Origin of the sequence: Pedobacter immunditicola, assembly GCF_037482985.1 — a bacterium.
Taxonomy (GTDB): domain Bacteria; phylum Bacteroidota; class Bacteroidia; order Sphingobacteriales; family Sphingobacteriaceae; genus Pedobacter; species Pedobacter immunditicola.
In genome coordinates this window covers 57,672-519,044 of sequence record NZ_JBBHKC010000002.1, presented here as the reverse complement: position 1 = coordinate 519,044, position 461,373 = coordinate 57,672, and the positions used below count along the sequence as shown (strand labels likewise).

General features: G+C 41.3%; 383 protein-coding genes, 4 tRNA genes and 1 riboswitch (2 of these 388 running past the window's edge). Of the genes, 122 read left to right on the top strand and 265 right to left on the bottom strand.

The genetic code is table 11. The features are described from left to right. Together WG905_RS04735 and WG905_RS04730 are read right to left on the bottom strand one after the other, a co-directional pair. Positions 1–346: the beginning of an ArnT family glycosyltransferase gene (locus WG905_RS04735; protein WP_339590556.1), read on the bottom strand. The gene continues 1,376 nt to the left of window position 1, outside the view; only the first 346 of its 1,722 coding nucleotides appear in the window; its start codon is at positions 344–346; the stop codon falls past the left edge of the window. Next, positions 346–723: a GtrA family protein gene (locus WG905_RS04730; protein ID WP_339590555.1), complete on the bottom strand. Its 378-nt coding sequence runs from the start codon at positions 721–723 to the stop codon at positions 346–348. The genes WG905_RS04735 and WG905_RS04730 overlap by 1 nt, the downstream gene beginning before the upstream one ends. 144 nt (positions 724–867) lie before the next feature. On the opposite strand from WG905_RS04730, the gene WG905_RS04725 reads away from it, so the two are divergent. From WG905_RS04725 to WG905_RS04715, 3 genes are all read left to right on the top strand, one after another. Further along, positions 868–2,742, top strand: coding sequence for a CocE/NonD family hydrolase (locus tag WG905_RS04725; protein WP_339590554.1), 1,875 nt, complete (start codon positions 868–870; stop codon positions 2,740–2,742). A gap of 140 nt (positions 2,743–2,882) precedes the next feature. Continuing rightward, positions 2,883–4,541, top strand: a complete 1,659-nt coding sequence (locus tag WG905_RS04720) for a M1 family metallopeptidase (protein ID WP_339590553.1) — start codon at positions 2,883–2,885, stop codon at positions 4,539–4,541. A 73-nt stretch (positions 4,542–4,614) separates the two neighbouring features. Next, the gene (locus WG905_RS04715) at positions 4,615–5,349 is read left to right on the top strand and encodes a head GIN domain-containing protein (protein WP_339590552.1); all 735 of its coding nucleotides are present in this window, start codon (positions 4,615–4,617) and stop codon (positions 5,347–5,349) included. Between the two features lie 131 nt (positions 5,350–5,480). Here the strand turns inward: WG905_RS04715 and odhB are convergent, their stop codons facing one another. The 4 genes from odhB to WG905_RS04695 all read right to left on the bottom strand — a co-directional run bounded on the left by odhB (position 5,481) and on the right by WG905_RS04695 (position 11,831). Next, the gene (odhB, locus tag WG905_RS04710) at positions 5,481–6,695 is read right to left on the bottom strand and encodes a 2-oxoglutarate dehydrogenase complex dihydrolipoyllysine-residue succinyltransferase (protein WP_339590551.1); all 1,215 of its coding nucleotides are present in this window, start codon (positions 6,693–6,695) and stop codon (positions 5,481–5,483) included. Positions 6,696–6,715: 20 nt separating this feature from the next. Then, positions 6,716–9,511: a 2-oxoglutarate dehydrogenase E1 component gene (locus WG905_RS04705; protein WP_339590550.1), complete on the bottom strand. Its 2,796-nt coding sequence runs from the start codon at positions 9,509–9,511 to the stop codon at positions 6,716–6,718. 64 nt (positions 9,512–9,575) lie between these two features. After that, positions 9,576–10,454 carry a MerR family transcriptional regulator gene (locus WG905_RS04700; protein ID WP_339590549.1) on the bottom strand — a complete coding sequence of 293 codons (879 nt, stop codon included), beginning with the start codon at positions 10,452–10,454 and terminating at the stop codon, positions 9,576–9,578. A gap of 93 nt (positions 10,455–10,547) precedes the next feature. Continuing rightward, positions 10,548–11,831 (bottom strand): DASH family cryptochrome, encoded by a 1,284-nt coding sequence (locus tag WG905_RS04695; RefSeq protein ID WP_339590548.1) that lies wholly within the window; start codon positions 11,829–11,831, stop codon positions 10,548–10,550. Between the two features lie 152 nt (positions 11,832–11,983). Between WG905_RS04695 and WG905_RS04690 the strand changes: the two genes are divergently transcribed. Together WG905_RS04690 and WG905_RS04685 are read left to right on the top strand one after the other, a co-directional pair. Continuing rightward, positions 11,984–12,907, top strand: a complete 924-nt coding sequence (locus WG905_RS04690) for a TIGR01777 family oxidoreductase (RefSeq protein WP_339590547.1) — start codon at positions 11,984–11,986, stop codon at positions 12,905–12,907. Continuing rightward, positions 12,904–14,208 carry a cryptochrome/photolyase family protein gene (locus tag WG905_RS04685; RefSeq protein WP_339590546.1) on the top strand — a complete coding sequence of 435 codons (1,305 nt, stop codon included), beginning with the start codon at positions 12,904–12,906 and terminating at the stop codon, positions 14,206–14,208. Before WG905_RS04690 ends, WG905_RS04685 begins: the two co-directional genes overlap by 4 nt. A 3-nt stretch (positions 14,209–14,211) precedes the next feature. Here the strand turns inward: WG905_RS04685 and WG905_RS04680 are convergent, their stop codons facing one another. The 9 genes from WG905_RS04680 to WG905_RS04640 all read right to left on the bottom strand — a co-directional run bounded on the left by WG905_RS04680 (position 14,212) and on the right by WG905_RS04640 (position 26,561). Then, the gene (locus WG905_RS04680; RefSeq protein WP_339590545.1) at positions 14,212–15,129 is read right to left on the bottom strand and encodes an FKBP-type peptidyl-prolyl cis-trans isomerase; all 918 of its coding nucleotides are present in this window, start codon (positions 15,127–15,129) and stop codon (positions 14,212–14,214) included. Continuing rightward, a complete protein-coding gene (locus tag WG905_RS04675; protein WP_339590544.1) occupies positions 15,129–15,620 on the bottom strand; it encodes an FKBP-type peptidyl-prolyl cis-trans isomerase in 492 nt (163 codons plus the stop codon). Before WG905_RS04675 ends, WG905_RS04680 begins: the two co-directional genes overlap by 1 nt. Before the next feature lie 148 nt (positions 15,621–15,768). After that, positions 15,769–17,559, bottom strand: coding sequence for an acyl-CoA dehydrogenase FadE (locus WG905_RS04670; protein WP_339590543.1), 1,791 nt, complete (start codon positions 17,557–17,559; stop codon positions 15,769–15,771). A 19-nt stretch (positions 17,560–17,578) separates the two neighbouring features. Further along, positions 17,579–18,760 carry an acetyl-CoA C-acyltransferase gene (locus WG905_RS04665; RefSeq protein WP_339590542.1) on the bottom strand — a complete coding sequence of 394 codons (1,182 nt, stop codon included), beginning with the start codon at positions 18,758–18,760 and terminating at the stop codon, positions 17,579–17,581. An 18-nt stretch (positions 18,761–18,778) separates the two neighbouring features. Further along, positions 18,779–21,142: a 3-hydroxyacyl-CoA dehydrogenase/enoyl-CoA hydratase family protein gene (locus tag WG905_RS04660; protein ID WP_339590541.1), complete on the bottom strand. Its 2,364-nt coding sequence runs from the start codon at positions 21,140–21,142 to the stop codon at positions 18,779–18,781. Further along, the gene (locus WG905_RS04655; protein WP_339590540.1) at positions 21,132–21,578 is read right to left on the bottom strand and encodes a MarR family winged helix-turn-helix transcriptional regulator; all 447 of its coding nucleotides are present in this window, start codon (positions 21,576–21,578) and stop codon (positions 21,132–21,134) included. The genes WG905_RS04660 and WG905_RS04655 overlap by 11 nt, the downstream gene beginning before the upstream one ends. 130 nt (positions 21,579–21,708) lie before the next feature. Then, a complete protein-coding gene (locus WG905_RS04650) occupies positions 21,709–23,034 on the bottom strand; it encodes a DUF6089 family protein (RefSeq protein WP_339590539.1) in 1,326 nt (441 codons plus the stop codon). Between the two features lie 64 nt (positions 23,035–23,098). Further along, a complete protein-coding gene (gene ggt / locus WG905_RS04645) occupies positions 23,099–24,811 on the bottom strand; it encodes a gamma-glutamyltransferase (RefSeq protein ID WP_339590538.1) in 1,713 nt (570 codons plus the stop codon). Continuing rightward, positions 24,789–26,561, bottom strand: coding sequence for an AMP-dependent synthetase/ligase (locus WG905_RS04640; RefSeq protein WP_339590537.1), 1,773 nt, complete (start codon positions 26,559–26,561; stop codon positions 24,789–24,791). The genes ggt and WG905_RS04640 overlap by 23 nt, the downstream gene beginning before the upstream one ends. A gap of 355 nt (positions 26,562–26,916) precedes the next feature. Between WG905_RS04640 and WG905_RS04635 the strand changes: the two genes are divergently transcribed. Then, positions 26,917–27,402 carry a hypothetical protein gene (locus WG905_RS04635; protein ID WP_339590536.1) on the top strand — a complete coding sequence of 162 codons (486 nt, stop codon included), beginning with the start codon at positions 26,917–26,919 and terminating at the stop codon, positions 27,400–27,402. 149 nt (positions 27,403–27,551) lie between these two features. On the opposite strand, the gene WG905_RS04630 is transcribed toward WG905_RS04635, so the two are convergent. Further along, positions 27,552–29,030, bottom strand: a complete 1,479-nt coding sequence (locus WG905_RS04630; RefSeq protein WP_339590535.1) for an FAD-binding oxidoreductase — start codon at positions 29,028–29,030, stop codon at positions 27,552–27,554. 325 nt (positions 29,031–29,355) lie between these two features. Here WG905_RS04630 and WG905_RS04625 point away from each other — a divergent pair, with 325 nt between their 5' ends. Continuing rightward, positions 29,356–30,141, top strand: coding sequence for a methyltransferase domain-containing protein (locus WG905_RS04625; protein ID WP_339590534.1), 786 nt, complete (start codon positions 29,356–29,358; stop codon positions 30,139–30,141). A gap of 32 nt (positions 30,142–30,173) precedes the next feature. Further along, positions 30,174–30,716, top strand: coding sequence for a YfiT family bacillithiol transferase (locus tag WG905_RS04620; protein ID WP_339590533.1), 543 nt, complete (start codon positions 30,174–30,176; stop codon positions 30,714–30,716). A 68-nt stretch (positions 30,717–30,784) separates the two neighbouring features. On the opposite strand, the gene WG905_RS04615 is transcribed toward WG905_RS04620, so the two are convergent. After that, on the bottom strand, positions 30,785–32,971 hold the full coding sequence (locus tag WG905_RS04615) for a TonB-dependent receptor (RefSeq protein WP_339590532.1): 2,187 nt from the start codon (positions 32,969–32,971) through the stop codon (positions 30,785–30,787). A 495-nt stretch (positions 32,972–33,466) separates the two neighbouring features. Between WG905_RS04615 and WG905_RS04610 the strand changes: the two genes are divergently transcribed. Together WG905_RS04610 and WG905_RS04605 are read left to right on the top strand one after the other, a co-directional pair. Continuing rightward, complete coding sequence (locus WG905_RS04610) at positions 33,467–34,102, top strand: flavodoxin (protein ID WP_339590531.1); 636 nt, start codon at positions 33,467–33,469, stop codon at positions 34,100–34,102. A gap of 43 nt (positions 34,103–34,145) precedes the next feature. Continuing rightward, positions 34,146–34,952, top strand: a complete 807-nt coding sequence (locus WG905_RS04605) for a glutaminyl-peptide cyclotransferase (RefSeq protein WP_339590530.1) — start codon at positions 34,146–34,148, stop codon at positions 34,950–34,952. 222 nt (positions 34,953–35,174) lie between these two features. Here WG905_RS04605 and WG905_RS04600 read toward each other — a convergent pair whose 3' ends face one another. Continuing rightward, complete coding sequence (locus WG905_RS04600) at positions 35,175–36,962, bottom strand: M61 family metallopeptidase (protein WP_339590529.1); 1,788 nt, start codon at positions 36,960–36,962, stop codon at positions 35,175–35,177. A 168-nt stretch (positions 36,963–37,130) separates the two neighbouring features. On the opposite strand from WG905_RS04600, the gene WG905_RS04595 reads away from it, so the two are divergent. Genes WG905_RS04595 through WG905_RS04580 form a run of 4 tightly spaced genes read left to right on the top strand, consistent with a single transcriptional unit; the run spans position 37,131 to position 43,493 of the window. Continuing rightward, on the top strand, positions 37,131–38,201 hold the full coding sequence (locus tag WG905_RS04595) for an efflux RND transporter periplasmic adaptor subunit (RefSeq protein WP_339590528.1): 1,071 nt from the start codon (positions 37,131–37,133) through the stop codon (positions 38,199–38,201). Between the two features lie 11 nt (positions 38,202–38,212). Beyond that, entirely contained in the window at positions 38,213–41,323 is a 3,111-nt protein-coding gene (locus tag WG905_RS04590; RefSeq protein ID WP_339590527.1) for an efflux RND transporter permease subunit, read from the top strand. After that, positions 41,310–42,620, top strand: coding sequence for a TolC family protein (locus WG905_RS04585; RefSeq protein WP_339590526.1), 1,311 nt, complete (start codon positions 41,310–41,312; stop codon positions 42,618–42,620). The genes WG905_RS04590 and WG905_RS04585 overlap by 14 nt, the downstream gene beginning before the upstream one ends. An 18-nt stretch (positions 42,621–42,638) precedes the next feature. Beyond that, entirely contained in the window at positions 42,639–43,493 is an 855-nt protein-coding gene (locus tag WG905_RS04580) for an N-acetylglucosamine kinase (RefSeq protein WP_339590525.1), read from the top strand. Here the strand turns inward: WG905_RS04580 and WG905_RS04575 are convergent. Genes WG905_RS04575 through WG905_RS04565 form a run of 3 tightly spaced genes read right to left on the bottom strand, consistent with a single transcriptional unit; the run spans position 43,490 to position 46,853 of the window. Next, the gene (locus WG905_RS04575) at positions 43,490–43,675 is read right to left on the bottom strand and encodes a PID-CTERM protein-sorting domain-containing protein (RefSeq protein ID WP_339590524.1); all 186 of its coding nucleotides are present in this window, start codon (positions 43,673–43,675) and stop codon (positions 43,490–43,492) included. The genes WG905_RS04580 and WG905_RS04575 overlap by 4 nt on opposite strands. Next, on the bottom strand, positions 43,672–44,523 hold the full coding sequence (locus tag WG905_RS04570) for a T9SS type A sorting domain-containing protein (RefSeq protein WP_339590523.1): 852 nt from the start codon (positions 44,521–44,523) through the stop codon (positions 43,672–43,674). Before WG905_RS04570 ends, WG905_RS04575 begins: the two co-directional genes overlap by 4 nt. Then, positions 44,520–46,853 carry a LamG-like jellyroll fold domain-containing protein gene (locus WG905_RS04565; protein WP_339590522.1) on the bottom strand — a complete coding sequence of 778 codons (2,334 nt, stop codon included), beginning with the start codon at positions 46,851–46,853 and terminating at the stop codon, positions 44,520–44,522. The genes WG905_RS04570 and WG905_RS04565 overlap by 4 nt, the downstream gene beginning before the upstream one ends. 171 nt (positions 46,854–47,024) lie before the next feature. Between WG905_RS04565 and WG905_RS04560 the strand changes: the two genes are divergently transcribed. Together WG905_RS04560 and WG905_RS04555 are read left to right on the top strand one after the other, a co-directional pair. Next, complete coding sequence (locus WG905_RS04560) at positions 47,025–48,038, top strand: LLM class flavin-dependent oxidoreductase (protein ID WP_339590521.1); 1,014 nt, start codon at positions 47,025–47,027, stop codon at positions 48,036–48,038. 11 nt (positions 48,039–48,049) lie between these two features. After that, positions 48,050–48,235: a hypothetical protein gene (locus WG905_RS04555; RefSeq protein WP_339590520.1), complete on the top strand. Its 186-nt coding sequence runs from the start codon at positions 48,050–48,052 to the stop codon at positions 48,233–48,235. Between the two features lie 7 nt (positions 48,236–48,242). Here the strand turns inward: WG905_RS04555 and WG905_RS04550 are convergent, their stop codons facing one another. The 4 genes from WG905_RS04550 to WG905_RS04535 form a co-directional block, all read right to left on the bottom strand. Then, on the bottom strand, positions 48,243–49,172 hold the full coding sequence (locus WG905_RS04550; protein WP_339590519.1) for a PAS domain-containing protein: 930 nt from the start codon (positions 49,170–49,172) through the stop codon (positions 48,243–48,245). Positions 49,173–49,255: 83 nt separating this feature from the next. After that, positions 49,256–50,851, bottom strand: coding sequence for a S8 family peptidase (locus WG905_RS04545; RefSeq protein ID WP_339590518.1), 1,596 nt, complete (start codon positions 50,849–50,851; stop codon positions 49,256–49,258). A 17-nt stretch (positions 50,852–50,868) separates the two neighbouring features. Then, complete coding sequence (locus WG905_RS04540; protein WP_339590517.1) at positions 50,869–51,315, bottom strand: RrF2 family transcriptional regulator; 447 nt, start codon at positions 51,313–51,315, stop codon at positions 50,869–50,871. Between the two features lie 48 nt (positions 51,316–51,363). After that, positions 51,364–51,609 carry a hypothetical protein gene (locus WG905_RS04535; RefSeq protein WP_339590516.1) on the bottom strand — a complete coding sequence of 82 codons (246 nt, stop codon included), beginning with the start codon at positions 51,607–51,609 and terminating at the stop codon, positions 51,364–51,366. 152 nt (positions 51,610–51,761) lie between these two features. Here WG905_RS04535 and WG905_RS04530 point away from each other — a divergent pair, with 152 nt between their 5' ends. Beyond that, the gene (locus WG905_RS04530; RefSeq protein WP_339590515.1) at positions 51,762–53,447 is read left to right on the top strand and encodes a hypothetical protein; all 1,686 of its coding nucleotides are present in this window, start codon (positions 51,762–51,764) and stop codon (positions 53,445–53,447) included. 84 nt (positions 53,448–53,531) lie between these two features. Here the strand turns inward: WG905_RS04530 and WG905_RS04525 are convergent, their stop codons facing one another. After that, positions 53,532–55,103: a calcineurin-like phosphoesterase C-terminal domain-containing protein gene (locus tag WG905_RS04525; protein WP_339590514.1), complete on the bottom strand. Its 1,572-nt coding sequence runs from the start codon at positions 55,101–55,103 to the stop codon at positions 53,532–53,534. Between the two features lie 148 nt (positions 55,104–55,251). Here WG905_RS04525 and WG905_RS04520 point away from each other — a divergent pair, with 148 nt between their 5' ends. From WG905_RS04520 to pcaF, 12 genes are all read left to right on the top strand, one after another. Next, the gene (locus WG905_RS04520) at positions 55,252–56,175 is read left to right on the top strand and encodes a helix-turn-helix domain-containing protein (protein WP_339590513.1); all 924 of its coding nucleotides are present in this window, start codon (positions 55,252–55,254) and stop codon (positions 56,173–56,175) included. A gap of 113 nt (positions 56,176–56,288) precedes the next feature. After that, complete coding sequence (locus WG905_RS04515) at positions 56,289–57,416, top strand: muconate/chloromuconate family cycloisomerase (protein WP_339590512.1); 1,128 nt, start codon at positions 56,289–56,291, stop codon at positions 57,414–57,416. A gap of 2 nt (positions 57,417–57,418) precedes the next feature. Next, the gene (catC, locus tag WG905_RS04510; protein ID WP_339590511.1) at positions 57,419–57,715 is read left to right on the top strand and encodes a muconolactone Delta-isomerase; all 297 of its coding nucleotides are present in this window, start codon (positions 57,419–57,421) and stop codon (positions 57,713–57,715) included. A gap of 44 nt (positions 57,716–57,759) precedes the next feature. Continuing rightward, positions 57,760–58,674 carry a catechol 1,2-dioxygenase gene (catA, locus tag WG905_RS04505; RefSeq protein ID WP_339590510.1) on the top strand — a complete coding sequence of 305 codons (915 nt, stop codon included), beginning with the start codon at positions 57,760–57,762 and terminating at the stop codon, positions 58,672–58,674. 46 nt (positions 58,675–58,720) lie between these two features. Then, complete coding sequence (locus tag WG905_RS04500) at positions 58,721–60,064, top strand: Rieske 2Fe-2S domain-containing protein (protein WP_339590509.1); 1,344 nt, start codon at positions 58,721–58,723, stop codon at positions 60,062–60,064. Between the two features lie 11 nt (positions 60,065–60,075). Beyond that, positions 60,076–60,561 carry a benzoate 1,2-dioxygenase small subunit gene (benB, locus tag WG905_RS04495; protein ID WP_339590508.1) on the top strand — a complete coding sequence of 162 codons (486 nt, stop codon included), beginning with the start codon at positions 60,076–60,078 and terminating at the stop codon, positions 60,559–60,561. Between the two features lie 6 nt (positions 60,562–60,567). After that, the gene (benC, locus tag WG905_RS04490) at positions 60,568–61,587 is read left to right on the top strand and encodes a benzoate 1,2-dioxygenase electron transfer component BenC (RefSeq protein ID WP_339590507.1); all 1,020 of its coding nucleotides are present in this window, start codon (positions 60,568–60,570) and stop codon (positions 61,585–61,587) included. 18 nt (positions 61,588–61,605) lie between these two features. Next, positions 61,606–62,391 (top strand): 1,6-dihydroxycyclohexa-2,4-diene-1-carboxylate dehydrogenase, encoded by a 786-nt coding sequence (locus WG905_RS04485; RefSeq protein WP_339590506.1) that lies wholly within the window; start codon positions 61,606–61,608, stop codon positions 62,389–62,391. 30 nt (positions 62,392–62,421) lie between these two features. After that, entirely contained in the window at positions 62,422–63,201 is a 780-nt protein-coding gene (pcaD, locus tag WG905_RS04480; RefSeq protein ID WP_339590505.1) for a 3-oxoadipate enol-lactonase, read from the top strand. A 16-nt stretch (positions 63,202–63,217) separates the two neighbouring features. Next, on the top strand, positions 63,218–64,561 hold the full coding sequence (locus WG905_RS04475) for a 3-oxoacid CoA-transferase (protein WP_339590504.1): 1,344 nt from the start codon (positions 63,218–63,220) through the stop codon (positions 64,559–64,561). 44 nt (positions 64,562–64,605) lie between these two features. Further along, positions 64,606–65,106: an FUSC family protein gene (locus tag WG905_RS04470; protein WP_339590503.1), complete on the top strand. Its 501-nt coding sequence runs from the start codon at positions 64,606–64,608 to the stop codon at positions 65,104–65,106. Between the two features lie 15 nt (positions 65,107–65,121). Beyond that, a complete protein-coding gene (pcaF, locus tag WG905_RS04465; protein WP_339590502.1) occupies positions 65,122–66,336 on the top strand; it encodes a 3-oxoadipyl-CoA thiolase in 1,215 nt (404 codons plus the stop codon). Between the two features lie 255 nt (positions 66,337–66,591). On the opposite strand, the gene WG905_RS04460 is transcribed toward pcaF, so the two are convergent. Then, positions 66,592–67,080, bottom strand: coding sequence for a hypothetical protein (locus tag WG905_RS04460; protein ID WP_339590501.1), 489 nt, complete (start codon positions 67,078–67,080; stop codon positions 66,592–66,594). Between the two features lie 256 nt (positions 67,081–67,336). On the opposite strand from WG905_RS04460, the gene WG905_RS04455 reads away from it, so the two are divergent. Further along, positions 67,337–67,960 carry a 2'-5' RNA ligase family protein gene (locus WG905_RS04455; protein ID WP_339590500.1) on the top strand — a complete coding sequence of 208 codons (624 nt, stop codon included), beginning with the start codon at positions 67,337–67,339 and terminating at the stop codon, positions 67,958–67,960. A 126-nt stretch (positions 67,961–68,086) separates the two neighbouring features. Here WG905_RS04455 and WG905_RS04450 read toward each other — a convergent pair whose 3' ends face one another. The 3 genes from WG905_RS04450 to WG905_RS04440 form a co-directional block, all read right to left on the bottom strand. Beyond that, positions 68,087–70,498 (bottom strand): serine hydrolase, encoded by a 2,412-nt coding sequence (locus tag WG905_RS04450; protein WP_339590499.1) that lies wholly within the window; start codon positions 70,496–70,498, stop codon positions 68,087–68,089. A 228-nt stretch (positions 70,499–70,726) separates the two neighbouring features. Next, positions 70,727–72,160: a SusD/RagB family nutrient-binding outer membrane lipoprotein gene (locus tag WG905_RS04445; RefSeq protein ID WP_339590498.1), complete on the bottom strand. Its 1,434-nt coding sequence runs from the start codon at positions 72,158–72,160 to the stop codon at positions 70,727–70,729. Between the two features lie 12 nt (positions 72,161–72,172). Next, a complete protein-coding gene (locus WG905_RS04440) occupies positions 72,173–75,325 on the bottom strand; it encodes a SusC/RagA family TonB-linked outer membrane protein (protein ID WP_339590497.1) in 3,153 nt (1,050 codons plus the stop codon). A gap of 338 nt (positions 75,326–75,663) precedes the next feature. On the opposite strand from WG905_RS04440, the gene WG905_RS04435 reads away from it, so the two are divergent. Next, entirely contained in the window at positions 75,664–77,799 is a 2,136-nt protein-coding gene (locus WG905_RS04435) for a S9 family peptidase (RefSeq protein ID WP_339590496.1), read from the top strand. Between the two features lie 109 nt (positions 77,800–77,908). Here WG905_RS04435 and WG905_RS04430 read toward each other — a convergent pair whose 3' ends face one another. Beyond that, the gene (locus WG905_RS04430; RefSeq protein WP_339590495.1) at positions 77,909–78,580 is read right to left on the bottom strand and encodes a YceI family protein; all 672 of its coding nucleotides are present in this window, start codon (positions 78,578–78,580) and stop codon (positions 77,909–77,911) included. A 134-nt stretch (positions 78,581–78,714) separates the two neighbouring features. Further along, a complete protein-coding gene (locus WG905_RS04425) occupies positions 78,715–79,017 on the bottom strand; it encodes a hypothetical protein (RefSeq protein WP_339590494.1) in 303 nt (100 codons plus the stop codon). 236 nt (positions 79,018–79,253) lie between these two features. Here WG905_RS04425 and WG905_RS04420 point away from each other — a divergent pair, with 236 nt between their 5' ends. After that, positions 79,254–79,826 (top strand): RNA polymerase sigma-70 factor, encoded by a 573-nt coding sequence (locus tag WG905_RS04420; protein WP_339590493.1) that lies wholly within the window; start codon positions 79,254–79,256, stop codon positions 79,824–79,826. Between the two features lie 142 nt (positions 79,827–79,968). On the opposite strand, the gene bioA is transcribed toward WG905_RS04420, so the two are convergent. The 5 genes from bioA to WG905_RS04395 all read right to left on the bottom strand — a co-directional run bounded on the left by bioA (position 79,969) and on the right by WG905_RS04395 (position 84,657). Next, positions 79,969–81,252 (bottom strand): adenosylmethionine--8-amino-7-oxononanoate transaminase, encoded by a 1,284-nt coding sequence (gene bioA / locus WG905_RS04415; protein ID WP_339590492.1) that lies wholly within the window; start codon positions 81,250–81,252, stop codon positions 79,969–79,971. Position 81,253: 1 nt separating this feature from the next. Continuing rightward, positions 81,254–82,234, bottom strand: a complete 981-nt coding sequence (gene bioB / locus WG905_RS04410; protein ID WP_339590491.1) for a biotin synthase BioB — start codon at positions 82,232–82,234, stop codon at positions 81,254–81,256. 76 nt (positions 82,235–82,310) lie between these two features. Continuing rightward, positions 82,311–82,919: a dethiobiotin synthase gene (bioD, locus tag WG905_RS04405; protein WP_339590490.1), complete on the bottom strand. Its 609-nt coding sequence runs from the start codon at positions 82,917–82,919 to the stop codon at positions 82,311–82,313. Next, positions 82,912–84,042: an aminotransferase class I/II-fold pyridoxal phosphate-dependent enzyme gene (locus WG905_RS04400; protein WP_339590489.1), complete on the bottom strand. Its 1,131-nt coding sequence runs from the start codon at positions 84,040–84,042 to the stop codon at positions 82,912–82,914. Before WG905_RS04400 ends, bioD begins: the two co-directional genes overlap by 8 nt. Before the next feature lie 3 nt (positions 84,043–84,045). Beyond that, positions 84,046–84,657: a hypothetical protein gene (locus tag WG905_RS04395; protein ID WP_339590488.1), complete on the bottom strand. Its 612-nt coding sequence runs from the start codon at positions 84,655–84,657 to the stop codon at positions 84,046–84,048. A 62-nt stretch (positions 84,658–84,719) separates the two neighbouring features. Here WG905_RS04395 and WG905_RS04390 point away from each other — a divergent pair, with 62 nt between their 5' ends. Continuing rightward, positions 84,720–86,198 (top strand): aminotransferase-like domain-containing protein, encoded by a 1,479-nt coding sequence (locus WG905_RS04390; RefSeq protein WP_339590487.1) that lies wholly within the window; start codon positions 84,720–84,722, stop codon positions 86,196–86,198. On the opposite strand, the gene WG905_RS04385 is transcribed toward WG905_RS04390, so the two are convergent. Both WG905_RS04385 and WG905_RS04380 read right to left on the bottom strand, forming a co-directional pair. Next, on the bottom strand, positions 86,195–86,887 hold the full coding sequence (locus WG905_RS04385) for a protein-L-isoaspartate(D-aspartate) O-methyltransferase (protein WP_339590486.1): 693 nt from the start codon (positions 86,885–86,887) through the stop codon (positions 86,195–86,197). The two genes, WG905_RS04390 and WG905_RS04385, sit on opposite strands and share 4 nt — an antisense overlap. A 91-nt stretch (positions 86,888–86,978) precedes the next feature. Next, positions 86,979–87,326, bottom strand: coding sequence for a winged helix-turn-helix transcriptional regulator (locus WG905_RS04380; protein ID WP_339590485.1), 348 nt, complete (start codon positions 87,324–87,326; stop codon positions 86,979–86,981). Positions 87,327–87,457: 131 nt separating this feature from the next. Between WG905_RS04380 and WG905_RS04375 the strand changes: the two genes are divergently transcribed. From WG905_RS04375 to bla, 4 genes are all read left to right on the top strand, one after another. Beyond that, positions 87,458–88,486: an MsnO8 family LLM class oxidoreductase gene (locus WG905_RS04375; RefSeq protein WP_339590484.1), complete on the top strand. Its 1,029-nt coding sequence runs from the start codon at positions 87,458–87,460 to the stop codon at positions 88,484–88,486. A gap of 108 nt (positions 88,487–88,594) precedes the next feature. Then, positions 88,595–89,347: an NADPH-dependent F420 reductase gene (locus tag WG905_RS04370; protein WP_339590483.1), complete on the top strand. Its 753-nt coding sequence runs from the start codon at positions 88,595–88,597 to the stop codon at positions 89,345–89,347. Next, complete coding sequence (locus WG905_RS04365; protein WP_339590482.1) at positions 89,344–90,471, top strand: NtaA/DmoA family FMN-dependent monooxygenase; 1,128 nt, start codon at positions 89,344–89,346, stop codon at positions 90,469–90,471. The genes WG905_RS04370 and WG905_RS04365 overlap by 4 nt, the downstream gene beginning before the upstream one ends. Positions 90,472–90,621: 150 nt before the next feature. Next, positions 90,622–91,383, top strand: coding sequence for a subclass B1 metallo-beta-lactamase (gene bla, locus WG905_RS04360; RefSeq protein ID WP_339590605.1), 762 nt, complete (start codon positions 90,622–90,624; stop codon positions 91,381–91,383). Between the two features lie 87 nt (positions 91,384–91,470). On the opposite strand, the gene WG905_RS04355 is transcribed toward bla, so the two are convergent. From WG905_RS04355 to WG905_RS04345, 3 genes are all read right to left on the bottom strand, one after another. Next, the gene (locus tag WG905_RS04355) at positions 91,471–91,878 is read right to left on the bottom strand and encodes a hypothetical protein (protein ID WP_339590481.1); all 408 of its coding nucleotides are present in this window, start codon (positions 91,876–91,878) and stop codon (positions 91,471–91,473) included. 218 nt (positions 91,879–92,096) lie between these two features. Beyond that, positions 92,097–92,411, bottom strand: a complete 315-nt coding sequence (locus tag WG905_RS04350) for a rhodanese-like domain-containing protein (protein WP_339590480.1) — start codon at positions 92,409–92,411, stop codon at positions 92,097–92,099. Positions 92,412–92,544: 133 nt separating this feature from the next. Further along, positions 92,545–93,987, bottom strand: coding sequence for an amino acid permease (locus WG905_RS04345; RefSeq protein WP_339590479.1), 1,443 nt, complete (start codon positions 93,985–93,987; stop codon positions 92,545–92,547). 298 nt (positions 93,988–94,285) lie between these two features. Between WG905_RS04345 and WG905_RS19505 the strand changes: the two genes are divergently transcribed. Continuing rightward, a complete protein-coding gene (locus WG905_RS19505) occupies positions 94,286–94,576 on the top strand; it encodes a Smr/MutS family protein (protein ID WP_431844501.1) in 291 nt (96 codons plus the stop codon). A 340-nt stretch (positions 94,577–94,916) separates the two neighbouring features. Here the strand turns inward: WG905_RS19505 and WG905_RS04340 are convergent, their stop codons facing one another. The 5 genes from WG905_RS04340 to WG905_RS04320 form a co-directional block, all read right to left on the bottom strand. Further along, the gene (locus WG905_RS04340; protein WP_339590478.1) at positions 94,917–95,318 is read right to left on the bottom strand and encodes a hypothetical protein; all 402 of its coding nucleotides are present in this window, start codon (positions 95,316–95,318) and stop codon (positions 94,917–94,919) included. Positions 95,319–95,448: 130 nt separating this feature from the next. Beyond that, a tRNA-Glu gene (locus WG905_RS04335) sits at positions 95,449–95,520 on the bottom strand. A 42-nt stretch (positions 95,521–95,562) separates the two neighbouring features. Further along, positions 95,563–95,635: transfer RNA gene (locus tag WG905_RS04330), tRNA-Met, on the bottom strand. 51 nt (positions 95,636–95,686) lie between these two features. Further along, positions 95,687–95,758, bottom strand: a tRNA-Glu gene (locus WG905_RS04325). A gap of 39 nt (positions 95,759–95,797) precedes the next feature. Beyond that, positions 95,798–95,870 (bottom strand) — tRNA-Met (locus tag WG905_RS04320). Positions 95,871–95,980: 110 nt separating this feature from the next. On the opposite strand from WG905_RS04320, the gene era reads away from it, so the two are divergent. Both era and der read left to right on the top strand, forming a co-directional pair. Next, positions 95,981–96,859 carry a GTPase Era gene (gene era / locus WG905_RS04315; protein ID WP_339590477.1) on the top strand — a complete coding sequence of 293 codons (879 nt, stop codon included), beginning with the start codon at positions 95,981–95,983 and terminating at the stop codon, positions 96,857–96,859. A gap of 45 nt (positions 96,860–96,904) precedes the next feature. Beyond that, the gene (gene der / locus WG905_RS04310) at positions 96,905–98,206 is read left to right on the top strand and encodes a ribosome biogenesis GTPase Der (protein WP_339590476.1); all 1,302 of its coding nucleotides are present in this window, start codon (positions 96,905–96,907) and stop codon (positions 98,204–98,206) included. 2 nt (positions 98,207–98,208) lie between these two features. Here the strand turns inward: der and WG905_RS04305 are convergent, their stop codons facing one another. Further along, positions 98,209–99,780 carry a S41 family peptidase gene (locus WG905_RS04305; protein WP_339590475.1) on the bottom strand — a complete coding sequence of 524 codons (1,572 nt, stop codon included), beginning with the start codon at positions 99,778–99,780 and terminating at the stop codon, positions 98,209–98,211. Positions 99,781–99,953: 173 nt separating this feature from the next. On the opposite strand from WG905_RS04305, the gene murQ reads away from it, so the two are divergent. From murQ to metF, 5 genes are all read left to right on the top strand, one after another. Beyond that, positions 99,954–100,763 carry an N-acetylmuramic acid 6-phosphate etherase gene (gene murQ / locus WG905_RS04300; protein WP_339590474.1) on the top strand — a complete coding sequence of 270 codons (810 nt, stop codon included), beginning with the start codon at positions 99,954–99,956 and terminating at the stop codon, positions 100,761–100,763. Positions 100,764–100,767: 4 nt separating this feature from the next. Next, positions 100,768–101,337, top strand: a complete 570-nt coding sequence (locus WG905_RS04295) for a hypothetical protein (RefSeq protein ID WP_339590473.1) — start codon at positions 100,768–100,770, stop codon at positions 101,335–101,337. A 49-nt stretch (positions 101,338–101,386) separates the two neighbouring features. Further along, positions 101,387–102,151 carry a Bax inhibitor-1/YccA family protein gene (locus tag WG905_RS04290; RefSeq protein WP_339590472.1) on the top strand — a complete coding sequence of 255 codons (765 nt, stop codon included), beginning with the start codon at positions 101,387–101,389 and terminating at the stop codon, positions 102,149–102,151. Between the two features lie 112 nt (positions 102,152–102,263). Then, a riboswitch (SAM riboswitch) is annotated at positions 102,264–102,372 on the top strand. A 106-nt stretch (positions 102,373–102,478) separates the two neighbouring features. Further along, complete coding sequence (gene metH / locus WG905_RS04285) at positions 102,479–106,138, top strand: methionine synthase (RefSeq protein WP_339590471.1); 3,660 nt, start codon at positions 102,479–102,481, stop codon at positions 106,136–106,138. Positions 106,139–106,226: 88 nt separating this feature from the next. Then, a complete protein-coding gene (gene metF, locus WG905_RS04280) occupies positions 106,227–107,183 on the top strand; it encodes a methylenetetrahydrofolate reductase [NAD(P)H] (protein WP_339590470.1) in 957 nt (318 codons plus the stop codon). A gap of 109 nt (positions 107,184–107,292) precedes the next feature. On the opposite strand, the gene thrC is transcribed toward metF, so the two are convergent. Genes thrC through thrA form a run of 3 tightly spaced genes read right to left on the bottom strand, consistent with a single transcriptional unit; the run spans position 107,293 to position 112,035 of the window. After that, positions 107,293–108,600, bottom strand: coding sequence for a threonine synthase (gene thrC / locus WG905_RS04275; RefSeq protein WP_339590469.1), 1,308 nt, complete (start codon positions 108,598–108,600; stop codon positions 107,293–107,295). A gap of 55 nt (positions 108,601–108,655) precedes the next feature. Next, on the bottom strand, positions 108,656–109,591 hold the full coding sequence (locus tag WG905_RS04270) for a homoserine kinase (RefSeq protein WP_339590468.1): 936 nt from the start codon (positions 109,589–109,591) through the stop codon (positions 108,656–108,658). Further along, entirely contained in the window at positions 109,588–112,035 is a 2,448-nt protein-coding gene (gene thrA, locus WG905_RS04265) for a bifunctional aspartate kinase/homoserine dehydrogenase I (RefSeq protein ID WP_339590467.1), read from the bottom strand. Before thrA ends, WG905_RS04270 begins: the two co-directional genes overlap by 4 nt. A gap of 259 nt (positions 112,036–112,294) precedes the next feature. On the opposite strand from thrA, the gene rsgA reads away from it, so the two are divergent. From rsgA to WG905_RS04240, 5 genes are all read left to right on the top strand, one after another. Then, a complete protein-coding gene (gene rsgA / locus WG905_RS04260) occupies positions 112,295–113,215 on the top strand; it encodes a ribosome small subunit-dependent GTPase A (protein WP_339590466.1) in 921 nt (306 codons plus the stop codon). A gap of 19 nt (positions 113,216–113,234) precedes the next feature. Next, entirely contained in the window at positions 113,235–113,687 is a 453-nt protein-coding gene (gene dtd / locus WG905_RS04255) for a D-aminoacyl-tRNA deacylase (protein WP_339590465.1), read from the top strand. Continuing rightward, positions 113,687–114,013, top strand: coding sequence for a nucleotide pyrophosphohydrolase (locus WG905_RS04250; protein WP_339590464.1), 327 nt, complete (start codon positions 113,687–113,689; stop codon positions 114,011–114,013). Before dtd ends, WG905_RS04250 begins: the two co-directional genes overlap by 1 nt. 285 nt (positions 114,014–114,298) lie before the next feature. Continuing rightward, positions 114,299–114,451, top strand: coding sequence for a hypothetical protein (locus WG905_RS04245; RefSeq protein WP_339590463.1), 153 nt, complete (start codon positions 114,299–114,301; stop codon positions 114,449–114,451). Positions 114,452–114,507: 56 nt separating this feature from the next. Continuing rightward, the gene (locus WG905_RS04240; protein WP_339590462.1) at positions 114,508–115,368 is read left to right on the top strand and encodes a metallophosphoesterase; all 861 of its coding nucleotides are present in this window, start codon (positions 114,508–114,510) and stop codon (positions 115,366–115,368) included. An 87-nt stretch (positions 115,369–115,455) separates the two neighbouring features. Here the strand turns inward: WG905_RS04240 and WG905_RS04235 are convergent, their stop codons facing one another. Continuing rightward, positions 115,456–116,550 carry a Gfo/Idh/MocA family protein gene (locus tag WG905_RS04235; protein ID WP_339590461.1) on the bottom strand — a complete coding sequence of 365 codons (1,095 nt, stop codon included), beginning with the start codon at positions 116,548–116,550 and terminating at the stop codon, positions 115,456–115,458. A 215-nt stretch (positions 116,551–116,765) separates the two neighbouring features. Between WG905_RS04235 and WG905_RS04230 the strand changes: the two genes are divergently transcribed. Next, positions 116,766–117,230, top strand: a complete 465-nt coding sequence (locus WG905_RS04230) for a DinB family protein (protein ID WP_339590460.1) — start codon at positions 116,766–116,768, stop codon at positions 117,228–117,230. A gap of 50 nt (positions 117,231–117,280) precedes the next feature. On the opposite strand, the gene WG905_RS04225 is transcribed toward WG905_RS04230, so the two are convergent. The 8 genes from WG905_RS04225 to WG905_RS04190 all read right to left on the bottom strand — a co-directional run bounded on the left by WG905_RS04225 (position 117,281) and on the right by WG905_RS04190 (position 134,449). Then, a complete protein-coding gene (locus WG905_RS04225) occupies positions 117,281–118,276 on the bottom strand; it encodes a hypothetical protein (RefSeq protein ID WP_339590459.1) in 996 nt (331 codons plus the stop codon). Between the two features lie 36 nt (positions 118,277–118,312). Then, the gene (locus tag WG905_RS04220; protein WP_339590458.1) at positions 118,313–120,211 is read right to left on the bottom strand and encodes an FAD-dependent oxidoreductase; all 1,899 of its coding nucleotides are present in this window, start codon (positions 120,209–120,211) and stop codon (positions 118,313–118,315) included. 102 nt (positions 120,212–120,313) lie between these two features. Then, positions 120,314–123,181, bottom strand: a complete 2,868-nt coding sequence (locus WG905_RS04215; protein WP_339590457.1) for a glycoside hydrolase family 2 TIM barrel-domain containing protein — start codon at positions 123,179–123,181, stop codon at positions 120,314–120,316. A 126-nt stretch (positions 123,182–123,307) separates the two neighbouring features. After that, the gene (locus tag WG905_RS04210) at positions 123,308–125,584 is read right to left on the bottom strand and encodes an FAD-dependent oxidoreductase (RefSeq protein ID WP_339590456.1); all 2,277 of its coding nucleotides are present in this window, start codon (positions 125,582–125,584) and stop codon (positions 123,308–123,310) included. An 18-nt stretch (positions 125,585–125,602) separates the two neighbouring features. Next, complete coding sequence (locus WG905_RS04205) at positions 125,603–127,276, bottom strand: sodium:solute symporter family protein (protein WP_339590455.1); 1,674 nt, start codon at positions 127,274–127,276, stop codon at positions 125,603–125,605. A gap of 40 nt (positions 127,277–127,316) precedes the next feature. Beyond that, on the bottom strand, positions 127,317–129,917 hold the full coding sequence (locus WG905_RS04200; RefSeq protein WP_339590454.1) for a glycerophosphoryl diester phosphodiesterase: 2,601 nt from the start codon (positions 129,915–129,917) through the stop codon (positions 127,317–127,319). Next, entirely contained in the window at positions 129,901–131,388 is a 1,488-nt protein-coding gene (locus WG905_RS04195) for a RagB/SusD family nutrient uptake outer membrane protein (protein WP_339590453.1), read from the bottom strand. The genes WG905_RS04200 and WG905_RS04195 overlap by 17 nt, the downstream gene beginning before the upstream one ends. 10 nt (positions 131,389–131,398) lie before the next feature. Continuing rightward, on the bottom strand, positions 131,399–134,449 hold the full coding sequence (locus WG905_RS04190) for a SusC/RagA family TonB-linked outer membrane protein (protein WP_339590452.1): 3,051 nt from the start codon (positions 134,447–134,449) through the stop codon (positions 131,399–131,401). Between the two features lie 350 nt (positions 134,450–134,799). Here WG905_RS04190 and WG905_RS04185 point away from each other — a divergent pair, with 350 nt between their 5' ends. After that, the gene (locus tag WG905_RS04185; protein ID WP_339590451.1) at positions 134,800–135,801 is read left to right on the top strand and encodes a LacI family DNA-binding transcriptional regulator; all 1,002 of its coding nucleotides are present in this window, start codon (positions 134,800–134,802) and stop codon (positions 135,799–135,801) included. A gap of 42 nt (positions 135,802–135,843) precedes the next feature. On the opposite strand, the gene WG905_RS04180 is transcribed toward WG905_RS04185, so the two are convergent. Beyond that, a complete protein-coding gene (locus tag WG905_RS04180; RefSeq protein WP_339590450.1) occupies positions 135,844–136,716 on the bottom strand; it encodes an alpha/beta hydrolase in 873 nt (290 codons plus the stop codon). A 358-nt stretch (positions 136,717–137,074) separates the two neighbouring features. Between WG905_RS04180 and WG905_RS04175 the strand changes: the two genes are divergently transcribed. After that, entirely contained in the window at positions 137,075–137,524 is a 450-nt protein-coding gene (locus WG905_RS04175; protein ID WP_339590449.1) for a TlpA family protein disulfide reductase, read from the top strand. A 53-nt stretch (positions 137,525–137,577) separates the two neighbouring features. On the opposite strand, the gene WG905_RS04170 is transcribed toward WG905_RS04175, so the two are convergent. Further along, entirely contained in the window at positions 137,578–141,123 is a 3,546-nt protein-coding gene (locus WG905_RS04170) for a CheR family methyltransferase (RefSeq protein ID WP_339590448.1), read from the bottom strand. 368 nt (positions 141,124–141,491) lie between these two features. Between WG905_RS04170 and nhaA the strand changes: the two genes are divergently transcribed. From nhaA to WG905_RS04155, 3 genes are all read left to right on the top strand, one after another. Continuing rightward, positions 141,492–142,661, top strand: a complete 1,170-nt coding sequence (nhaA, locus tag WG905_RS04165; RefSeq protein ID WP_339590447.1) for a Na+/H+ antiporter NhaA — start codon at positions 141,492–141,494, stop codon at positions 142,659–142,661. Between the two features lie 21 nt (positions 142,662–142,682). Continuing rightward, positions 142,683–143,990, top strand: a complete 1,308-nt coding sequence (locus WG905_RS04160) for a DUF389 domain-containing protein (protein WP_339590446.1) — start codon at positions 142,683–142,685, stop codon at positions 143,988–143,990. A gap of 102 nt (positions 143,991–144,092) precedes the next feature. Further along, the gene (locus tag WG905_RS04155) at positions 144,093–146,111 is read left to right on the top strand and encodes a BCCT family transporter (protein WP_339590445.1); all 2,019 of its coding nucleotides are present in this window, start codon (positions 144,093–144,095) and stop codon (positions 146,109–146,111) included. A gap of 43 nt (positions 146,112–146,154) precedes the next feature. Here WG905_RS04155 and WG905_RS04150 read toward each other — a convergent pair whose 3' ends face one another. From WG905_RS04150 to WG905_RS04115, 8 genes are all read right to left on the bottom strand, one after another. Continuing rightward, complete coding sequence (locus tag WG905_RS04150; protein WP_339590444.1) at positions 146,155–147,513, bottom strand: MBL fold metallo-hydrolase; 1,359 nt, start codon at positions 147,511–147,513, stop codon at positions 146,155–146,157. A gap of 74 nt (positions 147,514–147,587) precedes the next feature. Next, positions 147,588–148,001 carry a DUF6691 family protein gene (locus tag WG905_RS04145; RefSeq protein WP_339590443.1) on the bottom strand — a complete coding sequence of 138 codons (414 nt, stop codon included), beginning with the start codon at positions 147,999–148,001 and terminating at the stop codon, positions 147,588–147,590. A 16-nt stretch (positions 148,002–148,017) separates the two neighbouring features. Next, complete coding sequence (locus WG905_RS04140; protein ID WP_339590442.1) at positions 148,018–148,575, bottom strand: YeeE/YedE family protein; 558 nt, start codon at positions 148,573–148,575, stop codon at positions 148,018–148,020. 93 nt (positions 148,576–148,668) lie between these two features. After that, positions 148,669–149,466 (bottom strand): sulfite exporter TauE/SafE family protein, encoded by a 798-nt coding sequence (locus tag WG905_RS04135; protein ID WP_339590441.1) that lies wholly within the window; start codon positions 149,464–149,466, stop codon positions 148,669–148,671. A gap of 68 nt (positions 149,467–149,534) precedes the next feature. Beyond that, positions 149,535–150,182 carry a Crp/Fnr family transcriptional regulator gene (locus WG905_RS04130; RefSeq protein WP_339590440.1) on the bottom strand — a complete coding sequence of 216 codons (648 nt, stop codon included), beginning with the start codon at positions 150,180–150,182 and terminating at the stop codon, positions 149,535–149,537. Positions 150,183–150,219: 37 nt separating this feature from the next. Then, positions 150,220–151,401 carry a chromate transporter gene (locus WG905_RS04125; RefSeq protein ID WP_339590439.1) on the bottom strand — a complete coding sequence of 394 codons (1,182 nt, stop codon included), beginning with the start codon at positions 151,399–151,401 and terminating at the stop codon, positions 150,220–150,222. Positions 151,402–151,423: 22 nt separating this feature from the next. After that, positions 151,424–151,924: a hypothetical protein gene (locus tag WG905_RS04120; protein ID WP_339590438.1), complete on the bottom strand. Its 501-nt coding sequence runs from the start codon at positions 151,922–151,924 to the stop codon at positions 151,424–151,426. A 77-nt stretch (positions 151,925–152,001) separates the two neighbouring features. Then, entirely contained in the window at positions 152,002–152,862 is an 861-nt protein-coding gene (locus tag WG905_RS04115; protein WP_339590437.1) for a chromate resistance protein ChrB domain-containing protein, read from the bottom strand. A 303-nt stretch (positions 152,863–153,165) separates the two neighbouring features. On the opposite strand from WG905_RS04115, the gene WG905_RS04110 reads away from it, so the two are divergent. Then, positions 153,166–153,540, top strand: a complete 375-nt coding sequence (locus WG905_RS04110; protein ID WP_339590436.1) for a carboxypeptidase-like regulatory domain-containing protein — start codon at positions 153,166–153,168, stop codon at positions 153,538–153,540. A gap of 100 nt (positions 153,541–153,640) precedes the next feature. Here WG905_RS04110 and WG905_RS04105 read toward each other — a convergent pair whose 3' ends face one another. The 4 genes from WG905_RS04105 to rsmA form a co-directional block, all read right to left on the bottom strand. Further along, positions 153,641–154,033 carry an HIT family protein gene (locus tag WG905_RS04105; RefSeq protein ID WP_339590435.1) on the bottom strand — a complete coding sequence of 131 codons (393 nt, stop codon included), beginning with the start codon at positions 154,031–154,033 and terminating at the stop codon, positions 153,641–153,643. 20 nt (positions 154,034–154,053) lie between these two features. Next, positions 154,054–154,527: a transcription elongation factor GreA gene (gene greA / locus WG905_RS04100; protein WP_339590434.1), complete on the bottom strand. Its 474-nt coding sequence runs from the start codon at positions 154,525–154,527 to the stop codon at positions 154,054–154,056. A gap of 284 nt (positions 154,528–154,811) precedes the next feature. Beyond that, positions 154,812–155,738, bottom strand: coding sequence for a 2-hydroxyacid dehydrogenase (locus WG905_RS04095; protein ID WP_339590433.1), 927 nt, complete (start codon positions 155,736–155,738; stop codon positions 154,812–154,814). Positions 155,739–155,771: 33 nt separating this feature from the next. After that, the gene (gene rsmA, locus WG905_RS04090) at positions 155,772–156,569 is read right to left on the bottom strand and encodes a 16S rRNA (adenine(1518)-N(6)/adenine(1519)-N(6))-dimethyltransferase RsmA (protein ID WP_339590432.1); all 798 of its coding nucleotides are present in this window, start codon (positions 156,567–156,569) and stop codon (positions 155,772–155,774) included. A gap of 98 nt (positions 156,570–156,667) precedes the next feature. On the opposite strand from rsmA, the gene pdxA reads away from it, so the two are divergent. The 10 genes from pdxA to WG905_RS04040 all read left to right on the top strand — a co-directional run bounded on the left by pdxA (position 156,668) and on the right by WG905_RS04040 (position 165,617). Next, a complete protein-coding gene (pdxA, locus tag WG905_RS04085; RefSeq protein WP_339590431.1) occupies positions 156,668–157,747 on the top strand; it encodes a 4-hydroxythreonine-4-phosphate dehydrogenase PdxA in 1,080 nt (359 codons plus the stop codon). 78 nt (positions 157,748–157,825) lie between these two features. Further along, positions 157,826–158,359, top strand: a complete 534-nt coding sequence (locus WG905_RS04080; protein ID WP_339590430.1) for a YceD family protein — start codon at positions 157,826–157,828, stop codon at positions 158,357–158,359. A gap of 18 nt (positions 158,360–158,377) precedes the next feature. Continuing rightward, complete coding sequence (gene rpmF, locus WG905_RS04075; protein WP_108555155.1) at positions 158,378–158,569, top strand: 50S ribosomal protein L32; 192 nt, start codon at positions 158,378–158,380, stop codon at positions 158,567–158,569. Between the two features lie 104 nt (positions 158,570–158,673). Beyond that, positions 158,674–159,612, top strand: coding sequence for a phosphate acyltransferase PlsX (plsX, locus tag WG905_RS04070; RefSeq protein ID WP_339590429.1), 939 nt, complete (start codon positions 158,674–158,676; stop codon positions 159,610–159,612). 12 nt (positions 159,613–159,624) lie between these two features. Beyond that, positions 159,625–160,614: a beta-ketoacyl-ACP synthase III gene (locus tag WG905_RS04065; RefSeq protein WP_339590428.1), complete on the top strand. Its 990-nt coding sequence runs from the start codon at positions 159,625–159,627 to the stop codon at positions 160,612–160,614. Between the two features lie 66 nt (positions 160,615–160,680). Next, positions 160,681–161,154 (top strand): acetyl-CoA carboxylase biotin carboxyl carrier protein, encoded by a 474-nt coding sequence (gene accB, locus WG905_RS04060; protein WP_339590427.1) that lies wholly within the window; start codon positions 160,681–160,683, stop codon positions 161,152–161,154. A gap of 37 nt (positions 161,155–161,191) precedes the next feature. After that, complete coding sequence (gene accC / locus WG905_RS04055) at positions 161,192–162,532, top strand: acetyl-CoA carboxylase biotin carboxylase subunit (protein ID WP_339590426.1); 1,341 nt, start codon at positions 161,192–161,194, stop codon at positions 162,530–162,532. Between the two features lie 80 nt (positions 162,533–162,612). Next, the gene (tatC, locus tag WG905_RS04050) at positions 162,613–163,503 is read left to right on the top strand and encodes a twin-arginine translocase subunit TatC (RefSeq protein ID WP_339590425.1); all 891 of its coding nucleotides are present in this window, start codon (positions 162,613–162,615) and stop codon (positions 163,501–163,503) included. A 42-nt stretch (positions 163,504–163,545) separates the two neighbouring features. Beyond that, the gene (gene rpiB / locus WG905_RS04045; RefSeq protein WP_339590424.1) at positions 163,546–163,980 is read left to right on the top strand and encodes a ribose 5-phosphate isomerase B; all 435 of its coding nucleotides are present in this window, start codon (positions 163,546–163,548) and stop codon (positions 163,978–163,980) included. 32 nt (positions 163,981–164,012) lie between these two features. Beyond that, positions 164,013–165,617: a M28 family peptidase gene (locus WG905_RS04040; protein WP_339590423.1), complete on the top strand. Its 1,605-nt coding sequence runs from the start codon at positions 164,013–164,015 to the stop codon at positions 165,615–165,617. A 402-nt stretch (positions 165,618–166,019) separates the two neighbouring features. Here the strand turns inward: WG905_RS04040 and WG905_RS04035 are convergent, their stop codons facing one another. Further along, a complete protein-coding gene (locus WG905_RS04035; RefSeq protein ID WP_339590422.1) occupies positions 166,020–168,056 on the bottom strand; it encodes a collagen-like domain-containing protein in 2,037 nt (678 codons plus the stop codon). A gap of 577 nt (positions 168,057–168,633) precedes the next feature. Between WG905_RS04035 and WG905_RS04030 the strand changes: the two genes are divergently transcribed. Further along, the gene (locus WG905_RS04030; protein WP_339590421.1) at positions 168,634–170,010 is read left to right on the top strand and encodes a LutB/LldF family L-lactate oxidation iron-sulfur protein; all 1,377 of its coding nucleotides are present in this window, start codon (positions 168,634–168,636) and stop codon (positions 170,008–170,010) included. 136 nt (positions 170,011–170,146) lie between these two features. After that, positions 170,147–172,168, top strand: coding sequence for an alpha-ketoacid dehydrogenase subunit alpha/beta (locus WG905_RS04025; protein ID WP_339590420.1), 2,022 nt, complete (start codon positions 170,147–170,149; stop codon positions 172,166–172,168). Positions 172,169–172,263: 95 nt separating this feature from the next. Here the strand turns inward: WG905_RS04025 and WG905_RS04020 are convergent, their stop codons facing one another. From WG905_RS04020 to WG905_RS03925, 20 genes are all read right to left on the bottom strand, one after another. Beyond that, the gene (locus WG905_RS04020; protein ID WP_339590419.1) at positions 172,264–172,878 is read right to left on the bottom strand and encodes a SprT-like domain-containing protein; all 615 of its coding nucleotides are present in this window, start codon (positions 172,876–172,878) and stop codon (positions 172,264–172,266) included. 18 nt (positions 172,879–172,896) lie between these two features. Further along, positions 172,897–175,014, bottom strand: a complete 2,118-nt coding sequence (gene feoB, locus WG905_RS04015; protein WP_339590418.1) for a ferrous iron transport protein B — start codon at positions 175,012–175,014, stop codon at positions 172,897–172,899. A 7-nt stretch (positions 175,015–175,021) separates the two neighbouring features. Beyond that, positions 175,022–175,237: a FeoA family protein gene (locus WG905_RS04010; RefSeq protein ID WP_339590417.1), complete on the bottom strand. Its 216-nt coding sequence runs from the start codon at positions 175,235–175,237 to the stop codon at positions 175,022–175,024. Between the two features lie 62 nt (positions 175,238–175,299). Beyond that, positions 175,300–178,095: an outer membrane beta-barrel protein gene (locus WG905_RS04005; protein WP_339590416.1), complete on the bottom strand. Its 2,796-nt coding sequence runs from the start codon at positions 178,093–178,095 to the stop codon at positions 175,300–175,302. Between the two features lie 103 nt (positions 178,096–178,198). Beyond that, positions 178,199–178,597 (bottom strand): VanZ family protein, encoded by a 399-nt coding sequence (locus tag WG905_RS04000; protein ID WP_339590415.1) that lies wholly within the window; start codon positions 178,595–178,597, stop codon positions 178,199–178,201. Between the two features lie 3 nt (positions 178,598–178,600). Further along, complete coding sequence (gcvH, locus tag WG905_RS03995; RefSeq protein WP_339590414.1) at positions 178,601–178,981, bottom strand: glycine cleavage system protein GcvH; 381 nt, start codon at positions 178,979–178,981, stop codon at positions 178,601–178,603. Between the two features lie 144 nt (positions 178,982–179,125). Then, positions 179,126–186,175 carry a T9SS outer membrane translocon Sov/SprA gene (gene sov / locus WG905_RS03990; RefSeq protein ID WP_339590413.1) on the bottom strand — a complete coding sequence of 2,350 codons (7,050 nt, stop codon included), beginning with the start codon at positions 186,173–186,175 and terminating at the stop codon, positions 179,126–179,128. A 12-nt stretch (positions 186,176–186,187) separates the two neighbouring features. Further along, the gene (gene ruvA, locus WG905_RS03985; RefSeq protein ID WP_339590412.1) at positions 186,188–186,772 is read right to left on the bottom strand and encodes a Holliday junction branch migration protein RuvA; all 585 of its coding nucleotides are present in this window, start codon (positions 186,770–186,772) and stop codon (positions 186,188–186,190) included. Continuing rightward, positions 186,772–189,087, bottom strand: a complete 2,316-nt coding sequence (locus WG905_RS03980) for an NADP-dependent malic enzyme (RefSeq protein ID WP_339590411.1) — start codon at positions 189,085–189,087, stop codon at positions 186,772–186,774. The genes ruvA and WG905_RS03980 overlap by 1 nt, the downstream gene beginning before the upstream one ends. A 72-nt stretch (positions 189,088–189,159) precedes the next feature. Next, on the bottom strand, positions 189,160–190,431 hold the full coding sequence (locus WG905_RS03975; RefSeq protein WP_339590410.1) for a lytic transglycosylase domain-containing protein: 1,272 nt from the start codon (positions 190,429–190,431) through the stop codon (positions 189,160–189,162). Positions 190,432–190,484: 53 nt separating this feature from the next. Next, positions 190,485–191,912, bottom strand: a complete 1,428-nt coding sequence (gene gatA, locus WG905_RS03970; RefSeq protein WP_339590409.1) for an Asp-tRNA(Asn)/Glu-tRNA(Gln) amidotransferase subunit GatA — start codon at positions 191,910–191,912, stop codon at positions 190,485–190,487. A gap of 32 nt (positions 191,913–191,944) precedes the next feature. Next, positions 191,945–192,151, bottom strand: a complete 207-nt coding sequence (locus tag WG905_RS03965) for a Sec-independent protein translocase subunit TatA/TatB (protein ID WP_339590408.1) — start codon at positions 192,149–192,151, stop codon at positions 191,945–191,947. A gap of 10 nt (positions 192,152–192,161) precedes the next feature. Further along, positions 192,162–192,548 (bottom strand): Sec-independent protein translocase subunit TatA/TatB, encoded by a 387-nt coding sequence (locus WG905_RS03960; protein WP_339590407.1) that lies wholly within the window; start codon positions 192,546–192,548, stop codon positions 192,162–192,164. Between the two features lie 54 nt (positions 192,549–192,602). Continuing rightward, complete coding sequence (locus WG905_RS03955; RefSeq protein ID WP_339590406.1) at positions 192,603–193,859, bottom strand: murein hydrolase activator EnvC family protein; 1,257 nt, start codon at positions 193,857–193,859, stop codon at positions 192,603–192,605. A 20-nt stretch (positions 193,860–193,879) separates the two neighbouring features. Beyond that, positions 193,880–194,665, bottom strand: a complete 786-nt coding sequence (gene lolB1 / locus WG905_RS03950; protein WP_339590405.1) for a lipoprotein insertase outer membrane protein LolB1 — start codon at positions 194,663–194,665, stop codon at positions 193,880–193,882. A gap of 27 nt (positions 194,666–194,692) precedes the next feature. Then, the gene (gene dut / locus WG905_RS03945) at positions 194,693–195,124 is read right to left on the bottom strand and encodes a dUTP diphosphatase (RefSeq protein WP_339590404.1); all 432 of its coding nucleotides are present in this window, start codon (positions 195,122–195,124) and stop codon (positions 194,693–194,695) included. A gap of 25 nt (positions 195,125–195,149) precedes the next feature. Beyond that, on the bottom strand, positions 195,150–196,649 hold the full coding sequence (locus WG905_RS03940; protein WP_339590403.1) for a lipopolysaccharide biosynthesis protein: 1,500 nt from the start codon (positions 196,647–196,649) through the stop codon (positions 195,150–195,152). A gap of 15 nt (positions 196,650–196,664) precedes the next feature. Next, positions 196,665–196,937, bottom strand: a complete 273-nt coding sequence (locus WG905_RS03935) for an acylphosphatase (protein WP_339590402.1) — start codon at positions 196,935–196,937, stop codon at positions 196,665–196,667. A gap of 244 nt (positions 196,938–197,181) precedes the next feature. Then, positions 197,182–198,132: an NAD(P)H-dependent flavin oxidoreductase gene (locus WG905_RS03930; RefSeq protein WP_339590401.1), complete on the bottom strand. Its 951-nt coding sequence runs from the start codon at positions 198,130–198,132 to the stop codon at positions 197,182–197,184. Positions 198,133–198,292: 160 nt separating this feature from the next. Next, positions 198,293–199,465 carry an amidohydrolase family protein gene (locus WG905_RS03925; protein WP_339590400.1) on the bottom strand — a complete coding sequence of 391 codons (1,173 nt, stop codon included), beginning with the start codon at positions 199,463–199,465 and terminating at the stop codon, positions 198,293–198,295. 90 nt (positions 199,466–199,555) lie between these two features. Between WG905_RS03925 and WG905_RS03920 the strand changes: the two genes are divergently transcribed. The 6 genes from WG905_RS03920 to WG905_RS03895 all read left to right on the top strand — a co-directional run bounded on the left by WG905_RS03920 (position 199,556) and on the right by WG905_RS03895 (position 207,959). Continuing rightward, complete coding sequence (locus tag WG905_RS03920) at positions 199,556–200,053, top strand: DinB family protein (RefSeq protein WP_339590399.1); 498 nt, start codon at positions 199,556–199,558, stop codon at positions 200,051–200,053. An 83-nt stretch (positions 200,054–200,136) separates the two neighbouring features. After that, positions 200,137–201,183, top strand: a complete 1,047-nt coding sequence (gene rluF / locus WG905_RS03915) for a 23S rRNA pseudouridine(2604) synthase RluF (protein WP_339590398.1) — start codon at positions 200,137–200,139, stop codon at positions 201,181–201,183. Between the two features lie 122 nt (positions 201,184–201,305). Next, positions 201,306–202,358, top strand: a complete 1,053-nt coding sequence (rlmN, locus tag WG905_RS03910) for a dual-specificity RNA methyltransferase RlmN (protein ID WP_339590397.1) — start codon at positions 201,306–201,308, stop codon at positions 202,356–202,358. A gap of 123 nt (positions 202,359–202,481) precedes the next feature. Next, positions 202,482–203,183, top strand: coding sequence for a ComF family protein (locus WG905_RS03905; protein ID WP_339590396.1), 702 nt, complete (start codon positions 202,482–202,484; stop codon positions 203,181–203,183). A 253-nt stretch (positions 203,184–203,436) separates the two neighbouring features. Next, on the top strand, positions 203,437–206,358 hold the full coding sequence (locus WG905_RS03900; protein WP_339590395.1) for a SusC/RagA family TonB-linked outer membrane protein: 2,922 nt from the start codon (positions 203,437–203,439) through the stop codon (positions 206,356–206,358). A gap of 8 nt (positions 206,359–206,366) precedes the next feature. Beyond that, positions 206,367–207,959 carry a RagB/SusD family nutrient uptake outer membrane protein gene (locus WG905_RS03895; protein WP_339590394.1) on the top strand — a complete coding sequence of 531 codons (1,593 nt, stop codon included), beginning with the start codon at positions 206,367–206,369 and terminating at the stop codon, positions 207,957–207,959. A 156-nt stretch (positions 207,960–208,115) separates the two neighbouring features. Here the strand turns inward: WG905_RS03895 and WG905_RS03890 are convergent, their stop codons facing one another. The 4 genes from WG905_RS03890 to glyA form a co-directional block, all read right to left on the bottom strand. Beyond that, a complete protein-coding gene (locus tag WG905_RS03890) occupies positions 208,116–209,036 on the bottom strand; it encodes a hypothetical protein (RefSeq protein ID WP_339590393.1) in 921 nt (306 codons plus the stop codon). Positions 209,037–209,155: 119 nt separating this feature from the next. Next, the gene (locus WG905_RS03885) at positions 209,156–210,565 is read right to left on the bottom strand and encodes an MBOAT family O-acyltransferase (protein WP_339590392.1); all 1,410 of its coding nucleotides are present in this window, start codon (positions 210,563–210,565) and stop codon (positions 209,156–209,158) included. 375 nt (positions 210,566–210,940) lie between these two features. Beyond that, positions 210,941–213,247, bottom strand: coding sequence for a PAS domain S-box protein (locus tag WG905_RS03880; protein ID WP_339590391.1), 2,307 nt, complete (start codon positions 213,245–213,247; stop codon positions 210,941–210,943). Positions 213,248–213,291: 44 nt separating this feature from the next. Beyond that, positions 213,292–214,563: a serine hydroxymethyltransferase gene (glyA, locus tag WG905_RS03875; RefSeq protein WP_339590390.1), complete on the bottom strand. Its 1,272-nt coding sequence runs from the start codon at positions 214,561–214,563 to the stop codon at positions 213,292–213,294. Positions 214,564–214,910: 347 nt separating this feature from the next. Between glyA and dxs the strand changes: the two genes are divergently transcribed. From dxs to WG905_RS03855, 4 genes are all read left to right on the top strand, one after another. Then, entirely contained in the window at positions 214,911–216,839 is a 1,929-nt protein-coding gene (gene dxs / locus WG905_RS03870) for a 1-deoxy-D-xylulose-5-phosphate synthase (RefSeq protein WP_339590389.1), read from the top strand. A 162-nt stretch (positions 216,840–217,001) separates the two neighbouring features. Continuing rightward, positions 217,002–217,310, top strand: coding sequence for a hypothetical protein (locus tag WG905_RS03865; RefSeq protein WP_339590388.1), 309 nt, complete (start codon positions 217,002–217,004; stop codon positions 217,308–217,310). Between the two features lie 70 nt (positions 217,311–217,380). After that, positions 217,381–217,689 carry a hypothetical protein gene (locus WG905_RS03860; RefSeq protein WP_339590387.1) on the top strand — a complete coding sequence of 103 codons (309 nt, stop codon included), beginning with the start codon at positions 217,381–217,383 and terminating at the stop codon, positions 217,687–217,689. Positions 217,690–217,772: 83 nt separating this feature from the next. Then, entirely contained in the window at positions 217,773–219,107 is a 1,335-nt protein-coding gene (locus tag WG905_RS03855) for a sigma-54-dependent transcriptional regulator (protein WP_339590386.1), read from the top strand. Here the strand turns inward: WG905_RS03855 and WG905_RS03850 are convergent. The 6 genes from WG905_RS03850 to WG905_RS03825 form a co-directional block, all read right to left on the bottom strand. Then, on the bottom strand, positions 219,072–221,753 hold the full coding sequence (locus WG905_RS03850; protein WP_339590385.1) for a hybrid sensor histidine kinase/response regulator: 2,682 nt from the start codon (positions 221,751–221,753) through the stop codon (positions 219,072–219,074). The genes WG905_RS03855 and WG905_RS03850 overlap by 36 nt on opposite strands. A gap of 183 nt (positions 221,754–221,936) precedes the next feature. Further along, positions 221,937–223,049 (bottom strand): FAD-dependent oxidoreductase, encoded by a 1,113-nt coding sequence (locus WG905_RS03845; RefSeq protein WP_339590384.1) that lies wholly within the window; start codon positions 223,047–223,049, stop codon positions 221,937–221,939. Positions 223,050–223,100: 51 nt separating this feature from the next. Continuing rightward, a complete protein-coding gene (locus tag WG905_RS03840; RefSeq protein ID WP_339590383.1) occupies positions 223,101–225,146 on the bottom strand; it encodes a PAS domain S-box protein in 2,046 nt (681 codons plus the stop codon). Between the two features lie 114 nt (positions 225,147–225,260). Continuing rightward, entirely contained in the window at positions 225,261–226,262 is a 1,002-nt protein-coding gene (locus WG905_RS03835) for an exostosin domain-containing protein (protein ID WP_339590382.1), read from the bottom strand. 11 nt (positions 226,263–226,273) lie between these two features. Beyond that, complete coding sequence (gene glmS, locus WG905_RS03830) at positions 226,274–228,112, bottom strand: glutamine--fructose-6-phosphate transaminase (isomerizing) (RefSeq protein ID WP_339590381.1); 1,839 nt, start codon at positions 228,110–228,112, stop codon at positions 226,274–226,276. A 659-nt stretch (positions 228,113–228,771) separates the two neighbouring features. Continuing rightward, entirely contained in the window at positions 228,772–229,413 is a 642-nt protein-coding gene (locus WG905_RS03825; protein WP_339590380.1) for a DUF6266 family protein, read from the bottom strand. 420 nt (positions 229,414–229,833) lie between these two features. Here WG905_RS03825 and WG905_RS03820 point away from each other — a divergent pair, with 420 nt between their 5' ends. The 3 genes from WG905_RS03820 (at position 229,834) to WG905_RS03810 (ending at position 234,422) form a co-directional block, all read left to right on the top strand. Further along, complete coding sequence (locus tag WG905_RS03820; protein WP_339590379.1) at positions 229,834–230,019, top strand: hypothetical protein; 186 nt, start codon at positions 229,834–229,836, stop codon at positions 230,017–230,019. 157 nt (positions 230,020–230,176) lie between these two features. Further along, positions 230,177–232,087 (top strand): DUF262 domain-containing protein, encoded by a 1,911-nt coding sequence (locus tag WG905_RS03815; protein ID WP_339590378.1) that lies wholly within the window; start codon positions 230,177–230,179, stop codon positions 232,085–232,087. Next, positions 232,074–234,422 carry a DUF262 domain-containing protein gene (locus tag WG905_RS03810; RefSeq protein ID WP_339590377.1) on the top strand — a complete coding sequence of 783 codons (2,349 nt, stop codon included), beginning with the start codon at positions 232,074–232,076 and terminating at the stop codon, positions 234,420–234,422. The genes WG905_RS03815 and WG905_RS03810 overlap by 14 nt, the downstream gene beginning before the upstream one ends. Before the next feature lie 114 nt (positions 234,423–234,536). Here WG905_RS03810 and WG905_RS03805 read toward each other — a convergent pair whose 3' ends face one another. The 3 genes from WG905_RS03805 to WG905_RS03795 are packed head-to-tail and all read right to left on the bottom strand — an operon-like array spanning position 234,537 to position 235,895. Further along, a complete protein-coding gene (locus tag WG905_RS03805; RefSeq protein ID WP_339590376.1) occupies positions 234,537–235,061 on the bottom strand; it encodes a hypothetical protein in 525 nt (174 codons plus the stop codon). Next, positions 235,054–235,581 (bottom strand): C40 family peptidase, encoded by a 528-nt coding sequence (locus WG905_RS03800; RefSeq protein ID WP_339590375.1) that lies wholly within the window; start codon positions 235,579–235,581, stop codon positions 235,054–235,056. Before WG905_RS03800 ends, WG905_RS03805 begins: the two co-directional genes overlap by 8 nt. Beyond that, complete coding sequence (locus WG905_RS03795; protein ID WP_339590374.1) at positions 235,500–235,895, bottom strand: hypothetical protein; 396 nt, start codon at positions 235,893–235,895, stop codon at positions 235,500–235,502. Before WG905_RS03795 ends, WG905_RS03800 begins: the two co-directional genes overlap by 82 nt. Positions 235,896–236,140: 245 nt before the next feature. On the opposite strand from WG905_RS03795, the gene WG905_RS03790 reads away from it, so the two are divergent. Further along, positions 236,141–236,482: a helix-turn-helix domain-containing protein gene (locus WG905_RS03790; RefSeq protein ID WP_339590373.1), complete on the top strand. Its 342-nt coding sequence runs from the start codon at positions 236,141–236,143 to the stop codon at positions 236,480–236,482. 307 nt (positions 236,483–236,789) lie between these two features. Then, the gene (locus WG905_RS03785; protein ID WP_339590372.1) at positions 236,790–237,119 is read left to right on the top strand and encodes a helix-turn-helix domain-containing protein; all 330 of its coding nucleotides are present in this window, start codon (positions 236,790–236,792) and stop codon (positions 237,117–237,119) included. Positions 237,120–237,132: 13 nt separating this feature from the next. Here the strand turns inward: WG905_RS03785 and WG905_RS03780 are convergent, their stop codons facing one another. The 14 genes from WG905_RS03780 to WG905_RS03715 form a co-directional block, all read right to left on the bottom strand. After that, a complete protein-coding gene (locus WG905_RS03780) occupies positions 237,133–237,972 on the bottom strand; it encodes a hypothetical protein (RefSeq protein ID WP_339590371.1) in 840 nt (279 codons plus the stop codon). Between the two features lie 246 nt (positions 237,973–238,218). After that, positions 238,219–238,893 carry a hypothetical protein gene (locus WG905_RS03775; RefSeq protein WP_339590370.1) on the bottom strand — a complete coding sequence of 225 codons (675 nt, stop codon included), beginning with the start codon at positions 238,891–238,893 and terminating at the stop codon, positions 238,219–238,221. Positions 238,894–238,909: 16 nt separating this feature from the next. Then, positions 238,910–240,856, bottom strand: coding sequence for a polysaccharide biosynthesis protein (locus WG905_RS03770; protein ID WP_339590369.1), 1,947 nt, complete (start codon positions 240,854–240,856; stop codon positions 238,910–238,912). 415 nt (positions 240,857–241,271) lie between these two features. Then, the gene (locus WG905_RS03765) at positions 241,272–242,441 is read right to left on the bottom strand and encodes a glycosyltransferase family 4 protein (RefSeq protein WP_339590368.1); all 1,170 of its coding nucleotides are present in this window, start codon (positions 242,439–242,441) and stop codon (positions 241,272–241,274) included. Continuing rightward, the gene (locus tag WG905_RS03760) at positions 242,428–243,675 is read right to left on the bottom strand and encodes a glycosyltransferase family 4 protein (RefSeq protein WP_339590367.1); all 1,248 of its coding nucleotides are present in this window, start codon (positions 243,673–243,675) and stop codon (positions 242,428–242,430) included. The genes WG905_RS03765 and WG905_RS03760 overlap by 14 nt, the downstream gene beginning before the upstream one ends. Further along, on the bottom strand, positions 243,672–244,889 hold the full coding sequence (locus WG905_RS03755) for a glycosyltransferase family protein (protein ID WP_339590366.1): 1,218 nt from the start codon (positions 244,887–244,889) through the stop codon (positions 243,672–243,674). Before WG905_RS03755 ends, WG905_RS03760 begins: the two co-directional genes overlap by 4 nt. A 113-nt stretch (positions 244,890–245,002) precedes the next feature. After that, positions 245,003–246,070 (bottom strand): glycosyltransferase family 4 protein, encoded by a 1,068-nt coding sequence (locus WG905_RS03750; protein ID WP_339590365.1) that lies wholly within the window; start codon positions 246,068–246,070, stop codon positions 245,003–245,005. A gap of 172 nt (positions 246,071–246,242) precedes the next feature. Then, positions 246,243–247,322 carry an acyltransferase family protein gene (locus WG905_RS03745; RefSeq protein WP_339590364.1) on the bottom strand — a complete coding sequence of 360 codons (1,080 nt, stop codon included), beginning with the start codon at positions 247,320–247,322 and terminating at the stop codon, positions 246,243–246,245. 456 nt (positions 247,323–247,778) lie between these two features. Then, on the bottom strand, positions 247,779–249,407 hold the full coding sequence (locus tag WG905_RS03740) for a hypothetical protein (RefSeq protein WP_339590363.1): 1,629 nt from the start codon (positions 249,405–249,407) through the stop codon (positions 247,779–247,781). Positions 249,408–249,610: 203 nt separating this feature from the next. Continuing rightward, on the bottom strand, positions 249,611–250,315 hold the full coding sequence (locus WG905_RS03735) for a hypothetical protein (protein WP_339590362.1): 705 nt from the start codon (positions 250,313–250,315) through the stop codon (positions 249,611–249,613). 228 nt (positions 250,316–250,543) lie between these two features. Beyond that, positions 250,544–251,947: an undecaprenyl-phosphate glucose phosphotransferase gene (locus tag WG905_RS03730; protein ID WP_339590361.1), complete on the bottom strand. Its 1,404-nt coding sequence runs from the start codon at positions 251,945–251,947 to the stop codon at positions 250,544–250,546. 100 nt (positions 251,948–252,047) lie between these two features. Further along, positions 252,048–253,439, bottom strand: coding sequence for an undecaprenyl-phosphate glucose phosphotransferase (locus WG905_RS03725; protein WP_339590360.1), 1,392 nt, complete (start codon positions 253,437–253,439; stop codon positions 252,048–252,050). Between the two features lie 291 nt (positions 253,440–253,730). Next, positions 253,731–254,720 (bottom strand): UDP-glucuronic acid decarboxylase family protein, encoded by a 990-nt coding sequence (locus tag WG905_RS03720; RefSeq protein WP_339590359.1) that lies wholly within the window; start codon positions 254,718–254,720, stop codon positions 253,731–253,733. 24 nt (positions 254,721–254,744) lie between these two features. Next, positions 254,745–256,142 (bottom strand): UDP-glucose 6-dehydrogenase, encoded by a 1,398-nt coding sequence (locus WG905_RS03715; RefSeq protein WP_339590358.1) that lies wholly within the window; start codon positions 256,140–256,142, stop codon positions 254,745–254,747. Positions 256,143–256,271: 129 nt separating this feature from the next. Here WG905_RS03715 and gmd (WG905_RS03710) point away from each other — a divergent pair, with 129 nt between their 5' ends. Genes gmd (WG905_RS03710) through WG905_RS03700 form a run of 3 tightly spaced genes read left to right on the top strand, consistent with a single transcriptional unit; the run spans position 256,272 to position 259,769 of the window. After that, a complete protein-coding gene (gene gmd / locus WG905_RS03710; RefSeq protein WP_339590357.1) occupies positions 256,272–257,384 on the top strand; it encodes a GDP-mannose 4,6-dehydratase in 1,113 nt (370 codons plus the stop codon). Between the two features lies 1 nt (position 257,385). Next, complete coding sequence (locus WG905_RS03705) at positions 257,386–258,171, top strand: WecB/TagA/CpsF family glycosyltransferase (RefSeq protein WP_339590356.1); 786 nt, start codon at positions 257,386–257,388, stop codon at positions 258,169–258,171. Positions 258,172–258,200: 29 nt separating this feature from the next. Then, positions 258,201–259,769 (top strand): capsule assembly Wzi family protein, encoded by a 1,569-nt coding sequence (locus WG905_RS03700; RefSeq protein ID WP_339590355.1) that lies wholly within the window; start codon positions 258,201–258,203, stop codon positions 259,767–259,769. Positions 259,770–259,794: 25 nt separating this feature from the next. Here WG905_RS03700 and WG905_RS03695 read toward each other — a convergent pair whose 3' ends face one another. The 71 genes from WG905_RS03695 to WG905_RS03345 all read right to left on the bottom strand — a co-directional run bounded on the left by WG905_RS03695 (position 259,795) and on the right by WG905_RS03345 (position 347,952). Beyond that, positions 259,795–260,793 carry an NAD-dependent epimerase/dehydratase family protein gene (locus tag WG905_RS03695; RefSeq protein ID WP_339590354.1) on the bottom strand — a complete coding sequence of 333 codons (999 nt, stop codon included), beginning with the start codon at positions 260,791–260,793 and terminating at the stop codon, positions 259,795–259,797. Then, positions 260,790–261,890 carry a glycosyltransferase family 4 protein gene (locus tag WG905_RS03690; protein WP_339590353.1) on the bottom strand — a complete coding sequence of 367 codons (1,101 nt, stop codon included), beginning with the start codon at positions 261,888–261,890 and terminating at the stop codon, positions 260,790–260,792. The genes WG905_RS03695 and WG905_RS03690 overlap by 4 nt, the downstream gene beginning before the upstream one ends. Positions 261,891–261,929: 39 nt before the next feature. Beyond that, positions 261,930–262,721: a glycosyltransferase family 2 protein gene (locus WG905_RS03685; RefSeq protein WP_339590352.1), complete on the bottom strand. Its 792-nt coding sequence runs from the start codon at positions 262,719–262,721 to the stop codon at positions 261,930–261,932. 29 nt (positions 262,722–262,750) lie between these two features. Further along, positions 262,751–263,662 (bottom strand): glycosyltransferase family 2 protein, encoded by a 912-nt coding sequence (locus WG905_RS03680; protein ID WP_339590351.1) that lies wholly within the window; start codon positions 263,660–263,662, stop codon positions 262,751–262,753. Next, entirely contained in the window at positions 263,663–265,009 is a 1,347-nt protein-coding gene (locus WG905_RS03675; RefSeq protein ID WP_339590350.1) for a glycosyltransferase family 4 protein, read from the bottom strand. A gap of 45 nt (positions 265,010–265,054) precedes the next feature. Continuing rightward, the gene (locus WG905_RS03670; protein ID WP_339590349.1) at positions 265,055–266,170 is read right to left on the bottom strand and encodes a polysaccharide pyruvyl transferase family protein; all 1,116 of its coding nucleotides are present in this window, start codon (positions 266,168–266,170) and stop codon (positions 265,055–265,057) included. Beyond that, complete coding sequence (locus WG905_RS03665; RefSeq protein WP_339590348.1) at positions 266,170–267,399, bottom strand: O-antigen ligase family protein; 1,230 nt, start codon at positions 267,397–267,399, stop codon at positions 266,170–266,172. Before WG905_RS03665 ends, WG905_RS03670 begins: the two co-directional genes overlap by 1 nt. A gap of 5 nt (positions 267,400–267,404) precedes the next feature. Next, the gene (locus WG905_RS03660) at positions 267,405–268,412 is read right to left on the bottom strand and encodes a nitroreductase family protein (RefSeq protein WP_339590347.1); all 1,008 of its coding nucleotides are present in this window, start codon (positions 268,410–268,412) and stop codon (positions 267,405–267,407) included. A 33-nt stretch (positions 268,413–268,445) separates the two neighbouring features. After that, positions 268,446–269,987: a lipopolysaccharide biosynthesis protein gene (locus WG905_RS03655; RefSeq protein ID WP_339590346.1), complete on the bottom strand. Its 1,542-nt coding sequence runs from the start codon at positions 269,985–269,987 to the stop codon at positions 268,446–268,448. A 153-nt stretch (positions 269,988–270,140) separates the two neighbouring features. After that, positions 270,141–272,516, bottom strand: coding sequence for a GumC family protein (locus tag WG905_RS03650; protein WP_339590345.1), 2,376 nt, complete (start codon positions 272,514–272,516; stop codon positions 270,141–270,143). 34 nt (positions 272,517–272,550) lie between these two features. Continuing rightward, positions 272,551–273,360: a polysaccharide biosynthesis/export family protein gene (locus WG905_RS03645; protein WP_339590344.1), complete on the bottom strand. Its 810-nt coding sequence runs from the start codon at positions 273,358–273,360 to the stop codon at positions 272,551–272,553. 1,130 nt (positions 273,361–274,490) lie between these two features. Continuing rightward, positions 274,491–275,222 (bottom strand): tyrosine-protein phosphatase, encoded by a 732-nt coding sequence (locus WG905_RS03640; protein WP_339590343.1) that lies wholly within the window; start codon positions 275,220–275,222, stop codon positions 274,491–274,493. A gap of 197 nt (positions 275,223–275,419) precedes the next feature. Next, positions 275,420–276,133, bottom strand: a complete 714-nt coding sequence (locus tag WG905_RS03635; protein WP_339590342.1) for a GNAT family N-acetyltransferase — start codon at positions 276,131–276,133, stop codon at positions 275,420–275,422. Positions 276,134–276,160: 27 nt separating this feature from the next. After that, positions 276,161–278,065, bottom strand: coding sequence for a polysaccharide biosynthesis protein (locus WG905_RS03630; protein WP_339590341.1), 1,905 nt, complete (start codon positions 278,063–278,065; stop codon positions 276,161–276,163). Between the two features lie 188 nt (positions 278,066–278,253). Then, entirely contained in the window at positions 278,254–279,198 is a 945-nt protein-coding gene (locus tag WG905_RS03625) for an MraY family glycosyltransferase (RefSeq protein WP_339590340.1), read from the bottom strand. A 35-nt stretch (positions 279,199–279,233) separates the two neighbouring features. Beyond that, positions 279,234–281,189 carry a polysaccharide biosynthesis protein gene (locus tag WG905_RS03620; RefSeq protein ID WP_339590339.1) on the bottom strand — a complete coding sequence of 652 codons (1,956 nt, stop codon included), beginning with the start codon at positions 281,187–281,189 and terminating at the stop codon, positions 279,234–279,236. A 40-nt stretch (positions 281,190–281,229) separates the two neighbouring features. Further along, positions 281,230–282,360 carry a DegT/DnrJ/EryC1/StrS family aminotransferase gene (locus WG905_RS03615; protein WP_339590338.1) on the bottom strand — a complete coding sequence of 377 codons (1,131 nt, stop codon included), beginning with the start codon at positions 282,358–282,360 and terminating at the stop codon, positions 281,230–281,232. A gap of 15 nt (positions 282,361–282,375) precedes the next feature. Continuing rightward, on the bottom strand, positions 282,376–283,443 hold the full coding sequence (locus WG905_RS03610) for an ATP-grasp domain-containing protein (protein WP_339590337.1): 1,068 nt from the start codon (positions 283,441–283,443) through the stop codon (positions 282,376–282,378). Positions 283,444–283,970: 527 nt separating this feature from the next. After that, the gene (locus WG905_RS03605; protein WP_339590336.1) at positions 283,971–284,576 is read right to left on the bottom strand and encodes a sugar transferase; all 606 of its coding nucleotides are present in this window, start codon (positions 284,574–284,576) and stop codon (positions 283,971–283,973) included. A 63-nt stretch (positions 284,577–284,639) separates the two neighbouring features. Further along, complete coding sequence (locus WG905_RS03600) at positions 284,640–285,785, bottom strand: glycosyltransferase family 4 protein (RefSeq protein WP_339590335.1); 1,146 nt, start codon at positions 285,783–285,785, stop codon at positions 284,640–284,642. A 15-nt stretch (positions 285,786–285,800) separates the two neighbouring features. After that, complete coding sequence (locus tag WG905_RS03595) at positions 285,801–287,123, bottom strand: glycosyl hydrolase family 28-related protein (RefSeq protein ID WP_339590334.1); 1,323 nt, start codon at positions 287,121–287,123, stop codon at positions 285,801–285,803. An 84-nt stretch (positions 287,124–287,207) separates the two neighbouring features. Then, the gene (locus WG905_RS03590; RefSeq protein WP_339590333.1) at positions 287,208–288,305 is read right to left on the bottom strand and encodes a glycosyltransferase; all 1,098 of its coding nucleotides are present in this window, start codon (positions 288,303–288,305) and stop codon (positions 287,208–287,210) included. A gap of 3 nt (positions 288,306–288,308) precedes the next feature. Then, positions 288,309–289,082, bottom strand: a complete 774-nt coding sequence (locus WG905_RS03585) for a formyl transferase (RefSeq protein ID WP_339590332.1) — start codon at positions 289,080–289,082, stop codon at positions 288,309–288,311. 35 nt (positions 289,083–289,117) lie between these two features. Further along, complete coding sequence (locus WG905_RS03580; RefSeq protein WP_339590331.1) at positions 289,118–290,137, bottom strand: polysaccharide deacetylase family protein; 1,020 nt, start codon at positions 290,135–290,137, stop codon at positions 289,118–289,120. Between the two features lie 143 nt (positions 290,138–290,280). Beyond that, entirely contained in the window at positions 290,281–291,492 is a 1,212-nt protein-coding gene (locus WG905_RS03575; RefSeq protein WP_339590330.1) for a hypothetical protein, read from the bottom strand. A 29-nt stretch (positions 291,493–291,521) separates the two neighbouring features. Continuing rightward, positions 291,522–292,781 carry a CDP-glycerol glycerophosphotransferase family protein gene (locus tag WG905_RS03570; protein ID WP_339590329.1) on the bottom strand — a complete coding sequence of 420 codons (1,260 nt, stop codon included), beginning with the start codon at positions 292,779–292,781 and terminating at the stop codon, positions 291,522–291,524. Positions 292,782–292,908: 127 nt separating this feature from the next. Next, positions 292,909–293,997 (bottom strand): iron-containing alcohol dehydrogenase, encoded by a 1,089-nt coding sequence (locus tag WG905_RS03565; protein WP_339590328.1) that lies wholly within the window; start codon positions 293,995–293,997, stop codon positions 292,909–292,911. An 11-nt stretch (positions 293,998–294,008) separates the two neighbouring features. Next, positions 294,009–294,431 (bottom strand): FAD synthase family protein, encoded by a 423-nt coding sequence (locus WG905_RS03560; protein ID WP_339590327.1) that lies wholly within the window; start codon positions 294,429–294,431, stop codon positions 294,009–294,011. A gap of 67 nt (positions 294,432–294,498) precedes the next feature. Continuing rightward, the gene (locus WG905_RS03555) at positions 294,499–295,755 is read right to left on the bottom strand and encodes a glycosyltransferase family 4 protein (RefSeq protein ID WP_339590326.1); all 1,257 of its coding nucleotides are present in this window, start codon (positions 295,753–295,755) and stop codon (positions 294,499–294,501) included. A gap of 91 nt (positions 295,756–295,846) precedes the next feature. Continuing rightward, positions 295,847–296,746 (bottom strand): glycosyltransferase family 2 protein, encoded by a 900-nt coding sequence (locus WG905_RS03550; protein ID WP_339590325.1) that lies wholly within the window; start codon positions 296,744–296,746, stop codon positions 295,847–295,849. Between the two features lie 23 nt (positions 296,747–296,769). Further along, positions 296,770–297,939: a TDP-N-acetylfucosamine:lipid II N-acetylfucosaminyltransferase family protein gene (locus tag WG905_RS03545; protein ID WP_339590324.1), complete on the bottom strand. Its 1,170-nt coding sequence runs from the start codon at positions 297,937–297,939 to the stop codon at positions 296,770–296,772. 158 nt (positions 297,940–298,097) lie between these two features. Continuing rightward, on the bottom strand, positions 298,098–299,549 hold the full coding sequence (locus WG905_RS03540; protein ID WP_339590323.1) for an MOP flippase family protein: 1,452 nt from the start codon (positions 299,547–299,549) through the stop codon (positions 298,098–298,100). After that, the gene (rffA, locus tag WG905_RS03535) at positions 299,546–300,673 is read right to left on the bottom strand and encodes a dTDP-4-amino-4,6-dideoxygalactose transaminase (protein WP_339590322.1); all 1,128 of its coding nucleotides are present in this window, start codon (positions 300,671–300,673) and stop codon (positions 299,546–299,548) included. Before rffA ends, WG905_RS03540 begins: the two co-directional genes overlap by 4 nt. Before the next feature lie 156 nt (positions 300,674–300,829). Then, the gene (locus WG905_RS03530; protein ID WP_339590321.1) at positions 300,830–301,828 is read right to left on the bottom strand and encodes an SDR family oxidoreductase; all 999 of its coding nucleotides are present in this window, start codon (positions 301,826–301,828) and stop codon (positions 300,830–300,832) included. 128 nt (positions 301,829–301,956) lie between these two features. Then, positions 301,957–303,270 (bottom strand): nucleotide sugar dehydrogenase, encoded by a 1,314-nt coding sequence (locus WG905_RS03525; protein WP_339590320.1) that lies wholly within the window; start codon positions 303,268–303,270, stop codon positions 301,957–301,959. Next, positions 303,271–305,658, bottom strand: coding sequence for a GumC family protein (locus tag WG905_RS03520; RefSeq protein WP_339590319.1), 2,388 nt, complete (start codon positions 305,656–305,658; stop codon positions 303,271–303,273). 17 nt (positions 305,659–305,675) lie between these two features. Beyond that, the gene (locus tag WG905_RS03515; protein WP_339590318.1) at positions 305,676–306,479 is read right to left on the bottom strand and encodes a polysaccharide biosynthesis/export family protein; all 804 of its coding nucleotides are present in this window, start codon (positions 306,477–306,479) and stop codon (positions 305,676–305,678) included. A gap of 154 nt (positions 306,480–306,633) precedes the next feature. Further along, positions 306,634–308,316, bottom strand: a complete 1,683-nt coding sequence (locus WG905_RS03510) for a capsule assembly Wzi family protein (RefSeq protein WP_339590317.1) — start codon at positions 308,314–308,316, stop codon at positions 306,634–306,636. Positions 308,317–308,519: 203 nt separating this feature from the next. Continuing rightward, positions 308,520–310,211, bottom strand: coding sequence for a capsule assembly Wzi family protein (locus WG905_RS03505; protein ID WP_339590316.1), 1,692 nt, complete (start codon positions 310,209–310,211; stop codon positions 308,520–308,522). 21 nt (positions 310,212–310,232) lie between these two features. Then, positions 310,233–311,858, bottom strand: a complete 1,626-nt coding sequence (locus WG905_RS03500) for a hypothetical protein (protein ID WP_339590315.1) — start codon at positions 311,856–311,858, stop codon at positions 310,233–310,235. 8 nt (positions 311,859–311,866) lie between these two features. After that, the gene (locus WG905_RS03495; protein ID WP_339590314.1) at positions 311,867–313,030 is read right to left on the bottom strand and encodes an MraY family glycosyltransferase; all 1,164 of its coding nucleotides are present in this window, start codon (positions 313,028–313,030) and stop codon (positions 311,867–311,869) included. A gap of 47 nt (positions 313,031–313,077) precedes the next feature. Next, positions 313,078–313,836 (bottom strand): glycosyltransferase family 2 protein, encoded by a 759-nt coding sequence (locus WG905_RS03490; RefSeq protein WP_339590313.1) that lies wholly within the window; start codon positions 313,834–313,836, stop codon positions 313,078–313,080. A 12-nt stretch (positions 313,837–313,848) separates the two neighbouring features. Then, positions 313,849–314,700, bottom strand: coding sequence for a glycosyltransferase family 2 protein (locus WG905_RS03485; protein WP_339590312.1), 852 nt, complete (start codon positions 314,698–314,700; stop codon positions 313,849–313,851). After that, positions 314,697–316,361, bottom strand: coding sequence for a glycosyltransferase (locus WG905_RS03480; protein ID WP_339590311.1), 1,665 nt, complete (start codon positions 316,359–316,361; stop codon positions 314,697–314,699). The genes WG905_RS03485 and WG905_RS03480 overlap by 4 nt, the downstream gene beginning before the upstream one ends. Then, positions 316,348–317,550 carry a glycosyltransferase family 4 protein gene (locus tag WG905_RS03475; protein ID WP_339590310.1) on the bottom strand — a complete coding sequence of 401 codons (1,203 nt, stop codon included), beginning with the start codon at positions 317,548–317,550 and terminating at the stop codon, positions 316,348–316,350. Before WG905_RS03475 ends, WG905_RS03480 begins: the two co-directional genes overlap by 14 nt. A gap of 12 nt (positions 317,551–317,562) precedes the next feature. After that, positions 317,563–318,753 (bottom strand): EpsG family protein, encoded by a 1,191-nt coding sequence (locus tag WG905_RS03470; protein WP_339590309.1) that lies wholly within the window; start codon positions 318,751–318,753, stop codon positions 317,563–317,565. 3 nt (positions 318,754–318,756) lie between these two features. Beyond that, positions 318,757–319,479: a glycosyltransferase family 2 protein gene (locus tag WG905_RS03465; RefSeq protein WP_339590308.1), complete on the bottom strand. Its 723-nt coding sequence runs from the start codon at positions 319,477–319,479 to the stop codon at positions 318,757–318,759. 26 nt (positions 319,480–319,505) lie between these two features. After that, a complete protein-coding gene (locus tag WG905_RS03460) occupies positions 319,506–320,861 on the bottom strand; it encodes an MATE family efflux transporter (protein WP_339590307.1) in 1,356 nt (451 codons plus the stop codon). A 5-nt stretch (positions 320,862–320,866) separates the two neighbouring features. Next, a complete protein-coding gene (locus WG905_RS03455) occupies positions 320,867–321,931 on the bottom strand; it encodes a GumC domain-containing protein (protein ID WP_339590306.1) in 1,065 nt (354 codons plus the stop codon). A 1-nt stretch (position 321,932) separates the two neighbouring features. Next, the gene (locus WG905_RS03450; protein WP_339590305.1) at positions 321,933–324,458 is read right to left on the bottom strand and encodes an SLBB domain-containing protein; all 2,526 of its coding nucleotides are present in this window, start codon (positions 324,456–324,458) and stop codon (positions 321,933–321,935) included. Between the two features lie 445 nt (positions 324,459–324,903). Beyond that, positions 324,904–325,812 (bottom strand): NAD-dependent epimerase/dehydratase family protein, encoded by a 909-nt coding sequence (locus tag WG905_RS03445; RefSeq protein ID WP_339590304.1) that lies wholly within the window; start codon positions 325,810–325,812, stop codon positions 324,904–324,906. Next, entirely contained in the window at positions 325,809–327,074 is a 1,266-nt protein-coding gene (locus tag WG905_RS03440) for a glycosyltransferase family 4 protein (RefSeq protein ID WP_339590303.1), read from the bottom strand. Before WG905_RS03440 ends, WG905_RS03445 begins: the two co-directional genes overlap by 4 nt. Before the next feature lies 1 nt (position 327,075). Then, positions 327,076–328,212, bottom strand: a complete 1,137-nt coding sequence (wecB, locus tag WG905_RS03435) for a non-hydrolyzing UDP-N-acetylglucosamine 2-epimerase (protein WP_339590302.1) — start codon at positions 328,210–328,212, stop codon at positions 327,076–327,078. A 30-nt stretch (positions 328,213–328,242) separates the two neighbouring features. Further along, positions 328,243–329,361 (bottom strand): polysaccharide biosynthesis C-terminal domain-containing protein, encoded by a 1,119-nt coding sequence (locus WG905_RS03430; RefSeq protein WP_339590301.1) that lies wholly within the window; start codon positions 329,359–329,361, stop codon positions 328,243–328,245. Between the two features lie 214 nt (positions 329,362–329,575). After that, positions 329,576–330,610, bottom strand: coding sequence for a polysaccharide biosynthesis protein (locus WG905_RS03425; RefSeq protein WP_339590300.1), 1,035 nt, complete (start codon positions 330,608–330,610; stop codon positions 329,576–329,578). A gap of 7 nt (positions 330,611–330,617) precedes the next feature. Beyond that, positions 330,618–331,730 carry a glycosyltransferase family 4 protein gene (locus WG905_RS03420; RefSeq protein WP_339590299.1) on the bottom strand — a complete coding sequence of 371 codons (1,113 nt, stop codon included), beginning with the start codon at positions 331,728–331,730 and terminating at the stop codon, positions 330,618–330,620. Positions 331,731–331,761: 31 nt separating this feature from the next. Then, positions 331,762–332,991, bottom strand: a complete 1,230-nt coding sequence (locus WG905_RS03415; RefSeq protein WP_339590298.1) for a glycosyltransferase — start codon at positions 332,989–332,991, stop codon at positions 331,762–331,764. Further along, entirely contained in the window at positions 332,988–334,262 is a 1,275-nt protein-coding gene (locus tag WG905_RS03410; protein WP_339590297.1) for a hypothetical protein, read from the bottom strand. The genes WG905_RS03415 and WG905_RS03410 overlap by 4 nt, the downstream gene beginning before the upstream one ends. A 45-nt stretch (positions 334,263–334,307) precedes the next feature. After that, positions 334,308–335,369 (bottom strand): nucleotidyltransferase family protein, encoded by a 1,062-nt coding sequence (locus WG905_RS03405; RefSeq protein ID WP_339590296.1) that lies wholly within the window; start codon positions 335,367–335,369, stop codon positions 334,308–334,310. Between the two features lie 39 nt (positions 335,370–335,408). Further along, complete coding sequence (locus WG905_RS03400) at positions 335,409–336,044, bottom strand: DapH/DapD/GlmU-related protein (RefSeq protein WP_339590295.1); 636 nt, start codon at positions 336,042–336,044, stop codon at positions 335,409–335,411. A gap of 31 nt (positions 336,045–336,075) precedes the next feature. After that, positions 336,076–337,206 (bottom strand): DegT/DnrJ/EryC1/StrS family aminotransferase, encoded by a 1,131-nt coding sequence (locus tag WG905_RS03395; protein WP_339590294.1) that lies wholly within the window; start codon positions 337,204–337,206, stop codon positions 336,076–336,078. Between the two features lie 10 nt (positions 337,207–337,216). Then, positions 337,217–338,461, bottom strand: coding sequence for a glycosyltransferase family 4 protein (locus tag WG905_RS03390; protein WP_339590293.1), 1,245 nt, complete (start codon positions 338,459–338,461; stop codon positions 337,217–337,219). After that, a complete protein-coding gene (locus tag WG905_RS03385) occupies positions 338,430–339,794 on the bottom strand; it encodes a lipopolysaccharide biosynthesis protein (RefSeq protein ID WP_339590292.1) in 1,365 nt (454 codons plus the stop codon). The genes WG905_RS03390 and WG905_RS03385 overlap by 32 nt, the downstream gene beginning before the upstream one ends. Before the next feature lie 6 nt (positions 339,795–339,800). Beyond that, entirely contained in the window at positions 339,801–340,799 is a 999-nt protein-coding gene (locus WG905_RS03380; RefSeq protein WP_339590291.1) for an NAD-dependent 4,6-dehydratase LegB, read from the bottom strand. Between the two features lies 1 nt (position 340,800). Continuing rightward, positions 340,801–341,880 carry a Wzz/FepE/Etk N-terminal domain-containing protein gene (locus WG905_RS03375; protein WP_339590290.1) on the bottom strand — a complete coding sequence of 360 codons (1,080 nt, stop codon included), beginning with the start codon at positions 341,878–341,880 and terminating at the stop codon, positions 340,801–340,803. A 16-nt stretch (positions 341,881–341,896) separates the two neighbouring features. Next, positions 341,897–344,425: an SLBB domain-containing protein gene (locus tag WG905_RS03370; RefSeq protein ID WP_339590289.1), complete on the bottom strand. Its 2,529-nt coding sequence runs from the start codon at positions 344,423–344,425 to the stop codon at positions 341,897–341,899. Between the two features lie 19 nt (positions 344,426–344,444). After that, the gene (gene gmd / locus WG905_RS03365; RefSeq protein WP_339590288.1) at positions 344,445–345,581 is read right to left on the bottom strand and encodes a GDP-mannose 4,6-dehydratase; all 1,137 of its coding nucleotides are present in this window, start codon (positions 345,579–345,581) and stop codon (positions 344,445–344,447) included. Positions 345,582–345,623: 42 nt separating this feature from the next. After that, a complete protein-coding gene (gene rfbD / locus WG905_RS03360) occupies positions 345,624–346,478 on the bottom strand; it encodes a dTDP-4-dehydrorhamnose reductase (RefSeq protein WP_339590287.1) in 855 nt (284 codons plus the stop codon). Then, complete coding sequence (locus WG905_RS03355; protein WP_339590286.1) at positions 346,478–347,167, bottom strand: hypothetical protein; 690 nt, start codon at positions 347,165–347,167, stop codon at positions 346,478–346,480. Before WG905_RS03355 ends, rfbD begins: the two co-directional genes overlap by 1 nt. 45 nt (positions 347,168–347,212) lie before the next feature. Further along, on the bottom strand, positions 347,213–347,488 hold the full coding sequence (locus WG905_RS03350) for a hypothetical protein (RefSeq protein ID WP_339590285.1): 276 nt from the start codon (positions 347,486–347,488) through the stop codon (positions 347,213–347,215). A gap of 74 nt (positions 347,489–347,562) precedes the next feature. Then, a complete protein-coding gene (locus tag WG905_RS03345) occupies positions 347,563–347,952 on the bottom strand; it encodes a hypothetical protein (protein WP_339590284.1) in 390 nt (129 codons plus the stop codon). A gap of 207 nt (positions 347,953–348,159) precedes the next feature. Here WG905_RS03345 and WG905_RS03340 point away from each other — a divergent pair, with 207 nt between their 5' ends. Beyond that, positions 348,160–349,935 carry an aminopeptidase P family N-terminal domain-containing protein gene (locus WG905_RS03340; protein WP_339590283.1) on the top strand — a complete coding sequence of 592 codons (1,776 nt, stop codon included), beginning with the start codon at positions 348,160–348,162 and terminating at the stop codon, positions 349,933–349,935. On the opposite strand, the gene WG905_RS03335 is transcribed toward WG905_RS03340, so the two are convergent. Both WG905_RS03335 and WG905_RS03330 read right to left on the bottom strand, forming a co-directional pair. Next, positions 349,932–351,194: an anhydro-N-acetylmuramic acid kinase gene (locus WG905_RS03335; RefSeq protein ID WP_339590282.1), complete on the bottom strand. Its 1,263-nt coding sequence runs from the start codon at positions 351,192–351,194 to the stop codon at positions 349,932–349,934. The genes WG905_RS03340 and WG905_RS03335 overlap by 4 nt on opposite strands. Before the next feature lie 80 nt (positions 351,195–351,274). Continuing rightward, positions 351,275–351,802: a DUF6702 family protein gene (locus tag WG905_RS03330; RefSeq protein ID WP_339590281.1), complete on the bottom strand. Its 528-nt coding sequence runs from the start codon at positions 351,800–351,802 to the stop codon at positions 351,275–351,277. A 104-nt stretch (positions 351,803–351,906) separates the two neighbouring features. Between WG905_RS03330 and WG905_RS03325 the strand changes: the two genes are divergently transcribed. Both WG905_RS03325 and WG905_RS03320 read left to right on the top strand, forming a co-directional pair. Next, positions 351,907–354,273 carry a M1 family metallopeptidase gene (locus WG905_RS03325; RefSeq protein WP_339590280.1) on the top strand — a complete coding sequence of 789 codons (2,367 nt, stop codon included), beginning with the start codon at positions 351,907–351,909 and terminating at the stop codon, positions 354,271–354,273. Positions 354,274–354,509: 236 nt separating this feature from the next. Next, entirely contained in the window at positions 354,510–355,079 is a 570-nt protein-coding gene (locus WG905_RS03320; protein WP_339590279.1) for a sugar O-acetyltransferase, read from the top strand. 310 nt (positions 355,080–355,389) lie between these two features. On the opposite strand, the gene WG905_RS03315 is transcribed toward WG905_RS03320, so the two are convergent. The 16 genes from WG905_RS03315 to uvrB form a co-directional block, all read right to left on the bottom strand. Further along, entirely contained in the window at positions 355,390–356,535 is a 1,146-nt protein-coding gene (locus tag WG905_RS03315; protein ID WP_339590278.1) for an alginate export family protein, read from the bottom strand. 298 nt (positions 356,536–356,833) lie between these two features. Beyond that, entirely contained in the window at positions 356,834–357,694 is an 861-nt protein-coding gene (gene rfbA / locus WG905_RS03310) for a glucose-1-phosphate thymidylyltransferase RfbA (protein ID WP_339590277.1), read from the bottom strand. Between the two features lie 121 nt (positions 357,695–357,815). Then, positions 357,816–358,394, bottom strand: coding sequence for a DUF3109 family protein (locus WG905_RS03305; RefSeq protein WP_339590276.1), 579 nt, complete (start codon positions 358,392–358,394; stop codon positions 357,816–357,818). A gap of 10 nt (positions 358,395–358,404) precedes the next feature. Beyond that, entirely contained in the window at positions 358,405–359,181 is a 777-nt protein-coding gene (locus WG905_RS03300; RefSeq protein ID WP_339590275.1) for a DUF3108 domain-containing protein, read from the bottom strand. 31 nt (positions 359,182–359,212) lie between these two features. After that, the gene (locus WG905_RS03295) at positions 359,213–359,728 is read right to left on the bottom strand and encodes a DUF2480 family protein (RefSeq protein ID WP_339590274.1); all 516 of its coding nucleotides are present in this window, start codon (positions 359,726–359,728) and stop codon (positions 359,213–359,215) included. A 64-nt stretch (positions 359,729–359,792) separates the two neighbouring features. Beyond that, entirely contained in the window at positions 359,793–361,889 is a 2,097-nt protein-coding gene (locus tag WG905_RS03290; protein ID WP_339590273.1) for a peptidylprolyl isomerase, read from the bottom strand. Positions 361,890–362,010: 121 nt separating this feature from the next. Beyond that, positions 362,011–362,586 carry a hypothetical protein gene (locus WG905_RS03285; protein ID WP_339590272.1) on the bottom strand — a complete coding sequence of 192 codons (576 nt, stop codon included), beginning with the start codon at positions 362,584–362,586 and terminating at the stop codon, positions 362,011–362,013. Between the two features lies 1 nt (position 362,587). After that, the gene (gene bamG / locus WG905_RS03280; RefSeq protein ID WP_339590271.1) at positions 362,588–363,940 is read right to left on the bottom strand and encodes a BamG family beta-barrel-assembly machinery protein; all 1,353 of its coding nucleotides are present in this window, start codon (positions 363,938–363,940) and stop codon (positions 362,588–362,590) included. Then, positions 363,903–364,658: a type III pantothenate kinase gene (locus WG905_RS03275; protein ID WP_339590270.1), complete on the bottom strand. Its 756-nt coding sequence runs from the start codon at positions 364,656–364,658 to the stop codon at positions 363,903–363,905. Before WG905_RS03275 ends, bamG begins: the two co-directional genes overlap by 38 nt. Beyond that, positions 364,651–365,343 carry a phosphoribosylformylglycinamidine synthase subunit PurQ gene (gene purQ / locus WG905_RS03270; protein ID WP_339590269.1) on the bottom strand — a complete coding sequence of 231 codons (693 nt, stop codon included), beginning with the start codon at positions 365,341–365,343 and terminating at the stop codon, positions 364,651–364,653. The genes WG905_RS03275 and purQ overlap by 8 nt, the downstream gene beginning before the upstream one ends. A 55-nt stretch (positions 365,344–365,398) precedes the next feature. After that, positions 365,399–366,337 (bottom strand): DUF6427 family protein, encoded by a 939-nt coding sequence (locus WG905_RS03265; RefSeq protein ID WP_339590268.1) that lies wholly within the window; start codon positions 366,335–366,337, stop codon positions 365,399–365,401. A 73-nt stretch (positions 366,338–366,410) separates the two neighbouring features. Continuing rightward, a complete protein-coding gene (locus WG905_RS03260; protein WP_339590267.1) occupies positions 366,411–367,397 on the bottom strand; it encodes a glycosyltransferase family protein in 987 nt (328 codons plus the stop codon). A gap of 7 nt (positions 367,398–367,404) precedes the next feature. After that, positions 367,405–369,885: a hypothetical protein gene (locus WG905_RS03255; protein WP_339590266.1), complete on the bottom strand. Its 2,481-nt coding sequence runs from the start codon at positions 369,883–369,885 to the stop codon at positions 367,405–367,407. An 86-nt stretch (positions 369,886–369,971) separates the two neighbouring features. Next, positions 369,972–370,229, bottom strand: coding sequence for a DUF4834 family protein (locus tag WG905_RS19560; protein ID WP_489737902.1), 258 nt, complete (start codon positions 370,227–370,229; stop codon positions 369,972–369,974). Positions 370,230–370,307: 78 nt separating this feature from the next. After that, on the bottom strand, positions 370,308–370,511 hold the full coding sequence (locus tag WG905_RS03245) for a YwbE family protein (protein WP_339590264.1): 204 nt from the start codon (positions 370,509–370,511) through the stop codon (positions 370,308–370,310). A gap of 14 nt (positions 370,512–370,525) precedes the next feature. Beyond that, positions 370,526–372,562 carry an excinuclease ABC subunit UvrB gene (gene uvrB / locus WG905_RS03240; RefSeq protein ID WP_339590263.1) on the bottom strand — a complete coding sequence of 679 codons (2,037 nt, stop codon included), beginning with the start codon at positions 372,560–372,562 and terminating at the stop codon, positions 370,526–370,528. A gap of 166 nt (positions 372,563–372,728) precedes the next feature. Here uvrB and WG905_RS03235 point away from each other — a divergent pair, with 166 nt between their 5' ends. Genes WG905_RS03235 through WG905_RS03205 form a run of 7 tightly spaced genes read left to right on the top strand, consistent with a single transcriptional unit; the run spans position 372,729 to position 378,631 of the window. Continuing rightward, entirely contained in the window at positions 372,729–373,862 is a 1,134-nt protein-coding gene (locus tag WG905_RS03235) for a DUF7033 domain-containing protein (protein ID WP_339590262.1), read from the top strand. Next, positions 373,843–374,487, top strand: a complete 645-nt coding sequence (gene upp, locus WG905_RS03230; RefSeq protein WP_339590261.1) for a uracil phosphoribosyltransferase — start codon at positions 373,843–373,845, stop codon at positions 374,485–374,487. Before WG905_RS03235 ends, upp begins: the two co-directional genes overlap by 20 nt. 2 nt (positions 374,488–374,489) lie before the next feature. Further along, positions 374,490–375,179 (top strand): YjjG family noncanonical pyrimidine nucleotidase, encoded by a 690-nt coding sequence (locus tag WG905_RS03225; protein WP_339590260.1) that lies wholly within the window; start codon positions 374,490–374,492, stop codon positions 375,177–375,179. A 21-nt stretch (positions 375,180–375,200) separates the two neighbouring features. Continuing rightward, on the top strand, positions 375,201–375,713 hold the full coding sequence (locus WG905_RS03220) for a DinB family protein (protein ID WP_339590259.1): 513 nt from the start codon (positions 375,201–375,203) through the stop codon (positions 375,711–375,713). A gap of 17 nt (positions 375,714–375,730) precedes the next feature. After that, on the top strand, positions 375,731–377,050 hold the full coding sequence (locus WG905_RS03215) for a flippase (RefSeq protein WP_339590258.1): 1,320 nt from the start codon (positions 375,731–375,733) through the stop codon (positions 377,048–377,050). Continuing rightward, complete coding sequence (locus WG905_RS03210) at positions 377,047–377,694, top strand: FkbM family methyltransferase (RefSeq protein ID WP_339590257.1); 648 nt, start codon at positions 377,047–377,049, stop codon at positions 377,692–377,694. The genes WG905_RS03215 and WG905_RS03210 overlap by 4 nt, the downstream gene beginning before the upstream one ends. A gap of 22 nt (positions 377,695–377,716) precedes the next feature. Further along, positions 377,717–378,631: a glycosyltransferase gene (locus WG905_RS03205; protein WP_339590256.1), complete on the top strand. Its 915-nt coding sequence runs from the start codon at positions 377,717–377,719 to the stop codon at positions 378,629–378,631. Positions 378,632–378,653: 22 nt separating this feature from the next. Here the strand turns inward: WG905_RS03205 and WG905_RS03200 are convergent, their stop codons facing one another. Then, a complete protein-coding gene (locus WG905_RS03200; RefSeq protein ID WP_339590255.1) occupies positions 378,654–379,409 on the bottom strand; it encodes a class I SAM-dependent methyltransferase in 756 nt (251 codons plus the stop codon). 191 nt (positions 379,410–379,600) lie between these two features. On the opposite strand from WG905_RS03200, the gene WG905_RS03195 reads away from it, so the two are divergent. Next, positions 379,601–380,872: a glycosyltransferase family 4 protein gene (locus WG905_RS03195; protein ID WP_339590254.1), complete on the top strand. Its 1,272-nt coding sequence runs from the start codon at positions 379,601–379,603 to the stop codon at positions 380,870–380,872. A 10-nt stretch (positions 380,873–380,882) separates the two neighbouring features. Further along, on the top strand, positions 380,883–381,632 hold the full coding sequence (locus tag WG905_RS03190; RefSeq protein ID WP_339590253.1) for a glycosyltransferase family 2 protein: 750 nt from the start codon (positions 380,883–380,885) through the stop codon (positions 381,630–381,632). A gap of 2 nt (positions 381,633–381,634) precedes the next feature. Here the strand turns inward: WG905_RS03190 and WG905_RS03185 are convergent, their stop codons facing one another. Beyond that, positions 381,635–382,438: a hypothetical protein gene (locus tag WG905_RS03185; RefSeq protein WP_339590252.1), complete on the bottom strand. Its 804-nt coding sequence runs from the start codon at positions 382,436–382,438 to the stop codon at positions 381,635–381,637. Positions 382,439–382,647: 209 nt separating this feature from the next. Here WG905_RS03185 and WG905_RS03180 point away from each other — a divergent pair, with 209 nt between their 5' ends. The 4 genes from WG905_RS03180 (at position 382,648) to WG905_RS03165 (ending at position 386,823) form a co-directional block, all read left to right on the top strand. Further along, a complete protein-coding gene (locus WG905_RS03180) occupies positions 382,648–383,211 on the top strand; it encodes a type 1 glutamine amidotransferase domain-containing protein (protein ID WP_339590251.1) in 564 nt (187 codons plus the stop codon). 375 nt (positions 383,212–383,586) lie between these two features. Beyond that, positions 383,587–384,834 carry a sensor histidine kinase gene (locus WG905_RS03175; RefSeq protein ID WP_339590250.1) on the top strand — a complete coding sequence of 416 codons (1,248 nt, stop codon included), beginning with the start codon at positions 383,587–383,589 and terminating at the stop codon, positions 384,832–384,834. A gap of 24 nt (positions 384,835–384,858) precedes the next feature. Then, entirely contained in the window at positions 384,859–385,302 is a 444-nt protein-coding gene (locus WG905_RS03170) for a response regulator (protein ID WP_339590249.1), read from the top strand. Between the two features lie 27 nt (positions 385,303–385,329). Continuing rightward, positions 385,330–386,823: a PAS domain S-box protein gene (locus WG905_RS03165; protein ID WP_339590248.1), complete on the top strand. Its 1,494-nt coding sequence runs from the start codon at positions 385,330–385,332 to the stop codon at positions 386,821–386,823. A 109-nt stretch (positions 386,824–386,932) separates the two neighbouring features. On the opposite strand, the gene WG905_RS03160 is transcribed toward WG905_RS03165, so the two are convergent. Both WG905_RS03160 and typA read right to left on the bottom strand, forming a co-directional pair. Next, positions 386,933–387,649: a 3-ketoacyl-ACP reductase gene (locus WG905_RS03160; protein ID WP_339590247.1), complete on the bottom strand. Its 717-nt coding sequence runs from the start codon at positions 387,647–387,649 to the stop codon at positions 386,933–386,935. Between the two features lie 373 nt (positions 387,650–388,022). Beyond that, the gene (gene typA, locus WG905_RS03155) at positions 388,023–389,831 is read right to left on the bottom strand and encodes a translational GTPase TypA (protein ID WP_339590246.1); all 1,809 of its coding nucleotides are present in this window, start codon (positions 389,829–389,831) and stop codon (positions 388,023–388,025) included. Between the two features lie 166 nt (positions 389,832–389,997). Between typA and WG905_RS03150 the strand changes: the two genes are divergently transcribed. Next, positions 389,998–390,666: an NAD(P)H-binding protein gene (locus tag WG905_RS03150; protein ID WP_339590245.1), complete on the top strand. Its 669-nt coding sequence runs from the start codon at positions 389,998–390,000 to the stop codon at positions 390,664–390,666. Here the strand turns inward: WG905_RS03150 and WG905_RS03145 are convergent. Beyond that, on the bottom strand, positions 390,650–391,468 hold the full coding sequence (locus WG905_RS03145; RefSeq protein WP_339590244.1) for an alpha/beta hydrolase: 819 nt from the start codon (positions 391,466–391,468) through the stop codon (positions 390,650–390,652). The two genes, WG905_RS03150 and WG905_RS03145, sit on opposite strands and share 17 nt — an antisense overlap. 97 nt (positions 391,469–391,565) lie before the next feature. Here WG905_RS03145 and WG905_RS03140 point away from each other — a divergent pair, with 97 nt between their 5' ends. The 9 genes from WG905_RS03140 to WG905_RS03100 all read left to right on the top strand — a co-directional run bounded on the left by WG905_RS03140 (position 391,566) and on the right by WG905_RS03100 (position 398,973). After that, complete coding sequence (locus tag WG905_RS03140; RefSeq protein WP_339590243.1) at positions 391,566–392,270, top strand: esterase family protein; 705 nt, start codon at positions 391,566–391,568, stop codon at positions 392,268–392,270. 88 nt (positions 392,271–392,358) lie between these two features. Continuing rightward, positions 392,359–393,477, top strand: a complete 1,119-nt coding sequence (locus tag WG905_RS03135) for an ATP-grasp domain-containing protein (RefSeq protein WP_339590242.1) — start codon at positions 392,359–392,361, stop codon at positions 393,475–393,477. A gap of 12 nt (positions 393,478–393,489) precedes the next feature. Further along, positions 393,490–394,587: a carboxylate-amine ligase gene (locus WG905_RS03130; RefSeq protein WP_339590241.1), complete on the top strand. Its 1,098-nt coding sequence runs from the start codon at positions 393,490–393,492 to the stop codon at positions 394,585–394,587. An 8-nt stretch (positions 394,588–394,595) separates the two neighbouring features. Beyond that, positions 394,596–395,426 (top strand): type 1 glutamine amidotransferase, encoded by an 831-nt coding sequence (locus tag WG905_RS03125; protein WP_339590240.1) that lies wholly within the window; start codon positions 394,596–394,598, stop codon positions 395,424–395,426. A gap of 3 nt (positions 395,427–395,429) precedes the next feature. Further along, positions 395,430–396,623, top strand: coding sequence for a hypothetical protein (locus WG905_RS03120; RefSeq protein ID WP_339590239.1), 1,194 nt, complete (start codon positions 395,430–395,432; stop codon positions 396,621–396,623). 50 nt (positions 396,624–396,673) lie between these two features. After that, entirely contained in the window at positions 396,674–396,844 is a 171-nt protein-coding gene (locus WG905_RS03115) for a FeoB-associated Cys-rich membrane protein (RefSeq protein ID WP_339590238.1), read from the top strand. Positions 396,845–396,853: 9 nt separating this feature from the next. Then, positions 396,854–397,444: a Crp/Fnr family transcriptional regulator gene (locus WG905_RS03110; protein ID WP_339590237.1), complete on the top strand. Its 591-nt coding sequence runs from the start codon at positions 396,854–396,856 to the stop codon at positions 397,442–397,444. 86 nt (positions 397,445–397,530) lie between these two features. Further along, positions 397,531–398,061: a YceI family protein gene (locus WG905_RS03105; RefSeq protein ID WP_339590236.1), complete on the top strand. Its 531-nt coding sequence runs from the start codon at positions 397,531–397,533 to the stop codon at positions 398,059–398,061. Between the two features lie 39 nt (positions 398,062–398,100). Next, positions 398,101–398,973 (top strand): pirin family protein, encoded by an 873-nt coding sequence (locus WG905_RS03100; RefSeq protein WP_339590235.1) that lies wholly within the window; start codon positions 398,101–398,103, stop codon positions 398,971–398,973. Between the two features lies 1 nt (position 398,974). On the opposite strand, the gene WG905_RS03095 is transcribed toward WG905_RS03100, so the two are convergent. The 32 genes from WG905_RS03095 to WG905_RS02940 all read right to left on the bottom strand — a co-directional run bounded on the left by WG905_RS03095 (position 398,975) and on the right by WG905_RS02940 (position 427,101). Continuing rightward, positions 398,975–399,226 carry a hypothetical protein gene (locus WG905_RS03095; protein ID WP_339590234.1) on the bottom strand — a complete coding sequence of 84 codons (252 nt, stop codon included), beginning with the start codon at positions 399,224–399,226 and terminating at the stop codon, positions 398,975–398,977. A 142-nt stretch (positions 399,227–399,368) separates the two neighbouring features. Beyond that, positions 399,369–399,851: a 2-C-methyl-D-erythritol 2,4-cyclodiphosphate synthase gene (gene ispF / locus WG905_RS03090; protein WP_339590233.1), complete on the bottom strand. Its 483-nt coding sequence runs from the start codon at positions 399,849–399,851 to the stop codon at positions 399,369–399,371. A 98-nt stretch (positions 399,852–399,949) separates the two neighbouring features. Then, positions 399,950–401,038: a type IX secretion system outer membrane channel protein PorV gene (gene porV / locus WG905_RS03085; protein WP_339590232.1), complete on the bottom strand. Its 1,089-nt coding sequence runs from the start codon at positions 401,036–401,038 to the stop codon at positions 399,950–399,952. An 84-nt stretch (positions 401,039–401,122) separates the two neighbouring features. Then, positions 401,123–401,623, bottom strand: a complete 501-nt coding sequence (locus tag WG905_RS03080; protein ID WP_339590231.1) for a biotin/lipoyl-containing protein — start codon at positions 401,621–401,623, stop codon at positions 401,123–401,125. Between the two features lie 16 nt (positions 401,624–401,639). Further along, positions 401,640–402,344, bottom strand: coding sequence for a 16S rRNA (uracil(1498)-N(3))-methyltransferase (locus WG905_RS03075; RefSeq protein ID WP_339590230.1), 705 nt, complete (start codon positions 402,342–402,344; stop codon positions 401,640–401,642). 11 nt (positions 402,345–402,355) lie between these two features. Next, positions 402,356–403,681: a hemolysin family protein gene (locus WG905_RS03070; RefSeq protein ID WP_339590229.1), complete on the bottom strand. Its 1,326-nt coding sequence runs from the start codon at positions 403,679–403,681 to the stop codon at positions 402,356–402,358. Continuing rightward, complete coding sequence (locus WG905_RS03065) at positions 403,681–404,232, bottom strand: inorganic diphosphatase (protein WP_339590228.1); 552 nt, start codon at positions 404,230–404,232, stop codon at positions 403,681–403,683. Before WG905_RS03065 ends, WG905_RS03070 begins: the two co-directional genes overlap by 1 nt. Before the next feature lie 2 nt (positions 404,233–404,234). After that, positions 404,235–404,897 carry a DedA family protein gene (locus WG905_RS03060; RefSeq protein WP_339590227.1) on the bottom strand — a complete coding sequence of 221 codons (663 nt, stop codon included), beginning with the start codon at positions 404,895–404,897 and terminating at the stop codon, positions 404,235–404,237. Positions 404,898–404,942: 45 nt separating this feature from the next. Further along, a complete protein-coding gene (locus WG905_RS03055) occupies positions 404,943–406,316 on the bottom strand; it encodes an NADH-quinone oxidoreductase subunit N (protein ID WP_339590226.1) in 1,374 nt (457 codons plus the stop codon). A 4-nt stretch (positions 406,317–406,320) separates the two neighbouring features. Then, a complete protein-coding gene (locus WG905_RS03050; RefSeq protein ID WP_339590225.1) occupies positions 406,321–407,787 on the bottom strand; it encodes a complex I subunit 4 family protein in 1,467 nt (488 codons plus the stop codon). A gap of 21 nt (positions 407,788–407,808) precedes the next feature. Continuing rightward, complete coding sequence (gene nuoL / locus WG905_RS03045; RefSeq protein ID WP_339590224.1) at positions 407,809–409,701, bottom strand: NADH-quinone oxidoreductase subunit L; 1,893 nt, start codon at positions 409,699–409,701, stop codon at positions 407,809–407,811. 21 nt (positions 409,702–409,722) lie between these two features. Next, the gene (gene nuoK / locus WG905_RS03040; RefSeq protein ID WP_339590223.1) at positions 409,723–410,052 is read right to left on the bottom strand and encodes an NADH-quinone oxidoreductase subunit NuoK; all 330 of its coding nucleotides are present in this window, start codon (positions 410,050–410,052) and stop codon (positions 409,723–409,725) included. After that, a complete protein-coding gene (locus tag WG905_RS03035) occupies positions 410,052–410,549 on the bottom strand; it encodes an NADH-quinone oxidoreductase subunit J family protein (RefSeq protein ID WP_339590222.1) in 498 nt (165 codons plus the stop codon). Before WG905_RS03035 ends, nuoK begins: the two co-directional genes overlap by 1 nt. A 78-nt stretch (positions 410,550–410,627) precedes the next feature. Then, a complete protein-coding gene (locus WG905_RS03030) occupies positions 410,628–411,128 on the bottom strand; it encodes a NuoI/complex I 23 kDa subunit family protein (RefSeq protein WP_339590221.1) in 501 nt (166 codons plus the stop codon). A gap of 30 nt (positions 411,129–411,158) precedes the next feature. Beyond that, entirely contained in the window at positions 411,159–412,196 is a 1,038-nt protein-coding gene (nuoH, locus tag WG905_RS03025) for an NADH-quinone oxidoreductase subunit NuoH (RefSeq protein ID WP_339590220.1), read from the bottom strand. Continuing rightward, positions 412,196–413,200: an NADH-quinone oxidoreductase subunit G gene (locus WG905_RS03020; protein WP_339590219.1), complete on the bottom strand. Its 1,005-nt coding sequence runs from the start codon at positions 413,198–413,200 to the stop codon at positions 412,196–412,198. Before WG905_RS03020 ends, nuoH begins: the two co-directional genes overlap by 1 nt. Positions 413,201–413,215: 15 nt before the next feature. Then, positions 413,216–414,583, bottom strand: a complete 1,368-nt coding sequence (nuoF, locus tag WG905_RS03015; protein ID WP_339590218.1) for an NADH-quinone oxidoreductase subunit NuoF — start codon at positions 414,581–414,583, stop codon at positions 413,216–413,218. Then, entirely contained in the window at positions 414,583–415,095 is a 513-nt protein-coding gene (locus WG905_RS03010) for an NADH-quinone oxidoreductase subunit NuoE family protein (protein WP_339590217.1), read from the bottom strand. The genes nuoF and WG905_RS03010 overlap by 1 nt, the downstream gene beginning before the upstream one ends. Continuing rightward, on the bottom strand, positions 415,088–416,299 hold the full coding sequence (locus WG905_RS03005; RefSeq protein ID WP_339590216.1) for an NADH-quinone oxidoreductase subunit D: 1,212 nt from the start codon (positions 416,297–416,299) through the stop codon (positions 415,088–415,090). Before WG905_RS03005 ends, WG905_RS03010 begins: the two co-directional genes overlap by 8 nt. A gap of 4 nt (positions 416,300–416,303) precedes the next feature. Further along, positions 416,304–416,807, bottom strand: coding sequence for an NADH-quinone oxidoreductase subunit C (locus WG905_RS03000; RefSeq protein WP_339590215.1), 504 nt, complete (start codon positions 416,805–416,807; stop codon positions 416,304–416,306). Continuing rightward, the gene (locus WG905_RS02995; protein ID WP_339590214.1) at positions 416,807–417,349 is read right to left on the bottom strand and encodes an NADH-quinone oxidoreductase subunit B; all 543 of its coding nucleotides are present in this window, start codon (positions 417,347–417,349) and stop codon (positions 416,807–416,809) included. Before WG905_RS02995 ends, WG905_RS03000 begins: the two co-directional genes overlap by 1 nt. A gap of 109 nt (positions 417,350–417,458) precedes the next feature. Further along, complete coding sequence (locus WG905_RS02990) at positions 417,459–417,830, bottom strand: NADH-quinone oxidoreductase subunit A (protein WP_339590213.1); 372 nt, start codon at positions 417,828–417,830, stop codon at positions 417,459–417,461. An 87-nt stretch (positions 417,831–417,917) separates the two neighbouring features. Then, positions 417,918–419,633 carry a tetratricopeptide repeat protein gene (locus WG905_RS02985; protein ID WP_339590212.1) on the bottom strand — a complete coding sequence of 572 codons (1,716 nt, stop codon included), beginning with the start codon at positions 419,631–419,633 and terminating at the stop codon, positions 417,918–417,920. 62 nt (positions 419,634–419,695) lie between these two features. Next, the gene (locus WG905_RS02980; RefSeq protein WP_339590211.1) at positions 419,696–420,595 is read right to left on the bottom strand and encodes a PstS family phosphate ABC transporter substrate-binding protein; all 900 of its coding nucleotides are present in this window, start codon (positions 420,593–420,595) and stop codon (positions 419,696–419,698) included. Next, the gene (locus WG905_RS02975) at positions 420,596–420,826 is read right to left on the bottom strand and encodes a hypothetical protein (protein WP_339590210.1); all 231 of its coding nucleotides are present in this window, start codon (positions 420,824–420,826) and stop codon (positions 420,596–420,598) included. It abuts the gene before it with no gap. A 12-nt stretch (positions 420,827–420,838) separates the two neighbouring features. Beyond that, a complete protein-coding gene (locus tag WG905_RS02970) occupies positions 420,839–421,663 on the bottom strand; it encodes an energy transducer TonB (protein WP_339590209.1) in 825 nt (274 codons plus the stop codon). 28 nt (positions 421,664–421,691) lie between these two features. Beyond that, positions 421,692–422,246, bottom strand: a complete 555-nt coding sequence (locus tag WG905_RS02965; protein ID WP_339590208.1) for an ExbD/TolR family protein — start codon at positions 422,244–422,246, stop codon at positions 421,692–421,694. Between the two features lie 5 nt (positions 422,247–422,251). Continuing rightward, entirely contained in the window at positions 422,252–422,872 is a 621-nt protein-coding gene (locus WG905_RS02960; protein WP_339590207.1) for an ExbD/TolR family protein, read from the bottom strand. Positions 422,873–422,958: 86 nt separating this feature from the next. Continuing rightward, entirely contained in the window at positions 422,959–423,786 is an 828-nt protein-coding gene (locus WG905_RS02955; RefSeq protein WP_339590206.1) for a MotA/TolQ/ExbB proton channel family protein, read from the bottom strand. Between the two features lie 288 nt (positions 423,787–424,074). Then, positions 424,075–425,679: a phosphoenolpyruvate carboxykinase (ATP) gene (pckA, locus tag WG905_RS02950; protein ID WP_339590205.1), complete on the bottom strand. Its 1,605-nt coding sequence runs from the start codon at positions 425,677–425,679 to the stop codon at positions 424,075–424,077. 142 nt (positions 425,680–425,821) lie between these two features. Then, the gene (locus tag WG905_RS02945; RefSeq protein WP_339590204.1) at positions 425,822–426,175 is read right to left on the bottom strand and encodes a translation initiation factor; all 354 of its coding nucleotides are present in this window, start codon (positions 426,173–426,175) and stop codon (positions 425,822–425,824) included. 41 nt (positions 426,176–426,216) lie between these two features. Continuing rightward, positions 426,217–427,101, bottom strand: a complete 885-nt coding sequence (locus WG905_RS02940) for a diacylglycerol/lipid kinase family protein (protein WP_339590203.1) — start codon at positions 427,099–427,101, stop codon at positions 426,217–426,219. Positions 427,102–427,331: 230 nt separating this feature from the next. On the opposite strand from WG905_RS02940, the gene metK reads away from it, so the two are divergent. Next, positions 427,332–428,582 (top strand): methionine adenosyltransferase, encoded by a 1,251-nt coding sequence (gene metK / locus WG905_RS02935; protein ID WP_339590202.1) that lies wholly within the window; start codon positions 427,332–427,334, stop codon positions 428,580–428,582. Between the two features lie 215 nt (positions 428,583–428,797). After that, positions 428,798–429,145, top strand: a complete 348-nt coding sequence (locus WG905_RS02930; RefSeq protein ID WP_339590201.1) for a hypothetical protein — start codon at positions 428,798–428,800, stop codon at positions 429,143–429,145. Between the two features lie 60 nt (positions 429,146–429,205). Here WG905_RS02930 and WG905_RS02925 read toward each other — a convergent pair whose 3' ends face one another. Then, the gene (locus tag WG905_RS02925) at positions 429,206–432,625 is read right to left on the bottom strand and encodes a PAS domain-containing protein (RefSeq protein ID WP_339590200.1); all 3,420 of its coding nucleotides are present in this window, start codon (positions 432,623–432,625) and stop codon (positions 429,206–429,208) included. A gap of 303 nt (positions 432,626–432,928) precedes the next feature. On the opposite strand from WG905_RS02925, the gene dctA reads away from it, so the two are divergent. Beyond that, the gene (gene dctA / locus WG905_RS02920) at positions 432,929–434,191 is read left to right on the top strand and encodes a C4-dicarboxylate transporter DctA (RefSeq protein ID WP_339590199.1); all 1,263 of its coding nucleotides are present in this window, start codon (positions 432,929–432,931) and stop codon (positions 434,189–434,191) included. A gap of 12 nt (positions 434,192–434,203) precedes the next feature. Here the strand turns inward: dctA and WG905_RS02915 are convergent, their stop codons facing one another. After that, entirely contained in the window at positions 434,204–434,518 is a 315-nt protein-coding gene (locus tag WG905_RS02915; protein WP_339590198.1) for an anti-sigma factor, read from the bottom strand. Beyond that, complete coding sequence (locus tag WG905_RS02910) at positions 434,505–435,020, bottom strand: RNA polymerase sigma factor (protein ID WP_339590197.1); 516 nt, start codon at positions 435,018–435,020, stop codon at positions 434,505–434,507. Before WG905_RS02910 ends, WG905_RS02915 begins: the two co-directional genes overlap by 14 nt. A gap of 242 nt (positions 435,021–435,262) precedes the next feature. Here WG905_RS02910 and WG905_RS02905 point away from each other — a divergent pair, with 242 nt between their 5' ends. Next, a complete protein-coding gene (locus WG905_RS02905; protein WP_339590196.1) occupies positions 435,263–435,595 on the top strand; it encodes a phage holin family protein in 333 nt (110 codons plus the stop codon). Here WG905_RS02905 and WG905_RS02900 read toward each other — a convergent pair. The 9 genes from WG905_RS02900 to WG905_RS02860 all read right to left on the bottom strand — a co-directional run bounded on the left by WG905_RS02900 (position 435,566) and on the right by WG905_RS02860 (position 446,745). After that, a complete protein-coding gene (locus tag WG905_RS02900) occupies positions 435,566–437,020 on the bottom strand; it encodes an alanine/glycine:cation symporter family protein (RefSeq protein ID WP_339590195.1) in 1,455 nt (484 codons plus the stop codon). The genes WG905_RS02905 and WG905_RS02900 overlap by 30 nt on opposite strands. Positions 437,021–437,119: 99 nt before the next feature. Then, the gene (locus WG905_RS02895; protein WP_339590194.1) at positions 437,120–437,899 is read right to left on the bottom strand and encodes an SDR family NAD(P)-dependent oxidoreductase; all 780 of its coding nucleotides are present in this window, start codon (positions 437,897–437,899) and stop codon (positions 437,120–437,122) included. Positions 437,900–438,013: 114 nt separating this feature from the next. Next, positions 438,014–439,369: an alpha-L-fucosidase gene (locus WG905_RS02890; protein ID WP_339590193.1), complete on the bottom strand. Its 1,356-nt coding sequence runs from the start codon at positions 439,367–439,369 to the stop codon at positions 438,014–438,016. 20 nt (positions 439,370–439,389) lie between these two features. Then, complete coding sequence (locus tag WG905_RS02885; protein ID WP_339590192.1) at positions 439,390–440,817, bottom strand: alpha-L-fucosidase; 1,428 nt, start codon at positions 440,815–440,817, stop codon at positions 439,390–439,392. A gap of 37 nt (positions 440,818–440,854) precedes the next feature. Then, positions 440,855–441,865: an AGE family epimerase/isomerase gene (locus WG905_RS02880; RefSeq protein ID WP_339590191.1), complete on the bottom strand. Its 1,011-nt coding sequence runs from the start codon at positions 441,863–441,865 to the stop codon at positions 440,855–440,857. Positions 441,866–442,576: 711 nt separating this feature from the next. Then, entirely contained in the window at positions 442,577–443,917 is a 1,341-nt protein-coding gene (locus tag WG905_RS02875; protein ID WP_339590190.1) for a TolC family protein, read from the bottom strand. Positions 443,918–443,928: 11 nt separating this feature from the next. Then, positions 443,929–445,062, bottom strand: a complete 1,134-nt coding sequence (locus WG905_RS02870) for an ABC transporter permease (RefSeq protein WP_339590189.1) — start codon at positions 445,060–445,062, stop codon at positions 443,929–443,931. A 20-nt stretch (positions 445,063–445,082) separates the two neighbouring features. Beyond that, positions 445,083–446,066: an HlyD family secretion protein gene (locus tag WG905_RS02865; protein ID WP_339590188.1), complete on the bottom strand. Its 984-nt coding sequence runs from the start codon at positions 446,064–446,066 to the stop codon at positions 445,083–445,085. After that, positions 446,047–446,745, bottom strand: coding sequence for an ABC transporter ATP-binding protein (locus WG905_RS02860; RefSeq protein WP_339590187.1), 699 nt, complete (start codon positions 446,743–446,745; stop codon positions 446,047–446,049). Before WG905_RS02860 ends, WG905_RS02865 begins: the two co-directional genes overlap by 20 nt. Positions 446,746–446,825: 80 nt before the next feature. Between WG905_RS02860 and WG905_RS02855 the strand changes: the two genes are divergently transcribed. Beyond that, complete coding sequence (locus WG905_RS02855) at positions 446,826–448,247, top strand: SDR family oxidoreductase (protein WP_339590186.1); 1,422 nt, start codon at positions 446,826–446,828, stop codon at positions 448,245–448,247. Here WG905_RS02855 and WG905_RS02850 read toward each other — a convergent pair. After that, complete coding sequence (locus WG905_RS02850) at positions 448,244–449,275, bottom strand: LLM class flavin-dependent oxidoreductase (RefSeq protein WP_339590185.1); 1,032 nt, start codon at positions 449,273–449,275, stop codon at positions 448,244–448,246. The genes WG905_RS02855 and WG905_RS02850 overlap by 4 nt on opposite strands. A gap of 174 nt (positions 449,276–449,449) precedes the next feature. Between WG905_RS02850 and WG905_RS02845 the strand changes: the two genes are divergently transcribed. Further along, positions 449,450–451,837 (top strand): penicillin acylase family protein, encoded by a 2,388-nt coding sequence (locus tag WG905_RS02845; RefSeq protein ID WP_339590184.1) that lies wholly within the window; start codon positions 449,450–449,452, stop codon positions 451,835–451,837. Between the two features lie 119 nt (positions 451,838–451,956). Continuing rightward, positions 451,957–453,027 carry a saccharopine dehydrogenase family protein gene (locus tag WG905_RS02840; RefSeq protein WP_339590183.1) on the top strand — a complete coding sequence of 357 codons (1,071 nt, stop codon included), beginning with the start codon at positions 451,957–451,959 and terminating at the stop codon, positions 453,025–453,027. Between the two features lie 48 nt (positions 453,028–453,075). Here the strand turns inward: WG905_RS02840 and WG905_RS02835 are convergent, their stop codons facing one another. The 3 genes from WG905_RS02835 to WG905_RS02825 form a co-directional block, all read right to left on the bottom strand. Further along, positions 453,076–453,933: an endonuclease/exonuclease/phosphatase family protein gene (locus WG905_RS02835; protein ID WP_339590182.1), complete on the bottom strand. Its 858-nt coding sequence runs from the start codon at positions 453,931–453,933 to the stop codon at positions 453,076–453,078. Positions 453,934–454,003: 70 nt separating this feature from the next. Continuing rightward, positions 454,004–455,752 carry a RagB/SusD family nutrient uptake outer membrane protein gene (locus tag WG905_RS02830; protein WP_339590181.1) on the bottom strand — a complete coding sequence of 583 codons (1,749 nt, stop codon included), beginning with the start codon at positions 455,750–455,752 and terminating at the stop codon, positions 454,004–454,006. A gap of 25 nt (positions 455,753–455,777) precedes the next feature. Continuing rightward, positions 455,778–459,131 carry a SusC/RagA family TonB-linked outer membrane protein gene (locus WG905_RS02825; RefSeq protein WP_339590180.1) on the bottom strand — a complete coding sequence of 1,118 codons (3,354 nt, stop codon included), beginning with the start codon at positions 459,129–459,131 and terminating at the stop codon, positions 455,778–455,780. A 369-nt stretch (positions 459,132–459,500) separates the two neighbouring features. Between WG905_RS02825 and WG905_RS02820 the strand changes: the two genes are divergently transcribed. Beyond that, a complete protein-coding gene (locus WG905_RS02820; protein WP_339590179.1) occupies positions 459,501–459,842 on the top strand; it encodes a peroxiredoxin family protein in 342 nt (113 codons plus the stop codon). A gap of 162 nt (positions 459,843–460,004) precedes the next feature. Then, the gene (locus WG905_RS02815) at positions 460,005–460,829 is read left to right on the top strand and encodes a DMT family transporter (protein ID WP_489737901.1); all 825 of its coding nucleotides are present in this window, start codon (positions 460,005–460,007) and stop codon (positions 460,827–460,829) included. Positions 460,830–460,964: 135 nt separating this feature from the next. Here WG905_RS02815 and WG905_RS02810 read toward each other — a convergent pair whose 3' ends face one another. Continuing rightward, a protein-coding gene (locus WG905_RS02810) for a glycoside hydrolase family 97 protein (RefSeq protein ID WP_339590178.1) crosses the window boundary here: on the bottom strand, positions 460,965–461,373 show its final stretch. It continues 1,733 nt past the right edge of the window; only the last 409 of its 2,142 coding nucleotides appear in the window; the start codon falls outside the window, past its right edge; its stop codon occupies positions 460,965–460,967.

The window sequence follows — 461,373 nt, the reverse complement described above, 5'->3', positions numbered from 1 at the left end:
CAATTTCTTTATGATAAAGGTCCTTGGCAAACTTATAAGTATAAACGGCCCCCATCATCATAAAAAGGATAGCCGGAAGTTTATAAGCCCAGGTGCTGATGCCAAAAAGCTTAAAGGATATCGCAGCAACCCAAAAGGGGAAATGAGGTTTATCAAGCCAGTCGCGCCCCTCACTGGTCAATGATATAAAATCTTTGTTAATCACCATGTTTTTGGCAATGGATGCATACAAAGCGCCATCAGGACTGATAATTGTGATCCCTAAACCGCTGAAATTGATTAAAACAGCCAGGCCAATAAACCCATAAAGCCATTTAATCCGATTACTGCTCGCTAATACTTCCATTACAGATCCGTAGTTTGTGATTTTGATTTAAAAATAAAAAAGTAATTGACACTGAAATTCCAAATGAACACAAGTCCTACTGCGATGACTTTACTGAAGTAAAAGTTTAATGACAATAAATGATTAAATACATACACAATGAGTGTGTTCAGCAACAAACCAATCACAGATACGGTGGCAAATCCTGCAAACTGTCTGGCCATTTTAGCCTTGCTCTGGAAAGTCCAGACCCGGTTGATTAAATAATTGCTGATGACGGCAACCGTAAAACCGATGGCATTGGCAAGAAATTTATTGATGAATAACACATCTTTAAATAACCAGGTAACAGAAAAATCCAATACCATACCAGATAATCCGGTGACCCCAAATTTCATAAAAGATATTAATCGATTACGCTTCATTCGTCAGACAATAGGTGACTGGATGTAAAAATACAAGGATTGTTCCATGATTTTAGTACCCATAATGTTAACTTTAGTCGCTATTTTTGGTAGGCTTAATTACCTAAATTTAACTTAATGATTCGCCTACAGACATTCATCATCGCATTCGCCATGCTGTTTACAGGACTCGCATCCTATGCCCAGCAAACAGATTCCGCCTATATCAGGGAAAACTTTACTAAAATTGAAAGAAATATCCCCATGCGGGATGGAGTAAAGTTGTTTACAGCCATTTACATCCCTAAAGAAAAAAATCAAAAGTATCCTTTTTTGTTAAACAGAACCCCTTATACGGTATCGCCCTATGGTGAAGGGAATTACAAAACAAGCCTGGGTCCCTCCCCCGGCCTTTTGAAAGAGGGTTTCATCTTTGTTTACCAGGATGTACGTGGAAAATGGATGAGTGAAGGCGAATTCGTGGATGTGAGACCACATGTAAAAAATAAAAAGGGCAAGAAAGACATCGATGAAAGCTCAGACACCTATGATACGATCGACTGGCTGCTTAAGAATGTAAAACCCAACAATGGAAAGGTAGGTATCTATGGAATATCTTATCCGGGTTTTTATTCTACGACTTCATTGCCGGAAGCTCATCCGGCATTAAAAGCTGTTTCACCGCAAGCTCCTGTTACCGATTGGTTTATCGGAGATGATTTCCATCATAATGGTGCCTTTTTCCTTGCTGATGCTTTTAACTTTTATTCCACTTTTGGTGTGCCACGCCCAAAACCGATTACCCCTGACAAGGGCCCCAAGGCTTTCCAACATCCGATTAAAGACAATTACCGCTTTTTTATGGACCTTGGTACGGTTAAAAATGCAAACAAAAAATACTTTGGCGACTCCATTAAGTTTTGGAACGACCTGATGGCCCATGGCAATTATGATGAGTTCTGGAAAGCAAGAAATATCACGCCACACCTCCGCCAGGTGAAACCTGCGGTATTGGTGGTGGGTGGCTTTTTTGATGCTGAAGACACTTATGGAGCCTTAAAGACCTATAAATCTATTGAAGAGCAGAATCCTGCTGCAACAAATAACCTGGTGATGGGCCCCTGGTTTCATGGTGGTTGGGTGAGAAGTACGGGTGAACAATTCGGACATATGGAGTTCGGGCAGCCAACCAGTACCTGGTATCAACAGCATGTGGAACATCCTTTTTTCATGCATCACCTGAAAGGAGCACCGGATTTAAAACTTGCGGAGGCTACTATTTTCGTTACTGGCAGCAATGAATGGAAAAGTTTCGACACCTGGCCACCAAAGGATACCGAAAGCAAAACATTGTATTTCCATGCGGATGGTAAGTTGAGCTTCACAAAACCTACTGTTACAACCAGCTTTGATGAATATGTGAGCGACCCACATGCACCTGTGCCCTACCAGGCTGGTGTTCAGCCACAAAGAACCAGAGAGTACATGATTGACGACCAGCGCTTTGCTGCCCGCCGGCCGGATGTGAAGGTTTACCAGTCCGATATTTTAACTGAAGATATTACCCTGACAGGTAATTTAACGGCAAATTTATTGGTTTCCACCACGGGTACGGATGCAGACTATGTAGTGAAATTGATTGACGTTTACCCGGAAGATGCCTTGGCCCCAAAGAACAGCCCTGATGTAGTGATGGGGGGCTACCAGATGTTATTGCGTGGTGAAATTATGCGTGGCAAATTCCGTAACAGCTTTGAAAAGCCTGAGCCATTTGTGCCTGGAGCGGTTACCACGGTGAAGTATGCGCTTCCTGACGTGGCACATACCTTCAAAAAAGGACATCGTATCATGGTGCAGGTGCAAAACTCCTGGTTTCCACTTGCAGACCGCAATCCACAGAAGTTTATGGATATTTACACTGCCGAGGATAAAGACTTCCAGAAAGCCACCCATCGCATTTATCATGATGCCGATAATGCTTCTGGCTTAAATGTGACTATTTTGAAACCTTAAACTGAAGACAACTTCATCACCTTTGAATAACAATAAATAAACAGATGAAAACGGAAGTACATTTGATGCATAGTGCATCCATCCTAGATCCATTGTTAGCTGATGACTACTTCATTATCAATTAAAATATATACATTCTGATGAAACGAAACCTCTACATTCTTCTGACGCTCTTGTTCTGTACATCTTCTGTACAGGCACAATTGATGCAGCCGAAAACTACTTTTACCCGTGCCGACACACTTCGTGGCACACTTACTCCCCTGCGGACTTGCTATGACATCAATTATTATCATTTGGATGTTAAAGTGGATATTGACAACAAATTTATTTCGGGCAGTAATGAATTTGCTTTTACGGCGATGGAGGATTTTGACAAGCTACAGTTCGACCTGTTCGAAAACCTGAAAGTGGAGAAAGTGGTATATAAAGGCTCAGATCTTCCTTTTACCAGGGAATTCAATGCTGTGTTTGTTACTTTCCCAAACACCATCCGCAAAGCCTCGAAAGAAAAGTTTAAGGTTTATTATTCCGGTCATCCTGTCGTTGCAAAAAATGCACCCTGGGATGGCGGGTTTATCTTTAAAAAAGATAAGTCTGGTAAACCATGGGTTTCCGTTGCTTGTCAGGGTTTTGGTGCCAGCAGCTGGTGGCCAAACAAAGACCATCAAAGCGATGAAGTGGACAGTGTGCTGATCAGCATCAGTGCACCTGCAGGCTTAAAAAGTGTATCCAATGGACGCTTGCGCAGTATCAATAAACGCCCGGATGGCTACACACAGTTCAACTGGTTTGTGAGCAATCCGATCAACAACTATAATGTTACCTTTTACATCGGGGATTATACAAACTGGAAAGATGAATACCAGGGTGAGAAAGGTAAACTTACTTTAGATTACTGGGCACTGAAAACAGATAGCGCAGTGGCAAAACCACATTGGGATCAGGATGTAAAGCCCATGCTGAAGTGTTTTGAAAACTGGTTCGGTCCCTACCCCTTTTATGAAGACGGTTACAAACTGGTTCACGCACCACATTTAGGGATGGAGCATCAAAGTGCCGTCGCTTATGGCAACCAGTTTAAAAATGGTTACCTCGGTAAAGATCTGTCAGGTTCAGGTTATGGCTTAAAGTTCGATTTTATTGTAATCCATGAAAGCGCCCATGAATGGTTTGGCAATAACATCACCTCTAAGGATGTTGCTGATATGTGGATCCATGAAGGTTTTACCAATTACTCTGAAACGCTTTATACCGAAATGCAAAGCGGAAAGACAGCCGGAACGGCCTATGTTACAGGCATCCGCAATAATATAGAAAACGATATTCCGATTATCGGTCCTTACGGTGTCAATAAAGAAGGGTCAGGAGATATGTATTACAAGGGTGCTAATTTGGTGCACATCATCAGGCAGCTGATCAATAATGATGACAAGTTCAGGGCTATTTTGAGAGGGATGAACAAGACGTTTTATCACCAAACCGTGACCACTGCTACCATTGAAAACTACATCGCGAAGGAAAGCGGCTTGAAGCTCGATAAGATCTTCGATCAGTACCTGCGCCATGCGGATATCCCTGTTTTAGAATATAAAATTGACAATGGCAAGCTGCATTACCGCTGGCAATCAGCCGTTAAGGGTTTTGACATGCCGCTAAAAGTGTCACTTAAAAAGAAGAGCTTTGATTATATCTACCCTGGCAGCGATTGGAAAAGCACAAAGGTCGCCAGTTCAATTGGTGAGCAGGAATTTAAAATAGATGCCAACTTTTATATAGCCGTAAAAAATGTAAAATAATTTCAGCCGGCATGCAACTATTTTAGAATAATTTGATCTTATATAAAATAAGCAAACATTAATGAATGTAAATATGAAAACATTAAGCAAACTTTTATCCCTTGTCTTGATCTTAACGATCTCGGCCTCTGCTCATGCAGGTACTTATCTAAAATCAGAACCTGGAACAGTTCAAAAACAAGAGGAACGAAAATTGGGTAGTTTTAAAGGCATTGCTATTAGTGGTCCCCTTAAAGCGTTTGTCAAAATAGGTAGTGAAGAAAAGGTCCAGCTTGAAGGAGATCCGGAAGCAGTAGCCCAGCTCATCACCGAAATTAAGGATGGCATTTTGATCATCAGGCCAAAAACAAAATGGAAAGACTGGAACAGAAAATTCGACAATAGCCGGGTGACCGCTTATGTTACGGCGAAAAAGCTCAGTTCGTTAGTCATGAGTGGATCTGGAAGCATTGAAGTACAGGGCCCCCTTAACAGCACGTCACTAGCGACAACTTTAAGCGGATCAGGATCTATGAAAGTTCCTGCAAATGTCAATTCATTAACTGCCGTGATCAGTGGCTCAGGCAATATCGAAATGAATGGAAAAGCCAACGATGCCAGTATCACCATTAACGGTTCAGGAAACTTTAAAGGTAATGCTTTAACGGTTGAAGTAGCCTCTACTCACATCAGTGGATCAGGCTCTATCTATGTGAAGGCCAATAAAAAGATTGATGCAGTTACTTCTGGCTCAGGAACAGTATATTACTCCGGCAACCCTACCATAGAAAAAAGAGTGGTGGGTTCAGGCGGCGTGAGGAGAAACTAAATCCTGCTTAATAAACCATAAAAAAGACCTTTCAGAAATGAAAGGTCTTTTTTATGGTATCAAAATCTATTAAGATCTAAAAATAAAGCTGTTTAAATTTCGATGTATAACAGCTTAACTATAATGATAGATTATACACCTAATAATAAACGTGCTGGATCTTCCAATAATTGTTTCACTCTAACTAAGAAGCCCACTGATTCTCTTCCGTCAATGATACGGTGATCATAAGATAAAGCTAAATACATCATCGGGCGAACCACTACCTCACCTTTTATAGCAATAGGGCGTTCAATGATATTGTGCATACCTAAAATAGCAGACTGAGGAGAATTGATAATTGGTGTAGACATCATTGAACCAAACACACCACCATTGGTAATGGTAAAAGTTCCACCAGTCATTTCATCGATAGACAACTTGTTATCACGGGCTTTGGTAGCCAGTTCTACAACACTTTTTTCAATTTCAGCAAGGCTTTTGCTTTCCGCATTCCTGATCACAGGAACTACCAATCCTTTAGGTGCAGAAACGGCGATCGATACATCAACGAAATCATTGAAGACCAATTCCTCACCATCAATACGGCCATTAACAGAAGGGAAATCTTTTAAAGCTTCACAAACAGCCTTGGTAAAAAAGCTCATAAAGCCTAAACCAACACCGTACTTTTCTTTAAACTTATCTTTGTATTTACCACGAAGGTCCATAATTGGCTTCATGTCAACCTCGTTAAAGGTAGTTAACATTGCTGTTTCACTCTTCACGGCAACCAAACGTTTAGCAACCGTTTTACGAAGAGGTGTCATTTTTTGTCTGCGTTCATTTCTTGAACCAGCAACAGCAGCTACTACCGGAGCGCTTGGCGCAACAGCTTTTGCAGGCGCTGCTTTTTCTGCTTTTACAGCATCTTCCTTCGTTATACGACCGTCAACACCAGTACCTGTAACCGCATCTGTTGAAATTCCTTTTTCAGAAAGGATCTTCCCTGCAGAAGGAGAAGGTGAACCCTTCGCATAGCTTTCACCTGATTTTTCTGCTACCGGAGAAACAGACTTCTCTTCAGCAACTACTTCTTTTTCTTCAACCGGAGATACTGCTGGAGCAGCACCACCTTCTTCAATTGTACATACGATAGCACCAATTGGCAATGTATCGCCTTCTTCGGCTACTGTCTTTAAAGTTCCTGCTTGTTCAGCAGTTAATTCGAAAGTTGCTTTATCTGATTCCAGCTCAGCAATAACTTCATCCATTTCAACTGCATCACCATTATTTTTTACCCAGCGGGACAAAACAACTTCAGTAATTGATTCACCTACTGGCGGAACTTTTATTTCTATACTCATAACTGATGTATTATTATATTTTAATCGACATTATATATTTTACTAACGGATTTTTTAGCAATCTTTTGCTCCTTGTCTGTCACAGGCATTTCAAAAGCTTTAGCTAAAATATAAGCCTGCTGATCAGCATGCTGTCTTGCAAAACCAGTGGCGGTACTGCTGCTTTCTTTTCTTGAAATAACTTCAATATCATTAAAACTAGTTTTTCTGACTTTACGAAGCAAATAAGGCCATGCACCCATATTTTCAGGTTCTTCCTGAACCCAAAGCGCTTCCGTCGCATTTTTGTAACCACTATAAACTGCTTCCATTTGTTGTAAAGGCAGAGGATACAATTGTTCTACACGCACTATCGCGACGTTTTTAATCTTATCGTTCTGTTGTTTTTCCAACAATTCATAATAGATCTTACCACTGCAGAAAAGCACCCTGGTTACATCATTTGCTTTTACATGAGCATCTGTAATAACTTCCTTGAAGTTACCCTGGGTAAATTCTTCCAGTTTAGACACACATGAAGGATGGCGCAATAAACTCTTTGGTGTAAATACGATGAGTGGTTTTCTGAAATCACGAGCGAATTGTCTGCGTAAAGCGTGGAAGAAATTTGCGGGAGTGGTACAGTTGACTACCTGCATGTTATAATCAGCACATAATTCCATGAAACGTTCAATCCTTGCAGAGGAGTGCTCAGGGCCCTGCCCTTCATAACCATGAGGCAATAACATCACCAGGCCATTTTCTCTTTGCCATTTAGTTTCTGCGCTGGCAATATATTGATCCACCACAATCTGTGCACCATTAAAGAAGTCACCAAACTGTGCTTCCCAGATAGTCAAGGCGTTAGGATTCGCCATGGCATAACCATATTCAAAACCTAAAACACCGTATTCAGATAAATGAGAATTGTAAATATCAAAAGGCCCTTGATTTTCACTCACATTTGCCAATGGGATATATTCTTCTTCAGAATCCTCAAGGGTAATTACCGCATGTCGATGGGAGAAAGTTCCACGCTCCACATCCTGACCGCTTAACCTTACTCGTTTACCTTCAGCTAACAAGGTTCCGTAAGCAAGTTGCTCGCCCATTGCCCAATCAAAAACATGGGTAGTATTTGCCATTTTCTTACGCTCATCAAAAAGCTTTTCGATCTTTTTAAAGAACTTTTTATCCGCAGGCAAGGTGCTGATCTTTTGAGCTATGCTTAATAACGTAGCTTCATCGACAGCTGTGTTTGGTGAAATATCAAAATCCTGTGCAGAAGCAATACGCATTTCTGACCAGGCACCACCGAACTTAACATCCTGATAAGTAGAAGTCAGTTCTTTTGCTTCGTTTAAACGCTCCTGTAAAATACCACGGAACTCTTTTTCCAGTTCTTTGGCAGCAGCATCATTCAAGTTACCTTCTTTAATTAATTGTTTAATATATATATCACGCGGATTAGCGTGCTGCTCTATGGCTTTATATAATAGAGGTTGTGTAAATTTAGGTTCATCAGCCTCATTATGTCCGAATCTACGGTAACACAAAATATCAATGAAAACATCATTTTTATAACGCTGACGGTATTCCATTGCTAAATTAATGGCATAAACCAATGCTTCCACATCATCACCATTTACATGAAAAACTGGAGAAAGCGTTACTTTAGCAATATCAGTACAGTAAGTACTGGTACGGGCGTCTTTATAATTAGTGGTGAAACCAATTTGGTTATTGATCACCAGATGTATTGTACCACCTGTTTTATAACCATCAAGGCCAGCCATCTGAATCACTTCATAAACAATGCCCTGGCCTGCAACAGAAGCATCACCATGTATTAATATCGGAGCAATACGGGAATTATCGCCACCATATTTAAAATCAACTTTAGAACGCGTCAACCCTTCTACCACCCCATTCACAGTTTCAAGGTGTGAAGGATTTGGACAAAGGCTTAAGTGAACATTTTTGCCTTTATTGGTACTCACATCCGTTGAATAGCCAAGGTGATATTTAACATCTCCTCCAAAGGGAGAAGAAGCGCTGTAACCCTTGCCTTCAAATTCTGCAAAAATATCTTTATAAGACTTTTGCATGATATTTGCCAACACGTTTAAACGTCCGCGGTGGGCCATACCGATTACAAACTCTTCAATGCCCAGATCAGCACCTTTTTCAATCACAGAATCCAAAGCAGGAATTAACGCTTCAGCACCTTCAAGAGAAAAACGTTTCTGACCGAGGAATTTGGTTCCCAAAAAGTTTTCAAAGCTCACTGCTTCATTTAACTTTTTCAGGATTCTTTTCTTCTCCTCGATAGAGAAGTTAGCCGTATTACGGCTGGTTTCCATCTTATCCTCAATCCAGGTCAACACCTCAGGTGTGCGCAAAAATTTATACTCAGCACCGATGGAGCCACAATAAGTTACCTCCAGAAAAGCAATAATATCTCTCAGTTTCGCTGCGCCAATCCCGATTTCAACACCTGAGTTAAAAACTGTATCCAGGTCTGCATCACTTAAACTAAAGTTCTCAAGATCTAAGGTAGGGAGGTGTTTCCGCCTTTCGCGAACGGGGTTTGTTTTGGTGAATAAATGGCCCCGGTTACGGTAACCATTGATCAAGTTCAAAACATTAACTTCTTTAAAGAAATGCTCAGGAGCCTGTGCATTTTCAGCATGATCAGGAGAGGTTCTTCCAAAGTCGAAACCTTCAAAAAACTTCTGCCATCCAAATTCTACTGTGTTCGGATCTTCTTTGTAAGTTTTATATAACGAGTCTATGTAATCGGCGTTTTCGCCGTTGAGATAAGATAAATTATCCATTATGTATGAAATTCTATAAGTCCAGTAAAATTAGGGTTTTACCTCATAAAACAGGCAAAATTCTTTATATTTCTTCAAGAAAGTCGACCATATCGCAAACATTCTTCAATGGAACAAGACGCTCTTTCCCAATGATGTCAAATTCAGATATTAGACTTCCCGCAACCAATAATGGGACCTTAAGGTTTTCCATTACCTTATTTATTATTTTATTAACATCTTTCCCCAGGTTGAGTGAAGTCAAAACGATAAAAGCATAGTCAGGCTCATAAGATTTAATCACCTTATCAATGTCTCCATAGGGAATGTCCTGTCCAAGGTACAAAACATGATGGCCGCACCTTTTCAATAAGTAACGTGCAAAAAGCAAACCAGTTTCGTGGGTTTCTGCTTCAGGAAGGAAAAGTAAAAACCGTTTAGGATCAGGCTTCACAGGTTTTTTAACTTTATCGATCGCGATGATCAATTGATCGCGGATCAGGTTAGCGGCGAATATTTCATGGGAAGGATCGAGCGTACTCGTTTGCCAAAGCATACCTACCCTTTTCATAAACGGAAACAACACGGTATCCATCGCTTTTACCAGGCCCATTTCCTTAATGCAGGAACCTAAAATCTTGGAAAAGGCATCTTCATCATATTTCAGGGTCGCCTCAGAAAGATTTAAAACCTGCACTGCATCATTGTTCCAGTTGGTTTTAAGCTGGGTAACAAGCGTATTGATCTGTTGAGGATTCATGCTTGCTATTTTGCTGATCTTATAACCGTTTTCATTCAGCGTCACAATATTCAAAAGCATTTTCAAATCCTGCTCATCATAATACCGGATATTAGTAGCCGTCCTTTTAGGAGGCACAAGATTAAATCTTGATTCCCAAGCCCGTAAGGTATGGGCTTTAATACCAATCAGGCCTTCTATATCACTTATTGAAAATCTCTTCACATTTATACAACAAAAGTTAAACAAATTGGTTTAAAATACAAACTATTGTTTAATACCAGGGCATACCATTAAAATTAAAAGACAAGAACCATTTTACAAGCTCGGAACGGGTACGTTTAGTAACTTAAACTGCTTATTTAAGTCGAACGCGCTCTTATTGGAGCCCGCTTTTTTCCCACCCCCTGCAACCGTAGCCCAATTACACCAGTTATTGGCAGGGGCATAGTCTATGGACTTTTCTTCAAAATATGCTGCCCCCTTCACCCAGTCGATTTTCAAGATATAAATAAGGTATGTGGAGAGTAACAAACGTGCAGCATGTGGTATAAAACCTGAGGAATTAAGCCTTCTCATATATTTATCCACATATTCATTACCCGTAGTTCCGTTTTTCCATTGTTCAAACAGGGTATCTTCACATGAGTCAGAAAGGGTTTGTTCAGGTTTCTGGGCAGAATCATTAAAAAAATGAGGGCCATGTTTTTTAAACATAAACCTGAAATAATCACGCCACAGTAAGCCAAGTAAAATCTGATTAAAATTAGCATTTGCCCCAAAGTTTTTCTCTGCCTCTTTTACCTTCCAGTATACCATCCTCGGAGACAAGCAACCATGAGCCAGCCATGCAGAAAGCTTTGAAGAGAAGCCCGGTTTTCCTGGTGTGCCTTTTAAAACCGCTTTTTGATAAATGAACGAACCTTCTTCGAGTAAGGATGTCAAATGAATCAATCCTGCTTCTTCTCCGCCAATGAGTTCTTCCTGGATATTTGCGGTCATTGCCCCTTCCGGCACAATTTCATCAATTGCAGGCAGGTCACCCCATTCCTCCACAGCGGCAAAACTAATTTCCTCAGGTGTTAAAAAGCAAGATTTAACAATGGCATCACGTTCGGTCTTCTTTTTAAACTGGGCAAAAACGTCTGGTATATCTTTAATAGGGAAAGGAAGGTCTTCTTTATTATATAAAGTATGACCTATAAAATGCCGCAGGTTGATTTTTATTTTCCAAAGGCGGTCTTCCACATCTGCAGATACCTGGGTTTCTTCATGTGCAACTTCGCGATGGTGAAATACTTCTGCAATCTCGTACTTTTCTACAAGTTCCGGCAAAAGTTCTTCAGGGTAACCTTTCATGACCAGCAAATTACCGCCAAGTTTTTGAAAGGCTGTCCTTAACGCAGCAACGCTTTCCAGGAGGAATTTAGCACGCACAGGACCTGAGTGATAGGTAAACTGTGGTGTTAACTGAAAATTCCGGGGATCAAAGATGTAAACCGGTAAAATATCATCAGATTTAGCAATGGCCTCCACCAGGATTTCGTTATCATGTAAACGAAGGTCATTTCTAAACCAAACTAATATCTTCTTGGATTTCATATTCAAAAGGTTATCATTGATAAAAAGTAAAAATAGGGCATTTTAGCTCCTAAAACTAGGACAAGTATCAATATTTACACAAGCGAAACAAAGTCCTGCTTTATAGCAAAATATAAAACTTATAAGCGATCAAAAGGTTATATTACATAATCATGAAAAAGCACATACTGATAACCGGCGCTACAGGGATGATTGGCAAAGAACTTTTAAAAGCATTGCAAAAAGAAGGTCATACCATCGCTGTACTGAGCAGGAAACGCGTTAAAATTAAAGATGTACAGGTTTACCTCTGGGATGTGTACCGTCAGAAAATAGATGCAGGCTGCCTGGATCGAGTTGATACCATTGTACATCTGGCTGGCGAAAACGTAGCTGAAAAGAAATGGACCAGGGAGCGCAAACAACAAATCATCGACAGCAGGGTATTGTCTACTCAACTTCTGTATAAAACCATCCGGGAAACACCTAACCAAGTCAAAGATTTTATCTCTGCTTCAGCAGTTGGTTATTATGGCGACTGCGGGGAAGAAATATTAACCGAAGAAAAGGACAATGGCTATGGTTTTCTTGCCGAGTGTTGTGAAAAATGGGAAAACGCAGTAGATAAAGGCAAGGACTTAAACCTGAGGGTGGTAAAAATCAGAACAGGCTTCGTTTTAAAAAAGGATGAAGGTGGTTTAGCCTCCATGGATAAACCGGTCCGATTCTTTGTCGGTGCGCCTTTGGGCACAGGGCAGCAATGGGTACCTTGGATACATATTAAAGATATGGTCAGGATCTATTTGTTCGCCATCTCCAACCCTGAAATGCAGGGCGCCTACAATGCCTGTGCACCTTACCCCGTCACCAATAAAACCCTGACAAAAGCCATTGCGCATACCTTAAACAGGCCGGTGTGGCCCATAAAAGTACCCGAGACTGTATTAAATGCCATCCTTGGTGAAATGAGCACTGTTGCTTTAATGAGCACAAATACTTCTGCTCAAAAATTGCTCGACAGGGGTTTTACCTTTAACTTTACCCAGCTGGATACCGCACTGAAAGATATTTACAACGCTGCTGATTACACTGAATGAAAGAAGAAATTGCTATTTGTTGGCTAAGAAGGGATTTAAGACTGAATGATCATGCCGCCCTCTACCATGCCTTGAAAAGTGGCATCCCGGTTTTACCGCTATTTATTTTCGATACTGTGATCCTGGATCAATTAAATGATGCTAAAGACACCCGGATTACGTTCATTCACCAGGCGCTCCAGGAAATTTCCACTCAGCTTACTGACTTAGGTTCTTCGATATTAATTAAACATGGAACACCGCTGGAAACATGGGCTGCACTTTTAGAAACCTATACTGTCAAAGCCGTATTCGCCAACCATGATTACGAACCTTATGCCAGAACGCGAGACAATGCGATTTCCGATTATTTAGCAAGACAAAACATTCCCTTTCTAACCTATAAAGACCAGGTTATTTTTGATAAAAATGAAGTGATTAAAGCTGATGGCACACCCTACACTGTTTTCACGCCTTACTTCAGGAAATGGCGAGAAAAGCTGGACGATTTCTATATAAAGCCCTACCCGGTTGAAGATTATTTCGGGCAGTTGTTTAAAACGGAAAAATTGCCTTTTCCGAGCCTCGAAGATATAGGCTTCAGCGCCGGAACACTGGCAATTCCCCCGGCAGATTTCGAATTGAAGCTTGATGGTTATGAAAAGTACCGTGATTACCCTGCAGCAGAGGCCACAACACGCATTGGTATCCATTTGCGTTTTGGCACCATTAGCATTCGCTATGCGGTATTAAAAGCACTGGAACACAGGGCAGAAAAATGGTTATCGGAACTGGTATGGAGAGAGTTTTACATGATGATCTTATGGCATTTTCCCCATACGGTGTCTGCTTCTTTTAAGCCGGCTTATGACCGCATCAGCTGGCGAAATGACGAAGCGGAGTTCAAGGCCTGGTGTGCCGGCGAAACTGGCTATCCGTTAGTAGATGCAGGCATGAAACAAATGAACAAAACGGGATTTATGCACAACAGGGTGCGGATGGTGGTGGCCAGTTTCCTCACTAAACACCTGCTGATCGACTGGCGATGGGGCGAGGCTTATTTTGCTGCAAAACTGCTGGACTATGAAATGGCCAGCAATGTTGGCGGCTGGCAATGGGCATGTGGTTGTGGCAATGATGCAGCACCTTATTTCAGGGTGTTTAATCCGGAACTACAGGCTAAGAAGTTTGACCCTGACCAAGCCTACATTTACCGCTGGGCACCTGCCTATAAAGAACAAAAGCATGTTCAGCCAATTGTTGAACATGCTTTTGCAAGAGATAGAATGTTAAAAGTATTTAAGGAAGCGCTAAATCAGTAAAGATTAATTCTTTACGTCAGTAACTTCTACATCGAAATCTAAAACAGCGTTTGGAGGAATCGAACTAAAACCTTCTTTTCCAGTAGCTCCAGTCGAGCCATAAGCTTCAATTGAAGGAGATAAAAACCTTACCTTTCCACCTTTGTTGATCATCGGAATAATTTTCTTCCATGAAGTTCTCACTCCAGGATCAGCCAAAGGTATTGCTACGCTGTCTACTAGTGTTGCCGAATCAAACGCTGATCCATCCAGAAGTTTACCTGTATAGTTAACAGAAACCACAGATCCTGCATTAATTGGTGAACCTGCTGTACCCGGTGCATTGATCACATAATAAATACCTCCAGGGCCCTTAGTCATACCAGCAATGCCTTTAGCGGCTATAAACTCCCTGATTCGCCTGTCATCAAGTGCAGTCTGTGTTTTCTCAGGCTCCGTGCTGATGGTTAAATCAATCACTTCATTTGAAGGGATATTGATCGTAGAAAAGCCGTTTTTACCAAAAGCCAGGTAAGAAGGCAATAGTATTCTCACGGTTCCACCCGGCTTTAATGCAAGGATCGAGGTCCTGATGGCCGGAATATTACTTCCGTTGAAGTTATTGGCATAACCAACCAGCGTTCCGAAATTGCCATTTGCAGGATCTGTATAATACGTAGTTCCGTTCAACAGGGATTTCAAATTGGTATGGTATAATACAGAATCTGTATTCTTAAAATTTTCGCCTGTACCCTGCGTAACGATCTGGTAATAAAAACCGGTACTGTCTTTAACGACGTCCAGGTTGTTAGCCCTAATATATTGTTGAATTTTTGCATCGTCAGTAGTTTCAATAGAATCATATTCCCTGGTACAAGAACCCAGAAACACGACCAGGCCAATTAAGGCAAGCGTATACGATACAGTAAGTTTTTTAAGCATTATTTTAGTTTTTTCTTATTAACTTCAATCAGTTCAACAGTAAAATCAAGAGGTGAATTAGCTGGGATCACCCCGCCTACTTCAAAATTCGCATAAGCCATTGGCGAAGGAATTAACAATCTGATCTGACCACCTTTTTTCATCAGTGGAATACCTCTCTGCCAGCCTTCAATTACACCATTCAATGGAAATTTAATAGGTTCTGTCGTCGTTTTATCGAAAACTGTGCCATCTAGAAGACGGCCCTCATAGTTTACCGTTACGGTATCAGTCGATTCTATCGTTTCAGTTCCGGTACCTTCTCTCAACACCTGGTAAAACAAACCATCATGTTTTTGTACGTTGGACAAAGCATTTGTTGTCACAAAAGCTTGAATAATTTCGGTGTCAGTTTGCAACTGCGCTTCCCTGTCATATACATCTGCCTTCTGACAAGCAGAGAAGCTGAGCACCAATGCGATTGCCGCCAATAAAATCTTGTTTTTTACCATAATGCACAAAAATAGTCTTTTATTGGTGACGTCGCAATTTTTAACCAATTTTAACAAATGCTACAAAAAAGCGCCCTTTAAAACACAAAGGGCGCCTGCATTACCGAGACATTATCTTTAATCAGCGAGAAAAAACCGCTGAAGTTTTCTAATAACAATATTTATTCGCTGCAATGAGGTCCTGTGCAACCTGTTGGCGTGCATTTTTAACATTGAAAGCTTCCTGTTTAGTAAACCTGCGCAGGCCCACCATCATCATCCGCAATTCATCACCTTCGGCAAATGCCCATAGCGCTTCCTTACCTGCTTTTTGGATCCCATCAACCGCCTCTACAAAATAAATGCGCATCAAGTTCAACTGACCTTCACAAGTCGCCTCTCCTCTCAAGCTTACCAGTTTTTCTGTCCTTAATAAAACAGACTCAGCAACATATACATAACTTGCCATATCCGCAATGTTCATTAAGATCTCCTGTTCTTTAGACAAGCTCATCATTAATTTCTGAACCGCAGCGCCTGCAACCATTAAAGTCGCTTTTTTGAGGTTTGTAATGACTTTCTTTTCGGCAGCAAATAAAGTATCATCTTCTTCCCCAAAATCAGGAATAGACATCAGCTCTCCGGCAACCGCTGTAGCTGGTGTCATCAAATCCAGCTCGCCCTTCATGGCACGTTTCAACATCATATCTACCGTAAGAAGCCTGTTGATTTCATTTGTACCTTCAAAAATACGGTTTATCCTTGCATCACGATAGGCGCGGTCCATGGGTGCATCAGCAGAGAAGCCCATACCACCATATATCTGCACCCCTTCATCAACCACAAAATCCAGCACTTCAGAACCCCATACTTTCAGGATCGCACATTCTACAGCAAACTGTTCCGTAGATTTCAATTTTGCCTTCCCTGTATCCATCCCACCAGCTACCAAAGCATCAAAAGCATCATCAATGTTCTGTCCCGCACGATAGTTAGCCGATTCTACAGCATATATCTTGCTGGCCATTTCTGCCAGTTTATGGCGTATAGCACCGTATTTGGAAATAGGGCGCTCAAACTGAACACGCTCGTTGGAATAGTTAATGGCGTGGTTAATCACAGATTTAGAAGCTCCTATGGCTGCTGCCGCCAGTTTAATCCTTCCAATATTTAAAATATTCACAGCGATCTTGAAACCATTCCCACGATCAGAAAGCATGTTCTCTACCGGAACAGGGCAGTCATTAAAAAACACCTGCCTTGTAGATGAGCCTTTGATGCCCATTTTATGCTCTTCAGGATTCATGGTGATGCCTCCGAACTCACGCTCTACGATGAATGCAGTCAGGTTTTTATCATCTTCAATCTTGGCGAAGACAATAAAAATGTCGGCAAAACCACCATTGGTAATCCACATTTTTTGTCCGTTAAGCAGGTAATGCTTACCATCGGCAGCCATTGTCGCTTTCGTTCTTCCAGAATTGGCATCAGAACCCGCGTTAGGCTCCGTTAAACAATAGGAAGCCTTCCACTCCCCTGTGCCCAGTTTTGGGATATATTTAGCCTTTTGATCCTCATTACCGTAGTAAAGAATAGGCAAAGTACCAATTCCGGTATGTGCCGATAAGGCCACCGCAAAGGAATGCCCCGCACCGATCACATCTGCCACCAGCATGGATGTGTTGAAGTTCTTTCCAAAGCCGCCAAACTCCTCAGGAATAGAGACGCTTAAAATACCAAGCTCGCCAGCTTTATCCATCAAAGCAGGCATTAGCCCTTCTTCCATTTTATCAATACGATCAAGATTAGGCTCCACTTCTGCCGCTAAGAAATCACGGCAAGTCTGGGCAATCATGTTTTGTTCTTCATCAAATTCTTCAGGAATGAAGACATCCTGGTAAACGGTGTCCTTGATTAGGAATTCACCACCTCTAATTGTTTTTCTTGCTGTAGTTTCCATAGCTTAACCTCCAGATTTCTTATGATAACATTTCAAAAATACCCGCGGCCCCTTGTCCTGTGCCTACGCACATGGTGACCATGCCATATTTTTTATCTCTTCTTTTCAATTCATTAAACATTTGCACCGACAGTTTTGCACCTGTACAGCCCAGCGGATGGCCAAGGGCGATGGCACCGCCGTTTACGTTGAGGACATCAGGATTAATGCCCAGTTCCCTTGAAATTGCAATAGACTGTGATGCAAAAGCCTCATTCAACTCGATGAGGTCAATTTGATCTAAAGTCAACCCTGCCATTTCCAAGGCTTTCGGAATCGCATAAATAGGTCCGATACCCATGATCCTTGGCGGAACCCCGGCAACACCATAGCTCAGCAGTTTGGCAATAGGCTCCACACCCAGTTCCTTCAGCTTACGTTCAGACACCACCATTACAAAGGCAGCACCGTCAGATGTTTGGGAAGAATTGCCTGCAGTGACGCAGCCATTGGCAGCAAATACAGGTTTTAATTTCGCCAGTTTCTCCAGGGAAGTATCAGCTCTGGGGCCTTCATCAGTATCCACCACATAACTGCGGCTTTGTTTTTTCATATGGCCATCAAGGTAATTTTCCGTTACATTGATCGGTACAACACCATCTTTCAAATGACCATTTTTAATGGCCTCCACAGCTTTACGATGCGAGTGAAAAGCAAATTCATCCTGATCTTCACGGCTCACTTTATATTCCTTGGCAACCGCCTCGGCGGTGAGCCCCATCCCCCAATACCAATCAGGGTTATTTTTAGCCACATCTGCATTTGGAACAAGTTTCCAGCCACCAAAAGGCATTCCCGACATGACCTCTACCCCACCGGCAATGATACAGTCGGCCATGCCGCTTTTTATTTTAGATACTGCCGTAGCAATAGTTTCCAGTCCCGAGGCACAATACCTGTTCACCGTCACGCCAGGCACCTTATCCGTATTCAAGCCCATTAAAGAGATCATACGTCCGATATTTAATCCCTGTTCAGCTTCTGGTGTCGCATTGCCGACAATGACATCATCAATTTCTTCCTGGTTTAAATTGGGCACCGAAGCCACCAGGTGTCTGATTACTTCAGCAGCTAAATCATCCGCTCTTGTAAAACGAAATGCACCACGTGGCGCCTTGCCCACTGCGGTACGGTATCCTGCTATAATATATGCTTCCTGCATGTCTTTATATTTTATAAATTAATTTCTTAGTGGTTTTCCCTTAGTCACAATACTTTGTATCCTTTCCAACGTTTTCCGTTCTCCGCAAAGCGATAAAAATACTTCCCTTTCCAGGTCCAGTAAATATTGTTCAGTTACTTCGGTAGGTGCGGATAAATCGCCACCACACAATACATAACCCAGTTTTTCTGAGATTTTTTTGTCGTGCTCAGAAATGAAATTACCCGAGTACATGGAATTAGCACCGGCATAAACAATGCCCAGGCCCTGTTTACCCAATACCCGGATATCTTTACGCCTCACCGGTTGTGTATAACCTGCCTCTGCAAGTTCAATCGCTTTTTCTTTGGCATCGGCAATTAACCGGCTCCTGTTCATAGAAATAGCATATTTATCTTTTTGTAAATAGCCTAGATCGCAGGCCTCCTCAGCAGAAGTGGAGACTTTGGCCATCCCGATGGTCAAAAAACGTTCCTTCAGGATGTTCTGTACAATCTGGTCTTCTTTAAACTCATCTGAGGCACGCAAAGCAAATTCTTTGGTACCACCACCACCGGGAATTAAGCCTACACCAAATTCCACCAGTCCCATATAAGTTTCAGCATTCAGCTGCACATGATCTGCATGTAAACTAAACTCACAGCCGCCACCCAAAGCCAAATTATGCGGCGCCACCACCACGGGAATAGAAGAATAGCGAATGCGCATGGACGTATTTTGAAAAGCTTTTACAGCCATGTTCAGCTCATCCCATTCCTGCTCAACAGCCATCATGAAAATCAGGCCTACATTGGCGCCAGCAGAAAAGTTAGCCCCATCATTACCAATCACAAGCCCTCTATATTCTTTTTCAGCGAGGTCTATGGCTTTATTAATGGCTTGCAAAGTATCGCCGCCAATGGTATTCATTTTTGAATGGAACTCTACATTCAAAATGCCATCACCCAAATCGATGATAGACGCTCCTGCATTTTTCCACACCGTTTTATTGCAGCGCAGGTTGTCCAGAATGATAAAAGAAGAAGCCCCCGGTACGGCCTGGTAAGTTTTGGAAGGGATATCATAATATTTTTTAACCCCATCCTCCAACTTGTAAAAAGAAGTATGTCCTGCATCCAGCATTTCCTGTACCCAGCCTGCAGCACGATGGCCATAAGCTTTCATCCCCTCCATGGCTTCTTTTACGCCGACAGCATCCCACAGCTCAAAAGGACCTAAGTCCCAGCCGAAGCCGGCACGCATGGCATCGTCTATACGGTACAATTCATCAGAAATCTCGGGGATGCGATCAGATACATATTCAAACAAGCCAAAAGAAGAAGCCCTGAATAATTCTGCGGCCTTATCCTTGCCTGTCGCAAAAACCTTCATGCGGTCCTTCACATTTTCGATCGACTTGGTTAAATCTAATGTAGCCGATTTTACTTTCTGTTGCGGACGATATTCCATCGTCTTCAGGTCCAGCGCTAAGATTTCCGACTGCCCGTTTTCGTCTTTTATTTTCTTATAAAATCCTTGTTTGGTTTTATCACCTAGCCAGTTGTTCTCCGCCATCTTTTGAACATAGGCGGGAAGTTTGAACAAGTCATGTGCTTTATCCTCGGGACAATTGTCATACAAGCCATTGGCCACTTTAATCATGGTATCTAAACCCACCACATCAGTGGTACGGAAGGTAGCAGATTTTGGCCTGCCTAATGCAGGGCCAGTAAATTTATCCACTTCCTCCACAGTAAGGTCCATTTTCTCAACAAGGTGCAGTAGTGACATGATGGAATATACCCCCACCCTGTTGGCAATAAAAGCAGGTGTATCTTTACAAAGAACCGTTGTTTTACCTAAGAATTTATCACCATAATACATTAAAAAATCAACGATTTCCGGCTTCGTTTCCGGGGTTGGAATAATTTCCAGCAAACGTAGGTACCGTGGCGGGTTAAAAAAGTGCGATCCACAGAAATTAACCCTGAAATCATCACTTCTACCAGCAGCCATTAAATGAATAGGGATACCGGAAGTATTGGAAGTAACCAAGGTTCCCGGTTTACGGTACTGCTCCACCTGGTCGAATACCTTTTTCTTGATCTCCAGATTTTCAACAACGACCTCTATGATCCAGTCATAACCAGAAATTTTAGACATATCATCTTCAAAATTACCGGTGGTAATTTTATTCAAGACTTTTTTTGAGTAAATAGGAGAAGGGTTGCTTTTCACAGCATTCTGCAGCGCCATGTCTACAATGCTGTTTCTGGGCCCTTCTTTGGGCACAATATCCAACAGCAAAACCTCAACACCAATATTTGCAAAGTGACAGGCAATACGAGAGCCCATGATACCTGAACCCAAAACGGCTACCTTATTAATCTTTTTATTTATCATCGTCTGAATCAATTGTATATGCTAAAGTGAGTTTGTTTAATTTCTGTAAGGTAGTGGCCAGGTTATTTCGCTCACTCACAGTTAAATTTTCAGTGAGGTAATCATTAAATGATATAACTACGCTTTTTGCCAGTTGCCGCTTCTCCCGCCCAAGCTCCGTAAGGTAAACCTTTACAGATCTTTTATCGCCCGCCGACGTTTCCCGGTATATCAAACCCAAGACCTCCATGTTGGTTAATATCCTCGACATGCTGGTTGCTTTAACGCCCAGCAGACCTGCCAACTTAGAAACAGGCGTCCCCTCTTTCTCTATATTAATCAACACATAACCAATAGCTTGTGTAATGCCAAAGCCTGACGCAATCTGGTTATACGTATTGGCCATGTTTTGCCACACCACCTTTAATAAATAATCTATTGTTTCCTGTTGTTTCATTAAATACTATGCTTGCATAACAAAGCTAACTAATATAAACTTTGATTGCAAGAATAGTTTAGCAAAAAAAGCACGAAAATAAAAAGGCCGGATCTTTACAGATCCGGCCTTCATTATTCAGTTATACAGCTTAGTATAAAGTAAATTCTACTCTTCTATTTTTCTGACGACCGTCTTTAGTTTTGTTAGATGCTATCGGTTGGTTTGGACCATAACCTGTAGCTTCAATTCTTGAGGAATTAGCACCCTGACCTACTAAGTAGGCTTTAACTGCTTCTGCTCTTTGTTTAGATAAACGTAAGTTCAATTTCATAGAACCTGTATTATCAGTATGACCAGCAAGTTTCAAGCTAAAGTTTTTCTCAACCAATAAAGCAGCTACCTTATTTAAAGTTGGGAAAGATCTCGGTCTCAATGTAGCTTTACCCAAGTCAAACTCTAAGTTTCTGATGGCTTCATCAACAACTTTACGATCTGCTTCAGTAACGATCACTTTAGTGGTCGTAGATGAAACTTTAAGCGGACAACCAGAACCGTCAACAACAACTCCTTTAGGCGTGTCAGGACATTTATCTAATTTATCAGCAACACCATCGCCATCGCTGTCTTTTAAAATGTTATCCATATCAGCTCTTAAACGTGCGTTTTCAGCTTTTTGAGCATCAAGATCACCTTTAAGGGCATTGGCAGTTTCCTTAGCAGCTAAAGCTTCATCGTAAGTTAAAGCTACCGGATTATGCCAAGCCAGTTGTTTTTCTCCACTTCCAAGTGAATATTCTAAACCAGCATAAGCATAATTATACTTGTCGTTGTTAGTGCCCCTGTATGTTGCATCAAGGTTATCACCATCAACAAAACTCACTGTCCAACCAAGATCAAGGTTTACTTTATCTGCTAATTTAAATTTAGCACCTAAACCTACTGGAACAACCAGCTCTGAAATATTATCTTCAGTATACTGAGAAGTTACGCCAGCACGAGTAACCTTCGTTTTATAACCTGCTAAACCAGCACCAGCAGATGCATATAGTTGCATCATATTTTCTTTTTTAAACATGTCTATATTAAACATGTTCACGACAGCACTTAAACTTGCTGTATAATTCAAGTCGGTTTCAAAAGCAGTGTTGCCACCAGTAATGGCTACGCCATTATCAAAGGCCTCCTCATTGTCACCACTTAGTTTACCTCTCATCCCGTCTAACTTCAAAGAGAAATACGGTGTAATTTGTTTTTTTATGTAAATGCCATAACCCAAATTGGTTTTCCAGTTAGAGAAATCGTTCTTACCACCCAGCGGAGAAATCGGAGATAATGCACCTGCATTCACACCAATTGACCATGTATTTAACTTGTTAGAAGGGGTAACAGTTTCAGTATCCTGTGCATGAACAACATTTGCCATCAACACAACAGCAAAAGCTGAAGAAAGGCATTTAATAAAGCTTTGTTTCATAATGCGAAAATTAAAATTGTATAATTATTCACACTATAAACAATTCTTATACCAATTATGTTAATTACCATCCGATAGCCTGGTCATCACCTCTCGGATCTGCCCCACCCTGGTAGTAACCCCATTTGGTTTTCAGAATAGCATCCACCCTGCCGATAGGGCCTCTGGCTCTGAGCTTATAGCCCTTTTTCTCCAGATAACCTTGTTTTAAACTATCAATTGCACCGCGTTCAAACACCACTTCATCAGGCAACCATTGGTGATGAAACTTTTTTGAATTCACTGCAGTCTGCATGTCCTGCTCAAAATCAATTACGTTTAAGATCGTTTGAAAAACGGATGTTATAATGGTCGATCCACCCGGCGTACCCACAACCATAAACAAGTCTCCATCTTTTTCAAGAATGGCTGGTGTCATGGAGCTCAGCATACGCTTATTTGGTTCGATGGCATTCGCTTCGCCTCCAACCAGTCCGTACATATTAGGTGCACCTGGTTTAACAGAAAAGTCATCCATTTCGTTGTTCAGTAAAAAGCCTGCACCTTTAACCACAACACAAGCACCATAAGAACCATTTAAGGTGGTGGTGATGGAAACAGAATTCCCCTCACGGTCTACAATAGAAAAGTGTGTGGTTTCTTCACTTTCGGCAGCGGCCACAGTACCGGCATTCAATAATGCACTAGGCGTTGCTTTGTCCCAGTTAAAACTGCTCATCCTGTTTTTGATATAAACATCTTCCATCAGTTGTTTCTGGGGAACCTTATAGAAATCCGGATCGCCCAGATGCGCAGCGCGGTCAGCATAAACCCGTCTTTCTGCTTCCACCATCACCTGGATGGTGGAGTCCGCATTGTGGCCCCATTTTTTTAATGGGAAGCCTTCAACAGATTTTAGTAGCTGGATCAAAGCGATCCCACCACTGGAAGGTGGTGGCATGGTAATCACCTTATATCCTCTGTACATTCCTTCAATAGGTTTGCGCCAAACAGCCTGGTAGTTTTTTAAGTCCTGGTGAGTCATCATGCCACCCGAGCGCTGCATTTCAGCAACAATGGAATCAGCAACTGGACCTTCATAAAATCCGGCCTTCCCTTTATCTTTGATATGGGTTAAGGTGTTGGCCAGTTCCTGCTGTACCAATTTCTCCCCTTTTAGCCATTGGCCTTCCTTCGCTAATGCAGTGCCCAGCGGATTGAGTTCCATAAACTGCTTTTGCAGTTCATTTAATTCTCTTGCCTGGCGTTCGCCAATCACAAAACCCTTCGCCGCCAGCGCTACAGCAGGCGTCACTAAGTCTGCCCAAGGCAGTTTACCGTATTTTTGATGAGCCTCATAGATCCCGGCAACGGCACCAGGTACGCCTGCAGCCAAAGAGCCATACATGCTTTTATCTACGATTGGATTACCTGCCGAATCCAGGTACATATCCCTGGAAGCTGCTGCAGGCGCCTTTTCGCGGTAATCGATGGTACTGGTTTCACCCTTTGCAGAGCGATACACCATAAAACCACCGCCACCAATATTACCTGCATTAGGATAAACGACGGCAAGGGCAAATTGTACGGCCACAGCCGCATCTACCGCATTGCCACCTTTTTTCAGAATATCTATACCAACTTGTGAAGCGTAAGAATTTGCAGAAACGACCATACCATTGCGATATTCCTTACTGCTTTTTTTTCCCAATTGTCCGCCTGCACAACCTGTGAGCACCACAGGGATCAAAAAGGCAAAGAACAGGACAATGGAATTAACTTTTATAACTTTCTGCATCTTTATATAATTTTTCAATTATACTCATATTTCTTTCAAAAATCACTTTCCTTCTGAAGCTTAATTTGGGGGTAAGCTCGCCGCCTTCTATGGTCCATTGTTTCGGTAATAAAGCAAAGCGTTTCACCTGCTCCCATTTACCAAAATCCTTGCAACTATCTTCCACAATACGTTCAAATTTATCAAGCACCTGTGGATCTTTAATCATCTCCTGATCAGTAGTATAAGGGATTCCTTTTTTCTCTGACCATGCCCGCAGCGCATTAAAATTGGGAACAATCAACGCCACAGGGAACTTCCGGTTTTCACCACAAACCATCACCTGCTCGATGAGAATGGTTTCTTTAAATTTATTTTCCAGCATCTGTGGCGCCACATATTTACCGCCCGCTGTTTTAAACATTTCCTTTTTGCGGTCTGTAATTTTTAGAAATTTTCCATCGATAATTTCGCCGATATCACCGGTATGGAACCAGCCATCCTGATCAATGGTCTCTGCTGTGAGGTCAGGACGATTGTAGTAACCTTTCATAATGGCGTGACCGCGTGCCAGCACTTCGCCATCTTCAGCAATCTTAATTTCCATGCCTTCAATGGCCGGGCCTACGGTACCAAACATGGTGTTTCCATTAAAATGATTAACGGTGATGACAGGCGAAGTTTCGGTGAGGCCGTAACCTTCAAAAACAGGCATGCCTGCCGCCCAAAAGATTCGTGATAGTCTTGGGTTCAGTGCAGCACCACCGGAAACAATGACCACAATATTACCCCCCAGGGCCTCCTGCCATTTTTTAAATACAAGTTTGCGGGCTATACTCAGCTGAACATCGTAGAACCAGCTATTCTTAATTTCATATTTTTCTGCAAGACCCACCGACCAGAAGAAGATATTTTTTTTAATCCCCGTCAGTGCCTTGCCTTTTTCCATGATTTTCTCGTAAACTTTCTCCAGTAACCTGGGCACAGTAGAGAAAACACCGGGTTTCACATAGTTGATATCCGCCACAATAGTTTCCATACTCTCTGCATAGTACACAGAAATACCGCTATAGATGTAAAGGTAAACCACCATCCGTTCAAAAATATGCGACAAAGGCAGAAAGCTCAATGCTTTTTCAATACCCCCCGGTAAAAGTACGGCAGAACCTTCAAAATTTTTGACAAGGTTATTATGCGTCAACATCACCCCTTTGGGCGTACCGGTAGTACCAGAAGTATAAATTAAAGTTAAAATATCATCGCTTTTCACTGCATTTCTGTAGCTGGCTAAATCAATTTCCTGATGTTGAGCACCTTCATCTGCTAGGGATCTCCAATAAGTTGCACCAGGCACTTCATCCATGGTGTAAATAGCCAGTGGCCTCCCTAATTCACCTACAACCGACATCAGCTTATGATAAAGCACCTCATCGGCAACGAAAACCATACTTACCTCGGCATCATGGAGAATAAATTTCAAATCATGAGCAGCCAGCGTGGGGTAAAGTGGAATCTGATAAGCACCAATCTGCATGATCGCAAAATCTGTGATGTTCCACTCCGGACGGTTAGGTGACATCACGGCAATCCGGGATTCCTTGCCCATGCCTTTTGAAATCAGTCCGCGACTTAAATTATCAACGAGTTCTTTAAACTGTAGGGTGCTGTAAGCGTTCCATTTTCCTGCCCTTTTTCCACTTATAAAATCATCCTTTGGAAACTTTTCTAAATTATATTGAAGTAGATCAAATACGCGTGTGATTTCGGACATACATTTGGCGTTTAATTTGGTGAAGTTGTTTACCAAATCTAACAAATAATATGCTGGAATGAAACCAATTTTAATTCGGTAAAGAGAAATAGTCAGCTTACATTGGATCTAGGGTGGATCTACCATGGATCTACGTTGTATCTACCTTTTCCTGCAAAAACGTAGAGGCATGGCAGGTGCTTGGCACATCCCGCGAACAGTAACCACCCATTTGGTCCATTCTAAATTTTATTACCGCTAAAGGTAAGGGTGAGGGGATAGGATAATTTATAAAAACACAAATAATAATCACTTATTCAAAGGAGCGGCATAGTATTTGTTATTGGGACTCCTTTATTAAATACAATAATATATTATGAAAAAAATCTTTACTATTCTAAGTTTAATAGTGCTTACTTCCCTTGCCATGTACAGCACTTCGAAGGCACAAAATTATAAAAACGCTATTGGTGGTCGTTTTGGAACGGCAAATGGTGTAACGTTTAAGACTTCTTTAGGTGGCAATAAAATGTTGGACATTATCGCTAATTTTAGGTCACACCGTGATGTGAATTATTTCCGTTTAACAGGTTTGTATGAAATCAATATGCCTATAGCCGGAGCACCTGGATTAGGCTGGTACTATGGTGCCGGTGGTACTATAGGATCTGTAAATTACAAAAACGATTACAATCATAATAACGACCTTTACCTATCGGTAGACGGCGTTTTAGGTTTAGACTATAAATTTACTGGTGCGCCATTAAATCTTTCCTTAGACTGGAAGCCAGCAATTGAGCTTGCACCAGACACGGAATTTGACGGAGCCGGACTAGGATTATCTTTCCGCTTTACGTTCTAGAAATTTTTAAACTAATAAAAAAAGCCCGATGCATTTTTGATGCATCGGGCTTTTTTTATGTATGATTCCAGCCCCAACAAACAAATACTTTGACTTTTATGCTAGAGAGCCACGCGTCGTTGCTGTCAGCTTGCTGAAGACTAACTATCTTATTTCGGCAAAATATTCTGATTGAGATGGAAAAAGTTTTGCGGATCGTATTTCTTTTTCAACTGCACAAGACGTGGGTAGTTAGCACCAAAGGTACTTTTTGATGCAGCTTCTCCTCTTGTACTCATAAAATTTGCATAAATATGCCCGCCCGAATACGGTTGCATTAGTTCAAATGTTTTGTTTAGCCACGCTATGCATACCGAGGCGTTTGCAGGATCTTTCCATTGCACCCAAGACACAAGGTGTACAGCACCTTCCTTACGAAGCCCGAAAGCCGTTGCATCCGGTGCAACACGACAAACTTCTCCATGCACGTAGTGACTAAAGTTGAAAACCAATCCGCATGACGGCGGCGGTTGTGCAAAGCGCTCAAGTATAAGATCGATTACTTCATCCGATAGTTGTTCAATATATGAACCTTTATCTGAATCGAACGGGCAGGGAATCATTCCACCATCCGCACTCATATTATACACTTGCGAGAAATTCCTGCGCTTTACCGAATCTTGTTCAGGAGCAATGAACCTGCGGAATGCATCAAGCAGTCGCTCCCCTTTATCCAGATTGCCCGAGTAAACAAACTGTACCGTAATACTTCCCTTGCCTTGCGTGGCCAGATAGAAGTCAGCTTGCAGTTCATCGGGAGCAGCCGACATAAATTCCCCAAAGAACCGGAGTAATGAACGGGCCTTATTGATTGGATAAATAAAGCTACCGGCAAGCACTTCGCTAATCGGATGCAATTTGTATTCAAATGAAGTAGCAACGCCAAAGTTTCCGCCACCACCACGAATGGCCCAGAATAGGTCTTGATTGGTACTTTCGTCTGTTTTTAGTGTACGGGCATCTTCTGTGATAATACGGGCTGAAATTATGTTATCACAAGACGCTCCATATAACCCCGAAAGCCAACCTAAACCGCCACCTAACAAAAGACCAGATCCTACGCTGCCACATTGACCTAATACTGGCGCAAGACCGTAGCCGGAAGCAGCGGCAAGAATCTCTGCTGCTGTGTTGCCAGTCGTAACCTGCGCCGTTTGCCTAAGAGGATCAATAGTAATGTCCTTCATTTTCGACAGGTCAATAACGATGCCGTTTTCACAAGTACCCCAGCCTAGATTGCTGTGATTACCGGATCGCACAGACACTTCCAGGTCATGTTGATGAGCAAAATCAATGCATCTCAAAACATCCTGTTCATTTTTGCATTGCGCAATAATAGCAGGGTATTTATCTGTTTCGGGGTTCCATGCAAGCACCCGGCGTGCTGTTTCGTATGCTGAATCACTCGGTAAAATAATATGCCCGCTGAAACTTTTCCTAAAATTGCTTATTGCATCCGGGTCAAGTGGTGACTTCCATGATCTGAAGCTTTGTCCACATGCGTGTAGTAGCGTGAGCATTCCGGCAGCTATTGCCGACTGTTTAATAAACGCACGACGTGTTTTGATAGTTCCTCCTATGTAGGACATATAGATATTATTTTCATCTTACCAATTTTATCCAAGAACGGAAAGGGAAATGGTTAAACAAAAGAATCATCTTAATTGGCTATGTCCTAATAAGTGTTGTTATACTTGCATACAACACACAAATAGAACTGGAATTTCGCTAAACCGTCTCTATATCCGTATTTGCGCAATGTGTTCTTACAAAGATAATGTTCTTCTGTAAATCAGCAAGTCATTACTTTATATTTTATGAATACACTGGTTACTGAAAGTTTTGCAGGAAATGACGATGAAGTATCGATGTGTTGCCATACCTTAGCTACAACTCACCGAAAGCCTGGCCATCATGAATAAAACAATTAACCGTGACCATCAGCAGACCAATAAAATATTTGATAACCGTAGTTTGCAAACAGATTACGGCACACTAATTCCAATACTAAAGAAAGGCATGCGGGTTTTGGATGTAGGATGTGGAACAGGTGCCATTTCAAATGGCATTGCAAAGTTAGTTGCCCCCACAGGGTGTGTTATTGGCATTGACAATACAGAAAAGTTTATTACAAGTGGCAAGGAAAGCTACAAGGAAACCCCCAATCTTGAACTCGTTTATAGTGATCTATTTAACTATACGAATGATAAAAATTTTGATTTGATTGTTTCCGCCAGAACGCTGCAATGGCTTAGTCACCCGAAAGACGCGCTCAGAATAATGAAGAGCCTGTTAAACCCCGGTGGACAAATTTCCATTCTTGACTATAATCATGAAAAATTAGAATGGTCTCCCCTGCCGCCAGAAAGTATGCAGGTGTTCTATCGGGCTTTCTTAAAATGGCGAGCCGATGCTGGAATGAATAACCGGATCGCTGATGACCTGGCTGACTTTTTTATTGAAGCTGGCTTTCATTCCATTGAAATTTTCAATGCTGACGAGATTTATAAGAAGGAAGCTCAAAATTTTTTGGAAAGAATAGGGATTTGGTCAAAGGTTGCCAACTTAAAACAAATTGTTGATGAGGGTTACATCACCGAAGATTTAAGGTTAAAAGCTATCGAGGAATATGATGAGTGGATAAAAACTGATGCTAAACAGATGATCATGAAGTTAAAGGAAGTTAGAGGAAAGGCATGAAGAAGTTACCAATACGGAATTTAAAATCTACAATGGAAAAAGACATCGAAAAACTAAAATATCCAATTGGGAAATTTCAAAAACCTGAGCATATTGATAAAAAGCAAATCGAAGATTGGATTATGATTATTGAAGAATTTCCAAAGAAGTTAAGTAATGAAGTTAAGAACCTCACAGAAAAAGACTTTGAGAAACAATACAGACCAAGTGGTTGGACAATTAAACAAGTTGTAAATCATTGTGCCGATAGTCATATGAACAGCTTCATAAGATTTAAACTAGCATTAACAGAAGACACGCCAACCATAAAACCATATTTTGAAAATTCCTGGGCTGAGTTATCCGACTCGAAAAATTTCCCAGTAGAAAGTTCATTGAAGATATTAGAAGGTTTACACGAAAGATGGATAATGTTGCTGAAAAATCTATCCGATAAAGACCTCGAAAGACAATTCAAACATCCTGAGACAAGTGAATTAATTTCTTTGAAAACTAACATTGGAATTTATGCCTGGCATTGTGAACACCATTTAGCTCACGTGAAAAATGCAAATAACGCCTCCTATGTTTCATAAATGTTTGTCTGGAGAGTATTTGATCATGAAGCTATCATGGTATTTAATCACAATAGCTTCATTTAACATTATAATCTAATTTTTACACCACCATTGACAACAAATCCATCAACAGGTGCATAAATATCCCTGAACACTGGATTGGTGAGGCTCCCGGTATAAATGGTATCAAACTTGGTCTGGCGAGTATCGGTATAGTTCTCAAAGTTCAAAAACACCGAAAAACGCTCCCATAGCTTTTCAATCATCAATCCGGCAGTCCAGTAGCCTTTACCGGTTGCACCATCATTGAGTTTCTGCTTGCTGTAATAGTAAGCCTCAGCACCAATCTTCCACTTGTCTTCCACCTCGTACATTAGCACATTATTTAATCGGTGCTTGGAAACAAGGGGGTAAGCGGTGCTTGTGCCGCCTGAATGCTGATTTACATCAGCCAGTGTATAACCGATGAACAGTTTAAAATCTTTGTAGGTGATTTTGGCGTTAGTTTCCATTCCTTTCGTGTCCAGGTTACCTGCTGGCTGTACATAAGCTAAGTTGTTACCTGTAGCCGCTGTAAGCATGATTGGGTTATTGATGCGGGTGTAGAAAAACATCTGATTGATGCTAAAACCGACTTCACCATCAAATAAACTCGTCCGGTAATTTACATCATAATTTGCACCATAAGAACGTTCTGCCTTGGTGTTTACCACGTCGATCGGCAACACATTTCTAAACTGTATCCTCTCTGCATCTTCAGTAAACACTGATGGGGCCTTATATCCCAACCCACCACCCAGGCGGGTAGAAAAATGTTCGTTGATCTTCCATAGGCCAGACACACGTGGTAAAAAGAAGAACCCATATTCATTGTGATAATCCCCACGAACACCAGATTCAATGCTAAATTGATCAGATAAGTTCCAGGTATTTTGTGCAAACGCACCAATGGTGGTATAATTATAACTTCTCAAAGCAATGTTGCTGTTGTTATCTTCTTTAAATCGATCGGTCAGCAAGTTCAGGCCAGCCACCCAATCCGCATTTTTACCATTGCGACTGTAATTGGCCTCACTATAAGATGAAACCTGTACGCCCGAAAACAAGTAGTCTGGCATGCCGATACTGCGGTCATAATAGCTAACACTGTTCCGTAAAACCAGCTTTTCTTTCTCATTCAGTTGATGATCCAGTTCAACCTGCGAACTGTAGCGCCCGGTTTTATTTCGTTCAAAGTAAGCATTTTGTGCGTTGCCATTTCCTTTAACATATTCCAGGTCGCCACCGATACGTTTTTCAGTAGTGGCATTTATACCGGCATAAAGTGTAGTGGATTCATTCAGATAAAAAAACAGCTTTGGATTTAGCGTAAACCGGTCAAACTTAGGAATAGCCGTCAGGCCAATATCCGAAGGGTCATAAGCAGTTCCTTTGTTATACCCCCCATACACGGTGATACCGGTTTTATCAAACTTCTGACTGTAGAAACCACTTGCATCCAGTCCTAAAGCAGAGGTTCCATTCAAAAGAAAATTAAGCTGACGCTCCTCTGTGGGCTTTTTAGACACTAGATTCACTAAGCCAGCAATGGCACCACCGCCATACAAAGTAGATGAAGATCCCTTGATTACCTCTACCTGTTGCAGGTCTAATGGGGCTATCTGTAACAGGCCCAAGCCACCGGAAAAACCAGAATACAATGGAAAGCCGTCACGTATCATTTGGGTATACTTTCCATCCAGCCCCTGGATGCGGATACTGGAGTTTCCACTGGTTGCCGAGGTTTGCTGGGTCTGAATACCCGTACTTTCTGCCAGCAACATACGGATATCCCCGGGCTTCATATTTCCTTTTTCATCCAGTTCTTCACCTGCGATGACTTCTACCCGCGTAGGGATGTTGTCAATCGTTCTGCTGCTTCTGGTGGCAGAAATCACCACTTCATCCAATTCCTCTTCCTCTTCTTCTGCTTTTTGCAATAATACGATCGCAGGGCCATTTTGAGCCAAAGGAAAAGTTAATGTGTCAGTTTTTGTTTGAAAGCCAGCATAGCTAAACTGGATAATTTGCCTGCCAGAAGGTATTTGATCAATGGTAATTGCGCCCGAAGGATCAGCTGTGGTGACCAGTGTGGTACCTAGAACTTCAATATTTACTCCGGGCAAAGGCTGGTTTGTTTTCGCGTCTTTGATGACGGCTTTATAAGTGTTTTGAGCAAAGGCAGCAGCTGTAACAAACAGCAATGCCAAAAGCACAATCATTCTTTTCATCATGTGATTTTATATAATTAATTCCTAAACATGTCCTAAAAGGACTTTGGGTAAGTATAAGTCTTGTTTAGGCGGTTGCCAGATGGTTGTTGCGATGGCTGAGATCTTTACAGGAAGGTATATGGTATTGTGTTGTACAGGTCTAAAATGCGAGACAAATGTCAATATAGACAGATGGGTAGCGGTAAATCCCATGCAGGTGTCACATACATAAAACGGTGAACATTCTTTACAGCAGTCATCATCCTTGTCATTGCATTCATGCTTTTCTTTTTTCACTATCTCGTGTAGATGTACTTCCCCCTCTTCCGATGCACAACATGGCATGACGGTTAGCGTGAGTACAACAATAAATAAAAAAAGCGCGAAGATTTTCACAGGGACAAAAGTAGATAATTCTACTCAATATGAAAAATAGACTACAGGGTCATTATTGGTGGCATGAATCATGATATTATCATCTTACGAGAGATTCATCTTTGAAAAACATTTATCCCAATGAAACATAAAAAGACCTTCTTTTTAATGATCATCCTTTTTGTCGGTGTTCTATCCGGTTGTTTAAAAGCACAGAAGGCATCTCCTGATAAACAGGCCACCTTCAGCAATAAAAAGATCTTGATCGTGTATTTATCCCGAACAAATAATACAAAGGCAATTGCACAGCTTATACAAAAGAATGTGGGCGGAACGCTGGTTGCACTGGAGCTCGTTAAACCTTATCCGGAAAATTACAAGGCAATTGTAGAGCAGGTGGCAAATGAAAATGCAACGGGTTTTTTGCCACCACTTAAAACAAAGATCGACAACATCGGCGACTATGATGTGGTATTTATAGGCTTTCCCACCTGGGGAATGCAATTACCGCCACCCATGAAAAGTTTTTTAAATCAATATGACTTGAAGGGAAAAATCATTATCCCATTTAATACCAATGCAGGTTATGGCATTGGGAGCAGTTTTGAAACTTTAAAGAAGTTAAGTCCGAACAGCAAGGTACTGGAAGGATTTTCAACGAAAGGCGGCGTGGAAAGAGACGGGGTATATTTCGTCATCAAGGGAGAAAAAGAAAAACAAGCACAAAACGAGATAAAGAAATGGTTAGGGAAATTAAGCGCTGAAATTACAAAATAAAGGGGCTGCATATCTCAGTCTATTAATTTCATATATTTAGCTAATGAAGAGCTATCTGTTTTTAATAGTTATATTTTTTGCTGGTTGTACAAACGATAAGTCTGCTGAAAAAGACCATGCAATTTCAGTAACACCTCAAATCAATTATTCTATTAAGGCAAGTTTTCCTCATAGTACTAATTCTTTTACCCAAGGTCTGACATTTCATAAAGGTCTTTTATATGAAAGCACTGGGTCACCTTTGGATTTTCCTGAAACGGAATCTGTAATTGGGATTTTAGATTTACAAAATGGTGAAATTACTGAGAAAGTTAAACTTGATAAAAGTATTTACTTCGGCGAAGGCATAGTTTTCCTTGAAAACAAGGTTTTCCAACTTACCTACAAAAATCAAATCTGCTTTGTCTATGATGATTCAACTTTCAGCAAATTAGGCCAATATAGATTTGCCAATAATGAAGGTTGGGGACTCACAACCGATGGTAAACAGATTATTATGAGTGATGGAACTCATGTACTTAGTTATATTGACCCCAAAGACTTCAAGACTATCAGAACAATTTCCGTAGCTGAAAATGGATATGCTGTTCCATATTTAAATGAATTAGAATATATAGAAGGCTTTATATATGCAAATATATGGCTCAAAGACGATATCCTTAAAATTGACCCTTCTAACGGAAACGTAGTTGGAAAACTAGATTTAACCAATTTAAAAGATAACGCATTACAAATTAACGCTAATGCCCAGGAGACTAATGGCATTGCCTATAACCCGGATACCAAAAGATTGCTAGTCACTGGGAAATTATGGCCGATAATCTATGAAATTGAACTTACAAATGACTAGTTGGAATACAAATCACAAAAGAAAAAGAGCTCCATCATAAGTGGGTCGTCATACTCTAAATGAGTCGTCATGCTGATTTCATTTCAGCATCTAATAGAAAAGCTTGTGACGAGCAATGTCATTAATAACTTTTAATGGAATATCATTTAACGGCGATAACAAAAAAATAACCCCCGGAACAAGTCCAGGGGTGAGGATAATTATTTTGTTTAATTACCGAGTTTAATTACCGAACCATTTTTTTCTCACTGCCAATTGCTGTGCATTAGCCTTGTCGTCAATTACAGCGGTCAGTTTTATATTAGGATTAGCTTTTAAGGTCACCGCAAAGGTTTTCTCCAAGCCATCCCTTACCACTTTAAACTTCACTACATCACCCACTTTTTTATTTGTAATGGCAGGCATGCGCTCCACTACAGCTTCAACAGGAACACCGTCCACGCTGATCACTTGATCATTTACATTTAAGCCATCAACCCAAGCAGCAGAGTTGCGCGAAACAGCCGTAATAAACACACCCCCTTCAACAGTTCTTGAGGCAATACCAACATAGGGAATACTTGTTCCCTCATTTTCATTTTTCACCTTAATTCCTGCATAACCAAAGTATTTTTGATATTCAGCAGGGTGTGTACCATTTACATATTTAGCATAAAAATTCGAGAAACTGATGCCACTGATTTTTTCCGCCATTGCTTTGAATTCAGCATCAGTATAACCTCTTTTTGAGGTTTTCCCCTGTACATACATTGCTTTCATCACATCGTCAAGGCTTTTAGCACCTTTGGTGGCCTTCGCGATTTCTAAATCCATTAACAGGCCAACCACTTCGCCTTTAGCGTAATACGAAATTGTAGAGTTACTAGAGTTTTCATTAGGTCTGTAAAATTTAATCCAGGCATCAAAACTCGCTTCTGCAACAGTTTGCACTCTTGCACCAGGTGTATTTTCCACATTTGCCACGGCAGTAGCCAGGTTATTGATAAAGGTATCCGGGTCAATTAATCCTGCATTCAGCATGATTTTATTTTCATAATAAGCTGTAAAGCCCTCCGATATCCATAAATTGGTGGTATAGTTCTCTTTATCATAATCAAATGGACCTAAAGCCACCGGACGTAAACGTTTAACGTTCCATAAATGGTAATACTCATGAGCCACGAGGTTTAAAAAGCCATTATAACCGCGTTCTGAAGTATACTGATCGCGTGAGGCGCCTAAAACGGTAGAGTTAATGTGCTCTAAACCACCACCACCTCTTTGGAAATGATGCACAATAAAAGTATAATGCTTATTGGGGTTTTCGCCGTAAACAGCCGTTGATGCTTCCACCACTTTAGCCATATCGACTTTTAAACGCTCTTTATCATAATTTCCGCCACCAACCATGGCCACTTCATGCCTTACACCAGCTGCGGTAAATTCGAAAATGTCCTGGTTACCCACTTCAATCGGGCTATCAAACAGGATATCAAAATCTGCTGCATGGTAAGTAAACTGCTGACCTTTTACTGGCTCAAGACCGGTAGAAACTTTTGACCAGCCCTTGAAAGGGACAATTTTGATTGTACTTGGAGATTTAATCATCCCATCAGGATACATGAAAACACCTGTTGAAGATAAAAAAGCATGTGAATCATCAATGAATGAAGTACGCACAGATACTTCAAAACCATAAACACGGTAATTGATTTTTACTGCACTGGCTTTTGCATTGTAAATGCGCCACGTGTTTTTATCTACTTTTTCGGCCTTCACTGCTTTTCCTGCTGTTTGTGCTTTAAAACCTTCTACATTTTTAGCAAACTCACGTACCAGGTAAGATCCGGGTGCCCATACCGGCATTTTAACATCAATATAATCTTTGTTTAAGCCAGAGATATTCATTTCTACCTCTGCATAATGTGCCTGTGGCTCTATAAAACTTACTTCGAAACCTATTTTCACTTGTGATCTGGCTGCCATACTTAATGTTAATAATACGACTAAACCTAATAATGATTTTTTCATCTATATATTAATTGTTTTTATTTTTTATGGGGTTAGTGCTGCAAATTTATAACTTATATAAACCATTTGCCTTTCATTAATAAATTAAGCTGTAACATACTTAATACAACGCCAAGCTAACAACTAATTTAAATATTTTTGTACTCTAACATTAGCACACTCAACTTTATGAAGCTTAGATATATTGTTTACACCCTGATTGTCATTGGCATCGCTTACCTTATTTATTACCGTATTTCTGCTAACCAAAAAATTGCAGGCACTGGCAATGGCAAGGGCAAAAATGGTCCTTCAGCTTCATTAAATGTTAATGGAATGGTGGTTAGTAAAGGTAATTTCAATAATGGACTGGGTATAACCGGGGCCATTGAGGCCAATGAATCTATTGCGCTTCAAAGTGAAGTTGCCGGCCTTGTTACAGGTATATTTTTTAAGGAGGGCACCAATGTAAGTAAAGGTGCTTTACTGGTGAAAATTAACGACCGTGATATACAGGCACAATTGCAGCAAGCCCGTACCAAGGAGAAGCTTTCTGAAACGAATGAAAACCGGGCGAAACAACTGCTCGAAAAAGGAGCCATCAGTCAGGAAGAGTACGACACCTCACTTGCTGACTTACAATCCCTAAAAGCACAGACACAACTCATCCGTGCACAATTAGCCAAAACTTCCATCTACGCCCCTTTTAGTGGGAAAATAGGATTGCGTTCTATCTCTACCGGCGAATACATTACACCTTCAAAGGTGATCGCCAACTTGATGAGCATTAACCCCATAAAAATCAGCTTTTCTGTTCCGGAAAAATATGCCGGACAAATTCAGCAAAATTCTACTATATCGTTTACAACCAGCGGTTCTACAAAAAAGTTTAGCGGGAAAATATTTGCCATTGAACCAGGAATTGATGCGCAAACAAGGACCTTGCAGATCAAGGCTTTAGCACCAAACACGAATATGGAACTTTTACCAGGTGCCTTTGCTAAAATTGAAGTGTCCCTGAACACCATGGAAGATGCCATCTTGATTCCTAACGAAGCCGTTATTCCTGTTTTGAAAGGTAAAACGGTTTATATCAGCAGGAACGGAAAAGCACAACAAATACCGGTTGAAGCTGGCACACGTACGGCAGAGGCTATATTAATTACATCAGGACTAAAAGTTGGAGATACTGTTTTAACCACCGGTGCAATGGCATTAAAACCAGATGCCCCTGTGAATGTTACTATCGTAAATAACTAAAGAACAGCAACATGAGCATTTCAACCACCAGCATTAAAAGGCCCGTTCTGGCTATTGTCATGAACCTGATGATCCTGCTTTTTGGCTTCGTCGGCTATTCTTTCCTCGGTGTCAGGGAATATCCTAACATTGACCCTACGGTTGTTTCTGTACGTACTTCATACCCTGGAGCCAACTCAGACATTATCGAATCCCAAATTACTGAACCGCTTGAAAAATCCATCAATGGTATAGACGGGATCAGGAACATATCTTCTTCCAGCAACCAGGGCAGCAGTAATATTACCATCGAATTTAACCTCGATAAAAATATTGATGATGCGGCTAATGATGTGCGTGATAAGGTTTCTCAGGCAGCAAGAAATTTACCAAAAGATATTGACGGCAACCCTACGGTAACCAAGGCCGATGCCAACTCTGATGCGGTAATTACGATGACCATTCAAAGCGACAAACGCAATGTGATGCAGCTGAGTGACTTTGCAGAAAATGTTATCGCCGACAGGCTGCAAACCATTACCGGGGTGAGCAGTATTCAGATTATGGGTCAGCGCAAATATGCCATGCGCATCAGGATTGAGCCTGATAAACTTGCTGCTTATGGTTTAACGCCGCAAGACATTGTCAACGCGTTGAACACTGAAAATGTAGAATTGCCTTCAGGTAAAATTACCGGCGAAAACACTGAATTAGTGGTAAAAACATTAGGTAAACTAACTACCGAACAAGAATTCAACGACCTTATCCTTAAAAGTGATTCCAATAACGTGGTACAGCTGAAAGATATCGGCTATGCGCAGTTAGGCTCAGAAAATGAAGAGACCGTATTGAGGGAATCTGGTAAACCCATGGTTGCCATTGGCCTGGTGCCCCAGCCGGGAGCTAATTACCTGGCTATTTCTGATGAGTTCTACAAAAGATTTGAGCAATTGCAAAAGGATGTCCCAAAGGACATTAAACTTAATATATCTTTAGATAACACCCGTTTCATTAAAAGTTCGGTAACCGAGGTTGCGGAAACCATTATGATTTCACTGGTACTGGTGATCATCATCATTTACCTCTTTTTTAGAGATTGGGCAATTGCCTTCAGGCCGCTGATCGATATTCCGGTATCCCTGATCTTTACTTTTTTCATCATGTACATTTTTGGCTTTTCCATTAATGTTTTGTCTTTACTGGCCATTGTTTTAGCAACAGGACTGGTGGTGGATGATGGAATTGTGGTCACGGAAAACATCTTTAAAAAGATTGAAGAGGGTTATTCTCCTTTTGAAGCGGCTATTAAAGGCGCTAATGAGATTTTCTTTGCAGTCATCTCTATTTCCGTTACCCTTGCAGCAGTGTTTCTACCGGTGGTTTTCATGGAGGGTTTTGTGGGCAGGTTATTCCGGGAGTTCGGTATAGTAATCGGTGCCGCGGTGCTTATTTCTGCGTTTGTATCGCTAACCTTAACGCCGATGCTGAATGCTTACCTGATGAAAAAGACCGGTCACAAAAAATCGAAGTTCTATGATATGACAGAGCCTTATTTTGTGAAACTGAATCAGACTTATGCAGATAACCTCAATAAATTCCTGGATAAGAGGTGGCTGGCTATACCGATTTTGGTGTTCTGCGTTGGTTTAATAGCCTTATTCTGGAATCTCTTACCTAAAGAAACAGCTCCTTATGATGACCGCAGTGCCATCAATATGAATATAACCACGCCTGAAGGTGCCTCTTTTGCCTATACCGATCGTTTCATGTCCAAAATAAACCAAATGGTGATGGATTCAGTGCCTGAAATGAAAGTGAACATTACCATTACCTCTCCTGGTTTTGGCGGTGGCTCTACCAATGGCGGTTTTGTAAGAATGGGACTTGTGGATCCGGGTGATCGTGATCGTTCACAGGCAGAAATTGCTGCTCATTTAACGAGTATCACCAGGAAATATACTGAGGGAAAAGTTGTGGTTACACAGCAACCTACTATTTCTGTAGGACGAAGAGGTGGTCTGCCTGTCAATTACATTATCCAGGCACAAAACTTCGAAAAACTGCGTGAGAAAGTGCCTCTGTTTATGGAGGAGGTCGCCAAAGACCCTACCTTCACTATGTCTGATGTGAATTTGAAATTCAATAAACCGGAAATCAACCTGACCATTGACCGAGCAAAGGCAAAAAATCTCGGCGTGTCGGTGCAAGAAATAGGCTCTGCCTTACAGCTTGGCCTGAGTGGACAACGTTTCTCTTACTTTTTCATGAATGGTAAACAATACCAGGTCATCGGTCAGTTTGAAGTAAATAACCGTAAGGAACCGCTGGACTTAAGCTCGGTGTATGTGAGGAACAATAAAAATGAGCTGATTCAGCTCGACAACCTCGTTCATGCGGAGGAAGAAAGCAGTCCGCCGCAATTATACCGTAACAATCGTTTTATTTCCGCAACCGTATCTGCAGGATTGGCACCGGGAAAAAGTATTGGTGAGGGTATTGAAGCCATGGACAGGATTTCAGAAAGAGTACTTGATGAAACATTCTCGACAGACCTTGGCGGCGAGTCAAGAGATTTCCAGGAAAGTTCTTCTAATACACTATTTGCTTTCGGATTGGCTATCTTATTGGTTTACCTGATCCTCTCCGCGCAATTTGAAAGTTTCAAGGATCCGGCCATCATTATCTTAACGGTACCTATGGCCGTGGCAGGGGCATTTTTATCGCTGTGGTTATTTGGTCAAAGCTGGAATATTTTCAGTCAGATCGGTACGATCATGCTCATCGGACTGGTAACCAAAAACGGGATCCTTATCGTGGAATTTGCCAACCAATTGAAAGAACAGGGCAAGAATGTTCATGATGCCATCAGGGAAGCTTCAGTTTCCAGGCTAAGGCCAATCTTAATGACTAGTCTTGCCATTGCCATCGGTGCGCTGCCTATTGCCATGGCCTTTGGTGCAGCCGCAAAAAGCCGTATGGGTATGGGTATTGTGATCGTTGGTGGTACCGTTTTCTCCCTGGTACTTACCTTATTCGTTATTCCTGCAATCTATTCTTACTGGTCTAAAGAACACAAGGTAAATGTTGAACTTCAAGAATCTTTAAAAGCCGAATCCGAAATTGAAATACATGAGACAGTTTAAGTTTATCCTAAGTATATTTTTGGCAGGTTATTTTCAATTGGCAACAGCCCAGGAAAGTTTGTCGCTCAAAGATGCCATTACGCTATCACTTCAAAATAATTACGACATCAAATTAGTCAACAATGATGTTCAAATAGCAAGGAATAATGTTAATGCCGGTAATGCTGGTCTATTGCCGGTAGTGCAGGGGAACTTTGGCACAGGTGGAAGCAAGCAGAAAACTGTTCAAACGACCTCAACAGGTGAAGAAAGAACGAACGACAACGTGAGGACCACGAATATGAGTTATGGTGCAGCTTTAGACTGGACCATCTTTGATGGCTTCCGGATGTTTGCTACTTACGACAAGCTAAAAGAGCTGCAAAAACTGGGGGAAGTAAACGAAAAAGCGACGATCCTAAACACGGTTGCGCAGGTCATCAGTGCTTATTATGACCTGGTAAGGCAGCAGCAATTGGTTGTGGCGACCGACAGTGCGTTAGATATTTCAAGATTCCGTATCCGCATCGCAAAAAACAAACTGGAGATTGGAAAAGGATCGAAGCTTGATGTGCTCAGCGCTACAGTAGATTATAATACGGATACTTCGGCCGTTCTGCAGCAAAAAAACTTGTTGCTTAATGCGATGGTTAACCTAAACCAGGTGATGGCAAGAGACCTGAACATCAAGGTGTGGGCACAGGACAGCATAGACATCGACCAGCAGCTCAATTACCAGAAACTGCAGGAAACGACGTTACAGCTTAACCCTGCCTTACAAAATGCTTTCATCAATAAAAAGGTGGCTGAGCTGACACTTAAGGAAGTGAAAGGCCAAAGATATCCTGTTATTGGTGTAAACAGTGGTTATGAATACTCCAGGACTGCAAATCCGACAGGCTTTAATCAAAAATTCAAGGGCCGTGGATTTACTTATGGCCTGACCGCCAACATGAATATTTTCAATGGATTTTTACAACGGCAGAATGAGCGAAACGCAAAGATATCCATCCACACTTCCCAACTGACTTTGGAGCAAATGCAGCAAACAATTAGTGCTGACCTTTTAAGAGTCTACCAGGATTACCAAACCAACCTTGATCTGCTTAAGGTAGAGCAGGGAAATGTGGAAATAGCAGGGCAGAACCTTGCCATTACACTTGATAAATATAGGCTAGGCAGCATTGCTCCGATAGAGTTAAGAGAAGCACAACGAAACTCAATTCAGGCGATCACCAGGTTTTTAGATGCACAACATCAGGCTAAATTAACAGAGATTAGCTTAAAAGAGATCAGTGGTACTTTGAATATTCAATAAGATGATTAATTTTAGCAAATGATATTAGTTGCAGATAGTGGATCCTCGAAAACGGATTGGATGGGATATCATCCTAATGAACCTATTAAATTTCATACACAGGGGATCAACCCCTATTTCCTGAATGCCCAGGATATCGCTAAGCTTTTTACAAGAAAGAAAGATTTGGGCTTTAATCCTGATATCGTAAAGGAAATTTACTTCTTTGGCGCAGGATGTTCATCTCCTGATAAGCATGAGGTGATATCTAATGGTTTATCATTATTTTTTACCAAAGCTTTCATTAGTGTAGAGCATGACCTTCTGGGATCTGCCTATGCCACCTGTGGAAATAAAGAAGGACTAACTTGTATTTTAGGTACGGGTTCAAATATATCTTACTACGATGGCGAAACTGTACATACCAGTAAACATGGCCTTGGTTACGTTTTAGGTGATGAAGGTTCGGGAACTCATTTTGGAAAAAAACTTGTTACCAGTTACCTGTACGGCAAGATGCCTAAAGAATTAGCTGTTTTGTTTGCTGAGGAGTTTAAAATCGACAAAGAAAGTGTCATCAGCAATGTTTATCAGAGTCCTTCACCCAATACTTACCTGGCTTCACTGAGCAAGTTCATGGTGAAACATACCCAGCATCCTTTTATTTCAAAGCTGATTCATGACGTATTCCAGGAGTTTGTTCAAACAAACATCAAAGACTACAGCAATTACAGAACTTTGGATTGCCACTTCGTGGGCTCAATTGCTTACCATTACCAGGACATCCTCCACGAAGTTTGTAAGGCAAACGGAGTAAAAATCGGTAACATCATGCAAAAACCTATTGAAGGAATTTATAACTATATATTAAAAAAAGAAGGAATCCTGGTTTAAGGATTCCTTCTTTTAATAGTCTTTAATCCGTAGAAGATTCCGGCAGCCATCAGCAGGTACATGCCACCATCTATCGGAACAGGCTCATCAGGATCTCCTCCTGGAAATCCTGGGCCAGGGTCCTGAGCCAATGTGTTCATGGCCAATAGCATCATGATCAGTATAAAAGTTAATGCTTTCATTGTTTAATTATTTTTAAGGTTCTTGTTTTTTTAGGATTGGTGTGGTCGACCCACTCCAGCAGGTAAAGGCCCGGGTACAGGTTTTGACACTCCAATTCAAGTTGAGCATTCATTTGTACATCTTCAAAAGCTTTCTGCCAGACTAACCTGCCTGACAAATCTTTGATCCTTATTTCTGCCGATGGTGTATGGTGTTTTTTGACATTGATAAATAAATGATGCTGAAAAGGGTTAGGATAGGCAAGTAATTCAGGACCAGCATCGATAACCGGCACCGGCAGACTGACTGTGCTCAGCAATAAGGAAAAGCGTTTATCGCCCTGACTCTCCATCAATGCTGAATCAATAGTAAAGACATAATCAATCGTGTTTTCAGGCTTTAAACTCAGCTTCTTGTTCATGAATTTATCGAATAAAGTGATCCCTGTATTGGCGGTTTCAAACGCAGTTACCTTTATTTTGAGGTGATATTGACCACTGGCATAGCCTTTTACCGCTAAGCTGATTTCCTCTTCCCCAACCGGAAAAGCGCGTTCTTCTATGGCCAGCTTCGATCCTATGATATGAAGGCTGGAGATACTTACATAACCTTCACTTACTTTCAGCGCATCCTGATCGTCCATATCGATGCTCCCACCGGTTTTAAAAACCAACTGGAAGCTGTCGGAGAAAACGCTGCTGCTCAATTGCAGCAGGAGGTTGTTCCGGGGAACTTGCGTTTGATCGCTGCCAGAAACTGTTTGTGTATTCCCCAAAGCTGCTTGAGGATTAGGAGAAACTGCTTGCGCTTTAGCCACGACTATTTGCAGGACTACTCCCATTGCCGTTAAGAAAAGGTATCCCTTCATAAGACCACCTTACTCCTTTCATTGAAGCTGATAGACCCTGAGGTCGCCCCTTCATTTACTTTGATAAAAAAGCCTTCACCCGGTTGAATAAGCTCATTCTCGTCCTGGCTGGTACGGTAAGTATTATTCAGTGGATCAAATAACCATATAAAAGGTCCTACATTAATTTTATCCAAACTCCCCCACCTGATTGGTGCTGCATAAGGATTGCCTACAAGGTTAAATCCGTCGCCTACGCCATTTTTATTGTTGTTAAACACTTCTACCGTCAGGTCACCGGTAAATAAACGACCGGTATAAGTAAGGATATAGGGCTCGGCATTGACAAAGGGTGGGCTTTGAATCTGTTGCTGGTAAGCATTTGGCAGCATCCTGTTGCCTCTTGAAAATACAAAAAAGCCTTTTCCAACTGGAATTTGCACCTGCATATCAGCAATGGGAACGTATTTCTGTGCGAGGGTGCCCGGTAAGGATTGATTATGGGTATAGATCGTTGCTCCATTATTTGGCGAAGCATCAAAGCCGTTGGCTGTTCCGCCTCTGCCTGTTACAAAAATGCTGCTTTTTATGGCCTGCAGGTGGTATTGTCCGTTACCGGCGACAGTAGTATGGATGACCGGAGAACTTAACAAGCGCCAACCCCTCCCTGTTGCAGGTGAGGGGAAAGTCCCGTTAACAAAACTTTGCACCTGTACATCTCCACTGATGGTGGCATTTGAAGGAACAGGGCGCAATGCCGCCGTAATACCGTTATAACTCAGCAACACCAGGTGGCCGTTGGCTTTTAACGCCCCATTTATTAAATTCAGCGATTTCATAACCTGCAATGGGGCGGAAAGGGTGAATATGGAACCCACAGCAGGCCTGTTAATTTCAAGAAGTGACACCGTTGCAGCGCCTACTCCTGTATAGTTGGTGTTCAGGGCGTTTCCCGAAAAAAGAAGCCGTGACTGCGGACCGACCAAGTTTATATTGCCATTGTTGATCACATGCCCCTCCAGCTGCAATTGACCCACCAGACCAGTTGATGAGATCGAGGCTCCCGTGGCCAGCTCTAAAGTTTGCAATACCTGCATTTGACCCGTAAGATTGATTTGAGCTCCAGCTTCTAATTTCAAATTATTAATGACCACATTCGATGAAAGAACCGCAGTACGCCCGGCCGCGATGATGATATTCTTATTGTTGCCCGGGTGTGTAATTCCACTCCAGTTGTTAGCAAACCCATAATCGTTATCTTTTGTTCCAAGAAAAGTATGTGCATAGGGGGCCAAATTTGGATTGGCAACTTCGGATTCTACGGTATAAAAGGATTGCGGATTCACTTGGTTTACATATTCTGTAAGAATCCGGGGTGTAGTTTTAGCGATTTTGCTGATTTTTAAATCATCAATTATTCCATTAAAAAACTGATTACCCGTTTTGCTGGCGCCAATGACGACCTGCGCTGGTAACGGTGCTGTAAAATTTAGTGCAGCATTTGTATATTCACTTGCTCCATTCTTCAAAATACGAAGACTGGTACTTGTAAGGGAAGTACTCACAAAATTCCATTCATTCATTTTTAAAACGCTGGAGCCGGTGAATGTTCTTACCGATGGACCTCTGTTGACGATGAACACCAATCTATTTTCTTTATTCACCTGGAGCTGGTAACCTCCTGTACCCGCACTGTCATTAGACATGATCATTAGTTCCCTCCCTAATTCATGCAATTTTATCCAGGCAGAGAGGGTGTATTCGGTATTGGTATGCGGTTCGACAAGCTTTTGATCGGAGATCCCATTAAATGATTTGCCAGCCCCAATCATCCCTTCTGCAGCCTCATTAAAATGCTGCACATGATAGTAGCCACCCTTCCACATGCTTTCCACAACCGGATCATGAGGTTGATGCAACACAGCGCTTCCATAGAGAAAATAAAAAGAGTTAGTGTTCTCAATAGTACTAGTCTTTGTGTAAAGTTTATCTATGAGTACCCAACAAACCAGCTTACCTGTTTGGGCGTTGTAACTTACCAATTGAAACTTCAAAGCGGCAAGGGGCGAAACAGCATTCGAAAAAGCAATATCTAGACCCTCCGGGTGAGTGATTTTATTTTCGAAGGCATTTTCCAGGTGCCTGAGGCCTGGCTCTTCCAGCTCTACTAAAACATAGAAATCCGACCAATGGGGGGCCGTTGCATTATTTTCTACCTTAGTCTTGTTAATGGTTATTTTCTTCCGGTACCTGTAACCAGGCAACCAGCTTTGCTGTGCGTCACATACCAAACCAGAAAACAAGAGCATAAGGAGCCCTGAATACTTTAATATCTTGAAAAACTTGAACATGAGAGCGGTTGATAAAAAGAGAAAAGAAAACCAAGTGTAAAAAAATATTAACTCAATAAAAAATGTTTTACATAAAGTTCATTCCCGAACATTGCCAACTTAATGTCATATCACTAAGGCTTTGGCCTGATTAAAATTAATAGCCTTAAATTTGAATTAATGGTTAATCAAATGAAGAAACAACTTAGTTCAATCCCTTATTCTGTATTGGATTTAGCAACCGTAATAGAGGGCAAAACACCGGCCTACACTTTTAAAACCAGTTTAGATCTTGCACAGCATGCTGAAAAATGGGGTTATACCCGCTATTGGCTGGCAGAACATCATAATATGATCAGTGTGGCCAGTTCAGCAACGGCTGTGGTTATTGGCCATATCGCCGGCGGTACAAAAAGCATCCGGGTAGGTTCAGGAGGCATCATGCTTCCAAATCATTCCTCGCTTGTTATCGCCGAACAGTTTGGCACCCTTGAATCCTTATTTCCGGGCCGGATAGATTTAGGTCTGGGACGTGCACCAGGTACGGATCAGGTGACGGCAATGGCCATCCGTGGCGAACAACGCATGATGGCTGCACAGAACTTCCCTCAGGAGGTTTTAAAGCTCCAGGCTTACCTGTCGGTTGACAACCAACGCAGCAGTGTAAGGGCCATTCCAGGTGAAGGCCTCGACATTCCCCTGTGGATTTTAGGATCCAGCACCGATAGCGCACGCCTGGCCGCAGCATTAGGACTTCCATATGCATTTGCCAGTCACTTTGCACCTGCGCAATTCCTTACCGCGATTAATTTATACAGGCAGAACTTTAAACCATCAGACGACCTCGCCGAACCCTATGTATTGGCTTGTGTGAATGTGGTTGCTGCTGATACAGATGCAGAAGCACAGAAAATTGCCACTTCCTTATACAGAATGTTTAAAGGGGTCATTAGTGGTAAACGCGAGCTTTTACAGCCCCCGGCAAACAGCATGGAGGAGGTAATGAACGAATATGAAGAAGAGCAGGTAAACCAGATGCTTGCCTGTACTTTTATAGGAAGCAAGGAAACCGTCGCCAATGATTTGCAGGACTTTTTAGAGCAGACGCAGGTAGACGAGATAATGGCGAGTTCACATATATTTGACCACCAGGCAAAGCTACGTTCCTATGAACTACTGGCTGATGTATTTAAAGCAAAATCTTAACAAAAAGCACCATGCTTAAGGAAGAACAAATTAAACTTATTGCCGGAACCCTTTTACCGGGGTTCCTGCCCAAGGATGATGCTGAAACGGAATTATCCTTCCATTTCACCGTCCCGCCAAAGAGCTATAAAGTCTGGTACAGTAAAAATAACCAGGCTAACTGGGATTTTAAGAAGTTTGAAGAAGTAAAAATCTAAAGGCCTGTTAAACCATCGGTGCTTTATCAGCAATATTACTGATTACGGTATCCAATTCCTTGGCTGAGCTCGTTAAATACTCAAGTATCACCTTATAATCTTCATCAGGCTGGTCAATCCTGATCAGGTCAACTAAAGCTAGAATTCTGGCGAGTGGTGCCCTCACCATATGTGATTGTATCCAGGCAATTTCCTTGAACCGTTTGTTCTGCTCTTCAATGGCGTGTATGTATTCCTTGCGTTTGGTGATGTCCTCCATGGCACTGATGATCCGTACAGGCAGCCCTGATTCATCAAACACGAGAAAATAACGCCCTAAAACATAACGATAGCTGCCATCTCCACACCTGAAACGATAATCATCATGCCACCTGCTGACCTTATCTTTAAGATGGCGCTGCATTTTATCGGTCACCCGTTGCTGATCTTCCGGATGTATCTGCTTTTGCCACCAATCGCTGCTTGTGGTGTGGTTAATGATATCCTTATGCCCGAAAATCCCCTTGATACCACGGTTCCAGACGATTTCATCAGCATGAAGGGTATAATCCCATATGGTATCACTGGTAGCCTTGGAAACTATATTGAAGCGCTCTGCACTCGCCTGAATCTTTTTCTCACTTTCAATACTTTCCGTAAAATCTGTGATCAAGAATAAGTGTGTTTGTCTGGCCTGAAATTCCAAGGGATTGCAGACTACGTGGACATAGGCCAGCCGGCCACTTTTCGTCCGGTGTGTTCTAATCTCTTTGTCGAGGAATGTCAATACTCCTCCCTGCTCAATATCCCTCAGCCCAAGCTGGAGGAACGCCGACCTATCATGGCCATAAAAGTTGATGGCCGCAGGATTAACTTCTAAAATTTCATGCGTATTGGCATCAGCTACCCACATAGGCATGGGCGATAACCGAAAAAAATCAATCGAAGAAGTAGGCATATCATTAAAAATTTGGCGTTATATAACACGCAACCCTTTCTCGGTTACAAGAAAGGGTTGCAAATGATGCTATAAATATAATTTTAATTCTTTTCCGCTGCTAATTTTAATGCATTATAAGCATTAACAATACCACCTGTTACACTTAGTTCAGCAAAAGGTATAGATTTAGTTTCTTCGCCTACCTTCACATCCACATCATGGTTAACTTTTACCACTGAACTCATGATGATATCTTTCACCTCCTGAGCGGAGAATTTAGGGTAATAAGAACGGATTAATGCGGCCAGACCGGCAACCACAGGGGCAGCCATACTGGTACCATCGAAGGCAGCATATTTTGAATCCGGAATAGTTGAATTAACGTTCACACCCGGGGCGAAAACATCAACTGTCGTTTTACCATAGTTGGAGAAGCTCGCCTTAAGCGAAGCATCATCAACCCAACCTGAAGCACCAACAACCAGGTAAGCACCTGCAACTCCGCCATCTACATACCTGCGGTCAGGGAAACTTTGTTCAACTTCCAGGTTTTTGTTATCATTACCCGCAGCCTGAACAATCAGTACATCTTTAGACATGGCATACTTTACAGCTTCGTCCACTACTTTTTTATCCCATGAATAACCTTTACCAAAGCTCATGTTTAATACCTTTGCACCGTTATCCACAGCATAACGAATGGCGTTAGCTACATCTTTATCACGCTCATCACCATCAGGCACTGCCCTTACGCCCAGTATCAGGGCATGGTCTGCAATTCCTTTGATACCCAAACTATTGTTACGGTTAGCCGCAACTATCCCGGCCACATGCGTACCATGGCTGGCATCAGGACCGGTGATGTCATTATTTCCATAGATACGTTCCCGGCTGTCTGCATAATTATCGCCCACCAATTCTGTTCTTGGATCAAAATCCATATTCAGGTTATATTTGACCTTTCCACTAAAGTATTCCAGGCCCTTCACAATCTGTGCATCATAAAACTCTTTAAAACTCTGTGTCTGCAGCTGTGAAACCATCAGGCTTTTTACCCTGTTTTCCATTTCACCTTCCGGTTGGAAACTTTCAAAATCTGTCAATGCAGGTTCTTCCTTACCCATTTTCTTCACTACGGCATCTATCACCGCCTTGAACCCCTGTACATTGATCAACCCGTTTTTCGCTTCCGCCAATTCTTTTTCATATTCGGCACGCATTTTTTTATAAGCTTCATAAGCAGCACGGTCTTCTGCCGAAACTGTAGCTTCACTCACATTTGCGAACTTGGCTTCGTCCCTTTTCAAAAGTCTTGTCAGCTCCAGGGTTTCATGTTTAATTGAACCTTTTGCGGAGCCCAGGTAATTCCAGCCACGAACATCATCTATATAACCATTGTTATCATCATCTTTGTTGTTGCCTGGTTTTTCTTTAGGATTGGTCCAGATGGCCGTGCTCAAGTCTTCATGATTGAAATCCACACCACTATCCAAAATTCCAACGATTACTTTTTTACCTTTTTTGCCCTTTAACAACTCTTGGTGGGCTTTCTCCGTACTGATACCAAAAGTAGAATCTTTCTGCAGGTCAAGGTTTTGCCAGTTCTCTTTCTGAGCAAAAGAAAAGAATGGTAAGGCGGCTAAAAGAGCCAGACTAAATGTTTTTTTTGATAAAATATCAAAGTTCTTTCTATTCATAAATTTAATACTTTCGTTTAAAAATGTTCGTTTTCGAGAGGGCTTGAAGTTTCACGCGCAATGACATCTGCAATAGAGGTATGGGAAAGTATTTTCAAGGTAGCATCCCTCACATCCAGAAATGTTTTACGGATACCACAGGTAACTTCATCATGGCATTCGTCACATTTACGGTAAAACTTTATACTTGCACATGGCACCATGGCTATAGGCCCGTCGGTAATGCGTAAGATATCCACAAGGTAAATATCCTTGGCATCCTTATTCAGGCTATACCCCCCACCGGCCCCTTTTTTACTGTATAAGTAACCTGCATTTCTGAGATCCAGTAAGATTTGTTCTAGAAATTTCCTGGGTATCATCTCCTGCTCGGCCAGCCTGACAATCTGCATCGGAGGATTGTTAACATTCTTCCCCAGTGCTATCAGCGCTTTTATAGCATACTTTGTTTTCTTTGATAACATATTATAACAAAGCTAACAAAAGATTTAGTTATTATAATAACGCAAATATTACAGAAAACTATTGATATCCTCTTCAGGAACAACTTCGTCCAGTCCCTGTACGTTTTTTACCGTAGCCAGTGCAGCACTGAATTTCATTTCATAACGTTCTGATTCATCTTTATACTGCTGGGTTTTTTCAGGCAATAGTGTATCATGTACATTAATTAAGGTATCAATTTTTGATTGCAGGTAAGCTGCATAATTTCCCGAAGCTTTATCTGCCAGCGTTTGAAGAAGTTCTTTGTATGTCATGGTGATGAACTTTTGATTACCCTATCTAAACGATATAAACTAGCAATTGTTCTTTGTGTTTATATTATAATCTCCTCATTTTTATAAAATGCTTAAATTTTCGGTATCTTAAACGAGGCCAAATATGACACCTATCTACTTAACCCTCAACCATGAAATTCATTTGTAAGTATTTGTTGCTGCTGCTCCTGATCACTGGCCTGGCCCAGGCACAGGTAAGTCAGACCGCTATTACCAGGGTGAACGAAATGGCAGATCTTCCTGCCCCTTTAAACATTATTGACTGGAAGGAGATGGCTTTAAAATTTGACAGTACTGTGTATAATTTTAATAGTGAGGGCAAGTATTGGCCATTGATCTGGATGGATACCACAGGTAAAAACTTTAAGCAGCCGGTAATCGGCGTTTATACAGCAATAGGTGATGTGCGCCAGGGCAAGGGCAATAATAAAGGCATGTTTCATGAAGCCCTCGCCAACATGGGCGCAGTACTGGGGGCAAGCCTGGTGGGTATTGACAAAAGCGATTCGGGAGGCATCAATTATGTGGGGATGTTAAAGAATTACTTTAACAAGGACACCGGCTGGAATATCATGATGAACAATACGGCGCCGGAAGTTGCCCTTTTAGGTGGCGGTTATGGGCGTGACTGGTGGTATGATGTGTACCCAAATGTGCTTTTCTATGCCATTTATGATCAATATCCCGATGAGCCGATGTTTGAGGAATTGGCCAGGACAATTGCGGAGCAGTTTTTTAAAGCTGATTCTGTCTTAAATGGCAATTATAATTATTCTTATTTTGATTATGGTAAGATGCAGCCCATGACCAATCATATCTGTATACAGGCCGATGCAGCGGCAGGTCATGCCTATGTGCTATACTCAGCCTACCTGAAGTTTGGCGATCCCCGTTACCTCCAAGGTGCCATCAGCGCCATGAAAGCTTTGGAGGCACAGGAAATTAACCCTACCTACGAATTACTCATGCCTTTTGGCGCTTATTTAGCTGCCCGGATGAATGCCGAACAAGGAACAGATTTCGATGTACACAAAATGCTGAACTGGACCTTTGACGGCACCGCCGTTTGCCGTAAAGGCTGGGGCGTTTTAACGGGAAATTGGAATGGAATCGATATTTCTGGGACAGTAGGCAGTACTGTTGATCATGGTGGCTACAGCTTTTTGATGAATACTTTTGATGCAGCATGGCCCCTGGTACCATTGGTTAAATACCAGCCACAGTATGCCAATGCCATCGGCAAATGGATGCTTAATGCGGTCAATGCCTCCAGGTTATATTACCCTCAATACATGCCGGCCGCACACCAGACCCTGCCAGAATTTGCCGCCGTCACCAAGGGAGTTATCGCTTATGAAGGAATAGCAATGGCTTCTACTTACGACAGCCTTTATACTTCTTTAAAAGCACCTGTTGCACAGGGTGACGGACCGAAATGGGTACCTGGGGGAAACCCTGAAGTATCCCAGTTTAGTGTGTATGGAAGTGCTCATGTGGGTATCTTTGGAGGAATGGTGAAAGAAACCGAAGTTCCCGGCATTTTGCAACTGGATTTAAACGCGACCGATTTCTATGGCAAAAATGACAATCCAACCTTTTTATACTATAATCCTTATCCTGTTAAAAAAACCATTCGCATAAAGGTTCCCCAGAACCAGAAAACCGACGTTTATAACCTGGTAGCAGAAAAGTTTGAAGTAAAAAATAACACTTCAGGATTCGACCTGACGCTTGAGCCTTTGCAAGCTGCAGTTTTAATCAGTACGCTTGCTGATCGGATCAAAACCCCTAGCCCTGCCCCTGCCTTAAAAAATTAAAAGAAAGGGTCTTCAATATCTATTCATCAGAGCCGAATCAAATAAAATGATTCAGCTCTGATGAATTGTTTCTTATTTTTAAACTTAGCGCTTAACGATTTTATACGTTTTGGTTTGCGTAAAGCTCTTGCCAAACATATCAGTGGCTTTAACTTCAATAGTATGTTCACCGGGAGCTAACTTATTCGGCACTGCCGCTCTCCATAAATGTTTACTTTCAGCTGCTGCAGATGGACGTCTCCCTGTTAATAAATTCTCCGTATTGTCCCATTTATGCAAGACACTTAAAAATGCCGGGTCGCTTTCAGGGATATACTTCATTTTTTTCCATTCGCCATGATCAACACGGTAAACCACTTCATCTTTTTCAGAACCCATAAAGAAGTTAGCATAGATTCCTGCCGAAGTCTTCTTTTCATATTCCACCACTTTAGGAGCAGAAATTTCAATCTGGTATTCTTTTGCCTTACCAGCAACCTTATAATCTACATCGTACTGGTTCCCTTTAAAATTAATAAAAGCATAGCCTTTTGGCGTACCATCGCTCATGGTTGATACAGGCACTCCCTGCTCATTCAATTCTCCAGAATACCAGTTACCAGATGTGGTACCTACGTTATAATGATGATGCGCTTTTTCTTGTTTCCATCCATCTTTACTGGTGAAGAAAAGCTGTTTCTGGTTATGTGTATGTGCAGAAAGGGATAAAGTATGAGGGTAATCGGCTAACAGTTCGAAAAGTGCAATTCTGTCTGCTTCCCTGAAGCCTTTGTCATTTCCGGCTTCACCGATAGGAATATGGAAAGCAAGAACAACTAGTTTATCTTTAGGTACAAACTTCAGGTTGTTCTTCACAAAGGCCAGCTGGTCTTTTCTCAAACCACCCCAGTAAGACTTTCCGTCCCTTGGATCGGGATACAAAATATCATCCAATACGATAAAGTGCACATTACCATAATTAAAGGCATAATCGGCAGGTCCGAAATGTGCTTCGTAACTTTCGTCCGATAATGAATCAGTTGTTACATCGAAATTGATATCATGGTTTCCCATTAAGTTATACCATGGAATGCCAATTTTATGAACGGCTTTAATATAAGGGTTGAAAAGATCAGGATCGTTACCCACCAAATCACCCATACTTAAACCAAATGCTACATTTTTAACGCCTTCCAGTTCTTTAACAATGCCTTTATCAAAATAATCAACTTCCTGTAAAGTGTAAGGTTGTGGATCACCAAAAATCAGGGCCGTAAAGTTTTGATCTTCTTTTACCGGAGTCAATAAAAAATCTATGGAAGATGGTAGTTTGCCAGTCGGCGCTACACCTTTATATTTTAAGCCTGGCGATCCCTTCGGTTTATGGTTATAGAAAAATTGTGGGAGGTTGTTTTCATTCACCTGTATCTTGTACCCGGATGGTTTAATCAAAGAAATGATCTGGTCATTGTTGACTGGAAGCTCATAATAACCTTTCTGGTTAGTCAATACAACATCCCGCCCATTGGTTACAGCAACATTCCGGATCCCTTTCTCGGACCGCTCATGTTTCTTATTGCCATTTAAATCTTCGTAAATATACCCTTTTGCTATATTTTGGGCATTTACTCCCAACGTGAACAACAACCCCGCTGCAACTAAAGAAATTCTTTTCATGTACTCATTTTTTGGCGAAGCTACTCAACCCATATTTTTGTAATGTTAAGATACGTTTAATATTAAGCTCTTTTTTGTGATTCAAACAGCATAAAATATTAGACAACATCATAAAATCCTTACTTTTACAGGATTAACAAGGGTGGAGATGACACAGAAACAGGTTTTTAGTGGGTTATACGGTAAAGATTCCATTGAATTTGAACGCGGATTAATCAATATCTATCCCTTTGGAATTATTGGGAAGCAGTTTCATGGTTCCGTAAAAGTGCATGCCCATAATAAGCTGCTGCAAATGTTTTTAATTAACAGTGGCACAACCGAACTACACATCAATACGGAAACCTTTGAGATCCATGGCCCGGCCTTCATAATTATTCCAAAAAACTTAAATCATGGCTTTAAACACCTCGGAGACGTAAATGGGTGGATCATCAGTTTATCGGATGTTGCTTTGGAACACATGATTCAAACCGATATTGATATATTAACAGCAATAGATGTATTTCAGTATACCCACATATCAGAAGACAATCTACAAACAATGGCTATATATCATGTAGCCCAAAGATGTGTAGATGAATACCATACTAATTTATCCGGCCGGATATTAATGATGCATTCTTTGGTCGGCCAGCTGATTGTTAACCTATACAGACTGCAGCACACAGAACACAATTCCTCTGTTGTGGTGGATAGTTCCAGCGCCTTATATTTTAGAAGATTTAAACAATCGATTAAAGAATCTTATTCCTATAAAAAGACAGTTGAAGAATATGCGGCAGAGTTAAAAATTACCAGCGGCTACCTCAACAGAATTTGTCAAAACGTATCCCATCAAAGCCCGAAAGAGATCTTAATCAACTATTTTATTACAGAAGCAAAGTTTATGCTTTTGAACATAGAAAAGTCAGTAAACGAAATCTCCTACCTGCTCCAATTTGAGGATCCTGCCTACTTTACGCGGTTATTTAAAAAGAAAACAGGAATAACGCCAAGAGAATTCAGGAACTCCACAGGCATAAAAAAATCTCTCATAAAAAATACTAGTGACGATTTGTCCAACTTTTAAATGATTAGTCCTTAATTCCAGGCAAATATTTCAATAAGTTTGATCTTACAAGAATAAAGTTGTTAACTCATTTTAAAATAATGAGCTAAAACCTATGTACGATTAAACAAAATATGAAGCAAAATGAGCCTATAATTGAACGTATAGAGACCTACATTGTAGACCTCCCCACTATACGTCCACACATGCTTTCAATGGCAGTAATGCGCAAACAAACGATGGTGATCGTTCGTGTGGTTTGCAGTGATGACATTGAAGGAATTGGTGAAGCCACAACCATTGGCGGTTTAACTTATGGAGACGAATCTCCTGAGGGAATGAAACTTACCATCGACCAATATGTGACACCCTTAATTACCGGAAAAAGCGCAAACAACATTAATGCCTTAATGTATATTTTAAATAAAAATATACAGGGCAATCATTTCGTGAAATCCGCAATAGAATCTGCATTATTTGATGCCAAAGGCATCAGGTACAAGGTACCGGTGTATGATTTATTAGGCGGAGCCATTACAACCAAACTACCGGTTTTATGGACTTTAGCGTCAGGTGACACAGAAAAAGACATTGCAGAAGCACATGACCTGATTGCCAGTAAAAGGCACAATACTTTTAAGTTGAAAATTGGCAGGAACGATCCTAAAGCCGATATCGCACATGTAGCTGCCATCAAAAAAGCAGTTGGTGCAGACATCAAGGTAACGGTTGACATCAACCAGGCCTGGACCGAAAGCGTGGCGAAAAGAGGTATACAAAAGCTTCAGGATGCTGGCATCGATTTAATAGAACAACCTATTGTAAAAACAAACTTTGAAGGACTGGCAAGGCTAACAGAATATTTTGAGGTTCCGATTATGGCCGATGAGGCTGCCGGAACCGTAAGTGATGCCTTTAAGCTCGCTAAGATCAATGCTGCAAGTGTATTTGCGCTGAAGATCTCTAAATCTGGTGGTTTAAGCAATATCCAAAGACAGGCCGCCATTGCACAAGGTGCAGGCATCTCTTTATACGGGGGCACCATGCTTGAAGGCACCATCGGTACACTTGCCTCAGCACATGTGTTCGCTTCCTTAAGTAATCTGGATTGGGGTACCGAGCTCTTTGGCCCCTTATTGCTCACAGAAGATATCGTTAAAAACCCTATCGTTTACGCCGATGGTGTCATGGAAATCCCTCAAGCTCCAGGCTTAGGACTGGAGATGGATTGGAACCAGGTAGAAAAATTTAAAAGAAACTAATTATGCTATTTCATGTAAAAATGACGGTTAATATACCGTTGGACCTTGATAAGGATTATGTAAACGATTTAAAAGCGACAGAAAAAGCTTTATCACAAAAATTACAGCAGGAGGGGAAATGGACGCACATCTGGCGCATCACCGGATTGTATGCAAACTACAGCATTTTTAATGTAGACAGTGCAACAGAAATGCATGACATCTTGATGTCACTCCCACTATATCCTTTTATGGAAGTTGAGGTAACCTCTCTTTGCCACCACTATTCTTCGATTAAAGACGAAGAAGGGGCACACTAAAACCAAAGATTAATTAAATTTTTAAAAATTAACTGATTATAAACATGGAAAGAGCAAAAATAGATGCGGTATTAAATAAAATACTAAGCACTGAAAAAGCAGATCAAGGTGATGCGAGAGTTAAAGAAATCGTGAACCGTTTAACAAAGGACTTATTTTACGCAATTTCAGATCTGAACATCACTTCAGAAGAAATCTGGAAAGCAGTAGATTGGTTTACTGAGGCTGGAAAAAACAATGAAATGGGTTTAGTAGTTGCCGGATCAGGATTAGAACATTATTTGGATATCATCATGGATGATGAGGAAGAAAAGGCAGGCATCACTGGCGGAACCCCGAGAACAATTGAAGGTCCATTATATGTTGCAGGTTCTCCGGAAAGTTTAAGCTATGCTGAATTAGAAAATGAACCGGAACCAAACGGTGAACGTTTATACATGCATGGTTATGTAAAAGATGAAGAAGGCAAACCAGTAGAAGGTGCATTAGTAGAAGTTTGGCACTGCAACCTTAATGGGCTGTACTCTTATTTCGATAGTTCACAATCACCATTTAACTTGAGAAGAGCGATCAGAACAGGTGCTGATGGAAAATATGAGTTCAAAAGCTTCCTGCCTGTAGGATACAGCTGTCCGCCAAACGGAGCTACCGAACGCTTAATGTTTGCATTAGGAAGACATGGCAGCAGACCAGCACATATTCACTTTTTTGTGACTGCACCAGGGTTCAGAAAACTAACTACCCAAATCAATATTGCGGGTGATCCTTTAATTTATGATGATTTTGCTTTTGCAACACGTGAGGATTTAGTGCCTAATATCGAAAGAATTTCACTTGAAGAAGCTACGAAACAAGGTAAAGATGAAGCTTTTGCTTCTATAGATTTTGACTTTAACATCCTTAAAGAAAGAGAAAATCTGTTCGCAGCAGAGAATAAAAGAACTCACGCCGCTTTGTAACAGGCTTACTAACCTAGTTAAAGTATTTACCAATAAAACCAATATTATGCATAAAATCACTCAGGAATATTTAGAAGGCTTACTTATTCACGATAAAGAAAAAGGCCTTTACAGACATCACCGGGAATCATTTACCAACCCTGACCTTTTTGAATTGGAAATGAAACATCTTTTCGAAGGCAATTGGGTTTACCTGGCTCATGAAAGTCAAATATCTGAGAAAAATGATTATTTCAGCACTTATATTGGTCAGCAGCCTGTTTTTATTGCAAGAAATAAAGAAGGCGATTTAAATGCTTTAATTAATGCCTGCAGCCACAAAGGCGCAATGATATGCCGTCATAAAAAGGGTAATAAATCTACATTTACTTGCCCTTTTCATGGCTGGACTTTCAATAATTCCGGAAAGCTACTTAAAGTTAAAGATCCAAGAGAAGCAGGTTATCCTGACGAGTTCAACTGTGAAGGATCACATGACTTGAAGAAAGTAGCCCGTTTTGAATCTTATAAAGGATTTCTATTTGGAAGTCTGAATGCTGAAGTTGCCCCACTGGAGGAATATTTAGGCGATGCCAAAGTGATCATTGATCAAATGGTAGACCAGGCTGAATTTGGCCTGGAGATTTTGAAGGGAAGTTCTACGTATGTCTATAAAGGCAACTGGAAATTGCAGATGGAAAATGGCGCTGATGGATACCATGTAAGTTCTGTACACTGGAATTATGTGGCTACCATGGGCAGGCGCAAATATGAAAACGAGGGTACCAAAGCTGTTGATGCCAACGGCTGGTCTAAGAGCACCGGTGGTGTTTACGGTTTTGAAAACGGACATATTTTATTATGGACCCGAAAAATCAACCCTGAAGTAAGTCCTGTTTACCATCAAAAAGATCGATTAATAAAAGAATTCGGAGAAGAAAAGGCTGATTTTATGGTCAACCTAACCAGGAACCTTGGCATCTATCCCAACGTATTTCTAATGGACCAGTTCTCCAATCAGGTACGTGTGATCAGACCGATCTCTGTCGATGAAACCGAAATTACGATCTACTGTATCGCTCCGAAAAACGAAGATCCTCAACAAAGAGCTGTCCGCATACGTCAGTATGAAGATTTCTTTAATGCAAGTGGCATGGGAACACCAGATGACCTTGAAGAATTCAGGGCTTGTCAGAATGGCTATAAAGGAATCGCATTAGCATGGAATGATGCTTCCAGAGGAGCAAAAAACTGGGTTGATGGCCCGGACGAAAACGCTGTGGCCATGGGCATCAATCCCAAGCTCAGCGGAAATAAATCAGAAGACGAGGGTCTTTTCTTAGTGCAACATAATTATTGGTTAGAAAGCATGAAAGAAGCAGTGAACAAAGCAGATTCTCTAACCGTATAATTATTGCAAATATGACAGATTACCTTAAAATACAATCTTTTCTATATAAAGAGGCCAGGTGCCTGGATGATAAACTCTGGGACGAGTGGCTAAAACATTACGATGAAAAAGCGGAATTCTGGATGCCAGCATGGGATGATGAAGATGAACTTACGCAGGATCCTCAAACAGAAATTTCCTTAATCTATTACCCAAACCGCGATGGTTTGGAAGACAGGGTGTTCAGAATCAAGACAGAACGTTCAAGTGCTTCCATGCCTGAGCCCAGAACTACACATAATATCACCAACCTGGAGATATTAGAAGAAAATGACCAGGAAATAAAAGTCAGGTTCAATTGGTATACCTTAAGTTTCAGGTACCAGACCTCCGACTATTATTTTGGAACTTCTTTTTACACCCTGAAGAAAACTGAAGATTCATACCTTATTTCAAACAAGAAAGTTATCCTAAAAAACGATTACATCCGTCAGGTTATCGATGTATATCATATCTAATAAAAAATGGCAAATATAGCATTGAATTTTGAAGACGGTGTAACCCGTATCATAGCGGGATTACCAGGTGAAACTATTGCCGAAAGTGCATACCGCCTGGGTATCAATATCCCACTTGATTGTGCAGACGGTGCCTGTGGCACATGTAAATGTATGTGTTTATCGGGGGAATACGATCCAGGAGATTATATTGAAGATGCCCTTTCAGACGAAGAGGCGGAAAAGGGTTTTGGACTTGCCTGTCAAATCCGTCCCGAGACTAATATGGTTGTCGAGATATTAGCCAGCTCAGCGGCCTGTAAAGTAAAAGTGGAAAGCTTTGCAACAACCATTACCGAAATAGCCTTCTTAGGCGAAGAAGTCATCAAGCTTAGTGTGAGTACAGCAGATGGAGCAGCGTTAAACTTCCTTGCCGGTCAGTATGTAAATATTGAAATTCCCGGAACAGGCATTACACGATCCTACTCCTTCAGTAATTTAACAGACTCCAATCAGCTTACTTTCTTAATCCGATTGGTAAATGATGGGGTAATGAGCACTTACTTAAGTAATGAAGCCAAAGTCGGTGATACTTTACAATTAACTGGTCCACTGGGTACTTTTTACCTCCGTCCTCTTCAGCAACCGAGTCTATTCTTTGCGGGTGGCACAGGGATAGCGCCATTCATTTCTATGTTAGAAGAATTAAGCCTATCGGGAGTTGAACATCCGATACACCTCTTTTATGGCGTATCCTTTGAAAACAACCTCGTAGAAATGGAACTATTGGAAGGTTTCAAAGCTAAGCTTCCATTAACAATATATACCTGTGTATCCAATGAAAGCTGCGAAAAACACCCAAGTGGCTTCGTCACACAATGGATCAACAAAGAACATCTTGAGTTAGAAAATTATGATGTTTACATCTGTGGCCCTAATGCCATGGTAGAATCAGTTAAAACAGCATTGAAGACTGAGACTATTAATTATTCGAATTTTTATATGGAAAAATTCGTCTCTACAGGAAATCCTGTAACCGCATCTTAAAGAACAAAGAAAACAACAATGATATTTCACAATAGATTTCAACATAAAACTGTCCTGGTAACTGGTGCAGCACAAGGTATAGGAAAAGGTGTAGCTAGTAGAATAGCTGCAGAAGGAGGTGCAGTAATTCTTGTAGACCGCTCACCCATTGTTCAGGAAGTTTTACAGGATCTTTTGAAAGAAAACTTAAAAGCAATAGCCGTTGAAGCTGATCTTGAAACACTGGAAGGCTTTGAACAAGCTGTCGCCAGTGGAGTAGCGGCTTTTAACAGCATCGATATATTAATTAATAATGTTGGCGGCACCATTTGGGCCAAACCTTTCCAGCATTATCAGGAAAATGAAATAGAAAAGGAAGTTCGGCGTTCGTTATTTCCAACGTTATGGGGATGCCATGCTGTTTTACCTGTAATGATAAAAAATGGAGGAGGAACGATCGTAAACGTTTCTTCTGTTGCTACACGAAGTGTTAACCGTGTACCTTATGCGGCAGCGAAAGGAGGTGTTAATGCCATTACCCAATCCTTAGCTTTAGAACAGGCAGCAAATAACATCCGGGTAGTTGGTGTAGCTCCGGGAGGAACTTCAGCCCCTGAACGCCTTGTACCGAGGAATGAAAATCCTCAAACTGAACAAGAAAAAATCTGGTATCAACAAATTGTAGATCAGACCGTTAATTCAACCGTATTGAAAAGATATGGTACCATCGACGAACAAGTGGCCACTATTTTATTTGTTGCTTCCGACGAAGCTTCTTACCTCACCGGTTTAACAATTCCGGTAGGTGGCGGAGATCTGGGTTAATATTAAATAAACTGAATTAAAAACATCACAATGCCAATCATAAAATTATCAAACAGCGATTGCTATTACGAATTCGAAGATTTTGGGAATGACAAAACCATCGTCTTTTCTAATTCTCTTGGCACGGACTTTACCATGTGGGATTACCAGCTGGATATATTAAGTCATCATTTCAATGTATTGAGGATGGATACCCGGGGTCATGGAAATAGCACCATCAAACAGGACGAGGTAAGTATAGAAGAACTTGGAACGGATGTAATTGAATTACTGGACCAGTTAAAACTTAATAAAGTTTATTTCTGCGGACTTTCCATGGGCGGTTTAATCGGGCAGTGGCTCGGTATCCATTATTCCAATCGTTTCGAAAAAATCATCCTCAGCAATACCGCAGCAAAAATCGGTAATGAAGAAGGCTGGAATACCAGAATTCAACAGGTTCTGGAAAACGGAATGGCAAGCATCGTCGATGCAACTGCAGAAAGATGGTTTACGCCTGAGTTCAGAGAAAGTGCTCCAGACACCGTTTCACAAATATTGAAGAACTTTGAAAACAACGACCTGAGAGGTTATACAGCCAGTTGTGCTGCTGTTCGCGATGCCGATTTCAGTGCTCAACTCTATGACCTGGAAGTACCGGTTTTGGTGATCAGCGGCTTGCAAGATCAGGTAACAACCGTTGAAGACGGGAAGTTTCTAGCGAAACGCATTCCTGTTTCCAAACATGTTTCTTTAGATGCTGCACACCTCTCTAGCGTGGAATGTGCAGAAGAGTTCGCCAAACATATTTTACATTTTTCAGAAAACTAATTTTATAATCTATAAAATGAAACAAGTACCACAAATATCTTTACAAGAAGCGGTAGCTTTTGTAAAAGATGGTGACACCTTATTACAAGGTGGTTTTGGGATGACAGGTAACCCTGTACACCTGATGCATGCACTTGCAGAAACATCGACTAAAGATTTAACTTTTATTGGCAACAATGTAGGCGAGGTCGGCATTGGTGGCGGACGACTGTTACGCAATGGTCAGTTAAAAAAAATGATAGGTTCATTTTTCACTTCCAATCCTGAGGCTGTTAAAGCGGCACAGGACGGTGTTGTCGCGTATGAATTATTACCTCAGGGCACGTTAGCTGAAGCACTGCGTGCCGGTGGCGCAGGCATTGGTGCTTTTTACACACCAACCTCTGCAGGTACTGATTTGGCTAAAGGCAGGGAAACAAAAATATTTGATGGTAAAGAACAGGTATTAATTCCGGGCATCCGTGGTAATGTCGCCTTTATCCGCGCCTGGAGAGCAGATACCGCAGGTAACCTGCAATACAGAATGACAGAGCAAAACTTTAACCTTGCTATGGCTACTGCTGCAGACCTTGTGATTGCTGAAGTAGAAGAAATCGTTGCTGTAGGCGAGATTCTGCCTGAGCATGTACATACGCCAGGTTGTTATATAGATTACCTGGTGCAGGCAACCCTTACCCTAGAAGATCTTGGCAGTTCAGCCTCCATCAGCACGGGTAAGAAACCTTCAGAAATGCGCCTGAACATGGCTAAACGAGCTTTAGCAGAACTAAAAAAAGGCGATGTGGTGAACCTTGGTATCGGTATACCTACCCTGGTTGCTGATTTAATTACACCTGAAGATGGTATCATCCTGCATACTGAAAATGGGATGCTGGGTGTTGGTCCCGCTCCTGCTGATGGCGGTGCAATGGACTACCCCGTAAATGCAGGGAAAATTCCGGTAACAGCTTTACCTGGAAGTTCTTATTTCGATAGTTCAGCTTCTTTTGCCATGATCCGCGGTAAACATGTGGATATAGCGGTAATGGGCGGCTTAGAGGTAGACGAACAAGGAAACCTTGCCAACTGGGCCGTTCCTGGTCAGCCGTTATTAGGCGTTGGCGGTGCAATGGATTTAGCTTCCGGTGCAAAAGTACTGATCATCACCATGATGCATACCGAAAAAGATGGTACGCCTAAAATCGTGCCTTCTTGTGAATTACCGCTAACGGCACTTCAGGCAGTAGATATGATTATTACAGACCTTGCCGTATTCAAATTTATAGATAGTAAACTCACCTTAATAGAATTAATGCCTGGAGCAACACTTGAAGATGTTAAGGCAAAAACAAGTGCCAGTTTTGAGTCACTGATTGGATAAGATAAATAGAAGTTTTTATTTATCTGAACTTATATGTAGAGAAAATGTTAAAGGATTGGATCAATACAAGTGGATATACTAACGCCATCATATATACGTTTCGTTGTGTACTGGGTTTCCTGATTGGTTATTTTCTTTATAAAAAATATCTGCATGAAGAGCTGTTCTGGACACTTTTATCAATTGTACTGGTCATCTCCCCTGAGGAAAAAGATTCAAAGCGATTATCAATTGAGCGGTTTAAATCAAATTTAGTTGGCTCGGGTGTTGGATTGATCTGTTATTTAATCCACCCACCAAATGCTTTAGTGATGGTTATTGGAATAATTGTAACCATCATTTTCTGTCATCTCTTTAAAATGCTGAACATGGCCAGGGTAGCAGTTGTTGCCCTGATCATTATCCTTTCCTGGCATTCATCAACCAATCTTGAATATGCCCCCGTTCTGCGTTTTTTAACCGTCGCTTTAGGTTGTTTACTGGGTTTAGCTATTGTAGTAAGCACGTCCTGGATCATTAAAAAATTAAAAATACTGCACGATTAATAGATTAAAATTACAATGGAACAAGAAGTTTTTATCATAGATGGCATCCGCACACCTATAGGAAGTTTTGGGGGCACACTCGCTCCTGTCCGTACGGATGATTTAGCTGCAATAGTTATTAAAGAATTATTACGCAGGAACCCTGAAATACCAGTTTCTGAAATTGAAGATGTTATTTTGGGTTGTCATAACCAGGCTGGTGAAGACAACCGGAATGTTGCCCGCATGGCCTTACTTTTAGCGGGCCTGCCAGTCACCATTCCTGGTGAAACCGTAAACAGGCTGTGTGCTTCGGGCATGTCGGCCATAGTGAATGCTTACAGGGGAATTAAGGCTGGCGACGGTGACATTTATATTGCCGGCGGTGTGGAGCACATGACGCGTGGACCGATGGTGGTTTCCAAAGCAAGTAAGGCCTTTGGCAATGACTCGCAAATGTTTGATTCTTCTTTCGGATGGCGTTTCGTTAATCCGAAAATGAAGGAGATGTATGGTGTAGATGCCATGGGTGTTACTGCAGAAAATCTGGCAGAAATGTATAATATCAGCAGGGAAGAACAAGATCAGTTTGCCGTGAGATCTCAGCTAAAAGCAGCTGCTGCTCAGGCAAGTGGACGCCTGGCTGAAGAAATTATGCCTGTAGAAATTCCCCAGCGAAAAGGAGATCCTGTTGTTTTCGCCCAGGATGAGTTTGTTAAACCCAATACTAACTTAGCTGGCTTGTCGAAACTGAAGGCAGCATTCAAAAAAGAAAATGGAACAGTAACCGCCGGCAATGCATCAGGTTTAAATGATGGTGCAGCGGCAGTTTATATCGCTTCTGCAAAAGCGGTAGAAAAATACAAGCTTAAACCGGTAGCTAAAATTATAGCCAGTGCGGTTACAGGTGTTGAACCCCGGATTATGGGTATTGGCCCGGTAAGTGCCAGTCAAAAAGCATTGGCAAAAGCCGGTTTAACCCTCGAAGATATGGATATCATCGAACTGAACGAGGCTTTCTCCGCTCAATCGATTGCCTGCATCAAAGGGCTTGGTTTATCGGTTGATGATCCCCGGATCAATGTGAATGGTGGTGCGATTGCTTTAGGGCATCCACTGGGGATGTCAGGTACACGCATTACCTACTCGGCAGCATTGGAATTAAAAAAACAAAATAAGAGATATGCTTTGGCTACCATGTGTGTAGGCGTGGGACAAGGCTATGCCGTGATCTTAGAGGGCATAGCTTAAGGTTAAGTTGTCATCATCCCGAATGGGACGTCATCTCGGACTCCGTTTCGAGATCTATTTATTTACTAAAAAACAAATTATTCTCCGATGAAAAACTACCAATGCAATGCTCTTTTGAACATTGTCATTGGTAGTTATCATAATGTCTTGGTCGCAACATCAACTTATTTTCCTGGGACCCGCGTAAAAATCATTTCACTTCCTAACCTATACTTTCCATTTTCTTGCTGATAACCTTCCCATTTATAGTGGTCCTTATCTATGAATATATTTCACATTATCGTAACCTTCAATTTCAAGACCTTGATAGGGTACTTCTTTCATTTTCCCATCCTGTATGGGCATCTGTAATGTTCCTTCCGATAACACATCTGAAATGAAGTAACGTCCGTTTGCAAATGATTTTCTTACCACAGTGACGCTGAACTCCATTCCTACCGTACTGGTAACAGAATCAGTCCAGTTGAAGTGTTTTCCTTTAACACTCCATGTGCCAACGATATCGGCCAATAACTCGTGATTTTTGCCGGGTCTGGAATAATCAATCATTTGATTGAAAGTCTCTTCTGATGCTGAATAAACATTTGTAATAGAATCTTTTTTCTCCTGCGCAAGTGACGGGACTGCATAACAAGCAACTCCCATCACCAGTAAAACTAATAAAAAGGGTTTCAAAATAGCAGCAATAGGTGCTCTTTGGATTAACACTTCCTGGTTAGTCCAGTTTGTTTTTTCTAGTGTCATAACATTTAATTTTCAGATGAACGACCTAATTTTCCGTACTGCCTAACCTGAATTTATATAACTCTTGGGGTAAATTAAATACACACAAAAACGAAAACATTTGAATAATATATTAACAACTTCAAAAAGTTGATTTTTAATCTATTAAATTATTTACATAAATTTATATTTGATCTTATGTATCAGTCGTATTGATGAGGTCGGTTATCTGCAGTTGATCGAAGCAACAGCTATTCATTCATTTCAACAATGCTGTATGATGAATTTAGATTTGGCAAACAATCCACTTTTTGCTTACCTTCTGGTGATCTTACCAGACGAATGGGTAGCGGCGGAAACGATCAAGATGAAACAGTATTTTAAGGATGTATACGGTTGCAGCAAAGCTTTCAGCATGAAGCCTCATCTCACCTTAACAAAATTCATTCAAAGTGAAAAGATGGAACAGGCTATCGTGGATGATATTGAAAAATTCAGCCGATCAATAAAACCTTTCGACCTCATCTTTTCTGGTTTTGGCCACTTCCCTCGTCATACCGTCTATATAAATATTCTGAATCCCTCACCTGTTGTTGACATCGTTGAAAACTTCAAATCCGGCTTTAAGCAAATTTTAACCTGTACGGAGCAGTATAAACCCATTTTTGTGACAAAGCCCCATCTCACCATTGCAAGGGGAATGAAAGATGTGCAGCATGAGCAAGCCTGGCTGGAATGGGAAAACAGGAAGTTTGAAGCTTCCTTTAAGGTTGAGGAAGTTGTGCTTTTAAAAAAAGCAATTCAACATGATGTCCATGATTGGGGAAAATACCATTCAGTTAAAACCTTTCCATTTTCAGGCAGTAGTCGACAGGAAGAACAACTGAGTTTTACTTTATAATAGGAAGTAGTAAGCTTCGCTTCCTGATTTGTAATTTAAGCAAGCTTTTTAAGCAAAAAAGGTATTATCATTTGCTGATCGCAAATCATAATACCTTTTGACAAATCCTAATTCAGTATTACCGCTTTATTTATTTGAATAATAATTATAAATATGTTCAGAAATTGCCGCCAAAGTTTTCTTTGCAGCAGCCTCTTCCAGGCCTTTAGATAATAAAATCACGACATATTTTCGTCCATCAGGAAGATATACAATACCCGAATCATTATAGATTCCGGTGATAGACCCTGTTTTATTGGCCACTCTTACATCCTTTGGCAACCTTGCCGGAATCACACTTCTGAAAGTCTGTTGAAATAAGATCTCAATCATCGCATCACTTGCTTTCTTGCTCACCATCTTTCCCTTGGCTAGCTGTTCGAAAACCAACATCAGGTCGTAGGCAGTAACCGTATTGTTCATCCCCTTATCGAAAGCTTTACCGTCCTCTACACCACGCAATACCTGGATTTTGTGTGCACCGATGCTGCGCATGGTCTTATTCACATTTTTCGCACCCACCAGGTCGATGAGGATATTAGTAGCCAGGTTGCTGCTCTTAGTGATCATCAGCAACAACAGCTCGTCAATACTTACTTTGGCACCGATCTTTTTATAAAGCGCCTGCTCACTGTCATCCTTAGCACTGATGCTGTATCTTGATCCATCTGCAATACTCTTAAAGGAATTATAGACTTTAATAGAATCAGTGATTGCGAACTTGCCTTTTTCTGCCTGTTTAAAAACCTCCGCCATGACGGGGGTTTTCATCGTGCTGGCCGCATGGAAAGAAGTTTTGTCGTTGATCAGGAAAGTTTCATTGGTTTCCACATCACGAAAAGCAACTGCAAAATCAGCATTTTTGTGTGGAGCGGTTTCCGCTGTAATGCGTTTGCGCAAGGCTGCCGTATCCAAAATGGCTTTTTGATCCGGCTTAAGGACCAGGTCTTCCAAATCACGGTCCGCATCAGAAAAAGTACTGATGAACCTGGCATCACGAACGGTACGGTCTGGGTTCAATGAAAAAGATAAAAATGGTCCTTCTCCCATATTTTTGTTTTTGAAATGAGCCCTGAATAAGTCGCCATGGAAATGTACCAAATCAGCATCATAGTTTGGCGATTTAACAAAAGTCATGCTTAAACCATTAGCCTCCTTCTTAATTTCAATAGGCCCAATCAATTCGTCCTTAAAAACACCGGCATACTTTTCAAGCGGAAGGCTCATCCGCAAGCTATTGTCTGGCATTAGCTGAGACCGGGTCTTCTGAAGCGAGTCTCTTCTTGTAGCAGACGCGTCCCATCCTTTTTTATAACCAGCCAGCCAATCAAAAGGTTCGGCTTTCATATTAAAGTCAAGGATATGGTTAATGATGGACCAATATGCGCCGGTAGAAAGCTGATTGGTCAGTACCACCACACCCAGGTTCAATGCTGGTATCATCGCTATCTGGGAAACAAATCCCGTTAGTAAACCACCATGGCCTACAACCTGGTGCTGGCGGTAGTCGTAAGTACGGAAACCTAAAGCATAACCTGAGAAATGCTTTTGGGCAGGCTTAAGCCATTCAGGCTCCTTGCCGACCGGCATAGGCCTTATAATTTTCCATAATTCAGTAGTGGAAGAAGGTTTATAAAGCCGACTGTGATCAGGTGTACGTCCAGAATCCAGCTGCGTGATCAGCCATTTAGACATGTCTTGGGCCGAAGAAGCAATTCCTCCTGCCGGGTTACTTGCATCACCGATATTCTGGTCGAAAAAGCTATCAATAACCCGCAGTTCACCATCCCTCAACACATGAGAATAGGCTATATTCGGCTGTTGTCTTAAGGTGGAGAAACGGCTGATGCTATTGTTCATTCCGATTTTGTGGAAGATCTTCGTTTTCACAAAATCCTCCCAGCTCATTCCCGATACCACCTCAATCACCTCTCCTGCTGCCAGGTATAAAATATTATCATAAGCATAAACTGTACGGAAATCATGGCTAAGTTTCACATCTTTCAATTTGCTCAGCAATTCCTTGCGCGTAAAAGTTGAAGGCGGAAACAGCAGCACATCATTGGCATAGGCCGTGAGGCCACTATGGTGAACAAACAGGTCCCGCAGGGTGAGGTTTGTCGTCACATAATCATCAGACATTTTAAACCAAGGCAGGTATTTGATCACTTTATCTTCCCAATTCAGCTTTCCCTCATCAACCAGCATCGCCATCGCTGTGGAGGTGAAGGCTTTACTATTGGAAGCAATGCTAAACAACGTATTTTCATCAACCGGAGCGGGGTCTCCCAATTTTTTTACCCCATAACCTTTGACCATCACAATTTTCCCGTCCTTTACAATACCTATGCTCAAACCAGGCACCTGGAAAGATTGCATCACTTGACTGACGTAGGCATCTAAACCCGGTGGCAAAACCTGCTGCTGGGCCTTGGCATCAGCCAGCAAAAAACAAAGCAGCATGGTAACCAGACCTGTTCTCATTTTGTGTAACATCATTTTATATTTTTGGATTATTTGAAATCTCCTTTGATTAAAGTAATATGTTTTCAATGGTATACATTTTGTTTCCATACGCAAATGAAGCTATCATAAGTCTTTTATCGCAAGTCGTTCGAATTCTTAATAGTTGTAAGCTAATGATGGTTAATCAAAAAAGCGCTGAACTACGGTTTTAAACCAGTAATTCAGCGCATTTGTAAGCATCTGTAGCAATTAAACGTTCAATTATGGTTTATCCCACCATAGTGGTGTATCCAATGATACATCGGCCGGCACATTTGATGCGTTCTCAGCTCTTTCTCCTGATGGATAGGCCACTCTGCGGATGAAGTTAGGAATTACTGCGCCCACCGGCAATTTGAAATCCTTATATTTATAGTCATACCTACGCACATCATTCCATGCATCAGCGCTTAAATAAGTTGCAGCATATTTTTCTTTGAAAATCAAATCCAGGGTCAAGTTTGCTTCTCCAACACTTACGATTGGATTAGTGATATAAGCATCACGATCAGCAGCACTCACCTCCAGTTTATTCATATTTGCGGTGATCCCTGCAAGGTAAGCCGCATAAGCCCTGGCCCTTCCTGCTGGTCCTGATCTGAATGCCGCTTCCGCTTCAATAAACTTAAGTTCAGCATAGGTAATCACAAATAACGGGGAAGTTCTATTGGTTAATGGCGAAATTAAACTGACATAGTTTTCATCACGTACCGTATTGGCATCAGGACCTAAATTACCGGCGCCGTTACGTGTGCCCTTATAAATACCCTTCACTGTTTTATCTGTAATTTTAGCAATCCTTGGATCTAAAAGGCCATATTTTACGCCATTCATGTGGTCAATAAAATTGTCCGACAACCAACCACCTAACAAGTTACCGGCATTACTTACCGCAAGCTGTGCCCATGGATTAATCCCGGCGAAAACAGCCATACCTGCATCATCTGCATTTGTGGCATACGACTTTTCAACCGCCGCCAATACACCTGCCGGGTTGTAGGCAGCCTTTTTAGATATTTTATTAAGGAACCTTGCCTGAATACCATAGGCAGTTTTTAACCATGCAGCGCGGTTTCCACCGTGGATCAAATCTGAAGCCGCATCAAGACTCATAGTGGCATTTGTTTTCTGAAGATTGGCAATACTTTGCTCAATCAGGGTAACAGAAGTTTGATACAATTGCTCTTCAGAATCATATTTTGGTGTCAAGGCACCATTCAAGCCAAATGCTTCCGAATAAGGCGCACTTCCCCAGGTATCAGCAACGAGGCCTAAAGTATAGCCCATCAGTAGCTGAGCCACCCCGAGGTGATCAGTGGCACCAGCAGCTTCCGCTTTTGCAATCATGTCAGATAAATCAGCCATTGCATAATAGGCATTATCCCATTGTGACGAGTTATCTGTGATCTGGTAGGTATCAGATGCCCCACCCGCAGAAGCACTGGCCTGATATTGAGCATAAAAGGTATTAAAGCTAGCAAATCGCTGACCGTTCAAACCTGCCTTATGGGTAGCAGTTGATAATAAAGCATTAATAGGCGGCTGTTGAACCTGATTTGGGTTGTCATTTTTATCAAAATAATCTTTACACCCCTGACTCATCCCCGTGAATGAGGCAAGCAGGATAAAAATCGCTATTTTATTATATTTTTTCATATTCGTCATATCTTAAAAACCAACATTTATTGAGAAAAGATAGCTTCTTACAGCTGGATAAGTCATACCTGCGAAACCGTCGATGTTAGATCCACTGTTTGTGGTAGAACTCTCCGGATCGAAACCATCATAGTCAGTCCATAACAATAAATTGTTACCGGTTACTGAAAGGTTTACATTTTTCACAAAACTGTTATTTATCCATTTTTTAGGAAGTGAATAACCTATTGACATCGAACGCAATCTTATCCATGAAGCATCCTGCACATAAGGCTCAGATACACCCCTGTCATATAAGCGGTAATAACCATCACCATAATTTACATTAGTAGATGGATCAACACCCTGTCCAAGCCATACTTCCTTTGTATTAGGCGTTCCATCAGCAAGAACACCTTCAAAGACTTTATGATCATTTCTATTTTCCGTACGTTTAGACATACCAAAAGCCGAATAGTAATTGGCTAACTGGTTGTAGCGTTCCTGACCAATTCTGGCATCGAATAATACGTTCAGGGATACATCTTTGTAACGGAAATTATTATTCCATCCACCGATCCAATCCGGTTGAACATTACCCAATTTCTTTTGGTCTGCTGCTAATCCTACGATTGGAAATCCATTTGCACCAATTAATAGCGGTCTTGAAGGATCACTTGCTTCGGTTGATTTATCTAAACCAGCAGAAATTTCTGCTGCAGTGAAATAACGTTTAAATTCGGTCCCATATAAAGTTCCATAAGCCTCTCCAGGAATCAGCTTCATCGTTACCCTTGCATTTAAATAACCATGCTCGTTGGCCGCATTGATTTCTTTTAAATCAGGCCTTAAAGAAACAATTTTGTTTCTGTTAACAGAGTAGTTCAAGGTAGTTTCCCATGAAAAATCCCTGCTTTTTAGCGGTGTTGCTGTCAGGGTAAGCTCTATACCTTTATTCGACATGCTACCCGCATTCACGGCAGCCGTTACATATCCGGTAGAAGAGGAAATAGGCACGCTGATGATTTGGTCTTTACTCAAAGAACTGTAATAGTTGGCATCAAGTCCTAATCTTCCGCCAAAAAACTTCACATTGAAACCACCTTCATAGGTATCGGTAAACTCAGGTTTAAGCGTTGGATCTCCCAATAATGAAGGCCTTGTAAAACCTGTAACACCCGTTGGTAAGCCGGTATAGCTGGCAAAACCCAGGCTTGTTGAATAAGCATTGGCATCTTTACCAATCCGTGCATAAGAGAACCTCAACTTCGCATTGTTGATGACTTCAGGAAGTTTGAGGTGATCAGAGATGATATAGCTCACACTTGCAGAAGGATAAAAGAAAGAGTTATTAGGACTAACCAATGAAGAGGTAATGTCATTTCTTCCTGTTAAAGTCAGGTATAGATAATCTTTATAATTCAAAGATAACTCTCCGAATATACCCATCAACCTATAATCTTCCTCGTAAGTAGCTCCGCTTAAAAATTTCGCATTGTTCAAGCTGTACCAATCAAACACCGTTAAATCAGAACCCTCTACAGCGTTTCTTTCGATTTTTCTGTTGTAAAGATCATGACCGACACGGAATGTTCCACCCAATCCATTTTCGTTGGTATGGGTTAAACTCGCAATAAAGGTGCTATTGATACTTCTGAAATTATTATTGTAATTATTGACTAAACCCATACCAGGGAATGCATCAGTACCATTCTCTTCCACAAGGCGTTCACCGATCAGCCCCTGGAAACCAGGTGCAGTCATTGCCCTGCTGTCGCGATAAGTATCTATACCGGCACGGTAATTAAAGTTTAACCATTTTAATGGCTGATAAGAAGCATTGGCACTACCAATCAGGCGCAACACATCGTCAGTAAAGCTCTGAGATTCCGCTAAATAGCGTGGATTTGTTGTTGACCCATAAGAACGCATGGTGCCATTTTCTACCTGGTAATCATTCACATCATGGCGTGGCGACCAATAAATCAACTGCTCAATATAGCGGCCTGCATTATAGCGGCGGCCTCCGGTATTGGAAACATTAATGGATGCACCGGCATTGAACTTTTCACTCGGTTTAAACGTAGTATTTAATCTTCCCTGCAAATTACTAAAGTCTGTAGAAGGCAATACCCCATTGTGCTGCAATTGTGATACGGAGCTCAAGAAGGTGATTTTTTCTGACCCACCAGAAACGGTGATCCCATTACGGTATTGGCCGCCGGTTTGAAAGGCATCCGCCATGTGGTTATACAATTGTGCCGGATGTGTTGGATCAAGTTTAATGGCTTCTTCTACCGTCGGACCATAAGATGGCCAGAAATCATCAGCGTTATATACCCCTCTCCAACCCTGGGTATACTTACTTTGCAATTCGGGCATGGTATTTACATTTTCAACACCAAAAGTACCCTGGTAATCAATTTTAATCGCTCCCTGTTTTCCAGATTTAGTGGTAATCACGACCACACCGTTGGCACCACGCAAACCATATAAGGCTGTCGCTGCACCACCACGGAGAATGTTCATGGATTCAATATCATCCGGATTCAGATCCACAGCGCGGTTACTCATGCCATAGCCACCACCCTGAGTTGAAGTGGTGTTATCCATGAAAATTCCATCAATAACAAATAGCGGCTGGTTATCACGACCCGGGTCAATGGAGTTCACACCACGAATCTGGATCTTGGCGCCCTGTCCTGGGGCACCACCTGTGCTGCTGATGGTAACACCGGCAACTTTACCTTGCAGGGCATTCACCACATTGGGCTGGCGATTTTTAGTAAGGTCTTCGCCATCTACAGGTTGTGTTGAATAAGCAAGAGATCGCGGATCACGCTTGATGCCCAATGCCGTAACAACAACTTCAGTTAGTTGTTCTGCAGCGGGAGATAAGGAGACATTCACGACCGACTGGGAAGTGACCACCACTTCTTTTGGCGTATAGCCAATATAGCTGAAGGTAAGTGTGCCACCTGTACTGGGGATTTTAATGGCATAATCACCATTATTGTTTGTTGCAACTGCGGTAGAGGTGCCTTTCAGTTTCACCACAACCCCGGGCAGGGTCGTTGAATTTTCTGAATCGGTCACCTTACCACTTACATCTTTCGTTTGAGCCATCACAGCAGAGGCCCAGAAAAAAAGAAGGGGTAGAATACTTAAAGTAAACTTTCTTTTCATAATTAGTTGTTTAGGGTTAGGTTGATTGGAGGTATTATTGGGTGAAGATTTTATCTACATAACAGGACTTCATTTAAATGCAAAATTTGAGTCTTTAGCTCTTGCAAGGTAAAATTAATCTCCAATAAAAATACACTAAAATGATAATTGTAAGGGAAAATTCCGAAAATTATACAGCATATTCTAAATATTTTCAATTAAAGCACCTGATTGAAATAAACTACAAAGAAATAAAAGGTTTTAACACCAAAATACACAACACAAACACATTTTGTTACAAAGTTTTTTAAGAGAAGAATCAAAAAGAAGTTATTTTTAAAAAATCATTAAACCTAACCATGAAAAGAACCTCAATTACTTTTATTATCTCCGTATTTCTCACTTTCCTCATCACATTTCAAGGAAATACACAATCATTCAAGCTGGAGGATGTAAAAGGTTATCCATTTCCAACAAATCTCATTGCCTCGGCAACAGGTGCCAAAATAGCCTGGTCGTTTGATGAACAAGGGAAACGCAATATTTACGTTGCCGAAGGACCGGATTTTAAACCACGAAAACTTACAAATTACAATACGGATGATGGCCAGGAAATCAGCAGCCTTTCCATCTCAGCTGATGGCAAATGGCTTGTATTTATCCGGGGTGGCGACCATGGTTCCAACTGGGATGATGCTGCGCCGGTCAATGTAAACTCAGCCCCGCAAGCACCTAAAGTACAAATCCACGCCATCTCGTTTGATGGCAGCAAACAGCTTGCCCTCGGCGAAGGTGAAAACCCCATCATTTCCCCTAAAAGCGATGTTATTCTTTTTACCAAAAGCGGTCAGGCCTGGACAGCAGCAATAGACGGTTCAACGCCAGCCAAACAACTCTTTACCGCCCGCGGCACAACAAGCGAGTTAAAGTGGTCGCCGGATGGTGCTGCCATTGCCTTTGTTTCCAACAGACAAAGCCATTCCTTTATTGGCATTTATGTGGATCAAAAAACACCCATCAAATGGATCGATCCTTCCTTTTATAGGGACAGGTCGCCACGCTGGTCGCCAGATGGCAATGCTGTAGCTTTTGTGCGTACAGCAGGAGCCGGCGGTGCACCCGATGCGATCCTCATTCCGAAACACCAGCCTTGGTCTATCTGGAATGGCGATGTTAACACAGGAAAAGCTTTTCAGGTATGGAAAGCGCCTGAAACACTTGCAGGTTCGCCGCCCCGCACGCATGGCGGCACCAATTTACACTGGGCAGCAAATAACCGCATTGTCTTTTTATCTTCCCATGACGGATGGCCTCATTTATATAGTGTGCCAACTTCAGGAGGCAATGCACTGTCGCTTAGTCCGGGCAATTTCATGGCTGAACACATTACCTTAAGTCCCGATAAAAAATGGCTTTATTTCAGCGCCAACACGGGCAAAGACAAAAAAGATATCGACCGCAGGCATATTGCCCGGGTTACTGTAGATAAAGCAGCTGTTGAAGTGCTTAGTTCGGGCACAAATATGGAATGGACCCCCGTATTGACCGGCGATTCTAAACATATTGCCTTTATTACGGCAATTGGACAGCAACCACCACTTCCAGCCCTGGTTGCCATAGACCAGGCAACAAAGCTGGATAAAAACCTTAAAGTCCTGTCTACAGAGAACATCCCAGTTACCTTCCCTACAAATAAACTAACAGCCCCTGAACAGGTTATTTTTAAGGCGCCAGATGGGGTCACTATCCATGCACAGTTGTTTAAAGGCCAGGGAAAAGCATCAAAAAAACCTGCTATTGTTTATATCCATGGCGGCCCATCACGACAAATGCTTCTTGGATGGAACTATTCAGAATATTATACCAATGCATACGCACTTAATCAATACCTGGCCAGTCAGGGCTTCACCGTTTTATCGGTTAACTACAGGCTGGGCATCGGTTATGGCTATGATTTTCACAGTGCTAAAAATGGCGGTTCGGCAGGCGCATCAGAATACCAGGACATTAAGGCGGCAGGAGAATGGCTTGCCAGTCAGAAGGATATTGATCCGGCACGAATTGGTGTATATGGTGGCTCTTATGGTGGCTACCTTACCAATATGGCACTTGCCAAAGATTCTAAATTATTTGCAGCGGGGGTAAGCATCCACGGCCTGGGCGATATGACTATAGGCCGCCGCAACAGAAACGCTTTAATGGACCGTTATGAGAAAGTACCTGATCTGGAGCAGGCGCAAAAAGTAGCTTGGCAATCTTCGCCTAATGCCTTTTTAGACACCTGGAAGTCACCCGTATTAATTATTCATGGTGATGATGACCGCAATGTAGAATTTAGCCAGAGCACCGATATTTACAAAAGGTTGGTAGAAAAGGGCATTCTTACAGAAGCGATGGTGATTGTGGATGATACCCATCATTGGATGAAATATGAAAATGTGATGAAAGTAAACCAGGCCACGGCCGAATTTTTCATCAAGCATTTGAAAAAGTAATATTTTTAGATTTAATCAGAATTTACATACTGATAGCGGAAGAATAAAATAGGTAAACCAAAAAAAAAAGAAAATCCCCAACTTGGAATGGTTGGGGATTTATTGGGAATTATTTCTTTGAAGCCTTCAGCGAAAAACCTATTTCTACATCTTTAGATATCATCCAGTTTTCTGGACTTCCTTCTGTTTTGTAATTAAGTCCCCAGGCAGTTCTGTCGATAATAAACTTGGCATCGGCGCTAACATTTGATTCAGTTACGTCCACTTTAGCTGGGAAGGTTACATTAACCGTGCTGTCTTTTAGTGTTAGATTACCGCTAATCAGGTAATTAGGATCAGCCACTAAGTTGTTTTGTTTGTCACCTTTATAAGGCTCAACCTTTGTGATCACGAACTTAGCTGTTGGAATTTTCTCAGCATCAAAGAAGTCAGCACTTTTAAGGTGTCCTTCAAGATCTGCAGCCTTTTTGTCCTTTTCAGTAACAGATTCTGCATCAGCGCGGAGTGAAGCCATGCTTATTACAAATTCACCACCCTTTAAGGAATCTTTATCCGTAAAAACCTCACCAGAACTAACGCTAATTGTACCCCAACGAGGTGCTAAACCACCTTTATGTGTTGCTTTCCAGGTAATAGAAGTTGTATTGGTATCAATGGATAAAGCATCACCGACTTGCGATACAGCCGCTTGTTCAGTAGTTGTTGTTGCATTATCACTATTTGTACCTCCACAAGAGGCAAGGAAAAAAAGCGCAGGAAGCGCAGCAATAAGTGTTCTCATTTTTAAAATTTTACTGAGTTTGAATTATTTATGGCAGCAAAGGTAAGACCATTTAACTTGTCGCAGCTTGATGTATGGTAAGAAAAGCATCTATGGTCCACTCACTTTGTTTATAATAAACTTAAAAGGCACCTTTAGCACATTACCCAAATCACAACAATAACAACAACCACAATTGCAATACCGATAGCTATGGCAAACTTAGTGGAAACACGTTTTTTATGGCGATCAGAAATGCTTTTCATTCTTTGGCGCAGACGCTTATAATGGAAATCTTCTAGCATCTCCTCTTCAAATCCCCCCGGCTGTTCATCGCGTTCAGCGCCAGTTAGATAATCTATTTTGTTATACCAGTCTTCCAGCTCCTTTATTTCCTGGGTGTTACATTTCCCGGAATTATATTTTTTCAACAAATAAGCCAACCTCTTTTTTTCCATAAAATCAACATTTTGCGTTTGTCATGTATTACCCTAAGTAACCCAAAACCGTTAGTTGGCAACAAAATTTTTAATGTTTTCTTAAAGCAGCAACAGCAGTAACTGGACTAATAATAATTTTCTACAAGAGGCGCTATATTTCATTAAAGGTTAACATTATCTTAATAACTGATGTGTAATTTTACTTGTAATACAAGGAGGTAATTTCGCTCACTTTAATTACAATCACTTCCCTCATGAATGATTTTCTAACTGACAATTCGGATATTTTATTATTTAGCGACAAAAACCTGATCAAGCTTTGGCAGAAAGGTCATATCATGGCATTTGATATTTTTTACAGAAGGCATGTAGTGCAACTGGTTAATTTTGCGGCGCAAAAAACCGGCAAGGAGACAGCTAAAGAGCTCGTGCAAGATGTTTTTCTGGATTTTTTTCAGAAACGAGACTTCATCAAGCCTGAAGAAGCGGTTAAAGCATACCTCTACTCGATGCTGAAGCATAAAATTTACAACTATTACAGACAAAATAAAGTTGCCTTAAAATACCAGGAATACCTCAGCCATCACCCGGCTGATGACCAACACTGCACCCAATCGCAGGTAGCGCAAAGAGAGTTAAAAACTGCGCTTCAGCAAAACATTGACAAACTGCCATCCAAGTGCCGCGAAGTATATAAGCTAAGCCGGGAGGAACATTTACCGCATAAAGAAATCGCTTATAAATTAAATATTTCTGTAAATACGGTAGAACAACACATCCGTAAAGCGCTCAGCAAATTAAAAACTTCCCTTCATCATTTCCTGTAGCTTACACAGCTCGTCCATAGTTTAGGATGACAGCGCCTTGCGAGCACACTGCGTGCAGGGTCAGTCCACGTATTCTTCGGTAAAACGTGGACTGACTGTGGACTCATGGTGGACTCACTGTGGACTCACTATAACCTGTGCACTAACCTTCGCTATCCGCCGTTTGATTTAGCGCCAGCAAAATGACCGTATATATGTATTCCAGATCTTCATCTGTCATGCAATATGGAGGGAGTAGGTAAATGACATTTCCCAAAGGCCTTAATAAGAGGCCATGCTCCAGAAAAAAAGGATAAAGCTGATCCCGGAAAGCATTAAAATAAGAGGTTCCGGTATTGCTTTTCCATTCAATCGCCAGGATGGTGCCCGTTTGCCTTACCTCTTTTACTTGAGGGTGCGACTCTAGCTTTTTTGAAAAGTCATGGTGTTTTTTGCAGATCCGGCCGATGTGGCCTTGAGTTTCCTCGCTGCGCAATAGTTCCAGGCTGGCAATTGCAGCTGTGCAGGCCAAGGGATTAGCAGTGAAAGAATGCCCGTGGTATAAGGCTTTATGCTGGTCTTCACTTAGGAAAGCCTCATAAATTTCCCTGATGCAGGTCGTTACACCCATTGGCATCGTGCCACCAGTCAGGCCTTTCGAAAAGCACATCAGGTCCGGGACCTCCGTTAAATGATCACAGGCAAAATTCTTTCCTGTACGGCCAAAGCCGGTCAAAACCTCATCCTGGATCATTAAAACGCCTTCTTTACGGCAATGCTGCATGAGTACGTCCAGGCAAGCAGCGCTGTGCATCAGCATGCCACCAGAACCTTGTACCAGGGGTTCATAAATAAAACACGCTGTTTCGCTGGCAACAGCTGAAATAAGAGATTTAAGTTCGGGAAGGTTTTCCTTTGTTGGCGGGTCAATAAATACCACATCAAACAGCAGCTGTTCAAAAGGTTTCGTCCATGCACTCCGGCCACTGACAGACATGGCCCCAAAGGTATCGCCATGATAACCATTGGTAAAAGCCAAAACTTTTTGCCGGTCCTCCCCGCTGTTATTCCAATATTGCAGGCACATTTTTAAGGCCACCTCAATGGCCGTAGATCCATTGTCGGTGTAAAACACTTTCTGTTGGTTGGCAGGCAAAATCTTCAGCAGTGCTTCTGCCAGTTCGATGGCCGGCGGATGTGTAAAACCAGCAAAGATCACCTGCTCCAGCTCGAGCAGCTGTGCGGCAACTTTCTCGGCAATATAAGGATGAGCATGACCGTGTAAAGTTACCCACCATGACGAAACCGCATCGATGTAACGTTTTCCCTGTTCATCAAATAAATAAGCACCACGTCCTTTAACTATAGGAATAGCGGGAGCGGCCGTGTGCATTTGTGTATAGGGATGCCAGATGTGCTGCTGGTCCCTCTCGCTTAAAGTCGGCATGTTAGGCTTTTACCTCCTTCACCATGGGTTTTAGGCCCAGGTTTTCAAACATTTTTCTATCCTGCATCAGACCAGGATTAGGCGTCACCAATAAGGTTTCACTTTCACTGGTAAAAATCGAATTGGCACCTGCCATAAAACACCAGCCCTGCTCCTCTTCATTCATTTCTGCCCTTCCGGCACTTAACCTCACCATCGAAGCGGGCATAATGATCCTTGCGGTAGCGATCATCCTGACCATATCCCACAGTTCAACCTTAGGAAATTCAGCCAGTGGGGTACCCTTTACCCTGGCCAGCGCATTAACTGGCACGGATTCGGGATGTTTAGGCATGGTTGCTAAAGTCAGGAGCATCGCCATGCGGTCATCGTGACTTTCACCAAGTCCCAAAATGCCGCCAGAACAAACCGTAATGCCAGCCTTCCTCACATTGTTAATCGTGTTGAGCCTGTCGCCGAAAGTCCTTGTACTGATGATCTCCTCATAATAACCTTCAGAAGAGTCCAGGTTATGGTTATAAGCATACAAACCCGCCTGTTGTAAACGCTGTGCCTGGTATTCTGTTAACATACCCAGGGTACAGCATACCTCCAGACCCAATTCATTGACGCCTTCCACCATTTCCAGGATACGGTCAAAATCCTTGTTATCGCGTACCTCGCGCCAGGCTGCAGCCATACAAAAACGCGATGAACCTGCTTCCTTGGCACGTTTTGCAGTGGAAATCACTTCTTCGGCCGACATTAATGCCTTTACTTTGATATCGGTATGGTAACGTGCTGCCTGACCGCAGTAAGAACAATCTTCGGTACAGCCCCCGGTTTTAATTGACAATAAAGTACAAACCTGCACCTCCGAAGCCTGATGCCATTGGCGATGCACAGTTGCCGCCTGATAAACCAGGTCTAACAAGGGTTGATGATAAATGGCCCTGATTTCGTCCATGGTCCAGTCTGTTCTGATGTTCTTTTCTAAATTCATTGGTGTGTGTTTTATCTTTTTATGGTGTAATTTTTAGCGATGATGAAGCTATCATCAGCTTATTTACTGCTGTTTGCTAAAGCAGAGTGTGGCTGCCTTGTATACTTTGTTCATTGACTATTTTAAATTCCGGAACCTTTGCAAAAACTGTTTCTGCAGGAAAATAGCTATGCAGAATACTTTCTGTGGCCTCATCCATTTCTCCGTTGATGATGACCGCCCGCAGCGGGATATTACGGTTTAATAAGGCTTCCATGGAAAGCAGCGCATGGTTAATGCAACCCAGGTAATTTCGGATCACCAGGATAGCAGCAGCATCGAGATGCTGAATCAGCTCTATCATTCTGAATTGATCAGACAGCGGCACCATTAGTCCGCCGGCACCTTCAATAACCAGCTGGTTTTGAGTGATCGGTAAGGTAAAATCTTCGAGTTTGATGTTTATATTTTCAACCTGTGCTGCTTTGTGCGGTGAGGCCGCCAGTTGAAAACGATAAGTTTCAGGATGAAAAACGGTCTGCGCCTGAGTAACCAGACTGGCTACTGTATCACGATCACTGCAACCGAGGTCGCCGGCCTGCACCGGCTTCCAGTAATCTGCTTTTAATTGATGGGTGAGTATAGCAGAAACAATAGTTTTACCTACACCAGTGCCGATTCCTGTAACAAATAAGGGTTTATTCATGTGTGTTGATGACTTTAAGGAGCGTAAAACAAAGTTTTTCAATCTCCTGATCGGTGTTGAAAGCATGGAGGCAGATCCTGAGCCTTTCCTTGCCTTTAGGAACCGTAGGACTGACAATCGGGTAGACAGCTAATCCTTCTTCCGCTAATTCCCGGCTGATCCTTTTAACCTTTTCATTACCCGGTAAGATGATCGCCTTAATGGGACTTTGGAGTGTTTCCTTTGCTGATCCAGGGGACATGCATTGCTGAAACAAAAGGATTTTTCGCTGAAGTTCTTGTTGCAATGGCGCGTTCTCCTGTAAAAACCGGAAGGCGGTTTGGAGCTGCAGCAAATGCAAAAAAGGCATTGCGGTACTGTAAATAAAGGGCCGGGCAAAATTAACGAGGTAATTGCGCAGCAGATGACTTCCCAAAACCGCAGCACCATGCGCACCGAGGGCTTTTCCAAAAGTGATCACCACAGCAAAGACATCCCGGGTTAATCCGGCACCACTTACCAGTCCCTTTCCAAAGACACCAAATGCATGTGCTTCATCTACAATCAGCAGTGCAGCATATTTTTTGCAGAGCGCGGTAATTTCGATCAGTGGCGCCAGATCGCCATCCATGGAATAAACACTCTCAATGGCGACATAACAACTGCCTTTGGCCCTTTTAAGTTTTTCTTCCAGGCTTTGCAGGTCATTGTGTTTAAACTTGACCCGATGGGCAAAACTCAACCTGCAGCCATCGATCACCGAACTATGGATCAGCTCATCGATGATAATGGTATCCCCTTTTTGAGGTAAACAAGAGAAGAGCGCAAGGTTTGCCGTATAACCGCTATTAAATAACAAGGCGGCTTCCACTTGCTGATCAGCGGCTAGCTCATCCTCCAGACTTTCAGCAAAAACACTATTTCCGGTTAATAACCTTGAGCCTGTCGCGCCTAAGGGCATCTCCTGATGAGACTGCTGCGCCTTAAAAACACTCGCCTTTAAAGTTGGAGAACGGGAAAAACCAAGGTAATCGTTAGAACAAAAATCAGCCAGCTCTTGCTGCAAGGGCATATTCCGGAGCAAACCATCGGCTGTCCGTTTTTGCAATCGTTCCTGTATCAATAAGGTGGCCGCATTCAACATCAGTTATGCTATTATTGCTTTTTGCATTGCGGCAATCCACTTCGTAAAAAGGCGATGCTCTATATCAATGATCACTGCCGCATGACTTTGCCAGTCGGCCGAAAAATTCTCCAGCTGCAAAATCATTTCCTCCAGGTGACCGGCTTCTTCCAGGATGATCGACTTTACGGTAACCTTGTGCTGAACTTTACTCAGCTCCAGCTGGTAAAGCGGATAAAGGTCGTCGGCTCTTAATTCGATGGCATAAGTAACGAACAAATAAGCAGCAAAACGCAGATCCGGACCAGTTAAGCCCATTTCTTGTTTCAAATACCGGCTAGTTAAAATATCAAGCCTATTTAAATAAGAACAACTCTCTGAAGGTGCAATTAATGCTTCCCTTGCATAGGTAGTGCAGATACCGGTGGCAATTTTATCCAGCTGTTTTTTTAAGTAATAAGCATGACGGTGTTCCTCTGCAGCATGCTTCAAAATCATCAGGCTCACCGTTTCCAGGTCTTCGCTGGCTGAAATTTTCCTGGCTCCCGAATTCTCCATGAAAGAAAGGGTATTTAGAAACAGCGCATGATTGGTATTATTGCTTATGATTTGGGATAACAGTTGTTGTAGGGGCATTATTCGTTTTTTGTTCAAACTTAGTATCTTGCCGGATCATCAAAGGAGCCAGTTTTTAGTTTATGAGTAGTCCGGTTAAAATACCATTCAAGAGTTTAATTCAAATTGACAGAAATTCAGCTAAGGCTGTATACCTTCAATTGGCTTACCAGCTGATCCATTTCATCCAACGGGGTGTACTTATTCCAGGGATCCAACTTCCGGGCAGCAGGCAGCTATCAGCCCTGCTTGATCTGCACCGAAAAACGATCATTGCAGCTTATGATGAGCTGGATGCACAAGGCTGGATTGAGGTCAGGCCAAACAAAGGCACTTTTGTGACTAGCAAATTCCAGGCGATACCAAGGGATGCATCCATGCATCACCAGGAATTTCTGTCGAGTTACCCTGCCCGCACAGGTTACAGGTTTAAGAAAAGTATTCTACTGGATCTGAGCGTGGTCAAAACAAATGCTGAACTGGAATTTACCGACGGACTGCCGGATGTGCGGCTTGCCCCTTTAGCAGATTTATCAAGGGTTTACGGCACTAACTTAAAACGTAAAAGCAATTTAAAACACCTTGGTTTTACACCCAATGAAGGCAGTGAATATTTCAAAGAATTGTTAACCACCTATTTAAACAATACCAGGGGCTTACACATTTCTAAAAGCAATGTCCTGGTGACCAGGGGTGTTGATATGGGCATTTATCTGGCTGCAGAACTGCTGCTGCAAAAAGAGGACCTTGTGCTGGTAGCAGATTTAAGTTATTATGTGGCCAATATGATTTTCCAGAAAGTGGGCGCAAAAATAGTTTCCGTCCCCGTTGATGAACAGGGAATCGATGTGGATGCCGTTAAGAAATTATGCGAATCACACCAGATCAGGATGTTGTACCTCACCCCTCATCAGCATTACCCAACCACAGTTACTTTAAGTGCAGAGCGGCGGGTGGAGCTTTTAAACCTGTCGGCAACTTATGGTTTCATTATTCTGGAAGACGATTACGATTACGACTTTCAATTTGACAATAGTCCGGTTTTACCGCTTGCCAGTGCAGATACCCAGGGGATGGTGATCTATATCGGTTCATTCGCCAAATCGCTGGCCCCCGGTTTCCGATCCGGTTACCTGGTGGCACCGGAGAACCTGATTAAAGAACTGGGTAAATTAAGAGGCTTAATAGACCGGCAGGGGGACGTTTTAATGGAGCAGACTCTGGCAGAACTATTGGAAGAGGGTGAAATACAGCGGCATTTAAAAAAAACATTAAAGGTTTATAGGGAACGCAGAGATGCTTTTTGCGGCTTACTGCAAACACATTTAAGTGATGTGGTTTCCTTTGAAAAGCCTGCAGGTGGTTTGGCGGTGTGGACAACATGGAAAGCCGGACTTAACCTGATGCGGATCAGTAAAGACTGTATGCGCAATCATCTTTATTTACCCCAGACCTTGCTTTACCAAAAAAGAGGCCTGACTGCAATGAGACTTGGTTTTGGAAACCAGACCGTAGCGGAGCTGGAACGGTCGATGAAAATATTGGCCGCAGCAGTAAGCTAATCATCATCCCTTGTGAAAGGTACAAAACGCACCGGAGACAGTTCTCTAGTCAGTACTTTTCCATTTTTTTTAGTGACCAGCACCAGCATTTGTACAGATGAGGGCGAGCCAATCGGGATGACCATCCTTCCTCCCTCTTTTAATTGTTTGATCAGCGGTGGCGGAATTTGATCGGCCGCTGCCGTAACGATAATACCATCGAAAGGCGCTTGCGACTCAAGTCCCTGGTAGCCATCGCCGATAATGACCTCCACATTGTGATAACCTAATTTATGCAATAGCTTTTTAGCCCTTTCACCTAGCTCTTTTACGATTTCAATGGTATAAACTTTATCTACAATCTCTGCCAGTACAGCTGCCTGGTAGCCAGAACCGGCACCCACTTCCAATATCCGGTGACCTTCCTTCGGTTGCAGCAACTGCGTCATATAGGCAACAATATAGGGCTGTGAGATGGTTTGGTTATAACCGATCAACAAAGGGCTGTCGTCATAGGCATTCCGCTGAAATTTTGGGGGCACAAACAGGTGACGTTCTACCTTGCGCATGGCTTTAAGTGTAGCCCGGTGGTAAATGCCCCGGTTTTCAATTTGCTCCCGCACCATTTTTTGCCGCAGCTCTTCATAATTTTGTGAAAAACCAGGTTTGGACATCCAAAGTACCAGCAATATGGAAAATAGCTGTCTCATCTGAATTTAGTTAAACAGGAGAGATTAATTAACAGTTGTGTATGGGTAAAGTTCTGGTAATAGGTGAAATAGTTTTAAAATATTGACAGTGTTACCCCACCCTAAAAATCTTCTCCCTATGATTTTCGCCCCATTGCTTTAGCGCATAAATAATTGGCGTTAACGTATCCGCATAAGGTTCCGTTTTATAGGAGATTTTTACCGGGTAATCGGCAGCAACTATTCTACTGATCAATTTATTTTGTTCCAGATCCTTCAATTCTTTGGCCAAAACCTTTGGAGTAATGCCGGGAATACTGTTCTGAATATCTGTAAACCGCTCGTTACCTACAGAAACTGAAATAATGATGGGCAATTTCCATTTTCCACTGATGATATCAAGCGCATCCCTTACAGGCTTTATTGTTGCAATGCAATCGGCATATTTCTTCACTTCCATTTATACGAACAAATTAAATTACACTTCCCTTTGGGAAAGCGCTATACAAAAGAAAGCATTTATCCGTATATTTGCAAATCAATTATTTCATGCCGTAGACTGAAATTGCATGAACTCAATGAAATAGAAATATGTCGATAAAATTATCCCTTATAGAACTTGGCGCCGTTAGCAACGGACAAACAAGAGCTGATGCTATAAAAAACATTGTAGAAACGGCACAAAAGGTTGAAGATTGGGGTTATAACCGGATCTGGCTTGCGGAACACCATAATACCGAAAACTTCATCAGCCGTGCTCCTGAGGTGACCATCCCTCTGGTAGCTTCCAATACCTCCCGAATCCGAGTAGGTTCCGGCTCCGTGTTGCTTAACCATTACAGTCCTTTTAAGGTGGCGGAGGTTTTTACTTTATTGGGCGATATGTTTCCAGGGCGGATTGATATGGGAATTGGCAGAGCGACAACAGGTCCGGTATCTGATTTCGCATTACAACGCAATCGCAGTATTCAGCAGCGGAGTGATGACTCAGAAGAGCAACTGAAAGAATTATTAAACTGGCTTACCGATGGCTTTGATAAAAGAAATATTTTTAGCCAGGTCAAAGCACATCATGACGGAATTAACCTGCCTGAGTTTTGGCTGTTAGGATCCAGTCAATGGAGCGCCTATACCGCAGGCAGCCTGGGTTTGAACTATGCGTTTGCAGGATTTATCAACCCTGATCAGGCTTATACCATATCACATAAATACCGTGATAATTTCAGTCCGGGGGAACACCTTTTAGGGAGTAGTAACCCGAGATTAATGCTTTCCCTGAATATTTATTGTGCAGATACCTTAGAAAATGCCGGGAAGCTAGCAGCCCCCATGATCGTGATGATGCAGCGTATGCGGCAGGGTGATTTAAATAGTCCGATAGAAACGGAAGAAAATGCCGTTGCTATTTTAGGCGGCATACCCTCGCCATCTATTTTATCAGACAGCAGGATTCCGCCGAGATATCTCATTGGTACCCCCGACACCATTCAAAAAGATTTAGCGGAAATAGCCCTGACTTTCGATGCGGAAGAAATAATGGTACAGTGCATCAGCAATAATAGGGCTAACCGGTTAAAATGCCTGGAATTGTTAGCTGAGGTATTTGATTTAAATGGTTAAATAAACATTAAAAATAAGAGATTATGAAACCATCATAAGCTTGTAGCTTACAAAAAGCAATGAATAAGCTTATGATAGCTTCATTACCATTAATATATATATATACGTATGAAAATAGGAATTATCGGTGCCGGAGCAATGGGATACAATCTTGCTAAAAAACTGGCACCAAACCATGAAGTGCGGTTAGCTGCCTCCAAAATGAGTGACGAACTTACCAACAAAGCCACAGCTATTGGCGTTACCGCTGTCGACCGAAAAGAAGCAGTCAAAGGAGTTGACCTGGTCATCCTGTCCATTCCATTAAAGGCGATTGCCGAACTGCCCAAAGATCTTTTTGAGGCCGAACCACAAGACCTTATTATTGTGGATACCTCCAACTATTATCCATTTAGGGATGGCAATATTTCAGAACTGGACAATGGAGAAGTAGAGAGCCTTTGGGTGACAAAACAGCTTGGCAGACCTATTATTAAAGCCTTTAATAACATTCTTGAATACACACTGGTTCATCATGGCAAAACTACTAACACACCTGGCAGGATCGCATTATCCATTGCGGGCGATAGTGAACAAGCAAAGAAAGTGGTAGCTGGTCTTGTGAATGAAATAGGCTTTGATGTGGTAGATGGAGGAAAGCTGGCCAATTCATGGAGACAACAGCCTGGCACACCTGCATACTGTACAGTGCTTAATAGCGAAGAACTTGTTCATGCATTGGAAAAAGCCAATAAAGAGGATGCACCTAAATTTCGTGATGAGGTGATTCATCGTTTTATTAATGCGGACCCGGCCTTGACCCATGAGGAAGCAGTGGCCTTAAATAGAGTTACTTTTAATAAAAATAATACAAATAGATGAATGATAGAAAAAAGTTAAAGCTGGCGGCCATTATCGATGGCACCGGATGGAATCATGTGGGCTGGCAACATCCTGATATGCCATCTGACGCCAGTGAAAGTATCGAATTTTATGTACAACAGGCAAAACTGGCTGAATCAGCCAAGTTCGACACTTTGTTTTTAATCGACGTGAGTCATGTAGGAGCAGGAAATATACCGCATTATCTAAGTATGTTTGAAGGCGTTACCATCATGTCTGCCATCAGCATGGTCACCAAAAATATTGGCTTGTCGGCTACGTTCTCCACATCCTATGCAGACCCATACGGTGTTGCCAGACAAATTCTATCCTTAGATAAAATTAGTAAAGGCCGCGCTTCTGTAAATGCAATCACTTCAAACCCAGGCGGCATGGTTAATTTTAGCCGTGGTCATTTAACCCGGGAAGATCAATATCCGATGCAGAAGGAATTTATGGAGATTCTCTTGGGCTTATGGGATACTTATGAAGATGGTGCTTTTATCCGCGACAAGGAAAATGGGGTATTCATTGATCCGTATCAAATGCATACGCTTAATTATAGAGGAGCATATTTTTCGGTAGATGGCCCTTTAAATATTAGTCGTTCTGTTCAAGGCCGCCCAGTTTTATACACCGCAGGTACATCAGATAAATTCATCGAACATGCTTCAAGCTATACCGACGGTGCATTTATTTTTGGCAACACCTTACAGGAAACATTGGCCGTAGCCAATAAATTAAAGCAAAGATTAGTAGCAAAAGATAGAAGGCCGGAAGATTTTATATTGGCTACCCAGCAAAACCCCATCGTTGGCAGGACAGAAAAAGAAGCGAAAGATAAGTTCATGGAAATGATGCGGTTGTATCCTCAAAACAGTATCCCGCTTCCCCTATTTTTTGGATCAGCAGAAAAAGTAGCAGATCAGGTTCAGCAATGGTATGAGGTGGGCGCAATGGACATGTTGATGATCCGGCAAGACCATCCCTATGGTTTGAGGGATTTTATTGATTTAGTCGTACCTATTTTGCAGGAGCGCGGAATATTCAGAACAGCTTATGAATCTGATACCCTTAGGGGTAATTTGGGATTGCCTAAGCCGGCTTTCAAAAAGATTAAATAACACAATTTCAATTTTTGGCATCAAAAACGGGGCGTACTGATTGACGCCTGGAGACTGTAGCCCCGTACACCGTCTTATATATGAAGGATAGATGAAAAAAATCCTGGTTGTGGAAAACTAAGATAAAGAGTATTACCTTTATTTGAAACGATCAACGCTATGATTAAATATATATTGACCGGCCTGTTAATGACAATGTCTATTCTTGCCTATAGCAGCGTATTGAGTAGTCAATACAAGGACTCGGTGGTCTATCAATCTGAGTACCTGAGTATTTCGAAGGTTTCAGCTCATGTTTACTTACATACTTCATTTTTACAGACTCAGGATTTTGGCAAGGTACCCTGCAACGGAATGGTTGTAGTTGATGAAAAGGAAGCGATTGTGTTTGATACGCCTGCGAATCAGGAAAGCACAGCGGAGTTAATCCGATATTTGACTTTACAAATGGCGGTGAAGATTAAAGGGGTTGTTGCTACACATTTTCACGATGACTGTGTTGCGGGTTTAAATGAATTTCACAAACACCAGATTCCTTCTTATGCGGAAAATCGTACGATAAGGAATTTAAAGGCCGCAAATAGTCAATTTGATATGCCTAAAAATGGTTTCGACGACTTCCTGGAACTTAAAGCGGGAGATGAAAAGGTATCAGCAGCGTATTTCGGCGAGGGGCATACGAAGGATAATGTGATCGGATATTTTGCAAAGGAAAAGATCATGTTTGGTGGTTGCCTGATCAAGGAAATTGGCGCTGGAAAAGGGTATCTGGGTGATGCCAACGTCAATGCATGGTCGGCAACGGTCACAAAAGTAAAGCAGAAACACCCTCAGACAAACATCGTTATCCCGGGCCACGGAAAAACAGGAGGCTTGGAATTACTGGATTACACCATACAATTATTTAACTAGGTCTCGATTCATTAAAGCGAGCGTTTTAAATAAATTGCAGGTTTGGCTGCTTGAACAGGAACCGATGCAACGTGAACCTTGAACTGTTTACGCTAGGTGCGTTGTGGGTTCAGCTTTGTTTTTCCGCAGTATTTTCCAGATCAATATGGCAAAAAGCAGTGTCAAAAGCGCGAAGAATTTCTCAAAGTTAGTTTTGGCAAAGATATTTCCGACGGTATTGAGCATGAAGATCACAAGAAATACCCACAATACAATGTTTACTGTCTTTTCTTTGAATTGAAAGGCAATGTAGTTGCCCTTCATTAACAAAATAAAGCCGAGGAATACGTTGATCACAATGGAAATGGTTTCAAAAACATACATTTCTTTATCATTCGTAATTTGCCCGCCCCATGCGATGGTGTATGGAATTATTTTCGCCATGATGCAAACATGAAAAACGATCACCATGGAGAGTAAAACCAACAGAATTTGTATAGCGGTCTTATGATTCATTTATGTTCTTTTTAAATTAAAATGAGCTTCTTATCAATCACGTTACTATCTTAAAAAGCTTACACAGCAACCTTAATATCTATGTGTTAAATATCAGTTGTTTAAAAATTGAAAACAAACTCTACAGTATTAAATCTCATAATAGCGATTGATAGCCACTCGATGCTTTATTGTTGTAGCGAGTAAAAGATGTAATTCCGAGGAGCTATATCAATGTCTTATGCTTTAATAAAATGTTCCTTCCATTTTACAATTCCTCCCTTAAGGCTATAGACCTTCTTTGTGTTACCATATTTCTCCTGTAATGCCTCAGCGGCCGCAACACTTCTTATACCGTGCTGACAGAGAAATACAACATTTTCAGCATCAATATCCGTTTGCAAAAAAGCACTCAACTCAGACATGGGGACTTTCTTATATAGGTTACTATCCAGGAAGGGGACTTCATGGCGTTCCCGTACATCAATAATTATGGTTGATCGCTCCTGCTGAAGCAAGCTTAGTTGTGAAGCATCAATTTCTATATAATTCATATTATTGTTTTCTGTTGCTGGTGGTTCATTATGACAAAGTCAATTCTTTCCATGTTTCCAATCAGGCAAATTTGCTATAATGACGAGTAGAAATCCACGATCATCATTATGATGAGTAGATAATGTGGTTTATTTAAACTCCCCTGATTTTATTTTTTCTCTTATGAACAAACAGATAACAAACATATAGAAGTAAAATCCACACTGGAATCAACTCAACCGATATTTTTAACCCCGTTATCCACATCATCACTAAAATGATTCCAAGAAACAGCAGACATATATAGTTGGACAAAGGATAGATAAAAGAGGGAAACTTTGTTTTAACCTGATCTGCATCTTTACTCCTTCTGAATTTCAAATGGGTAATGCTGATCATCAGCCAATTGATAATTAATGAGGACACGACTAAGGACATCAAAATCTCCAATGCTTTATCGGGCATTAGTTTATTAATGATAATACATATCGCCACAAACAAGCTTGATATTAATAGCGCATTTAACGGTACCGAGCTCTTATTCAGTTTCTTTAAAAAAGAAGGTGCATTTCCTTGTTCCGCCAACCCAAATAACATCCTGCTGTTACTGTAAACACAGCTGTTATAGACAGATAAAGCCGCTGTCAACACAATAATATTAAGCGCATTAGCAATCAAGCTAGTAAAGTAGATAGTCTTGCCCAAAAGGTTAAACTGAAAGCCTTTTAAACTTTCGAAAACCATTACAAAAGGGCTGCTATCGGTAGTAATGTTTTTCCATGGAGATAAGGAGAACAGGATCACCAACGCACCTACATAAAAAATCAGAATCCGGTAAATAACCTGATTGGTGGCCTTTGGAATCGTTTTTTCAGGTTCTTCTGCCTCTGCAGCCGTTATCCCGATTAATTCCAGTCCGCCAAATGAAAACATGATTAAGGCAATTGCGGCAAACAATCCCTGAAAGCCTCCTGCCCCATCGGCACTCAAGAAGCCCTTTGGAAAGAAACCACCATCATTCCATAGATTTTGAATGCTTGCCTGTTCGCCTCCGTTACCACTAAAAAGTAAATAAACACCAAATACGATCATCGCGATTATGGCTGCAACCTTGATGATAGAAAACCAGAATTCCACCTCACCATATACCTTAACAGAAGTAAGATTTAACGCATTAATCACGATGAAAAAGAAAAGACTCGAGGTCCATAGCGGGATTTCAGGCCACCAGAAGTGCACGTAAATGCCAATAGCAGTCAGCTCCGACATGCTGACCAGGATGTACAACACCCAATAGTTCCAGCCAGAAGCAAAACCGGCAAAAGATCCCCAGTACTTATTGGCAAAGTGGCTAAAGCTACCAGAAACAGGTTCTTCAACCACCATCTCGCCTAACTGACGCATAATGAAAAAGGCAATAACACCTGCCAGTGCATAACCTAAGATTACAGAAGGCCCAGCTAATACAGCTGCAGGACCAATACCTAGAAATAATCCTGTTCCAATGGCTCCGCCAAGGGCAATTAACTGAATATGCCTGTTTTGCAAACCTCTTTTGAGTTTTTGTTCCTCAGGCTTTTCGATAGTTTGTTTCAATATTTTATGATGTTTATAATTTTTTTTTCGAATACAATAGCAGTACCATTGAAAATTTCAACAAAAATGGGAACTTATATTGAGTATTTTACGATTTCTTTCATCTAAACTGTTTGGACTTCAACTTTTGAGATCGACCAAACAGCTATAAATGAAATTAGGCCTGCTACATTTCATTTACCTTATGATATTTTTATCTATAAAAAAACCGCTAAGATCAAAATTACAAAGGTCATAATGAATAATTTGAAGACTGAACGGAGCGTTATCATATCGGAAATATCAGTAGCTTTGTATCATGGCGAGCGTAAAAGAAGTAGATCTTCATCTAGAAGCCTTCATCCGGAATACTTCGGGCCTTAGCAACGAGAACATGGTACAGCTGAGTCTTAAGCGTATGCGTGATGCCCTGGATAATGCTATCGAGAGAGGATGCAACGAAATCTGTTTCATTCACGGCCACGGCACAGGAGCCCTGCGTGAACGTGTATATTCCGAATTACGCATATATGAAAAAGATGGTCTGATCGAATCTTTCGAACCTTCGTTTTTCAATTCAGCCGTGGTTAAAGTAACCATCCGTTATTGATAGATACAATTTCCCTTAAAAGGAAAACCAGAACTATTCAATTTCCAAAAACCATCCTGCAAAATCCCTGAGAAACAAGAAAAGTCCTTGCTAATAAACAAATAGGACTCTTGTTCGGTAATGTCTGGTAGTACCGAACGTTTATGTAGCCCGTAGAAGATTATGAATTGACAACTCAGAAGGAACTCAATTAAGTTTAATCTGTCCAATTTTCAATTTCCCCGTTATCCTTCAACCAAATCTCTAGATGAATAACTTCCGAACTTTCGAAATTTTGCCATGTTCGTTGATTGTTATCAAATATTTTTCAGAGCAATCACAGTCATCGGAACTTTTCCAATTAACATTTTTTAAGTCTATTAAACAAGATATCAGAAATTTTAACATTATACGCTCTGTTGATGGCTTCGGGCTCACCTTTATCTAATAAAGTTTTCCTTAGGCTGCCACAATCAATAATTTCGGCAAGAAAAAGACTATCATTCTCTATTTTATAAATAGCCTGATAACCTCTCCAGCAACTAAAGGATGATCCATCACGAAAACTTAATCCAAATAATTGTTGCTGAACACCTGGCTCTTGTTTTTGCAGATATTGCTCAACCAACAGATTATAAGTCGCGATTGTGTCATTTTTATAAATGATATAGTCGGGCATTTGTGGACTGGCGAAAGTACTTAAAGAAGAATGTATTAGAAAAACTAGAGCTATACTTAATTTGGTTTTAATAGAAAGTTGCATATAAAAATCAGGTTAGCCGACTCATATTTTGTATATTCAATATGATGAAATATATGCATTTTAACCAGCTAAAGTGGTCTTAATTCCACTAAAAATAAAAATCCCGCTCTACTTTCGTAAAGCGGGATCGTAGCCCGCAGGGGAATCGAACCCCTATTTCCAGAATGAAAATCTGGCGTCCTAACCGGTAGACGAGCGGGCCTAAAATAAAGCGTTTAACAAAATAGTTAAACGCTTATCCAGGTAGCGGGGACCAGACTCGAACTGATGACCTTCGGGTTATGAGCCCGACGAGCTACCAACTGCTCCACCCCGCACTTTATATGCACTTTTATGATTTAAACTTTAGCGTGCATGACTAAAGTTTGTAGCCCGTAGGGGAATCGAACCCCTGTTTCCAGAATGAAAATCTGGCGTCCTCACCCCTAGACGAACGGGCCATTTGAATTGCCTTAACATTACTGTTACGAATTCTTAGGTAGCGGGGACCAGACTCGAACTGATGACCTTCGGGTTATGAGCCCGACGAGCTACCAACTGCTCCACCCCGCACTTTATACAATTTAAAAGTTTTTGTTAAATCCTTAACTGTTCTTCCGAATTGGAATGCAAAGATATAATTCGTTTCTTTGTGGTGCAAGTTTATTTCAAAATATATTTTCATGTCACATAAAGCAGGTTTTGTAAGTATAATAGGTAAGCCCAACGTGGGTAAATCAACATTAATGAATGCCTTGGTGGGTGAAAAGCTATCTATCATCACACCAAAGGCCCAAACTACCCGTCACCGGATTCTGGGAATCGTGAATGAGGAAGCATATCAAATCGTGTTTTCCGACACGCCGGGGATCATCAAACCGCGTTACGGATTGCAGGATGCCATGATGAGTTCTGTAAAAGGAGCCCTGACTGACGCCGATTTGATTTTATTCGTAACAGATATTAATGAGGAACATGATGAAAATGATGTGCTCGAAAAAATAATCAACACCACCATCCCTATGGTCGTGCTGATTAATAAGGTTGATAATTCGACACAAGAGCTAGTAGAGGCGAAGATGGCCTACTGGCAGGAGAAACTTAATCCAAAACAGATTTTCGCGATCTCAGCCCTACATAAATACAATTTGGACGGCATCCTTGAAATGGTACTCGAGTTTCTGCCGGAACACCCACCCTATTATGATAAGGAAGACTTAACGGATCGCACACAAAAATTCTTCGTTTCTGAAATTATCAGGGAAAAGATCTTCAACAATTACCAGAAAGAGATTCCATACAGCACCGAAGTGATTATTAAATCCTTCAAAGAAGAAGAGAACATCACCAGGATCAGCGCTGAGATTATTGTGGAACGTGATTCACAAAAAAACATCCTGATAGGTAAAGGCGGGGCCATGTTGAAAAAGGTTGGTACTGAAGCACGTAAGGATATTGAGAAATTTTTGGATCAGAAAGTTTTTCTTGAAACCTTTGTAAAAGTATTACCAGACTGGCGCAGTAAAAAGAATTATTTAAAAAGTTTCGGGTACGAAAATTAAACCTACCTTTGCAACCCCTTAATAATTAATACAATTCATAGACACATGAGTAACATTATCGCAATCGTCGGAAGACCAAACGTAGGCAAATCTACCCTTTTTAATCGCTTAACTGAAAGTCGCAAAGCAATTGTAGATGATTTTAGTGGCGTAACCCGTGACCGTCATTACGGTACAGCGGAGTGGACAGACAAGAATTTCACCGTTATTGATACTGGTGGATATGTCGCTAATTCAGAAGATGTTTTTGAAGCGGCTATCCGCGAACAAGTGGTCATTGCCATTGAAGAAGCCACTGTGCTCCTGTTTATGGTTGATGTAACCACTGGAATTACAGACCTTGATGACGAAATAGCTGCCCTATTAAGAAGGAGCAAGAAACCGGTATTCACTGTGGTGAATAAGGTTGATAATACAGCACTGGAAAACGAAGCGTCAGTATTCTACGGCTTTGGTTTAGGCGAGATCTATTCTATTTCTTCCATGACAGGCTCCGGAACCGGAGATTTATTGGATGACGTGATCAAACATTTTGAAGATCAGCCTGAAGAAGAAAACAGCTTGCCAAAACTGACCATCGTAGGTCGCCCGAATGTTGGTAAATCTTCATTGATCAACGCATTAATCGGTAAAGAAAGAAATATCGTTACCCCAATTGCCGGTACCACCAGAGATTCTATCCATATTCATTATAACCAATTCGGACATGAGTTCATGTTTATTGATACTGCCGGATTGCGTAAAAAAACCAAAGTTAAAGAGAACATTGAGTTTTACTCGGTAATGCGTACCATTAAAGCTTTGGAAGAAGCGGATGTGGTGATTTTAATGATTGATGCGGTTGAAGGATTGGAATCACAGGATGTAAACATCTTTCACCTGGCCGAGAAAAACAAAAAAGGTATCGTCATTTTAGTCAACAAATGGGATTTAATTGAGAAAAACAACCAGACAGTTAAAGTTTTTGAAGAACAAATCCGCACTAAATTACAGCCTTTCACTGATGTGCCGATTATTTTCGTTTCGGTCTTAAATAAACAACGTATTTTCCAGACTATAGAAACTGCTTTAGAAGTTTATAAAAACAGGTCTAAGAAAGTTCCTACTTCTAAATTGAACGATGTGATGCTGCCAATCATTGAAAGCTATCCGCCGCCATCCAATAAAGGTAAATACATCAAAGTGAAGTATGCAACACAGATCAACGCTACATCACCAATGTTCGCTTTCTTCTGCAACCTACCGCAGTACATCAAGGAACCTTACAAACGTTTTATTGAGAATAAACTTAGAGAAAACTTTGATTTCAAAGGCGTACCAATTCAAATCTACTTCAGACAGAAATAACATTACTCCAGGCTTGACAAAGCCTGTTTAATCATGTGATCATGCTGGTTCATTGCCCTGTAATAACCAGCATCTCCCAAATGATATTTATATAACAATGCCCTAAGGTCATTGTAGATTACCGGTTTAGCCTGACGAAGCTGCTGCTGATCTATAGTGACCTTTTTGCGTTCCAGGTATTTTACAAAGGCAATATAGTCAGTGGTACTGATGTCAAATGTCTGTATATTTTTTTGGAGGTAATCGCTGTTATACTTTCTGCCCAAAACTTCATAGACAAAGTCAAACAGAATTTTTTCTGAAGCAAGGTTATGGTAAAAGTCATTCAATCCGCTGGTATCGAGCTTCACATAAACATCGGGATGAATACCGCCACTCCCTTTTTTCTTGAGGCTATCTTTTGCCTTCGGTTGCTTTGTGGTCAGCTCACCGCTTGCAAACCTTTGCTCTAATTCCTTCTGGTAAGCTATGTAACCGTCTTTATAAGATTTCTGGATACTGCGTCCCAGCGGCGTATAATACCTGGCTATGGTCAGGTTAAGTGCGGAGCCATCACCAAAAGGAAACTGCTCCTGTACCAGTCCTTTTCCAAAAGAACGACGGCCAATGATGATTCCCCTTTCCAGATCCTGAACTGCACCAGCAAGGATTTCACTCGCTGAAGCCGTATGTTCATTGATTAGAATAGCTAAAGCTCCTTTCTCAAATAAACCTCCCCCACTGGCAATGTAGTCTGTCCTTGGTTCATTTTTACCCTCGGTATATACAATTAATTGGTTTTCCTGTAAAATCTGGTTGGCTAAACCTGTAGCTGCGCTGAGGTAACCACCGCCATTATCCCTTAAATCAAGGACAAGCTTGCTCATGCCTTTAGCTTTGAGCAAGGTTAATGAATCTATAAAATTAACATCTGTATTGGCACCAAACTGGCTGATCCTGATATATCCTGTATTAGCGTTCAGCATGTAAGAAGCGTCAATACTGCTGACCATCACATTGCTCCTTTTAACGCTTAAAGAAAGCGGCTGGCTGTTACCCGGACGAAGGACAAGCAATTGAACCGGTGTGCCTTTTTTACCTTTAATTTTACCAACCATTTCCGCTCTGGTCAAATGTTTGCCACTTACCGAAAGGTTGTCAATTTTAAGGATCCTGTCGCCCGCCTTGATGCCTGCCTTGTCGGCCGGACCTGATTTAACCACATTGGTCACCAGCAGTGAATCGTTTAAAACATAATATTCAATACCGATGCCCTGAAAGTTTCCTTCCAATGATTCCATCTGCTCACTGGCCTCCTTCGGTGGTAAGTATATACTGTGAGGATCCAGCTGGTGCAACATACTGTCGATCGGTAAATGATTCAAAGAATCAGTGTTCACTTCATCCACATAATTACGATCAATCAAATGGATGATCTCATCAACCTTTTTAGTATTGTGGGAGAACTTTATTCCTGGTCTTGATAGTTGGTATCCCTGGTCTCTTAAAAACTTGTAACCCAGAAACATGCCGCCTATGAGTGTGATCGAATAAGTGAGCGCAATAAAGAGATTTTTACGGGTATTTTTGTTCATCGAATAGCTGTTGCACAAAGTTATAATAACGAAGTTACATATACTAATAACCACAGCTAATTTGATAATGTTTGTTTTATTTAAAGAATGAAACTTTCAACTTTACAACGTGAATTATGTTTATGATTTCTACTTTAGCAAGAAATTAGCGAAATTTAAAAAAACAAAAGTATATGATAAGAGTAACCGAACAAGAATCCAGGTATAATGACATCGATAAAATGTCTGTCCTTGAAATTTTAGAAGGAATCAACCAGGAAGATAAAACTGTTCCTTTAGCTGTTGAAAAGTCAATCCCTCAGATTGAGAAACTAGCTACTGCCGTCTCTGAACGTATGCAAAACGGGGGCCGGCTATTTTATATTGGCGCAGGAACCAGCGGTCGTCTGGGTGTAGTTGATGCTTCAGAATGCCCGCCTACATTTGGTGTTCCCTTTGATTATGTAGTAGGAATTATTGCCGGTGGCGATGCAGCGATCAGGAAAGCGGTTGAAAACGCGGAAGATAACACCACTCAAGCCTGGGTAGATTTACAGGAATATAACATTAATGAAAAAGACTGTCTTATCGGCCTTGCCGCATCAGGGACAACACCATATGTCGTTGCAGGTTTACATACAGCCCGTGAACACGGTGTGCTAACAGGTTGCATTGTTTGTAACGAAGGAAGTCCTATTGCTGCAGAAAGTGATTTTCCTGTAGAAGTAGTGGTAGGACCTGAATTCCTGACCGGCTCTACAAGGATGAAGTCAGGCACGGCTCAAAAATTAGTACTGAACATGCTGAGCACAACTGTCATGATCAGACTGGGCAAGGTGAAAGGGAATAAGATGGTTGACATGCAATTAACAAATGACAAATTGGTAGACAGAGGCACACAGATGGTGATGGCGGAGTTAAACATCGATCATGACCAGGCCGAAGACCTGCTTAAACGTTATGGCAGTGTTCGGAAAGCTGTGGATGCCAGCTTAAATAAATAATATTATGCACGAGATAGAACCTTATTATCAATGGAGGGACGATTACATCGCTGCAGAAGATGAGCGTTCCCCTTTTTTCAATACGGAGTATTCAGAGTTCTATTATGATAAACAATTATATAACTTCCTGATACATCCGCAATGGGATGACTTTGGTTCAACTACCCTGTACATTAAAGTGCTTTTTGTTGATTACAGAAGAAATTATGCCATCATCGAGCTGATGGGCGAATGGAATGATGCCATCAATAATGATATCATGTTGTTAAAGCGTGAAATTCTGGAACTGATGATCGATCAAGGCATCAATAAATTTATGCTGATTGGCGAAAATGTGCTTAATTTTCACTCTTCAGAAGATTGTTATTATGAAGAGTGGTTTCAGGATGTAGAGGATGGCTGGATTTGCGGCATCAACTTTAATCCCCATGTGATTGAAGAATTCAGGGATAACAACCTTGATTATTATATCAATTTCGGTGGATTACTTGACGATATGGCATGGAGAACGCTAAAACCGCTGCAGATTTTTAAGAAAGTTGAAGAAATCCTGACAAAAAGACTAGGGGCATAACTTTTGTAAGAACCAAACAATTATTATCTTTAAATAAAATTAAAAACAAATGGATAACAACAATAATTACAACTGGGCGCATAAACCCGAATATGTTCAGGATCAGACAGGTGTCGTTGCAAAGAAGTTCTTTGCTAATGTATTTCTGTGGATGTTTATCGCATTGGGTCTATCAACTTTAGCAGCTGTTTTTATGTCAAGCACACCGGCTGCGATGGATTATTTGATAAAATACGATGAAGCTGGTAACCGTACAGGCATGTCTATACTTGGTTATGTTGCCATGTTCTCACCATTGGCCCTTGTGCTTTTAATGAGCGCAGGGTTAAGCCGTCTTTCCTACGGTGCCTTATTAGGGGTGTTCGTTTTATATTCCGTTTTAACCGGAATAAGCTTAAGTTTTATCTTGTTAACCTACACCACAGGATCTGTAGTGGCCTGTTTTGGTGCAGCCACAGGTATCTTTGGTATCATGGCCCTCCTGGGTTATACCACCGACACGGATTTAAGTAAATTCGGCCCAATCCTAATGGTAGGTGTAATAGGCCTGGTGATTGCAAGTGTGGTCAATATGTTCATTGGCAGTTCACAATTTGATTACATCATGAGTTTCTTTGGTGTAGCTATCTTTACGGCCTTAACCGCTTATGACGTTCAAAAACTGAAACGTATAGGCGAAGGAATTGAAGCAAATGGCGACCAAATCGTTCATGCCGACACTAAAAAACTTGCCATCATGGGTGCGTTATCATTATACCTGGATTTCCTTAACATCTTCTTATTCTTGTTAAGAATATTCGGCGACAGAAGATAACTTATTCCAAATATAATTTTGAAGGCCCTGCATATTTGTAGGGCCTTCGTTATTTTATAAGGTTTACGAACGATTTCTTTGGATATCATTTTTCTTTGTTGCACATTTGTAAAGCTTATAGAGAAAGACGGAGGGATTAGACCCTACGAAGTCTTAGCAACCTGTGCTTACAAGGTGCTACATTCTACTGAAACGTTTTAAACGTTTTGGAAAGATAAGTTGAATCGACTCCTCACCGGAATCCCGAATAAGCTTTTTAGTATGGTATACCGCAACCAGGTGATTAAAAGTCAACCTGATGGGAGCTCTCTTTAACAAAACAAAAGCATGAGTATCAGAGAAGAACTTGAAAAACGAATTTTAATTATTGATGGTGCAATGGGCACCATGATACAACGGCACGTATTAACAGAAGAAGATTTCAGAGGCGAGCGCTTCAAAAATCATCCTTGTGATGTAAAAGGTAATAACGACCTTCTTAACCTCACCCGTCCCGATATTATTAAATCTATACACCGCGAATATTTAATGGCCGGTGCCGATATCATAGAAACCAACACGTTCAGTACGCAAAGAATTTCGTTGGCGGATTACCAGATGGAAACGCTCGATTATGAGATGAGTTTCGCTGGAGCAAAAATTGCCAAAGAAGCGGTCACAGAATTTATGGCTGCTCATCCTGAGCGCAAATGCTTTGTGGCCGGCGCTATTGGCCCAACCAACAGAACATTATCAATTTCACCCGATGTAAATGATCCGGGTTATAGGGCTTTAACTTTTGATGAACTGCAGGACGCCTATTTTCAACAGGTAAAAGGCCTGGTTGATGGTGGTGCGGATGTGCTTTTAATCGAGACCATTTTTGATACGTTAAATGCCAAAGCAGCCATATTTGCCATTAAAAAGTATGAAATTCAAATCGGCCGTAAAATAGAGATCATGATCTCCGGCACCATCACGGATGCCTCAGGAAGAACACTCTCCGGACAAACGGTGGAAGCCTTTTTGAATTCCATTATCCATGCAAAACCTTTGAGCATCGGTTTTAACTGTGCTCTTGGTGCCAAGGAAATGCGTCCGCATATTGAGGAACTTGCTGCAAAAGCAAATTGCTATGTATCCGCTTATCCCAATGCAGGTCTGCCTAATGAATTCGGTGCTTACGATGAACAACCACATGAAACGGCCCACCTGGTGGAAGATTTCATGGAGCATGGCTTCGTGAATATCGTTGGTGGCTGTTGTGGTACAACTCCAGAACATATCGCCTGTATCGTCAAAAAAGCGACGAAACTTAAACCAAGAAAAATACCTACCCCAGAACGCTACCTTCGTTTAAGTGGCCTGGAAGCTGTAACGGTTACTCCTGAAAGTATCTTTGTCAACATCGGCGAGCGGACCAATATTACCGGGTCTCCAAAATTCTCCAAGCTTATTTTAAGCGGCGATTATGAAGCGGCACTTGCTGTAGCCAGACAACAGGTTGAAGGCGGTGCACAAATCATCGATGTAAACATGGATGAAGGCATGATTGATTCAGAAGCGGCAATGACAAAGTTTCTGAACCTCATTGCTTCTGAACCTGATATCTCGAAATTGCCTATCATGGTCGATTCTTCGAAATGGACTGTCATTGAAGCCGGTTTAAAATGTTTACAAGGAAAAGGTATTGTCAACTCCATCTCGCTAAAAGAAGGGGAAGAAAAATTTATTGAAAGTGCCCGCAAAATCATGGCCTACGGTGCTGCTGTGGTGGTGATGGCTTTTGATGAACGCGGACAGGCGGATAATTTCGAGAAAAGAACGGCTATCTGTAAGCGTTCCTATGACCTGCTGGTTAATGAAGTTGGTTTCCCGGCAGAGGATATCATTTTCGATCCCAACATTTTAACTGTCGGTACCGGTCTGGAAGAACATAATAATTATGCAGTTGACTTCATCAATGCTACCCGCTGGATCAAGGAGAATCTTCCCTATGCCAAAGTGAGTGGCGGGATATCGAATATTTCCTTTTCTTACCGGGGTAACAACGTGGTCAGGGAAGCCATGCACTCTGCCTTTCTGTACCATGCCATCAAAGCAGGTTTGGATATGGGTATTGTCAATGCCGGAATGCTGGAAGTTTATGAGGCTATTCCAAAAGAATTGCTGGATCATGTGGAAGATGTGTTGCTCAACCGCAGGGATGATTCCACGGAGCGCCTGGTGGAGTATGCTGACACGATAAAAACTAAGGGCAAAGTTTTAGTGAAAGATCAGGAATGGCGTAAGCTACCTGTAGAAGAGCGTCTTTCCCATTCACTGGTCAAAGGTATCATCGAGTTTCTTGACGCCGACACTGAAGAAGCCCGCCAAAAATACGATAAGCCAATCCAGGTCATTGAAGGCCCTTTAATGGATGGGATGAACATCGTGGGCGACTTGTTTGGCGCCGGTAAAATGTTCCTGCCACAGGTGGTTAAATCGGCCAGGGTGATGAAAAAGGCAGTAGCCTATCTGCTTCCCTTCATTGAGCAGGAGAAACTAGATAATCCGGATGGTAGCACAAGTTCTTTTGCCGGCAGGGTGTTAATGGCTACCGTTAAGGGAGACGTACATGATATCGGCAAAAATATTGTTGGTGTAGTACTGGCTTGTAATAACTTTGAGATCATCGACATGGGCGTGATGGTGCCTGCCCAGGAAATCATTAAAAAAGCAAGGGAAATTGATGCAGATATCATTGGCCTGAGTGGCTTAATTACGCCATCGCTGGATGAAATGGTTCATTTTGCCAAAGAGATGGAACGGGAGAACTTTACCATTCCTTTGATTATCGGTGGGGCAACCACGTCGCGTATCCATGCAGCTGTTAAAGTTGCACCTCATTATTCCGGACCAGCTATCCATGTATTGGATGCCTCCAGAAGTGTAACGGTTTGCAGTACCTTAATGAATAAGGATAGTCGCGGTGCTTACATTGATCAAATCAGACAGGAATACGATAAAGCCAGGGAAACACATTTAAACAAACGATCAGATAAACGCTATAAAAGTATTGAGGAGGCCCGCGCAAGCAAATTTCAGATCAATCCTGAGGATGTAGCCCCGGCACCAGCTTTTACAGGTACCAAAGTTTTTGAGGACTTTCCATTAACTGAACTGATTCCTTATATCGACTGGACACCTTTTTTCCATACCTGGGAATTGAAAGGCAGCTATCCAAGGATTTTAACAGATAAACTGATAGGAACTGAAGCCACCAAACTTTTCGAAGATGCACAAGTGCTGCTGAAAAAAATCGTTGAGGAGAAGCTATTAAAGGCGAAGGCAGTGATCGGTTTCTGGCCAGCGCAGGCACAGGATGATGATATCATTTTGGATGTAGACGGAAAATCTGTGACCATCCATACCCTGCGCCAGCAGTCTGAAAAAGTGGCCGGAGAGCCTTACTATGCTTTGTCGGATTTTATCGCAACAAAAGAAACCGGAATTGACGATTATTTTGGAGGTTTTGCTTTAACCACAGGTATAGGTTGTGATGAAATGGTAGCCGAATTTGAACGCGACCATGATGACTATAACAGCATTATGGTAAAAGCACTGGCCGACCGCCTGGCTGAGGCCTTTGCAGAAAAAATGCATGAGCTGGTCCGCAAAGAATATTGGGGCTATGCCAGGGAAGAAAACTTAAGCAACGTTGAGCTGATTAAAGAAGAATATGCAGGGATCAGGCCAGCACCAGGCTATCCTGCTTGTCCGGATCACACGGAGAAAGCCACCCTATTTGAATTGCTGGATGCTGAGCAGAAAATCGGTTTAAAACTTACGGAAAGTTTTGCGATGTATCCTACAGCAGCCGTGAGTGGCTTTTACTTTGCTCATCCGCAATCCAGGTATTTCGGAGTCGGTAAAATGACCCAGGACCAAGTGGCTGATTATGCGAAGCGTAAGAACCTTTCACTGGAAGAAACCGAAAGGTGGCTTGGACCTAATTTAGCTTATTAATGTTCTTCATCCCGGACTCCGTTCCGGGATGAAGAACGAATTCAACAGACTGTTACAACCCTAAATACCGGATAAACTATAATTAAACATGAAGATCAAAGACCACATCAAATGCGCGAAAGGCAAAACTTTATTTTCCTTTGAACTCTTACCTCCTGTTAAAGGACAAAGCATCCAGGGTATATTTGATGCCATAGATCCTTTAATGGAATTTAACCCGCCTTTTATTGATGTCACCTACCTACGGGAAGATTATATATATAAACAGCATGCCAATGGGCTGTTGGAGAAATTAGCTTACCGTAAACGCCCAAGTACAGTAGCTACCTGTGCAGCGATCATGAGTAAGTATAAAGTCGATGCTGTGCCTCACCTGATTTGTGGTGGCTTTACCAAAGAAGAAACAGAAAATGCTTTAATAGACTTGCAATTTCTGGGTATAGACAATGTACTGGTGTTGCGTGGTGATGCCAGAAAAAGTGACAGCACCTTTATTCCTACGCCTGAAGGGCATGCTTATGCCTCTGACCTGGTGCAGCATGTAATGGACATGAACAATGGAAAATACCTCCATGAAGACATCGATAATTCAGAGAAAACTGACTTCTGTATTGGTGTTGCTGGTTATCCGGAGAAACATTTCGAGGCCCCCAACATGGAAACTGATTTTAAATACCTGAAACTAAAAGTTGATTTAGGCGCTGAATTTATCGTTACCCAGATGTTTTACGACAACCAGAAATATAAAACCTTTGTGGAAAAGTGCCGTGAACACGACATCAATGTACCGATTATACCGGGCTTAAAGCCAATCACTAACAGCAAACAGCTCAATAGCCTGCCAAAAACCTTTCACCTGGATATTCCTTTGGAACTAAGTGAAGCGGTGACGGCCTGCAAATCTGAAAAAGAAGTGCGGGAAGTGGGCATTGAATGGATGATCGAACAATGTAAAGGCTTAAAAGAGCTCGGCGCACCCGTTCTTCACTTTTACACCATGGGGAATTCTGGTCCGACGAGAAAAATTGCACAGGCGTTGTTTTAGACATTGCCCACTCAGCTAGCTACAGCGAACTTACTACAAGATAGCCTATAATGTTTAATCACATTATAGGCTATTTTTATAAAGGTGACCTCCTCTTTATTTATAACCCTTACAGGTTCAATAAATAAGTTTTAAAAGCATCAAAATCTACTTCCATTGTTGCTGCTTGTTTCACTTTAGCAGACATCTCTTTTACTTCCTCCGGTATTTCAATTGCGGAAGCAATTTCTACAGGAAAAACAGAAGGAAATTTACAAGGATGAGCTGTGGAAAGAAACACACCAGCGAAATCTTCATTGGCATGAGCTGCCGTATATGCTTCCAAAGCAAGCCAGGCAATTGCCGTATGCGGACAAGCCACATAATTATATTTCTTATAAATGGTATCGATGGCCTGCAAGGTTTGCTCATCAGTATAGGTATATCCGGTTACCAGTTTCATGATTTCCGCCCGGTCTTTGCCGAAAAGATCCATAATCCTAACCCAGTTACTTGGTGCCCCAACATCCATGGCGTTGGCATAAGTCTGAACCGAGGGCCTGGTTTCGTAAATGCCGGTTTCCAGGAACCGTGGAACCGTATCATTGGCATTGGTGGCCGCAATAAACTGCTTCACAGGCAAGCCCATTTTACTGGCGATCAATCCCGCAGCCAGATTCCCGAAATTCCCACTTGGGACAGCGAAAACGACATCAGTTTTACCCTGCTGAACCAATTGCGCATAAGCATAAAAGTAGTAAAACGTCTGTGGTATTAACCTCGAGATATTGATGGAATTGGCAGAAGTTAATCGTCTTTTCGCAATGAGTTCTTCATCGGCAAAAGCCTGTTTCACTAACTGCTGACAATCATCAAAAGTGCCGTTGACTTCTATTGCATGGATGTTTTGTCCGTTGGTACAAAGCTGCAGTTCCTGGATCTCACTTACTTTTCCAGCAGGATACAAGATCGTTACCCTTGTGTTTGGAACACCCAGGAAACCCAGGGCTACGGCGCCGCCGGTATCACCTGAAGTGGCGACCAATACATCGAGCATCTGCTCATCATCTTTCAGGAAATAAGACATCACCCTGCTCATAAAGCGGGCACCGAAATCTTTAAACGCAAGCGAAGGCCCGTGGAACAATTCCAATACATAGGTATTTTTATCCAGGCGCCTGGCAGGAGCATCAAAATTAATGGCATCCTCGACAAGCAGTTTTAAATCTGCTTCCGGGATGGCATCACCTAAAAGTGTACTTGCCACTTTAAAGGCAATTTCAGGCAAAGTATAGTCACCTATATTGTTGATAAAGTCGGGATCTAAAGTTGGAATATGGTCCGGCATATATAAACCCTTATCCTGGGGCATGCTATTAAAAACGGCCTCGGGGAAGTCGACATTCAATAGACGGTTGTTGGTGCTGTATAATTTCATTTTTATATATTTTCGTCATGCCGGATTCGTTCCGGCATCTTTTTACAATTTATGATTAATCAAGAATCACAGGCCCTTGTTTATTTACAGGCGATACAAAAGCCAGGCTATTGATGTGGCTACTTTTCAGCTGTTGCTGTAATGCAGTAGTAATGGCATGGGCCGTCTGCTCGTCTTTTGTAAGGGCGAACACCGAAGGACCAGAACCGGAAATACCAAAACCTATTGCGCCAAGATCCATCGCCAGCGCCCTCATTTTATAAAAATCAGGAATCAGGATGGACCGTGTCGGTTCAACAAGGATATCCACCATGCTTCTTCCAATTAAATCATAATCTTTTAAAAATAAACCACTTACTAAGCCGGCCACGTTGCCCCATTGGGTTACGGCATCCTTCAGGAATACCTTAGAGCGGATCATCTGACGCGCATCTTTTGTAGGCACATCCACTTCAGGATAAACAATTGCAGCACAAAGCTCCTCAGGAAAAGGAAGACTGATTACATCAAGCGGGTGATAACTTCTGATAAGGACAAATCCGCCCATCAAGGCCGGGGCAACATTATCTGCATGACCATAACCACAGGCAAGCTCCTCCCCTTTCATGGCGAAAGGAACCAGTTCTTTATTCGTCAGGAAATTATCCATCAGCGTATTTATGGCAAACAATCCCGCAACGGTGCTGGCCGAACTAGAGCCCAGGCCACTGCCGATTGGCATTTTCTTATGCAGTTCAATACTTACCCCAACGTCATTTCTGCCGATATGCTGCAGGTAATGCTGTACACTGGCACTCACTGTATTTTTACAGGGATCCAGTGGCAAGCGCCCATCATCACCGGTAATCTTCGATATGGTAACACCTGGTTTATCCGTGATGTGCATCACCACCTCATCGCCGGGCGCATTTACTGCAAAACCAAGAACATCATATCCACAAACAACATTGGCTACGGTAGCCGGTGCAAAAACTTTTACAGATTCTCTCATTTCTTGCCCACATTAATAATGTCAGCAAATACACCCGCAGCGGTAACTTCAGCACCCGCTCCAGGCCCCTTAACCACCAGTGGCCTGTCATTGTAACGGTCTGTGGTAAAAGAAATGATATTGTCGCTTCCAGAAAGCGCAAAGAAAGGATGGCTATCATCAACACTCTGCAAGGTAATTTCTACTTTTCCGTTTTCCAGTTTGCCGATATAACGAAGAACCTGCTTTTGGTTGGCAGCTTTTGTTTTCATATCTTCAAAATAGGCAGCATTGTTTTCCAGTTCCTGGTAAAATTCAGCCACCGAAGTAGCGGCAAGACAAGCAGCAGGCAATATATTTTCAATAGAGATATCAGTAGCTTCCATCGGATAACCAGCATCACGGGCAAGAATCAGCATTTTACGCATAAAGTCTTTACCGTTTAAATCATCACGCGGATCAGGCTCGGTATATCCCTTTTCCTGGGCTTCTTTCACCACCGCATGAAATTGCTTGTCGTCTTTAAAGTTGTTGAATATATAAGAAATAGTGCCTGACAAGATCGCTTCGATGCGGCCTACTTTATCACCACTCATCATCAGGTCTTTTAGTGTGCGGATAATCGGTAAACCAGCACCCACATTCGTTTCATAATAAAAATCTACACCATACTTCCTGGCTGCATTTTTAAAGGCACGATACTGGTCAAAATCGGCCGAATTACCAATCTTATTACACGTTACAATAGAAATACTGCTTTCCAGGATCTCTTTGTAATAGTTAACCGGGTTTGCACTGGCAGTATTGTCTACGAAAACACAATTCGGCAAGTTCAATGCCTTCATTTTTTTCACAAACAATTTTAAATCTGCAGGTTCTGATTTCTCCTGCAGTTTAAGCTGCCAGTTTTCCAGGTTTAAGCCATGGTTACTCAAATACATTTGCTTGGTATTGCTGATACCCATTACTTTCACCTGCAGGTCGTTGTTTTTTGCCAGGTGAGGCATTTGTTTTTCCAATTGCCTGAACAATTCCTTGCCGATATTACCCGTACCCAGGCAAAAGATGTGTAATGTTTTTTTCAGTTCTGCATAAAAAGCATCATGAACGGCATTAACTGCTTTAGAAAGGTCTGATTTAGATAAGATCACCGAGATATTGTATTCTGATGATCCCTGCGCAATTGCCCGGACGTTGACACCATTTCTTCCCAGGGCATTAAACAACCTGGCAGATATGCCGGGTGTATGTTTCATGTTTTCGCCAACGATGGCCAACACAGAAAGTTCTTTTTCCACTTCCGGATACTCCAGTTTCTTGGCCTGCAGTTCCAGTTCAAATTCTTTACTGATTAAATTCAACGCTTTAACGGCGTCTTCAGGCTTTACAGCAAAAGTTATACTGTGTTCTGATGAGCTTTGCGTAATGAGCACTACATTGATCTGTTCCCTGGATAAAAGGGAAAACAAGCGGCCGCTGAACCCAGCTTTACCCACCATGCCACTGCCAGAAAGGTTCAGGATGCTAATATCATCAATTGAAGATATACCTTTTATCGGCAGCTCTGATTTTTTAACATCATGGCGGATATAAGTGCCTGGAAAATCAGCATCGAAAGTATTTTTAATAACAATAGGTATTTTTTTGAGGAAGGCCGGTGTCATGGTTGGCGGATAAATGACCTTGGCACCGAAATAAGAAAGCTCCATCGCCTCGATATAACTCAATTCAGATAAGGAGAATGCTTTTTCAACGATTCTCGGATCTGCGGTAAGCATACCGTTCACGTCTGTCCAGATTTGGATCTCGTTGGCGTTCAACGCAGAACCCCAAATTGCCGCTGTGTAATCACTACCACCCCTGCCCAGGGTAGTCACGCGTCCTTCATCGTTACTGGAAATGAAACCAGTAACAATCAGCAGTTTTCCTTGATTTGCGGCATAATAGTCGCTGATCAGCAATTCACTCAATTCCATGTTTACCCTGGCTTGACCAAAATTACTGTCGGTTTTAATTAAAGTAGTGCCATCCACGGCCTCCACATCAGTTAATCTTTGTTTGGCAATATGGCAAACCATAAAAGCAGAACAGCGTTCACCATAACTTAAAATTAAATCTTTGGTCTGTGCAGTTAACTCTCTAATGTTATATACAGCCTGAAGTATGTCTTCCAGTTCATTAAAATAAATCTTTAGTTTAGTGAACACAGGGTTTTGTGCGGATGCTGGCAATAAAGTACGGATGACTTCAAAATGCCTTTCTTCAATCGCTAACAAATTTTCTGAGTAATCTTCCCCTCGCTGTGCCTGTTCGGCCATCGCCAGTAAGAGATTAGTAACGCCGCTCATGGCGGAAAGTACGACAATGCAGTCTTCTTTTTTTCGTGATTCTTCTACAACGTCCAGCAATGCGCTGATGCTTTTGGCCGATCCTACCGATGTACCGCCAAATTTTAAAATATTCATGCTCTTGGTTTAAAAAAAAAGCGCCTTCCTGTTTAGAGGAAGGCGCTTTTTGTGGTTTCTATATATATAATTTTTTAACCATTAGCTTACCTCCCCCCGGATTTCCCCGGTAATGGTTGTAGTAATAATAATAATGGTTGAATACAGGTTATACATTTTTACGATATACACTTAATTGTTAGGTATAAAGTAAAGTTATATTTTTCTAAATACCAAATGATTATAAGAAAATATTATTTCAATACCTTTACCAGATCATATGCGAGGATTAGTCATAAAATCAACAGGGAGCTGGTATCAGGTACATGCAACGGATGGCCAGAATTACGACTGCAGAATTAAAGGAAAGTTCAGGATCAAGGGAATTCAAACGACCAACCCTATTGCCGTAGGCGACCAGGTGGAGTTTGACCTGGAACCAAATGCCAATACAGGCGTGATTCATAAGTTGATCGAACGGAAAAATTACATCATCCGCAAATCCATCAACCTATCGAAACAGGCGCAGATCATCGCGGCCAACCTCGATCAGGCATTTCTGATTGTGACCCTGGCCTCGCCAAGAACATCTTTAGGGTTTATCGACCGCTTTTTAGTCACCTCAGAAGCTTACAGGATCCCAACGATGCTTATTTTTAATAAACTGGATTTATTTTCAGGCGAAGGACTGGAAATACTGGCCGAGTATAAAAACATTTATGAAAAAATCGGCTATCCATGTTATGAGGTCTCTGCTTTAGAAGGCACGAATATAGATCAGATAGAAAAGCTGCTTAAAGATAAAACGACGCTTTTTTCAGGGCATTCGGGTGTGGGTAAATCCAGCCTGATCAATGTTTTACTTCCCGGTCGGGAAATTAAAACCGGTATTATTTCTGAATCCAGTGATAAAGGACAGCATACCACCACCTTCGCCGAGATGCATACCCTACCCTTTGGCGGTTATTTAATTGACACGCCGGGCATCAGGGAACTGGGCATCTTTGACATCCGCCCGGAAGAACTGGGCCACTATTTTGTGGAGATGCGTGCCCTGATGAACCAGTGCAGGTTCAACAACTGCAGGCATGTCAATGAACCGGGCTGTGCGGTGATTACAGCCGTTGAGGAAGGCAAAATCGACCTCAGCAGGTATGAAAGTTATTTAAGTATTTTCCACGGAAACGAAACCCGGGCTTAACACGGTTGAATCCCATATCATGAGAGCAGTTATTCAGCGCGTAACACAGGCAAGCTGCTGTGTAGATGAACAGATTACAGGTGCCATTGAGCAGGGTTTCGTAGTCCTGCTTGGAATTGAGGATGCGGATACCAGTGAAGACCTGGATTGGCTGGCACAAAAAATTTCAGGCTTACGTATATTTGGTGATGAAAATGGGCTGATGAATAAATCCCTTGCTGATATCGATGGCAACATTTTGCTGATCAGTCAGTTTACTTTATTCGCCGCCACCAAAAAAGGCAACAGGCCGGGTTTTACCCGCGCTGCAAGACCCGATAAGGCCATCCCGATGTATGAAAGCATGACCACAAAACTTTCAGGTCTGATCCAGAAGGAAGTACAAACCGGCATCTTCGGGGCCGACATGAAAATCAGTCTTTTGAATGATGGTCCGGTAACGATTATCATTGATACTAAAAACAAAGAATAATGACCATCAAGGAAGCACAGGAAAATGTAGATCAATGGATCACCTCTACCGGAGTCCGTTATTTTAACGAATTGACCAATACGGCCATTTTAATGGAAGAAGTTGGTGAGGTAGCCCGAATCATGTCGAGGAAATATGGTGAGCAATCTTTTAAAAAGAGTGATGAAGCTGTTGACCTGGGTGAGGAAATGGCTGATGTGTTGTTTGTATTGATTTGTTTAGCCAACCAAACCGGCATTGATTTAACCTCGGCTTTGGAGAAAAAGATGGCGAAGAACAGTGTCAGGGATGCGGACAGGCATCAGAATAATGATAAATTAAAGTAAGGAGAACGATTGTTAGGTTTTCATTTGCTGATCGTTTGCCGTTCGTTTGCTGATCATTTAGGTTAGATCAAAGGATCATTAAACTCCGGCGTTTATTTAGGTCATACCTGACAGGGATTTCGATCGGGTTTTTTACCGGTTTTCCGGTACGAGGTCGGTAGCAGGTCGGTGGTAGTGAAGAGTTATTTTTTAGTGATGGTTTGGTGTGAGTGAGGTTTGGGTAAGGGGTGAGTACGGTGAGAATCCTCTCAACACGCAGATCCTTAATTTTATTCTTGAAAACATTTGAATACAAATATATTTGTATTGACAGTACCCGTATTGCTTCCCGATCAGAACAGCATATGGGGTGCTGATTTACGCGGAGGCAGCCAACGAAGCGGTGTTGCCGACGCCTTTGCTCATGAACAGTTGAATAAAATCAGGAAATTGATGTAAACTCAAATCTTCAACCTCAGAATACCGGTTGGTAGCCTGATTAAATTTTGATAAATATGAATCATGTTAATTCAATCAAATCGCTATTAATTGCCTTTGCTTTAATAATCATCAGTTTCGGAGCATCAGCGCAACAGCAGAAGCCCTTTTTCTTTATCCAGATGACGGATACTCAATTTGGTTTCTTTACGGACAATAAGGATTTCAAAAAGGAAACTGAGAATTTTGAAAAGGCAATAGCTGCTGCCAACAAGCTGCGTCCGGCATTTGTGATCGTAACCGGCGACTTAATTAACCTGCCAGGTGACGTTGCACAGCTTAATGAATACAAGCGTATTGTTAGCCTGCTTGACCCGAGCATTCCAATTTACCATCTCGCTGGAAATCACGACGTTAACAATGACCCTAAAACAACTGACATCAAGGCTCACCGCAAGAAATTTGGCCGCGATTACTATACCATTAAACATAATGGAATGTATGGAATCGTGTTAAATTCCCTTTATTTTAAAAGTCCTGCATTTGTGGAGCAGGAGGCTAAAGCGCAAGATAAATGGTTAAGGAAAAAACTGAAGAAAGCCAAACGCGCTGGCGCCAACCCTTTATTGGTATTTCAACACCATGGTTGGTTTTTGACAGATCCTGCAGAAAAGGATGCATATTTTAATCTTCCTTTGAACACACGAACTAAATACCTAAACTTATTTAATGAGTATGGTGTAAGTCATGTGTTTGCAGGTCATTACCACAGAAACTCTTTTGGAAAATCAGGTACGATGGAAATGGTGACCACCGGACCGGTTGGGAAGCCTTTAGGTGAAGATCCATCAGGAATTAGAATCGTTACCGTAAAAGAAGGAAAAGTCAGTCATCAATATTATAGTCTTGACGCTATCCCTGAAGATATTTCCTTTTAATTTTTTTAACCTGCAACTCCTTTAATGATCAAGGAGTTGCTTTTCCACATTCTATTTCAGGTATTTTGCCACTAATTGATCAGTTAGCTAAAGACTTATTCTTTTCCCCTGCAACGAAGATTCATGAATACGATCTAAGAGCTGATGCATTGTCACGCCGTCATTAAAATCAGGGACAACATTGCTTTGATTTTGTAAGTCGCTCAGTACTGCTTTATAAGCAGCATATAAACCACGTACCGGCTGGGCTGGATAATCTTTGCTTAGGTATGCTGCAGGGATGGGGAGCTCTGCTAACGGTTCACCAGATTTTGCCCACTGCAGCTTAACAGGCGTTAATTGCATTTGTCCGAGATCTCCAGTAATTACGATATCTCCCTTGGTGCCATTGATTTCCCAGTGAAAGTTGATGCCGGCTGACATGCCGCCACGATAATGGACATTGACTAAGGCATCGTTTTTAAGTATCCCTGAAATGGCTACCTGGTCAATAGTTAATTGCGGCACTATAGATTGGTCAGTTAATAAAACGGCCTCTTTACGGCGATGTGCCAACGTTGAACTTATCGATTTAAAATTTCCAAGTACATGCATACAGCCTGCCAAGCTATGAGAAAAAGCAATATCCATCATTGTTGCGCCATTCTTAGGGTCGTTGAGATATAAATAACTTTCATCGCGGACTACAGGACCCCATACACCACCAGAACCCAACATTGAAGAAGACAATACTTCGCCGATCAATCCATCTGCTATGGCAGCCTTCAGATAGGTAATCTCGGGTATTGAAACTGCCTGTAAACCTATAAAAGTTTTTAAACCCTTAGCAGCAGCCATCGCGGCCAATTCTTTAGCTTCGTTGGTGCCATTTCCCAAAGGCCATTCGCAATAAATCATTTTGCCTGCATCAATGGCAGCTTTCACCAACTGATAATGATAAGGCACCTTTACAGCCACGACTACGAGATCTACGTCGGGATGATTAACCAGGTCATGCTCCTTGTCAAATGCATGTTTAGCGCCAAATTTATCGGCTGCTTCTTTTGCAGAAGCCATATTTGTGGTACTTACAGCAATAAGTTCAAACTCAGGGATAAGTTGCAATGCAGGTATATGCGCCATAGCTGCCCAACTGGTTGTATTGGCCCCAATAATGCCCACGCCGATCTTATTCTGTTTCATATTGTATTTTCTAAATTCTGATCTTTATTTTTACTATCCCCAAAGGTATAAACCAATTATTACACATTTGTACGCGGTATACTAAAGGAAAGCACATCTATATATAATTGTTAAATTTATCCGTCGCGCTCCACTAGAAACTTTTGCCTATTTTAGAATAAACACCAAGCTGATCAAACCAGTTCTAAAAAAGCCCATTTTAATTAGATGACGACATGACAAGAAGTTTATCTACTGCAAGCCGACTTCGAGAAGTACTACTCGATGGACATTGGATTGCTAATACAAATTATAAGGAACAGCTGTTAAGTACAAATTGGGAACAAGCAACTCAAAAAATGGGAAACTTAAATACCATTGCGGCTTTGACCTTTCATATAAATTATTATCTGGTAGGACTGTTGAACGTATTTAATGGTGGGAAGCTGGAGATTAGTGATAAATATAGTTTTGATCTTCCAATAATTCAGTCTGAAACCGATTGGAATGAATTGGTCAATAACTTTTTAAGCAATGCTGAAAACTTCATAAATAAAGTTGAGCAAATGCCGGATGACAGGCTAGACCAGACTTTCGTGGATGAAAAGTATGGAACATATTTGCGAAATATTGAAGGTGTTATTGAACACAGCTATTATCATTTAGGACAAGTTTCATTAATAAAGAAAATGATAGTGTAAGCCTTTCGACTTAGCTGTTTACTGCTGACCTTTGGGCAAATTCCCTTGTCTTATTTTTTAGGGAGATTTTCAATTTCCTTTAGCAGTTTTTTGTTAAGTGCAGTTTTATTGTTTTCTATAATAGTAAAGGCCTTATTCATCTGTGTGGCCTTTAAACCTGGCATGGAATTAATTAATGATGCTAGCCCCTTATTATCCAGCTTTACATTTTTAAGACGATCTAATATTGCATTTTGCAAATGGGGTGCTACGTTTGGAATATAACCCAGTAAAAGATGTTGGTTTGAATAGTTTGACAAAGTTTTATCTGTTAGTTGCGCTAGTGCAAAATGGGGGATGTAATCATCCGGATGAGATACAAGTTTTATGATTTCCGGCAAGAACGCTTGACGTTGCAAATCCGTAATGTTTGCTAAAATGAAGCTGATCTGATCTCTGTCATCAGATTTGAGCATATATTGCACAAAAGAATCCGACAACAACGAGCGTGTATGATTGAGAATATTTTTTCGTACATCCCCGTTAATGAAATGCCATAAAGTATAAACGGTATAAAGCGCGCCTTCAACTGTGACCCCATCAAATGTTTTGCTGGTCGCCCCAGTAACCGCGTCAATTTTTAAAGAGCGAACAAACGAGGTAGTGTCAATCATGTCTTCAACTTTATAGTCACGCAAAATTGAAGCCGTATCAGAAAGAATTTGATGTAGTTTTTTATGATCCTCAGCGGTCAGTTCTACATGATCAAATTTAGTAAGAACATGCTTTTGATCTGTTTTATAACCATGAAAATGGCCAAGCAGGTTCCATTCAATGGTGATATTGATTGGTTTACATAACCCATCGGAACAGACATCAGTTTGTAAATGGGATGTATAAAGTTTAGGATTTCCCACCTCGTTAGATTCAAGCTTGATCTCTGTTTTTACTAAATCATTCACCTGGAACCAAAAAGCATGGACAGACTTATTCCCTTGTTCAGCTTTCCCTTGGGCAAAGGAAAACTGAACAAAGAATAACAGGGTAATAAGTCCGTATAATTTCATAATTCTTTATTGTATATTTTTTGAAAGATAAAAGATCTAACTATAACATCTGATCTCAAAAATTTTCGCAAACTCATCTCCATGTGATTTTGAAACGGTAATGCGGACAGCATCTGCCTGAACCTGCGCAAATTCGTGCACAAATTTGCGCAAATAATTCTGCTCGAAATTTTGTTCATAAACAACTTTTCCATTCTTCTTAAACGCTATCTTGAAATCAGAAACCGTTTCTGGCTGATAACCTCTTACCTGGTTTTTCATTACTGATTTTTGGCCAGATATTCTTAAAGACCTTTGTAAGCCTGTGTCAAAAGTACATTCAAGACTTCCAATTTTTTGTGTTTTCTTCCACTGAAGTTCTATCCAGGCCTCGCCATTAGCTAAACTTGCACGCCATTGATGGGTCTCACCATCTTTAACATCTCGGTTAAAGCCATCGATTACATTCGCTGCTTTTCCATCTGCCGATTCATGTGACGAATTTACCTTTGCTATACGCGCTAAATCATTTTCATCCATATTGGTCACTCCCAATATGGCCTGATCCTGCCGTAATAGAATTTGTTGGAGCTTAGTGATGTGTTTTTGATCTGCACATAAAGTTTTTGGCGTAATGTTTTCCTTTAAATTATAAGCCATTGCCGTTCCAACTGCCTGACCAATAACTGCACAGGTGGCCATAACCCGGGTAGATGATAATGCAACGTGAGATACACTGATATCCCTTCCCGCTACATAGAGATTACTAAAGGTCTTACTATACAGCGATCGCATCGGAATGGAATAAGGCCCTTTCAAAGGAATCGAACGAAAAGGCATTTGTGAGGTATCATCCATTCCCGCAGGGAGATGATCATCCAAAGGCCAACCGCCATAAGCAACCCTGTCTTCTAACAAAGTAGGTGCCTGAATGTCCCGTTGTGTCATGATATAATCACCTGTAACACGGCGACTTTCTCTTTTTCCACAGATCGTCCCGAACCAACTGAGTGCCCAATTTGCGGATTTAGGATGATCACCTGAATTTTTGATGTAATCCCAAATACCAAAGACCACTGCCATCAGGTCATCACGTAGTTTTTGTCCGTCATTGATAATATTTTCCATTCCGCCAAGTTCGATCCACCAATATCCATATTCGTAAGAATTTATTTTTCGATGCTGAAAGTCCTTAAAAGTGTACTTTCTGGCCCAGGAAGGTGCAACAAATGGCATTGGTTTGTCTTGCTCGGTAGCTTCAAACATCAGACTATTGCCCATTGTAATCTCATCAGCTTTTTCCAGTCCGAGCGATTCACCCCATAAAGACTCCGCTTCTCTGCCTCTCATAAACTCTGCGCCTGCAATAGCAGCAAGCGTAGCATCACCTGTACAGTCAGCAAACTTTTTTGCAGAAATTTCATAAAGTTCCTCTGTAGGAGAACAATAAGCATGAACCGTATTTATTTTATCGCCACCGGTAAAGACATCAAAAAGTACGGTATCCAGCAAGAGGGTAATGTTCTTGTTAGAGAATACTTTATCATAGAGAACATAGTCTAACATCTCGTAAGAAACCTGGGGGTTCGTCACAGATTCAGTAAGCATAAACTCCTCAAGAATTCCTGTTTCCCGCCATACTTGGTTCAAACTGCTGGCGCCAACAATGTGCATCCTAATTTCACTGCTTGCATTCCCCCCTAAACGTGAACGATTTTGAATTAAGACTACCTTAGCGCCGTTTCTTGCAGCTGCCAAAGCAGCACAAACTCCAGATAGACCACCTCCAACGATCAAAATCTCCGTTTCTATTTTCCTGCGAACGTGGACTTTATCGTTCTTTTTTATGTCTTTTAACTTAGCGTCTTTCACCTCAAAGGCAAAGGTTGGGTTTACAAGTAATGTTCCAGAACCTACACCAAGTGCCTTCAAAAAATTTCGTCTGTTATCCTTCATAATTATTATAGTTTATATTAGGTTCTAAAATTTGATAGCCGGGATTTATATTTCATCATAGCTCATTACTGGTTGATAAAAAGTTGTTAAACATTAGCACATTTATTCCTGCAATTGGGATTGCCTAACTGTTGTGAAAGAGGATTGCCCATTTTCATTCTTAGCCGACAACTTGAAATCATATTTTTTCCCCTTACTTAATCCAGAAACATGAAAATGACGAATTTGAGCAGCGGTAATGTTTATGCTTTCCCAATTTTTAGCAGCAAGCTGTTTATATTGTAATACATACCCAATGGCCTTTTTCACTGGCTCAAATAAGATGTGCGCTTCGTCACCCTTTTGAATTATGAAATTCAATTTTGGTACAGCTGCTAACTGTCCACCATCTGGTATCACCATTCTTTCCTCAGACCATAGGCTCGGAAACAAGTTTTCTTTTAAGGATTTGATCCGGTAATAGTATTTTTGGCCATTAACCAGATCTGGAACAAACAAAACACCTTTATTTGTTGACTGGATGGTTTTCGCATTTTCGTAATCTCCAGCTTTTGTGGTATGTTGAACCTGAAAAATATAATCATCAGGAAGTGTACTGTATCCAATAAAAAGACCTTTATGGGCAGGCTCCATGTATCGGATCACTGGCGCTGCAAGTGCATAATTTATTGGAATTTCATGAATCTTTGTTGGCTCACTTTCTCCCGTTGAATTAACTGCACTCAACGTAACTTTATAGGTAGAGCCTGCTTCCAAGCCCTTTATATCAATATAATGATTTATTGTTAATGGGGTTTCATTCGTCAACGTCTCTTTACCATACCTGGCTTTATAGGCTGTGGCAGTTTGGTCCTTATTGAAAACCAGTCGAATTGTCCCGGTATTCCCTGGAGCACTATTCAAACGTGTTCGGGCTCCAGTAATTTGGATCACTTCAGGTGTTTTAGGTTTGTTAAAAAACAGGATGGTATCACATAGCGAATAATCAAGTCCTGAAACCAATTCGATTTGCAGAGAGCTTATATTTTCAGCCTTATTCCAATGAATAACTTTTTTTAAAACTTTATCTCCAGGTTCTATCTGTGTTAAGTTTTCAAATCCGGCATTCGTAACTTCTCCCATATCATTTTTCACATTCCATACCAGCCGATAATTGTTCATGGTGTAAGCGGGTAAGTCAAATTTGGTTCGTGGTGTAAGTATGATTTCAGCGGATGATTTACCAACAGCATTATTCTTTATATTTTCTATTTGAATTGCTTGAATTGGCGCATATTCTTTTCGGATCGAATACCAGGCTTTTTTCTTTTGTCTGAAAACATCCACTATACCCCAAGGGCGATTTTCTGAAAACTCCTTGGTTCCATTGAAACTACTCCGATAATCATTAAATGTCCAAAGGGATGCACCCATTAAGTAAGGTTTATGACGAATAGAATCGAGCACCGCTTTTGCATCAAAGTTTGCATCAAGATCTTCGCTAAGTTGCCCAATCCCGTATTCTGTATAAAACAACAGTTTTTCCGGATGGAGTTGATGAATCTTTTCTGTAACAGGAGCAAGGTTTTCTCCATATTTATTGATCAGTCCTAGAGCTGAATATTGAATGGGGTCAATACTTCTATCAGCGGTGTGGCTAACCATTACAGCTAAATGGTTGCTATCTATACTTTTCGACAGCTTGATAGCCGATTCAACATAAGACATTACCTTTGGATTTTCTCCTATCTCATTGCCGACGCTCCACCCTATAATTGATGGGTGACTATAATTATTATAAATCATTTTTTCCAGCCATTCTTTTGACATCGACTGATCGGGGTCTACATTTTGTGAATTCCCCCACAGTGACACTTCAGGAAAAATGAGCATTCCCTTTTCATCCAGATAATCATACATCTCTTCAGTTAATGGTAAATGAGTTATACGAGTCATATTGCAGCCTATTTCTTTCATCATATCTACATCTTCCTTAACCCGCCACAAAGGGAGTGTGTTTCCCGTTGTCCGATCATCTGCTACAAGATTAAATCCCATTAAACGAACGGATTCCCCATTTAACTTGAACATATAGTTTTTGTTATCGACTTCAATTTTTCGAATGCCAAAGCGTTTATGCTGCTCTTGCAATAAAACTTCCCCATTGAAAAGACTCACACTACAATCGTATAAATAAGGATCATCAAAATGCCAGAGATGAACCTGTTCTTTCTTAAGTGTTGCATTTAAATTAACCTCTTTCTTACTGTTTGCTGGGATGATGACTGAAAATGATATTTCCTTATGATAAAGATTGGGGCTTTGCAAAATGACCTTACCTTGAACAGTTTGTTCTTTGTCAGCAGAATTTTGAAGAAAAACTTTCACCCCAACTGCAGCTGTATTCTTTGAAAGATTTACCGTAGGTGTAATATGCTGTTGCAAGATTCGCACAGCATTACCGGCTACAAGTTTTACTGGTCTGCGTATGCCTCCCCAGTTCCAAACCGCACCTAAACGAAATACATTACTTGTACCAACTACAATGGTATTGATGCTGTTTGTATGGATCAACTTAGACACATCAAATTCAAAAGGGAGGAAGCCATTGTTATTTGTCCCTATAAGCTGGCCGTTAACCCAAACTTTACTGTCAAAGTACACGCCTTCGAAATTGAGAAATATCGTTTTGTCTTTCCAGGCGGCAGGAATTGAAATTGTTTTACGGTACCAGGCTTTGCCAACATAGTTTGCGTATTCATTCTGGGTGTCCCAGTTTGAAGGCGTATTCATCGTTTCCCATCCGTTTGCGGCGAAATCGTGCTTAAACCAGTTTTCTTGTTCTCCCACATCAGTAGGATCCGTTTTAAATGCCCAGGTTCCATCGAGTGACAAGCTTACTTGTTCTGTTTTCTGTGCCTGAGCTAATAAGCTGCAGATTAAAAAAATAAAGGTATAATAACTGGTCTTTTTCAATCTTAATAAACTCATGATGTTGATTTATATATATGATAATTTGTGCGCTCTAATTGGTTATTTTATGTAAAAGATCACCAGCTGGAAGCAATTTAAACACAGACTTCCCCCATTAAGTCTCCCGATCTCACAACTTCAAGCTTAGCTAAATAAAACCTCATAGATCGCTGCAGGCACATGATTTGCGGGATGTTTCACCTGCAAATAAAGGACATCTGTTTCCAGTGGACGGTCTAACACAATTTTATTTATAGTTTGATGGTTACCTTCAAGGGAATATATTATAGAATTACTTTTATCAAAAATGGTATACTCCCTAATACAAAATGGAATAACGCTTTCAGGATGTCCATATAAAGAAGATTCCAGTGCATGGTCAAAATCCGTATCAAAATAGAGCGTTATTGTTTGAATAGTTTGTGGCTTATCCCATTTGAAAGTTAACATCGGTGCGGGATCGTTTGGATCAGCAGCCCAGGCGTTGCTACTCAAAAAAGGTCTCGTATATCCATTCTGAACATGCGCTGCCTGATAAGGCTCAAGGGCAGGATAGATTTCCATTCCAATATTATGACCATCGGGTCGTCGGCGTGGAATCCAAAACTCAAAACTTTCCACACCGGTTACAGGAGACACCTGCTGACTACCATTGTTGGATACGGCCTTGTTTTTGCCATTACAAACAGTGGTAATTCCGGTATATAAGAAATTACTTAGTTTTATCTGGATAGCATCGTTTTTGTGAAGAATGAGAAAGCCATAGGCTGTTACTGGAAAAGCTTCTGTGAAAATGAGCTCAATTTCCTGCTCCATTGCTTTAACAGGAATTTCAAGAAGCTGGATGCTTTGTTCCGGAGTATAATTGGTCTTCTTTACACTGCACCTTAATTCTGCTTTTAAGGTGGTATCTGTCGTTGCTTTGATTTTTATTTTAAAAGTGTATCGAGCGGTCGTAAGAGGCAATAATTGTGCCTCTGCTATTGTTAAATGTAACCAGCCACCATCAGGTGGTATTTTTGAAAGTTTTAGTGTAGAAGAAGCTGATACTGAAGGTAAATCAATCTTCGTATTCCTCCGGGTAATTGGCAATCCAGGGATACTTTGTCCTGCAATATTGAGTTCTTCTTGAAGTTCTTTTAAATAATTTGGCTCAAGCAGCATTGCCGGTTTCACCTGATGCTGAATGCATAACGCAGCAGCTATGCCAACTGCCTGGGCACCATGCCCACAGGTAGCCATTACCCTCGAAGAACTGAAAGCCACGTGCGAAGTGCTTATAATGCGTCCCGCAAAAAATAGATTATCAATGTCTTGACTTACAAAACTGCGATAAGGTATACCATAAATACCTTTACTATGGTATTGATTGCAACCCGGTTCAGGGCTGTAAATCCCATCCGCAGGATGTAAATCTAAAGCCCAGCCACCGAAAGCCACCGCATCGTCAAAATGTCGTTGTTGAATCACATCCTGTTGTTTAAGCATGTATAAACCTTCAAAACGCCGGCTTTCCCGTTTGCCAGGAATCGTACCTACCCATTCTAAAGTCAAGTCATCGACATTTTCAAACTGACCCGAGTTTTTGATATGGTCCCATATGCCATATACTACTTTCCACAGTTCCCATTTAATTTCCTCTGTATCATGCACAGTATCTCTTCTTCCACCATATTCAATCCACCATAACCTGCATCCATAATCATTCTGATTAAGCACCTTAAACCTGGGTATTTCCTTGATATCTTTTAATGAAAATGCCGGAGGTAGATACTTTACTGGTTTGTCACTGCGCTTACTATAAAAGTATAAGGAGTGCCCAAGCAATTCCCCATATTCTTGAGTTGGCGCTAAAGCTTCACCAAACTCTTCTTTATTCTCTGCACCCATTCTAAAAGCAGCCCCGGCAAGAAAGCTAACGATCCCATCACCTGTAGAATCACAGAAAAGAGTTGATTTGATGTTGTAAGTGGTAGAATTTTGGCTGCAAAATGCCCGGAGACTTTTGATATGGGCATTACCTGTTTTTTCCAGGTCAAACACTGCTGTATTTAAAAGCAACGTAATATTAGGTTCAATTATAACTTTCTCAAGTAATATGGTATCCAGAATCAGGGTGTTTCCTTCTTTATTTCGGTAGAGGTTTTCAATTAAAATTTCGTCAATTACACCACCTTCCCTGGACCATCGGTTGTTATTGCCCATATGTGAAGTGGCTCCTAAAATCCAGAGCCTTACTTCACTACTTGCATTGCCACCAAGTACCGGCCTGTCTTGAATTAAAACTACTTTTATTCCTTTCCTTGCAGCGGTGATTGCTGCGCAGCATCCTGCAATGCCACCACCTGCAACCAGCAAATCTGTACTTACTTCAATGGTCCTGTTCTCTCTTTTTTGAGCAGTTTGTTCTGTAATTCTCATCTTATAGGATTAATTATATCAAATTATAGTTCTCTGAATTTTTAATGCAGAACGCCAGATTGGAAGAAAAGCCAACGCAATGATTCCTCCTACAATCATAGCCACTACGCCCTGATTGGCCGTGAAGCCTAGACTAAAAACCCCAACACCAACAATTCCGATTGAAATCGCAATAACCTTAATTCCAAATATGTTTTGTTTTTGCGATTGATGGTGACTTGCCTTAGTTACATTAGGCTTTTCTTCAATGCCGCTCGTTTGGCTTTCCTGCACTACATTCGCTACTTGTTGCTTGTTGAAAATTTCTGCAAGTAAAAGCACAAATAAGGGTATGCATACCCCTAAAGCAGTTTCCCAAACTCTTGTTAGCCGGATATCCAATAGCGCCGGGGCAGCTATTTTAAAAAATAAGCTGATGATCAAGCCAGCTAAAGAAGCTAAAACCACTGATGTTGCGCTTTGTCTTTTAGAATACAAAGACCATATAATAGGAGCAAACAAAGCTCCGCCTGCAATGGATGCCGTACTGAGTACCATCTCCACAATACCTCCAACCAGTGGTACTAGCATTGCAATGATTATAGTTAATATTCCAAAAAAAACAGTAAAAATTCTTGCGGCACTGATCAGATTTTTCTCTGTTGCATGAGGACGTATGATTTTTTTATAAACGTCATGCGCAAATACGACTGCAACAAGATTAATGGTGGTATTTGCTTTACTTGCCGTGGCGGAGACCATCCCTGAAAGAACTAGACCAATCAAACCAGCTGGCAAAACCAATTGGCTGATCATCATGTAGGCACCCTCAGGTTGCAAACCAGTAAGACCAGGATTGAGTACCCGATAGATCATCGGAGGTAACATCCATATAAATGGACTTACCAAATACAAACCAGTAAATAGATAAGCAACTTTACGCGAATTAGCAACGCTGCTTACACTGGTATACCTTTGAACATATGCCCAGTTGCCCCCAATGTAAACAATTTGATAAGCCATAAAGGCCAGAAAGAATCCAGCAGAGTATTCAGGGTTTAATAGTTCAAAAAAGCGATCTGGCGCACGTTGAACAAAGCTATTCATACCGCCAACATGATGAAGTGCCAACGGAATAACTATTAATACAGCGGCGGTAAGAATTACAAATTGTACAACATCAGTTACCAATACGGCCCATAAGCCTCCTGCTGCAGTATAAAGAACTATGATACCACCAATTACTAAAATGCAGATATTAATAGGCAGGTCAGTAACCACATTAATCATTTTTCCAACTGGATATAGGACTGCAGCTGTCGAAACAAGGCTGTAAATCATAATCAGCAAGGTGTAAAACTGCTGAGTTTTTGTGCCAAAGCGACGGCCAATGTATTCTGCAGCTGTTATTGACCCTGTTTTTTTCCATTTACCAGCTATAAATACAGCTACAAAAAAACCTGCAAAAACCATTGTTAATTGAATCCCATTGGCTACAAAGCCATGTTTGTAAGCAATTGAGCCCCATACAACGAACGTGCCGGCGGAAAAATAGCTGATAAATAAAGAAAGACCATTGATCCACCAGGGCGTTTCGCCACCAGCTTCGAAATATGAATTAGAACTTTTGCTTCCAGAACGTGTAAATGCCATTCCTATACCAAGTATAAGAACTGCAAAAACACCCATCACTACATAATCAAGATTAGTCATATTATTATTAGGCGTTTATTAAGGGTGAGAAGATTTATGATTATTCCAAAACCAGGATTTTTAAACCGTAAGCCTCCAAGCTTAAAGCGGTTTCCAGCTGCATATTTATTTTTGAAAGACTAGTCCCATTACGGTCCATTACCGTGATTTTTTTAAATGTCTTACCATGATTTCCCCAGGTTAATTTAGCGTTGGCAACTTGCGGTTGATTATTTAAAACAACAAGATAGGTTTTATGGCTATCCGTAGATTTTGCAACGAAATAATCTACCTGAGGCAGGTTGCAGTGCACAAAATTTTCGGTTGTTTTCAACTCCACAGCTTGCTTAAAAATATGACCTGGTTTAAAATTATAAGTTCGGTGAGGCCCAACTTTAGGCGTTATAAATCCCTTGGGGAAAATGATATTACCATTAGAGCGCATTTCAGCTTCAGCCATAATATAGTCCGTAATCCATCCAATTTGCCACCAGGCATGGTGAGGGAACGGACCGGCTCCTGCATTCATTGTTGTCCAGTAATAAGAAGCTACACTTGTTTTTGAATCAACAAACGCATCGCGCCCAATTGCAGCAGCACGAGCCATGTCCATAAATATTTGGTCTTTGGTAATTTCATACATTCGAATAAATAGTCCTGCATGACTGGCAAGTAATATTGGTCCAGCTCCATTGGATGAGCCTAATATCCCACCGTGTTCAAAGCTCAATCCGGACTGTGCAATTTCCCAATCTTCCCTTACTACACCATTGACCAGCTTCTTTTGATGGCTGGGAATTGGGTGTGTATAAATCGAAGCTGTGTAGATTCTTGCTGTGGCTATTGCAGCTTGTTTGTAATTTTCCTGTTTTGTCAATTCATAAAGATCAAGGAAGGCCTGGGCAGTTTGTCCGGTAGCAAAATCTGCTGCATACCGTGCATCGCCGCAAACACCTAAAAAACTACCGGTATTTACTGCATGCTCAATCAGCCAATCTGCACCTTTCTGCGCAGCCACCAAGTATTTTTCATCACCCAATAGCTGATAAGCCACCATCAGCCCATAAAATGTAGGTCTAAGGTCACGCAGTTCCCTAAATATCTCAGCCTCTGTTTCCCGATCATAAGCTACAGCCCAACTTCCATCCGATTTCTGCCATTCTAATAAGGTCTCCGCGCCCATTCTTAAGCGTTCTTTCAGCTTTTGATTTCCAGGTTCAAAAAGCAAGATATTTCCGATGTCAAGCATCGTATAATAGGTCAAACCGATCGGTTCTACAACTGCACCCCATTCTTCTACAAACTTTTTCGACTTCGTCAGGTAGTATTGTCCAATGGCGGCACCTTTAAAAAAACCTTCCTCGTTTTGTTGCTGTACAAATTTAAAATTCATTGCATATGGCAGTCGCTGCTGTGTAAGAAGGGTATCTTTGGTCATGGAAGCCAACATCCACATCGCACCATAATCCGAATTCTTAATCGCGTCCTTATCTGAACCCACTACGCCGCCCAGATAAGACTGCGCACCAATACTCATGTTTTTATATTCTTCTACGTTCCATAAAGAAGTAACCGGATCTGTTAAATACTGATGCATTTCCTCGATTCTGGATGTCAAAGATTGCCTGTTTTTACGCATATTTAGCGCTTCTTTAAATTTATAAATATCATAAATAGCATGATTTAGGGCTTTAAACCAATCTCCGTCTGTGAGGCTATACCTGAAGCTGTAGCTTACAACATCACCTGTTTTTAGGGCCGAATTGGTTTCCCCTAAAACTGGATAATATAACGTTGGTGCAAGTTCAGATTTACGATTTTTGTGGGATAAACCTACGAGCCAGTTTCCATGGGTAATCTTATCTTTCGCATAAGGATCTCTGGCTAGACCTGGATCCGGAATTGCCGAAACTGTAATGCCATTGCTGGAACTAATCATTGGAGAAAGGGTACTCGCACTACGCTCCCTGTAAACAACAGGCAAATTTGGAACGCCATTGCCATATGCATAAGCCAGTACAAAATTCTTCTCGATTTTATTGCCTTGGAAATATCCTGGCACGGTAGCCCATGTTAAATCCTTTTCTGAAACTGGGGCTAAAGTTGGGCTAGCCATGGAAAAATATCCCGACTTTTTAACATGCAGCGTTTGTTTGATTACAATATCACTTGGAAATTTAGAATCAAAACTCCATTCGGTATCAACTATTCCCAGGTCTGTAACCTCCTGAAAGCTAATCCGATTATTTTGAATCCGTTTTGCATTTTTTGGATAAAAATAATAGGCTTCCCCTGCCGTATTCAAGGATACAGGATTGGTGCTGTCATTCCAGTTATTAATTTGATATTTGTATACTGGTTCAATAAAATTTACTCCTGTAGTGGTTTTAAATACCGAATCGGACTTTTTGGACGGTTTTTCAGCGCTGTAAAGCAAAGTACTTTCACCAGAAGGATTGCTCAGATTTATCCAGTTTTCATTTCTTTTTATTGAAAGCATTTTTATCTTCCAACCCGCAGCGCCTTTTTCCCATTCAATTTTAACCTGGTTGTTATTCATCACAAGCGGCTGGGCTTTTGGCTGGGCATAAATTGTGGTATAAAGGAATAGGAATACGCCTAAAACACCGACTTTTATTTGTCTGCTATTTCCAGGGATCATTTTGAGTTAATTTAGTGTTAGCATTAATTTCGTCTTGTGGAATTGGAAAATAACGATTCCGGGAAGTAGGTGTCCTTACTGGGAAAATATCATTTATAGCCTTTGGAATTACCGTCAAAAAAGTATTTGTGCGGGTTAGGTCATACCAGCGGTCACCTTCAGCGAAAAGCTCCCAGGAACGTTCTTGCAGAACAGCATCGATAAATGCCGTTGCACTCAGGCCAGGTGCTAATTTCTCTATTCCTGCTCTTGTCCTGACCACATCGATATAATTATAGGCAGTTGTCGTTGGTCCGTTTAACCGGGCTTCGGCCTCCGCAGCTATTAAATAAATATCAGCTAATCTTAAAATTGGAATATTTGCAGCAGTAGCTCCGCCAATATTATTCGGATCCGCATATTTCTTCACCAGCACACCGAAGGGTGTAACAGGTGTTATATTTTTTTGACGAACGACAGTCCCGGATAGGTTTACATAAGTTGTATCTAAAAGCTGTCTTCTTTTATCATTTACTGCAAATGAATTAAAGAAACTATAATATGCGAAAGCTGATCCAAAACCAGTTGTTCCATAAGTAGGTGAGCCCCCAACAGGAGAATAAAGCGATGTCATTTGTTGGGTAACTCCAGGGGAAGTAGATTCACTTTCATATGACCAGATGTTCTCAGTGCGCGCCGCATCTTTCATAGAAGCGGTAAATACACTTCTGGGATCCGGCATCAGCGAATATTTACCCGAATTTATAATCAATTGTGCTTTTGCCAAGGCGTTAGCCCAATCCTCGTTGTATAAAGCTACTTTAGCATACAATGCCTGTGCAACCTCAGCAGATACATGTCCTCTTACGATGGAGGCGCTATAGGGAGGAAGACTGGCAATTGCCAGGTCCAGATCTGCATAAATCTGTTTGTAAACATCTGCCTTTGCGCTTTTTTCATGGAAAGCATCTGCCTGTGTAGCTGTTGTCGTAGTTTTTATCACCACATCACCAAATGCTTTTGTCAATACCCAGAAATAATATGCTCTTAAATAATATGCTTCACCCAGAATGGTAGTCTTAACCTTTTCCTCCATTTCTATTCCTGGTACTTTCTCCAGAACAAGATTGCATTTTTCTATTCCAGTATAACAGCCTGACCACATAGCAACAGGAGATTCAGCTACCCTGTTATTACTAACTTGGACTGAAAAAGCAGGATCATAACTGAATAAAGTGAGCGTATTGCGACCAACTACCGGTCTTGGATAAACCTGATCAGCGCTAAAGTCACTGCTCATTAATATAGCAGAACCGTCATAAATAGTCCTTAAGGAACCATAAGCTGCCGTTAATGCGGCTTGCGCATCACCTGAAGTTTTATAAAATTGATTAGCACTAATCGTGGAAAATGGGGCCTCTTCCAGTTTATTACAAGCACATAATGTTGCTACGAGCAAGCAGTTCAATGCGATATATCTAAATTTTTTCATGATCTAATAATTAAAATGCTAGTTGGACGCCAAATAAGATTGATTTTGATTGTGGATAAACGATATTATCTACGCCTAAAACAGTGTTTGAATTACCAAAACTATTTACTTCCGGATCATAGCCGGTATAATTGGTCATAGTGAATAAATTATTTGCACTCACATAAAGTCTTAAAGAATAAATGCTTTTTATTGGAGGCAATTTGTAACCTAAAGTGACATTTTTAAGCCTTAAAAAAGAGCCGTCTTCAATGAAACGATCTGAAATTGGCAGCCTGCTCCCTTGATTTCCCTGTGTGCTTACAAATTCATTACTTGCATTTGTTGTAGACCACCTGCTGGCGACACCTGCGAAAGTGTTCTTCCCACCACTCGGGTTCTCGAAGTTATACCTACTTAAGTTATAAATCCTATTTCCTTCACTACCAGCAAAAAAGGCACTTAGGTCGAAATTTTTATACCCCATATTGCTTGAAAAGCCATAGATGAATTTAGGATTCGGATTTCCAGAAATTACCTGGTCACTGCTTGATATTATCCCGTCGCCATTAACGTCTTTTACTTTGGTCCCACCAACCCTACTGCCTGATCCACTTAATACCGTTTCGCCAGTTTGATAAATACCATCGAATACGTAGGTCTTAAAAATGCCAAGCGGCTGACCCACTTTTATAACAGAATAAGAGGATATAAACGTTTCGCTAACACCACCCACGATGCTTAATACCTCATTTCGGTTAATACTAAAGTTTCCATTTACACTCCATTTAAAATTACCAGTTAGTAGTTTTGCATTTGCAGCCATTTCTATACCTCTGTTCTGAATACTTGCAAAATTCCCCAGCATGCTGCTGTAACCAGATGATAAAGGAAGTAATTGGTTATAAATAAGTCCAGTAGTCTTTTTATCGTACACATCCACAATAAAAGTGATTCTGTTTTTCAAGAAAGCTAAGTCAACGCCAATGTTAGTTTGTAATGATTGTTCCCATCTTAAATCTGGATTTGAAATACCCGTGGCTGCAATCCCGAGATTATAGGCTCTGTTGAATTCGTAATTATTATTTCCACTCGTACCAACAAGTGAAAGAGACTGGTAAGGAGAAATTGCGCCGGCATTACCTGTTTTACCATAACTAGCTCTTATTTTTAAATCATCAATAAAATTCTGTTCCTGCATAAATGGCTCTTCAATAACCCTCCATGCAACAGCGACTGCAGGAAAGAAACCGTATTTGTGGCTTGCCCCAAAAACACTGGATCCATCCTTACGGGCAGTAAGGTCCAAAAAGTACTTATCTTTAAATCCGTAATTAATTCTTCCCAAATAAGAGTCAATCCGATAGGCAGTTCTGTTACTGCTTACTGATTGCACTAAACCCAGTTGTAAAGCTTCGTTGGCAGTTACATCATTACCAAAGCCATTTGAATTGGCAGAATTGCTGGTGAAGTGATTACTTTGGGTTGCAAATACCCCTGTAACTTTCAAGCTGTGGTGCTCGTGAAATTTTTTATCATAAGTCAGGATGCTTTCGTGCAATAGCAGCGTACTATTTGCATTCGTTTTGGCTGCATTTCCAGAAGTAACATTAACCGTTAAAGGATTAACAATCGACCTTGGCGAGTAAAAATTTCTTAAGCTGCTTTGCAAATCCGCGCTAAAGGAAGCTCTATAGGTTAATCCGGGTAATAACCTGGCCTCTCCAAATACATTGGCTAAAGTACGTTTTACATCTGTTTTGTTCAGAATAGATGCCAATCCCAGTGGATTCACAACTTCCGCATTTACACCACCTGACTGCAAAGCAAACGGATATAAAGTTCCGTCTTCCCTGTAAGGCAACAAAGTTGGTGGTGCTGCCAGTGCAGCACCCATTAAACTACCTGAGAATGCCGCGCCATCCTGACTGGTGCTGCCATAAGGAACACTGTTGTTGACCGAATAAGATGGAGACAAGCTGGTTCCCACCTTGAAAGTTTCACTGATCTGATGATCCAGGTTAACTCTAAAAGAGTACCTTTTGAAATCAGAATTAACCACAATACCATCCTGGGCGGTAAAATTTCCACTAACTAAGAATTGAGTTTTTTCACTTCCGCCATTAATACTTAACTGATGACTTTGTATTGGCGCAGTTCTGAAAATCAGTTCTTGCCAGTCAGTTCCTTCTCCAACGGATAACGGATCTGCGTAAATTATCCTGTTATAAACTTCATTATCTGATTTTGCAAATTCAGCAGCATTTAGCACCGCCAAAGTTTTAGTTACTTTCTGTTGCCCATAATAAGAATCAAATGCAACCTTGGTTGTTCCATTTTTACCACGTTTTGTAGTTATTAGAACCACACCATTTGCTCCTCTTGAACCATAGATAGCTGTTGAAGAGGCGTCCTTAAGCACATCAATTGATTCAATATCCTCAGGGTTTATTGTTGACAGTGGGCTTATATCAGTTATGCCTCCGGAGTTTACTACCTGTATACCATCAATCACATATAAAGGTTCAGAAGTTCCGTTGATACTGTTTATCCCTCTAATCCTTACACTGATATTTCCGCCAGGCGCTGCAGAGTTCTGCGTAATTTGAACCCCGGAAACTCGTGACTGCAGACCTTGAGCTACGTTGGCAATGGGCGTTTGAGTAAGCTCATCAGCTTTCACGGACGCAATTGCTCCTGTTGTCGCAGCCCTTCGTTGTGTACCGTAACCAACAACAACAACATCATTCAGAGATTTAGAATCAGGTAAAAGTGATATGTTTAACTGAGTTTTACCATTAAGGGGAATTTCTTTTGTTACATACCCAACAAATGAAAAAATTAGCGTAGCATTTGCAGGAACATTTATCAACTTAAAATTTCCATTTAAATCAGTTTCGCTCGCCTTTTTCGTTGATTTCTGGACTACAGTAACGCCTGGGATGGGTATCCCTTTTTCATCGTTTACAATTCCACTTACTGTTACCACATTGGTTTGGGCTCTGGCAAGCTCTGAAAAAACAAGCATTACAAACAGACACCATTTAATATGCCGAAGCACATAAAAGTAATTTTTCTTCATACAAGCTTATATTAAATATCTGGTTATGATAATGAATTTCCCTTTGTAACATTTCATTATCTAGAATGAATTTGGGAAATTAAAAGGATATAAAATATACTTATAGGTGATTATTCTTTTTGGGAACGCTCCCACTAATTGGGAGCGTTCCCAAAAAGAATAGATTTAACAGATTCTAAATTATTTAAATCTTAAGAAATTAATGACAAGTGTGCTTTGCCAAAGTTCATCTAGTCAAACAAGTGAGAGCTTACCATACTTTAAAAAAGTATTTTACATTCGTTTCCAGGGAAAATCTTACTTTAAGACTGTTCCCAATAGTTCGCTAACCAAATAAACAATGATGAGGTATGAAAGGTCACCAGATTACGATAATAGATATTGCTAAGGCACTGAATATTAGTAAATCCACCGTTTCACGGGTACTTACCGGGCATCCGAATGTAAATGCTAAAACCAGAGAAAAAGTAATTGAATTATCATTGAGTTTAGATTATCAGAAAAATATAATTGCCAGAAACTTAACAAAAGGAAGAAGCAAGACGATAGGGATCATTGTACCTGACTTTGTTTCTTCATTTTTCCCTGAAGTAATTTTAGGAGTTCAGGAAATTGCCAAAAAAAAAGATTATTTATTATTAATCATGCAATCAAATGAATCCTATGAGATGGAAGTCGCGAATGCAAAATTACTTTTAGGAAACCAGGTGGATGGCTTACTAGTGTCAATTACTCAGGAAACTTTAAATTTTGACCATTTTAAAGTTTTTGAACGAAAAAATATTCCAGTGGTATTTTTCAATCGCGTTTGTGATGAAATGATGGTACCAAAAGTTATTGTTGATGATTATGAAGGCGCTTATAAAGCAACCGAACATTTAATCAAAACTGGAAAAAAAAGAATAGCTCATTTAGCTGGTCCGAAATCACTTAAACTGAGCAAGCAAAGACTTAATGGCTATTTAGATGCATTAAGGCATTATAAACATGAAATAAATGAAGATTTGATTATTGTTTCGGATCTTTCAGCGAACAAAGGAGATGTATATATCAGCCATCTGCTGGATATGATAAACCCTCCTGATGCGATTTTTTGTATTAATGACCCGACGGCCATACAAGCAATTCAAATGATTAAGGCTAGAGGATTGAGCATTCCAGAAGATATTGCAATAGTAGGATTCAGTGATGATTATGCATCCAAATTAATTGGATTGACCACCGTTTCTCAACCTGTCGAAGAAATGGGTCGGACAGCAGCTCAATTGCTCTTCGATGAAATTGAAAGCGAAAAAAAGAAGTCGGTCATTTGTCAATTGAAAACTACATTAATTGTTCGCACGTCCAGTTAAGTAAATTATTTTTAAAATATATTTTTAATATAGGCTGAAGGATCATCCTCCGAAGTACTGTTTCAAGATCGACTTCTTCAGCGCTGCAACCTCCTTTAGTAACAATGGAAATGCAGGGACGGCCATTCCCCCATGATCAAAGCCTTGAAGCTCATATAACCTGGTTGATTGATGTCCGGCCAGTTTCATCATTCTGCGGAAGTAGGCATTCTCTTCATACCTGCCAAGCAATTCCATCTCCCGATCACCCGTGATCAGCAACATTGGTGGTGCATCTGCCCTCACATGATATAAAGGCGCATATTTATCGATGGTAGGCTGTATGTCTTTTATTCCCATTTCATGGCGAACAGTAAAGTGTGTAATCGCCTGGCCACTAAAAGGGATCAGTCCGGCGATGCTGTTGGCATCTATGTTATATTTGCTTAGGTATTGCTTGTCGAGTGTAACCATCGTTCCCAGGTACCCGCCAGCCGAGTGGCCTGATACAAAAATCAGTTTGTTGTTTCCTCCATACGCTGCAATGTGCTTGAATGCCCAGGCGACCGCAGCCGCAGCATCCTCAATATAAGCGGGCGCTGTTGCTTTTGGCGATAAACGATAACCCACGCCAATGATGGCGACTCCTTTATCTATTAACTCCCTGGGAATTTCTTTCCCACCTCCTGTAATTCCTCCGCCATGAAACCAAACTATGGTTGCAAAGTTCTTTACATTTTTAGGATAGTAGATATCAAGCTTACACTGAGACTTGACGTATGCATCTGTCACGGATGTGGAATCGGGGTAATAAAAGATATTGTTTTTGCGTCCCGAGATTTGTTGTCCGAAGCCATTAATACTGGTAAAAACAAAAACACAAAGTAAAAAAACACAAGAGGTGATGCTGCAATTAGTTTTGAGTCCAAATTTCATATAGTTTGCAATTGGTTATGTGGTAAGTTGAATAGTAAAAATTAATGTATACTAGCTCGGGTTACAATATTATTTTGGAAGTTCGCAATATAAATCATCGAAGTTTATTAAAAAAAATATCTTTACTTCTTCATACGGTAATCGTACGCCATGAAACTGGAAGTATTTAGTTTGATTGTAGCTCGTTAAATGCATACATTGAGTATACCAAATTATAAGTCTATGCGCTGGTAAACACTCCACCCAAACCGGAACTTGCAGCTATAGAAGTAGAGCCATCAATCCAACAGATTCTATAAGATACCAATTAAAAACTTCGCCGCCGGGAGCACAAGGTTCCATTGCCGATTACATGAAAATGTTTGCTAAAAAGGAACTGGTGTTTTACCGCATGGAAGGAAGGCCTGTTCCAAAGTTTGATTTTGTAACCATAGAAGGTGACAGATATACGAGTGAAAACACCAAGGGTAAAATACTGCTTTTAAAATGTTGGTTCATTGCTTGTGTACCTTGTGTCAAGGAAATGCCTGCGTTAAATACTTTGATCGAAAGCTATCGCCATAGAAAGGATATGGTTTTTCTGAGTTTAGCAACAGATGAAGAAGCGTCTCTTAAAACTTTTCTGAAAAACACAAAGTTTGATTACCAGACTGTGGCGGCACAAGCAAGTTATATGTCCGACAAATTAAATGTCTATGCTTATCCAACGCATTTTTTAGTAGACAAAGCAGGAAAGGTGGTAAAAGTCACCAACTCCGTTGACGAACTAGAAACGTTTCTTAAAAGGATGCTGGAGAAGCAGCCGTAACGTTCATCCAGCCTTAGGCCTATAGAAATCAAACAGGGAGAATAATTGCATGCCTAAACAAGTGGCAGGCTGAAGCAAAATGTTGAACCTTCATCTATTTTGCTTTCCACCCAAATTTTTCCATTGTGCCGTTGTATAATTTCTGAAGAAAGATAAAGACCAATTCCAAAGCCTGAAATGGTTTTTGTATTCATGCTTTCTATTCTAGAGTAACGGTCAAACAACTTTTCCTGATCCTCGATATTTATACCTATTCCATCATCTTTAATGCTTACCTGTACAACATTGGGTAATTCCACACAGGACACCTCAATATTGCAGGTTTTTTGAGAATACTTTATCGCATTGCTCAAGAGGTTACTAATTACCTGGCCGATCTTATCCCGGTCTGCATTTACTGTTAACTTGCAGCCTGGTAATAGGGTAATATGGTAACCAGATGTGCTTGTCATTACCTCCTCTACAATTTCTTTGACGAGCTCGTCAATTTCAAAAGTTTGCCTGTTCAGATAAATTTTACCATTTTCAAGTCGGGATACATTTAAGAAATCGTTGATCAAGGTGGTCATTTTTTTCACCTGGTAATTGGCCTTAGCCAGGGCATTAATACCAAATGTATCATTCACTTTTTGTGCCTTCGCAGCCAAAATCTGTAAGTAACCGGTAAGTGAGGTGAGCGGAGTTTTTAGTTCATGACTTACAATGGAGATAAAATCATTTTTTCGCATGTCGTCCAGCTTATGATCCGTCACGTCGTGCATGATACCGGTCAGGTACTCTGTTTTCCCCTCCTTATTATGGGTGAGATTTCCCATGGCCCTGACCCAGCGGAGTTTTCCATCCTGGAATCCGTGAATAGGGTACTCTATTTCAAATTTTTCGCCACTTGTAATTGATTTTTCGATTGAATTTCGGACTAAAGACTGCTGTTCGCTAACAATCTGTGCTATCATTAAATCAAAGGTCATTTGCTCCTCAGTGGGGAAGCTAAAAATCTCTTTGAGGCGATGCGAAGATATGAGTTCACGGGTATGTACATTTATAGACCAGGTGCCAATTTCACCCGCAACTGTCGCCAAACCAAGCATTTTACTGGTTTCCTTCAGTTCGTCCTGCATTTTCTTTAATTCCGAAATATCGTAAAAGGTGATAATAGCACCATAAATTTCTTTATTGCTTTTCCGTAAATAAGGGCTTGTCATGACCTGATAGATTTTCCCCTCGTTACTCTCTATTTCCTGTATGATGATCTCCCCATTGCTCATTACTTTTTTAATGTCTTCGATCAAGGTTTCAAACTTGATATTAGTCGTAATATTACTTAGGGGCCGACCAATATCACTCTCACGGATGTTAATATGCTTAATTGCTCCAGGAGAGTATTTTTTTAACAGAATGTCCCGATCTACAAACAGTTGTCCGTTAATGTTACTGCGGAAATAATTATTAAGGTCATCATTTAGGTTTGTCAGTTCCTCAATAGTGTATTTGTGTTCGGTATTTATGGTTTCCAGTTCTTCATTAATAGATTGGAGTTCCTCATTTGTACTTTGCATTTCCTCATTGGCTGACAATAGTTCTTCATTATAGGCCTGCATTGCTTCTTTAGAACTTTCCAGAAGTTCACTGGAGGAAAGCAGGTCTTGTCTTAACTGATAAATGTCTTCTTCTAATTGGGCAATGTACTCCTTGGTTTGGATATCAATACTAAAATCCTTTCCCGCCCGCTGACCTTCCGGTGTTTCGACAACAGGTTTAAAGAGCACCATCAAACCTTTTATTTTTGACTTCCTGTCACCAAAAGGACTGATTAACAAATCTACCCGACTGCTTCTGGCGGAATCAGGTTCAGTAAATTCAATGTTATTTATTCTCACCCGCTGATTTAACTTTACTACTTTATTTAAGGAGGCGCTAAAGGCCAACGCCAAAGTTTCCGGTAGTAATTGTTGCAAGTTAAAATTAAACCGCTCGGATTTAAGATACGGGGAAAGATCCCCAAAAGCTTGAATCACATTCCCTTCCTGATCTATGCTTACGCCGCAAAACCCGCTTTCGGTTAAGATCATTTCGGTCATACTGGGTAATAAAGCGGGCTGCATAGTAGAAATTTTATCCTTCGTTACATTTTTTATAAATTCCAGCGGAAGATCAGAGAGAGGGGCGCTCAGGGAGTTGTCAATGTTTATGCGCCGCTTGATGACCACACTTTGATAAATTTTCCATTTAGCACTTACCTCTGTAAAATCATCCTTTGCAATAGATATATTTTCACTGGAACCTAAAAATAAATAACCGTTTTTTCTCAGGCCAAAACTGAGTTTGGATAAGATTTGCTTTTGTAATGCTGGTTTAACATAGATAAGCATGTTTCTGCAGCTAATGAGGTCAACATCGCAATAAGGAGGGTTCTTAATTAAATCGTGTTGGGCAAAAATCAGCATTCTTCGTATATCCGGCTTTATCTTATAATTATTCACCCCCTTGTCAAAAAAGTCATCTAGTCGTTGCTGAGAGACAGTTTTAACAATTTTGTCTGAAAAAACACCTTTTGCAGCCTGGTTAAGTGCGGTCCTGTTGATATCAGTAGCAAAGATTTTTACATCGATTTCCATTTTGTTTTTAACCAGGTATTCTTTAATAAGGATCGCTAACGAATAGGCTTCTTCACCTGTTGCACAGCAGGCCACCCATATTTTAATATAATCGTTCCCGGATTTTTGTTCAACTATTTGCGGAATTACTTCATTTTCTAAAATATGAAATGCTTCGGCGTCTCTGAAGAAAGAGGTAACACCAATTAAAAAATCACCGATAAGGAGCTCGACTTCTGACGGATTTTCTTGAAGGTAGGAAAAGAAAAGGTTTTCATCTTTAATATTTTGGTGAAGCATTCTCCTCTTGATCCTGCGTTCAAGTGTAGGTAACTTGTATTCGGTAAAATCAAATGGAAACTGTCCTTTGATCAAATTTACAATATTGGACAAAAACTCCTCACTTAGCGGCGCATCAGGTTCAATGCCAATATTTTGATCTTCGTGGACATATTGTTGAATAGCCATAGGTAATTCCTCAGCCGGAAGTATATAACTGGTATTGCTGATGGCAATAGTAGCATTTGGCATCCCATCAAATTTCGCATTTGAAGGATCTTGAACCATCACCATGCCTCCGGCATTTTCTATAGCAACAGCACCACGTGAGCCATCGCTGCCACCCCCCGATAACACAACACCAATTGCTCTATTTCCTCTTTCCTCTGCTAAGGAAGTGAAAAATACATCAATTGTCATATGTGGTAAGGGCTGTCCTTCCTTTTCATACATAAATAACTGCCCATCTTTAATCCCCATATATTTTCTATTAGGAATTAAATAGACCTTATTGGTTTCCACCCTCATACCCTCCTCAGCTTCAAGAACTTCCAGGCTGCTGTGACGGGAAAGGATTTCCACCATCCGGCTTTTAAAATCAGGGGATAAATGTGGAATGATCACATAAGAAACACTATCCATGGGGGTGTGCTCAAAAAAAGCGGTTAGCGCTTCAAGTCCACCAGCAGAGGCGCCTATCGCTATTATATATTGATGCTTTGCCATTAGTAAATGTTATCCAGGTCAAAAATTAAATAGTTTTTTAAATTTTGCCAATCATGGTTAAGATTTTCAATCGCCAAAATGACAAATGAGATAAAAATTAATCAATAAATCAGTGATTTTTTGTAAAAAAACTTTTTACTTGAAAGATTTATTTGATTAGGCTATTTGTCAGCCTAATTTCCATACCTTACTCCGTTTTTAGGAGCGTATCCAACTCGTTTAAACTTGTTCGATTTTCATGTTTTTTATCCCTCAACATATATCGGCGCTATAAAAACCCTGCAGGTAGACATAAGAATACAATAGTCCAAATTACCTAAGTTTTTGTTTTTAATTTCAGTTCTTATGGAATTTATTACTTTCGCTAAATGAAGCAAGTTATAAACATAAAGCCATTACAGGAGTTTTTTAAATCCGAAACTGCCGGAGGAATTATACTATTATTTTGTGTGGTTATATCTTTGATCATTGCCAACACAAGTTTGGGGCCAGCATTTGAAAACTTCCTGGCAACAAAAGTTGGGACATCATTTGCAGGACTGAATTATCCTGTTTTGCTATGGATAAATGACGGTCTGATGGCTATTTTCTTCCTGATGGTTGGTTTGGAGATAAAAAGGGAAATGGTGGAAGGTGAACTTTCATCTCCTAAAAAAGCCATGTTACCTATTCTAGCCGCAGTGGGTGGCGTAGTTGTACCTGCTGGCATTTATTTTCTTTTAAATGAAGGTCATGAAACGGCAGGAGGATGGGGAATTCCCATGGCTACCGATATTGCTTTTGCAATAGCAGTCATTACCCTACTAGGAAAAAAAGTACCGATTTCCCTGAAGATATTTCTCGCAGCCCTGGCTATTGTGGATGACCTGATGGCTATCATGGTTATTGCCGTGTTTTATACCGAAGAAGTTCAGTCGACCTATCTTCTATATGCTGCAGGCATTTTTATGTTATTGATTGCATTCAACAAATCGGGCGTTAAAAGTCTATTATTTTATTTAATCCCAGGGGTATTTATATGGTATTTTATTCACCATTCAGGAATACATGCCACCATTGCAGGTGTTATGGTTGCGATGACCTTACCGACCACGGCTGATGCGACAGAATCTCCTTTAGAAAAACTGGAGCATGCCTTGGTTAAACCTGTCAACTTTCTAATTATGCCTTTGTTTGCGCTCGCAAACACCAATATTCATTTTGAAAAAGAAATGTTGGGCGGTATTTTCACGCCACTTGGCATGGGAATCATCCTTGGATTATGCATCGGTAAACCATTGGGCATAACTTTAATATCCTGGCTATCGGTTAAAACTGGTATCTGCCGTTTGCCTGCCGGAGCCACCTGGATACATATCATAGGCGTGGGAATGCTGGCCGGTATTGGCTTCACCATGTCTATATTTATCGCTTTACTCTCTTTTGCTGGAAATGATTTTTTATTATCAGAAGCTAAATTTTCGGTGTTGCTTGCTTCGGTGATCTCGGGCCTCTCAGGAGCTATATTGTTAAGTATAAACAGCAAAAGATCAAGGTAAATAAGCTTTAAAACTCGACATATGGATTTCACCAAAATCATAGATAAGTTTAATATATCATCAGAAAGAGAAGACTATGCCCTAATCCACGATACGGTGGAAAAGGGTATATATTTTAAAGGTACCAATCTTTGGATTTTGATCTTTGCAATATTCATCGCTTGCGTAGGATTAAATGTCAACTCCACCGCGGTCATTATTGGGGCAATGCTAATCTCTCCGTTAATGGGTCCGATTTTAGGAATTGGATATGGCCTGGCAACTTACGAATTCAGCATTTTTAAGAAATCGCTTTACAATTTTGGTTTTGCTGTTCTTTCAAGTTTATCTGCGTCTACATTATACTTTTTAATTACACCATTGAATCAAGCGCATTCGGAATTGTTAGCCAGAACACAACCGAATATATATGATGTAATTATCGCCTTGGTAGGTGGTTTGGCCGGAATTGTAGCGCTCTCTAGTAAAAACAAAGGAAATGTTATTCCAGGAGTAGCCATAGCAACCGCATTGATGCCACCTTTATGTACGGCTGGTTATGGACTGGCTACTGCCAACTGGGCCTATTTTTTCGGAGCTTTTTATCTTTTCACCATCAACACTGTTTTTATAGCCTTGGCCACACTTGTTACCGTACGTTTCTTAAAATATCCAATATGGAATAACACCGATAATGCGCTAAAGCAGAAAGCAAACCGATGGGTAAGCATAGTTGTGTTTGTTACTTTGGTTCCCAGTATCTATTTTGGATATATTTTAGTAAGGCAGGAACAGTTCAATCAAGATGCGAATTCCTTTGTCAAAAATGAAAGCCATATTGAAGGAGATTATTTGCTGAAGTATGAGATTGACCCTTCAAAACGCACTTTAAAGCTTGTATATGGTGGAAAACCTATCCCCCAAAATGTAAAAATAGCGCTATTGGCAAAATGTAAACATTATGGATTAGAAAGCGATAAAGTATTTATACAGCAGGGCTTTTCTGTAGATGAAAACACTACGGTCATGGTTAAAAGTGATGATCAGCAAAGAGAAATTAACCGGCTTAAGTCAGATTTAATATTAAATATCAGTAGGCAGGACAGTTTGGAGCAGGCCAATCAGTTGGGAGGTAAGTTAATAAAAGAGCTTCAATCTCTTTTTCCTGAAATTATTGCTTGTGGAACATCAGAACAGCTACTTTATGATGACTCTTTGAAGCTTAATAAATACCAGGTTCTGTTCGTTTCGACACGCGATATTAAAAAGACAAAGAGAGAACAGGAGAAACTTCGCAATTGGTTCAAGAGTCGCGTCCTTTCTGATTCAGTGAAAGTGTTCATTGAGTAAGCCAATCTCCGTCGTCAAATGGCTACAATACAACAGGTTATTAATCCAAAATATTAAATCCGAAATGTATCTTTGCAAATAGATAAACTAATCAGTTGGCTTATGAGCAGGTTAAAAAGCTTATTCACACATTCCACTTTCAAAAAAGGGATTGTGATACCAAGTCTGGTCTTTATACTTTCCATTACGTTTCTATCCAGCTTCTTTCCTGGTCAGGCTGCTTCATTATTGGGGCTGGTACAGGAATGGATATTTATCAATTTAAACTGGGTGTACATTTGGTCGGTGACCATCTTCGTAATTTTCCTTTTATTTCTCGTTTTCAGTAAGTATGGGGCGATCCGCTTAGGAGACAATGACTCAGACCCTGAATTCTCATTTTTTTCGTGGATATCCATGCTCTTTGCCGCGGGAATGGGTGTTGGCCTGATGTATTTTGGCGTTGCAGAGCCTATGTCGCATTTTTCAGATCAGACCTTTAGCGGAATTGAGGAAGTTCAACGGGCAAGGAATGCTCAGCTTTACACTTTCTTTCACTGGGGAATACATGCCTGGGCCATATATGGCGTGGTAGGTTTGTCCCTGGCCTATTTCACTTATCGATTTAGGTTACCTCTTTCGCTTCGTAGTTGCTTTTATCCCATCTTAAAGAATAAGATCAACGGCCCGGCTGGCGATGTCATTGATACGTTTGCATTATGCAGTACATTCTTCGGTATCACCACTACATTAGGTTTCGGTGTGGTGCAACTTAATGCCGGACTCGTTGAACTAGGTCTAATGAAAGGCAGCGGATTCGGGTATCAAGTGATTATTGTTAGCGTGATTATGATAATTTCTATTTTGTCGGCGACTTCAGGGGTGAACAAAGGTGTTAAGTTTCTGAGTGAGCTTAATATTGTTACCGCAGTGATCTTCATGGTGTTCATTCTTGCTGTTGGACCAACGGTTTTTTTACTTGGTTCCTTTTCTGAAGGAATCGGTTATTATTTAACTAATTTTTTTACACTAACTTTCAATACACATGCGTATGAACCAGCAAGCCAACCTTGGTTTTTCCAATGGACGATTTTATACTGGGCATGGTGGATTTCATGGGCGCCATATGTAGGCTTGTTTATTGCAAAAATATCGCGCGGTCGGACCATTCGAGAGTTTATCGGCGCCGTGTTGGTTATCCCGACAATGTTTAATTTCATTTGGATGACCATCTTTGGCAATAGTGCAATCTGGGTTGACCGAAATGCTGCCAATGGAGTGTTGAGTAGCATAGCTAACAATGCGGATGAATTGCTGTTTCGATTTCTGGATTACTTTCCAGCATCAGGGGTGACCAGTTCGCTTGCTATCTTTATCATTTTTGTGTTTTTTGTAACGTCTGCCGATTCTGGCATTTTTGTGATGAATAACATAGCCACTAACAACGCTGCTAAATCACCTAAATGGCAATTGCTGTTCTGGGGCGTAATGTTGGGGTTGTTGGCACTTGTGTTGCTCAACGCAGGCGGACTGCAGTCGCTGCAAACCTTAACGCTTATCACCGCTTTACCCTTCTCAATAATCATGTGTATGTTTTGTTACAGCCTCGTCCGGGGTTTAATAATAGACTACAACTATTACGAAAGGGGTTACTCGCCTGCAGCAAGTAATTGGTCGGGCGAGTTTTGGAAAGAACGGCTTCAGCACATCCTTTCCTATAAAAACCGCGATGCAGTCGAAAATTTTCTGAAGCAATCCGTTCGCCCAGCTTTGGAAGAACTTGCAGAAGAATTTAATAAAAAGGGTATAACCGCTACAGTACGAATCAATGAAAAACGAATGGAGGTGGAACTGACGATCAAACACGAGGTGATTGAAGATTTTACATATGGTGTCAGGACTCAATCGAAACTGATTTCAGATTTTTTGGTGAATGAAGACAATCTTCCAGGGATTGATGTTAATCAAACCTACATCCCCAAAACCTATTTCGGAGATAACCGATTGGGCTATAATATTGAATATTTCAGCAAGAGAGAAATTATTGCTGATGCACTTAAACAGTATGAGCGGTTTATTGAATTGTCATCAGAGGTAAAAAACGAAATGTTTACTGATAATACACTCAAAGACACACAGTAAGCATGACCTGTCTACATTCCCATAATCTTCGACATCAACCGAATTAATGGCCGCCTATAAATTCTTTAATATTGTCACTCAAGTCAAACACTTCAACATTAACCCTATTTTCCAACATACTGCTTCCAGCTGCACTTCTATAGCCACCAGCGCAATGAACTACAATTGGTTTATCTGTCGGAATTTCATTGAAACGTTTATTTAACTCTGGTAAGGGAATATTAATGGAACCTTTAAACGCAGGTTGGTTTTTAGCCTCACTTTCATTACGAATATCCACTATAGTATAGACAAACGGGTTTTCCTTGAATGCTTCAAAGTTCAGTTCAGCAGATGCTTCCAGTCCGAAATCCAGCACAAAAGCCTCCTTTATAAAGGTTTCATATCCAATTTTGGCAATTCTTTCCATTAAAACAGTCAATGTTTCATCATTGTCCCCCGCCAGATAGAAAAGGTCACCAGGAGAAACCAACGCACCTAACCAGGTTTCGAATTTATCACCATCCATGATGTTGATCGAATTCTTTAAGTGCTGTTTTTTATATACGCCAGACTTCCTGGTGTCAATGATCGTCATCTGCGGATCAAGTCGTGATGCCTTTTCTGAATTGTCAATTTTTTGGCCCATCACTATATGAGTCACACTCTCTTTGAAATTAGGAGCACCCTTTTTGTTCAGTTCAACATTATAAGGAAAGTACATCGGAATGAAAGGCTGGTCGGCAGTAAGGGCTGCCACAAATTCAGACTCCGACATGTCCTGTAAAGACCAGTTGCTTGACTTTTCGGCGCCAATTGTACTGCTATTTGCTTTGCTTAAAGCTTTCCCGCATAGCGTACCGGCTCCGTGAGCAGGATATACAAGCACCTCGTTGTCTAGCGTCATCAATTTATTCCTCAGGGAACTGTACATCTTTTTTGCTAACTGCTCACGTTTCAGTTCTAAATTTTCGCCTTGCTCTCTTAAATCCGGCCTTCCGCAATCTCCAATAAATAAAGTGTCACCTGTGAATACAGCCTTATCCTTACCCTCATGTTCCAACACCACCGAAATGCTGTCAGGCGAGTGCCCCGGCGTATTCATGGCTTTAAGCTTTACCTCGCCGAATTCGAGCACAGCACCTTCATCAAAGGCGGTAAATGAAAACTCAGGGTTCATCAGTTTACTTGCGAAGATTTGTGCCCCCTGCTGCTTTTGAATCTGCAAATGGCTACTTACAAAATCTGCATGCGGGTGAGTTTCTATAACCCCGATAATTTTCGCATCATGTTCATGAGCTAAATCATAATAAGGTTTAGGATCACGTGCGGGGTCAATTAAGACAATTTCGTGGTTACTTTCATTTATTATTGCATAGCTGTAATGTGAAAGATTCTTATCTTCAAATTGTTCAATTTTCATATTCTTTTTGGTTTAATAGTAAATTTCGAAAAACTAGATTTTTAAAATGGTGATCAAAGTCACACAGCCTCAAATTAATGCGGAAGCTTGTTTTTGATTACCCCATAGAGGTATGTACCAACTAATGCACCCAATATTACAATGAGCATTCCGAAGTAGCCATGCCCTATATTCACGAACATCGGACCAGGGCAAGCACCGGTTAATGCCCATCCCAGGCCGAAAATTGTGCCACCAATGATATAACGGGGGAAACTTTTGTCCTTATCCTGAAAAACGATGGGCTTACCTGAATAATCATTGATGTTGAATTTTTTGATCAGGAAGACTGCTAAAGAACCTAGTACGACAGCAGTCCCCATGAAACCATACATATGGAACGATTGAAATCGGAACATCTCCTGAATTCGATACCAGGATATCGCTTCCGACTTGCTCATGATGATGCCGAACAAAATGCCAGCTAGTATAAATTTAATAAATTTCATGTCTAAAGTTTAAAAGTTAAAATAGGTATGGTAGAATCAAATAGGTGGCTGCCAGTCCACCAATAAAGAAACCAGTAACTGCAATGAGAGAGGGAAGTTGCATATTTGTTAGGCCAGAGATGGCATGACCGGAAGTACAGCCGCCTGCATAACGTGAACCGAATCCAACAAGTACTCCTCCAAATAGAAGGATCAAAAGACCTTTTATTGAAAAGATAGCGTCTGGGCCAAACAATTGAGATGGATTTAAATTACCATCAAATGAAATACCGATGGCCTTAAGATCTGATATTGTAGCACTTGAAAGCTGTAGTGGCTGATCGTTGTTCAAAAGTGTGGACGAAATAACGCCCCCCAGAATTGCACCGAATATAAATAGCAGGTTCCATTTTTGTGTTTCCCAGTTGAAGTCAAAGAATTTAACCCTTTTACCAGCACCGGCGATGGTACAAATCGTTGTTAAATTTGAGGAAACCCCAAAAGATTTCCCAAAGTAAAGGAGTAAAATCATGATGAAGGCAATGGCAGCACCTGATGTATACCATGGCCAGGGTTGTCTGAGTAGTTCTAACATATTTTTTTATTTAAATTTAAGCATAGAAGATTCAAAATTAGCTGAAAGACAAAGATCCGGTATAATCATTCACAGAACGGTGACTTCTGTCACTTAAGGTTTTAGGAAGAGCTCTTTCAAAATAATATATCCCCCCATGACAAATACGAACCCGCCAAATCCTTTTTTAAGTTTCCCTCCCTCGATTTTTGTACTCAAGAATGTTCCTAAAAAAACACCTGCTATGGCAATAGAGGACACCTTAAATAAAAAAGACCAATCAATTTGGTAATGCCCAAGGTCTCCGGCAAATCCCACTAAAGAATTCAAGGCTATAATCATTAATGAGGTTCCAACGGCCTCTTTCATCGGCAACCCTAATAGAATAACCAGCGTTGGAATAAGTAGAAAGCCGCCGCCAGCACCAAGCAGACCTGTAGTAATTCCAATACCAACACCATAAAGCAACAATTTTAAGATATTTCCTGATCGTAGAGGAAGATCTTGTTGTTTAGCCTTTTTCTCGCTGATCATAGAAAATGAGGCTGCGACCATGAGTAATGCAAACAGTACCATAGTCAGCATGTTTGAGGTAACCTCAAAACCAGAGATGGAGAATAAATGCGCTGGGATGAATGGGATGAAAAACTTTCGGATGATAAATACAGTTAAGATGGAAGGGAGGCCAAATAATAAAGCTGTTTTTATGTTAACTAAATTGTCCCTCCAATTTTGATAGGCGCCCACGAGGCTTGTCGTGCCTACAATAAACAACGAATAGGATGTGGCTAGTATTGGGTTGACACCAAATAAATAGACCATCACCGGAACGGTAAGAATAGAACCACCACCACCAATAAGTCCGAGTGAGATGCCGATTAGTACTGATGCGAAGTAAGCAAGAATTTCCATATATGTAATTGCGACACAAATATGGAGTGTTAATTCCTCAATTATAGTGACGTAAGTCACACAGCTGTTTATTTAAGATATTCTATGTAACTCCGATGTAAAGTCACTTTTTTTTGCTGCTCCATTTTCTTAAGCAGACGGGAGATCACCTCTCTTGAAGAGTTTAAGTCATTTGCAATCTCACTATGTGTCAGCGTAAGCTTTCTGGTATTGAGGTCTTTATGCTGTTTCTCAAGATAGAACTCCAGTCTTTCATCCATGGCTTTAAAAGAAATATGATCAATAACAACCAGCAGTTCTTCGAACCTTGCACGATAGGTTTCCAAAACAAAATAATACCAGGTCTTATAGTTTTTCATTAAATCATCCATCATACTTGTTGGAATTGCCAGAACTGTTGTTTTATCTACGGCAGTTGCTTTAATCTCACTCGTTTCCTGTTTAGTAGAACAAATCATCGAAAGTGCACAGGCACCTCCTGAATGAATATAATACATAAAGAATTCACTCCCATCTTCACCTTCACGGTAAAGTTTTACTAAACCTTCAACCACAAGCATTGTGAAACGCATATACTGGCCGGTATTCATCAGGAAATCACCTGCATTGAACTCTTTCAAGGTGGCGTGTTCCGTAAGAACATTGATTAACGCTGGCTCAAACTGCGGGAAAGATGCAAGCAGGTGTTGGTTGATTAAATTTTGGCTCATCATCATCTTTTTTATGCTAAGGTGTTAATAAGTAACGCAGTTATCAAGCCAAAAAGGTTTTTAACAATAAACCAGCTATGGCTGATACCAATATGAGTTGAGGCTCTTTAATTTTTTTTATATAAATCAAAGCAAGCATGGATAATACGGCAATCATAGCCGTAGGAATGTCAACTATAGCTCTTGTGGCGATAATAATTACTGCACCAACCAGTGCACCAATCACCACTGCAGTAATACCATCCACAAAAGCTTTTACACTGACATTTTTAGCAATTTTTTTTAAAGACGGTGCCAGCGCGACAGTAAAGATATAACAAGGCAGAAAGGTAGCTAAAGCAGCCACACAGGCACCGGGAAAGCCCGCTACAAGGTAACCAATAAAACCCACCGTGATGACCACAGGTCCCGGTGTAATCATGGCGACAGCAACGGAATCTAAGAATTCATTTTCTGTCAGCCAACCAAATTCCTGAACGACACCGCCGTGTAGGAAAGGAACAATTGCCAGACCACTACCAAAGACAAATGCGCCAGCTTTCAGAAAGAACCAACCAATCTCTTGCAATGTCTTTCCGTCATATGACCAGAATCCAGCGCTTAATAAAATTATTGAAGGTGCCGCACTGGGTCGTTTAATCCATTCTGGCGGTGCTTTCACCATCATGTATATTAAGCCGCACCCTGTAAAGAGCAAAACATCTTCTCTTTGAGTAATGACGGTAATGACCACGCCTACTAAATATAATACCATCAAAAGCCAATTGGATTTCAGGGAGGTAAAATCTAATTGGCTTACAGACTTGATCGTCAGTTTGTAGGCACTAACAGCGATAATGCCAATTACTGAAGCGCTCACGCCGTAGAATATCGCCTGCATACCTGGAAGACCACTATACGCCTTGTAGGCAATCCCTAACAGAACCACCATAACAAAGGATGGCAACACAAAAGCAAGCCCTGCTAAAGTAGCTCCTAAAAGTCCGTAATGAACAAATCCCACGTATATACCCAGCTGCGCAGCTAATGGACCGGGAGCTAGCTGTGCCAATGCTAAACCTTCTTTGTATTCTTCTTCTGTAAGCCAGGCTTTGTTTTCTACAAGATCCCGGTGCATATATCCGACAAGCGCTACAGGGCCTCCAAATCCCCAGGTACCCAGTTTTAAAAAGTACTGGGTAAGCTCCATGCGGGAATAGACAGGTTTAATTATTGAGTTTTCCATGTGTTTTACTTTTTTGTAGCTTTTAAAATGCAAGTCCAAATTGTAATCCTACACCATAGGACGAAGGCAGGTCATTGCCAAACCGAACTGGCATAGGGATCGCAATAAAATAACTACTTGAGCTGTTTTTTTTAACTATTTTATTGAAAACAGGGGTAAAGCCATACCTGCCGGATGTTTCAAATGCCGCCCGTCCTGCAAAAGTAAATCCCTTGCCAAGGGTCACTAATACACCTGGATGAAATAATACATTATTGAATTTACTTCCGCTGGTTGTGGCTTTGATAAAGGGTACAATCTCGCTGCTAAAACCAATTTTTGAGCTCTTCCAGATATTGATGCCTATGGGCATTCCAACAATATAGCTATCTTTAAAATTGGTGTGGCTGCCCGCTGAATTAAAAGTAATGATGGGGTGAATAATCCCGATATACCCTGCTATTTTAGGGTAAATGGGTTGCTGTGCAAGCGTATCATCAGGTGTAAATGTACCCAATAAGGAGATGCTTATAAGTGTCTTCAATAGATTGATTTGCATAGCACAAGGCTAGGGCAATTTCAAGTGACAAAATAGAATGATTTTAACTATTGGTACCAATTTTACCCTTCGGGGTTCTTTTTGCTATTTTTGGCATATTTATTTTTAAATTGAGAGGGCGTCAGACCCGTCTGTAATTTAAATATTCTTGCAAAGTGGCTTTGATCTGAGAAGCCGGTTAAATAGCCAATTTCTGATAAAGAGTATGCAGAGGTTTCTATATAGGCTATAGCTTTTTCAACCCTTAACTTCCGTATATATTCGCCAAAAGATAGATTGTCAAAGTACTTGAAAAATTCCCTGGATACATAGGCAGGATTTACGTTTAGTTCATTTGAGATACCTGTAAGGCTTAAAGCCAAGTTGGTGTCTATCTGATCCTGAATAATGGTTTTCAGTTCTGTTGCCCAACTGGGAATTTTTTGTTTAGACCCCTTTTTTAGGTATTTATGATAAACTTCTACAAGCAATTGTTCAACCGGGCTTTCTGTGTGTTTAATATTTTGAAGGTGCGTGGCCCAGCTATATAACGCATCGTAAATGATCATTCCTGCATCTAATAATTTTAAATCATCTTGTATGTTGTAGGCCATACCCGCAGCTATTGCCCATAATCCAGAAGCCTGGCTGGCTAAATCGTGGCGATCCGTATCAGCGCCCCTTATAATTGGAGCCATAACTGCCAGGGCAGGATCCTTTAAATTATATTTTTTAATCAGGACGTCAAAAGTACATTCCCCGTTTCGGTGGGTTAGTTCAACGCCTATCACATCGAATGGAATAGCATCAAGCGCTGTTGATTTTTCGATCACCTGATCAAAAGGCACATACAAAAATATAGCCTCCGGATCAATGAATTTCTTGATAAGCCAGGGGCAAGCTATACGATCAATTTTTGGTTTTTCACGTGTGATCCATTTCATAGACTTTTCTGCTCAATTTTAACATTATCCGTCGTATTCAATGATACAAAATTCATTTAATCATGCCTGCAAAAAAGCGCTAAAAAAAGCGGCAATATATTTCGACTATCATTGGCATCTCCATACAGCCGGCTAAATAATTAACTCTCTGATTCAAGACACACCGATTTAACCGGCAGTATTTTTATTTTAACACTCAAAGATAAAAATCCGTAATTGACAACAATTTATTAATCTAACATCAAGTTTATATTAACACTTTCAGTAGCATTTTAGTACCTTAAACAAACTAAAAAACTAATTATGGTAAGAAATTTATTATTCACAATGTTATTGTTGTGCTTTTGTGTGAAGAACCCCCTTGTTGCACAAACTACACAGGCATCTATTTTCGGTATTGTAACCGATCAGCAAAACAAAACGATTCCGGGTGCAATCGTTCAGGTTAAAAACAACTCAACAGGTTTTACGACGAAAACCGCTACCGATTCAAAGGGGGGATATACTTTTAAGGAGCTTCCTTTGGGTGGCCCATACTCAGTTAAAGTTAGCTATATGGGTTTCGGAGAGCAAACCAGAAGTGGCTACACGTTAAACTTTGGCGACGCAGTGAGAATCAACGTGGAGATGCAAGAGGCAGCTCAAAATCTAGAGACTGTAGAAGTTGTGCAAACATAAATTAGCCCAATAATACGTAATATCATTACCTTATCTGGGATATTAAAAAAGCCTGATCATGGTGAATGATACAGGCTTCAATTATTTTCAAGAAATCTTTTTAAAGCTGCGCCTTGATTTTGGCGGCGGCTTCTGCCAGCTCTTCCTGCGTAGGGTTAAGTTTTGCTTTACTAAAATTCATATCACTCACATGGTTCATCGGAATCAAATGGATGTGTACATGGGGAACTTCCAGGCCAATCACGGCCATCCCTACCTTAATGCAAGGGAAAGCCTTCTTTAAACCTTCGGCCACAATCTTGGCGAATAAGGTTAGTCCAAAGTAACTCTCCTCATCCATGTCGAACAGGTAATCAATTTCCTTTTTCGGAATGACAAGTACATGCCCCATCGTTAAAGGGTTTACATCTAAAAAGGCCATAAAATCAATCGTCTCGGCCACTACATGTGCTGGGATCTCTCCACTAACAATTTTCGAAAATATACTTGCCATCTATGCTGTTTAAGAATTAATTACCTGGTGATTTCTAAGATCTCAAATTCAATTTTTCCTGCAGGAACCTGAATCTCGGTTTTATCACCTACAGATTTACCCAACAGGCCTTGTGCAATCGGTGACTTCACAGAGATTTTACCTGATTTTAGGTCTGCTTCCGACTCAGCCACAAGCTGGTAACTCATGGTTGCTCCGTTTTTAACATTCTTTATTTTCACAATGGATAAAGCCAGTACTTTACTGGTATCCAGTTTAGACTCATCAATTAACCTTGCTGTGGACAGGGTGTTAGACAATTTCGATATTTTCGCCTCATGCAAGCCTTGCGCTTCCTTGGCGGCATCATATTCCGCATTCTCTGAAAGATCACCTTTATCCCTAGCTTCTGCAATAGCTTTAGAGATGAGCTGCCTTCCGGTGGTTTTCAAATAATGTATCTCCTGCTTTAATTTCTCCAACCCCTCTTCCGTATAATACGTTACTTCTGTCATGACTCAATATTTTTTATGATACTTGTTTATTTTACATCTATTTTTTATCAGGGATCCTCAGTCCGAATCCTCTAAAATACAAACAAGACCATACTGGCCATCAGCCGATATAGTCTTGCTTCATTTCTAACGAAGATAATAGTGAATTCTTACAAAAGCAAATATTTTGACAGGAATTACACTAACATGTTTGAGTTCTGATTAGCGCCAAAATTAAGAACAAGTCACCAATTGGCTTAACTTGTCTTTACATGCAATGAAAGTAGAAAATCGATGAGCTGGCCTTATAAATTTTCCAGTTTCTGCGCTAAAACTTCCGATATTTTACGGTAAGAATCAAAGGTCCAACCACCTACGTGCGGCGTTAAGATAACCTGTTTACAAGCGATCAGTTCCGGATACCATTCCTGTTCTGCCAATGCAGGAAACTTCTCTACTTCGAGCACATCTAAACCTGCCCCTAGTATTTTTTGCTCTTTGATAGCAGCCAAAAGCGCCTTTGTATTTAATATTTCTCCACGGGCAGTATTAAGGAGGAAAATAGGCTTCTTAAAATGAAAAAGATACTCTTCGTCCACTAATTGCCGTGTCTCTGCTGTCAATGGAATATGAAAACTGAGCACATCACACCTGCGGACAATCTCTTCCATGCTCGCCTCCTGTGCAAAATTATCTGAATAACCTGTTTTATATTTATCGTAGGCAATTACATTCACTTCAAAACCTGCAAGTTTCCTTGCAAAACTCTGTCCCATGAAACCATAACCAATAATGCCTACGGTTTTTCCTTTTAATTCGTAACCCCGGTTTCCTTCACGGTCCCATATGCCGTTCCTGATTTCAGTATCTGCCTTTCTGAAGTTATTCATTAAGGAAAGGAGCATCCCCACGGCGTGTTCGCCAACTGCATCACAATTTCCTTCAGGCGCATTGATCAGCCTGATTCCCTTTGATGCAGCATATTTGACGTCAATATTATCCAGTCCGGCACCCGCCCTGGCCACAAACTGTAACTGCCCCGCTGCGTCAAGCAACTCCTGGTCAATCCTGAATTTGGTACGAACAGCAATGCCATCGTAGTCACCAATCACAGCCAGGGTTTCTTCCCTGGTAATCAACGGGCGGTCGTCTACTTCATAGCCTAAGTCTGCTGCCATTTCCTTAAAAACAGGATGCAGGTCATCAACAATTAATATTCTGGAAATCCTCATTAATAACGTTTTAATTATTCAGCTTCTGCAATTTTATTCAGCTTCAGCAATACTGTTCAAATGGGTAAGATGTTGTGTCAGGGTAACAAAATCAGCTACACTCAGCTGTTCTGCCCTTTTATCAAAGAAAGGGTGGTCATCCATTCTATCTTTAGATATAGTGCCGGATAGTGCATTCCTTAATGTTTTCCTCCGCTGGTTGAACCCTCCTTTTACCGTGCGCCAGAAAAGTTTTTCATCACATGGCAACTCCACAGTTTTATTTCTGCTCAGCCGGATCACACCAGAATTTACCTTTGGTGGCGGATTAAAAGTTCCGGGTTTAACCGAAAACAGGTAGTCTATATCATAATAGGCTTGTATAAGGACACTCAAAATCCCATACTCCTTAGTGCCGGATTTTGATGCACAACGTTCGGCGACTTCCTTCTGGAACATCCCTACCATCTCTACAACCTGGTTACGGTGTTCGAGCACTTTAAAAAGGATTTGTGAGGAAATATTATAAGGGAAGTTACCGATGATGGCAAATTTCCCTGGGAAAATGGCAGATAAGTCAAGCTTTAGAAAATCACCATTAATTAACCTGTCACCCACTGCCGGGTATTTACCTTTTAAAAATTGGTAAGATTCTACATCTATATCAATCATATGGGTCTCCAGATCTGCCCGTTCCAGCAGAATATCAGTTAAGATGCCCATCCCCGGGCCTACTTCAAGCACTTGTTTATATTGATCCGTGTGTATCAATCCATTGACAATTTTTGCTGCAATGTTTTTATCTGTTAAAAAATGTTGTCCTAAATGTTTCTTTGCCCTTACCAAACTCATGCTTTCCTGATCTATACATGCAAAATAAGCAAAGTTTTACCAGTATCGGACTAACATTATTGTTAAAATCTTGTATTTTGCGCTAAATTCAATTGAGCATGAGCAATAAAGTAAAAATAGGGATTAGTATTGGGGATGTAAATGGTATTGGTTTAGAAGTTATTCTTAAAACTTTAGCTAACAATAGTATTCTGGATTATTGTACGCCAATTGTATATGGACACACCAAAGTTGCTTCCTATCATAGAAAAGCATTGGGCCTTACTGACTTTAACTTTAATGTCATTGCAAGTGCCAGCCTGGCCAATCCGAAAAAGGCTAACCTTATCAATTGCTGGGAAGAAGATGTGAAGATAGAATTGGGAAGTTCAACAGAAATAGGTGGTAAATATGCACTGCTATCGCTTGAAAAAGCGACTGAAGATTTAATAAACGGGGAAATAGATGCCCTGGTTACAGCACCCATCAATAAATATAACATACAATCTGAAACTTTTAAATTTCCGGGCCATACCGAATATCTGCAGCAACGCAGCGGAAGTTCCGACGTTTTAATGTTCCTGATTAGTGAAGAGCTAAAAATTGGCGTAGTTACCGGTCACATTCCATTAAAAGATGTTTCCAGCTCCATCACCAAAGAAAAGATCGTTGACAAGTTAAAAATGATCAACGACAGCCTTAAGAAAGATTTTTGGATCGAGAAACCTAAGATTGCCGTGCTGGGCTTAAATCCGCATGCTGGCGATAATGGATTGTTGGGAAAAGAAGAGGAAGAAATTATTATTCCGGCCATTCATGAGGCATTTGACAAAGGCATTATCTGTTTTGGGCCTTACTCCGCCGATGGTTTCTTTGGCAACGGCACGTATAAACAATTTGACGCCGTTCTAGCCATGTACCATGACCAGGGCCTGGTACCTTTTAAAACCATTGCTTTTAGTACAGGAGTTAATTATACAGCAGGCCTGAAAGTGATACGTACCTCTCCGGATCACGGAACAGGATACGACATTGCCGGGAAAAACCTTGCAGATCCAACTTCATTCATTGAAGCTTTATTTGCTGCTACACATATTGTTAAAAACAGAGCTGAGCAGGGGCTTCTATTGAGCAACCAACTGAAAACCGGCGGAAAAATAGTAGAAACAGCCGCTGATGTTAAGGATGATGCAAATTAACGTGATAAACATTTTGTCAAAATGATTTTATATATGTTAAAATAATTCATACATTTGCGGGCTAAAATTTGGTTACAATTGAAAGCTTTAAAACAATTTTCGATCCCCTTCACAGGCTTAAAAATTGGCAAACATGAATTCGAGTTTGACCTGGATAATAGCTTTTTTGATGCTTTTGAGTATTCTTTAATTAAGAAAGGCATATTAAAAGCAACTGTTGAACTGGATAAACAGGAAACGATGTTAATTTTGCATATCCATATTTTGGGTAACGTAAGGTTAGATTGTGATAAATGTTTGGCTGAATTTGATGCTCCCATTAATATTAAGGAGCGACAAATTGTAAAATTTGCCGAAGAAGAAATGCAGAGCGATGATCTGGAGATCATGGTCCTGAGTAAAAAAGAAAGCAGCATCGACATTGCCGGAATTCTTTATGAATTCATCAGCGTATCGGTACCTTTTATAAAGATCTGTGAAGAAAATGGCGACGGACAACAATGCGACCAGGAAATGATTGCAAGGTTGGAAAACCTAAGCCCGAACACAGCAGATACAGAAGAAAATAACAATGAAGACCCACGGTGGGCAGCATTAAAAAAATTAAAATAATAATTAAACAAATTAGTAATGGCACATCCAAAACGCAAGGTTTCAAAAAGTAGAAGAGACAAAAGAAGAACCCACTATAAAGCAGAAGCACCTTCTCTGGCTACTTGCCAAACAACTGGCGCAATACACGTACCTCACCGTGCATACAATGTTGATGGTAACTTGTACTACAATGGCAAATTAGTCATTGAAAACACCTCTATAGGGTAATTTTCTTGAAAAATAGTTTGTGTTTTGCTGGTGTTTAAGTTTAACTTAGGCATTCAAAAAACAAAATGCACATTTATGCTGTCTACACAAACTGATTTTTTTATATGAAAATAGGTCTCGATATAATGGGTGGAGACTATGCTCCCAAAGCAAATGTTTTGGGAGCATTAGCTGCCCATCAAATTCTTTCGCCTGGAGAACATCTCGTTCTTATAGGAGATACACAGCAGATTAAGCCTTTTCTTTGCGAAAAAGGGTTCAACCCTGATCATTTTGAATACGTTCATACGGACGAAGTAATTGGTATGGGCGACCATCCCACTAAATCTATCGCTCAAAAACCGAATTCTAGCATCTCTGTTGGATTTGATTTACTTAAAAACGGCAAGATTGATGCTTTTGCCAGTGCCGGTAATTCTGGCGCCATGCTCGTTGGTGCGGTGCTGAGTGTTAAAACATGCCCCAATATTTTAAGGCCATGCATCACCAGTATTGTTCCTAAATTAAATGGCGGTATAGGCATAATGCTTGACGTGGGCGCTAATGCCGACTGTAAACCTGATTTTTTACTTCAATTTGGTATCTTAGGTAGTTTGTACACAGAAACTGTGATGCATATTGAAAACCCAAAGGTGGCCCTGATGAACCTGGGCGAAGAAGATAAAAAAGGTAATGCCTTAAGTATGGCAGCCTTTCCCCTTCTGAAAGCTAATAAACAAATTAATTTCGTCGGTAATGTTGAAGGAAGGGATCTTTTCAATGATAAAGCTGATGTCATCGTTTGTGATGGTTTCACTGGAAATATCATGCTCAAACTTGCTGAATCGTTTTACATACTGACGGTTAAAAAAGGTTTTAAAGATGAATTCTTCGATCGTTTTAATTATGAAAATTATGGTGGCAGCCCCGTTCTGGGTGTAAATGCTCCCGTAATAATTGGCCATGGTATATCCAGCCCGCTGGCGGTTAAAAACATGGTCATGCAAGCAAGAGAAATGATTACGACTGGTCTTGTAGAGAAAATACAAGCCGCTTTTAAATAAAAACACATAAAGATGAGTAAAGTCCGCGCCGCGATTACTGCGGTTCATGGTTATGTTCCTGATTATGTTTTAACCAACAAGGAACTCGAAACAATCGTTGAAACCACAGATGAATGGATAACCTCCCGAACGGGTATCAAGGAACGTAGAATATTAAAAGGTGAAGGACTGGGCACATCGGATATGGCAGTATATGCCGTCAATGGTTTACTTGAAAAACGTGGAATTTCTGCTGAAGAAATCGAATTGATTATCTTTTGCACGACTACGCCCGACATGCCTTTCCCGGCATCAGCCAATATTTTAGCGGACAAAATTGGCGCTGTCAATGCCTGGGGTTATGACCTGCAGGCTGCATGCTCAGGTTTCATATTCGGCTTATCTACTGCTGCACAATTTATTGAATCTGGTAAACACAAAAAAGTTTTAGTTGTTGGCGGAGATAAAATGTCTTCCATCATCAATTATGAAGACCGCACTACCTGCATCATTTTTGGTGATGGCTGCGGTGCTGTTCTATTAGAGCCAAATGAAGAAGGTAACGGCCTTATAGATTCCATTCTGCATACTGACGGTTCAGGAAGAAATCACCTGAATATGAAAGCAGGCGGTTCTGTCAGACCAGCTTCCCACGAAACTGTAGATAACCATGAGCATTTTGTTCACCAGGAAGGCCAGGCGGTTTTCAAATTTGCGGTAACTAACATGGCTAATGTAGCTGCTGAAATCATGGAGCGCAATGCCTTAACTGCAGATGACATCGCATGGCTGGTACCTCACCAGGCTAACAAAAGAATCATCGATGCCACAGCTTCCAGAATGGGACTTGGAAAAGAGAAGGTAATGATCAATATCGAAAAATATGGTAATACCACTAACGGTACGATTCCACTTTGTTTATGGGAATGGGAAAGCCAGCTTAAAAAAGGTGATACACTGATTTTGGCTGCTTTCGGCGGTGGATTTACATGGGGATCCGTCTACTTGAAATGGGCATATTAATATTACAATAAAATAATCTTAACTTAGTATAATCTAAGGAAATACATCTTATTAAAATCACATCAAATGGATATTAAGCAAATTCAGGAACTAATTAAATTTGTTTCCCGTTCAGGCGTTAATGAAGTCGCAATAGAGCAAAAGGACTTCAAAATCACAATCAAAACCAACCAGACGCCAACGGTAATTAACACAACGGTTCCTGCTCCTCAGGCTCCTGCAATACTACCCGCAGCAGCTGCAGCACAACCTGCAGTGATAGAAACAAAACCTGCTGCTCCGGTTGACGAGAGTTCAAAATACGTGACGATAAAATCACCAATGATCGGAACATTTTATCGTTCTTCTAGTCCTGACAAACCTTCCTTTGTAAATGTTGGTGATGAATTCAGTGTAGGAAAAGTAATTTGTATCATTGAAGCAATGAAACTCTTCAATGAAATTGAAAGTGAAATTTCTGGTAGAATCGTCAAAGTATTGGTAGATAATGCATCTCCGGTAGAATATGACCAACCTTTATTTTTAGTAGAACCTATGTAATATTTACCCCAGGGTGAATCATTATCTAATCAATAATATGTTTAAAAAAATACTAATTGCCAACAGGGGCGAGATTGCCTTGCGTATTATACGTACCTGTAAGGAAATGGGCATCAAAACTGTTGCCGTTTATTCAACAGCAGACCGTGAAAGTTTACATGTTCGTTTTGCGGATGAAGCGGTTTGTATTGGCCCGCCTCCAAGTAAAGATTCTTATTTAAGCATTCCAAACATCATTTCTGCAGCAGAATTAACCAATGCAGACGCCATACATCCAGGATACGGTTTTTTATCTGAAAACGCCAAATTTTCCTCTGTATGCCGTGATTATGGGATCAAATTTATTGGCGCAACACCTGAGCAGATTAATTCTATGGGCGACAAGGCTTCGGCCAAGGAAACCATGAAAAAAGCAGGTGTACCTACTATTCCAGGATCTGAAGGTTTGCTAAGCAGCTTTAAAGAGGGAATTAAAATAGCTAACGAAATGGGCTATCCCATTATTCTTAAAGCTACTGCCGGTGGTGGTGGCCGTGGAATGCGGGTTGTCTGGAAAGATGAAGACTTTGAAAATGCATGGGATAGCGCCAGACAAGAATCAGGTGCTGCTTTTGGAAACGATGGTCTTTACCTGGAAAAATATATTGAAGATCCACGTCATATCGAGATCCAGATCATCGGTGATCAGTATGGCAAGGCATGTCACTTATCTGAACGTGATTGCTCTATCCAACGCAGGCATCAGAAACTAGTGGAGGAAGCACCTTCACCTTTCATGACGCCTGAATTGCGGGAAAGAATGGGTGAGGCTGCTATCAAAGGCGCCATCGCCGTACAATATGAAGGTGCCGGTACCATTGAATTTTTAGTGGACAAACACCGCAATTTCTATTTCATGGAAATGAATACCCGCATCCAGGTTGAACATCCCGTAACAGAAGAAGTAATCAACTACGATTTAATCAAAGAACAAATCAAGGTTGCTTCAGGTGTTCCGATCACTGGAAAGAATTATTTACCAGATATGCACGCCATAGAATGCCGGATCAATGCGGAAGATCCATTTAATAACTTCCGCCCTTGTCCGGGTAGAATTACTAACTTCCATTCACCGGGTGGTCATGGAGTAAGGGTGGATACGCATGTTTATGCAGGCTATCAGATACCATCACACTATGATTCGATGATAGCTAAACTGATATGTGTAGCACAAACCAGGGAAGAAGCCATCAGCACCATGGAAAGAGCATTGAGTGAGTTTGTGATTGAAGGGGTTAAAACAACGATCCCGTTCCACTTAAAACTAATGAAAGATCCAAATTTCAGGGCTGGTAATTTCACCACCAAGTTCATGGAAACTTTCGTTTTTACGGAATAATAATAGTTTTTGTAATATTTAAAACGTAAATACCATTCATATAGAACAGAATGGTATTTTTGTTTTAACAAGCAATTTACATGAGTGAGAATAAAACCCAGAATCTAATTGATTCCATTAAAAATAAAGGCAAGTCCCTGGAATCAGAAATGTCCTTCTTTGACCATATAGATGTCTTAAGAAAGCATCTTTTAAGGGCAGTAAGCGTAGTTATCGTATTAACTATAGGTGCATTTTATTTTACCGATTATATTTTCAACACCATTATCATGGGGCCTAAAAACCCGGATTTCTGGACTTACAGGATGATGTGTAAACTGGTGGAGAAGTTTCCTTCTATAGGACCTGAATTTTGTATCACTAAAATTGATGCAAAGATCATCAATACAGAAATGGCCGGACAATTTACGCTGCAATTAAACTCCTGCGTAATGGTTGGTATCATTCTGGGTATCCCCTATTTGTTATTTGAGATCTGGCTTTTTGTAAAGCCTGCACTGCTTGAAAATGAAAGAAAGTCGGCCAGCGGATTTGTATTTTTTGCTTCCATGTTATTCTTCACGGGTATATTATTCGGGTATTTTATCATCTGTCCCCTATCCATCAACTTTTTAACAAACTTCACCGTAAGTACTGAAATAGAAAATACTTTCACCATAGACTCTTACCTATCTTCGGTGATGACTTTAACCTTGGGTGCAGGTGTAATTTTCCAACTTCCGGTCATCATTTACATCTTGTCTAAATTAGGAATGATGACACCGGCATTTATGCGGTCCAGCAGAAGGTATTCAACTGTAATCATCCTGATCATTTCGGCGATTGTTACGCCTACGGCAGATCCTTATACCATGTTAATTGTTGCCATGCCGTTATTCCTGCTTTATGAAGGAAGTATTTATATCTCCGCCTATATTGAACGCAAAAGAAACAAGGAGATTTATGGCGTAGCTAAAGTTCCGCAAGACTAACACATCATTACAATAATTTTTATAATCTATATCAATCTGAACATGTCACTTAAAATCAAAATAGCCATTGGCGCAGACCATGCTGGTTTCGAATACAAAGAAATGATAAAAGCTTATTTAGATGCTCATGAGGTTAAGGACTTCGGCACCTATAATGTCGCATCTGTTGATTATCCTGATTTTGCTCACCCTGTAGCTGAGGCTGTAGAAAGTGGTGAATATACTTTCGGCATCCTGATTTGCGGCAGTGCAAACGGGGTGGCCATCACCGCCAACAAACACCAGCAAATCCGTGCAGCAATTTGCTGGGAAAATGAAATTGCCGGCCTGGCCAGAATGCACAACAATGCCAACGTACTTTGCATTCCTGCAAGGTTCGTATCTGAAGAACTGGCAAAAGAAATGACAACAACTTTTTTAAATACTGCTTTTGAAGGAGGCAGACATGAAAACCGTGTAGATAAGATATCCTGCTAATCCGAACGCATACAAATTAAATACTATTATTAATGAAGAGACCATTTATCTACACCAGTCTGGTGCTATTTCTGGGTTTTAGTGCCTGCGCGCAAAATAAAACCGCCATTAAGTTCAGCCAGGGAATCACTAAAGAAGAATCCTATAAGCATTTATCCATTCTGGCTTCTGATGAATTTGAAGGACGTGAAACAGGCAAAAAAGGTGCCTGGCTAGCGGCTGATTACATCAAAAACCACTTTAAAGCAATTGGCCTGAAAGGCCCGTTGAAGGGGGATTATTTTCAACCCGTTGATATGGCGACCAATAACCTGGTACAAAGTATCGTTACCATTGATGGCACAGCTAAAGAGCTGTTGAAAGATTTCATCATCAGCCCTTCCAGTGTAACAGGTCAAGGTTTTACTTTCAATAACAAACCAGTTGTATTTGCCGGTTACGGCATAAATGCCGATGGCTATAACGATTTCGCTGGCTTAAGCCTGCAGGATAAAGTGGTCATGATCCTTAAAGATCACACAACTGGGGACCGTACCGTGATGCGCCAGCAAATGAGAGACCAGCAGTCAAAAGTTGAATTCCTTGCCGACAATAAAGCGGTGGCCGTGTTGATCGTCGATCCTGCTTTGGACAATATTACTGAAGCAATGAAAGCGCGTTACAATAACGGAGAAGGTCCGCTTATCATGAAATCCAAAGAATACCTGGAGGGCTTAAAAACTAAAAAAACATTGCCTGTTATTTCAATTTCAACAGCAACCGCCAATGAAATATTAAAACAAGGTGGAAGTGATCTTGCAAGCCTGCAAAAGCAATTGGCTGAAACTAAAAAACCAGCTTCGAAAGAAATCAATGTGGCTTTTTGTGCCAGTGCTGTCAGAAAAGAAGTTCCTGTTCGTGCAGAAAACGTGTTAGGCTACCTCGAGGGCGCTGACCCGGTGCTAAAAAAAGAAGTACTGGTCATTACCGCCCATTATGACCATATTGGTTTAACTACTTCGGGAACGGATAAAGTGAACAATGGTGCCGATGATGATGGCTCAGGAACCACCGGTGTATTGATGCTTGCAGAAGCATTTGCCAAGGCGAAAAAGGCCGGTAAAGGACCAAAACGAAGTATCCTATTTATGGCTGTCGTTGGTGAGGAAAAAGGCTTGCTGGGTTCTGAATGGTATGCTGAAAACCCAGTTTTTCCAATGGAAAACACCATCACCAATTTAAACATTGACATGATTGGCCGCGTAGATGCAGAGCATGAAAGCACCCCTGATTACATTTATATCATTGGCTCTGATATGTTAAGTTCAGACTTAAATAAACTGGGTATTAAAGCGAATGAAGATTACGTAAAAATGAACCTGGATATGCGTTATAACAACCGTACTGATCCTAACCGTTTTTACTACCGCTCAGACCACTATAACTTTGCCAAGCATAATGTTCCGGTGATCTTCTATTTCAACGGTGTGCATCCTGAATACCACCAACCTGGCGATGAGATTGACAAGATCAATTTCCCGATGATGACCCGAAGGGCTAAACTGGTATACTTTACAGCATGGGAACTGGCAAATGCTGCCAAACGCCCAATAGTTGATAAAAACGAAGATGGAACGCCAAGAATTCAACCGAATTAAGGCCCTCAATTTATAATATGAGAAAGAGGTTGTATCACAGATAAAAAGTGAACAACCTCTTTTTCATTTTATAACACGGATACGTTTGTCTAGATCTTTTGGACTTAAGAACTTCTTCAGCAATACATCTTTCAAAATGTTATCAGTCAAGAGTCAGTTACATTCATAGGTTCACCCTGCGATTTCTTGACTAGCCATACCTGAACATTTTTTCTGCCATATAAGCAAAGGCATTTCACTAAACTTCTCAAAGAACTGGACGCATATTCTTTCATCCGCTATACTAATTGAGTTAGCAGCTGAATAATAGCTTTTACCAATGGTCTATATTCATGAAACTAATATGCAAAGAGCCTGATCATGACTTATGATACAGACTCCCCATAAATTGCAATTTGTACCTTAATTAATAAGATTTAATTCCAAAAATTGCAGCACCGCTTTCGAATCATAGGCGTTAACATTCTTATTACTCAAAAACTTTATCGAACTAGGCTTGATAGATATTAACCTGAAGCTCGCCTTGAAGTTATTTTGAGCTAAAGTTAAAATATCAGACTCATAATAGGTATGATCTAAAAAAGGACCTGCAAGATTTTCAATTTTAGCTTCAGCCATTAGCTGAACTCCTTTAGGAAACTTGAATACATTAATTGTAAATTTGTAGGTATCATTCCCAAACCCAGTTTTCCCAGAACTACTATAGGTCTTTGAATTGATTACTTCTCCATTAGGATAAATAAATTCCAAAAAATAAACAGATTCCTCTGAATCGGATACTAAATACTTAACCTTGGAAGCAAAACTAAATGTCGTATTTTTACCTACAAAAAATGGTTGTTGAGCAATGTCACCAATAACATAATCAGTATAATATGTTACTACAACTCCATTATTAAAATCAGATTTCAAACTCACACCAGAATTCCAAAAACTTCCGACTTTGGGGCCATATAGGATAATATTAACCTTATCAAAATAAAAATCACCTTCTTTTCCGACATCACTTAGAGGGAAGCCATCTCCACTTAAAAAGCCAGCTCCGTTTTTACCATTAATACCATCAGTACCATTGATACCGTCCGTTCCATTTTCACCTTTAAGATTAACTCCGACACCCCATCCGGCTGAGACCTTCGGGCCAAACATTTTAACGTTCATTATATCAAAATAAAAGTCACCAATTACTCCTACAGAACTTGCAGGCACACCACTTCCACTTAAAACAGTTGCACCATCTTTACCATTAGCTCCGTCAGAACTATTAGTACCAGCAGGCCCTTTCAATGGGATTGCTACCCCCCAACTAACGTCAGTCTTTGGACCATAAATAGACGAATTAATTTTGTCCATATAAAAATCTCCTATTTCACCTAATGCTGTTAAAGGAACCCCATCTCCACTTAAGATGCTAGCTCCATTAGTACCATTAAGTCCATCCTTACCATCTGCACCTTTAAGATTAACTCCCACACCCCATCCAGCAGAGACCTTCGGGCCAAACATTTTAACATTCGTTATATCAAAATAAAAGTCACCAATTACTCCTACAGAACTTGCAGGCACACCACTTCCACTTAAAAAAGTCGCACCATCTTTACCATTAGCTCCGTCAGAACTATTAGTACCAGCAGGCCCTTTCAATGGGATTGCTACCCCCCAACTAACGGCAGTCTTTGGACCATAAATAGACGATTCTATTTTGTCCATATAAAAATCTCCTATATCACCTAATGCTGTTGAAGGAACTCCATTTCCACTTAAAATACTAGTACCATTCGTACCGTTAAGTCCATCCTTACCATCTGCACCTTTAAGAATAACTCCCACACCCCATCCTGCGGCAGTCTTTGGACCAAACATTTTGAGATTTGTAATATCGAAATAAAAATCGCCAACTGCCCCGGTGGAATTCGTAGGTAGCCCACTACCGCTTAAAAAAAATGCGCCGTCCTTACCATTTGTGCCGTTCGCTCCATCAGCTCCCTTGAAGCTAACTGCGATCCCCCAACCAGCCGCAGTTTTTGGACCATAAAAAGATAAGTTTATTTTGTCCATGTAGAAGTCACCAATTGCTCCAAAACTATTTGCAGGCACGCTACTACCACTTAAAAAAGATGCGCCATTTTTACCATCAACGCCACTGGAACCGTCTTTACCTTTTAATTCAAATGCATTACCCCAACCTGAGGCAACCTTTGGACCATAGATTTTACTATTATTTACATCTAAGTAAAAATCCCCAATATTTCCAACTGTAGTCGTAGGAACACCAGATCCGTTTAAAATGGTAGTACCGTCTTTTCCATTGATACCATTAATTCCATTTGCACCATTCACTCCAGCAGCCCCCTCAGGACCTTCTGGACCTAACTTTGAACAAGAAATTATCATTACACAGCTTAACATGAGCGTTAAGCAAGCCATCGTTTTTTTCATAAATTGATTTTGATTTGAAAGTTTAATTGATCGGTTCCCTGTAAAGAAGTTCACAGTCAGTTAACCAATAATTTAGAGCATTGAATATTATAGACCAATATGTGGAATGGTATTTATTATACATGAGAGCGTGAGTGAGCGAAAATTAAGTCGCAAAGGTAACGTAAATTTCTTTACAATTACAAACATCTCACATCTAATAATTCGACCTAAATTATTAGCTATAATATTGAACTGTTGATTAGGTGATAAAACTTGGATCACTTAAAAAAATGCTAATAATTAACAGAGTTCAAATTTACATTCCATTTGAGCTTTTCCTGTATTTAAATTTATTAGAACAAAACTTTTATAGACACATTTATATTTACTAATACAAATTACCTAACTATAATTAAACTTACCCACTAACTACCCATACACTTGTTCCGATCTTACCTGGGTAGCAAGAAGATATTAATAACCTCATTTATTTTCTTCTGCTCTAGCCTAATTATTTATATTTGAAAATAACGAAACGAAACTGTGGCGCTATTTTCGCATACGTATCGTTACCTGGTAAATAAATAGATAAAGGATGAATACAGCAGAGGAATTTTTGGTAAAGGCTGATGAGAAAGCTTTCGATCTTGACCATCGAAAAATTATCAATCACAATATTGGCAAATACAATGTTGCGGTGGAAACCGGATTGTCAAAATTCGAGAACCTTGAAAATTCCAAAAAAAAGGCTCATGTCATCAAATGGCGGGTAATGGAAAATCTGGACAAATTTCTTCCGGAATTTGAATCCAATTTTCAGCGCAATGGCGGAAAAGTGATCTGGGCTAATGATACAGAAGAAGCACAGCGGGAAATTCTGAACATCATCAACAAGAAAGGCGGAAAGTCGGTCATCAAATCCAAGTCCATGACCACCGAGGAAATCCATTTGAACGAATTCCTAGAGAAAAATGGCATAGAGTCTTTGGAAAGTGACTTAGGGGAATACATCGTACAGCTGTTGGGGCAGCCCCCCTATCATATTGTGACCCCTGCCATGCACCTCAGCAAAAATGATATTGCCAAGCTTTTCAATCAGCACTTTGGTACGCCCCTTGATGCCACCGCTGAACAGCTTACCCAGAAAGCACGTGAATTACTTAGAGAAAAATATTTAAAAGCCGATATAGGCATTAGTGGCGGTAACTTTTTAGTTGCCGATACCGGAAGCGTTGCCCTTACAGAAAATGAAGGCAATGCCAGGTTATGTACCACTTTCCCCAAGGTCCATATCGCTGTAGTCGGTATCGAAAAGATCATTCCATCTATGGCAGACCTGGATTTGTTCTGGCCGTTATTGGCAAGTCATGGTACCGGACAAAACCTTACCGTTTACAATACCCTTTTAAGCGGGCCACGGAAAGCAACAGAAACCGATGGACCGGAAGAAATGTATGTGATCCTCCTGGATAACGGACGGACCAACCTGCTGGCACAAAAAGACCAGCGCCAGGGTTTGTACTGCATCCGCTGTGGTGCCTGCTTAAATGCCTGCCCGGTTTATAAAAACATCGGCGGCCATACTTACAATACCACTTATAGCGGTCCGATTGGATCCATCATTACCCCGCATTTAAAGGGCATGAAAGAATTTAAGCACCTGAGCTATGCCTCCAGTTTATGTGGCAAGTGCTCAGAAGTATGTCCGGTAAAGATTGACATTCATAAAATGTTGTTGCTGAACAGAAGAGATGCTGTTGCAGAACACGACAATACCAAAGCAGAAGATATCGGCTGGAAAATCTGGAAAGCAGGCATGCAGAAGCGGTCAAGAATGGATATGGTTGGTGGAAAGATCAAGAACTTCTTTTTGAAAGTACTGTTCAAAAAGATATGGGGGAATTACCGCGCCATGCCTGAAGTGGCACCTAAATCCTTCTCCCAGCTTCATGAAGAAAGAAAGAAGGTTTAAATGACACCATTTATGCTGACAAACAGCAATGAACCGGTCTTTCGAGTTCTTCAATACCATTAAAAACGGTAACAAGTTGTAAAGAACAAAATATATTAGCGAAAAGCGGATTATATACATAAGAAACCATTTCAACATGCACTTTGACAGAAAAGATAAGAACGATACAACATTATTAAATCTGTATAAACAACTGCTCTATCCCCGAATGATCGAGGAAAAGATGCTCATCTTACTTCGTCAGGGCCGCATTGGTAAATGGTTCTCCGGCATTGGCCAGGAAGCCATCGCTGTAGGCAGCACATTGGCCATGAACAGCGCCGAATATATATTACCCATGCACCGCAACCTTGGTGTGTTTACTGCAAGGCAGGTTCCCCTAAGGAAATTAATGGCGCAATGGCAAGGGAAATTAACGGGTTTCACCAAGGGGCGTGACCGCTCCTTCCATTTTGGCACACAGGAACACAAGATCATCGGCATGATTTCCCATCTGGGCCCTCAAATGGCCCTGGCGGATGGCATCGCACTGGCTGATCTGCTGGCGGGAAACCCTGCGGCAACACTGGTTTTTACCGGCGAAGGGGCTACTAGCGAAGGTGACTTCCATGAGGCCATCAATGTGGCTTCCGTATGGAACTTACCTGTTATATTTTTGATCGAAAACAATGGCTATGGGCTCTCTACCCCCATCAGCGAACAATATAACTGTAAATACCTCGTAGACCGCGCATTGGGCTATGGGATTGAAGGGATCCAGGTCGATGGCAATAATATTCTGGAAGTATTGGATACCATGAGTGCCGTGGCGGAAAAAATGCGTAACGATCCCAAGCCCGTGCTGATCGAATGTTTAACTTTCAGGATGCGGGGCCATGAAGAGGCTTCAGGCACTAAATATGTGCCCCAGGAGCTGCTGGAAGCATGGGCAAAGAAAGATCCTGTCAGCAATTTCGAAGCCTACCTTTTTGAACAAAACATCCTCACCAGCACTTTGGTCAGTGAGCTCAAAAGTAAATTTAAAAGAGAAATCGAAGAAGAAATCGAAAGTGCTTTTCAGGAGCCTGAACCAGTGGCCAATCCGGAGACGGAACTAGCCGACATGTATGCCCCTTTCATTCAGCAAGTGATTGCTCCTGCTAGTCAAAACCGGCCCGATCAAAGTTCATCTGATCGAAGTTCTTTTAATCCAGGCAGACAATTAAGATACCTGGATGCCATTGCTGATGCCTTGCGCATCGCGATGACCGAACACCCCAACCTGGTTTTAATGGGCCAGGACATTGCTGATTATGGCGGTGCTTTTAAAATCACATCCGGTTTGACTGAAGCCTTTGGCAAAGACAGGGTTCGGAATACCCCCATCTGTGAATCTGCTATTGTAGGTGCCGGATTAGGTTTATCCATTAATGGCTATAAAGCCCTGGTTGAAATGCAGTTTGCCGATTTCGTTACCTGCGGTTTTAACCAGATTGTAAATAACCTCGCAAAAACCCATTACCGCTGGGGTGAAAAGGCTGATGTGGTAATTAGGATGCCCACGGGTGCTGGTACCGGTGCAGGTCCCTTCCATTCACAAAGTAACGAAGCCTGGTTTACTAAAACCCCCGGACTGAAAGTTGTCTACCCTGCATTTCCTTATGACGCCAAGGGGCTATTGCTGGCTGCCATCGAAGATCCCAACCCGGTCATTTATTTTGAGCATAAATATTTGTACAGGAGTTTAAGCGGACAAGTGCCGGAAGGTTTGTACACAGTGGAAATTGGCAAAGCCAATGTATTGAAGGAAGGAACAGCGTTGAGTATCGTTACCTATGGACTGGGCGTACACTGGGCTTTAGCTTACCTGAACGAGCATCCGGACTTAGCAGTGACCCTGATCGACCTTTGCAGTTTACAACCCTGGGACAAAGAGGCTGTGGCCGCAGCAGTAAAAAAGACAGGAAAAGTATTGGTGCTGCACGAAGATACACTGGGCTCTGGGTTTGGGGCTGAAATAGCCGCCTGGATTGCCGAACATTGCTTTGAACACTTAGATGCACCGGTGATGCGCTGTGGCAGTCTGGATACGGCCATCCCAATGAATAAAACCCTTGAAGAAAGCTTCCTGGCAAAAAGCCGCCTGGAGGAAACAATTGAAAAACTGAAGGCTTATTAAGCTTAAGATCTTGTTGTAGGAAGATTTTTACTTGTCTAAGTTCAAGCAAGGCTTAAAGTAAGCAACCTGTTTAAACTCAAGCGGCTTGTTCAGAATCAAGTACCGGTGGCCGGCAAGGTGACTTCAGCCAGGGGATTGAACAGGTAAATATGGCCATTATCCAGGCAAGTACAACGGAACCGCTTGCGCAGCCGCTCGCCTTTTTTGAATTTTCTGCCGTCTTTTATCGTGAACACCGTATGCAGGGGGATTTCTTCCAGCCGCGATCCTTTGCTTTCAACATCGTATTGTTTCAGGGCACGGGATAATGGAAGGTCCGTACAGCTGGAGGCGGAGGGGTTGATAAGGTATTGCAAAATGGCCTGATGGATATCCTCCGGAAAAATCTGCTGTTCAAGAAAAGGGTTCATCATCCTTTTATAATTATTCTTCCACTCTGTACCGTGAGGCTTAACCTTATTTTTATGGTCGTTCCAGGTCAGCAGGTGGGCAAACTCATGAATGGTGGTCACCAGGAAAGCAAAACTGTTTAAGTCGTTATTCACAGAGATCCTGTGTCCGGCTGTTTTAAAAGGATGCCGGTAATCACCCAGCTTAGTTGTCCGGTTTTTGGATATCTTGAATTCACATTGAAAATAATCTATCCAGCGCGCAATAATAGGCGCCGCAGCGGCCGGCATGTATTGCGCAAGAACCTCCTCTTTTTTCACAACAACGAAGATAAGCTTTTACTTCAATAATTGGTAAGCTATCAAACTGGCTACATAAGCCAAAGCAGTCATATAAACCACCTGTATGAGCGGCCATTTCCAGGATTTTGTCTCCCGGTAAACCACAGCTACGGTACTCATACACTGCATGGCAAAAGCGTAAAATAGCATCAGCGAAAAGCCGGTGGCAAAGGTAAATATCGGTAATCCGGTATTTACATCTTTAGCAGCCATCATTTTCTCACGAATGGTACCCACATCTTCATCTCCACCTTCAACACTATAGATGGTTGCCATGGTTCCAACAAAAGCCTCTCTTGCTGCAAAGGAAGTAATAAGGGCAATACCAATTTTCCAGTCAAAACCAAGTGGCCTGATCATCGGTTCAATGGTTTGTCCCAATATACCTGCATAAGAGTTTTCCAGTCGCTCGGCAGCATGGTCGCGCTCTAACGTCGCTATCCTCATACTGTCCTGACCGGCTTCAATCTTTGCATACTTCCGGTCAATCTCAGCAAAGCGATTTGGCGGGCCGTAAGTAGCGAGCACCCATAAAATAATGGAAATCGCGATGATCACCTTACCAGCTTCCAATACAAAAGTCTTGGACTTCTCAAACATGGTATAAAAAACATTCTTCCAGCGGGGCATCCGGTAAACCGGCAGCTCCATAATGAAGTAAGACTTTTCTTTGGCCTTGATTAAGAATTTCATCACATAAGCTACTAAAATCGCAGCCACGATACTGATGACATACATACCCATCAGCGTCAGTCCCTGCAGGTTGATAAAACCAAATACATGCTTATCAGGAATAATCAGGGAAATAATTAAAGTATATACCGGTAAACGGGCAGAGCAGCTCACCAGGGGTGCAACCATAATGGTAATGATCCTGTCTTTCCAGCTTTCAATGTTACGTGCACTCATGATAGATGGCACTGCACAAGCTAAGCTACCGATCATCGGTACAACAGACTTTCCGCTTAAACCAAATTTGCTCATGATTTTGTCCATCATAAAGGTAACGCGGGACATATAGCCCGTATCCTCCAGGATGGAGATGAAAGCAAATAAAATAGCAATCTGCGGGATAAAGATGATGACACCCCCCAGGCCGGCGAGTATACCATCCAGAAAAAGGTCGGTTAAAATACCTCCCGGCAAATGCTCATGACCAAAGGCTGTTAGCCAGCCAAAGCCTGATTCAATGAGATCCATGGGATAGGTTGACCAGGCAAAAATGGAATTAAAGATGAAAAAGAGGATAAAAATAAAGATAAGGAAACCCCAGATACGGTGGGTAAGGACAGAATCGAGCTTATCGCTCAATGTAAATTTCCTGGCAGCACCAGTATCTTTAATCACCCCCGAAAGTATCGTACTTAAATAACGGTAGCGGGAAACAGTTTCTGCAGCCTGCTGTTTGGAAGATTCAAAACTTGTATCAGTCTTTATCTTTTCCAGGGTTTCATGCGTTCCAGCAGGCATATGATCCACATGCTGGTGCTGGTGCAGCATTTGCAGCGCATAATAATTATTATCAGTTTGAAGTACGTGTTTAACTTCTTCTATGGCTTCAGGCGCCAAAACGTTCAGGTCAGCACCAGCTAATTGTGTAGCAAGGGTTGAACGGTTAACGATGGCTGCTTTCAGGACATCAAGGCCTACGTTTCCACGGGCAGAAATCGGCACAACCTGTATCCCTAGTCTTTTTGACAAAAGATCGATGTCAATTTCAAGTCCATCTTTCTTCGCCATGTCAATCATGTTCAGGGCAAGAATAACAGGCAAGCCAAGGTCAGCAACCTGTGTATACAGAAGCAGGTTTCTTCTCAGGTTAGTCGCATCAGCTACTAAAATGACAAGGTCAGGATGACTAGGGTTATTTTTTTCGGCAAGCACCTGAAAAACGATGCTTTCATCTTTACTTTTAGGGTATAAACTGTAGGTGCCCGGGAGATCCGTGATCTCCGCCAGTTGATTGTTGGATAATTTGCAGTACCCAATTTTCTTGTCTACTGTAATACCAGGAAAGTTTCCTATTCTCTGGTTTAGTCCGGTTAATAAGTTAAACAGTGTTGATTTTCCTGTATTAGGATTACCAACCAGGGCAATTTTAATATCAGAAGCCAAATTTATTCTATGAGATTATAATAACGGATGCTTCATCTTTACGCAGACAAAGCTGATAACCAGCAACACGTATCGCCATGGGATCGCCAAGCGGCGCAAAACGCTCCACTTCAACAACTTCCCCAGGCAGGCAACCCATCTCCATTAGTTTAACAGACATTTCTAAATCCGTAAACGCAACAATAGTTCCTCGTTCTCCTCTGCTTAACTGTGATAGTTTCATATTCCTTAATTAGGTCGCAATTTAGCCTTTATCTATAATAAATCCAAATAAGAACTTAAATACTACATTCTCATTCTCATGCGCTGGCCGCCGCCTTGACCTCTCTCTTCAACTGGCATATTCTTACCTCCCATCCGGTTCAACGAATAGGTAAATGAAACCATATAGTAGCGTTTTAACACATTAAAGTTTAAGTCGGTAATGGTGTTGTTATTTGAGGTCCGCGAAATACCCTGGTTTTGGTTAAGGATATCATTTACAGCGAATTTAAACGTCCCACGGCTTTTAAAGGCTTGCTTGCTGATGTAAGAATTCAACAAAGTATAATTGGTGTCAAATTCAGCGCCCCTGCCAGTATTCTGAAAATAATCAACATCGGCAGCCAGACGGATATTTCCCGGAAACAGGTAACTGATGTCTAAAGTTGGGTTAAGGGTATAATAGGTTGTATTTTGATTAGGGTTTGCAGAATAAGTACTGCGGAACATCGTACCATTAATCCCAGCAGTAAAATCAAACTTTTCCAAAGCTGTAACCAGTTTGTAGCCGTTGGTTACGCTATAGTCATTAGAGATATTTTCTATGGAATTGGTGAAGTTCACGCCGCGACCATAAGAACCGCTTAAATTGATATTGAGGTTTAATTTGTTTCCTGTAACAATCGGCAGACCAACAAAAGAGCCGGCATTCACCTGGTATACCCCTTTAACGTTAACCGGCAGGATGGCAATTTTACCGTTTCTGCTGGAATCGGGGTCATTCGTGATCAGCATGCTGTTGTTTCCAAACGCATCAAAAGTCTGGTTGGCATTCACATAAACGAACAGGGAACGGAAATTAGCAAAGTCAAAATTGTTATAGAAAACACTTAAATTATTGGTAAAAGAAGGTTTCAAGTTAGGGTTACCCATAGGGATATTTTGCGTATCAGAGTTATCCGGCACAGGCTGGATCTGAGAGATACTTGGTTGTTGGGTATTTCCACGGTAATTCACCCTGATGCGCTTGCTATTGCTAAACGTATAACGGAATTGTGCACTCGGTGTAAGGTTATAAAAGTTCTGGTTAACAACCGTGCCTGTAGTCACATTGTTATTTTCACGATCCGTATGCTGAACCGCCAAACCTGCATTCCAGGTATATTTCTTTGCTGTTTTATTGAAACTGAACCCCGCTGAATTGGTTAAAGTCGTGTTTTCATAAGTGTTGGTATAAGTCTGATCGATGATATCATACCTTGAAGTCACCGGATTAAAATCATAAGTAAATCGCTCAGAATCACTAAAGTTATAGCGGTTCTCATAATTCATTTCCAGGCTGAAGGTTTTCGATAAAGGCTCGGTATACACCAGGCGGGAAGTATTTGACAAGGAATTACTTTTAGTATCATTAAACTGGTTGGTAAATTCCTGTGCAGTACCTGCAGCATTCGTAGTAAAATCCTGAATATCATTGTAATTATCAGCATCACTGTCATTCCAGCTCGTATTCACATTTAGGGATAAGGTACGGCCCCGGCGCTGAAACTTCTTTCTGATCAATAAGTTATTGTTTAACGATGGGGAAGTAGATTTTGTAGAATAAAGCTGCTTACCTACCGTTTGCGAATTGTTAAAGTTATTGACGTAATCGCTGTTGCGGATATTGTTTGACTCCGTATAGCTGAAGTTAGGCTGTATCTTTATGGTAGTCGTCGAATCAATTTTAGTATCGACCATGAAGTTAAACCGGTGGTTCAGCCGCTTATTGGTACTATTTAAATGGTTCTGAAAAGTAGTGGTCGTATTTCCAAGTAAATTTTGTCTTAAACTGTTTTGCTCATTGAACAAAGAGGTCTTATTGAAAAAATAACTGGCATTGACCTCCGTTTTATTCTTAAAAATATTGGCATAGTTTAAACCTGCTGCATTGGTAGTCGTAATGCCCTGCTGCGAACCATTTCCCCCGCCGCCCATTTGTCTGCCACGGCCACCGCCGCCACCACCACCACCGCCACCAAAGTTCTGCTTGTTGACATTGTTAAACTGTGCCACAACAGAAAACTGCTCATCACCCTTAAATTTATTGATGTTCAGGTTGACATCATGGCGCTCATCAGAGCCATAACCAACACTGGTGTTACCAAATACACCGTTCTTTTTATCCTTCTTGGTGGTAATGTTTATAATTTTCTCGCGGTTACCATCATCGATACCTGTAAACTGCGATTGCTCAGACATCTGGTCAATGACCTGCACCTTATCAATCATGTCAGCCGGAAGATTTTTCGTCGCCAGCAAGGGATCGTTTCCAAAAAACTCTTTGCCATCCACTTTAATCTTAGTGATGGTTTCACCTTGCGCCTTGATGGAGCCATCTTTAGCTACTTCTACACCAGGTAATTTCTTTAAAACATCTTCTACGACGGCATTTTCACGCACCTTAAAAGAAGCAGCATTGAATTCTACCGTATCCTTTTTAACCGAAACCGGCGGAACCTCCCCTTTAATCTCTACGGTTTGCAGATCCAAACCAGTATTTTCCATACTCAAGGCCCCCAAATCAATCCTGTTGCCCACTGCGGTCACACTAAAATCCTTGGTAACACTCTGTAAACCAAGGTAGGCCACATATAACCGGTATTCGCCCGGCGCTAAACCTTTAATTTCAAATCCACCATCTGTAGCTGTATTGGTGGTACCTACCACACTAGAATCCTTTAGACTTTTAACCGCCACTGTGGCATAATCAACCGGAAGGTTGTCTTTAGCATTAATAATTTTTCCTGTAGCACTTCCGTTGTTTGTCTGGCCAAAAGCCGCAGCACCTATCATCATCAATACCATCAGGCACAGTACTGGCGTTAAAATTCTATTCATAGTTCATTTATGTGGTAAAAATTAATCTATAGACTTTGAATGACATCAATAGATTAGTCAGGCGCATTAATTTTAAAGTAACATTTTAAATACAAGAAAAGGTTTATTTCTTGTTGTAATCCGCAACATGGAGCAAAACATAACTGAAAACACCCATGAAAACACCGATCATGTCACAATAAAAATCCCACAGTTCAGCAGAGCGGTAGTCGAAAAATAAATACTGCAGCATTTCGATAGCTCCACCGATAAGCGCCGTGATCACGATAATTTTAAAAATCGTGAAGATGCTAAAGCTGTAATTATGCTGATACCTGATTTTACCAAAAAACAGCAGTACGGTAAGCACATAAAAAAAGCCAAGATGAACTAGCTTATCAAAACCAGTAAAAAAAAAGCCAGTACTCGCAGAGCCTGGCGTTTTTATTAGACATAGTATTGATATCAGTATCGTCCAGGCTATTGCCCAGCCCTGATACTTTAATCCTCTAAATAAGTTCATTAATTATGCGCCAACTAAAGATTTATAAGCAGCAGCATCAAGTAAACCATCTGCATCAGCAACATCAGCCAATGTAATTTTCACCATCCATCCTTCACCATAAGGATCAGAATTCACTAGTTCAGGGTTATCTGTTAAGGCAGGATTAATCGCTGATACAGTTCCCGTAACAGGCATAAACAAATCAGATACTGTTTTCACTGCTTCCACAGTTCCAAACACATCGTCTTTCTGTACTTCATCACCCAAAGTATTGATGTCGATATAAACGATATCACCTAATTCGCGTTGTGCAAAGTCAGTAATTCCCAGGTAAGCTTCGTTGCCTTCCACTCTGATCCATTCGTGATCTTTTGAGTATTTTAGTTCTGATGGAAAATTCATATTCACTAATTATTTAATTGTCAATTGGTTACTCCTATTTAAGCAAGTCATTCCATATGGCTTAAGTAACGCTTGCGAATTTACTACTATTTGTAATATTTTAGGGTGATTTCCGAACAATTATTGTGAAATGCATGGGCCTGACTAATCCAGTGTGACCCTTAAGCTAAATCCGAAATTGCTATAAGCGGTGTTAAACGTTTGAGAAGTATAGGGCTGCGTAAGATTTGAATCATAAAAGACCTTTACATTAAAACGCTGGTTCAATATATAATCGACGCTGGGCCTGAAGGTGATATTCTTTGCCCCGGCAGACACCTCCGCCACCGGCACATCTGCCCTGTAAATCACCGTCTGGTGATCTCTAACCGCAACATCTACCTTAAAATCCATGTTATTATTCATTTTCACCTGCTTAAACATACCTAAAGGGAACCTGAATTTTGTGGTCCGGTAACCAAGGCCAAAGACCAGGTTGTCTTCGGCAAATTGTGCCAGCTGACTGTTGGCCAGGCTGAGGCCCAGTAAACGGGTTTTTGCATACTCAAAGTTCAGGGTGAGGTTGTTCTTCAGCCGGGTATCTATTCCAACAAGGGGTGAAAACTGCTCCGCGATACTCACCTGCGAATATTGATAATAAGGAAGGAAATTCCCGCTCAGGTCCCTGCTGCTCACCTGACCATCCTGCTCTGCATATTTTAAAAGGGAGTTGAAGCCGTTGATGCTGTAAACCGAACGGTAACCATGGCGAAGATCTATGGATTTAAAATGCGCCATCAGGAAAGGCATCCGACCTAAACCGCCGTAATTAACCCTCCAGTTGGGCAGCGGAATTTTCGGCATCGAATTCAGGCTGGACGAGCGGGCATCCCTTCCTGTATAGGCCGTCATAAAAGCCGTAATCACCACATCCTGTGCATTCTTTTGATAGCCATCAGCAAAGCCGCCGTCCAGGCCCCTTGAGTTGGGATTTTGTGCCCCCAGTCGCCGGGATACAACCATCCTGTTGTTCAACATAGCCTGGTAGACTTTAGAAACAAGCGCCGACTTGGCATCAGTAAAAGCAGTTCTCAGGGAAATGAAAGTTACACTGTAATCACCGGTTGTACCCGGACTCAGCTGATCGAAAGTACCGCTTGCAGGGCTGTAACGAAAATTGGAAGCATAATTTAAGGTCTGATTTTTATTAGCGGTAAGGGTAATGCGCAGGTCACGGATCGGCTCGAGCGCGGTGGTGATGCTATAGTCTTCACGGAAGGTGTTGATATATAATTGCGATTGCAGCGAGTCAGTGGTGATCCAGCCCCCGTTAATGGCTAGCTGACTGATATCCCGCTGACTGCCGAACACAAAAGCCAATCCGGGGGCACCGCTTACCTGGTCCAGCCCAAATAAATGCGTTCCCGGCAAATAGCCCGGCAAAAAGATCCCTTTCGTTTGTGTATAAGCCCCGTTAATGGTCTTGATACCCGTCAGCATGTCCAGTAGCAAACCTTTAGCACCGCTGTTCAAAGCCTTGTTATTCCGGCGCAGCAGTCCAAACTGCTGGTACAAGCTGTTCAGGTTTAAGGTCGGGTTGAGCTGGATGGTCCTTGAATTCTGGATGGTGTTCCCCAGGTTAAGCTGCGGATCTCTCCAGGTAGCCATAGCCTCCGTTTGCCAGTTAAAATTAGCACCATAGCGGGTAGCCACATTCAGCCAGTTCATGCCGGGCAGTTGATGAAAAGGCAATTGATAGGTAATATTCAGGTTATGGTTATAATCCGTCGTACGGCCCAGTCGCAGCAGGTTTTGCCAGACGGTATCTCTTTTTGAGCCGTTGATCCTTCCATCCGGCTCATCAATGATCGAATAATTGGTGGCATCAAGGTCCAGCGTCATCGACCGGCTCAGGTTCCAGGATATGCCATATACCCGGGTCACTAAAAAGTTTTTATTAAAGGTGGTATGAATGGGGATGCCATTGGCCGGACTATTGGCCCGCAGCGTATTTTCGGCATAATAACGATCCAGGGCGATGTTAAAATTCAGGGAAGCAGGCAATAGGCTGAAATTAATGTCCCTCAACAAAGCAAGGGTATTCGATCGGATCAGTTTCTCAAAAGGGCTGATCATAACCGGTTGTGCCGAATAATTATAAGCCAGTGAGCCGCGGTAATTGCGCTGTATAGATTCCGCATGGACAAAATCGCGTTGCTGGTGATGCGCATAAGCATAACTGGCACTCAGGTTTTCCACATCCCAAAGCCGGGGTTTCTGCCCCTGATCTGTCCGCTCCTTCCTTACATTGGTAAAGTTAATGCTGTTTCGTGTGCTAAAATCCTGCGCATCATTCAAGATGGCCTTTCTTTCTTCCCTTGTCGCCCCATTCAGGGTCTTCCTCAATTCAATATCAGGCATTAAGGGATCATAAAAGGGCGTACTCACCTGGTTAGAATAACTCACATAAACAGGAATTCTAATACCCGATTGATGGGGGAAGAACTTTCCCAGTTCCAGGCTGGAGCTGAGGTCAAAAAACACCTGATCCTCGCGGCTGCGTTCATTGACGCTATGCTCCAGGGAGCCGAAACCAACGGTAGACTTACTCCCCGAAATGTTCAGCTCGGCAAAATCAGCCAGCCTGGCATTCATCGTTGCCGTAGCTGCCCATCCCCTACGTTCATCAAATTCCGTTAGGCGCAGTTCATTAAACCAAAGCTGGGCATGTTTATCCAAACCATCATCACTACCCGGACTGCCCGGGTTTCGCCATGCATTTTTAACCCCCAGCATATACACGCGAACCTTACCCAAATCCGGCTGCCCCTTAATGGTAATGGTACCAACACCGTCACTGTGTGTATAAGGGATATTTGCCGGCCACATTTGTCCGTTTGCCGTTCTGGCACTATTGCGGGCAAGTTTAGCCTGCTGAAACAATTCCAGCTTGATATCCATTTTATTCTGCTCCGGCCATATCGCATCAGGGTTACTGGTACCCGCTACGGTGACCACCAGCGGCTGTGCATATTCGTAATAATTATCCTGGTCATCCGTTCCGATCCTGATAAAGGCCTGCAGGTCGCCATCGTTCAATACGCTGTTTCCTTCCGCTTCTGCATGAACATACAACTCCAGTCGCTTGTAAGACCTGAAATCGTTAAAGCCAGTCTTAAATGCCGAACGGCCATCACCATCCCTTAAATTTTTCACGGTAAGGGACAGCGACTGTTCATTTTGCCGCGTTTCGCCCCTTAAATTATTGAAGTCCCTTTCCCTTTCTATTCCCCGAGGCAATACATAAGGTATGGGGCTTCTTTTGCCATTTTCCTCAATGTTGATGGTGGCCACGACTAAGGAAGAATGGTCCGCAGCAGCCTTATTTACCGCCTTATACTGGCGCCACTCTCCGCTTACCAATTGCATTTTAGCAAACCGCAAAATTGTGGTATCTGCAAAGCCGGTCATAAACAACCGAAGGAAACGAATGGATTTAAAATCCTGGATGCCACCGATGCGCTGGTCATATTCAGCCAAAGGGATCCGCAGCTGGTACCAGGTAACCGCAGCAAGCTGGCCGTCTGGCAAGCGCACCTGCGAGGTCACTTTGTCGCTTACATATTTCTTGCCCACCACCAGATCTGCCGGCCGCATGGAAATTTTGTACTGGAAATATTCATCCGCCTGCGACATATTGTGATCGCGGTTCACATCCTCCGCATCGGGTAAGGAAGTATAATTTCCTTCCGTTCCGTTGAAGCGCGCATACCTTTTTAAAATACCCGACGCTTCTTCATCAAAGGCATTCCCCCTGAAATAAGCAAAGTCATCCGAGGAAGGGTCATTTTCAAGCTGAGCTGCCACTACTGGAAGCAGCTGCCCCATGATCTGCCTGAGCGGATCAGCAAATTTAGCGCGTTCATCTTCGTTGGATAGCCCATCCAAACCCACATCCTGCACTTTTCGGGTATTGGGATTATTGTCGAAGGCCTGCGTTACCGGCTGGAGTTTGGGCACCCTACCCCAATTGGTTTCATCATATGGAGCTGCTGGAGCCCCGGCCGACAAGCCATTTTCGAGCGACTTCCGGCCATCCTTTAAAATATCTTCCGACAGGTTTCCTAAATTAAAATAAAGATCACCGCCAGTACCTCCTGGGCGCGATAGAAAGGGATCCATTACCCAAAGTTCAATATACTCCATGTTCAGTGCTTCGAAGTCGTTGGTCTCCAGGCGCCTGATGATGCCGCCCCAGCGCGATCGTGGTTGGCGGAGGCTCCCATCCTGGTTAAAGCCGGTAGTTGCATAGTTATAGGGTCCTCTTGTAGCGGGATAAAACGCAAGGTCAAAGGTGGGCAGCCCGGGCAGCTGGCCGGTAGAAATTTCCTTAAAGGGAAAAACCTCCTGTTCCAGCACCTGACGTACCTCATGCCTGGATAATTCCGTACGGTTGCTGCGCAGCTGACCGTCATAAAAGCCCGGATCAATGTTATAAAAAGCAAGAGTGGCGCGGTTAAAACCGTAGGCAAGGTTATCGATGAGTTGCGATTCAGGAAATAACTGCGGGGTGCCGGACAAAGACCAGGCACTGGCACTTTTTAAATCAAGCACCGAGCGTGAAGCTTCAAAATCATCGAGGTAGCTGGTGCCCCTTTCTGCATCCGCGGAATGCAGCACCTTTGGGTGCCCTGGAATCAACTGCGCAAATTCACCCGAAAAAGTAAGGCTTGAAGCCTCTTTTGTGGCTATAAAGGGGATACGATCGACCAACCTGGTTAAAAAGCGGGAAGGCGAAGTGTAATTCAGATCGAGCCCCCACATGGTATTGGAGATCGGTTCTTCCCCAATATTGACCTTTGCAGTCAGCGGCTTCTCCGTCAGTTTCATTAAAGTGGCACCGAGGTTCAATTTGTGATGGAGGCGGTAATCCATACGCATCCCGAAAAGTGTCTTTTGCTGTAAGCCAAAAACATCGTGGTTTTCTGTAATGATCCTGATGGGCTGTGGCGCATTCAGCAAAGCGGCATTCAATATTTTAACCCTCCCCGCAAGGTAATCCACCGTAAAGTCCAGTCCCTCCTGCAGGGGAAGGTTACCTGAAAACACTTTCACAGAGCCTTTGGGCACATTAATGGCGTTCAAAAAGAATTCGGAAGAAACCTCCGACTGGTAAGTCCCTTTCAAGATAAATCTATTCTGGCGCATCAACTGCTGCTGGGCCATCACTTTAGTAGAATCATAAAGCGCCTGGAAAGTATATTTATCGATCAGATTTTGCTCAGCGGGATAAAACTGGCTGGCCAGATCCCGTCCGAATGGCTCCAGTACCGGAAAAATGATCCTCCCATGAAGCGGATCAATTGTCACATAACCGAAATTTGCATTCATGCCAAAGGCAGCTAAGCTCGCATCGGAACCCGGACTTTCGCCTGGCGTACCTGAAGACGAATTCGGAAGTGAATTTCCAAAAGAACTTGAAGGGGAAAAGGCAGAAGAATTTGACGAACCATTAGCAGGCATCGATGAAGAAGAACCAAATGGCGTTTCCGGAGCCTCGAAATCAAAAACACCATCCGGTTTATTTTCCTGCTGCTGGTTCAAACGATCCAGTCGGGTTACCTGCAGCCAGGATTTATTTTTCAGGGGAGTTTTGCTTTCCACATCCAGCTTTTCACCTTCCGGGATGTAGGCTAGCTCGGTCCCTGTTTTTTCATCAATCCTAAAAATATCCAGTTTAAAATGCTGCGAAGAGAGCTGGTAGCCACCAATGGAATAAACGTTTTTCATCATTAAATCCCAGGTCGGCAAATCTGTCCGGATGGATTCGTTCTTCAGCAACTTTACAAATAACACCTTGGGTGAGGCAGGCTCAAAGCTAAGGTCCGCACTAAATTCGCCCACCTGGTATTCCATTCCGTTGAAAGTATAGCGAAAGGCAACCGCCAACACCTCATCCGCATTAAGGGCATTGTTCAGGGAGATATAACCCAGCTGGGGATGCACCTTATATTCCCGGTCGGCGAGTTTGCGCGCATAAGTCAGCCGGGAAAAATTAGCGGTGCCGCCACTTGCCTGGAAAAAAGACATTATCGCATTGGAATTCGTTAAACGCGCATCTGTGGGGAGCTTGAGCAATAAGTCATTGGACATCCTTGGGAAAGCGGCTGAATGAAAAGCAGAAGGCAATGGTGAGAAGCCAGGACCGCCCTTCACCAGACTGGTGTTATAAGGCTGGTGTTCGCCGAGGTCCAATAAAGCAACCACATCCCTTGAATCTTGTGTAGCACCAGATTTATTGGTGATCCATACTTCAATTTTAGTGATGTTGATTCCCGTGGTCAGGACCGGCGGGCGGGATAAGTTCCGGTTATAATTTTCCCTGAAATAATGAGCCAGGAAATAATGCTTGCTGGCCTCATAGTTGTCTGCACTCAGGCGAAACTCATTTTCCCTGCCACCCTTTGTAATCAACACCTCCGTGCTTTGCGATTTATGCTGGGCGAATACATTGGTCATGCTCAGCCTTCCAAACTGCAGCTGGGTTTTGACACCAAATAAAGAGGGGCTGCCGTTGATCAGCGAGGTGCTGAGGGGAAAGCTCACATGGCCTGCTTCAATTTTTTTAATGATTTCGTCTTCCCCACCCGTATACTCCAGTTTCACCTGGTTTTCAAAATCAAACTGCGCCTCGGTATTGTAGTTCATGTTGATCTTGAGCTTCGTTCCCACGTTTCCAATCAGGTCCAGTTGGATACGCTGTTTGAAGTCAAAATTAGTTTGTACACGCTGGTCTTTGTTAAACAAGGGGTTTTCATTTTTATGAACCCGGCCCATGAAAGTGAGTTCAGCCTCACCCCGGGGCCGGATGGCTATCGTATTTCCGGATGCTTCAGCAGCTGAATGGGCAAACAAACGCCAGTTTTTACGTTTCAGTTCGGCGTTCATCAGGCGTTCGTATTCGTCTACGCTAAGGGATTGGGGAGCATGGTTTAAGCTGCCAATGATGATTTCCTGAATGATATAGTGTTTATTTGCCGCATCATAGGTCACTTCCCGGTTCCCATTACGGCCAAGTCCCAGGAATTGGATTTCCCTGAGGCTAAAAGAATTTTTTAATGTATCTGCCTTTTTAGGCAGCAGATCCTGAGAAAAAGTTACTTGTCCCCAGAAAATAAGGATCAATAAAATGATCCTGGTGAGATTGAGCGTCAAAACGACGTTAAATTACAAATTCTTTAGCGCAATTTTTATCATTTCCTCCACTGTTAAATCCATGCCGCCATTCTTCACTGCATTATCAATGGCTTTCTCTGCAGGCTGCCTGGTAAAACCAAGCATCAGCAAGGCAGAAAGCGCTTCTTCGCGCACCGTGTTATTTAATGGAGCGGCGATTAGAGAGCCGGTACCTTCTTTCTTCAGTTTATCCTGTAGTTCGAGTACCAGACGCTGGGCAGTTTTTACGCCAATGCCTTTGATGCGCTGGATCAGCGGAAGGTCGCCTTGTACAATGGCTGTTTGAATTTCAGCAGGTGTAATAGAAGAAAGCATCATTCTCCCGGTATTGGGTCCGATTCCGGAGACGGAGATCAGGTGCAGGAAAAGTCTGCGCTCCCCTTCCTCGGCAAAGCCGTAAAGGGTATGCGCATCTTCCTTAATATGCAGCCAGGTGTATACCTTGCAACGCTCGGCATCACCCAGACTGCTGTATGTATTCAGCGATATATTGATGTGATAGCCAATCCCTCCAGTTTCTACAACAATATAGGTAGGGCATTTAAAGGTCAGTTTACCATCAATATATTCAAACATTATACTTTTGTTTTACGTTTTAAAAAGCCACCTTTTTTAGGTTCAGCTTCAGTTTCTTTCGCCTGTACATCTAATACGGCGATTGTTACCATATTCACAATCTCGCGCACTGAACTTCCCAGCTGCACAATATGAACAGGTTTTTTCAGTCCCAGTAAAATCGGGCCTATGGCCTCTGCGCCGCCCAGTTCCTGCAATAATTTGTAGGCAATATTTCCAGATTCCAGGTTAGGGAATACCAGCGTATTCGCCGGGGCATCTGCTAACCTGCTAAAAGGAAAGTTGTCTTTTATCAAAGCATTGTTAATTGCGAAGTTTCCCTGCAATTCACCATCCACCACAAGGTCAGGATGTTTTTCATGCAATATTTTCACCGCTTTACGAACTTTCTCCGGAATAACCCCCTCGTTAGAACCGAAGTTAGAATAAGAAAGCAAGGCAATTCTCGGTTTGATGTTAAACCTGCTCACTGCACGTTCCAGCAATAAGGTTAAATCTACAAGCTCTTCGGCCGTTGGATTTACATTTACTGTGGTATCACCGAAAAACACAGGCCCTTTGGTGGTCATCATCATGTACATACCAGCCACACGGCCAACACCTTCTTCTGTACCAATGACCTGTAAAGCAGGTTTAATGGTGGAAACGTAATTCTTAGTCAGACCAGAGATCATGGCATCCGCTTCACCGAATTCCACCATCGAAGCACCGAAGTAGTTACGGTCGCGCATTAATTTACTTGCCTCATAAAGGGTAACACCTTTTCTTTGTCTTTTTTCAAACAAAGAGCGGGCATATTTATCCATGCGTTCAGGCTCTTCAAAAGGATCGATGATCAAAACGCCATCCAATTCCAACGAACTATCCCTGATGATATCCTGGATCGCCTGTTTGTTACCTAAAAGAATAGGGACGGCAATATTTTCATCCTTAACAATCTGTGCAGCTTTTAAAATTTTATAATTATCCGCTTCAGCAAATACCACCCGTTTCGGGTCAGATTTAGCTTTGCTGGTAATGGCACGCATAATGGCATCATCCTTACCTAAGCGCAATTTCAATTCTTCTGTATAAGCATCCCAGTCGGTGATGATCTTGCGGGCTACACCAGATTCAATTGCTGCTTTAGCCACAGCCACAGAAACATTGGTCATTAACCTGAAATCATTCGGTTTAGGAATGATGTAATCTTTACCAAACTTGATATTCTTTTCATTATAAGCCATGATCACGGCTTCAGGAACTGATTTCTTCGCAAGAGCGGCAATGGCTTTCACTGCTGCAATTTTCATTTCCTCATTAATGGCAGTAGCACGCACGTCCAAAGCACCCCTGAAAATATAAGGGAAACCCAAAACGTTGTTCACCTGGTTAGGGTAATCAGAACGGCCGGTAGCCATAATCAGGTCCTTACGGGAAGCGATGGCCAGGTCGTAAGCGATTTCAGGGTTAGGATTTGCCATGGCAAAAACAATAGGGTTTTTCGCCATTGACGCTAACATATCTGCGGTTACACAGTCAGCAGAAGATAAACCAATAAAAACATCAGCATCTTTCATCGCATCACTTAAGGAATGCATATTCCTGGTGGTGGCAAATTCGGCTTTCAGATCGCCGAGGTCAGCACGGTCTTTTCTGATGACGCCTGTTCTGTCGCACATCACAATATTTTCCAGCTGCGCACCCAGGGATACATATAACCTAGAGCAGGAAATGGCAGCCGCACCGGCACCATTCACTACAATTTTAACTTTTTCTAATTTCTTTTTTTGTAATTCGCAGGCATTTAACAAAGCTGCAGCAGAAATAATTGCGGTACCATGCTGGTCATCGTGCATCACCGGAATATTCATCACCTCTTTCAGGCGGCGTTCTATTTCAAAGCATTCAGGCGCTTTAATATCTTCGAGGTTGATACCACCGAAGGTAGGCTCTAAAGCTTTAACGATTTTAACAAAGTCATCAACGTTAGTGGTATCCAGTTCCAGGTCAAAAACATCAATATCAGCAAAGATCTTAAATAACAGGCCTTTACCTTCCATTACAGGCTTTCCTGCTTCCGGACCAATATTTCCTAATCCCAGTACAGCTGTTCCGTTACTGATTACAGCAACCAGGTTTCCTTTAGCGGTATACTTATAAACATCATCTTTATTCTCAGCGATCTTCAAACAAGGTTCAGCGACCCCCGGGGAATATGCCAATGTTAAATCTCTTTGAGAGTTAGTTGGTTTTGTTGGTACTACCTGGATTTTTCCTGGCCTCCCCTGCGAGTGATAATCTAGAGCGTCTTGTTTTTTGTTCGTCTTACTCATTTACTCTTATTAAAGGTTACATCGTAAAGCGCAAAGTTACGATCTTTTAATAAGCAACATAATAAAACGGTCTTAGATTTTACCGGAAACACGGGATGTTCCGCGATCTGGCGAATAGGAAATATATTCTTTGGTTGGTTTAGCGGGTATTTGCAACGCTCGCTCCCCTTGATTTTTAGAGACAATCAGGCGTTGCCCGGGCATCAGCTGCGATCCCTTCAATTTATTCCAGACCTTCAGGTCCTGCACATCTACATTGTATTTTTGAGCGATCACCGATAGGCTCTGTCCCCTGATTACCCGGTGGTATTGAACAGCAATTGCACCCTGGCCCGTTCGTTTACCGGTATTGGAAGCCAGGATAACCTGAGGCTGCTCTTCCGTATCAATTTTATTCAGGACATTAAATACCGGGGTAAAGTTATCAAGCGTTACACGAGGCATCACAATCCGTTTGGGCGATGCACTTGTACCGTTCACGACCTTCTTTTTATAAGATGGGTTTAAGCTTAACAACAAGGCTTCTTCCACATCAAGCGCTTTCGCCAGTACCGGCAGCGACACATAACGGTCCACCTGTACAACATCTGTTCCTAAGGCTATTTCAGCATCCTGTTTTTCAATATCATGTGCTTTCGAAAAGTTCATCACATAAACTGCGGCAATGAACGCAGGAACATAGTTCCGGGTTTCCATTGGCAGAAAAGGCCTGATATCCCAAAAATCTCTTGAATTTGCTTTTTTAATGGCACGGTCAACGTTACCACGACCGCAGTTATAAGCCGCAATGGCCAGCAGCCAGTCACCCAGACCTGCATAAGCATCCTTGAAATAAGCCGCCGCAGCATGACTTGCTTCTACCGGATCCCTGCGCTCATCCACATAACTATCCATTTTGAGGCCATAGCCCTTGGCGGTAGCAAACATAAATTGCCATATGCCTGTTGCACCCACCCTTGAAATCGCTTTGGGATTCATGGACGATTCAATGATCGGTAAATACTTCATGACCTCCGGAATGTCGTTGTCCTTCAGGGCTTGTTCGAAAATGGGGAAATAATAATCCGAAAGTCCCAGCATTTTACCCATCTGGTCTTTACGGCTACTATAAATTTCGATGTATTTTTGTACGTATTCGTTATACGGCAAAGGCACCTGGTCCTGCAGGGAGTCCAGTCTTTGTTTGTAAACAAAATTATAGTTATCAAAGGAAGGGGTTTCTTCCAGCACCATCGGAACCGTGGTGGTATCATTTATAATAAGGGGATCAAACTGCTGGGCCTTAGCCGTAAAGCTTATTAAAGCTATTATTGAACAGGTGAGTAGACTTACGCATGTTTTCATAGGCTCTGTTAAGCTAACGCTCAATTTGATGAATTTACATTCTTTTTTAATAATTATTCGGATTTATTTAAGAAGCTATCAGCGAAAGATAATAATATCTCTTCCTTGAAATTTCCTGACATAAACTGTAAACTTAACGGCAAACCTCCACCATTATTGCCCAAAGGAATGGCAATTGCAGGAATTCCCGATAATGAGGCTAAAACTGTGTAAATATCAGCCATGTACATCACTAAAGGATCCTCCAGGTTCTCACCAATTTTAAAAGGAGGCGTTGGGGCAACCGGTGTAAGCAGCATATCATATTCTTCGAGCAAGGCAGCAGTCTTATCCCTGATCAGGCGTCTTACTTTCTGTGCTTTCTGGTAATAGGCATCATAATAGCCGGCACTCAGCACAAAAGTACCCAGTAAGATCCGGCGTTTCACCTCATCACCAAAACCCTCTGCCCTGGATAACTTATACAAGGCATTAAGGCTTGTTGCTTCGGTATTGCGGTGACCATAATGAACACCATCATACCTCGACAAATTAGAAGAAGCCTCCGCAGTGGTCAACACATAATAAGTGGGCACCAGGTAATCCAGCAAATCGAAGGACACATAATCAATGGTATGGCCCGCCGCTTTAAGCTTTTCGATGGCCTTCAAAATTGATGCTTTAATTTCGACATCAAGGGCTTCACTTTCCAGTGTTTCCTTTAAAACCGCAATTTTATATTTCTTTCCAGCCGTACTCAAGTTACTGTAAACAGGCACAGGCTGTTTAGACACGGTGCTGTCGTATTCATCCGCTCCGGAAAGCACTTCCATCAGCAAAGCCGCATCACTCACCGAAGAGGTAATGGTTCCCACCTGGTCAAAAGAAGAAGCGTAGGCAATGACCCCATAACGGGAAATCCTGCCGTAAGTCGGCTTTAAACCAATGCAACCGCAAAAGGCAGCAGGCTGGCGTACTGAACCACCTGTATCCGTTCCTAAGGCAGCAAGACATAAATCTGCCTGCACAGCAACAGCAGAACCGCCGGATGAACCACCCGACACCCGCTCTTCATCCATGGCATTTTTAACCGGACCGTAAACAGAAGTTTCATTGGAGCCACCCATGGCAAATTCATCACAGTTGAGCCTGCCAATAATGATGGCATCTTCATCCAGTAACCTTTGCACCACGGTGGCGGAATAAGGAGCAACAAAACCATCAAGCATCCTGGAAGAGGCACTCACCCGATGGTCTTTATAACAAATATTATCTTTAATACCGATCACCATTCCAGCAAGCTTCCCTGCTGTACCCTGATCGATTTTTTCTTGAACTCCCGCAGCTTGTTTTCTCGCACTGGCAAAAAACACCTCGTTAAAGGCATTCAATTGCTGTTGTTGTGAAATCTGATTGAAATAATACTCCAGCAAGTCGGGCAAGCTGGTCTTTTTTTGATCAATAAGGATTCTTATCTCTTTTAGAGAGTTAAATTTCTTCAAAACTACAGGAGGTTATTAATGAATGGGAAAAATTACAACGGCTTGTTTACTTTATTACCATCACGGTCATAAGCATCAGCATCCGTACCCTCTTTACCCTCTTTAAATTCTTTAACGCCTTTACCCAGGCCACGCATTAATTCAGGAATTTTTTTACCACCAAAAAGAAGTAAAACAATCACAAGGATAATTGCAATTTCCGGAGCACCTAATGCCATTAATAAGGTTGAGTTTAACATGTCTTTTTTATTAAATATTGTTATTTGGTTTTATTTCGTCTTTTGAATCTGCAGTAAAAGTATCTGTATCAGCAGTTGAAGTCGCCTGGTCAGCATCAGCGGTCACCGTTGACGTTGCATTATCAGTATCCGCCGTCACCGTTGAAGTTGATGAATAAGCTGAAGCCGAAGGACTGTCTGTTGAAAATTCTTTTTCAACATCCATTGCGTTGATATTTCTGTGGATTTCTCTCTTCACCCCTTCCGAAGCGTCCTTGAAATCCCTGATGCCTTTTCCTAAACCACGGGCCAATTCCGGCAATTTTTTACCTCCGAATAGCAAAAGCACCACCGCAAGGATAAGCATAATTTCACCACCACCCATATTCAAGAATTCTAATAATGTTCCTGTGTACATTGTTCAAGCGTATTAATATTGGTTACAAATATAAGCATTAATCTCTAAAATAATTTATCTGGCAATCCAGGCTTCCGGATTCTGTGCAGTGGTACCTCGCCAGATCTGGAACTGCAGCTCAGGTATTTCTCCTGTATTCGCCACCACGCCAATCGCCTGTTTGGTACTTACGGCATCACCAGCAGAAACACTCACCGAGCGCAGGTTTTGATAAACGGTAAAATATTCACCATGTTTAATCAGCACCAGGTAGGTACCTAGGCTATTCATCACCCTGGAAACGGTACCATTAAATACCGCCCTTACCGTTGCCCCATCAGCAGTCTGGATAGTTACCCCGGTATTGTCATAACTTGCCTGACCTTCCTTGTGCCTTCCGAAACTTTCGGTAATGGATCCCTGTGCAACCGGCCATGGCAATGAGCCCCTGTTACCCACAAAAGCTGCAGAAAGTTTCGCTGCTTCCGGTGTGGCTGTTAAATAACCTGCAGAAGTTTTTTCTTTAGGCGCTTCCGGCGCTGGCCTGTTTTCGGCCTTGGCTTTTGCTGCCGCAGCCCTGGCTGCCTCTTCCTCACGTTTTTTAATCAGGGCAATCTCCCGCTGAATCGCTGTACGGATCTGGCGTTCCAATGCCTGCAACTGTTTTTTACGTTGTGTAATATTTCGGCTATATTGTTTTTCTTCCTTGCTATACTTGTTCAACACCTGTGAACGCTGGTTTTTATTCTTCCCTAATTTCTCCCGTTCCTCCTCCTGTTCTTTCAGCAAGTTACTTTTTTCTTTTAAGCTTTTATCGAGGATAACGATCTTATAGTTCAGGTTTTTTTCGGTACCCTGGATGTAATTCGCCTGTTTTTTGCGGTATTGACCAAACTGCTGCAGGTATTTAATGCGCTTGTAAGCCTGGTTAAAATCATGTGAAGCGAAGATGAACATCATTTTATCATAGGCGTTCTTGTTCCGCTGTGCAAAACGGATCATTCCGGCATATTCTTTTTTCAGCTGCGCCAGTTGTTCTTTCAGCGAGCGGACCGTATTGCTGTTTTCGTGAATCTGGTTATCGATGTTTTTGATCTCCGAGTTAATCACGGTGATCTTGCTCTGCATCAGGTTAATTTTCGTACTCAGTGCCCTGATCTCGCTGAGGGTTAATTTCTTAGCCTTCGCCGCTTTGTTCAGGTTCTTTTGCAACAGCTCAATTTCCCGTTGGATGGCTTCTTTTTTTCTTTTTAATTGCGCACTGCTTTGCGCAACCACCTGAGTTGCACAGACCATCAACAACACAAAGAAAATTATTTTGGATAACTTCATTAATTCAAAAGTATAAAAAATTAGTTTAGAACTTCAAACCTTTTAGGAACAGTAAACGGAAAATCAAGGGTTACATTGCTTTCAATTTTAGAAAAATCGAAGGTAATGTCCACCTTTTTGGCGCCCGACATCGAGTTGAGCTGCATCCCTGAGGGAAACAGCGAACCGTTCACTTTCTGGTAATCCCCATAAACCACTTTCAAAGCCTGCGCCGCACTGGCATGGTTTAAATTAGTCTGCGCTGCTTTCAGCAAAGTATTAAATAAGATCTGAAAGCCCAGGTTATTTCTTGTTCCCTTTAACAGCCATACCCCGTTCTGCAGCTCCAGGTCAGCATCCTGCCCTAAAAATTCATCAGGCGCATTTCCCGTCAGCAGGTCTTGCAGCAACTTAAAGTTGACCTCCCTATTGGCGTAAGTATGGATATAATTAAAAGGCTTCTGCAGCACTACACCTTGCATGCGGTTCAATACCAGCAAGCTGTCCGGCGTCACCAAAACCCTGGCTATTTCCATGTTGGCGATGGCCGAGACGCGCATCCAGATCTTTTTATCTTTCAGTATCCGGATGTTCACGGACACATTATTCTCCTGCCCATCCATGTTCAACTGTGCTTTACCGGTTAAGGATAGCGTCAGAAAATTGATGTTATTGTTTTTCAGCAACAACAGGTTTTCTGCTTTTCCCGTATTTACTGTATCTACTTTTACAACCGGGGGAGCAACGACCAGCTTTTTGCTTTTGCAAGCCGAAAAAGTCAGTATCACCATCCCCAGAAATAATAACTTATAGTTATTTGCTATCATCTTATCAATTTCCCTTAAACGGTAATGTTACTTACCGGTATGTCCGTAGCCACCTTCGCCACGGGCAGTATCATTCAATTCCGCTACACTTTGCCAGGTAATCGTTTCATGCTTGGCAATTACCATCTGTGCAATGCGGTCACCATGGTTCACTACAAAATCAGTATCCGAAAGGTTCACCAACAGCACTTTAATCTCGCCCCTGTAATCGGCATCAATAGTTCCGGGTGCATTCACGATGCTGATGCCATGCTTGTAAGCCAGGCCACTGCGCGGACGAATCTGCGCTTCAAAACCCACAGGCAATTCAATATGTAAACCTGTTGGAATCAAAACACGCTGCAAAGGTTTAATCACCACCGCAGTTTCTACAAAAGCACGCATGTCCATTCCAGCCGCATGAGCAGTTTCATATTGTGGCAAAGGTAAATCAGACTTGTTTATAATGTTAATATTCATGTTCGTTATATATAGTGTTATTTAATTATTTTGATCCTAACATCGCCCTGACCTCATCTTTTTCGCAGTAAAAAATAAACCCTAAAAAGCCCAGCAGCAGTGCATTTCCAATATAAATATTTCTAGCGAAGACCCAAAAAGAAAGCACGACTAAAACCACTGAAATACCAAGGTAAAGCAGAATTCTGTTTAGTTTATAAGGAATAGGGTAATATTTCTGACCTAAAACATAGGAGATGACCATCATTACCCCATAGGCCAGCATCGATACCCAGGCCGAACCCATATAACTGAATTTAGGGATCAGCAGAAAGTTAAAAACGATGGTGATCGCTGCGCCCACCAGGGAAATGTACAAACCATAGCGGGTCTGGTCAGAAAGCCGGTACCAGATGGATAAATTCATATAGATGCCCAGGCAGAGGTAGCCAAACAGCAAATAAGGGATCGCCGGCAAGCCCACCCAATATTCTTCCCTGCGAATAAAATATTTTAACAGTTCAATGTTCGCCACCAGGGCTACAAAGAGTATAGCCAGTGCAATGACGAAGAAATGAAGGATCACCGCGTAAGTCTGCCTTGCATTGGCATTTTTGGCATAGCTAAAAAAGAAAGGTTCGGCACCCAGCCTGAAAGCCGTAATAAAAATGCTCATGAACATCGCGATCTTACAAACAGCACCATAAATACCGACGTCAATATCAGCAATACCCGGGGGAAGCAATTCGCTCAGCACTATTTTATCGAGGTTTTCGTTGACGATAAAAGAAAGATTGGCCACTAAAACCGGCCAGCTGTAAGAAAACATCTTTCCAAACAGCACTTTATCAAATTTCAGCTGCAGCTTCATGAATTCCGGCAGCAGCAGCAACAGCGTCACCACACTGGCGATCAGGTTCGATATAAACACATAACCTACCCACTGGAAACGGTACCAGGAGGCAAACCAAGCCGACAAAGGCCATTCATTTTTAATGAGCAGGGGGATGACGAAAATAAAGAACAAGTTGAAACCGACGAAGGTTCCGATATTTAAAAACTTGACGAGACTGTATTTTAAGGGCCTTTCCTCTGCCCTCAGTTTAGCAAAAGGAATCACACAAATGGCGTCCACAAACAAGATCCCGACAAACAGCTTTATATATTGCTGGTAATCCGCCAGGCTGTTTTGTATATCCCCCACTTCGCCACTGTAAGTCCACAACGCAAGCTGGTCTGAGAGCACAAAACCGGAGATCAAAAATAAGATACCTAAAGATAAAATGCAGAGAAAGGCATTGTTATAGACCTCCTGTTTTTTATCCTCATGTTTGGTCAGGTAGCGGAAAAAAGTACTTTCCATACCAAAAGCCAATACGGCATTAATCAAAGAAGCATAGCTGTAAAGCTTGGTAAAAACCCCATAAGTAGCCGGTCCGTAAACGCTGGTATAAATCGGCGTAAGGATGAAGTTAAACAACCTTGAAAAGACTGTACTGATCCCATAAATGGCCGTCTGACCAAGGAATTTTTTAAATGGCGACACGTGAAACCCTCATCTTTATCTTTTAATTACTTCAAAATTCTGGTAGTTTTTCACTGTGCCGGGGTTCACTGTGACCAGCTCCACAACGGCACGGTCTGGTCCGTCATGGCACCATTCCAAAAATACATCCAGCGACACCTCATCGCCTTCAGCTTCTATGAATACACTGCCATCACTTTCATTGCGGATAATGCCCCGAACACCCATTTGATCAGCCACCATTTTAGTAACCGCCCTGAAAGAAACGCCCTGTACCTTACCTGTAACCTTTATGTCTATATGCTTCATATCTCGTCGTCATGATTTGCCACCGTCATCATCAGTTGCCTCGTCATCCTGAATTTATTTCAGGATCCAATTGTGGTCAAAAATTTTATTCAATTATATGGTATAAAATCCCATGCAAAGATGCATGTTCCAGAGAAATTATTCAAAGTATTATACAGCTAATCCTATAACGTACATTAACCTCGTTTTAAAAGATCCCGGAACGGCGTCCGGGATGACGAAAAAAACAATCCCGCAACGGAACCTAGTCAAACGCCAATTTCCCCAATCTTTCTTTTTCGCGTAAAAACTCCTGCCAGATTTCCTGCAGAATTTCCGCAGCCGGCGCCACTTTGGTTAATCCAGCCGATACCTGGCCAATTTCAAGTTCACCTTCCTCGAGGTTTCCCTCAAACATACCAGCCTTTGCCCTGGCCTTGCCCAGCAGCACTTTCAATTCCGCGGCCTCCGCTCCTTCTGCTTCCGCCTTGGCCACCGCCTCCGCAAAAGCATTCCGCAGCAGGCGCACGGGCATTAATTTGTGCAGCCTCAAATGCGTATCCCCCTCCACCGCATTTACAATCCGATCTTTAAAAGCCGGATGGGCCGAAGATTCTTCCGACACGGCAAATGCAGAACCAATCTGGACACCGGAAGCCCCCAAGGCAAAAGCAGCCAGCATCGCCGCACCACTACCAATACCACCAGCAGCTATCACAGGAATATGCACGGCCTTTTTAATCAGCGGCACCAGGCACATGGTGGTGGTTTCCTCACGCCCATTATGTCCGCCGGCCTCAAAACCTTCCGCAACGACAGCATCGGCACCGGCAGCTTCCGCTTTTTTCGCGAATTTTGTATTGGCGATGACATGCACAACCGTGATGCCCTGTTGCTTCAAAAAGCCCGTCCAGCTTGCAGGATTCCCAGCGGATGTAAAAACAACTTTCACCCCTTCTTCCACAATGATGTTCATGATATCTTCCACATTGGGGTACATCAGGGGTACATTCACCCCAAAAGGAAATACGGTAGCCTTTTTACATTTTTGAATATGTTCCCTGAGTACGGCCGGATACATCGAACCAGCACCAATCATCCCCAGGCCACCCGCATTAGAAACAGCAGCCGCTAATCGCCATCCACTGCACCAAACCATGCCCGCCTGAATAATCGGGTATTTAATTTTCAATAAACTGGTAATGCTATTCCCCATATGTTGTTATTTTAACCGGCGATGTAATGCTTATCTTGAACCTTCAGCAACCCCCGCTAATCTTTATTAATTAAAACGCCTGTTAATATGGCTTAAATTCATTTCGCTAAATAGATATAGCTAAAAACTATATCAAAATTAAATACCATCAACTAAACCCTTAAATCAACCTCCTGATTGTCGTTGACGCTGTAATTATTTGACCTTCCATTCCTTCAATTAAATTGATGCCTGGTTTTTTACCGGGTTCAAACGAACCCAGCTGACCTTCCAGCCCTAAAAATTCCGCCCCATTTAAAGTCCCCCAGCTTAACAATTCTTCAAACGGAAGTCCCTGCTGTTCCTGCAAAGTTTTCATCTCTGCCAAAATACTCAGCTGGTGATTACTCGCCAGGCTATCCGTACCCAGGGTAATTTTCAACCCTGCATCCCTAAAGAGCTGAACCTGAGGCAGGCGCTGCTCAATATACAAATTTGCGTTAGGGCACAGGCACCAAAACAAGTGCTTGTGCCGGGCATTGGCAAAACGGATATCTGCTTCATTAGTTAAGGTATTGTGCACGAGTAAAACCTTTCCTGAAGGTAACGCTGGCAACACACTCTGCAGCGAACTCTTGCCCGTCGCCTCAAAGAAGCTGATATCCAATCCTAAAAACGCATACAATTTAAGGAAAGCACCCTGCTTCTGTTCAAAAAACAGGTTCTCATCCACCGTTTCCTGGTTATGCATGCTGATCAGGTTTTCATGGCTGGCTGTATAATCACGGATCTCTGCAAATAATTCCTTAGAAATAGAATAAGGTGCATGCGGGATGATGGATGCTTTCAATGGTGAAAATGCAGCCTTCATCTGGAGCGCCCTTTCCATTACCGCAGCGGCTTTTTCCGGATCAAAACCCAGGGTTTCCACAAAAGTGTGGTAAAATAGCCTGCTCTCCAGTTTTGTTGCTTTTGAAACCGGCAGATTCGAAATATCCCCTACCGCCACAATCCCATTCCTATACATCTCCTCATCAGCCTGCTTCATCGCCTCCAGCACCACGTCATCCCCAGTGCCGCGGTACTTCATTACCTGTTGTACAAAACTTTGCAAACCTGTATGCGGCGGTATTTTTTGAAAAAGATGTGAAAGCTCAAGGTGACAATGTGTATTAACCAGGCCGGGAATGAGCGCAGCGTTGTAATGCCGAATATTTTCGATTCCCTGCTCCTTTGCCGACTCAGCGGATAAGATCGAATGAATGGTACCATCAGCCTCCATGGCAATCACGCCATTTATTAAAGGAGCCGCAGTTACTGGGTATACAATTGATGCAGAAAGGTATTGAAGCATAAACACAAAAGTACTTTTTTTATATATTTGTTTATCCCAGGCACAACCTCTTTCTTTACCTTCACCACCTTCACCATAAAACAGAACAAAATGGAAATGATTAAAATCTTCTTAGAAGACCTGAACCAGGAAGCAGTGACCACCAGAAAAATGCTGGAAAGGATTCCTGACGACCAGTTCAACTATAAGCCACATGAAAAAAGCATGGTCATGAAGTCGCTGGCTACCCATATCGCCGAATTACCGACCTGGATTACCATGACGCTGACCACCACTGAACTTGATTTCGCCACCGCACCTTACACAGTTCCCGAGATTAATGCCAATGCAGAACTTTTGGCCTATTTTGAGAAGAACCTCGAGGATGGCCGGAGCCAACTATTGCCAGAGAATGAAGCACACTTGCTGGAACCCTGGACACTCCGCAATGGGGAGGAGATATACAGCACCAGTCCAAAATATTCGGTGATCCGGATGGCGTTAAACCAGATCGTCCACCACAGGGCACAATTAGGTGTTTACCTGCGCCTGCTGAACATCCCGATACCAGGAAGTTACGGTCCGAGTGCCGATGAAACGGGCTTCTAAAGCACCGTCATAAAATATTTTGATATTTTAGGGTTTAAATTGCTTTTCTTTGCAAAAAGAAATTCAAATTAAACTCTACCCTCATGTCTGATACCAATACAAGATTAAATAAATATATTAGCGAAAGCGGTTTGTGCTCCAGACGGGCGGCAGACAGATATATTGAGCAGGGCAACGTATATATCAATGGTAGAAAGGCCAAGATTGGCGATAAAGTAATTTTTGGCGATGTGGTGGTGGTTAACGGCCAGACCATTGAACCAAAAGAAGCAGAAAACTCTATCCTGTTGGCATTCAACAAGCCCGTAGGAATTACCAGTACAACAGAACCCGGCGTAAAAAGCAATATCGTAGACTATGTAAACCATAGCGAACGTGTTTTCCCTATCGGCCGTTTAGATAAAGATTCACAAGGGCTAATCTTCCTGACCAATAACGGAGATCTTGTGAACAAAATCCTGAGAGCGGGTAATAACCACGAGAAGGAATATATAGTTACGGTCAATAAGCCCATCACAGATAGTTTTATTGAGGGGATGTCTAAAGGCGTACCCGTTCTGGGCGTCATGACCAAAAAATGTAAAGTCGTTAAAGAAACACCCCTGATCTTCAAAATCACGCTGATCCAGGGCCTCAACAGGCAAATCCGACGGATGTGTGAGCACTTCGGTTATGAAGTGACCAGGCTTGAACGTACCCGGATCATGAACATCACCTTGAAAGGCTTACCTATTGGCGAATGGAGAGAACTGACAACAGAAGAAATGGAGGGCATCAATCAGCTTGTTGCCAAATCCAACTCAGACAAAAGCCAGGAGCCAAAACGAGTGGTTAAAAAAGCAAAACCTGCGAAAGAAGAACCTGAGGTTTTGGTCAACAAAGACAGAAGGGCATTCTCTAAACCCGGTAAATTTGGAGCAAAAGGTGCTGCTGCCAAAACCAGGACTGGAGCAGGTGCCGGGACAGGAACCGGTAAAGGCAGGACAGCAAAACCAAAAACGGATCAAAGGCCAGGTGCCGGAGGCAGAAGTTCAGCCGCAGGAAGCACCGACTGGCATAAAACCAATGGCCCGGCGAAAAGGCCAGCCAGACCATCAAGAGGAAAATCCGGTACACCAGGAAAAAAATAGGGCTATCCGGGATACCGTTGCGCCGTTATCCCGGACACTGTTCCGGGATCTATTTCCCGAACCGCATGATTATTAAGCCCTAATGACAATATTTCATTATAAATCGGTAACTTTGCAGCCAAATGGCTATCCTCAAAAAAACTGACATCAGGGCACTGGAACTCACACAGTTACAGCAGCATTTCACCTCCATCAATGAACCTTCTTACCGTGCTAAGCAAGTTTATCAATGGCTATGGGAAAAATCTGCACGCACTTTTGCAGAAATGAGCAACCTGAGCAAAGAGCTGCGAAAAAAACTCGACGAGCACTTTGCCATCAATGTAGTTGAAATTAACAATTCCCAGTTCAGTAACGACCATACCATCAAAAACACCTTCAGGTTGTACGATGGCAATATCGTAGAGGGCGTGTTGATTCCGATGGAAGAAAGGATGACCGCCTGCGTAAGTTCCCAGGTGGGCTGCAGTTTAACCTGTAAATTTTGCGCTACAGGTTATATGGACCGCAAGAGAAACCTGAATGCTGATGAAATCTATGACCAGGTGGTCCTGATTGATCAGCAGGCGAAGAAAAATTACAATGCTCCCTTAACCAATATCGTTTATATGGGCATGGGCGAGCCCTTGCTGAACTATGCAAATGTGATGAAATCAATCGAGCGCATTACTTCGCCCGATGGCCTGAACATGGCATCCAAACGCATCACGGTATCAACAGCCGGTATCGCTAAAATGATTAAAAAATTAGGTGATGACGGGGTAAAATTCAACCTTGCCCTATCCCTGCATGCGGCGAATGACGCCAAGCGCAACGAGATCATGCCCATCACAGAACACAACACCTTAAACGCCCTGGCAGAGGCACTAAAATATTACTTCTCAAAAACCAAAAACCCGGTTACCTACGAGTACATTGTATTTAACAACTTCAACGATGAGCTGGAAGATGCCAAAGACCTGGCCAGGTTCTGTAAGCATGTCCCGTGTAAAGTCAACCTGATCGAATACAACCCTATTCAGTTTGCAGATTTCATCAATGCAGAAGGCGATAAAATTGATGCATTTTCCAATTACCTGAAAAGCCAGGGCATCAACACCAACATCAGGAGAAGCCGCGGAAAAGACATTGATGCAGCCTGCGGACAACTCGCCGTTAAAGACGGCGAAAAGTAACCGTTCCCTATATTGATTTCACTAATAGTTAATTATAGCGATATTTAACTCCCAATAGGATTACTTTTTAAGTATAACTCTTTTTAGCGCCCTAAAAACGATAAACTTTTATTATCTTGGGCGATGCGCTCCACCATACAAAATTTATTCAAAGATTTCACCAACCTGCTTTACCCGGAACTCTGCCCGGCCTGCGACGCTCGACTCAACAACAGTGAAAAAGATATCTGCATTAAATGCGAATTTGACCTACCCTATACCGACTTTCACCTCCATCGCGAAAACCCCGTAGCGAAGCAGTTCTGGGGACGAATACCTTTGCATACCGCAATGGCCCTGCTCTATTTTACCAAAGAAAGCAAGACACAAAACCTGATGCACCAGTTGAAGTATAAAAGCCAACCACAAATCGGGTTTCTACTGGGTGAAATGATCGGCGAACGCCTGATAGCCAGCGGTTTTCAGCAAAACTATGACTACATCGTTCCTGTGCCTATCCACGAAAAACGCCTGCGGAGCCGTGGTTATAACCAAAGTGAGTATATCGCCAACGGAATAGCCGAAAAACTGAAGATTCCCGTAAAAACGAAAGTCATCATCAGGTACAAGCAAACAAAAAGTCAAACGAAAAATGAAAGGTTCGAACGGTTTCATAACCTGGAGAATGCATTTATGGTATTGCAACCCATGGCGGTGACCGGCCAACATATTTTATTAGTGGATGATGTGATCACGACCGGCGCCACATTAGAGGCCTGTGCAACCACCCTCGGCCAGCACAAACCTGCCCATTTAAGCATTGCAGCCGCAGCCTACGCTAAATAATTTAAGCAAGCCGGCTGCCTTTCTTTCAATCATACCACCCCCAGCTAAGTTACCAGAAACCTGTTTAACCCGGGTCGCCCCTGCCTGCGCAAGGGCGACCAACCTCCGTATGACTCCGTTTTCACTCCTTGTGAATCAATTTTGTTACACAAAATAACAATCACGAAACCTTCTGTTTACGTACACGTAACCTCCTAAGGTGTATATTTGTTAAAATATGTTAAATAATTAACTATCACCTAACCATCCATCCATGTTTAAAAATTTTTACTGCAGAACATTTGGGCTCAGCATTTTCATGAGCCTTTTTTATGTAACGCTGTTAAATGCACAGCAAAAGACCATCCAGGGAAAAGTCACCTCCGCCGATAACCTGCGGTTACCCGGAGTCAGTGTTTTACTAAAAGGTACAAATATCGGAACTGTCGCCAGTACTGAAGGTGAGTTCCAGATCCAAATCCCACAAGACGGAACTTTAATATTTAGTTCCATTGGTTTTGAAGACCAGGAAATCAATACCAAAGGAAAAACCTTTTTGAATATCATCCTGCAAGAAGCCTCCCAAGGGATGGAAGAAGTAGTTGTAGTCGGCTATTCGCAAATCGAGAAACAACACGTCGCCTCCTCCGTAGCCTCGCTGGATATGGAAAAAACAAAATCCCGCCCCCTGTTTAAGATGCAGGAAGCATTTAGTGGCACCATTGCAGGTGTAACCATGATGCAGGGAAACAACCTTCCGGGCGCCACACCCGGCAACATCTCCATTAGGGGTATCAGTACCTTAGGAAATGCATCACCTTTAGTTATTGTCGACGGCATGGAGCAATCTATTCACGATATCGACCCCAACCAGGTTAAAAGTGTAACGGTGTTAAAGGATGCGGCATCTGCCTCCATGTATGGATCACGTGGCGCCAATGGCGTAATTATCATCGAAACCGAACGGGGATATACAGGTCAGTTCAAAGTAGCCATCAACTCCTGGGCAGCGGCAAGTGACCCCATCGATTTGCCTGAATTTGTCAACGCATTGGACCATATGAAATTAAATAATGAGACCCGCGCACATCAAGGTCAAAGTGCCTTGTATACGAATGAAGACATCCTGAAAGCAGAAAGCGGAGCCTTTAAAGGGGTCAATTGGCTGGATGAAACCATTCAACAACGCGCCTTCGCTTTTAACAATACCGCGAGTGTTTCCGGTGGCGGTGGTGTGGGTACCTTCAATTTAATGATGGGCCATATCAAAGAAAACGGTTTAAATGCCATTGAAGGCACCGAAAAGTTTTCTGCACGTTTCAACACGAATATCAATATTGCTGATAAGTTCGTGCTATTAGCCGATTTCTATGCACATCGCTTACAAGTTGACCGCTTGTTGGCGAATGATGATGGCCATGGTTTATATGGTATAGCCTGGAGAATGAATCCAACGCAGCAAATTTACCATGACAGCGAATTACCCGAGCATTACATGCTGCACAATAACCTCAATCCAATTGCTTCAATTAATAGAGGAGGTCTAAAAAACTATTTACACGACAGGAGCACCATTAACCTTCGTCCAAAATACTTTATTACACCAGATTTAAACATCGAAGGTAATGTGTCTTACATGATTAACAAATCGGCCAATAAGTCTAAACGCAGCACTTTCAAGTTCTTAGACGGAAATGGCGCGCCGGAAACCATCTGGACTAACTCCGTAGCTGCCGACCAAGGTGTCAGTGAAAGTCAGATCACCGCGCGTGCGATGATCAACTTCACCAAAGACATCAGGGGTGCAAAAGACAAGATCTATGCTACCGTTGGTACGGAGATCATGAACCATACCTATACCGATTACCGTGAAATTGCAAAATCTTCCTTTTTCGGTAAATTAAACTACTCCTTCGACAACCGTTATTTGTTAGAAGTAACCGCCCGTACCGATGGCAGCAGCAAATTTGCACCGGGGTATCGCTGGGGCTTCTTCCCTGCTGCAGCATTAGCGTGGAACGTACATAACGAATCTTTTTTCAAGCCAATTACAGACAATGGAGCCATTAACAGCTTTAAGATCAGGGCATCTTATGGTTTGATCGGTAATGAAGATGTTGCGCCTTACTTATGGCAAGAAATTGTAAATACCTGGGGCTGGACCATTCGTGTACCCAATCCGGAATTTTCCTGGGAAAAGCAAAAGCAGTGGAATATCGGTGCAGATATCAGCGCTTTCAAAAATCGCTTAAACTTTACCGCTGAAATATATGACAAGTTCTCCTACGATTTAATTTATGAAAATTTCTCCGTACCGCCATTAACCGGCTCTAATACATTGGAATCAGCAGTGAATATTGGTGAAGTAAGAAATAAAGGATGGGAACTTTCTGCCAGCTGGGGAGAAAAGTTAGGTAAATTTTCTTATAAAGTAGGCGGCATGTTGTTCGACAATAAGAACGAGATTTTAAAAGCAGGCCATAATCCTTCCGATTCATTGATCTTTAAGGGAGATAGTGACAAAATCTGGTTTAAAGGTATTGCCTTAGACAATTACTATGGATTTGAAAGTAATGGTTATTTCCAGACACAAGATGAAGTAAACGGTACGACCACAAAAATGCCGAATACCCTGCCGGGAGACATCAGGTATGTAGATCAAAACGGCGATGGAATCATTAATGACCAGGACAGGGTTAACCTTGCTGATCCATTCCCTCATTTAAATTATGCGGTCAATGTAGACTTACGCTTTAAGAACTGGGATTTTTCAGTGATCGGACAAGGGGTTGGAAAGCGCACCGGACGATTAAGCGGCATGGAAGGCTACCCGGTGTTTGTAGATGGCTCCAGTAATGCTTTAGGCGCTGCACGTCAGGATTATGCAGATAACAGATGGACGCCAGCAAACCCGAACAGCCGCTTCCCAAGAATCTGGTCAGGTAACAGTGCCAACTCTTACCTGAGTGATGTATGGTTAAGCGATGCCTCGTATTTCCGGATTAAAATGTTGCAATTGGGCTATACCATCCCTAAAATTGGTAAAAGCATTAATAACCTCCGGTTATATGTCAATGCACAGGATGCCTTTACTTTCACTAAATGGGAAGGTTTAGAGCCGGAAAGAAACGGCGGAAACGGATCATATCCACGTATGGCCACTTACAGCTTAGGAATCAGGTTAACAATTTTATAATTAAACCAATGAAAAGATCATTATTATTAATCGCATTAATTTCGCTCTCTTTAACCGGATGCGAGAAATTTCTGGATAAATCAGACCCACAAGCCACCTCGTTCATCGAATTCTTTAACACAGAAGAAGATTTAAGAAGAGTGGTTTATAGCTCCTACCTTGACGTGTTTATGCAGCCCACTGATAGACGTATCTTATTCTATATGGCTGATGGAAGAAGCGACAATGGCTATGCGCGAATCGAAACAGATTACCATCAAATTATAGCGAATGGCAACTTCAACAGCAATTCCAGGGCTGCGGAGTATTACTGGACCTTGTACAACAAGCACTTAGGACGTTTAAACACATTCATCGCCAATACGGATATCCCTTATGTGGAAGATGAAGCCGTGCGCCAGAAATATAAGGCCATTTTAGAAGGACTTCGGGTATGGCATTACTTCCAGTTAACCTTTCATTGGGGCGATGTTCCTTTTATCCTGACGCCGGTTACACTTGCCGAAGCCACTATCCCAGCGACGCCGAAGGCAGAGATATTAGACAAGTTATTTCCGATGGCGGAAGATATCGCATCAAGATTACCTGAAAGAGAAGGTACGACCAATGCTTATATGTTCAACAGGAATTCCTTCAAGGCCATGGTCATGCGATATGCGCTTTACAATGAAAGATATGATGTTGCCGCCCGTTTAGCGAAAGAAATCATGGACAGCCAGATTTATCAGCTTCATCCTGTTTACAATGATTTATTTAGTTATAAAGCAGATAAAACCAATAAAGAGTTTATGTTGAAATTCGATATGGAAAGCCATAATAACTCCGCTACACAATCATTCCAACATTTAGGCCCACATTACCGTACCGGCAGTGGACAATCCTACCTGGTTCCAACCAAATCACTGGTAGATAGCTATTGGACGCTACAAGGCAGAACCATTGACAACTGTCCCTTACATACCAAACAAGCGTATGAGTTGAACCCCGCTTTAAACAGAGATCCGCGTTTCAAAGCAAGCATCATTAGCCATGGCGATAAATTCGGTGCAGAAACCATCAATGTTTACGATGCCAACAGTCCGATGCATTATGAGAAAGTGCGGGGAAGTAAAACAGGCTATTGGTTCAAGAAATTTGTAGATGAAGCTGATGCCTTCCGTACCGGAGGAAATATGCATTTTGGAATCATCCGTTATGCAGAAGTACTATTGACTTATGCAGAAGCGAAGATCATGCTGAACGATGTAGATGAACTGGCAAAAGACTGTATCAACCAGGTTCGTAAACGTGCAGGTTTAGATATGAAAGTTGCTGATGTAAAATTAGCCGGAAAATCACAGCAGGAGTGGAAAGATTTAATCCGTAACGAAAGACGTGTTGAATTTGCAGCAGAAGGTCTGCGTTACAATGATATCATCAGGTGGAAAATCGCCGAACAAGTTTTAAATCAACCTGTTTTGGGCCATACCCGCTTAGTAGATGGCAATGTGGAGAGCCTGAAAGTAGAAGACCGGAAATTTGCGCCCCATCAAAACCTATGGCCTTTTCATGGAAGCACCTTAAAAGTAGAACCAGGTCTAAAACAAAACCCGGGATACTAAACTTCTCGAAATTACCATCATCCCGGCCACCGTACCGGGATTTATTCCAGGACTGTACCGCATAAATCAGCCCCTCCTTTAAAACCTAACTGTTTTAAAGGAGGGGCTTTATAAATTACAAGAGAAGCAGTCAATTTGTCCTCAAACCTCCCTTAACTAAAGATAAACACTCAAGGAGTCAACCACATCCGTTGTAAATCTTTCCGCACCCTTTGCATTTAAATGATTAGCATCCCTAAATAAAGTATGGTCGTTATACTGATCAGGCTTTGCAAAATTGAGGAATTTGATGTATTTAAAATTCGAGGTAATTGATTTACAGGTGTTAATTGTCGCATCAGGAACTAATTCTTTGTATAGCGGAGAAATGACGATAAAACAAACGATCTTTTGATTTTCCATATCAACCAGGAGATTTTTAAAAAGCGCCAGTTTTTCCATATCCATCAGCTGGGCTCCAGACCTTAATTTAATGATACTATTCTTTGACATCATGCCCTCCAGGGGTATAAAGCCCAGGTAATCTTTTTCACTTCTCTCCAGGTAAACGTTTCCAGCCACAATTGAAGGCAGTAAAGAGTTATAGGGGTAAACTTTGGATAAAAGCTTATACTTTTCAAAATCACCGGCATAGTCGATATAAGGCCTGATATAGGGCTTACCATAATAAGGGAACAGGGCGGTTAACCTGTCCTTTTCATTAAAAAAGAATTCGTCAGGAAGAATATCGATGATGATCACCTCAGGTTTATACCGATGCGTAGCGGCTGAGATCACTGCAGCACTGTAAATCAATCCCTGGCCATCTCTGCCGCCATTGTACACCGTTTTCCCAAGCTGGCCGGCCATCGAGAAAGCGTCATAATGGTGACTGGCCCTCGAAGAACCGACCACCAGGACCTCCGCCCTGGTACTGTCCATGGTATAATTTGTCCTGTATAAAGTCCCGGAGCGCTGCCTATGATAGAAATATTCCAGACCACTTCCCATGACATAATCTAAAAAGACCAGAACGAAACACAAAGGCAACAAAACGCTCATAAAGGTGATTACTTCGATTGAAAAGTGCTTTTTCATATGCTATCATTTGTTGTATCAGTAATGAAACTAACATCAGCTTGTTCATTCCTTTTTGTAAGCTGCAAGCTTGTGGTGGTGATGAAACTAGGCTTCTGAAGGTTTTAAATTGATTGATTTTAAAATTGAAAATAGATAAACTGACTATCACCAAATACCCCAAACAACAGGATGAGGAAGACGACGGCGATATAGGCCATGCGCCTTACAAACACATTTTCATGTTTAAAGAAACTAAAGGAATCCTTTAATTTGTATTCCTCAAAGGTTTCGACCAAAATAAGCATCATCAGGAAAAAGACGCCATAGACAAAATGACTGGTATCATAGCCCAGGAACAATGGACCCCGTACAAACATCATTTTATGGATGATGCTGAATGAAACCTCCAGGCTAGGTGACCTGAAAAAAATCCAGGAAAAGAGGATCAAAATAAATGTGGTGAGGATCTGATAGAAATTTTCAAATCGTTGAAAACTTCTCCGATGTCCGGATACCATTTGTGCAAAGACCAGGTAGAAGCCATTTAATGCACCCCAGCACACATAAGTCCAATTTGCCCCATGCCATAAACCGCTGATCGTAAAGGTGAGCATCAAATTAAAATAAGCCCGCGGTTTTGGCACCCGGTTACCTCCCAAGGGTATATACACATAATCTCTAAACCAGGTAGAAAGGGAAATATGCCATCTTTTCCAAAATTCTGCTATTGACCTGGAGAAATACGGCCGGTTAAAATTAGTCATTAATTTGAAGCCCATTACCCTGGCGGTGCCAATGGCAATATTAGAATAGCCAGAAAAATCACAGTAAATCTGGAAGGCAAAAAAAACAGTTGCTAAAATCAGCGAATTCCCATTATGTTGATCCTCATTAGCATAGACTGCATCTACATACAAAGACAACCGGTCGGCGATCACAATCTTTTTAAATAATCCCCATAAAATCATCTTCAGTCCAACAACCACGTCATCAAACTTAAAGTGATGCTTTTCATGAAACTGATGGAGGATATTTTGCGGCCGTTCAATTGGGCCAGCGACCAATTGCGGGTAAAACATCACATATAAAGAGTAGATCCCGAAGTGTTTCTCCGCTTTTTGATTTCCGCGGTAAACTTCAATCACATAGCTTAAACTCTGGAAAGTATGAAAAGACAAGCCGATCGGCAGCAGGATCTCCAGCGCTTCAATCGGATAATTCAAGTTGAAAAAGCCTGCAATTGCACCAAAACTACCATTAAAGAAATTGAAATATTTAAATACCCCAAGTATCAGACAGGTAATGAGAATACTGTATAGCAACCATCTCTTTTTTGTTTTACCGGTAGATTTCTCGATCCGTAAGGCGGCATAATAATCCACGACAATGGTCACCAATAAGATCAGCAAGTATTCCGGTACAAAGAAACAATAGAACAAACAACTGGCTAACAACAAATGTATCCACCTGAATCGATGTGGTAATAAGAAGTACAAAAAGGTTACCACAGGAAAAAACAGCAAAAATTCAAAAGAATTAAATAGCATGGCGTAAAATAATTTAAGCAACCTATATTCCTTTAAATTAGCGTATAACTGAAGAGCGGTAATTTACAGTAACACCGGTTAATTTTATACCCCTAAAGTATAATTATAATTCATAATCACCATCATTTTTAGACTATTTAATTTATATTTAAAATTGAATCTATTTTCAAAATTTTTATCTATAATACATTATATTACCCTGTAAACAAAGAGGTTAGCTCAGGAAATGAATACATCGCCAAATATTCTTCTGTAATAACTTTAAAAGTAGGCTGGAATATGGAAAATATTTTGTTCCTTTGTCTTGAGAGCGTTAATTTAAGGGTCGGCAATTCTTCGGAGATGCCGGCCCTTTCTTCTTTTTAAACCTCAATTTTAGCTCAGGAACTCGAGTAACTGGCGTTTGAAATTACGCATATCCAGGGGCTTCATCATGTGGCCATTCATGCCACTCTCTTTAAACTGAATATCATCATCATTGATCGGTGTAGCCGACAGCGCCACAACAGGCAAAGATTTAAAGTAGTCGCCGTCCATGTTGCGGACCAGCTTTGTCACCTCATAACCATTCATGTCCGGCATTTTAAGGTCCATCAACACGAGGTCGAACAAACCATTCTGAACTTTGTCCAGCGCTTCCATACCGCAACAGGCAGATTCAATCAGCAACCCCCATTTACTCAGCAAACGTTTGGCAATGATCACATTGATCTCATTGTCATCCACCACCAGGATTTTTTTATTGTGGAAAACCGCAGGAACCTCTTCGGCTGCAGGCTGAGTAGTATGATTTGGGGAAACCTTATCAAAAGCGATATAAAAAGAGAAAACGGAGCCCTCTCCTTCACGGCTTTGAACCATGATCTCTGCGCCATACAGCTTGAGTATTTTTTTAGTAATGGCCAGGCCTAAACCCGTGCCACCATAATGCCTTGCGATATCAGACTTCGCCTGTGTAAAAGATTCAAAGATATAACTCAGCTTATCTTCAGGAATACCGATGCCATCATCTTTCACTTCAAAATACACCACTACATGGTGTTCGTTGTTTTTTTCCAGTTTGACGGTCAGCTCAATAGAACCCTGCTCGGTAAACTTTAAGGCATTCCCCAGCAAGTTCATCAACACCTGGTACAAGCGCGTTTTATCTCCCATGATCGAACAAGGGATGCTGTCGTCATACACCAGGCGCAAGGTATTTTGTTTATTGCTGACGTTTACCTGCAACGAATTCAGCATATCCTGGAGTAGCACGCGCAGGCTAAAAGGAACATGCTCCAGCTGCAAATTCCCTGTTTCCATTTTATTGAAATCCAGGATATCATTCACAATATGGAGCAGGTTATCGCCAGAAAACTTTAAGATATTCAGGTCATCGATCTGGGAAGGTTGAGGATCATTCTCCAGTAAAAGCTGCGTCATGCCGAGGATGGCATTTAGCGGTGTTCTTATTTCATGACTCATCACCGAAAGGAACATTTCCTTGGCCTCACTCAATTGCAGCGCCTGTTCCTTCGCTTCCATCATTTCCTGTTCCGCCAATTTCTTGTCTGTGATATCAATGATAATCTCGACCTCTGCACTCGCCTGGCCCTGGTCATCAAAAAGAAGGGTATTATAGATAGAAACCCATATTGGCTTTTTATCCTTCCGGTAAGCCAGAAGATCAAGGGAAAAACTCTGGTTCTGTTTATTCAGTTGCCTGGCCGTTTCAATTAAAGCAAAATCCGTATTAGGCCCCGAAATCAGGTCGCCCAAACGCTTGCCTTTTAAATCATCGAGGGTAAAACCGGTAATTTTTTCAAAGGCCGCATTCACCCAGGTCACATGGTCATTGGCATCATTAATGACAATGGCATTATTCACTTTACTGGCCACAAAAGAAAGGTTCAGGAGATCAGACTCCACCTTTTTACTATCTGTCACATCACGTCCGTAAATGTACCAGCGGTCGTCGCTCACCACAATGTTCCAACTGATCCAGCGGAAACCACCATTTTTGGTCATCATCCGTACCTCCAATCGGAAATCCATTTGACCGGCCTGCAATCCTGTATTCAGTTTCTGCATCAGTTTGGGCAAGTCATCCTCGTGGCAAAGGTTCCAGATAGGCAATTGCCGGGTTTCTTCCACCGTATAGCCCAAAACGTCTATTACGGCAGAATTCACATACAACACGGCACCGGAGAAATCCAGGACCGCATGAATTTCAGGCGCAATTTCAGCAATGGCAAGCAACTCGTTCAATTGCCTGCGCTGCTGCTGCAGTTCCAGTTCAGTTTCTTGTAGAGATAAATGAGTGAGTACTTGATCAGCAAGGGTAGAAATGGCTTCCTGTTGTTCTTTATTTAAAGAAACAGGCTGATCGAAGGAAACACAAAGTGCCCCCAGCTTTATGCCCTGCTCATCAACCAGCGGGGTGCCAATGTAAAAACGCTGCTTAAATTGATCATGCGGGTCGTTGGCAGCAAATTCAATCATATCATCCCCAATGATCAGTTCGCTCGAAAGAGGGAAATCAGGGGGAACACTATTGATCATGCCATTCAATCCGAAGGAAGCTTTTAACACCAGCTGCGTTCCTTCAACTAAGAAGAGTACAGCCTGTGGCGCAGTACAAATCAAGGCTGCCAGTTTGCACAAATTGTCAAACTGGTGTGCCAGCTCCTTTTCCTTAAGCATGGTTCAATTTAAGCAAGCATAATAATATTAATATAAGGTAATGATTATTTATATAAAGGAAAGCGACTTGCTAAAGCTACGACTTGCGCTTTCACGTTTTCCAGGTTATCTACATCCTCAGGGTTGGTTAATACCGCGTCAATCAAATCAACAATCTGGTCCATTTCACTTTCTTTGAAACCCCTGGTGGTGATCGCAGCCGTTCCAATACGGATTCCTGAAGTCACAAAAGGTGATTTATCATCAAAAGGAACCATATTTTTGTTTACGGTGATATCCGCTTTACCTAAAGCCTTTTCAGCAGCTTTACCAGTAATGTCTTTATTGCGAAGATCAATCAGCATCATGTGGTTATCAGTACCACCAGAAATGATACCATAACCTTTAGCCACAAAAGCAGCAGCCATGGCACTGGCGTTTAATTTCACCTGTTTAATATACTCAAGGTACTCATCACTCAAAGCCTCGCCAAAAGCAACAGCTTTCGCAGCAATGATATGTTCAAGCGGTCCACCCTGCGTTCCAGGGAAAACAGCCATATCCAATACCGAAGACATCATTCTGATTTCACCTTTAGGTGTTTTCAATCCCCATGGGTTTTCAAAATCCTTACCCATCATGATCATGCCACCACGCGGGCCACGTAAAGTTTTATGCGTTGTTGTGGTTACGATATGACAATGCGGAAGCGGATCATTTAACAAACCACGGGCAATCATGCCAGCAGGGTGAGAAATATCAGCCATCACCAAAGCACCGATCTGATCAGCTACCCTGCGGATAAAAGCATAATCCCATTCCCTTGAATAAGCAGAAGCACCACAGATAATCATTTTCGGACGTTCGGCCAAAGCAATTTCTTCCAATTTTTCATAGTCAACAAGACCGGTTTCTTTCTTTACGCCATAAAACAACGGCTGGTATAATTTACCAGAAAAGTTAACCGGAGAACCATGTGTCAAGTGACCACCATGGGAAAGGTCGAAACCTAAAATCTTATCACCAGCCTGCAATACACCAAGAAAAACAGCAGCATTGGCCTGTGCACCAGAGTGTGGCTGTACGTTTACCCATTCAGCATTAAAAAGGGCCTTTGCACGTGCGATAGCTATATTTTCGATATCATCAACGACTTCACAACCGCCGTAATAACGTTTGCCCGGTAAGCCTTCAGCATATTTATTTGTTAAAACAGAGCCAGCAGCTTCCATTACTTGCTTGCTTACAAAGTTTTCAGAGGCAATCAGCTCAAGGCCATTTTCCTGACGATCTAATTCTTCATCAATCAAATCAAAAATTAAGGTATCACGTTTCATTTTATATGGTTTAGTCTATATTCTATTGCTGTAATCTATTGCTCTCTTCATCCAGAGCTCCATTCCTACGTCATCCCGGCCCCCGTTCCTACGTCATCCCGGCCCCATTCCTACGTCATCCCGGGCCCCGTTCCTACGTCATCCCGGGCCCCGTTCCGGGATCTATTTATCAGGTGAGATCCTGAAATAAATTCAGGATGACGGATCATCCCCCTCAAAACGCCGTAAAAATAAGCTAAATAAATCTTTACAACAATGTTATTCCATGATTGTTATAGCCAATAGTCAAAATAGTAAGGATTATATTAAACAAAATCCCTTACTTTGTAAATTCGAAATAAACCCATATGGAAGATATTAAGCGTCCATTATTACCAAACATCAATTATCCTATTGATCTAAAGGCATATAAGGAAGAAGACTTAGAACAAATTTGTCAGGAGCTCCGCCAGTATATCATTGATGTTGTAAGTGTTAATGGTGGTCATTTTGGAGCAAGCCTTGGCGTAGTGGAACTTACAGTAGCTTTGCATTATGCACTCAATACCCCTTACGATAAATTGGTATGGGATGTGGGGCACCAGGCTTACGGACATAAAATATTAACCGGCAGAAAATCTGTTTTTCATACCAACCGACTCATCAATGGCATCAGCGGATTTCCGAAGATCGCTGAAAGTGAATACGATACCTTTGGCGTTGGCCACTCCTCTACTTCAATTTCTGCTGCACTGGGCATGGCTGTAGCCTCCCAATACAAAGGAGAAACCGACCGTCAGCATGTGGCTGTGATCGGTGATGGCGCGATGACCGCCGGACTGGCATTTGAAGGCATGAACCATGCAGGCATTGCCAATTCCAACCTTTTGGTTATTCTGAACGATAACTGCATGTCGATCGATCCGAATGTAGGCGCTTTAAAAGAGTACTTAACCAGTATCACCACTTCAAAATCATATAACCGCTTCCGGGACGATGTCTCCAATGCGCTGATCAAACTTTCAGAACTTGGCCCCAATGCACATAACTTTGTCAAGAAAATTGAGAAAAGCATTAAAGGAACCCTGCTGAAGCAAAGCAATTTATTTGAAGCCCTTAATTTCCGGTATTTCGGCCCCGTAGATGGGCATGACGTTAAAAACCTGGCCTGTATCATCAAGGACCTGAGTGCCATCCCTGGCCCTAAACTATTACATTGTGTAACCGTTAAAGGAAAAGGTTTCGCACTGGCCGAGAAAGACCAGACCAAATGGCACGCACCGGGCCTGTTTGATAAAATTACCGGCGAAATCAAGAAAACAACCAACGATAAACCACAGCCACCAAAATACCAGGATGTATTTGGCCATACCCTGGTAGAGCTGGCAGAATTGAATAAAAATATAGTAGGCATTACCCCGGCCATGCCTTCAGGCTCATCAATGAACATCATGATGAAAGCGATGCCCAAGCGTGCTTTCGATGTCGGTATTGCCGAGCAACATGCCGTTACCTTTTCAGCCGGATTAGCCTCACAAGGCTTAGTACCTTTCTGTAATATCTATTCCAGTTTTATGCAAAGGGCTTTCGACCAGGTCATCCATGACGTGGCGATCCAAAACCTGAATGTGGTATTCTGTTTAGACAGGGGCGGCCTTGCCGGAGCCGATGGCGCTACCCACCATGGGGCTTATGATATCGCTTATATGCGCTGCATCCCTAACATGACGGTAGCCGCACCAATGAACGAAGAAGAACTCCGCAACCTGATGTATACGGCACAGCTGGAAAACCAGGGGCCATTCTCTATCCGTTACCCAAGGGGACAAGGCGTAATGGCCGATTGGCGACGTCCTTTAAAAGCTTTGGAAAAAGGTAAAGGCAGGAAGATCTGCGATGGCGAAGATGTCGCTTTAGTGACGATCGGCCATGTGGGCAATTTTGCTGTGGAAGCCTGTAAAGAACTGAACAGCGAAGGTATACACCCTGCACATTTTGACATGCGTTATGTTAAACCCATTGATGAAGCACTTCTGCATGACGTTTTCAAACGCTATAAAAACGTCATTACAGTAGAAGACGGCTGTCTTCCCGGCGGAATGGGCTCTGCGGTACTGGAATTTATGGCCGACAACAATTATAAAGCAAACGTCCTTCGCCTGGGTATTCCTGATGAAGTGGTGGAGCATGGCGAGCAGGCCGAACTGTGGGCACTTTGTGGTTATGACACAGCGGCGATCATTAAAGCAGTGAAAACGCTGGCCGTTAGCCGGACCACAGCAAGTATCGCATCTTAACCAAGATTACAGCAACAAGGTGTGGTAAAATTCCCCACCAAAAATCTCATAAAACCCCTTAAAAGGGCTTTGGCACGCGCCGAAGCCCTTTTTTTTTGTTTGGCACCATTATGTATTACTACTAAATACAATTAACAAGAATTTAATTTAAATAATAGTAATATGAAAAAGATCATTTTATCAGCAGCATTTTTAGCTTTCGCAGGTGTAGCCTCAGTTCAAGCAAATGAAGTAAGCGCACCAGCAATGATTACTGTTCAAGACAGCACTACTAAGACTCCAGTTAAATTAGAAGAATTGCCTGACCCTGTTAAAGCAACGTTGCAATCTGATAAATACAAAGAATGGGTTCCGACCACAGCATTCTTAGTAACCGCAGCAGACAAAAGCGAGCATTACCAGATAGACGTTAAAAAAGGTGAAGAAACTGCTTCACTAAGAGTTGGTAAAGATGGTGTTGTAGTTGAGTAAAACTTAAGCCAAATCAATTTTAAAAACAAAAAATACAATTAATAAAGAATTTAATTTAAATAATAGTACTATGAAAAAGATCATTTTATCAGCAGCATTTTTAGCTTTCGCAGGTGTAGCCTCAGTTCAAGCAAGTGAAGTAAGCGCACCAGCAATGATTACTGTTCAAGACAGCACTACTAAAACTCCAGTTAAATTAGAAGAATTGCCTGACCCTGTTAAAGCAACGTTGCAATCTGATAAATACAAAGAATGGGTACCAACCACAGCATTCTTAGTAACCGCAGCAGACAAAAGCGAGTGGTATCAGATAGACGTTAAAAAAGGTGAAGAAACTGCCTCACTAAAAGTTGGTAAAGATGGTGTTGTAGTTGAGTAAGAACTAAACCAAATTAATTTAATAAATACAAAAAGCCGGATATCGTTCCGGCTTTTGTATTTTTGTGGTATACGAAATTACCTATGGCAAAAATACTGATTATAGAAGATGATTTAACGTTCTCTCAGTTATTGGATGGTTTTCTACGGAAGCATAAACATCTGCCAACAGCAGTCCACGATGTAAAAAAAAGCCTCAGGCTGCTGGAGCAGGAAGATTTTGATTTATTGCTTGTAGATTATCGCTTACCAGATGGTACCGGATTAGATGTGCTGATGCATGTACGTAAAAACGGTTCACAGGTACCCATCATCATTATGACCAGTTTTAACGATGTCCGCACTGCGGTAAAGTCGATCCGGATGGGTGCCTTTGATTACATCACCAAACCTGTTAATCCAGACGAATTACTGATGCTGGTGCAGCATGCGCTGGAGATTCCTGCCGAAGAAACACCGGGCCCGCAGCAACCCCTGGTACATGCAGATACCATTAAGGGCAAAAGTGCTACTGCCGATAAATTATACGAACACATCAGCCTGGTGGCCCCTACAGATATGTCGGTGGTGATCCAGGGCGAAAGTGGTACGGGGAAAGAATATGCCGCCCGTGCCTTGCACCTCCAAAGTAAAAGAAAAGACAAGCCCTTTGTGGCTATAGATTGCGGTGCCCTTTCCAAAGAACTGGCAGCGAGCGAACTTTTTGGCCATGCCAAAGGTGCCTTCACAGGTGCGCTGACCGATAAAAAAGGGCAGTTTGAAGTGGCTGACGGCGGTACCCTCTTTTTAGATGAAGTCGGGAACCTGAGTTATGAAGTGCAGGTAAAACTATTGCGTGCCCTGCAGGAAAGAATCATCCAACCCCTGGGCAGCACCAAAAACATTCCTGTAGATGTGCGGATTATCGCCGCCACCAATGACGACCTGCAGCAAAGCGTGCGTGAAGGCGGCTTCCGCGAAGACCTTTACCACCGTTTAAATGAATTTAAGATCCAACTGCCCGCTTTGCGCGACCGTGGAAAGGATATCGAACTGTTCATCAACCACTTCGTGGAAATCTCCAACGAGCAGCTGGACAGAAACGTAAAACACATTTCACCGGCAGCAAAAAGCCTGCTCACCAAATACGACTGGCCCGGCAACCTGCGCGAGCTTCGCAATGTGATCAAGCGTATGGTGTTACTGAGTCCCGGCGATACGGCAGAAGTAACCTCCTTGCCTGATGAAATGATCATGGCGGTGAACCACAATCCGAGACCACATACCTCTGACCTCAAAGCCCTTAACGAAGTGAATGAGCGGGCACTGATCCTGGAAACGCTGATTAAGGTGAAATACAATAAATCACGTGCAGCCAAACTACTGAACATTGACCGGAAGACGCTATACAGCAAAATGGAGCGGTACGAGATCGAATAACCGCTGGAGGTCATCCGTTAGTGCGATGATACTTTGTTTTTGCTCCTCGTCCAGTGGTTCTTTCACTTCAATGGAATCATTAACCTCAATCTCCATGATTCTGAAAGCTGTGCCCAGGTCCCTGCTGCCGATCTGACCCAGTCGCCCGGCCAGGCGGTGGAGCAATAAAGAAACCTGTTCAATATCATCGGTTCGCAGGCATTCCAACAATTCCAGACGGTCGTGCTGGCTATCTGTGATGAACCTGTTCAGGATTTTATTGAACTGTTCCTGATCGCCGAAAGTCATTTTCTCCAGATAGCCTGGGTCAAATGACACCTTTTCAACAGCGTCATCCATGTTACCTTCAGCAACATATTCACTACCATTGGTTTCATCAATTGGATCCCGGAACGAAGCCCGGGATGACGATGTTAACGGAGCCTGAGATGGCGAAGTCGACGGAGCCTGGGATGACGAAGTCGACGGAGCCGCGGATGACGGCAGATCAGCCGCCGCTTTACTTTCCGCAGTTTCGCGGTTAAAGATCGACAAAAGGTCAGTTTCCCGGAAAGGCTTCCTGATGAGGCCATCAAAACCACCCGCCAGTAAAGAGTCGCGCTCTTCGGTCAACACCTGGGCAGTCATGGCGAAGATCTGTACGGCGTTGCCCACTTTAAGGCGCATGGCCCTGCATAATTCCAGTCCTGACATTTTAGGCATCCGGATATCCATCAGCAAGAATTTCACTGCCGGGTCCCATTCCGCATGCAGCATGGCTTCGGGGGAAGTAAAGCAAGTGAAGTTGAACTTGTTCTTTTTGAAGATGAGGCTGCACAAATCCAGGATCAGCTGGTCATCATCCACCACCCAAACCGCATTCCCGCTGGTCTGCAAAGCATAAGGCTGCGATCCTATTTCCAGCACAGGCGCTTCTGCGACCTGGAAAGTCAGGTAAAAAGTAAAATTACTCCCCTGCCCTTTTTTACTCTTCACATAGATTCTGCCGCCCTGGTTTTCCACCAAAGATTTCACGATCGTTAAGCCCAATCCGGCACCCGTTTGGTTCACAATAGGCTGTTCCGGGGCATCTGCCTGCTCAAATTCAGTAAAAATCCGCTGACTTTCCTCTTCCGACAAACCGATGCCCGTATCCTTCACGCGGAAAGTGAAATGCACCTGGTCGCCCTGCCTTTTAAAGAAAGCCTGCAACACCACTTCCCCTTCAAGGGTAAACTTGATGGCATTGCTCAATAAATTAAATAAAATCTGTTTCAGGCGGAAAGGATCACCTGTGAGGTACAGGATGTTTTCCAGCTCAAAACTAGTCACCATGCGCAAAGCCTTCTTTTCGGCCTGCGGAGCTACAATTTTCACCACTTCATCCAACAGCTCCCTGATGTTGAACACCTGGTTAACGAAGGTAAATTTGCCCGAAATCAAGCGGTTATAATCAAGGATCTCATTGACGATCTGCAGCAGATGCTCCGACGAATGGTATATCGCATCAATATCTTTAGGGTCAGGATGCTGCTGGTTCCGGATGATCTCCGCATAACCAATGATGGACTGCAGGGGCGTCCTGATCTCATGACTCATGTTAGAAAGGAAGCGCTGTTTAGCCTTCCCATGGTATTCCGCCTCTTCTGTTGCTGCTTCCAGTTCTTTACGGTATTTGTTACTGCGAGTGATGTCTGTTAAAATCAAAAACAAGAGCAGCACCATCAGCAGGAAAAACACCACCATGATGATGGTCATCTGCTTGATGCCCGTGTTCACCACTTCTTTAGCCTGCACACTGTTTTCCTCGATTTGCGCCACTGCCTCCTGCTCCACTTCCCGCAGGATATCCAGCATCTGCACAATCAGCAGGTTATTAGACTCTGCCAAAACCGCCTCCCGGGCAAGGAAAGTCTGGCTCCGCCGCTGCTGTTCCTTTTCCATGGCGCGCAAGGTCTTCTCCACCCCTTTCACCATTTTACCCTCGGTGGATAAAGCAATGGTGTCTCTTTTGATATTTTCTTCGTTCGTAATGCGGATAGCGGCATCCTTCTCCTCATCAGGCTTCTTTTTGCCAAAAATCTTGTTAAAGAAGCCCCTGGGCTTTTCTTCCTGCGGCACCACCGTCGTGGTCGTGGTCCGCTTTTCAGAAGTCACCACGGTACTGTCGGCTTCCATCTCATTTTTGGTCACCATATCATTAAACTTCTGCAATTGCGATGAAAAACTCTGGTCGTTCACCAGCTTTTCCCGCACCTTCAGGTATTTCACAAACTGCTTGTCGCGCACGGTCAGCAGCTTATCGATAGAACCAATCCTGGCCAGCTGCACAGAATCCCCCGCATAAAGCTGCCTGAGGGTGTCCAGTTCCTTGCGGATCTGACCCGATTGCTTAAAAAAAGTTTTGTATTTTCCGGGATCGTTAAAGGCCATTCTCTTTTGCCGCTGGTCCAGGCCAGAAATCTTCCGGGAAAGATCATTCACGATGCGCAACCTGTCATTCGGCGAAGAAATATGCTCCACCGTTTCCAGCATTTCCCTAAAGGCCACTTTACTCACCGCCCAAGCTAAAAAAAGTGCAGAACAAGCCAGGAAAAGCGCTAAAATTACTTTCCCCTTGGTCGCCCTGATCACCCCCGACTTTTGCACACGCTTCATCTCCTTCATGTATATGACAAGTTACAAATTTACAGGAAAAATGCATAATCCCGTCATCCCGGACACCGTTCCGGGATCCCTCATGGTAATTGTGTAATTAGATCCCGGAACGGTGTCCGGGATGGCGGTCGAACGGTGTCCGGGATGACGAGAGAACAGCGTCCGGGATGACGAGAGAACGCCGCCGCCCCTCTATACAATCAGCGGCACATCAACAGCCTCACCGATATGACCCGCAGGGTTTAAAAACCTGTCCCTGAGTTTTCTGCCAAATTCCAGGTGTTTCCTGACCTCCGGGGAACGCCTTTGATAAAATTCTTTGAAAGCGGCATCCAGTCCCTGTTCCTGATCACGATCCGGGAGTGTGACTACCCCCTTTAGTAACTCCGCCAAAAGCCTGGCATCGAGCAATGCATTGGTTGTTCCGGCACTGGTAAAAGGGAGGGCCAGATGAGCCGCATCGCCGATCAGCACTACATTATCTTTATGGAAGCTGGGCAAGAGGTCAAAATCACGGGTATTCCACAGATAAGATTGATTGAAATCATTGGCATTCAAGACCTCCTGAACCACGGCGGGGAAGGTAATCAGCTGCTGGTGGCAGAAAGCACTTAAATCCTCCGGTTTTGTGGAGGGCAATTTCGCCACCGCGGGATCGAATTGCATAAACCAAACCAGTTCCGTAGCCGAAGTAGGGATCATGCCAAAAGCCAGTCCGGCGCTTTGTTTCTGGAATTTATTGAATACACTGGCAAATTCGCGGGCAATGGTTTCCTGTTGTGCAACCCCGACCACTTCCTTTACGCCACCCGTTTTAAATTGCACAGGCCCAAAAAGGGCAGACCGCACTTTTGAGTAAGCACCATCGGCACCCACAAACACATCCCCGTATTCCGTTGTACCATCTGTAAATACCGCAGCAATCACCTTTTGGCGCTCATCATACAGGAAATGCGAAAAATTACGGTCATCCTTCACCTCGGTTCCGAGCAAACTGGTTAAAAAATCCGTTAAGTCATTTCTTTTGATGCATTGCCAGGAACCCAGCTGCATATCCTGTAAGTCGCGGCCCTCAGGCGTTCGCAGGCAGAATTTCTCCACTTTTTTTCCAGGCAGGGGGATGCCTGTTTCGTTACTCCAGTCCTCCAAAATAGAGAAGCCGTCGCGGTGCATTAAAAAGGCATGGCCGCCACCCCATATGGTATCAGCACGCTCATTGATGCAGGCCGCTATCTGGTCTTTCTGCAGATAAGCCCCGAGCGTTAAACCCGCCATTCCAGCACCAATGATCACTACTTTCATCATTTCCCCCGTAAATAGTAAAATTAAATCCCGGAATGGAGTCCGGGATGACGTTTAACACGAATACTGGGACCGTTCCCGATCCTCCCCGAACAATTCCTTAAACTGGTTTTTAAACTCGATCCTGAAACTCGCCCCCTCGTTCACTACACTCTCCACCTCAATATGACCCCCCATTACCTCCACCTGCGATTTGGTCATGTACAAGCCAAGCCCCTTTGCATTGGCATGACCGTGGAAAACCTTGCCGATTTTAAAAACATGGTCCTTATGTTTACCCAGGTCAATACCCAGGCCATTATCTTTCACGGTCAGGAAAATACTGGAGCCTTTTTTATAGGTAGAAACGTCAATGTTCAGCACCCGATCAGGCGAACGGTATTTCAGCGCATTGCTGATCAGGTTATGGAAAATACTGGTCACATATTTCGGCGGAAAATAAAGCTCCGGCGCCTCTTGAAAATTCACCCTGAGTTGCGCCTTTGCCTTCAGGATCTCCATTTCCAGGCCCTCCATCGTCTGCTTCAGGCAATCCTCCAAAATGACCACCTCTGATTTAATTTCCATATCCTGTTTAATTTGTACGGTTTCCACCAACTCATTAAAGGTAAATTTCAGGCTTTCAATCACGGGTTTTAATTTCCCCAACATTTCCTGTTGCTCCTCAGGGCAATCACTCTCTTCCACCAGATCCACCAGCATGGCTATATTATTCAGCGGTCCGCGCAAATTATGCGTCACGATGTTACAGAAATCAATCAACTGTGTATTTTGAAAAGAAAGTCTTTCCAGCAAAATATTCTGCTCCTCTTCCATCTTTTTACGTTCGGTGATGTCCACGCCATAACCAATCACGAAAGACAAGCTGCCGGTTTCTTCATGATAGACCGGAAAAAACCTGCGGATATGGGTCACCGGGTTTCCATTAAGATCGATTGCTTGATCTTCCCAGGAAACCGTCCTCCGGGTCACCTTTGTCTTCAAAAACTGGGTTCTGCGCAGCAGCGGTACCGTGTTATCTCTTTTACGGTAAGTGGCATATTCAAAATCATCCTTTCCAATAATGTATTCCCTTAAATGCTCATCCTTGATACAATAAGGATTAACATAAAGATATCGGTGGTTGGCATCAAATACAGCAATATCGGAGGGTATATTACTGAGTATATTTTCATAAAAGCTTTTCTGCTTGGCCAGCTCCCGGGCAATTTGTTTCCGTTCGGTGATGTCCGTCATAAAGCCTATATACAAAGGTTCCCCGTCAATCATCACTGAAGAAACACCAAGGGCCATATGGAATTCAGATTGATCCTTCCTCCTGGCCATTAACTCATATTTGTTATTCGTTCGTCCGTCGTCATCGACCTTAAGCTTCCGAAGTTCCTGAAAATAACGTTCGTGCCTGCTTTCCGGAATCAGCAACTGGTGGAAATTCTGTCCGACAGCCTCTTTCACGCTGTATCCAAAAATTTCTTCCGCTTTAGGGTTCCACTGATAAATTACACCATCCTCATTAGCCACCAATACGGCATCTATCGCATGTTTAAAAACCGGTGAAATCTGTTCAAGGGTACGTTTAGAATGATGTTGCACCTGTTTCATCCTGATGATCTGCAGGCGGAGTTTCAGCAAACTCATGGTCTGCAGGGCCAGCATCTCCAACCCAGCAAATTGTGCTGGTGTTAACAAGCCCGGTTTTGTATCCGAAACGGTGAGCTGCCCCAGCATATCCCCATTTTCGGTAATCAGGGGAAACATGGTCACTGAGCGGATATAAGGAGCGCCGACTACAAATGGATGACGGGCAGTATATTCATCGGTTAAAGTATCTTCAATTGAAAAAGGGGTTTTCGCCTGCCAGCTCGTAGGGTGTGAAAGCTCATTAACATGCATTTCCTGAACGTCCAAACCTAGGATGGCTTTAAACCATACCCGCTCCTGATCAAGGAAACCTAAAGTAACAATTGGCCTCGAACATACCTGGGCAGCCAAAGCCACAATATGGTCATATTCCTTCTCAGCTGGCGTATCTAAAATTTCCAGCTGATACAATGCGATCAGGCACCTGGTCTTCTGGTCCGTTAGTGGAAATATTGTCATAAGTTAGTTAATAAGCATAAAGCTTGCCATAAAGTTAATTAATCTAATATTATTTTAACGATTATTCTACTACTTTCTTTAGGTGAATGACAATTGCCCATTTACAATTGCCATTTACAGCCTGATGATAGCTTGGCCAAGCTTTTTTTTGAGTTGGTTTTTGTAGAACCGCAATAGGTTCCTGAAATGAAAAGGTTCCGAAAAGCGGCCGTATTGCTTCAAATAGGTGGAAGCAGTGACCTTTGAGCGGTGTTGATGCAATTGCGCACAGGCTTCAGTCAGCAGGTGAAACTGTTTATCTTTAGCAAACCAGTCGAGCCAGGCCTGCCGCGCTAATTTCCCCATCGCTGCCGCATCCTTTTCTTTAGCTTGGAGTATTGCTGGAATTTGGTTGATTTCAGCTGCCGATACCCTGATCGCAAAAGACTCCCATTGCGGGCCCTGGCTAGGAATCCATTCATCGGAAATAATGACCGGAGCGATTCCCATTTCCATGCTTTCATATAGCCGGTAAGAATTCGGGCTGATCCCAGCCGGGCACAAGATAAAATGACTGGCTAAGCTTACCTGGGCATAAGAAGAAAAGTAGGCTTTTTTATCCGACTCCCTTAATTCCCAGGAATTTCGATCAGAGGTATCCTCTAAATAACTTTCGGGGTGATCAAGGCTTAAAATAGCCTTCCGAATGGGATTGGTCCGGGATGCCCCAATAAAAGAAAAGAGGTATTTTTTTTGATGATCCTCCCCACGGGCAGCTGCAACAGCATGGTTATGATCAATCTGAAAGATGTAAGCATAAGACCGGTGGATCAAGGGGTTATAATCTCTTAACTGAATGGAAGGGCTTACCGTGGGTAAAAATGTTAAAGAATGGTCATTATCGTGATAGAGATAGCATTTATGCTTAAATTTCTGATAAACAGGATCCCGTAACACTTTAAAAAAATAAGGATCATAGGGATGATGTTCCGCAAAAATGATCAGATCAGCGTCTTCGGGATGATCTGCCAGGCAATGAACCTTAAACGGATCATGGACAGCAGACTCCCGAAGATAAGTTGATCCAAAATTACTCCTGGAATCATATGGATATGCAGAAGTAACGAAAATTTTCATGACGAACGAAATTATTCCACCGTAACAGATTTAGCCAGATTTCTTGGTTGGTCCACATTACAGCCACGCAATACAGCGATATGGTAGGATAGTAATTGCAAAGGGATGGTTGCCAAAAGTGGTAAAAACGCTTCACTGGCATCAGGGATTTCGATACAGTAATCCGCCATTTTCTTCACTTCAGTATCGCCCTCCGTCACGATGGCGATCACTTTACCCTTACGGGCTTTTACTTCCTGGATATTGCTGATCACCTTCTCATAAGACGAATTCCGGGTAGCGATCACCACCACTGGCATTTCCTCATCAATTAAGGCAATCGGGCCATGTTTCATTTCTGCAGCAGGATAACCTTCTGCATGGATATAAGAGATCTCTTTTAATTTCAAGGCACCTTCCAGGGCAACCGGGAAACCACTTCCCCTACCTAAAAACAAGCAGTTGCGGGAATCCTTAAATTTCGCTGCAACCTCCCTGATCAGGGTATCCGATTGCAAGGCGATTTCAATTTTCTCCGGGATATGGTCCATTTCAGTCAATAATTCCACCAACTGGCTTTTGGTCATGGTCCCCTTTTGTTGTGCCATGTAAAAGGCCATTTGTGTTAAAACCGTCACCTGCGCCGTAAAAGCTTTGGTTGAAGCCACACCAATTTCCGGTCCTGCATGGGTATACACCCCTGCATGGGTAATCCTTGGAATAGAAGAACCCACCACATTACAGACCCCAAAAATAGTAGCCCCTTTTTCCTTCGCCATTTCGATAGCAGCCATGGTATCGGCCGTTTCGCCAGATTGCGAGATCGCGATCACCACATCTTTTTCTGTAATGATCGGGTTGCGGTACCTGAATTCAGAAGCATATTCCACTTCCACCGGGATCCGGGCATATTCTTCAATCAAATATTCACCCACCAGGCCCGCATGCCATGAAGTACCACAGGCTACGATAATGATACGGTCTATATTTTTCAGTTTTTCTGCATATTCTTTAATGCCGCCCAGCTGTACTTTTCCCTCTTCAGGATAAATCCTTCCGCGCATACAATCGCGGATGGAGCGGGGCTGCTCATAAATCTCTTTCAACATGAAATGCTCGTAGCCACCTTTTTCCAGCATCTCAAGTTTTAGCTCCAGTTCCTGCACATAAGGCGTCTGGATCACATTATCAAGACGTTTGATCACCAAACTGTCTCTTTTCAAATAGGCGATCTCATTATCGTTCATGTAGATGACGTTCTTCGTGTATTCCACGATGGGGGTTGCATCCGAGGCAATGAAATACTCCCCTTCACCCACGCCAATCACCATCGGACTTCCCTTACGGGCGGCAATCAATTGATCTGGCTGGCCCTCATCCATGATCACGATGGCATAAGCGCCATTGACTTCATTCAAGGCCAGGCGAACTGCTTCTAAAAGATCGACATTATCTGCCTTATAAACCTCCTCGATCAGGTGAATCAGCACTTCTGTATCTGTATCACTGCTAAACTCATGGCCACGGCTGATCAGTTCTTCCTTTAAAACCGCGTAGTTTTCAATAATGCCGTTGTGGATAATCGTAAGTTGTCCGCTGTGGGACGTATGGGGATGCGAATTCCTGTCTGAAGGCGCACCATGTGTTGCCCAACGCGTATGGCCAATGCCGATGGTACCAGAAAGGTCTTTGCCCTCCGAATAGTTCTCAAGCTCAATCACTTTCCCCGCCTTTTTTAAAATATTCAAACGGCCATCATTGATCAATGCAATCCCTGCACTGTCATAACCACGGTATTCTAATCTTTTTAACCCTTTTAAAACCAGCGGCCAGGCCTGGCGATGGCCGATATATCCTACTATTCCACACATATATTTTATACGATTACATTATTCTATTATATATACTATTCTATTTAACTGTACTCTGCTTATATATATTACTGCATCAGGCCAGAAATGACAAAATGCTGTAATGCCGTCATCCCGAAACAGGGCCTGTGATGACGATAAAACCTTATGTAAATCTAAAATAATTTATTGAAATGTAGAGGTCCCGGAGGGGAAATCACAGCGTTTTGTAATCGCTTTATACACATTTTAACATTCAGCCTTGAAAATACATTAAGTTCTAAAGAGAAATATCTTATAAACCAGGCAGCAAAATTATTAATTTATCTTTTTAGTTTGTAAAATTTATGATAGATTTGATTGGAAAACAAACAAATATTAACTCCTGATTACACGCTCATGATTCAAAAGGGAACAGACTGGCTAGAGAAGCCGATCGTCTATAAACAATGTCCTAAATGTCAACGACATGACCTGGACACCAGGATTCCGAGAGGATTGTTTGTCAAGCATTTTCTGTTTTGGAAACCCTATAAGCGATACCGGTGTGGCAACTGTGCCGCCAAGGTTTATATCCTGGAAACTTCAGCAAAAAGTAACTAAGAATTAATACAAAAAAAGAACCCGCTGCTTCCGGCAAAACCGAAAACAGCAGGTTACAATTTACCATGCCTAATTGATTAGGCGACGATCAACTCGCCGAGGTATTCGCTGTTGCTGGTTACATGCCCTGTTGCCGAAACAAAGTTCAGGTAACAATGAACAGTGTCCCCCACAAAATCGGCAGGTAATTGCAGGGCAAAGCCCAACTCTGTACGCCCTGCAGCGTTCTCCAGGATCACGAACTGATCTTTCTCCGCGTTGTACACCATCAGGTTAACCAAATCCGTGTCCTTGCCGTACTTACTTTGGTACGAAATTCCCCAGATAAAGTTAATTTTTGCACCTACGATGCCCTGCGCACTCATGTTGCTTGGCAACGGACATTTACCCACACTGAATTTCAGTTTGGTCAGGTCGATGGCGTAGTCGGGAGAAAGCCCGCTTACTGCATTAAGCAAGTTGTATTGCACCGCTTTGTTCATTGGCGACTGTCGCTGCTCCCGTTCCTGGAAGCCGGTATCGATCAGGCCAGACATCCAGCTTAAAAAGCTCGTCACCAAACCAAACTTCTTGCGCTGATCCAACTGCTTTTGCGTAGGCGGTTTAGAAGATTTAGCAGGCACTGACGTAATCACGTTCTGACCGTTTACAATGTGTCCTACTAAAGGACCTGTCTTGTTTCTGAAGCCACCGAAGGCACCTTTGTCTTGAATTCCCATTTTAATTTTAATTAAAGGTTTAAAAAATTTTGTGATTTGTTTATTTATAAGTCCGTCGCCACCGGTTGCTAAAACTTATAATTCAAATGTACGGCGAAGAAAAAAAAACCTTTGCGCAATCGGCGCTATCGGCGTTATGAGTCATTCAAAGTCATTCAAAGTCACAATTGTCGCCTAAAATCTTGGGATATTTCGAAAGATGTGTATACAAACAATACCCAAAAAGAAATTTAATATACAACTGTGAGAAATTATTTTTAATTATTTCAGATTATAAACAAAATGTTTATACCTAATAATCTGATAGTTACAAATTTAACACCCACAAAACCAAAAATGTTAACAAAAATTCTTTTGCAGAAATTTGTTTATTAAAATAATAGCTATACATTTAAAGTACACTTATAAAGAATAACGCTCATGGCTAAAAGAATCTTTATTTTAACCAGGGACATCTGTTCCCTGATGGGATGTAGCTTAAGGAAAGCACAACGCCTCGTTCAAGAAATGCAGTTTGTATTTGGTAAAGAAAAGTACCAGAAACTCACCATCAAGGAGTTCGCAAAACACATGGGCATAGCGCCCGCGGAAATTGTGCTCTATTAAAAACAGGCAACAAACAAAAAAAAACCGGCGGGATTCGCCGGTTTTTTTGTTACGGGCAAGGCCCAAATACGGGAAACCATAAAGGAAGAACTACACACTGCATTATCATTGTGTAGTGAATACAATGGCGCCCGCGGCATTCTTACATTAGAAAAACATGACTCAACAAATTAGCGAGCTGACCCTAGAAGCGGTGAGCCATAAGTACGGCAATAGTATTGCCCTGAAATCTATTAGCGAGCTCATGGGCAAGCAATTTTATATCCCTTCCTACCAACGGGGCTACCGCTGGACTAAACAACAGGTTGAGGATCTCTTGACAGATATCTATGTTTTTGCGACCGACAAAGAAAAGGACAAGAAAGAATTTTACTGTTTACAGCCAGTCATTGTTAAATACAACAGTGAAAAGGCTCATTATGAGGTAATAGATGGGCAACAACGGCTCACCACCATCAGGATTATCCTAAGTTATATCATCAAAGAGGACTACCAGGGAAAGTCGATTGCAAAAGAATACGGTGAAGAACTGTTTGATATCGATTACCAGACCCGACCGAACACAAAATTATTTTTGGCTAATATCAAAGAAGACAATGATGAGAATATAGATTTTTTGCACATATCGAATGCCTTTAAAGTGATTAGGGAATGGTTTGATAATCAAAATAAACCGGGAAAATCCAGGCGTATCATTTTAGATGCGCTTTTGCTCGATTACCTTGAAGAAGGCTCAAGCGGTGCGGCCAGGGTCATTTGGTACGAGATCAAGGACGAGCAGACCAACCCGATTGATACCTTCATCAGAATCAACCTAGGAAAGATATCACTGACCAATTCCGAGCTGATCAGGGCCCTTTTTCTTCAGGAGCGAAATTTGGGTGAAGGTGATAGTGCAAAACTGAAGCAACTCGAAATCGCCCAGCAGTGGGATGAGATTGAAAATAGGTTGCAGGATGAGCAGTTCTGGTGGTTTCTAAACAAGTCCGGGAACCAGGCATCCTCACACATCGAGTTCATATTTGACATGATGAAAGACGTCGCCCTGGCTGAAAATCCAAATCTTCTCAAATCAATAGGTGACGATAGTTTTACAACATTCCGTTACTTTAACACCCTTTTTTCACAAAGAAATAACCTTGATGCTATAAAGACAAACTGGGCAAAAATCAAGGAATATTTCGAATTCTTCGTTGAATGTTTTGAGAATCCGGTCTGGTACCACTATATGGGCTTTTTGATTTATTGCGGCACACCAATTAAAACCATCTATGATCTGATGAACGATAAGCAGAACATAACCAAAGTTGATGCTACCAAGAAGCTAATTTCCAGAATTAGAAACCATGAATTTAAGAATCTCCAGTGGAAAAATATTAGCGATGATCCCGACAAAACAGAATATACGCTTCGTGTGGATTTCAACAATGATAAACTCCTGCTAAGAAAGATATTCCTGCTGTTTAACCTGGAATATATTATCAACAAATCAAGTCAAGAAAACCTGGTCTATAAATTTCCGTTTAAATCTTTTAAGATTGATAAAAAAGAAAAGGAACAAGCGAGCTGGGACATAGAGCACATTGATTCTTATACAGAGAACCCGATGGATAAGGACGCAGACCGAAAGGCCTGGCTAGAAAATGCGAAACAGGACCTTCACTTTCTACCTAGTGAGGCCGACTTACTTCAGGAGATCAATGCTTTCATACGCTCCCCAAATGGAAAACACTTTCCGGGAATATATGATAAGATCAGGGCGAAGACCGGGGAGGATTCCATCCCTGATGAACTCAAGAATAGCCTTGGAAACCTCACTCTTTTAGACGCAGGTACAAATAGAGGCTATGGAAATGCTCTTTTTAGCACCAAGAGAAGGAAGATTATAAAAAAGGATAAGGAGGGAGTCTTCGTTCCCATCTGCACCAAGAACGTATTTTTTAAATATTTCGATGGAAATTCAAGGTCTAACTGGACCATTGAAGATATTGATGCCTACCGAAAGACCATTGAAGAAACCCTGAAAGATTTATTACCACCAAAACCAGCAAGCAATGAACAAGTATAACTTATTAAACCTCTTAGATGGCGAGGTCAAAGTAATCGAAAATAATGTACTTAAAACCATTAGCGTAAGCGGGATAGAAATCCCAATTATACAAAGGGACTATGCGCAGGGCAGAAAAGGAGAAGAGGTGATCCGCGAACGCTTTCTCAACTCGCTATTTACAGCCCTCAGACATGATTCCGAACTTGAATTGGATTTTGTATACGGCTCGATCAAGGAGATGACTACAGGTAATAATGTCTTTTTGCCCTTAGATGGACAGCAGCGGCTGACAACACTTTTCCTGTTATATTGGTACGTGGGGAACCGCGAACTTGAAGGAGATGCGCTCCAACAGTTAAGGCGACAGTTGCTCAGGTTCAGTTATTCGACCCGTTCAACAGCCCGCACCTTTTGTGGGAAACTAGCTGAGATCGGTTTCAGCACCTCGCCTGCCGAGTCAATCACCGAATCCTTTTGGTTTCATAGGATCTATGAAAAGGATCCGACAGTAATGAGCATGGTTAATATGATAAGGGCCATTGAAGGGCAGTACCGGGAATTAGACACACCAATATTTAATCGCTTAGCCAAGCTGTGCTTTTATGTATTGCCGCTTGACGGTTTCAATCTGACCGACGAATTATACATCAAAATGAACGCAAGAGGCAAACAGTTGACCGGTTTTGAGAACTTTAAGGCTGACCTGATCAACTGGATGAAAGATGAACACAAGGCGGATCCAGGCTATTACCTCAATATTGCCTCTAAAATGGATAACGCCTGGACTGACATTTTTTGGGGAAAGGCAAAAATCCAGGAAAAACAAGAAGATAAAGTAGTTGACAATTTTTTCCTTGGTTTTATCAACAGGTATCTGCTTAACGAATTCATCACCACTGCTCCAGCTACCACGAGTCTTAAAGAGCTCGAACAGCATGAGCTGTTTAAGTATTTTTACCATGGTGAGGAAAATGGAACAGCACTTAAATACAGATTATTCAAGGATTACCAGCGCGTTCTCAATGGCGATGTCATATCGAGATTGGAGCATCTCTTTGATGAATTGGTCATACACCAGGAACAGATCAGACAAATTATCAGGCCTGTTTGGGATCTATCGGATGACTGGTTTCTATATGATAAATCTGTTTCACAAACGCAGCGGCTGCTATTTCTTGGGGTAAGCTTGTACCTGGAGAAAAACACCTTTGAGGAAGCCAGCTTCAAAAGTTGGATCCGCGTCGTATGGAATGTTATTATTGATCCAGATATCAGGAGTATCGGCGTAATGATCAATGCCATGAAAATCCTCAAGGCGCTTTCTCCCGGAAGCGGGAATACCTATGCCTATTTGCAGACTCCTGCCGTGGAGGAACTTATCAAAAGAATGCCCGGAATTTTTGCAACCCAGCTCAAAGAAGAAATTATTAAGGCGCCCTTGATGGCGGATGCTGACTGGTCGGAACAGATCCTAAGCGCAGAGGCACACCCACTCTTTCAGGGCAATATCCGATTTCTCATTGGTGATCGCCCTAGCCTGGAACTGTTTGTAAACAGGTTGAAACATGCTGAACTTTTATTCAGTTCATCCGGCGCTACTGGAATCATCAAACACCATGGGCTGTTAAGGTATTTAATCTCACAAATCGATTCATGGAAAAAACTCTATGCCTTTACCTATGCAGATAGCCATGGCAACTGGCAGCTCATTTTGAGACGAACCCAACAGGACATGGAATTACTGCGTTTCTTAGTTTCACTTTCTAATCTGGATGCAATTGCTTCCACTATCGAACAAGCGATCACGACACCCTCCACACTAAAATCTGATGACGGCTTATGGGACAGACAGCATCAAAGAACCCATAATGCGCTTTATGGTGATCAGGCGTTTTTCAAATGGATGCATGACAATGAGGCCTATCAGATGAAACACCTCTATTTCCATCATTTCATCATCAAACCCAATGCGCACTATAGGAAAGTAATGATCTCTTGTTACAGAAATGAAATCATCACCAAGCTTCACGAACGCTATCAGCTTGACTTAAGAAATCATAGATGCGGGGAGGCCGACTATTATTGGGGGGAGGCCATCGAGGTTTTCAAGAATTTCGGAGAGATGACCGTCAGTTTTCATTTCGACAATGACAAGAACCTATTTGTTGGCCTTAAGCGGGAAAGGAATCCGAACCTTCACCTTGAAGGGTCGGGCGATGAGCAATGGGTGCAGAAATTCCGTTTTGATTATATGAAAGTTCTTTCTGAACAGGATGCGTCAAATTTTATTACTGAAATTATTGAACGACTGACTGCAGAGGAGACCGACTGTATTTTCAAGAAATATATTTAAGAAAGATGTAGCCAAATTCAATAAAGAAAACACCATTAGCAGGTGTAGAATTGTAAAAGATCCCGGAGTTCCCCGGGATCTTGCAATTACTTATACTTATTTCAACTATGGCATTTAGTTCGGGCGTAATCCAGAAAGGCGAGCGAAAAATACCAGTACACAGGCAATGACCACAAGCAACACCAACCCCAGCACGATCACCCATTTCCAGGAGGGCGTTGATGCTTTCTCTGCCTCATCCAAACTTGTGGTTTCAGACACGGCCTGCGTTAAACCACTGTTGTTAGCCGTTGCAACCTGCAATTCCTCGTTCTGCTGCAGCTGCATCATTGAAATATGGCTGCCGGTTCCGCTGAGCAGCACTTTATTTGCCTCGCCGATGAAACCCTTCTCCTGTGAAAAGCTGAAGATGCCTTTGGGCCAGATCTCCAGGCTGTAATCATAGCCTAATGAATCGTCGGTTAGCAAGATGCGCTGGCTTTCTGCCGAGCTGTGGGATTGTGCTGATAGCTGTAGGTCGGTAAAATTTTCCATTTTAGTTTGGTTTGATGATGTAGACTGACTATGATTTTTGAATAAGCCACAAGCCTGCAAGAGCAGCATGGAGCAAAAAAAGGTAAGTGGGCGGGCGTTAATCATTGCGGTCCCTCCAATCGGCAAAGCGATAAATACTTTTGTGGGGCCGCCATTTACGGTAAACCCCATCCCCTTCCCGGGCGCCTGCCTGGTTGGTATTACCTTCGATGGTGATGACCCAGTCGCCACGCAGCGATTCTACGAAGCCACAATGAGCAATGCGCTTCAATGCAGGGAAATAAATACCAAAGAGCATTCCCGGTGCGGCAATCTTTTTTATACGGGCGGCGGGGAATAAAGCCGGCGACCAGCCCGTTCTTGGCTTGGGATAACCTGCTTTGAGGAACACCCAGGAAACGAAAGCTGCACACCAGGGATCACCGGATTTTAAGCCGGCAGCAGCCTGGTAAGTAATAATACCCGGACCATCGTTTTTACCACTGAGCTCCCGGGTACCGAGCTCGCCCCTGGCAATTTCCAGGAGCGCTTGCTTCGGGGCGACTAACAGATCGCGGCCAGACACATCACGCTCGCCAAGAGCAGCAATGCAAAGGAAAGCCAGTAGAAACCTAACTGTTGCCATAATTCCAGAGATTTAAATTGTAAAACCATCATTTCAATGCGGGGCAGGCCCAGATTTTGCCAAAAGCGGTGGAGCAGCCACCAGCACCAGGCCACGAGCATAAAAAAAGCAAGAAGGCTCAGCAAGATCAGCAACCAGATAGCGGGGTCCACTCCACCTGATGCGGGCTCGAATTGTCGGATGATTCCGGGCATCAGCAGCCAGAGCAATAACAAGCCTCCAAAAACCAGGTATCCAACCCGTGAAAATTTTTTTTCAGTGAAATCATTAGCTCCCCAGGAGTCAAAATGACTTAAGCGCATGGTAGTTTCCATTTTTAATTTATTGAAATTGTTAAATAATAAAAAGCGACACAACAACCGTTATCGCTTGAACAAATATAGTTTCAATAAAAATAAGTCGTTACGCATTCTACGCTTTGTGCGTATTTGACTTTTTTTTTCTTTGCAAAGACGTTTTTTTCACTTATATTTAGCAAACTTTCGGGATCATAAACATAACAATCTAATAAAAACAACCATACACACCATATACATAAGCGTATAGCAAATTGAAACAAATGAAAAACGTAGGAAAAAACATCAGGAGGTTGCGCCAAAAGAAAGGCTGGACACTCGTTCAAATCGCAGATAAAGTCCAGGTTTCGGTACCGGCTTTCTCTAAAATCGAAACAGGCCCGACCGACATTAATATGTCGCGCTTAAAGCAACTTGCAGACATCTTCGAAGTATCAATTCTGGACATCCTTTATGACGAAGGAGAGAACCCACAAGAAGAATTGATTGAAGCGGCAAACGCTTTAAGAGAAAAGATCCAGGAGAAAGAAGCTACTGTAAATATGCTTCAGAAGAAACTGATCGACCTGTATGAAGAGGTCAGCAAGAAAGCCGTTGAAGCTTAAAACCATTTTTCCTTCCTGTTAAATCGGATTGCCGCATATTCACTATAAATATGCATCCTATTTAACAGGATTTTTATTTTTCCGGCTGGACTCTACAGCCATGGGCACATTTCGCCGCAAACCACAATTTCTTATTAATTAAATTCGGCTACTGGAAATAATAGCTGTGTATTAATTATTTTTCGTGCTATACAGTACTGAGAACGCCTTTTATATGCTTTACCCAAAGAGTATACACTTTTAGTACAACTTACACTTTATTAAAATTTTTCACTTTTAATACCATGAAATTACTTATTTTTAAAATATGAATTACATAGGTAAGAATATAAGACGACTACGTCAGAAAAAGGGCTGGAGCCAGAGTCAGGTAGCGGCCGAGTTGAAAATTTCCGTGCCGGCGTTTTCAAAGATAGAAACAGGCATTACCGACATCAACATCTCGAGGCTGATGCAAATTGCCAGTTTGTTCAATGTTTCGGCAGCAGGGATCCTATCCCAGGAGGAGGTCAATGGTGATCAACCCAAAACCAGTGAAGTCAATCAACTTAGAGACAAACTTCACCAGCGGGATCAGGAATTAAATGATCTTCAAAAGCGGCTGATTTACATGTACGAAGAAATCAGGCAGCGTTAAGACGCTGCCGGACTTAGCCCAGGCGCAATTTATTTCCATTGATACCGGAAATCGGGAGCCAGGTATTCCAGTTGGAGGAATTTTCTTCCGGCAGGAGGTCTTGCACTTCAAAATCTCTTCCCTTCATTAAACCGATCAACGCGACCGGATTGAAGTGTTTATGATTTAAACTAACGGAATCAAACAGGCCATCCTCATAATACTCCAGGGAACAGGAGGCGACAAACAAACAATTTTCAGGCAAACCATTTAGGAAAGACCATTCGATTTCGGGAACCTCTTCGCTGTTCACCGGGATGTCGAGTTCTGCAGTCCCACAGTACTGGTATTCGTTACGCGCCAGACTGACCGCCGAGAGCAGCACCCTTAAGGTACAGCCAGAAGCCATCTCCGGGAAAGTCATTGCCTCCTTCACATCAAAAGCATCCAAACTGATCTTAATGCCTTCCAGGTAATTCTGGTCGAGGCGCAGCTTTGCCTTCAACATTTTTGAAAAAGGCGAATGCCTGTTGAATTCAAAACCATCCAGGAACTGCAAGTCCCCATCTTCCAGGTCCCGGTAACCCGGCGCAAGGGTCATATTTGAGCGAATCACATCCCCTACCGCCGCATTGAGGCGGTTCACCATTTTGTTGTCGTGCATCCCCCTGATCATCGGATACAAAATTTCCCTTAAAACCTTTGCCCGGTTACTGCTCAGGGCAAAATCAACGCTGCTTGCTTTGGTCGACACGGTCTGTTTAACCGTTTTTGGACCAGGCCTGGTTTGCACTATCGCTATACCATTGAATATCCGGTAAGTTAAATTACCAATGTTTCCTTTAAATTTTCCGCTGTCGTCGCTTGTTGCCATATCATTAAGAGATTATCATTTTATTGAAAGTTAAACCACTTGAATATAGAAAGCAAATTTATTTAGCTAAGAAATGGAGGAAAATTAGCGTGAGTCCACCATGAGTCCACAGTGAGTCCACAGTGAGTCCACGTTTTACCGAGCAAACCGTGGACTCATGGTGCTGGCACTGCGCATGCATGGCGCTCGCATGGTAACGCTGCACTAACGTCGCTATCACGTCAGCGGCCGGGATGGGGAAAGACCTTAAAGCGCGAAATTTAAATTGATTTGAAGGACTGGTAAAAAGCGGAACCTGGAAACGTTGTCGCGGAACTCTGCTTCATCACTTTCGGTGTCCTCAAGAAATTTGGTTCCGGTGACGTCCACATCAGGTTTACCGATGTAATAGGCACCTAAAGCAAAACCAATATTGACCCGTTTTTTGGGCAGGGGGTTTTCGAAGCCGAGGCCAAAATAAGGCGCAATTTTATTCCCGCGCACCTCCCCATAGAGCTCCCCAACCATTTCCGAGGGAATGGTAAAACCTTCATAGATATAATCACCGGGATAAGTGGCAAGGGCATTGCCGCCATCTTTCCAAAAATAAGCAGCCCCGGCGCTAAGCAGGAATTTCTGCGCAAAGGAATCAGATTTAATGAAGGGGTGCACATCTAACATCAGGTGTGCATTCGCTAAATCAACATCCACCTCAGCGTTTGCAGGCTGTGCACGCACCGTATAATCCGTATTGAATTGAAATTTCAGCACACTGGCCCCTGCACGGAAGTTTAATCCCGGTTGGGGAGCAAATTTAAACTCCAGTCCGAGGCCCTGGGTGGCCACGTGCGGGGAGATAAAGAAGGAAGAATGTTGAGCGAAGGCCAGTGAAACGGATGAGAAGGTAAGTGCCAGATAAACCAGGGAAGCTTTGCTCAGCATAATGTTAAAGTTTAATTCATTTCAACGATTTTATCTCCAAATCCAATGCCTCAAATTTGGAATTCTTACTTTGGTATTCAGGAACGATGGTTTTCATCTGCAGCACTACCTTACGGTCGTCATTACGTTCTGCATGCCCTAAAAGTTTATAAATCTGGTCTGCAATCTCATTAAAGACGTATTCACGGACTTTTCCGATCATGATTTTCTCATGGTGGGTGGGCATGGTATTTTCGTTATCGTTGAGCAATTCTTCGTATAATTTTTCTCCTGGCCTTAAACCGGTGTATTCGATTTTGATGTCCTGGTTGGGGACTAAATCCGCAAGTCGGATCATTTTTCTGGCGAGTTCCACAATTTTAACCGACTTACCCATATCGAAAACAAAGATCTCGCCCCCGGTTCCCATGCAGCCCGCCTCCAGCACCAGTCGGCAGGCCTCAGGGATCGTCATAAAATAACGTGTGATATCAGGGTGTGTCACTGTGATAGGGCCTCCTTTTTCAATCTGTTCCTTAAAGCGCGGGATGACAGAGCCATTAGAACCTAAAACATTTCCAAAACGGGTGGTGATAAATTTGGTGCTCGGCTTCAGCCCCGGTTCATTTAAATAACTGAGGCCATTCCGGAACATGACATCAGTTTTGCAAAGAGAATTGTTAAGTGATTGTACATAGATTTCCGCAATGCGCTTGGAAGCCCCCATGATATTGGTGGGGTTCACGGCTTTGTCGGTGGAAATCATGACAAACTTCAGCACGCCATGTTTAACCGAGAGGTCAGCGATGGTTTTAGTGCCCAACACGTTAGTTTTCACTGCTTCTGCCGGATTATCTTCCATCAATGGCACATGCTTATAGGCAGCGGCGTGATAAACGTATTGGGGCTTAAAGTTGTTAAATAGGTATTCCATTCGCTCGTGATCACGAACATCACCAATGAAAGCAAGGAAATTAGGATTGCCACGGGTTTCTTCAATCTCCAGGTATAAATTATGGAGGGCTGTCTCACTCTGGTCGCACATGATGATCAGGCCCGTTTCAAAGGCCCTCAGCTGGCGCACCAGCTCACTGCCGATCGATCCGGCAGCACCCGTAATCAGGATCCTTTTTCCTTTAAGTTCAGACTGGATCCGGTTGGTATCAATATCTATCGTTTCCCGGTTCAGCAAATCCTCAATATTCATGTTCTGAATCTGGGAAGTGCTTACTTTACCCTTCGCCCATGCATCCTGAGGAGGCACATTTAAGATCCGGATGCGATGGGCGAGGCAAATATCGACCACCTGGTTTTTACGCTCAGGCGGAATGGTATAACTGGCGAAGATAATTTCGTCCAGTGCATGTTTCTTCACGAGGTGTTCGAGGTCAGCGGCATTCAAAATCATGACCCCATCGATGGATTTACCCACTTTACGCAGGTCATCGTCCACAAAGGCAATGATGTTCTTATTGATCCGCTGGTCATGGTCCAAAGTTCTTTTGGTGGCCAAACCCGCCTGTCCGGCACCATAAATAATGATCCGCACCTTATCCAGGCTGGCATTTTTGATGTACATGAAAAAATACTTCACGAAAACACGGTAGGAAATTAGAAAGAGGAAGGTAAAAAGCGAATAAATGATGATCACGACATTATTGGTAATCGGCGGCCTTTCCATAGAGATCGCCACGGCATTGGCAAAGAAAAACAAGGAAGAACTGGCCATCACGGAAGTGAGGATCCGGAAGGAATCCTGTGCGGACGTAAAGCGGACAATTCCGGAGTAAGTCTTAAGGTTAAAGAAAACCAGCGTATTGATCACCGCAAGTACCACGACCGACTTGTACAAGGACGGAAAATTGATGTCATCCAGTACAAAATTGGCCTTCAGTATGTTGCCAAGGAAGAGGGCGAAGATACTTAAGCCTAAGTCAATGGTATATATAACCCAGCGGGGAACGATCTCTATTTTCGTGAACATTGGTGCGGTTTTAATTCTTATTCAAATTTAATGATTATGCATTAAAGAAAACTAAACTTTAGGTATACAAGTGAATACACAAGAAATTACACAAGGTTTTTTCGTTTCACACAACCGTCATCCCATCGTCATCCCGGACCCCGTTCCACCGTCATCCCGAGCCCCGTTCCATCGTCATCCCGGGCCCCGTTCCATCGTCATCCCGGGCTCCGTTCCATCGTCATCCCGGACCCCGTTCCGGGATCTCTAATGGTCATTAATTACATGGATCCCGGAACGGAGCCCGGGATGACGTTCCTAACCGGGATGACGTTCCCAACCGGGATCACGTTACCAACCGGGATCACGTTCCCAACCGGGATGACGTTCCCAACCGATATCACGTTCCTAACCGGGATGACGTTCCCAACCGGGATCACATTCTTAACGACGATTCCATATACAAATCAATGAACTCCCTGACCACCAGACCCCTGTCAAACCTTTTACAATTCTCAAAGCCCAATGCGATCAACCGCTCGCGCTGGCCCGCCTCCATCAACTTTAAGAAAGCATCGGCAAAGTCTGCGGGGGCATAAGGATCTGCATAAAGCGCTGCCCCATTGGTGATTTCGGGCATGGGCGCCTTGCTACTGGCGATGACCGGGGCACCACAGGCCTGGGCTTCGATGAGGGGCCAGCCGAAACCCTCGGCAAAAGAAGGAAAAACAAAAGCCGTGCAGGCACTATATAGAGCCACCAATGCCCGGTGATCCGGCTCTACGATGTTGATGACGCGGTTTCTTAGACCCAGTTTTTCAGCATAGTTCAGCAATGAAGGATCCAGCGGCTGACCGGCATAACAGATCAAGCCCGCCCATTGCCCGGTTAAGCAATGCGCCATGTCCAACAGTAATTTCCGGTTTTTCCGGGGTTCGGCAGAACCGACCGTCAACAGAAAAGGTTCCCCCTCCCCAATACCGTAATTAGCTAATAAAACCGCACTTGCAGCCGCTTCCATCGGGAAAAAGCACTCATTAAAAGAATTAGGGATCACCCTCCAGCGCGCATTATCAGGCTGCCTGTTTTTACTCAGTTCCAGGAGCTGTTTCATGGTGAACTGAGAAACAGCGCTGAGAATTTTTGCACGGCTGAGGTGTGTCAGTATCCAGCGCTGAAGAATTTTTCCGGTGGCCGAAGACTCACAATGCGTATCCTTAAAGCCCGCGGCACCCCTGATCGCCAATACATCATGGCAAGTGATCCCAGAGCGGTTGGCAGGCAATAAGCTGAGGTAAGGAGAGTTGGAATGATCACAGATGTGAAAAAAAGTCAGCTCCTGGGCATAGCCCCTATTCAGCTTCAGTTTCAGCCACAGCTGGACCGGGAAAAGCAGGTACTTGTCGAGGTAAGTGAGCCATTTACCCACACCAGCATGGGTATTTTTACTGAAGGTCCCAAAAAAGACAGTGGGATACCAGATCTCCGCCTGCACCTGTTCGTTATGGAGGCTATCCCTGAGGTTCAGGGCATACCTGGCCATGCTTTCCTGGCGATCGGGAAGGTAATTGGCGAGCAGGATAAAATGAAGTTCATGCTGTTTCATGGATCACACCTTTTAAGGCAGCCGTTAATTCTTTTCCATAACTAAACCAGGGTCTTTTTCGGGCAGTGGCTATGGCGGCCATCCCGGCAGTCGTGACCCTATCCGGCTGATCCAGTAATTTCTCCATAGCCTGCTGTAAGGCAATGGTAGAACCCGCTTCAATGAGCCAACCATCTTTTCCATGGGTAATCAAGTCCGGACCTGCCGTTCTATCGGTGGTGATCACGGGCATACCCTGCGACATCGCTTCGGTGATGACTAAGCCGAAGCCCTCAAAAAGTGAAGGGAAAACCAATACATCGTGCGCCTGCATGATCCTTAAGACCTCGTCGTGCGGCACGGGCGGAATATAGCGATGTGCCTTTAAAGCATTATCCAAAGCCGGACAATCGGCACCCGTTTTAGGGCCAAGGATGGTAAGTTCTACATCTGCACTTAAATTTTGAACAGCGGCAAAAAGATCAGCAATTCCCTTTCGCTGCGACAAGCTGCCGACATATAATAATTTGAGTTTCCTGTTTTTCAGTTCCGTATAACGTCGGTCGACCGCAACAGCCGGGAAACCATAAGGAATGATTTCGACAGGCGCGAGTTTCCCCGGATATGCCTGGAGGGTTTTCGCGGTAAAAGAACTGGCCACAAAAATGCGTTCCGCTAATCGCAGTTCCTCATCCTTGCGCTGCAACTTTTCGTCCTTATCCCAAAACGTCTCGATAGTCGAAACCCATTGCGGCCAGCGTTCCCCCTCCTGCTGCAATAATTGCCGCGCCGCTTTCCAATAGCCTATGGGGAGATCATACATACATTGGATACCCTGTTCCTTCGCAGCCTTAAAAGAGTGCAGGGCTGAATCTTCATAAGCATAAATGGCATCAAGGCCCTGTTTTTTGAAAGAAGCCAACTTTGCGGCAGAAGCCAGATCGAGGTTTCTGCAAACCTGGTCGATGCTCAAAAACCCGGTTTCCTGGTCCACCAAATGCTTTAGACCGATCCTGGGCATGAGGTAACGTCCCAATTCCAGCAAGGGTTTTACATGGATGCCGGCATAATTGACCGGATACACCCGCTTTTGCAATTCCTTGCGCAGCGCCACAGGCAATAAACGAAAAGCGAAACTTTCCGGATTGATGGCAATGGTGGTATGAAAACTATGCAATAAGCCCGTTCGCTCCAAGGCAATCAGCAGTGCCCTTACATTTTCATTCCCCGTGGGATGCGTCAGCATCATTTTCATAGCACTGTATATTTAAGCAACTGGTTGGCAGCGTCCGCGACATGGAAAACGGGCGCAGCAGGAAGCTTTTGTTCGATACAATTTTTGAAACGGCCGGGCTGGTATTCCCGGATATCTTCGGGCAGGCACAGTTCAGGCATCCCCATGGGCGTCCATGGTTTAGTGATACAAATGACCGGCAAGGCATGCGCACGCATGGCCGCTACCGAACCACTTTTCTCCACCAGTACAAAAGGCGTGGTGCAGAGGCCAAAACTGGCCTTTTGGAGTGTCGCAGAAACGACCTTTTCCGGTTGTTCCCCTAATGCCCGGTACTGCATTCCCGCCTCGGACCAGATCGACACCCAATTGCCCATTTCCTGGCCACAACGCCCAATGAAAGTCAGGATAATATGCAGGTTGTGTTTTTCTGCATAGTCCCGGGCCTCCCTTGTAAAATCCGCGAAAGGCGCATCCCTGCTGATGGTTCCAAAAACTACAAATTCGAGCGTCCGTAACCCTTTATCTTCCTTGATATACCTTTCGCTTTCAGCCGCTAAGGAAGCCATTCGCTGGGCCTTGATTTCTGTGGAAAGGGGTTGTCTTTTATCAATGAAAAAATTGTGTTTCGTGAAGGTTTCTTCAGAAAAACACGAGGCGACGGGGATATTGCTAAATAAAGGGAAAATAGCCGCCTCACAACCCATATTTTGCAGGTGCCACTGGTACAAGGGCGTATGTGTGGTGATTAATTGCGGCTTTAATTCCGTCAACAACTGTTTGATGAGCCATCGCTGCAAATTTCCCCAGATGATGTATTTCAGGGAAGCCTGCGTTTCCATGCCCAGCCAAAGTTCATGAAACATGATATGCCAATTTCGGCCCTCCCCCATATAGCGCAGTTTTTTAGCCAGGTTTAAGCTCAGCCCCTTCGCATGGAAGGAAAAAGGCACAAAATGAAGACTGATCAGGTCGGGATTAAATTTAACCAGCCAGGTCCGCAAGAAATACAATTCCAACGTTCCCAATCCAACCCGGGGCAACCTGATGACACTGAAAGTCAAGCCTGCCATATCCTGGGGTTCCAGGCTATCCTCTACCACAAAGGAATCATTGATGGCAATTAAAGACACGTGGTGCCCCTGCTGAAGCAATTCCAGGCTGAGCCGCCTTAAATAGTCACCTACACCATCTTTGCCGGGCTCGAGCGAACCACATATAAAAGCTATCTTCATCGTTTGGGGAGAGGGTTATAGGGTTCAGCTACGGAATAAGCCGTATAACCCTAAAGTTAGGCAGGAAAGATTTAAGAATTAAGCATTTGGTATACAATCAGATACACAAATATTTACACAATCCCAAGCACTTCTTTCCATCTCCACAGCAGCCTGGAAGAGGAAAACTTTTCCGCATAAAGCTCTTGCTGTGCTTCTCCTGAGATCTTTCCGGCAGCGATATCCTCAGCGAATGACAGCACCGCATTCTTCATGTGCGTATAACTTGAGGTGGAAGGGATCACCCTTGTTGAAATGGGGTCACAAACAATATCAGGAATCCCACCTTTATCCGTTGCAAGCCAGGGAAGGCCAAATCCCATGGCCTCTAAAAGACTGATTGGTAAACCTTCCGGATGGACAGATAGCAACAAGAAAGCATCAATAGTGCGTAACACATCGGCCAATCCATCTTCACTATTAAATTTACCATGATACCTTAATTTGGGGTATTGATCAAAAAAAGAAGCCGGGTAGGCTATTCCTTCCCCCCAGATATGAAATTCTACCTTATTAAAATCCTGATCATCACTCAGTCTACAAAGCGTAGCGATCCCTTTTTCAGGAATAAGGCGGCCATAATATCCAAAACGAACTGCAGCACCGTTGTCTCGAGGAAAGTTGTTACCTTCAATTTTCCTTGAAAAACAGGGGATGGTATCAATATCTCTATGGAGGGCATTTTGCATCTCCAATGCATTTTGTTTTGAACAGGCGATGACCTTTGATGATTTCATCAGCACGCTACGATAAGCAGCCGTCCAGGTCATTTGATCTTTTTTATCCCCTGCCATGTGATGGTGGTGAACCCATCTTGTCTGCCGCTTTAATAATAACCTCAGCAATGCGATACTGTTACCCTGCCCATTAGAATAAATGGCATCATATTTAAAGCTGCGACAGATTCGTGAAATATGAATCAACCATAAAAGCCGAGAATAGGAACGTCCATTTTTGCAGAGAAAGATGCGATGACAAATACTTTTAAACAAGTTCTCCATGTCTTGTGGCATTTGCGCATTTAAGACAATCAAGTCAATTTCAATTCCAGCACTTTTCATGTGGAAACAGAATTCACGGACATGACTTTCAATACCGCCAGTTTCCATCATCTGGGTTGTGTAGACTAAAATCCGCTTCAATTTGAATATTTTAATGATACCATAATCCGTCTGGTGATAAAGTTAGGCAGGAATGGCTGAATCGCTCATTTATTGTTATACAATCAGATACACAAGATGTTACACATGGCGATGCACCGTCACCCGTTCCTTCGTCATCCCGGAATTTTCTCGTCATCCCGGAATTTTCTCGTCATCCCGGAATTTTCTCGTCATCCCGGACCCGTTCCGGGATCTCGTTTGGAATAGATCCCGGAACGGAGCCCGGGATAACGGGCGAATGGCGGCCGGTGTAACGATTCAATTTCTCTATTAAATACTGTGCTGTTGGCTGGCCCACATAATTATAAATTACCCATGCCATGGCAGCGGTCACTGTCATCGGAATTAAAATCATGACCGGGTGTTCCAGAACATTTTTATAGAGGAGATTCAGCATGATATAGCCAATGTTTTGGTGGAGCAGGTACCATTCAAAAGATATGGGGGCCAACAATGCCACGGGTGCCAGGAATTTCAGGTTTAAGCGCTGGAAGGCATAGGCATAAATCAATAAATAAGAAACGCCGATAATCGCAATTTGGGTAGCGTCTAAAGGTTCGTCGACGAATATGACGAAACAGAAAAAGGTGACCAAGGGCATCAGGATATTAATGAGGCTTTTCTCCTTGTATAACTTGCTGAAATAAATGCCCCCTAAAAACAACATGCTGTAGTGTAGAGAAAACAGGATATTGATCTTCCCATCCGGCATCACGGTGCTGTTAAGGATAAACAAAAATAGCCAGGCAATGAAGTACAGGTGTTGGTATTTGCTTTTGACGATCCTGAAAGAAAAGGCCATGAAAAAGTAAAAGGTCAGCTGGTAGAAAAGTGACCAATATACACCATCGACGGAATCCACATCAAAAACATACTGCACCATGGTAAAATTGACGATAAAATCAAAGAAACTGACCTCCCTATGGGGCAGACCGAAGATGGAGATGATGATAAAGGAAGTAATCAGACAAACCCAATAACTTGGATAAAGGCGCAGGATCCTTTTGGTGATGAACTCGAGTCCGTTTTTCGAACTTAACAAGGAGCTGTAAATGAGGTAACCGCTAAAAATAAAGAAGAGGTGCACTCCCCCATGTTTGAACCAGGTGATGTTGTGTTCAAACGGCCCGTACAGCTCATCGAACCTGGCGGTGTAGTGAAAAACAATCACCATCAACACCGCAATAGCCCTGATCACATCTAGTTCTAAAACCCTTGATTTTGTCTTCATCGGATGATTTGATTATTAAGATTTCCTAGCATTGAACAACAATTAACTCACCAAGCTCTGGCGCCAGGCATAGAATGTAAACACAGTTTACAAGACGACAAATTTATGGTGCAATCAAGGTTTCAATTTTACGATTGAAAAATAATTCGGGAAGTTAAATGTATTTTACTAATTAAATAAAACAAGCCTAAAATAATCGCAGGAAGAAATTCAAGGATTATAAAGAAATAAATAAGGGATGCTTTCAGCATCCCTTATTGTTCTTTGAATTGTCGTCATCTCGGACTTCGTTCGTCATCTGTAGATTAAGATCCCGGAACGGAGCCCGGGATGACGAACCCGTCGGGATGACGAACCCTATAAACAAAAAAAAGGATGCTGTAAACAGCATCCTGATTTGTCTTGTTAGACGTCTTTGATAAAAGATACAGTTTGGCCCCGTATAAAATTCTGTTGTTAATTAATCAATTTACAAGCTTCAATCAATAAAGCCCTGTTGTGTTCTGGAGATTTAGTTCCAAGGAATTCACCTTCACCTACGCCTACAGACATATCCAGTTTATCGATGGTGCGGTTGTTAACCACTTTCGTTTCATTTTTCCAACCTGCTCTAAAGTCATAAGTAGAACCTACTTTTAACAAGGTAGTGATTATTTTACCTTCAATCGCAGTACCTAAGAATTTATATTCAGTATCAGGTGCACCTGCTGGTTTGAAGAATAAGTCAAAGTTAGGAACGACAATCTTTCCAGTACCCGGACAAGTAACGTTTAATTCTAAGGTGATCTGATCAACCGGTGTTGTTGGTTGCTTCAAGTCAATGGTAAATTCCTGACCAGCACAAGGATCAGCAATGGTACCTGTACTTAATTGATCACCATTGTAATGGCTTATTTTGTAAGTCACGCCGATTTTAGGAAGACCTTTAAAATAACCAGCGATGCCATTGGCAACTTCCACTGTCTTGGTCACAATCTTTCTGTTATCAGAAGTTCTGAATACTTCAATCACTACTGGTAAAGTAGCATCATTTAACCATGGTGCCAGGAAAGTAAATTGAGGGCTTACACAGTTTTTCGTATCAAAAGCATCACCTACCACAAATACCGTTAAGTGATTCGTTGGGAAAGTAACTGACAATTTACCACGTGTATTTAAAGCAACCGTACCTAAAGTTTCATATTTGAATTGACCTGTATTCACATCATAACTGTAAACCGGTAATTTATCGCCAGCTTTTACATTCGCACCAGTGGCAGAAGGTTTAAAGTTTGGATCCACTTCCACGTTCACACTGATTGGTGCACTGAAGTTTCTTACCTCATTATTGTTCACAAACATTTTAATGCTGGTGAAACCGGCAGGGATAAAAAATGCAGAACCTGTAACTCCATCAGCACCAACTACATTAGGCGCACTTAGGCTCGCACCAGGAAATAACTCATTCGTTGCAGGATCTTTAGCCTCATAGTTAATCATATCGATTTTAACTGAAGAACCAGTGATCGCCGCACCTGCTGCATTTCTCATTTGCACACCTGCAGGAACGGTTACTGTAGCCGTTTCAGCCACTGTACCTACGCTTGGTGTAGATAAAGTAGTTGCCGTCGAAGTTGTACCACTTACCAATGGCGAATTCCTGCTCGCAATAGCCGTTACAGGAGATGGTTTGCTTACTTCCAGCATCGTTACATTCACGATTTGGCTTTTTTGATCCAAAGCAATGGAAACAGGGATGTTTTTATCATCATAACCTTGTCCGGTGATGATCACATTAAAGTTTAAAGTTTTAGCAGCCGTAGGCACATCTTTAGGTGTTACCCCTAAAGTGATCACACCACCTGGTGCAAAAACCTGCTTTGTTCCGGAAAAATCATAAATGCTTTTTGCATCAGTTCCGCCGATAGCTACATTTAAGTTATTTGGTAAAGCTTTACCATTCGCATCCTTTAATACCAGGGTAGCTTTGTATTCGATGACATTGGCATCAAACAATACGTTCATTTCATAGGCTGGGTTTCTGCAGGCGTTAAAAATAAACGCTACAAAAAGGATCAGGCTATATAATTTCAAAGATGTTTTCATTGGGTATATAATTTATATTTTAATCTTTAGAGGAGATTTTGTCTTCTGGTAACTTGTAAATCAATCTGGTAAGTCGTTCGTCATGCCGGACACCGTTCCGGTATCCCTCATGATAGTTGCGTAATTGAGATCCCGGTCCCGGAACTCAGTCCGGGAGGTGTCCGGGATGACGGCGCTACAAGCCGGGATGACGAGGAACTTGATTAAAACCTATAGTTCAAGTTAACTTGTAAAACAGGAAGCAACTGGTAGCCGGACATGTTTTTTCCAAACTGCTCTTCGTTACTTTCGTTCCTGGTCAAGAATTTTGTTCCTGTTAAACTTACATCAGGTTTTCCCATGTAGTATGCACCAAGTGCAAAACCCACATTGACCTTTTTAGCCGGGAACGGATTTTCAAAGCCGATACCCAGGTAAGGTGCTACTTTGTTCCATTTCACATTTCCGATCAGCTGACCAAGGTCTTCGCTTGGGATTTCAATATCTCCATAGTTATACACTCCATTGTAAGTTACCACTGCATCACCTTCTGCTTCCCAGAAATAGCCTGCACCCGCCGTAACGATCACCATGCGTGAGAAAGAGGTTTCATTGATAAAAGGATGCCAGTCGAACATCAAGTGTGCATTAGAAAATGCAGCATCGAGGTCAAGGTTGGTGGGTTGGTTGCGAACGCTGTACACCGTACTCCATTCTACAGGCAGGATACTTGCACCCGCACGGATTTTAAAAGCAGGAACCGGCGCAAATTTCAAGTCCAGGCCTACACCTTGTGTTCCAGCATGAGCGCTGATGTAAAACTGGTTACGCAGTGTACTGTCGATAGACATGTTGGTAACTTGTGCATTGACCTGTGTACCTACGAACAGGAAAAAGCTCATAAATAATAAAGTAATTCTTCTTTTCATAGTTAATTAATGAAGTTTTGTATTGTCATTGGGTTTATTTTATTTCGTCAGTTATAGGCTAAAAACCGTCATTGGATGGTAATTCCGTAATATTTGTCGTTATCCCGGATTCCGTTCCGGGAACTAATCGCGCCCCCAGACTGTTTTAAACAGCGCTAAGTTAATTATTTACACCGTATTACACACAATTTTGTGTAACTAATACACAAATAATTTTGTGAACCTCAGTTAATAAGCATTTTTATCTCCATCCACCACTTGCCACACAGTTAAAAAGGCAATTTTTAGGTCCAAGAGCAAAGACCAGTTTTCCAGGTACCAGATATCTGCTTTTACCCGGGCTTCCATAGATCCATCTTCTCTCGTCTCCCCCCTTAAGCCAGAGACCTGCGCCCAGCCGGTAATACCTGGTAATACAAAATGACGGACCATGAACTTATCGATGAGCGCTGAATATTCATCGGTATGTTTTAGCATGTGTGGCCTTGGCCCAACTACTGACATTTCACCCTTGAGTACATTGAAAAACTGCGGCAATTCATCGATACTCGTTTTACGCATAAATGCACCGAGCCGGGTAATCCGGCTATCGTTTTTACTGGCCTGTTGTTTATCAGAATCCGCATTGACGCGCATGCTCCTGAATTTCCAGCAATAAAAAGGCAGGTTGTCTTTTCCAGAGCGGAGCTGTTTAAAAAAAACCGGTCCTCTGGATTCGAGTTTAATGAGGATTGCGAAGATGGGGATCAGCCAGGTCAATACAAATAGGATGACCAAGATGGAAAACACGATGTCAAAACAACGCTTCAATAGCATATTAGCCTTGATTTCCAGCGGTTCTGTACGCGGAGAGATTACCGGTAAATGACCCAACATCTTCACGCTTACATTTTTACGGAAATAATCTTTTACATCCGGCACCAATTTAAAGCGGATCATTTCCTTGTCGGCCTGCCGCATTAAAGCATCGATCTTTTTGATTGCCCGGTCTGGTAAAGCGCAATAGATCTTTTTGATTCCATATTTTTTCACAAAATCAATGCATTCATTGACCCTACCCAATACATACACATCATCCACTTCTGTTCCGGCCTGTAATTCAGGTTTATCATCAAAAAAACCAATGACCCGGTAACCCCAGTAAGGATTTGCTTCCATGAGTTTTTTCAGTTCAATGCCCACCGGACCGGCACCCACGATCACTACATCCACATACTGAATAAGCTGGGCCCTGTTGGAGCGGCGAAGGAGTAAAAAGGCTAGTTTCCCGAGCATAAACAAGGGAATGAAAAATATAAAAGTATAGGTGGTTAATCGAGGGGAGACCGTAAACTGTGGCGCCGCATAAACCAAAGCAAAAATAAGGGCTGCAAAAATGACGGAAGCGGAAATACTTTGCCTCACCAAGGGGATGGCATCCTTGCTGAAGAGGTTCTGGTAGAGCTTTGTGATTTGGGTCACATTGAACCAAATGAAATTGATCAGTAAGAGGTGTACTAAGTTGATGTGGTGTGCGATTTCCTGGCCAGCAGCCACGACCCAAAGGTAGGCCAGGTAACCACTGAGGTTTAACAGGGCAAGATCTATAAAGGCGCCTATGAACTTAAAGTAGGTTCCGTACTTTTCAGTCATTGAGGTCGTATTGTGATTTGTATCATAATAACGCGAAGTTAATACAAATATTCATAAAACTTAAACTGTTCTTCAAAAAGAAGATAAGCGATCTTTGCAATTAATAAGCGTTCTCTTCCCCTTTGATGATGTTAAAGACCGTCATGAAAACGATCTTGATGTCTAAACCCCAGGTCCAGTGTTCCAGGTACCAGATGTCATACTTTACGCGGCCTTCCATGGAACCGGGTTGTTTAGTTTCGCCCCTGTAACCATTGACCTGTGCCCAGCCGGTAATACCCGGTTTTAAAAACTGTCGTACCATATACTGGCCAATGATGGCCCTGTATTCTTCGGTATGCTTGAGCATGTGTGGCCTTGGCCCTACGACACTCATTTTGCCCTGGAAAACATTAAAAAACTGCGGCAATTCATCCAGGCTGGTTCGGCGTAAAAAAGCACCGATCGACGTAATGCGGCTATCATTTTTAGTGGCTTGCTGTAAATCACTTGCTGTATTTACCGTCATGCTCCTGAATTTGTAACACCAGAAAGGCTCATCATTACGGCCGCTGCGCTCTTGTTTGAATAAAACAGGACCCTTACTTTGCAGTTTGATCAAAAGGGCAATGATGGGATACAGCCAACTGAGCAGGAAAACGATAACGAGTGTACTAAATATCAGATCAAATGCCCGCTTTTTGAAACGGTTCCCCAGTTCTTCCAGGGGTTCATGCCTTAAGGTAATGATCGGGAACTCCCCACCCATGTATTTAATGGTATAAGGCGCAGCGAGAGAACCGGCAATATCCGGGATAAATTTCAACCGCAGGCATTGTTTGTCTGCTTCTTTGACCAGGTGGTGGATTTTAGACATCCTTTCTGGTGGAACCGAAACGTATAAATCTTTGACGCCATTTGCTGCAGCCAGTTCCATTTCTTCAATGACCAAGGCAGACAGCTGCCCATCGCTGGTGTATAGTTGAGGGTTGTAATTCCCTAAGAAGCCGTAAAAATCTATATTTCTTTGTTTTTGCAGGTATTCCGCTACCCGGTTTCCTGTTGCGTTAAAACCCAAGACCGCTACTTTTTTGGTCGCCCTGTATTTATTGATCAATACAAACTGGATGCCTGTGCCGATGAAACGGTTCAAGACAAAGAAAAAGAGCAACAAGATATAAAACACCAACATCAGGGTGCGTGAATAATCCTGGTCATTTTGTACCAGCAAGACCAGCGAAAATAGCACAAAATGCGCTAGGATGCATTTAAAGGTGGCCCGATAAATTCTTTCAATCCTCCGTGCATTGTATTCGGTATATAATCCAAATATGGAAGCATTGAATAACCAGGTCAGGTTGCAAATGATGATCTGGTGCTGTACGATTTCAAAAGAAACCTCTTTTCCGAGGTGATCGGTGATGCGCCATGCTAAATAGTAAATGAAATTAAGCAGGATGACATCCGTTATAGCCAGAATATATTTGAGGAGGTATAGATAACGGGTCTGCATTTTAGATTTTTGCCTTGTTTCAACAAATATAGTACCAAAACCCCATTTAATTTAGGCTAAATAGGGAAAATGTGTTAAATCTATGTGATTCTTACGTAAAATAATAGGCTTCAGGATCTTTCATGTCTCGAAAGGTCTTTCTTTTGGTGAAATGAACAACCTTATAGTAAATATGAAGTTAAAAATGCCAAGTATATTTTTGAGATCTGTGTATCCTTGCATTTTTAAACAATAAAGGGTCATAGATCCCTTTATTGTTATGTAAAATTAATTCCTTTAAAACATATCGTTTTAACGGTTATAGGTTTTGAAATCTTTATGGTCTTTATTAAACAAAGCCTCTTTAGGTAAAGATTTGAAATATTCGTAAGTAATTTTAAGTCCTTCTTCCCTGCTTACTTTCGGTTCCCAGTTTAGCAATTCCCTTGCTTTGGTGATATCGGGCCTGCGTTGCTTCGGATCATCTACAGGTAAATCTCTTAATACCAGTTGCTGTTGCGTACCGGTCAGTTTGATAATTTCCTCACCAAACTGTTTGATGGTAATTTCATCAGGATTACCAATATTTACAGGCATTGCATAATCGCTCATCAGTAAACGGTAGATGCCTTCAATTAAATCATCCACATAACAGAAAGAACGGGTTTGTGAACCATCACCAAAAACAGTAAGGTCTTCGCCACGCAGCGCCTGGCCAATAAAGGCAGGTAATACCCGTCCATCGTTAAGGCGCATTCTTGGTCCGTACGTATTAAAGATCCTGACAATACGGGTCTCCAGGCCATGGAAAGTATGGTAAGCCATGGTCATGGCTTCCTGGAAACGTTTGGCTTCATCATATACCCCCCTTGGGCCTACCGGGTTTACATTACCCCAGTATTCTTCAGGTTGAGGGTTTACATTAGGATCCCCATAAACTTCAGAAGTTGAAGCGATGAGCATCCTGGCCCCTTTATCTTTTGCTACCCCTAATAAATTGTGAGTTCCCAGGGAACCCACTTTTAAAGTCTGTATCGGTATTTTTAAATAGTCAATCGGGCTCGCCGGCGATGCAAAGTGAAGGATGTAATCCAGCGGACCAGGCACATAAACGAATTTTGAAACATCATGGTGATAAAATTCAAAGTTCTCTAGTTTAAAAAGGTGTTCGATATTGTGTAGATCACCGGTAATCAGGTTATCCATCCCAATTACAAAATATCCCTCTTTGATAAAACGGTCACATAAGTGTGACCCTAAAAAACCCGCTGCCCCGGTGATTAATACTCTTTTACGTTCCATATATAATTTATATTATCCTACTTTTTAGATTCCAATCGATTGCACCTTAAACCCTATTGCTTTTAGCATTTCAACATCCAACACATTTCTTCCGTCAAAAATCTTTGCTGGCTTTAACATGTTATCATAAATCCTCTGCCAATCGTAGGTTTTAAATTCATCCCATTCTGTTAATACTGCAACTGCATGGGCATTTTTACAGGCTTCATATGGATCCTCAAATACAGCTACTGCACGTTGATTTTCCTCGGCTGTGCGCGTGCCAAGGTAATTTAGATCTGACTGGATTTGATGTTCCTTAACTTTTGGATCATATACTTTTATTTCTGCCTGCTCATTTAATAAGATATCGGCGACATAAATTGCTGCTGATTCCCGAGTATCATTGGTGTCCTTTTTAAAAGCCCAGCCTAGAAATGCAATTTTCTTTCCTGACACGGTATTATATAAGTTCCGCACCATGTTTAAAGCAAATCGTCTTTTTTGATGGTCATTCATGATGATCACCTGTTCCCAGTAATCGGCCACTTCTTGTAAGCCGAAAGAGCGTGAAATATAAACTAAGTTTAGAATATCTTTTTGAAAACATGATCCACCAAAGCCTACAGAAGCCTTTAAGAATTTGGGGCCAATGCGACTATCCGCACCAATTGCCCTAGATACCTCATTGACATCAGCTTCTGTTTTTTCGCATAGTTCTGAGATCGCGTTTATCGAAGAAATTCTTTGGGCAAGAAAAGCGTTAGCCACTAATTTAGACAATTCTGATGACCAAACGTTTGTGGTCAGGATGCGTTCTGTTGGAATCCAATAGGCATAAATATCAACTAAGGCCTGGATCGCATTTTGCCCTTCAACTGTTGAATCTCCTCCAATCAAAACCCGGTCAGGACTTAATAAATCAGTAACAGCTGTACCCTCTGCTAAAAACTCAGGGTTTGATAAGACCTGAAATTTCGCTCCATTACCCGTGTTTTCTAAAATATCTTTTAACGCTTCGGCTGTTCTCACAGGAAGTGTAGACTTTTCTACAATGATTTTATTTGTTTTTGAAACCCTGGCAATTTGCCTTGCACAGAGCTCTATATACTTAAGATCTGCCCCCATGCCTTTTCCTGAGCCAAAAGTTTTCGTCGGGGTATTTACAGAGATAAAGATCATCTCGGCTTCATCAATGGCCCTGTCAACTTCTGTTGAAAAAAATAGATTTTTGCCTCTAGCCTCCGCCACTACTTCACTTAATCCAGGTTCATAAACTGGAATGTTTTGGGTATTTGGATCATTCCAGGCAGCAATTCTGCTTTCATTTAAATCAACAACCGTGACCTTAATGTGAGGACACTGTTTGGCTATGATTGCCATTGTTGGACCGCCAACGTAACCTGCTCCGATGCAGCAAATATTAGTAATGTGCTTCTTCATGTTTCTAAATGTATTTGGCGAAAATAACATGATATATGTTAAATTCTTAATTTCCTAATATTAAGTTTATATTTTATTGAATATATTAGCGAAATATTACTAACAATTTTCAACATTCCATATAAATCTATGAAAAGAGCTCTTATTACAGGGATCACAGGACAAGATGGTGCATATTTAGCTGATCTCTTGTTAAAAAAAGGATATGAAGTGCATGGCGTTAAACGTCGGAGTTCTTTATTTAATACAGACCGCATTGACCACTTATATCAGGATCCACATGAAAGTGATGTACGTTTTATTCTGCATTACGGTGACTTAAGTGACTCCACGAATTTAATACGCATTATTCAACAAGTACAACCTGATGAAATCTATAATTTAGGAGCTATGAGTCATGTACAGGTAAGTTTTGAAACGCCTGAATATACTGCAAACGCAGATGGAATTGGAACTTTAAGGATATTAGAAGCCATTAGGATTTTAGGCTTAGTAAATAAAACAAAGGTTTACCAAGCTTCTACTTCTGAATTATATGGATTGGTACAAGCTGTACCTCAATCAGAAACCACACCTTTTTACCCACGTTCTCCTTATGCTGTTGCGAAAATGTATGCCTATTGGATTACGGTTAATTACCGGGAGGCTTATGGAATGTTTGCTTGTAATGGAATTTTGTTTAACCATGAAAGCCCTTTAAGGGGTGAAACATTTGTTACCAGGAAAATTACACGTGGTACTGCTAAAATTGCCTTAGGTATGCAAGAAAAATTATACCTAGGAAATTTAGACGCCCGTAGGGACTGGGGCCATGCTAAAGATTACGTTGAAGCTATGTGGTTGATTTTGCAACAAGATACTCCTGAAGACTTTGTAATTGCAACAGGTGTAACAACCACCGTTCGTGACTTCATTAAAATGGCATTCCTTGAGGTTGGAATAACATTATCCTTTAATGGCAAAGGTGTAGATGAAAAGGGAACCGTGGCATCATGCAGTAACCCTGATTACCAAATAGAACTTGGTAAAGAAGTCGTAGCTGTTGATAAACGTTATTTCCGCCCGACTGAGGTTGATTTATTGATAGGTGACCCAAGCAAATGTAAAGCTAAATTAAACTGGAAACCTAAATATGACTTAGCAGGTCTAGTAAATGACATGATGACCGCAGATGTAGAGCATTTCTTAAAAGAGAAAATGTTGAAAGACGCTGGCTACCGAGTAAAAAATCAATTTGAATAATATGCCCAATAGGCTTCCAAAAAAAAGAATAATCTCCATAAATGTATCGAATGGCACCTACAAGCAATTTGTAAGTGCCATTATGCATAATGCCCTTGCTAAAATCTCTTCCTATGTTTGCGTCGCAAATGTACATATGCTATTAGAAGCATATGACTCATTAGAATTTAGAAAAGTTGTCAATAGCGCATACCTAGTTACACCGGATGGAATGCCTGTAGCGAAATCATTCCAAATATTACACCAACAACAACAGGAAAGAGTTGACGGCATGAGCTTATTACCCAACTTACTTTCGACGTCCGAAGAAAAGGGCTTATCTGTTTATTTCTATGGAAGTACGCAAGAAATGCTTGATCAAACAGCAGCATACATTAGACAAAATTATCCCAAACTAAATATATCCGGCTTATATTCCCCTCCTTTTAGGGATTTAAGTGAAGTTGAGATGGATCAAATTGCAACAAAAATTACTAATTCTGGAGCAAATATCATTTTTGTTGTTTTAGGCTGTCCAAAACAAGAAAAATGGATGCACGCCATGAAGGGCAAAATACCAGCTATCATGATTGGAATTGGAGGCGCATTACCTGTTTTAATAGGATTGCAAAAAAGAGCGCCTGAATGGATGCAAAAAAATAGCCTCGAATGGCTCTATAGATTAAAGCAAGAACCTACACGGTTATTTATACGATACTTTCGCACAAACAATTTATTCATGTATCTTTTAGCAAAAGAACAGCTTAAAAAGACAGTAAAGAAAAACAAATGGAGGGTAAGTAAGTAATTAAAGTTTATCATTAACAATTCATCTCAATGTATAACCCGATAGCTCATCGTATTTGGAATAAAAAAACAATTATAGTTATTTGTGTATTTTTAATTTTATTTGTTCAGGCTAAATCGCAAAATCCAGGTATTAATTACGAAGTTGAATCGCAAGCCCTAGTTACCACAAATGACATAGTCCCTTTTTGGATGCGTTCAAATCAATATGGATCAATCCCGTTATCTGGCACATCAGGAAGTTTTATTGGCCGTGCATATAAAGAATACTCAAAAACGTCACTTACAGACAGTTTGAACAATAAAAAAAAGCAATTTGATTGGGGGTTCGCATTTGAGGGTAGAGCCAACTTAGGAAAAGAATCAAATTTGCAATTAATAGAAGCCTATGCTAAATTTAAAATTCGAATGTTTCAGCTGAAAGCTGGCAGAAGTAAGGATTTAATGGGACTGAATGGCGATACAGTATTAAGTTCTGGAAATTTTGCCGTATCTGGCAATGCACTTGGTATTCCCAAATTAGAATTATCTATACCCAATTACTATATTGTACCAATATTTGATGGCCTTTTATCCGTAAAAGGCAATTTTGCACATGGGTGGTTAGGAAAGGTGAAAGTCGTTGATCAACTTACAGATATTAACGGCAAAGTTTTAATAAGTATAAAAAATAATAATCCAATTTCGTATTATCATCAAAAATCATTTTATTTAAGAATTGGAAAAAAAGATTACAGGTTAAGATTGTATGGCGGATTTAATCACCAAGTTTATTGGGGTAATGAACAAGATACATACGGCTCAAATTTTGAATTGTCAACTACCAAAACATTTTTATACGTTATTACTGGGAAATCTTATGGGACAGAAAAAATACTTAAGTCCAAAATTGGAAATCAAATTGGTTCAATTGATGTTGGTGCTGAATATGATTTTAAAAAATTCAAATTGACTTTGTACCGCCAAAATTTTTATGATGTTGGCGGATTATCCAAACTTGCTAATATAACGGATGGTTTAACTGGCTTAAGTGTCGAAAACAAAAAAACACATAATAATTCAAAAGGTTTATACTGGAAAAAAGCACTTATTGAATTTTTTTACTCAAAGAATCAAGGGGGGTATCCATGGTCAACCCCTACACTATCTGGTGATGAAGATTATTATAATAATTATTACTATCAAGAAGGTTGGTCTTACAAAGACAACGGAATTGGCAATCCATTAATTACACAAAATAAATATGCAAAGGAAGGCCAAGCGATATATCCTTATGACAATTTTCTGAATAATAGAGTTGCTGCATTACACTTGGGTCTTGAAGGAGGCCTCAATGATTGGAAGTTTATAACAAAATTGACATATTCTAGAAATTTCGGATCTTTTGCTACAAGCATCTATGGAAAATCCTCTGGATCCACCATTATACCTCCTGACTTTTCTAATATCTTCACGCCTGTTTATCAAGGCTCTTTTTATTTTGAAGGAATGAAAACATTACAAAATGGATTTCATACTTCATTAGCCATTTCTTTAGATAATGGTAAACTGTTAAAGAACTCACTTGGATCAGTTTTAAAGCTTAAGAAAACATTCTAAGTTTTAAAACTGATCCAAGTAAACTTTATCTATTCTTCCAATAGTCAAAATATACAGCACCTTCACCTTTGACCCACTCTATTGACTCTTTAACGTTATCTTTCAAATCTGGATGTGAAACACCAAATTCAGATATTGTGATATTTGTAGGAGCGTAGTAATCTTCAATCATGTTATGAAATCTCTCTGAATACAGAGGAAATGGGAATCTAAAACGTCGTAGTACATCGCCAGTTAAAGAGAGGCTTTTAAATATTAAGATAGGTAAACGCTTTACTCTTTTACCAGTCAACTGTATAGATAGTTCATTTAACCATTGATATGAATCGATTGGCAAATCTCCTAAAGTGTAAGTCTTTTGATTAATACGCAAGGGATCCGCTTCCATGATTTGTAGTATTTGATAAACTATATTTTTTACATACCCATAAGTTCTTATTACCTTGCCACTTCCTGGATGGAAATATAAACCCTTATCAATTATTCTCCAAAGTTCCATTGGATACCTCATGTGCCACGGCCCCCATACATTAGCTGGTCGAACAATCGTCCATGCACAATTTAAATTTGCACTACGGGTATATTGTTCAGTTAGCACTTTACTCTGTCCATAAGTAGTATGAGGGATATAGTCATCATCTTTTAACTGAAACGGCTTCTCCGTCGACTTATAAACGTATTGAGTGGATGTAATAATTGAATGCTTAACAGAAGGAGTTTTTTTGATAGCGTTTAGTACATTTTCAGTCCCTATAGTATTTTCTTCATAATCATAAAGGTTATTACTTAAAGTATCTGTCCTAGCGGCAAGGTGAATAACGACCTCAGGCTGACACTTTTCAAATATTTTTGTCATGCCTTCCAAGTTCATGATATTTTCATTAACCCAATAATCAGAGTGGCTTTTTTTTACTGGGCTTCCTTTGTCAAGGTTTACAATATTATTATATCCCTTGGATAAAAGTAAGTCTATTAAATTTGTTCCAATAAAACCTGACCCTCCTGTGATTAGTATTGATTTCATTTTAGTGATTTAAAAAAGATTAGAATATTTTGCTCAAACAGTTCATCTGAATATAAATTCAAATAGTCGTGTCTTGCATTTTTTGATAAAAGAGAGTGTAATATAGGATCATTTGAAATTTCCACTATTGAGTTTGCCATCCCATCTATATCGTGGATTTCGTGTATAAATCCATTGTATTTGTTTTTTATTTGATTAACAACCCCTCGCCACTGAGTAGAGACCACAGGTAATCCAGAAGAAAAAGCTTCTAAATTAACCGTTGGGAAGTTTTCATGCTCAAAAAAAGTAGGAAATAAGAAAACATCACATTCACAAAATACCGCATTTTTATCTTTCCCGATCTTAACTCCTTCATATTTAATTATACCTTTTTTTATCCCTTCTTTTATTGCCTGATCTTCTATATGTGAGAACACCTTACCAATAATCCTACCAACAATTTTAGTGTTTAAAGAGTTAGCCTTTTCAACAACTTTCACGAAATCTATTATCCCTTTTGTTTCTCTGCAAACGCCAACAAATAAAACTTGAAATTTATTTACATCCTTTGAAGTTAGGATATCTACATTTAATTTGACATCGTCGACACCGTATGGAATTACAACAATCTCAGAACACTTTAAGAATTGTGGGTCCTTCACCCCTGATTCACTCATGCAGATGGAGTAAGTAGGTTTCGAAAAAATGAACTTAAAAACTTTTTTAAAAATAAAGTTTAATTGTGGATATAAATCTGAAATACCACCTGCATGAAAATGGAAAATAGTTTTGAAATTAAATAATCTGACAAAAAACAGCATGATAAAATCTCGATATATTGGAACTTTCTCACATCCAGAAGGAGGATAATATACATAGTCAGGTCGATAAAATGCAAGCATGTTAAGTAGCTTAAGCACTAACATGAGTAGTTTATAAATCTTTAAAAAACTTAATTTCCCTGTTTCGTCCATATCCTCACTAAAATTCATTCTTAGTAACCGGTGTTCTATCTTATTGGATTCCAATATCGAAACAATCTTTCCAATATGAATTATTTGGCCCCCATATGGAGGGGGAGTTTGCCCGATAATAAGAATTTTATTTTTTAACATTTTTAATTTAAAAATCTAAGTAATTAAGTTATAGCTAGTTTATTTTGTCTTGTATAATGAGTACCATTTCAAAATTCGTTTGTAAGGAAGCAATGCATTCCATATAATAGCATATAATTTTATTGTAAGAAAATTGTTCGGAATTTCAAAAGTGGAATACTTGTTTAATATTAAAATTCCTTCATTGTTTATTACATCCCTTACTTCCTTAGTGTCAAGCGATTTATTGTTTTCATGCCACCTAAAAGAAGTTAATGTTTCATGAATGTATTTAAACTTGAATCCCGTATAAAAGATATTTGCAAAAAAATCTTTATCCATAGTAATGTGAATTTTTGGATCAATCCTTATTCCCTTATCCAAAACTTCACGTTTAAAAAAGAATGCTGCAGAATGAATGTAACAATGAAAGAAGATAAGCCATTTAATAGGTATTCTACTCATTCCTTTTCGAGTGAACTTTTTATTCTTATCAACAAATTGAACATCTCCATAAACTATATCACATTCGTAAAGTTTAAAATTTTCGGCGATTTTCCTAAAAGAACCTTCTAAGTAATAATCATCAGTATTCAACCACCCAATAATATCACCAGTTGCTCGATTAAAACCTTTATTTATTGCATCACTTTGGCCTTCATCTTTCTCCGAGATCCATATCAAGTGGGGATATTTCATTAATATGTCAATTGTATTATCTGTAGAGCCACCATCAATAATTATATGCTCAAAATTTTCATATTGTTGATTCAATACGGATAAAATTGCATCCTCTATAAATTGGCCTTGATTGAAAGAGGGGCTTACTATTGAGATTTTTGGAGATTTCATGTAAACAAATTTAGTTTTGTTAATATTTATTAGTTGCCTTTTATTTTAACAAGAAGAAGGTAAAGATATAGGTAGAATTTTTTTACTAAAAATGGTGAATTCAAAAATGAATTTTTAATCATAATATCAATTTTATCTACACCATCAGTCCTACCATTTTGTGAAAGCTTTCTTCGTTTATTAACAACAAGATTAAACTCTAGTAATAAAGAGAAATAGTTATGTTGCCGAATATGAGTTAAAATTGCGGTATTTCTTGAAATAAGTAATCCTTTAATATACTCATGATTTAAAGTTAATTTCGCATCAGTTAACCGTCCATCCTCAGAAAGGTCATCAAAGATGGTTAGAACTTTAGAAATGGAGCATAATTTAGCTCCTTGAGATAGTACTCTAAAGACCAAATCAAGATCCTCGTAATAGCGTATACTCTCATTATATCCGCCTATATTTTCAACAACCTTTGTTTTCAACATCCATGCCTGGGTACCAACTAGAAACCCTCCTTTGTAAAAAGATATATAATTGTTAATAATTATAGAATTGTACCTTTGTATTTCTTTCGATTTCTGATATAAAAACCCAGCAGCGCATATATCAGCATTTTTAAAAATAAGTCTTTCTAATTGAACTTCAATTCTATCAGGACACATTATATCATCGGAATCGAAAAAGACAATATACTCACCCGTAGCGTACTTTAAGCCTAAATTTCTGGCTTTACCTGGCCCCCCATTTTTTTGCTTGTAATAAAATAATTTTTCCTCTAGTTGATAATCGTGTATAAACAGTTTTAAAACCGCTTCCGTATTATCTATAGAACCATCATCAATAACAATTATTTCGACATTTTTATATGTCTGAGAAATAACGGAATTTAAAGTGTCACAAATTGAAAGAGCTCTATTAAACGTTGGAATTATTATTGATACTTTTGACATCTACTTCAGGAGTTTATTAACCTTTTTAATCACTAATGGGATATTCAATAATAGTGGAACATATATTTTTATCTTAATATATATTGTCTCATATAAGATCAATGAAGGGCTAATTTTTGCAATAAAAAATTTATGCTTTAGTCTTCTATTAATTTCTCTTAACCATTTAAACTTAAATTTTTTATTATGTAATTCACTTTCAATTAATACAGGTTTGTTATTTTTAATGTCAATCAATACATTTTTCCAGTCCTCCGCGACTTTTACAAAATCAAAATTTTCTTGTATGAAATTGATCGATTTTTTTGGATCATAATCATTTCTTTGTAATAATTTTATAATGGAGGTTGATAATTCTTTATCTTTTTCAATTAGAATTCCACTTTCAGAAAAGACCGTATCTAAATAGCCATGGACTTTCCTTGTAACAATTTTACAGCCTGCAAGCTGCATCTCTACACCCGTGTATCCAAAGGTCTCGGATACACCTGAAGGATTAGGAACACCAATTTTTGTTCTCTTTAATATATCAATTTTCTCAACTCCAAGTATCCCATGAAAGTTTACAGATGGCAATAATTTTTTGTCACCCCCTAGTAAGTAATGAATAAACTTTTCTTCATAATTTTCTTCAGCAATGTTAAACTTACCCATCTGAATGTTTCGGTCATACAGTTTACCTGTCCCTATCACATTTAATTTAGCATCTGGAACAGATTCTAAAACTTTTTTCCAAGACTTCGCTAATAAGTCAAAACCCTTACCTGCAATTATACTTCCAACATAAGTAACTTCATTTGGTCGCTCGGCAAAAGGAAGAATTTTACTATAATCAACAGTTGTATTGAGCCCATTAAATATATAAAGCGATTTATAGAAAGAAGGGTGATCTCGAAATGAATCTAATTGTTCTCGACCCACACATATGATTCTGCTAACCTGACTATTTTTAGATAAATATTGTAAAACACTATATGGTAAAAAACAATGCGCCCAAATCACAATTTTTAAATCTAACTTCTGAAAAATATTCAACAAGGACTCTTGTGAATCGCCATTTTGGGAATATCTCAAAATTAATATATCAGGTTTGTCGAGGAGTAATTGTTTTTTTAAAGAGCTTGTATCCCCAATGGTTCTCACATTTAAAATTGCTGGCAAGTTGCTAGTAAACTCAGCGTATACAATTACATTAATATCATTATTTAAAAGTGTTAAATGGTATATCAATGAAATCATCGAAAATTCTGTACCTCCTATTCCAGGATTACCTTCATATATTTTACTACAATCAACATTTTTAATTCCTTTATTTTCCAAATAAAAACCAACAGTAATTTTCTTCATTTTATAAAAATATTCATACGGCCTTTAACCTATAACAAGCAAATTTTAAGAATCAATGTTATCTTTTAAAAACTTTAAAGAACTGGTTCTAAATTTATCCAAAGTAAGATCAACTTTATTATAATCTATTAACTGTTCTAGATCGGCATCCTTTAAGCCAGTTACTAACCTGTTAGATAATTTTAGGGATAAAAGAAGATCTTTTTGTCTATTATCAACACCGGAACTAACTACAAAAAATTGCTTCTGAAAAATTAAAGAAAAAGATGTTCCATGAAAGGAGGTAGTTACAATAAAAGAGGCATGCTCAAAATATCCTAAAAATGCTTGAGGTGACAATGTTTGTTTAACATTTTCTTCGCCCCAACGGAAGGGCTTGATATCTGAATAAATTTCTACAATCTTTAAATCATTCATCTCTGCTATGTGTTTTGCAAGTTGATTAACCTCTGGTTTACTCACCAACTGAAAGACCAAAAGATACTTTTCGTTTACCTCAGGTTTAATACTCATATTAGTATAAACAGCTTTATCTAGTAAAAGTGTTGGATCTAAAACATTGACTACATTATTCCTTGTAAGTGGCTGTATTAATGGAATGAGGCTACTTTCTCTAACTGAAACCGCGTTAAAAAAATTAAGGTATTTACTAACTAAAGCTTTTTCCCTCATAATATCGGTAAAATTCTTTTTTTCAAGACTTGCAGCATAAGATATTTTCTTCGAAGCTTTTTCTACAATAAAATTTAAAAAATATGCATCATCTATGCCCTCTGTTATATGAAAATTCCATATTTGATCACTTCCAGCTACATACACGTCAAAGTTCTTTGGAATATGTTTAGGACTTGCATATGAACTATTAGTTAACTTAAGAAAGTTCTTAGTAAAATCGTCAAATTTATCCCTTCTGCTTTTTCTAATATTCAATGTAAACAGCTGACTATAAGCTTCCTTTAACAGAAATATTGGATTTTTTCTTCTGAAGAAGAACGGAAATGAGAATAATTTATATTTTTTTTCTATTGATGCGCATCTATAATCAATCACTTCAACATCATAATCCATATGCTTAAGGATTTTATATAAAGCAAAAACTTGAAGTATAGCGCCGTAATTAATTGCTCTATGGAAAGTAATAATGCCTATTTTTTTTTTCATTATATTGTTTTATTGTTAGCAGTTAGTTTCATCTTACTTAGTGTTAAAATTAGACATATTAATATCCAAAACATTGGTTTGAAGAAACCATCTAAAGTAAAGGACATCATTAAATAAGCGAAAAAAGATATGGTTAGGTACACTGAAATATCACTTACTGATTTGACTTTTGACGCTATATGTACATTTCTTAATTCTTTAAATCCGGCTGTAATTATCATACATATAATAAGAAAGCCAATTAATCCAAATTCCGATAGTATACCCCAATAACTATTTAGGCTTGTTAAAGCTACATCATTCTTTAAAGTATCATCAAATAAAGTAATAGTATAATTTACAACATTACCGGATCCAACACCCACAATTGGTTCATTTAAAAATGCATTTATTGCACCAATTAATGCCATGGTTCGATCTCTACTGCTACCATCATCTTCTAAAAAATTCTTTATAAATATGAAACTTTCGTTATAATAAAGAAGATATGAAAATGAGAAAACGAGAATAAAAAAACAGCTAAATAAAAGCAAAGCATTCTTAACAATGAATCCTTTTGCCTTGAACATACAATAAATCATTATGACGATTGCGCTGGCTGCTCTTGCCTCAGATAAAACCGTTAGAATACAAAGAAAAAACACAATAATTCTTAATTGCTTATATACTCTAGTAAATTTGGTTGTATTCGAAAGATAGACCAAAATTGGAATTATCGGAAGATAGTTTAGAGCTAAATAGTTTGGATCCTCTGCTGTAGAACCTACTTGAACCAAGGTCATTCCGAGAAAAACTAAAGTACGATCAGACCTCCATGAAGTAAAAAAAGTAAATCCACAAAATAGCTCAAGAAAAGCCACCCCTACTTGTATACAAATAATAATAGCAATAAGCTTTACAAAAGTCCTAACGCTTAAGGAATATTGTAACACAAAAAGAAGAGATATATAAAAAAGTGCATTTAGTATGAAACTAAAACCTTCAATAGATGATGAGTTTCTAGTTAATGTTGTATTGATTAATGCATAAACAAAAAATAGCAATATATATTTCCAATATTTATGAACGGTCTTATTAATAGAACGGTATAAAATTAATGTATAAATAATATACATTGCTTGGCTCAATGTACCGAAGGAAATCCCCAAAAATTCAAAGGAAAAGAATGAATGGTTTAGAATTATCAGAAGTGTAACAAACGTATATTTTACAATAAAGCTATTCCACATTTTTTTTATTTATTTGAATCACAACCACTAACAACACAAACTTGATTTATCGGGTATCTTTTAGAGATTGTAACTGAAAAGGAGTCAGGAGGTATGCCACATGCAATCATGGCAATTACAACCTGAGAATCTTTTATATTTCCACTTAATGTTCTAATTTTAAGGTCATTTTCTATACTTGTAGCACAATTCAAAATACATGCTGCAATTTTATTGTGATGAAGTGAATATAAAAGATTCATAGCAAATATGCCACCGTCTACAAAACATTGGTTCCGTTCACTTAAAAATCCAAATACACCTAAATCAGCAGTTATAATTATTAACTTGTTAGCTAAGTGGCCAAACCCGCGGTTTCCACCTTGCACTTTTAAGAGTGCATTAATTTGTTCTTTATCTTCGTAAATATACGCTCTAGAAGTTTGCCTATTACATGCTGATGGTGCATTCTGAGCTAGGGATACAGCTTGAATTAAGGTGTCAACGTTTACTTCTTCCTCGCACCAGTTGCGTATGCTCTTCCTAGAGTTAGAAAACAAATTAAATGGATCGTCTGAATGTTTAAAATAGGAATCTCTAGCAACAATTTTTTGTTCTTCTATGCTTATATGTGTAGTTATTGAATCACGTAAAATTCGAATATATTCTAGTAAGTCATCATCTAGTTTATACTCGTGATTATTGTGGACTGACTCATATTCAAGTACTACCCCGACAGCATGAACTAACTGTTCATTATCTTGACCAAAAGTATTAACAAAACAAATGCAATCTTTAATCAACTCAATCAATTGTTGCTTTCCAAACCCTAACCGTAAGTCAGGCATCGTCAGTCCTTTTTCAATTGAATGATATCGTTCAATAATCTTACCTAACAACTTATTATCCTCTGTATGATAGCCTGCTATTGATGAATGCTTGTAAAATCTTCTAAGATCATTTAAATATACTGGAGTTGCTTCTTTAAGGAATAAAATAAATGGAGGGATATATTTCTTAATCAATTTTTTCATACAAATTAGTTAATAGCAATATTAGAAGAATACCTATTTGTTAGTAATACTAAGAATCTTAAATTTTATATTTGTAAATAACTCATTAATTCGTCTCTTCTCTTCATTCTTACTTCCAATAAAGTAAATTAATGGGAAATATATAATTGTGGTTGTAGCACAAATAACAACAACGCGAAAGAAGCTACTATTCATTTGTGAATGAGCAAAATACACAGTTAAAAATGTTAAGGTAAATGGCACAAAGCAACTTATAAATACCTCCTTCATAAATTTCAATAAGGGATAAGACGTCAAAAAATTGAAATAATAAATTCGAAAAATTGTGTTCAAAATTTCGAGAAATATTGAAACTAAAAGGATTGAATAAGCGGGATAGCCTATTTTTAGAAATACAAAACCAATTGGTAATGTTAATAGCATTATTGAACCCGCAACAATTTGATAGTATTTAATCTTGCCAATTGCAACAACGGCGGACATGATCCCCACACTTAATTGATTTATTAAGGTTAATACTAGAATAAGCCTACAAAATACAATTGTGTGTACAGGCACATCATTTAACCACATACCTAATACCCATTCCATTTCGATAAATAATGGTATAGAAAAAATAGAGAATAAATAAAATGAAAATTTACTTGCTATAATTGCCAGATTTAACATTTGCTCTCTATTTCCATTACCTTCGCTTTTTATCATCTGGGGTCGAATTGTCTTCATCATTGTCTGTGAGAAAAACGCTAACTGACCATTGACTTGATTAGCGATACCATAAGCGGCATTTACAATCGTACCAAAAAATATGTTTAAAACAATTGCAACACCTTCATTTCTAAAAATACCTGCGATTATTCCAAAGAGATACCATCCTGCAAAAGAAGCTAAATTTAAGATGACAGATGTATCATAAAACTTCGCCAGATTAACTCGTGACTGTGTGTATTTGTGCCCACAATACAGTTTTTTAATTATTGCAATTACCACAGCAATTAAAAATAAAAGAACACCATAAGTTATTAATTTATCCGAGCTAGTATAAAGTAGATAAAACGCGATAAGCAATCTTAATAAACTTTCAACAACACCAATAATTGCAACAAATAACATATCTTCATTAGACTCAATGAGGGCATCGAATGGTACAGTTATAATTGATAAGAAAGTAGTGAGAGATACAAAATGAAATAGCAACTCCGCTGCATGAATTCTTTCTGGTTCGATCTTTAGCACACTATTTAATAAGTAAATACCAAAACATTCAAAAACGACAATTAATACAATACCTATTAAGATGTGGAGAACTAAACTATTTGCAAATATAGATTTAATGGCATTATTATCATTCCTTCCCATTTTATAAGACAAATTCCTTTGGGTGGATAACGTCATTGCACTATTGAGAAAAGCTAACATTCCAATTAACCCAGCAACAATAGTGAAAATACCAAAATCAGAAGCGCCAAGTGATCTTAAAACTATACGAGTAGAATATAACGATACTCCTACAGTGAGTATCATTCTTAAATACAACATGCCTGTGTTAAAAACTATCCTGTCAGATGCTTTCATTTTTTAATTCTGTAACCATATATGTGAGCATTATTTATAAAAAACAGACTATATTTTTCCCAACAGCAATCAGATTGAAGTATAATATTCATAAGCTATCCTCTCATATTGTAATTGGTAGCTAGCCTGTATTTGCATATTCATAGGAGATTCTTATGACAAATAATCAGTAATCCTAGACCACAAGTTCTTTTTTTTCTTTTCAATCCCGCCATAATTTCCATAGCCATAACCATAGCCGTATCCATAACCATAACCATAACCATCTGACACATTTATATCATTTACAACTAATGCCAATTGCTTCATCTTCTTTTGTTTACTTAAATCATTTACAATATTCAACTGATGCTTGAAGGTATAATTTTGGCGAACTAAATACATACATAAATCAGCATATGATGACATTAATTGAGCATCCGTTACCAGACCTACTGGCGGCGCGTCGATAATTATGTAATCATACTGTTGTTTAAGTTGTTCCATTAAGAGTTTTGTTCTAACGCTCATAAGCATTTCCGCTGGATTAGGGGGTATAGGTCCAGAGCTAATAATAAAAAGATTATCATGAATTTTTAATGGTTTTATAATATCTTTAATTTCCAGACTACTATCAATAATATAATTTGTAAAACCAAAGGAATTCGGAATATTAAGTTTAGCCGATAAACCTGGTTTCCTGAGATCCAATTCCAATAACAGAACTTTTTTATTAGAAATAGCTAAGATATTACCCAAATTTATGGCAATAAAGGATTTACCCTCACCGGACATACTAGAAGTTATTAAGATGGTTTTATCCTTTTCCTCGTTTAAATAAAAAGAAATATTTGTCCTTAATGCACGAAATTGTTCGGATATAGCTGATCTAGAACTGTTCGCTACGATTAGATTATCATTAGCATCATCATGACTAATCTCTCCAATAATTGGCACCTTAGTCAGATTAATTATATCATCCTTTGTCTGCAGCCTGTCGTTAAGTAAATCCCTAATATAAATCACTCCAATTGGCAAGACTAATCCTATTAGTAACCCAAATAAATGAATTATTGATTTTTTAGGACTAATAGGCTTAATATTTGATTTTGGCGGATCGATAGTTTTTGAGTTGGAGATATTAGAAGTTTTAGAAATTGCGGTTTCTTCACTTTTCTGCATTAAAAATATATAAAGCTCTTGTTTTATCTGTTGTTGGCGAGCTAAGTTTAAGTAGTTACGTTCAATTTCAGGAACACTTTTAACTTGACCCTCCGCCTCTGTCATTTGACTATTAATCTTATTTCTTGTGATAATGAAGCCATTTAAAGTTGTAGCCAAATTCGATTCGATATCTGCTCTTGCATTTGCTATCTCTTGGTCTAATAATATAATTTCCGGATTGACTTCAGTGACCCCGATTAACCTTCTTGCTCTTTCTAATGTTAATGTATTATATTTCTCAACTGCACCACTAAATACTAGATCAGCAGGAATTAATGAACTTGGTAAAACTCTTTTGTTTTTGTTGTCATCTTTCAAATATTCTTGTAAGCTTTTTAGAATACTTATTTGGGTTTCTATTTTACCTAAGTCACTTACATACTGACCAGTTGTCTGAACTAATAATTTTGACTGTTCAGTCATATCCGCTAAATTATTCTTTTGCTTAAACCCTTGAATATTCCCCTCAAGATCACCCAATTCTCTTCCAATAAAGCTTAAACGATTTTGAATGAACTTAACGGTGCTATCAGCAACTTCATTTTTATCTTTTAAATTGGCAGAAACATAGTTTTCAATTAATTTCGTCAGTATATCTTCTCCTTTTTTGGGAATTGGATGTGTTAATGAAAGATCTATAATTGTAATCTGTTTATTCCTAACTTCCACGGTAAGAGATTCCATTAGCTCAGCAACTCTCGAATCAACAGATTGTATACTAAAAGAATACTGATTTGGATTGATACGGACTTTATCATTCCTCAAAATTTGAATTACACCAACAAAAGGAATTTTGAACGAGTTATTAAAGGATACAACAGTATCTAGCTCATCTGTGCTAACAGATAGCTTGTTTTGATCAATTAATTTAACCTCAACATTCCGTGATACTATTGTATCTTCAGGTACAATAATTTTTATTTCAATAGGAGATTGGTATAGTTCAACACTCTTAATTCTTCCTTTTCTATAATATGTGATATTTAAATTAAGGTCTTTAACAACCTGCTCCATTAAATATCTAGTTTTTAATATTTCAGCTTCGTTATCAACTGTACTTTTAGTTCCTAAAAGACCGCCAAGGTCACCTAATAAATTATTACCTCCCATTAAACCAGCCCCCTTTTTCTCATCATTAACTAGAACTCTGGCATTAATTTTAAAAATTGGAGTTTTATATCTGGTATATAAAAAGGATAACATTAAGAATACGAATAATGAAAGAACAATCCAATACCAATTGGCTAGTATGCGTGAAAATATTTGTCTAAAATTTAGACTTTCATCACTATCACGTAAAAAGGTGTCTTCAGACGATGAATTCATTTAATATGGAAATATGTTTAAATAATGATTACAATTACAACCTTGTAAATAGAACAACAAGTACTGATAGTGCCGATCCAATAACTGCAAATGTTTGAGTTCTAGCTTGATTTAAAGAAGCGGCTTTACCTTTATTTGGTTCAACATATAACACATCATTTTGCCTCAAAAAGAAATATTGGCTGGTAAACATTTCAGTTGAATTCAAATTAAGTCGGGCAAATTCTTTTTTACCATTATTATCTCTGATCAATAAAACATTTTCTCTTCTTCCGAATATCGTCAAATCACCAGCTAGGCCTAAAGCGTCGAGTACACTAACTTTTTCATTGGGTATTGTGTATGTTGCCGGACGGCCTACTTCGCCTAAGACCGTGACTTTGAAATTGGCAAAGCGTACTTGAACATTAGGATTCTTATAAACAATAGAAGCCTTTTCCTTTAAAACATCTCTAGCCTCAAAAGTAGTTAAACCTGCAATTTTTACTCTCCCAACAACAGACAAATCAATCTCTCCATTTTTATCAACAAGAAAACCAGCAGTGGCTTGGGTAGCAGCTAAAGCACTCACTTGACCACCACTAGAGTTGACAGCTTGGGTGCCCACTTGATTTACAACCATGGAAGTTGTAGGATCTATAGTAAAAATAGAAATAGACACAATATCATCAGGTTGAATTTTTGGTTCGGTAAATACAGTGGTATTTCCTAATACAGATTGTTCAGCTAAACTAATATCTTGGAAATAGGGAACATTCTTAGTAGTCCCACAAGAGGAAAAAATAAAAAGTGAAGTTAACCCGATAAAAGTGAAGAACTTGTTTTTATTAAACGTTTTAATCATAGTAAATCTAAGCTTTCTATAGGTAAATAGAATTTGACCCAAATCTAACTTTTTAATTACACAATTTATACAGTACACCACATAATTATTTCACAGTTATACTAACAAACCGCTATTTTAATAGGGATAATTTCCAGGAGTTTCCTACAAAAACATTATTTAAAATAGCACCAGAACCCACTTTTTTATATTATTTGTCAGTTAGACGCATAGCCGCCACATCACAGTTGTCCTATTCAGCCAATTAAGATGCACATAGCTTAACACTTAGGCCATATTAAGCTAACATTAGACGGAATTCAACCTATGTAAAATTTATTTATCGTTATAGGCTCGTCTTTGCAGGAGGTTACTCTTTAAATTTAAAATCAGGTTTAAAGGAATGAAATTTAAGAAAACAATAGGTGTTTTAAATAATTTTCTGCCCGGTGTTTGAATAATCCAAAACCATCTTTTTAAGCTGATTATTATAAAATAGCAATAAAACCATGAATGAACAGTTTTCATAAACGACCGTATTGTTTTAAATAGGTGGATGCGTTACATCTGGTTTTTGTTGATGCAATTGAATATAGTCATCAGGTGAAGCTGTTTATCCTCTAAAAACCAGTCGAGCCAGACCTTCCTGCTAACTTACCCATAGCACTGCAATGCCCGCAAAAGTTAGACACTTTCTGGGGCATTTTTATGGTAAAAAGAAAAAGACAATTTAATTTAAGCTACATTTCGTTAAGCAGATTTTTAAATTTTACCAATTTGCTACACCTACTTATGTAATCGATTTGGCTGACCAGACTATCGCCTTAATAAAATCAAATAAGCAAGTACATGGTATTATCATTACAGCAATGACGGTGTGAACTCCTGGTATAATTTGCAAAAGGAATCTTTGATTTGAGCAAAACTTATGTAAACGCTTATCTAATTGCTACATCAGAATCTCCTACTAAAACAATACGCCCGATTTTTTTCGATCATAAATAAAAGTAAAAAAACTTTTGATGTAGAAATCCTTATTGGAGGGATACTTTAGAAAATTATAGAAATACATTAAACAATAACTAACTGAGTAAATCGCTAGGAGCAATTCAGTAGCTGGGAGAATTCCCAGCTACTACACAATGACCTAATCAAAAAAATAACTCCTTGTTTTTAAAAGGGTAATTGTCCAGCTTTTCATATAAAACACCAGTTAATACCGAATGAGTTAGTACTTGCAGGTGTTTATCATGATGGAGGTCTGTGGCGGCGAGGTTATAAAAGCCTTGCCCCAGCAGGTACTCTGCACAAACCTTTACATCTTTACCATAATAACCTAACACAGCAAGCAAATTCAGCTGGAACAAAACATTCATTTCTTTTAAGCGATGGAACCGTTCCCGGCTCCGGTGGTAGAAATTATACCTTTCAGGATGCGCCAGTACAACCTGGTATCCCCTGATCTGCAAATCAAAGACAACCTGTTCGATATTGGGCGTCTCATTCAAATAAGACATCTCAATCAGGATATGTTTGTTGGGCAAACACAAAAGATCATCCTCTACGGTAAAGCCATCATCTACCATATGCTCTGCCGCTGCTGTCAACACCACATCCACCTGTGCAGCTTCCAGGGCATTAACTAATAGCACCCTAGCCGAATTAATCGTCTCGGCGGTATTGGGATATAAATCACTGATAATATGAGGGGTGCAGTGGAATTTGGAGATCCCCAATTCCTTTAAGGCTTTGATATAGGCAACGGAAGTCTCCACATCCGGCGAGCCATCATCAATACCAGGCAATAAATGAGAATGGAGGTCCACCCCAAGCCAGGTCAGATCTTTTACAAGCGCTTTCTTTTTCTTAAAGATGGAAAACATTTTATGCATTTAATTTTAGTAAACTTATAAAAAAATTACATTAAAGCAAAACTGTCTTCACGTTGAATTCGTCATCCCGGCCTTGGAATCGTCATTAAATAGATCCCGGAACGGTGTCCGGGATGACGAAGCGACGTCATCGTGGGCTCGTCATCCCGGGCCCCGTTCCGGGATCTCGCCCTACCAGGCTAGGCCCCTCAAATCCAAAAATGGTAAATATGACTCACCACTTTTTCTCTGAGTCCGCATTTTTCATAAAACCGGCAAGCATTCACATTTGCCGATTGAGTGGCTACTTCAACTGAATCTACACCCTGCGCATATAAATATTTTTTAACCTGGTTGACCAATTGTTTACCAAATCCTTTTCCTTTTGATTGATCATCAATGGCTAACAGACCAATGACGCCAACACCGTTTTTGACGGAAAGTGTGATCATCCCCTGTATTTTTTCATTCGGTATGATCACAAAGACTTTATCTGCGATAACCTTTTGAACAGAATTAGTGATCCACACTTGATACAACCTTTTAAAATCGGCCTTTTTAAAATTCACATCTAATTTAAAGCGGGAGAACTCAGCACTGATATACGCCAATTGTTCAAGCGCAGGAGCTACAACGGTTGAATGATATTCTTCCACTAGGGAGGTATCCTCTTGAGTATCATCAATGACACCGCCGAAAATGATTTTACGATCGACTAATTTTCCGTTAAAGTCTTCTAGAATAACATTGTCTAAATGAAGATCCCGATCACCAATAAAATAGAGCAGGCGATATTGATCTCGCTTTGCCTGCTTAAACAATTCGATCAGATCCGCATTGTTTAATTCAGCTTGTGAACAGCGAACTTGTCCGATTTTAATCCCAAAAAAATCAGAGTCCCAATTTAAATATTCAATGATCATTTCGTAAAATATAATAGATATGAATGACTAAATAGATCCCGGAACGGAGCCCGGGATGACGTCCTGCATCGTATCCAATACCTCAAACTGCGAATTCTGACTGATATACTCTGGTACCATCCTTTTCATTTGCAGCACCACTTCCTGGTTATCGTTGCGCATGGCTTTATTTAACAAATCATGGACCTGCAGATCGACTACCGCAAAAACACCGGGTTTCACTTTACCAATCATGATCTTTTCATGGTGTGTCGGCATCGTGTTTTCCTCATCATTCAGCAGCTCTTCGTATAATTTCTCGCCCGGCCTTAATCCCGTAAAAGCGATTTTAATATCTTGCTCGGGAATCATTCCCGCCAGGCGGATCATCTTCCTGGCCAGATCAGCAATCTTGACGGAATCACCCATATCAAATACATAGATCTCCCCGCCTTTGCCCATGGAGCCTGCTTCCAATACCAAACGGCAGGCTTCAGGAATGGTCATAAAATAACGTGTAATATCCGGATGAGTCACCGTGACCGGCCCTCCTTTTTCAATCTGCTGCTGGAACCTTGGGATCACCGATCCGTTGGAGCCCAAGACATTGCCAAAACGGGTGGTAATAAACCGGGTGCCGGAAGAATGGTTGCGCGACTGCACATAGATTTCTGCGATCCGCTTGGAGGCGCCCATGATATTGGTGGGGTTAACCGCTTTATCGGTGGAGATCATCACAAACTTTTCTACATCATGCTGGATACTCAGGTCGCTTAGGATTTTAGTGCCCAATACATTGGTCTTGATTGCTTCTGAAGGATTGTCTTCCATCATCGGCACATGTTTATAGGCGGCGGCATGGTAGACATATTGTGGCTTGAAGGAATCAAACAGGAAACGCATCCTGCGTTCATCCCGCACATCACCGATAAAGGCATGGAACATCGCGTCCTCGTAGATTTCCCCCAGCTCCAGTTGTAAATTGTGCAGGCCGGTTTCACTTTGATCGCACATCACGATCAGCCCGGTTTCAAATTGCATCAGCTGCCGCACAATTTCACTGCCAATGGAACCCGCAGCTCCGGTAATCAGAATGGTTTTGCCTTTCAATTCGCTTTGGATCGCCAGAGTATCGATATGGATCGGCTCACGGTTCAGCAGGTCTTCTATATTGAGGTGCTGGATCTGCGTGGTATGGACGTTGCCCTTGGCCCACACTTCATGGGGGGGAATATTTAACACGTTGACATTGTTTTCCAGGCAGATGTTAACGATTTTATTTTTACGTTCTAAGGGGATGGTATAACTGGCGAAAATAATTTCATCGAGCTCATGTTCCACAATCAGGCATTCCAGCCTGGCTGCGTCCAGAATCTTTACCCCCAGGATGGTCTTGCCTACCTTGCGGGGGTCATCATCGACAAAGGCAATGATCTGTTTGTTCACTTTTGCATCATCATCAAAAGTCCGCTTCGTGGTAATCCCAGCCTCCCCTGCACCATAAATGATCACCCGCACTTTATCCAGGCTCACATTTTTGATAAAGACAAACACGAACTTCACCATAATCCGGTAAATGATCAGGAACAGGAAACTGCTGAGCGCAAAGATAATGATGACCACATTGGACAAAAAGAGTTCGCCACCAATGGCCAGGGTGACCATATTGGTACCAAACAAAAGTGCCGTACTGCTCAACACGGCCAACAGGATCCGAAAGGTATCTTGCCCCGAGGTAAAGCGTACGATGCCTGCATAGGTTTTGAAAGCGACAAAGACCGCCGTGTTGACCACTAGGCACAAGGCAAGGGATTTATACAAGTTCAACAGGTTGATCTCGTACACCAAAAAGTTCTTTTTCAGGGTCTTTGCCAGTAACATGGCAATGATACAGAGACTGATGTCTATGAGGAAAATTATCCAGCGGGGAAATATTCTTATTTGTGAGGGCATTGAATTTAGTTAGCTGTCGCAAAACTAAAGAAATTAATTTAATTATCCGTCATGGTCCGTTCTGGCATCCCGGGCATGATGACGTCATGATGACGTCATCCCAGCCATGGTGCCGTCGTGGTGTCGTCATCCCGGGCCCCGTTCCGGGATCTCAAATAGATACCGGAACGGAGTCCGGCATGACGGCGCTACTGTTCCTTTAACTGCAAAATCGGCTTCGCCCACACATAAACCAACACCAACGGTAACGTAGTAATTAAAAACAAAAGGGTGAAATGATCTGGATAAAATACCACCAGTGCAATAATTAATAATTGCAGCGCGGTATAGATCAGCGAGATGAGTAAATGTGGCCACTGTTGATCATTGGCCAGAATTTGGTAGAAATGCAAACGGTGTGCATCAAGGATATTCTGTCTTAAAAATAACCGGTGGATAATGGTCAGCACGGCATCCACGCCATAAACCGCCAGGAATAAGATATAAGCGACATGCCCCGAGCTGATGATCAGTTGCATCAGCAGCATGATGATCCAGAAAGCAATGGTCACACTGCCCACATCACCGGCAAAACACCTGGCTTTGCTCCGGAAATTGAAAAACAGGAAGACCAGGCTGGCCAAGATCGGCAGCCAGATCATGTCGGGATCGATGAAATTGAATTTTTGGTAATTCACATACTGCAGGCCGGCCAAGATCACCAGGCTATAGGTGCCCGTGATGCCGTTGATGCCATCCATAAAGTTATAGGCATTGATGATACCGATGACCATGATATAAAGCAGTACGGTGACCCAGATGGGGTAAGTGCTGAAGATGTCGAAATATTGAAATAATAAACTCACGGCAAGCAGGTGAAAAGTAATCCTGATTTTCCGGGAAAGCGTGAGCCGGTCGTCTGCAAAACTGACCCCGCCAATAATGAACATGGCTAAAATGGGTAGCCAGTATTCGGGTTGCATGATCACCGCGGCCAGGGCTGCAATAAGGTAAATGATGCCACCGCCCCTGATGGTGACCGCTGTATGCGAGCTCCGTCCATTGGGCCTGTCTATGATGTTGTAATGGTCTGCTAGCTTAAAGTAAAGCAACATCAAAAGATAGAATATTGGCAATAAGATCAGGTATATCATAATGTAGCTCGCATATTTCTTAAATGGGCGCTAAATTAATAATTTTGTTCGATCAGGTGGTCATATTCTTCGAACTTTGAATTTTTACTTTTATATTCAGGTAGGATCTTTTTCATCTGCATCACCACCTTGTGGTTGTCATTTGCACTGGCATGGGATAGTAAGGCAGAAACGTCGGTTTCCACCGCATTGAATACATATTCACGGACCTTGGCGATCATGATCTTTTCATGGTGGGTAGCCATCGTGTTTTCATTGTCGTTCAATAACTCTTCATATAATTTCTCGCCGGGTCTTAAACCGGAAAAGATGATCTTGATGTCTTTGTTCGGGACCAGTCCTGCGAGGTGGATCATCCTTTTGGCAAGGTCCACAATCTTCACCGAGCTGCCCATGTCGAAAATAAAGATCTCACCGCCCCTCCCCATACAACCGGCTTCCAATACCAGACGACAGGCTTCAGGAATGGTCATGAAATAACGAGTGATATCCGGATGGGTGACCGTAACCGGCCCGCCTTTTTCAATTTGCTGCTTAAACCGCGGGATCACCGATCCGTTGGAACCCAATACATTCCCAAACCTGGTGGTGATAAACTTCGTAATGGGTTTGATGTCCGGGTTATTCAAATAACTTAAACCGTTCTGGAAAATAACCGACCTGCTGTTGAGTGAATTGTTCAGTGACTGTACATAAATCTCTGCAATCCGTTTCGAGGCCCCCATGATATTGGTCGGATTGACCGCTTTATCGGTGGAGATCATCACAAACTTACTGACCCCATATTTGATACTGAGGTCTGCAACAGTTTTTGTACCCGAAACATTGGTCTTGATCGCCTCCGCAGGATTGTCTTCCATCATCGGCACATGTTTATAGGCGGCTGCATGATAAACATAGTGTGGCTTGAAAAGTTGGAACATGTATTCCATCCTTTGTTTGTCCTTCACATCGCCCATAAAAGCCTGGAAGTTTTTATTGCCGTAACGCTCCTCTAATTCTAAATATAAATTATGAAGGCCGGTTTCACTTTGATCGCACATCAGGATCAAGCCTGCCTCAAACTTCATCAGCTGCCTGATGATTTCACTGCCGATAGAACCCGCAGCGCCCGTAATTAAAATGGTTTTGCCTTTAAGCTCGTCCTGGATCCGCTCGAAATCAATCTGGATTTGCCTGCGGTCCAATAGGTCTTCGATATTGATGTTCTGGATCTGGGTGGTTTTTACATGTCCATTGCTCCATACATCTGCCGGTGGGATATTTAACACCTTGATCTGCCGCGAAAGACATAAGTCAACGATCTGGTTCTTGCGCTCCAACGGGATGGTGTAACTGGCGAAAACAAGTTCATCGAATTTACCTTTTAAAATCAGCTTATCCAGGCCACTGGCGTTTAAGATCTTTGTTCCTTCAATCATTTTTCCTACTTTACGCAGGTCATCATCAACGAAGGCCACAATACGCTTGTTGATTTTGGTATCATCATTAAATGCCCTTTTGGTCGCTAAACCGGCATCGCCCGCACCATAAATGATCACACTCACCTTGTGCAGGCTCATGTTTTTGGCATACATAAAGAGGTATTTGACCAGGATCCGGTAGGTGATCAGGAATAAAAAGCTGAAAAGGGTATAGATAATGATAGTCACGGTACTCATCAGCGAAGTGCCGCTGAACGACATTGTCAAGGTGTTGGCCGCGAAAATAAAGAAGGAACTGATGACGATGGAGGTCAGGATGCGGAACGAATCCTGGCTGGAGGTGTACCTCACGATCCCTGCATAGGTTTTAAAGCCTGCAAACACCAGGGCGTTGACAACCACCACAACCATAATCGACTTGTAAAGCGCGAGCATGTCGATATCCCCAATAATGAGGTTATACTTTAAGAGCTTCGCCAAAATTAAAGCGAAAACACTCAGGCCGATATCAATCAAAAAGATGATCCATCGGGGTACAATTTCAATTTTCGAAAATATTCCTTTCATAATCCTTCAGAACGGGGGATCAACAATAATTGAACCAATTTCAATCAAAGCACTTTTTAACCCCCTCAATCACCCTTTCCAGATCTTCATCGGAAAGATTTGATCCAGATGGGATACACATGCCATGCTGGAACAAATCATCGGCCGTCCCATTCAGGTAAGAAGGACTCTGTTTGAAGACCGGCTGCAAATGCATCGGTTTCCACAAAGGCCTGCATTCTATATTATCATTCCCCAGCGCCTCGATCACCTCCTCCTTACAAACGCCGTCAGTTTGCCCGGGATCGATATAAAGTGTGCTCAACCAACGATTTGAGAAATAACCGGCTGGTTCATCCAATAGGCTCAAACCCTTGATTCCCGAAAATGCATCTTTGTAAGTTTCAAAATTGGATCGGTGCTTTTCAATGTGCATATCAAGCACCTCCATCTGCCCGCAGCCCAGCCCCGCCGAGATATTGCTCATCCGGTAATTGTACCCGATCTGGCTATGTTGGTAATGGGGTGCCGGGTCCCGCGCCTGTGTTGCCAGGAATCTTGCCTTCTCTACATAGTAGCTTTTACTGGACAGCAGGGCGCCGCCCCCCGAAGTGGTGATGATCTTGTTTCCGTTGAAAGAGAAGATACCCATCGTCCCGAAACTACCCATGGATTTACCGTTCAGCTTTGATCCCAAAGCCTCCGCCGCATCCTCCACCACCGGAATCTCATACCGCTCAGCGATCGCCATGATCTTATCCATCTGCGCCGGCATCCCATATAAATGTACCGGGATAATGGCTGCAGGTTTCTTCCCCTTTTTGATCCGGTCTTCAATGGCAATCTGCAATAAGTCCGGACACATGTTCCAGGTCGTTTTTTCGCTGTCTATAAATACAGGCAATGCGCCTAAATAGGCAATGGGATTGGCGCTCGCAGAGAAAGTCAGGGATTGGCAAATGACCTCGTCGCCGGGTTTAACGCCCAGCATGATCAGGGCAAGGTGAAGTCCTGCGGTGCCTGAACTTAGAGCCGCAGCATAAGGGATATGGGTATAGGCCGCCAGATTTAACTCAAAACGATCTACATGGGGCCCCAGGGGAGCAATCCAGTTGGATTCAAAGGCTTCTGTAATGTATTTCTGCTCTGTGCCTCCCATGTGGGGAGAGGAGAGCCATATCTTCGGATTCATGTAACACTCCATTTCTTACTTAAATAAATCTGATTCTTTCATCACAATGGGATCTGCATCGACGTCTCTTAAAAACACAAGGTCATCCTCAAATTGGTAATGGACTGCCGCCTGGTCTGCTGGCTGCTGACCGAACATAAAGTTCAGCGTGTCCAAAGGCAGGTTTGCGCCGCCTGCGGCCAGCGAGGATGTAAAGGCAACATGCCTGATGTTCACCTCGGTGATCTTCGGCTTTCCATCTGCTGCTTCTTTAAAGTCGACCGTAAAAATGCCGTTCAAACCGCTGTTGTATTTCGTGGCAATGTGCACCAGAGCCTGCTCTGCCACCCTCACCAGTTCAGGAGAGTTGAGTAAGCGCCCAAAGGACGTATTGCCCGTGATGCCGGATGGAGCGACTTTCGCCATAATGTAATGGACACGCTCTGCACAGGCCGTCCGCTGCAGCTTACCGTTATAATACAAAAGTTTACAGGCCAGGTTACGCCCGGGAAGGTATTCTGTCGCCAGGTACTCCTTGATCCCTGGATTGATCGAGATCCATTGCTGCAATTCGGCCTCCTCCTTGATCTTTAAAGAGCCCAGTCCGCTGGAACCTGAGGTGCTCCTGATCCAGAAAGGCCTGCCCACCTGCGCCACGAGCTGCTGATAGTCGTAATACACCGGATCAAGCGGGTAATATTTTGGAATCAGGCCGGTGCCGCTCAGGTGTTCATGCAAGGCATGTTTATCGGTAAGCACCAGTGACAGGGCATGGCTGGGTAAATGCAGATGGATGGATTTGTTTAATTGGGAATGGTTTTTAGCCCACTCAATCACCTCAATCTCGGGAAGGATGATCGCCCCCTCAATGCCATGGGCTTCGATCACCTCGTTGATCTTGTCCCAGTAATATATATTGTGCGCAGGCGGTACAATGAGCCCTTTGCTGAATAACGTTTTATCATACAGCCCATAAGCCAGGGGGTTACAATCCACGCCTATAAATTCATAATCCGACGCTGCTGCACCGCCGAACATCTTGATGGCTCTCACAAAAGATCGGGGTGTCGGACCGCCTACCCCTGTTACTAAAATCTTCTTCATATCACCATTTAATTTATTTCGTTTCGTTTGTTGCTTCGTGGGCTTCCGTCATCCCGGACTCCGTTCCGGGATCTCATTAGAAATGCTGTCATTAACTTGTTTCTAATACTGGTTCAACATTCAGCTGGTTACGTCATCCCGGACTCCGTTCCGGGATCTCATTAGAATGCTGTCATTAACTTGTTTCTAATACTGGTTCAACATTCAGCTGGTTACGTCATCCCGGACTCCGTTCCGGGATCTCATTAGAAATGCTGTCATTAACTTGTTTCTAATACTGGTTCAACATTCAGCTGATACTAATGTTTTGATTGATTATTAACAATTTACAAAATAATGGAATATTTGAAGAAACAAGTGTTTGAAATAGCAATAATTAATATTCTATGTAAAAACGTATTAATTATATTTAGTTATTTTATTATTTTAGTAGGAAACTTATTAAGGGAAACTATCAGGTGTTCGTCGTTACGGGATCCCGGAACGGAGCCCGGGATGACGATCGCAGCCCGAGTGACGATTGTAGCTTAATTGTTTCCATTAAACGGCTGCATTGGCCGGGATACGCTCTGGTTCACGCCTTCCTTCCGGATGACCTTCACCACCGTCAGACAAAAGATCTTGAAATCCAGCCCCGGACTCAGCTCGTCCACATACTGAACATCGTACCTGAATTTCTCTGTCCAGCTGATGCTGTTCCGCCCGTTTACCTGCGCCAGCCCCGTGATCCCCGGCTTAACGTCATGCCGACGCCGCTGCGCTGCCGTGTACAGGGGAATGTACTTAGGCAATAGGGGCCGCGGACCAACAAAGCTCATTTCGCCCCGCAGGATGTTGACCAGTTGGGGAAGTTCATCAATAGAAAGCTTCCGGATGACACCCCCAATCCAGGTGATCCGTTCCCCATCCGGCAACAGCACACCCCTGTCATCGCGCCTGTCGGTCATCGTCTTGAACTTGATGATCTGGAATAACTGCTCCCCCTTCCCCGGCCGTGGCTGCAGGAAAAAAGGGTTCCCCCGGTTGGCTATAAAAAGACACAGGGTGACAGCCAGCAGTAACGGACTTAAAATGAAAAGCGCAAGGAAAGCAACCATAAAATCGATAAGGTGCTTGAAATATTTCTGATACATACATCGTCATCCCGGATTAGTTCCGGGATCTATTTTGATTGGAAATTGAATGATTCTTGATCGTTATGCCAGCGCCTTATACTCCTCCAGCAAAGCATCCCAAACCAGCTGCTGTTCGTATTTCTCCACAATAATCGCCCGGGCATTGGCTTGTAGCTTTTGCATCACTTCTTTATTGACCAGAAGGCTCAGCATCGCCGCACATAAGGCTGCACTGTCTTTGACTGGGATAATTAAGCCGTTGACATGCGCTGTGATGATTTCATTGCAGCCATTGATATCGGTAACGATACAGGGTAAGCCCATGGCACCGGCCTGCATCACCACATTCGGGAAACCCTCCCGGTAACTGGGGAAGGTCAGTACATCGCTGATGGCAAAATAGGGCCGCACATCCGCCTGGAACCCTGTTGAGATAATGTGGGTATTGCTGTTGATTTCCGCCAGCGTATGGGGTGCTAAGGGATCCAATTCGGGCTCCTGCACGCCTACCAAAATCAGCCGGGTATGCGGATAAAGTTGGTTGACGGTCTTAAATGCACTCACCAGTTCATTGATGCCCTTATCTTTGACCAGCCGCCCCACATAGATAAAGACAAGGGCGTTTTCCGGGATCTGAAGTTCATTTCTTAAAGCTGCTTTATGCTCCGCGGCGTACAGGGCCGGGTTAAACCTCGCGGTGTTGATGCCATTGGAACTCCCGTTCCCGATCACTTTTACTTTACCTTTTTTGCAAAAGCCATTTTTTACAATGATGTCCGACAAGGCATGGGAATTCGGGTAGACCTTCGTTGAACAGGCATAGGTCAGCTTTTCAACGAAATTAAGTAAGGTCCTTTTCCTCCCCCGGCTTTCCAGTAAGGGTAGCCCTGCCACGGTATGCAGCCGGTGGGGGACTCCGGCGAGAAAGGCGGCCAGCATCCCGATGGTTCCTGCTTTGGGCGTATGGGTGTGGACGATCGCAGGCTTTTCTTTTCGGAGGTACTTGTATAATTTGTACAGCGCTTTAAGGTCTGCAAAGGGGGTGATTTGCCGGGTGAGTTCCACCGCATACACCGATACGCCTTCTTTCTCGCTGACCTGCTGTAACCTTTCTGCATTGGAGGAGATCGCCGTTACAGCATAGTATTGCTGCATATAACCCAACTGGTGTTCGAGTAACCTTTCCAATGAGTTGGGAACGGTGGTAATTCTGATCAGTTTCTTCATCACGCTTGCATCCTGCTAATTTGTAACCCTTGATCCTTTCACGGATAGTTGTCGCTGCACTTCCCTTCCATTACTTTGATATTTATTGCCCGAAACTTTCTTCGAATTCATGACCATACCGGAGACGCCCGATGCTTTATAGTATTGGGAAGGCACTTTGATGGTGTTATTGGTAAAGACCATATTTGTCATATTGATATACGGGAAATAACTGCTGATTTTAGCTTTACCTGTATATTCCAGGGTACACCGATCGATGACCACCGAGCGTTCTGTTCCTTTGTTGACAGCGATGAAACCGCTGCTGCTGCTTCGGATCACACAATTTCTGAACACACTGCTCGTTCCGGCCTTCCGGGCGGGATAAATATTCGCTTTCCCCAGGTCAAAATGGCAATCTTCGAACAGCACCTCCTTCGCATTCACCAACACCCCCAGCCGGTTGCTGTTTTTATCCGCCACGAATTTGCAGGATCTTAACACAATCTGCCTGGAAGTAGCCGGATGTGACACCAGCAACTGCGGTCCCCGGTTGTTCGCAAAAGTGCAGTTGTTGAACTGGATGTCCACAACACGCTCGGTTTGCCTATTCGGCTCGATATCCACACCTCCACTTGGCGCATGCCGACCGTATTTCCCTCCCGTGATGCCTGTATTGATGAATTTACAATTGTTGAAAACGCCTTTCTCTAACTGGATGATCGACATCCCCTGCCTGGCATTATTGGAGGAAACTAGATTTTCGCCGGTCACATTTTTTGAATGGTTCCGGATATAGATGCCGTCGGTCTGCGCATGATGGATATTCAGGTTTTTGAGCTTTACGTTTTCTGACCGATTGATGAAGATCAGGTGTCCCCCGCTTTCATTTACCTTTTTGTCTTTGCTCATCTGGTCCACATTCCCATCCAGCGTTAATCCTTCAATCGTCACGTTTTTACAATAGCTGAGCTTGATCGGTGTGATCGCCGTAATGCTGCTGAAAGTGTGGTTCGCATTTTTACGGGTAACCTTCCGGTGGATATCCCCCTTTACAGCGATAGTGGCTTTCTCCCCGTAAATCCGCAGCCCGTCACAGTATTTAAATTCCAAATCGGTAGTGTCCACACTTTTCTTGCCTTGATGGTAAACATCAAGGTAATAAGTGCCCGGCGGGAAATACAATAAGCCCCCTTTCTGCGCATTGATTTGTGCCACTGCTTTTTTCAATGCCGGATAATCATTGCTTTTTCCATCGCCTTTAGCGCCATAGGATTTGACATTCACCGTCTTGTATTGCCCCAAGACAAGCGCAGCGGTTTGAAAGAGGAGAAATAGAGTTAAGTAAATTGCTTTCATCTTCGTTTTTTTTCGTCATCAGCGTAGTGCGCGTCATGCCGGATTTTGTGCACGTCATGCCGGATTTTGGGCCCGGGATGACGATCAACCATCATTCAATACGCTTTGATAAACTTCTAAATATTTTTCACACATCAGCGGGATATCATATCGGGCAACATAGGCCTGCGCGGTCTTCACCATCTCATGAGACAGTTCCGGATCTGCGGAAATCGCTATAATCTTTTTGGCCAGCAACTCAGGCTGCTTATTGGGGAATAAAAAACGGGGATCGGGTACGATATTGTTCACGCCGGGCACATCAGATCCAATGAATGGTTTCCCGGAGGCTAATGACTCCAAGGCAACGCCTGATAAACCCTCAAAATGAGTGGATAAGACGTTGAGGTCTACCTTATTCATCAAACTATAGACATCCATGCGCATCCCTAGAAAATGTACCCTCTCCCTTAAACCCAGACTTTCGGTGAATTGTTTTGTAACTTCTACCAATGGGCCACGGCCGGCTAAAAAAAGATGGAAATGCGCCGGCAAGTACTGCATCGCCTGGATTAAGGTGTTCTGGTCCTTCGCTCCGCTGAACCGGCCCACCATCAGGATGTTAAAATGCCCCGGCTTTAAAAATTCATAATTGACCTGCATCCCCAGCACCCTTTCCGCAGCGATCTGTTTTAAATTGACTCCGTTATGGATCACAACCGTCCTCACATTCCGTAACCAGCTGAGCAGATTTGCATCTACCGCTTCCGTAATGGAAATCACCATCGCATAACGGCTATATACCAGGCGTTCGATCAGCTTCAGGATTTTATATTTCCGCCGGTTGTTGAAAATGTTATGCTCGCTCTTCACTAACCGGGTTTGGGGTGGCTTAAACCAGGACGCGATGGCCAGCCAGTATTGCGAGGGAAATAAATGGGCATGGACAATATCAAATTGCTCCTTCCGTAAAATCCGGATCAAGTGAATCACCTGGAACGGATTAAAATTCGCCTTATTTAATCGCTTGATGGGTACGCCACCTTCCTGAATGAGGTCATAATATTTTTTAACCTCGGTGTTATTGTTGCTGAGTAAAAGATGTACTTCATGTCCGCTTTGCTTCATCAAGGGCAGGATATCCGTCAATAGCTTTTCGGCACCGCCCGTGCTGAGCCCGTTGATATAATGTAGGATCTTCATAAATTATTTCACTTGTTTTAATAATCGGAACTTCAAATAATCGATCAGCGTGGGGTGGGACCATAACTTACTTTCCAGACCTGGCTTTTTAACATCAACAGCCCCTTCCAGCACCGCGGAAACAGCTTTTTTGACGAGGCCAATTCCTACGTTCAACTGCAGCAAGGGATAGGTGACAAAGGTGTCTTTCACGGTCGGCCGGATGTTTTCCTGGTAAATGACCTGCCCGGTATCGATCCCCTGGTCTACGAAATGTACCGTGACCCCGCAGTTTTCCGGATCATTGTTAACCAGTGCCCAATAGGCACCGTGTACCCCCCTGTATTTTGGGGTGATGCCCACATGGGTATTGATAAATTTGCAGGGTATATTTTGGAGCACGTTCTTGGAAATGATCCGCGTACCGTTCACGATTACCAAATCGGGTTCAATGGCTTTTAAAAGCGCCAGCGTCTGCTTTGAATTCACGGAATCTACATATTCAACGGGATCTTTTGCCGGATCTAAAGTCGTGTCAAAGCCAAAGCTGTTCCATAATTCCCGGTACCTTTTGCGGCTTTCCAATTGGATCAGCGGCAAGGCCAGTACTTTAAACAGGATTTGCCCCGAAACTTTGAACAGCCCCAGTTTCTTGAGCCGCCTTTTGAGAAAGACTGAGGTGGGCGTTCCTTCCTCCAGGATGATGGAATGGATCTGAAATTCCTGCCGCAAAGCATTATAAAGTATATAGGACGATTTGCCCTTCCCGGCTAAAATAACAATCTTTTGAGGTTTCATTTTCAAAGGTTAGTTTTCATCAGTATATCATAGTTTTAACGGTGATGATGCGAGCATGGGCAATTTTCAAACGCTTTGGCTAAGCCGGACATGGTGATACTGCTGAAGTTGTATTGTTTATGGAGCTGCACGTAATGCTTTAAGATCTTTTCCAGGAACAGGAAATTCTCATTGGTATGGCTCCCGAAATTATGGGGATGCCACCATAAATGGTAGAGTTGCTTGTGCTTCGCTGCATAGGTCATCGCATTTTTGATCCTGTTCAGCTTCAGCTCCTCAAATACCTTTAGCTTGGGGGAATATGGCCTTAAAAACCTGCTGGAAGGAATATCGATCGGGAACTCGACAGGAACCTTGTTCTCTGGATAGTTTAAAGGGTAACAGTGATGGCCCGAAAGGTTGATATAAGTATCCAACAAACGCAGGCCTCTCTTGATATCACTTTTTCTTTCCAGTCGCTCGGCTTTGTAAATCCAATGGCGCTCGTTCCCCCGATAAGCTTTGATCCCTGATTCCCTGCAGATCTCCAGGTGTTCCGGGTTAATCTGGTTCCGGGGGAAGACAATTGAAGTGGTCTTGATCCCGTTTGCTGCCGCAAGCGCGATAGCCGCTGATAAATCTGCTTTGAATGCCGCCGGTTCCTGCCCGCCTTCCAGACAGAAATAATGGCTAAAAGTATGAGTGCCGATTTCTTGTGCCGGATAGCCTTTAATTAACTGGATCAGGGGCTTCGCAAAATGATACTGGTCTTCTTCTCCATTATTTGCAATCGCAGGGATGTAACTGGTGTAGGGCGACAGCTGCTTTTCAGTATACTCGGGCTTGAGGTCGGGCAGCATTGTTTGAAGCTCGGTTTTTCCATCGGCATACAGGAAACCGACTGTTGCAAAAGTGGCACAGATACCATGCTGGTCAAATAAAGCTAAAGTCCGCGGAATAACATCCCAGACCGCAATGATGTTCTTGCCGTAATCGTGGATCGTCCTTTTGTCAAAGACGCCCCACATGAGTTCAAAATCTAAAGACACCACAAAGCGTCCGCCGTCAAATTGCATAAAAGGGATATTAGAGATTGTTGGATTGTTGTTAAATCAGGAGGTTGTTTAAGAACGGCTTCACCTCAAATCTGTTCATGTGATCTAGGGCAATATGAGACCAATTGCTTAAAATTAGCTGCTCTATTCTTGGCTCGAAGCAATCAATCAGACGGATTGCTTAAAACAGGTTGGGGGATTCTTCGCTTGAGGGGTTTCTTTTTTAACTGGGCCCTGACCAGCACTAAAAAGCCGAATATTAGGAACATGATCATGAAGGGCGTCTTTTGCCGCAACATAATCCCCAGGTTTCCCAAGATCAAAGGAAAGGTGATTGAACCCAGGATGAAAAAGACGACCATCGATTTGACGGGGACCGACGCCAGCCGGTAAGCTGCCAGGGGATTACTGAACAACACCTTGATGAAAAACAGCAGGTAGAGCAGGTTTTCCAAAGAGGCCAGCATCGCTAAAGCCCCCGGTAAATCAAAGAATAAGGGCCGGAATAAAAAGGTAAAGACCTTCAGCGGATAAGGGTAACTGGTGACATCGAGGGAGGATGTGGTCCTTGCCTTCGAGAGCTTCGTGATGTGCTGATTGGAATAGGCACTGATGGACTCCGACTGTAGATCGTCTATCCTCGCAAACTTCGCCACATAGGGAAACATATAATAGGAGCCGCCAAGGAAGAGCAGGCACAGGATGACTTTCTTATAGATTCTGAGCCTTCCATCCAATACCGCAGCGGTTCCAAATGCCAGGCATAAAAATAAAAGGATATGCGGCCTGATGAATATACTGATTAAAACAGCAGCCACAATATATAAAAAGCGCTTCCTGATATTGGCTAAGGCATACATGAAGATCACGACGCTAAAAAAAAGCAGCGTATCCTTCCCTATCCCACTGGTCCAGTAATGGATATTCGGGAGAAACAGGAAATAGGGAAATATAGGAATCCAGAGGATTTTCACCTTCCGCAAGTATAAAAACCGCGGCACATTAACTTTGATGATTTTATACAGGTAAACAAAACCGACATAGCCCAAAACCATATATAGCATCGATCCGGTAAAAAAGGAAAGGTTCAGGACGTGTGCCGGGTAATAGTTCAGTAAATAAACATAGCCTGAGGCCGATCCCCGGTTGATATAGCTCATCACCACCGGCCAGCCCTGGTTTTGTGGTGCAAACCAATAGGTAAAGGCATCGCCGGTGCCATCTGAAACATTGTAGCAATAGGCTGAACCAATGAGGAGATGCCAGAAAAACAGGTAATTCAAAAACTTCCGGTCGTAAGCATCGAAACCGGTAAACCAGTTCTTCACTTTTAAGCCCAAAACCAACAGGAAGAAACAGACAACAACATCCAGCATTATTTTCTACTTTATGGGGTGATTAAAAATTACTTTGTGGGGTGATTAAAAACATGTTCCACTAATCTTTCAGTGCTCCTGGCATCATGGTGCGTAAAAAAACGCTCCTTTAAGTTTTTCCTTTTACCATCGTAATCGTCCATACCGCTTTTCAATACGGCTTCCAGCGCCCTGAAAAACATTTCCTCACTGCGCAGCACCGGCCCTGGCAGCCATTCTTCTATCGCTTCAAAATAAAAACCCCTGTTCTCTTTATAGGTCTCAAAATCTGTACTCACACAGAGGATGGGCTGATCCAGCAGTAAATAGTCAATCACCACCGAGGATACATCCGAAATCAGGACATCAGTGCTGCCCACCAACTGGTACAGCGTAACGCCACGGTCGGAGATCCACTGGTCATCAATAAAAGCCATATGGCTCAGGTTATCGGTAGCCGCATATTTAACCGCCATCGGATGGGGCTTCACCAGGCAAAAGGAATTATTTTCCCTTAAAATCTGGTTGAATCGCACGACATCGAAATCCGCTATATAAAATGGGTTCCCCGATTCTATCCCGTCCTGCCAGTCGACTTTATTCATGTTCTTCCGGAAGGTCGGCATCCAGATCAGCACCTTTTGATATTGATTAAGGCCTGGATTTTTAGAATGTGGAGCGCTTTCCTGGGTATGGTGATGAAGTTCGGCGTCATTAGAGAGTTGGAGCCCGGTGTCCAGTTGCGCTCTGACCTTGGCTTTTTTGGCTTTGCCTTCCAGCAGCTGGTCATTTCTTGGGTAACCAGACACAAAAACTTTCGATTCCGGCACACCGAATGCCTCCGAAAACATTTTCCTGGTGAGCGTCGAAGTGCCGACGGTAACATCGGCAGGGATGGCCCGCCCGCCGATCAAAAGGCCTATCTTTTTATACAGGATGCCATGCCAGATGTTAGTGACCACCTGCCTCCTGGAAAAGGCGGATAAAAATATGCCATGGGTCAAAAAAAGATACTTACTGGTGAAGAGCTGCCAGAAGAACCTTAACTGCGCTTTATTGTTCTCATTGCTTGAGATCACCTTCACGCCCGGCAACAATAGTCCCCCGGGATCGTCTTTCTGCTTTTTAGAGACCACATAGCTGACCGGAATATCGTAATGCGATGCAATGTAATTGGCCGTAGCGACAGCACTGCTTTCTACATTGGGAAAGCCTATAATTAACACACGGTTATATTTTGGAAGCATTTTATTGAGCGCAGACAGAAATTTGAGCCGCAGCGCCCTGACCATCGATTTTTTGTATTTCATGCTTGTTTCTCGTCTTGGTTTTTCGTCATCCCCGGGCTCCTCCCGGACAACGTTCCGGGACCGGGATCTAGTTAATTGATGAATTTAGATTTTGGATCACGTTCCGGGACCGGGAGCTATTTGATGACTAGTTAATTGATGAATTCGGATCTTCGAACGGCGTTCGGGACAAAATATGATGCCTGTATTCCAGGATCCGCTGTAAAAATGTTTCCTCATCTACTTCATCCAGGACGGTATATCTTCCCGGCCGCATTTCCTTCGATAAGTGGTAGATCATTTTCAAATCTGTCAGACTGGAGCGCTCCAGCAGCGTGGTAAAATCAAGCGGTATTCCTGTAGCCACCGCATAATCGATATGGATATTCAACAGCTTGTTTTGAAGGAATAGGGTAAATAAACTGATGGAGGCCACTTGTATACCATGCAACACATTATCAGACATCCCCAGGGCGGTCATGGCATGACTAATCAGGTGCTCGCTCCCGCTGCATGGCCTGCTGGTACCTGCCAGTGACATCGCTATCCCGGAATTGATCTGCCCCTGGATCACCATCCGCAGGAAAGGCTTGGAATACAGGTTGATATCGTTGAAATACAATAGGGCATTGGCTGCACTCCGCGACAAATGAAAACCGATATCGTTAATGTTATCTTTCTTCTTTTTATAAGCCAATACCCAGTCGTTGGTCGCTGAGATATTGGAAAGGATATCTCCTGATGCTGCCCTGATGTAATTGATTGGCGATTTCCGGATGATTTCCAGGTCGATGACCACCCCCATCGGCATCATCCCCGGAATACTCTCGGTTTTGCCTTTGTAGTTCTTTAAAACGGCAATCGGTGAGATTAAGCCATCATTCGAGATGATGGTAGGCACCGAAAGGTGATTGATATTGGTGAGATAACCCACTCTTTTCACCGTATCCAATACTTTGCCGCCCCCGATGGCAACAATCAGGTCATAGCGGTCCTCTTCCACATACTTCCTGAGCTTGTCGACCTCCCCAAAGCTATTATCAGCGATGACATAGCCCTCCCACCCGGTGTCAGCAATGACCTGATCGGCCAGGAGTTTGGAATGCGATTTACCGGAAACAACCAGCACCTTGCCGAAAATAAACTTATTCCGCTCCAGGAATTCCTGGATATCAGCAATAATATTTTCGTCTACCTGGAAAATGATGGGCAGATAGGATAACTGCTTATAAATCATGATGCCCTGAATTAACTTTCTTTGATCTTTTTTATTAAATCGGATGTGCTGATGCCATTGGTATAAGGTAAAAGGCATAAGGCTACTTGATTTGCTTCCAGAAACGCCTCATCTACCTTGATTTGCTCCATGTAACTTTCCTTTGCCCAATCATCGCCATGGACAATGATATCTATGCTGTATTTTTGGATATAAGCCTTGTTATCGTATTCGTTGATGATAAAAGCCTCGTCCACATAACGGCAGGCTTCAATTAAGGCCAGCCTGTCGGTCTCCGAAAAATAGGGCCTGCGCTTATAATCCGCGACCATCTCATCACCATTAATGGCCACAATGAGCTTGTCGCCCAGCGCCCTTGCCTTCTTTAATAATTCTACATGACCTTTGTGAAAAAGATCAAAAACGCCGATGACATATATATTCTTACCCATCATTGAGTTTTGTTTAAGTGGTCGTCATCCCGGACAACGTTCCGGGATCTATTTTCGACTTTCTAAGCTTCTAATTGGGATCCAGGAACGACGGAGCCGAAGATGACTGAACCTGGGATGACGGCATGCAACTGTTGCTCGATGCAGGGTCCAGGCTTTGCCGGTAAACGGCATCAATCTTTTTAATAATTTGCTCCCAGGAAAATTCTGCCGATAAAGCTTTCGCGTTTTCCCCCATCGTCTTTCTCAGCGCTGCATTGTTCATGAACTTTTTAATGGCTGCTGCGATTTCATCAATGTCAAGGTGGTTCACCAGGAAACCTTCCACGCCGTTTTCGACATAGCCATCTACACCGCAGTTTTTAGCCCCGATGACCGGTAAACCACAGGCCATGGCTTCAATGTATACCCGGCCGAACATTTCCCTGTAACTGGGAAGTACAAAAAGATCATAGCTCACCAGCGTTTGCGGAACCTGCTCGTAGGGAAGATGCCCCTTGAAATTTACCTTCTCCCGGATACGCAAAGTCGACAGGATGTTTTTCAGCCTTGTGAGATCCGGGCCATCCCCATAGATGTCATAGATGAAATCACCGTCAAGTTGCTCCAGCGCAAACAACACCTGGTCAATATTCTTCCACTTCAGCAGCCTGCAGAGGGATACGATCTTCAAAGGTGCTGCTGGTGCCGGTTGCTCCTCCCGTCCGTAGTCTTTTTCCTGCGCTAAAAAACGGCCGTCGATCCCATGGGGAATGATATAATTTTGCTGGTGATAGGGTGCTGCAAGGGCCTGCTGACTGAAACCGAGGTTGATGACCGCCTGCGCACGCCGCAGGTATTGGATCAGCGTTTTATTCAATTTGAGTTTACCCAACTTCCTGGTGGTCACCACATAGGGCATTCCGGTATCTTTATAAAGGTGATAGGCGATCCCTGCATTTAACTTGATGTCATGCGCATGTACCAAATCGATCTGGTGCTTTTTGATCAGCTCCCCCAACTTTCGCCTGTTCATGTAATAGCCGATTTTAATCAGCAGACCTTTGAATGGCCCGTCCTCCTGGAAGTTCGGCACCGGCAGGATCACCACTTCCCTTCCCCCGATTTCATATTTCCCCAATGCCTGAAACCGGTAGAGCTCTTTCCATTTTCGAGAAACCCAGGACAACATCAGGTTTGAATAACTGACCACAAATACAAATACATAGTTGACCTTAGGCTCCAGACTTTCGTGATACCCTGCTGTGGTCATCAAGACATCGTTCTCACGCGCTTTTCCACTTAATACGGGGGCCGGCAGAACATCAGTTAAAACAAGAACATTCATCTTTATCTATTATAATTTTGTCGTCATTAGGTTAATCGTCGTCCCGGTAAATCGTCGTCGTCATCCCGGCCCCCGTGCCGGGATCTATTTATCAATTCGGGGTTTTTTGCTGCCGATACCGATATAACTTCAAGCTTTTAAAAGAAAATTCCACAAAGATCCTGGTGAAAAACTGCAGCTCCTTGAACTTGAATTTAACCAGGGACTGAAAAATAGACCACAGCATATACCGGTGGTAAATCCGGTAAAGAACAGCTACGGCTTTGTCCTGGGTATTTTTATTGAGGACATCCACAGTATATAATTTAACATAAGCGCGTTCCAGAAGCGTTTTCTTTTGATGCGTGGCATTGATACTTTCTGAATGAATGATCCTGATGCTGCAATAAACCGGAAGCACCCGGTAGGAACAGCCTTCAATTAATAAACGGCTGAAAAACTCCCATTCCTGGTGTCTTTTTAATAGAACTGAAAATAGCGGCCTCCCCATCAGGAAACTTCTCCTGAACATCGGCCCCGGCGTCAAGAAATGTATCTTGTATTGTAAGAAGTCCACGATTCTATTGTCGCTGTCCATCTCGTATTTTTTACAGATCACTTCGCCATCTATTAAATCGGCTACTTTCGACACCACAAAGTCAAGGGCCGGATCCGCCTTTAATTCAATTGCTTTTCTTTCGATCATCCCCGGCCTCATGAGGTCATCAGCATCAAACCATTGGATAAATTGGCCCCTGGCCTGCTCGAAACCATAATTCCGGCAGCTATTCCCCCCTTTGGGCAGCTGCACTGGCCTTGTATAGATTTTGAACCGTTGGTCTGACAGCGCCATTGTACTGGCAATATGAAAGCTGGAGTCTGTGGAGCCATCATCTACACAAATGCATTCCCAGTTTTGAAAGCGCTGTGATTGTATAGAGTGCAATGTGTCGCGGAAATGAGCAGCGGCATTAAAAAACGGGATGATAATGGACACCAATATTTCGTTCATGTTTCCGGAAATTAGAAGCTGCTTTATAGATTATGGATCACTTTAAAAAAGTGAGCATTATGCTGTATACCCACTTTATTCAACACAATATTTCTGTTCTCCACTAGATTGTCTATCGGTATTTCACCTAAACTTTTCAGGATCTCTTTATAGAAAAATATCAATCCCCAATTTTTGAAAGTGTGTTTAAGGGGGTTGTCATCATCCAGAATAATGATCTTGTTGGAAAGAAAAGAAACCAGTAAGTTACCTGCCGCCTGTTGTCGTTTATGGTTCATCCAGATTAAACCGCAGCTGTTGATGGTTTCCTGATATTCATTTAAAGGCATAAATGTTTTTAACGGAATAAATCTGGAACCAAACAACTTCTTGCCCAGTTCAATCACGCGTTCCACATAACGTTTGGAACCGCCATAGGACAAGGAGCAAATGATTTCTCCTTTAAAATTTATTTTATCCAGGTATCGCAATGCTTCAATATGGTTATTTGTAGGATCCCCAGAATTCCCCAGCAGCAACCTATCCAAATTGATTGGCTTAACAGGGAGCTGGTCCATGTGCATGAGTTCATTGGTGTAATATTTAAAATGCAGCTGTTCAATTCCGGGATTAATCCTTGCCGCAATCCGAAAATCGGAATCTACCCAGGTCGCACAGTAATCCATTTGTTTGATAATGTCCCTGCTGATCTGATTGTCCCTCGTAATGAGCATCCCTTTGAACCGGTTATACAGGCAGCTTAAGGCCCCTTTCAAGCTGGGCTCGTACATCGCATAATTCGAATGCCAGTCAATCAAGCCGGTTTTTGGAAGTGCACTGTAGCCTTCAAACCCCCAGAACAACCAGACTCTTTTTATCCTTGCCGGAATTTGCTGGATAAAGGAATGCATCGTGTTTTTGAAACTGTGAAAGATGACCACACGTGTAGCCATTAAATTAGCTGTAATCAGTTCATAATTTGCAGCTGATTTTGCCAAAACCCTTAATGAAGGATGCTGACTTTTAATGAAACGCGGCTTTTCATGGTCAGTGATGATCAGATAAGAAGAGTCATCCGGCATAAACCTTTCCGACATCTCGATGTAATAGTCCAGAAACTTATCATCCGGCATGATATTGACTACTCTTTTTAATTGCATTTTATTCGGTTGTTTCACAGTGTATCGTTGGGTTTCATTAGTATTTGTCGTCATCCGGGACATTATTTGTCGTCATCCCGGACATTATTTGTCGTCATCCCGGACTCCGTTCCGGGATCTATTTAAGGGATCCCGGAACGGAGCCCGGGATGACGCGGTAAAGTCAGTATGACGCGGCAAAGTCAGTATGACGCGGCGAAGTTCGGGTAACACTACCCCTGTACTAACCTTCTTTCCCTAACCAGCGAAAGAATGGCTGAAAATGCTTTCGACTTGATCAAAAAATTGATCATCAAATACATTAGAAAAAAACAGCTGAAAGGGATGAGGAAAGCAAGCACAAGTGGCAGATCGAACTTTGAAAACACGGCACTGATGCTGAAGTAACAGACATTGGCGATCAGTAAATAAGGAATGAAATTAAAAATAATGGTTTTGAGACTCAATTCAAGGAGTTTTCCAATGAAGAACAGTTCCGGAAGAAAAATAATGGCCGAAGAGATACAATAGCCATAAATCATCCCCATCAGCCCACTATAATATAAGCCGGACACCAATCCCAGGATCGTGATTGTGCGTGAAAACAGGCCGATCTGGAACATTAACTTTGGCTTGCCCAAGGCGAGGTAAATATTTCCACTTAAAGCAGCCAATGCCTGGAACATCCCCAAAATACTTAACACCTTAAAAATAGGAATAACCGGCCGCCAGTTCTCCCCGTAGACAATCAGGATCAGCGGCTCAGCCAACATCGACAAACTCATCATCAACGGAAAGGCGATAAAGGCCACCACTCCGGAAATCTTTAAATAGATTGATGCAATCTTTTCACGGTCGTCCTGGATCAAGGAAAAGGATGGAAACAAAACCTTGGTGAGGGTATTTGTTAACTGCCTTACTGGTAGAAGCATCAAATTATAGCCTTTGTTATAATAACCAAGCACATCTTTCCCTAAAACCCTGCCAACTAACAGGTTATCAATATTCCTTGCCCAATAACTGATGGATTGATCTGCCAACAAAGGCAAGCCAAACTTGATTAATTCACGGATATAAATCTTTTTAAGGGTAAAAGTCGGCAGCCATTTAATTTGGAAATAGTTTAAAATCGTGTTTACAATTAAGGTCGTATAGATTTGACTGACAATCGCCCAAACGCCAAATCCTTTGAAACCCAGGTAAATGGCAATGCCACCACCACATAGCAAGGAAAGAAAACTTCTGTAAAAAATCTGCTTGAAAGCCAGTACTTTCACCAGTTTATTGCTCCAGATGATACCAATCGCATTGATCACAAAAGTGCCGGAGAGTACTTTCGTGACCTGTTCAACGCGCTTTTCTTTGAAAAATTCGCCGATGTAAGGCGATACCAGGAAAACAATGATCATTAAACAAACACCAATGATCAGGTTGAACCAAAAAACCGTGCTGTATTCATCATCTGATACGGTTTTTTTCTGAACCAGGGCAGCACCAAAACCGAAATCTTTAATCACATTTAAAAACCCGGTGGCCAAGCTCACCATAGCGATGATCCCAAACTCTGCAGGAGTGATCAGTCGGGACAAAACGCCGGAGATCACCAATCCGGCGATTGTTATACTCACCTGATTGGTAATGGACCAGAAAAAACCATGTAATACAATTTTCTTTATGGAACTCAAGAGGTCAGGGTGTTGATAATCGTACTGGTGATGAAATCTTGTTCAGTTTCTTTTAACGTATAATAAAAGGGCAGCCTGACTAGTGCGTCAGAAAAATAATCTGAGACTGGTAAATCTCTGCAAACACACTTTTTGCTATAAAAAGGACTTTTATGCAGCGATAAATAATGAAAAACAGGGTGAAAGCCGGCTTTCCTGCAGGCCTCAATCAAGTTGGTCCTTTGCGTGAGGCCCTGTGTGACCAGGTAATACATATGGCCATTATTGGTTGCATACTCCGGAATGCAGGGCCCGCGCAGCAGGTGATCTAAGCCTGGCCCCTTGAAAGCATCGTCATACCGCTTCCAGATTTCTTTCCTCCTGGCTTGGATCTTGTCTAAATTCTCAATCTGCGCATATAAAAATGCGGCAATGATATCAGATGGCAAAAAAGAAGAGCCAATATCAACCCATCCGTATTTGTCTACTTCGCCCCTGAAAAATGCAGACCGGTTGGTTCCCTTCTCGCGAATAATTTCTGCCCGCTTGATGAACCTTTCATCATTGATGACCAGCATCCCGCCTTCCCCGGAAATAATGTTTTTTGTTTCATGGAAAGAAAAGGCCGCCAGATGGCCGATGCTGCCCAATGGCCGCCCTTTATAATAACTGTCTACCGCCTGGGCCGCATCTTCAATCACAAATAACTTATATTTCTCAGCAATCTCCATGATCATGTCCATGTCACAGGCCACGCCTGCATAATGAACCGGAACAATAGCTCTCGTTTTAGGGGTGATCAATGCTTCGATCTTAGTGGCATCCATGTTTGGATTGGAAAGCATGCTGTCTGTGAAAACAATGTTTGCTCCCCGTAAAACAAAGGCATTTACCGTACTCACAAAAGTATAGGAAGGGACAATCACTTCATCGCCCGGCTTAATGTCTATTAAAATGGCTGCCATCTCCAATGCATCCGTACAGGAGGTGGTCAGGAGCACTTTCTTAAAACCATACTTATCCTCGAAAAACTCATGGCATTTTTTAGTATACATCCCATCACCTGAGATCTGCCCTGATTCAACGGCTAATTGAATATACTTTGTTTCGTTGCCCGTAAAGTAAGGTTTATTGAAGGGTATCATATCGCGCTATTAGCTGGTGAATTTGATGGGTAACCTACATAACAACCACTACACTGCCGATCTACGTAAGAGCAGCAGTGTAGTGTTAGCCTATAATGTTTATATGAAAATATAGATTGGATCTATACGAGCACCCCAGGAAGCAGGGGCGATGGATTAACTATTTTTTACCTTCAGATTTTGTTTGTACCATTGAAGCGCAATGGAAATACCAGCTAATACGGACACCTTGGGTTGATAATTCAGGAGTTGTGCTGCCTTGCTGATATCCGCTAAACTGTGCTTCACATCTCCCTTTCTCTCCTCCCTGTAAATTGGGCGAAGCGTAAGTCCTTCATGTTCAGCGATCTTATCCCATAACTCATTTAAGGTGGTCCTTTCCCCATAGGCGATATTGATCACTTCACTTTTTGATAGCGCAGGGAGGAGCATTGCCCTGATATTTGCCTGAACAGCATTTTCAATAAAAGTAAAATCACGGCTGGTTTCGCCATCTCCGTTGATTACAGGGGCTTGCTCCGTTAAGGCAGCTTCAATAAACAGCGGAATAACGGCAGCATAAGGGCCTGAAGGGTTTTGTCTCGGCCCAAATACGTTGAAATACCTTAAACCTATGGTATGGAAACCGTAGGTTTGAGAAAATACCCCTGCATACAATTCATTGACGTATTTCGTGACCGCATAAGGCGACAGTGGTTTGCCAATCTGGTCCTCTACTTTGGGGAGAGCGGGATGATCGCCGTAGGTACTTGAGCTTGCCGCATAAACAAACCTTTTTACCTTTGCATCTCTCGCGGCGACAAGCATATTCAAAAAGCCTGAAATATTAACCTCATTAGTGGTTGCCGGATCATTAATGGATCGTGGAACCGAACCCAGGGCCGCCTGGTGAGAAACGTAGTCCATCCCCTCCACAGCTTTCCGGCAATCTTCCGGGTTCCTGATATCGCCTTCGATTAATTCAAAAGCAGGGTGAGCTTTAAAGTTTTCCAGGTTAAGCAGCGAGCCGGTTGAAAAATTATCCAGCACCCTGACCTTCCCCGCCCCATATTTTAGTAAATATTCTACCAGGTTAGACCCTATAAATCCTGCGCCCCCTGTAATTAGGAAGGATTTCTCCTTTAATTCTACTTCATGATAATTAGTTTCGTACATCTCTTTATTTTCTAAACGTCAATTTAAAAGTATCCTATGACAAATACCAGAATATATGATGATTGATAGGACCGGGCAGGAGTGAGTCCATTTAATAAACAAACACCAATCACTTACATTATATTATCTTACAACCTGGCGTCAACCTCTTCTTTTTTCAGAAAGCCTTTAACATCATAGATGATGCATTGATGACACTTTAAGTCCGATAAGTTGAGTTCATTAAACTCTTCATGCCCTACGGCCAGAACAATCGCATCATAACTTTGATTTTTAACCTGATCATAATCGTTGAAGGTTTCCAGTCCATATTCATGCAGTACTTCTGCAGGTTTTGCCCAGGGATCGTAAACGGTTACATGGGTATTATAGGATTTAAACTCATTGATCACATCAATAACTTTACTGTTGCGGACATCCGGACAGTTCTCTTTAAAGGTGAATCCCAGGATGAGTATTTTCGCTGCTTTAATTTGAATATCTTTTTTGATCATTAATTTGACAACTTCCTGGGCCACATAAGCGCCCATATCATCATTCATCCTTCTCCCCGCAAGGATAATTTCAGGGTGGTAGCCCATTTCCTGTGCTTTCTGTGCCAGGTAATAAGGATCGACACCAATGCAATGCCCTCCCACCAGTCCTGGTTTAAAGTTCAGGAAGTTCCATTTTGTACCCGCAGCCTGCAAAACTTCATGTGTGTCAATATCCAGCCGGTTAAATATTTTACTGAGCTCGTTCACAAAAGCAATATTGATGTCCCGCTGCGAGTTCTCAATCACTTTAGCGGCTTCTGCAACCTTGATGCTGCTGGCTTTATGGGTTCCGGCAGTGATGATAGATTTATACAACTGGTCTACAAATTCCGCACTTTCAGGTGTGGAGCCCGAAGTAACTTTCATGATTTTGGTTACGGTATGTTTTTTATCTCCCGGATTTATCCTTTCCGGTGAATAGCCGGCAAAAAAGTCTTCATTGTATTTTAACCCGCTTATTTTCTCTAAAACCGGTACACATTCATCTTCCGTGACGCCCGGATAAACCGTCGACTCATAGATAACAACGTCTCCCTTTTTTAAAACCCTGCCTACGGTTTCACTGGCCTTATACAGCGGCGTTAAAACAGGGCGGTTATTTTTGTCTGTCGGTGTGGGAACCGTAACGATATAAACATTGCAATTTTTTATTTCCTCGGCGTCATGTGCGAAAGAAAGCCCCGCCGTTGAATTTTGACCTGGATGAACAGCTAGCAAGTCCTCCGCTTCAATTTCTAAAGTACGATCATGGCCATTTTCTAATTCCTCAATCCGCTGCTGGTTAATATCAAATCCGGTAACGGCATATTTCTTTGCAAAGGCTACGGCTAAAGGTAAACCCACATAACCAAGGCCTATAATGGCAATGCGGGCAGTAGAATGTGTACTTACTTCTTGTTTATTCATTTATGATGAACGTTTAAATATCTTATCTGTAAAAACTTTGAACTTGCTGTCTTTATGATTCAAATCATCCGAATAATAACCATATCCCTTGCTGCCGTAGTTACCATATCCTCCATAACCTTTATCTGGTCGGATGCCATTGATCACTAAGGAGAGCCTCGGCAGTTTCTTTTCCCTATAAAGATCGTTAATTAATTGCAAAGCAGGTCGCACAGAGTGATTTGGACGAAGCACAAAAAGACTGATATCTGATAATTTTGCCAAACTTAGTGAATCTGCCACTAAACCCACGGGTGGAGAGTCTAAAATGACAAAATCAAAATTCTCCCGCAGGTAATTAATCAATTCCCCCATTCTTGGATGGATAATTAATTCTCCCGGATTCGGGGGAACAGGGCCTGAATTCAACAAATACAAGTTTGGGCACCCTCTTACTTCCTGAATAATATCTTCTGGATGAAGCTTCTCATTGATGATATAGTTCGAAATCCCCACAGCATTATTTACCCCCAGGTTACTCGAAAGGATGGGTTTCCTTAAGTCAAGTTCCAGTACAGCGACTCTTTTATTCGTAATCGCCAGGCTATTGCCTAAATTCAGACTTACAAAACTTTTCCCTTCACCGCTTACACTGGAGGTCACCACAAACACCTTATGTTTGGTGCTGGCGCCCATAAAGGAGAGGTTAGTTCTGATGGCCCGCAGCTGTTCTGCAATGGCACTGCGGTTATTGGTGGTGATGGCAATCGCACCCTCCGTTTTACTTAAACTTAGTTCCCCCAGAATAGGCACATTGGTTCCCTTTTCGATTTCTTTCCTGGTCTCGATCTTCTGATTCATCAACACATTCACTAACACAACGGAGGAGGGAATCAGCAATCCCAGCAGTGCCGCTATCGCATAAGTGAGGCTTTTGACCGGGAAAACAATGCCATCGTTGAGAATATCATCCACAGGCCTGGAGCGCTCGGCATTAGAGGAAACCAACTGAATTTCTGTCTCCTCCTTCTTTTGCAGCAGGAAGATATATTGCGTTTCCTTAATCGTGTATTTCCTGTTCAATTCAACAAATTGCTTCTCCTTTTCAGGAAGCACGTTAAAACGGCTTGTCAGCTTATTTTCCTGAGAGGCCACATTACGCCGGGCAGCGTTGTTCTGATTTCTCATGTTAACAATATTCTTCAGGATATTTTTCCGCATATCTGCTAACTGATCTTCAATGGGCAGCAAGCGCGGATCATCTTTAGTTCCTGAATTGAGAATCAGCTGTTTGCGAAGGACCAGTTCATTAAAGCTGGCCACTTGCGAATTTAATACCGGATCCATCAGGCCGCTCGTGGAAGCAATAATTTCTTCCTTGCCAGGTGGATTTTTCACGCTTTTTTCTACCAGGCTTAATAACTCCCCCTGGAACTCACTCAGGTTTTTTTCTGTATCCAGCGTCTGCATATTGGTTAACAAAGCCTGCGCGGAGGTAGATACATCGTAAATCTGGTTGGATGCCTTAAAATCGCGCAATGCATTTTCCTGCTGGCTTAATTCTTTACTGACCGTATCCAGGCGGTCTCCCAGGAAAACAATGGCTCTTTTGACAGCCTGGTTCTGATAATCAAGATAGGAAACATTATAAGAATGGATGAGTATCTGGATATAACGGTCCGCGCGCTCAGGCAGTTCATCTACGACAGCAATCTTCAGTAAACCTAAGCCTCCGTTCTTGGCTTGTTCCACTGTTAACCTCGTCAGATAGGTCTTTATTGCGCCGGTCCTGCTGAAAAGCTGCAGAGAATAATCGTTTTCCTTTACAGGCACCCCAGGCTTCTTACTGATCAGCACCGTGTCTGATTTCAGGAATACAGGCTTGCCATAAGTGCCCTCGTATTCGGAATTTGCATCTTTAATGCTAAAGTTCTTGTTGTTAAGGTGGAGTTTATATTCTGGGCTGGTAAAATTCGGATCTATTCTTCCGACTTCTATTTTTACCGGCATGGAATCCGCAAGTACAGGCGTGTTTCTCACATGCCCTAGTTTTGAAATGGCGACATCCAGTTGAAGAGAATCCACCACTTGTCCGTTTAACTGGTGCGAGCGAAGGATAAATATCTCATTACTGACAATAGATGCGGTATTTTCAGACCCACTGATTAATCCCACATTCGCCAGAACATCATTGGCACCTGGCTCCAGTGCCTGTCCGCCCACGATGATATACCCTGTAAGCTGATGTTTTGGGGTGGTATACCTTAAATAGACAAAGGCAACAAACAATAATATCAACAGCGAGATAATGATCCAGACATAGTTTTCAATTAATTTAGTTAAATAATGTTTTAAGTCAAAAGACCGAACTTCCGACTGGGTATTTTCATCTTCAAAAAAGTCTTCCATCAAACAATAGTTTTAAATTAAAAAATATTAGTAAACACAGCGACGATACCAATGCCCAGGGTCAGCATAGAAGCATAAAAACGGCTTTCTTCACTAAAGCGGCGACTGTCTCTCGGTTGAACATAGATGACATCGTTATGCTTGATCTGGAAAAGCTCCGCATCATAAAGGATGTCTTTCTTTCGTAAATCAATTTTGAAAATGGTCCGCTTTCCGTCGTAATCTCTGTATATCTGGATATCGTATCGTTTAGCAGATACAGGCAAATCCCCGGCGGCGCCCAAAGCATCAAGGAAGGTAGTCCGCTGTAAGGGTAAGGTGAAAGTGCCGGGGTTACGGACCTCCCCTAAAACGGTAAACTTTATCTGGAAAAACTTCACTGTCACCAATGGTCCCCTCAGGTATTTCCCTAAGGTATCGGTAAGCTTCTCTTTTAATTGCATGGCGGTAAGGCCAGATGCGGGAATTTTACCAACATAGGGCAGCTCAATGGTCCCATCGGCATCAACCAGCATCCCTGCAAGTTCAGATTCACCTCTTATTGCTCCGGCGGCGCCACCACCACCACCACTGGATGTTCGAACCCCGGATGAGGATATCCCACCGTAGGCATTGAATAATTCGGCAGCCTCGGGATCTTGTGCCCCTATAGTCACTAGTAAACGGTCACCATCCTGCACCGTGCGTTCAACCTGCGACATATGCGGCAGTTCAATCCGGTCGGATTCAGGGAGATCATTAAAATACTGTAATTGTTTGTTCGACGCGCAGGAGCTAATGATCGCAGAGATCACAATAAATAAGATGATACTTTTTCGCATTTCGATTTGAGCATTTAATTTATAATTATAAAGATAATATATATGGATTATGTTTTAAACATTTATGATCTTTTTGTAAACACAAAATGGCTATTTTTAAATAATAAGTTAAAGTATAAAAAGACTTGTTTTTACTTAAAACCTATAGATTTACTTAAAACCTGTAGAGCAAACCTATATTTAAATGAAAGTTATCTGTATCCTGTTTATTCCAGTCCCAGAAGGAATCGCTGGGGTCTTCAAGCGCCCACTGGTAATTTAACGACCTGATATAAGCCACCTGGGCATTAAGTATGAATCTGTTGTAGTCCCAGTCGAGTTTGCCGGTAACACCCAGGTCAACCCAATGTCTCCGGATATCAGGATTGGACCGGAAAGCCCTGTAAAAAAGGTCGTTGTTATGGACAATCCGCTCGAATTGCAGGCCAATTCTTTTTAAGCCACTCACCCAGCTCACATCCAACGACTGCAGGTTACTTCCGCTTCCTATGCCCGCCCCCAATACCTGCCCTTCGTTGGTATAACCATGTCTGATCGAGCTATGGCTATACCAATAACCTGCACCCCGCGTGATCTTCGTCAGCGCTGCCTCCAGCTGCGTCACTTCTATCCCTGCCTGGAGGTAAGTGTCGCTCTTCCGCAACGCAAATAGTTTTCGGAATCCAGCTACATAAGCCCTGCTGTGTTCAGGTTCTACAAAGGCATCCCGGTAATTGTAATTATGGTCATTTTTTCCATATTGGAAATAGATCTCCGCATTGGCCTCCGGCATCACCCATCGCGCTGAAAAAGAAAGTCGCTGATCAAACTTCCTTGGATCTTCCTCATCAGAGCCTGTAGATCCGTCGAATTTTACATCCTTTTTCTGTACCGCTGAAAATACCGGGAAGTAATCCCCAAAGCTGCTCCCCACATTATTATGGTATACAATGAAAGTACGGTCGAAGCCGAAATATAAATTAGGAATCCATTTGGGCTGGAAAGTAAGTGCAAAGCCGGAAAGGTAACGCCAATCGTCGGTTTTATTTCTTCGAAGCGGACCAGCCGGCGTTGCTATCCCTGATGAATCCAGCCTGCCGGCAATAAGCTGCGCTTCAAAAGAGCCAACTGGTGTTTTTACTGGCCTGATCGTATTTAAAGTCAAATGTTTAAAACCGGCTGCATGATTGCTCATCAGCAAGGAACTTCGGATACCTGGCCCCCACCAAAGGTTTTCGTTTGATAAACCCAGGGAAACAGGCCCCACGTTTAGCCTGATGCTGCTTTGACCCCAGTTAAACTGACTATAAGTGTCATTACCGAATTGTTCGGGCGCATCAATGCTATTGTAATAATTGGCATAGCCACTTTCAAATTGCCTGCCATTGTCTAATTCATGGATCTTTCGGAAGTTTTGATTCGCGGCATATACAAATTCAGGCCTGAACTGAAGGTGCAAAGGGCCTATGGCTGCAAAAAAACCCGCCGAAATCGTGGTTTGATACCCTTTGGCAGGAATCATTGCCCCATCATTCATTCCATAGGGATGATGTGAATTATATTGTTGCCGCCAGACGATCGGTAACGCATAAATCTTTGATTTTAACGTAGGAATGGAAACGAGTAGCCTGTTTAAATCCTCGAGGTATAAATCGTCTGAAAGTTTTACGTTATTCTTTTCCGAGATATAAAGCGGCCTGATCATAAAGGACGACCGCAAACTATCATTTCCTAACAATTGTTGTCGCCGGAAATAATCATCTGTGTCATGTAACAACCCGACCGGTAATGTTTGAGCATAAGTCACCGTTACCAAAAACATGGCACAGAGCAGTAATGCAATCCCCTTGAAGTTCATACCTTTAACCTATTAGTTAAATCCTATTTCTGTTGAATATTAAGCTTGATACGGTTGGCCTTTAGCAAAACCTGGTTTGATGGTTGGCGCAGCTTAATTACAGCTGGGCGTAATGCTGCACTCCTCAGCCAAACGGCTGAACAAATGAAACAGCCTTGTAGTAATGCGCTAACCGCAGCACTACGGCCTATTAAAAATTATGATTAAAACCGGTATAAGAGACCTAGTTTGAGGTGTAAATTATCGACATCCTGTTGATCCCAGTCCCAGGGTCCATTCCCCTTTTGCTGAAACAATCCATAATGGTAATTGAATGAATGAATATAGGTGAGTTGAGAATTAACCACCAGCTTATTGAAATTCCAGTTTAACTTCCCGTTGATACCCAGATCTACCCAGTGCCGCCTTGCGTCTGTGGAGCCGGTCTGATAAAATAAGTCGCTGTTCTGGTCGACCCGCTCTACACCGACACCTATTTTTTTGAGCCCTTTGACCCAGCTGACATCAAAGGACTGCATATTGCTTCCCGGGCCAATGCCCGCCCCCAACACCTGGCCAACATGGGTGTATCCATCGCGGACCTGCGCATGTGTGTACCAGGATTCCCCACTGTTAAACTTGTTCCCTGAAGGAGGCTTCGCAAGCTGGGTGACCTCTGTTTCGAACAGTATATATTCCGCTGGCCTGCTTAAAGGCAGGAGCTTACGGAAGCCAAAAATATAGGCACGGGTATGATCTGGCTTGGTGGCCAGGTTACGCGCATTGAAAGGCCTGTCGTTTTTACCCCATTGAAAATAGACTTCAGCCTTAGCAGCGGGCAGGATATAACGCGCAAACCAGGAGATATACTGGTCCCGTTGCTGCTCCCCCTGCCCATTGATATAACCCTCCTTGTCTGGATAATTTGGTTTTTCAGAGAAGGTCAGTACCGGCATAAAATCACTGAATCCCTTTCCCAGTGCATGGTTATAGATGATAAAAGCATGATCAAAACCAACAAATAAATTCGGGACCCATTTAGGCTGGTAACTCAGGGCAATGCCATTGATATAACGCCAGTCATTAACCTTTGGAACAGTCGCCGACAAAACATTCTCCACGCCTGACCTGACTAGTTTTCCAGCAATCAACTGGGCTTCCAGGTGACCGATGTAAATATCTACGGGCCGCGTTGTATTTAAGGTAAGGTGCTTAAAACCTGCCGCATTGTTGGTCATGAGCAGGGCATTCTTGACTCCAGGCCCCCACCATAAATTTTCATTGGAAATCCCGATAGAGATGGGGTCAAAATTCAGCCTGATACTGCTTTGTCCAAGACTTTTATCTGCATATTTATGTACCCCATATCGCTCCGGATTGTCTATCCTGTTGAGCACATAAATCATTTCGGCTTCTTTGAACCCCTTGGTCAGGTTGCTTTCCTGTAAGATGGTGAAGAATTCATTTTTAGCATAAACATATTCGGGCCTGAATTGAACACGAAGCGGACCAATTTCTGCGTAAAATCCCCCGGACAATTGTGTTTGATAACCCTTTGCCTGGATCATGGAGCCATCGTTCATCCCATAAGGGTGATGGGTATTCATTTGCTGCTGCCAGGCGACAGGCAAGGCATAAACATTCACCTTTCCTTTGAAACCGGTGTACACCTGTCTTCGGTAATCAGTCAGGGATATGGCGCCATTTTCAGTTTCTTCCACCTTAGACAACTGGTCAAATTCCGTAATATACAAGGGCCTGATCATATAGGACCGGTTAGACCGGTCATTCCCTAAAAGTTGTTGTCTGCGGTAAGTATCTTCTACACCATTTAACAAACCAACAGGTAAAGTTTGGGCACTAAGGTCTTGCCCGACGCATATAAACATGCCGATTAACAAGGTCCAATATTTCATTGTTTAAGTGTTTGCTAGACGTTAAAAATCTTTATAGATGTTCCTGAACGAAGACCGCAAGCCGATATTAAAAATTTGTTGTTTATCTGTATACTGGGCGTTATTTTCATTCCGATGCGTATAGCCAATTTCAATACGCAGGTTGTTTTTTGGGTTTAAGATGTACGCTAAGGTAGCCTGGGCATAGAACAAATTGGTTTTTAAGCCATGTCCGATAAAAACACCTTCATCACCCGGACGTGTAAAATAAGATTTATAGATGTCTTTGCCATAGCTTACACTGTCTACATCTAATCCATAGGTGGCCTTGGTTAACTGCAACCGCGCATCAAAATTCTTAAATCTATAACTGAAAATGCTCAAATACTCCTTGAAGTTAGCACCATAAGGATGCGCCAGTGGTTGACCAAAATGACCATAGTTCGTCATATGTGTCCTTGAAGAGTAGGAATATGGTCGTACGATGTTCGCTTCCAGCTGCGCATTTAAATTATTGACCTTAAAAATATCGAATCCTTTGATACCCAACTGTACGCCTTGCTTGTTCGCCCAATAGCCCGTACGTGAAAACATCTTCTTTGCAGTGAACTCATTGATCATCAACTGACCGTATCCAACATAACGGTCTGCTATTTTATAACTTGCATTTAAGCCATAGAGTACCTTATCCGGAGATCCATTCGCATGTTCCGCAGACCTTAAAATCATCAAGGGCACAAAATAACTAAATTCAAAACCTCTTGGCTCCCAAATCACATTCTGAAATAATCCTAAACTCAAACGTTTGTTCACATTATAACTCAGGTAATGAAAAACACCGTACTTTTTAGGATAAGGAATGGTGCGCTCATCATAAGGCGTATCCTGAAAATCTATAAACTGGGCGAACATCGCCATGTAACGCACCTTACCCAAGGTGCCGGTTGCTTTAATGAAAGGATAATTATAACTGTTATCGGATAATAAAAGTGAACGGTAACCATCACCAATAAAGTTTTTATCGTAGCCTAATTGAAAATTTATATATTTTGATGGTGTGTAAGATAATGTAGCACCGGAATAATGATAGTCAAACTTGTTGTTTTCGTAAGCTTTGGCATAACCCTGGCCTGGTACCACCCTGCTTGTATAGATGTAGTTAGCCATGTAATCTGAAAACTTGCCTTGGTTTTCGAAAAAATGACTGGTAAAAGCGAATTTCTTTCCAATTCTACCCGCAAATTCTACGCCCCTGGTATTGAGCCACAAACTGTTTCCATTTTGTTTACCCACTTGCAGATCGGGTAAGAAATCGAGGTAAAAGGAATACTCGTCGGTATTCACTTCCACCAAGTGCTCGGTAAATAACTTCCTGTAAAGCCAGTTTTTACTTTGCCATGCTTTACGTTCCGGATAGAGCGAACGCAGCAAGCTATCCTGACTTACACTATCGGTGCTCAGGTCGTTGGTATAGTATCGTTGTAATGCCGTGTGAGTTCTACCGGCGGTATCAAAGTAAATTTTTCTGCCCAGTTTTAACTGGAGATCTTGTCCTAATGGTAACAACTCTGACTGCGCATTTGCGGCAAAAATGGTGGTTGTAAATATTAAACTTAGCGCTATTCTTAATGTTATACTAACTGCAAAGCAGCTTGGTCGTTTGGTCATGTGTATACTTAATTTTCTACTATTTTCTCAAGAACTGTATCACCAAATTTCCTTTTGTGACCAGCCTCCTGCTCTTTATTTTTATATTGTACTGAACCGGGTAAATTTACCTTGGTAAATAAGGCTTTTTTATAACGTTCAATATAGAGAGACATTGCGCTATTTACTACAATGATAACGAAAATCAGCAAGCCCAGCAATGCTGTATTGCCAATTGGTTGCACACAAAGTGCCAAAGCAATGAACAAAACATTGATCACAGAAAGCACCAGGGTAGTTTGTACATGACTTAAACCCACAAAAAGCAAGCGGTGATGGACATGGTTACGATCTGCTGTGAAAGGTGAAGTGTTACGTAAAATGCGAAGCGTGAAAACCCGGATGGTATCGAAAATGGGTATAATCAAAATCGCCAGCACAAGCCCTGCCGCAGAGCTGATCTTTAAAGTCCCAATGAAAATGTCCTGCGTATTACTGATATTCATGAATTTAAGACTGAGGACGGCTGCAATAAAACCGGTTAACAAGGAGCCCAGGTCACCCATGAAGATCTTTGCGGGACTCAGGTTATAGAACAAAAATCCGACAAGGCCACCCGCCAGTGAAATGGATAAATAAGCCCAACCCAATTCACCTGCCTTAAAGAACAGACAAGCGTACATTAAACTAAATATCACCCCCAGGGATGCTGCCAGCCCATCAACACCATCAATCAGGTTGAACGCATTGACGATCCCGACAATAAAAAGGGCAGTCAGGATAATGCTCACCATATAGGGCAGTTCATGGTAGCCGAAAATGCCGTTTAAATCTGCTATGCGAAGATCCGCCATGACCGCAATGATAAATGCACTGGCAAATTGGGCGATGAATTTCTTAAGCGGACTTAAACCCACAATGTCATCCTTTAACCCGGTCATAAACAAAATAAGCCCCGCCGCCATTAATAGGTTAGCTTCTGGCAAAATCTGTGTAGGGATAAATAAAGCGGACGACAATAAAAAGCCTGAAAATATGGCGATTCCACCAAAATTAGGTACAATGCGACTGTGTACTTTACGGCTTTCTGTAGGATCATCAAATAATCTTTTTTCAAAAGACACTTTTATGATCGGGGGAATAGCAAAGGCTACAATTAAAAGGCTGCAAAAAAAGATGATGATAAATACCATATAGTAATTTTTACATATCAATGCACAAGCAAGAATAACGCCAAGGCCTATTCTTTATATTTTAAAAACCCATAAAAAGCCCAATTTGTTAAATAGTACACACTTTTTAACAAACCTAAATTCTCGACTTTATAAAGCACCATAAACTGCGGAATAATCACCTTGCTTTTATTAGCTGTTGCAGAAGTATTCAACATCCTGTAATTAGCAAGAATTTCTCTATTCCCATAAGCAACTTTTACCTTTTTAAGGATGTCGAGCCAGTAAACGTAATCATCCCTATTGCTTTTCAAGTCTTCGCGCAGGTATATTTTCCCAAAGGTTTTGGTATCATAAAGGCCTGTCAGACAAGAAATGGAACAAGTTTTAAGCATGGAGTAGTAGTCTTCCTTTTCAGAGGCTAGAAATGGCCTCAAACATTCCTTCCCCGCTGCATCGATCCTGGTATGTGATGCATAGACCAGTTCAGCATTCTTTTCCTTCATTAACTTCAGCTGCTTTTCCAGGAATTCCGGATTCCAGGTATCATCAGCATCTAATAAGGCAATATATTGTCCTTTGGCACACCTGATGCCTTTATTTCTTGCCCCCGCAGAGCCCGTATTGACCTGGCTGTGGACGGTTATCCGGGAATCTTGCGCTGCATAACGGGTCACCAGGGCATGACCGTTGTCTTTTGATCCATCATCTATGATGATCATTTCCCATGACGTATACGTCTGCCCTATAACAGAATTTATAGTTTGCTCAACAAATCTTTCACCGTTGTACATGGGGGTGATGACCGAAACTAAACCTGCAATCATTTTTATATCAATTTAACTGTAAAATCGCGGTGTGTCCATCCCTTCTTTGAGTTTCACCCAGGCGTTTAAGATCCGTACATAATGATACCCTTCAGTCGGTTGTGCTACTGTGTCCCATTTAGTGTCAAAAAACACTTTGTTAGCTTTTAGATATTTTGTATTAATGATATCAACCTGTTCCCCATATGAATAGGTAACAGGTATGGTAAGAATTGCTTTGATACTTCTGAAGTGAAAGAAGCTCAAATCAACTTGTTTTAAAACAAGCCTGCTTTCATAGTCTTCGTCCTCATTCCCGATCGCAGGAAACCGTTCGTCAAACCAACCCACCAGGTTGACGATCTCCCTGGAGATCATAAAATGGCTCCAGCTTTGATTGAGTAGCGCAATCCTTTCGGATAAAATACCTGATTGCTCAAGGTCCTTTCTAAACAAGGGAGAGATTTCCAGGTCATCGTTTAAAATGAGGAAGCGTTCATTGCTGCTATTTACAATGATGAGGTTCCAGAGCTTGCTTAAACCTTGTGCTTCAACGAAAGTTATAACCTTGACATTCGGGAATTGTTTTAAAAAAGACCGGATGTGCTCCAGGTAAAGCAATTGGGAATCCCTGTTATAATGCCCGTTAACCGTAACCACAATTTCTGTTTCAGGAAATATTTTAAGCAACTGCAGCAGGAAAGGTTTGAACAGTGTTTCATAGCGGTCCAGGTAAGTGGTGATCCCTATCGTATATTGATGATTTCGAATTTCAGACGCTTTTTTTAATGGCAAAAGGCGCCAGCCAAACCTGGCTAGCTGCCAGTATAAGGGATAGAGATAAGTTTTAACCGTCTGTAATTTTCTTTTGATTGCCCTGATCATGATCTGCTCCTTACTAAAAATTTGATAATCTCTTTTGTCATGATGAATCGCCCGTTGAGCATTTGTATGAGGTTTCGCTTGCTCTTGCCCACCCTTTTAGAGGTAAAAACAGCCTCATGCCTTCTGTACTTGATCAGGGGCTCCCTAAAGAAAAATACGGAGAACCTAAGTTCCGCGACCAGCCCGATCCATAAGTCGTGTCCAATTTCCTTGGTATCCGGGAAAGGCAAGGCTGCTTCCAGCACATTCCTGTTAAATGCCATACATGACCCGTAATAAGAACTTTTAAACATATTTTTGAGCAGCCCCCTTCCGGAACTGAAATAGTCGAAAAAAGAAGGATGGAGCACTTTCAGCTCCTGGTCTACAATCAGCGAATCACTGATCACCAGGTCGTATTTCTCCAATTTTTGCAGCATCAGCGTGTATTTGCCTTCCATCCAAACGTCATCCTGATCAGATAAAAAGATATACTTTCCACTTGATTTTCGAAGGGCATGCTGGAAGTTTTTTATAGGGTCCCTGAAAATATAATCCTGAAAAAGTTTAATGCGCGAATCGCTGAATGTTTTGATGATCTCCACCGTTTGATCAGTCGAACCATCATCTGAAATGATCAGCTCATCATCAGGGCCAAGCTGGGCCAGGATAGATTCAATTTGTGCGCCGATATACTTTTCACCGTTAAAAGTGGCCATGCAAACGGAATGATAATTATGCTCAGTTTCTTCCAGTTGTAATAACTGATCCTTTCGACTAGCTGACTGGGGCGTAGGTTCCGGTGCGGCTGTAGCCTGCAGGTAATGGGTTAAATAATAATGGAAGTATAAACCCAGGAAAGATAAACTCCGGAGTTTGATGGTCAGTCCGAGTGTATGACGGGTTACCGCGTAGAAAAAACCGATTTCGTCAGCAAGCGATGGCTTATCGCTATTGATTGCATCAAGCAGGTACATCCTGAACCTGTGCTGCTGCTTTTGAACGGACTTTTCAGCATTGGAGTAGTTCTGCAACCCCGTGGCTGTGGTCAGGAAGAAATAAGGTGAAACCTTCCTGACTTTTTCCAGGAACTGAAAATCACAGAAGTCAATTTTTAGTTTCTCATTATAACCGCCAACTTTTAAAAATAGGTTAAGGCTCACCAAAAGGCCACTGTTTACGGGACTATACACGGAGAGGCGATGCTTTCCGGATGCTATTTTTCTTGGCGGATAACCTCTTTTATGCCGCAGCAGGCATGGCGAAAAGATTTTCCCACGCTCCAGTTGAAGTAAAGGAGCGAATATTTCTAACTGTGGATTTTCATTAACTGTATGCGCATAGACTTCCAAAAAATCTACGCTAAATATCGTATCCTGATCCAGCAGCAATAACCATGTTTTTTTTAACAACCGGGCTCTTACTGCCGCAGTATTATATGCTTTACTTAAACCACCGTTATCCGGATCATGGGCATAATAAACGTTAAAGGATTTCCAGGGAAACTCCGGTTCTACGGCTTGTGGTTCAGGACTATTGTCATATACAAAAATATCCATCCTGAGCCCTGAACGTTCCAGGTTGAGTTGCAGACTTTGTAGGGTTAAGGACTGACCGATGTTTTGCTGATATAAAACAACAACAGGTAATAACTGGCAATAAAAAACTTCATGGTACTTCATATTGCTTAAACAAAGAGACAATTGCCTGTTCGAATTGCGTATCGAGCTGCAGGCCCTGGAGTGTATGGTAGGCATGATTTGCCATATCAATCCGATGATCGGGATGAAGCAACAAGTATTCCATTGCCCTATAGAGTGTACCCTCGTGTTGTGGATCTGTGTAAAGACAATCGCTATGCTCAACAAGGATTTCCGCCAGGCCCGAATGACTTGTTAAGATCAATGCTTTCTTCTGTTCGATGGCTTCAAGTGCTGCAAGGCCCCATGACTCAAACCAGGATGGCAAAACAAACACATCTAGTTGATTAAAAAAGGGAAGGACCTCAGTTGAATGCGGCAAAAGTGTCACGTTGTTTTGTAACCCTAAAACGTTAATTTGTGATACAAGCTCGCTTTCCAGTTCTCCTGCGCCCATCAACACCATACGGGTTTTAAATTGTGGATAGTGCGTCCTTAGCTTAGCGAAGGCCTCTAGCAGGCTCAGTAAATTTTTAGAAGGCGTCCAACTCCCTAAAAACCCAAAAGTAACTGTCTCTTTTTCAAGAATGTTTGAGCTGTTTTTTGCGGCCGAGCCTAAATCAAATTGTACCGCTGAAGAAGGTAGTACTGATGCAGCTGGTTCTGCGATTTTTCCGGCTGGTGTATAGACAACGATACTATTCCTGATCTGAAAACCGAATTCCTTTTCCCAAAGGGATTTTTGCGTCCTGGATATAAAAATTACAGTGGTGTTTTTTCTATTGATCAAAAAACGAAAGAAGGGGAATAATCCCGGTTGGATCCATTTATACTTACCTGGTGTAGGCTGTTCATGAAAGTGCCATAAATGCGGCAAATTTAAGAACAGCGAAAGCATGGGACCCATGATATTTACAGAAGTATTGGTATAAACCACATTTCCCTTTTTTTTTCTAAAATACAGGCCCAATTTTAATAAGGCAACGGTATTATAAATCACGCATAGCACACTACGAAATAAGCTGCCACCGATGAGTTTGTAACGCGCGACTTTTATGGGTTTGATGTCCATCAATTTACACTGGGCGCTAAAGCCATCATCGGAAGATTTTGGCAAGACGACCAGTGGCTCAGCAATTCCTTTGTTTTTTAATAACCTGATGACGCGAAGCATCACAGATTCTGCCCCGAAGTATAAATCCCTGTGTCCTATAAATATCACTTTTAACATCGCTCAACCTGATTAATCGCGTTTTCTTGATTCAAGATATTCCCTGTCACTTTTTTTCAACCGTTCCATGCCGTCGCTTTTGGTATCAAATATTTTATGGTAGAGGTAATTCTGATAAGGGTTAAAAGCAATTGCACTTGGTTGTTCAAGGAAGACTGCCCTTCCATACAAAAAAGAGAAGGCAATGATACCTGCATAAGTGACCAGCCTGAAGCCGGCATCTTTATATATGGTAATTAAATAAGGCAGCAGCACAACATTGGATAACAAGAAGTAAAACCGGTAGCGGTTGCTGATTTCTATTAACTCGTAAAACACAAAAAACACGACGACGTTAATCATAAATAGGTTGAAAAAGATCGTGTAGTATTTAAAATACCTCAGTTCATGGCGGTGCCTGTAATACAGGATAAAAAGAAGGAGATTAATGAATACCCCTACACTTAAAACCCGGTTCACCCCATAGGTATTGGAACTGATGTACATCCGGATAATTCCTCCGGTGTGGCCGCCGATTTTATCTGCTACTATACTCAACAGACCAGCCATCCATTGGATTTGCAGGAAAAAGACGGCTGCGGAAAAAATAAAGATGGCGGTATAGACTTTATAATTTAATTCTTTATGAATCACAAAATACAAAGGCAGCAACAGAAGTGCTGACCGGTGAAAAAGAACAGCAAGGAGCATGATGCAAAAAAATGGCCAGAACCGTCTTTGATAGATGAAATACAAAGAGACAAAAAACAACTGCACGGCTACAGCCTGTCGGATGGCAATCATATCTAAGGGAAAATAAACCGCACTGAAATAAATCAGGGCCCCTAGCACAGGATAAACGCAATACATGCGTAAGGCTTTAAAAAACAGGCATGAATTAATAAGGGCGATGATTAAAAATACAATTTGCATATTACCGCCAAGCGTTTTGATCAACGCATTCAGCAGTTTATACCCAGGCTCCATATAATTCATCCTGTAAACAGGCGCTTTTTGGGTCAAAATCACTTCAAAAGGCTCTACATCTTTAAAAAACTGGGTATAGGCAGGCCAGTCCCCGCCCATTTCAAATTTTAAGCCCGCAATTAACCACAACATAAAAAAGCTGACGATCAGCAATATTCTCTTATACAGGCTATCGATCGAGGTGATCTCCAGGAAACTAAAAAAACCAAGAATGATAAAAATCACAAGGTAAAACATGGCTTATATTTTTAATTTGGCTCTAAAACTGATGATCTGTTCGATCAGCACTTTTTTAAACTTGGAGATCAAACCGTAATGCTGTTTGATTTGTAAGGTTTCCAGTAAGGCTGTGGTCTGGAAGGAAATTCCGCCGGTATAATAATTGGCGAGAATTTTTTCAATGAACATAAAGCTAACCTTAAGTTCTTTCATTCTCAGCATGAAATCATAATCTGAAGAAGATTTATAAGCGAGGTTAAATGCGCCGTGTTGTTGAAAAATTTCTCTTTTCACAAAGCAGGTTGGATGCTCGATCATACCTTTAGCGAGAAAAGAGCTGTGGTTTCCAATAATGGATTTAAATGCTCCCGTTGCTTCAAACACCCTTAAAACACCATGAAATATAGCTGCTTCAGGATGTTCACGGTATGAATTGACAACGGTCTCCAGGGCGTCTTTTTCGTAAAAGTCTCCGCTGTTGATGATACCGATCAGTTCACCTGTAGCCAGGCTAATACCTTTATTCATGGCATCATAGATACCCTCGTCGGGTTCGGAAATAAAAATGCTGATGTGAGCCTGATACCGGCTGAGGATGTCCAATGTCCCATCGGAAGAGCCCCCATCAATCACAATATATTCAATGGCCGTATAAGTTTGGGACACTATGCTGCTCAGGGTCTTTTCTATCCCCTGTTTATTATTGTAAACAACTGTAATGATAGACACCAATGGACTTTCCATGTTTCCTGACGTTATTTCCTGACGATTTATTTATTCCAGATTCCGGTTGCCTGTTTATTGATCAGCTTTTGGTATTGTATAGTTTCCACCACGGCACAAAACGCACATAAAATGGTAGTTGCCAAAATAACCCCGCTTGTCCCCATGAGCTTCCCTAAAAAGATGCTGAAAGGTATATTTACCAAGCCTGATACGCTGATTAAATATAACTGAAGCATGATTTTCCCCGTGCCGTTGAAATAGAAGCTATATACGGACCGGTACGTATTGATCACCGTGAATACAAACAGTAGGAAGGATAATGAAAAGGGAATGTGAATTTCCGGACCTACCCAGAACGAATACACAAAGTTTGCCAATAGCAGCATCAGCAAACCGGCAAAAAACAGCGCCATACAAAACTTCATTAAATGATGGACGGTTCTCCTTATCCAGGGGATGTCGCCTTTAGCATGAGCTTCCGTAACGGCGGTCCAAAAAGGCGCCATGACAATCCCACAAATCATCGTTAAGATAGAGAAGTATTTAAAGGCAATGTTGAAGCTGGTCACAGCTTCAGGAGATATCACATGAATGATAACAAGATTTGCTGTATTGTATAAAAACAGGAGGCCGATCTGAATGATAAAAAATTTGATCCCCAGCCCTAGCAAATCTTTGATATAAGGCAGCTTAACAAACTTTAAAGCAGGTGCAAATTCTCGATAAGAACCGCTAAAAAGCTGGATGTTAAATAGGAGTAGGATAAATAATGGAATGATCGTAGAAGCCAGGGCAAGGTTTAATAAGGAACCTGCCGTCGTTTTGTTTAAAATAAAGATGACAATCAGGGAAAGCAAATTGCCCAAAAAACCAATGAGTGAGGTGATCACCATATTTTGCCTGGCAGCCGTTACCACGTTGATCAGCTGCAGCACAAACTGAACAGCAAACAGCGAGAAAACAACCAGGACTATCGTACTCAATTCCTGAGCAAGGTTTAAAGGCGCATTTAGCAGCCTGGTCCAGTCAAGGAAAAAGTTAAGTAGCAAAAACAACAACAAAAGCACCATACTGATCAAGGTGATGATGAAATAGGTAGTGCTCACGTAGATGCGGGCTAAGGGAAGATCCCCTGCTGCGATGGCTTCTGCCAGTTTATTTTTTAGCCCGTTTCCAAGACCGATATCAAAAAAAGCAAACCAGGCCAGGAAAGAACTGATGGTCAGCCATATTCCGAACTGGGACGGGCTGATGTAATCAAGGATCAGCGGGATTAAAAGAAGTGATATTACAACTGAACCGCCTTTGAATAAAAAAACCCCGGCAATATTTTTCTTGGCCAATAAAGTACGTTCATGGCCCTTGGTGAAAAAATCAGTTGCATACGACTGTATCTTCAAAACGTTTAGTTTATAATTTCTCTATACATCTTCCTGGACAACAAGACCAAAATGCAAAGAAATGCACAGACAAAACCACCAACCAGTAATCCTTTCAATTTCCCGAACTTTGTTTTTTCTAATGGAAGGACCGGGACATCAATCACCTGAATGAGGGGTGTTTCTTTTCTCAAGGAAACTTTTGACATTTCCAGGCTTTTGACAAGTTCAATGAGGATGGCCTTATTGGCTTCCGCATCAATTTGCTTACGCTGGGTGGGAACTTTCAAAACCTGCCGTGATAAATTCGGACTGGGATTAACATCTATGGCACTGGCTACACCAGAGAGGGCTCTATTCAACTCCCTTCGAACTGAATCCGTTTGATGCTGTAGAACAGCCAGGTTATGTATTGCCTTTTTTGTTTTTGCCTGGATATAATAATCATTTACATTTTTGACGACCAGCTCGTTAAACTTTTTAGCAAAAAGCTGATCGATAGACTTGGTTTCTACATAGATGATGTTTAAGCCCTTGTCTGGTTTGGTTACTGTTAATATCTTTTTGTTGATTGCCTTTACGATTTCGTTAAGGACACTATCATGTCTAAGGGTTAATTTGCCTGTATTGCTGAACCTGATATTTTTTAAAGCAGGTTTATCTGACCAGCTTTTTCTTAGTTTGTAACTATCTATATAGCGTTCCACAAGGAGTTGTCTTTTACCTGCAAAATTGCCTTCACTCAGCAGCGCCTTGGCCAGCATACTGCGTGACTTATATAGTTCCAATATGTTTTCGCCGCTAAACAAGCCATCGTTCCCTCCTCCTATGCTGATTCCCATCATGGAGGCAATGCCTGCATACTCGCTTAAGCCACCGCCTAATCCTGTTTCTTCTAATGCAAAGATTGACTTCGCTGTATAAACAGGCTTTTTAAATATGGAGAAGGTGATACCCAAAACCGCACCCAGGACACCAAAGCCTATAATCAACAACCTTTTTGTGAAGAGATATTTCCTCCACTGCCTGAATTTCAATAGGACATCCCTCAATGAAAGATCTGAAGTCGGGTGTGTTTTTAAATGCTCCATATTACCTTAATAAACTAACAACAATGGCACCTAAGGAAGCTGCAGCCGTGCCAACTCCAATCCAACTCTGAATACTCATTTTCTCCCGCTGGGCTCTTTTTGGTACAAATATTTCCGCACCGGGCTTTACCTCGGGATAATTGTTGAAAAACAGAAATTTCCTTGCTGCCTCTACCGATCCATTTGAATAAACGATATAAGCGCCTTTTTTATAAGCATTGTAATTAAAGCCCCCAGCGCCATTGATGTAATTTTTAAAACTTTTCCCCCTGTTATAAACAATACTGTTAGGTTGTAAAACCTCACCGGTGATCCTTACCGTCTGCAATTGTCTTGGTATCCTGATCACATCTCCGTCTTCCAGGATTAAATCTTCTCTGGATATTGGCTTTTTAAGGATATGCTCCAGGTCAATGCCCACCAAATCACTCCTTAATATTTGCAGGTCCTTTTCGATGCTTGTCGTATCTCTTGCCCCTGCCTCTTTTAATCGATTTAAATTTAACAGCTTAGCCTTCTCTTCTTTATCGCGTTCAAGGCTGTCCTGGGTCTTTACTTCCTGGTTGCCATTCCTTCTTAAGGAGGCTCCTTGCACATAAGCAAGCGGACTTAAACCTCCAGCCCTGGTAATCAGGTCTGAAATTCGTTCATCTCTCCTGGTAACGGTATAGATTCCGGGATATAAAACTTCACCAATAACTTTTACTTGCTTTTGCACCTGGTAACCTTCGGAATTACGGATCGTAACGATGTCAAAAGGCTGCAATACGAAAGTACTGTCCCCCAGCCGGAGGTTTTGGTCTACGGTTAGGGTAAATACTTCTGCAGTTCTTGCGGAAGTGGACGTAGCGTCACTGTTTTTAATTCTTCTGGAAATCTCAATGCGGTTTGGTGTTGCCCCTTCCCTAAAACCACCAGCTATTTGAATCAGTGCTTCCAGGCTCATATTTTCCGCAAACATAAAGGTACCGGGCTGTCTGACCTCACCTTGTATGGTTACTTTATACTCTTCCCTTAAATCAAAAATGGAACTGATCGTTACTCTATCTTCTCGTTGTAAGAGAATGTCATTTTGCGAACCATTCATCACTTTCTCCAGGTCAAATGATAAAAGAGACAGGCTATTGTCGGCATCTAACCTGGAGATATATCCCCTGTTTAAAAAGGCATCTTCTTTAATCCCATCAGCCTTGTTGATCAGCCCTTTTAAGGTTAATCCCTTCTCTAGTTCAAATGCGCCCGGCCGAAATACAGCACCCGTTATTTCGACGCGGTTTTCAAAGCGGTCCAGAATAGCTTCAATTATATATTTGTCGCCATTTAAAGGCTGATAAACAGCGAAACTTTCAGCAGCCACATCTGTGATTTTACGTTCTTTATCGGTGTTTTGTAATACTTTAATTTTGGCCGTATATGCCTCGTTATTGAAGCCACCAGCAAAGTGAAGGACATCCTCCATTGATTCATTTGTCAGCACTTCAAAAAAAGCCGGCCTCTTCACTTCCCCGGCAACTTCAACACGGCTTTGATAAACAGGGACATTAATAACGTCCTGATCTTGCAAACGAATATTATTGGCCTGAATACCTCTTAAAAGAAAATTGTAGACATCGATAGTGCTGACTACCTTGTTGTTCCTGATGACTTGTATTTTCCGAAAGGAGCCATTTTGATTGGGGCCACCAGAGGCGTATAAGGCATTGAACACCGTTGCCAGGGACGGCAAGGTATAAGACCCGGGTTTTATTACCTCACCTAATACGGTTATTTTAATACTCCTGATGTTGCCCAGGTTTACCGCGACCTGACTACGACCGGAACGCAAACCGGGAAAGGTTGTAGACATCTGGGACTTGATTTTAGCAGAAGCTTGCTCGATCGTCATTCCCCCTACCGTGATGCGCCCTACATATTGCATGTTAATGGCGCCTTCCGGACTAACTTTTAATCTGTGGCTAGCCTCATTATCACCGCTGAGATCTATCAGTAATTCATCATCAGGACCAACAATATAATTCGCTGGGGTAGCCATACGTAAGTTAGGCTCGAAGGACAAATTGGAGTTTCTGAATAATTCAGCACCAAAGATCTTTGGCTGCATATGATCAAACAAACTATGGATTTCCGCATTCCTTTGCTCAGCAGACGACAGCACCTTTTTTGGTAAGTTGTACGCAGAACCTGTGTCAATCAAATAAGTTCGCTCACGCGACTGCTGTGCCGTTCTGGTTTGATTTCTTACGTTACTTGCTGACCCAGGTTCATTCCTGATCTTATCCACCCTCGACCTTAGCTTTTGGATTTCCTCAGGTTTCATTCCTTGTGCGGTAGCCATTTGCTCCAGTTGGGCATCACTATATCCAATCGACTCTGCCCTCTGGATGAGTTGACGGATCTGAGCGTCGGAAAGATCATCTACTTTGATTTCAGCGTAATTAATACCAGACTGGGCGGCAACAGAAAAAATTCCTGAAAAGGAGAATAATAAGATCAATAGTAAAGCGGCGGAGACACTTCTGAATTTCATAGGAACACAAAAATTTATAATTCAATTGTATAAGATTTTAGTCCATGTTCGATTATTTTCTCTTTTCAACATAGTTCCAGCTCAACACGGTCTATCGTTGTTGAGTGGTATAAATGGAGAAGGATATTCTTGCTTTTAAATTTATATCAATTTAGATAATTTTAAGCTAATTTTATTTAAATAATTTACATTATTATAATATTCTTTTAACTTAAGATTTTTTCTTTGAATTAATTATGAAAAAGTCGTGTAGCCACTCAGTTAGGAGTATGCAAGTTTGGGCGTCCGAAAGAAACCGGCAAAACCATATTCTGATTGTATTACTGTAGCTATCAAAAGCTCCACAGCAAATATCTGATTTGAATATACGGAAGTAGATGGCACCAAATTATAACCGGGTGGTTATATTCAAAAGCTACTTAAACATATCAGTTGATCGTGAAAATTAATGCTTAAAATGTTGAGCAGTAATTCTCAACCCTTCCCTGGAATTCAATGGTAATTCTTTGCCAAGGTGTTTTTTAAGCTTAGTATTAGATATAATATAACTTTCAGTTAGTTTGTGTAAACGTTCTGTATTTAATGGAAGCGTTAATCTATCACCAACTTTTGCGAAGAAGCTGATTACTTTTTTTGAAATAGGCCAGAGTCTGGGCTTAAAATTTAAAGAATCAGCTAAGATTGTGACAACTTCATTAGTTGATAAAGGCTCATCATCCGCCACATGATAAACATCTGATGGAATGTCGTCCCTGACGATTAACTCTTTTATAACAAAACAAAGATTTTCTATGCTTAAAAATGAACGTTTATTCTGAAAAGCAGCTAAAGGATATGGAATTCCTTTTTTTACGAAAGTATAAAGTAAATTAAGGTTTCCTTTGTTACCAGGCCCGTGAATCATACATGGACGAAGAATGTAATATGATTTCCCTACCGGAAGTTCTTGTCTTTTTATATATTCTTCGGCTAATAACTTAGATTTACCGTAATCCGTTTGAGGATTCGGATTATTATCTTCGTATAAAATTCCTTCAACGGAATCTGCACTTGCCTTTACACTGCTAATAAATATGAACTTCTTGGCTTTGGACCTTAAAAAAGAATCATATATATTTTTAGTAAGCTCAAAATTCACTTTAAAATACTCCTCGGAATTCGCGGACTTCTTTAGATCATGTGCTTTACCTGCCAGGTGGACTAGAACATCACAATCTTTGTACAGTTCAATATTTGCATCCCCCAATTGCTCCCGACTAATTAAATTTGTATGAAGCGCTCTTTCTTTTAAATAAGAAATCAGATTCTTTCCAACAAAACCATTGCCACCAGTAAGACTAATATTTATCATCATGAAATGTGTAAAATTTGATCCGCTAAATCTACATATTGCCGTGTAACTGCATTTTTGGAATATTCTCTTTCAATTAATTTATAGCCATTTCCGCCCAACTCTTTAATACCAGACTTATCCAATAATGTCCTTTGTAAGAAGTCAGTTACGGATTGGCATTTTTCATCAAAGGATTTTGTGTCCACTAAAAAGGCACAATTAGTTGAAGACAAGAAATTATGAATTGGAGTATTTTTTCCTGAAATTACTAACAATGGTTTAGCACAAGCCATGATCGTATAAACTTTTGAGGGGAATCCCTGTCCTTCCATTTCACGGGACATGAATATAAAATGAATATCCGCATAGGAGATCAGACTCGGCATTTGTTCCCTGGATTGGTAAGGAATCAAATGGATATTGGTTAAATTATTTATTTTAATCTCATTTTCAAGATAGCTTTTCATCACCCCTTCACCAACCACCCAGAATTCGATTTTAGTATGAATTAACTGCTTAGCTATAGCAAGCAGCGGCTCCCAATCCTGCGCATGTCCAATATTCCCCGCATACATCACTTTCAGAACCTCCTTATTGTCCGGAAATAAGCTCCTGTCTAATTGCAATTCTTCTTGCGGAATCGGCTTAAATAAGTCAGTGTCTACAAAATTAGGTATAGTATGTAGTTTCGAGGCATCTTTAAACCTAGGAGATATTGTATCATAAAATATACGGTCAATGGTGGTTACAGCGCTTGAATTATTGTAAACGAATCGTTCCATATACTTAAACAGACTAACAAATGGCTTAAACTTTAAGCTTCCCTGGTTTACTAAAAAGTCGGGGTAAATTTCCTGGACGTTATAAATGACTTTGGCTTTTTTTAATTTACCAATGATCAGATTTATAAATCCAATAGTTAAAGGTGGGGACGGCGATAAAATTAATGAAACATTTTTTTGTGTTAAACCCAGAATTAAAGATAAAAAATGCCAGTACACAAATCCCAGTGACCTCAGAAAAAAGCTCTTAAACTTTTTCTGAGGAATGTGGATTACACGAATATGATGAAACCTACTTTCATAGTATAAACCGGCCCATTTAGCAATCATTGGCTGTTTAGCTAATTCTACTTCCAGAACGTTATAATGAGGCGTAGTGGTTAACACAACAACTTCATAATCGCGTTCCGCAAATTTTAGCGCAATATCATTATAAAGGTAAGCAGTGGAAACGCCATCCGGACTAAAAACAATAGAATGAATTAGGATTTTCTTCTTCATGCTATTTCGACCAAACCACCCTGTTAATATAGTCTACATAACTTAATATGATTCTAACCATCTTATCGGATACATTAGGCATGGAATAATCTGTAACTTTTCTGAAATTTCTTTCTGCACCTCTTTTTTGATACTGCAACTGAACCAAGCCTTGCATGATGCGTTCTGGGTTCATCCCTACCATCATAACAGAAGCCTCTTCCATAGCTTCAGGTCGTTCATGAGCATCTCTGATATTTAATGCAGGAAAATTCAATATGGAAGATTCTTCAGAAATAGTACCGCTATCAGACAATACAACATAAGCCTTCATTTGCAAAGCATTATAATCATTAAAACCCATCGGCTTAAGAAAGTTGATCTCTGGCCTCATCGTAATATTCCTGGCGTCAATCATATTTCTGGTCCGTGGATGTGTACTTACGATAATCGGAAGTTTGTACTTTTCTGCAATAAGATTCAAGCTATCCATCAAATCGGAAAAATTCTTTTCATTAGAAATATTCTCTTCCCTATGAGCTGAAACAACAAAGTATTTATGTTCCACAAGATTCAATCGGGACAAAATATCTGATTTATTTATCGCTGGCAAGTAATGATTTAATACCTCAAACATAGGGGATCCTGTTTTGATAATCCGGTCGGCAGGTAGTCCTTCACGTAACAAATATTCTCTGGCGATATCACTATAAGTTAAGTTGATATCCGAAACATGGTCAACAATCTTTCTGTTAGTTTCTTCAGGTACCCTTTGATCAAAACAACGATTTCCTGCCTCCATATGAAAAATTGGTATATGACGCTTTTTTGCAGGTATAGCGCATAAACAGCTATTAGTGTCTCCAAGAACTAAAAAAGCATCCGGGTTTTCACTAAGTAACAAGGGATCAATTTTTATTAAGATCTGCCCCACTGTTTCAACAGCAGTAGCCCCTGCTGCATTAAGGAAATGGTCTGGTTTTCGAATACCTAAATCTTCAAAGAAAATTTCATTCAGCTCATAGTCATAATTCTGGCCAGTGTGTACAAGGATATGTTCGATAGCTTCGGAAGCATCTAAAGCAGCTATTACTCTTGATAACCTAATGATTTCGGGCCTCGTTCCCACAACGGTCATTACTTTTAATTTTTCTTTCATTTTTTATTTTATGCGGTTGCCATTTGATAACTAAACATTTTCGAAAAATGTATCCGGGTCATTTGGGTCAAAAAATTCATTGATCCAAAATATTGTATACAATTCTTCATCGCCCGTATTTTTAATATTGTGTGTATACCAGATAGGCATATCAACATAAGCAGGTTCACTGCCCGAAAGCTTAAAGTTCAAAATATCTTCTGTGCCAATCTTTCTTAATTGAATTAGAGCTTCCCCTTTTATTACTGCAAATCTTTCAATCTTACGGGTATGATAATGATTTCCACGTGTAATCCCTGGCACTGTTGTCGAAAAAGAAACCTGCCCTCCTACGTTTAGGCGAATAATTTCTACAAAAGCACCCCTGGGATCTTTGTGTGAGGTAAACATTACGGGATAGTGATTTTTGATATCTATATAACTCCGAAAAGTGTTAAATAAATTCAATTCAAATCGATCCTTCAGTTGGGGAATAATTCCAGAATCAAGGTAAGCGTCTTTAAAGTTTTTTAATATCTGCAGGATTTCTGAAACTGTTCTTTTTTCATTAGCTGCAATTTGCAAAACATCGGTTGATTGAGGAGCTTTTATTTCTTTAATGATCAGTTCCACCAGATCGTCCACGTAAATCAATTTCACATCGGCATCTGTCTCAATCTTGGGCAGCTCCTCATGGGTTAGCTGATGGCAAAATGTAGCAATGAAAGAATTATAGTAGGGATTTCCAAAAGGACCAAAAACATTCGGTATAATCATCCCTGTAAATTTACCTCCTGATCGTTTTGCCCAGTCTGATAATAATTTCCGGCCTTCTTTTTTACTCTTACCGTATAAATTGTCATTTTCTTCTTGTGAAGAAGACGAAAATAAAACATGGGACTTGCTGCCTGTATGCTCCAAAGCAGTGATCAGTTTATTCACCAGGTCAATATTATTATTGTATATGACCTGAGGGTCATTATGCCTGTTCATTGCTGCTAAATGAACGATAACATCACACTTCCCTACAAAATCATTTAATTTTTGATCATCTTCAAAAAAATCTTTTTCAAAAGGGATTTTCTGAAATTCTTCTGCAAAAAGACTCAAAGTATTATAAAGATGATTTCCCAGAAAGCCATTCTGGCCAGTGATACCTACTTTTATCATTTAATTATCTAATTTGATGTGACTTTAAATTTGATCCAAACATTCTTTGACTCATTATTTGCTTCCTCTTTTTTGTGAAGTCAAACCACTTATTTTGTCAAGCAATATTCGTCATTTTCTGATTACTCCACAGTGGAGCACAAAAAAACAATCATTGCCCGGCAGCTGTGGTAGAATTAGAATTTGTCTGGAAATAAACTTGAGACTATTCATATTATCCTGGGTATTGAACTGCAGTTAAATCTCCAAAAACTTCCCTTTTGATATAAGGTTGCTTTGATAACAGGGCTTTCATTCCTTCAACATTTAATTGTTCTGTATTATGCGAATGGTAATCCTCTATCTTAGAAAGATCCGTTTCGCCTTCGGAAAAATACTGATTATAGTTCAAATTACGGTTGTCGGCTGGAATTCTATAAAATCCACCCATGTCTTCGGCCTTTTGCATTTCCTCCCTCGTACACAAAGTTTCATATAATTTCTCTCCGTGACGGGTTCCGATAACTTTGATTTCATTCTCTGCGTTGCATAATTCCTTTAATGCCTTTGCAAGGTCTCCAATTGTGCCAGCCGGAGCTTTATTAACAAACAAATCCCCTTGTTTCCCATTTTCAAAGGCAAATAACACTAAATCAACAGCTTCTTCCAAAGACATCAGAAATCGTGTCATCTGAGGATCAGTTATGGTTAACGGCTTCCCTTCATTAATTTGTTTTAAGAACAATGGGATGACCGATCCTCTGGATGCCATCACATTGCCATAACGTGTTAAGCAAACAGTAGTATCACCGATTATGTTTCTGGATGCAGCTATCGCAACTTTTTCCATTAAGGCTTTTGAAATACCCATTGCGTTTATAGGATAAGCCGCTTTATCAGTACTTAAGCAAATCACTTTAGCTACCTTATTGGTTACTGCCGCATCAATTACATTTTGTGTACCAAACACATTGGTTTTAGTAGCTTCTAATGGGAAGAATTCACAGGAAGGGACCTGTTTAAGCGCTGCTGCATGAAATATATAATCCACCCCTCTTGTTGCACGTTCAACACTATCGTAATCTCTTACGTCCCCAATGTAAAATTTTAGCTTCTCATTTTTAAGTTGGGTACGCATATCATCTTGTTTCTTTTCATCTCTTGAAAAGATCCTGATCTCTTTAATATCGGTGTGAAGAAACCGATCTAAAACAGCATTACCAAAAGAACCAGTTCCTCCTGTAATTAATAAAGTTTTATTTTTAAACATATTTTTTTTATATAGATTCTAAAAATTGAAATGTTCGAAGTGAACACACTTTCCATGAATATCCTTTTGAATAATCATAGGCTTTTATACTGCATTCAGTTCTAAGGTTATTATTGTCCAGGTATAATTTTAACGCTTCTTTTATACTTTTTGGATCCTCAGCATTGAAATAAATACCTCCATCTCTTAAAGTTTCCGTTAGCGAAGCTATATCTGAGCAGGCAATTGGGAGCTTACTTGCCATTGCTTCAAGTAAAATGATGCCAAATGACTCACATGTTGAAGCGTAGACAAATATATCTGCATTTCTATAATATTCATTGAGCTTTTCATAAGGAATATCCCCAAGGAGATGAACTTCATCCTTAATATGTCCGTGTAAAGCAAGAAAAGAATTAACCCGCGATGTTTCCAAGTGCATTTTACTTCCAATTAAATATAGTTGAAGTTTATATCCTTCTTCTATTAATAGATTTACAGCTTGCAAAACTTCCAGCTGATGCTTATAAGGTTCTAAAATAGATACATATACCAATTTAACGTACTCATCCGTCTTTGAAGATAAATCTTTGGGTTCAAATAACTCCTTGTTAAATCCGTGAGGAATTACCTCGCATTTTTTTTGGGAAATATCTACCAAACTACTAACTAAGGTCATAGAAGCATTTGTCAGAAATATAATCCCTTTAGCTTTAGTATAGGACTTGATAAATTTTATTCGAAGAATTTCCAGTCTTAAACGTGCCAGGCCCCAAGGATACCTGTTTATTTCTTTCCTTTCTAATGGAAGATGACTGTGACAGATCAATACCGTATCAATTCCCTTAATGCAATTGTTACATAATGAAAATAAAACATCAATATTATTGCTATTCGCCAAGCGCCCTAAATGAGCAGATTGCCAATAAGACCGCAGAAAGATATTTCCGTTTAATAACCTTTGTTCGTCTTTTATTAACCAAGGAAAATCCGGCAGCTTCAAAAGGGTGGTACCCGGGGCCCACACTATCACCTTACTTATATTTACATGAACAGATTCATTAAAATTCAATAAAATCTCTAACAAATGAGTAACTCCTCCTCCTTGGCGGATGTTGGAAGCGTCAATACCTATAATCATAAATTATTTTTTCCAAAACAAAAATATTAAATTACTCCACTTTCACTTGCGGATATTCTTTAAACAGCTGCAGCATTTTTCGACATTGAACAGTTGGATTTTTCTCCATTAATATAAATTCTTGCGCCAATTTTGCTTTACTCAGTAGAACCTTGTAGTCTTGTTCGCAAATTGATACCATCGATTCTGTAAGTGCCTTGATTGAAGTGTCTGTAAGTCCATAGCAATATTCATAATATTCATCTGGCACTCCTTCTAATCTATACATCAATGTGGGAACGCCAGAAGATAAATATTCCATTGTTTTAGATGGGAATGAATATTTAGTGAACTCTCCCTCAGGCGTCCGGGGATTTACCAACAATGTTGATTCTTTTTGAAGTTTTAAAACTTCAGTTCTGGGAAGCTGGCCCTTATATAAAATCCTGGGATCTGTCAAAGTCTCCGCAATAACTTCATCTTTAGCTGGTCCATCACCGCATATAATTAGCTGGTAATTTTTATCAGGAATTTGTTTAAATGCTTGAATCAGGTTTATTACTCCGTTTCTGGTATGGAGAACACCCGCATAAAATATTTTTTTTATAGATTGCTTTTGTTCGCATGCCTCATCCGAAAATAGATTCCCATTAGAATTAAAAATTCCTTCAATTACTGTCCAAGGCTTGTTGCCTATCGGAAGCGCATTTTTCATATGCTTACTTAACAAAACATAGTAATCAACAGCTTCATAACATTGCTTCAGAAAAATGGTCTCCAAATGAGAAAAACAGGAATTCAAAAAACTTGCTTTAGTCCCTGTAAGTCCAGGTAGATCCGGAACTATCAGACAGATTTTTAAGCCTGGAAATTGCTGCTTTATCTGGGCGGCGGCTTTTAAAAAAGGGACATGTAAATCATAAATAATTAGCGTTGCCGCACCATTGTTGACAAGTAAATACTCAATTAGCGTTCTTTTAACATTCAAGTAGCGACTTATATGTTTCAATCCCATCAGATTAAAGAATCCCACACTGGTCCCGACTATTTTATCCTCAACGTTGAATTTAGCACTTGAGATAATTGGTTTCTTATATTTTAATGGAAAGGCCCCAACTTGAGGTAAGGTGATTACCCCAACTCCATCCACCAAAAGCGATAATCCCTCTATGAAAGACCACTGTAACGTATTATTGGCATTTGCAATTGCTCCTTTACTATTTAACCGAATATGCTCCTCCAAATTAGGAGAAAAGAAGCTTCCTAAAAACAACAAACTCATTCAATAACTTTATTTAAATAAAAATCTTTAATCTTAACACTTGAAATATCAATGCCATAAAATAATATAATGTAAAAAAGCAAAGAAAACCTCATCTCCTGACTACTAAATAAAACAAAGAAGGCTGCAAAAAGGCAAACTCCAACTAGAAACTTCTTACCCAAGATTCTTGCCAAATTAAAAAGGCCATATATAACAATTGAGCCATAAATAACTCCAAAAGTGGCAAACTTATTAAATATCGTGTTTGTAGAAGCTTGACTTGCCTCCAATTCAAAGCCAAATAACTTCAATGAATATAAAGAATATAAATCTACAAATCGAGTAAGTCCAGACCCGAAGAATGGATTATTAAAGAATATCCATAGTGGCACTGAAAATGACGATAATCTTGAAAAAGCACTAATGTATTCTGATGATTCTTCATTTAACTTTCCAAAAACCAATTCATTTATTGCTGGATTTAATAGGAATATTAAAATAAATGTAACGACAACAAAGCTACTAATTAATTTCATCTTGAGTGTGCTCTTTCTAAAGACAGCCCCCAAGACTATAACCAGTAGGACTAAAAACCCGGTAGTTGACAACGTTGTAAATAATGCTAAAGTAAAAACAATAATGTGTTTTAAACTTGATTTTGGCAACACAAAAAGCTGGTAGATCAGACCAATATTTAAGTAAATGATGAATACGCCAGGTTCTCTAAAAATCCCTGTATTTCTGAAAAAAGACATTTCCTTAAATACAACGGTGATGAATAAATTATAAAATTCGGTATTGGCATAATTTATTGCTGTGGGAAAGATTCTAATCAAAAATGGAACAGTAAAATTGAGGACTAGAACACCTAAAGAACAAAGGCAAAAGAAATAAAGGATCTTATTAAAATAAATGAAAAACTCTTTAAAATTGACTGTGTTTACAATGCAAACAGCCAGCGTAAACACGATTAATTCTATTAAATAACCAGGCCTAAAGTCCAGATTTACGGCCATAGTCAATATATAAGAGAGATAAATTACAAATATCAAAAAATTGCCTTTATACCTGTTAGGCTTAAGTTCTCTTTCTGTGCGTTGGATGTAGATGACAACACCTAACCCTAAACACAAGAGCGTATAAAGTACATATTTAGAGATAATAAATACCTGGCTAATATTAGTACCAAACAAGACTGTGTCGTCAGAAATATAAAAGACAATAAAAACCAGCAAAAGCTGGTAAATATTTACTTTATTTTCATTAGCTCCATACGCTTTCTCTATCATAAAAACACCATAGCCTCTATCCGTCTTTTCTACACCGTGCTCTCACTAATATTCATTTAATGAGGATATATATTCACTGAGTAATCCAACATCCTTCCACGACTTCTCACTAATGGGAAAGACACCAATCTTTCCATTTTTATTTTGAATCTTTTCTATTAACTGGGTGATGTGAAAAAATTTATTCTCAGGAATTTCGTCTAGCAAATGGGGTTCGAGAATATACATCCCACTATTTATTTTAAACGTCATTTCTGGTTTCTCTCTCAATTCAAGTAATTGACCATTATCTCCAGATTCAACGATACCATAAGGAATAGGGTAATGCTTTAGTGCAGCTACTATTGTGATTTCATTTTTATGTTCTTTATGATAATCGAGGATTTCAGAATAATCTTGCTCTATTAATATATCACAATTACTCACCATAAAGGTTTCATTGATTTTTCCTTTTAATAAGGTAAGACTACCCGCAGTCCCCATCGGCTCCTCTTCCTTAAAGAAATCTAAAACATAAGGCAGATTTTGGCTTTTTAAGTAATATTCAATTAATTCAGCTTTGTAATTCACAGATATAAAAAAATGATTACATCCATGTTTTCCGAATCTATCAAAAATTTCTTCCAGCATTGTTTTTTCGCCAATCGGTATTAAAGGTTTCGGCAAAACGTTTGTAAGTGGCTTCAAGCGCGTTCCAAACCCTCCAGCCATGATCACAACTGGTAAATTAAACTGCTTAACTGGAGCTGTTTCTCCTAAACCAAATAAATCTTCCCAGAAATGAATATCAACCAGGTCTCCATCATCGGAGACAACCGGCATGAATTCGGCCCTGATGGTAAGCATGATTTTTTTTATGTCTTCAATCGTATTTTCAGGCTTGGCTATGATGACATCTTTTTTGATAACATTTGTGATGGGTATATTGAGGTCTACCCCACTAATTATTGCCCGCTGAAGATCTCCGATCGATAACAATCCGATGTATTTCTGGTTATCAAAAACTAATAATAGCTTTTTTCTAACCTCATCCATCCTCTTTAAAGCGGATAATAGCGTGCTCTCAGGTGAAATAATGATATCTTTAAGTTGTGATAATGGTCTCATAAGGAACAGCTTCTAATTTTTTATTGGAGAAAGTTATATTTAATTTTCAGATATTTTATTTGGGCTCATCCTTTTTGCAGGCACCCCAATATATGTGCCTGGTTGATTAATGTCCTTTGTGAGGACGGCCCCTGCGCCGATTACCACATTATCACATACTGAGATATTAGGTAATATTGTTGAATTTGCACCAATATAACAGGACTCCCCTATTTGGACATTACCCAATATTACAGCACCAGGAGCAATGGTTGTATACTTTCCAACTGCCGAATTGTGCATTACGTTACAATATGTATTTAACTTGACAAAATCCGCAATCTCTGCCTGAGCAGAGACATTTACTCCATGCTGAATTATAACTCCGTTACCTATAAAAGCACTTTTAGAAACTTTGGCGCCTATAGCTACAAGGGATGAAAAAGTATAACCGAACTTTTTATACATTACACTCAATTTCATTCTTAAGGCAGGGCCGTCAGGCGTTATGACTATAGGAACTTCTTTTATTTCAGGTGATAAATCATTTGAAGTTGCGTCAGTAGCTAAGATAGGGTAATTTCTATACAAACCTACCTTCTCATTGTCGATCAAACCCAGAATACTTATATTTAAGTCTTCAGCAAGTTCAATGATTTCATGAAAAGCACCTACAATTATAATTTCATTTTTCATCAAAATAGAATTTGTTTTTAAGGTGATGAAGCTATCCTAAGCAAACACTTCTCACAGCTTCAGCTATAAATTTCACATCTTCATTTGAAAGTTTAGAATACATAGGCAAAGTGATCAAATTATCCGCAACATAATCAGTGATGGGTAATTCACAATAATATTCCTGATAAATAGAAAATTTATGAACAGCGGGATAGTGGACACTTGTCTGGATACCTTTTTCAGCTAATTTCTCCCTAATTAAATTTCTCTTTTTATAATCAGAACCTTTCAGTAAAATCGTAAAAATATAATTTGAGGAAAAATCTTTATTATCTTTAAATGGGATAATAATATTTTCAATGTCATTCAGTTCCTCAAGATATTGCTTGCGGATAACTTCTCTTTTACGTAAATCGTCTTCGATTTTTTCCAACTGAACAATACCAATGGCTGACCGGATATCATCCATGCGGTAATTAAAGCCTAACTCTACCACATCGTATTCGGTTGAGTGTCCTTTAGCCCGCTCATAAGACATTGAGGTCATTCCATGAGAACGTAACAGTTTAGTTCTTTCATAATATACTTTAGAATTAGTCACCAACATCCCTCCTTCACCTGTGCTTATATTCTTATTGGAGAAAAAACTAAAGCATCCGACATCTCCAATTGTACCCAGTTTTTGTCCATTGTATTCAGACAAAGGAGCATGACAGGCGTCCTCAATCACTTTCAGATTATATTTTTTCGCCAGGGCCATTATCGCAACCATATCGCACGAAAAACCACCATAATGCATTACAACGATGGCTTTCGTTTTGGAAGTGATCTTTGACTCTATATCCTTTGGACTCATCGTTAAATCTTCCAGACTGGTGACATCGGCAAAAACCGGTATCGCATTCATATATCTTATTGCATTTACGGTAGCAACAAAAGTTAAGGAAGGACAGATAACCTCATCATTCTCCTTAACATCGACTAACTTTAAGGCCAAATGCAAAGCAACGGTGCAATTGGCTAATGCAACTGCATGGTTTACCTTCAACATGGAAGCAAAAGTTTGTTCGAATTCAAGCGTCTTTGGACCAGTAGAGATCCATTTAGAACGAATCACATTTAAAACAGCATCCTCTTCTTTTTCATCAAAGTTTAAATCAAAAAGTGGTATTTTGTACATAATCTTTTTATTAAAGTTTATTTTCTTTTCTTAAAACGCTCTTATAAGCAGTTATTATTTTTTCTGTATTCGTATTTATGCTAAATTCATTTAATCCGTGGTCAAAAGCTTTCTCTGTTAATTCTTCAAAATACACCTCATCGTCCAGTAGCTTCCCTGCATGCGAAACCAATTTATCTATATCACCTTGATCTGCAAGTAATACTCTTTCCTCGCCTAAATTAAACTGAGGTATACTCCCTGTCGCATAGCCGATCACGGCAATTCGAAGGCAAACAGCTTCTCTCAATACTGTGGGAAACCGATCATTATAGGTGGGAAGAACAAGGATCTTAGCCTTTAAAACTTCTGTATATAAATCATCGACGAAATTAATAAAGCCTTTAAAATCTACATTTTCTTCACAATCTAGCTCCTTTGCCCTGTCTTTTAGAAAGTCAAGATAACCAGGTACCACCGGCCCAATATAACACGCCTTAATATTTGGAAAGTTTACTTTTAATTGAGCAACCAAGGACAAGAAATCTTCCGCACCTTTATCTTTTATGATTCTTCCCCAGAATAATAAATCATAACTCTTTTCAGACTTTCTTTTCGATAACTGAGTGATATTTGATCCATTCGGATAATAAAAATTGAAGAAATTAAATTCAATATTTCTCATGCTGCTGATAACGGATTGAGAATCCTTATCGCCACAAAAATATTTGCAATTCTTAATGATTTCCGATTCAACAGCTATCCTGTTTTGTTTGAACGAATCATTTTTGCTATTTACTTCTAAGCTTATAAAACCTTGTATAGTGACCAACAGTGGATATTGCTCATAGAAATCAAGGGCGGATGAACTATAATAAGAATTTTCAGCGCCATGCAGATTTATAAGATCAGGTTGAATAGTCTTTACTAACTTCTTAATTTTTCTCCGATTCGCCCAAAACGAACAAAATAGATCAAAGCGAAAAATAGCTGGCCAACTTCTGTTAATAATGGGCATCCCTATAGCATAGAAATGATAAAAAATTCCATCTTCCTCAAAACTATAATCTCGTTTCAAGTATTGATGTGGCGAAATAACGTGAATTTCAAATTCGTTGGAATTTTTAAATCCTTCTAATGTATTAGTTATCCATGCTGCATATACTTCGCTTTTCTTCCATAAAGGCAATCTATTCTGTATACTTTCATTACTGAAATGACAAAGCCATACCACTTTTATTTTGTTATGCATTCCAAATTCCTTTAGCAGTACCATTTAATATTTTTTTGACCTGTAGCGGTTGAACGTATAGTCCAATCACATTCAGTAAACATGTTGCAATGATAATTCCTGCACTGCTATCAAGCCATTTGGATAACAAGTACGCTAATGGCAAATAGAATACCAGTGTTAAAAAAACCATGTACATACTGAATTTAATCTTACCGATGCCATTTATAAAACTTGTGTAGGGCGATAAAAAAACATTAATAATAGCAAAACAGGCCATTGATATTGATAAGGTTAAAGGCATTTTGATCCGATCACCCACCCATAATTCAAAAATATAAGGACTGACTATGATCATTAATATGATCCCTAATGAAAACAATAAAGAGAGCTTATTCAACTTTAAAAGTGAACTTTTTAACCAGTCAAAATCCTGTTTCGTATATGCATCTGTAACTGCACTCCAAATTGGTGTCATAATGATACCATATACCATGATCGGTAATTGATAATACATTAAAGCAGTGTTATACACAACAACTTCAGACGGACTAAACAGGTGAGAAATAATAATATTTGCACTTGAAAATAATAATATAGCAGCCACCTGAATCACAAAAAATTGTGCGCCCAGATTCAAAAGACTTTTAGCATGTTTGATTTTAACAGAAGACCAACTGGGTCTTAAATACTTAAAACGACCAGAAAAGGCAACACCAGTTGCCACAATTAAGACTGCTAAAGGCGCTCCTGTTAGTACAGTCCCAAGCAATAATAAATTTCCTTTATCAGTAAACTTGTAAAACAATGCTATAATTATAAATGCGAGTACAGTACCAAGCGTAACAAGCGCATTGTTAATGGAAGGCATATGATTAGCAATGTAAACTACTCCCGTGAGCTGAAAGATAAATCTCAAAAGAAATAAGGTAAAAACTATAGAAGTAAGAATATACAGCTCACTAGCGGTAATAACCTCAACATTTAAAATTGATTGCCAATCAAGAAAGGGATTGATAATCTGAAATAGAAGGATTATTGAAACAAAAATAATTGATATTATTGCGAAGGTGGTACTTACATATTCTTTTGCAAGTGATTTATTATTACTTGAAACCGCTTCAGCTAATTTATTTCGCATTCCATTTCCAATCCCAATATCGAAAAAACTAAACCACGCGAAGATAGACGACAATGTCAACCAAACACCATATCTTTCTTTATCTAAAAAATCAATCAAAAGTGGGATCAAAAGGACGCCGGTAATCACACTTATAATTTTTATTAAAAATGAAAATACAATCTCCCTCTTAATGGAAGCGGTCCTTTTAGAATTGTCTTCGAAGATTGAAAGAATTTTTCGAGAAATGTTTAGCATTATTGGTTAAACATTGTAAATATTCGATTTGTATTGTTTCAAGTTTTCAGGATTCCGGAACCAGTCTATTGTTTCGGCCAAACCCTGAGCCAATGTATAGGATAATTTCCAATTTGTATTCTCTAAAATTTTCTTGTTTGAACCGTATAAACGAAAAACTTCTGATTTTTCCGGTCTAAGGCGTTGCTCATCAGAAATGATTTCCGCACTTGGATTGATTTGCCTGATGAGCTCTTGAGCAATGTCACCAACCGAAATTTCAGATTGCGTTGCAATATTACAATCATGACCTACCAATTTATCAGATTTTGCAATTTCAATGAAGCCCTTAACAGTATCCTGAACAAAAAGCATATCTCTGGTGGGAGTTACATCGCCCAACTTGATTTCCTGCTTTCCACTTAACAATTGGGTAATGATTGTTGGTATCACAGCTCTTGCTGATTGTCGCGGACCATAGGTATTAAAAGGTCGCACTATGGTTAGCGGAAGATCAAAGCTTCTATAAAAAGATTCAGCTATACAATCAGCACCTATTTTTGATGCTGAATAAGGCGATTGTGGCTGGCGAGGATGATTTTCATCGATTGGTATGTATTGTGCAGTACCGTATACTTCTGAGGTTGATGTGACCAAAACTCTTTCTATCCCTAAATCTTTAGCAGCCTGAATAACATTCAATGTGCCTTTAACATTTGTGTCAATATATGAATCGGGAGAATGATAACTAAACGGAATTGCAATTAAGGCCGCAAGATGAAAAACTACTTCAATATCTTTCATTGCTGTACGCACACCATTCGGATCTCTAATATCTCCCGAAAAAATCTCGATTTGATCAAGTGTATCTTTTGATAAAGAGTCCAACCAACCCCAGCTATTAAAAGAATTGTAATATACAAAGGCTGTAACCTTTGCGCCTTCAATAATTAGATTTTCAACTAAGTGACTGCCGATAAATCCATCGGCGCCTGTAACTAATACTTTCTTACCTTTTAAATTCATATTATTTTAATGTCTCTTTTAATATTTTTCTCAGTAATATCATTATTGAGAATAAAAAACAGGCAATACTAAAGCCTATTATTCCTCCTTTAAATTTGCCAAGCGCTTGCTTTTCAAGTGGTAATCTAGGATTGTCAATTACTTGAATCAATGGAGTTTCCTTGCGCAATGTAATTTTAGACAATTCCAAGTTTTTAACTAGCTCTCCAAGTATAGCCTTATTTGTTTCTGCATTAAATTGTGAGCGTTGTACTGGTGCCCTTAGTGCTTGCCTTGTTGGGTTAAGATTAGGTGTTGCATCTAAAGTCTTAGCCGAGGCAAAAATAGCACCATTCATTACAGCTTGAACCGAGTCTTTCTGGTGCTGTAAAATGTTAATATTTTCAATAGATCGTTTGGTCTTGGTTTCAACATAAAAGTTATTGACCGTGGCAACGATTTGGTCTGTAAACAGCTTGGCAAAAATCTCATCACTTGCCTTCACTTCTACATTGATGATACTCAATTTTTTATCTGGCTTACTTACCGTCAGATAGTTGTTTTTAATATCTTTAATAATTCCTCTCAGTAAACTATCCTGTAAAAGGGTGAAATTGCTGCTATCTTTAAAGTTAACATCACTCAAACCAGTGCCTTGCCATTTTTCATTTAGCTTATTAAATTCTATAAATCTTTCGACTAACAGCTGTCTTTTTTCGTCAATTATGGCTGAACTCAACAGAGCTTTTCGAACCATATTTCGAGATTTATACAGTTCTATAATATTATCTCCGGAGAACAATCCCCCACCCTGTCCAACTTCTATTCCAACCATGGATGCGAGACCTGAATATTGGCCCAAACCACCCATACCACCCCCTCCGGATTCTTCCAGGACGAAAGTAGTTGTTGCTGTATAAACCGGTTTTTTGTAACCTGCATAAGCAAAACCGAGGCATCCGCCAACTAAACCAATGAAAAGAATGATCATCCATTTAGAAAGAAGATAATGGCACCATTCCTTAATTTTAATTATAACGTCTTTGAAAGTAATATCATCAGAAGAAGTTTGATTGATGTTTTGTAATCTTTCCGAACTCATTTTATGTGCTTAATCATTACCTTAACAAACTTACAATGATTGCTCCTAAAGAAGCAACAGCCGTTCCTATCCCAATCCAACTTTGTGCTGTCATTCTTTCACGCTCCGCTCTTTTAGGCACTAAAATCTCCGCACCAGGCTTAACCCTCGGATAATTCTTAAAGAATAGAAATCCTTTAGTCGCATCTACCGATCCATTGGCATATTTTATATAAGCACCCTTTTTTAAAGCGTTGGATGTAAATCCACCGGCACCATTTAAATATTGTTTAAACCCTTTGTTACGTGTGTAAACGATGCTATTTGGGTTTAAAACCTCACCTGTTACTTTTACCGTTTGCAATTGTCTAGGAATCCTGATCACATCACCATCTTCCACAATCAGATCTACTTTAGAGGTTGGCTTATCAAGTATCTTTTTCAAGTCAATACCGACTAAATCAGACTGGATCAATTGTTGTTCAACTTCGGCCCGGAGTGTATCTTTTACTCCTGCTTCCTGTGCCCGTTTTAAATTCAAGAATTTCTTGTTTTCTTCTTCCTGGTTACTAATTGCATTTTTATCTGCAGGATTGACCTTCTCTGCTCCTGGCCGTTTTAAAGAAGCTCCCTCAACATAAGCCAAAGGGGTTAAACCTCCTGCCCGTTGAATCAAATCAGAAATTCTTTCATTCTTTTGGGTGATGGTATAGGTACCCGGATATAAAACTTCACCTTCTAATTTCACCTGTTTTTGAACCTGATAACCTTCCGAACTACGGATGGAAATCATATCAAAAGGTTTCAATACAAAATTATCATCTTGTATTCTAAGGTTCTGATCTACATTCAGGGTGAAAACTTCCGCTGTCTGGGCATTAATAGAAGTTGCATCACTGTTTTTAATCCGTCTGGAAATCTCAATCCGATTTGGAGTAGCCCCTTCTCTAAAGCCACCAGCCATTTGGATAACATCTTCCAGACTCATATTGTCTGCATAGTCAAAAGTGCCAGGTTGTCTAACCTCGCCTTGAATACTTACCTTATACTCGTCACGCAGATCGAAAATAGAAGAAATAGTCACCTTATCTTCCCGCTGTAAAGGAATATCATTTTCCGTTCCTGCTAATACTTTCGACACATCAAAAGAAATTAAGGCCAGGGTATTGTCAGCATTCAGACGATTGATATAACCACGGTTTAAAAAGGCATCTTCTGTCAATCCATCGGCTTTAGTGATCAATCCCTTTAAGGTTAACCCTTTATCCAATTCATAGGGCCCCGGTCTAAATACGGCACCTGTTATATCCACTCTGTTTTCAAAACGGTCTAATATGGCTTCGACAATATATTTATCTCCATTTAAAGGGCCATAGGTGGCAAAACTTTCCGCATCCACATCCGTAATCTTTCTTTCTTTATTGGTGTTCTGCAAGACTTTTATTTGAGCCGTATAAGCCTGGTTGCTAAATCCACCAGCGAAACGCAAAGCGTCTTCTAATGATTCCGTGCTTAATATTTCAAATAAAGCTGGCCGCTTCACTTCACCAGACATCTCTATCCTGCTTTGATAAACAGGCACATTGATCACATCCTGATCCTGTAAACGGATGTTATTCTTTTGTAGACCATTCAGTAGAAAATCATAAACATCGATGGTGCTGACCACCCGGTTATTACGAATGACCTGTATTTTACGAAAAGATCCGTTTTCATTAGGGCCTCCGGAAGCGTACAAGGCATTAAATACGGTTGCCAGCGAAGGCAAGGTGTAGGAACCTGGTTTAACAACCTCGCCTAATATGGTCACCTTAATACTTCTGATATTACCTAGATTGATGGCCAGGTTAGTTCTGCCTGTTCGCAATGCTGGATAGGTTCCAGACATTAAGGACTTGATTTTAGACGTAGCCTGTTCGATAGACAGGCCGCCAACCGAGATACGACCAACATATTCAACGTTGATATTGCCTTCCGGGCTTACTTTTAAGTTGTAGTTAGCTTCATTATCGCCTGTAAGATCTATTAACAGCTCATCGTCTGGCCCGATAATATAACTTTTTGGTGTGGCCATACGCATATTCGGTTCGAAGCTTACATTGCTATTTTTAAACAACTCAGCACCAAAAATCTTGGGTTTTAAGCTTTCGAACATGGTTTGAATTTCTTGCCTTCTTTTCTCCTCACCTCCGTATTGTAAATTGCCAGCGGCTGAACCATTTCTTTGGTTATTTGTCAAAGAATCATTACCATTTGTATAAGACCGTCCCCTATTCGTTTCTTTTGCACCATTGGAACTCTCCGAACCTTGCTTGCGTACTTTCTCTACCCTTAGCTTCAACTTTTGAATTTCTTCGGGCTTCATCCCCTGTGCCGCTGCCATTTGTTCCAACTGCGCATCATTATAGCCTATAGATTCTGCTCTTTGAATCAACTGACGGATCTGGGCGTCACTGAGCTCATCAACTTTCACATTAGAGTAATTACTTTGTGCAAAAGCCGTGGTGTCTTTTAGAAAAATAGCCGTAAAAAATAAAAATATAGCAAGGGCTTTTTTAAAGCTCATATTAGATGTTTTATAAGTTTTATTCAAAATAATTCAGCGGTGTATAACCACCATTTTTGAGGTGTTCATCTTTCTTCATTAATTCCAGATCTGCTTGAACCATATCTTTCACCAATAAAGGAAGGTCATATTTAGGTTCCCAGCCCAATTGTGTTTTAGATTTAGTGGGGTCTCCTAATAAAAGGTCTACTTCGGTAGGCCTGAAATATTTTGGATCAACCTTTACCACTTCCATACCTAAATGAAGTTCGGAAGCATTTAAACCAAGCTTAGCTACCACTTCCGGATCTATGTCAATGATGACGCCTTTTTCATTTTCGTCCTTCCCAATAAATTCCACTTCAATACCTAGTTCTGCAAAACTCATTTTTACAAAGTCACGCACCGTTGTCGTTACACCAGTAGCTATAACGAAATCTTCTGGCTTTTCTTGTTGTAAAATTAACCACATCGCCTCGATATAATCTTTAGCATGGCCCCAATCTCTTTGCGCAGAAAGATTACCAAGGTACAGGCATCTCTGTAAACCTAAAGCAATTTTGCTGGCAGCCCGCGTTATTTTACGTGTAACAAAAGTTTCCCCTCTGAGCGGACTTTCATGATTAAAAAGAATACCGTTACAGGCAAACATGCCGTAGGCCTCCCTATAGTTCACCGTTATCCAATAGGCATACATTTTTGCCACCGCATAAGGTGAACGGGGATAAAATGGTGTAGTTTCACTTTGCGGAACAGCCTGCACCAAACCATATAACTCAGAAGTGGATGCCTGGTAAATCCTGGTCTTGTTTTCCATGCCCAGAATCCTAATGGCTTCCAGCAACCTCAAAGTACCAATACCATCCGCATTCGCCGTATATTCAGGCATCTCGAAGCTTACCTGTACATGGCTCATCGCCGCTAAATTGTAAATTTCGTCAGGTTGAGTTTCCTGTATAATCCTAATTAAATTCGTTGAGTCAGTTAAATCGCCAAAATGCAGTTTAAAGTTAATCCCCTGTTCATGCTGGTCCTGATATAAATGATCAATACGATCTGTATTAAACAAAGAAGTTCTTCTTTTCAACCCATGAACAAAATAGCCTTTCTTAAGTAAAAATTCCGCAAGATAAGCACCGTCCTGACCGGTAACTCCTGTAATTAAGGCAACTTTCATAAATTAATAATTGATTTAATTGACAAATATAAATATTTCAAACTACATCTTATTTATACAACGGTTTAAACTCTCTCTCCAATAAGGAATACTAATATCAAAAGTGTTCTTTATTTTACTTTTATCTAAAACTGAATAATGCGGGCGCCTTGCTTTCGTTTTAAATGCATCGGAATTTACCGGTATAACTTCAATATCAACCTCTGCAAAATCAAAAATCGCTTTTGCAAAATCGTACCAGGAAGCCACCCCTTCATTGCTGTAATGATAAATACCGTAGGCTTTTTTATTGGCTTTGATCACCTGAACAATGCATTTAGCCAGGTCCATTGCATAAGTGGGTGTACCCACTTGATCTGAAATGACTTGTAACTGGTCCTTAATCTGGGCAAGCTTCAGCATAGTTTTACAAAAATTGTTCGCTTTTTCTGAATATAACCAGCTTGTACGGAAGATATAATAATTATTTAAAACAAGTGGTATGGCCTGTTCCCCCTTTAACTTAGACAAACCATAAACGTTAATTGGATTGGTAACAGATTCCTCTGATAAAGGAACACCTGTTAGCCCGTCAAAAACGAAATCTGTAGAAATATGAACTAAAGTACTTTGATATTTAGCACATGTTTCTGCTAGTCGCTTTACTGCATATTCATTAACTTGATGTGCAGCATTATGGTCTTCCTCTGCATGATCCACAGCGGTGTATGCCGCACAGTTTATACAAAACAGGGGTTTATATTGCTCAAAAACCGACTCCACCTGTAATTGCATCGACAGATCTAACTCTGATTGAGATAAAAACACATAATTAAACAAAGGCGGTTCAGTCCTGACCACCTCCTGAAGACATTGACCAAGCTGGCCACTACCTCCGATAACGATGATATTGTTCATTAATTTTTAGTGTCGAGGTGAAATTGAATCCCCAAAGCTACAGGATTTATTAAATATTCCCCTTTATTATACCTTTTTAAAGTCAAGCTGTTCGGAGATCCGGGACTAACTTCTTCCTGGCGTTCATAAGAATAAAAGAATTCCAGGTTGCTTTCTGCAAATAGGGTAAGCTGTTTAATCGGGTTAATTTTTATGCCAATAACAGGCGTAATGGTAAAACCTTCCTTGGTGGCATGGATATTTTTAACCGCTCCAGGGTCGGTTGTTCCATCCTGATTGATGATATGAGACATCCCTTTAAATTTATTGGAACGATAACCCAGATCAAAGGCCAAATAAGGTTGTATGACAGAATAATTGAAACTTTTCTCAAAACCGACTTTAAAAGAAAAATCTTTCATTTCTCCATCAACTAATTCGCAACTCTCACAATTGTTGTAAAATTTGTAATCATTTTTCAGATAACTACCGTTTATACGGTAACTGAACAAGTTGTCATTAAATTTTATGATATAGCTGGTAAAGTAGGAACTGAGGTAATTCTCATTGTTGGTTTGATTTAAAACATCTGGCATCTGCATATAATTGTAGCCACGCACGCCAATGCTGTAATTATACTCACCATTATTTTGGCTATAGGCTGCAGTTGAGATTAAAACAAAGAGAATGATAAGTAATTTTATTTTCATATTTCATCCTTTATGCAATTACTATACCATAATAAGCCCCTATAATCACGATGGGCTGATGATGATATCATCATCAAGATCAAAATCCTCCTCATCAGTATCCTCCTCAGCCTTATCGTCCTCACCTTCCAGGGTAAAAGAAGGCACTGCTGCATCATAAGCCCTTGCTAGGGGTTCCTGTTCAGTAGTCCCTTCCATCGAAGCATTCGCTATGCCGCTGAATTCAGAAGGTTTTTCACTGGTTTGAGACTGCGCCTCATCATTCATTTCTCCGGCAGGTTTATTTTCCTCCTTTTCTTTATTGTCTTCAGAATTATCCATGTTGTCCAAATTTAATTGTAGTCAGATAGCAATAACATAAAATTTTAGAATATGTTTTCACCCTAATCACCTTATTAACGTTCGTACCAGACAGGTATTTCTATGGTTTGAGACTCATCAAAAAACCCTATAATCGAATCAACCATATTGAAAAGATAATAGACCAGGTAAACCTCATCTGGAATATCAACATCGTCATCGACTTCACCGGGATAGGCAGCACCTAAAATATCTAAAAGGACATAACATCTTCTAGTCAGGAGAGATAGTTCATCAATCGCAAAATCATACTTTTCGATTAATTTATCTGGCGAATCTAAATATTGGCCAAAAACTAAAGAAGTCACACTTGCATAAGCATAATTGATTTTCCCCACAGGATCCACCATACGGGCAACATTGTTTTCGATTTGATCCATTACAGTTGAAAATAGCTGCAGCGCTTTGGACATATTCTTTTCCATTATTTGAAATTAAATTTTATTGATCATCCTATTTATTTCGAATGTAAAAGAAAACAAGAAACGTCATTTCGCGATCGGCGTATAAGTTCATTTTTGACGTTCAAAGTCATTCAAAGTCATATTTAGCGTCGATAATCGGGGTAAACAGCGGTCAGCATCATCTTTATAAAATTCCGTAGCTTTGTTTGACAATTCAACTTTCATAAAATGACATATAAAGAGAAACTAACAGCCATCCGAGAACAAATGCGGGCTGATGATGTGCAGGCATACCTGATTCCTTCTGCTGATCCGCACATGAGTGAATACTTACCAAGGCGTTATAAATGCATTCCCTTTGTTTCTGGTTTCAAAGGTTCTGCAGGAACTTTGCTCATTACGCAGGATTTTGCAGGGTTATGGACCGATTCAAGGTATTTTGAACAGGCAGCCGAGCAACTGGACGGCAGTGGTTTTGAACTGGTAAAATTGAAGGTTCAGCATATGCCGGAATATATTGAATGGCTCGGTGAAACTTTACCTGCGGGAAGTGTGATTGCTTCGGATGTGAAGTTGTTGTCGGTGCTCTCCGGTGACCTGATCACCAAAAGGCTTTCCCGCAAAGGAATTACCTTGACCCATAGAGATTATTTAGACCCTATATGGAAAGACAGGCCTGCTCTACCTACTGACGCCGCTTTTTTAATTGAAGAACAACATATTGGCCAGTCTGTAAGTTCAAAACTTGCTGAGGTAAGAACAGCTTTAATAAAATTCCAAGCAGATTACCACTTGGTATCTTCTTTGGATGACATGGCCTGGTTATTTAATATCCGCGGAAAAGATGTAAGTTATAACCCGGTGGTATTGAGTTTTGCTTTAATCAGTCAGGATCATGCAAAACTATTTATTGACCCTGCCAAATTAAAGGAAAATGAAAAAGAAACCTTACTGAAAAACGGCGTAGAGGTTTTACCCTACGACGAAATTGAAACCGCATTATCACGTTTACCGGAAAACAGCTCTATTTTTATAGACCCTAAGCGCAATTGTTACGCTTATATAGCGGTGCTGCCGGCAAGTGTAACGGTGATCAAAGAAACCAATCCTTCCACCATTCTAAAAGCAGTTAAAAATGAAACTGAACTGGCCAATACGAGGAAAGTTATGGTGAAAGACGGTGTTGCACTTACGCGTTTCTTTAAATGGATTTCAGAAAATATTGGTAAAATAAAAATCACGGAGCTTTCTGCCGCTGCAAAATTACGAAGCTTCCGGGAAGAACAGGTGGGTTTTGTTGGTGATAGTTTTACGACCATCAGCGCCTATAAAGCACATGGTGCCCTGCCTCATTATTCAGCTTCTGAAGAAAGTGATGCGGAGCTGCAACCAGAAAGTTTGTTTCTTGTAGATTCAGGTGGCCAGTATTTCTATGGCACGACAGATGTGACCCGTACCGTTTCTCTGGGTACCAATACGGAAGAAGAATGCACAGATTATACATTAGTATTGAAAGGCATGATTGAAGGTTGCAAACTGCATTTCCCTAAAGGAACTTGTGGTTACCAGATTGACGCCATCACCAGGAGACCGATGTGGGAACAAGGTATAAATTATGGCCATGGTACCGGGCATGGAGTGGGTTACTTCTTAAATGTACACGAAGGCCCGCAAGTGTTAAATCCGACTAGTAATCCGGTGGCGATTGAGAAAGGCATGATCACCTCTATCGAGCCAGGCATTTACCGCCCGGGAAAACACGGCATCAGAATTGAAAACTTAGTGCACACTATAGCTGATGCACAAACTGAGTTTGGTGATTTTTATGCTTTCGAACCCTTAACCATCGCTCCCATCAACACTTCTATAGTGAAGAAAGAGCTGTTGGAAGAAAGCCAGATCAAATGGTTAAACGACTATAATGCAACAGTTTTTGAAAAATTAAGCCCTTTCTTAACTGAAGAAGAGAATAACTGGTTAAAAAAAGAAACACAGGCAATTTAAGTCGGCAGACTTATTTTACCCATACATACCGATGGCAGACCAGGGCGACTTCCGAAATCAAGTCGCCCTCCTGTTATACATTCATTCGCTAACAGTGCAAATAAAATAGCTTCCTTGGCATCGGGGTCAATTTCCAATTCCCTGGTATCCTTTAAACTCCGGTTTAATTTTTCACTGATTTTTTGAACAATTAAAGGATTGTGCATTCCTCCTCCACTTAAATAGATTTCATAATTGATCGGTTCACCTGGCTGAAAATCCTTTTGATCAAGCTCATTAACTTGCTGAAGGTTAGCTATGGACCGCACAATTGCATCTGCAATTCCGGTCGCTGTAAATTCGCATAGGGTAGCCAAAATATCTTCATTAGAGATTTTCAGTTTCTCTTCTGGATACATCTGCTCACTGGCAGCCAAAGCCTTATTTAAATAAGCCAAATTAAATAATTCCGGACCTGTTGTTTTCGGAAAGGTTAATTCAAAGAAAGGATCACGCAGTAATTCCTTCAACAAGATTTGGTTAACTGTTCCTGCAGAAGCCAATGCAGCATTCGCATCGTATTGCAGACCAGGATAATGGAGCTGTACAAACTGGTCCATGATGGTATTACCAGGTCCGACATCTGTAGAAAAGATAAGATCGGATTTTCTTCCTGAGGGGAGGTAAGTGAAGTTGGCAATTCCACCGATATTTAATAATATTCGATGTTCATCCGGACTTGAAAATATCAAGTAATCCCCATATACAGCCAATGGAGCACCTTCTCCCCCGGCAGCAATATGTTTTTGTCTGAAATCACTTAAAGTGATAACACCGGTTTTCACGGCCAGGTGGTCGCCATCACCAATTTGCAAAGTTGCATTTGGCCATGCCGCCAACTGGTGCAAAGATTTGGGTGCATGGAATATGGTTTGCCCGTGACTAGCAATTACATCTACCGTATCTGCTTGAATGCCCCATTCCTGCAGACATTGCAAAATCAGTTCCCCATGATAGGTACCGATACGGGCATTTAGCAAGGTCACCTTTTGCAGATCAACCTGCTCCTTAAATGAAATCGACTTTAACTCTTCCTTGAAATCAGCTGCATAAGGAATGGTTTTAAATTCAAGCAGCTCGGTTTTAGTATCTAAACCTGAACCCTGAAAACGGCAAAGCGCCACATCAAGCCCATCTAAAGAAGTGCCTGACATTAAACCTATAACCACACGGCTGGGTGCATTGGACATTTCGTAAAGTTTCTTTATGTGATCGTTCATAAAATTATTTAAATAAAACTCATCTCCTCAGCGGAAGGAAAACTATAATTTCCCTGTACATAGCTGAAGCTTCCATCTTCCTACCGTAAATCCAAAATCACCGCATTATTTTCCGGAAAATCCAGTTTAGAACTTTTCCGCTGGCCATTATAGATCATATGCATGATATTGGTCTGGTCATCAAATAAATCATACAACAAGGAATTATACGTTTCCAATTTTCTCAATTCTTTAACGGGAAGCGATTCAATGTATACCAATACAGCTTCCCTGTCTTTTTCGAATCCTAAATAATTAAAAGCTAAGGGCTTGCCATTGGCTTTTAATTTGAAATGCATGGCGATATACTTCTTTAGCAATTCATCCATTGCTTTATGTTTCGCAGGAGCAGAGAGATCAGTGGAGACTTTAAACTGTTTACTTAATGCATCTTCTAAATCATCAGTAAATAAACGGCAGCTAATTTCTATTGTGCCACCCTTAGTGGTATAATTCAGTTCCATACTACTCAGGTGCAATGGATGCCACGACATATCTTTTATACCTAATGGTATAAAACTGAGCAGAAGGTAACAAAATAACAGTGATTTACTTAATAATAGCTGCATTCGATCAATCTTATTTGAGTATATTAAAAAAACGTTATATTTTTATAATCGCCTTTCTCATCAAAAGTTGGCAAATTAAATTTAAAAACTATAATAAGCTATAAATGAAGAAAATCTTTACTTTTTTTATCTTTCTAGGTTCTGCCATCGGTGCTTTACAAGCGCAAAACATCAGAAACAACCCCGAAAGTAACCATGGCAATAAATTCGAGCAATTGGGTACCATACTTACTACACCCAATGAGCAAAGAACAGCAAGTGGTGCTCCAGGCGTCAAATATTGGCAGCAAAGGGCCGATTACGACATTAAAGCTATACTTGATGAAAAAAACCTGCTGCTAACAGGCTCACAAACGGTGACGTATTTTAACAATTCTCCGGATGTGTTGACTTACCTCTGGTTGCAATTAGATGAGAATGAGCATAGCAATGTAAATAACGCCAACTACCAGAACAGCAGCAAATTACCTGCAATTGCCACAACCGCCATGATCGACAGAGCTCAGGAAAGCAGGATTGATAATGGCATGGGTGTTAAGATTTCCAAACTAACCGATGCGCAAGGTAAACCGTTAAAATATACCATCAACAAAACAATGATGCGCGTGGAAATTCCAGCTGCCTTGAAATCCGGCCAAACTTTCGTTTTTAAAGTAGACTGGACGTATAAAATTGCAGACAGGATGAGCATGGGCGGTCGCGGTGGCTATGAATTCTTCCCTGAAGATGGCAACCATATTTTTACGATGGCTCAATGGTATCCTCGTTTATGCGTTTACAGTGATTACCAGGGCTGGCAGAATCATCAGTTTACAGGTCGCGGCGAATTTGCCTTGACCTTCGGAAACTTCAAAGTAGAAATGACTGTTCCGGCAGACCATATGGTGGCTTCAACGGGTGAGTGTATCAATTACGAAAAGGTTTTAACGCCTGTGCAGTTAGCAAGGTACAATAAAGCGAAAACAGCTGCAGAACCAATAGAGGTCGTAACCCTGGATGAAGCTAAAAAAGCGGAAACCAAGAAAAGTATTGCGAGTAAAACCTGGATTTTTCAGGCTAATGAGGTAAGGGACTTCGCATGGACTTCTTCCAGAAAGTATATATGGGATGCCATGGCACAACCGATTGAAGGAAAGGATGTGATGTGTATGAGTTTTTATGGTAAAGAAGCTTATGGGTTGTATAGAAAATTCTCTACAAGAGCGATCGCACACACCATTAAAACATACTCAGATTTCACGATCCCATATACCTACCCTGTAGCACAAAGTGTTGAAGCTGCAAACGGCATGGAATATCCTATGATTTGCTTCAACTTTGGCCGTACTGAAAAAGATGGTACTTATAGTGAGTCTACAAAAAATGGGATGATCGGCGTAATTATCCATGAGGTTGGACATAACTTCTTCCCTATGATTGTAAACAGCGATGAGCGCCAGTGGACCTGGATGGACGAGGGACTGAACTCTTTCATGGAATACATCACAGAAGAATTGTGGGATAATAAATTCCCTACAAAAAAAGGTCCGGCACATACCATCGTTGATTACATGAAATTACCGAAAGACCAATTGGAGCCAGTAATGACGAACTCTGAAAACATTGTCCGGTTTGGACCCAATGCCTATTCCAAACCTGCAACAGCCTTAAATATACTAAGAGAAACCATTATGGGCAGGGAGTTATTCGATTACGCCTTTAAGGAATATGCCAGAAGATGGGCTTTTAAACACCCTACACCTGCAGACTTCTTCCGAACAATGGAAGATGCCAGTGGCGAAGACCTGGATTGGTTCTGGAGAGGCTGGTTTTACAGCACTGATGCTTGTGATATTTCACTTGATTCCGTTAAATATGCGAAAGCTGATTTAAATGCAAGTCTCCCAGCTGCAAGAGACAGAATGATGAAAGTCGATAAGCCGTTGGTAAATGATTTTGAGGATATTTCTAAAATCAGAAATAAACAGGATAAGAAGACCACTTTTTATACGGACAAAGATGAAAATGCCCGGGACTTTTATTGGAGATATGCACGCGGACTTGAAAAAGTGGATACTGCTGCACGTAAACAGGAAGGCAGGGTATTTGTAGAAAACCTGAGTAATGAAGATAAACAAAAGTATGGCAACAAACACTTTTATGAGCTCTCTTTCAGTAATAAGGGTGGTTTGATCATGCCAGTGATAGTTGAATTCACTTATGCTGATGGCACTAAAAAAGTGGATCGTATTCCTGCTCAAATCTGGAGATTGAATGAAAATAATGCTTCTAAGATGTATGTAGAAGATAAGGAAGTGACTGCCATCAAACTTGACCCCATGCGTGAAACCGCTGATATTGATGAAAGTAATAATACCTGGGGTGGAAATGCTGAACCTACAAAATTCCAGTTATTTAAACAAAAAACAGGCGGCGCGGTGAGAGGGCAATCTGTTGGCGTGAATCCCATGCAGGCGGTGAAAAAGAAATAATCCGCTTACTTTATCAAAAAGTGTATTTTCCCGTTCAAAATGGTGCTGTTAAAAAAACAGCACCATTTTTGTTTCAAAGCATCATACTATTTAATCCAGGTCGCATGTACTAAACATCTACCCCATATCTACGTTTTTACAGGAAAAGGTAGATACAACGTAGATCCATGGTAGATCCACTCTAGATCCAATGTAAGCTCAGGATCTCTTCATTACCGTTAACTAACTATATACAGATGAAAACAGAAAAAGAAAAAATGCTTGCCGGTGATTTGTATAACGCTCTTGATCCACAACTGACAAATGAAAGGCTGGAAACGAGGTTACTTCTTAAGGAATTAAACGACTCGAGTGAAGATCAGGCTGAAGAAAGGACCCGCATCCTGACAACTCTCCTTCCTGATGCAGGTACGGAACTCTGGATACAGCCGCCTTTTTATTGCGATTATGGAACAAACATAAAAGTTGGTGACCGGGTATTTTTTAATTTTAACTGTGTGGTCCTGGATGTTGCACCGGTGACCATTGGTCATAGAACACTTTTTGGTCCGAATGTTCAAATATACACAGCTACACATCCTTTAAATTACAAAGAAAGAGCTGCAGGCCTAGAGTATGGCAAACCTATTGTGATCGGTGATGATGTATGGATAGGCGGTAGTGTAATCATTTGTCCAGGGGTAACGATCGGCGACCGGAGTGTTATTGGTGCAGGAAGTGTAATCACCAGAGATGTGCCATCAGATGTTTTTGCTGCTGGAAATCCATGCAGGGTGATCCGGTCTTTGTCTGAAAAAAACGTTTAATTGTAATACTAAACACAAAAACCTTATATATAGCTAACAGCTTTAATATAGCTAATTTCTTGCTGTCACATTGCCCATATATAATTAGAATTTAAATTGTGTAGTTAGTCCGGTATATAACAGGTTCTTTCCCGGGCCGACTTCCTTTAAATAAGCACCTGGCCTAAACCATGTTAATTCAGGGGAAAAGTATAAAAAGGCATTAGGATTGAAAGTCATCTGCCAGACCACCTGGTCACCAATAAATTTATGAGTGGTATTATTTCCGGAGTACAACAACGAAACACCGGGCCCATAAAAACCATCATTTTTACTGTATCTCCAGAAGGCAGTATATCCAATTTGAGTCGCAAGCTTGTTTTTTAATGAGCTCAAATTTTAAAGATGGATGTATGTCAATGAGATTAACAGGAGACACCAATGCTGCTAAGCCAAAATACCCGCCCCGGTTAAACAGCGGATTAAAAGATCGATGAATATTATCTCCGGCATGCTCATCTCCACTAATCACCTCTGTTTTAAGCCCAATTTCAGGCTGAAATTTCAGCTGATTGATTTTGTACCCTGCATTGGATGAAAATTGCCAGGCATTGATTCTTTTTCCAGCAAATTTCCCAAACTGAAAATCGCCCTCCACATCATATCGCCAGCTGGTCGTCTTGCCCCATACCCTTGTTCCAATTGTATGGCGGTTTTCCTTCCCCGTTGCTTCGTCAAATACGGCCCTTTTTTTATTTAAACCGAAATAATACAGATCAATATGCTGAAATACAGGGACATCAGACACCACGGTATAGGAACCGAAGAAACGATTATCCTTATTGAACCTATCATCAAAGACACCTCTCCTATCTTGAAGATGATGGCTATAAAAAAGATCGGTTACTAAGTCTTTTACGGCATATTGAACTTTCAAAGCATCAAATATTTGCCGGTTATTTGGCCCTTCGCTGACCGAAACCAAACGTTGAGATCCGTAATTTAATTCCTGCCGGCCAAAGCGCAACAGCAGCTTTCGGGAAGGATCACCTGTAGAATGGTATTCTACAAATGCCTGTTGCAGATCCAGCTCATTCTGATCGACCGGGCTTTTATTATTTTTTCCAGGCGCAAGACTGCTCTGCAATTGGACAAACATTCTCAATTTCTTGTTCAGGTGCAGATCGGCATGAACAATATGCCTTGCGTATAGAAACCAATCAACTGCTGAAAGTTCTCCCCATTTCTCATTCCTCATGTAAAAATACTGGTAGCGAAAATCCCCGCCAAAGCTTATATATGCATCTCCATCATTCGAAAGGGGCTGATACTTTAACTTCGAATACCAGGATCGCGAAGTGTCGTTTTTGAGGTAAGAAAAATCATCATCATACCTGAGTAGATTGAAAGTTGGTGTTTGCTGCGAGTAGCCCTTAAGAAAACAGATAACCAACAAAGTGAATAGACGGTATTTCATATATACATATATTTTCTGCCTATTTCCCACTTCCATACGAAGGCAACTTAATTTACTAACAAAAAAAAACTTTCATTTGTTTACTGTCTGAAACGAACGTCTATAGATTAAGGTAAAATCTGATTACCATGTATCGCAGAAAATGTTCCCTCTTTTTACATAGAAATGTGTTTACATAAAAAAAGACTGTCAACTTTTTAAGGACAGTCTCATTCTTTTTCAATACTTGTTCGTCAATGCTTATTCGCCATTTTTGATCATAAAGATGATCGCATTTCGAATAATGAATAGCCTGGGCTTATTTAATGATTTTCAACAGATATGCACCATAACCGCTTTTAACAAGAGGCGTTGCAATTTTTCTTAAATGTTCTTTATCAATAAAACCCATTCTATAAGCTACTTCTTCAATACAGCCAATCTTTAATCCCTGACGTTCTTCAATCACTTCAACAAATTGTCCGGCTTGCATTAAGGAAGAAAAAGTACCTGTATCTAACCAGGCAGTTCCCCTGCTCAACACACCCACTTTAAGCCTTCCCTGATCAAGGTAAACTTTATTGACATCTGTAATTTCGTATTCGCCGCGGGGAGATGGTTTAATATTTTTAGCGATTTCAACGACACTATTGTCGTAAAAATATAAGCCCGGAACCGCATAATCTGATTTTGGAAAAGCAGGTTTTTCCTCTATAGAAACAGCTTGGTTATTCCCATCAAATTCAACCACCCCATAACGCTCCGGATCTGCTACCTGGTAGGCAAAAACAATGCCTCCATCTGGATCAGAACTGCTTTGCAACAACCTTGACATCCCATCTCCATAAAAAATATTATCCCCAAGCACCAAGGCCACTTTGTCCTTTCCTATGAAATCTGCACCGATCACAAAAGCCTGAGCAAGTCCGTTTGGCTCTTCCTGAACGGCATAGGAAAACTTACAGCCCAAGCGACTGCCGTCACCTAATAATTTTTCGAAATTTGGAAGGTCGTGTGGAGTAGATATAATCAGGATCTCTTTAATCCCTGCGAGCATTAATGTAGACAATGGGTAATAAATCATTGGTTTATCATAAACCGGCATCATTTGCTTACTCATAACCAGGGTCAAAGGGTGCAACCTTGTGCCACTTCCACCTGCTAGTATTATTCCTTTCAAATTCTAAGAGTTTTAAGTTTGAGATATTTATTATTGGTTATTTAGGTTCAATATATTAAACGTACTTACAGTTGCAATATATCAATACCAGACAAATAACGTTGCCCGATTCTGCTAAATCTTACATCAAATTTTCCTGGTATAAAGCAACACTATCTTCCAGTTCCTTGTACCATTCTGCTCCATATTTCCTGATCAGCGGCCCCTTTAAAAACTGGTAGACGGGAACTTTCAGTTCACGCCCAAAACTACAGGCATCACTGCAAATGCTCCACCTGTCGTAATTCAGTACATCAAATTCAGGATACTGCGTAATTCTGATCGGATATAAATGGCAGGAAATGGGTTTCTGCCAATCGATGATGCCCTGCTCATAAGCCTTTTCAATCGCACATTTGGTAATGCCGTCTTCAAAAGTCACATAAGCACATTCTTTGTGGCCATCTACACAAGGGGTAGTCAAATCACCATCAGCATCCAGTACCGATGTACCAAATTCTTCAATGGCGGCAATACCCTTTGGAGCCAGTAAATGTTGAATTTTTGGATATATTTCTTCTAGTATAGCTTTTTCTGCATGGTCCAATGGTGCCCCGGCATCTCCTTCAACACAACAAATCCCTTTGCATTTATTCAGGTTACACACAAAGTTCTCTCTGATCAGATCTTCATGCAACAGGGTGTTTTGTACTTCTATCATTATATTAATTTCAATTTTTAGCCAAAGGATACTTTAATCCATTCGCTGAGTTAATTTCCATGGTTACTGCACCGACAAGAATCTCCACCTCGGCCTTTACAGGCACCCTGTTGCCATCATCAGTAATCCAGAGGTAAAGTCTACTATCTTTTCTGAAGATTCGTCCTGGCTGTATAGAAGGGCTGAATTTAAGACACCTGATGTTACCCAGTTTACTTTTTACTACTTCCTTACCAATATATTCTATTTGGAGCTGATTAATCTCATCCCCCAAAAAATAATTCAGGGCAAACTGATCACCGATCTTAATTTTTGAGATATCCAGACTCCTGGCAAAATAATATGCAGAGACCAAATCAAATGTCTGATGCGTTGGTCCGGTAAAAGTTCCACGATTAGAAACTATTTTGCGGGTGCCTTGCGTAAAGCGTGCCTTGTCTTGTCTACGATAACGGCCCTCCCGTATATTTTCCTGATAAAAATAGGGCGTAAGGTTTACCTTATCAATATAGGAATCATAGTGGTCCCTGATTTTATAAAAAACATCGAAAGAACCTGACGTCCGCGCATCAACGGTGAGTTTATAGGTGGGTTTGCCATCAAATTTTAAATCAGAATTGGCTACCTTGATGGTGGCTTCTGCTGCCGTAATGAAACCATATTTCAGTTTATATTCAAGGACTTCTCCCGCCTGAAATACAGGCTCCTTCTTTAAAGGCAACTCCTGGGCATGAACATTAAAACTAAGCAAAAGGGAAAACAGCACAAACAAATGGGTATATCTCATACAGGAGCGTTACAAAAAGTCATCCAAATCATTAATCTTTTCTTTTATAAACTGGAACTGTTGAACAAGGCTCACCGTACATAATGCTTTTCACTATCGGTGTAAGCAAATTTGTGAGCTCCACATAAGCAGAAATTGGAACAGGAATTTCACCACAACCCTTAATCACCACTCTTTCGTTTGCAAGTGCAGTGGTATCAATTTTAGACAGCGCCTTTGTAAACAAAACTGATTCCAGTACTTCAGGACTTCCAAAGACCACCTCATTTGCATAAGGCTTCATCCGATTGGACAACAACATATAAGCCCAGGTAGGTACAATGGCATCAGACGAGCAAATAATGGCCACATTCTTATCCTTGTATTGAGACCAGTCATGTGTTTTAATGAATTCACGAAAATCCTTCTCACGCAAGATCAATCCATGAAAAAGATTCTCTTTAATATCATAAACCAAACGTTCCCCTTTTGGATAATACTCCTCGAGGTTCAAGGTAATCAGCCCACTGGCAGCCACTTTATTAACAAAATTTTCCTGAATATCCATAGCTACATAAATAAAAAAACCGGAAGCAGCTTTGCCTCCGGTTACAAAATTACATAAAATAAGATTAATAGAATTTCACCCTATTGTCTTTTATCTCGCTTTTATCCATTAATGCCTGGAAAGCTCCACCTAAAGAACGCTGAGCCACAGACATTAACATGGTTTCTTTCTGTTTAAAGGTATTAGCAAGGGCACCAGGATTACTGAATCCTTTGACACTAAAAGCATAAACACCTTTTTCGCCTGCTACAGGTTTAGAAACTTTACCCGGAGCCGAACCAAATACAGAACCGATCAGTTTATTTTCCTGGCCTACACCAGCAAGTACAGGGTTAGCGAAAACAATGTTTTCTGCCATCTCCACCGGTTTCCCAGCTTTCTGTCCTACCTGATTAATATTCGATGCACCTTGTAGGGCATTATTCAACTTTTCAGTCAGCATTTTTGCTTTAACTGCCTGACGAACCAAAGGCTCGATATCTTTTTTAACTGCTTCCAATGGCAATAAACCCTTAGGCATAATGTTTGTCAAACGAGCTACCACAAAAGCATTCTCCATGGTGTAGATCTGCTCAAGCACATCACCTTTTTCAGCTGCAAAGGCATCTTTAATGATCGGACGAGGATTATCCAGTCCCGGAGCATATCCCTGACTTCCAGAAATCTTATCTGCTACAGCAACCGTGTATCCCTTTTTCTGTGCCAATGTATTAAAGTTATCTCCTTTTAATTCACTTAAGAAGCTTGTTGCTTTTTTATAAGCCGCATCTTTTGTTTTGCCACTTGGCGCTAAATTCTTCTCTATATAAGCCAGTTTCACCACTTTTGATGAACCGATCTGCGCATCAATTTTAATCAAATGAACGCCGAATTGTGAGCGCACCACCTTAAGATCTCCTGCTGAACCGTTAAAAGCAGCATTCTCAAATTCTGCAACCATTTGTCCGCGACCGAAAGTACCTAAATCACCACCTTTGTCTTTTGATCCGTCAACGCTGTATTTTGAAGCCAGTGTAGCGAAGCTTGCACCACCCTGAACTAAAGTTTTTAATGAATCAGCCATTTTCATCGCTTTATCAACCCCACCTGTTTGGGCAGCATCAATTAGAATATGACTGGCCTTTACCGAATCCGGAGAAAAACGCGAGTCAACTACTTTAACTAATTTATAAGAGTTTCCTGAAAGAACAGGTCCGTAAAAACTACCTGCCGGTAATTTAAATACCACAGAGTCAATAGCAGGATCAAGCATGCCTTTGGTCAGGTAAGTATAAGGAACCTTCACATCAGAATTGATGGCAGCATACAAAGAATCATTTTTAGCAGTTGGAAAATCTGCAGCTAACTTATCCACTTGTTTTTTGATAGCAGCAGTATCCTCTTTTGTAGGATTAACACTAAAAGATACGTATTCAAAAGTTCTGGTTTCCACCGGATTGTCAAAACGTTTTTTGTTCTCATTGTAGTATTCAGTGTAATCAGCATCAGCCAATTTCACACTTGCATCGGTAATTGATGCATAATCCAAATTCACATAGTTGAAACTTGCCAGTTTATTTCTGTTGATATATTCATCGTTTGCTTCCAATGAAGTTACGTAAACAGAATTTTTGATCATGTTGCCGTATTTCTCCTGCAGTGCCTGTTTTTCAATTTCTAATTGCAACAGGTCCCATTGCTCTTTCAGCTGTGGATTTTGATTCTGTTGTTTCAGACTGCTGATCACAGCCGCACGGTCAACCTGACCGGTTTGTGGATTACCAAAGTATTGAACAATGATCGGGCTTGGGTTTTTACCTTGCAAAAGGTCAAATAACTCATCACCAGAAACCGACAAGCCTAAACGATCATATTCTTTATTAAGAAGGATACCGGCAATTTCACCGTTCCATACATTTTCAACAGCCATAGCCTGCATTTGGGGATTTGAACTTCCGCCATACTGCTGCTTCATTTGTGCCTCACTCTGTTCTACTTTTTTGCCGAAATCATCGATGTCTATATCGTTACCATCAACAGAACCCACCACTCTTTGAGATTCAGCCCAAAAAGGCTTACCCACGCTAACCAAGTCGCCCAACAAAAATGCAACAATTGCAAAACCGATTGCGCCTAAAAGGATAAAGCCTGCACGATTACGCAAAAACGTCATTAAACCCATAATAATTATTTTATATTTTTTTTAAGAGGCGCAAGATACAACTTTTGGTAAAAAAAGAAAATTTTAAAAGCTATTTGAATAAGTATTTATAAGCTAGGGAAATAAGCCGGGGAAAATTTACCTATTGTTGACTCAGATCGCCCTTGATATAAGTCTCCGCAACACCCTGTTCAAAGGTGGTTGTACTAAAATCCTGGGGTGCCGAAAAGTTGATGGCATCCACAAAAGACCCATCAGGCCTTTTCACAACTCCTTTGGGAGAAAAGAATTTCTTTTCCTTTTGATCCCAGGTAAGTTCTTCCGTGTTGAAAGTCATGCTTTCAGTTACCACCACTACGTTTTTCCTGAAGATAGTCAGCTGTTCCGTTTCCTTCATGATGGCATAGTCAGACTTGATGCTGCCTGTCTTGATCAGTTCATCTCCATAAAAATCAACGCTCACCCCTTTAGGCATTTCCTGATAGATCTTGCCATCCTTAGGCGTCATTTTATCGAGAACAGGCGCAAAACCTTTGGCTTTAACTCTCGCAGAATCACTGTAGATGACTTCAACACCTAGTGAACGGTCCCTGGTAAAAGTAACTTTGCTGGCAGATACCGCTGCAGCTTTTTTTAAATCATCCTCATTACAGGAATTCAAAAAAACCTGCGAAAAACCAAGTATAACAAAAGTGTATATTATACTTCGCCAGTTCATTTTAATCAAATTTAAACTTTCTGAACCATTTGTCATTAAGCGTAAAACCTACACCGAAATTGATGAAATTCTCCTGGATCAGTCCGTTTGATATACTTCCCCTTTTACCGATTTCAGTGGTGAAGTTTAATTTATAAAACGCAAGACCATTCATGGAACGCGCTAGTGGTAGTCCCAATCCAAAAGTTACGGCCATTTGTTTTACATCCTGGTTATTGATCTGCACGTAGGTCTTATCAAAAGTATAACCAATACGGTAATCTACTCTTTTAAAATAGCTGCCGATAGAATTGACATCAGGTGTAATTTGCGCACCTACAGAATAACCATAAGTATCCTGCAAGCCCATATTTTCACCGCCCATGCTACTTTCAGACCATTTTCCCGTGCGATAATCCGCTCCGATCAACCATTTATTGTCTTTTTGAATGGTGAAACCAAAATTATGTATCAAAGGTAATTTTAAGCTGGTTTCAGCACCTTCAATATTAATCAGGGTGTCCAATGCCGAATTTTCTTCACCGGATGAATTTCTGTTATACTGTGTTACCACAGAAGATCTTGTAGAATTTATGGAAGATTTTGAAGAACCAGAATAACCTAAAACCAGGGAAGTCTTGCTGTTCAACGGTATATCATATTGCATTCCGTAAGAGAAACTAAATCCACCAATACTGTTTTTAGTTTGCATCCTGGAGTTGATCGTATTGTTACTGCTAATGAGCGAGTCAGGAACAACAAGTTCAGTGGAACGTGAATTCTGAAGGTTTCCAAACAAGTATTCAACGTTAGCACCTAATTTCAGGTTTTTGCCAAAACGATAACCATAACCTAAAAAGGCCTTGTTCAACCCACCTTCGCCAGCATAAATATAATTCGCATCCTGGCTATCAGAATTTGGCCCGTTGCTTAAAGTAACCCGGTTAGAAAACTGGTAACCCAGCTCTGTATAAGGTGCAAGTCCAAAACTTAAAGCAGACCGGTTACTTACCGGAACGCCTATCGTCATATGGCTGAGTGTAGAGTTAAAACTTTTTTCGGAAATGGAGCTGTTCTTCAGCGTTGTAAAACCTCCTGCCAAACCAATATCAACCGTAGTCAGGTTTATACCAGGATAGGAGGCCGGATTCTGCATATTTACATTGCTGTAGCCAGTTGGCTTATATACACCGGTTGAGATTCCACCCATTGCCCTGAATTGAGGCAATGCCGTTCCTTTAATGTTTCCTACACCAAATTTCGAATAAGGCGACTGTGTGGTAACCTGCGCTTTTAAGGTGATGCTGGTAAGCACAACCATAACAGCGGTGATATAACTAATTTTTTTGTACATATTCAAATGCAATGACTTCATTTAATCCTTTTAATACTAAGTAAGGTTCGTGGAAAACCTGGTTGGCAAAGTTACATCCTTTTAATTGATTCATGAAAAAGGGTGCATCGCCACCGGTGATCAGCACTTTCACTTTATTGTCTTTTCGAAACTGGCTGGCAATAAAACCCTCCACTTCATTCACTATTCCCTGTAAAACCCCATTCTGGATAGCTTTATGGGTGTCTGATCCCTCAGGAATCGTTGTATCTTCATCTTTCCATTCCACCAGCGGCAACCTGCCCGTGTAATGGTTTAAGGCTTGAAACCTCATCTTAATACCTAAGCTGATGCTGCCACCAAAATATTCAGCCTTATTATTCAGGAGGTCATAAGTGATACATGTTCCAGCATCAATCATAAACACAGACTCCCCAGGGTAATACCTTTGTGCAGCAATAACCTTTGCCCACCTGTCAAGCCCTAAAGTTGAAATCGTTTTATAATTGTTTTTAATGCCCGGATTAATGCGGGTAGAAAATTCTATATAATGGGTTTGGGCTTTAAGAAGTGCTATCACGGCAGCCTGGTCTTCATTAACAGTAGATACTGTTGAGCTGTTCACCTTAAACATTTCAAGTAACTCCGCTATCCTGCGGGAATCAAGTGCTGTTTGTAATTCAAAATGAACCAGCGTCCTTGATTTAAAAACAGCGATTTTACTGTTCGTATTGCCAATATCAATAACCAGATTATGCATTGACCATCCCAAGGATTGACTCAAAAATGATCAGCCCGTCCTGGTTATTCAACAGCGCATCAGCAGCACGTTCCGGATGCGGCATCAAACCAAAAACATTACGTCCTGCATTACAGATTCCTGCAATATTCTCTGTAGAACCATTCAGGTTCGTTGTTAAGCTAATTTGCCCGTCTTCATCACAATACCTGAACAGTACCCTATCGGTATCATTCAGCCTGTTAATGGTATCAGCAGGCGCAAAATATTGTCCTTCACCATGGGCAACCGGAATTTTCATGGCCTTATTCACATTGCACAAGCTGGTCAGTAAACTATTGGTAGTTACCGCCTTAACCCAGGCGTTCCTGCAAATAAATTTCCTGTTTTGGTTATGTAACAAAGCACCTGGAAGAAGGTGGGCCTCAGCAAGGATCTGGAATCCATTACAGATCCCCATCACATAGCCCCCTGCGTTCGCAAACCTAATGACTTCCTGCATGATCGGTGAAAAACGTGCAATCGCGCCGGAACGCAAGTAATCACCGAAAGAAAAACCTCCTGGTAACACGATGAAGTCTGCCCCCTGCAAGTCATGATCTTTATGCCATAAACGTACGACTTGCTGACCAAGAATATGCTCTAAAACATAGATCACATCTTCGTCGCAATTCGAACCAGGAAATATGACAACACCAAACTTCATGGCACAAAGCTATTAATATCTAGCAAGTTTCAAGGGATCAAATTGTTAAAAAAAGTTAAACGAACAAAAAGTACTGGATCGTAAACACAAAAATAAGAAATAAACTTTCATAGAACCAACGCTTTGTGGCATTTGAATAGTAATAAGCCAGCAATACCGCACCCGGAGGCACACATAATAAAAAATGGTACAGCCTGAAATCAGGCTTGGTATAACAACTTACAACGGCCACCAGAAACATAAAAAACAACATTTGAAAAGCCTTTCTGGTACTGATGAAACTGTGAAAAAAGTTTTTCCTTAATTGTATCATTGCCAAAACCATCATCACCAGTACAGGTACCAGAACCAGGTAGTCATTGTAATTTATTTCAAAAACATGGGGGAACTTATTGGTGAGTGGCAGCCAGATCCGGTAAAACATTCCAATCTGATCCTGCCAGTAATAAAATACAGCCAAAAAGAAGAATACCATGGCAAAACCAATTAAGCCGGATAGCCATTCACGCCAACTAAAGGAACGGTACAGCAACAGACTTAGCCATAACATCAGCATCATCACAATAAATGGAAAGTAAATTAGGGTACCCAAAGCAATGATTACGCCGATATCGAACATCAGCATGATCGCACTTGGCACCTTGCCCACTTTCAAAAACTTATTCATCATCCAAATGATCAGAAAATTACAGAGCAACGGCGGACTTAACACCAGGAAAGGCATAAACAAACTGGTTCCCGTAATGTATAAAAGCGCAGGCAAATAATTGGGCTTACTGAGCAAGCCATGGTTGTTGATGACCCTGTTAAAGATCAGTGCCTGTATATACACAATGATCGCCGCTATGAAGATATTACCGGTGGAACTGAATGACCTGTTATCTAGCGGAATCGGCAGAAAAAACCTTGCATAGGGTTCCAGAAACTCGAAATTCAATAAGGGTGGAGTATCCACAAAAATGGCAATACGCATAAAAAAAGTATATGCGAACAAGAAAAGAAGGTTAATGGGATTAAGGGTTCTGAACTGATTGATCATAGGTAATTATGATTCAAAGGAAAGAAAATTATCTGGCATATGTGTTGATTACCTTATCTATGACCGCAGCGGTATGATCCGGAAAGTCAAATTCATACTTTTGGGGGTTGTTAATCCATTCTTCTAGGAGGGGCAGCCAGTTTTTATTACTTCCCCAAATCACAGGAAAGCCTAATTGTTTAAGGGCATAGGCATTGCATTGCTGTTCATATTGGTAGCGCATCGGCATGACCAACAGTTTCTTGCCTAAAAAAAGCGCTTCGGCAGGGCCTTCAAAGCCGCCGCCAGTAAACAATCCGCTGCAACTGGCTAAACTCTGGTTAAATTCTTCATTGTGAACAGGTGATACCCGGACATTTTTTGTTGTGTACTTTTCATGACTATGTTTGGAAAAAACCTCCCATTGCACTTCCGGCATTTGATGCAGCAGCGGCACCAGTAATTTGTCATCTATTGAAGGCAGATATACCGTGTAATGACCAAGGTCAGACACCACTAAATTCCTTATTTCGGAACGTATAACCGGTGTATAAATAAAATCATCATAAGGATGAAAATGAAAACCCACATAATGTGTCGCAGGTGCATAATACTTCATGACCAGTTGTGCCCAGTCAATGCTTTTGGGCTTGGGTACCTTTTGCGACTGAAAAGAAGCCTGGTGACTTAAACCAACGCTTTCCAGTCCCTGCATTTTACATGCCCAGGCGGTTACCGGCTCAAAGTCATTGATGATAAGGTTATAATCTTTTAAAGGGATCTGCCGCATATCTTTAACGAAACGCGGCAGATTCATTGTCTTAAAGGTTTCCCAATGGTGAACGCCACCTTTCCGTCCGAAAATAAAACTGAAGCCGTGAAGCTGGTATTTAACGGGCTGTATCAGTTTTACTTCAGATTGTGTACCGCTAATCAAAAGGTCTACTTCGCCATATCGCTGCAGCAAGGGAACGATCTCCCTTGCACGACTGATATGGCCATTACCAGTACCCTGAATAGCGTACAATATCTTCATTTCAGCTTTAGGCAGCTTTCTTCCTCCTATTCCCGTAAAGGGCAAAACCCAATGCAGCAACTAACAGCACAGATCCTGCCAGCGAAATTTTCTCCCCGGTATAGTAAGATACAGGCTCAAACTTAAATTCAACAGTATGGTTACCGGCTTCAAGCTGTGCAGCACGCAACACATAATCTGCGCGGAAATAAGGCTTCTTCACTTTATCAACATACATGTTCCAGCCTTTATCGTAATAGACTTCAGAGAATACGGCGATTACATCGGTCGGTGCGCTGTAAGAATAAACCAGGTGATCAGGGTGATAGCTTTCCAGTTTAATCATCGCCGTAGCACCTCCTGAAGTGATTTTCTTGGGATCTATAAGTGATTTATAACGTTCATCAACAATGGCCTCTCTTTTAGGGTCAAAGCTGCTGATCGCTTTCATTTCTTCATCTGCATCTTTTGCAAAACGCACACTTTCTACAAACCATGCGTTACCCGCTGCAGTTGGGTTGCGCTGCATTTTATAAGAACCGTTTTGCTGGTCCTGGGTAATGATGTATTTCGTGTTCAGCATATCCAATACATCCTGGTTAATGCTTTTTGAAAATTGTTTATCAATTAATTCCTGGTAACGTTTCAATTTAGCAGCATGGTAACCACCTATGGTTTTATGAAACTGAGATGCACTGGCATCAGAGAAAGTAGAGATCGATAAATCAAGCACCCTGAAATTCGGATCTTTATCTGCCAGAATGAAAGTATCAACATCACGTGGCTGGAAATGATTCGTTAAATCGGTTTTATTGGCAAAATTACTATTATTCAAATAACGGCGATCCACCTGCCACATGTCTATCAATACTGCAAAGCCGATTAAAATAATGGTCAACTGCAAGCTCATTTTCTTTTTCAGGAAAGCCCATAGCAAGGCATAACCCGCAGCAATGAAAAACAAAGATCTTAACGCATCAGCACGGGCAAGATCTGCACGATCGGTAACCAGTGCATTGGCAATTTTCATGGCCTCGCCCCTGTTGTTCTGCAGCATCTGCGTCAGCGCGTCTATCATTAAACCATGATTCGGACTCATGAAGCTAAAGAATAGTGTAGGTATAATGGCTACTAACAGCACAAAACCACCGGTAACACCAGCAGCAATATTTAGTTTTTTCACTAACACCCCCTGCTCATATTGCCCTTCCATTGCTTCTTTGATGGCTAAAATAGCCAGTAGAGGAACCAGTAGGCCTACTACTGCAAGGATGGATTCGACTGCCCTGAACTTATTGTATAATGGTAAATAATCGAAGAAAATATCAGATACCAGCGGAAAGTTACTTCCGAAGGACAACAACATAAAGAGGATGGTTGTACCTAAAATCCACCACTTCATCCTGCTGCGAACGATCATTAAACCGAATACAAACAGGAAACAAATAATGGCACCGAAATAATAAGGTCCCGATGTAAAAGGTTTTCCGCCCCAATACTGCTGTAAACCAATCTGACCGCCCAATTGCTGGATAGCCTGGGTGGGATCCCCACCAGTTAATGCGGCTAAAGATTTATAAACATTACTTTCAGGTTTAATAAGTGCATCAATACCACTTGCGCCACCATATAAGTTTGGAATCAGGAAGGTAAAGCTTTCCCCTACACCCTGGCTCCAGCCATAAGCATATTCTTTAGATAATCCGGAACTTTCCTGCGCTGCATCCGTCGTTAAATTCGACTTGCCACGGTTGGATTCCTCGCCATATTCATAGGTTGTCCACAATGTACTTGCGTTAACCATCAACGCCAGGACCCCGCCAATAGCAAGAAAGGCAATTGCTTTACCAAAAGCAGGGAAGCGTTTATCTTTAAAAGCATGATAAGCTTCCACTACAACAAAAATAAATAATGCCATGAACAAGTAATAAGTCATCTGAATATGGTTGGAACGGATTTCAAGGGCCAGGAAGAGTGCGAATAAACTTCCACCGAGCCAATATTTGCCCCTGAGGCTTAAAATAACAGACGCAAGCAGGGGAGCAAAAAAAGCAATGGCCATCGCTTTGTTACTATGTCCGGCCTCAATGATGATAAAATTATAAGAAGTAAAAGCAAAGGCGATAGCGCCAGCTGCAGCGAGGTAAGGATTAACCTTTAATACACAAAATAGCAGGTATGCACCTACTAAATATAATAAAACCACGTCTACCGGGTCTGGCAAAACCGTTTTGATCAAGCCGATCACATGTGTGGCCCCGTTCATTGGATATTGAACCCAAATTTGGTAAGCTGGCATCCCTCCGAACATTTGATTAGTCCAAAGCGGGCCTTTACCATCTTTGGCTTTATAGTCCATAATTTCTTTTTGCATGGCCTTTGCCTGCAACACATCACTTTGTGCAGGAGCTTTGCCTTGCATCACTGGACTGAAATAAGCGAAACAGATGATTACGAAAAATCCGATGATGGCTAAGTGTATGCCATTTGTTTTTAACCAAGTATTCATTAAGGGTTATTTATTTGAAACTAACCCCAAAAATATAAAAAGGAAAGAAATAAGCACTGAATAACGAAGAAATATAAATATTTATATTATTTCACTTCCTCATACTCTACAAAATCACCCATCTTATCTGGGTTTCCCGGTTTTGGTTGAGGGGGCATATAGTCAATAGAAATCGAACCTTCAGGTTTCTGAGGCCGTTGTGGTGAGGGTCCCCCACCGTTGTGAGCTTGTTGTTGCATCTTACCGAAAATATTTCTCAGCATGAGTGGAAACACCAACCTTATGATCATTCTAATCAACCAAAGTACTAGGATGGTGATCATTATAAATTTCAAAAATCCCATATTTTAATCTTAATATTTACAAATATGACGGAATCCGCCTTTAATTATTACAAAAACACATGCATTATTGCACGATATTTACAAATCTTCTTCAACAATATGGGCCACTCTACCCACCTGCCCATCTTCCAGTCTCACTTTGATACCCCTTGAATGAAACGCAGAAGAGGTTAATAAGTTTTGCACAACCCCTCTTGTTAAGGTACCAGACCGCTGGTCTTTTTTTAATATGATATCAACTTCTAATCCAGGGTAAATATCTTTTCTATTCTTTCCGTCCATTAAATTATCATTTTTTATTTACTAAAACGCTCTTCAAAAACTTTTTCCATTGCAAACATCTCATCCCTTAACCTGGCGGCCATTAAGAAGTCCATGTCTTTTGCCGCTTTAGCCATTTCTTTCTTAGTCTTATCAATAGATTTCTGCATTTCTGCTTTGGTCATATATTGCACTACGGGATCTGCAGCAATGCTCACCTCATCCACTTCCACATAGGCCTTGGCCCTGGTGGCATTTTCAGAAAAGTCAAGCATAGAACTTTGTTCCATAATGGCCTCCCTGCTTTTACCAACCGTTTTTGGCGTAATACCATGTTGCAGGTTATAAGCAATTTGCCTTTCTCTTCTGCGGTTCGTTTCATCAATGGTTTTAGCCATTGAATCGGTCATATTATCCGCATACATGATCACACGGCCCCTGTCATTCCGCGCAGCACGCCCAATGGTTTGGATCAATGACCTTTCAGAACGTAAAAAACCCTCTTTATCAGCATCAAGAATGGCTACCAAAGATACTTCTGGTAAATCCAATCCCTCCCTCAATAAGTTGATACCGATCAGCACATCGAAAACCCCCAGGCGTAAATCCCTTAGAATCTCTACCCGATCCAGCGTTTTCACTTCCGAATGGATATAGCGGACTTTGATGTTCAGCCTGTCCATATATTTTGTCAACTCTTCCGCCATTCTTTTTGTCAGGGTGGTCACCAGTACCCTGTCGCCAATCTTAACGGTTTTATCAATCTCATCCAATAAATCATCCACCTGGTTAATGGCCGGTTTAACTTCGATAACGGGATCCAACAGACCAGTAGGACGAATCACCTGTTCGATGTAAACCCCTTCACATTTCTCTAATTCATAATCGGCAGGCGTCGCACTTACATAAACTGTCTGTGGTGCCAGCCTTTCAAATTCCTCAAAGTTCAAGGGCCTGTTATCCAAGGCAGATGGCAGACGGAAACCATATTCTACCAGGGACATTTTCCGGGACCTGTCGCCGCCATACATTGCCCTGATCTGAGGTACGGTGACATGACTTTCATCAATGACCATTAAATAATCGTCGGGAAAATAATCAAGCAAACAGAACGGCCGCATCCCCGGCGAGCGCCCATCAAAAAAGCGGGAATAGTTCTCAATACCAGAACAATAGCCCAGTTCTTTCATCATCTCGATATCGAAATTCACCCTTTCTTCCAATCGCTTAGCTTCCAGTAAATGACGATCTCCGAGTAATTGGTTCTTGCGGACCTCTAATTCCTCTTGTATACCCCAAATAGAAGAATTGAAGCGGTCTTTGGGCGTCACAAATAAGTTAGCCGGATAAATAGCCATATCTTCCAGTTTCTCCAACGTTTTTCCGGTCACAGGATCAATCACACTGAGTTCCTCAATGTCATCCCCAAAAAAAGAAATCCGGTAAGCACTATCCAGGTAGGCCGGAAAAATATCCACCGTATCCCCCTTAACCCTAAAAGTTCCTCTTTTAAAATCATTAATGGTACGGGCATACAGAATTTCAACCAGGCTGTGTAAAAAAGAATTCCTGGAAATGCGGGTACCCACTGAAAAACGAAATACGGATCGCGAAAAATCTTCGGGATTTCCCATACCGTAAATACAGGATATGGAAGAAACCACAATCACGTCTCTCCTGCCCGACATCAATGCAGATGTAGTTCGTAACCTCAGTTTTTCAATTTCCTCATTAATACTAAGGTCTTTTTCTATATAAGTATTACTGCTCGGCATGTACGCTTCCGGCTGGTAATAATCGTAATAAGAAACAAAATAATTGACTGCATTATCGGGGAAAAAATTTTTAAATTCTCCGTAAAGTTGTGCCGCCAGGGTTTTATTATGACTTAAAATAAGTGTCGGCTTCTGTGTTTGTTCAATCACATTGGCCATGGTGAAAGTTTTACCTGAACCGGTAACACCAAGCAGTGTCTGGTAATGTTCCTGGTTGTTAACCCCTTCAACCAATTGTTTTATGGCATTTGGCTGATCGCCGGTAGGTTGATAATCTGAAACGAGTTTGAATTTCATCCGTATATGATTTGTTTTTGATCTAAATTCATCGTCAACCCAGACCTGTTCCGGGATCTGTTGTTTCAGAATCTTAAAGCATTATCCTGCATTTTCAAATAGATGTGCATTTATTCAAAGATAAGAAATCTGAGGTATTGAAATGTGATGTTATTATCCTATTTTTATGGGCATCATGAAGTTATTGGCCTATGTACCCCATCTTACTCCCCGTATAAAGTACATTTTCTACTTTATGTTCCGTGATGTCCTGAAAACTGATATTGAATTCAGCTCTAATCTGGCCGAATTTAAGCGCTCCCCCTTAGCTAAAATCAGCTATTCCAATCAATCAGTTGCAGATGAAATTCACTTTCGGAACGTAGATCTGCTGCTATCACATAAAATTATAAGAACAACTTTCAAGACTACCGCTTTTGGTGACACCATCGTACCTTTCGCTATCAGCGGTGGCGCATTGCCATTTGATCCTTTTGCAGCAGCCTTTTATTTTGTAAGCCGTTATGAAGAATATCTTCATTACATCCCTGATGATGAAGGGCATTATCCGGCAGAACTGAGCTTGCAAAGCCGTTTAAAGATTTTACAGATCCCTGTTGTTGATGCCTGGGCTTTAATTATCAAAAACCTGCTGCTGAAAAAATATCCGGATCTTCACTTCGGTAAAAAAAGCTTCAATTTTATTCCGCTCACTTGCATGTATCCCGGCGGGACAAACGCCAGGGGATTAATTCATTCCGCAAAAAGCATTTACAATAAAACCAGGGTATTATTTACCAGAAAAGCGGTGCCTGAGAATGAATCCACAGAAATACATCAGTACTTGAAAAGCCTGCAGGATAAATTCAAGGTGAATGGCCTGTTTTTTTATCTTTTGCCGGATGAAGACGGCGAAGTGGATGGGCAGATCGATTTGCCTAAGAGCTATCTCCAGCTATTGAAGGAAGGCACTAACAAGGATTACCGCATGGGCTATAAAAAAACGGCAGGCTTTCGTGCAGGAACCTGCAGCCCTTTTTATTGGTATGACCTGCAGCTGGAGAAAAGCACGCACCTGCTGGTTCACCCTATAGCCATCAATGATTTAAGCTTAAATGCAGACAAACTTACCCGTACTGACTCCATATTGGAGAAATGGAAAAACATGGTCGATACGGTGAAACTCCTTAACGGGCAGTTTTATATTTTATGGCACCAGGACAACCTCTTGAATACCGGAAAGGGGAAAACTGCGAGAAAGCTGTATGCAAAAATGTTAAGCAATTTTTTATCTTTACCAAATGATCTTCGACCTGAGTAAAACCAATTCTATCGCAAACGTTTTTATTTCTGAGCTGAGAGATGAGAATGTTCAAAAAGACCCTATGCGCTTTAGGAACAATATGGAAAGGCTCGGTGAGTTTTTTGCTTTCGAGATCAGCAAAAGTATGGCCTTTACCAGTACGGAAATACAAACCCCATTGGGAATTGCAAACTGTAAGGGCCTGGCCGCTCAACCGGTGCTGGCAACCATCCTTCGTGCTGGCTTACCATTACACAAAGGCTTATTGAATATTTTCGATAAAGCAGAGTCTGCTTTCATTACTGCATTGCGCAAATCCAACAACGCAGGCGGTTTTCTCATCCAGATAGAATATATTTCCACGCCCGATTTAAACGACAAGGTCGTTATCATGGCCGATCCAATGATGGCCACAGGACTCAGCATGGTGTTATGCTGTAAGGAATTAATACATCGTTTCAACATCAAAGAATTACACATTGTTGCCGCCATTGCCAGTACCGAAGGCATCAGGCATGTGCGTGCAAACCTCCCAAAAGCTAAATTATGGGTCGGTGCCATCGACGAAGAGATGACCAGCAAATCTTACATCGTTCCTGGTTTGGGCGATGCAGGTGATTTAGCCTATGGGTCAAAAATATAAGCATGATAAAACATATCTTTTTTGATCTGGATCATACGATCTGGGATTTCGACCGCAATGCGGAAGAGACTTTGATGGAGCTTTTTGAGCAATATAACCTGCCGGGACTTGGCTTAAATTCTCCACAAAATTTTATACAAACGTATACCGAAAACAATCATTTTCTTTGGGCTGAATACCACCTTGGTAAGATCACCAAGGAAGAATTACGATCGCAGCGTTTCAGTAAAACTTTTATACAGTTAGGTGTAGAACCTTCCCTGGTGCCACATCAGTTTGAAGCTGATTATGTGAGGATCAGCCCTACAAAAACCAATCTTTTCGAAGGCTCGGAAAAAGTTCTTGCTTATTTAAAGGAAAAATACGCACTGCACATCATCTCCAATGGGTTTAAAGAAACCACCCTAACTAAGATGTCCGTTTCTGGATTAAACCCTTATTTCAAAAACGTCATCATTTCTGAAGATGTTGGTGTAAACAAGCCGGATAAGGCGGTCTTTGAATATGCGCTAAATAAAGCGGGGGCAACAAAAGAAGAAAGCATTATGGTGGGGGACAGTATTGAGGCAGATATTAGAGGTGCCCAGGCTTTTGGAATGAAGGCAATTTTCTTTAATCCATTAAACCGTGAAAAGCCGGCAGATGTAAACTGGCAAATTACACATCTCGAAGAATTGTTACTCCATTTCTAAAAGAAATGGGTAAATTCATTTATGCACAATGCCCAGCTATTTTCTTCTATTCATCACCTTACAGAGGCCTACCGCACGAAATTAAGCACCATTGATGATGAGCAGTTCCAGCTCACACCATCCGTCGGTGGCTGGTCGTACAGTGAAGTATATTCGCATATTTTTGACTCCAGTATTTTATCCCTGAAGGCTATGGAAAATTGCCTCGAAGGCAAGGGCAAGAAGCATTCAACAGCTTTCATCGTGAAAATCATTTTATTTCTTGGTTACCTGCCACCGGGCAGAAAATATAAAGTTCCTCAAAAGCTGGAATCCCGGGTGAAAAAGATGACCAAAGTGGAGGCCGAAGAGCTGATTCAACGTTTCGCTCAGCAACTGGAACCTGACTATAAAAAAATGGGAAAGGCCAGGGCTGATATTAAAACACCACATCCCCGTTTGGGTTATTTAAACGCCAGACAATGGCTTCGATTTATTGAAATCCATTTAAAACATCACCTCAAGCAGTTAAAACGGATTGAGAACAGCTTTTAATTTTACATCTTTGCCTCATGAAGATTCCGGGAATTAAAGGTTTTGACGAGGCAGCTTTCCAGAAATATTTTAAGAATACCAGCTGGCTAATGTTCGGCAAGATCCTCAGCATGATTGTTGGTTTTTTGATTGCCCGTTATTTAGGTCCCGTTTCTTTTGGCGATTTAAGCTTTGCCGATGCTTTGACAGCGATTGTTGCTGCTGTAGGTACCTTGGGCCTTGATAGCTTTATCATTAGGGAGATCATCAAAGAACCGAATAAAAAGAACGAAATCCTGGGCACCTCGCTGGCCATGAGATTGGCAGTTAATTTATTAATCATTCCCATTAGCATCGGCATTTATCTTCTTTTCCACGAATTTTCAGATAAACCCGGAAGACCACTAACCCTGATCATCACCTTACTGTCCATTGCCTCCTTCTTTAAATCATTTAATGTGATTGACTCCTACTTTCAGTCGCAGGTCCAGTCAAAATATGTAGTGCAGGTCCAGAATATTGTTGTCATCCTGTCGGCAGTAGTAAAAATAGTCCTGGTGTGGTTAAATATGCCCCTGATCTACTTCGCAGCAGCAATTACTTTGGATGCGCTTATTTTAGCGATGGGACTCGTGTGGATGTATCATATCAGGGGCTTCGACATGCGCCAGTGGACCTTTAATTGGTCCCGGGCAAAATCTTTATTGCAGCAATCCTTTCCATTGATCCTGTCAGCAGTAATGGTGTCTATTTACATGAAAATTGACCAGGTGATGCTAAAAAATGTCGGCAGTGCAGAGGTGGGCATTTACAGCGCTGCGGCAAAAATCAGCGAAGCCTGGTATTTCATCCCATTAGCCATTGTGACATCCGTTTTTCCGGCAATCATCAATGCACGTCAAACGGATCTTGATCGTTACCATAAGCGCCTGAAAAACCTCTATGACCTTTTAATTTTCATGAGCCTGCCCGTAGCCATTGTCCTCAGCTTTTTTGGGACAGATCTTATCCATCTTTTATATGGAAACCGTTATGAAGGTGCAGGCCCCATGCTGAGCATCCATATCTGGTCGGGCGTATTTGTATTTCTGGGGGTTGCCAGTTCACAATATTTGCTGGCAGAAGGCTATACGAAGATCTCTTTTCAAAGGACAGCCTTTGGGGCTGTAGCAAATATTCTGTTAAACCTATGGCTTATTCCACTATATGGAGGTGTAGGTGCCTCGATCGCCACTTTAATTGCTTGTTTTCTTTCTACTTTTTATATTATTTTTATACCAAAGACAAGGCATCAAGGCATTATGATGTTAAAATCCTTATTTTTGATCTGTGCCTTACAAAAAATTAAAATACGTTGAGCAAACTTAAAGCATTAGCTACCCTTATTGCAAAGCCAAACCGGCTAAACGCACTCTTATCTTACGGCCATAAAGGCTACCTGGCCAACATCGGTTGGTTTAAGGCATTTGATACACAGCAGGCAGTAGATGCAAATGGTGAAGCGCTTCCCTGGGTGACCTACAGTTTTATTGACTTTATCAAAGACAGGCTTAACAAGGAACAAAAGGTATTTGAATATGGATCAGGGAGTTCTACTTTATTTTACGCGAAACGTGTAAGCAAGGTGGTTTCTGTGGAACATGATGAAAACTGGTTCAATAAAATTGTACGCACTAAGCCTGCAAATGCAGATATGATTTTCACTAAGCTGGAAAAAGGCGGTGAATACAGTAAAAAAGCAGCCCTATTAGGTGAGCAATTCGACATTATCATTGTGGACGGCAGGGATAGGGTAAACTGCTGTAAAGAGAGTATCCATGCCCTCAGTAAGCAAGGTGTATTGGTATTGGATGACTCGGAACGAAAAGAATATGATGAGGCACGCTTCTTTTTGAAGGACAACGGTTTTAAGGAGTTGTCATTCAGTGGCATTTCACCTGGATTATTCTATTTTAAAGCGACCTCAGTTTTTTATAAAACCGAAAACTGTCTAGGGATATAATTCTTATTAAACACCATCATTCATGCAGAATTTTGCGCCCATAGCGCTCTTTGTGTACAATCGCCCGCAGCATACAGCACGTACGCTTAAATTTCTTAAGCAGAATTCACTTGCACCGGAGAGCCGTTTGTTTATATTTTCTGACGGTGCTAAAACCGCAGCTGATGAGGCTAAAGTAGCAGAAGTAAGAGAACTGCTCAAAACGATAGATGGCTTTAAGTCGGTCGAAATCATTGAACGCAGCGCTAATATGGGTTTAGCCGACTCGATTATCAACGGGGTCAGCAAACTGGTGACTACTTATAAACAAGTCATTGTTTTTGAAGATGACCTGATCACATCCCCACATACCCTCACTTATTTCAACGAAGGTTTAAACCGTTACAGAGACGAGGACAAGGTGATGCACATCGGTGCTTACATGTATCCTTTAAAGACCAATAGCCTGCCTGAGACCTTCTTTTACCGGGCGGCGACCAGTTGGGGCTGGGCAACCTGGGAAAGTGCATGGCAACATTTTGAACCCAATATAGATACCCTGATTGCACAGTTCAATGGCCAGAAAAAACAGGCCTTTTCCATTGATCATACCATGAATTTCTGGAAACAAATGCAGGAATTTAAGAGCGGCAAGAACAACTCATGGGCTATCCGTTGGTATGCTTCGATATTCTTAAAAGGCGGATTAACATTAAACCCGTCCCAGTCATTGGTCAATAACATCGGTCACGACGGTTCAGGCATCCATTCAGGCATCAACGATATCTACAACGTCATTATCAACCCGAAGCAGATTACGGAATTTCCGAAAGAAATCAAGGAAAATGCAGCGGCTTATACAGCGATCAAAGATTTCCTGACCACTAGAAAAGGATCATTCTGGGAACGCCTTAAAAGGTATGCAAGAGAAACTATCAGCCGTTTGAAGCAAAAATAGCGAGCGTTGCGATTTAAGAAATTCAGGAAGTTTTTTTTCTTGCTTCCAGGATGATATAAGGCGACAATTGTTTAGAGTTGAACGGGATTACTTTGGTCAGTAATTTACCGGCAAGCCAGGTTGTTTTCTTAAATAATTGCACAGCCTTAGGCTTTTCCTGTTCATTTTCAAGCCAGAGGCTAAAATTGCCAAAATAACGGGATTGTATGACTTCCAGACCTGCTTTTTCACATATCCCGGCTAAAAGCACAGGATCCATGCAATCAATATTGTGCTTTTCGTAATTCTCGGGGTCAAATTTCCGCTGGAACCATCCATTTAGCGCTTTAAAGTTTGGCAAGGTGATGAATAGCGTACCGCCTGGTTTCACGAAGGTAATGTGACGGTTAATGATATCTGCCGTATCATAAAAATGCTCGATTAATCCACAGGATAAAACAAGGTCATACTGCTTTTCAGGGGTATATTTAAAAAGATCAGTTTCAACAATATGAATATCACTTTCCTGGAGGCCATTGCTTTGCAACAGGTCACTGGTGATCGGCGGGTGCACAAAATAATCCAGCAGGGTGACATCAAGTTTAAAGAACTTCCTCAAAAACACGGCATAATAGCCTGGAAAGCCACCGAGTTCAATCGCGGTTTTAACTTTGTTTTTCTCAATGATATCCTCAAGTTGCCGGTGAAATAAATAATTAGCTGGAATGTTTACAGACAGGCCTGTTTTATTTTCCCAATAATTTACCCAAAAAGCTCTGTCGGTTAACTGGTTATCCATACTTATTGATTTATTTTTGCTTTGCTGTCATCATGCCGGACACCGTTCCGGTATCCAGATCTTGGAACAGGTCCCGGGATGCAGAGTCGATCCAGCATACCGAGTCGCTTGCGAAAATACACAAAGAGATTTTAATAAAGATTACCAATATTATGTATTTTTGAGAAATTGGAAGTCATTTTTATAAGAAATTGAAGGTCATACATCTAAATACATACGAAGGTAACGGAGGGGCTGGCAGGGCATGCTTACGATTAAATGATGCATTAAATGCGCAAGGTGCAGATTCTGAGGTGATGGTTTTCTATCAGTTCCAGGAAAGCTCCAAAACGAAGAGCTTCAGCAGAACACCTTTTCAGAAAGGCTTCGCCATCTTCAACATCCTTGCAGAAAGGTATTTCGTGAAAGCCTTTGTCAAAGCTTTAAAAACCCCCTTCTCCTTACAATGGTTTGGTCGTTCGCTGATCAAACACCCTGATTTAAAAAAGGCAGATATTATACACCTGCACTGGATTAACCATGGCTTCCTGTCGCCAAAGTTCCTTGCAGAACTGGATGAGTTGGATAAACCCATTGTTTGGACCTTTCACGACAGCAATGCTTTTACGGGTGGTTGTCACGTTCGCTATTCCTGTGAAAACTATCACCAGCAATGCGGCTGTTGCCCCCTTTTAAAATACAGCGGAAAAAGCGATATTTCCCACCAGACCTGGCTGCGTAAAAAGAATGCCTATGCCAGGCTCAACTTTCACATTGTGGCACCAAGTAACTGGATGGCCAATTCTGTCAAGTTCAGCAGCTTAATGGGCGCCAGGGCAGTAAATGTGATCCCTAATACGATAGAGACAACTATTTTTAAACCCTATGTTAAAGAAGCTGCAAAAAAGTTGTTGAACATAGCGCCTGAAAAGTTTGTGCTGATGAGTGGTTTCATGCCATCCAAAAACGACAAACATAAGGGAACGAGCTATTTACTGGAAGCCTTGGAAAAATTCAGTAAAAGACCGGGTATTAACAAAGGAAATATTGAGCTGGTGATTTTTGGAAATAAAGAAAACGCAGAGATGCCAGAGTTCCCCTTCAAAACTACTTTTCTAGGCACAATCAATAATGATGAACACCTGGCAAAATGTTATTCTGCAGCCGATGCCTTTCTTACCGCTTCCTTAGAAGATAACCTACCGAATACCGTTATGGAAAGCTTGTCATGCGCTACCCCCGTGATCGCATTTAAGACAGGTGGAATTCCGGATATGGTCAAACACCAGCAAAATGGCTACCTGGCGCAATATGAATCAGCAGCAGACCTTGCCAATGGCATGGAATGGTTATACCGGCTTCCAAACAAAGAAGAGATCCAGAAAGAAGCCCGCAGAACGATATTAGCAGACTTTTCTCCAGCTGTAATTGCAGAAAAACACTTAAATTTATATGAGTCGCTCCTCCGGCTGCATCCTCATTAACCATTTCCCTATGCAAGCCAAGTTAAGCGTCATTACTATAGTTTACAATAATGTTGCAGCCATTGAGCGCACCATGCGGTCAGTGTTGGAACAAACCTACTCCCCTATTGAATATATCATCATAGATGGCGCCTCGACAGATGGCACAATGGAAGTAATTAACCGATACCGCAGCCAGATAGACAAGGTCATCTCGGAGTCCGATCAAGGCATTTATGATGCTATGAACAAAGGTTTGAAAGTGGCCACGGGAGATTATGTGCTGTTCATGAATTCTGGCGATGAAATTTATGACAAGGATACGGTGACCCAGGTTTTCGCGACAGAAGAAAATGCGGATATCTATTATGGGGAGACGGAAATGTATAATGAAGACTGGCAAAGTTTAGGTCAGCGAAGACATTCGGCACCAGCGGTTTTTAACTGGAAAAGCTTTAAATACGGCATGAATGTAAGTCACCAGGCTATTTATGTAAAAAGGAGCCTGGTTGAACCCTATGACCTTGGGTATAAGTATAGTTCGGATATTGACTGGATCATTAAAATTGCTAAAAAATCAAGCCGAATAGTGAACTGCCAACGTTACGTAGCGAAATACCTTGTGGGTGGCGTTTCCAAGAAAAAGCACCTGGAAAGCTTGAAAGAACGCTTCCGTATATTTACCAAGTACTACGGATTGATCCCTAATGTCTTAAATCATGTGGTAATTGCCTTAAATCTGACGAAGTATTTCGTGCAGCACAGAAGGACGAACGATTAGTATTAAGGAGCTTTAGCTACATTAAAAGTGGTAGCATCAGGATTGGAAGATCCGGGCCACCTTTTTATTTTTCCTTTCATCTGTTTACCATTGGCAGATAAAGTTCCGTCAACCTCAATCAGGCCTAATTTGTCTTTTTCCAATAAATGCACTTTATTTCCCTTTAGCGTTCCGGTGACCTGAATTACCCAGGTAAGGCCAGACACCTTCGTCCCCGGAGGTAGCGGACCGACAGAATCATTTTGAATGAGGGAAACCGTTCCTTTAACTTTATTATCCTGGGTCTTCAAATTAAAAGACACAAATTGGGGCATAAAACGAATCGGATCACCAGACGAATCAACGATAAAACCTGTTTGACGAAATACAGCCGTACCATAATACACACCAGTAGGATCGGTAATCAAGGCTATTGCCGTAGCATTAATCCGCTTGGAGGCTACCTGCTCACCCTGTTGATTTTTAGCAATCACCTTTAGCGTTTGTCTGCCTGAGGTTTTCCCTAAAACCCAATCGACCTCGGCAGTTCCTTCCTGCAAAGTTTTAGTCTGGGTGGGGATCACTGTACCATCATCTGTTTCAAAATTGACGTCGGCAAAACTAATAGGCACACCACCTGCATATTGTACCCCAATGACGATGGATTTGGGAAGTCTTGTACCCACATTGGCTTTTTGATTTGCCCCCGACACCACCACAATTTCAACGGGGGATTGTTCTGTTTCTGTTGTTTGTTCTTTTTTGCAGCCTATTAAACAAAGACTGATCACGAAAATAATCAATGGAAGACCCTTGCAACTTTGCATAACAAAAGATTTACTACAATTTAATGCTTTAATCCCGCCTATTCAATTGATTTTCAAAACTGTATACTTTAATAAAAGTAAATGTGAAAGGTAACAAGGGGCAACCTGATGACGGCTCCCTGCCCGATAAAAAATCCTGACAAAAACAATCTTTTTCCTGATTTGTCTTTTAAAGAGATAATAGAAGGTAACATTTAAAATTTGAAATCATGGGAAAGTTAAGTAATAGAAAGATCGCTGTTATAGCAGAGAATGGTTTTGAAGAATCAGAATTAACCACTCCTGTTCAAAGATTAAAGGAAGAAGGTGCAGCGGTAGATATTGTTTCATCAAAACCAGGAAAAATCCAGGCCATGAAAGGCGATCATGACTGGACTATAGAAATAGAGGTCAATAAATTAGTCTCTGAAGTAAATGCAAGTGATTACCAGGGATTGCTTATTCCTGGCGGTGTTCTGAATCCTGATTCTTTGCGGAAAAATGAGGATGTGATCAAACTGGTGCAGGAATTCTTCAAAGCAGGAAAACCCGTTGCTTCAATATGCCATGGCCCGCAGGTACTTATCACCGCCGGTGTTGTTAAAGGGCGGAAAATGACGTCTACAAAAACCATTAAAATTGACCTGGTTAATGCGGGTGCAAACTGGGTAGATGAAGAAGTGGTGGTAGACCAAGGATTAGTCACCAGCCGCAGTCCGAGAGATTTACCTGCTTTCTGCGATAAAATGGTGGAAGAATTTACTGAAGGTGTTCATGCTGGTCAGCATGCCTAAAACGAAAGCAGCTGAATAACTATTAAATCAGCAGCTATTTAGCTTAGGATTTTTAACGGCAACAATGGTGAATTTCACCAATTGTTGCCGTTTTTGTTTATTGATCTTTTGTCAAAGCTGCTATTTTATGATTCATAGCCCCGCATGATATTAGGCAGAAACAATTGCCACAAATCCTTAAAAAGCAAAACCTGCAGCTATAATGATTCAACGGCTATTAAGTAAAAAAATAACATTAATTTAACCAAGTCGCAATCTATATAAATTAATTTACAACTTTTTAACCATAAATTAACTGTAGCTTTGCCTACTTATCTCAAAGACACGCATTTTCTGACAAATAAGTAAATCTGCGTCAGTTTAGTGTATTCAATTATGAGCGAAATTAACGAAACCACCAAGTTAGTTATTGCTAATCAGGAACTTGCTTTTCAAAATGAAGAAAAAGGACGCCGTGCAGCAGAGTTAAGTATTGCGACAGAAGAACTTGCTTTCCAGAACAGGGAGAAGAAAAACCGTGCTGCAGAATTAGTTATAGCAAATAAAGAACTTATCTTTCAAAACACCGAGAAGGAAAAGCGGGCGGCAGAACTGGTCATTGCAAATGAAGAACTTGCTTTCCAAAATACCGAGAAAGAAAATAGAGCGGCAGAACTCGTTATTGCAAATAAAGAACTTGCTTTTCAAAATACCGAGAAAGAAAATAGGGCGGCAGAATTAGTTATAGCAAATAAAGAACTTTTATTTCAAAATACGGAGAAAGAAAAACGGGCGGCAGAACTCATCATTGCTAACAAAGAACTTGTATTTCAAAACGAAGAAAAAGAAAACCGTGCAGCTGAATTAGTCACTGCAATTGAATACTTAAAAGTTGCGGAGAGAGAAATTGTAGAGTTAAATATTGGTTTGGAGCAGAAGATTAAAGAACGAACTGCTGAACTTGAAGCGGTTAACAAAGAATTAGAAGCTTTCTCTTATTCGGTATCTCATGATTTAAGGGCTCCGCTGCGGGCAATTAATGGCTTTACTCAAATTCTGTTAGAAGATTTTGCCAATCAGATGGATCCTGAGGCCCAATCATTTTTAAATGAGATTCTAGGAAATTCCAAGATCATGGGGCAACTCATAGACAATTTATTAGAATTCTCCCGGATTGGCAAACAGCAACTCACCTTATTCAAGGTCAATACAAAAGAACTTATAGAAACAATTGTGACTGATTTACAACAATTGGACCCCCATAGAAAAGTACAAGTTACGATAAATGAACTCGAATCTATTAAAGCAGACAAGAACATGCTTAAACAGGTTTTTATCAATTTAATTTCGAACGCTTTTAAGTATACCAGCAAGAAAAGCGAGGCTAAAATTGAGATAGGTTCTTACCTGGAAGGTAACCGATGTATCTATTACATTAAAGATAATGGGGCCGGTTTCGACATGAAATATTATGACAAATTATTTGGTGTTTTTCAACGGCTGCATAGCAGTAACGAATTTGAAGGCACCGGCGTAGGACTCGCGATAATTAACAGGATTATAATAAAGCATAACGGACAGGTTTGGGCCAAAGCTAAAGTCAATGAAGGGGCCAGCTTTTTCGTTTCCCTACCAATTCAATAAAACAGACAAATAATTACCATCACTATGTTAGATCAGGATATCCAGATTCTGCTTGTTGAAGACAACAAGTCAGACGCCATGCTTACGATCAGGGCACTAAAAAAACATAACCTTGCCAATAATCTTATCCACTTAATTGATGGAGCACAAGCATTGGATTTCATCTTTGGCAGGGGTGAATTTTTAGGAAGAGATATTGGAAACAAACCAAAAGTTATCTTCCTTGATATAAAAATGCCAAAGTTAAGCGGTCTGGAAGTTTTGAAAGCGATTAAAGCAGACGAGCGAACAAAGACTATCCCGATAGTGATGATGACCTCTTCGAAAGAGGAAGTTGACATTGTTGCAAGTTATGAGCTTGGTGCAAATAGCTATGTCGTAAAACCTGTTGGTTTTGAGAATTTTTCTAAAACGATTGTGGAATTGGGGTTTTATTGGCAGGTAATCAACAACCAGCCAAAAGATTAGTGTTATAAGCGATTAGGAGCGGCGTATATGGGGAAACTATTAAGAATTTTACACCTGGAAGATTTAAGCAGCGATGCGGAATTAGTTAACAGGGCCCTTAAAAAAGGAAATCTTAAATTTGTTAGTTTAGTGGTTGATAATAAAGCCAAATTCAGTAAAGCATTAAGAGAATTTTCGCCGGATGTTATACTTTCTGATCATTCTTTGCCTTCATTTAATTCGAATGAAGCACTTGTGATATTTAAAAAAACCAATCTAAAAATCCCTTTTATACTGATTACAGCAACGATGTCGGAGGATTTTGCGGTTGATGTTATTAAAAGAGGTGCAGATGATTATATATTAAAAGACAGATTAGAAAGACTGCCTACTGCGTTGACTAATGCTATGGATAAATACAGGCTTGTTAGAAATTATCAAAAAAAATTAGATGAAATCTTCAAGAACGAGAAACATTTCCGTGCATTGATAGAAAACAGCAGTGATGCAAAAACATTGATTAGTAAGCGTGGGGAATGGATTTATCAAAGTCCGGCGGTAGAACGGTTAACCGGATTCCCTTTTAAGGACTTAAAAGGTACGCTGATATTCGACATCATCCATCCCGATGATCTGGTTTATTACCGTGACTTTTTTAAAGAGGAGAATCAACTTCCGGGAGTCCCGATTCCTTACCAATTGCGGCTCTTGCATCGCAATGGTTATTATATTTCAACGGAAGGAATGATTACTAATTTACTGCACGATGAAAGTGTAAAAGCGTACATTTTGAACTTCAGGGATTGTACAGAACGCAAGCTTGCAGAAACAGAGCGCTCAACAATGGTAGATGATATTTTGCAGCGCAATAAAGAGCTAGAACAATTTTCTTATATCGTGTCTCATAACTTACGCGCACCTGTAGCAAATATAATTGGCCTTGCAAAGGAGTTAAATGATCATCAGCTCTCGTTAAGTGAAATAAAAGTGGTTAAACAATATTTATTGCAATCCGCGAAACAACTTGACAATGTGATTTTAGACCTAAATAACGTTCTTAGGGTAAAACAGGAACTTAACGAACACAAAGAAAAGGTAACCTTATCAACTATATTAGAGGAGATCAAATCAAGTATCTCACAAATCATCCGGGATGAAAATGTTGATTTCGTAATTGACTTTTCTGAAGGTGATGAATTATTTACCATAAAGAGCTATTTACATAGTATTTTTTATAACCTCATCACCAACAGCATCAAGTATCGCAAGGTAGCTGAAACCCCAATTATTGAAATTAAAAGCCTACTGAATGGTGATAAGTTAACGATCTATTATAAAGACAATGGACTTGGCATTGACCTGAAGAAATATGGCGACCAGCTGTTTGGTTTATATAAAAAATTCCATCATCATGTGGAAGGAAAAGGGATGGGTTTATTTATGGTAAAAACTCAACTCGAAACCCTTAGTGCTGATATTTCCGTTAAAAGCCAGGTTGACCAGGGAACTGAGTTTACCATTGAGTTTGATTGCAGTAAGTAGCCAAGCAACATCAGCTTTACCTGACAGACACCGTAAAGAACTATCATGAATTTGTAAATCCCGGAACGAATTCCGGGATCAAACAGCTCTTACAAACTCCTATTTTTTTTTAAGGATTAGTCGACCAGATAGAGGCCTCCTTAACGAACACCCTTCGGTTTAATTTTAATTGTAATACAATCATTTCTGCAAAATCTTCCGCCTGCATCACACGGTCAGGATTACCATCCGTTAACTTTAAGTCTTTAGCCATATCGGTGGCTATCGTACTTGGTGTTAAAGTGGTTACCCTGATATTTTGTTTACGCACTTCCTGCATCAAAGATTCAGACATCCCGATCAGGGCAAATTTTGAAGCACTGTATGCACTGGTTACGGCGTTACCGCTTTTACCAGCTGTAGAAGAGATGTTCACAATATCCCCTGTTTTACGTTTCAGCATATCCGGTAAAACCGCACGGGTAACATAATAAGGACCAAAGAGATTCACTTTCACAATCTGCTCCCAACGTTCAGGCTCCAGTTCCATGAAAGAGCCAAAGCTGCTGATTCCAGCATTATTGATCAATATATCAATAGGACCCAATCCAGCTTTAACTTTTGCCACAGCAGCATTTACGGCATCTATGTCAGCAACATCAGCGGTAGCCACAACAGTTTTTACATCATAAGCTTTCAACTCATCTGCTACCAGCTCTAAATCGGCAGCTGTTCTGGCTACCAAACCTACATTTACACCCTCCTGGGCCAATGCAATGGCCAATGCACGTCCTATGCCTTTACCTGCACCAGTAATCAGTGCATTTTTTCCTTGTAATGATTCCATTGTAAATTGTTTTATGCAAATTAAGGAAAAGATCATGTTTAAACTAATCAACCACTTAAAGAACGCTTACTGTATCCTTAAAATAAACTAAAAGTACGCTAAAGAATACGAGCCTCCTGACAAGGGCTTGCGCCGGACCTGCTCCGGAAATCCGTTACTTAACCGGACGCAGGTCCCTGTGAGTGTCGCTATTTCAAGCCATTGTTTATAGATCCCTTAATGATCTGTGATTGAAACTTAAGGTTAGGGTTCACGATCATAAATATTACTTATGATCGCTTTGTCATCCATAAAAAATATCACACGAACAGAAAAAGGCCGTCCTTTTCGGGACGGCCTTCTTTATTTATAGCTTAAAATTCCTGCTTAATGGTTAAGACTGGAATTTTTTACCGTTTACTTTACGTTCGTTTTCTGTTAAATAGATTTTACGTAAACGCATGCTCAGCGGTGTAATTTCGATGTACTCATCAGCCTGGATGTATTCCATAGCCTCCTCTAAAGAGAATTTAATAGCTGGTGCAATACGTGCATTATCATCCGTACCTGATGCACGCATGTTTGTCAAGGCTTTACCTTTAGTGATGTTAACGACTAAGTCATTATCACGGATGTGTTCGCCCACGATCTGACCTTCGTAAATATCAACTCCCGGATCAACGAAGAAACGTCCACGATCTTGTAATTTATCGATAGAATAAGCAGTTGTAGAACCTTTATCCATAGATATCAATACACCACTTGATCTTCCTGGGATTGGGCCTTTCCAAGGCTCATAATCTTTGAAACGGTGAGCCATGATGGCTTCACCAGCAGTAGCTGTTAAAACGTTATTTCTTAAGCCAATGATACCACGGGAAGGAATTACAAATTCCAGGTGTTGTAGATCACCTTTTGGCTCCATCACCAATAATTCACCTTTACGTTGCGTTACCAGTTCAATTACTTTACCAGCAACTTCACCCGGTACATCAACGATCAATGTTTCAATAGGCTCACATTTTTCACCGTCAATTACTTTAACGATAACCTGAGGCTGACCTACCTGAATTTCATATCCTTCGCGACGCATCGTCTCGATCAATACTGATAAATGCAGAATACCCCTTCCGTATACCAGGTAAGCATCAGGAGATTCAGTCTCAACCACTTTAAGGGCAAGATTTTTCTCCATCTCCTTGTATAAACGTTCTCTAAGGCGCTGAGAGGTAACAAATTTACCCTCTTTACCGAAGAAAGGAGAGTTATTAATAGTGAACAACATGTTCATGGTAGGCTCATCAATAGAGATTACCGGAAGTTGCTCTGGAGCATCAAAATCAGCAATGGTATCACCAATTTCAAATCCATCAATACCTACTACGGCACAGATATCACCTGATTTTACTTCCTGGGTACGGATTTTTCCTAAACCCTCGAACACATATAATTCTTTTACTCTTGATTTCACTACTTTACCATCACGTTTAATCAACGATACTGGCTGGTTTTCTTTGATTGAACCACGGTGAACACGACCTACAGCAATACGACCTACGAAAGAAGAATAATCTAAAGAGGTGATTTGCATTTGCAGCGCACCTTCGTTTTCTGGTGCAGCAGGGATATGCTCAATCACAGCATCCAATAATGCGAAGAAATCGGTAGTTGGTTTTTTATAGTCGGTGCTCATCCATCCATTTTTAGATGAACCATAGATCACAGGGAAATCCAACTGATCTTCTGTAGCCTCTAAGTTAAAGAACAATTCAAAGATTTGCTCATAAACTTCTTCCGGACGGCAATTTTCTTTATCTACTTTATTTACAACAACAATAGGTTTTAAACCAAGTGCCAGTGCTTTTTGAGTAACAAAACGAGTTTGTGGCATTGCACCTTCAAATGCATCGCAAAGCAACAAAACACCATCAGCCATTTTTAACACACGCTCAACTTCACCACCAAAATCGGCGTGACCAGGTGTATCAATGATATTGATTTTATAGTCCTTGTATTTAACGGAAACGTTTTTTGATACGATGGTAATCCCTCGTTCACGCTCAAGATCATTATTATCAAGTATTAAGTCGCCTGCTTGTTCGTTATCACGGAAAATTGAACATGCGTGAAGGATCTTATCAACCGTAGTAGTTTTACCGTGGTCAACGTGTGCTATGATAGCTATATTTCTTATTTTTTGCATATAATGCGTTGTAAATTTTTCGCAAAGATATCGTTTTTTTTTGATATATCAGTCTAATCCCTACCTGATTGTAGGAAAAATAGCATCTATTGCATTGACGATATTTAAATTGTACCTTACATGGGGTATATCCAAACTTTTGTACACCTAACTTGTTAATTTGATAATGGGAAAAAAGGCAATATTACTTGGTGCAAGTGGTTTGATTGGCAACAGCTTGCTTCAACAACTATTGCTGAGCAGTCATTATGACGAAGTATTAGTCGTACTACGAAAAACGCTAAATATCCAGCATCCCAAACTGCATCAATTGCAGGTAGATTTCGACCAGCTAAGTCAGTATTCCCATGAAATTCAAGGTGATGTGGTGTTTTGCTGTCTGGGTACGACTAAAAAAAAGACCCCTGATAAAGCACAGTACAAAAAGATTGACCACCAGTATCCTATAGATGCAGCCTGGATCGCTCACACCAATGGCGCGACTCAATACCACCTGGTTTCTGCGCTTGGCGCCAATAGCAATTCCAGCATATTTTATTCCAAGCTGAAAGGCGATGTAGAGAAAGACCTTAAAACCATTCCCTTTAAAGCCATTCATATCTACCGCCCCTCTTTGCTGGATGGTTTTAGAATTGAAAACCGGACAGGCGAAAGATGGATGATCGGCATCATGCGCATCATTAACCCGATTTTAATTGGCCCACTAAGGAAATACAGGAGTATTAAAATAGAAACTGTGGCCCGGGCCATGCTCATGAAATCACTGGAAGATCAAAGAGGGATTTTCATTCATCCTTCGGATGCGATTGAAAGGATCGTTAAAGCCGGCCCTTAATTGCCAAAGGGAATGCCCAGCTCAGGAACGCCGGAAAAGCCTGTGCCCAAGTTTGCACGTCATGCTTACCGCCAACAGCTTCGTAATAAAAAATTTCTTCAGGCCGCTTGAAACCTTTATTTTCCAATTCCTTAATCAGGTCAATGGTATCGTCAATAGAGTCAATGATGTGATTTTTGTTTCTGTCGGCAGTCTCGTCCTTGGTTCCCGTCATCAGCCAAAACTTCAACTCAGGCTTTACCTCGCTGCTGCGGACCATTTCATGGGTAATCCGATCCAGTTCCTCAATATATCCATCATTAAGATCCTTGCTCCGCCACCAAAAGGCGCCAGAAAATACACCCGCAAGGTCAAAAAATTCGGGATGGTTATACGCAATATCAAAGGCCGACAAGCCACCTAAAGAGAACCCTGCAAAAGCAGTTTTCCCATCTATTCTCCTGTTAAGCTGCGTGTGTAGAAAGGGTATGAGTTCATCTGTAATAAACAGGGTGTATGCAGTGGCCATTGCCCCCCTTTGCTTGAAATCAGGAACCCCCGCTACGCCATATTCCTGGCTACGGTTAGCGGAAGCTTTGATGGCAACCACTAATACTGCATCGATCTTTCTGGATGCATATTGCTCAGCAAGCAAGGCTTCCATATTCATGGCAGCAGCATCCTGTCCGTCGTTAAGCAACAATAAGTGAAGTGTTTCATTACCCAAAAGTTGTTCGGGGATATACATTTCGAGTTCTACAGTCCTGTTCAAATTGGAGGACTCCAGTTGATGTATCGTCTTTTTTATTACGGATGTAAACATATCAATTGCAATTTACGCGATTTAATTTAAAATGGATTTTAAATTTGTTTATAATCTTGTTCTTGCTTACCTTTTAAGAAGTTTATTTTATAGATCAATGCAAGAGGAATATCTAAAGTGGCATAGTCCGAATTTGAGTAAAGATATGGAGATGCTCACCTTTGGTTTCGGCGGCCATCCTTTGGTGTTATTTCCCACAAGCCAGGGGCGCTATTACGAAAACAAAGACTTTAAGCTGATCGAATCCGTACAGCACTATGTAGAAGCAGGGAAAATAAAAATATATTGTCCCGACAGCATTGACGCCCTAAGCTGGTATAACAAAGACATCCATCCGGAAGCACGCGTTAAAAACCATATTTGGTATGATAAACTCCTGCAGGAAGAAATCGTACCCAGGGCATTATTGGAAACGGGCTACGATAAGGTCATTGTTGCCGGTTGTAGCTTTGGCGGCTACCATGCTGCAAATTTCGCTTTTCGTCATCCTGAAATGGTCAGCCATTTATTTAGTATGAGCGGGGCTTTTGACATGCGCGGACAGCTGGACGGGTTCTATAACGAGGATGTTTATTTCAATAATCCCATAGATTTTTTGCCTGATGATCAAAATCAAGAACTTTGGAACTTAAAAATTGTTTTGGGCATAGCGGAAAGAGATATCTGCAGGCCGGACAATGAAAACCTGAGTAAAATTCTTCATCAAAAAGGCATCAACCACTGGCTGGACATCCGGCCAGATACCGATCATGACTGGAGGGTATGGCGAGTTATGTTCCCTGATTATCTCACACAACTATAAAGTTTAAAAAATATATAAGTACAAACTATACGATTATTGACTCCGTATTTGTTTGATGATAGAATCATAACTTAAAGAAAATCTAAAAATGAAGAAAATCGGAATTTTATTCGGACAGGAAAGGTCTTTCCCCGAAGCTTTTGTAAATCGTGTCAATGAAACCGCACCTGATGATATCCGCGCTGAATTTGTCCAAATTGACAAAATATTCCAGGCAGAAACACTAGGTTACACAGTCATCATTGACCGCATTTCGCAAGGAGCGCCATTTTATCGGGCCGCCCTTAAAAACGCAGCTATTACAGGCACTGCCGTTATTAATAATCCATTCTGGTGGAGTGCAGACGAGAAGTTTTTCAACAATGCGCTTGCTGTAAAATTAGGGATTCCTGTGCCCAAAACAGCATTAATTCCTTCTTATGAACGCCCGAATGACACTACGGAAGATAGCTTCAGTAACCTGGCCTTTCCTTTAGACTGGGAAGCGATCTTTGAATACACTGGTTTCCCTGCTTACATGAAACCTTTTGATGGTGGCGGATGGAAAGAAGTTTATAAATTACATAACAAAGAGGATTTCTTCGACAAGCACAGCAAAACGAAGCAAGCGGTCATGATGTTACAGGAAGAAATCGTTTTCGATCAATATTTCCGTTGTTACTGTATAGGTGGCAAACATGTTCGCATCATGCAGTACGAACCCCGTAATCCATTTCATTTAAGGTATTCAGTAGATCATCCTTCTTCGGATGAAACATTGATGCAAACCATGCATGATTATGTCATTACCTTAAACCAATACCTGGGTTACGATTTCAACACGGTAGAGTTTGCCGTGAGGGACGGTATACCTTATGCCATTGACTTCTGCAACCCTGCACCAGATGCCGAAGTGAGCAGCGTGGGCCAGGAGAATTTTGATTGGGTGGTCAATACCGCTGCGGCCTACGCTATTGAAAGGGCTCAAAATCATGTAGAAGGACAGGACAACCTCACCTGGGGAGAGTATGTAAAAACTTCTGCTGAGGGAAGGCCACTAACGTATAACAAGGAATCGCAGCCAGGTGTTGGGGCTTCAAAACCAGTAAAAACAGCAAAAGCGGCAAAAGCAAAGGTGACAGCAAAAGGCACATCCGATAATAAAGAAAAACCTGCGCCAAAAGTAAAAAAGGAATCAGCAGCAAAAAAGACCAAAGAAAAATTATAGATCACGTTCAACATGAATGACTTTACGCTCGGAATAGAAGAAGAATACATGGTCATAGACCCTGTTACACGTGAGCTTACCTCTCACGACCAAAAGATAGTGGATGCTGCTCAAAAAATCCATAAAGACCAGGTAAAAGCAGAAATGCACCAGGCCGTTGTAGAAGTAGGTACCGGCATCTGTAAAAATACCGACCAGGCAAGGGCGGAAATTTCACAACTCCGGCAAACGGTTGCTCAACTGGCAGGGGAACAAGGTTTAAGGATCGGTGCTTCGGGTACTCATCCGTTTTCACATTGGGAGAAACAGCTGATTACCGAACACCCCCGCTACAGTGAAATAGTGAACGAATTGCAGGAAGCTGCACGTTCTAACCTGATCTTTGGCCTCCATGTGCATGTCGGCTTCCAATCGCGTGAACTTGCCATCCACATTGCTAACCAGGTGCGTTATTTTCTACCGCATGTTTTTGCGCTTTCGACCAATTCTCCCTTTTGGGAAGGAAGAAATACCGGCTACAAATCCTTCAGAACCAAGATCTTCGACAAGTTCCCGCGCACCGGAATTCCGGACATTTTTAACAGCATTGAAGATTATGACAATTATGTGAAATTGCTCATTAAGACCAATTGTATCGACAATGCCAAGAAGATCTGGTGGGATATCAGGGTCCATCCATTCTTTGAAACCATTGAGTTCAGAATCTGCGACTGCCCTATGCTGGTGGACGAAACGATGGCTTTTACGGCACTTTTCCAAGCGCTATGCGCTAAATTATATAAGCTGAGGTTGCAGAATTTGAACTTCATCAGCTATTCCCGCGCACTCATCAATGAAAACAAATGGCGTGCCGCCAGGTATGGAATTGACGGAAACCTGATAGATTTTGGAAAAGAAATTGAAGTAAATTGTCGTAATTTGGTGTTGGAACTCCTTGATTTCATTGACGATGTGGTTGATGAGCTGGGTTCGAGAAATGAAATTAATTACATCACCAAAATTTTAGCAGGAGGTACCGGAGCCGACCGGCAGCTTGCTGTATATGAACAAACGGGCAGTTATGAAGCGGTGGTCGATTACATCACCTCGCAGACCTTAACTGGATTATAATAATAATTATGACAGAGGAACGAAAGATTAAGATTGCCGTAATCGACATGAACGACGGGGCCCCTAACCAGGGGATGGGGGGAATACTGTCTATATTGGACCAGTATCAGGAGGAAATGGGATTGCATCTTTCGACCGATATATTTGATTTAAGACAAAAAAATGAGCTGCCAGACACGGGATATGATGTTTATATTTCCTCTGGCGGCCCTGGAAGCCCTTTTGATGGCGTAGGTCAACAATGGGAAATGAATTTCTTTAAATTACTGGATGACATTGATACTTATAACCAGTCTGGCGCCGGTCCGAAGAAATATGTGTTCCTGATCTGCCATTCTTTTCAGATGGCTTGCAGGAAATATGGCCTGGGAACCGTCAGCCGGAGAAAATCGCCTGCTTTTGGAATTTTTCCCATCAGTATGACGGCGGAGGGTATCCAGGACCCTGTTTTTAAAGGCTTACCAAATCCTTTTTATGCGGTAGACAGCAGGGATTGGCAAGTGATTTACGGGGAAGAGAATGATTTTGAGGACCATATTGCGGAGGTGGCGGCCATTGAAAAATACCGTCCGCATGTAGATCGTGAGCGTTGCATCATGTCAATTCGCTTTTCTAAAGAGGTGATGGGGACACAATTCCATCCGGAGGCAGATCCGCTTGGCATGAAAACCTACTTACTAAAGGAAGACAGGAAAGCGTCCATCATTGAAGATCATGGTGAAGAGAAATACCTGGATATGCTTAACAGTCTTGATGACCCTGAACGGATATCACTGACTAAAAAACTTATCCTCCCAAACTTTTTAAATGAAGCTATTCAACAACAGATAGAAGCATAAACGATGATTCCAAGCTATAGAAAGAAGTTTAACCGTGATTTCACTCCTAAAAAATATGAATCTCTGTTGAAACAGGTAACGGATGGCCTCCCTCCTGTTTCCTTTCGTATAGCGGAAACGCCCATCTTTATTCCTGCAGCTTTAAAAGAACAACTCATCGCCGCAGGTGAAGAGATCATTAAGCTGATCAGGCAGCCGGATTTTAAAGCATTAACTCAACATGCTATTCCACCCGAGTGGAATGTGCCTGCAGAAAATGACCATCCACATTTCCTGACCTTTGATTTTGCAGTATGTAAGGATGAAGCTGGTGAGCTTGTCCCTAAATTAATAGAGCTACAAGGCTTTCCTTCGCTCTACGGTTTTCAACCTCACCTCGCTAAAGTGTTCCAGCAGGTTTATGAACTGGATAAGATTGCTGAATTTAGTCCTTACTTTAATGACCTTGATAAGTGGTCCTATATTGATCTTTTGAAAAAGGTCATCCTGGGGAACCATGAGCCCCATGAAGTTGCATTAATGGACGTTGATGCGCCAAATCAGAAAACTTTCATCGACTTTCACATTACCCAGCAGGTGCTTGGTTTTAAAATATTAAGCCTCACGGACATCTTTAAAGAAGGCAGGCAGCTTTTTTACATGGAAAATGGACAGAAAGTTAGACTTAAGCGGATTTACAACCGCTTGATCTTCGATGAAATCCAGGGTAAGACGGAAATGTTTGACCAGAGTTTTGACCCACGCGAGCCACTGGATATAGAATGGGCCACACATCCAAACTGGTTCTACCGCATCAGTAAATATACCATGCCCTTTTTGAAAAATACCTTTGTCCCGGAAACGCGTTTCCTGAATGAAGTCGATGAAATACCTGAAGACCTCGACAATTATGTGCTTAAACCCTTGTTTTCTTTTGCCGGTCAGGGTGTGCTGATTGACGTTACTGCTGCAGCTATTGAAAATATTAATGACCCTGAAAATTGGATCCTGCAACGCAAAGTAAAATATGAACCTGTAGTACAGGCGCTTGATGGTGGTGTAAAGGTGGAGATCCGCATGATGTATTTATGGCCGGATGGTGAAGAACCGCAGCTTTGTATGAACCTTGCCAGACTGAGCCGGGGGAAGATGATCGGTGTACGATATAATCAAGATTTCGATTGGGTGGGTGGAACAGTGGGATTGATTGATAGCTAAATTTACAATTTTAAGACTTCATCAAACAGATTCTTTCTTATTTTTGATTTATGGATATTCAAACCATATTAGTCATCCTCCTTTTTCTAGCGGCTATATTTTATATAGGCCGTAGCATCTACCGTTCGGGTTCGGAAAAAGGTGGCAGCTGCGGATCGTGTGGCAGCAATAAATGTAAGGTGGATTTTTCTAAAATTGATTCTCCAAAAGGTAATTTGTAAGCGTTAACGATGTTAGACAAATTTAGAGCCTACCTAGAAAAAAGCCTTCCTATTACTGATGAGCAGTTTGAGCTCATTTCCAAAGACCTTAAAGTTAAAACTTTCGAAAAGAATGAACAGATTTTAAACCAGGGTGAAATTTGCAGCAAAACCTATTTTGTGGTAGAAGGCTTATTGCGCAGTTATTCTATCGACAACAAGGGCAAGGTTCACATTATTCAGTTTGCCCCTGAACTGTGGTGGCTGTCTGAAAGAAATGGCTTCTTGTTCAATGAAGCTGCTGATTTCAATATCGATGCCGTGGAAGCCACAACAGCCATCATCATTCCCAAAGACTATTTCACAGATTCCAGCCCAATTCTTCCGGGATTGCAGGAACTTAACCACACCATGCTTAACAACTTCATCCGTTTCATGCAAAGACGGATCAATATGCTGTTAAGTGCCACTGCTGAAGAAAGGTACCTCGACTTCATCAAACTTTATCCCAATCTTACCCTAAGGGTTCCACAATGGATGATTGCTTCTTATTTAGGAATTACACCTGAATCCCTGAGCCGCGTACGGAAAGACCTGGCACACAAACATTTTCGTCCGTAATAATTTCTTATCCTACATCAATGTGCGGTTAATCTCTTGGCCGTACATTTGTGCTATAATATTAAACAATCTAAAAATAAAAAATTATGGCAACTACTAAATGGGTATTAGATCCTGTACACAGCGAATTAGAATTCAAAGTAAAACACTTAATGATCACTACCGTAACCGGAAAGTTTAACGAGTTTACGGCTGAACTGGAAACAGAAACAGAAGATTTTAGTGATACAAAGGTTACTTTTGAAGCACAGATCTCCTCTATCGACACGCACAATACAGACAGGGACAACCACCTGAAAAGCGGAGATTTCTTTGATGCAGAAAAATATCCAACTTTGAAATTTGAGTCTGCTTCATTAACCAAAGAAGGTAACGACTATGTTTTAAATGGTGACTTAACGATAAAAGACGTTACCAAACCGGCTAAATTAAAAGTGGAATTCGGTGGTATTGCTACAGATCCATGGGGTAATGTTAAAGCTGGGTTTAACCTTGAAGGAAAAATTAACAGAACAGAATACGGACTAACCTGGAATGCTGCCTTAGAAACTGGTGGTGTAATGGTTAGTGAAGATGTACGTATTTTAGGTGATTTGCAATTTATCAAACAAGCTTAAAAATCAACATCCATTCTTAAAAGAAAGGAAATCATATAAATGAGCAAAATCGTAAAACCAGTAGCAGCCATTTTAGACGCTCCTGCCCCCCATATGGTAGGTGACGCATTTAGGGTACATAATTTCTTCCCTAATGGGTACAAGCTTAAAATGAGCCCTTTCTTTATGCTGGATTACAATGCTAAAATTAATTTCTCTGCGAGGAACCAGCCAAGGGGTGTCGGCGTACATCCCCACCGCGGTTTTGAAACAGTGACCATTGTGTATCATGGGGCAATAGCACATGAGGACAGCGCTGGAAACAGTGGGGTAATTTATCCCGGTGATGTGCAATGGATGACGGCTGCCAGTGGTATTCTGCATAAAGAATACCACGAGCAATCGTATAGTCAAACCGGTGGTGATTTTCAACTGGTGCAGTTATGGGTTAACCTTCCTGCCAAGTTTAAAATGACCAAACCTAAATACCAGGGTATAAGGCATGCGGAGATCAATAAATTTGAAATTACCGATGGCAGCTTTGTTGAAGTTATTGCTGGGAATTACAATGGTGTTGAGGGCGCGGCCAGTACTTATAGTGCAATGGAAGTTTATAATGTTAAACTTAAGGCGGGTAAGCACTTGAATTTTGACTTCCCAAGCGATTACAATACTGGCATGCTGGTCGTTGAGGGCAAAATAAAAGTCAATGGCATGGAGTCGGCAGCAGCTGATCAGTTTGTTCATTTTAAAAATGAGGGTACTGACATCTCGCTGGAGGCTTTGGAAGACAGCACCGTGTTGCTCTTGAGCGGTGAACCTATACTGGAACCGATTGCGGCCTATGGTCCTTTCTTAATGAACAAACCTGAAGAAATTCAGCAAGCCTTAGCAGATTATAACCATGGTAGATTTGGCTACCTTGAAGAGTAAGTTAAGGCTTATTACTTCTCCTTGCACTATCTGTTCCCATCGTGTCTTTCAGGATAGAACTTTCTTTACTATGTATCGGTGTGTCTTGGTCAATACCTGTACCTGTGGAACCACCCGCAGGGTTTGTATGCACTGAAGTGTCAACAACTGCGGAATCTGTTCTTCCTTCTTCTCCTTTATCCCCAAAAGTACATGCAGCGATAAACAATACGGATAAAGCGCAAAAAGTAATCAATTTCATAGGATGTTTCATAATTAAGGGCTTTACCTATAAACGGCTTTGTACCCTTAATTGTTTTTCTATGTTTTTAATCAGCCAAGCGATATTTACGAGTCCCTAATGCTGGGAAGTTGATTTCTCCTGCATGCGGGTAAAGCTGATTTCTGAATATTGGTTAAACGGATTTTTCAATTAAACAGACCGCATAAGCCACCACACCTTCTTCTCTACCGATAAAACCCATTTGCTCATTGGTTGTCGCTTTAATGGAAATGTCATCCTCGGAGATGTTGATAGCCTGGGCAATGTTTTTCTGCATTTGAGGGATATAAGGATTAATTTTCGGCGCCTCCAGGCATAATGATGCGTCGATGTTACCTATGGAATAGCCTTTATCGGCAAGGAGTTTCACAGTTTCCTGTAACAGGATCATGCTGCTGATTCCTTTCCACCTTGGATCCGTATTCTGAAAATGAAAGCCGATATCTCTCATGTTAGCTGCACCTAATAAAGCATCGCAAATGGCATGAAGCAAAACATCTGCATCAGAATGTCCAAATGCCCCACGATGATGCTCCAGGTTCACACCGCCAACAATAAAGGGATGGTTATCTTTTAATTGGTGAACATCAAATCCGAATCCTACTTTTATTTTCATCAGTATATAGTTTGTTATTTAAAGGTAATGAAGCAATCATCATGATGACTTCATTGAAATGCCCTAAGTTACGTTTTAAAGGCTATTAAAGGATCATTTTATTTGTTTATGGCCTTGAAATTAAGCAGCAGCGTGAATCTTAAGGAATTGGCAAAAGGGCTCTTGTCCGGACTAGCCATCAGGTAGGCTACATCAACACCCAGGACATCGTATTTGAAACCGGCACCGATGGTAAAATGCCTGCTGTTATATCCGCCTCTTACAGCAAACTGCTGTTTATATAAATACTCAACACCTGTTGCTATGCTTATTTCATTCATTTCTCCTTTAAAGCCTCCCGGAGCATCGATAAAGGAATTTAAAATCCCTCGTGGCACTGAGGTGTCATTGGCAGCATTTAAAGAGTCGGCTACACTGGGAACAAGTAATTTATTAAGATCGAATAGAACACTAAGTTCAGTATCCTTCCCAAATAAGAAAGTAGTGGCGGCACCAATTTTCAGGTTGGCCGGAAGAAAATAAGGGATCGTGCCATCCGTGTAGGACAGTTTTGTTCCGATGTTGGAAACATAAGCTCCCGCAGCAATGACAGCCGCTGAGCCAAGGATAATAGTCTCCTGCCTATAATAAGCGGAGATATCTGCAGCTAGAGCTGTCCCAGCTTTAATAAGGTCGCCTGAAATGTATTGACCGGCACCAATATCGGAACGGATATACCTTAGGGAGGTTGCCAGGGAAAATGATTCACCATACTTTCTGGCCAATGAAACATCAATAGCAAACTCGTTGGGACGATGTATGCCCAGATCTTGCTGGTAAACATCCGTCAATCGTACTTCGCCAAGCGAAAAGTACCTGATGGAAGCACCCAGCGTATTTCTTTCACTTAACTTGTAAAAGCTGCTGACATAGCCAAGATTAATATCAGACACCAGGGCTTTTAACCATGGATTATAGGATAGTGAAAAACCGTAAGTTTGGTCTGCAAATGCAAGTTTGGAGGGATTATTACTGAGGGAGTTTGCATCCGAACCGAGGGCCACGCCGGCTTCACCCATGGAACTTGTCCGGGAATCGGGGGAATGCAGTAAAAAAGGAACTGCGGAAACCTGGGCTTTTACACCGGAATGAAGAGCTGATAAGAAAATTAAACCTGCAATAATAGAGAGAAAGCGCTGCCAATACATTTGTTATTTGGTTAGGCACTTAATTTAGCAGAACCCTGTTCTAATAACAAAAAATAATAAGCCTTAAGGTTATAAAATGATTAGTTAAGAGAATTGCAGTAGTACCGCATTTTTTTCTACTTTGTCGCCCTGATGAACAGCAATCATTTTTACCGTACCTGCAGTTGTGGATTTAATGATATTCTCCATTTTCATGGCTTCCAGCACTAACAAGTTGTCGCCTTTTTTGACTTCCTGACCCACTGACACCAATACATTTAAGACTAAGCCAGGCATTGGTGCTTTAATCTCTTGTACTTTACTAGCCTGTAGCTTATCCAGGCCCAATTGCTTGAGTAATTGATCATATTGATCTTCCACCGTAACCATATACAGTCGGCCATTTACCTTGAATTCTATAGCTTTTTCTTCCTGATGATGAGCAATCAGCTCCACATTGTAGGATTTCTGCTGATATAGCACGTGAGAATGCCCATTGCTCAAGGAAACTGCATCAAATTCAACAGTTTCATCATTGACCTTCAACAGGTTTTTATCGAGTTCTATTTTAAATTGATGCTGATCATTTACTTTTACCTGGTACATATATGATGGGTTTGACTTACCTGTTTAAGTAATTTACTTCAAAACATGCAGCTAGGGCTGCCGTTTCTGTTCTTAACCGGGTATTTCCCAGTGTGAGTGGCTGGTAACCTTTTGCCAGGGCCATTGCAATCTCATTTGCACTAAAATCGCCCTCCGGGCCAATTAAAATCAGGTAACGTTCATGGGGAACAATGATTTCGCTGATCGACTTCCGGGGCTCGCCTTCTATGCAGTGTGCCAGCAATTTAACCTCATCACGTTCAGCTTTAAGAAAATCAGTGAAACTAATCGCCGGATTGAGTACAGGATGGTAAGCTTGCAAGCTTTGTTTTACCGCTGATGTAACCACTTTAAACAACCGCTCTTCCTTTACGATCTTACGCTCTGACCTTTCGCAGATCAGCGGCGTAAATTCATCAATCCCTATCTCCGTTGCTTTTTCCAGAAACCATTCCAGGCGGTCGATGTTTTTGGTGGGCGCAACGGCAATGTGTAAATGATGGTTACGCTTTTGATATTCTTGTTGTGCCTGAATCACCTGAAGTGTGACGTTCTTCTTTCCGGCATTCGTAATTTCAGCTTCATAAAAGCCTCCCCTGCCATCAACAAGAAAAACACGGTCGCCGGGAACCAAGCGCAGCACCTTATTACAGTGCCTGCTTTCTTCTTCATTTAATGAATACTCCCTGGTTTCAATATCTGGTGTATAAAAGACGTGCATAACAGGTAGAATCAGTGATTATCAATAGCGTCTTCCTTTGCAATCACCAGTTCAAGTTTAATGGTTTCGATGTTCTGCTCAGTTTTCTTTAGAATGGTGAAAAGATAGCCGTAGCATTCCTCACTATCACCAACCTCAGGAATTTTCCCAAAAGCCTGGGACACTAAGCCACCCACCGTATCAAAGTCCTGATTTTCTGGCAGGTCATGTGGCAGATGCTCATTCACATCATATACTGTAGCGTAGGCATTAATGATAAATTCATTTTCGGAGATTTTTTCTACAATGGGTTTTTCCTCATCGTATTCATCCTGAATTTCACCAACAATCTCTTCTACAATATCCTCTAAAGTAACCATACCCGCTGTTCCGCCGAACTCATCAATCACGATAGCGATCTGAATACGCTTCTGCTGTAATTCACTAAGCAGGTCGTTAATCTTCTTCGTTTCGGGAACAAAGTAAGGTTTACGGATGATGTCATTTATAGTCCAATCTTTCTTACTGGCTAAAAGAGGAAGCACATCCTTGGCATGGATGATACCTATAATTTTATCAATGATATCATCATAAACAGGAAAGCGTGAATAGCCTTCAGAAATAATCTTCTGAATCACTTCTTCACCAGAAGTTTCCAGTTCAACACCAGAAATTTTGGTACGCGGCACCATGATATTCTTGACTACACGTTCATTAAAATCGAATACATTTTTAATGAGTTCATGTTCATTGGTATCCAATGCACCGCTTTCTTTCCCCTGATCCAAAAGATAATACAATTCTTCTGTACTGTGCAGCGCTTCGTGGCCACTCACACTGCCGATGCCGACAAGTTTTAGCAGCACATTGGCAAAGCCATTCAATGCCCAGATAAATGGCTTAAACACCACATAAAATATCTGTAAAGGCAAGGCAATAAACAATGTTGTTGCCACAGGGCGCTGTATAGCAATTGATTTTGGAGCAAGTTCACCAAATACAATGTGCATCACGGTAATAAAAGCAAAAGCAATAATTGGTGATGCAGTACTAGAGAACGATGCAACAAACTCAGGGCTTGACCCTAAAGATGTCAATAAGTTATGTAAAAGGTGCTCCATTACAGACTCTCCAACCCAGCCTAATCCAAGTGACGCCAAAGTAATACCTAGCTGGGTTGCAGCAAGGTATCCATCCAAGTGCTGGGTAATAAACTTTGCAATATTTGCAACTCTACTACCGGATTTAGCTTGAATTTCTATTTGTGATGCCCTGACTTTTACAATTGCAAACTCTGCTGCAACGAAAAAACCATTTAGTACCACCAAGAAAAAGGTCAAAAATATCTGAAAGCCCATTAAACGTTTTCTCTAAATAACTGATCGTAAAGTGCTATACTTTCCTCTATCACTTTATGTGCGTATGTAACTCCCATTAAATTTTCAATGGTTACATTCTTATTTTCCAAAGCCTTATAATCCTGGAAAAATCTTACGATTTCTTTCATCGTATGTGGTGGAAGTTCAGAAATGTCATTGATATAGTTGACAGACTGGTCATTTTTAGCAACCGCAATGATTTTATCATCCTGCTCGCCATTGTCAACCATGTGCATCACACCAATAACCTTTGCCTCAACAATGGATAATGGGTATACATCAACTGAACATAGAACCAGGATATCAAGAGGGTCATTATCATCGCAAAAAGTTTGCGGAATAAATCCATAATTAGCCGGGTACATAACCGAAGAGAATAACACACGATCCAACTTAATCAAATTTGAATCTTTGTCTATTTCATACTTCGCTTTTGATCCCTTAGGGATTTCAATAATTGCATTTACAAATTCAGGCAAGGTGCTTCCAGGAGAAACACTGTGCCACGGGTGATGATCGTCTTTATTCATTTTTATGATTCGTTGTCTTTTGTTTGGTCTTTCTTACCAGTAACCACTTTCCTTTTTACAAATGCGAAGATGAGCGGAATCGTGGTTATGACGATAAAACCAGTTATAATATAAAATAGATAGTCGTTAATTTCTTTTTCAAATCTTATGCCTAAAAAATAACCCAGCAAAGTTAAGGATGTGATCCATAATATTCCCCCTGCTATGTTATAAAATGCAAACTTCCTGAAGTCTAACTTCACCACCCCGGCAAAAATGGGTGCAAAAGTTCTTACAATAGGTACAAATCTACCCATAATCAATGCAAATGCGCCCTGTTTATTGTAATATTCTTCGGCTGCCTTTAAATATTTTTTCTTAAAAAAGAAGCTATCTTTCCGCTGATAGAGAACAGGGCCTGTTTTACGGCCAAACCAATAGCCAACAAAGTTTCCGGCAATGGCCGCAAAAGTTAACCCAAGGACTAATACAGAAATATTGACGTCCAGTTTTCCTGTGGCCACAAACATACCAGCCAGAAAAAGAAGATAATCACCAGGTAGGAAGAAGCCGAAAAATAGGCCGGTTTCGGCAAATATGACAAAAACAACGACATAGAAGCCTCCTTCTCTTAGTAATTTTTCAGGATCAATAAGGTGTAGTAATGAATTCCAGAATTCGTGCATAACTCAATTATCCCTAAAACTACAAATAAATATCAAGATTGGCGCTTATATCAAGTTTAAAATGACAGAAGGATACACCCCTAAAACGATCGTAATAATTATGGAAAGCACCATGACTACCTGATATCCTACTGGAACCTGGAGCGATATTTCAGGCCCTTCCTTGAAATACATAGCAACAATTACCCTGAAATAATAGTAAAAACCTACGAGTGCATTCAATATGGCAAAAGCCACCAGGTAAACATGGTAGTCTTCCATCACATTAAGGAACATTAGGTATTTCCCCATAAATCCTGCTGTTAATGGAATGCCAGCCAGGGAAAGCATGGCTATAGTAAGTGCAAGGGCTGTAAATGGATTCTTTTTTGAGAGCCCATTATAACTATCATAATTATCACCGCCGGTTTTCTGTTTCACTAAAATAAGTACCGCAAAAGCGGCTATAGTGGCAAAAGTGTAAGCGGTTGCATAAACCAGGGCATTATTTGATGAATTGCCTGTCAGGGTGATCAGCGCAAATAATAGATACCCTACATGAGAGATACTGGAATAAGCCAGCATTCTTTTAAAGTTCTTTTGAAATAATGCAGTAACGTTTCCAATGACTAAGGTAAGGCAGGTTAGCACAAATAAGGGTGCCATCCAGAAATCATGCAAAGGAGCAAAAGTGTCTGCAAACAAGCGCAGCAGCGCTGCAAAACCTGCGACTTTAACCACGGTTGACATGAAAGTGGTGATCAGACTCGGGGAACCTTCATAAACATCAGGAATCCAGAAATGGAAAGGTGCCACCCCAACTTTAAAGCACAACCCTACCAACAGCAAGATCACACCAGGATAAACAAGTGGCGAAATTGTCTGGTAATTGCCCACCAGGTAACTATGGATACCATCCAGATCAAAAGAACCGGTAGCACCATAAATTAAAGTAATCCCAAATAATAGGAAGCCTGTAGAAAAGGCGCCCATTAAAAAGTACTTTAAAGAGGCCTCATTGGAAGCGAAATTATGCTTACGGATACCGGCTAGAATGTATAAACTAACTGACATGATCTCAACGCCAATAAATAACATGGACATGTTTTTATAGGAAACCATGATAATCACACCAACGAGGGCAAAAAGCAGCAGTGTAATGTATTCCGCTATATTTTCGCTGGTAATACTGAAATAATTTTGGGTAAGCAACAGGATAAATATTGTACCAAGGATAGTTAAGCCAGAGAATGCCAAAGCAAAGTTATCCATCTCCATCATCCCATAATGAACCAAGTTCGTATTCCAGGATGTTACCACGAAAACTAAAGAAGTAAGCAGGCCAATAAGCGAAATAGGTAATAATGCTTTTTTAGCCTTAAACAAACCTGCATAAAGCACCACTAAAGCTGTAACCGCAATTGTTATAATGATATTCATTTCCTTAGTTTACCGATGTTAATTTTAGATTTACCTGTTCTATTAATTGTTGTACTGCAGCTTCAGATAAGTGAAGGATCGGTTTCGGGTAAACACCGATAACCAGAACTAATGCACAAATAATATATAATACTATTTTCTCCGAACCTTTAATGTCGGTGAAAGTTGCCGTAAGCGGGTTTGTTGGGCCGAGCATGATGTTTTGATACATCCGCAACATATAGACAGCACTGAAAATGACTGTTAAACCAGCAAAGACCGCTGCCCATAAATGATACTGATAAATGCCGACTAATAGTAGAAACTCGCCAATAAAACCATTGGTTCCTGGTAAAGCAATTGTTCCAAACACAATGATGAGGAAAGTGATGGCCAGTTGAGGCGCCACTTTCGCCAATCCGCCGAGCTCTGCAATGGTATTGGTTTTTAACCTGCTTGAAATGATGTCAAGCACAAAGAACAGACCGACAACGTTAATACCGTGGCTCAGCATCTGAATCATGGCACCTTGCAGGCCTTGGGTATTCAAAGCAAAAATACCAGCAGATATTAATCCTACGTGGGCAATGGATGAATAAGCTACCAATCTTTTGGCATTCTTTTGTGTAAAGGCAATCAGCGAAGCGTAAACCACCCCGATGATAGATAATACAATTGCGGTGCTGCCCCAATCCTGCACACCGGTTGGCACAATCGGCAATAGCCACCTGATTACACCATAAATACCCATTTTCAACATAATGCCCGCCAGCAACATTGTTCCCGGAGCAGGCGCTTCTGTATAAGTATCAGGTTGCCAGGTATGGAATGGGAATACTGGCATTTTAATAGCAAAAGCGATGAAGAAAGCCCAAAAGATCCATCCCTGATGGAAGGCATCAAGCTCAAGGCTATAAAAAGCCTGTATATCGAAATTATTTAACGGGTTCTGTAGGTATAGGTAAATAATACCAAGCAACATAAATAACGAACCTGCAATGGTATACACAAAGAACTTCATGTTAACCTTGATCCGGTCTTTACCTCCCCAAACGGCACAGATAAAGTATATTGGAATTAAGGCAGCTTCCCAGCCAATATAAAACAGGAAGGCATCCAAAGCAGTAAACACCACCAATAAGCCAGCCTGCATAAATAACACCAGGGCATAGAAGGCATGCGCTCTCTTATAATCATGCTGGAAACTTGCCAGGGTAATAATAGGTATTAAAACGTTCGTCAGCAATATGGTAATCAAACTAATACCGTCAATGCCGGCATGAAAACTAATTCCTAGATCTTGTATCCAGGGATAGTTAACCAGAAACTGTGTACTGGCATCAGGTTTGAAATTACTAACGATAAAAAAAGTTAAGACCAGCGTTACTAGCGCTGAAATTAAGGCTACATATTTAGCTGCCTTTCCGGTAAATGCCGTAACCAGCGCACCAGCCAGAGGTAAAGCGATAAGAAGAATTAAAAGTTGTTCCATTATGTTTGGTTGGACGATCTTTTATATTGATAAATAAGTATACAATAGCAATGAGATGATTCCTACAACCATCATTAAAATATAGAAGCCTACATTACCTGTTTGCAGTAAACGTATCCCCTTACTCGCTTCAGAGGTGCTCCAGCCTAAACCATTCACTATGCCGTCAACAATTTTGGTATCGAAGATTTTATAGAAAAATACAGATAAAGCATCAAGCGGTTTCTTGATAAGGAAATCATAAATCTCATCCACATAAAACTTCTGGAAGGATATGGTGGCAAGAGCCGTTCTTTTCCCTTCATCAGCTACCGGCACGTGGCCTCGTTTAACATATTTCTGATAAGCAAGACCGATGGATATCAACACGCCAACTACAGATACTGCCATTAACATGTATTCCGTTGCATGGTCTGGTGCAGGAGAATGGTGTAAAATTACGGGTGATAACCATTGCGACAACCAATGACTTCCACCTAATGCTTCAGGTATACCAATAAAGCCACCCACAGCAGATAACACGGCTAGAATAACCAAAGGAATGGTCATGCTTTTTGGAGATTCATGAATTTTCTCTTCCGCATGGTGTGAGCCCCTGTAGGTACCGTAAAAAGTAAGGTACAACATTCTGAACATATAGAAAGCCGTTAAGAAGGCTGTAAATACCGCTATTGCCCAAACAATTTTATTGTATTCAAAGGCATGTGCCAAAATTTCGTCTTTGGAGAAGAAACCCGAGAATGGCGGCAAGCCTGAAATGGCGATTGTACCAATCAACATGGTTATAAAAGTAACGGGAAGCTTTTTACGCAAACCACCCATATGCCTCATATCCTGCTGATGGTGCATGGCATGGATCACTGATCCTGCGCAAAGAAACAGCAGTGCTTTAAAGAAAGCGTGTGTGATGACATGGAAAAAAGCACCGTCATAAGCGCCAACACCTAAGCCTATGAACATATAACCCAATTGGGAAACTGTAGAATAAGCAAGAACTTTTTTGATATCCGTTTGCGTCAGCGCAATCAAAGCACCCAGAACAGCAGTCGCCAGGCCAACGATAGTCACCAGGTGTTGAATAACCGGTGCCAGATCAAACAAGACATTCGAACGGGCAATCATGTAAACACCCGCCGTTACCATAGTCGCCGCGTGGATCAATGCCGAAACCGGAGTTGGTCCGGCCATCGCATCAGGTAACCAGGTGAACAACGGCAGCTGGGCAGATTTACCACAAGCACCGATAAATAAAAATAAAGTGATTAAAATAATGGAGGTATGTCCCGGCAGCATATCAGCGGCCTGAGGAAACACTTTAGAAAATTCTACGCTCCCAAAAGTCTGGAACATAATGAATACAGCCAGCAGGAAGCCTAAATCACCAATACGGTTCATCACAAAAGCTTTTTTAGCTGCAGAAGAATAGCTGCTATTGGTATACCAGAATCCAATCAGCAAGTATGAGCATAGCCCTACACCTTCCCAACCAATAAACATGATGAGGTAGTTGGATCCTAAAACCAGCAACAGCATGAAAAAGATAAACAAATTCAGGTAGCTAAAAAACTTGCCAAAGCCTGCATCGCTGTGCATATAGCCAATCGAGTAAATATGGATTAAAAAACCAACACCAGTAATGATGAGCAACATCATGCTGCTTAAAGGATCTACCAGGAAGGAAAATGGAATATGTAAGTCTCCTGCACTGAACCAGTCGAAAAGAAAAACCTCATGCGATTTATTCGCACTTGCGCCCAATTCGAAGAATATGCCGAGACTAAGGGCAAAAGAAAGGAAAATTACACCACTGCCAATAAAACCGATAAGGTTCTTAGATAATGTATCTCTACCAAGTCCATTTATTATAAAGCCTAAAAGTGGAATTAACGGAACCAGCCAAACTAAATCTATCATTTTATATTTCTAATCTAAATATTACCACTTAAGGCGATTCAACACATTAATATCTGTAGACTGTGTATTTCTGTATACCATGACAATGATACTCAGTCCTACGGCAACTTCAGCAGCTGCCAGCGCCATAATAAAGAACACAAAAACCTGACCTGCAGGATCATTATGGTGCACAGAAAAAGCGGTTAACAGCAAGTTGACGGCATTCAACATCAACTCTACCGACATGAAGATGACGATGGCATTTCTACGGGTTAATACCCCGATCACACCTATGGTAAAAATAATAGCACTTAGCCAGATGTAATGGTTAAGTGGCACTCCCTGCAATTGTTGCGTAATGTTTTCCACTATACTTTTTCTTTTTTAGTTAACAATACCGAACCAACCATGGCTGTCAGCAGTAATATCGAAGACAGCTCGAATGGCAGCATAAACGGACCAAACAATTCTTTACCTAAGTTTTTAACCAGGCCCAAGTTTGGATTCTTTAAGATCAATGGATCTGAAACTGCTGTTGCTTTTAATGAACCTAGCAAGGTAACCACCAGGCAGCAGCCGGCAATGACACCAATAATTTTAACAATATTGGATTTTGCAGGTTCATTTTCCTCGTTGAGATTAAGCAACATGAGCACAAACAGGAACAGCACCATGATGGCACCCATATAAACGATGAAGTTTACTACAGCCAGAAACTGTGCATTCATTAAAATATAATGAACGGTTAAGGTGAAAAACGTGACGATCAGGTAGAGTACGCTGTGCACCGGATTTTTGGAAAAGACAACCATCAGTGAAAAGAAGACACTTAGAGCTGCTACGACATAGAATACAGATGTACCCATTTATATTTTGTTTTTAAAGTCGTTTGAAAGCGACATAAGTATTAAAACTGTTTATACTAAAGCCCGAAGGCGATCTTGTTATTTTTTCTCCAAAGGTGCTTCCACCAGTTTATCCTTGCCGTAAATAAAATCCTTACGCAGGTAATCCGACGGTACGATGGGCCCATCAAGATAAATCGCCTCTTTCGGACAAGCCTCTTCACACAAGCCGCAGAAAATACACCTTAACATATTTATTTCATATACTGAAGCATATTTTTCCTCCCGGTACAAGTCCTTTTCTTCAGGCTTACGTTCAGCAGCAATCATGGTGATCGCCTCCGCAGGACATGAAAGTGCACACAATCCGCAGGCTGTACAACGTTCTTTTCCATCTTCATCACGTTTCAAAGAATGCATTCCCCTGAAATTAGTAGAAAATTCACGTTCTTCTTCAGGATACCTGATGGTGGCCTGTTTTTTAAATAAATGACTAAAGGTAATAGACAACCCTTTTGCAATGGCAGGCAAATACATGCGCTCTGAAAACGTCAGGGGCTTTTGTTCTAATACTTTCTTTTTATTGGTTAATGGTTCCATTAAACCTCCTATTATGTCCGCAAGCGGACGTTAAAACTCTTCTACTAGTGCAATCACCACACCGGTGATAATGATATTTGCGATGGCAAGTGGAATCAATATTTTCCATCCTACATGCATCAATTGATCGTAACGGAAACGAGGTATAGTCCAACGTACCCACATAAAGAAAAATATGAATGCAAATATCTTAAGAAACAGTACAGCGGTTCCGATCAAAGGGCCTATTATTGGTCCGGTGTGCAGCAATACCCAATCCATTCCAGGGTAATTGTAACCACCAAAATAAAGGGTAGCCATTACAGCCGAAGAAACAAACATATTGATGTATTCTGCAAACAGATAGAAACCCAGTTTCATTGATGAATACTCTGTATGATAACCACCAATCAGCTCGGTTTCGCACTCAGGCAAATCGAATGGTGCCCTATTGGTTTCTGCAAAAGCACAGATCATAAAAATAAGGAAACCCAAAGGTTGGTAAAGCACATTCCATCGCCAGCCATGTTGCTGCTCTGAAATTTCCCCTAAGCTCATTGTTCCGGTTACCAGTAACAAGGCAATAATGGAAAGTCCCATTGCAATTTCGTAACTGATATTCTGTGATGCGGCACGGATGGCACTCAATAAGGAATACTTATTATTAGAAGCCCAGCCACCAATCATTACACCGTAAACGCCCAAAGAAACGACACCAAAAATGTAAAGGATCCCTACGTTGATATCTGTAACCTGCAAAGGAATAACCCGGCTTCCAATAGTAATATCCTGCCCCCAAGGGATCACAGCGGTACCAATACAAGCAGTTAACATGGATAGACCAGGGCCCACCATAAATAACCACTTACTCGAGTTGGTGGGCACAATTTCTTCCTTCATAAACATCTTCAAACCGTCAGCAAGCGGTTGGAACATCCCAAAAGGACCTGCTCTGTCAGGACCTAAACGATCCTGCAAAAAAGCAGCTACTTTACGTTCTGCATAGGTGGAATACATTGCAATCACCAGGGTAACCCCAAAAAGGATAGCAACGAGTATAAATTTTTCTATAACTATCGAGGTCTCCATTAGAATTTACTGGTTTTTTCTAGTTCAATTTTATTGGCCAACTGCAATTTAGGATTATCCTGAATTACAGGTAATGGGATCAAAGTTTCGTAATGATTTGATGCAATTACAGAGGTATCAGCAATATGTGTAGGATGCTCAATTACCCAGTCGGCAGTTTTTTTCTTATCGAAACGGCAAGTATTGCAGATAAATTCTTCCACTTCACCGTAGATATCTTTTCTGGCCGTTACGCGCAGTACATCATCCCCTTTATACCACAGCGTAACTTTGCCACTGCAAGTCGGGCAATCACGATGTGCATCAATAGGTTTTGTAAACCATACCCTGTTTCTGAAGCGGAAAGTTTTATCCGTTAATGCGCCAACCGGACAAACATCAATCACATTACCGGAGAAATCATTATCTACAGCAGTTTGAATATAGGTGGAAATTTCGGAGTGGTCACCGCGGTTTAAGATGCCGTGAACACGTTTATTCGTGATCTGATCGGCGGTAAACACACAACGGTAGCATAAAATGCAACGGTTCATGTGCAACTGTATCTTATCACCAATGTCAATCCGTTCAAAAGTACGGCGCTCAAACTCGTATCTTGTTTTCTGCAAGCCGTGCTCGTAACTCAAATTCTGCAGGTCACATTCACCAGCCTGGTCACAAACCGGACAATCCAAAGGATGGTTGATCAGTAAAAACTCAACTACACCCCTACGGGCTTCCACCACTTCTGGAGAAGTAATATTCAACACCTCCATACCATCCATTACAGTGGTACGGCATGAAGCCACCAGCTTTGGCATCGGTCTTGGGTCTTTTTCAGAACCCTTGCTTACCTTAACAATACAGGTACGGCATTTACCACCGCTTCCTGCTAATTTAGAATAATAGCACATCGCAGGAGGCACAATATCCCCACCTATTTGCCTTGCAGCATTCAGGATTGTTGTACCTGGCTCAACTTCAACTGTTATTCCGTCTATGGTAACCTTAACTTTATCACTCATTGTTAATGATATCCTTTAATTTTGTGTAGTTACTTCAGCTTTCACAATAGGCTCAGCATAATTTGCCAGGCCGTAATTCGTATCAAGACATTTAACCGGCTCTTTTACATGCCACTCAAACTCATCCCTAAAATGTCTGATGGCACTTGCCACAGGCCATGCTGCTGCATCACCTAAAGGACAAATGGTATTTCCTTCTATATTTTTCGCCACATTAACCAACAGGTCTATGTCGCTCATTTTTCCATGTCCATATTCCAGGCGATGCAAAACTTTTTCCATCCATCCGGTACCTTCCCTGCAAGGAGAGCATTGTCCACAGCTTTCATGTGCATAAAAGCGGGCAAAGTTCCAGGTATTTCTAACGATACACTGATCTTCATCAAAAGCAATGAAACCACCAGAACCCATCATGGTACCGGTAGCAAAACCACCTTCGGCGAGCGATTCATAGCTCATTAACCTGGGGTCGCCATTGGCTAACTTCAATGTCAGGTTAGCAGGAAGGATGGGAACAGAAGAACCGCCGGCTACAGTTGCCTTAAGGCGTTTTCCATTTGCAATACCACCACAATACTCCTCAGAATAGATAAACTCTTCCACCGGAAGACCCAGTTCAATTTCATAAACCCCTGGTTTCACTAAATTGCCTGAAGCCGATATTAATTTAGTTCCTGTACTGCGCCCGATACCGATTTTAGCATATTCATCACCACCATCATTGATGATAGGTACAACGGCAGCAATGGATTCTACATTATTGACCACCGTAGGCCTGCCATATAAACCAGCAATAGCTGGGAATGGCGGTTTAATTCTTGGGTTTCCTCTTTTTCCTTCCAGAGATTCAAGCAATGCGGTTTCTTCGCCGCAGATATAAGCACCACCACCCGGCTGAACGTAAAGTTCAAGGTTATAACCAGTGCCTAGTATATTATCACCAAGGAAGCCGGCATTTTTTGCTTCTGCAATTGCTTTTTCCAGGATTCTTATTTGCGGCATCATTTCACCACGCACGTAAATATAGGAAGTATGAGCACCTAAGGCGTAGCTGGAAACAATCATTCCTTCAATTAAAGCATGAGGAATGTGGGTCATCAAATACCGGTCTTTAAAAGTACCCGGTTCAGATTCGTCAGCATTACAAACCAGGTAACGTGGAACGCCTTCTGGCTTAGCCAGAAAACTCCATTTCATCCCGGTAGGGAAACCTGCTCCCCCACGTCCACGCAGGCCCGATTTTTTCACTTCTTCAACAACATCCTCAGCAGATAGCGTTTTCAAAGCTTTTTCCACAGCACGGTAGCCACCTTTCTGGCGGTACACATCAAATGTATTGATGCCTGGTACGTTAATATGTTCTAATAATAGTTTACGGGCCATTATTTTTTACGTAAGTTCTCTACTAATTCATCCACTTTTTGTTCATTAAGGTTCTCGTAGAAAGTATATTCCGGACCAATCTGTAGGACAGGACCATAACCACAAGCGGCCAAACATTCTACGCCTCTCCAGCTAAACATTCCATCAGGAGTTATTTCATTTTCCTTCACGCCGAGCTTTTGTTGTATATGTTGCATGATTTTCTCTGCGCCAACAAGGCAGCATGGCCCGGTACGGCAAACTTCAAGCACATATTTAGCTGCAGGCTTTAAGAAGTACATCGAGTAAAAGGATGCCACTTCATAAACTTCAATATCCTCTAATTCAAGATAGGCCGCGACACGGTTCATCGCCGAAGCACTTAACCAGCCTTGCTCAGCCTGCACTTCATGTAAAATTGGCAATAAAGCAGACTTCTGCTTCCCAACAGGGTATCTTTTAACGATTTCATCAAACTTTGCTACCAAAGCCGGTGAAAAATCAACAGGTTGTTGTTCTTCTACTTTAAGCATCTAATTCTCCTGCAATAATATTCATACTACTCATGTTAATGATGGCATCTGATAACAGCATACCTTCACTCATGGAAGCATACATTTGATAATTTATAAAGCTTGGTCTTCTAAAGTGTAAACGGTAAGGCGTTCTGCCGCCATCGTTAATCAGGTAAAAGCCCAGTTCGCCATTTCCTCCTTCAACCGCATGGTAAACTTCCGCTTTCGGCGCATCAATTTCACCCATCACAATTTTAAAGTGATAAATCAAGGCTTCCATGTTATTATACACCTCTTCCTTTGCAGGCAAATAATACTCTGGCACATCAGCATGAAAGATACCGGCTGGTTCATGTTTCAATTTTTCCAGTGCTTGTTCAATGATGCGCACACTTTGCCACATCTCTTCGTTACGTACCAGGTAACGGTCATAGATATCACCGTTGGTACCAACAGGTATCTCAAAATCAAAATCCTGGTAAGAGGAATACGGCTCACTTACGCGCACATCATAATCCACGCCCGTTGCCCGCAATAAAGGCCCGGTCCATCCATAATCCAAAGCTACTTCAGGCGTCACTTTTGCAACACCTGCAGTACGGTCAATAAAGATCCTGTTCCTGTTAAGCAAGCTTTCAAATTCCCTCAATGCTACCGGGAATTCTTTAAGGAATTTATTTATTTTCGCAAAAGCGATATCATTGAAATCTCTTTCAAATCCACCAATCCGACCAATATTAGTGGTTAAACGGGCACCACATATCTCTTCATAGATCTCATATATATGTTCTCTGAACTGAAAAAGATATAAAAAGGTGGTTGTAGCTCCTGTATCCTGTGCAATAATTGTATTACAAATGATATGATCAGAAATACGGGCTAGTTCCATAATGATCACTCTTAAATAATCAACCCTTTTAGGCATCTGAATATTTAATAATTTCTCCACCGTCATGTGCCAACCCATATTATTGATTGGAGACGAACAATAGTTCAACCGATCGGTTAGCGGTGTGATCTGGTAAAATGGCCTGTGTTCGGCAATTTTTTCAAAAGCACGGTGGATATATCCGATCGTTGATACGCCACTTACGATGCGTTCTCCATCTATCTGAAGAACATTTTGAAAAACCCCATGTGTAGCAGGGTGAGTAGGACCTAAATTTAAGGTCACATAACCCTCCTGAGGATCATTATCTGTATATACTGGCTGATTATTCATATTATTATCTACCAAAGTATTCGTCTTTTTTATCAACCCTGTTTGGATCTTCCAAAGGATATTGTTTCAACATTGGAAAAACACCAAGTTCATCCATGTTTAGTATTCTTCTTAAGTCCGGATGTCCTTCGAACTTAACACCGAAAAAGTCATACGTTTCACGTTCCATCCAGTTGGCACCCTTCCATAAAGTTGTAGCCGTAGGAATTTCCGGATGTTGCTGGTCTATATAAACTTTTACGCGTACCCTTATCTTTTCGACCATGTTATGCAAATGATAAACTACGGCAATGCCATGCTTTTTTTCCGGATAATGTACTGCAGTTATATCAGTAAGGAAATTAAAATTGGTTTGCACATCCTCTTTTAAGAACTGCAACACCGCTATAATAACATCCTTAGTGGTCTCAAAAGTGAGTAAGCCATATGGTTCTTCAACACCAGTTATTTTACCGGGAAATTTTTTACTCAGTAACTGAACCAGTTGGTTGTTTTTAGTTTCTTCCATTATAATATGCCGTAAGAAGCCAACAATTCTTTATACTGTTCAGAATCTCTTCTCCTGGACGATTCATTTCTTACCAGTTCCTGGATCTTACCGAAACCATCTAAAATAGCTTCAGGCCTTGGCGGGCATCCCGGAACGTAAACGTCAACAGGAATGATCTCGTCGATACCCTGCAATACAGAGTAGGTATCAAAAATACCACCACTGGAAGCACAGGCACCTACAGCCATTACCCAACGTGGTTCGGCCATCTGTAAATACACTTGTTTTAAAACCGGTGACATTTTTTTCGCAATCGTTCCCATTACCATTAAAAGATCTGCCTGACGGGGAGAAAAACTTAAACGCTCTGAACCGAAACGACCAAAATCGTAATGTGAGCCCATGGTGGCCATAAACTCAATTCCACAGCACGAAGTTGCAAATGGCAATGGCCATAAAGAATGTGATCTTGCAAGGCCCACTACTTTATCAAGTGAGGTAGCAAAAAAGCCTGATCCCTCGATACCCGGAGGTGCGTTCACTATGTTGATGTTACTCATGATATAAACAAAAAGGTTCATTCCTGTAAAGAATGAACGCTAAACATACAAATAATTTTTTTAAAAAGATTTTGCTAGTAGCCGTACCCTTAGATGCAAATCTAAATTACTAGCTCCAATCCAATACCTTTTTCTTTATAACATATACAAAGCCTAATAATAGCGTCCCCATAAAGATAAACATTTCTATCATTCCTGTAGTCCCCAATTCCCTGAAATTTACAGCCCATGGATACATAAATATGACCTCCACATCAAACAATACAAATAATATGGCCACAAGGAAATACTTAATGGAAAAAGGCTGACGCGCGTTTCCTACTGATTTAATACCAGCTTCAAATGTTGTCAACTTATCAGCCGTTTTCCGCTTAGGACCTAAAAAATGCGTCGCTACCAAGGTAGTCACTACAAATCCAAGAGCTACAATAACCTGGAAAATAATTGGAAGAAAATCTGAAGGTATACTTTGGGTTTCCATAAATTAAGTTTGGGTACAAAATTAAAAGAAAAAGGCAGGATAACAACCCTGCCTTTCATTTAATCAAAAATAATACGTTAAAACTGCTTATTTCCGTTTTGTTCCAGCTTTAGCAGCAGGAGCAGACATTTCTTTCAGTTTTGCCGGAGCAAAAGTACCAGCTGGATTAGCGGCTACACTTTTTGTAAAGTATTCTTTTGCTTTTTCTTTATCCGTTACCGCATAGAATGCACCAAGCTGATCATAAGCTTCCGCTAATTTCTTAGCATTCGCAGCAGCAAGCTCTGGTTTATCGACAGTTACTTTTTGAACAAAAGCTTCAAAGTGAGGTACCATTAAACCTTTAGGATTTTGTTCATCATCCAATAAGCTGTTAATTCTACCTCTCCACAAGTAAGCATCCGTTGTTTCAGGAGCCAGTGCAGTTACCTTAGCAATAGCTGAATCAGCTTTAACAAGGATATCTTTAGAAGGGCTAGTATTTGCATTTACACCAGCAGCATATTGGAAATAACGTGCTAAACCATTGTAGTAATAGCTATATAACACACCTTTTGCATTTGGCGCAGCAGCAATTGCTTTGTCATAAATATCAGCCGCTTTTTGATAGTTTTTTGCATCATAAAATGCTTTAGCTACTTCAGTAAGTGCTTCAACGTTTGTTGAATCTTTTTCCACTGCTTTAGTGATGTTTACCAAAGCAAGGCTGTCATTTCCACTTTGCAAGTAAGCTTTACCTAAGTACAAATAATCAGAACCAACAATACGGGAAGTATCTTTTGTTTTTGCAAAAAAGTCATTCATGTATTGTAATGACTGTGGATAGTTTTTGTTTTCATAAGCTGAATAACCACGCATCCTCAATACAACAGGCGCTTTAGGATCATTCGGGCTAACAGAAGCCAATTCACTTGTTACCTGCTCTAAAGTCTGGAAATCTTTTGCATAGAATAAGAACTGTGCATAACGCAATTTAGATTCAAAAGATTTATCAGTTAAGTCAAGGTATTTTTTATAGTTTTCCAAGGCCAAAGCCGCTTTAGCGTCAAAGTTCTGAGGCTCAAAATTTGCCCATTGCATGTATAACTCAGCAATTTCGCGGTAAGCAGGCCCGTAATTAGGATCTGCAGCAATTACTTCTTTCAAAGCTGATTCAGACTCAGGAAACGCTCTGGATTCCTTGTACATTCTCCCGATTTGAACTTTAGCCCTGTGTAAATTAGGATTGATATTTAAAGCCCTAAGGTAATTTTGCAAAGCTTCAGAGTTCTTTTTCTGGGCAGCATAAAAATCTCCTAAAGCAAGGAAAGTTTCAGCAGCTTTATCAGCTTTATCCAATTCGTCTGCTTTTTGCAAGTATGGCAAAGCAGCTGTAAAATCAGGTTTTGGAGCCGCTACATAAGCTTTTCCAATAAACATAGATGGAATATAATCCTTTTTAGAAGCAACATCGATTGCTTTATCAAAATTTGTTTTCGCCGAGGTAGGGTTTTCAGAAGCAAGATCAGCTTCTCCTAAACCTACATAGTTTAATGCAAACTTAGGATCTGCAGCAACACCTTTAGTAAACACAGCTCTAGCTGAATCTACATAGTCGGTACGTAAATATACCTCTCCTAAGTAATAATAATTTTCACCTTTACTAGCTTGAGAGTTTACAAGTGATTTTAGCATAGAAGTTGCCTTCTGGTACTGCTCAGCATCCAATGCCTTCTTTGCGTCATCTAAACTTTGAGCAAAAGAGGCAGAACCCATCACTACTAAACCTAAACTTAAGGCTATTGCTTTCTTTGTCATTTTCATGGTTCGTTATCGTTAATCGTTAGGAAGTACAACACTTCTATATTCAAATATATAATTTACTTTTAATTTTTCAAGTTAAAATCCCGCGATGTTAATTTATGTGGCCCCAATCCGGATTTAAGCACAATAAGCTGTCCGCGCTGGCTTAATAACCAGTTTGCAAATCCTGTGCCTAAACCATTTTTGCCCTCACCATTGATGATGTAAATGTTCCTGAGAAATGGGTAAATACCACTGATTAAGTTATCCTGAGTGGGTTTATAAAAAGCATTATCTCCTTTTTTACCAGGGAGATTTTTCACACCCATCATCTTCACTTGTTGTGTATAAGCGCCGCGGTCTACAGTATTTTGTAACAACCAGTTCACACCTACCACACCTATATAGTCTTTATTCTGGTCAACGTACTTAATAACGTCGTTATTGTTATTTAAAGTATACACCCCTTTCTTTGGTAGTGTATTTATTTTCGCCAATTCTTTGAAATACCTCAAAGTACTGGAATAGGCATTATCAAAAACCAGGCTTTTCCCGCTGGTGGAGGTTCCTTTCAATATGGCAATCACTTCAGCCACTGTGACGGTAGAATCAGGATTATCATTACTTGTAATCAAAGCAATACCATCGATGGCAAACCTGGACGTATATACAGGGATACTTCTGCGGCTGTAAGTTTTTTCCTCCTCAGGACTTAACACCCTTGACATCACGATCACCCGGGTACTGTCATTGAGGAAAGTAGGTAATATTTTATTTTCGTTACCCGTAATCACCTTTAAGTTTGCCTCGGGATAATCAGAATTAAAAACTTCAATTTGATCATCCAGGATATTACCAAATGATTCGTCGACAAGGAAAGTAGCATTACCTACCGTCCTTGATACTTCTGTGCCCTTTTCTTCACTATTTTGACAAGAAGAGAGGGCTATGAATAATAACAGGATACCAGTAAGTTGTTTCATTTAATTGTCGTTATCGTTTTGTTTAATCAGGCGGTAAAAGCGGAGGATGGCATAAGCAATCAGCAACAGGCCGAAAATCACTCTGTAGGTTGGTGTAATGGCAAAAGGGATGCTGTCCCAGAATATCATCAGGATACCCAGCACTAAATACAGTAAGAGCATCACTAGCCCTAAAATGAACAGAAATCGCTGTTGAGGCGATTTCTGTTTAAAAAAATTGAAGTCAAACATTTATTATTTTTTTTATTGACCCGATAAAGTAAAGCTGATTGGAATGTTATATTTAACACGCACCGGTTTACCATTCTGGATACCAGGAGTCCAACGTGGACTAGCCTTTAATACCCTAACTGCTTCTTCATCTGTACCACCGCCTAATTTACGGTCTACTTTAATGTCAGTTAACTCTCCGTTTTTCTCCACAACAAAGGATAAAAACACTTTACCCTGGATGTTGTTTTCGGCTGCCATTGGAGGATATTTTACAGTTTTACGTAAGTAAGCATAAAACTTATCCATGCCGCCTGGAAAACTAGGCTGGGTTTCAATACTAACGAAGTCGTATACCTTAGTATCTTCCACTACTGCTGCTTGTTTCGGGCCTTCTCCAACTGGAGCTGCAATTACGATATCCGCATCAGGATCACCAGCGATGGTTTTCTGACCAGGATCCGCTTTTTTCAAATCCTCAATTTGAGGAGGCTCTTCGTCACGCACCAGATTATCCGGCTTTACAATAGGAGGAGGAAACTTAACCTGATCCTGTTTTGGCGGTGGTGGCTCAACCGGTGGTGGCGGAGGGGTATCCGGGTTTACCGGTGGTGGCGGAGCAACAGTAACTTCCACTTGCTTTACGATCTCTTCTTCTGGCATTGATCCTTTAATCAACGAAATGATCTTGGGTGTAAGAAACAAGAGAATAAATACAGTACCAGCGTAAAATAAGGATTTAGTTGTGTTTGAGCCGTTCTGTCTTCGAAGCTCGTAAGCACCGTAGCTTTTGTTTTTCTTTTCAAATACAACATCAAGCCACTCTTTTCTGAATAAATCTATTTTAGAACCGAACATTGCTTTAATGTTTTAATGTAAATTAATATTATAAAATTCCATTCTCTTTCATGAAGTTTGATTCTGAATCCAGAATATTTTCATCATCGATAGCTGGAGCTGCTGTAATTTTTGTGATGTTCAATTCATCCATAATATCCACAAAGTTCTTGTAGGTTGCGCCTGAGGTAGGCTTAATCACAATCACTAATGTTTTCTTAGGGTCATTGTTATATAAATCAGCTACTTTTTTCTTATTCTCAAGTATTGACTTTCTAACTTCAGCAAAGCCTTCGATATTAGGTTGGCTCTTTCCAGCCTCACCCATATACCATGCAACCTTGTTGTTTTTACCCAGAAGGATAGTCATGGTCTGCGAAGCCCTTAATTCAAGCTTGTTGGTATCATCCTTATCATTCTTGTCTGGCTTTGCAATGTCCATTGCAATTGGCTTGGAGAGGGAAGTGGTTAGCATGAAGAAAGTAATCAATAAGAAGGCTAAATCCACCATAGCAGTTAAATCTACTTTAGTATTAGCTTTTTTAGTTCTTACTTTACCACCGCCTTTTTTGCCACCCCCGCTGGAGGTATCTAATTCTGCCATGTCATTTATTGATTATCACCGCCTTCAGCAGATGTAATTAAACTAAATTTGTTAATTTTTTGATCCTGAAGAATATCAATAACCTTTTTAATAGATGGATACTCCTCTTCTGCATCACCTTTAATACTGATCCTCATTGGTGTAGAATGCAACTCTGCAACAGCTTTACGTGAATTCAGAATCCAGGAAGATAACTGATTGTTTAACGAATCAATAGGAATCCCTGACTGCAATGGAGAAGCTGTTCTTGCAGCCTCATCCGGTAAAGCAATAAATTGTTTCAAGCTTTGAATTGGAACACCGAAAGATGAGATCACGCCAAAACGCTCTCTCTCTTGGGGGGTAAAGCTAATTTTATATTGCTCGCCCATTTTATCCAACGTAGCCATTTTTACGTCCTTTCCAACTACTTCATAAAAAACCTTGCCATGTCCAATGGTCAGCTTCGCAATATCAATATCCGGAACCGGAATCTTGTATGTTGAAGAAGGGATACTAATATCCAAAGGGTCAGGCTGACGTGCAGTTGCTGTTAATATAAAGAAGGTCAATAATAAGAACGATACATCGCACATAGCGGTCATATCGATCGAAGTACTGCTTCTTTTAACCTTTGCTCTTGGCATAATTTTTAAAATTACTTATGTTTTTAACTAATGATGTTTAATCTTCCGGTTTTCCATAAAGCCGGTAAAAAAAAATTCATTATTTCTTATTTATGCGTAGATGCATAAGTTTGGATGATGCTGAAACCTGCTTCATCAATTGCATAAGTTAATTTATCAATTTTAGAAGTCAGAATGTTGTACATGATAATCGCAACAGTAGAGGTAGCAATACCTGTAGCTGTATTGATTAGGGCCTCAGAAATACCATTCGCTAATGCAGCCTGGTCAGGAGCTCCAGATGTAGCCAAACCTGCGAAGGCCTTGATCATACCTGTTACTGTTCCTAATAGTCCTGTTAATGTACCTACTGATACTAATGTTGCAATTACAGTTAAGTTTTGCTCTAACATTGGCATTTCTAATGTAGTTGCTTCTTCAATATCTTTTTGAATAGCTAAACATTTCTGGTCTGTATCCATGTTTGCTTCAACTTCCATCTCACGGTATTTTTTCAAACCAGATTTGATTACGTTGGCAACAGAACCTTTTTGTTTGTCACACTCAGCCATCGCACCTTCAATATTGCTTGAAGCTAAATATCCCTGAATTTTCTTAATGAAAGAATCTAAACTTCCTGCGCCAGTCGCTTTGCTGATTACGATAAAACGTTCTACTGAGAATACAAATACCATTAAAAGCATTCCCATTAAAATCGGTACGATAAATCCACCTTTGTAAGCCATACCTGCAAAATTACCTGGTTTTGGCTGATTAGCATTATCGTTATCGATAAAGTTTGCAGGATCTCCCAACACGAATTGGAATAATAAAAATCCAATAATAATACAAATTGGAATCACTAAGATTGCGAATAAGTTTGAAGCTGTAGAGCTTTCTTTTGCTACTGTTGTTGGTTTTGGTGCGTTTGCCATTTTTTTTTAGTTTTTTAGTTTTTTTAAAACCTTGTTTTTTTTAAAAAGTTTGATAATAATTTCAGTAATACAACAACGACTAATATACACAAATGTTGCAGTAAACAAATTTAGAACTTTGAATGATATTTCAATATTATTTTATCAAACTTAATTCTTTCTTTACCCAGTGTATGTTCCCCTTAGCGGTTGTCTATTATTAAAAAAAGATTGTCCCTGTGGAGACAATCTTTCACAATTAAAACTAAAAAAATATATAAATGCAAATTTTTCATCAAATAAATCGGTTTAAACCGTTATTTCATTGATTTTAGGGAGAGATCTCCTCATTTCATCATTTGCATAGGCATCAAACTGTTTAAAGTTTTCAATAAATGCTGCAGCCAATTCATTCGCTCTGCGATCATAATCTGCCTGATCTGTCCAGGTGTTTCTAGGGTTCAAAATCTCTGAAGGAACTTCCGGACAAGTTAGTGGCATTTTTAACCCAAAAACAGGATGCGTTGCATAGGCTACTTTCTCCAGTTTACCATTTAAAGCAGCCGTAATCATTGCCCTGGTATAGGCTAATTTCATTCGTTTACCAACGCCATAAACGCCGCCACTCCAGCCAGTATTGACCAGCCAAACATTTACCTGGTGTTTTTCCAGCTTTTCGCCCAGCAATTCCGCATAGCGCGTAGGATGTAAAGGCAAAAAGGCTTTTCCAAAACAGGCAGAAAAAGTAAGTTGTGGCTCTGTAATGCCAGCTTCAGTACCGGCAACTTTTGCCGTATAGCCCGAAATAAAGTGGAACATCGCCTGGCCGGTACTCAGTTTAGAAATCGGCGGCAACACCCCGAAAGCATCAGCCGTTAAAAAGAAAATGTTTTTAGGAAGCCCCCCTATCGAAGGGATAACAGCGTTATCGATATAGTCTATCGGGTAGGCCACCCGGGTATTTTCGGTTTTTATAATATTTGTAAAATCGACTTTACGGGTGCCCGGGAAATAATTTACATTTTCCAGCAAGGATCCAAATCGGATTGCATTAAAGATCTGAGGCTCTTTATCAGCGGAGAGGTCAACACATTTGGCATAACATCCGCCTTCAAAATTAAAAACACTGGTGTCATCCCATCCGTGTTCATCATCACCGATCAATCCCCTTTCCGGATCGGCAGACAAGGTTGTCTTTCCGGTGCCCGAAAGCCCGAAGAAGATAGCTGTATCCCCATCCTTGCCTACATTGGCAGAACAATGCATCGATAAAATATTCCTTTGCTGTGGTAATATATAATTCAATACAGAGAAAATGCCTTTTTTAATTTCACCCGTGTAGCCGCTGCCGCCAATCAGAATCACTTTTTTAGTAAAATTAATAATAGTGAAGTTTTCCTGACGTGTGCCGTCCGCTTTTGGATCGGCCAGAAAGTCTGGCGCTGCAATAATTGTCCATTCAGGCTGTAAACCCAATTCAGTTTGATCAAACCGCAAGAACATATTATTGGCAAACAAATTTTGAAATGCCTTTTCAGTGACCACACGAATGGTAGTTCTGTAGGAGGCATTGGCACAGGCGTAGGCATCCCTTACATAGAATTTCTTATTACCAAGGTATTCCGTTACCTTAATATATAAGGCATCATATTGAGCTTCACCTATTTGTATGTTAATATCTCCCCACCAAATCGTGTCACGCGTCATCTCATCGTAAACGATATACCTGTCTTTAGGAGAACGGCCGGTAAATTTCCCGGTGTCAATGGCCAGTGCGCCACTATCCACGAGTGTACCTTCCCCATTTTTCAAGGCCTCTTCCACCATTTCTGGCACTTCCAACTGATAAAAAGCATTCCTGGAACTTAAATTCAGGTAGCTTAAGTCCGGTGTTTGCAAAAAAACTTTGCTCATATATAAATAAGTTAGTTCTACAAAGTTAGGCAAGTTAAAAGGCAAAAATAACCTTCCGCAAGAAAAAATTTACTTATTGTTCAATATACACTATTAATATGTGTTTGATACCTAGCGTTTAAGGTAAATTCCACCCGCTATACTATCCTCCTGATTTTTTTACTTTATAACCTTCCTTTTTTAATAACTCCATTATTTTATCACGGAAATCCCCCTGAATCAAAATTTCTCCTTCTTTGGCTGCACCCCCTACCCCACATTTAGTTTTTAACACTTTCGCTAGTTTTTCGAGGTCTTCAGCTTCCCCAACAAATCCTGTAATTAGCGTAACCGCTTTTCCGCCACGATTTTTCCTATCGAGCATAATTTTTAGATTCTGCTGGTTGTTGGGCACATTTTCTGGTTCAGCATTCCCTTCTTCGGGATAGGTATATGAGGGATCGGTAGAATACATGATGCCACCAAAATCATTCAATACTTTCTTTTTAGATTTCATTGGTATTTAATTAATTGTTTCATCACAGCAATGAAGTTTAGTTACGCCTGGGGTACAATCACTTTTAAGGACAAGGGCTGGATAGAAATGGTAATCTCTTTACCCATCATAAACGGCTCACCATCAATGTGTATTGCGGCTGCTTCAGGTCGGCTGATGTGTATTTTTTTTCCTTTAATAATTTCAACCATATCTGTGTGATGGGTTTTAGCCGTCAACATATAAAAAGCCAGGATCGGAATTCGGTATAAAGGGAAATTTTTAATGATACAAACATCCAGTAAGCCATCACTGGCAGAAGCAAGTGGTGAGATGTAAGCATTATTACCATACTGCGAAGAATTGGCGATACTGACAACAAACGCTTTACGCGTATAAGTTTTCCCATCTACCAGAATTGTGTAGGTAGCCGGCTTGTAATTCAACATTTCTTTTAGGCCAAGTTTCAAATAACCAGACAGGCCTCTTTTTTTATTACCTGCAAAAACGGCGCTCACATGGGCGTCAAAACCCATGCCCGCCATATTGAAGTAAACTTTATCATTAAAAGTAGCCGTATCGATCTTGGAAATATGGCATTGATTAATTACCTCCAGGGCCTTGCGAGGGTTCATGGATATTTTTAAAAACCGTGCAAGCCCATTTCCCGAACCAAAGGGGATAATGCCCAGGACCTTGTTCTGCTGCATCACTTTAGCCCCTACTTCGTTAATGGTGCCATCGCCACCAACGGCAACAATAATGTCGAAATTCTTGCCCACTGTTTCTTCAACAATTTCTGCGCCATGACCCGCATATTCTGTTACCCTATAATTTGCAGTAAATTTTGACCGGTCCAGATAACTGTCAATCATTGCTGGTATCTTCATTTTATCCTTGCCTCCGGATATCGGATTTATAATAAATAGTATGTTTGATTTTCCCAAAGTCGTGGTTTAATGATTGTACAAAATAATATATATTTTTTGACTATTTAAATATATAGTGCTAATTTCGCAATACTAAAGTGGACTGATTTGCGATGTTATCCTAGGATAGCGGGATTGCAACCACGTAAAAAAAAGTGCTAACTACTTACACACTTCCTTTTACCGCCTGTTTTCAGGGTCATGCTCCATTTTAGTTAATGGTCAAGTTATTAACCTAATTAATTAAAATGTCATACTTATTTACATCAGAATCTGTTTCCGAGGGTCACCCAGATAAGATAGCAGATCAAATATCCGACGCTCTTATTGACAACTTTTTAGCTTTTGACCCAGAATCAAAAGTGGCATGCGAAACTTTAGTAACTACAGGACAGGTTATTTTAGCAGGGGAAGTTAAATCAAAAACTTACCTTGATGTACAACAGATTGCACGTGATGTGATTAAGAAGATTGGTTATACAAAAAGCGAGTACATGTTCGAGGCGAACTCCTGTGGTATCCTTTCTGCTATACATGAGCAGAGCGGGGACATTAACCAGGGGGTTGACAAGAGCAACAAAGAAGACCAGGGAGCTGGTGATCAAGGGATGATGTTTGGTTACGCTACCAACGAAACTGAAGATTACATGCCGCTGGCACTTGACCTTTCTCACAAGTTATTGCAGGAACTGGCCATTTTAAGACGTGAAAATGATGAAATCACTTATTTACGTCCTGATGCTAAATCTCAGGTTACCTTAAGTTATAGCAGTGATAACAAGCCAGAAAGCATTGCTGCCATTGTTATCTCTACTCAACATGACGATTTTGACGAAGAGACAGTGATGTTGGCCAAGATCAAAGATGATCTATTGACTATCCTGATCCCAAGGATTATTGCTAAGTATCCGCAGTATGCACATTTATTCAATGATACAATAGATTTCCACATCAACCCTACGGGTAAGTTTGTGATCGGTGGCCCGCATGGTGACACCGGTTTAACTGGTCGTAAAATCATTGTTGATACTTATGGCGGCAAGGGTGCCCACGGTGGTGGTGCATTTTCAGGGAAAGATCCTAGTAAAGTAGATAGAAGTGCTGCTTACGCTACCCGTCATATTGCTAAAAACCTGGTTGCTGCAGGTGTTGCAGATGAAATTTTAGTACAGGTGAGCTATGCCATCGGTGTTGCTAAACCAATGGGTATTTACGTAAATACCTATGGCACCAGTAAAGTAAATAAAACTGATGGCGAAATTGCTAAAATTGTGGAAGGCTTATTTGACATGCGTCCTTATTTTATTGAGCAACGCCTTAAATTGAGAAACCCTATTTACAGTGAAACGGCAGCTTATGGGCATATGGGCCGCAAGCCAGAAACGGTAACAAAGACTTTCAAAAATCCTTATGGAGAAGAGAAAGTGGTTACTGTAGAGCTTTTCACATGGGAAAAACTTGATTACCTTGATCAGGTTAAAAGCGCCTTTTCTATATAAACAGCTTTAAGTAAAGGTTACCAAGGCGTTGGCAAGGGGTTGCCAGGGCCTTGGTAGGGCCTTACCAGGGCTATTAGCCCTACCAATGCCCTGCCAAGGCTATACCTACCCTTTGGCAAAGCCCCGGGAATTTAAACCCTGAACCAGCGGACCTGAAAACCTTCAGCAAAACCATTTCGCCCTCCTGTTGTTTAATGGTTATAAAATAAAACATTATGGAACGTCCGGTAGAAATGAATACGCTAAGCCAAATCATGGAAAAATTGAGAAAAAAAGGTTTAGACAACGAGATAAAAATGACAGATCACGGAAAAATGCAGGGCCCTGGTGAAAATCAGATCTATACTCCTGAAGATTTGACCATTATAAAGACATATCGGTTTGAAGGTGACTCTGACCCTGCAGATAATGCAGTGCTTTACTTATTGGAAGATAAAAATGGTCAGATAGGCTATATCATGGATGCTTATGGCATGTATAGCTCTCAGGAAGGCACAGGATTTGATGATTTTCTGAAGAAAATCCCAACTGCCGACCGTGATATTCAGCAGTTATTCAGTTAATAACTGATAAATAAACAGCTTAGTTTAACTTCCTCCATCACGAAGCTAAACTAAGCTGTTTTATTTTTTAGCTGCTATGTTATTTAATAAATCTTCCAGCTTTTTAGCTGTATGCTCCAACAAAGTCTCTAATTCTACTTTGTACTCATCGCCGTTGGCGATGGATTCAATAGACTCCATCAGTTGTGTAAGCCTGGCTAAAGGAGCACGTACTACATTGGCCTGCATCCAGGAAATCTCTTGTAATTTCTGGTTTTGCTTTTCAACGCTTTCCAGGTACTTTATTCTTTCTGTGATATCATTAGCTAAAACAACATAGGTATCTTTACCCTTGAAATTCATTTTCTTACTCTGTACATCCATGTGCATGATTTCCCCGTTCTTTTTTATATGCCGGTATACACCATGAAAGAAAATCTCTTTTTTCATAAATGTATTCATGCCGTCGTGATTTTTTGAAATTTCTTCCTTAGGGATAATCATTCCTCCGTCCATCTTCAAAAACTCTTTGCGACTGTAGCCATAAAACCTGATTGCAGCATTATTGACATCGAGAAACTTTAAAGTTGTGGCCTCAAAGATCCACATCGGTTGCGGACTCATGTAAAACAAGTCCTTATAATTTTGACCGGAGTCACTAAGCTCCGCATTGGATAGCGATAAAATTTTCAGGTGATCTTCTAACTCTTTCTGCAAAGCGCTTATTTCAGCCGCGGCCTTCTTTTGGGTAGTAATATCCCGCATGGAACCAATCATTCTAATTGCCTTGCCTTTGTCATCCCTCAGGATATACCCGTTCTCTTCTATATGTGCATAGGAGCCATCCAATTTTTTAAATTGATAATTTAAGGTCCAGTTTTGCTTGCTTCGATCTTCCAGATTTTCGTTGACCATGTGTTCAATACTTTCCCTTTCGTCAGGATGTACTTTGGAGAGCCATGCAGAAAGCAGCGTATGTTCTATAGTGTCCTCGTAACCAAATAACTTACAATAACCATCTCCCCAGCTAATGTGATCGTCAATGATATCCCAGTCATATATGGCTTCATTTTGGGCCAGGTTTACATATTTATATCGTTCATATTCTAGCTTTAAAGCTTCTTTAGCTTGTATATGTTCCGTGAAATCTATTCCGGTACCCTGCATTTCAAAAGGCAAACCTTTAGCATCAGTTAAACAAACAAATTGCCATAAATCCACTTTCAGACTACCATCCCGGGTAAGACTATCAATTTTCACTTCAAATACATTTCCCGGATGGTTGATACAGTTTTCTGCCAGGTTGAACAATTCCTGGTACTGGTGAGGAAAAATCGCTTTGATGGCGTCCAAACCAATTAAACTATCCTCTTCATAAATCCATAAAAAATCTTTACTGAACTTATCATTGCAATAAGTAAATCGTCCATGAAAATCTAAGCGGATCACATAGTTGGTTTGATTTTCCACAAGATTTCTTAACCGAGCCTCATCTGCCAGCAATACTTCCTGCATTTTTGTGCTTTCTGTGATGTCCATGCTGGCCCCAATTAACTTGACAGCGGTTCCAGTTGCATCTAAGATAAGTTTGGCACATGACTTTAGATGCCTGATTTCACCATTTGGCCGCACAATTCTTTCCTGGAACTGCATCTCCTTTTTTGTGCTTAAAATTCCGCCCATGTTAACAGAAACCCGATGCTTATCATCCGGATGCAATAGATCCAGGTAAGCCTCAAATGTAGGAGGATAGGTACGTTTGTCAACACCGTATATATTAAACAGCGAATCTGACCACTTTACTTTATGGTTAACCACATCCCAGGTCCAGATACCAAAATGTGCCATTTCCTGGCATTGCTTCATCAGTATATTGGTTTCTTGCAGCTTTTCTATGGCCCGCCTGCTTTCAAGAATTATTTTCAACACGGCCATTGTTTTCTCAATCACCTTAAGTTCTTCTTTACCCGGAGCAGTTGGTTCTTTGTAGTAGATGCCAAATGTACCCAAGACCTCATTCTCTGCGGTGATGATTGGAAAAGACCAGGAAGCCATGATGTTAGCTTTTATAGCAACTTTTCGGTGTTTAGCCCAGCGAGGGTCATTTTTGATATCATTGATGATAATATCATGTTTTAAGAAAGCCGCTGCCCCTGAACAGCCGACGCTTTTACTTACAGGAAGCCCTTCAATCGCTGCCAAATAAAGTTTCGGAAGTGTTGGCGCTGCCCATTTATAAAGTCTGTTGTTCTTTACCTGAAGTACCGCACACTGCATCTTAGGATAAATATGCTCGATGCCTTCCAGGTAAGTATGTAGCAATCCTGGTGTCGCTATTTCTTTGATACCATTGCGTTCAAGCGTTTTTTTCTCAAGAAATTCGAGTTCGTTTAAACGTTTAATCCCCGTAATATCTATGATCATACCCTGCAGCGCTACCGGCTTTCCATTTTCAGTAATGACAATAGCCGTATCTTTTACCCAAATCAGACTGCCGTCGGCGCGGACGATCCTGTAATCAAGGGTATAATTTTTAGCTTTTTTAGTTTCAGCACGAGAAACGTTAAGCACAAATTCACGGTCGTCCGGATGGATATGATTTTCCCAGAAATCTGGTTGTGATTTCCATTGCTCAGGTGTATAACCCAGAATGGAAGTCACATGTTCACTAATATAGGTAATCTCAAATGTCTGCGCATTTGCTTCCCAAACGACTGCATTGACAGTTTTTAACAAAGATTGAAACTTGTTGCCCGCAACCGAATTGTGCAAGGCTATTTTTTTATGTGCTGTAATATCATGGGTAATTCCATAAAGCCTTACACATTTATTATCTTCAAATTCTACTTTACCAATGCTCCTGACCAGGCGATCGTTGCCTTTTGCAGTTTTCATGTTCAGTTCTATATCAAACATGTTATTTCCATGAATGGCTTCTTCCACCCAATGAGAAATCATTCCCCGCTCTTTGTTTTGTTTGTAAAAACTGATCAGGGTGGTCAATCCTATATCTTCGTCAGAACAAACTTCATGTATTTGCCGCTGCACAGCAGACCAGGTTACTTTATTATTGCACAAGTCTATCTCCCACGCTCCAACTCCAGATAGGTGTTGCATCTCGTTGAACAACTTCTCATTTTGAAACAATTTCTCGAGTGTCTTATCCTCCACGTGCTGTTGGCCTTCAACCATGCTGGCGTTGGCTATGGAGCATAGTATATATATAAGCTCCTTTTCTTCATCTAACAGGGGCGTCATGACAAGATTTGCATGACACTTCATCATTGGGATAATTACCGGCTCTTTGTGGGCGAACACCTTTTGCAAGGATAATTCCCAGTCTTCCATCAGTAAATAAGGGTTATTAGAAAAAGCTGCAGCTATTGGCCTGCCGATGAGCTGTTTCTTTGATTGATGTGCTAATCGCAGGTAGGCATCATTGACTGCCAGAATAGTGAAATTTAATGCGGTGGGCTGTAAAATCAAGCCGGGACCTGGCATTATTTGGAATATTTCTAATAGCTGCGCTGACCCAATCATACCTTAAGACTTTCAGTTAATTTCATTAGTATTTTATTTGGTTATAGGAAACGACACGATCATGAGCAATATGATGGTTTCATCCCATTAAATATAAATTTGAGCTTTAAACACTAAAAACTTGAATATAGATAATTTTTTAAACTTTGAAACTCAGCTACGAATATAATAGTTTACCGCAAGTTATAAACATGTAGTAAACTGAAATAAAATTATGCAAGTGTATTCAAAATATATATCTTGAATTTTTATTCAGAACACCTCATGAAAATCATTACCAGAAATTTAACATTCCAGGTTATCGTTGCCATCATATTAGGCATATTAGTAGGTATCTTCTTCCCTGGCTTCGCTGAATCGGCCCGTATCATCAGCAAAACTTTCATCAACATGATCAGTATGCTGATTGCACCCATTATCTTCTTTACCATAGTGCTCGGCATTGCCAGAATGGGTGATATGAAGAAGATTGGTCGTGTGGGTGGTAAAGCGTTGCTTTATTTTGAAGTAGTGACCACCATCGCCTTATTGATCGGCATGGTAGTGGCTAATCTTTTAAAACCGGGTGTCGGTGTAATCCCTGTGACTAATAAAGTCGCAGTTGCAGCACCGATGGCTACAGATTCTATAAACTGGATAGAGTTTCTTACTCAAATTATTTCCCCTAATATATTTGAGTCCTTTGCAAAGGGGGAAATACTCCAGATTTTATTTTTTGCCATTCTATTTGGATTTGGCATCAGTAAAATGGGCAATTCAGGTGCGCCATTGCTGGCAACTTTTGACCGCCTATCGCAGGTCCTTTTTAATATGATGAAATTTGTGATGAGACTGGCCCCGGTTGGTGCTTTTGGAGGGATGGCTTTTACTATAGGTAATTACGGCATACACACTTTATTGCCGATGTTTAAAATTATGGTGGTGGTTTACATCACCTGTATTTTCTTTATTTTCGTGGTCCTGAACACCATCTGTTACCTCTATAAATTCAGCTTATGGAGTTACCTCAAGTTCATCCGACAAGAAATTTTAGTTGTTTTAGGTACTTCTTCGTCGGAGTCTGTATTACCGAGCATGATCCGAAAAATGGAGAAATTTGGCTGTTCCAAATCAGTTGTCGGATTGGTTATTCCTACCGGTTATTCTTTTAACCTTGATGGCACCTCTATTTATCTTTCGGCCGCATTGATTTTTCTTACACAGGTTTTCGAAATAGACCTGACCTTGGGGCAGCAAATTACTGCAATGGGCGTATTAATGTTGACTTCAAAAGGAGCTGCAGGCGTTACAGGCAGTGGATTTATTGTTCTAGGCACCACACTTGTCTCCTTAAAGATTATGCCAATAGAGAATGTAGCGATTTTATTAGGCGTAGACAGATTTATGTCTGAAGCACGGGCCATTACCAACTTAATAGGCAATGGCATTGCAACGATCGTGATTGCAAAAAGTGAGAATGAATTTAATGATATAAAATATCAAATGGTGATAAACGGTGAAGAAGAAGAAGAATTGACTGCCGCTTAACTCAGCAATACCTCAGCGTAAGAAAAAAACTAAAAGGAAGACAATGATGATGGCAGCAATGGTTAAATAAAGCGGCAGTTTAGATTTTAGCGTCATATGAAGTAAGTCTTTGTCTAAACCCTTGTCTTCCTGTTTAAATGCCTGCAGCAATTCTACCCTTTGTTCTTCTTTAATAATTGTAATGACAGATTTAAACCTTTCGTATTCATCGCTTAAATCTGGATTGATGATCAGCATGGCCTCAAACAAAGTTCTTTCTTCTGCATCCAGCTCGTCAAAATGATAAGCATTGATCTCATCAAAATATTTCTGATTAAAATTCTTCATGTTGCTGTTTCATGTTGATGAGCTCCATTAATTGCTGAAAGCATTCAAAACGTTTCTTTTTCACTGCAGCGACATCGTTAAAACCCATGGTTTCTGCTACTTCTCTCAAGGGCAAGCCATTGATATAAAATAACTGGATCACCATTCTACAGTTGCTGGAAAGCTGATTTAAGTATAAATCTGAATGCGGTGTAACATATTTTTGCATGACTACTGGCTGACTGCCTATATTTCTATCTGTTTTTGAAATCCTGATCAATCTGATTCGGGCTTTTTGGAAAAGGTAGGTTCTGATATCACCATTACATGCTGTTAGGGCTCCAGCATTGATCTTTTCGTAAAAGGCAATCAGCACTTCCTTGTAGACTAACTTAGCCTGCTCCATGGACACCTTATAGTTGCTAATGGCCCAGCGAATAAAATCATTCCTGTACTGCTTATAAATTTTAAGCAACACATCGTTATTTCCACTCTTTATAGCACTAATAAGAATCTTTTCCATGAAACCGGGATTTAGGATTTTCTACAACAGCTCCGTATAATGACATCAAAACTAACAGGTTAGCGGCAAATATCGGCATTAACTATGGGAGCAAAAAGTATTCCTAGTATTAATTTAAAACGCTGAAGGCAATTTAATTTAAATGAAACGAAAATAATACAAGACAACATGGAGTACCCCGAAACAATTAATTGGTACCGTTGTTATTGAAATTTCATGATTAATCAAAAAACAATATCGAAATGGGTTTTATACTCGAGTTACTTATTAATGCAGGGGTACTTTTTTTATTGGCTTACCTGATGCCAAGCGTGACCATTAAAAATTACGGCACTGCAATAGTTGTGGCATTGGTTATTGGGATCCTCAATGCAACCGTAGGTTTTTTACTGAGGATCCCGTTAAATATTGTTACGCTGGGCTTATTAAACTTTGTAGTCCGACTGGTCGTTACTGCTGTAGTGATCAAACTTGCAGACAAGCTATTTTCTGGCTTTGAGGTCAGGGGATTTGGTTCTGCCCTGATCATTGCCGTTGTCATGGCATTAGTTGGCAGTTTGCTCTACTTCGGCTAATTTCACCTGAGTTGGCCATTCTGTATTTTTAATTCCTAGCGCTTCGGCATCAAACACAGGGTCTTTGCCTTCCTTCCGCTGTTGCTGGTAATCTTTAAACGCTTTCATTGCTGGTTTGCGCAACAGAATGATGGCGATCACATTAAGCCAGGCCATCATGCCTACACCAATATCCCCAAGGGTCCATGCCATCTCTGCCGTTTTAATGGAACCATAAAAGGTCGCGACAAGAATAAGCAGTCGTAATAAATTAAGCATCCACTTACTACCTTTTTTATCGAGGTAGCTTAAATTGGTTTCAGCTATATAATAATAGGCCATAATGGTGGTGAAAGCGAAAAACAGAAGTGCAACCGCCACAAAGCCAGCCCCAAGAGATGGGAAATGATGACTTACAGCTAATTGTGTGTATTCGGCACCTAAACCAGCATTCGGTACGTTAGCCACTAAAAATCCCCCATCAGGGTTGACCACATTATATTGTCCGGTAAATAAAATCATGAACGCGGTTGCCGTGCATACAAAAAGTGTATCAATGTAAACAGAGAAAGCCTGAACCAGCCCCTGTTTTACTGGATGCGTCACTTCTGCGGCAGCAGCTGCATGCGGGGCAGTACCCTGACCGGCTTCATTAGAATAAATACCACGTTTAATTCCCCAGGAAATGGCCATACCAAACACCCCGGCAAAAGCTTCTTCAAAACCAAATGCTGATTTTATGATGAGTGTGATTACTGCGGGTATCTGGTCAAAGTTTAAGACCATGATGATGGCGGCCATCAGTACGTAAGCACCTGCCATAAACGGAACAACGATTTCAGCAACTTTACCAATTCGCTTTACGCCTCCAAAAATGATCATCCCAAGCAACATCACTACACCAATACCTGTATAGGAGACCGGGATATCAAAAGCATTCTGCATGCTTATCGCAATACTATTGCTTTGTACACCGGGTAAAAACGCCGCTGTACTCAGTACGGTAACCACAGAAAATAAAACGGCGTACCATTTAACACCTAAACCTTTCTCTATATAATAGGCCGGACCACCGCGGTATTGTCCATTAATTTCCTGCTTATATATTTGTCCGAGGGTGGCTTCAATAAACGCTGATGCGCTGCCTAGAAAAGCAATCAGCCACATCCAGAATATGGCTCCTGGACCACCCATTGCTATTGCTGTGGCTACTCCAGCAATGTTTCCTGTACCCACCCTGCCTGAAATGGCAATGGAAAATGCCTGAAAGGAACTCACTCCTTTAGCAGAAGCCTTGCCATCGAAAAGTAAGGCTACCATCTCTTTGATATACCTTACCTGCAAAAACCGCGTTACGAAGGAAAAATAGATTCCTGCTCCCGAACATAATATAATTAAAGCATCGCTCCAGATGATATTATTTACTTTACTGATGATTTCGTCCATCTATATTTAAAACTGAGGATATTATTTAGAATTATCAGCGATAAAGAAAGATAAATTAGATGGTATTATCAAAATTCTTAAGTATTTAGAGAAAAAAAATTAGGCACCCTGTCCGAGATTGATCATTAAACCACCATCCATGACATAAGTGCTTCCGGTAACGTAGTCAGCCTGCGGTGATGCTAAGAATAAAGCGAGGTAAGCAATTTCCTCTGGTCTTCCGGCCCTGGCCATAGGGATATGCTTTTCTGCCTCCTTTCGCTTAGCCGGATCATCAATGGCTTCCTGATTCATTGGTGTAAGGATCATCCCTGGGGCAATGTTATTGACATTGATACCAAAAGGAGCAACTTCCAGGGCAAGTGTGCGCATCAAATTTTGAATACCTGCTTTTGAAGCATTGTAATCGGCGTTTCCAGGAGAATTGACTTCTTCATGGACAGAGGAGATATTAATGATTTTTCCAGGGATGCCTACTGCTTTACGATGCTGAACGAACTTCCTGCTGCAAAAGAATGTCCCATAAAGATTAGTTTTGATGGTTTTGTCGAAAGTTTCCGTTTCCATTTCATCCACCGGTATTCCGGAACCATTGACGCCGGAATTATTGACAAGAATATCGATACCAGAAAAATCTTTGATGATCTGCTCAAAGTTCTGCTCAATAGCCCCCTCATCACTCACATCGAGCTGAATGAGCGTGGCTTTACCGGTGGAGTGCGATTTGACCGTGTCAAGCGTTTCATTCCCGCCTTTTTCATCGGAGTAAAAACAAACAACCACATTTGCGCCTTCTTTGGCAAACTCAATGGCAATGGCGCGACCAATTCCTGAATCAGCACCGGTAATCAATGCCGTTTTATTTTCCAGTAAACCCATATTTAAAAATTAAAGCCGTTATCTAAAGATTGAATATTGTATACTAAAAACCGTGGTATACGGTGTTTTGTTCTAAAGAGTTCAAATCCTATAGAATTTAAGCTTTTGATAACCTTATTCCTTTGCAGATGCCTTATAAAAGCCAACTTCGGCTAACTGGACAGGGTGTTTTGCTGCTAAAACGGTCATTCTGATTTTAGTTGTGGTTATTAGAGGTACCCTGAACAATCTTTTATAGCCAATGGTAGTAAACTCACTAATTAGTTTCCAGTCATTGCCATCCCAATATTCAAGTAAAGCCGCAGCGTTCCTTTGCCCTTCAGCAATATTTTCTTGTAAAGAGACCCTGTCGAAAGACAAGTTTTTCTTGAAATCAATCACATAAGGCTGATGAACATCCAGCTGCACAAACGTAGTCAATTCTTTATCGGTCAATGATTTAATGATTTTTCCTTCAGCGAGGTTTTTCTTGAAGGTTTCATCCAAAATAGCCCGAAATTCATATAGACTGCTGACATCCTTATCTGCAAACAAGCCCTTTTGATTTGGTGGGATATTGAGCAGTAATAACCTATTTCTCCCTACTGAATTATAATATAAATTAACCAGGTTTTTGCCAGATCTTACTTTGCTGTCTTCTTCAGGGTGATAAAACCATCCCGGCCGTATAGAAACGTCCGTTTCTGCAGGGATCCACGATTTCCCATCAGGATCACCTGTATTCAGATAGGCGGAAGATATTTTACCCGGGGCGTTCTCAGGACTGATGCTAATAGTAGACCAGCTGGTTTCTCCGGCATTACCTTTCTCATTGCCGACCCAGCGGACATCCGGACCGACATCAGAAAACATCACGGCGTTGGGCTGCATTTCCCTCACTAACTGCCAATAGCCCTTAAAATCATACTCCATATTTTTAGCATTTTCCCCTTTGGCCCCGTCAAACCACACTTCTGCTACATCACCATAATTGGTCAGGAGTTCTTTAAGCTGGTTTTTATAAAAGGTATTATATTGTGCTGTCCCATAACTTGCATTATTCTGGTCCCAGGGGGATAAATAAAAACCAAATTTAATCCCATATTCCCTGCAAGCTGCCTCAATCTCTTTAACCACATCTCCTTTGCCGTTCTTCCATGGGCTATTTTTCACGGAATGTTCCGTGTAAGCACTCGGCCATAAACAAAAGCCATCATGATGTTTTGCTGTAATAATAGCCATTTTGAAACCGGTTTCTTTCAAGGTCCGGACCATTTTCCGGGCATCAAAATCCACAGGGTTAAAAATAGAAGGTGACTCTGTTCCGTCGCCCCACTCTTTCCCTGTAAAAGTGTTCACCGTAAAGTGGATAAAAGCAGTGGTTTCTAATTTCTGCCATTCCAATTGCTGCTTTGTGGGTTTTGGGAGTTGCTGGGCAAGGGATGCAGTTATCATCGCCAGGAGCAAGACAGGAAGTAACATTCGTTTCATCAGTAAATAATTTAATTTCTCTAATTTTTATGATAACCCACAACTTTAAACACCCATGCATGCTCAGCAGGCATCGTTTCGGGGTTCAATGCCGGCGGCACGATGCTGAGTTTGTTTTTCGTCTGTTTAAACTTTACCTTAACCGTTGAGCCCAACAGATTGATACGCTCGGCTGTCGCTATTCCGGAAATTTCAATCGCTCCCTGTGGCCATTTTGTGCAAATCACATACAAGTCATTCCCTTTAACTGTATAAAACACATCCTTTTCCTTTGAGTCGGGACGGTCACTCCAGGCCTTTGTACCATAAATTGCCTCCCCGTTAACCTTTAGCCATTTGCCCATATCAAGCAGGCGCTCCTGCATGACCAGAGGGATTAATCCATTAGCCATCGGACCAACATTGAGCAACAGGTTCCCACCATGACTCACTTTGTCTATTAATAGATCGATGAGCTGTTTGGAGGTAAAGTAATGATCCAGGTCTTCAAACTGGTTATATCCGTATGAGGTCCCGATACCCCTGCTTTCTTCCCATGCATGTTCAATCTTGTTGTTATTTAGCCTATCCCCGATCAAGTCATATTCTGTAGTATAGTAACCGCCATGTTTGCTCCGGGTTTCCTTGCCCCACCTGTCGTTAACTACCACAGAGTTTTTCACCAAAGACTCATTATAAAGCCAGGCCAGAAACGCTTCACTTTTTAGGTCCTTGCTGTGATAATCCCATTCCCCATCCGCAAAAATCACCTCCGGCTGGTAGCGGTTTACTAAATCTTTCATCTGGGGGATCATCAGGCTATCCACCCATTTAGGGATGCTTTTTGGCGAATACAAGGGATTGTTCCATTCGAGCAAAGAATAATAAAGTCCCATTTTCAGGCCCTCCTTGCGCACAGCGCTTGTAAGATCACCAATCAAATCCCGTTTTGGACCTGTTTCTACGCTGTTCCATCCAGGACTGAGTGTACTGGGCCACAAGGCATAACCATCATGGTGCTTAGAAGTAAGCACAACATAACCTGCCCCAGCAGCTTTAAATAGAGCTGCCCATTGCGCTGGATCGAAAAACTCAGCTGTAAAAAGCGGAACAAAATCTTTATAAGTAGCATTTTTTCCATATACACGTTTGTTATAATTGGTGAACAGCTGATTGCTGTCCAGCAGTCGCCGGTAATAATGTTCAGCATATTTTTCATATACGCCTTTAACCTCATTAACGGGAGCATAGGCCGGCACGGAATACAGTCCCCAATGTATGAATATGCCAAATTTCGCATCGGCCCACCACTGAGGGATAGGGCGCTGATCAATTGAAGCCCAGTTGGGCTCATATTTCTTCACTAAACCAGGCTTTTGCACCACCGTCTGTCCCTGGACAGTGATGTTTTTTGAAAAAAACGCGAGCATTAAAAAAGAAAAGAAGATTCTTACCTTGATCCTGTTCATATTTATATTGGTGTTTATCCCTAAAATACAAAATAGATCATTGAGTTTTTGAATATCGTTTTAATATTTCCAAACATGCCCGGCTGTTAAAAAAGAAACATGACTCCCCTTGTCCTTTGAGAAAAAGTCCTGATTTTATGATGTTCCAGATTTTTAAAGCAGCTTTCAAAAACAGTTTATCACCTGTAATTTGCCAGGCGTGGAAGAAACTGATCAAAGCTTCGGCTTTTATCCAACATTTTTTTTGCAGATCCGATAAGCTTTCAGCATTTGTAAAAGCATTTAAAGTTGTTTGTGCATTCTCCATGGTATAGGTTTTCATTACTGCCATTAACACAACATGCTCTATCACCGCAGCCGCATCAGGCAATATCCAGGCTGCCTTAAGGCTATTACCAAGAGAAACGCTAGCTGAAGTTTTTGCGTAGACCACATGTGCAGCAAAATCGTTTAACAACGCTACGATTAAAACTTTAAGGTCTTCATCCGGCCATATTCGATACAGGTTTGTAAAGGCTTCCAGCACCTGCAGCTGTGTGTTCATCGTTTTCTTTTCAGCTGCAGCTTTGTCCTCGAAGAAATCAGCCGGTGTTCCCCAGGACCTGTTGAAAGCTTCAAAATATCCGCCTTTATCTGTATCATGACCATGCTTTACCAGGTCCCGATACATAGCTACGGCATGATCTTTCACTAACTCATCCCCACATGCCATAAAATACTCGCTGAAGGCATCAATCGAACAGGCAAGGGCATAAATTTCCTTTTTAGTATCATTTGGTTGCCCATGATCATCAACCGTTAAAAATACCCCGCCAAAATCAATATCAATAAAGCGGTTAACGATTTCATAATAGGTTTTGTCGGCAATATTCAAATCAGGAACAGTCTTCAAGTTAAATGCAGCAGAAAAAGCCCATAAAACCCTGGCATTACTGATCACACCGGACTTTCTGAAGTTAAATAGCATCCAGTTCTTAAGTATATGCTGAAGTTCGATACCTAACTCGTCTGCAAACGCAGCCAATTGTTGGTGACTGTTGATTTCCATTTGATTACCTCATACAACCATCTGAACTGTACTATGTTTTGAGAAAAGGGCTTTGTTTTCTTAATGTAAAGAAGTGAAGACCATCATAAGCCGATGATCGCTTTATCAACATTGAAAAGCAAATGATATATTGACAAAAATTAGACATCACAGTACAATTTGATGAAATTTTCAGCGTTTAAAGGTTATAGAGGATTTAAATATTAAATAAAGCTTTAATTAAACTAAAAAATCAGACTGGAGTTATTATATAATATCAAACAGGGATAAAATAATTATAATACAGCGTGTTTTCGAATAAAATAGAAATTTATTTAGCTATTTATCTTAAAAAACTTATAAATATGGATTTTTAGCATAATAAAAACACAACAGCAAACGATTGCGTAGATTTTAATTAGCTATCTCACTAAAAAACAACTAAACAATCACTAACATTACAAAAAAAAATAAAAATAGTAAAAATAATATGCGTGTGTTTTCTACACTAAGTGAAAATTATTCGTATATTTGTATCATAGACGAACAGCAATAGTAAGTTTATAAGAAAAGCATTAAATACAGCTTCCATATTTTAGCAAAAAGATTCAAAAAGGGTCAAACGTTAATAGGAGCTTAAAAAAAATAACCCGTTCATACAGGTTTATATTTGGTTAGAAAAGGGTGGTGTCCGGATGGAACAACCCTTTCTTGTTTTACAGGCTTTTTTACTTAATTCCGGCTGATGTTGTAAATCTTTATTTTTGCTAGAATAAAATCATAAGCTACGTTCAGGTAATTCGTCTTTTCCTGCTGATAGCTATAATTAGCTTTATATAAATCAGCAATCAACAGTCTTCCTTTCTCGAACTGCTCTTCGGCAATCTGGAAGTTATCCCCAGCCAATTGATAGTTTTCCTTCATTCTCTTGTATTTCTTCCCGTAAAAATCAGCATCCCTGGTGGCTTCTAAAAAGTCTAATCTGTTTTTGTGCAGCTGATCTTTATAGGCCAGTTCGTTGGCCACTTTCTGTAACTTCAACTGGTTGATTTTCTTTTGACGGTCCAGGCCTTGTGTAATAGGAACACTGACACCAACATTCATAAAACTGTTCCCTGTCCAATTAGCAGACTTAAACATTTTGAAATTGTTATCGAAATAATTAGCACCGTAAAAGGCATTAAAGGTTAACACCGGGAGGTACCCCGCCTTTGCCCCATTAATTTGCGTAGCGATTAAAAGTTCATTCTGCTGAAGATTCTTATAAGCATAACTTTGACTTGAGTCTAAAGTCATGTGCTCTTGATAAGCCATAAACAAGCGCTCTATGTCATCTGATAGTTCAATTGACACTTCTCCAGCAGGATCAAAACCAATATAATACACCAGTCGTGCCATCGCATTGCTGGAGATATTCAACGTTTCTTCATAATTGCTCAAGGTATTGTTCAGGTCCGATTTTACAACATTGAGTTCAGTAAGCGTCAATCTCCCTGCTTCAAACTGCTCCTGACTCATTTTCAAGATTCTTGTCTTGGTCAGCGTATCAGCGATGGAAAGATTTAATTGTTCCATCGAGATTAAAGCCATGGCATAAGCATTACTCACATCAAAATAAAGTCTGTTTTCTTCCTTCTCTTTTTCCAGTTTGCTGATTCCTTCCTGGATTCCAGCTTCTTTCACCTCTTGTTTTTTTAAAGGATTGAACAAATCAATGCTTGCGTTGATCCCGGTATTAGCGGTCCATTTTGTGCTGAACCTCAATGGCAGTAATTCACCTTCAGCGGCATCAGGGTTAAATGCATTTGCTGGAACCGGGGTAACCGGAATAATCAAATTCCGCTGCAAATTAAAATCGCCGTAGACCTGGGGAATTCTTTTAAGTTTCGCCTGCGCAGTTACTTCTTTGGAAATCTGGATATCAAGATCTTTTGCCTGTAAAACTGGATTATTTTTTATGGCGAGTGCCCGGGCCTCGTCTAAAGATAAGCGCAATTTGGCTGGAGCATCCTGTGCCGCAGCGAAGATTGGAAAAATTAGTATTCCGGATAAAAGGAGTAAACGATAAAACATGCACATCATATTTAAAAAATAGCAGCTGGTTCCAGGCGACTGATTTTCACCACTGCAAATAAAGATCCACCAACAGAAATGACTAGCGTTACTGCCAATAACAATAGGGCGAGCTGCCAATCCAGGTTAATGACTAATCCAGCATTGGCTACGCCATTTTTAAAGAGCACCAACAATAAAAAAGCAATAGAAAAGCCGGCAAGTGCGAATAACAAAGCCTGGGTTAAAATTAACCTGGTCACAAATCCATTTGTAGCGCCTATGGCTTTTAGGGTTCCATAATCTACCAATCGATCCAGTGCAGAAGAATATAAAGTCAGGCCAATGATAAAAAAGCCACTTATGATGGCGAACACCACTAAAGATCCAAAGCTGACCCCAATATTAGAGGTCACGAGGATTTCCGAAAGGGTAGATTTTTCAAGCTCCTCCACCGGCCATGCCTTAACGCCAAAAAAGGTATCATTGATCCGGTCAGCCAGCGTTTCAATATCAACGCCCGGCAGTGCTTTAACCACGACAATACTCACCTTATCATTCGGGAAATTACCGTAAAAACGCGCATTACTTAAACTCGTGTACATAAAATCACCACCAAAACCCTGCGCATTTTTGGTAAGCACCCTTACTGTCGCCACCTTATTATTTATCTCCAGGGTTTGTCCGGCGTAGAGTTCAACACCTAAATTCTTCGAGTTAAAGTATTCCGCGGACACCGTATATTGCAGATAAAAATCATTGAGGCTACCCTGGGTGATTTTGTTAACATTCGGACCAGCGATGAAATCCGGGCCGTCGCTGCCAACTAAATTAACCGCAGAAGTTTTGCTGCCATCAAATGAAACACTTGTATTGGCAATAACAATGCTGTAGCTATCTTTTACCCCTTCAATGCTTTTAACTTCCTGCGCAATGCGTCCATCGATTTTACTAATCGCATTGACATTGCTGGATACATTGTCGATGATCCAAATATCATTGGCAGCTGAATTAGAATTTACAATTAACCCACTCATTAAAGTGGTTAAAAACCTTAATGTACCCAGCTGCTGCCCTATTAGAAAAATACTGACCACAATACCGATGATAATACCAATACTTTTAGGCTTATCAAAAATCATGAATTTTAAAGCAGTCCCTACCATCTCAACCTGTTTTCATAAGCTTATTGTATTTTTATCGCGCACTCCACTTTCGCATTAATTAACAGTTCGTTGCCTTTGTCAAGGCTCACTTTAAACAACCTTACCCTCCTGTCGCTGGTTTCGCCAGGCTTCTCATAGAATAATGATTTTTCCTCCAACACCGGAGAAAGGTATATAATTTCACCACTGGCAATTTGCTTGTTGTTGCCTACATAATTAACTACCACCTGCTGACCAAGCTGTACCCTATCGGCAAACATTTCATCAATTTCGCCTTTTAAGACCAGTTCACTTTGAGGCGCCATAGTAGCAAAGGGTGCTAATGCATTAACCGCAGTACCCACTTTAGCGTCCATGCTTACCAGGATTCCATTTTCCTTGGTCCTGATTAACTTATCATTTAAAGTCAACTGTGCCTGTTGTAATTGTTTTTTTAAGGCGGCAATTTCCGCCTCACCGGCAGCAGCAGTTGCTTTAGCACTTTGCAGATTCGCAAGAATCACACCTTGTTCCTTTTGTTTTATGGCCACGTTTTGCCTGGTATCTGCACCTGTTGAAGCGAGTTGCTTCGTGATAGCCAGGTCTTGTTCTTTCTCTTTAAGTATAGCGAGATACTGGTTCACATTTGCACGATCTGCCGCCGCACGGGATTGCTGTGTAGCAATTTGCCTGCGGGCCAAATCTACAGCTAAGAGATCAGCTGCATGATCGATTTTGATAATCAAATCCCCTTTTAAAAGCGAATCACCAACATTTTTATAGACCTCCGTCACAATACCTGAGGTTGCAGCAGAAAGCTGCACCAATCCGTTTAAAGGCTCCACTTTAGCAATGGCATACACTGTTTTCACGTATTCAGGCCTAGACAGCGAATCTTTAACAGCCGCCTGTTTTTCTTGTTCATCCTCCTTATTGCCACCACAGGAAAACAACAGCAGCATAGTTATACACAGGGCAAAATACTTCCCTAATTTTATATCATTTTTATTTATAATCATCCTCATTCCTCAATCGGTCAGACAAAACGCCCTCCTCTACATAAACGATCCTGTCGGCAAATGGCCTTAAACGCAAATCGTGAGTAACAACAACCACAGCCTTGCCGCTATTAGCCAGCTCTTTCAAATCCTTCATCACCAGGGCCGCACTTTTAGCATCCAACGAAGCTGTGGGCTCGTCACAAAGCACAATGGCAGCTTCGGTGACCAGCGCCCTGGCAATGGCGACCCTTTGTTTCTGACCACCACTTAATTTCCTGGGAAGGTTTTTCTGTCTGTCTCCCATATTTACTTTTTCTAGGGCAGCGATGGCTTTCAACTTCGCCATAGCCGGTTTTTCGCCTTTCAGCAACAGTGGCTGCATCACATTTTCAAGCGCATTAAGTGGACTTAACAGGTTGAAATGTTGAAAAACAAAGCTAATATTGTTTAACCTGATATTCGCCAGTTTTTTTTCCGAATAACCGGAGATGTCTTGTCCCTGGATAAAGACTTTCCCTTCTGTAGGGTAAATCACGCAGCCAATGAGTGACAATAAAGTTGTTTTCCCCGAACCCGAAGGCCCCATGATCAGCATCAGTTCTTTGTTATGGATATCTATGTTGGTGGGTTCTAAGGCAGTTATGGTCGTATCACCAGTGGTATAAACTTTTTTTGCATCTTTTAAAGAAGCGATGATTTCCATTTTAACGATTTGATGGTTAATTAAAAGCACAAAAGATAAGATTAATATAAGAAATTATAACTTTATATAAATCATCTGTTATGAAAATACTGCTTACAGGGGCTACAGGCTATATCGCACAAAGGCTTTTACCCGTATTACTGGAGAAAGGGCAACAGGTGGTTTGTTGTGTAAGAAATCAGGGTCGGTTCAACAAAGAAAAGTACAGCCAATTCGATCTTAAAGTCATTGAAGTTGATTTTCTTAAGCCTGAATCTTTGAAAGAGATCCCCGAAGACATTGATGCTGCTTACTACCTGATGCATTCTATGTCTGGAGGCAAGGAAGATTTTTCAGCAACTGAAAAGGCTGTAGCCTTGAATTTTAAAAACAGGATAGCGCAAACCCATGCCAGGCAGGTTATCTTTTTAAGCGGAATTGTCAACAGTGAGAAACTTTCAAAACACCTGAGCTCCAGGCAACAGGTGGAAGAAATGTTAGCATCAGCTACCTATGGACTCACTACCTTAAGGGCAGGCATCATTGTAGGCTCCGGGAGTGCAAGTTTTGAGATTATACGGGACCTGGTGGAAAAGTTGCCCATCATGATTGCCCCGAAATGGCTGAACACCAGATGCCAGCCGATAGCGATCAGAGACGTACTATCTTTTCTTAGTGGCGTGTTGATGAATGAGGAGACCTTTAACAAAAGCTACGATGTTGCAGGCCCTGAAATTCTTACTTATAAAGAAATGCTGCTCCGGTTTGCCAAAGTCCGGGGGTTGGTGAGGAGGATCATGATTGTACCGGTAATGACGCCCAGGCTTTCCTCCTATTGGCTGTATTTTGTCACTTCCACTTCCTATACACTCGCCACAAATCTTGTAGATAGCATGAAAATAGATGTGGTCGCCAGGCCAAATGATTTACAAGACAGGCTGAACATTACTCCCCTTCCTTATGAAGAAGCGATAAACCTGGCCTTTGGAAAGATTGAACAGAACCAGGTCATTTCCAGCTGGAAAGATGCCATGAGCACTAATGCCTATCATGCTGGTTTTAAGGAATTGGTGGAGGTACCCCAAGCAGGGTGTTTTACAGATAAAAGATCGGCAAAAGTGACTAACTCTCAAAAGGCACTTGATCGCATTTGGGCTATTGGTGGTGAAACAGGATGGTATTATGCCGACTGGCTATGGGGCATCAGGGGTTTTCTAGATAAGGTTTTTGGCGGCGTTGGGCTTCAACGTGGCCGGACCAGCAACAATGAAATTTTCACCGGCAGTGTAATCGACTTTTGGCGGGTCATTCTTGCCGACAAAAAGGAAAGGCGTCTACTCTTGTATGCTGAAATGAAACTTCCCGGCGAAGCATGGCTTGAATTCAGGATCGATGAAGACGAAGTGCTGCACCAGACTGCAACCTTCCGTCCCCTTGGCTTGTCAGGAAGGCTCTATTGGTATTCAGTTTTACCCTTCCATGCTTTCATCTTTAAAGGAATGTTGAGAAATATCACAGCTTAACCAATTGCTTTTCGAATCGCCGGAGCTACTTTATCACCAAACAATTCAATAGATTTCATCGTCATATGATGTGGCACATTCCCCACACTAGCTTGTGCCAGGAAGCGGGTATTGCCAAAGAGTTCATGCTCATAAAGGATTTTATCGATAACCTGCTGCACACTGCCTACCATTAATGCCCCTTTTGGCGTTCTCGAATAGTCAAATTGCTGACGGGTAAGCGGAGCCCAACCCCTGTCGCGGCCCACACGGTTCATCATTTTTGCATAATAAGGATAAAAATCATCCCCAGCCTGCTGCGAATCCTCACCCACATAAACATGGTTATTAATTCCAATTTGCAAAGTTGCTAAATCACGGCCAGCCTTTTTCGCGGTTTCCCGATAGAGGTTAAAAAAGGGCACAAATTGCTCTGGCATCCCCCCGATAATGGCCAGCATTAACGGAAGACCAAGTGTCGCCGCCCTTACTGCTGATGCCGGTGTACCACCCGCAGCAAGCCATATTGGAAGCGCAGACTGGTAAGGCCTTGGATAAACCCCTTTATTATCAACAGATGGACGGAACCGTCCTTTCCAGTTAAGCTTTTCACTCTCATTCACCTTTAACAGCAATTCCAGTTTTTCAGTAAACAGTGCATCATAATCCGCCAAGTTATACCCAAACAGTGGAAACGATTCAATGAAGGAACCCCTGCCGGCCATGATTTCTGCCCTTCCGCCGGATAAAAGATCTACGGTAGCGAAATCCTGAAAAACCCGTACAGGATCATCTGAGCTCAATACCGTTACGGCGCTTGAGAGCCGGATGTTTTTCGTGATGGACGCAGCAGCACCTAAGATCACTGCAGGAGATGAAGCTGCATAATCAGGACGATGGTGTTCACCAACCCCGAAAACATCCAATCCCAAATCATCTGCCAATTTAATTTCTTCCATCAGGTCTTGTAAACGCTGATGGCCATTTACTGCTCTTCCCGGAGAAATTTCCGGCTCCATATCGGCAAAAGTCATTAAGCCTAATTCCATAAAACAATCAATTTTAGTCCTTGTCAAGCCTATACCGCGCAAATACGAATCACACCGTCAAACGCTTTTTAGTTGACATCTGTAATTTAACGTAAAAAAATGGTTTACTCCATCCGGCTGTAATTTAACGGCTCGAAAGGTGCCAAATCGTAAAAGAAATGATAATTTTATGATATGACCTCTTATCGTATGACCATTAGCCAGATTTGCCTCACCATCCTGTTTTATTTTGTCTCTACACCAGTTTTTGCACAAAATAAGCAAGCATTAACGCTTGATGGTTTGCGGGCTCCTGTAGAAGTGCTTAGGGATGAATGGGGCGTCAACCATATTTATGCCGCTAACCAGCATGACTTGTTTTTTGCGCAGGGCTATTGTGCGGTGAAAGACCGTCCGTTTCAGTTTGAAGTGTGGCGCAGACAAGCCACAGGTACTGTTGCACAGTTATTAGGACCTCAAGAACTAAAACGCGACATCGGCACCCGCCTTTTTAAGTTCCGGGGCGACCTGGATAAGGAATTGAGTCATTATCACCCTGATGGGATTTCCATCATCGAAGCCTATGTGGCTGGCGTTAACGCCTATATTGATGAATTGAACAGCAACCCCCGGCTGTTACCTTCCGAATTTAAAATCTTGGGAATTACACCACAAAAATGGACGCCTGAAATTGTGATTTCCCGTCACCAGGGCCTATTGGGGAATATCAATGAAGAATTAAATACAGGTATAGCTGTGGCTAAGGCCGGTCAGGATAAGGTTAAAGAACTGATGTGGTTTCATCCAAAGGATCCCGACTTAAACATCGATCCTGCTATAGATAGCAAGCTGCTCAGCAAAGAGATCCTGGAATTATATGATGCCTATCACCGGCCACTCGTGTTCAAGGAAGAAAACACCACATCCACGGCCTCAGTTCAGCAGGCAGCACCTTTAGAACACGGGCTGGAAGGCAGTAACAACTGGATAATCAGCGGAAATAAAACAGCGAGTGGCTTTCCCTACCTCGCGAATGATCCTCACCGAAGTATCAAATCACCATCATTAAGGTATATGGTGCATTTGGTAGCACCGGGCTGGAATGTAATTGGCGGAGGAGAACCCGTGATCCCGGGCGTTTCGATCGGACATAATGAAAAAGGCGCATGGGGACTCACCATTTTTGAAACCGATGGAGAGGATTTGTATGTGTATGACCTTAATCCACAGAAACTGCACCAATACAAACACCGGGGTAAATGGGTCGACATGCAGGAACTAAACGACACTATACCTGTAAAAGGCAGTAAAGCGATGGCAGTTGTGCTGAGGTATACACTGCATGGACCAGTAACCTATATAGATTCTGTAAACCATAAAGCCTATGCGGTGAAATGTGCCTGGCTGGAACCGGGTGGTGCACCTTATCTGGCTTCACTACGCATTAACCAGGCGAAGACATGGAAAGATTTTAGAGATGCCGCACGTTACAGCCATATCCCAGGCGAAAACATGATCTGGGCCGATAAAAAAGGTAATATCGGTTGGCAGGTAGTCGGGATAACGCCAATCCGCAAAAATTTCAGCGGCATGGTTCCCATACCCGGCGATGGCAGGTATGAATGGGATGGTTACCTGGACATCAAAAAAAGACCGCATTTATTGAATCCTAAAAAAGGTTTTTTTGCCACAGCCAATCAACATGTCACACCCGACAACTATCAACATTGGAATACCATTGGTTACACCTGGGCTGATCCCTTCAGGGGAAACCGGATCAATGAAGTGTTGAACCAATCTGGAATACACAGTATCGAGCACACAAAAGCACTTCAATCCGATTACCTCTCCATTCCTGCGCGCACTTTAGTGCCGATGTTACAAAAGCTCACCCTCAGCAATGAGCTGTCCGAACAGGCAAAAGCGCATTTGATGAACTGGGATTACCGGCTGGAGAAAAATTCCGTTGCAGCAGGCATTTATGCTATGTGGGAAAGGAAACTGTCTGCGGAAGCAAACAGCAGATTTATGCCACCAGAAATCAAAGGGCTATTCACCATACAACTTAAAAAGCTGATGGGATGGCTCAATACGCCGGATGAGAAATTTGGGAAGGATGTGACTAATGGCAGGGACGCTTTCCTTGCAATAACATTTGAGAAAGCAATCCAGGAGTTAAATGCTAAATATGGCGGTACCGTTGAAAGCTGGACTTATGGTCAGCGCGAATTCAAACACATCTCCCTCAGTCATCCTTTAGCGGCAAGGTTAACCACGGCGCAAAAAGAGAAGTACACCCTGGGACCATTGCCACGGGGCGGTAACAGTCACACCCCAAACTCTACCGGAGGCAATGATAACCAGAGCAGCGGAGCGAGTTTCCGCCTTATTACCGACACGCAGGACTGGGATAAAACCCTGATGATCAATACACCTGGCCAATCGGAAGACCCGGCCAGTAAATATTACAGCAACTTATTTGAATTTTGGGCCAATGACGAATACTTTCCAGCTTACTTCAGCAAAGATAAAATCCTCAAACATACCGACCTGAGCACTACCCTTAACCCCCCAAGCAATTAACCAGTTATCATCATGAAAACATCAACCTCACTCATCCTAAAAAGATATATATTATAGTAATATTTTAATATATTCTGAAATTCCTGTTAACTTAAAGGAGGATTTAAATTCTCTGCAACATGGATAATAAGATCAGTAATATTTTGTGCCTCGGCCTTGGCAAGGTGGGCACACTCGTAGGAACATTGCTTAGTGAGCAATTTGAGGTGACCGGAATGGATCAACAAGCCCCGCATTATGGCCACAAATTACCATTCAGGGTGCTAGCTGCTGATGTAAGCGATTTAACACTGATGGATGAAACGATCCGTAAATTTGATGCTGTTGTTTCTGCCCTTCCGTATTATCTGAACAATTCCATTGCAAAACTCGCTCACAAATACGGCAAGCATTATTTCGACCTGACTGAAGATGTAAACGCTACCCATCAAATTAAGGAGCTTAGTGAAACTGCTTCAGCGGTAATGGCTCCTCAATGTGGTTTGGCCCCTGGTTTCATCAGTGTTGTTGCTGCCGATCTGGCTAATGACTTCGACCGTTTACGATCTATTGAGATGCGCGTTGGGGCCTTACCAAAACATCCTAACGGCGCTTTGGGTTATTCGTTGACCTGGTCGGCCACCGGTCTCATTAATGAATATGTGAATGATGCAGAGGTGATCCATCATGGTAAAAGGAAAACGGTTACCTCCTTACAAGGGAAAGAGCTGATCAATCTGGAAGGCGCCCCTTTTGAGGCCTTCTATACTTCAGGGGGGTTAGGCACGATGTGTGAAACCTATGAGGGCAAAGTCGATAAGCTTGATTATAAAACCATCCGCTATCCCGGGCATTGCGACCTGATGAATTTTTTAATCTATGAACTTCATTTACACGAGAATCGGAAACAACTGGAAGAGATCCTCCAAAATGCAAAACCAATTGTTCCGGACGACGTTGTGATTGCCTATGTTGTGGTAGAAGGCTGGAATAACGGCGAACTGCACCGTAAGGAATTTAGTCGGCGCTATTTACCGATCGTGATCAATGGAATGACCTGGCGGGCGATCTCCTGGACAACGGCAGCAAGCATTTTGGCGGTCATAGAAATGGTTTCCTATGGCTGGTTACCGTCTAAAGGCTTTATCAAACAGGAAGAAATTCCTTTACTGGAATTTTTCAAGACCAGGTGCGGAAGCTTTTTTAAATAAAGCCCCTGACCATTAGGCCAGAGGCTTATAAAAAAGATTTCAATTGCGCTATTTCTTCAAATCAAAAGTAACCAGTACCGGATAATGATCAGACATTTGATCCGTATGCTGGTCATGGATAATCGTGGAGGACTTTACCTGTTTCGCAATTTCCGGGTTGGCGAACATAAAATCGATGCGCTTGAAATGCGCTGAACCATACTTCTTTGTAGGGATACTGTGTTTAAACAGCTTGTTGGTTAGCCAGAAAGTGTCTTTATACCCAGCTTTTTCAATTTGATCAATAACGGAATATTCTAGTTTCCCATTACTTAAGTTTCGGATATGGGAGGCTTTAGCTTCGCTTTCCTGCATTTTTTTCACCATGTCGTCGGTATAGTTGGACGCATCAGTTGGAGACAATGCATTAAAGTCGCCCATAATCAAAGTCTTTTCATTCTTAGGTAGGGTGGCCGCATGGGCCAGCACATTCCTGATCTCCTCTTTTCTTTTTTTGTGGTAAAATGGCGAGAAATGGATGACGAAAACGTGGATGTTATTGATGTTGGCATATATGAAAGCATGCCACATGTTATCCACTACCTTTCTGACATTAGTGATAGGATACTTAGAAGAAAGTGCAACCGGAAAACCTTTTAATTTAGACTGTATCGCGTAAGGGTGATTGTATTTAGCAGCGAAGGTTTCCAGGCTGGCCTGTGTAAAATCGTTCATCTCCTGGTAAGCCACAATATCAGGATCAATTTCTTTCACCCATTTAAAATATTCCTGGTGGATCAGGCTATCCTGTTGTAAGCCCTTTAAAACGTTGTAAGATAAAACTTTGAAATTCTGGCCCACTGCCGTGTTGATTTGGCTACAGAGCACTAACATGAATAAAGATGCAGGTAAGAAGTATTTGTTCATTGGTATATATTCTTTTAATTAGTACTGAAGCTATCACCAACGATAATGCACATGATAGCTTCCTTTTTTATCATTTTACACCATCAACCCAGCCCGGATTTTGGGTAAGTGATTTATTTAATATTCTTTCCTGAACAGGGATCGGGTAAAGGTAGTCACGGCTTTCATTCCATTCTTTGGTTACCGTCGGGTTGGTCACAATTTGTCCGCCCTTAGTCCCATTTTCAAACACTACCTCACCAATTTTCAGGTATTGCCTGCCTGCAACACTAGCCGGTCGGGCCCCTTCATAAATATGAAGATCAATGGTGCCATTACGATCAATATCATAAGTACCTACGCCTGGAAAATACATGCCGTTAAAAACACGGGTAAAAAGCTGTCCTTCTTTCCAGCGAATTAAATCATAGTAACGAAATCCTTCACGGATCAATTCAACTTGTCTCTCTCTTCTGATCTCCAGGATCACACCTTTATTTGCACCTTTTACATTTACATAGATAGCTGCCAGGTAAGGATCAGGCACCGCATTAGCGGCTGAAAAGGATAAATTAGGCATGGATACCCTGTCGCGAAGTAATTTAATGCTGCTGTCGATATCTGCCTGGCTTAACGTTCCTAATTCAGCCTTAGCCTCGGCAAAATTCAGCAACACTTCAGCATAACGAAAAATAGGTATATCGTTTACACAGTTTCCCTGATCAAAAGATGGAGCCTGAACATATTTTACATATTGGTACCCTGTAATGCTGGAAGCAAAGTCTGGCAATGTGGCATTGGTTTCGCCGATTCTTTTATGCCCCGGAATGCGAATGGTTTGCCCTAAACGCGGATCACGGTTTTGTGTTTCTTCGAACCACTGCATGGTTTTATGGCTAGGGTTATCTGTAAACCGTGTGCCATCAGCATTAAGGTAAGAATTAACCACGTGGCGGGTTACCCCTGGCCTGCCATAAGAAACAGATAAAGTATAGAAATTTACACTGTGAACAAAAGGTACCGCAGCACTATACTGGCGGGCAAGGATCATTTCTGTTGGATTAGCGTCATCGAAATTAAAAAGATCCTGGTACGCTTTATCCGGATTGGAAGTATATATGCCATAGCCACTTTTAGTCATCAGTTCGCTAGAAGCAGCAACAGATTCATTAAGCATTGCTTCCCAGCCCGTCAGGCCATGGTATTTACGGAAAGTTCCTTCAAACAACATGGCTCTGGACTTCAAGGCAAGGGCTGTCCATTTGGTAACATCCTGCAACTTTCTACCCTGATCTAAATTGGCAATAGCAAAATCCAGGTCTTCAAGCACCTTGCTCATGACGAACTCCCTGGTGTCTCTGGGCTTCATCAAATCTGTATCATCCATGTCGAGCACTTTATCATACCAGGGCACATCGCCAAAACGTTGCACCATTTCAACATAAAAATAGGCTCTGAAAAAGCGGGCTAATGCATCGTACTTCACCCTGACCGCCTCGTTTTGAAATTTATTGGAATTCTCCAGAAAGAAATTGATTCTTCTCAATTCAGTCCAGCTCCATCCGCCACCAGTTGTAGGCACGGTACGCGTCCCCCTGAATTCGTTAGGAACCGTAGTCCGCGCGTCATCATCACCATAATTCGGACTGCTGTAAAAAACATCAAGAGCCGCAGGCAACTGGTTATAAAAAGCATTGGTATAAGAGCGCAATTCAGATTCTGATGTAAAAGAGTTTTCGGGCGCCAACTGCGACAAAGGATACCTGTCTAAAAAGTCTTTTTTACAGGAAACCAGTGCAAATAATAGGCAGATTGCTGTTATTTTTTTAAATACGTTCATTTCTTTATGTAATTTCAAATAGCACTTATAAAGTAAGCTGGATACCAGCAGAGTAGGTTTTAGCCATTGGATAGGTACGGCCAGTTGGGTCTGTTAACACTTCTTCAGGATCCAGGTAATCGGTATCCATTTTTGACCAGGTATGCACATTTTCTGCAGAAATATAAATACGGAGGTTACGCACCTTTATCTTAGATAAAACTGATTTTGGCAAGCTGTATCCCAGGGTCAGGTTTTTGAGTCGCAGGTAAGCAATATCCTGTAGATACATATCGTTGGAGACAGAGAGTTCTGAATTCTGAGCAATGTATCCCCTTACCAAAGGAAAGTAAGCATCCTGATTCTCCGGCGACCACATCTTGTCGGCAAAGTCTTCAGGCAAGAATGATCCGTATGGTCTTGCATATACATGCCAGAACTGCTGTGATTCCAGGTTTGGATACCAGTTTCTCTTGCCCACTCCCTGGAAGAAAGCAGCGATATCGAAATTATTCCATGCCCCGGTGAAGTTAAAGCCATAAGTATACCTTGGCTGCGTGTTACCAATAATCCGCCTGTCGCCAGGATCAGTAAGTGTATTTGCACCCGTAGAGATGATTCCATTTCCATCAAGATCAAGGATTTTGATATCTCCGGCCTGAAGTTTTTTCAAATCTGCGGTTGGCGCTTGTACCCTTCTGTTATTAATTCGATCCTGATTAACGATAGCTGCATAGGCCTGGGCCTCTTCATTGGTTTTAAAGAAACCATCATAACTGTAACCCCAGATCTCCCCTAACTGCTGACCCACATAATAACTGGATAATAACTGCGAAGGGTTGTCAAATTTGGTGATTTTGGAGGTGTAATCTGCCAGCACGCCACCAAAGGAATAACCGAAAGGCTTACCACCGAGCATAAATTTATCTTTCCAGTTGAGACTGAGCTCAAAACCATTGGTCTTCAAATCGGCCGCATTTTCCTTAGGTTCGCTGGCACCAAACACCTCAGGCAGGGTTTTACCCAACGTAAGCATGTCTTCTGTTTTTCTGGAATAAATATCTGCCGAAAGCGATAGCCTGTTAGCAATAAAAGTTGCATCAATACCAAAGTTATTGGTGATCGAACGCTCCCAGGTAAGTGAAGAAGATACCGGTGCAGGGTTGTTAATTACTTTTAGCTTCTGCCCATCAATCAGGTAATTGATCTGACCGGTGCCCATGCTGGAGATATAAGCATAAGTAGCCACATCCTGGTTGCCCAGTGTACCATAAGAATACCTGAATTTAAGCGAGTTGGCAATGGAAGTTAAAGGTTTGAAAAACTCCTCCTGACTGATTACCCAACCGGCAGAGAGAGAAGGGAAAAATCCAAAGCGATCATTCTTACCAAAACGTGAGGTACCATCATACCTACCGGAAGCTTCAAATAGATATTTGCCATCATAAGCATAGTTAAAACGGTAAAATGCACCCCGTAAGGCCCAGTCGCTGGCGCCACCACCGATTACGGGAACACCGGTAGCTAAATTAAGGTCGTTTAAAGTTTCAGATAAAAGTTCAGAACCCGTTCCGGATAAGGTTTTAAAGGTCCTTTCTTCCTGATTAAAACCAGCCATCACTTTAAAATGATGATTATTTAGCTGCGTTTCATAATTAGCAAAGATATTGTACACCTGGTACTGGTTGTTGCGGATGCTTTCAGCTAGCTGGTCTTTATTAAGTCCGCCGATGGCATAATTTTCAAGAACACCCGGGAATTTAGAATACTGAACCCTAACCGCCCTGTAATAATTATTATAATTTTCTTGTCCGTAAGTATAGTTACCCGTGATGTTTAATCCTTTGAACGGTGTAACTGTAGCCTCAAAAGTCGTAGTGAACTCATTCTCGGCATTCTCCCCTTTCGACTTCCCGTTTTCCATTACTGCATGCATACCATACCCTACTGAATAAGAGTTGATGCCGGTATAACCTGTTAAAGTGCCATCAGGGTTTTTAGGCACATAAGCTGCCATAAAGTGGTACAGGTAATTTGGTGTTACATTATTGGATACCGTTGGAAAGTTTTCTTCCAAACCAGACCAATTGTATTTTGATTTAAAGAAGCGGGTATTATTGCTCACTTTTAACCATTTATTCACATCCACATTAATTTTACCGCGCATGTTATAACGGTTATAATTATCTGGATTAATTTTCCAGACACCCTGTTCGGCAGCAGTATTGGCCGAGATCAGGTATTGAACTTTGTCGGATGAACCACTTAAACTAATATTATGCTCATTGGTAGGCCTGTGCTTGCTGAATAAATAATTATACCAGTCAAAGTTTGCATAATAGCGGTACATATCCTGGCCATTTGCATTCTTTTTAACCACCACCCAAGGCCTGTCGGGGTGTTCAGTTTGATCATCTACCCTGGCGAGCAATTCTGCATAGTCCTCCTCAGAATAGCGTGTATTGGTATTGCCGAGGGCATTGTACATGGCATCGTCATTGATTTTAGCATTCCAATAGCCTGAAGTGATGAAGTCGGTATTGGTCAGCTGACTTTTACTGCCGAAATTGTTTGAATAGCTAATTGTTGTTTTGCCATCGCGGGCTTGTTTGGTGGTAACCAAAATAACCCCAAATGCTGCACGTGCGCCATAAACAGCAGAGGCAGAAGCATCTTTAAGGACTGAAATAGACTCCACATCAAAGGTATTTACCCGGTCAATGTCTCCCGGTACGCCATCTATCAATACCAGTGGTGCGCCACCATTGATGGAAGTATTGCCCCTTACATTGAGTGATCCGCTTTGTCCGGGTTTACCGGAACCGAAGGTGATGTTTAAATTTGGCACAACCCCTTGCAGTGCCTGGGTAAGGTTAGACACAGGGCGATCCTGGAGATCTTTGGCGCTAACCTGGGTAATGGCACCTGTCAGGTTAATTTTTTTTGTGGTACCATAACCCACAACGACTACTTCACTTAATCCCTGGATATCTTCTTCAAGAACAATGTTGTCGAAACCATCAACAGCAGTAACCTCTTTGGTTAAATAACCGATATAAGAAACGACAAGGGTAATGCCCTTCCCCTCATGACGCAGCTGGAAGGTTCCGTCATTTTTAGTTAGGGTGCCTGTATTTGTGTTTTTAACAGTCACCGATACCCCCGGTAGTGACCCGCCTTTTGCATCAGAGACTTTACCGCGGATTACCTCTTGTAGAAATGGTGAAAAGCTGGTCCTTTGATAAGTTGCCGTATCAACTTTTATACCAGTCAGCTGATTTTTAGCGTTAACTAAGTTGTTGAGGGGAATGATGAAGCACAGCGAAACTGTGATACGCCTCCATGCACCTGATGACTGCCATGCTTTGGGCACAGCAGCATTAAAAGAAAAAACTCTCATTAAAAATCTTAAATGTTGGGTGAATTTAAATTTGCTCATCCGTCTCTCACTGCAATGGGAGGCGGTTTTTTTTGCGTTGATTATTACTAGGTCATTAGATAAATTAAGTGTACATATTCGTTTTCAAATGTGCCTTAATAACATTAACCAGATATTAATAAATGATTACCTGTTTAACAAGTAAGCAAAGCGTCATTAATTAATGAAAGTCTATGCTTTTAGTAGATTATATCTTTATCTTGGTCCCGAGTGCAAATAATCAACAACACGTTTGTAAAAAAGACCTCGTTACTGGGCTGTAACTACCAATCAAAATGAAGAAAATAAATATCATTACCGCATTGCTGCTCATGGCGAGCAGCGCACTATATGCAATATGTACTGCTTGATTTCTGGGCAGCCTGGTGCGGACCATGCAGACAGGAAAATCCGAATATCGTTAGTGCTTACCAAAAGTATAAAGCGAAGGGATTTGATGTCTTTGCTGTTTCCCTTGACCGAACCAAGGAAGCGTGGGTTAAAGCAATCAAAGATGATCAACTTACCTGGACACATGTTTCAGATTTAAAATATTGGAACAGTGAGGCCGCTAAATTATACGGTGTAAGGGCAATTCCTTCCAATGTACTCATCGACCCTAATGGCATTATTATCGCCCGAAACTTAAGAGGCGAAGACCTTCAGGAAAAGCTGGCAGAACTTTTAAAATAACTATGAATTAAGTAAAATTCAAGAACAAGCGACACCTCATCTCGCGAACTTTTAGCATTTTTGCCGCCTAACAATTTTGTTTAACTGTAGACAATTTCTTCATGAAAATTAAAGGCTATGCCTTAGCGATAACATCAGCTTTTTTTTTACGGACTGATTCCGTTGTATATTTTACCAATAAGGCTAAGTGATTTCCCACCAAACTATACTTTGTTTTTACGATTCCTATTAGCGGCATTGATCATCCTTGGTTACCTGATCTTTAAGAAGGAATCATTGAAAATTAACCTTAAGGAGACTTTGATTCTTTTCATCTTGGGACTTTGTTATGCGCTTTCTACCGAATTCCTGCTTTTAGGTTATGAGATGCTAACCCCAGGAATAGCATCAACCATACTGTTTATTTTTCCTGTAATCGTAGCCACCATCATGGTTCTTTTTTTTAAGGAGCGAATCAGTAGAATGGCCATTCTTTCTATAGGCATCTCTACCACCGGCGTACTTATTTTAGGGATACAGGATTCTATTTACCAGTTCAATATTTCGGGACTGTTGATTTGCCTGTTAAGTGCCTTATTTTATGCGTTATACATGATTATCGTCAACAAGTCGCAGATAAAGGTATCAGGGTTTAAACTTACTTTTTATTCTTTGTTGTTTTCTTCATGCTATTATCTCGCTAAAATGACGATAGTGGAGGAAACCTTTTTGATTCCAAATCCATCTATCATGCTCAACCTGGTGATGCTTTCACTTGTTTCAACAGTGTTATCAATTATCACTTTAGTGTACGCCATCAAGTATATTGGTTCAACTTCAACTTCCGTCATGGGTGCGCTGGAGCCAATCGTTGCGATAAGCGTAAGTGTATTATTTTTTGGGGAACATTTAACCGTAAGCCTCATTTCTGGCGTGGCCTTAATTCTGGCGGGGGTAATTATGAACATCACCTCTGACGCGCTGATGACTAAAAAGACTTTCAACTAATTGACCTGTAAACCTTGTTTTACTTAGTCAGTTAGTTGAAAACTATAGTCTTTGCATTGATAAAAGCAAAGCCGGGTCAAATGACCCGGCTTTGCTTCTTAACATCATCGCGGACTCCGGGATGACGGAAAAATTTTAAAGTCGCTTCAAACCTTTAGTTTGAGTTTTATTGGCTTCTTCAAAACTGATGGCATAACCACCACCCGGTGCAGAAAACTGAACCAGTTTAGATTTATTGGTTACAATTACTTTACGGATGTTATAGGCTTGGGGATTAGTTTTATAATGAGCGTCTTTCGCATCTGCATAAATGGTTGCGATATAAGTTTTTCCTGCGTCCAGAAAGTCGAAAGAAATTTTAGACGTACGCGACTTGTCGCCATTTACACTGCCGGCAAACCATTGTCCGGTTCCCTTTGCTTTACGGGCAACCGTAACATATTGGCCCGGTTCAGCTTCCAGGTATTTACTGTCATCCCAATCCAGGGCCACATCTTTGATGAACTGGAAAGCATCAGGAAAGCGGTCGTAATTCTCAGGAAGA

Excerpts from the sequence above, each read along its gene's own strand:
- WG905_RS04730 (WP_339590555.1), bottom strand. The coding sequence starts at position 723 with ATGAAATTTGGGGTCACCGGATTATCTGGTATGGTATTGGATTTTTCT.
- WG905_RS04725 (WP_339590554.1), top strand. The coding sequence starts at position 868 with ATGATTCGCCTACAGACATTCATCATCGCATTCGCCATGCTGTTTACA.
- WG905_RS04720 (WP_339590553.1), top strand. The coding sequence starts at position 2,883 with ATGAAACGAAACCTCTACATTCTTCTGACGCTCTTGTTCTGTACATCT.
- WG905_RS04715 (WP_339590552.1), top strand. The coding sequence starts at position 4,615 with ATGAAAACATTAAGCAAACTTTTATCCCTTGTCTTGATCTTAACGATC.
- odhB (WP_339590551.1), bottom strand. The coding sequence starts at position 6,695 with ATGAGTATAGAAATAAAAGTTCCGCCAGTAGGTGAATCAATTACTGAA.
- WG905_RS04705 (WP_339590550.1), bottom strand. The coding sequence starts at position 9,511 with ATGGATAATTTATCTTATCTCAACGGCGAAAACGCCGATTACATAGAC.
- WG905_RS04695 (WP_339590548.1), bottom strand. The coding sequence starts at position 11,831 with ATGAAATCCAAGAAGATATTAGTTTGGTTTAGAAATGACCTTCGTTTA.
- WG905_RS04690 (WP_339590547.1), top strand. The coding sequence starts at position 11,984 with ATGAAAAAGCACATACTGATAACCGGCGCTACAGGGATGATTGGCAAA.
- WG905_RS04685 (WP_339590546.1), top strand. The coding sequence starts at position 12,904 with ATGAAAGAAGAAATTGCTATTTGTTGGCTAAGAAGGGATTTAAGACTG.
- WG905_RS04680 (WP_339590545.1), bottom strand. The coding sequence starts at position 15,129 with ATGCTTAAAAAACTTACTGTATCGTATACGCTTGCCTTAATTGGCCTG.
- WG905_RS04675 (WP_339590544.1), bottom strand. The coding sequence starts at position 15,620 with ATGGTAAAAAACAAGATTTTATTGGCGGCAATCGCATTGGTGCTCAGC.
- WG905_RS04670 (WP_339590543.1), bottom strand. The coding sequence starts at position 17,559 with ATGGAAACTACAGCAAGAAAAACAATTAGAGGTGGTGAATTCCTAATC.
- WG905_RS04665 (WP_339590542.1), bottom strand. The coding sequence starts at position 18,760 with ATGCAGGAAGCATATATTATAGCAGGATACCGTACCGCAGTGGGCAAG.
- WG905_RS04660 (WP_339590541.1), bottom strand. The coding sequence starts at position 21,142 with ATGATAAATAAAAAGATTAATAAGGTAGCCGTTTTGGGTTCAGGTATC.
- WG905_RS04655 (WP_339590540.1), bottom strand. The coding sequence starts at position 21,578 with ATGAAACAACAGGAAACAATAGATTATTTATTAAAGGTGGTGTGGCAA.
- WG905_RS04650 (WP_339590539.1), bottom strand. The coding sequence starts at position 23,034 with ATGAAACAAAGCTTTATTAAATGCCTTTCTTCAGCTTTTGCTGTTGTG.
- ggt (WP_339590538.1), bottom strand. The coding sequence starts at position 24,811 with ATGCAGAAAGTTATAAAAGTTAATTCCATTGTCCTGTTCTTTGCCTTT.
- WG905_RS04640 (WP_339590537.1), bottom strand. The coding sequence starts at position 26,561 with ATGTCCGAAATCACACGCGTATTTGATCTACTTCAATATAATTTAGAA.
- WG905_RS04635 (WP_339590536.1), top strand. The coding sequence starts at position 26,917 with ATGAAAAAAATCTTTACTATTCTAAGTTTAATAGTGCTTACTTCCCTT.
- WG905_RS04630 (WP_339590535.1), bottom strand. The coding sequence starts at position 29,030 with ATGTCCTACATAGGAGGAACTATCAAAACACGTCGTGCGTTTATTAAA.
- WG905_RS04625 (WP_339590534.1), top strand. The coding sequence starts at position 29,356 with ATGAATAAAACAATTAACCGTGACCATCAGCAGACCAATAAAATATTT.
- WG905_RS04620 (WP_339590533.1), top strand. The coding sequence starts at position 30,174 with ATGGAAAAAGACATCGAAAAACTAAAATATCCAATTGGGAAATTTCAA.
- WG905_RS04615 (WP_339590532.1), bottom strand. The coding sequence starts at position 32,971 with ATGATGAAAAGAATGATTGTGCTTTTGGCATTGCTGTTTGTTACAGCT.
- WG905_RS04610 (WP_339590531.1), top strand. The coding sequence starts at position 33,467 with ATGAAACATAAAAAGACCTTCTTTTTAATGATCATCCTTTTTGTCGGT.
- WG905_RS04605 (WP_339590530.1), top strand. The coding sequence starts at position 34,146 with ATGAAGAGCTATCTGTTTTTAATAGTTATATTTTTTGCTGGTTGTACA.
- WG905_RS04600 (WP_339590529.1), bottom strand. The coding sequence starts at position 36,962 with ATGAAAAAATCATTATTAGGTTTAGTCGTATTATTAACATTAAGTATG.
- WG905_RS04595 (WP_339590528.1), top strand. The coding sequence starts at position 37,131 with ATGAAGCTTAGATATATTGTTTACACCCTGATTGTCATTGGCATCGCT.
- WG905_RS04590 (WP_339590527.1), top strand. The coding sequence starts at position 38,213 with ATGAGCATTTCAACCACCAGCATTAAAAGGCCCGTTCTGGCTATTGTC.
- WG905_RS04585 (WP_339590526.1), top strand. The coding sequence starts at position 41,310 with ATGAGACAGTTTAAGTTTATCCTAAGTATATTTTTGGCAGGTTATTTT.
- WG905_RS04580 (WP_339590525.1), top strand. The coding sequence starts at position 42,639 with ATGATATTAGTTGCAGATAGTGGATCCTCGAAAACGGATTGGATGGGA.
- WG905_RS04575 (WP_339590524.1), bottom strand. The coding sequence starts at position 43,675 with ATGAAAGCATTAACTTTTATACTGATCATGATGCTATTGGCCATGAAC.
- WG905_RS04570 (WP_339590523.1), bottom strand. The coding sequence starts at position 44,523 with ATGAAGGGATACCTTTTCTTAACGGCAATGGGAGTAGTCCTGCAAATA.
- WG905_RS04565 (WP_339590522.1), bottom strand. The coding sequence starts at position 46,853 with ATGTTCAAGTTTTTCAAGATATTAAAGTATTCAGGGCTCCTTATGCTC.
- WG905_RS04560 (WP_339590521.1), top strand. The coding sequence starts at position 47,025 with ATGAAGAAACAACTTAGTTCAATCCCTTATTCTGTATTGGATTTAGCA.
- WG905_RS04555 (WP_339590520.1), top strand. The coding sequence starts at position 48,050 with ATGCTTAAGGAAGAACAAATTAAACTTATTGCCGGAACCCTTTTACCG.
- WG905_RS04550 (WP_339590519.1), bottom strand. The coding sequence starts at position 49,172 with ATGCCTACTTCTTCGATTGATTTTTTTCGGTTATCGCCCATGCCTATG.
- WG905_RS04545 (WP_339590518.1), bottom strand. The coding sequence starts at position 50,851 with ATGAATAGAAAGAACTTTGATATTTTATCAAAAAAAACATTTAGTCTG.
- WG905_RS04540 (WP_339590517.1), bottom strand. The coding sequence starts at position 51,315 with ATGTTATCAAAGAAAACAAAGTATGCTATAAAAGCGCTGATAGCACTG.
- WG905_RS04535 (WP_339590516.1), bottom strand. The coding sequence starts at position 51,609 with ATGACATACAAAGAACTTCTTCAAACGCTGGCAGATAAAGCTTCGGGA.
- WG905_RS04530 (WP_339590515.1), top strand. The coding sequence starts at position 51,762 with ATGAAATTCATTTGTAAGTATTTGTTGCTGCTGCTCCTGATCACTGGC.
- WG905_RS04525 (WP_339590514.1), bottom strand. The coding sequence starts at position 55,103 with ATGAAAAGAATTTCTTTAGTTGCAGCGGGGTTGTTGTTCACGTTGGGA.
- WG905_RS04520 (WP_339590513.1), top strand. The coding sequence starts at position 55,252 with ATGACACAGAAACAGGTTTTTAGTGGGTTATACGGTAAAGATTCCATT.
- WG905_RS04515 (WP_339590512.1), top strand. The coding sequence starts at position 56,289 with ATGAAGCAAAATGAGCCTATAATTGAACGTATAGAGACCTACATTGTA.
- catC (WP_339590511.1), top strand. The coding sequence starts at position 57,419 with ATGCTATTTCATGTAAAAATGACGGTTAATATACCGTTGGACCTTGAT.
- catA (WP_339590510.1), top strand. The coding sequence starts at position 57,760 with ATGGAAAGAGCAAAAATAGATGCGGTATTAAATAAAATACTAAGCACT.
- WG905_RS04500 (WP_339590509.1), top strand. The coding sequence starts at position 58,721 with ATGCATAAAATCACTCAGGAATATTTAGAAGGCTTACTTATTCACGAT.
- benB (WP_339590508.1), top strand. The coding sequence starts at position 60,076 with ATGACAGATTACCTTAAAATACAATCTTTTCTATATAAAGAGGCCAGG.
- benC (WP_339590507.1), top strand. The coding sequence starts at position 60,568 with ATGGCAAATATAGCATTGAATTTTGAAGACGGTGTAACCCGTATCATA.
- WG905_RS04485 (WP_339590506.1), top strand. The coding sequence starts at position 61,606 with ATGATATTTCACAATAGATTTCAACATAAAACTGTCCTGGTAACTGGT.
- pcaD (WP_339590505.1), top strand. The coding sequence starts at position 62,422 with ATGCCAATCATAAAATTATCAAACAGCGATTGCTATTACGAATTCGAA.
- WG905_RS04475 (WP_339590504.1), top strand. The coding sequence starts at position 63,218 with ATGAAACAAGTACCACAAATATCTTTACAAGAAGCGGTAGCTTTTGTA.
- WG905_RS04470 (WP_339590503.1), top strand. The coding sequence starts at position 64,606 with ATGTTAAAGGATTGGATCAATACAAGTGGATATACTAACGCCATCATA.
- pcaF (WP_339590502.1), top strand. The coding sequence starts at position 65,122 with ATGGAACAAGAAGTTTTTATCATAGATGGCATCCGCACACCTATAGGA.
- WG905_RS04460 (WP_339590501.1), bottom strand. The coding sequence starts at position 67,080 with ATGACACTAGAAAAAACAAACTGGACTAACCAGGAAGTGTTAATCCAA.
- WG905_RS04455 (WP_339590500.1), top strand. The coding sequence starts at position 67,337 with ATGATGAATTTAGATTTGGCAAACAATCCACTTTTTGCTTACCTTCTG.
- WG905_RS04450 (WP_339590499.1), bottom strand. The coding sequence starts at position 70,498 with ATGATGTTACACAAAATGAGAACAGGTCTGGTTACCATGCTGCTTTGT.
- WG905_RS04445 (WP_339590498.1), bottom strand. The coding sequence starts at position 72,160 with ATGAAAAAATATAATAAAATAGCGATTTTTATCCTGCTTGCCTCATTC.
- WG905_RS04440 (WP_339590497.1), bottom strand. The coding sequence starts at position 75,325 with ATGAAAAGAAAGTTTACTTTAAGTATTCTACCCCTTCTTTTTTTCTGG.
- WG905_RS04435 (WP_339590496.1), top strand. The coding sequence starts at position 75,664 with ATGAAAAGAACCTCAATTACTTTTATTATCTCCGTATTTCTCACTTTC.
- WG905_RS04430 (WP_339590495.1), bottom strand. The coding sequence starts at position 78,580 with ATGAGAACACTTATTGCTGCGCTTCCTGCGCTTTTTTTCCTTGCCTCT.
- WG905_RS04425 (WP_339590494.1), bottom strand. The coding sequence starts at position 79,017 with ATGGAAAAAAAGAGGTTGGCTTATTTGTTGAAAAAATATAATTCCGGG.
- WG905_RS04420 (WP_339590493.1), top strand. The coding sequence starts at position 79,254 with ATGAATGATTTTCTAACTGACAATTCGGATATTTTATTATTTAGCGAC.
- bioA (WP_339590492.1), bottom strand. The coding sequence starts at position 81,252 with ATGCCGACTTTAAGCGAGAGGGACCAGCAGCACATCTGGCATCCCTAT.
- bioB (WP_339590491.1), bottom strand. The coding sequence starts at position 82,234 with ATGAATTTAGAAAAGAACATCAGAACAGACTGGACCATGGACGAAATC.
- bioD (WP_339590490.1), bottom strand. The coding sequence starts at position 82,919 with ATGAATAAACCCTTATTTGTTACAGGAATCGGCACTGGTGTAGGTAAA.
- WG905_RS04400 (WP_339590489.1), bottom strand. The coding sequence starts at position 84,042 with ATGTTGAATGCGGCCACCTTATTGATACAGGAACGATTGCAAAAACGG.
- WG905_RS04395 (WP_339590488.1), bottom strand. The coding sequence starts at position 84,657 with ATGCCCCTACAACAACTGTTATCCCAAATCATAAGCAATAATACCAAT.
- WG905_RS04390 (WP_339590487.1), top strand. The coding sequence starts at position 84,720 with ATGAGTAGTCCGGTTAAAATACCATTCAAGAGTTTAATTCAAATTGAC.
- WG905_RS04385 (WP_339590486.1), bottom strand. The coding sequence starts at position 86,887 with ATGAGACAGCTATTTTCCATATTGCTGGTACTTTGGATGTCCAAACCT.
- WG905_RS04380 (WP_339590485.1), bottom strand. The coding sequence starts at position 87,326 with ATGGAAGTGAAGAAATATGCCGATTGCATTGCAACAATAAAGCCTGTA.
- WG905_RS04375 (WP_339590484.1), top strand. The coding sequence starts at position 87,458 with ATGTCGATAAAATTATCCCTTATAGAACTTGGCGCCGTTAGCAACGGA.
- WG905_RS04370 (WP_339590483.1), top strand. The coding sequence starts at position 88,595 with ATGAAAATAGGAATTATCGGTGCCGGAGCAATGGGATACAATCTTGCT.
- WG905_RS04365 (WP_339590482.1), top strand. The coding sequence starts at position 89,344 with ATGAATGATAGAAAAAAGTTAAAGCTGGCGGCCATTATCGATGGCACC.
- WG905_RS04355 (WP_339590481.1), bottom strand. The coding sequence starts at position 91,878 with ATGAATCATAAGACCGCTATACAAATTCTGTTGGTTTTACTCTCCATG.
- WG905_RS04350 (WP_339590480.1), bottom strand. The coding sequence starts at position 92,411 with ATGAATTATATAGAAATTGATGCTTCACAACTAAGCTTGCTTCAGCAG.
- WG905_RS19505 (WP_431844501.1), top strand. The coding sequence starts at position 94,286 with ATGGCGAGCGTAAAAGAAGTAGATCTTCATCTAGAAGCCTTCATCCGG.
- WG905_RS04340 (WP_339590478.1), bottom strand. The coding sequence starts at position 95,318 with ATGCAACTTTCTATTAAAACCAAATTAAGTATAGCTCTAGTTTTTCTA.
- era (WP_339590477.1), top strand. The coding sequence starts at position 95,981 with ATGTCACATAAAGCAGGTTTTGTAAGTATAATAGGTAAGCCCAACGTG.
- der (WP_339590476.1), top strand. The coding sequence starts at position 96,905 with ATGAGTAACATTATCGCAATCGTCGGAAGACCAAACGTAGGCAAATCT.
- WG905_RS04305 (WP_339590475.1), bottom strand. The coding sequence starts at position 99,780 with ATGAACAAAAATACCCGTAAAAATCTCTTTATTGCGCTCACTTATTCG.
- murQ (WP_339590474.1), top strand. The coding sequence starts at position 99,954 with ATGATAAGAGTAACCGAACAAGAATCCAGGTATAATGACATCGATAAA.
- WG905_RS04295 (WP_339590473.1), top strand. The coding sequence starts at position 100,768 with ATGCACGAGATAGAACCTTATTATCAATGGAGGGACGATTACATCGCT.
- WG905_RS04290 (WP_339590472.1), top strand. The coding sequence starts at position 101,387 with ATGGATAACAACAATAATTACAACTGGGCGCATAAACCCGAATATGTT.
- metH (WP_339590471.1), top strand. The coding sequence starts at position 102,479 with ATGAGTATCAGAGAAGAACTTGAAAAACGAATTTTAATTATTGATGGT.
- metF (WP_339590470.1), top strand. The coding sequence starts at position 106,227 with ATGAAGATCAAAGACCACATCAAATGCGCGAAAGGCAAAACTTTATTT.
- thrC (WP_339590469.1), bottom strand. The coding sequence starts at position 108,600 with ATGAAATTATACAGCACCAACAACCGTCTATTGAATGTCGACTTCCCC.
- WG905_RS04270 (WP_339590468.1), bottom strand. The coding sequence starts at position 109,591 with ATGAGAGAATCTGTAAAAGTTTTTGCACCGGCTACCGTAGCCAATGTT.
- thrA (WP_339590467.1), bottom strand. The coding sequence starts at position 112,035 with ATGAATATTTTAAAATTTGGCGGTACATCGGTAGGATCGGCCAAAAGC.
- rsgA (WP_339590466.1), top strand. The coding sequence starts at position 112,295 with ATGCGAGGATTAGTCATAAAATCAACAGGGAGCTGGTATCAGGTACAT.
- dtd (WP_339590465.1), top strand. The coding sequence starts at position 113,235 with ATGAGAGCAGTTATTCAGCGCGTAACACAGGCAAGCTGCTGTGTAGAT.
- WG905_RS04250 (WP_339590464.1), top strand. The coding sequence starts at position 113,687 with ATGACCATCAAGGAAGCACAGGAAAATGTAGATCAATGGATCACCTCT.
- WG905_RS04240 (WP_339590462.1), top strand. The coding sequence starts at position 114,508 with ATGAATCATGTTAATTCAATCAAATCGCTATTAATTGCCTTTGCTTTA.
- WG905_RS04235 (WP_339590461.1), bottom strand. The coding sequence starts at position 116,550 with ATGAAACAGAATAAGATCGGCGTGGGCATTATTGGGGCCAATACAACC.
- WG905_RS04230 (WP_339590460.1), top strand. The coding sequence starts at position 116,766 with ATGACAAGAAGTTTATCTACTGCAAGCCGACTTCGAGAAGTACTACTC.
- WG905_RS04225 (WP_339590459.1), bottom strand. The coding sequence starts at position 118,276 with ATGAAATTATACGGACTTATTACCCTGTTATTCTTTGTTCAGTTTTCC.
- WG905_RS04220 (WP_339590458.1), bottom strand. The coding sequence starts at position 120,211 with ATGAAGGATAACAGACGAAATTTTTTGAAGGCACTTGGTGTAGGTTCT.
- WG905_RS04215 (WP_339590457.1), bottom strand. The coding sequence starts at position 123,181 with ATGAGTTTATTAAGATTGAAAAAGACCAGTTATTATACCTTTATTTTT.
- WG905_RS04210 (WP_339590456.1), bottom strand. The coding sequence starts at position 125,584 with ATGAGAATTACAGAACAAACTGCTCAAAAAAGAGAGAACAGGACCATT.
- WG905_RS04205 (WP_339590455.1), bottom strand. The coding sequence starts at position 127,276 with ATGACTAATCTTGATTATGTAGTGATGGGTGTTTTTGCAGTTCTTATA.
- WG905_RS04200 (WP_339590454.1), bottom strand. The coding sequence starts at position 129,917 with ATGATCCCTGGAAATAGCAGACAAATAAAAGTCGGTGTTTTAGGCGTA.
- WG905_RS04195 (WP_339590453.1), bottom strand. The coding sequence starts at position 131,388 with ATGAAAAAATTTAGATATATCGCATTGAACTGCTTGCTCGTAGCAACA.
- WG905_RS04190 (WP_339590452.1), bottom strand. The coding sequence starts at position 134,449 with ATGAAGAAAAATTACTTTTATGTGCTTCGGCATATTAAATGGTGTCTG.
- WG905_RS04185 (WP_339590451.1), top strand. The coding sequence starts at position 134,800 with ATGAAAGGTCACCAGATTACGATAATAGATATTGCTAAGGCACTGAAT.
- WG905_RS04180 (WP_339590450.1), bottom strand. The coding sequence starts at position 136,716 with ATGAAATTTGGACTCAAAACTAATTGCAGCATCACCTCTTGTGTTTTT.
- WG905_RS04175 (WP_339590449.1), top strand. The coding sequence starts at position 137,075 with ATGTTTGCTAAAAAGGAACTGGTGTTTTACCGCATGGAAGGAAGGCCT.
- WG905_RS04170 (WP_339590448.1), bottom strand. The coding sequence starts at position 141,123 with ATGGCAAAGCATCAATATATAATAGCGATAGGCGCCTCTGCTGGTGGA.
- nhaA (WP_339590447.1), top strand. The coding sequence starts at position 141,492 with ATGAAGCAAGTTATAAACATAAAGCCATTACAGGAGTTTTTTAAATCC.
- WG905_RS04160 (WP_339590446.1), top strand. The coding sequence starts at position 142,683 with ATGGATTTCACCAAAATCATAGATAAGTTTAATATATCATCAGAAAGA.
- WG905_RS04155 (WP_339590445.1), top strand. The coding sequence starts at position 144,093 with ATGAGCAGGTTAAAAAGCTTATTCACACATTCCACTTTCAAAAAAGGG.
- WG905_RS04150 (WP_339590444.1), bottom strand. The coding sequence starts at position 147,513 with ATGAAAATTGAACAATTTGAAGATAAGAATCTTTCACATTACAGCTAT.
- WG905_RS04145 (WP_339590443.1), bottom strand. The coding sequence starts at position 148,001 with ATGAAATTTATTAAATTTATACTAGCTGGCATTTTGTTCGGCATCATC.
- WG905_RS04140 (WP_339590442.1), bottom strand. The coding sequence starts at position 148,575 with ATGTTAGAACTACTCAGACAACCCTGGCCATGGTATACATCAGGTGCT.
- WG905_RS04135 (WP_339590441.1), bottom strand. The coding sequence starts at position 149,466 with ATGGAAATTCTTGCTTACTTCGCATCAGTACTAATCGGCATCTCACTC.
- WG905_RS04130 (WP_339590440.1), bottom strand. The coding sequence starts at position 150,182 with ATGATGATGAGCCAAAATTTAATCAACCAACACCTGCTTGCATCTTTC.
- WG905_RS04125 (WP_339590439.1), bottom strand. The coding sequence starts at position 151,401 with ATGGAAAACTCAATAATTAAACCTGTCTATTCCCGCATGGAGCTTACC.
- WG905_RS04115 (WP_339590437.1), bottom strand. The coding sequence starts at position 152,862 with ATGAAATGGATCACACGTGAAAAACCAAAAATTGATCGTATAGCTTGC.
- WG905_RS04110 (WP_339590436.1), top strand. The coding sequence starts at position 153,166 with ATGGTAAGAAATTTATTATTCACAATGTTATTGTTGTGCTTTTGTGTG.
- WG905_RS04105 (WP_339590435.1), bottom strand. The coding sequence starts at position 154,033 with ATGGCAAGTATATTTTCGAAAATTGTTAGTGGAGAGATCCCAGCACAT.
- greA (WP_339590434.1), bottom strand. The coding sequence starts at position 154,527 with ATGACAGAAGTAACGTATTATACGGAAGAGGGGTTGGAGAAATTAAAG.
- WG905_RS04095 (WP_339590433.1), bottom strand. The coding sequence starts at position 155,738 with ATGAGGATTTCCAGAATATTAATTGTTGATGACCTGCATCCTGTTTTT.
- rsmA (WP_339590432.1), bottom strand. The coding sequence starts at position 156,569 with ATGAGTTTGGTAAGGGCAAAGAAACATTTAGGACAACATTTTTTAACA.
- pdxA (WP_339590431.1), top strand. The coding sequence starts at position 156,668 with ATGAGCAATAAAGTAAAAATAGGGATTAGTATTGGGGATGTAAATGGT.
- rpmF (WP_108555155.1), top strand. The coding sequence starts at position 158,378 with ATGGCACATCCAAAACGCAAGGTTTCAAAAAGTAGAAGAGACAAAAGA.
- plsX (WP_339590429.1), top strand. The coding sequence starts at position 158,674 with ATGAAAATAGGTCTCGATATAATGGGTGGAGACTATGCTCCCAAAGCA.
- WG905_RS04065 (WP_339590428.1), top strand. The coding sequence starts at position 159,625 with ATGAGTAAAGTCCGCGCCGCGATTACTGCGGTTCATGGTTATGTTCCT.
- accB (WP_339590427.1), top strand. The coding sequence starts at position 160,681 with ATGGATATTAAGCAAATTCAGGAACTAATTAAATTTGTTTCCCGTTCA.
- accC (WP_339590426.1), top strand. The coding sequence starts at position 161,192 with ATGTTTAAAAAAATACTAATTGCCAACAGGGGCGAGATTGCCTTGCGT.
- tatC (WP_339590425.1), top strand. The coding sequence starts at position 162,613 with ATGAGTGAGAATAAAACCCAGAATCTAATTGATTCCATTAAAAATAAA.
- rpiB (WP_339590424.1), top strand. The coding sequence starts at position 163,546 with ATGTCACTTAAAATCAAAATAGCCATTGGCGCAGACCATGCTGGTTTC.
- WG905_RS04040 (WP_339590423.1), top strand. The coding sequence starts at position 164,013 with ATGAAGAGACCATTTATCTACACCAGTCTGGTGCTATTTCTGGGTTTT.
- WG905_RS04035 (WP_339590422.1), bottom strand. The coding sequence starts at position 168,056 with ATGAAAAAAACGATGGCTTGCTTAACGCTCATGTTAAGCTGTGTAATG.
- WG905_RS04030 (WP_339590421.1), top strand. The coding sequence starts at position 168,634 with ATGAATACAGCAGAGGAATTTTTGGTAAAGGCTGATGAGAAAGCTTTC.
- WG905_RS04025 (WP_339590420.1), top strand. The coding sequence starts at position 170,147 with ATGCACTTTGACAGAAAAGATAAGAACGATACAACATTATTAAATCTG.
- WG905_RS04010 (WP_339590417.1), bottom strand. The coding sequence starts at position 175,237 with ATGAAACTATCACAGTTAAGCAGAGGAGAACGAGGAACTATTGTTGCG.
- WG905_RS04005 (WP_339590416.1), bottom strand. The coding sequence starts at position 178,095 with ATGAATAGAATTTTAACGCCAGTACTGTGCCTGATGGTATTGATGATG.
- WG905_RS04000 (WP_339590415.1), bottom strand. The coding sequence starts at position 178,597 with ATGAACTTATTTAGAGGATTAAAGTATCAGGGCTGGGCAATAGCCTGG.
- gcvH (WP_339590414.1), bottom strand. The coding sequence starts at position 178,981 with ATGAATTTTCCATCAGAACTAAAATACTCAAAAGATCACGAATGGATC.
- ruvA (WP_339590412.1), bottom strand. The coding sequence starts at position 186,772 with ATGTTTGAATATATTGATGGTAAACTGACCTTTAAATGCCCTACCTAT.
- WG905_RS03980 (WP_339590411.1), bottom strand. The coding sequence starts at position 189,087 with ATGAGTAAGACGAACAAAAAACAAGACGCTCTAGATTATCACTCGCAG.
- WG905_RS03975 (WP_339590410.1), bottom strand. The coding sequence starts at position 190,431 with ATGAAAACATGCGTAAGTCTACTCACCTGTTCAATAATAGCTTTAATA.
- WG905_RS03965 (WP_339590408.1), bottom strand. The coding sequence starts at position 192,151 with ATGTTAAACTCAACCTTATTAATGGCATTAGGTGCTCCGGAAATTGCA.
- WG905_RS03960 (WP_339590407.1), bottom strand. The coding sequence starts at position 192,548 with ATGTACACAGGAACATTATTAGAATTCTTGAATATGGGTGGTGGTGAA.
- WG905_RS03955 (WP_339590406.1), bottom strand. The coding sequence starts at position 193,859 with ATGAAGTTATCCAAAATAATTTTCTTTGTGTTGTTGATGGTCTGTGCA.
- lolB1 (WP_339590405.1), bottom strand. The coding sequence starts at position 194,665 with ATGATAGCAAATAACTATAAGTTATTATTTCTGGGGATGGTGATACTG.
- dut (WP_339590404.1), bottom strand. The coding sequence starts at position 195,124 with ATGAATATTAACATTATAAACAAGTCTGATTTACCTTTGCCACAATAT.
- WG905_RS03935 (WP_339590402.1), bottom strand. The coding sequence starts at position 196,937 with ATGAAGCATATAGACATAAAGGTTACAGGTAAGGTACAGGGCGTTTCT.
- WG905_RS03930 (WP_339590401.1), bottom strand. The coding sequence starts at position 198,132 with ATGGGGAATAGCATTACCAGTTTATTGAAAATTAAATACCCGATTATT.
- WG905_RS03925 (WP_339590400.1), bottom strand. The coding sequence starts at position 199,465 with ATGCTTCAATACCTTTCTGCATCAATTGTATACCCAGTAACTGCGGCT.
- WG905_RS03920 (WP_339590399.1), top strand. The coding sequence starts at position 199,556 with ATGGAAATGATTAAAATCTTCTTAGAAGACCTGAACCAGGAAGCAGTG.
- rluF (WP_339590398.1), top strand. The coding sequence starts at position 200,137 with ATGTCTGATACCAATACAAGATTAAATAAATATATTAGCGAAAGCGGT.
- rlmN (WP_339590397.1), top strand. The coding sequence starts at position 201,306 with ATGGCTATCCTCAAAAAAACTGACATCAGGGCACTGGAACTCACACAG.
- WG905_RS03905 (WP_339590396.1), top strand. The coding sequence starts at position 202,482 with ATGCGCTCCACCATACAAAATTTATTCAAAGATTTCACCAACCTGCTT.
- WG905_RS03900 (WP_339590395.1), top strand. The coding sequence starts at position 203,437 with ATGTTTAAAAATTTTTACTGCAGAACATTTGGGCTCAGCATTTTCATG.
- WG905_RS03895 (WP_339590394.1), top strand. The coding sequence starts at position 206,367 with ATGAAAAGATCATTATTATTAATCGCATTAATTTCGCTCTCTTTAACC.
- WG905_RS03890 (WP_339590393.1), bottom strand. The coding sequence starts at position 209,036 with ATGAAAAAGCACTTTTCAATCGAAGTAATCACCTTTATGAGCGTTTTG.
- WG905_RS03885 (WP_339590392.1), bottom strand. The coding sequence starts at position 210,565 with ATGCTATTTAATTCTTTTGAATTTTTGCTGTTTTTTCCTGTGGTAACC.
- WG905_RS03880 (WP_339590391.1), bottom strand. The coding sequence starts at position 213,247 with ATGCTTAAGGAAAAGGAGCTGGCACACCAGTTTGACAATTTGTGCAAA.
- glyA (WP_339590390.1), bottom strand. The coding sequence starts at position 214,563 with ATGAAACGTGATACCTTAATTTTTGATTTGATTGATGAAGAATTAGAT.
- dxs (WP_339590389.1), top strand. The coding sequence starts at position 214,911 with ATGGAAGATATTAAGCGTCCATTATTACCAAACATCAATTATCCTATT.
- WG905_RS03865 (WP_339590388.1), top strand. The coding sequence starts at position 217,002 with ATGAAAAAGATCATTTTATCAGCAGCATTTTTAGCTTTCGCAGGTGTA.
- WG905_RS03860 (WP_339590387.1), top strand. The coding sequence starts at position 217,381 with ATGAAAAAGATCATTTTATCAGCAGCATTTTTAGCTTTCGCAGGTGTA.
- WG905_RS03855 (WP_339590386.1), top strand. The coding sequence starts at position 217,773 with ATGGCAAAAATACTGATTATAGAAGATGATTTAACGTTCTCTCAGTTA.
- WG905_RS03850 (WP_339590385.1), bottom strand. The coding sequence starts at position 221,753 with ATGAAGGAGATGAAGCGTGTGCAAAAGTCGGGGGTGATCAGGGCGACC.
- WG905_RS03845 (WP_339590384.1), bottom strand. The coding sequence starts at position 223,049 with ATGATGAAAGTAGTGATCATTGGTGCTGGAATGGCGGGTTTAACGCTC.
- WG905_RS03840 (WP_339590383.1), bottom strand. The coding sequence starts at position 225,146 with ATGACAATATTTCCACTAACGGACCAGAAGACCAGGTGCCTGATCGCA.
- WG905_RS03835 (WP_339590382.1), bottom strand. The coding sequence starts at position 226,262 with ATGAAAATTTTCGTTACTTCTGCATATCCATATGATTCCAGGAGTAAT.
- glmS (WP_339590381.1), bottom strand. The coding sequence starts at position 228,112 with ATGTGTGGAATAGTAGGATATATCGGCCATCGCCAGGCCTGGCCGCTG.
- WG905_RS03825 (WP_339590380.1), bottom strand. The coding sequence starts at position 229,413 with ATGGGAATTCAAGACAAAGGTGCCTTCGGTGGCTTCAGAAACAAGACA.
- WG905_RS03820 (WP_339590379.1), top strand. The coding sequence starts at position 229,834 with ATGGCTAAAAGAATCTTTATTTTAACCAGGGACATCTGTTCCCTGATG.
- WG905_RS03815 (WP_339590378.1), top strand. The coding sequence starts at position 230,177 with ATGACTCAACAAATTAGCGAGCTGACCCTAGAAGCGGTGAGCCATAAG.
- WG905_RS03810 (WP_339590377.1), top strand. The coding sequence starts at position 232,074 with ATGAACAAGTATAACTTATTAAACCTCTTAGATGGCGAGGTCAAAGTA.
- WG905_RS03805 (WP_339590376.1), bottom strand. The coding sequence starts at position 235,061 with ATGATTAACGCCCGCCCACTTACCTTTTTTTGCTCCATGCTGCTCTTG.
- WG905_RS03800 (WP_339590375.1), bottom strand. The coding sequence starts at position 235,581 with ATGGCAACAGTTAGGTTTCTACTGGCTTTCCTTTGCATTGCTGCTCTT.
- WG905_RS03795 (WP_339590374.1), bottom strand. The coding sequence starts at position 235,895 with ATGGAAACTACCATGCGCTTAAGTCATTTTGACTCCTGGGGAGCTAAT.
- WG905_RS03790 (WP_339590373.1), top strand. The coding sequence starts at position 236,141 with ATGAAAAACGTAGGAAAAAACATCAGGAGGTTGCGCCAAAAGAAAGGC.
- WG905_RS03785 (WP_339590372.1), top strand. The coding sequence starts at position 236,790 with ATGAATTACATAGGTAAGAATATAAGACGACTACGTCAGAAAAAGGGC.
- WG905_RS03780 (WP_339590371.1), bottom strand. The coding sequence starts at position 237,972 with ATGGCAACAAGCGACGACAGCGGAAAATTTAAAGGAAACATTGGTAAT.
- WG905_RS03775 (WP_339590370.1), bottom strand. The coding sequence starts at position 238,893 with ATGCTGAGCAAAGCTTCCCTGGTTTATCTGGCACTTACCTTCTCATCC.
- WG905_RS03770 (WP_339590369.1), bottom strand. The coding sequence starts at position 240,856 with ATGTTCACGAAAATAGAGATCGTTCCCCGCTGGGTTATATATACCATT.
- WG905_RS03765 (WP_339590368.1), bottom strand. The coding sequence starts at position 242,441 with ATGAAACAGCATGAACTTCATTTTATCCTGCTCGCCAATTACCTTCCC.
- WG905_RS03760 (WP_339590367.1), bottom strand. The coding sequence starts at position 243,675 with ATGAAAATGATGCTGACGCATCCCACGGGGAATGAAAATGTAAGGGCA.
- WG905_RS03755 (WP_339590366.1), bottom strand. The coding sequence starts at position 244,889 with ATGAAGATAGCTTTTATATGTGGTTCGCTCGAGCCCGGCAAAGATGGT.
- WG905_RS03745 (WP_339590364.1), bottom strand. The coding sequence starts at position 247,322 with ATGAAGACAAAATCAAGGGTTTTAGAACTAGATGTGATCAGGGCTATT.
- WG905_RS03740 (WP_339590363.1), bottom strand. The coding sequence starts at position 249,407 with ATGAAAACATCTTTGAAATTATATAGCCTGATCCTTTTTGTAGCGTTT.
- WG905_RS03735 (WP_339590362.1), bottom strand. The coding sequence starts at position 250,315 with ATGAAAAGAAGAATTACTTTATTATTTATGAGCTTTTTCCTGTTCGTA.
- WG905_RS03730 (WP_339590361.1), bottom strand. The coding sequence starts at position 251,947 with ATGACTGAAAAGTACGGAACCTACTTTAAGTTCATAGGCGCCTTTATA.
- WG905_RS03725 (WP_339590360.1), bottom strand. The coding sequence starts at position 253,439 with ATGCAGACCCGTTATCTATACCTCCTCAAATATATTCTGGCTATAACG.
- WG905_RS03720 (WP_339590359.1), bottom strand. The coding sequence starts at position 254,720 with ATGGAACGTAAAAGAGTATTAATCACCGGGGCAGCGGGTTTTTTAGGG.
- WG905_RS03715 (WP_339590358.1), bottom strand. The coding sequence starts at position 256,142 with ATGAAGAAGCACATTACTAATATTTGCTGCATCGGAGCAGGTTACGTT.
- gmd (WP_339590357.1), top strand. The coding sequence starts at position 256,272 with ATGAAAAGAGCTCTTATTACAGGGATCACAGGACAAGATGGTGCATAT.
- WG905_RS03705 (WP_339590356.1), top strand. The coding sequence starts at position 257,386 with ATGCCCAATAGGCTTCCAAAAAAAAGAATAATCTCCATAAATGTATCG.
- WG905_RS03700 (WP_339590355.1), top strand. The coding sequence starts at position 258,201 with ATGTATAACCCGATAGCTCATCGTATTTGGAATAAAAAAACAATTATA.
- WG905_RS03695 (WP_339590354.1), bottom strand. The coding sequence starts at position 260,793 with ATGAAATCAATACTAATCACAGGAGGGTCAGGTTTTATTGGAACAAAT.
- WG905_RS03690 (WP_339590353.1), bottom strand. The coding sequence starts at position 261,890 with ATGTTAAAAAATAAAATTCTTATTATCGGGCAAACTCCCCCTCCATAT.
- WG905_RS03685 (WP_339590352.1), bottom strand. The coding sequence starts at position 262,721 with ATGAAATCTCCAAAAATCTCAATAGTAAGCCCCTCTTTCAATCAAGGC.
- WG905_RS03680 (WP_339590351.1), bottom strand. The coding sequence starts at position 263,662 with ATGTCAAAAGTATCAATAATAATTCCAACGTTTAATAGAGCTCTTTCA.
- WG905_RS03675 (WP_339590350.1), bottom strand. The coding sequence starts at position 265,009 with ATGAAGAAAATTACTGTTGGTTTTTATTTGGAAAATAAAGGAATTAAA.
- WG905_RS03670 (WP_339590349.1), bottom strand. The coding sequence starts at position 266,170 with ATGAAAAAAAAAATAGGCATTATTACTTTCCATAGAGCAATTAATTAC.
- WG905_RS03665 (WP_339590348.1), bottom strand. The coding sequence starts at position 267,399 with ATGTGGAATAGCTTTATTGTAAAATATACGTTTGTTACACTTCTGATA.
- WG905_RS03660 (WP_339590347.1), bottom strand. The coding sequence starts at position 268,412 with ATGAAAAAATTGATTAAGAAATATATCCCTCCATTTATTTTATTCCTT.
- WG905_RS03655 (WP_339590346.1), bottom strand. The coding sequence starts at position 269,987 with ATGAAAGCATCTGACAGGATAGTTTTTAACACAGGCATGTTGTATTTA.
- WG905_RS03650 (WP_339590345.1), bottom strand. The coding sequence starts at position 272,516 with ATGAATTCATCGTCTGAAGACACCTTTTTACGTGATAGTGATGAAAGT.
- WG905_RS03645 (WP_339590344.1), bottom strand. The coding sequence starts at position 273,360 with ATGATTAAAACGTTTAATAAAAACAAGTTCTTCACTTTTATCGGGTTA.
- WG905_RS03640 (WP_339590343.1), bottom strand. The coding sequence starts at position 275,222 with ATGTTTTCCATCTTTAAGAAAAAGAAAGCGCTTGTAAAAGATCTGACC.
- WG905_RS03635 (WP_339590342.1), bottom strand. The coding sequence starts at position 276,133 with ATGATCATTGAATATTTAAATTGGGACTCTGATTTTTTTGGGATTAAA.
- WG905_RS03630 (WP_339590341.1), bottom strand. The coding sequence starts at position 278,065 with ATGCCCTCACAAATAAGAATATTTCCCCGCTGGATAATTTTCCTCATA.
- WG905_RS03625 (WP_339590340.1), bottom strand. The coding sequence starts at position 279,198 with ATGATATACCTGATCTTATTGCCAATATTCTATCTTTTGATGTTGCTT.
- WG905_RS03620 (WP_339590339.1), bottom strand. The coding sequence starts at position 281,189 with ATGAAAGGAATATTTTCGAAAATTGAAATTGTACCCCGATGGATCATC.
- WG905_RS03615 (WP_339590338.1), bottom strand. The coding sequence starts at position 282,360 with ATGAATCCGAAGATATGGCTCTCCTCTCCCCACATGGGAGGCACAGAG.
- WG905_RS03610 (WP_339590337.1), bottom strand. The coding sequence starts at position 283,443 with ATGAAGAAGATTTTAGTAACAGGGGTAGGCGGTCCGACACCCCGATCT.
- WG905_RS03605 (WP_339590336.1), bottom strand. The coding sequence starts at position 284,576 with ATGTATCAGAAATATTTCAAGCACCTTATCGATTTTATGGTTGCTTTC.
- WG905_RS03600 (WP_339590335.1), bottom strand. The coding sequence starts at position 285,785 with ATGAAGAAACTGATCAGAATTACCACCGTTCCCAACTCATTGGAAAGG.
- WG905_RS03595 (WP_339590334.1), bottom strand. The coding sequence starts at position 287,123 with ATGAAAGCAATTTACTTAACTCTATTTCTCCTCTTTCAAACCGCTGCG.
- WG905_RS03590 (WP_339590333.1), bottom strand. The coding sequence starts at position 288,305 with ATGAAGATCCTACATTATATCAACGGGCTCAGCACGGGCGGTGCCGAA.
- WG905_RS03585 (WP_339590332.1), bottom strand. The coding sequence starts at position 289,082 with ATGAAACCTCAAAAGATTGTTATTTTAGCCGGGAAGGGCAAATCGTCC.
- WG905_RS03580 (WP_339590331.1), bottom strand. The coding sequence starts at position 290,137 with ATGCAATTTGACGGCGGACGCTTTGTGGTGTCTTTAGATTTTGAACTC.
- WG905_RS03575 (WP_339590330.1), bottom strand. The coding sequence starts at position 291,492 with ATGCTGGATGTTGTTGTCTGTTTCTTCCTGTTGGTTTTGGGCTTAAAA.
- WG905_RS03570 (WP_339590329.1), bottom strand. The coding sequence starts at position 292,781 with ATGAAATACAAAAAATCGATGGTCAGGGCGCTGCGGCTCAAATTTCTG.
- WG905_RS03565 (WP_339590328.1), bottom strand. The coding sequence starts at position 293,997 with ATGATTTATAAGCAGTTATCCTATCTGCCCATCATTTTCCAGGTAGAC.
- WG905_RS03560 (WP_339590327.1), bottom strand. The coding sequence starts at position 294,431 with ATGATGGGTAAGAATATATATGTCATCGGCGTTTTTGATCTTTTTCAC.
- WG905_RS03555 (WP_339590326.1), bottom strand. The coding sequence starts at position 295,755 with ATGAATGTTCTTGTTTTAACTGATGTTCTGCCGGCCCCCGTATTAAGT.
- WG905_RS03550 (WP_339590325.1), bottom strand. The coding sequence starts at position 296,746 with ATGAACGAAATATTGGTGTCCATTATCATCCCGTTTTTTAATGCCGCT.
- WG905_RS03545 (WP_339590324.1), bottom strand. The coding sequence starts at position 297,939 with ATGACGACAAATACTAATGAAACCCAACGATACACTGTGAAACAACCG.
- rffA (WP_339590322.1), bottom strand. The coding sequence starts at position 300,673 with ATGATACCCTTCAATAAACCTTACTTTACGGGCAACGAAACAAAGTAT.
- WG905_RS03530 (WP_339590321.1), bottom strand. The coding sequence starts at position 301,828 with ATGTACGAAACTAATTATCATGAAGTAGAATTAAAGGAGAAATCCTTC.
- WG905_RS03525 (WP_339590320.1), bottom strand. The coding sequence starts at position 303,270 with ATGAATAAACAAGAAGTAAGTACACATTCTACTGCCCGCATTGCCATT.
- WG905_RS03520 (WP_339590319.1), bottom strand. The coding sequence starts at position 305,658 with ATGGAAGACTTTTTTGAAGATGAAAATACCCAGTCGGAAGTTCGGTCT.
- WG905_RS03515 (WP_339590318.1), bottom strand. The coding sequence starts at position 306,479 with ATGCGAAAAAGTATCATCTTATTTATTGTGATCTCTGCGATCATTAGC.
- WG905_RS03510 (WP_339590317.1), bottom strand. The coding sequence starts at position 308,316 with ATGAACTTCAAGGGGATTGCATTACTGCTCTGTGCCATGTTTTTGGTA.
- WG905_RS03505 (WP_339590316.1), bottom strand. The coding sequence starts at position 310,211 with ATGAAATATTGGACCTTGTTAATCGGCATGTTTATATGCGTCGGGCAA.
- WG905_RS03500 (WP_339590315.1), bottom strand. The coding sequence starts at position 311,858 with ATGACCAAACGACCAAGCTGCTTTGCAGTTAGTATAACATTAAGAATA.
- WG905_RS03495 (WP_339590314.1), bottom strand. The coding sequence starts at position 313,030 with ATGGTATTTATCATCATCTTTTTTTGCAGCCTTTTAATTGTAGCCTTT.
- WG905_RS03490 (WP_339590313.1), bottom strand. The coding sequence starts at position 313,836 with ATGATTGCAGGTTTAGTTTCGGTCATCACCCCCATGTACAACGGTGAA.
- WG905_RS03485 (WP_339590312.1), bottom strand. The coding sequence starts at position 314,700 with ATGATCAGGGCAATCAAAAGAAAATTACAGACGGTTAAAACTTATCTC.
- WG905_RS03480 (WP_339590311.1), bottom strand. The coding sequence starts at position 316,361 with ATGAAGTACCATGAAGTTTTTTATTGCCAGTTATTACCTGTTGTTGTT.
- WG905_RS03475 (WP_339590310.1), bottom strand. The coding sequence starts at position 317,550 with ATGTTAAAAGTGATATTTATAGGACACAGGGATTTATACTTCGGGGCA.
- WG905_RS03470 (WP_339590309.1), bottom strand. The coding sequence starts at position 318,753 with ATGTTTTACCTTGTGATTTTTATCATTCTTGGTTTTTTTAGTTTCCTG.
- WG905_RS03465 (WP_339590308.1), bottom strand. The coding sequence starts at position 319,479 with ATGGAAAGTCCATTGGTGTCTATCATTACAGTTGTTTACAATAATAAA.
- WG905_RS03455 (WP_339590306.1), bottom strand. The coding sequence starts at position 321,931 with ATGGAGCATTTAAAAACACACCCGACTTCAGATCTTTCATTGAGGGAT.
- WG905_RS03450 (WP_339590305.1), bottom strand. The coding sequence starts at position 324,458 with ATGAAATTCAGAAGTGTCTCCGCCGCTTTACTATTGATCTTATTATTC.
- WG905_RS03445 (WP_339590304.1), bottom strand. The coding sequence starts at position 325,812 with ATGATGATAAATATTAGTCTTACTGGTGGCAATGGTTTTGTTGGAAAG.
- WG905_RS03440 (WP_339590303.1), bottom strand. The coding sequence starts at position 327,074 with ATGAAGAAGAAAATCCTAATTCATTCTATTGTTTTTAGTCCGGATGGC.
- wecB (WP_339590302.1), bottom strand. The coding sequence starts at position 328,212 with ATGAAAGAAAAATTAAAAGTAATGACCGTTGTGGGAACGAGGCCCGAA.
- WG905_RS03430 (WP_339590301.1), bottom strand. The coding sequence starts at position 329,361 with ATGATAAAAGTAGGTATCACTGGCCAGAATGGCTTTCTGGGAAATCAT.
- WG905_RS03425 (WP_339590300.1), bottom strand. The coding sequence starts at position 330,610 with ATGTTTAAAAATAAAACTTTATTAATTACAGGAGGAACTGGTTCTTTT.
- WG905_RS03420 (WP_339590299.1), bottom strand. The coding sequence starts at position 331,730 with ATGATTATAGGTATTGACGCTTCCAACATCCGCCAAGGAGGAGGAGTT.
- WG905_RS03415 (WP_339590298.1), bottom strand. The coding sequence starts at position 332,991 with ATGAGTTTGTTGTTTTTAGGAAGCTTCTTTTCTCCTAATTTGGAGGAG.
- WG905_RS03410 (WP_339590297.1), bottom strand. The coding sequence starts at position 334,262 with ATGATAGAGAAAGCGTATGGAGCTAATGAAAATAAAGTAAATATTTAC.
- WG905_RS03405 (WP_339590296.1), bottom strand. The coding sequence starts at position 335,369 with ATGAGACCATTATCACAACTTAAAGATATCATTATTTCACCTGAGAGC.
- WG905_RS03400 (WP_339590295.1), bottom strand. The coding sequence starts at position 336,044 with ATGAAAAATGAAATTATAATTGTAGGTGCTTTTCATGAAATCATTGAA.
- WG905_RS03395 (WP_339590294.1), bottom strand. The coding sequence starts at position 337,206 with ATGTACAAAATACCACTTTTTGATTTAAACTTTGATGAAAAAGAAGAG.
- WG905_RS03390 (WP_339590293.1), bottom strand. The coding sequence starts at position 338,461 with ATGGTACTGCTAAAGGAATTTGGAATGCATAACAAAATAAAAGTGGTA.
- WG905_RS03385 (WP_339590292.1), bottom strand. The coding sequence starts at position 339,794 with ATGCTAAACATTTCTCGAAAAATTCTTTCAATCTTCGAAGACAATTCT.
- WG905_RS03380 (WP_339590291.1), bottom strand. The coding sequence starts at position 340,799 with ATGAATTTAAAAGGTAAGAAAGTATTAGTTACAGGCGCCGATGGATTT.
- WG905_RS03375 (WP_339590290.1), bottom strand. The coding sequence starts at position 341,880 with ATGAGTTCGGAAAGATTACAAAACATCAATCAAACTTCTTCTGATGAT.
- WG905_RS03370 (WP_339590289.1), bottom strand. The coding sequence starts at position 344,425 with ATGAGCTTTAAAAAAGCCCTTGCTATATTTTTATTTTTTACGGCTATT.
- gmd (WP_339590288.1), bottom strand. The coding sequence starts at position 345,581 with ATGAAAGTTGCCTTAATTACAGGAGTTACCGGTCAGGACGGTGCTTAT.
- rfbD (WP_339590287.1), bottom strand. The coding sequence starts at position 346,478 with ATGAACAATATCATCGTTATCGGAGGTAGTGGCCAGCTTGGTCAATGT.
- WG905_RS03355 (WP_339590286.1), bottom strand. The coding sequence starts at position 347,167 with ATGAAAATAAAATTACTTATCATTCTCTTTGTTTTAATCTCAACTGCA.
- WG905_RS03350 (WP_339590285.1), bottom strand. The coding sequence starts at position 347,488 with ATGGATAATTCTGAAGACAATAAAGAAAAGGAGGAAAATAAACCTGCC.
- WG905_RS03345 (WP_339590284.1), bottom strand. The coding sequence starts at position 347,952 with ATGGAAAAGAATATGTCCAAAGCGCTGCAGCTATTTTCAACTGTAATG.
- WG905_RS03340 (WP_339590283.1), top strand. The coding sequence starts at position 348,160 with ATGACATATAAAGAGAAACTAACAGCCATCCGAGAACAAATGCGGGCT.
- WG905_RS03335 (WP_339590282.1), bottom strand. The coding sequence starts at position 351,194 with ATGAACGATCACATAAAGAAACTTTACGAAATGTCCAATGCACCCAGC.
- WG905_RS03330 (WP_339590281.1), bottom strand. The coding sequence starts at position 351,802 with ATGCAGCTATTATTAAGTAAATCACTGTTATTTTGTTACCTTCTGCTC.
- WG905_RS03325 (WP_339590280.1), top strand. The coding sequence starts at position 351,907 with ATGAAGAAAATCTTTACTTTTTTTATCTTTCTAGGTTCTGCCATCGGT.
- WG905_RS03320 (WP_339590279.1), top strand. The coding sequence starts at position 354,510 with ATGAAAACAGAAAAAGAAAAAATGCTTGCCGGTGATTTGTATAACGCT.
- WG905_RS03315 (WP_339590278.1), bottom strand. The coding sequence starts at position 356,535 with ATGAAATACCGTCTATTCACTTTGTTGGTTATCTGTTTTCTTAAGGGC.
- WG905_RS03305 (WP_339590276.1), bottom strand. The coding sequence starts at position 358,394 with ATGATAGAAGTACAAAACACCCTGTTGCATGAAGATCTGATCAGAGAG.
- WG905_RS03300 (WP_339590275.1), bottom strand. The coding sequence starts at position 359,181 with ATGAGATATACCCATTTGTTTGTGCTGTTTTCCCTTTTGCTTAGTTTT.
- WG905_RS03295 (WP_339590274.1), bottom strand. The coding sequence starts at position 359,728 with ATGGATATTCAGGAAAATTTTGTTAATAAAGTGGCTGCCAGTGGGCTG.
- WG905_RS03290 (WP_339590273.1), bottom strand. The coding sequence starts at position 361,889 with ATGGGTTTAATGACGTTTTTGCGTAATCGTGCAGGCTTTATCCTTTTA.
- WG905_RS03285 (WP_339590272.1), bottom strand. The coding sequence starts at position 362,586 with ATGAACTGGCGAAGTATAATATACACTTTTGTTATACTTGGTTTTTCG.
- bamG (WP_339590271.1), bottom strand. The coding sequence starts at position 363,940 with ATGAAGTCATTGCATTTGAATATGTACAAAAAAATTAGTTATATCACC.
- WG905_RS03275 (WP_339590270.1), bottom strand. The coding sequence starts at position 364,658 with ATGCATAATCTGGTTATTGATATTGGCAATACGAACAGTAAAATCGCT.
- purQ (WP_339590269.1), bottom strand. The coding sequence starts at position 365,343 with ATGAAGTTTGGTGTTGTCATATTTCCTGGTTCGAATTGCGACGAAGAT.
- WG905_RS03260 (WP_339590267.1), bottom strand. The coding sequence starts at position 367,397 with ATGAAGATATTGTACGCTATTCAGGGTACTGGTAATGGCCATATCAGT.
- WG905_RS03255 (WP_339590266.1), bottom strand. The coding sequence starts at position 369,885 with ATGAATACTTGGTTAAAAACAAATGGCATACACTTAGCCATCATCGGA.
- WG905_RS19560 (WP_489737902.1), bottom strand. The coding sequence starts at position 370,229 with ATGGGATTTTTGAAATTTATAATGATCACCATCCTAGTACTTTGGTTG.
- WG905_RS03245 (WP_339590264.1), bottom strand. The coding sequence starts at position 370,511 with ATGGACGGAAAGAATAGAAAAGATATTTACCCTGGATTAGAAGTTGAT.
- uvrB (WP_339590263.1), bottom strand. The coding sequence starts at position 372,562 with ATGAAATTCAAACTCGTTTCAGATTATCAACCTACCGGCGATCAGCCA.
- WG905_RS03235 (WP_339590262.1), top strand. The coding sequence starts at position 372,729 with ATGGGCATCATGAAGTTATTGGCCTATGTACCCCATCTTACTCCCCGT.
- upp (WP_339590261.1), top strand. The coding sequence starts at position 373,843 with ATGATCTTCGACCTGAGTAAAACCAATTCTATCGCAAACGTTTTTATT.
- WG905_RS03225 (WP_339590260.1), top strand. The coding sequence starts at position 374,490 with ATGATAAAACATATCTTTTTTGATCTGGATCATACGATCTGGGATTTC.
- WG905_RS03220 (WP_339590259.1), top strand. The coding sequence starts at position 375,201 with ATGCACAATGCCCAGCTATTTTCTTCTATTCATCACCTTACAGAGGCC.
- WG905_RS03215 (WP_339590258.1), top strand. The coding sequence starts at position 375,731 with ATGAAGATTCCGGGAATTAAAGGTTTTGACGAGGCAGCTTTCCAGAAA.
- WG905_RS03205 (WP_339590256.1), top strand. The coding sequence starts at position 377,717 with ATGCAGAATTTTGCGCCCATAGCGCTCTTTGTGTACAATCGCCCGCAG.
- WG905_RS03200 (WP_339590255.1), bottom strand. The coding sequence starts at position 379,409 with ATGGATAACCAGTTAACCGACAGAGCTTTTTGGGTAAATTATTGGGAA.
- WG905_RS03190 (WP_339590253.1), top strand. The coding sequence starts at position 380,883 with ATGCAAGCCAAGTTAAGCGTCATTACTATAGTTTACAATAATGTTGCA.
- WG905_RS03185 (WP_339590252.1), bottom strand. The coding sequence starts at position 382,438 with ATGCAAAGTTGCAAGGGTCTTCCATTGATTATTTTCGTGATCAGTCTT.
- WG905_RS03180 (WP_339590251.1), top strand. The coding sequence starts at position 382,648 with ATGGGAAAGTTAAGTAATAGAAAGATCGCTGTTATAGCAGAGAATGGT.
- WG905_RS03175 (WP_339590250.1), top strand. The coding sequence starts at position 383,587 with ATGAGCGAAATTAACGAAACCACCAAGTTAGTTATTGCTAATCAGGAA.
- WG905_RS03170 (WP_339590249.1), top strand. The coding sequence starts at position 384,859 with ATGTTAGATCAGGATATCCAGATTCTGCTTGTTGAAGACAACAAGTCA.
- WG905_RS03165 (WP_339590248.1), top strand. The coding sequence starts at position 385,330 with ATGGGGAAACTATTAAGAATTTTACACCTGGAAGATTTAAGCAGCGAT.
- WG905_RS03160 (WP_339590247.1), bottom strand. The coding sequence starts at position 387,649 with ATGGAATCATTACAAGGAAAAAATGCACTGATTACTGGTGCAGGTAAA.
- typA (WP_339590246.1), bottom strand. The coding sequence starts at position 389,831 with ATGCAAAAAATAAGAAATATAGCTATCATAGCACACGTTGACCACGGT.
- WG905_RS03150 (WP_339590245.1), top strand. The coding sequence starts at position 389,998 with ATGGGAAAAAAGGCAATATTACTTGGTGCAAGTGGTTTGATTGGCAAC.
- WG905_RS03145 (WP_339590244.1), bottom strand. The coding sequence starts at position 391,468 with ATGTTTACATCCGTAATAAAAAAGACGATACATCAACTGGAGTCCTCC.
- WG905_RS03140 (WP_339590243.1), top strand. The coding sequence starts at position 391,566 with ATGCAAGAGGAATATCTAAAGTGGCATAGTCCGAATTTGAGTAAAGAT.
- WG905_RS03135 (WP_339590242.1), top strand. The coding sequence starts at position 392,359 with ATGAAGAAAATCGGAATTTTATTCGGACAGGAAAGGTCTTTCCCCGAA.
- WG905_RS03130 (WP_339590241.1), top strand. The coding sequence starts at position 393,490 with ATGAATGACTTTACGCTCGGAATAGAAGAAGAATACATGGTCATAGAC.
- WG905_RS03125 (WP_339590240.1), top strand. The coding sequence starts at position 394,596 with ATGACAGAGGAACGAAAGATTAAGATTGCCGTAATCGACATGAACGAC.
- WG905_RS03120 (WP_339590239.1), top strand. The coding sequence starts at position 395,430 with ATGATTCCAAGCTATAGAAAGAAGTTTAACCGTGATTTCACTCCTAAA.
- WG905_RS03115 (WP_339590238.1), top strand. The coding sequence starts at position 396,674 with ATGGATATTCAAACCATATTAGTCATCCTCCTTTTTCTAGCGGCTATA.
- WG905_RS03110 (WP_339590237.1), top strand. The coding sequence starts at position 396,854 with ATGTTAGACAAATTTAGAGCCTACCTAGAAAAAAGCCTTCCTATTACT.
- WG905_RS03105 (WP_339590236.1), top strand. The coding sequence starts at position 397,531 with ATGGCAACTACTAAATGGGTATTAGATCCTGTACACAGCGAATTAGAA.
- WG905_RS03100 (WP_339590235.1), top strand. The coding sequence starts at position 398,101 with ATGAGCAAAATCGTAAAACCAGTAGCAGCCATTTTAGACGCTCCTGCC.
- WG905_RS03095 (WP_339590234.1), bottom strand. The coding sequence starts at position 399,226 with ATGAAACATCCTATGAAATTGATTACTTTTTGCGCTTTATCCGTATTG.
- ispF (WP_339590233.1), bottom strand. The coding sequence starts at position 399,851 with ATGAAAATAAAAGTAGGATTCGGATTTGATGTTCACCAATTAAAAGAT.
- porV (WP_339590232.1), bottom strand. The coding sequence starts at position 401,038 with ATGTATTGGCAGCGCTTTCTCTCTATTATTGCAGGTTTAATTTTCTTA.
- WG905_RS03080 (WP_339590231.1), bottom strand. The coding sequence starts at position 401,623 with ATGTACCAGGTAAAAGTAAATGATCAGCATCAATTTAAAATAGAACTC.
- WG905_RS03075 (WP_339590230.1), bottom strand. The coding sequence starts at position 402,344 with ATGCACGTCTTTTATACACCAGATATTGAAACCAGGGAGTATTCATTA.
- WG905_RS03070 (WP_339590229.1), bottom strand. The coding sequence starts at position 403,681 with ATGGGCTTTCAGATATTTTTGACCTTTTTCTTGGTGGTACTAAATGGT.
- WG905_RS03065 (WP_339590228.1), bottom strand. The coding sequence starts at position 404,232 with ATGAATAAAGACGATCATCACCCGTGGCACAGTGTTTCTCCTGGAAGC.
- WG905_RS03060 (WP_339590227.1), bottom strand. The coding sequence starts at position 404,897 with ATGCACGAATTCTGGAATTCATTACTACACCTTATTGATCCTGAAAAA.
- WG905_RS03055 (WP_339590226.1), bottom strand. The coding sequence starts at position 406,316 with ATGAATATCATTATAACAATTGCGGTTACAGCTTTAGTGGTGCTTTAT.
- WG905_RS03050 (WP_339590225.1), bottom strand. The coding sequence starts at position 407,787 with ATGGAACAACTTTTAATTCTTCTTATCGCTTTACCTCTGGCTGGTGCG.
- nuoL (WP_339590224.1), bottom strand. The coding sequence starts at position 409,701 with ATGATAGATTTAGTTTGGCTGGTTCCGTTAATTCCACTTTTAGGCTTT.
- WG905_RS03035 (WP_339590222.1), bottom strand. The coding sequence starts at position 410,549 with ATGGGTACATCTGTATTCTATGTCGTAGCAGCTCTAAGTGTCTTCTTT.
- WG905_RS03030 (WP_339590221.1), bottom strand. The coding sequence starts at position 411,128 with ATGGAACCATTAACCAATAAAAAGAAAGTATTAGAACAAAAGCCCCTG.
- nuoH (WP_339590220.1), bottom strand. The coding sequence starts at position 412,196 with ATGGAGACCTCGATAGTTATAGAAAAATTTATACTCGTTGCTATCCTT.
- WG905_RS03020 (WP_339590219.1), bottom strand. The coding sequence starts at position 413,200 with ATGAGTGATAAAGTTAAGGTTACCATAGACGGAATAACAGTTGAAGTT.
- nuoF (WP_339590218.1), bottom strand. The coding sequence starts at position 414,583 with ATGGCCCGTAAACTATTATTAGAACATATTAACGTACCAGGCATCAAT.
- WG905_RS03010 (WP_339590217.1), bottom strand. The coding sequence starts at position 415,095 with ATGCTTAAAGTAGAAGAACAACAACCTGTTGATTTTTCACCGGCTTTG.
- WG905_RS03005 (WP_339590216.1), bottom strand. The coding sequence starts at position 416,299 with ATGAATAATCAGCCAGTATATACAGATAATGATCCTCAGGAGGGTTAT.
- WG905_RS03000 (WP_339590215.1), bottom strand. The coding sequence starts at position 416,807 with ATGGAAGAAACTAAAAACAACCAACTGGTTCAGTTACTGAGTAAAAAA.
- WG905_RS02995 (WP_339590214.1), bottom strand. The coding sequence starts at position 417,349 with ATGAGTAACATCAACATAGTGAACGCACCTCCGGGTATCGAGGGATCA.
- WG905_RS02990 (WP_339590213.1), bottom strand. The coding sequence starts at position 417,830 with ATGGAAACCCAAAGTATACCTTCAGATTTTCTTCCAATTATTTTCCAG.
- WG905_RS02985 (WP_339590212.1), bottom strand. The coding sequence starts at position 419,633 with ATGAAAATGACAAAGAAAGCAATAGCCTTAAGTTTAGGTTTAGTAGTG.
- WG905_RS02980 (WP_339590211.1), bottom strand. The coding sequence starts at position 420,595 with ATGAAACAACTTACTGGTATCCTGTTATTATTCATAGCCCTCTCTTCT.
- WG905_RS02975 (WP_339590210.1), bottom strand. The coding sequence starts at position 420,826 with ATGTTTGACTTCAATTTTTTTAAACAGAAATCGCCTCAACAGCGATTT.
- WG905_RS02970 (WP_339590209.1), bottom strand. The coding sequence starts at position 421,663 with ATGTTCGGTTCTAAAATAGATTTATTCAGAAAAGAGTGGCTTGATGTT.
- WG905_RS02965 (WP_339590208.1), bottom strand. The coding sequence starts at position 422,246 with ATGGCAGAATTAGATACCTCCAGCGGGGGTGGCAAAAAAGGCGGTGGT.
- WG905_RS02960 (WP_339590207.1), bottom strand. The coding sequence starts at position 422,872 with ATGCCAAGAGCAAAGGTTAAAAGAAGCAGTACTTCGATCGATATGACC.
- WG905_RS02955 (WP_339590206.1), bottom strand. The coding sequence starts at position 423,786 with ATGGCAAACGCACCAAAACCAACAACAGTAGCAAAAGAAAGCTCTACA.
- pckA (WP_339590205.1), bottom strand. The coding sequence starts at position 425,679 with ATGAGCAAAGTTTTTTTGCAAACACCGGACTTAAGCTACCTGAATTTA.
- WG905_RS02945 (WP_339590204.1), bottom strand. The coding sequence starts at position 426,175 with ATGAAATCTAAAAAGAAAGTATTGAATGATTTTGGTGGCATCATGTAT.
- metK (WP_339590202.1), top strand. The coding sequence starts at position 427,332 with ATGTCATACTTATTTACATCAGAATCTGTTTCCGAGGGTCACCCAGAT.
- WG905_RS02930 (WP_339590201.1), top strand. The coding sequence starts at position 428,798 with ATGGAACGTCCGGTAGAAATGAATACGCTAAGCCAAATCATGGAAAAA.
- WG905_RS02925 (WP_339590200.1), bottom strand. The coding sequence starts at position 432,625 with ATGCCAGGTCCCGGCTTGATTTTACAGCCCACCGCATTAAATTTCACT.
- dctA (WP_339590199.1), top strand. The coding sequence starts at position 432,929 with ATGAAAATCATTACCAGAAATTTAACATTCCAGGTTATCGTTGCCATC.
- WG905_RS02915 (WP_339590198.1), bottom strand. The coding sequence starts at position 434,518 with ATGAAGAATTTTAATCAGAAATATTTTGATGAGATCAATGCTTATCAT.
- WG905_RS02910 (WP_339590197.1), bottom strand. The coding sequence starts at position 435,020 with ATGGAAAAGATTCTTATTAGTGCTATAAAGAGTGGAAATAACGATGTG.
- WG905_RS02905 (WP_339590196.1), top strand. The coding sequence starts at position 435,263 with ATGGGTTTTATACTCGAGTTACTTATTAATGCAGGGGTACTTTTTTTA.
- WG905_RS02900 (WP_339590195.1), bottom strand. The coding sequence starts at position 437,020 with ATGGACGAAATCATCAGTAAAGTAAATAATATCATCTGGAGCGATGCT.
- WG905_RS02895 (WP_339590194.1), bottom strand. The coding sequence starts at position 437,899 with ATGGGTTTACTGGAAAATAAAACGGCATTGATTACCGGTGCTGATTCA.
- WG905_RS02890 (WP_339590193.1), bottom strand. The coding sequence starts at position 439,369 with ATGAAACGAATGTTACTTCCTGTCTTGCTCCTGGCGATGATAACTGCA.
- WG905_RS02885 (WP_339590192.1), bottom strand. The coding sequence starts at position 440,817 with ATGAACAGGATCAAGGTAAGAATCTTCTTTTCTTTTTTAATGCTCGCG.
- WG905_RS02880 (WP_339590191.1), bottom strand. The coding sequence starts at position 441,865 with ATGGAAATCAACAGTCACCAACAATTGGCTGCGTTTGCAGACGAGTTA.
- WG905_RS02875 (WP_339590190.1), bottom strand. The coding sequence starts at position 443,917 with ATGTTTTATCGTTTACTCCTTTTATCCGGAATACTAATTTTTCCAATC.
- WG905_RS02870 (WP_339590189.1), bottom strand. The coding sequence starts at position 445,062 with ATGGTAGGGACTGCTTTAAAATTCATGATTTTTGATAAGCCTAAAAGT.
- WG905_RS02865 (WP_339590188.1), bottom strand. The coding sequence starts at position 446,066 with ATGAGGATGATTATAAATAAAAATGATATAAAATTAGGGAAGTATTTT.
- WG905_RS02860 (WP_339590187.1), bottom strand. The coding sequence starts at position 446,745 with ATGGAAATCATCGCTTCTTTAAAAGATGCAAAAAAAGTTTATACCACT.
- WG905_RS02855 (WP_339590186.1), top strand. The coding sequence starts at position 446,826 with ATGAAAATACTGCTTACAGGGGCTACAGGCTATATCGCACAAAGGCTT.
- WG905_RS02850 (WP_339590185.1), bottom strand. The coding sequence starts at position 449,275 with ATGGAATTAGGCTTAATGACTTTTGCCGATATGGAGCCGGAAATTTCT.
- WG905_RS02845 (WP_339590184.1), top strand. The coding sequence starts at position 449,450 with ATGACCTCTTATCGTATGACCATTAGCCAGATTTGCCTCACCATCCTG.
- WG905_RS02840 (WP_339590183.1), top strand. The coding sequence starts at position 451,957 with ATGGATAATAAGATCAGTAATATTTTGTGCCTCGGCCTTGGCAAGGTG.
- WG905_RS02835 (WP_339590182.1), bottom strand. The coding sequence starts at position 453,933 with ATGAACAAATACTTCTTACCTGCATCTTTATTCATGTTAGTGCTCTGT.
- WG905_RS02830 (WP_339590181.1), bottom strand. The coding sequence starts at position 455,752 with ATGAACGTATTTAAAAAAATAACAGCAATCTGCCTATTATTTGCACTG.
- WG905_RS02825 (WP_339590180.1), bottom strand. The coding sequence starts at position 459,131 with ATGAGAGTTTTTTCTTTTAATGCTGCTGTGCCCAAAGCATGGCAGTCA.
- WG905_RS02820 (WP_339590179.1), top strand. The coding sequence starts at position 459,501 with ATGCAATATGTACTGCTTGATTTCTGGGCAGCCTGGTGCGGACCATGC.